This is a genomic window from Pseudomonas helvetica, assembly GCF_039908645.1.
GTDB classification, from domain to species: domain Bacteria; phylum Pseudomonadota; class Gammaproteobacteria; order Pseudomonadales; family Pseudomonadaceae; genus Aquipseudomonas; species Aquipseudomonas helvetica.
Genome location: NZ_CP150917.1, coordinates 5715001 through 6176373 on the forward strand (window position 1 = coordinate 5715001; position 461373 = coordinate 6176373).

Genomic DNA, 461373 nt, shown 5'->3' on the forward strand with positions numbered 1-461373 from the left:
CAACCGACTTCATAACAGACCCGCAAGGCTCAGATTCAAAGGGAACCAACCATACAAGATCGCGCACCAAATACAAGTTTTGCCCGGCGCACGGACGCCAATCCGCGAACAGAGCATTCGCGACTTGCTTAAGAGATGATTTGGTTATATTTTATACAGTTATTTCATCTTCATCATGTCATTCATCTTTTCCAATTCATCTTTTCCAAAGTCAAATTACCTATGATCACAGAACCGTCTAAAGCGCCGCCGCTTTATCCGAAGACCCACCTGCTCGCGGCAAGTGGCATTGCTGCCCTCCTCAGCCTGGCGCTCCTGGTATTCCCTTCCAGTGACGTTGAAGCCAAAAAGACAACCCTGAGTCTTGAACTGGAACGTCCCGCAGAACAACTGACACAAGATCAAGACGCTGCTGACGCCGTCCAAGCCACAAACGAGCCGGTCGAATCTCCATTCGCCCAGATCGAAGACAGTACCGACGATAGCAAGGAAACGGCTAAAGCAGCCCCGGCACCAGCCGTTGAAGAGAAGAAAGCGCCAGGCCACCGGGAAGTGATCGTTGCCAAAGGCGACACGCTCTCCACATTGTTCGAGAAAGTCGGGCTTCCAGCGGCTTCGGTGCACGACGTATTGGCCAGCGACAAGCAAGCCAAGCAGTTCACCCAGCTCAAACACGGCCAGAAACTCGAATTCGAACTCGGCCGCGACGGCCAGTTGACCAATCTGCACAGCAAGATCAATGACGCTGAAAGCATCAGCCTGAGCAAAAACGCCAAGGGCTATACCTTTAACCGCATTACAGCCAAGCCAACCGTGCGCTCCGCCTATGTTCACGGCGTGATCAACAGCTCGCTTTCGCAATCCGCGGCGCGTGCCGGGCTGTCCCACAGCCTCACCATGGACATGGCCAGCGTGTTTGGCTACGACGTCGACTTCGCCCAGGATATTCGCCAGGGTGACGAGTTCGACGTGATCTACGAACAGAAAGTCGTCAACGGCAAAGCTGTCGGCAATGGCCCTATTCTTTCCGCCCGTTTCACCAACCGTGGCAAGACGTACACCGCCGTGCGTTACACCAACAAGCAAGGCAACAGCAGCTACTACACGGCCGAAGGCAATAGCATGCGCAAGGCGTTCATTCGTACGCCGGTGGACTTCGCCCGTATTAGCTCGCGTTTCTCCATGGGTCGCAAGCATCCAATTCTGAACAAAATTCGCGCGCACAAAGGCGTCGACTACGCAGCGCCTCGTGGCACGCCGATCAAGGCTGCCGGTGACGGCAAAGTGCTGCTGGCCGGTCGCCGCGGTGGTTACGGCAACACCGTTATCATTCAGCACGGCAACACCTACCGCACGCTGTACGGACACATGCAAGGCTTCGCCAAAGGCGTCAAGACTGGCGGCAACGTCAAGCAAGGCCAAGTGATTGGCTATATCGGCACTACCGGACTCTCGACCGGCCCGCACTTGCACTACGAGTTCCAGGTCAACGGCGTTCACGTCGACCCGCTGGGTCAGAAACTGCCAATGGCCGATCCGATCGCCAAGTCCGAGCGCGCACGCTTCCTGCAACAAAGCCAGCCGCTGATGGCGCGCATGGAGCAAGAAAAAGCCACCCTGCTAGCCTCGAGCAAACGCTAAGCCATGGCGCTCTATATAGGTGTGATGTCCGGTACCAGCCTTGATGGCCTGGACATTGCGCTGATCGAGCAAGCACCGGCGATCAAACTGATCGCCACGCACTACATTCCCATGCCCGAATCCCTGCGCACCGAGCTGCTTGGCTTGTGCGCCAGCGGACCTGACGAGATAGCCCGCAGCGCCATTGCCCAGCAAAACTGGGTAAAACTGGCCGCTCAGGGCATCAATACCCTGCTTGCAGATCAACACCTGAAACCTGATGACATCCGAGCGATTGGCAGCCACGGCCAGACTATTCGCCACGAGCCCGCACGCGGCTTCACCGTGCAGATCGGCAACCCTGCCCTGTTGACTGAACTGACCGGAATCACTGTCGTCAGCGACTTTCGTAGCCGCGACGTGGCTGCAGGCGGGCAAGGCGCGCCGCTGGTTCCAGCCTTCCATGAAGCCTTGTTTGAACAGCGCAGCGGCAACCGTGCAGTCTTGAATGTTGGCGGTTTCAGCAATCTCAGCCTGATCGAGACCGGCAAACCCGTCTCGGGCTTTGACTGCGGCCCAGGCAATGTCCTGCTGGACGCCTGGATTCACCAACAACGCGGCGAGACCTTCGACCGTGACGGCCAGTGGGCTGCAAGCGGCAGCGTAGAGCCCGTGCTGCTGAAGGCCCTGCTCGGTGATCCGTTCTTCCTGACCAAGGGCCCCAAAAGCACCGGCCGCGAAGTATTCAACCTGCAATGGCTGACACAACACCTTGCGCGCCTGCCCGCATTTGCTGCACAAGACGTGCAAGCCACGCTGCTTGAGCTGACGGCGCTGACCATCGTCGAATCGCTACAAGCCGCACAAGCCGATACGCAAGAGCTGCTGGTCTGTGGTGGCGGCGCCCATAACGCAACATTGATGGCACGGCTCGCCAGCCTGCTGCCAGGCGCCAAGGTCAGCAGCACTGCAAACTACGGCGTAGACCCGGACTGGGTCGAAGCCATGGCCTTTGCCTGGTTGGCCCATTGCTGCCTCGAAAGTATCCCGGCCAATCGTCCAAGCGTCACCGGCGCTCGCGGATTACGCGTCCTCGGCGCCATCTACCCCGTCTGAGCACCAGACAGCAAAACGCCGCAAAGCCGTGAGGCCATGCGGCGTTTGGTGATGCGCTGAGGTGCGATCAGATCGAAAACGAAGAGCCGCAACCACAGGTCGTGGTGGCATTCGGGTTCTTGATCACGAAACGCGAACCTTCCAGACCTTCCTGATAATCCACCTCGGCACCTGCCAGGTATTGGAAGCTCATCGGATCGACGACCAGGCTAACGCCTTCGCGCTCGACGATGGTGTCGTCATCGGCCACTTCTTCATCGAATGTGAAGCCGTACTGAAACCCTGAACAACCGCCGCCCGTAACGAATACGCGCAGCTTCAAGCGATCATTACCCTCTTCATCGACCAGGCTCTTCACCTTGTGCGCGGCACCGTGGGTGAATTGCAAAGCCGTGGGGGTGAAGGATTCGACGCTCATGCTGACTATCTCCCGGTGTTACACCGCCATAATGCGTGATGACGCGCATTATCCGCTTCTCCCAGAAAATCGGTCAACTATTGTTACGGTATATCAATCAACACAATGGTCAGCCCGGAATACAAAAAGGCCCGTTAAACGGGCCTTTCTGCTGAGCGGGGGAAAGCTTAGGGCAGCATGCCTGCATGGGACAGACCCAAGCGCTCATCCAGACCAAACAGGATGTTCAGGTTCTGCACCGCCTGACCCGACGCGCCCTTGACCAAATTGTCGATCACCGACAGCACCACCACCAGATCGCCATCCTGCGGACGATGAACCGCAATACGGCAAACGTTGGCACCCCGCACACTACGGGTTTCCGGATGGCTGCCAGCCGGCATGACATCGACGAACGGTTCGTTCGCATAGCGTTTTTCAAACAACGCCTGCAAGTCTATGGAGCGGTCGACCACGGTTGCATAGAGCGTGGAGTGAATACCGCGAATCATCGGCGTCAGGTGCGGCACGAAAGTCAGGCCGACGTCCTTGCCTGCTGCGCGACGCAGCCCCTGGCGAATCTCAGGCAGGTGACGATGCCCTTTAACGGCATAGGCTTTCATGCTCTCGGAGGTTTCGGAATACAGCGAACCGACGCTTGCACCACGACCAGCACCGCTGACACCCGACTTGCAGTCAGCAATTAGGCGCGAAGTATCGGCAAGACCTGCTTCGAGCAACGGCAGGAAGCCCAGTTGCGTGGCGGTTGGATAGCAACCCGGCACCGCGATCAGGCGTGCTTGCCTGATCTGCTCGCGATTGACTTCTGGCAAGCCATAGACCGCTTCTTCCAGCAACTCTGGCGCACCGTGCGGCTGGCCATACCACTTGGCCCATTCGTCCGCGTCCTGCAGACGGAAGTCTGCCGACAGGTCGATGACCTTGGTCCCGGCCGCCAGTAATTCACCGGCCAGCGCATGCGCTACACCGTGTGGAGTGGCGAAGAACACCACATCGCAGGCACCAAGGGTTTTGATGTCCGGAACGCTGAACGCCAGGCCGTCGTAGTGGCCTCGCAGGTTCGGGTACATGTCGGCAACGGCCAGGCCTGCCTCGGATCGGGAAGTGATCACTACCACTTCAGCTTGCGGATGTTGCGCCAACAGACGCAGCAATTCGACACCGGTGTAACCCGTGCCGCCGACGATACCGACCTTGACCATAAACCTGCCCTCAACGAACCCACTGGAAAGCCGTCGATAATAGGGCGCGCACCGCCCTGCGACAACCGTCAAGGTGACGTACGGAGGCCCAAGCCTCTACTATTCGGGCTACCGTGAACCTGGGAATAACTAAAAATGCTTTATCTGTGGCTCAAAGCGCTTCATATCGTCAGCATGGTCTGCTGGTTTGCCGGCCTGTTTTACCTGCCACGCCTGTTTGTCTACCACGCTCAAAGTGAAGACAGCATCAGCAAGGAGCGCTTCAGCATCATGGAGCGCAAACTGTACCGCGGGATCATGGGCCCGGCGATGATCGCCACACTGGCTTTCGGGATCTGGCTGATCAGTCTCAACCCCAGCGCCTACTTCGGACAAGGTGCCTGGATGCATGCCAAATTGACCCTGGTAGTGATCCTGATCGGCTATCACCACATGTGCGGTGCACAGGTAAAACGTTTTGCCCGTGGCGAAAACACCCGCAGCCATGTCTTTTATCGCTGGTTCAATGAAGTGCCAGTTCTGATATTGCTGGCTATTGTAATTCTGGTCGTCGTACGGCCGTTCTAATCATAATTAGCCGCAACTTATCGGGGTACTTCCAATGTCGCTGCCCGCTTTGCTCGAACAACGTTTGCGTCTGCCTGTCGTGGCAGCACCGATGTTCCTGATTTCCAATCCACAGCTGGTACTCGCCTGCTGCCGCAATGGTGTGGTCGGCAGCTTTCCAGCGCTGAACCAGCGTGAAAGCAGCGGCTTCAAAGCCTGGCTGGAGGAAATTGAAGCGGGTCTGGCGCTATTGGAAAATCCTGCGCCGTATGCGGTGAATCTGATCGTTCACAACAGCAATCCGCGCCTGCAAGCGGACCTGGCAATCTGCATCGAACACAAGGTTCCGATCGTGATCACCAGCCTTGGCGCAGTGAAAGAGCTGGTCGATGCGGTGCACGGCTATGGTGGCCTGGTTTTCCACGACGTGACGACTCGACGCCATGCGGAAAAAGCTGCCGAGGCCGGCGTCGATGGCTTGATCGCCGTAGCGGCAGGCGCCGGTGGCCATGCCGGGACCTGGAGCCCGTTTTCGCTGATTGCCGAGATTCGCCAGTTCTTCGACAAAACCCTGCTGCTGGCCGGTTGCCTGAACCATGGCCACGAGATTCTCGCCGCGCAACTGCTCGGTGCGGATCTGGCGTACTTCGGTACGCGCTTTATCGGCACCACCGAAAGCCATGCCCCGGAAGCCTATAAAGAGATGCTGCTGACTTCCAGGGCCGCCGACATTGTCCATACGCCAGCGGTGTCCGGGGTGCCGGCAAGCTTCATGCGCCAAAGCCTGATAAACGCCGGTTTTGACATAGATGCACTGCAAGGCAAGGGTGAAGTCAACTTCGGCGCCAAACTCAAACCCTTGAGCGATGAAGCCAAAGCCTGGAAAACCGTCTGGTCAGCTGGCCAGGGCGTGGGTGAAATCGACGACCTGCCAAGCGTCGATCAACTGGTCGCAAGGCTGGACGCCGAGTACCGAAAGGCGCAGGAATTCGCAGCTCAACTACCCAAACGCTGGCCGCGCTAACGCACAAGGTTTGGCCAGCCGATTCTGGCTGGCTTAAACTGCCGAGCACAGCCCCCTGACTCGCGACAAGGATGCCCCGACATGAGCGAACACCGTTTCAAGATCGTCTTTGACGGAGCCCTGCTTCCGGGCGTCGACATCACCACCGCGAAACTCAATCTCGCCCAACTGTTCAAAAGCGACGTCGCGGCCATCGAACGCCTGTTCAGCGGAAAGCCTGTCGCGCTCAAGCACGACCTGTCCCACGCAGACGCACAAACCTATCTGAATGCCCTGTCGAAAACCGGCATCGATGCACGCATTGAAGCCGAGCCGTCGATCAAGCTCAATCTGACCGACATTCACGATTCGTCGTCCGCCGCTTACACGGCGCCCACACTCGGTAACAACGAATCGCCCTATAGCCCTCCTCGCGCGCCCGTTGGTGAAGCGTTGCCAGCGTTTTCGGAACTCAAGGTGTTTAGCGTGCAGGGTCGAATCGGGCGCCTGCGTTATCTCGCGTGGTCATTGGTGGCGCTACTGATCATGGGCGCTATCGCTGGCGTTTTTGGACTCAGCCTGCTGAGCGGCAATCAAATAGTGCTGAGCACAATTGTTTGTGTCGTTGCGTTCGTGGCGTACCTCTACATAAACATCACCATCAGCGTGCAACGCCTGCACGATCTTGGTTGGTCCGGCTGGCTGTGGTTTCTGAATCTGGTGCCCTTTATCGGCAGCCTGTTTCCATTTGCACTCGCGGCGCTACCAGGAAACGTCGGGGCGAATCGCTATGGCGCGCCGCAGCCCCCCAACAGCACGGCTGTCAAAGTGCTGTGCGGGCTGTGGCTGGTGGTGATCGCAGTGTTTTTTGTCGGCGCGCTTGCCGGTGGCCTCAGCACCCTGACCGAAGAGTACGAAAGCACCTCGACCAGCAGTTATGGAAGCAGTGAGCCGGCCGATGCGGTTGAGGCAGACGATGCGGCGAAAGCAGCTCAGCCCCCTGTAGACTATGAGAAAGAATAAACGCGCTCGGTTCCTGTGACATCTCTGTCCACAGGCCGCGAGCCGTTGCGATGGAGAATTGCATGACCCGTTACGCTCTGATCACTGGCGCCTCCAGCGGCATCGGCCTGGCCATGGCCGAAGCGTTGGCGCGACGCGGCCGCAGCCTGATTCTGGTGGCCCGTCAACGTGATCAGCTGGAAAGTATTGCCATCGAACTGACCCAGCGCTTTGGCGTCGAGGTGCTGTTCCGCGCCTGTGACCTGGGTGAACCGCTGCGCTTGTCCGGTTTTCTGCTGGAACTCGAAGAGGGTGACCGACAGATCGACCTGCTGGTCAATTGCGCCGGCATCGGTACCTGCGGCCCGTTTCTCGCTCAGGACTGGATGACCGAACAAGACTTGATCGAAGTGAATATCCTCGCCCTGACCCGCCTGTGCCACGCCATTGGTAACAGCATGGCCTTGCAGGGCGGCGGGCAGATTCTGAACGTCGCCTCGATGGCCGCCTTCTACCCCGGCCCATGGATGAGCACCTATTACGCCAGCAAGGCGTATGTACTGCACTTCTCCGAAGGCTTGCGGGTCGAGCTGAAGAAGTGCGCGGTCAAGGTCTCGGTCCTCTGCCCCGGCCCGACGCGCACGGCGTTTTTCCGCACCGCGCAACTGGACACCGACAAACTGGCCAACAGCAAAATGCTGATGAGCCCCGAGGAAGTGGCCCTCTACACAGTGCGTGCGCTGGAGAAGAACCGCGCAATCATCATTCCCGGACGCCTCAATCGCTGGTTCGCGCTGTTGCCGCGCTTCGGCTCGCGCTGGCTGACCCGAACCATCGTAGGCATGGTCAACAAGACGCACTGTCCGCGCTGAGCATCACTAAAAGTAAAGCTAACAGGCTGGGCTCGGGCATCTCCCGTGAGTACACTCAGCCCGGACCAACACAATGGAGAAACAGCTGTGGATACTCTGTTCACCAAAATCATCAACAGAGAAATACCCGCCAAGATCATTTACGAGGATGACCAGGTCCTGGCCTTCCACGACATCGCCCCGCAGGCACCCGTGCATTTCCTGGTAGTCCCGAAAAAGCCGGTGCGCACGCTCAACGACCTCACCGAGGACGATAAAGCGCTGGCCGGGCACATTCTGTTCACCGCCCAGCGCCTGGCACTGGAGCTGGGCTGCGAAGAAGGCTTTCGCGTGGTCATGAACTGCAATGAACTGGGCGGCCAGACCGTTTATCACATTCATATGCACGTGCTGGGTCAGCGCCAGATGCACTGGCCACCGGGCTGATCCGTCTCCCGAGCTTGTTGTGGCGAGGGAGCTTGCTCCCGCTGGGCTGCACAGCAGCCCCCATCTTTCTTCTGCTCCCCAATGAAACTCGCGGACTGACTTAACGACCGCTTCGCGGCCGAGCGGGAGCAAGCTCCCTCGCCACAAAGCCAGTATCTGCAAATGCCAGGCGGTCTTCTGCAATGACCCAGCGCAAACCTAACCCGGCCGATTGCGGTAAACTGGCCGCCGAGATTCTTCCCGGAGGTCAGCATGACTACCCAACGTCACTACTCGCCGATTGACCGTCTTCTGTTGCAAGCCGACACCGCCATGCGCACGTTGCTGCCCTTCAGTGGCCAGCCTTGCCGCCCGTCGCCGGCCATCGTGCAGCCAGAGGCGAAAATGAGCGACGAAGACACCCGGCACGTCGCCGGCCTGATGCGCATCAACCATACCGGTGAAGTCTGTGCCCAGGCGCTGTATCAGGGCCAGGCCCTGACTGCCAAGCTGCCGCAAGTGCGTGAGGCGATGGAACACGCAGCCGAAGAAGAAATCGATCATCTGGTCTGGTGCGAACAGCGCATCCGCCAACTGGGCAGCCACACCAGCATCCTCAATCCGCTGTTCTACGGTATGTCGTTCGGTATCGGCGCCGTCGCCGGACTGATCAGCGACAAAGTCAGCCTGGGGTTCGTCGCAGCGACTGAAGATCAGGTGTGCAAACACTTGAACAAGCACCTTGAGCAACTGCCAGTCGAGGACGAGAAGTCCCGGGCCATTCTTGAGCAGATGCGCATCGATGAAGAGCAGCACGCCGAAAGCGCGCTCGACGCTGGAGGCTTCCGCTTCCCGGCACCGATAAAATTCGGCATGAGCCTGATGGCCAAGGTCATGACCAAAAGTACCTACCGGATCTGACCCGTAAAACCTTCGTGTCTAGTCCTGAAATAGGTTTACACCTGTTTCACTTCAACGCCCGATGCACCGCATCGGGCGTTTTGTATTTCAAAGACAGGTGCGGTCGCTCGCCGTTATAGATCGATACCGACTCACTCACCATCTTCTTCGCCTGCGTCAAATCCTGCGGTCGCTGGAGCATAAGCTCTGTCTTTAATATCCCGTTGACCCGCTCTGCCAGGGCATTCTGGTAGCAGTCATAGCCATCCGTCATTGAGCACCTGATGCCGTGTCTCGCGTGCAGTTCCTGGTACATTCCCGAGCAATACTGGCTGCCTCTGTCCGAGTGATGCACCAGCGACTGCTCCGTTCGGCGGTATTTCACCGCCCGGCGCAACGCATGCGCTACCGACTCGGCGTGCAGGCTTTCATGGACGTGATAGCCCACGATCTTTCGCGAAAAAGCATCCGTCACAAGGCTCAGATAGGCCACACCTTCCTGGGTTGGCAAATAGGTGATGTCCGCCACCCAGACTTGTTCCGGGCCGCTTGCAACAACCTGATCAGGACCGGGCTTGAGCAGGTTCGGATGGCGTCGAAAGCGATGATGGCTGTCGGTCGTCTTGTGGTAAGCCCGCTTGCGGGCCACCAATAAACGCCTTTCGCGCAGAATCGAAAACAGCCGATCTCGACCCACTTGCAGCTCAAGTTGAGGCTGGCAATGCAGCAAGTAATGCAGCTTTCGGGTGCCCAAGCGCGGCTGTCGCTGACGCTTTTGCTGAACGAAGTCGGCAACTTTCTGGTCCAGAACGAGACGAGCAGCATCGGCGCGATTGCGTTTGTAGTAAGCCTGTCGGCTTATCCCCATGAACTGGCAAGCCCTGCTGATACTCAGGTTTTGGACTCGCTTTTGCGCGAGGACTTGCCGGGACGCTTTTTTATGACAGAAAGGCCGTAGTCATTCTTCAAGACATCCACGACAGCTTCGAAAAACTGCGCTTTCTGATTGGACAGAGCTAGCTGCTCTTCAAGCTCTTTGATGCGTTGCTCTGGCGTTAATGGTCGGTTTTTGTCGGGCATAGACCCCATCCTCGGCGAGCCAATGTATGTGCCTGGGCTCCAATCTTGCCGACCGTGCTTGCGTAACCACGTCAGAACGGTCGTTTTGCCTTGAATCCCGTAGCGCTCCTGAGCCTCTTTATAACTCAGCTCGCCTTTTTCGACCTGGTCGACGACCGACAATTTAAAAGTCAGCGTGTAGTCTCGCTGACTACGCCTTTTTGCTGATTCCATTACTCCCTCCTGAAAATAGATCAGAAGGTGTAAACCTTATTCAGGACGGGACATCGAGCACAAAAAAGGGCGCTATCTCAGCGCCCTTTCTTTTGCCGATCTTTATTTCAAAGATCAGCTCGACATGTTGCGTGCGTAGAAAATCTCGAGCATTTCGTGTTTCACCCGCTCAGTCACCTGAGCACGTTGCTCAGAGGACAGGTTGCTGGTGGCGTCGCCGAACAGGTAGTTATCCAGTTCGAAGTTCTTCAGCAGCATTTTGGTGTGGAACAGGTTTTCCTGGTACACGTTCACGTCGGTCATCTGATAAGCGTCGCGAGTGTCTTCGGAGAGGTAGTTCTGAATCGAGTTGATCTCGTGATCGATGAAGTGCTTCTTGCCTTCGATGTCACGGGTGAAACCGCGCACGCGGTAATCCACGGTCACGATATCCGAATCGAACTGGTGAATCAGGAAGTTGAGCGCCTTAAGCGGTGAAATGACGCCACAAGTCGACACATCAATATCCACACGGAACGTTGCGATACCGTCCACCGGATGGATTTCCGGGTAGGTGTGCACCGTGATGTGGCTCTTGTCGAGGTGGGCCAGGATGATTTCGGGCAACGGGCCCGGCGACTCTTCAATCTGACTGTCGGTCGGGGTCACCGGCTCTTCAGAGATCAGAATCGTGACGCTGGCGCCCTGGGGTTCATAGTCCTGACTGGCGATGTTCAGGATATTGGCACCAATGATATCGACAACTTCTGTGAGGATCTGCGTCAGGCGCTTGGCGTTGTACTCTTTATTGATGTACTCAACGTAAGCCTGCTGGTCTTGCGGAGTTTCCGCATAGCAGATGTCATAGATGTTGAAGCTCAAGGTCTTTGTCAGGTTATTGAACCCATGGAGCTTGAGTTTGCTTTTCACCGTTTAAAAACTCTCTATGTATGCGGCCCGGCCGCGTGATCAAGCATGCCCGTCAGATGCGAACGACGCACCAGCGTAGGACGGTTAACACCTCTTCGCGATGGCGATTTTGGTTGTCTGTTCGGGTGTGTGATCTGTCGGTTGACCGATCACGGCCCTGAAAAAAGTGGCGCATTATGCAGACCTGGGCCAATGATCGCCAGAGTCTGCACTGCATTTATGATAGTTGAATGTCGAATCAACCTAGTTCGATGATTTCGTAGTCGTGGGTGATGGCGACACCGGCCGCACCGAGCATGATCGACGCCGAGCAATACTTCTCCGCCGACAGCTCGATGGCGCGTTTGACCTGGGCTTCTTTCAGTGCCCGGCCCTTGACCACGAAGTGCATGTGAATTTTGGTGAAGACCTTGGGATCTTCAGTCGCACGCTCGGCTTCGAGGAAGGCTTCGCAGCTCTCCACGGCCTGGCGGGACTTCTTCAGGATGCTGACCACGTCGAAATTGCTGCAACCGCCCACACCGAGCAGGAGCATTTCCATCGGACGGACACCCAGGTTCCGACCGCCAGCATCAGGCGGACCGTCCATGACCACCACGTGACCGCTACCGGACTCACCGAGGAACATGGCTTCGCCAGCCCATTGGATGCGTGCCTTCATCGCCAAGACTCCACTGTTAAAAAAGGGTCGCCAGCTTAGCACAGGGCCTTCGGTTGACAGCGACTGGCATCAGCGCAGGCAACACACTTACAGTATTGATAAATTATCGAATAACGACGGAATGTGTCTGTTAAGCTGGCGCCAATTTCATGGCACTTAGCCTGCTGTTTTTCGGCCGTCATCAGCAATTCATAAAAAACCACAACACACCGTGCAGTCTTTTCGGGATACAACCATGGTTGCTATTACCCCAACACCCAAAATCAAGAACCTCGACAAGTTATTGATGCATTGCCAGCGCCGTCGCTATCAGGCCAAGAGCAATATCATTTGCGCGGGCGATCGTTCGGATACGCTGTTTTTCATCATCAAGGGCTCGGTCACCATTCTCATCGAGGACGACGATGGTCGGGAAATGATCATCGCCTACCTCAATGCCGGGGACTTCTTCGGCGAGCTGGGTCTGTTCGAACAAGCCGGGCAGGAACAGGAGCGCAGCGCCTGGGTTCGCGCCAAGGTCGAATGCGAAGTGGCCGAGATCAGCTACTGCAAGTTCCGCGAGCTGTCCCAGCAAGACCCGGACATTCTCTATGTGCTCAGTGGCCAGATTGCCCAGCGCCTGCGCAATACCACACGCAAGGTCGGCGACCTGGCGTTCTTCGACGTCACCGGGCGGGTTGCGCGCTGCTTGCTGGAGCTGTGCAAACAGCCTGACGCCATGACGCACCCGGACGGCATGCAGATCAAGGTTACCCGTCAGGAAATCGGCCGGATCGTCGGTTGCTCGCGGGAAATGGTCGGGCGCGTGCTCAAGGACCTGGAAGAACGCAACCTGGTCAACGTCAAAGGCAAGACCATGGTGGTCTTCGGTACCCGCTAAGCCGACATCACCTCGGCGAGCATTTGCCGATACAAGGTGTCCAGCCGCGCGATGGCATCCGGGGCGGCGAATTGTTCATGCAGGGCGATATGGCTCTGCGCGCGAACCCGCTGCTCCAGACTGCACGCCTCGTTAAAACGGTTCACCGCCTCAACCATCGACTCCCGCTCGTCGTCCAGCAACAGCGCACCATGCACCAAACCCACCGGACGCTGACCACCCTTGCTCTGGCGCCAGCGCTGAGCGGTGCCGACCATTTTGCGGCCATCGAGATTGACGTTGAAACGCCCATCACAGAAAGCGCCCTCGACTTCACCCAATGAAGGCTTGCCACCGAGTTCCGTCAGCAGCGCACAAATCGGATCACACAGACGCCGATAAGCGGTTTCGATCCTACCGTGGTCACCTTCGCTGCGCGGCGGTGCATACACCAGCGCGATATTGACCGTCGCAGCCGACTGTGGCACCGGTTCACCGCCGGTTTCACGCAACAAAACCGGCCAACCGTGTGCCGCCGACGCTTGGCAAGCGGCCTCAAACCCCGGCAGACGGCTCAAGCGCCGGGGCATGACCAGCGCTCGATCGCTCGGCTGCCAGAACAGCAATCCAAACTCCTGGTCGCCGGCACAGACCGTCGCCAACAAATCCTGCTCGGCACGCAGACCGGCTTCGACAGTCAAGGCAATAGGGTGAGTCATGGCAGTGCGAATCCTTTGCGGTGGATACAAAAAAGCCGGCAACGCCGGCTTCTTCATTGAATCAGGTTCAGTCGAGTGTAGAACCGCTGACCGCCACGCCACGCTCTGGAAAGAACAAGCGTTGCAGTTCAGTGCCCGGGTTCTCGGCGCGCATGAATGCTTCACCGACCAGGAACGAATACACCTCGCTGATTTCCATCAGCTCGACATCGGCGCGATTGAGGATGCCACTTTCAGTAATGACCAGGCGATCGCGCGGGATGCGCGGCAGCAGATCGAGCGTGGTTTCCAGGCTGACATCAAAGGTGTGCAGATTGCGATTGTTCACGCCGACCAGCGGAGTATCGAGAACCTTCAAGGCCCGCTCCAGCTCATCACCGTCATGGACTTCGACCAGCACGTCGAGGCCAACACCTTTAGCGACGGCTGCCAGTTCGGCCATTTTCACGTCATCCAGCGCGGAAACGATCAACAGCACGCAATCAGCGCCCAGCGCACGGGCTTCGACGATCTGATAAGGATCGATCATGAAGTCCTTGCGGATCACCGGCAGCTTGCACGCCGCACGCGCCTGCTGCAGATAAATGTCGGCGCCCTGGAAGAAATCGACATCGGTCAGCACCGAGAGGCAGGTTGCCCCGCCCTTCTCGTAGTCCCTGGCGATTTCGGCCGGCACGAAGTTCTCGCGAATCACGCCCTTGCTCGGCGAAGCCTTCTTGATTTCAGCAATCACCGCCGGTTGTTTGAGCTTGGCCTGGGCAATCAGCGCCTTGGCAAAACCACGCGGAGCATCGGCCACCCTGGCCAGTGCTTCCAGCTCGGCAAGCGTTACGCGAGCGCTGCGCTCAGCCACTTCCTCGACTTTGCGGGCGAGAATTTTCTCTAGAACCGTCGGTACACTCATGCCTCATTCTCCACTCTGAATACCGCGGTAAACGCACCCAATTCTTCAAGCTTTTCACGCGCAAGGCCGGTATGCAGCGCGTCATGAGCCAGGGCAACGCCCTCTTTCAGGCTGACCGCATGATCAGCGGCGTACAACGCAGCACCGGCATTGAGCACAATCATTTCTGCAGCTTTCTGACCGTTCTCGGTTTTGCGCCGTCCCAAGGCATCGCGAATCAGTTCGAGCGAAGCCGCCGGGCTTTCCACCGCCAGGCCGTGCAGGCTCTGGCTCTTCATGCCCAAGTCTTCAGGCTCGACCCAATACTCGCTGATCTGGTCATTCTTCAATTCAGCAACAAAGGTTGGCGCCGCCAGACTGAACTCGTCCAGACCATCCTTCGAATGCACCACCAGCACATGTTTGCTGCCCATGCGCTGCAAGACTTCGGCTAACGGTCGGCACAACGCCTGACTGAACACGCCCACCACCTGATGTTTCACGCCGGCCGGATTCGTAAGCGGGCCGAGCATGTTGAACAGTGTACGCAGGCCGAGATCGCGGCGCGGGCCGGCAGCGTGTTTCATCGCACCATGGTGCGATTGGGCGAACATGAAGCCGATGCCGACATTGTCAATGCAACGCGCCACTTGAACCGGCGTCAGGTTCAGGTAGATCCCGGCCGCCTCCAGCAAGTCGGCGCTGCCGCTTTTGCCCGATACCGCACGGTTACCGTGCTTGGCCACGGTGCAACCCGCCGCCGCCACCACAAACGAGGAAGCCGTCGAAACGTTGAAGATGTTCGCACCATCACCGCCAGTGCCGACTACATCGACAACACCGTCGAGGGTTTTCAGCTCGACCTTGTCCGCCAGTTCACGCATGACCGAAACGGCGCCGACGATCTCGTCGATGCTCTCGCTTTTCATGCGCATGGCCATCATGAACGCGCCAATCTGCGCATCTGTGCATTGCCCGGTCATGATTTCGCGCATCACATCGCGCATTTCATCAGTGCTCAGGTCCAGATGGCCGACGATACGGCTCAGGGCAGTCTTGATATCCATGGAAAGTCCTTAGCGCGTGCCGCCGGTTTGTTTGAGGAAGTTGGCGAACAGCTCGTGGCCCTGCTCGGTCAGGATCGACTCAGGATGAAACTGCACCCCTTCGATGTTCAGTGTCTTGTGGCGCAGGCCCATGATTTCATCGACCGAGCCGTCTTCGAGCTGAGTCCAGGCGGTCAGTTCCAGGCAATCGGGCAAGGTTTCACGCTTCACAATCAGCGAGTGATAGCGGGTGACCGTCAGCGGACGGTTCAGACCTTCGAACACGCCCTTGTCCTCGTGGAATACCGGGCTAGTCTTACCATGCATAACCTGGCGGGCGCGCACTACATCGCCACCGAACGCCTGGCCGATGGATTGATGACCCAGGCAAACGCCGAGAATCGGCAGCTTGCCGGCGAAATACTTGATGGCTTCGATGGACACGCCGGCTTCGGTCGGGGTGCATGGACCGGGAGAGACGACGATGCGCTCGGGCTTGAGCGCTTCGATTTCGGCGATGGTCAGCTCATCGTTGCGCACAACCTTGACCTCGGAGCCTAGCTCACCAAGGTACTGCACAACGTTGTAGGTAAAAGAGTCATAGTTATCGATCATCAGCAACATGGTTTGAAACCTCTTGAATTCACTGACTTTTGAGACGGCCTTCGAATGATTTACCCGCAGTCTTGCAACGCTCGGTCAGTTGCTGGAATGGAACCGGCAAAAGCGGCATTTCATACGGGTAAAGAAGGCAAACAGGCACAGGTCCGGCCGGGCCGGCAGAGAAAGTTCAGGCGCGCCAACGCCAACGGGCGTGGGCCTTGATGACTTGATCCAAGAGTTTGCTGACGATCAACACGGGGAAGGTCTCATTCATACGTTCCCGCACAGTAACTTAGCTGAGCAGAGGGTGCAATATGGCGCAGAGCAAGCAATCGATGCAGCCTTTAGCCATAGCTAAAACGCGAAAGTTTTTGGTACTGTCGTTCCGTTCACTACAACAATAAAATAAATGGACTTGCTCATGATCAAACAGACGATGTTTGTACCGCTCGCCAGTTGTGTTCTTGCAATGGCCTGCGCCCAGGCGATTGCGGCCCCCGCTCCCTATACGAAATTCATTGTCTTTGGCGACAGCCTGAACGACGCCGGGCAATTTACCGATACAGGCGGCCCCGCAGGCGCAACCGAGCGGTTCACCAACCGCGTCGGACCGACCTACAAGGATGGCAACGGCGAGGTTCGCGCCGCCAACTCGACGCAGTTACTGGGGGGGAAACTGGGGTTTTCACCCGATCAAACGGCCGCTTCGACCTCGGCGGTCCGCGCCAGTGAAGGCCTGCCAGACGGTAACAACTGGGCGGTAGGTGGATACCGTACCGATCAGATCCTCGACTCGATCACCACCACCTCGGACACCGGTGAGCGCAGTCGGCCCGGTTACCTGCCGAGCAACAACTTTCGCGCTGACCCGAACGCGCTCTATTTCCTCTCCGGTGGCGGTAATGACTTCCTCCAGGGCCGGGTAACGAGTCTTGATCAGGCCAATGCCGCAGCCGATCGACTGGTCAGCAGCGTGCAAACGCTGCAACAGGCCGGCGCCAAATACATCATGGTCTGGCTACTGCCTGATATCGGGCTGACCCCGGCGATCAATGGCAGCCCGTTGCAGGCCTTTACCTCCCAACTCAGCGCCCAGTTCAACACCGAACTGGTCAGCCAGTTGCAGCACGTCAATGCCGAAGTCATCCCGCTCAACATTCCGGCGCTGCTCAAAGAGACCTTCGCCAACCCGGCGCAATTTGGCCTGGCCACCGACCAGAATCTCACCGCGACCTGCTTCAGCGGTGACAGCTGTACGGAAAACGCCCGGTACGGGATCAACAGCGCCACGCCGGACCCGACCAAGCTGATCTACAACGACTCGGTGCACCCGACCGAAACCGGGCAACGCCTGATCGCCGATTACGCGTATTCCATACTGGCAGCCCCCTGGGAACTGACGCTGTTACCGGAAATGGCCCACGCCACCCTGCGCGCGCATCAGGATGAACTGCGCAACCAATGGCAATCCGACTGGGAAAACTGGCAAAACGTCGGTCAGTGGCGTGCGATTGTCGCCGGTGGCGGTCAGCACCTGAATTTTGATGATCAACGCAGTGCAGCCAGTGCCGATGGCAACGGCTACAACCTGAACATTGGCGGCAGCTATCGTCTCGACGAGGCCTGGCGTGTTGGCGTGGCTGCCGGTTTCTATCGTCAGAAGCTGGAAGCGGGCAACGACAACTCGCAGTACAAACTCAACACGTACATGGGTACGGCGTTCGCTCAATATCAGCAAAATCGCTGGTGGGCTGACGCGGCAATGACGGCTGGGCATCTGGACTACGACAGTCTCAAACGCAAGTTCGACCTGGGCGTCAACGAACGCGGGGAGAAAGGCAGTACCAATGGCACGGTGCTGGCGGTCACCGGTCGCCTGGGTTACGACATCGCGCAGCAGGCAAGCAGCCCGTGGCACTTGTCGCCATTTATCAGCGCCGACTACGCCAAGGTGCAAGTCGACGGTTACTCGGAGAACGGCAACGACTCCACGGCACTGACCTTCGGTGACCAGAAGCGCACCTCGAAGCGCCTCGGCGTCGGTTTGCAGGGCAAGTACCAAATCACCCCGCAGACTCAGGTGTTCGGCGAGTTCGCCCACGAACGCGAATATAAGGACGACACCCAGGACCTGACCATGAACCTCAACAGCCTGCCCGACAACCATTTCACCCTGCAAGGCTACACCCCGCAAACCAACCTGAACCGCCTGAACCTGGGCGTCAGCCAGAAGTTGACTCCAGACCTGGCGCTACGGGCCAGCTACAACATTCGCAAGGATGACGACTTCACCCAACAAGGCATCAACGTGGGTGTCAGCCTGGACTTCTAAACCGCAGGCCATAAAAAACGCTGCCTCCTCACGGGGGCAGCGTTATTTTGGGCGCTCTCTGATGTGACGAGCAAGCTTGCTTCGCGCTCTGCTGCGAAGCAGTCGCCATGAAGGGGCCTGCCACGCAGGCCAGCGGGAGCAAGCTCCCTCGCCACAACAAGCTCCTTCGTTACAGCTCAGTCTTGTGGGGTTTGCTCGGCCAGGGCCACAGCGCGGAACATCGCGCGGCGCTTGTTCAGGGTTTCTTCCCATTCGAGCGCAGGCACCGAATCAGCCACGATGCCACCACCGGCCTGCACATGCAGTTCGCCGTTCTTGATCACCGCAGTGCGGATTGCAATCGCGGTGTCCATGTTGCCGTTCCAGGCGAAGTAACCGACCGCACCTCCGTAGACGCCACGCTTGACCGGTTCCAGTTCGTCGATGATTTCCATTGCGCGAATCTTCGGCGCACCCGACAACGTACCTGCCGGCAGAATCGCCCGCAGTGCGTCCATCGCTGTCAGGCCGGCTTTCAACTGGCCAGTGACGTTGGAGACGATGTGCATCACGTTGGAATAACGCTCGATGACCATTTTCTCAGTGAGTTTCACCGAACCAATTTCCGACACGCGACCGGTGTCGTTGCGGCCGAGGTCGATCAGCATCAGGTGCTCGGCGATTTCCTTGTCGTCCGACAGCAGGTCTTCTTCAAGCGCCCGGTCGGCTTCCTCGTTGGCACCGCGTGGACGGGTGCCGGCGATCGGGCGCACGGTGATCAGGTTGTCTTCGACCCGCACCAGCACTTCCGGCGAACTGCCAACGACATGGAAGTCGCCAAAGTTGAAGAAGTACATATACGGCGTCGGGTTGAAGCAGCGCAGCGCCCGGTACAGATCTATCGGCGCGGCCTTGAAGTCGATGGACATCCGTTGCGATGGCACCACCTGCATGCAGTCACCGGCGAGGATGTACTCCTTGATGGTGTCCACCGCCCGCTCGTAATCGTCTTGGGTGAAACTGGAACGGAACACCGGATCAGCCGCTTGTTGCTTGCTGAAGTCCAGGCCGCGACGCGGAGTGATTGGCTGACGGAGCTTTTCCAGCAGCTCTTCCAGACGCGCCTGACCTTGCTCGAAGGCGTTGTCCTGCGACGGGTCGGCCAGCACGATGGCGTGCATCTTGCCGGCCAGGTTATCGAACACCACCACCGCATCGGAGACCATCAGCAAAATGTCCGGCACGCCCAGCGGATCCGGGTTCGGGCACTTGCCCAGACGCTTCTCCACGTAACGCACGCAGTCATAACCGAAGTAGCCCACCAGCCCGCCGTTGAAGCGTGGCAGACCGGCGATGGTCGGCACGTTGTAGCGCGCCTTGAAGGTTTCGACGAAGGCCAGCGGGTCTTCAACCTCGTGGCTTTCTACCTCGGCGCCATCGACCGTCACACTGACGTGGTGATCATGCACCCGCAGCACCGTACGGCACGGCAGCCCGATGATCGAGTAACGGCCCCATTTCTCACCGCCCTGCACCGACTCCAGCAGATAGGAATTGGGCTCGTCGGCCAGTTTCAGGTAGATCGACAACGGCGTGTCGAAGTCGGCAAGGGTTTCGCAGGCAAGCGGGATGCGGTTGTAGCCGGCAGCGGCCAAACGCAGGAATTCTTCGCGGATCATGAGGTGCCTCGTGGCGTGAGGGTCTAACAGTCAAGTGTGCAAACGCGCCGGATAGCCGGCCAGGATCGAGTCAGGCGCGCCAACGCCAGCGGGCCAGGGCCTTGATGACTTTCATCCAGAGTTTGCGAGTGACCACCACGATGGAGTTTCCAGGAGGGGATTGAACAGCGTCGGCCAACGTTATCTCAGCGGCTGGATCCAGGCAACCGGGAATTAGCTTGCGTAGATCGTCAATCACCAGCGCCGGGGACTCTTCGGCAATCGGCCGGCCATGGTTATAGCCATAGCTCAGGGCTACGCACTTCACGCCGGCCGCCTTGGCCGCCAGCACGTCGCTGCGCGAGTCACCGACAAACAACGATTGCGAGGCCGGTATGTTGGCCATTTTCATCACGAAAAACAGCGCCGCCGGGTCAGGCTTTTTCTGCGGCAGGGTGTCGCCGCCGATGATCCAGCGGAAGTAGCGGCCGATTTTCAGCTGATCCAGCAACGGCGCGACGAAGCGCTCCGGCTTGTTGGTGATCAGCGCCATTTCGACGCCCTGCTTGTGCAACCACTTCAGGGTGTCGCGTACACCTGGGTAAACCACCGTCAGTTCATGGCCGTCCGCGTAGGCTTCCATGAAGATCTCCAGCGCGTGCTCGGCCTCGACATCATCGACACTCGCGTGTTCGATACTGCCTGCCAGTGCACGACGGACCAGCACCGGCGCACCGTTGCCCACCCATTCGCGCACCGCGTCGAGACCTGCCGGGGCACGCCCGAGTTTGAGCAGCATGTTATCCACAGCCACTGCGAGGTCCGGCACCGAATCGATCAACGTGCCATCCAGATCGAACATCACCAGCCGCGGCAGACGCCCCGGGAACAACTGCTCAAAACCACTCATGGGCGAGCCAGCGCCAGTTCGGAGCGCATCTTTTCAATCACTTCCTGGTAGTTCGGCGCATTGAAGATGGCCGAACCGGCGACGAAGGTGTCAGCGCCAGCGGCGGCGATTTCACGGATGTTGTTCACATTCACGCCACCGTCGATTTCCAGACGAATGTCACGGCCCGAGGCATCGATCAGCGCGCGCGCTTCACGCAACTTGTCGAGAGTGCCGGGAATGAACTTCTGCCCGCCGAAGCCCGGGTTGACGCTCATCAGCAGGATCATGTCGACCTTATCCATCACGTACTTGAGCACGTCCAGCGGGGTCGCCGGGTTGAACACCAGGCCCGCCTTGCAACCGCCTTCGCGGATCATTTGCAGGGAACGGTCGACATGCAGCGTGGCTTCCGGGTGGAAGGTGATGTAGGTCGCGCCGGCGTCGATGAAGTCGCCAATGATGCGGTCTACCGGGCTGACCATCAGGTGCGCGTCGATGGGCGCGGTGATGCCGTATTTGCGCAACGCCGAGCAAACCATCGGCCCGATGGTCAGGTTTGGCACGTAGTGGTTGTCCATGACATCAAAGTGAACGATGTCGGCGCCAGCGGCCAGAACGTTGTCTACTTCCTCGCCCAGACGGGCGAAATCAGCGGAGAGAATCGACGGAGCAATAGCGAAGGGCTGCATGACGCACCTTTTTTGAGCAGAATCACGATGGCGCGCATTGTATACCTCATGCTTTGACGCGCGCACCGTGACCGCGATGATTGGGTCTGGTCCTAGTAGGCCGCTCGATAGATCTTCTCGATATCGGCGGTGCTCAATTTACGCGGGTTGTTGCGCATCAATCGCTCTATTCCTGCGGCCTCCACAGCCATCGCCGGGATTGCATCTTCTGGTATACCGAGGCTGTGCAGGCCTTGGGGGATTTCCACTGCGGCACAGAGTCGCGCCATGGCCTCGACCGCTTTATCTGCCGCCTCTTCAGCGCTCAACTGCGCCGTTTTCACCCCAAGCGCCTCGGCGATATCCTGCATACGCTCGATGCACGCCATTTTGTTCCAGGCCATGACATACGGAAGCAGCAAGGCGTTGCTGACACCGTGCGTCACGTTGAAACGTCCGCCCAGCGGATACGCCAAGGCATGCACCGCGCCGACCCCGGCGTTGCCGAACGCCATGCCGGCCATCAGGCTGGCGGTGGCCATGTCTTCACGGGCCTGCAGGTTCGAAGGATTGGTGTAGGCCTTGGGCAATGCCTTGATGATCAGCTTGATAGCGCCGATGGCCAGTGCGTCGGTGATCAGCGAGGCGTTGAGCGACAGGTAGGACTCGACAGCGTGCACCAGCGCATCGACGCCACTGGCGGCCGTCACGCTGCGCGGGCACGTCAGGGTCATTTGCGGGCTGACCAGCGCCACGTCCGGCAACAGATAATCGCTGATGATGCCTTTCTTCAGCTGCGCGACCCTGTCGGACAGTATCGCCACGTTGGTGACTTCCGAACCGGTGCCGGCGGTGGTCGGAATCGCAATCAGCGGTGGGCCTTTGCGCGGCACCTGATCGATACCAAACAAGTCTTCGAGCGCGCCGTGGTAACCGGCATAGGCTGCAACACTTTTGGCGATGTCGATGGCGCTGCCGCCGCCGAGTCCGATCAGGCCGTCATGCCCGCCTTCGCGGTAGACGCGCATGCAGTCTTCAACGATGGCGATTTCCGGGTCGGGCAACACCCGATCGAAAATCTCGTAAGTACGTCCATCCAATTGCGCCAGCGCCAGCTCCACCGTGCCGGACTTGACCAGCGCGGCATCGGTGACAATCAGTGGGTTGTCGACATCCAGACGGGTCAGCTCGGCGGCCAACTGCTCAATGGCGCCAGCACCGGTGAGCAGTTTGTGAGCAATTTTGAAAGAGGAAATACTCATGTGCGCAGCCTCTTATGAATAGGGGAGCTGGGCACAATAGTAGCTGGGGATTGGGGTTTGTCTGTTATTGCGCGAATGAAAGAGCCGGTTACTCCTAAAACCTGTGGCGAGGGAGCTTGCTCCCGCTCGGCCGCGAAGCGGTCGTAATCCGGTAATCGCGTTCCATCTGAATACTCTCGGTGGCTGATATTAGGGTCGCTTCGCGACCCAGCGGGAGCAAGCTCCCTCGCCACAAAAACAGATCCTTACACCTGTGCGGTACGCAGTTTCTCGCTGCGGCCACGTAGCCATTCCAGGGTCAGCAGCAGGAACACCGAGAAGGCGATCAGCAGCGTTGCCGCGGCGGCGATGGTCGGGCTGAGGTTTTCGCGGATGCCGCTGAACATCTGCCGTGGCAATGTCGCCTGTTGAGGGCCGGCAAGGAACAACGTGACGACCACCTCATCGAACGATGTCGCGAAGGCAAACAGCGCCCCGGAAATCACCCCCGGTGCAATCAACGGCAAGGTCACGCGGCGGAACGCCGTGAGTGGCGAAGCCCCCAGGCTGGCGGCAGCACGCACCAGGTTCTGGTTAAAGCCTTGCAACGTCGCCGATACGGTAATGATCACGAACGGCACACCCAGCACCGCATGCACGACGATCAGCGAGACAAAGCTGTTGCCGAATCCCAGCGGCGCGAAGGCCAGGTAGCTGGCCACACCGATGATCACCACCGGCACGACCATCGGCGAGATCACCAGCGCCATCACCAGCGCCTTGCCGGGGAAATCACCACGGGTCAGGCCAATCGCCGCCAGCGTGCCGAAGACCATCGCCAACACCGTCGCCGCCGGGGCGACGATCATGCTGTTCTTCAGCGAACGCATCCATTCGGCCGAGGCGAAAAAGTCCTGGTACCAGTGCAGCGAGAAACCTTGCAACGGGTAGACCAGAAAACTCCCCGAGTTGAACGACAGCGGGATGATCACCAGCACCGGCAGGATAAGGAACAACAGGATCAGCCCGCAGAGAATGCGCAAGCTGTAGAACCATACCCGTTCGATGGGCGACACATAAGGACTCAGCATTTCGATTCTCCCCTTAGCTCAAGCGCAGGCGGCTTGCGCCTACCAGCCAGCTGTAAATCAGATAGAGCACGACAGTCGCCAACAGCAGCAGCCCTCCGAGTGCGGTCGCCATGCCCCAGTTGATGCTGGTGTTGGTGTAGAAGGCGACGAAGTAACTGACCATCTGATCGTTCGGGCTGCCGAGCAGCGCCGGGGTGATGTAGTAACCAATCGCCAGGATGAACACCAACAGGCAACCCGCGCCGACACCGGCATAAGTCTGCGGGAAATACACCCGCCAGAAGCTGGCGAACGGATGGCAACCCAGGGAAATCGCCGCACGCATGTAGGTCGGCGAAATACCTTTCATCACGCTGTAGATCGGCAGAATCATGAACGGCAGCAGGATGTGCACCATCGAGATGTAAACCCCGGTGCGGTTGAACACCAGTGCCAGCGGCTTATCGATGATGCCCATCGCCATCAACGCGCTGTTGATCAGCCCGCCCGATTGCAACAAGACAATCCACGCCGCCACCCGTACCAGAATCGAGGTCCAGAACGGCAACAACACCAGAATCATCAGCAGGTTGCTTTGACGTGACGGCAGGTTGGCCAGCAGATATGCCAACGGATAGGCCAGCACCAGGCAGATCGCGGTAATGACCAGGCCCATCCAGAAGGTCCGGGCAAAGATCTCGAGGTAGATCGCCTGATCAGGGGTCGCCGGGGCAATTTCGCCGAGGTCGTCGATCCGGTGGTCGACCGCTGCCAGCAAGTAATACGGCGTGATGCTGCTGGTGTTACGGCGTACCGCTTGCCAGTAGGCCGGGTCGCCCCAACGTTCATCCAGCGCTTCGAGTGCATCTTTATAGGAGGCCGGCTCGGTTTTGAACGGCAGCGCTCGCGCGGTTTTGGTCAGCAGGCTGCGATAGCCGGCCAACTCCATATTCAGTCGCTTGGACAGATCGCCCAGGCTTTGATTTTTGCGGGCCTCAAGAAGGTCTTCGCTGGCAGCCTTGAAGACCGGATCCGCCGGCAAGCCTCGGCCATCCCAGGTCGCAATGGCAGCCACGGTGCGCGGCATCCCGCCGACCACTTCCGGGTTACTGACACTTTTGTAGAGCAGCGCCACGATCGGCACCAGAAACACCAACAACAGAAACAGCACCAACGGCGCGATCAGGGCCTGGGCCTTCCAGCGGTTGACCCGTTCGGCATGCGCAAGGCGCTGCTTCAAGGTGCGATTGGTGCCCTCGTTCAGGGGAACGGCGATGGCCATGGCGAACTCCGAAATTCTTCGATCAATCGTTAATGTGGGAGCGAGCTTTTGTGGCGAGCGAGCTTGCTCGCGCCGGGCTGCGAAGCGGCCCCAAAATTCTGTTAACAACTACCAATTTTGTGAGTGCTGCGCACTCAAGCGGGAGCAAGCTCCCTCGCCACAAAGCCCGCCCTCACAGGAGGGCGAGCCCTCTGCTTACTTCGCAGCCCACGAGTTGAAGCGCTGTTCCAGTTGCTCACCGTTGTCAGCCCAGAAGCTGACGTCGATCTGCACCTGGTTGGCGATGTTTTCCGGGGTGGTCGGCATGTCTTTCAGAATCTCTTTGGACAACAGCGGTACGGCTTGGGTATTGGCCGGGCCGTAGGCGATGTTTTCCGAGTAGGTTTTCTGCTGTTGCGGCATGACCGAGTACGCGATGAATTTCTTCGCGGCGGCGGCACGGGTTTTATCCAGGCCTTTTGGAATCGCCCAGGCATCGAAGTCGTAGATGCCGCCGTTCCATACCACTTTCAGGTTGCTTTCTTTCTGCACGGCAGCGATCCGGCCGTTATAGGCCGAGCTCATGACCACGTCGCCGGAAGCCAGGTACTGCGGCGGCTGAGCGCCGGCTTCCCACCATTGGATGCTTGGCTTGAGCTCATCGAGTTTCTTGAAGGCGCGGTCCTGACCGTCCTTGCTGGCCAGCACTTTGTAGACGTCTTTCGGCGCAACGCCGTCGGCCATCAAGGCGAATTCCAGGGTGTACTTGGCGCCTTTACGCAGGCCACGTTTGCCCGGGAATTTCTTGGTATCCCAGAAATCCACCCAACTGGTCGGAGCGCTTGCCAGTTTGTCGGCGTTGTAGGCCAACACGGTCGACCACACGAAGAAGCCCACGCCGCATGGCTGGATGGCACCCTTCACGTAGTCTTCGGACTTGCCGAACAGTGCCGGGTCAAGCGGCTCGAACATGTCTTCGTCACAACCACGGGACAGTTCTGGCGATTCAACCTCTACCAGATCCCAGGACACGCTCTTGGTGTCGACCATGGCTTTGACCTTGGCCATCTCACCGTTGTATTCACCGGCGACAATCTTGCCGTTGCCCGCGGCTTCCCACGGTGCGTAGAAGGCCTTGACCTGCGCCGCCTTGTTCGCGCCGCCAAACGACACCACGGTCAGGTCGGGGCCGGCCATTGCATGGGCCGCGCCCATCATGCCAAGTGCCAGTGCTGTGAGTTTCAGGGATCTCAACATTTATTGTTCTCTCCACGTGCGGGTTGGTGTTGGTGAAGCGGGGGCGATCAGTTCGCCTCTAGAAGTGGGTCGAGCGCGCGAACGTGTTCGACCTGCCAGCCAAGCGGTACCACGTCTCCGACCGCCAGCGCCGGATCGAGCTCGGCGATCGGCTGTTTCACGAAGAAGTCGGTCTTGCCGCAGACTTCCAGGCGAACACGGACGTGGTCGCCCAGATAGATGAATTCCGCCACCCTTCCCGAGAAGCGGTTGACGCACGATTCGCTGGAACCGTTAAGGCTCACGCGCTCCGGACGAATGGACAGCGTCACTGGCTCGCCGGTCTTGCCGACATTCACCGCCAGCGCCTCGACCTTTTCACCACGCCCCAGCTCAACCACGCAGCGGTCGCCGGTGTGGCTGTGCAAACGGCCGTTGAGACGGTTGTTTTCGCCGATAAAGTTGGCGACGAAGGTATTTTTCGGCTTTTCATAGAGTTCGCGCGGTGGCGCGATCTGCTGGATTTCGCCTTGATGGAAGACCGCCACGCGATCGGACATGGTCAGAGCTTCACCCTGGTCGTGGGTCACGTAGACCACGGTCACGCCGAGGCGCTGGTGCAGGTGCTTGATCTCCATCTGCATGTGTTCACGCAGCTGTTTATCCAGTGCACCCAGCGGTTCGTCCATCAGCACCAGTTGCGGCTCGAACACCAGCGCCCGGGCCAAGGCCACACGCTGTTGCTGACCACCGGAAAGTTGCGCCGGATAACGCTGGGCGAACGCATCGAGCTGAACCATGCTCAGCACGCGCTTGACCCGGTCACTGACGTCGCTTTTGTTCAGGCCACGAACGGTCAGCGGGAACGCGAGATTCTCGGCCACGGTCATGTGCGGGAACAATGCATAGTTCTGGAACACCATGCCGATGTCGCGCTTGTGCGGCGGCACGTTGTTGATCGCACGTCCGGCCAGCAGGATTTCGCCGGCAGTCGGCGTTTCGAAACCGGCGAGCATCATCAGACTGGTGGTCTTGCCGGAGCCGGACGGCCCGAGCAAGGTGAGGAATTCGCCTTTGCGAATCTCCAGGTTGAGGTCTTTGACGATCAGGTTCTCGCCGTCGTAGCTCTTTTGCACTCCACGAAAGCTGACCAGAACATCATTCGCTCCAGCGCTTGAATCGACCTCGCTCATACCTGCACCTTTGTATTCTTTATATGTAGGACTGCTGAGGACTAAGCCTAGTGGAGCCTGCAGACCGCGCAAATCGGGGTGCAGGAGAGAATCGCCTCAGCCGGATGGAAGGTTGGGTGTAGGGATTGCCCTACAAGGATGGCGGGATTGGGTATGTCGATAAACGATAGTGGCCAGCACCAGGCTGCAAGCCACAAAAGCCGCTGGGGTCGGGCTTTTCATCATGTCGCAAATGGACATGCCAACACGTTCCTGTAGCAGCTGGCGAAGCCTGCGTTCGGCTGTGCAGCAGTCGTAATCCGGTTAACGCGATCTGCCTGAAAGAAAGCGGTTGCAGGATTTGCGACGGCTTCGCCGCCGAACGCAGGCTTCGCCAGCTGCTACGAGTGTGTGGTGGACGCAGATCAGGGGTGGTGTCAGAGGAGCTTGTGCTCCATCGCGTACTTCACCAGTTCGGCGAGGGAGGTGATGTTGAGTTTCTGCATCAGCCGCGCCTTGTGGGTGCTGATGGTTTTGCTGCTCAACGCCAGTTGCTGGGCGATCTCATTGACGTTGGCACCCTGGGCCAAGCGCTCGAACACCGAAAACTCGCGCTCCGAGAGCAATGAATGCAGCGGCCGCGAATCCGTCAGGCCGACCTCGAAAACCATTCGGTCCGCCAGTTCCGGATCGATGTAACGCCCGCCTGCCGCGACCTTGCGAATCGCCGTCAGCAGCAACGCCGGATCGCTGTCCTTGGTGGCATAACCGGCAGCGCCGACCTTCAGTGCACGAGCCGCCATTTGCGCCTCGTCGTGCATCGACAGCACCAGGATCGCTGGCGGATTGTTCAGTGCGCGAATCCGCGGAATCGCCTCCAGCCCGTTAACCCCGGGCATGGAGATATCCAGCAACACCACCTCGCAGGGAATGTGGCGCAAGGTCTCGAGCAGTTGCTCGCCATTGCTCGCCTCCCCCACCACCAGCAAATCCTTGGCGAGGCCGATCAACTGTTTGATGCCTTCACGGACGATGGTGTGGTCTTCGGCTACCAGTACACGGATCACGCTTTTCTCCTCATTGATGGGTTGAGCGCCGTTAAAGATCGCAGCCTGCGGCAACTCCTACAGAGGGACGCCCCGATCTTTCATCAATCCAGCGGCACACATACGCACAGGGTCGTGCCCTCGCCCGGCTCACTCTCCAGCGACAACTGGCCGCCCATGATCAGCACCCGCTCACGCATGCCGACCACCCCGAAGGAAGTCGGCCTGCCTTCGGGGGCGACAAAGCCTACGCCATCATCGCTGACCGTCAGGCACAACTCGTCGCCTTCCTGCACCAGTGTCAGTTCAACAGTATGCGCCTGCGCATGGCGCATGACATTGGTCAGCGCCTCCTGAAGAATCCGGAACAGACCGATAGCCTTGGCGTCGCTGAGGGTCGGCAGGTTATCCGGCACTTGCACCAGACACGGGATCTGCGTGCGCGCTTCGAAACGTCGGGCCTGCCACTCGATGGCAGACGCGATCCCGGCATCGAGAATCGGCGGGCGCAAGGCCGTGGCCACGTCCCGTACCAGCTGGAACAGTTGAGCGATCAGGCGTTTCATGCTGTTGAGACGCTCACTCAAGCCCGGGTCGAGATCGGCGTAGGCCAGTTCGCACATCGAGGTTTCCAGCTTCAGCACCGTCAGCATCTGACCCAACTCATCGTGGACTTCCCGGGCAATCCGGGCCTTTTCCTCTTCCCGCACGCTTTCCAGGTGCGCAGACAGTTCACGCAATTGCTCGCGGGAGCTGGCCAGCTCCAGCTCGATGCGTTTGCTCTCGCTGATGTCCCAGACAATCCCGTCCCAGACGAATGCGCCATCGTCGAGCCGACGCGTGATGGCCTTGATCTCGGCCCAGCGCTCCTCGCCCTGGCGAGTGAGAATCCGGCCTTGCCACGACCAGTCACTGTCGGTGTCCAATGCGTGATCCTGGGTCTGGTGATAACTCGCCTTGTCATCCGGATGCACCAGACTGCGCAGGCCCATGTCGCGACGGCTCAAGGTTGCCGGTGAATAGCCCACCAGGCTCTCGCTGCCCTCGCTGATGTAGGCAAAGTCGATTTGCCCGGTCACCGGTGCCCGTTCCAGGCGAAAGACCAGGCCCGGCACGTTGGCGGCAATCCCCTGCAACCGGGCTTCGCTTTCCTGCAGGGCGGCCAGAGCCCGACGGCGCTCGGTAACGTCGTTGAGGTAAACGACCAGATACTCGCTGTCGCGAAACCGCAGAAAACTCAACGACACGTCGGCCGGCAAAATGCTGCCATCGGCGCGCACGCAGTTGGTTTCGAAACTTTGTGGCGCGTCTTCGCTGGCCCGGGCACTCTTCCACAGGCTCAACCAACGGTCCATGTGCAACCCGGGCTCGAAGTCGATCAGTGGCCGATCAATGACGCCACCCGGTGCATAACCGAGCATCGCCTCCGCCGCACGGTTGGCGTAACGCACATGACTGTCCCAATTGACCCAGAGGATCCCGACCGTGCTTTGATCAATCGAAAACTGCGTCAGGCGCAACGCTTCTTCGCTGGCCTCGCGCAGGGCAATGTCTTCGCGGGCTGCCAGTAAACGCTGCTCAAGGGTATGTTGCTGACGGCGCTGCCACAGCACGATGGCCATGCTGCTGAGGAACAACACAGCCAACAACAGGCAAAGGTTTTGCCAGAACCCCGGCGACTCGGTCAGGCGCGGGTATTTGGGTTGCAGCCAGCTCGCGTGCAACTGCTCAAGATCCTTGGCGGGAATCGCATGCAAGGCGCTTTCGACGATGCCGGCCAACTCCGGCCAGTCGCGGCGGGTCGCCACCCGTAGCAATTGCGGCAGGCCAATATCGCCGACCACCACCAACCCGGAGAATTCGGGTTCGATCGACAAACGGCTGAGTTGGGCTTCATCAACAACAGCGTAGCGGGCCTGTTGAGCCAGCAGCAGTTGCAGCGCCTCACGCTCCGTCGGCACGCCTTGCAAGTTGAGATTGCCGTAAGTGTTGCGTAGATAGTCGGCAATCGCACCCGGCATGCGTACAGCGACCCGCGAGAGGCTGTCGAGTTTCTCCAGTTCGATGGCACCGGCGCCCTTCTGTTCGCCAACCACCAGTTGCGGCACACGCATGTACGGGTCGCTGAATTGCCATAGACGCAAGCCGGCGGGGGTTTGGGTCATACCCGGCGCGAGGTCGACTTCACCTTCGCGCACGGCTTCTTCCAGTTGCGCGACATCAGGAAAGTGGCGCCACGAGAACTCGATATTCAGCGAGCGGGCCAGCCACTGCATCAATTCGATATTGGCTCCGGACAACCGCTGCAAGCGCCGGTCGTACTGTGCAAAAGGTGCTTGCAGTACCACACCCACGCGCAGTTCGCTGTGCTCAGCGAGCCACTGGCGCTGCTCGACGCTCAACGGCGCACCATGCGCAGGCAACGCCGGTGCCGCCCATGCCATCAAGGGAAGCCAGCAACAGCCGATAACCAACAGGCAGCGAAAACGCATCATCCGAAGTCTCACACACTGACAAATACTGACCAACCCATTAGGCTGCCGGGATTACTTCTGGCCTGGAATATCCGATGCCCCCTGTCTACCGCTTGGCACTGCCAGCATTGTGCCTGTCGCTGATCCTGCCTTGTGCCTTTTCAGCTCAGGCTGCCGCCCCGGCATCCGCTACCGCGGAAAAACCCGCCGAAGCAAAACCGGCCGAACGCCAGCCTCTGCCAGAGCGTAGCCAGGAAGAAGCCGTCGCTCTCGAACGAACGGTCCCCGCGCAAGAGCAACAGTCGTTGCAGGCCGGCAGTGACAGCTTTCTCGCGCTGTGGAAACCGGCCAATACCAGCACCCCAAAAGGTGCGGTGATTATCATCCCCGGCGCTGGAGAAACCGCTGATTGGCCTCAAGCGATCAGTCCCTTGCGGCAAAAACTACCGGATGCTGACTGGGGCAGCCTGAGTCTTACTCTGCCAGACCTGCAAAGCAATGCCCCGCAAGCGCGCGTCGTCAATGTCGCACCCGCGCCTGCCAAACCCGAGACCGGCAGCAAAGACGCCAGCACTGCGGCCCCCATCGAGCAAGTGGCCGGCGGTGAAGGAGATATCGCCGATCGCGCGGTTGCCGAGACCGGCGAAGAGCAAGCCAAGGCTGACGCCGAGCGGATCTACGCACGGATCGACGCAGCCATTGCGTTCGCCGAACAACAAAATGCTCGCAGCATCGTCTTGCTCGGTCACGGTACAGGGGCTTATTGGGCCGCGCGCTACCTGAGCGAAAAACAACCGTCGCAAGTCGCGAAATTCGTGATGGTCGCCGCGCAGACACCCGTGACAGTGAAACCCGGACTGGCGGAGTTGACCACCACCTTGAAGCTGGCGACCTTTGACATCTACTACAAGGACAAGGCGCTGGTGCAGAGCGCTGCCCTGGAGCGTTTGCAGGCCAGCAAACGCCTGAAGGCCTCGACGTTCAATCAGCTGGCGCTCAAGACTTTGCCAGGTAACAGCGCTGCCGAGCAGGAACAATTGTTCCGCCGTGTGCGCGGCTGGTTGAATCCGCAGAACACCGGGAGTTGATCGGCGGATACAGATTTATCGTCTGACCTATAACTGTGGCGAGGGAGCTTGCTCCCGCTCGACTGCGCAGCCGTCGCAAACTCTGCGCATTGGGTATCCCTGACGGAATGCGGTGGTCGTTTTGGGGCCGCTTCGCGCCCCAGCGGGAGCAAGCTCCCTCGCCACAGGGTTTTCCCTCCATTAGCCGTTAACGAAAATCCCGCCGCTCGCGTATCAACTTATAGGCGTTGTGCAACTCTCGGGTTTTGTCAGTCGCTTCGCGCACCTGGGAAGGAGTCGCCCCTGTGCCGGCAATCTTGTCCGGGTGATGGCGACTGAGCAAACGTCGATACGCACGCTTGATTTGCGACGGCTCACTGGTGGCTGACACCCCGAGCACCCGCAGCGCCTCCTGATAAGCCGCGGCACTGTTTACCAGTGTTTTTTTGTGCGGCTCGTAATCACTGGCCAGGGCATGCACCTGCTCCGGCGTCCACCCCAGCCACTTGCCCCACTGCAAAACCAGCTCAAACTCCGCGCTTCCGGCACGCCCGTCGGCCCAGACCATCCGCCAACAGGCGCGCAACACACCTTCGGCGGCATGCGGCTGCGCGCTTAAACGGCGCAGGTAGCTGCGCAAGTGATCATGCCCCGACTTGCCACGATTGAACGCCGCGATTGCACGTTTCTGCGCCGATTCGCTCATGTCCAGCGAACGCATTTCCTGACGCGCCTGGTGGATATGACCATCCACCACCCGGCCATCGCTCTTGGCCAGGCGTCCCAGCAATACAAACAGTAATTCATCGTTACGCAACATCGGCCGACCGCCGAGTCGCTCACGCAACTGCCCGAGGCTTTGCACCTGCAAGCGCCGATCCAGCGCCTGCCCCAACAATGCACCGAGTATGGCCCCCGGAATGCTGGCTATCGCAAAGCCCGCTCCGGCTCCGATCAGAGTCCCTGGCCACAACATATCAGTAGCTCGCTTCTATCAAGTGTTCGACCTGCGCCAGACGCTCATGCGTGCCGACATCGATCCAGTGCCCACGCAGTTGCTCGCCACTCACCTGCCCTTGCGCCATGGCGTCGCGCAACAACGGAGCCAGTTTGAAGGCGCCGTCCACGCACGCCGCGAAGAGCTTCGGATGCAGCACCGCGATGCCACTGTAGGTGAGCGTTTGCGTACCTGGCTGACCGTCCCGCACTTGACCATCGACCAGACTGAAATCGCCGCTCGGGTGATGGTCCGGGTTGTCGACCAGTACCAGATGGGCCAGGCCCGCCATCGGCTGACGCAATGCCGTGAAGTCGTAATCGGTCCAGATATCACCGTTGACCACCACAAAGGCCTCATCACCGAGGAGCGGCAAGGCACGGAAGATCCCGCCGCCCGTCTCCAGCGGTTCACCTTCCGACGAGTACTGGATGCTCAGGCCATAGCGCGATCCATCGCCCAGGTAATCTTCGATCTGCTGTCCCAGCCAGGCGTGATTGATCACCACCTCGCTGAAACCTGCCGCCGCCAGCGCTCGCAGGTGGTACTCGATCAGCGGCACCCCGCCAACGCGCACCAGCGGCTTGGGTGTGGTCAGGGTCAGTGGGCGCATGCGTTCGCCTTTACCGGCCGCCAGAATCATTGCCTTCATGCAGTCACTCCGACCGACTGGCGCAGACTGGCCAGCAACACATCCAGTTCCACCAGCTCAGGACGACGAGCAATCACTGCTTCTATATAAGCAAAGAAGCGCGGCACATCGCCGAGGTAACGCGGCTTGCCGTCGCGGTGGCAGATGCGGGCAAAAATGCCGATCACTTTCAGGTGACGCTGCACACCCATCAGGTCGCTGGCGCGCAGGAAGTCTTCGAAATCAGGCTGAACCGGAATACCGAGAGCCCCCGCTTGCTGCCAGTAGTTCGCCAGCCAAGCACGCACACGCTCCTCGGGCCAGCTGAGGAAGGCGTCCTTGAACAGGCACGTCACGTCATAAGTCACCGGCCCGTACACCGCGTCCTGGAAATCCAGCACGCCGGGGTTAGGCTCGCTGAGCATCAGATTGCGTGGCATGTAGTCGCGATGCACCAGCACTTTCGGTTGGGCCAGGGCACTGTCGATCAGCTTGTCGCTGACTTGTTGCCAGAGCATTTGCTGCGCCGAATCGAACTCGATGCCCAGCTCGCGCTTCACATACCACTCGGGGAACAGTTCCAGTTCGCGGCGCAACAGTGCCACGTCATAGCTGGGCAGTGGCGCATCCATCGGCAACTGCTGAAAAGCCAGCAACGCTTGCAAGGCATCCTTGAACAAATCGTCGGCATTTTCGTTGTCGATCACGTCCAGATAGGTCTTATTGCCCAAGTCATTGAGCAAAAGAAAACCGCGTTCAAGATCTTGTGCGTAGATTTTTGGCACGTTAATTCCGGATTTCGCCAGTAAAAAGGCGATATCCACGAACGGTTTGCAGTTTTCCTGGGGCGGTGGAGCATCCATCACGACGAAGCTTCTACCATCACCTTCCCAACGGAAGTAACGGCGGAAACTCGCGTCGCTGCTGGCCGCGGTCAATGTGGCCGGGGGGACGGCGCCCCATCCTTGCTCGGCAAACAGCGTTGCCAATTGCTCATCGAGCCAAACTTTCAGGTGTTGCAAGCGTACATCTTGGTCAGGCATTACAAGGGTCTCCGACGGCGCTAGCCGTCAAGCGGGTCATGCTTTATTATCCAGCATCTTTTTCAGACCATCGAGAGGCGTGCGGCCCACACCGCGGGCAGATGGCACGCAGGAAGCCCGGACTAATAAGATGGCATTGAAATCCCCCGCGTTTCGTAAAAAATTTCCGTTGTTGGTCACCGGCAGTTTGCTGGCCCTGCAACCTCTAGCCACTTCGTTCGTGGTCGCCGCGGAACAGTATGACTGCTCAGTCTCTGCTTCGGGTGCCTGGGACTGCGCGCCAAAAGCCAACGCAGCCCAATTGCCACCGCGCCCTGTACATGAAGGCAGCGCAGTCAGTTCGGGCAACGAGTCAACGGCCGAGAGCAGCACTGCAGGTGGCGAAACCGCCAACAAGCCTGTGCTGGTCACCGAAGCCAAGGGCCGCGCCCTGAAGTCGCGTAGCGCCGACTACAGCCACCTCGACTGGGTCCCGCGTGAGAAGCTCACCGCTGCCCAATTGGCTGAAACAGGTCCTTATTGCTCTGGTTCCTATATCGAACCAATTCGTCCTGGCATGAATGACACGACGAATAAAAGTGACGCCCCGACCTTTATCGGCGCCAAAGCCTCCCGCTATCAGCAGGAAGAACAGGTGGCGACCCTCGCCGGTGACGTGGTCATGCGCCAGGGCAGCATGCAGGTCGAGGCCGATGAGGCCAGCCTCCATCAAGCCGAAAACCGTGGCGAGCTGAGCGGTAACGTTCGCCTGCGCGATAACGGAGCCCTGATCGTCGGCGACCACGCTGACGTACAGCTCGATACCGGTGAAGCCCAAGTCGACAACGCCGAATACGTGATGCACAAATCCCGTGTTCGCGGCAGCGCGCTGTATGCGAAACGCGCCGAGAACGCGATCATCCGCCTCAAGGATGGTACGTACACCACGTGCGAACCGAACAGCAACGCCTGGCAGCTCAAGGGCAACAACATCACCTTGAACCCGGCGACCGGTTTCGGTACCGGGACCAACGTGACACTGCGGGTCAAGGACATTCCGGTGTTCTACACCCCGTATATCTATTTCCCGATAGATAACCGTCGCCAGTCCGGCTTCCTGCCGCCAAGCTTCAGCACCAGCACCAAAACCGGCTTCATGCTGGTCACACCGTACTACTTCAACCTGGCACCGAACTACGATGCCACGGTGTACCCGCGCTATATGAGCAAGCGCGGCCTGTTGATGGAAGGCGAGTTCCGCTACCTGACCAAGTCCAGCGAAGGTCAGTTCGGCGCCGCGTACCTCAACGATGATGACACTGAACGCAAGTTGCAGTCCGACTACGAAAAAACCCGCTACATGCTCAACTGGCAGCACAAAGGCGGGCTGGATTCGCGGATAATGACCGAGGTCGACTACACCAAAATCAGTGACCCGTATTACTTCCAGGATCTGCAATCCGATCAGATAGGCGTTCAAAGCCGCGACTTCGTGAATCAGCAAGGTGCGGTCACCTACCGTGGCGATACCTATACCGCCCGTGTGAATGCTCAGGCATATCAGCTGGCAACGATCGCCAACATTACGCCGTACAACCGCCTGCCGCAGATCACCTTCAATGGTTACCTGCCGCAACATCCTGGCGGCCTGGACATGACCTACAACACCGAGTTGGTGCGGTTTGACCGGAACCTGAGAACCGGCAACTTCTCTGACGAAAATGGTCTCCAGTCACCTTTCCTGGATACCAAAGTCTTCGGCTTGGCACGCGCCAACGGCAATCGCCTGAATGCGGCACCAAGTATCAGTCTTCCGCTCAACACGACCTATGGATTCCTGAAACCAACGCTCAAGTATCAGTACACTCAGTACGACCTTGATCTGGATAGCCAAGGTAAAAACGATATAGCCCTCCAAGGCACGGAAGGAGATCGCCTGAACGGCACCTTCAGCCGCAATCAGAGCCGCGGCGTGCCTATCGCGAGCATCGACAGCGGCCTGTACTTCGACCGTAACACCCAATGGTTCGGCAAGAACTATCGCCAGACCCTGGAACCTCGCCTGTACTATCTTTATGTACCCGAGAAAGACCAGTCTGACATCCCGATTTTCGACACCAGCGAAAGCACGTTCAACTACGCGTCGCTGTTCCGCGATAACCGCTTCACCGGCTCCGACCGTGTCGGTGACGAAAACAAACTGTCGCTGGGCGTGACCAACCGCTGGATCGAAGACAACGGTTTCGAACGTCAACGCATCAGCGTTGGCCAGGCCATGTACTTCAAGGACCGCGAAGTCCAGTTGCCAGGCATCGATGCAAGAACCCGTGCCGATGCGCACTCCAACGTCTCGCCGTATGCCCTGGAATACGAATATCGCTGGAACCGCGATTGGCGGACCACGGCTGATTACAACTGGGACCCGGACAGCCGCAAACCTCGCTCGGGTAGCGCGATGTTCCACTACCAGCCGGAAGACAATCCGAACAAAGTCATCAACGCAGGTTATCGCTATCGCAATGATCAGGTCCGTTATGACCAGACCACTGGTAAGTGGACTGTGGGTGGCGGTGACTATGGCACCCCTGGCACGCCTGGTTTCGTGAAGGATTACTACAAGATCAAACAGCACGACTTCTCGGTTATCTGGCCAGTCGTGCCGCAATGGAATGCCATCAGCCGCTGGCAGTACGACTACAACCGTAATCGCACCCTGGAAGCCTTCGGTGGTTTCGAGTACGACAACTGCTGCTGGAAACTGCGCCTGATCAACCGTTACTGGGTGTCATATGACGAGTTCAGTCAAGAAGCCCCGCAAAACGAAAAAGGCGACCATGGCGTCTTCCTCCAAATTGTCCTGAAAGGTCTCGGTGGCGTTACTGGCACCAAGGTAGAGAGCTTCCTCGACAAAGGCATTCAAGGTTATCGTGAACGTGAAGACCAAGCTTTCTGATTGTCTGCGCCCGCTGCTGCTGGGCGCGCTGTTCCTGGGTACCGCGGCTAACGCCGCGGTACAGTCCATCGACAAAGTGGTGGCTATCGTCGACAACGACGTGGTCATGCAGAGCCAGCTGGACCAGCGGGTTCATGAAGTTCAGCAAACCATTGCCAAGCGCGGTGGCGGCACACCACCAACCAGCGTGCTGGAACAGCAGGTGCTCGAACGCCTGATCGTCGAAAACCTGCAACTGCAGATTGGCGAACGCTCCGGCATCCGCATTAGCGATGAAGAACTGAACCAGGCTGTCGGCACCATTGCCCAGCGCAACAACATGACTGTGGATCAGTTCCGTGCGGCACTGACTCACGACGGCCTGTCTTACGACGACGCTCGTGACCAGATCCGTCGCGAGATGATCATCAGCCGTGTTCGTCAGCGTCGTGTGGCCGAACGGATTCAGGTGTCCGAACAGGAAGTGAAAAACTTCCTCGCCTCCGACCTGGGCAAAGTGCAACTCTCTGAAGAACTGCACCTGGCCAACATCCTGATCCCGACACCGGAAAGCGCCAATTCGGAAGCGATTCAGAACGCTGCGCGCCAGGCTATGGAGATCTATCAGCAACTCAAGCAGGGTGCTGACTTCTCTCAACTGGCCATCGCCAAATCCGCGAGCGACAACGCACTGGAAGGTGGCGACATGGGCTGGCGTAAAGCCGCTCAACTGCCACCTCCGTTCGACCGCGAGCTGAGCGCCATGTCAGTGGGCGATGTCACCCAACCGGCACGTACACCGGGCGGTTTCATCATCCTCAAAGTGTTGGAAAAACGCGGCGGCGGCAATCAGGTGCGTGACGAAGTACACGTTCGCCATATTCTGGTCAAACCGAGCCCGATCCGCGACGAAGAAAAAACCAAGGCTCTGGCTCAATCGCTCTACACCCGTATTTCTGCGGGTGAAGACTTCGCTGAACTGGCGAAAAGCTATTCGGAAGACCCGGGTTCTGCCCTTAACGGCGGCGACCTCAACTGGATCGACCCGAACGCGCTGGTGCCGGAATTCCGCGAAGTCATGGCCAAGACCCAACAAGGTCAGCTGTCCAAGCCGTTCAAGACTCAATATGGCTGGCACGTTCTGGAAGTCCTTGGCCGCCGCGCCACCGACAGCACCAGCCAGGCCCGTGAACAGCAGGCCATGACCGTACTGCGTAACCGCAAATACGACGAAGAGCTGCAAACCTGGTTGCGTCAGATCCGTGACGAAGCCTACGTTGAAATCAAGCTCCCTGGCGTCGACCAGGCGGCGAAGTGAACCCCAAGCGTTTTGCGCTGACACCCGGCGAGCCGGCCGGCATAGGTCCTGACCTGTGCCTGCTACTCGCCTCGCAAGCCCAGCCACATCCCCTGATTGCCATTACCAGCCGCGACCTGCTCCTTGAGCGGGCCGCGCAGCTGGGCGTGGTTGTCGATTTGCTGCCGGTAACACCGGCCAGCTGGCCGGACGTTCCGGCGCCGGCCAACAGCCTGTATGTCTGGGATACTCCGCTCAGCGCACCGGTTACCGCCGGACAACTGGACAAGGCCAATGCCGCCTTTGTCCTGGAAACCCTGACTCGCGCAGGCCAAGGCTGCCTGGACGGGCACTTCGCCGGGATGATCACCGCCCCTGTGCACAAAGGCGTGATCAATGAGTCGGGCATCGCCTTCTCCGGCCACACCGAGTTCCTCGCAGACCTGACTCACACCCCCCAAGTGGTGATGATGCTTGCCACTCGCGGCTTACGGGTCGCGCTGGTTACCACGCACCTGCCGTTGCGGGAGATTGCCGATGCAATCACCCCAGAGCGCCTGGAGCGGGTCACACGGATTCTGCACACCGACCTGCAACAAAAGTTCGGCATCGCCCGGCCACGCATCCTCGTTTGCGGACTCAACCCGCATGCCGGCGAAGGCGGACACCTGGGCCACGAAGAAATCGACATCATTGAACCAACCCTGGAGCGTCTGCGCGCTGAAGGCATGGACCTGCGTGGCCCCCTGCCCGCCGACACTCTGTTTACCCCCAAATATCTGGAGCACTGCGACGCGGTGCTGGCGATGTACCACGACCAGGGCCTGCCTGTGCTGAAATACAAAGGCTTCGGCGCGGCAGTCAACGTGACCCTCGGCTTGCCGATCATCCGCACTTCAGTCGACCACGGCACCGCCCTGGACCTGGCTGGCAGCGGAAAAATCGACACCGGCAGCCTGCAAGTCGCCCTGGAAACCGCCTACCAGATGGCCGAGACCCGTTTATGACCGAGCATTACCAACACCGGGCGCGCAAGCGTTTCGGCCAGAACTTCCTGCACGATGCTGGCGTTATCGACCGCATCCTGCGCTCCATTCATGCCAAGCCCGATGACCGTCTGCTGGAAATCGGCCCGGGCCAGGGCGCGCTCACCGAAGGCCTGCTCAATAGCGGCGCCCAACTGGACGTGGTTGAACTGGACAAGGACCTGATCCCGATCCTCAACCAGCAATTCGCCGGCAAGAGTAATTTCAACCTGCACCAGGGCGATGCACTGAAGTTCGACTTCAACAGCTTGAATGCCGCACCCAACAGCCTGCGCGTCGTCGGTAACCTGCCATACAACATCTCCACGCCGCTGATTTTCCACCTGCTGAACAACGCAGGCATCATCCGCGACATGCACTTCATGCTGCAAAAGGAAGTGGTCGAGCGTCTGGCGGCAGGTCCTGGCGGTGGCGATTGGGGTCGCCTGTCGATCATGGTTCAGTACCACTGCCGAGTCGAACACTTGTTCAACGTCGGCCCTGGCGCCTTCAACCCGCCACCAAAAGTCGACTCGGCGATCGTCCGCCTGGTACCGCACGCCGTGCTGCCGCACCCGGCCAAAGACCATCGCTTGCTGGAGCGCGTCGTTCGCGAAGCCTTCAACCAGCGCCGCAAGACCCTGCGCAACACCCTCAAGGCCCTGCTGAGCAATGCTGAAATCGAAGCCGCCGGCGTCGATGGCAGCCTGCGTCCCGAGCAGCTCGATCTGGCGGCCTTCGTCCGTCTGGCTGACAAGCTCAGCGAGCAAGTCGCCGAGCAGCCTGCCGACATCTGACAGGTCAGAAGCGTTATCGGGTAGGACACCAGCCTTCCAGTCTGGTTTACTACCCGGTACCTGGCCTAGACTGACCTCAATCAGTTACGCGCCCCGCTTAGCTTTTAAGGCCTCTTGCATGTCCGATCCTCGCTATCAGGTCGACGTCAGCGTCGTCACCCGCTATCTGGCAGAACAATCGCAACCCGAGCAGAACCGCTTTGCCTTTGCGTACACCATTACCGTACATAACAACGGCCTGCTACCGGCCAGGTTGCTCTCGCGGCACTGGGTAATTACCGATGGCGACGGCCATGTCGAAGAGGTTCGCGGCGCAGGCGTGGTGGGTCAGCAACCGCTGATCGATGTCGGCCAGAGCCACACCTACAGCAGCGGCACCGTGATGACTACCCGCGTTGGCAACATGCAGGGGACTTATCAAATGCTCGCTGAAGACGGTAAACACTTCGACGCTATCATCGCGCCATTCCGCCTGGCGGTGCCCGGAGCCCTGCACTGATGGCGACGTACGCCGTCGGCGACCTGCAAGGCTGCCTTGAGCCCCTGCAATGCCTGCTCAAGCGGGTTGCCTTCGACCCTGCAACGGATCATCTGTGGCTGGTCGGCGACCTGGTCAACCGCGGCCCGCAATCGCTGGAAACCCTGCGCTTTCTCTATGGCATCCGCGAATCGCTGGTGTGCGTACTGGGCAACCATGACCTGCACTTGCTGGCTGCCGGCTACAACATCGAACGCTTGCGCAAAGCCGACACCCTGCGTGAAATCCTCGAAGCCCCGGATCGCGAGGACCTGCTTGAGTGGCTGCGCCAGCAAAAGCTCATGCACTACGACGAACAACGCGATATTGCCTTGGTCCATGCCGGTATACCGCCGCAGTGGTCCCTGCGCAAAGCCTTGAAGTGCGCCGCCGAAGTCGAAGAAGCATTACGTGACGACAACCGCATCGCGCCCTACCTCGATGGCATGTATGGCAACGAACCGCTTAAGTGGGACGGCGACCTTAAAGGTGCTGCCCGCCTGCGGGTGATCACCAACTACTTCACTCGCATGCGTTTTTGCACCAGCGACGGCAAGCTAGATCTCAAGAGCAAGGAAGGCCTCGATAGCGCGCTACCCGGTTACGCCCCCTGGTTCTCACACCAGCAACGCAAGACCCGCGGAAAGAAGATCATTTTCGGCCACTGGGCCGCGCTCGAAGGTAAATGTAATGAACCGGGCATCTTCGCCCTGGACAGTGGTTGTGTCTGGGGTGGCTCGATGACCTTGATGAACGTTGATACCGGCGAGCGCCTGCATTGCAAATGCGATGCCCAGGGCCACACCTTGCCGTATGTCCCCCCAACGACCCCCGAACTATTGTCGGCCAGCGCCAAGCGCTAGGCTGCGCTTTCAGTCAGGCCACAGGAGCCCGCCATGAGCGAATTCAAACGCATCCCCCCAGAACAAGCCCAGGCATTGCGCGAACAAGGCGCGGTGGTAGTCGATGTCCGCGATCCGGCAACTTTCGCCGCACTGCACATCAGCGGATCGAAGCATCTGGATAATCATTCCCTGCACGCATTCATCACCGCCGCCGACCTCGACGCACCGACCGTAGTGGTTTGCTATCACGGTAATTCCAGCCAGGGCGCTGCGGCATATCTGGTCAGCCAGGGCTTTTCCGACGTCTACAGCATGGACGGTGGATTCGAGCTTTGGCGTACGATTTATCCCTCGGAAACAGCGCAAGGCACTGCCGAATAATTTTTTTCACACGCTCCAGCCCACGCCCGCCGTGGGCTGACGAACGGTAGTCATAACAAAACTACGCATTGCCCCCCTTACCTTGCAGATTCCGAACTATCCTTAGCCTCAGGCCATCCAAAACAGGGGAGAGCCGGTACACCGGCGCACGGATCATCGGGAGTAGCTTTCAGGGTTGATAGCTTTGAAGGTGTTCAGGGGGGTAAAAGGCAACTGCACTTTCAGTTGCTTGCCAGCATCCACTGATTGATCCGACGTCGGCTCCACGTATCGAGCGAGGTGACGTCATGAGTATCTTTAGCCACTTCCAACAACGCTTCGAGTCCACACGGCAGGAAGAGCTCACTCTGCAGGAGTATCTCGAACTGTGCAAAAAGGACCGTAGCGCCTACGCGTCCGCCGCCGAGCGACTACTGCTGGCCATCGGCGAACCGGAGTTGCTCGACACCTCGACCAATTCGAGACTGTCGCGCATCTTTTCCAACAAGGTGATCCGTCGGTATCCGGCCTTTGAAGACTTCCACGGGATGGAAGAATGCATCGACCAGATCGTCTCCTACTTCCGCCACGCAGCTCAGGGCCTGGAAGAGAAGAAACAGATCCTCTACCTGCTCGGCCCCGTCGGTGGCGGTAAGTCATCCCTGGCCGAGAAGCTGAAACAGCTGATCGAAAAAGTGCCCTTCTATGCCATCAAGGGCTCTCCGGTGTTCGAGTCTCCGCTGGGGCTGTTCAACGCCACCGAAGACGGCGCAATCCTCGAAGAGGATTTCGGCATTCCGCGGCGCTACCTGAACACCATCATGTCGCCTTGGGCGACCAAACGCCTGGCCGAATTCGGAGGCGATATCAGCCAGTTCCGGGTGGTCAAACTCTACCCGTCGATCCTCAATCAGATCGCCGTGGCCAAGACCGAACCAGGTGACGAAAACAACCAGGACATCTCGGCGCTGGTGGGCAAGGTCGATATTCGCAAACTGGAAGAGTTCCCGCAGAACGACGCCGACGCCTATAGCTACTCGGGCGCACTTTGCCGCTCCAACCAGGGCCTGATGGAATTCGTCGAAATGTTCAAGGCACCAATCAAGGTGCTGCACCCATTGCTGACCGCCACCCAGGAAGGCAACTACAACAGTACCGAAGGCCTGGGCGCGATTCCGTTCACCGGGATCCTGCTCGCGCACTCCAACGAATCGGAGTGGCACACCTTCCGCAACAACAAGAACAACGAAGCCTTCATCGACCGGATCTACATCGTCAAAGTACCGTATTGCCTGCGGGTCAGTGACGAAGTGAAGATCTACGACAAGCTGCTGTTCAACAGCTCCCTGGCCAAGGCCCACTGCGCACCCGACACCCTGAAGATGCTCGCTCAGTTCACGGTGCTCTCGCGCCTCAAAGAGCCGGAAAACTCGAACATCTACTCAAAAATGCGCGTGTATGACGGTGAAAACCTCAAGGACACCGATCCGAAGGCCAAGTCGATCCAGGAATACCGCGACACCGCGGGCGTTGACGAAGGCATGAACGGTCTTTCGACCCGGTTTGCCTTCAAGATCCTGTCGAAAGTCTTCAACTTCGACCCGCATGAAATCGCCGCCAACCCGGTGCATCTGCTCTATGTGCTGGAACAACAGATCGAACAGGAACAGTTCCAGGCGGAAACCCGCGAGCGCTATCTGCGCTTCCTGAAAGAGTACCTGGCGCCGCGTTATATCGAGTTCATCGGCAAGGAAATCCAGACCGCCTACCTGGAGTCCTACAGCGAATACGGGCAAAACATCTTCGACCGCTATGTGCTCTACGCGGACTTCTGGATTCAGGATCAGGAATACCGCGATCCGGAAACCGGCGAGATCCTCAACCGCGTAGCCCTCAACGAAGAGCTGGAGAAAATCGAGAAACCGGCGGGTATCAGCAATCCGAAGGATTTCCGCAACGAAATCGTCAACTTCGTCCTGCGTGCCCGGGCCAACAACAACGGCAAGAATCCGACCTGGCTCAGCTACGAGAAGCTGCGGGTGGTCATCGAGAAAAAAATGTTCTCGAACACCGAGGATCTGCTGCCGGTCATCAGTTTCAACGCCAAGGCCAGCAAAGAGGACCAGCAGAAACACAACGACTTCGTTACACGGATGGTCGAGCGCGGCTACACCGACAAACAGGTACGACTGCTTTCCGAGTGGTACCTGCGGGTCAGGAAATCGCAGTAATACGCTGCCGGTCAGACCGGTTGTCGTTAGCCCGAAGCCTGCATGACAAATTTCTGTTACACAGGTTTCAGGAAGGTGTTTGGAAATCGGCAGCGAAGTCCAGGCAACGCGCAGGTGGTACGGGAGGCGCAAGATCGCGCCTCCTGCCCCGCGCCCATTACCGCCAGACTTGCTCGCGATTTCTCAAGACAGCTTCTAAGGAGCAGTCATGAGCTATGTGATCGACCGACGTCTCAATGGCAAGAACAAGAGCACGGTAAACCGTCAGCGGTTTCTGCGGCGCTACCGTGATCACATCAAGAAGGCCGTCGAAGAGGCCGTCAGCCGGCGTTCCATTACCGATATGGAGCACGGTGAGCAAATCAGCATTCCTGGCCGCGATATCGACGAGCCAGTGCTTCACCATGGTCGCGGCGGCAAGCAGACCATCGTGCATCCCGGCAACAAGGAGTTCACCAGCGGCGAGCATATTGCTCGTCCGCCGGGAGGTGGCGGCGGCAGAGGCCCCGGCAAGGCCGGCAACTCCGGCGAGGGCATGGACGAGTTTGTGTTCCAGATCACCCAGGAAGAATTTCTCGAGTTCATGTTCGAGGACCTGGAGCTGCCGAACCTGGTCAAGCGCAACCTGAGCGGCACTGATACTTTCAAGACCGTGCGCGCCGGCATCAGCAACGAAGGCAATCCTTCACGGATCAACATCATCCGCACCCTGCGCTCGGCCCATGCTCGGCGTATCGCACTGTCAGGCAGCAGCCGGGAGAAACTGCGGGTAGCAAAAGAGGAACTGGCACGACTTAAACAGGAAGAACCAGACAATTTCGGCGATATTCAGGAAATCGAGGCAGAAATCGAACGCTTGAGCGCGCGCATCAACCGTGTGCCGTTTCTCGACACCTTCGACCTCAAGTACAACCTGCTGATCAAGCAGCCCAACCCCAGCTCCAAGGCGGTAATGTTCTGCCTGATGGACGTTTCCGGCTCCATGACCCAAGCCACCAAGGACATCGCCAAACGGTTCTTCATCCTGCTGTACCTGTTCCTCAAGCGTAACTACGAGAAAATCGATGTGGTGTTCATCCGCCACCACACCAGCGCCCGGGAAGTCGATGAGGAAGAGTTCTTCTACTCTCGCGAAACCGGCGGCACCATCGTTTCCAGCGCCCTGAAACTGATGCAGGAGATCATGGCCGAACGGTATCCGAGCAACGACTGGAACATTTACGCCGCGCAAGCTTCCGACGGTGACAACTGGAACGATGACTCGCCGATCTGCCGAGACATCCTGATCAACCAGATCATGCCATTCGTGCAGTACTACACTTATGTGGAGATTACCCCCCGCGAACACCAGGCCCTGTGGTACGAATACGAGCGTATCAGCGAAGCCTTTTCCGACACGTTTGCCCAGCAACAACTGGTCTCGGCCGGGGATATCTATCCGGTTTTCCGTGAACTCTTCCAGCGCAGGTTAGTGACATGACCGCCAAAGAGCAGAAGCGCCAACCCATATCTACAGGCTCCGAATGGACGTTCGAGCTGATCCAGGCCTACGACCGGGAAATCAGTCGTCTTGCGGCCCGCTACGCGCTCGATACCTACCCCAACCAGATCGAGGTGATTACCGCCGAGCAGATGATGGATGCCTACGCCTCCGTCGGCATGCCGCTGGGCTATCACCACTGGTCCTATGGCAAACACTTCCTCAGCACCGAGAAGTCCTACAGTCGCGGCCAGATGGGACTGGCCTACGAGATCGTGATCAACTCGGACCCGTGCATCGCCTACCTGATGGAAGAAAACACCATCTGCATGCAGGCACTGGTAGTGGCCCACGCCTGCTACGGCCACAACAGCTTTTTCAAGGGTAATTACCTGTTCCGCACCTGGACCGATGCCAGCTCGATCATCGACTACCTGGTGTTTGCCAAGCAGTACATCATGCAATGCGAAGAACGCCATGGCATCGATGCCGTGGAAGACCTGCTCGACTCCTGTCATGCCCTGATGAACTACGGTGTCGACCGCTACAAACGTCCTTATCCGATTTCCGCGGAAGAAGAGCGACGCCGGCAAAAGGATCGTGAAGAACACCTGCAAAAGCAGATCAACGACCTGTGGCGCACCATTCCAAAAGGCGCAGACAAGTTCAACGAGAAAGACAACGCACGCTTTCCGGCAGAACCGCAGGAGAACATCCTCTACTTCATCGAAAAGCACGCCCCGCTGCTGGAGCCATGGCAACGGGAAATCGTACGGATCGTGCGCAAGATCGCGCAGTACTTTTATCCACAGCGTCAGACTCAGGTCATGAACGAGGGCTGGGCGACGTTCTGGCACTACACCCTGATGAACGACCTGTACGATGAGGGCCTGGTGACCGACGGCTTCATGATGGAGTTCCTGGCCTCTCACACCAGCGTAGTCTTCCAGCCCGGGTTCGACAGCCCTTACTACAACGGCATCAACCCCTACACCCTGGGTTTTTCCATGTACCGCGACATTCGGCGCATGTGCGAAGCCCCTACTGAAGAGGATTACCGCTGGTTCCCCGAAATCGCCGGGACCGACTGGCTGTCGAGCATCAAGTTCGCCATGAGCAGCTTCAAGGACGAAAGCTTCATCCTGCAGTACCTGTCACCCAAAGTGATTCGTGACCTGAAACTGTTCAGCATTCTCGATGACGACCAGAAAGACGACCTGCTGGTGCCAGCCATTCATGACGAAGAAGGCTATCGGACCATTCGTGAAACCCTGGCAGCACAGTACAACCTGGGTAACCGCGAACCGAACATACAGATCTACAGTATCGACCGGCGCGGCGACCGCTCGCTGACACTGCGCCATCAGCAACATGATCGCAAACCACTCGGAGACTCCACCGAGGAAGTGCTCAAGCACCTGCACCGCCTCTGGGGCTTCGATATTCACCTGGAAACCCTGCAAGGTGACCAGGTAATGAAAACCCATCATGTCCCGCCAAAAGGCGAGCATAGCGAGGGCGAATACGGTCGGATGGACCTCGCCGTCATTCATCTTTGATGTCAGCCGGACCTCCGAAAGTTCGACGCAAGGGTTATCCTGTCGGGCTAACGGAGGTTTTTTATGCAGATTTATAAAGTCGGCGGCGCGGTCCGTGATCGCCTGCTCGGCAAGCCTGTTACCGACATCGACTGGGTGGTGGTGGGCGCCAGCACCGAAGAAATGCTCGCCAAGGGCTATCGCCCGGTGGGTGCCGATTTTCCGGTATTCCTTCACCCCAAAAGCGGCGAGGAATATGCGCTTGCCCGCACCGAACGCAAAAGCGGACGCGGCTACGGCGGCTTCACCTTCCATGCCAGCCCGGAAGTCACCCTGGAAGAAGACCTGATTCGTCGCGACCTGACGATCAATGCCATGGCCGAAGACGATCACGGTCGATTGACCGATCCGTATCACGGCCAGCGTGACCTTGAAGCGCGCCTGCTTCGCCACGTTTCCCCCGCGTTCGCCGAAGATCCTCTCCGTGTACTGCGTGTTGCCCGTTTCGCCGCACGTTATGCCGGGCTCGGCTTCACGGTAGCCCCCGAGACTCTGGACCTGATGCGTCAGCTCAGCGAATCAGGTGAGCTTGAGGCGCTGACCGCAGAGCGCAGCTGGAAAGAAATTTCCCGCGCCCTGATGGAAGACCAGCCGCACGTATTCATCCAGGTTCTGCGCGACTGTGGCGCCCTGAACGTCTTGATCCCCGAGGTTGAAGCGCTGTTCGGCGTGCCACAACCCGAAGCCCACCACCCGGAAATCGACAGCGGCGTGCACACTTTGAGCGTTCTCGAGCAGGCCGCCCTGCACAAGCAGCCGCTGACCGTGCGCTGGGCCTGCCTGCTGCATGATCTGGGCAAAGGCCTGACACCCGAGAGCCAGTGGCCCAGACACATCGCTCACGAGCACAAGGGCCTGAGGCTGATCAAAGCGGTCAACGAGCGCTTCAAGGCCCCGCGCGACTGCCAGGAACTGGCGTTGCTGGTTGGCGAGTACCACACCCATGGTCACCGCGCACTGGAACTGAAGCCGTCGACATTGCTGGAATTACTGCAGAGCTTCGACGTTTACCGACGGCCGCAGCGCTTTGAAGAATTCATCAACGCCTGCGAAATGGATGCCCGCGGCCGCAAAGGCCTTGAGCAGAGAAGTTATCCACAAGCGGATTATTTGCGAGGGGCGGCGACCGCCGCACGCACCGTGGCGGTTCAGCCATTGCTGGAGCTGGGATTCAAAGGCCCGGAGCTGGGCGAGGCGCTCAAGCGCGAACGGCTCAAGGCTCTGAAGGCCTACAAAGAAGCGGCGTCTGCTTGAAAAGCATCGCGGGCAAGCCTTGCTCCTACGAGACCTATGCCGAGCGTGTAAATGGCGTACGACACAATATTGTAGGAGCCAGGCTTGCCCGCGATGGCGTCATCAAGGTCACAGCAGATTCGAAGGGGTCAACTGCTCACCGCGCCACTCAAACGCAACCGGCGCCAATACCTGATCAATCTTCGCCTCACTCCACAGAGAGGCAAAACTTTTACCTACACCCGGATGCACCCTGTCCGGCGCTATCAGCGACAACGGCCACAGCACAAAGGCATTTTTCAGGATTTCCGCTCGAGGCAGGATCAATCCGTCGAAATTACCCACCAGATCGCCATACAACAGCACGTCGATATCCAACGGCAAGCCCTTGCGATCGGGGGCATAACGACCGTTGTCGGCCTCGATAAACTTCAACCGACGGTCCAGCTCCGTCAACGGAAGATCGGTAAACGCCGACACTACGAAATTGAAAAACGGACCGCTCTTGATCCCCACCGGCTGACTTTCGAACACCGCCGAACAGCGTATATCCACCAGAAAACCGGCAAGCGCTTCCAGCCCCGCCTGCAAATGAGCTTCGCGCTCGACATTGCTGCCGAGCCCGAGAAATACCTGAGTTAGCGACATCCGCGCTCGATCTCCACGCCCACGCCCGTTGCAGCCGGGATAGCCCCCGGCTTGGTCAGCTTGAGGCGCAGCCAGGTAATCTTGAATTCGCTCATCAAGACTTCGGCCAGACGCTCGGCAAAGGTTTCAACCAGTTGGTACTGCGCCTGCTCGGAAAACGCCTGAATACGTGCTGTCACGCTGGCGTAGTCGAGCGCCAGGGCCAGGTCATCACCCGCCGCTGCCGGGCGATTGTCCCAGGCGAAATTCAGATCAAGACGCAGGCACTGACGGATGCCGCGCTCCCAGTCGTAGGCACCGATCACCGTGTCGACTTCCAGGCCCTCGATAAACACTCTGTCCAAGCACTCTTCTCCGCAGCACGACAAGGGCGCAATGCGCCGTTAGAATCAGGGCGTCCTCGCCCGGAATAGTTAGCATGTTTTGGTTACTGGCGATCCTCGCCTACCTGCTTGGCTCTCTGTCCTTTGCCATTTTGCTCAGCCGCCTGACCGGTAATCCCGATCCGCGAATGAGTGGCTCGGGTAATGCCGGCGCCACCAACATGTTACGCCTGGCCGGCAAAAAACTCGCCGTCCTGACCTTGCTCGGCGACCTCTGCAAAGGCCTGCTACCCGTGTTGATTGCAGGACTTGCGGGCCTCTCGGTACAGCAACAGGCCTGGGTCGGCGTCTATGCCGTGATCGGCCATCTGTATCCGTTGTACTTCCGCTTTCGCGGCGGCAAAGGTGTTGCAACGGCTGCCGGCATGCTGCTGGGGCTTTACCCTCCGGCAGCGCTCCTCGCTATCGGCGCGTGGCTATTGACCTTCTACCTCACACGCACCAGCTCGCTGGCCGCCCTGATCGCCACGCCCCTGACCCTGCCACTGCTGGCCTGGCAGGAGCCGGGAGCATTGCTGCCCATGAGCGCACTGACAGCACTGATCGTTTGGCGCCATCGCGGCAATCTACGCGACCTGTTTGCCGGGCGCGAACGGCATTTTTAAATACTCTTGCCGAGTACGACCCTGACTCACCCGTCTTTACACAGGTGACAACTGCTCCATCGGCCAACGCGCCTGCACGCTGATCGCCAGACTTTCCTGCTGACCGGCCTGTAACCGCTGACACCCGGCAAAAGCGATCATTGCGCCGTTATCGGTGCAGAACTCCGGACGTGCGTAGTAAACGTCGCCCTTCATGTCGCCAAGCATTTTCTCCAGGGACACACGCAAAGCCTTGTTTGCACTGACGCCGCCCGCGATCACCAGACGCTTGAGGCCCGCCTGCTTCAGGGCACGCTTGCACTTGATGGTCAGAGTCTCCACCACTGCCTGCTGGAAGGCCAGCGAGATGTCGCTGCGTGTTTGCTCGCCGTCGTCCCCAGCGCTGACGCACTGCTGCCACGTGTTCAAGGCAAAGGTTTTCAAGCCGCTGAAACTGAAGTCCAGACCCGGCCGATCACACATCGGACGCGGGAACACGAAACGTCCGGCGACGCCTTGCGCGGCCAATCGTGCGATTTCCGGACCACCAGGGTAATTGAGGCCCATCATCTTCGCCGTCTTGTCGAACGCCTCACCGGCAGCATCATCCAGCGTCTCGCCCAACAACTCGTATTGACCGATGCCATCGACTCGAACCAGCTGGGTATGACCACCGGACACCAACAAAGCGACGAACGGAAATTCGGGCGGTTGCGGCTCCAGCATCGGCGCCAGCAAGTGACCTTCCATGTGGTGCACACCCAAGGCTGGAATACCCCAGGCAAACGCCAGTGCCTGAGCGCAGGACGCCCCCACCAGCAAGGCCCCGACCAGGCCAGGACCCGCGGTGTAGGCGATGGCATCGATCTCGGTCGGCACGCAGTCGGCTTCAGCCAACACCTGACGAATCAAGGGCAGCATACGTTTGACGTGGTCACGCGAAGCCAGCTCCGGCACCACGCCACCATAGGCGCGATGCAGGTCGATCTGGCTGAACAGTGCATCGGCCAACAGGCCTTTTTCACTGTCGTAAAGTGCGACGCCGGTTTCGTCGCAGGAGGTTTCTAATCCCAGTACTAGCATGGGTTTGCGCCTTGTTTAGGCTAAATTCGAAGGCGCGCATAATAGTCGCCACGTGATGCCCCGACCAGCGGTTTTCGATCAGAGGCTTTGCATTCCGAGCGATGAGGGGTTAACATCCGCAACCCTTAAAAACCGACGTCTTCAAGTGCACTTTTGCCGCGAGGATGTTGACCCCGGTAATGAATGAAGGTAGCTCTGGATGCCAGCCGTCAAAGTTAAAGAGAACGAACCCTTCGACGTAGCTCTGCGTCGTTTCAAGCGCTCCTGCGAAAAAGCCGGTGTTCTGGCTGAAGTTCGTAGCCGCGAATTTTACGAGAAGCCGACTTCTGAGCGTAAACGTAAAGCAGCAGCCGCTGTTAAGCGTCACGCCAAGAAAGTTCAGCGCGAACAGCGCCGCGCCGTTCGTCTGTACTAATACGCAGACGTTCGTAGCAAGCTTCTGCCAAGCCCGGCCCTCAGCCGGGCTTATGGCATTTGCGGATATCGCTTGATGCTTCACTGTCAAAGCCGCAGACGCGACCGAGACAAACCTGCTTCACACGTCAGACCTGGCTCTTTTGCCAGCGGTGCACGTCTCTTCTGACGAGCCTTCCAAGGCTACTGACGAGCACAACCTTTTACTGATTCCTCTCACGACGATCAGCCCAAGGCACGATTTTGCGTGCCCGCTTATGAGCTATCCGAGGCCTCCCTTTGGCCAATGCGGACTCAGCGCAACACTTTCAAACAGTCGAATACCGATGAGCACTAACGCCAGCGGATTTTCGGCAGATACACTTCCCGACAGCGAATACGCAGACGATACCGGGTCGAGCCGCACATCCTCCGCGCCTCAACATAATGACCAGCATCAGGCCGCCTTTCGCGCGGGTTAGATTTTCAGCGCAGTGATGACGAGAACGCCATGGCCGGGCTAATTCCCCAGAGCTTTATTGACGACCTTCTGAACCGCACCGACATCGTCGATGTGGTCAGCTCGCGCCTGCAAATGAAAAAAGCCGGCAAGAACTACACCGCCTGCTGCCCATTTCACAAAGAAAAAACCCCCTCCTTCAGCGTCAGCCCGGACAAACAGTTCTATTACTGCTTTGGCTGCGGCGCTGGTGGCAACGCCCTCGGCTTCATCATGGACCACGACAACCTGGATTTTCCCCAGGCTGTCGAAGAACTGGCCAAAGCCGCCGGCATGGAAATCCCCCGCGAGGAAAGCGGTCGCCCGCATAAACCGCGGCAACCGACCGACTCGCCGCTCTACCCACTGCTGACCGCCGCTGCTGATTTCTACCGCCAGGCACTGAAAAGCCATCCGGCGCGAAAAGCAGCTGTCGACTACTTGAAGGGTCGCGGCCTGACCGGCGAGATCGCCCGCGATTTCGGCCTCGGCTTCGCACCTCCGGGCTGGGACAATCTGTTCAAGCATCTGAGCAGCGACACCCTGCAACAAAAAGCCATGATCGACGCCGGCCTGCTGATCGAGAACGCCGAAACCGGCAAACGCTATGATCGCTTTCGCGATCGCGTAATGTTCCCGATTCGCGACAGCCGCGGGCGCATCATCGCGTTTGGCGGCCGAGTACTGGGCGACGACAAACCGAAATACCTGAACTCACCGGAAACCCCGGTATTTCATAAAGGCCAGGAACTCTACGGCCTGTATGAAGCACGCAAGAATAACCGCAATCTCGATGAGATCATCGTCGTCGAAGGCTACATGGACGTCATCGCCCTGGCCCAGCAAGGCCTGCGCAATGCCGTCGCCACACTCGGCACCGCCACCAGCGAAGAACACTTGAAGCGGCTGTTTCGCGTGGTGCCCAACGTGCTGTTCTGCTTCGACGGTGACCAGGCTGGCCGCAATGCCGCGTGGCGCGCCCTGGAGTCAACGCTTACGAGCCTGCAAGACGGACGGCGTGCGCGCTTCCTGTTCCTTCCCGAAGGCGAAGACCCGGACACGCTGATCCGCTCCGAAGGCACCGACGCCTTTCGCGCGCGGATCAATCAACACGCCCAGCCATTGGCAGACTATTTTTTTCAGCAGTTGATCGAGGAGTCCGATCCGCGCTCGCTCGAAGGCAAGGCCCACATGGCCACCCTCGCCGCGCCGCTGATCGACAAAGTCCCGGGAGCCAACCTGCGCACTCTGATGCGCCAGCGCCTGACCGAAATTACCGGTCTGAACAGCGAGGCAGTCAGTCAGCTGGTGCACAGCGCGCCACAGGATGCACCTCCCGCCTACGACCCCGGCATCGATTACGACGCCATGCCGGACTATTCCGACTACCACCAACCGCAAGAGGCCTATGTACCTCAACAGGAGTGGACGCCGAAAAAACCGGGCAGCGGCGGCAAGAAATGGGACAACAAACCCTGGGACAAGAAAGGCAAACGCGACGAGCGGAGCCCACCCCGCACCCCGATTGCTGTCGAGGCCCCCACCTTGATTGCGCTGCGCACACTAATTCATCATCCGCAACTGGCCGGCAAAGTTGAGACCGCCGACCACTTCGCAAATGAAAGCAACACTTATGCGCAACTGCTAATAGCCCTGATCGAGGCCGTGCAAAAAAATCCTAAGCTAAACTCTATCCAGCTAATGGCCCGCTGGCATGGAACCGAGCAAGGACGCCTGCTTAAAGCACTCGCGGAAAAGGAGTGGTTAATTGAAGGTGACAACCTTGAACAACAGTTTTTAGACACCATTACTAGGTTATCAGCGGGTCAGCACACGCAGACCCTCGACGACCTCATCAAGAAAGCACGGCAGCCAGGATTGACTGCCGAGGAAGCGAATCAAATAGCAAATCAGATGCGCGACCTACTAAAACGGAATGTTTCCGCATCAAACCCGACCTCAAGTGGCGCGTGAGGTCATAGCTAAGGTATAATCCTCGGCTTGTTTTTTGCCCGCCAAGACCTTCAGTGGATAGGGTGTTATGTCCGGAAAAGCGCAACAGCAGTCTCGTATCAAAGAGTTGATCACCCTTGGTCGTGAGCAGGGTTACCTGACTTACGCGGAGGTCAACGACCACCTGCCGGAGGATATTTCAGATCCGGAACAGGTGGAAGACATCATCCGCATGATCAATGACATGGGGATCAACGTATTCGAGGTTGCGCCAGATAAGGATTCCCTTATGCTGGCCGACGCCGATACCGACGAAGCAGCCGCAGAAGAAGCGGCGGCAGCGTTGGCAGCGGTTGAGACCGACATTGGTCGCACTACCGACCCAGTGCGCATGTACATGCGCGAAATGGGTACCGTAGAGCTCCTCACACGTGAAGGCGAAATCGAAATCGCCAAACGTATTGAAGAGGGCATCCGTGAAGTGATGGGCGCAATTGCGCACTTCCCTGGCACGGTTGACCACATTCTCTCCGAATACACTCGCGTCACCACCGAAGGTGGCCGCCTGTCCGACGTCCTGAGCGGTTATATCGACCCGGACGACGGTATTGCGCCGCCTGCTGCAGAAGTGCCGCCGCCTGTCGACCCGAAAGCCGTGAAAGCGGATGACGACACCGATGACGACGACGCTGAAGCCAGTGACGACGAAGAAGAAGCCGAAAGCGGTCCGGATCCGGTCATCGCAGCACAGCGTTTTGGCGCTGTGGCCGATCAGATGGAAATCACCCGCAAGGCGCTGAAAAAGCACGGTCGTGAAAACAAGCAGGCCATTGCCGAGATGTTGGCGCTGGCTGAGCTGTTCATGCCGATCAAACTGGTTCCGAAGCAATTCGAAGGCCTGGTTGAGCGTGTACGTAGCGCCCTGGATCGTCTGCGTCAGCAAGAGCGCGCGATCATGCAACTTTGCGTTCGTGATGCACGCATGCCGCGTGCCGACTTCCTGCGCCAGTTCCCGGGCAACGAAGTTGACGAAAGCTGGACCGAAGCACTGGCCAAAGGCAAAAGCAAATACGCTGAAGCCATTGGTCGCCTGCAGGCCGACATCGTTCGCTGCCAGCAGAAGCTGACCGCACTTGAAGCCGAAACCGGCTTGAAGATTGCCGAGATCAAGGACATCAACCGTCGTATGTCGATCGGTGAGGCCAAAGCCCGCCGCGCGAAGAAAGAGATGGTCGAAGCCAACTTGCGTCTGGTGATCTCCATCGCCAAGAAGTACACCAACCGTGGCCTGCAATTCCTCGATCTGATCCAGGAAGGCAACATCGGTTTGATGAAAGCGGTAGACAAGTTCGAATACCGCCGCGGCTACAAATTCTCGACTTATGCCACCTGGTGGATCCGTCAGGCGATCACTCGCTCGATCGCCGACCAGGCCCGCACCATCCGTATTCCGGTGCACATGATCGAGACGATCAACAAGCTCAACCGTATTTCCCGTCAGATGCTGCAGGAAATGGGTCGCGAACCGACTCCGGAAGAGCTGGGCGAACGCATGGAAATGCCTGAGGACAAGATCCGCAAGGTATTGAAGATCGCTAAAGAGCCGATCTCCATGGAAACCCCGATCGGTGATGACGAAGACTCCCATCTGGGTGACTTCATCGAAGACTCGACCATGCAGTCGCCAATCGATGTTGCTACCGTTGAGAGCCTTAAAGAAGCGACTCGCGAAGTTCTCTCCGGCCTCACTGCCCGTGAAGCCAAGGTTCTGCGCATGCGCTTCGGTATCGACATGAATACCGACCACACCCTCGAGGAGGTTGGTAAACAGTTCGACGTTACCCGTGAGCGGATTCGTCAGATCGAAGCCAAGGCGCTGCGCAAGCTGCGCCACCCGACGAGAAGCGAGCATTTGCGCTCCTTCCTCGACGAGTGATCACAAAACCCCCGGCCCTGCCGGGGGTTTTGCTTTCTGTAGATTAAATCCCCTTCGCTTCGCTCCCACCGCCTAGCCCGTCTACACTCGAAACATTCCCCCCCAAGCCATAACGAGACCGTTATGCCCAGACTGCCGGCCGTGCTTTTGCTATTGCTGATGACCTGGACCACAACGGCTGGCGCGCTGACTCTGAGCGACGAAGAACGTGTCTGGCTTGCGGCTCACCCGGAACTTCGCCTAGGTGTCGACGCTTCCTGGCCACCGTTTGAATTTCGCGACGAGCAAGGCCGATACCAAGGCCTTGCCGCTGACTACATCAACATCGTGCGTGATCGCCTGGCAATCAAGGTCACGCCCATTGAGCCTGTAAGCTGGACCGAAGTCCTGAAACAGGCCAAACAGGGCAAGCTGGACCTCTTGCCCGGCGTCATGTCGACGCCCGAACGGCAGAGTTACCTCGCGTTCACGCGGCCCTATCTGGACTTTCCGATCGTCATCCTGGCCCATGTGAAAGGTGCACAGCCGCACAAGCTGGAAGACCTTTACGGACTGAAAGTTGCCGTCGTGGAAAACTACGCCCCCCATGAACTGCTGCGCACCCACCATCCTGACCTCAATCTGGTCCCCATGCCCAATGTCAGCTCGACCTTGCAGGCGCTGGCCACCGACGAGGTCGACGCGGTAGTCGGCGATCTGGCCTCAAGCGTCTGGAGCCTTCGCCAACTCAAACTCGACGGGCTCTACGTCAGCGGCGAAACGCCGTATCGCTACCAATTGGCGATGGGCGTACCGCGAGACGACAAAATGCTGGTCGGCATTCTGGATAAAGTACTGGCGGACATGAGCCCGGGTGAAATCAGCGCCATCCAGGAGCATTGGGTCGGGAATGTCCTCGACCACCGCACTTTCTGGTCCGACCTGCTGATGTACGGCTTGCCCGGCGTACTGCTGCTGGTCACCGTTCTGGCCGTGGTGATCCGCATCAATCGCCGCTTGAGCTCGGAAATTTCCCGCCGGGTAGCCCTGGAACAGGAGCTGCGCACCAGCGAATACCATTACCGCGGCCTGGTGGAGAGCCTTTCGGCGATAGCCTGGGAAGCGCGAATCAGCGATTTTACGTACAGCTACGTATCTCCCCATGCCGAAGGCCTGCTCGGTTACCCCCTGTCCCATTGGCTGATTCCAGGTTTCTGGCGCAACATCATCCACCCCGCCGACCTCACGCGCTCCCAGGCATTTTGTGATCACGAAGTACTTGCCGGACGCGATTACAGCCTCGATTACCGGGTGATCACTGCCGATGGACGCTGCCTCTGGGTACGCGACATCGTCAGCCTGATAGAGCACGGCCACGAGCCAATACTGCGCGGGCTGATGATCGACATCAGCGAAGCCAAAAGAACCGAAGAAGCCTTGCGCCTCTCCGAGCAGAAGTTTGCCTCGGTGTTCCAGCAATGCCCGGACATTCTGGTCATTGCACGCCTGTCCGACGGTTGCCTGCTGGAGGTCAACGAGGCGTTCGAAGAGCAAATCGGCCTCACTGCCGGAGAAGTGATCGGACGGACCGCCACCGAGCTGAACATCTGGGGCATCGCCGGTGTCGGCCCCGGGCTCTTGCAGCGCTTGCAAGCCGGCAGTATCCGCAATCTGGAGATGCCCTTTCGTCGCAGTAATGGCCAGGTGTTCACCGGCCTGATCTCCGCCGAACCCTTCCAGCTCGACACCACCCCCGCACTGGTCGTGGTAGTGCGTGACATCAGCCAGCTCAAGGAAACCCAACAACAACTGCAAACCTCTGAAGAGAAATTTGCCAAAGCCTTTCATGCCTCGCCTGACGGCTTGTTGCTGTCACGCGTGAGCGACGGCCTGCTGATCGAGGTCAATGAAGGCTTCAGCCGCATCACCGGCTTCAACAGCGCAATGTCGCTGGACCGCTCGACCTTCGACCTCGGCATCTGGGTCAACCTGAATGAACGCAGGCAGATGCTCGACCTGTTGAAACGCGACGGCTTCGTGCGTGACTTCAGTTGCCATATACGCCGCAACGATGGGCAGATCCGTCTCTGCGAGATGTCCAGCCGGCCGCTGCCGATTGGCGATGACGATTGCATGCTGACCATCGCCCGGGATATCACCGAGCGGCATCTGATGCAGGAAAAACTACAACAGGCCGCCACGGTATTCGAGAGCACCGCAGAAGGCGTATTGATCACCGACACCCAACAGCACATCAGTGCCGTCAACCGCGCGTTTACCGAGATCACCGGCTACAGCGAAACCGAAGCCCTGGGCCATACGCCAAGGTTGCTCGCCTCAGGCCTGCATGACAGCGCCTTTTACGCGGCGATGTGGCATCAACTGACCGCCGAAGGGCATTGGCAGGGCGAAATTTCCAACCGGCGCAAGAATGGCGAGCTGTACCCCAGCTGGCTGACCATCAGCGCGGTGCGCAATAAAGACCGGTTCATCACCCACTTCGTTGCGGTATTTGCCGACATCTCCAGCCTCAAGCACGCTCAGGCCAAACTCGACTATCAGGCCCACCACGATCCATTGACAGGGCTGCCAAACCGGACGCTGTTTGAAAGCCGCCTGCTGACCGCACTCAACAACCAGCAAGAAAACGGTGGCCAGGGCGCAGTGCTGTTCCTTGACCTCGATCGCTTCAAACACATCAACGACAGCCTGGGTCATCCGGTTGGCGACCTGCTGCTCAAAGGCATCGCGGTGCGGCTCAAAGAGCAACTTCGGGACATCGATACCGTGGCGCGGTTGGGCGGTGACGAGTTCATCATCCTGCTGCCGGGCCTGCAGCAAGCCAGCGACGCCGACCATATTGCCAACAAGCTGCTGAACTGCTTCACCGCGCCCTTCCAGGCTGGCGAGCATGAGTTCTTCATCAGCGCCAGCATTGGCACAAGCCTCTACCCCAATGACGGCATCGACGTCGCCACGCTGGTCAAAAACGCCGATGCCGCGATGTACCGCTCCAAAGCCAAAGGTCGCAACAGGGTTGAAAGCTATACCCGCGACCTGACCGCACAAGCCAGCGAACGCGTGGCACTGGAGCATGAACTGCGCCGCGCAATCGAGCGCAATGAGCTGACGCTGTTCTATCAACCCAAAGTGAGTCTCAACCATCCGCGCCTGGTAGGCGCCGAAGCCCTGATCCGCTGGCGGCATCCAGCTTTCGGCGATGTTCCGCCCGAGCACTTCATCCCGCTGGCCGAAGAAAACGGCATGATCCTGCAAATCGGTGACTGGGTACTGGAACAGGCCTGCCTGCAGATGCACGAGTGGAACCAGCGCTATGAAAGTTTCGGCCCGCTATCAGTCAACCTGGCCGGAGCACAACTACGCCAGCCGAACCTGCTGGTCCGCATCGAACAACTGCTCAAGGACAACCGCCTCAAACCGGGCTTCCTGCAACTGGAAATCACCGAAAACTTCATCATGAGCCAGGCCGAAGAGGCACTTGAAGTCCTGCATCAGCTCAAACGTCTGGGCGTGCAGTTGGCCATCGACGACTTCGGCACCGGTTATTCCTCGTTGAGCTACCTCAAACGCTTGCCGCTGGATTTCCTGAAAATTGACCAGTCCTTTGTCCGCGGACTGCCGGACGACCCGCATGATGCCGCCATTGTCCGCGCAATTATTGCCCTGGGTCGCAGCATGCAATTCACGATCATAGCCGAAGGCGTTGAAACCCACGCGCAGCAGCAATTCCTGACTTCCGAGGGTTGCGAACAGATCCAGGGCTACATCGTCAGTCTGCCTCTACCCGCCGACGAATTCGCCGCAAGCTTTCTTCGTATCGCAGTTTCAGACTTTTCGGATAGCACAGCCGGGAAACCATCGCTATAATCCGCGGCCTACTGAGGGCCTATAGCTCAGTTGGTTAGAGCAGAGGACTCATAATCCTTTGGTCCACGGTTCAAGTCCGTGTGGGCCCACCAAACTCGAAAGCCGCGCACTGCGCGGCTTTTGTGCATCTGAGACATTCACTCTCGATGGATCATTTCCTTTCAATTCACTATCAGTGTCCACAAAACGTCCACAGAAACCGCTGACCCTATCAGATACCGAGCGTGAATGGACGGTATACCCACCCCTCAACATCCTCACCATCGATCTCCACAGATACATGACACCCGTTTGAGGTGCTATCTGCCGGGGAGTTGGCTTGCTGGCGATGAGACCCGTGCAGACGTCAAATTCCCCGGGGCCTCACATCAAAGGCCGTTTGCATCTTAGTCACCGCTTGTAGAAAATCATCGTCTTTTTGCACGAATGGATACGCGCATGAAGTTCGAGAAGACCACGCAGTACAGGTCCGAGGAAGGGATCGTCTTCAATCTGTCTCAAATCACCCTCATGGAAAGCGACCGAGGTCGCCTGCGCGAGCTGCACTTTGGCGAAGCGAAACGCGCCCATTACCAAGTCAACAGCATGGTCGTCGATATGTACGACCGAATGCAGGTGACGCGCTGGTCAGCATCGAGGGAGAGGTCCATGGCGGGATTGGCCCACAGCGCTCTGTCGTGACGCTGGTCATCAAGGTCTGAGGAACTGCACATGCCCTACATCATGCAAACTGTCGTCCTTCTGGTACTGGGCGCGATCCTCGTTCAGTTTCTGAAACCATACCCGTTGCGCAAGTGGCTGGGTTTGGCGCTGCTGGCAACGGGCTTGGTCAGCATCTTCAAGGTTGGTGAGCAGCAGGTGCTGGGCTTTGACCTGGAGCTGCTAGCACTGCTGGCCGTGCCGCTGGGCGTGGTGCTTTTCCTGACGCGGCGGCGGTTCACGGAGGGGGACTGAAGCCCTGGCACGATTTCTCGGTGCCGTCTCTGACCCAAAATCATATGGGACAACAGTCGATCAACAGCGCGTTGATCGATGATCTTAGCGTTGGACCTTGCCGGCGGATTGGGGGTTACTTTGAACATACTGGTAACTCCTAACGTAGGTTAGATGCCGCCAAAATCACTGCTAAATGATGGGTGGCGGCTGTAACGCAGGCCAGGTGCAGTCGGAAATGTGTAATGCTACATTGACCAGCCTCGCCAACTCTGCGGGCGCGGCCCAATTCTGATCCTAGACAGCACGGATCTAGCGCACATGAAAGGTCACCGCAATCGCCAACCTTTAAAGTCAGACTATACGCATGCCTTAGGCCAAGCCGCGTTTTGCTTCTCGATCTGTGAATGGAACGTGGTTTGGAGCTGCGAGAGAATTAGCCCGGGGGCACTACAGAAGATCGTGGGCGAAGAATTCACTGCGGGGCGAATTGCGAAACTCAAAGACTGCAAAATCAGTACAACCACGGTACAGTACTCAGCTTGAGCAACCTTCTCAAAATTACGCTTAACACCACGTATTACAGGGCCTCCAGCTATGCCAACCTACGTTCGCCTACGAACGCTTTCTCTAGGCATATCAGCTCGCCCAGCAACTCATAATCCTTTGGTCCACGGTTCAAGTCCGTGTGGGCCCACCAAACTCAAAGCCGCGCATTGCGCGGCTTTTCTGTAACCATGAGAAGTCCGGGACACCAAGCCCATGGCATTTACGCCATGCATTTGGCGAAAAAAACGTCTACAGTTCACGATTGCATGACGCCATACATACCCAGCGCAATGTCTTGTGCATTTTTGAGTTCGCGCGCCTTGGCGCAAGTAGCAGGTCATCGGTCGGCTCGATAGAAAACCCACGTCGCACGAGCGTGTCGGGCTTGGTATTCGAGACCCTTTCCTGACCCACATTCGATATCAAGCGCTCATCAGGCTACATCGAAGCCCCATGACGAATGACGCGCTATCAGATATCTTGAAATTCGGTATCGATGCCAACCACCGACAAGAATAAACAATCGATGCCATTGGCATGACCAACGGACACCTGATGAACGCAAGCGAAAAATATTTCATGATCGATAACAAACTTAGTTATGTGAACGGGTTCAATGAGTGTCACAACATAGAAACAGGAACTGTTTTCATCATTGCCTCCGGCAGTTCCGCCAAAGACTTTCCCATTGAAGAATTCGCTCATGTTCCGATGATCACAATGAACGGCGCGGTCGCACTTTTCGAGGGCACCGCGATCCAGCCGTTTTTCTACGCTTGTACGGACATGAGCTTCCCGACTCAGCAGCCCGAACTATTTTCGCACGCGATGCAGATTAGCCAGCGAGTCGCCTTGTGGGAGGAGTTCATCCGGCGAAACAGCATTCGACCTCACGGCAAGCTATACGCGCTAAAGTCGGCAGCTAAACAATCCTGGGTCGATTCGATCTTCAAAAAGAACAACGATCTCGTACGCAGTCGTTCTATTTTTGGCCACCGAAGAAAGAGCATCGGGTTTAGCAAAAATCTCAGCGATGGCTTTTTCGACTCCCGCACCGTGGCTTATCTTGCTCTACAACTTGCCTACCATGCCGGTTTCACCAAGGTGATCCTGGTCGGGGTTGACTTGCAACAATCCAGTGGTCGGTTCTATGAAACGGCTGATAGCCGCATATCCCCGTGTGAACTCGATCAACATTTCCACACCCGAATTCTTCCGTCATTGAAGTTGATGTCGAAAAAAGTCATGAACAAGAACTTCTCTGTCTACAACCTCTCTGGCAACTCTAGAATCCCCGACAGCGTGATACCCAATATAAAAATTCAAGAAGTCAGGGCCTTGGTCAAATGACCTGCATCATGCAGGCGTTCCGCGTGTAAACCGATCCATCGCACAGCCCTTTACGGCTCACCAGTCGGTAACATGCTCGCCACTGAAATGTGCCGCCGGAGATGACCTTGCCTGATACCCGCCCTCCCGTCCTCGACGAAATCGACCGCCAACTGATCGCGGCCTTGCAAATCAATGCTCGTGAAAGCGTGGCCATGCTCGCCCGGCAATTGGGTATTGCACGCACGACAGTGACGTCACGCCTGGCGCGGCTGGAAAAGGCCCGGGTCATTACCGGCTACGGCGTGCGACTCGGGCAGCGAGTGGTCGATGGCGGTTTGCAGGCTTATGTCGGGATCACCGTGCAACCGCGCTCCGGCAAGGAAGTACTGCGTCGGCTCAGCGCCATGGCGCAGGTTCAGCAGTTGTGTGCGGTCAGCGGCGAATTCGATTACGTGGCCTGGCTGCGTACCGATTCACCGGAACAGCTCGACCAGTTGCTCGACCAGATCGGTAGTGTCGACGGTGTAGAAAAAACCACCACGTCGATCATCCTCAGCAGCAAAATTGACCGTGGCCAGCCAGTTTGATCGATCATCTCGTCATATTGCACAAACAATATGCAGAACGACGACACATTGCGTCTTATTAACGTGCTCTACGCTCCCTAGAATGGCGACAGTCTTTTCCTATACTCAGCACCGAGTGCGAGTCGCCAGCAAGGTCAGCCATGAACAAGAACAATCGCCATCCTGCAGACGGTAAAAAACCAGTCACCATTTTCGGCCCGGACTTTCCATTCGCCTTTGACGACTGGATCGAGCACCCGGCTGGCTTAGGCAGTATTCCTGCGCACAACCACGGCGCGGAAGTGGCGATTGTCGGCGCAGGTATCGCGGGGCTGGTGGCCGCATACGAGCTGATGAAACTGGGCCTCAAGCCGGTCGTCTATGAAGCTTCGAAAATGGGTGGCCGCTTGCGCTCCCAGGCCTTCGAAGGCGCTGAAGGGATCATCGCCGAGTTGGGTGGCATGCGCTTCCCGGTGTCGTCCACTGCGTTCTATCACTACGTCGACAAGCTCGGTCTTGAGACCAAGCCTTTCCCTAACCCGCTGACCCCAGCTTCCGGCAGCACCGTCATCGACCTGGAAGGCCAAACCCATTACGCACAGAAACTCGCCGACCTTCCTGCACTGTTCCAGGAGGTGGCCGACGCCTGGGCCGATGCACTGGAGGACGGCTCACGCTTTGGCGAGATTCAGCAAGCGATCCGCGATCGCGATGTACCGCGCCTCAAAGAGCTGTGGAACACCCTCGTTCCGCTGTGGGATGACCGGACCTTCTACGACTTCGTCGCCACCTCCAAAGCCTTCGCCAAGCTGTCGTTCCACCACCGCGAAGTGTTTGGCCAGGTCGGTTTCGGCACCGGTGGCTGGGACTCGGACTTCCCGAACTCGATGCTGGAAATCTTCCGCGTAGTCATGACCAACTGCGACGATCACCAACACCTGGTGGTCGGCGGTGTAGAGCAGGTGCCGTTGGGCATCTGGCGCCATGTGCCGGAGCGCTGCGCTCACTGGCCGGCAGGCACCAGCCTGAGTTCACTGCACAACGGTGCACCGCGCACCGGGGTCAAACGCATCGCACGCGCCGCCGATGGCCGTTTCAGCGTGACCGACAACTGGGGTGACACCCGCGAATACGCCGCTGTGCTGACCACTTGCCAGAGCTGGCTGCTGACCACTCAGATCGAGTGCGAAGAGTCGCTGTTCTCGCAAAAAATGTGGATGGCCCTGGACCGCACCCGCTACATGCAATCGTCGAAAACCTTCGTGATGGTCGACCGGCCATTCTGGAAAGACAAAGACCCGGAAACCGGTCGCGACCTGATGAGCATGACCCTCACCGATCGCCTGACCCGTGGCACTTACCTCTTCGATAACGGCGACGATAAGCCGGGCGTGATTTGCCTGTCGTATTCGTGGATGAGCGACGCGTTGAAAATGCTTCCGCAACCGATCGAAAAACGCGTGAAGCTGGCGTTGGATGCACTGAAGAAGATCTATCCAAAAGTCGACATCGCTGCGCGCATCATCGGCGACCCGATTACTGTGTCCTGGGAAGCCGACCCGCATTTCCTCGGTGCATTCAAAGGCGCCCTGCCCGGTCACTATCGCTACAACCAGCGGATGTATGCACACTTCATGCAACAGGACATGCCCGCCGAACAGCGTGGGATCTTTATCGCTGGCGACGATGTTTCGTGGACACCGGCCTGGGTCGAAGGCGCGGTACAGACCTCGCTCAACGCGGTATGGGGCATCATGAATCACTTCGGTGGTAAAACCCACGTCGAAAACCCAGGCCCGGGCGATGTGTTCCATGAAATCGGCCCGATTGCCCTGCCCGAGTAAGAGGACTCCGAAATGCGCGTAGCGCTCTACCAATGCCCGCCGCTGCCGCTCGACGTTGCCGGCAATCTGCAGCGCCTGCAAAAGCTTGCGACAGAGGCCAAAGGCGCCGATCTGCTGGTGTTCCCGGAGATGTTCCTGACCGGCTACAACATCGGCGCCGAAGCGGTTGGCGCGTTGGCCGAGGCGCAAGACGGCACTTGCGCGCAGTACATCGCGAGCATCGCCAAGGCCTCCGGTATCGCCATTGTGTATGGCTATCCGGAACGCGCCGAGGACGGGCAGATCTATAACGCCGTGCAGTTGATCGATAGCCGGGGCCAGCGTCTGGCCAACTACCGCAAGACTCATCTGTTCGGCGAGCTCGATCATTCGATGTTCAGCGTTGGGCCGGATGAGTTTCCATTGGTGGAACTCAACGGCTGGAAGCTGGGCTTTTTGATCTGCTACGACCTGGAGTTTCCGGAAAACGCCCGGCGCCTGGCGCTGGCCGGCGCCGAGCTGATTCTGGTGCCGACGGCGAACATGATTCCCTACGACTTCATCGCCGATGTCACCGTGCGCTCACGGGCCTTCGAGAACCAATGTTACGTGGCGTACGCCAATTACTGTGGTCACGAAGGCGAGATCCACTACTGCGGTCAAAGCAGCATCGCCGCACCGGATGGCAGTCGCATCGCCCAGGCCGGCCTGGATGAAGCGCTGATCGTTGGTACGCTGGATCGCCAACTGATGGTCGATTCTCGTGCCGCCAATCGCTACTTTCTCGATCGTCGACCAGAACTCTACGGCGAGCTGAACAAGCGCTGATCCCATGTTTTCGCTAGCATGAGCACTTCTTAAGTAGCGGAAGTGCTCATGCCTGCGCCGACCCACCTTCTCCCTCACGTCGAAACCCTGGCCAACGGCCTGCGGGTTTCGCTTCGTCATGCGCCCGGTTTGAAACGCTGCGCCGCGGCTTTACGGGTTGCTGCTGGCAGTCACGATGCGCCGCTGGCCTGGCCTGGGCTGGCGCACTTTCTTGAACACCTGTTCTTTCTCGGCACCGAACGCTTTCCTGCTGACGATGGGTTGATGGCCTACGTGCAACGTCACGGCGGGCAACTGAACGCCAGCACCCGCGAGCGCACCACCGACTTCTTCTTCGAACTGCCGCCTCAGGACTTCGCCGGAGGGCTTGAGCGTTTGTGCGACATGCTCGCCCACCCGCGCCTGAATCCGGATGATCAGTTGCGTGAACGGGAAGTACTGGAAGCTGAATTCATTGCCTGGTCTCAAGATGCTGAAGCGCAACGACAGGTCGCATTGTTCAGCGGGCTTTCGCCAGATCATCCATTGCGCGGTTTCCATGCCGGCAATCGCGACAGCCTGGCGGTACAGCAGCCTGAGTTTCAACAGGCCTTAAGCGCGTTCTATCAGCGTTTCTACCAAACCGGTCAAATAACGCTGAGCCTTGCCGGTCCGCAGTCTGTGGATGAGTTGCATAGCCTGGCCGAGCGTTTGAGCGGCGACTTCGCCGTCGGTAAACAGCAACCGCAAAGCGCCCCGCCCACGTTGATGGCAACCGCAAACAACAATTATCAACAGGCTGACGAACGCCGACTCAACCTGCTGTTTGCATTCGAAGCCTTGCCGAACGCATCCCGTGAAGCGCTGGATTTTCTCTGCACCTGGCTGAACACGTCGAAACCGGGAGGCGTCTTCGCCGAGTTACGCCATCGCCAATTGATCGACAACCTGAAGGCGGCGCCGCTGTACCAATTCGCCGGACAAGCACTGCTGCAGGTTGAGTTCAACCTGACGGCCAGTGCCGCAACGCAGGCCGGGATAATCCGTGAGCTGCTGGGTGATTGGCTGAGCTTCTTCGCCGACGCTGCCGACTGGTCGAAGTTGCGCGAAGAATATGCCCTGCTGCAACAGCAAAAGCGTCAAACCAGCAACGCCTTGGCACTTGCCCGACTGGACAGTGAGAAGCTTGAACCAGAACTGTCGGATTCGGGTGCCATTGCGCTTAAAGCCATAGTTCAGCAGATGAGCCCGACACCTGTGGATAACCTGGATGTCGTCTGGCAACTGCCACCCGCCAATCCGTTCCTGCGTTCGGCCGAAGTGCCAGCACCAGCCGGTTTGATCCGTGGACAAACCAGCGCCCATCGCGGCTTGCGCACGTTTGCCCAGGATCGCACGCGCGGTCGCCGTGAGCGCTCGCCGATGCAGTTCAACCAAGGTCTCGCAGACGATAATGGCGAAGCGGCGATTTGCCTGCGTTGGCGCCTCGACTCCGCACCGCCAGCCAATCTTCAACCGACACTGGCCCGCAGCCTGCAAGGCCTGCGCGATGACGCCAGTCAGGCGGGCGTCGAGCTGTCCTTCAGCGAAACGGGCAATCAATGGTTGCTGAAAATCAGCGGACGACATGAGCCGATGCCGGCGATTCTCGAACAGGCGCTGCTGTGTCTGATGAATCCCGCCGCCGATGCCTGGCTCAGTACCGAGTCGTCAGCACCGCTGATCGCGATCCGGCAATTGCTTAAGGTGTTGCCAGCACATTGCCTGGGACAGGATTCGCAGTCGACATCGCAGCCTGCCGGCGCTGATGTCCTACAGCAGATCTGGGCCACTGCACGCTGGGATGGATTGGCCGCAGGTCTGCCGGCGACTGTTCAAACAGCGATCACCCGCGCCTTGAGCCGCGTACCTGGCATTCCTGACAGTGAGATGACCGCGCCCGCCTCCATTGCCGGCCAACACCTCTGGAGCGAAGTGCCCAGTGACGCCAACGAAAATGCGCTATTGCTGTTTTGCCCGACGCCCACTCAGGATCTGGCCGACGAAGCCGCGTGGCGCCTGCTCGCGCAACTCTGCCAAACGCCGTTCTATCAGCGCCTGCGGGTCGAACTGCAATTGGGTTACGCAGTGTTCAGTGGTGTCCGTCAGATCAATGGACAGACCGGGCTGCTGTTTGGCGTGCAATCGCCTAACGCATCGGCGAAAGAGATCCTCGAACACATCGAAGCCTTCCTGAAGCAACTGCCTGAACTCATCTCGACGCTCGATGATGCGTCCTTGATCAATCAGCGCCAGACCTTGGCCGAGCAGCTCGACGGCAATCTCATCCCGTTTGCCCAAGCCTTTGAACTACTGTGGCAGGGCAAACTGGGCGGCCATTCATCGGATTACCTGTCTGAGCTGCAACAGGCCGTGTTGCTACTGAATCGCACAGCTTTGCTCGATGCAGCAAAGCGCCTGATTCACGCAGCAGGTGGCCGCAGATGCCTGGCCACCAATGCCTGCCCGGACGGCACCTGGCAACCGACAGCCCGATCATTACCGGGGCTGTAATGGGCTTTCTTCGAGAGATGTCTCCAATTTGCAGAAACGTTTCAGTAACATAGCCCGGCAAACCTCTGAACATCTCCTGCGGGAGGTGGGCTATAGGTATAGAGTGAATTTTTCTCACGAGCCTGAAGGAACGTTTTTATGACTTGGTCCAAACCTGCTTACACCGACCTGCGTATCGGCTTTGAAGTCACCATGTACTTCGCCAGCCGTTGATACTGCCCTTGGGTAGAACATGCGGTACAACGCCTCGGCCCGTCCGGGGCGTTTTTATTTTCAGCGTTGAAGTGATGGAGCAACCATGTTTGTCCAGATTCTAGGTTCCGCCGCCGGCGGTGGTTTTCCGCAGTGGAACTGCAACTGCGTTAACTGCGCAGGTTTTCGCGACGGTAGCCTGCGGGCCGAAGCGCGTACCCAGTCGTCTATCGCGATTTCCGATGACGGCGTGAACTGGGTCCTGTGCAACGCCTCGCCGGACATTCGCGCGCAGCTCCAGAACTTCGCCCCGATGCAACCCGGCCGCGCCCTGCGTGACACGGGCATCAGCGCAATCATCCTGATGGACAGCCAGATCGACCACACCACCGGCCTGCTGAGCCTGCGCGAAGGCTGCCCGCATCAGGTCTGGTGCACTGACATGGTCCATGAAGACCTCAGCACCGGCTTCCCACTGTTCACCATGCTTACCCACTGGAACGGCGGGTTGAACTGGAACCGCATCGAGCTCGACCAGAGCTTCATTGTCCCGGCCTGCCCGAACCTGCGTTTTACTCCATTGCCACTGCGTAGCGCCGCACCGCCCTACTCGCCACATCGCTTCGACCCACACCCGGGCGACAACATCGGGTTGATCGTCGAAGACCTGCGTACCGGCGGCAAGTTGTTCTATGCGCCAGGGCTGGGCAAGGTCGATGCGCCGTTGCTGGAGATCATGGCGGGCAGCGATTGCCTGCTGGTGGACGGCACGCTGTGGGACGACGATGAAATGCAGCGACGCGGCGTCGGCACCCGCACCGGCCGGGAGATGGGGCATCTGGCACAGAACGGCCCCGGCGGTATGCTCGAAGTGCTGGAACAACTGCCACAGCAGCGCAAAGTGCTTATCCACATCAACAACACCAACCCGATCCTCGATGAGGACTCGGTCGAGCGCGCCGAACTGGTTCGACGCAATGTTGAAGTGGCCTACGATGGCATGAGTATCGAGTTGTAAGAACGGAGACCGCTACGCGGTCTATCGCAGGCAAGCCTTGCTCCTACGAGACCTTTGGCGAGCGCGCAAATGGCGTGCGACGCAATACTGTAGGAGCAAGGCTTGCCCGCGATGAGGCCAGAGCAGACACCACAGAATCCAACGGTTATTCCCCGGAGAACCGAAATGACTGACACACCACTCTCCCCCGCCGAGTTCGAACAGGCGCTTCGGGCGAAGGGCGCCTACTACCACATCCATCACCCGTATCACGTGGCGATGTACGAAGGCCGGGCGACCCGCGAGCAGATCCAGGGCTGGGTCGCCAACCGTTTCTACTATCAGGTGAATATCCCGCTCAAGGACGCTGCGATTCTGGCCAACTGCCCGGACCGTGAAGTCCGTCGCGAGTGGATTCAACGCCTGCTCGACCACGACGGCGCGCCCGGTGAGGACGGTGGTATCGAAGCCTGGTTGCGCCTCGGCCAAGCCGTTGGCCTGGACCCGGACCAACTGCGTTCCCAGGAACTGGTGTTGCCCGGCGTGCGTTTCGCGGTGGATGCCTACGTCAACTTCGCCCGCCGGGCCAATTGGCAGGAAGCCGCCAGCAGCTCGCTGACCGAACTGTTTGCGCCGCAAATCCACCAGTCACGCCTGGACAGCTGGCCGCAGCATTACCCGTGGATCGATCCGGCCGGTTATGAGTATTTCCGCACCCGGCTGGGTCAGGCGCGGCGCGATGTCGAGCACGGTCTGGCAATCACCCTGCAGCACTACACCACCTATAAAGGCCAGCAGCGCATGCTGGAAATTCTCCAGTTCAAACTGGACATCCTTTGGAGCATGCTCGATGCCATGAGCATGGCCTATGAACTGAACCGCCCGCCTTATCACAGCGTGACTGAGCAACGGGTCTGGCATAAAGGGATCGCCTTATGAGTTTCGACCGCAGCAAGACCCCGCGCTGGCGTCCCGGCTACCGCTTCCAGTACGAACCGGCGCAAAAAGGCCACGTGCTGCTGTACCCGGAAGGCATGATCAAACTCAACGAAAGCGCCGCGCTGATTGGTGGCCTGATCGACGGTAAACGTGACGTCGCGGCGATCATTGCCGAACTGGACGCCCAGTTCCCCGGCGTCCCCGAACTCGGTGACGACATCGAGCAATTCATGGAGGTCGCCCGTGCAGAGCACTGGATCGAGCTTGCCTGAATCAGCGGCGCTGCCATTGCCGCCCAAACCCGAGATCGGCCTGCCGCTATGGCTGCTCGCCGAGCTGACCTACCGCTGCCCGCTGCAATGCCCCTACTGCTCGAACCCGCTGGACTTCGCCGAGCAAGGCAAAGAGCTCAGCACCGAGCAGTGGCTCAAGGTGTTTCGCGAGGCACGGGAAATGGGCGCGGCGCAGTTGGGCTTCTCTGGCGGCGAACCCTTGGTGCGTCAGGACCTCGCCGAGCTGATCGCCGAGGCTCGAAAACTGGGCTTCTACACCAACCTGATCACCTCGGGGATTGGCCTCACCGAGCAGAAAATCAGCGACTTCAAGAAGGCCGGTCTCGATCACATCCAGATCAGTTTCCAGGCCAGCGATGAACAGGTGAATAACTTGTTGGCCGGTTCAAAAAAAGCTTTCGCGCAGAAACTCGAAATGGCCCGCGCAGTAAAAGCCCACGGCTATCCGATGGTGCTGAACTTCGTCACCCATCGGCACAACATCGACAAGATCGACCGCATCATCGAGCTGTGCATCGCCCTGGAAGCCGATTTCGTCGAGCTCGCCACCTGCCAGTTCTACGGCTGGGCCCAGCTCAACCGCGTCGGTTTGCTGCCGACCAGGGAACAGCTGGTGCGCGCCGAGCGCATCACCAATGAATACCGGGCCAAACTCGAAGCCGAAGGTCACCCGTGCAAGCTGATCTTTGTCACCCCGGACTACTACGAGGAACGCCCCAAGGCCTGCATGAATGGCTGGGGCAGCATTTTCCTGACCGTGACCCCAGACGGCACCGCCCTGCCGTGCCACGGCGCACGGCAGATGCCGGTGCAATTCCCGAACGTGCGCGATCACAGCATGCAGCACATCTGGTACGACTCGTTCGGCTTCAACCGCTTTCGCGGTTACGACTGGATGCCCGAGCCGTGCCGCTCCTGCGACGAGAAAGAAAAGGACTTCGGCGGCTGCCGTTGCCAGGCCTTCATGCTCACGGGTGACGCGAGCAACGCCGACCCGGTGTGCAGCAAGTCAGAACATCACGGCGTGATCCTCAAGGCCCGCGAAGAAGCCGAGCACGCCACCCAGACCATCGAGCAACTGGAATTTCGCAATGAACGGAACTCACGCCTCATCGTTAAAAGCTGAACCCTTGAGCGCCCTCAAAGCCGTAGCGGCCGGCGTCGATTTCACTGACTTGTGTGTCGGCGCTCAGGGTTTGTTCTGGAATGAGTACCGCCCCGAAGATGGTGCCTGCCGAATCTGGCATTGGCGCGACAACACCGCCCATTGCCTGACCCCGCCGGGGTTCAGCGCGCGCAGTCGAGTCTATGAATACGGTGGCGGGTCGTTTTGCTTGAGCGATGATGGCGTGGTCTTCGTCAACGAGACGGATCAGCAGTTGTATCGGCAATCGTTGGCCGGTGAAATACCACAGGCGTTGACCGTGGGTGAATACCGTTACGGCGATCTGCAATTTGCCGGCGGGCAGGTACTCGCCGTCGAAGAGCAAGGCAATCAGCATCGCCTGGTGGCCATAGATCCGGCAGACGGCAAACGTCAGCTGTTGGCCGAAGGCTCAGACTTCTACTCGGCTCCAACCTTGAGTCCGGATGCCGGGCGGTTGGCCTGGATCGAATGGAGCCGGCCGCATCAACCCTGGACCGCGACCCGCTTGATGGTCGCCGAGCGCGATGCCAACGGCGCTTTCGGCCGGCCGCGCTGCGTAGCGGGTGACGCGTCTGAAGAGTCCTTGCAACAGCCTCGCTTCGATGATGCCGGCCGCCTGTATTGCCTGACCGATCGCGCCGGATTCTGGCAGCCGTGGGGCGAAACCGGATCAGGCTTGCAGCCGCTGCCCAGCAGCGACGCGGATCATGCTCCGGCGCCGTGGCAGCTTGGCGGTTGCACTTGGTTGCCGCTTGACGAAAAGAACTACCTGGCGAACTGGACCGTGGAGGGTTTCGGACGCCTTGGGCTGCGCTCTGGTGATTCCGTTGAGGATTTCACTGGCGATTACAGTCGCTTCCGAAATCTGGCGCTGGACCAGGAATCTGTCTACTGCATCGCGGCTTCGCCGGTCAGCCCTTCCGCGGTGATTGCCATCAACCGTAAAAGCCATCAAGTCCGGGTGTTGGCGGGCGGAGTGGCACCGCTGCCCGCCAAGCACATCAGCCAGCCGCAAACACTGCGCTACCCCAGCGGTGCCGGCGAGGCCCATGGTTTCTTTTATCCGGCCATGACCGATGTCGCCAAACCTCCGTTGCTGGTGTTTATTCATGGCGGGCCGACATCGGCGTGCTACCCGATGCTCGATCCGCGAATCCAGTACTGGACACAACGCGGCTTCGCGGTCGCCGACCTTAACTATCGCGGCAGTAGCGGTTACGGTCGCGCCTATCGGCAGGCGCTGCACCTGAGCTGGGGCGACGTGGATGTCGAAGACGCCTGCGCCGTGGTCGCCTACCTCGCCGGGCAAGGTTTGATCGACGACAATTACGCGTTCATTCGTGGTGGCAGTGCCGGCGGTTACACCACGCTCTGCGCGCTGGCATTTCGGGACGTCTTCAGCGCGGGCGCCAGTTTGTACGGCGTCAGCGACCCGGCGGCCCTGAGCCGCACCACCCATAAATTCGAAGGTGATTATCTGGACTGGCTGATCGGCGATCCGCAGCAGGATGCCGAGCGCTACGCCACCCGCACACCGCTGCTGCACGCGAGTGAAATCCGCGTGCCAGTGATCTTCTTCCAAGGCGAACTCGACGCTGTGGTGGTACCGCAACAGACCCGCGATATGGTCACGGCCCTGCAGGCCAAGGGCATTCCCGCCCAGGCCCATTACTACCCGGACGAACGCCACGGCTTTCGCAAGGCCAGCAATCAGGCCCATGTGCTGGAGCAGGAATGGCTGTTTTATCGCGAGGTGATGGAGCAGAAGAACGCCTGACCGCTGGCGGGGGACAGAGTGTCTTGAAAAGATCGCAGCCACCGGGCTGCGATCCGGGCTTGCAGCACTTGCCGTTCAACTCAGGCCAGTATTTCCAGCCCATGCTTCTGCACGATGCTCAGCAGCTTCAATGCCATCCCGCTGGGGTGCTTGTCACCCGCTTCCCACTGTTTGACCGTAGAAGCACTGGTATTCAAATAGCGGGCGAACACCGGTTGGCTGACATTGTTACGCTCGCGCAGTTGCTTGATCTGTTCGGCGGGAATCGCCTCTGGCACCTGTGCCAGGCATGTCTCATCGAACTGGCGCATGGTGGTCTTGCTGATAGCGCCGATCGACAATAATGCAGTGGCCGAGTCGTGAACCGACTCAAGGGCTTCACTCTTGAACTTCTTACTCATGATGTACCTCCACAAACTCCCTCATATCCAGCAGTTGCTGGACCTGTGTGTCACTCAACCTCTCGTAGGCTTTGGCCAACTCTCGAAAGGCAGCCAACTCCGTTTGGCTGATGTTGCTCTGGTCTTTCTTGGCAAACAGAAACTGGTAAACCCAGTACCGTCCCCCCTTGGCCAGAACAATCGAACGGTGACGGTTTTCGCTCAAGCGCTTTTTCCAGACGCCACCTCCCAAACTGTCTGCCTGCCCTTTAAGCAACTCGCGGAACGCTGACCTGAGCTCGTCATCGCCGATCCAGGCTTTGCCTGCCTGGACGGTAAAACGCCTTGTTTTGAACAGCCTGATCGTCATGGACATCCCTTCCCATTACCATACCACTCAGTGGTATACACTTACAAACCAAGCCATCCGCAGAATCAATGCGTGATGGCATCGGCAGTCCTCGCCGACTCCGCCAAAAAGCCATTGTTCTGGCAATCACTCAAGCACTGAGTAGGGTTTGGAAAATCGCTGAGACAAAAAAACGCCCCATGCCAAAAAAATCAGACATGGGGCGACGCGTTATACCGCAAGACGGTTAGGGAATTAGAGAAGGGCCGGTCTGTTCAGACCGCGATGCCTTTGCGACATTGAAGTTGGGCCGTGCGCACCCGGGAAAAGGCTCGGGCCAGGCGCAGGAGCATTTCGTCGATATTGGTCTTGCTGACTGTCAGCGCCGGCGTAAACCGCAGGCAATCGGGTTTCGGGGCGCTCAACAGCAAACCTTCGTACAACGCCGCGCTCACCACGGCGTCAGCCGAATCGTCACTCAGTGTCAGCCCCCAGAGCAGCCCCTGGCCACGCAGTTCACCGTGCCCGTAACGGTTGGCCAATCGGCTCAAGCCTTCGCGCAAGTGTTGAGCGCTATCGCGAACCTGTTCGAGGAAGCCGTGATCCAGCACGCTGTCCAGAACTGCCTGCGCCGCCGAGGCCATCAACGCGTTGCCGTGATGGGTGCCATCCAGCTCGCCCGACTCGAGGCAGCAGGCTTTGCCGCGCGCCAGAAGCGCCGCCACTGGCACCCCGCCGCCCAGCCCTTTGCCCAGCACAACAATGTCGGCGCGCACGCCATAAAACTGTTCGGCGAGCAGACTGCCGCAACGGCCAATCCCGGTTTGCACTTCGTCGAGAATCAGCAAAATCCCCAACTCACGGCATAGGCGCTCGACACCTTTGAGGTAATGCCCGGTCGCCGGAACCACCCCGGCGGCGCTTTGGATCGGCTCAAGCAGGATAGCTACGGTTTGCGCATCTACCGCCGCATGTAACGCAGGCAAATCATTGAACGGAACGTGGCTGAAACCCGGAAGTTGTGGCTCAAAGCGATTGTTCTGACAATCCGACGCGGACATCGCCGCAAAGCCGTGGCCATGGCAGCTACCGCTGGCGGTGATGATTCGCGATGCACCGCCACGATGCAGTTGCCCCCATTTGCGCGCCAGCTTGATCGCCGCCTCGCAAGCTTCACTGCCACTGTTGAGCAGATAAACCTTGTCGCTGCCGGTACTGGCGCACAACCGTTCGGCCAGATTGAGTTGGCCACGGTTAAGCAGACCCGAACCCGGATTGATCAGCGTTTGCGCTTGAGCGGAGATGGCTTTGATCAGCACCGATGGGCTATGGCCGAGGCTGTTGGCCGCGCCACCTTGGGTGAAATCCAGATACGCGCGGTCGTCACTGTCCCAAAGCCAGGAACCCTGACCGCGAACGAAAACTTGCTGGGGTCGCTTGACACTGGGCATCAGGCACTCGCTGGAAAGGTTGTCGTGCCTGGAAGGCCGAAAATGCTCCACCACCAGATCATCCAGGCTCGGCTGTTGGCGACGCAGGCTGAACAGGTTCATGCGCGCATTCCCTCAAGCGGCGAACCCAGCAGACGCGAAGACCAATCCTCGACGCGCCCGGTGCGTAAACGTTTGAGTGCAATATCACGCCAGCGCGAAGACAGCGCCGGGCAGTCGACGAGCTTTTTCAAACCGGCATGCTCAAGCGGCTCTCGATAAAAACAGCGCAACGCCCAGGCCACAGTCAGGCCGGGGTAACTGCGCTGGATCAGCTCGAACGGCTGATCGGCGCTGACAAAACCAGGCTTGAGAACGCGGTAGAACCAGCCGCAGCGCCCTGTATCCTGCGCCAGTTGCGGCAAGATCGGCACACCCAAGCGGTGGCTCAACCGATAACACGGTGAGCGCGGTTGGCTGACCTGTAACAACGCACCGCCCCAGCGAAACATATCGCCCAGGCACACCTGCTCTTCGGTCAGGCCGCGGGTTGAAAGGTTTTCACCGAAGGCCGGAGCGTTCCAGTCGATCTGTGGATAACGTTTGCGCCAGTAAGCGTAGTGTTCGGACGGGTAATGATGCAGGGCGCGTTCGGGGCCAGTATGAAAACGCGGATCGCCGTGTTCATCGCTGCCCAGGCCTTGCGGCCATAACCAGAGTCGATTGGCAATCCGCTGTTTGTCGGTATCGCAGATCAAACCCTGTCCGAGATTTTTTGCCTTGCCTATGTAAACACCATCAACGTAAACGGTATTCATCGCGCTTTCTGGCCCTGTAAGCCTTGTGAATGCGGTTAGACTAGGCTTCTGTCAGGCGCTGAGCCATTTCGATTTTCCAGCTTTTTTGATAAGAATTACTTATGGATTTTAAGCAACTGCGTTATTTCGTCGCGGTGTATGAAGAAGGCCATGTCGGACGGGCTGCCGAACGCCTGTCGATCTCCCAGCCGGCGCTGTCGCAGCAGATCCGCCAACTGGAGCAAAACCTCGACGTGGGCCTGTTCGAACGCAGCAGTAAACGCCTGCTGCCCACCCTGGCCGCGCATACCTTGTACAACCACGCCCTGCCCTTGCTCGACGGTCTGCAGCGTGCGCGCGAGGCCTTGGGCAACTTCAAGGGCCAGGCGTTGCGCACCTTGGCTATCGGTGTGCTGCAAACCGTTCACACCAGCCTGGTACCCAAAATGCTGGAGCGTGTGCGCAAGGCGCAACCACACCTGGTGGTACAGATCTATGAACTCACGGGGCTGGAAATCGAACGTCGATTGCTCAATGGCTCACTCGATATCGGTATCAGCTATCTGCCGCCGCGCCAACCCGGGCTGCATGGCGTTTTGCTGTATGAAGATGAACTGACCCTGGTCATCCCTGCCGATCATCCGTTGCGTGAATTCAAGAAAGTCTCCATGAGTCAGGCCGCGGAGTTGCCGATGCTGTTGCTGGGGGAAGAGTTTCAGGTTCGGCAGATCTGGCAGGGACAACTGGCCAATCTCGGACGCCGCCCGCAAGTACAGGCGGAACTGAACAACATGGCGGGGATCCTCGACAGTTTGCCCCACACCAGACTGGCCACTGTCCTACCTGGACGCTCGCAGCAGGAACACGGAAACAAGGCGCTCTTGTGGAAACCCTTGAGTGAGCCGCGGGTTCCCCTGAAAGTAGGATTGGTCTGTCGCGACGTTCAACGTCAGCAAGCGACGCTGGAGTTGCTGCGCAACCTGTTGGAAGACGTGATAAACAGCCCGGCCGGGCGGATGACGAGCCCGACGGTACTGGATGTTCAGGGCTGAACGGCAAAAACATAAATCGCAGGCAAAAGAAAACCCCGCCGAAGCGGGGCTTTGCAGACTGTTTCCCTGACATCCATTTCACTCCGCCGTCCTGGCAGAATCCTACGTGTCCGTGTTATTGCTTTGCGCTTCCTGCGCTACGTCCATGTGAAGTAGATTAGCTCTGGATCCAATCCTGGAACAGGGGAAAACAGCAGCACGTCACGTAAGCAAATGCTTACATGACGTTACACTTCTCAGAATTGCGCCGCATCCAACAGAAACAGCGACTCACTACCGGCCTTGACCGAAGCGCTCAGCGAATGAATCCGTGGCAGCAGGCGAGCGAAGTAAAAGCGTGCGGTGCCCAGTTTGCTGGCGTAGAAGTCGTCCTGCGCCTCTTTACCAAAAGCTGCCTTGGCCATCAGTGCCCACATGTAGGCGTAGGACACATAGCCAAACACTTGCAGATACTCGACCGAGGCCGCACCGATTTCGTTCGGGTTATTTTTCACACGGTCCAACAGCCAGGCGGTCAGTTCGTCCAGCGTGTCGACAGCGTCGTTCAACGGCTTGGTGAACTCAGCCAGATCGGCGCTCGCGGTAGCGGTGAAGTGACGGATCTCATCAGCAAACAACTTGTAGTACGCCCCGCCGCTACCGACGATCTTGCGCCCAACCAGGTCAAGCGCCTGAATGCCGTTGGTGCCTTCGTAGATCTGGGTGATCCGCACGTCACGCACCAGTTGTTCCTGGCCCCACTCGCGGATGTAGCCGTGGCCACCAAAGACTTGCTGGCCGTGGATGGTGGTTTCCAGGCCCAGATCCGTGAGAAATGCTTTGGCGACCGGCGTCAGCAAGGCCACCAGGTCTTCGGCGCGTTTGCGGGTGGTCAGGTCTTCGCTGAACTTGGCGGTATCCAGTTGCATGGCCACGTAGGTTGAAAATGCACGACCGCCTTCGTTCGAGGCTTTCATGGTCAGCAGCATACGACGTACGTCCGGGTGAACGATGATCGGGTCGGCGACCTTGTCTTTGTTCTGCGCCCCTGTCGGCGAACGGCTTTGCAGGCGATCGCGAGCGTATTCAACCGCGTTCTGGTAAGAGCGCTCGCCGCTGGCCAGGCCCTGGATACCGACACCCAGACGCTCGTAGTTCATCATGGTGAACATGGCCGCCAGGCCTTTGTTCGGCTCACCCACGAGGTAACCCACGGCTTCGTCGAAGTTCATCACGCAGGTAGCGGATGCCTGGATACCCATTTTGTGTTCGATCGAACCGCAGTTAGCCGGGTTACGCGCGCCGAGACTGCCGTCGGCGTTGACCATGAACTTCGGAACCAGGAACAGCGAAATACCCTTCGGACCCGCAGGGGCATCCGGCAGTTTGGCCAGCACCAGGTGAATGATGTTTTCGGTCAGGTCATGTTCACCGCCGGTGATGAAGATCTTGGTTCCGCTGACCTTGTAGGAACCGTCTGCTTGCGGTTCAGCCTTGGTACGGATAATCCCCAAGTCAGTCCCCGCGTGCGGCTCGGTCAGGCACATGGAGCCTGCCCAGACACCGGCGTACATGTTTGGCAGGTAAGCGGCTTTCAGTTCTTCGCTGGCGTGAGCGTTGATCGACAGGCAAGCCCCGGCAGTCAGCATCGGATACAGACCGAACGACAGGCTGGCGGAGTTGACCATTTCTTCGACCTGAGCCGAAACCGCTTTCGGCATGCCCATGCCACCGTAGGACGGATCACCACCGACGCCGACCCAACCGCCTTCAGCATAAGTCTGATATGCCTGTGGGAAACCTGCTGGCGTGGTGACGGCGCCGTCGCTCCAATGGCAGCCTTCTTCGTCGGCAGCACGGCTCAGCGGTGCGATGCTTTTGCTGGTGACTTTACCGGCTTCCTCAAGGATTGCCTCGACGGTCTCGGCATCGACGGTATCGGCCAGGGCGGGCAGTTCAGCCCACAGTTTGGCAACCTCGAAAACTTCATTGAGGACGAAGCGCATATCGCGCAAGGGCGCTTTGTAGTCAGCCATGGCAAACCTCGTGAGAACTTGAAAAGTGATTCGTAGGATCGGATTTCAGCAAGGTCTTGAGTGTACCCGAACAACTTTTACGATACATAGGGTCAGCTAGTGACCTATTTGTAATTTTTGGTCACTGAAAAAAAGATCGCAGCCTGCGGCAACTCCTACAGGCCCATCTGTAGTGTAGGAGTTGCCGCAAGCTGCGATCTTTCAGAGGCAGCGCTATCGCGCAGGGAGAGGCTTGTACTCGGGCTGGTCGTTTATCCGTCTGCAGATCATTCAAACCTGCTGCTGTGAATCGCTTCGGACAATCACAGCCCATACGCCGAATGCACGTTCACCACTAACCCGCAGCGCCTTCCATACGCACCGCACCACGGCGGCTTTTCCCGAATGCCATCACGCAGTTTCGCCCCGCGCCCTTGGCGCTGTAGAGCGCCTGGTCTGCGGATTTCAGGACTTCTTCCGGGGTCCGCTGCTCCAGTCGCTCGGCGACACCGATGCTAACCGTGACCGAAACGCTTGAGGCGCCAGAGCCCGCACGGCGTTGCCGACCTTGCTGATCGTCTTGCGGACGGCTGTCCTGATTGCGCAGCTGAATGTTGTAGGTGGCAATCGACTCACGGATGACTTCCAGGTGCGGCATGCACTCTTCGAGCGTTTTGGCGGCGAACACCAAGGCAAACTCCTCGCCCCCGTAACGATACGCCCGGCCACCGCCGCCGATCTTCGACAACTTGCTGGCCACCAGCCGCAACACCTGGTCACCGACATCGTGCCCGTGGGTGTCGTTGAATTTCTTGAAGTGGTCGACGTCGCTCATCGCCAACACATAGTTGCGGCCCAGACGCTGCATGCGCTCGTTCAAGGCGCGACGCCCCGGCAGGCCCGTCAGTTCATCACGAAAAGCCATTTGATAGGCTTCGTGGGCGACCGCCGCGGCAATCATCAACATCACCTGGCTGCACATGATGTTCAGGGTGAACGGCAGGATGAAGGTCTTGGGCAACATCCAGAACAGTCCGAGCAAGCCCACCAATTGCGCCGCATGCAGCGGCCGTGGGTTGCGCCAGTATTGATACGCCAACAACACAAAGGACGCGAGGAACACCGGATAGGACAACTGGATCAAACTCATCCAGGCACCATGCAATGCCGGCCAGCGTATTTCCGACAGCCACATCAGCAACGCTTGTGGGTAACTCTGCTCAAGCCCCAATGCAACACTACCGAATGCCAGCAGTACGGCGAAGCGGGCAACCATGTCCTGAAACAGGTGGGTACGTTCCTGCCAGGCAGCAAACAGCCCGTACAGCAAAGGCAGCAGCAAACAGCAGAGATGGAAAACCACCGCCGCGTCGTCACGCACCTTGCCGTAATCACGGTAGTAATCGGTTTGGGTGTCGAGCAGGTAGTAGGCGATGTACACCGTGACCATCAGAAACAGTTCACGTTGACGTCGGTAAACCGCGCAGTACGAACCGCCGAGCAACAGCACCAGGGTTGGCAGCACGTTGAACAGTGAGGTGAAAAAGACGTTGAGATCCTTGACGTAGGCAGCCGCGAGCCCCGCGAGCAACAACAGTAGTGAGGGTAAAAAGTGACTGAGACGTACAGCGGAAGAACGCGGCAAGGGTAGAGCTCCGGCCCGGCAAATCAATGGATGGCATTGTGCCTGCATTCCTGACAATTAAGCACATGCAATGTGACGCCCATCACACCGCACACTCTTTAACGGCAGCAAAAGCGTTCTACTTAGCGTTTTAGTCGGGAATATTTGCAGCCATTTTCAGCGGGCAGAAAAAAGCCGCTGCTCCCGAAGAAGCAGCGGCTGTTTGAAGCGCTCCGCAGGACTTAGTAGCCCAGTGCGAAGTCTTCTTCTTTCATGTCCATCAGGTTGTTAGCGCCCGACAGCATGGTTGCAACGTGAGTGCGGGTACGTGGCAGGATGCGCTGGAAGTAGAAGCGCGCGGTCTGCAGCTTGGCGGTGTAGAACGCCTCTTCGGTGGTGCCGGCAGCCAGTTTCTCGGCAGCCAGGCGCGCCATGTCAGCCCAGAAGTAGGCCAGGCAGGCGTAACCGGAGTACATCAGGTAGTCCACCGACGCAGCGCCGACTTCCTCGCGATCTTTCATCGCGGCCATACCGACCTTCATGGTCAGCTCGCCCCATTCCTTGTTCAGTGCAGCCAACGGCTCGACGAACTCTTTGACCGCTTCGTTGCCTTCGTTGGTCTGGCAGAACTTGTGGACGATCTTGGTGAAGCCTTTCAGAGCCTCGCCTTGAGTCATCAGCACTTTACGGCCCAGCAGGTCGAGCGCCTGGATACCGGTGGTGCCTTCGTACAGCATCGAAATACGGCTGTCGCGAACGTTCTGCTCCATGCCCCACTCGGCGATGAAGCCGTGGCCGCCGTAGATCTGCACACCGTGGTTAGCCGATTCGAAGCCGACTTCAGTCATGAAGGCTTTGGCGATCGGAGTCATGAAGGCCAGCAGTGCGTCGGCTTTCTTCTTCGCCTCGAAATCCACGCCGTACTTGACGATGTCGACCTGCTTGGCCGTGAAGTAAACCATCGCACGGTTGCCTTCGGCGAATGCCTTCATGGTCAACAGCATACGACGTACATCAGGGTGAACGATGATTGGGTCAGCGGCTTTGTCCGGCGCTTTCGGGCCAGTCAGGGAGCGCATTTGCAGACGATCGCGAGCGTATTTCAGACCGCCCTGGAAGCCGATCTCGGCGTGCGCCAGACCTTGCAGAGCCGTACCCAGACGCGCGGTATTCATAAAGGTGAACATGCAGTTCAGGCCTTTGTTCGCCGGGCCGATCAGGAAACCGGTGGCCGCGTCGAAGTTCATCACGCAGGTGGCGTTACCGTGGATGCCCATTTTGTGTTCCAGGGAACCACAGGTCACGGCGTTGCGTGCACCGATGGTGCCGTCTGCGTTCGGCAGGAACTTTGGAACGATGAACAGCGAAATACCTTTGGTACCAGCAGGCGCATCCGGCAGACGAGCCAGAACGATGTGGACAATGTTGTCGGCCATGTCGTGTTCACCGGCCGAGATGAAGATCTTGGTGCCGGAAACTTTGTAGGAACCATCAGCCTGAGGCTCGGCCTTGGTGCGCAGCATGCCGAGGTCAGTGCCGCAGTGCGGTTCGGTCAGGCACATGGTGCCGGTCCATTCGCCGGACACCAGTTTGGTCAGGTAAGCCTCTTGCTGCTCAGGCGTACCGTGCTCGGAAATGGTGTTCATCGCGCCATGAGACAGGCCTGGGTACATGCCCCACGACCAGTTGGCTTCACCGACCATTTCACTCACAGCCAGACCCAGAGACTCCGGCAGGCCTTGGCCACCGTGCTCTACGTCGTGGGCCAGGCTTGGCCAGCCGCCTTCGACGAATTGTTTGTAGGCTTCTTTGAAACCGGTCGGGGTCTTAACGCCGGACTCGCTCCAGGTGCAGCCTTCGGTGTCACCCACGCGGTTCAGCGGAGCCAGCACCTGCTCACAAAACTTGGCGCCTTCCTCGAGAATGGCGTCAACCATGTCCGGGGTAGCGTCCTGGCAAGCCGGAAGGCTCTGATAGTGCGCTTCGTAGCCAAGCAGTTCGTCACGAACGAAGCGAATATCACGCAAGGGGGCCTTGTAGTCAGGCATAGCGATAAACCTCTGCTGATGTAACCGGGAATGAACGACCGCAATGAATTGTTGTGGCGGTCAAACAGTTGTTTGAAACATACGTTTACGCCGAAATCTTGTCAAGCGTCGATCTTTTGCCGTTCGTCATGCCCCAAGTGAATAGCGCGCACGCAAAGGCCCGCAGCTGGTGCGCAAGGCAACAAACCGTGTAGGAAAGATTAGTTGAACGAGAAGGACGTGCCTGACAGAACACCGCGCCAAGGGCGGTGTTCAGGTAAACAGGTTCAGCGAGGGATCAAGCGAAAGTATCGATCAATGTACCGAGCATTTCGTCAGAAGCCTTGGCGACTTTGACGCCCAGCTCTGCCTGGATTTTGCCTTGGGACATATCAACCATATTACTGGCCAGATTCGATTGCTGGCTGCGATCGACCGAGCGCAAGCGGTCGATCTGAGCGTCGGAGGACTGGCTGGAGGCCGAACGATCGACTGTGGTGCCGGCGATCTGGCTGGCCGCCTGATCGACACGGTTCTGCCCAGCCTGAATAGAACTCAGGCCTGCATAAAACGCGGTGCTTCCCGAAATGTCCATGGCACAACTCCATCCTGCAAAGGATAAACAGCGCCCATTGAACCAGAGACACCGACAAAAGGCTCGATAAAAACACTAATGGCACAGTGCCTTGTCATAGGTAAAACCTAGTCCAGCAAATCCAGCTGAAGATGCTCCGCCACCGCTTCTGCCGTGACCAGTTTGAGTTTCGGCACCCGCCCCAGACACGGAGCCGGCAGCCGTTCTGCCAACGTGGCGAGATTCTCTTCCAGCCGCGACGTCTTGGGGTCAATGATATTGGCCACCCAACCCGCCAGTTGCAAACCGTCCTGGGCAATCGCCTCGGCTGTCAGCAACGCGTGATTGATGCAGCCCAGACGCACACCCACCACCAGAATCACCGGCAACCCCAGCGCCATTGCCAGATCCGAGAGATTGTCCTGATCAGCCAACGGCACTCGCCAGCCACCCGCACCTTCGATCAAGGTGAAATCGGCCTGCTTGTCCACTATGTGCCGCATCGGCACCAGCAACGACTGGACCGTCAGTGCGAAACCCGCCTCACGTGCCGCCAGATGCGGTGCAATGGCCGGCTCGAAGGCCACCGGATTGACCTCGGCATAGGTCAGCGGCAACGAACATTGCGCCAACAGCGCCAACGCGTCGGCATTACGCAATCCTTTGGGTGTCACCTCGCAGCCAGAGGCCACGGGTTTCCCGGCCGCCGTACTCAACCCCGCCAACCGCGCGGCGTGTAACAAGCCGGCGGCGATGGTGGTCTTGCCGACGTCGGTATCGGTACCAGTGATGAAATAGGCTGCGCTCATAGTGGCTTCTCCAACACGGCGTAAACCACCTGATAAGTCGCGGGCAGCCCTTGCGCCTGACGAAATTGCTCATAGGCGTCGATCAACCCCATGATCCGCGCCCGCCCTGTCAGCCCGCCCGGCCGACCAGGATTGAGATTATGCGCACCCAAGGCCTTGAGTTCGTGAGTCAGGCTACGCACATCCGGGTAATGCAGTACGTGCGGGCAACTTTGCAGACTGATCACGTTCATGCCGCTGGCCGCACACAGTTGTTGATACGTGCTGAACTCACGGAAGCGATTGACGTGCACCAGGCCATCGACCTGACGCCAACTGTCGCGCAACTCATACAGCGTACCCACGCAAAGACTGGCAAACGCCAACACACCGCCAGGTTTCAGAACCCGATTGGCCTCGCTCAGCACCGCCCTGAAATCGGCGCACCACTGTACCGCCAGGCTGGAAAACACCAGGTCGCAGCTTGCGTCCTGCAACGGCAAGCGCTCGGCATCGCCGGCAATGAAATGTGTCGCACCGCCCAAGGGCCGCGCGTGCTTGAGCATGCCTTGCGCGATATCCAGCGCCAGCCCTTCGCTGGCGTTGAAGCGCTCACCCAGCACACGACTGAAATACCCAGTGCCACAACCCAGATCCAGCCAGCGAGCGGGTGATCGATCTGCCGGCAAACGCCCCAGCAATTCACTGCCGACAGCCCGCTGTAATTCGGCAACACTGTCATAGCTGGCCGCTGCACGGGAAAAGGATGCCGCGACCTGACGCTTGTCAGGCAAGCCTCCGGGCAGGTTGGGAAGGGCTAAATCAGTCATCACCGGACTCATGCAAAAAGGCCTGGATAGCCCCCGCCACACCGTGGGGATCTTCCAGAAGAAACGCGTGACTGGCCTGTTCAATCAGACCAATTTCGACATCGGGGAGTAACACCAGTAGCTCACTGGCGGCTTCGGCAGGAACCAACCCGTCGAGCCCGGCGAACAGATGCAATTGCGGACCTCGAAAAGCCTGCAAGGCTTGCCGATTGTCCAGTTGTGCGAGCACTTCCAACCCGCTCATCAACTGCGCCTGCGGGGTATTCGGCGCACCCGCCAGCAACAGACGCGACAACCCGCGTGGGTCTTCGGCACCTTGGGCGCAGAGCAGGCTGAAGCGCTTGAGGGTCATGCGCGGGTCCGCGCTGCACCCGGCCAGAAACGCATCGAAGGTCTCGCCCGGCATGGCGCTCGACCACTCGGCATGCGCCACAAAAGAGGGGTTACTCGCCAGCGTCAACAAACCGCAGCAACGTTCGCCACGTCTAGCCGCGAGCTCTGAGGCGAGCATCCCGCCGAGCGACCAGCCGCCGAGCCAGGCATCTTTGGGCAAGGTCGAATCCAGTTCGTCTAGCCATTCTTCGAGGTCGCTCGACTCCAGTTCCGGCAGCGGTTCGATCTCGACGCGCAGGTGTTCGTCCAACCCTTGCAAGGCTGCAGCCAAAGGCTCCAGCGGCGAAATGCCGAGTCCCCAACCGGGCAACAGAATCAGACGATCACGCATGGTTCGGCTCCGCTCCCAGTTGCTGAAGACAATCGGCCAGACCTTCTAACAATAGCTGCACCTGCGCTTCGCTGTGCGCCGCTGTCAGGGTCACGCGCAAACGTGCACTGCCGGCTGGCACGGTGGGCGGGCGGATCGCGGTCACCATCAGCCCGCGCTGACGCAGCATCTGCGAAAAAAGCATCGCGCGCCCGGCGTCGCCGATCATGATCGGCTGGATCGGCGTAGCGCTGTCCATCAACTCCAGACCCATCTGCTCGGCGCCTTTTCGGAATTGGCGGATCAGCACGTTCAAGTGCTCGCGTCGCCAATGTTCGCTGCGCAGCAACTCAAGACTTTTCAGGGTCGCGCACGCCAGCGCCGGTGGCTGGCTGGTGGTGTAAATGTACGGTCGGGCGAACTGGATCAGGCTTTCGATCAGGTCATCGCTGCCCGCGACAAACGCGCCTGCGGTGCCGAACGCTTTGCCCAAGGTGCCGACCAAGACCGGCACATCCTCCAGACTCAAACCGAAGTGCTCGACGACTCCACCGCCATTGGCGCCCAAGGGACCAAAGCCGTGGGCATCATCGACCATCAGCCACGCGCCTTTGGCCTTGGTCTCGCGAGCCAGCGCCGGTAGATCGGCGATGTCGCCGTCCATGCTGAACACCCCGTCGGTCACCACCAGCGTATTGCCGGTAGCCTTCTCCAGACGTTTGGCGAGACTGACGTCATCGTTATGTAAATAGCGATTGAAACGTGCGCCCGACAACAACCCGGCATCCAGTAGCGATGCATGATTGAGCCGGTCTTCGAGCACCGTGTCGCCCTGCCCGACCAGCGCCGTGACCGCACCCAGGTTAGCCATGTAGCCGGTGGTAAACAGCAGAGCACGCGGGCGCCCTGTCAGGTCGGCCAAGGCTTCTTCGAGCGCGTGATGCGGGCTGCTATGGCCGATCACCAAGTGCGAAGCACCGCCACCGACACCCCAGCGGGCGGCACCGGCACGCAAGGCTTCAATCACTTGGGGATGATTGGCCAGGCCCAGGTAGTCGTTATTACAGAACGCCAGCAATGGCTGGCCATCGACCACCACTTGCGGACCTTGTGGGGTTTCCAGCAAGGGACGCTGGCGATAGAGATTTTCGGCACGACGGGCAGCGAGACGTGCGGCGAGATCGAAAGACATGCAGGCCTCGCGAGTGGAAATGGGGCATCCCCCGTAGGAGCTAAGCTTGCTCGCGATTCATACGCCTCGGTCTGTCCGAATGACCCGGCGATTCGATCGCGAGCAAGCGTTGCTCCTACAAGAATGGCATAGGGTCAAACAGCAGCGTTGTAGAACTGCTCGCTGCTTTTCTGCTCGACCAGCGCTTGCTCAATGGCCGCCTGATGCACTTCGTCGGCGTGCTCTTCGCGCGCTTCCGGGAGGATGCCGAGGCGCGAGAACAGTTGCATGTCCTTGTCAGCCTGCGGGTTGGCGGTAGTCAGCAGTTTCTCACCGTAGAAAATCGAGTTGGCACCGGCGAAGAACGCCAGGGCCTGCATCTGCTCGTTCATCGCTTCGCGGCCGGCGGATAGGCGCACGTGGGATTTCGGCATCAGGATACGGGCGACGGCGAGCATGCGGATGAAGTCGAACGGGTCGATATCGTCGGCATTTTCCAGCGGCGTACCGGCGACTTTCACCAGCATGTTGATCGGCACCGACTCCGGATGCTCCGGCAGGTTGGCCAGCTGGATCAGCAGGTTGGCGCGGTCGTCGAGGGACTCGCCCATGCCGAGAATACCGCCCGAGCAGATCTTCATCCCCGAATCACGAACATACGCCAGGGTTTGCAGGCGCTCGCTGTAGGTGCGGGTGGTGATGATGCTGCCGTAGAACTCCGGCGAGGTATCAAGGTTGTGGTTGTAGTAATCGAGGCCGGCTTCGGCCAGGGCTACGGTCTGGTCCTGATCGAGACGGCCGAGAGTCATGCAGGTTTCCAGGCCCATGGCCTTCACGCCCTTGACCATTTCCAGCACGTACGGCATGTCTTTGGCCGACGGATGCTTCCAGGCGGCGCCCATGCAGAAACGGGTCGAACCGATGGCCTTGGCGCGAGCAGCCTCTTCGAGGACCTTCTGCACTTCCATCAGCTTTTCTTTTTCCAGACCGGTGTTGTAGTGACCGGACTGCGGACAATATTTGCAATCTTCAGGGCACGCGCCGGTTTTGATCGACAGCAGGGTCGACACCTGGACGCGATTGGCGTCGAAGTGCGCGCGGTGCACCGTCTGCGCCTGGAACAACAGGTCGTTGAATGGCTGAACGAAGAGTGCTTTGACTTCGGCCAAAGACCAGTCATGACGCAGGTTTGCAGTGGTGCTGGCGCTCATGGGCGTTTCCTTGTTTATGCTTGGCAAGCGACTGTGGAACGGAATATCCACAGACGCGACACGGATGTTCGGCATATTTAAGGAAGAGCCATGCGCTGTCAACCACGATACAAAGGGTCGGTTTACATCTGGTCAAAAATTGAACAGATCTGTTTGCTTTGCGATGAACTGTCTGACACGCCTCAACCGATTTGTACTTCCTGTGAAACCGAGTTGCCCTGGCTCGGCGATCATTGCCAGACCTGCGCCCTGCCGTTGCCCGTGGCCGGCCTCACCTGCGGCCAGTGCTTGAAGGACCCGCCGGCCTTTGAGCAGGTGATCGCCCCCTGGACCTACAGCTTCCCGCTCGACAGTTTGATCACCCGTTTCAAGCACGCGGCAAAGTGGCCGTATGGTCGCCTGCTTGCCGAACTTCTTGCTCAATTCCTGCAACATCGCTTCGATGAAGGCCTCAAACGCCCCGACTCATTGGTAGCGGTGCCCTTGGCCCGCAAACGGCTGCGTGAGCGGGGTTATAACCAGGCAGCGATGCTCGCCGGCTGGCTCAGCGACAGCCTGAAGATCGACTGCGACGCAAACCTGCTGCTACGCATCCAGGACACCACTGCGCAACAGGATCTGGACGCCAAGGCGCGCAAACAGAACCTGCTCAGCGCTTTCGCACTGATGCCGGGTGCGCACATCAAGGGCCGCCACCTGGCGCTGGTCGACGACGTGCTGACCACCGGCGCCACCGCGCAAAGCCTGGCACGCTTGCTGATCGGGGCGGGCGCGGCGCGGGTCGACGTTTATTGCCTGGCGCGCACGCCAAAACCCGGGGAGCTGACTTGACTCTCACGCGCCAAGCCGCCAACGTCCCAATCCATCACTACCCTCTCGCAGCCCCTTGCCATGTCCTTGCCTACTTTGTTGTCCCAACACATCGTCCGTCGTCCGCAGCGCATTGCCTTGCTGCAACACATCGCCGAACAAGGCTCGATCACCCGCGCCGCGAAAAGTGCCGGGCTGAGCTACAAAGCCGCGTGGGATGCGATCGATGAGTTGAACAATCTGGCGCAGAAACCGCTGGTGGAACGCAGCGTCGGCGGCAAGGGCGGTGGTGGCGCAAAACTGTCCAGTGAAGGTGAACGGGTGCTGCGACTTTATCAGCGCCTGCAAGCCTTACAGGCACAGGTGCTGGAAGCTGCCGAAGACGCCAGTGACCTCGACTTGCTCGGGCGCCTGATGCTCAGGACCAGCGCGCGCAATCAGCTGCATGGCACCGTTGCAGCCATCGACACTCACGGTCGTAACGATCTGATCAGCCTGGAACTGGCTGAGGGGCTGATCATTCAGGCGCAAATAACCCACGACAGCACCCTGCGCCTGGAACTGGAAACGGGCACTGAGGTGGTGGCGCTGATCAAGGCTGGCTGGCTCGATTTGCTCAGCACAGGACAACTTGCAACACCCGGACACAATTGTCTGAAGGGCACTGTCGAGGAGATTCTCGACGCCGAAGATGGCCCCAGCGAAGTCCGAATCGCCCTGCCCAATGGTCAGACGCTATGCGCGCTGGCCGAGCCGCAGCACCTCAAAACCCTGGGTTTGAGCGCCGAAAAAGCCGTTCAGGTGCAGTTCTCGCCCTCCAACGTTTTGCTCGGAACACCGCTCTAAATCAGGCCTGCCGCGCTTTCTGTAGCAGCTGCCGAAGGCTGCGTTCGGCTGCGAAGCAGTCGCAATACTCTCGACTCAAATAAAGACTCAGAATCGCGGTGTCAGTTTTTTGCGGCGGCTTCGCCACCGAACGCAGCCTTCGGCAGCTGCTACAGGTCTGTGCTCTTCCCGATCAAAACTGCAACATTTGTGTCATAGACGCTCCTTAAGGTGGCTGCAAAAACCAGCAGGGAGCCTGATATGAGCCTATTAGAAGAAAACCAAGCCACCGACCTCGAAAAAATCGTCGGCCTCAGTCGTCGTGGTTTTATCAGCGCCGGCGCCCTTTGCGGTGCGGCGATGTTCCTCGGTGGCAACCTGCTGAGCCGTAGCGTTCTGGCCGCCAGTGTCAGCGCAGCTTCGAGCAAATTGCTGGGTTTCGACAGCATTGCAGCCGCCACCAGCGACACCATCACCCTGCCGCCGGGTTACAAGTCCTCGGTGCTGATCAGTTGGGGCCAGCCGCTGCACAAGGACGGCCCGGCCTTTGACCCGAGTGGCAATGGCAGCGCCCTGGCCCAGGAAGTCCAGTTCGGCGACAACAACGATGGCATGAGCCTGTTCGCTTTCCCCGGCGACGACAATCGCGCGCTGATGGCGATCAACAACGAATACACCAACTATCGCTACCTCTACGCCCATGGCGGCATGCCGCAGTCGGCCGAAGAAGTGCGCAAAGCGCTGGCCTGCGAAGGCGTATCGGTAATCGAAGTCCAGCGTAAAAATGGCCACTGGCAATTCGTTCAGGGCTCGCGCTACAACCGCCGAATCCACGGCAACGCGCCGCTGCAGTTGAGCGGTCCGGCCGCTGGCCATGAGCTGATGAAAACCGCCGCTGACAAGACCGGCAAAAAAGTGTTCGGAACCTTCCAGAACTGCGCCAATGGCAAGACGCCTTGGGGTACTTATCTGACCTGTGAAGAGAACTTCACCGACTGCTTTGGCAGCAGCAATCCCGAGCACAAGTTCGACGCCGCACAAAAGCGCTATGGCGCATCGGTCGCCAGCAAAGAGATTAATTGGCACCAACACGACCCACGTTTTGACCTGGCGAAAAACCCCAACGAACTCAACCGTCACGGTTGGGTGGTGGAAATCGACCCATTCGACCCGCAATCGACCCCGGTCAAGCGCACGGCCCTGGGCCGTTTCAAACACGAAAACGCGGCCCTGGCCGAGACCCACGACGGTCGCGCGGTGGTCTACATGGGCGACGATGAGCGCGGCGAGTTCATCTACAAATTCGTCAGCCGCGACAAGATCAATCACGCAACACCCAAAGCCAACCATGACCTGCTGGATCACGGCACGTTGTACGTCGCACGTTTCGATGCCGGCGACAGCAACCCCGACCATCCAAAAGGTCAGGGCCAGTGGATCGAGCTGACTCATGGCAAGAACGGTATCGACGCCGGCAGCGGTTTTGCCGATCAGGCCGAGGTGCTGATTCACGCGCGCCTGGCCGCCAGCGTCGTCGGCGCCACGCGCATGGACCGTCCAGAGTGGATCGTGGTCAGCCCGCAAGACGGCCAGGTCTATTGCACCCTGACCAACAACGCCAAGCGCGGCGAAGACGGGCAACCGGTGGGCGGGCCGAACCCACGGGAGAAAAACGTCTATGGGCAAATCCTGCGCTGGCGCACTGATCGCGACGACCACGCATCGCTGACGTTCGGCTGGGATCTGTTCGTGGTGGCGGGCAACCCGAGCGTGCACGCTGGAACAGCCAAAGCCGGCTCGTCGAACATCACAGCAGACAACATGTTCAACAGCCCGGATGGCTTGGGATTCGACAAGGCCGGTCGCCTGTGGATTCTCAGCGACGGGGACTACAGCAACGCCGGCGATTTCGCCGGCATGGGCAACAACCAGATGCTCTGTGCCGATCCTGCGACGGGTGAAATCCGCCGATTCATGGTCGGCCCGGTGGGCTGCGAAGTGACCGGCATCAGCTTTTCGCCGGACCAGAAGACCTTGTTTGTCGGCATTCAGCATCCGGGGGAAAACGGTGGGTCAACCTTCCCCGAGCATTTGCCGAACGGCAAGCCGCGCTCCTCGGTGATGGCGATTACCCGAGTAGACGGCGGGATCGTCGGCGCCTGACAGGCCCTCATCGCGGGCAAGCCTTGCTCCTACAGGTCATGCGCCATTTTTAAAATTGCGCCGATCCTGTAGGAGCAAGGCTTGCCCGCGATGGCGTCAGTAAAACAACACTCATCTCAAGCCCAACCACTAAAGTCGCCCCTTCTGCGCTACCATGTTTGGCCGGACGCGGCAGCCTGCTGCGCGCAGGAGTCAGCATGTCTCACCCGTTTGAAACACTTACCCCCGATCTGGTGCTCGACGCCGTAGAAAGCATCGGCTTTCTCAGCGACGCCCGTGTCCTTGCGCTCAACAGCTATGAAAACCGTGTCTATCAGGTTGGCATCGAAGATGGCGAACCGCTGATTGCCAAGTTCTACCGTCCGCAACGCTGGACCAACGCTGCCATTCTCGAAGAGCACCGCTTCACCTTCGAACTCGCCGAGTGCGAGGTGCCTGTCGTTGCGCCGTTGATTCACAACGGTGAAAGTCTGCACGAACACGCCGGTTTCCGCTTCACCCTGTTCCCGCGCCGGGGCGGTCGTGCGCCGGAGCCGGGCAATCTCGATCAGCTCTACCGTTTGGGGCAATTGCTTGGCCGCTTGCACGCAGTGGGCGCTACCCGCCCCTTCGAACACCGCGAAGCGTTGGGCGTCAAAAACTTCGGCCATGATTCGCTGACCACCTTGCTCGAAGGCAACTTCATACCGCGCAGCTTGCTGCCCGCTTACGAGTCAGTCGCCCGCGACCTGCTCAAGCGTGTGGAAGAGGTCTACAAAGACACGCCGCACCAGAACATCCGCATGCACGGCGATTGCCACCCCGGCAACATGATGTGCCGTGACGAGATGTTCCACATCGTCGACCTCGACGACTGTCGCATGGGGCCGGCGGTACAGGACCTGTGGATGATGCTCGCCGGCGATCGTCAGGAATGTCTCGGTCAGTTGTCGGAACTGATGGACGGCTACAGCGAGTTCCACGACTTCAACCCCCGTGAACTGGCGCTGATCGAACCACTGCGTGCCCTGCGCCTGATGCATTACAGCGCGTGGCTGGCCCGTCGTTGGGATGACCCGGCGTTCCCCCACAGCTTTCCGTGGTTTGGCACCGAACGTTATTGGGGCGACCAGGTGCTCGCATTGCGTGAGCAACTGGCGGCCCTCAACGAAGAACCGTTGAAGTTGTTCTGATCCACCACGGTCCCTGTAGGAGCGGGGGGGCGCCTACACCAAAGCGAACGGGACACAGCTGGACAAATCTCCTTACAATCCCCCCCTTTGTTAGCTGCCTAAGCAAGGATTCTGCATGCAAGCCGCCAACCTGCGTCGCGGGTACATATTGGGCCTGAGTGCCTACATCATCTGGGGATTATTCCCGCTCTACTTCAAAGCCATCGCTGACGTACCTGCCGTAGAAATCATAATCCACCGGGTACTTTGGTCAGCGCTGTTCGGCGCCTTGCTGCTGATGGTCTGGAAGCATCCGGGCTGGTGGCGTGAACTGCGCGAGAACCCACGGCGGCTGGCAGTCCTTGCGCTGAGCGGCACATTGATTGCCGCCAACTGGCTGACCTACGTCTGGGCGGTGAATAACGGACGCATGCTTGAGGCCAGCCTCGGTTACTACATCAACCCGCTGGTGAACGTGCTGCTGGGCATGCTGATCCTTGGCGAACGCTTGAGACGCCTGCAGTGGGTCGCCGTCGGGCTGGCCGCCGTTGGCGTCGCGCAGCAAGTCTGGCAAGTCGGCAGCCTGCCTTGGGTGTCGCTGGTGTTGGCGCTGACCTTCGGCTTCTACGGGTTGATCCGCAAGCAGGCTCCGGTCAAAGCATTGCCCGGGCTGGTGGTGGAAACCTGGATGCTGGTACCGATTGCCCTTGCCTGGCTGCTCTTCAATCCAACCGCTACCAGCGCGCAAGCAGCGTTCTGGACTACGTCCGAAGCGTGGTGGCTGGTCGCTGCCGGCCCGGTAACGCTGGTGCCGCTGGTCTGTTTCAACGCAGCTGCTCGGCACCTGCCGTACACCACCCTCGGCTTCCTGCAATACCTGGCACCGACGCTGGTGCTGCTGCAAGCCGTACTGCTGTTTGGCGAACACCTGTCGTCCACCACGCTGGTGGCCTTCATGTTTATCTGGGCAGGCCTGGCGGTTTACAGCGTCGACGCCTGGATGAGTTTACGTCGCCGCCGCTGATCAAAAAACGTACAAACCGTTGCAGGCCACGACCGACGTGGCCTGCAAGCATCCTTCCCAAGGTTATCCACAGCGTGATCCCCGCCGTTTGTGCACAAGCCCTTGAAACTGCTGGTTTTTTGATCAATCACTGATGAGCCCCGGCCGGCGTGGGCTGGCGACGTATCTCTACAGGTTATCCACAGGCGGGTGCACGTTTTACTTGGATAACCCGTTCATGGCTCGCTGCGCAGCACCAACTCCACCATCAAATCATCGGCCAGGGTCTCCAGCCGCGACTGCAGCACGTCCAGGGAAAGGGTCAGCGGTACCGCAAGAATCGCTTCGGCGTGGAACAGCGGCTCACTGCTCATCGGCGCCGGACGCACGTCAGTTACCAAGCGCTCAAGGTTGACCCCCTGCTCACTCAACAAACGTGTGATGTCACGGACTATTCCTGGTCGGTCGTTACCGACCAGCTCCATGGCAATCGGCTTCCAGGTGCAGGATTGCTCGATACTGCTTTCGGCGATCAGCACCCGAATCCCTTGGGCGGACAACGCCTGAAGTGCATCGACCAGTTCGTCGTAGCCCTCGGCTGGCACGCCAACCCGAAGGATCCCGGCAAACTGCCCGGCCATCCGTGACATGCGACTCTCCAGCCAGTTACCACCATGCTCGGCAATGCATTGGGCGATGCGTTCCACCTGGCCGGGCTTGTCCGGGGCGAATACGGTGAGTACGAGGTGGTCCATGGCGCAGCCCTCTTGTCATGACTTTTGTTATAGAAAGGCAAGTATAGGCAAGGGACCCAATTCAGCGCGGCAGCAAAAAAATCAAAGCTCCATAGCAGTGAATTCAATATTATGTGTACAAGTTTTTAGATTTATCTGGAACAATCCAATAGTTTTTTGAGAACATCCCGTCCCCCGGCGTGACCGGATAGCCTGACCGGGTCGCCAAACGACGTAATTAGTCTAATTTTCACAACCGCAATTCATCATGTAGTATGCCGCAGCGCGCACTACATAACGTTGGATCGATGTCTGCCCAGGCGCCATCGCAACCCTCAAAGCCCCGTCAGCAAGGCTTTACGCCGTTGATTGGAACCACCCAGCCGCCAGCAATGGCATGTACTGGTAGAGGGGTTTGTGGTTTAAATGGCCAGAGGCTTCATTGTCAAATTGAAGAGCTGAAAAGCGAAATAGCTGAGCAGAGTGAGGCAAGCAATGACTGAACACGTTCAAGTCGGTGGCCTGCAGGTCGCCAAAGTCCTGTTCGACTTCGTGAACAACGAAGCCATTCCCGGTTCCGGCCTCACCGCCGACAAGTTCTGGGCCGGTGCCGACAAGGTCATTCACGACCTGGCGCCGAAGAACAAAGCCCTACTCGCCAAACGCGACGACCTCCAGGCGAAAATCGATGCCTGGCACCAGTCCCGTGCAGGTCAAGCGCATGACGCTGTGGCCTACAAAGCCTTCCTGCAAGACATCGGTTATCTGCTGCCAGAAGCGGCCGATTTCCAGGCAACGACGCAAAACGTCGACGACGAAATCGCCCGTATGGCCGGTCCACAACTGGTGGTTCCGGTGATGAATGCCCGCTTCGCCCTCAACGCTTCGAACGCCCGCTGGGGTTCGTTATACGACGCCCTGTATGGCACTGATGCCATCAGTGAGGCCGACGGTGCGGAAAAAGGCAAAGGCTACAACAAGGTCCGCGGCGACAAGGTCATCGCCTTCGCCCGCGCCTTCCTCGACGAAGCCGCGCCATTGGCTGCCGGCTCTCACGTCGATTCCACCGGCTATAAAATCGTTGACCGTAAATTGGTGGTCGCACTTAAAGGCGGCAGCAACACTGGCTTGCGCAACGACGCACAGCTGATCGGCTTCCACGGCGATGCTGCGGCGCCGACCGCGATCCTGCTGAAAAACAACGGTCTGCATTTCGAAATCCAGATCGACGCCAGCACACCGGTCGGCCAGACCGACGCCGCCGGCGTCAAAGACGTCCTGATGGAAGCCGCGCTGACCACCATCATGGACTGCGAAGACTCCGTGGCCGCTGTCGATGCCGATGACAAAGTGGTGATCTACCGCAACTGGCTCGGCCTGATGAAAGGCGATCTGTCGGAAGAAGTCGCCAAGGGTGGCAAGACCTTTACCCGCACCATGAACGCCGACCGCACCTACACCGCGCCCGACGGTAGCGAACTGAGCCTGCACGGCCGCTCGCTGTTGTTCGTGCGTAATGTCGGCCACTTGATGACCATCGACGCGATCCTCGACAAGAACGGCAACGAAGTACCGGAAGGTATCCTCGACGGCCTGGTCACCAACCTCGCGGCGCTGCACAGCCTTAACGGCAACACCACCCGCAAGAACAGCCGTACCGGTTCGGTCTACATCGTTAAACCGAAAATGCACGGTCCGGAAGAAGCGGCGTTCACCAACGAACTGTTCGGGCGCATCGAAGACGTGCTCGAGCTGCCGCGCAATACCCTCAAAGTCGGCATCATGGACGAAGAGCGGCGTACCACGGTCAACCTCAAGGCCTGTATCAAGGCTGCCAGCGAGCGCGTGGTCTTCATCAACACCGGCTTCCTCGACCGTACCGGTGATGAAATCCACACGTCCATGGAGGCCGGCGCGATGGTGCGCAAGGCCGACATGAAGGCTGAAAAGTGGATCAGCGCCTACGAAAACTGGAACGTCGACATCGGTTTGAGCACTGGCCTGCAAGGTCGCGCGCAAATCGGTAAAGGCATGTGGGCCATGCCCGACCTCATGGCCGCCATGCTCGAGCAGAAAATCGCTCACCCGCTGGCCGGTGCCAACACCGCCTGGGTCCCTTCGCCGACCGCCGCTGCGCTGCACGCGCTGCATTACCACAAGGTTGACGTGTTCGCCCGTCAGGCCGAACTGGCCAAGCGCGCTCGCGCATCGCTGGACGACATCCTGACCATCCCGCTGGCAAGCGATCCCAACTGGACAGCGGAACAGATCCAGAATGAACTGGACAACAACGCCCAGGGCATCCTCGGTTATGTGGTGCGCTGGATCGACCAGGGCGTGGGCTGTTCAAAAGTGCCGGACATCAACGACGTCGGCCTGATGGAAGACCGTGCAACGCTGCGTATCTCCAGCCAGCACATCGCCAACTGGCTGCGTCATGGCATCGTCAGCGAAGCCCAGGTGCTGGAAACCCTCAAGCGCATGGCGCCGGTGGTTGACCGCCAGAACGCCAACGACCCGCTGTACCGTCCGCTGGCACCGAACTTCGACAGCAACATCGCCTTCCAGGCAGCGGTCGAACTGGTGATCGAAGGCACCAAGCAGCCGAACGGCTACACCGAGCCGGTCCTGCACCGTCGTCGCCGCGAGTTCAAGGCTGCCAATGGCCTGTGAATAAGCGTTAGCGACATGAAAAAGCCCTGATCGAGAGATCAGGGCTTTTTTGTTTGAAGCAGGCTGCGATCTTTTCAGTGACTCATATGTCCATCCCCAGCTGATGCTTGACCAATGCCAACAGCTCTTTGCTATCGATGGGCTTGAGCAGAAAATCCACCACGCTCAAGTGCATGGCATCAATGACATCCCGGGCTTTGGCGTCACCGGAAACGATGATGATCGGCAATGCCGCCCGTTCCGACTCACGCACTTCACGGACCAGCTCCAGACCATCGATGTGACGCATTCGCAGATCGGTGATGAGCAACCCGATCGACTTGTTCGAGTCCAACAGTTTGAGTGCGCTTTCGCCACTGGCTGCCGTCATGCTGCGGATGCCATCAAGCGCAAGAATTTCCGAAAGCAGCTCACGCGTGTCCTTATCGTCGTCGACAATCAGCACACGTTGTGCTGGCAAGTCCGGTTCGTGCATGACTGCACTCAACGCTTCACGTTCGGCATCGCTCAAAATATCGTGGTCGGACATAAATCTCTCTACATATTCAGATTAATCCCCTAGCACCATGGTCGGACATCGCTAAGCAGAACTTAAATGTGCGCTTCGCCGAATAGTTTTCCAAGTGGGCTAACCAGCGGTTTTGCGCATTATTAGCGTAGGGTATTTCCGAAATTTCGCTTCCTGCACCACGACCTAGACTTACGTCCAATGGGCACTCTTCACGCAGGGGCCGACCATGGCAGTGACTCCGACAACAACAAATCGAAAAAGACTGCGGTAATGGTTATGAGTAAAGCGGATGCCTTCACCCAGGCAGGGAAAACAGCGGTGCTGCAGAATATCCAGGGCACCTTGCAGTTCCTTCAGCGTTTCCCGCCGTTCAACCAGATGGAACACGCGCACCTGGCCTACCTGGTCGAACAATGCCAACTGCGCTTCTACGGCCCGGGCGAGAGCATCATCAAGCCTGCGGACGGACCGGTTGAGCATTTTTACATCGTCAAACAGGGCCGGGTAGTCGGCGAACGTCCGCACACGGCCAAGGGTGGCACCGAAACTACCTTCGAGATCACCACCGGCGAGTGTTTCCCCCTCGCCGCACTGCTGGGCGAGCGTGCAACCCGCACCGAGCACCTGGCCGCCGAAGACACCTTTTGCCTACAGCTGAACAAGCAGGCCTTCATCAAGCTGTTCGCCCTTTCCAGCACGTTTCGCGACTTTGCCCTACGCGGCGTCAGCAGCCTGCTGGATCAGGTCAATCAGCAGGTCCAGCAAAAAGCCGTGGAAACCCTCGGCACCCAATACTCGCTCAATACCCGCCTCGGCGAATTGGCCATGCGCCATCCCGTGACTTGTAGCCCTGCGACCCCACTGCGTGAAGCCGTGACCCTGATGCACGAGCAGCAGGTCGGCAGCATTGTGGTGGTCGATGAGCAGAAAGCCCCGCTGGGAATTTTCACCCTGCGCGACTTGCGTCAGGTAGTCGCCGATGGCACCAGTGACTTCAATCAGCCCATCGACCGGCACATGATCCACGCGCCATTCTTCCTGACGCCGGACCACAGCGCGTTCGATGCGGCCATTGCCATGACCGAGCGGCACATCGCTCACGTCTGCCTGGTCAAGGACCAACGGTTGTGCGGTGTAGTCTCGGAACGCGACCTGTTTTCCCTGCAACGCGTCGATCTGGTGCATTTGGCACGCACCATTCGCAGCGCGCCACGGGTGGAAAACCTGGTGGCGATGCGCGGCGAAATCGGCCAACTGGTCGAGCGCATGCTCGCCCACGGCGCGTCCTCGACCCAAATCACCCACATCATCACCTTGCTCAACGATCACACCGTGTGCCGGGTCATCGAGCTCACGCTGGCCGATAAAGGCGACCCCGGCATACCGTTCAGCTGGCTGTGCTTCGGCAGCGAAGGTCGCCGCGAGCAGACACTGCACACCGATCAGGACAACGGCATTCTCTTCGAAGCGCGCGATGCGGTGCAGGCGGCCGAGATTCGCAGCAAGCTGTTGCCGATCGCCCAGCAGATCAATCAGAGCCTGGCGCTCTGCGGCTTTACGCTGTGCAAGGGCAATATCATGGCTGGCAACCCGCAGCTGTGTTTGTCCCGTGCCGAATGGGCGCGGCGTTTCGCGGCGTTTATCCGCGAAGCAACGCCCGAGAATTTGCTCGGGTCGAGCATTTACTTCGACCTGCGGGTGGTCTGGGGCGATGAGCAAGGCTGCGAGCAATTGCGCCGCGCGATTCTCGATCAGGTGGCAGACAATCGGCTGTTCCAGCGCATGCTGGCCATGAACGCCCTGCGCCAACGGCCGCCTGTCGGGCGTTTCCGCGAGTTTGTGCTAGAGAAAAAGAACGGTGAAAAAGCCACTCTCGACCTGAAAGTCCAAGGGCTGACTCCGTTTGTCGACGGTGCTCGGCTATTGGCGCTGGCCCATGGCATCGGGGCCAACAATACCCTCGAGCGCTTTCGTCAACTGGTGGCCAAAGAAGTCATCGACCCGCTGGACGGTGCGGCCTATGAAGAGGCCTATCACTTCATCCAGCAAACCCGCATGCAGCAGCATCAGCGACAGACCCGTGAGAACCTGCCCTATTCCAATCGGGTCGATCCCGACAGCTTGAATCATCTGGACCGGCGAATCCTGCGTGAGTCCCTGCGCCAGGCCCAACGCCTGCAAAGCAGCCTGGCCCTGCGGTATCAGCTATGAAGCTGTTTTCCTGGCTACGCCCCGCCGGGCCGACATTGACCGCTGCGCAGCAACAGCGCCTGGACCAACTGCCAAACGCTCCGACGCTGGGCGAATGCAGCCTGCGCGAGCAACGCTGGGTGGTGGTCGATCTGGAGACCACCGGGCTGAACCTGAACAAAGACGTGGTGCTGTCGATCGGTGCCATGGTGATCGAAGACGGCGCGATCGATTTCAGTCAGCAGTTCGAGCGAACCTTGCAGCGCAACGGCCACAAACTCGGGCCTAGCGTGTTACTTCATGGCCTGGGCCCAAGCGCGATTGCCGCTGGCAGCGATCCGCGGGACGCGTTGCTGGATTTCTTGGAGTTTGTCGGTGACAGTCCGTTGCTGGCGTTTCATGCACCGTTCGACCAGCACATGCTCGGTCGCGCCTTGAAGGACAGCCTGGGTTATCGCTTGCAGCATCCTTTCCTTGATGTGGCCGACATGGCGCCACTGCTGTGTCCACAGGCAAACATCCGCGAAGCCGGGCTGGACGACTGGATCAAGTGGTTCAAGCTGCAAGTCTTCGAGCGCCATAACGCCAGCGCCGACGCCATGGCCACGGCTGAGTTAGTGTTGATCCTGTTCAACCGCGCGCGAATGCAGCAGATTCACAGCCCACTGAATCTGCAACAGCGGTTAAGCCAGTGGAAACGCCGGCAGCAAAGCCATTCCTTCTAGGTGTTCAGCGCCTGTTCTGACGTCATCGCGGGCAAGCCTTGCTCCTACAGACAACACGCGAATCTGTAGGAGCAAGGCTTGCTCGCGATAGCGATCTTGTCAGCACCACTAAACCCTCGCCAGCCGCGCCGGAACTTACTAGGCTAGATCTCTGCCACATGCTCCCTGAATACAGCCGAGGAATGTCCATGTCCGCCCCCAGCATGACCTTGTTCCACAACCCTGCTTCGCCTTACGTGCGCAAAGTGATGGTGCTGCTGCATGAAACCGGTCAACTGGACCGCGTGGCGCTGCAGCACAGCCAACTGACCCCGGTCAGCCCCGACGCGGCGTTGAACCAGGACAACCCGCTGGGCAAGATCCCGGCGCTGCGCCTGGACGACGGTAACGTGTTATACGACAGCCGGGTGATCCTCGAATACCTCGATCAGCAACATGTCGGTAATCCGCTGATCCCTCGTGAAGGCACGGCGCGCTGGCGGCGCCTGACCCTGGCCGCGCTGGCCGACGGGATCATGGACGCCGCGGTGCTGATCCGTTATGAACTCGCCCTGCGCGCCCCGGAGAAACACTGGGACCAGTGGCTCGACGCCCAGCGCGACAAGATCCGCCGGGCCTTGGCGGTGCTGGAAGCCGACGCCATCGCCGAGCTGACCAGCCATTTCGACGTCGCGGCCATCAGCGTTGCCTGCGCCCTTGGATATCTGGATTTGCGTCATCCGGACCTGGAGTGGCGCAAGAGCAATCCACAACTCAGCGCCTGGTATGCCGAAGTAAGTCAGCGGCCGTCGATGCTGGCAACCGTGCCGAAGGTTTAGCAGCACCGGCTGATCTGAGGGAGCAGGGCTTGCCGATGAGGACATCACCCTGCTCCAGCGTAAACAACCCGGCAATCTGCATCGCCAACCATTCACCCTGCAACTGATCCTCGCGCAACCCCAGCGACCTACTCATACACCACCTCTGGCTTGGCAATCCTGCCCTGGCCAATCCCGTACCAGTCGAGTTTACGGGTCAGCACCATAAACACGCCCAGCAAGCCGAACAACAGCAGCGAGCCCATCAACAGCGCGTAATCCTCGGCACTCAACAAGCCGTAAAGCAAACCGTAGAGCGCCGCCAATCCCGCCGAAAAACTCAACCCGTGGCGCGCACTGCGCAGTACATGGCAAACATAAAAACCGATCAACAACACGCAGGCAGCGGCCGACAGCAGATACGCCAGGGCAAAGCCGATGTGCTCGGAGAGTGACAACAACAGCAGGTAGAAGAACGCCAGCGCCACGCCCACCAAGGCGTATTGAACCGGGTGCACCGCGAGGCTTTTCAGCACTTCGAAGAGAAAGAACCCGGCAAAGGTCAGCACGATAAACAGCAGCGCGTATTTGATCGCCCGATCGCTTTTGAGGTACTGATCCACCGGGTCGATGAAGCTGACGCCGAAACTGCGGCTTTTGAACTCTTCACAGCTGGAATGGGACAAGCAGCTATTGAGTGCCTCTTCCAGATTGGTGGAAAAGAACGAGGCCTGCCAATTGGCGCTGAAACCTTCAGCACTTATCTCACGCTGGGCCGGCAGGTAGTTGCCGATAAAGCTTGGATGCGGCCAGTTGGCTTTCAAACTGACTTTGCTGGTTTTACCTACCGGGGTGATCTGCAACTGACCAGTGCCTTGCAGACGCAGGTCAAAACCGAAGGCCAGTTCTGTGGCTTTGTTCGCATCCAGCACCGGCAGACTGGCGTGCACGCCCTCGCCCAGCCAGTCCACTTGCGTACCCGGAACAAAGTCCAGGCGTTGGTCATCGAGTTCAAGCTTCAAGGCGTTTTCGATACCACGAATATCGCTGATGCCCACGGCCAGGAACGGCTGGTCAAACTGGTAGTCGGAAAAGTCCTCCTTGATGCCCAAGTGCTCCGGGATAGAAAAGTGCCCGCTGATCCGGTTATCCGCGTGAAACAGCCGCGCCTCGTAAATGCCACGGGCGCGCAGTTCGGTTTGAACCAGACCATCGAGTTCGAAACGTTCAGGAAGGAAATACAGTCGCCCCCGTTCCTGAGTCGTTTCCTGATAACGCTCGCTGGTTTTTTCGTTGGTTTTCCAGGTCCTGACCACCTTGCGATACGGCACCACCATCAGCGGCCCGCTCAATTGCTGGCTGTAGCTGGAACTACGGGCGATGTCCTCAAGGACACCGTTGCGCAGTTGCTGGCGGTCAAAAATCACCCCGCCGATCATCAGCAACGGGATCATCAACAGCACAATCAGAAGGGCAATTGCCCCAAGTTTTATGGCCAAGCTGCGGTTCATGGGTCTCTCCCTGTTCGAATGAGGGAGAGTCTGGAAGATGGCTGTGAGGGTTTTATGGGGGAAATGTGGAGAGTGTGTGGAGAAGCAAAAGATCGCAGCCTGCGATCTTTTAGCTTATGAAGGCAATCGCAGCGTCACCTCGACGCCGCCCGGCACATTGCAGACATGCAACTCACCCCCATGCAACTTGACTACTTCTTCAACGAAGTTAAGCCCAAGGCCGGTACTTTTACGTCCACTGTCCGGGCGTGGCAGTGAATAGAAGCGTTCGCTCAAACGCCCCAGGGCGTAATCCGGAATCGGTTCGGCCTGATTGAACAGTTTGAATTCGACCTGCTCGGCATGCCGTTCGGCGGTGAAGCGCAAGACGCCGTGGGACGGGGAGAAATCCAGAGCGTTCTCCAACAGATTGCCCAGTGCCTGACGCAGCAAGAACGGCTCGCCCAGCACATCCAGATCGGTTGAAATCTGCTTTTCGATCTTCAACTGCTTGCGCTCGATACGCGCATGCTGACCGCTGAGCAACTCATCGACCAATGCCGCCACCGGCACCGGCACACGCTCTTCCAGCCCTTGGCGCTGTTCGACCTGCGCCAGGTTCAGCAAGCGCTCGATCAACTGCTGCATCCGCGCACTTTCGCTGTCGATATTGCGGACAAAGCGCTGTTGTTGTGTCACCGGCATCTCGCCTTGCAGCAACTCGGCGGCACCGCGAATCGCCGCCAACGGACTCTTCAACTCATGGGTCAGGGTGTGCACATAACGTTCGACGTAAGCCTTGCCTTCCAGTTGCGTGCGCATGCGCTCCACCGCCGTGGCCAGTTGCTCCAGCTCTGCGCCGCGATAGTGCGGCAGCTCGGCCCGTCGACCTTCGCTGACCGCCTGGGCGTAAGCGGTCAACTGCCGTAATGCGACACTCAGCCACCAGGACAACGCCGCACCGAACAACAAGCCGAGGCCGATCAACCCGGCGCCGTACCAAAGCAATCGACGTTCGGTGCGGTCGACGTAAGGCTGCAATGAGCTGTTGGGCTTGGCCACGGTGACCACGCCGATAATCTGCCCGTTATCGCGGATCGGCGCGCCAACGTGCATCACCGAAGAAGTGGCATCGTCAGCGATGCTGCGGGTCGAACGTGCGCCGTATTCGCCGCGCAAGGTCAGGTACACATCGTTCCAGCGCGAATAGTCCTGGCCCACTGCTACGCCGCTGGAGTCCAGCACCACGATGCCCTTGGCATCCGTGACGTAGATACGGTGGTTGACCGAATTTTTTGGCAAACCCCAGATTGTCGCCGCCGGCTGCCGCTCGCCGTAAGCCTTGAGCAACTCGGGCCAGCGATTCTGGTTGAGGGTGCCAGCCTTGAAGTCATCGCGCAGGATTTCGGCCATCAGATTGGCGGTGTCCACCAGCGTTTCTTCGGTGGACTGTCGAACGCCTGGGCGGATTTCCTCCATCACCGTGTTGAGCACGAAGTAACCGGTCAGGCCGATGAACAGTACATAGACCAGGAAGATCCGGATTCCCAACGGCATCAGCTATTCCCCGGGCTGTAGCTGTAACCGAGGCCACGGTGAGTCTGGATCGGCTCCGCACTGGCAGCCACCAGACGCAACTTGGCGCGCAGGCTTTTGATGTGGCTGTCGATGCTGCGCTCGTAACCCGCATCGGCGGCGACTCCCAGCGCATCGAGCAATTGCTCGCGACTGAAGACCCGCTCGGGTTGCTCCAGCAAACACTGCAACAGACGAAACTCGTGGCGAGTCAGGCCCAGGGGTTGACCGCGATAGCTGATCTGCACGCGATCAATATCGACCTGGAACACGGCGCTGGACGACTCATTCAACGCGCGCGGCGCCATGCGTTTGAGAATCGCCCGGACTCGCGCCGCGACTTCCCGAGGGCTGAATGGCTTGACGACGTAATCGTCGGCGCCGATCTCCAGCCCCACGACCCGATCGATCTCGCCGTCGCGGGCACTGAGGAACATCACCGGCACTTCGCTGAAGCGCCGCAACTGTTTACAGGTCTCGAAGCCGCTGATATCCGGCAGTCCGATATCCAGAATGATCAAGTCTGCAGGTGTCATGCGCTGATGCTCGAGCGCCGCCGCGCCGAGGCTCAACCACGTGGTGGTGAAGCCTTCGCCTTGCAAGGCAAAAATCAGCGTATCGGCAATTGCCGCTTCGTCTTCGACAATCAGGATATGAGGCATGGCATCCAAGCCCGGCAATTAAGTGGGCGAACGGTGCCCCAAGGCTGATTCGGCGTCAATCAGCAGTCAGGCTTATCCGCGACAAAGCGTCTGGCCGGGTTCACCGCAGCGCCAAACTCACGTAATGCCTTGGCACCGATCAGCAGCGGGTAATTGAAACTGCTGCGGTCGGTCAGGTTGACCTCGACCGTGCGCTTGATGCTGCCCAGGCACAGTTCCAGTTCGACGACCGGACGCTTGGCGACGTCCGCCGTGTCTTTTTCATCTTCCTCGTCGGCGCGGCTTTTGATTTTGCTGATGCGCAAGACTTTGTGTTCGAAGACCTTGTTGCTCGCATCCTTGGTACCCAGACGGAAGCGCACCCAATCTTCGCCATCGCGGGTGAAGGTTTCGATGTCCTTGGCCGACAGGGATGCCGTCAGCGCGCCGGTATCCATTTTGGCCTTGAGGACCTGGCCACCGATTTCCGGCAGCTTGATGTATTCATAACGACCATAAAGGGTCGGCTCGGCGGCCATGACCGGCAGGGCCACAAGGGCTAACAATGCGAGGATGGATTTCACGTAATGGATTCCCTGGGAGTAGGACGACGGGATTTTAGACCGCAGTTGTAATGATCGTTCGAGCATACCCAGACAAAAGTGAAACATTCGTCGCCACCCGCATTTGGCCTCTGGGCCGAAGCTGCTTATCATTGCGCGCCCAAACGCTTACAAGAGTTATTTATGCGCCGCCTGCTCACCGGCTGTTTAGTCACCTTGCTGCTGTTACTCAACACCCTGGTCCTGTTCGGTCCGTTGATGGTGTTTGCCCTGCTGAAACTGCTCTTACCGGGGCGCTTTCGTGATGACGCCAGCGCGGCGGTGATGTGGATCGCCGAGACCTGGGCCGAAATCGACAAGCTGATTTTCGCGCTGTGCATCCCCACACAATGGGACATTCGCGGCGGCGAAGGCCTGCGGGCCGACACCTCTTACCTGGTGATCAGCAACCACCAGTCCTGGGTCGACATCCCGGCGCTGATCCAGACGCTCAACCGGCGCACGCCGTTCTTCAAGTTCTTCCTGAAGAAAGAGCTGATCTGGGTACCGTTTCTGGGCTTGGCCTGGTGGGCACTGGATTACCCATTCATGAAGCGCTACAGCAAAGCTTTCCTGGCCCGGCACCCGGAACTGCACGGCAAGGACCTGGAGATCACCAAAGCCGCCTGCGAGTTGTTCAAACGCCAACCGGTGAGCGTGGTCAATTACCTGGAAGGCACTCGCTTCACGCCTGCCAAACGCACCGAACAACAATCGCCGTTCAAGCACTTACTCAAACCCAAGGCGGGCGGCGTGGCGTTTGTATTGGCGGCGCTGGGTGAACAGCTGGATGCGGTGCTCGATGTGACTGTGGTGTATCCACAGGCGAAGATTCCGGGTTTCTGGGATTTGATCAGCGGTGCGGTGCCAAGAGTGATCATCGACATCAAGACCCGCGAGCTGGATCCGGCGTTGTGCCAGGGCGATTACGAAAACGATCCGGCGTTTCGCCAGAGCGTCCAGAACTGGGTCAACCAGCTCTGGACCGAGAAGGACTTACGCATCGACGCCTTGCGCGCCGAGCGGACTGAATCAGCCGTCGGCGCCCCAGATCCCGCCAAGGCTATTGAGTAACGAACCACCGACACCCTGCTGACCGAGGAATTGCAGCAGGATCGGGGTGAACTGGCCGATCATGCCGCCGTCCATGCCCAGCGCGCTGAAGGCGCTGCTCAGGTCATTGGTGTTCTTCACGTTATCCAGGTTGCCCAGGACGCTGTCCAGAGGCGACGACTTGCCGGACGAGCCACCGAGCAGTCCGCCAAGCATACCCAGACCACCGCCAGCCGACAGCATGCCCAACCCCGGCGCGTCTTTAGTCAACTGTGAATAGTCGGTCGAGCTCAGCTGGTTCTTCGCCAGACCCAGCATCGCGCTCGTGCCACCGATGGCCTGTTCCGGGGTCACGTTCAGCACACTCAGCGCGCTCAACAGGCCTGTTGCCTGCGGGGTCGATGCAGAGGCCGCCGTCTCGTCGCCGTCCTGCATGCCGGACATAACACCCGCCACATCGTTCAGGCTGAAGCCGGCAGCGAAGACCGGGCTGGTCGCCAGGGTCATGAGCGAAACCAAAGCAAAACCGCGTAAAATCTTCATCGAAACCAACTCCTGAACCCTGAAAGCCACCCGAATGCGGGCGGAAAACTGCTGGTTTGACCGGAACGGGTCAGGCATTGTTCCGTGGCGACGCCAGCCTTTTTCAGCACTGCAACGATCCGGTGTTTCGCCAGAGCGTCCAGAACCGGGTCAACCAGCTCTGGACCGAGAAGGGCTCATGCATCGACGCCTTGCGCGCCGAGCAGGTTGAATCAGCCGCCGGCGCCCCAGATCCCGCCGAGGCTGTTGAGTAGCGAACCGCCAACGCCCTGCTGACCGAGGTATTGCAGCAGGATCGGGGCAAACTGGCCGATCATGCCGCTGTCCATGCCCAACGCGGTGAAGGCATTGTTCAGGTCATTGGTGTTCTTGACGTTGTCCAAGGCGCTGTCCAGGCCTGTCGACTTACCCGGCGAACCACTGAGCAAACCGCTCAAGCCCCCCAGGCTGCCCAATGCATTGCTGCCCGACAGCTGATCAAGACCCGGCACTTTATTGGTCAACTGGGAGTAATCGGCCGCGCCCAGCTGATTCTTCGCCAGCCCCAACATGGCTCCCGTGCCACCAATCGCCTGCTCCGGGGTGACGTTCAGCGAACTCAGCGCGCTCAACAGACCTGCTGCCTGCGGGGTCGGTGCAGCGGCAGCCGTCTTGTCGCTGCCCTGCATACCGGACACGGCACCGGCCACATCGTTCAGGCTGAAGCCTGCGGCGAAGACCGGGCTGGTCGCCAGGGTCATGAGCGAAGCCAAAGCAAAACCGCGTGAAATCTTCATCAAAACCAACTCCTGAACCCTGAAAGCCACCTGCAATCAGGTGACGGAAACCAGACGTTTAACTGGTCGCGATATTAATTGTTCCCGGCCATTGTGCGCCGCACCGGCGTGCGTGAAATCTAGCCGAAAAATATTTTTCCTGCGCTGCATCCGATCTCTGACCCTCTGCGTATATCAAGCACGGACAGACATTCCTGGCCGATTCCTCACCTAGGACAATCACCATGAAGCGCACTACGATTAAAACCCCGTTGATCGCCAGCCTGCTGAGCCTGGCCGTGACCTGCGGTTTGACCCTCAACAGCGTGCACGCGGCAGACATGAGCCACGACTCTGTAATGGTCGGCGGACAAGCCATGATGCCGAGCAAGGACATCATCGACAACGCCGTAAACTCGGCGGATCACACCACTCTGGTCGCCGCGGTAAAAGCCGCCGGTCTGGTCGATACTCTCAAGGGTAAAGGTCCATTCACCGTGTTCGCGCCGGTCAACTCGGCGTTCGCCGCCCTGCCCGCCGGCACCGTCGATACCCTGCTCAAACCCGCGAACAAAGCCACGCTGAGCCACATCCTCACCTACCACGTGGTCGCCGGCAAACTCGACATGGCGACGCTGGCCCAGCAGATCAAGGCCGGCGGCGGTAAAGCCGAACTCACCACCGTCAGCGGCGGCAAGCTGTGGGTGACGATGAACGGCCCGCACAACATCACCCTCAAGGACGAAAAAGGCGTGACCGCCGACATCACTACCTATGACGTGTACCAATCCAACGGCGTAATTCAAGTCATCGACAAAGTGCTGATGCCGAAAAGCTAAGCGCTGACGCCGGCCCTGTGGATCAGGGCCGGCGTTGCCTTGAGGGCAGTCGCCGTGAATGGAACAACAACGCGCCGTGAACTAACCTCAGCCTGCAACCGACAGCGCATACCCACCGGGATTGTTTGGAGAACGGTCATTTCCAGCGCCGACGCCGAACCGCTCAGACAGCTGCTCGCCCAGTGTTCACTGGGTGACCGCCGTGCGTTCGAAACGCTCTACCGCAGCGTTGCACCGCGCCTGCATGGTGTAGCGCTGCGCTTCATGGGGCGCAGCGACCTGGCCGAAGAAGTGCTGCAGGAAAGCTTCGTGCGCATCTGGAACAACGCCCCGCGCTACCAGGCGCATTTGTCGGCGCCAATGACCTGGATGATCAACATCACCCGCAACCAGGCCATCGACCAGTTACGCAAACACCGCGACCGCCGCCTCAGCGAACTGGAAGAACAGGCGCTGGTCGACGAAGCGCCCTCGGCCCAGGAATTGCTCAGCAGCGACCGTGAAGCCAGTGCGCTGAAGCGCTGCCTCGAGACCCTTGAAGGCATGCAACGTCAATCGATCACTGTGGCCTACTTTCAGGGCTTGTCCTGCGCTGAACTGGCCGATCATCTGGCGGCGCCTCTGGGCTCGGTCAAGTCCTGGATTCGCCGTGGCATGGAGCGCCTGCGCAGGTGCCTTGAATCATGAACTATCAAAACCAGCACTTGCGCCGCGCCCTCGCCGCCGATTACGCCATTGGCCTGATGCCCGCCGCCGCGCGCCGCCGCTTCGAACAGCTGCTGCTGGACGACGCCGAACTGCGCGTCGAACTGGCCAAGTGGCAAGAAAGCCTGACCAGCCTCAACGAACCCTTGGTGGAAGTGCCCGTGCCCGATCGGGTGTGGACAGCCATCAATGCGCGAATCGAACCGCAAGAACTGCACGTGCCGGCCAAGCGTCCGTTCTGGAACTGGTTGCGTGTGACGGTGGCCGTCTGCTCGCTGCTGGTGGCCATGACGCTGGGCATTCTCTACAACCGCGACAGCAGCCAGTACAGCGCCACCTTGCTCAGCGCCAGCGCACAGCCTGCCCTGCGAATCAAGGCTCACGACGATTATCTGCAAGTCGAACCGCTGGCCCTGGCCACCGTCGCCCCCGGACACAGCCTCGAATTGTGGGCAGTTCCAGCGGATGGCAAACCGATCTCCCTGGGCGTGATCCCGGCCGGCGGCAAAGGCCAGGTCGCGTTGAGCGAGAAACAGCACGCGCTGTTGGGTAAACCGATAGCGCTGGCGGTCAGCCTGGAGCCTGAAGGCGGTTCGCCGACCGGACAACCGACCGGGCCGGTGTTGTATCAGGGGGCATTGGCCGGGTTGTAGCCATCCACTGTGGCGAGGGAGCTTGCTCCCGCTCGGCTACGAAGCAGTCGTAAACCGACTGACATGTTTTGACTGACACACCAAGGTGAATGGTTTTGGAGCTGCTTCGCAGCTCAGCGGGAGCAAGCTCCCTCGCCACAGGGTTGGGCCATAGGGTTGGTATTCCGAGCATAAAAAACGGCGAACCGAAGGTCGCCGTTTTTGTTTGCGTGAAGCCTTACGCCGCGCTAAACAACTTGTGCGGATCAATCACAAACTTCTTCGGTACGCCGGCATCGAATTCGCCGTAACCACGTGGTGCGTCGTCGAGGCTGATGACCTCGACACCCACGATGTCGGCAATCTTGATGCGGTCCCACATGATCGCCTGCATCAGTTGGCGGTTGTACTTCATCACCGGGGTCTGGCCGGTGTGGAAGCTGTGGGATTTAGCCCAGCCCAGACCGAAGCGGATGCTCAGGCTGCCCATTTTCGCGGCGGCGTCGACTGCGCCCGGATCTTCTGTCACGTACAGGCCAGGGATACCGATTTTGCCGGCAACCCGAACCACGCCCATCAGCGAGTTGAGTACGGTGGCCGGTGCTTCGTGTTTCACCCCGGCATGGCCGTGACCGCGAGCTTCGAAGCCTACGGCATCGACGGCGCAGTCCACTTCCGGTTCGCCCAACAGTGCAGCGATTTGTTCGTGCAGTGGGGTGTCTGTCGACAGGTCGGCGATTTCGAAACCCTGAGCCTTGGCATGGGCCAGGCGGATCGGGTTGACGTCACCGATGATCACCACCGCAGCACCCAGCAGGCGAGCGGAAGCGGCAGCTGCCAGGCCAACCGGGCCGGCGCCGGCGACGTACACGGTGCTGCCAGGACCAACGCCGGCAGTCACTGCGCCGTGGTAACCGGTGGGCAGGATGTCGGAGAGACAGGTCAGGTCACGGATTTTTTCCATGGCCCGGTCGCGATCTGGAAGTTTCAGCAGGTTGAAGTCGGCATACGGCACAAACGCGTATTCGGCTTGGCCACCGGTCCAGTCACCCATGTCGACATAACCATAGGCACCGCCCGGACGCGCCGGGTTAACGCTCAGGCAGACGCCAGTATGTTGCTCTTTGCACGAACGGCAACGGCCACAGGCAACGTTGAAAGGTACCGACACCAAGTCGCCGATCTGCAGGTTCTCGACACCGCTGCCCTTCTCGATCACTTCACCCGTGATCTCGTGGCCCAGCACCAGACCGGTTTGAGCCGTGGTGCGACCACGTACCATGTGCTGGTCGGAACCACAGATATTGGTGGATACCACGCGCAGGATGACGCCGTGCTCGATCTTCCTGCCGCGCGGGTCCTGCATTTTGGGATAGTCGATTTTCTGTACTTCGACCTTGCCTGCGCCGAGATACACCACACCACGATTACCAGACATGCTTTCACCTCGCTGTTGTTTTTATGAAACCGCGTTGCCAACTGAGGGCAACGCGTAGATTGCTTGGGTTAGTGCTTGTGTCTTGTGTTGTCTGTAAGGGCCTCATCGCGAGCAAGCTTTGCTCCTACGCGGTGATGTCGGCCGTTAGATAACGGGACGACGCGATCACTGCAGGAGCAAGGCTCGCCCGCGATGGGTCGCGAAGCGGCCCCAAAAATCTAAAGAACTACTGTTCTGTTGGCGTTGAGAAACACCCGCCGTTCAATGTGATAACCCACTGCCCGGGCCAACGTCAGCCCCTCGATATCCCGGCCTTTGGCAATCAGGTCTTCGGGGTAATGGCTGTGATCCACCGCTTCCACGCCCTGGGCGATGATCGGGCCTTCGTCGAGGTCGTTGTTGATGTAGTGCGCCGTGGCGCCCACCAGTTTCACGCCCTTGTTGTAGGCCTGGTGATACGGCTTGGCGCCTTTGAAACCAGGCAGCAACGAGTGGTGAATGTTGATCGCTTTACCATCGAGCTTGCGGCACAGCTCCGGCGACAGCACTTGCATGTAGCGCGCAAGCACCACCAGCTCTGCACCGGACTCTTCGATCACCTGCCAGACCTGCCGCTCTTGTGCTGGCTTGTCGTTCGGGTCGAGCGGGAAGTGGTAATAGGGAATCCCGTGCCAGTCGGCCAGCGGCTTGAGGTCCGGGTGGTTGGACACCACCGCGACTACATCCATCGCCAGTTGGCCAATGCGCTGGCGATAGAGCAAATCGTTGAGGCAGTGATCAGCCTTGGAGACCATGATCACCACTTTTGGCCGGTGGTGCGGCGGGGTCAGTTCGAACACCATGCCGAACGCGTCGGTCCGTTCGGCCAGGCCTGTGCGGAATGCCTGTTCGTCGAAACTCGACGGCTGACGGAACTCCACGCGAATGAAGAAACGTGCAGACAGCCGATCATCGAAGGAGTGGTGCTCGGTGACGTAGCAACCCTGTTCGAACAAAAAGCGGGTCACCGCATCCACCGTGCCCAGGACGCTTGGGCAATGGGCAGTCAAAATCCATGTGTCTGGTGCGCGGCTCATAATGCGGTGACTCCTTTGTGGCGAGGGAGCTTGCTCCCGTCGGCTGCGTAGCAGTCGTAAATCTACGGATTCGGTCTCACTGGCGGAATGCTATAGATGGCATTGGGGCTGCTGCGCAGCCCGGCGGGAGCAAGCTCCCTCGCCACAGATCAGGCCTGGACGCTAAGGCCATACTCAGCCGCTGCATCCTGCAACCACAGCCACCAGTAATCCGAGAAGCTGCGACGGATCAGCAGTTCCCAGGTGTCTTCAGCGGTGTGGCGGATCACCAGTTGCGATTTGGCGAACACCGTGCCCACCGCCTTGCCCACCGGGAAGTTGTTGGGGTGCACGTCGTAGCTGGTGGACTTCATCAGCACTTCACGGACTTTCGGGCCGCTCAGTTCAAGAATCTGTTGGCCACCGCTAACGTTGACGATAGCGATATGCAAATCGCCCAGGGCTTCACGCAGTTTTTTCTCGGCGGCGAACTCTTCGCCGCTAGGCACGATCAGCAGCCACTCATCCGGGCCCATCCATTGCAGGCTGGTTTCGCCTTTGGCGACCACGGTCAGCGCGACCGGCAGTTCAAGGCCCAAGGCCTTGTGCACGCCAGCGGCGAATGCCGGGTTGTGGGCATCACCACGAATGGTCAGGTGACCCAGGAGTTTTTTCTCACGCACGGTGACACCGGCGTTTTTACGGCCCTTGCCCACCAGGCTTTGCAGGCCCGCGTGGTGCAGCGACGACTCGGCCTTTGCCCCAGTGGTTGGGCGCTGTTGGTAAACGTTGGCTGTGGTCATAAAGCACCTGTCTTGAATTCGTACGTCGCCCCCGGAGGGGCGAGCGTTGGTATCACACGTTCTGGCGATCGCCTTTCGGATCGAAGAACACCGAAGAAACGATTTCCGCTTCGATCACGCTGCCGTCGGCCAACGGCGCGAACACGCGCTCGCCGAGGCGCTTCAAGCCACCTTTGACCACACCCATGGCAAACGAATAGCCAAGGGAGTTGTGGGCGTAGCTGGAGGTCACGTGACCGACCATGCTCATCGGGATCGTTTGCTTGGTGTTGAACACCAGTTGCGCACCTTCCGGCAGCCATTTGGTCGGGTCGATCGGCTTGAGGCCGACCAACTGTTTGCGCTGATCACGCACACAGTCTTCACGGTTCATGCCACGCCAGCCGATCCACGAGAACGGTTTGGTGCGACCGACGCACCAGCCCATGTTCAGGTCGTCCGGGGTCATCGAGCTGTCAGTGTCCTGGCCGACGATGATGAACCCCTTCTCGGCCCGCAGGACGTGCATGGTTTCAGTGCCGTACGGCGTCAGGTTGTACTTCTTGCCAGCCTCGACGATTTTTTCCAGGACGCCCATGGCGTAGTCGGCCTGTACGTTGACTTCGTACGACAGCTCACCGGTAAACGAAATCCGGAACACCCGCGCCGGCACACCACCGACCAAACCTTCTTTCCAGGTCATGAACGGGAAACCGTCCCGGTCCAGATCGATGTCGGTGACTTCGCTGAGCAGCTTGCGGCTGTTCGGCCCCGACAGGGTCATGGTCGCCCAGTGGTCGGTAACCGAGGTGAAGTACACCTTCAGGTCTGGCCATTCGGTCTGGTGGTAGATTTCCAGCCATTGCAGCACGCGCGCAGCGCCGCCGGTGGTGGTGGTCATCACGAAGTGGTTGTCGGCGAGGCAAGCAGTAACGCCGTCGTCGAAGACCATCCCGTCTTCTTTACACATCAGGCCATAACGAGCCTTGCCCACGTCGAGCTTGGTCCAGGCGTTGGTATAGACGCGGTTGAGGAACTCACGCGCATCCGGGCCTTGAATGTCGATCTTGCCGAGTGTCGAGGCATCCAGCAGGCCAACGCTTTCACGCACGGCCAGGCATTCGCGTTTGACCGCGGCATGCAGGTCTTCACCGTTTTTCGGGAAGTACCAAGGACGCTTCCACTGACCGACGTCTTCAAACTCGGCGCCGTTCTTCACGTGCCAGGCGTGCAGTGCGGTGTAACGCACTGGCTCGAAGATGTGCCCACAGTGACGACCGGCTACCGCACCGAATGTCACCGGCGTGTAGTTCGGGCGGAACATGGTGGTGCCCATCTGCGGGATGGTCACGTTCAGCGAACGGGCGGCGATGGCCAGACCGTTGACGTTGCCGAGCTTGCCCTGGTCAGTACCGAAGCCCAGTGCGGTGTAACGCTTGACGTGCTCGACCGACTCGAAGCCCTCGCGGGTCGCCAGTTCGATCGCAGCCGCGGTGACGTCGTTCTGCAGGTCGACGAACTGCTTCGGCGCACGTGCGGTAGCCTTTTCATGCGGCACCTGGAACAGCGCCAGAGTCGGTTCTTCGACACGACTCAAGGCTTTAGGCAAGACACCTTCGACCGCTTTGAAGCCGGCTTCGCTGGCCGCGCGCACACCGCCTTCAAAACCGTCGGCCAAGGAATCGCCGAGGCTGTAGACGCCATTGATGCCGCCCACGCAAACGCGTTTTTGCGGTGCTTCGCCCGGGATGAAACCGAGGATGTCTTCACGCCAGATCGGTTTGCCACCCAAGTGCGACGCCAGGTGAACCACCGGGCTGTAGCCGCCGGAGCTGGCAACCAGATCGCATTCAAGCCATTCGCCAGGGCTGGTGACGGTGTGCGCCTTGACGTCGATCGCGGCAACACGAGCAGCGGTGACGCGCTTGCTGCCGCGTGCTTCGATGACGGCGCTGCCGGTCAGAATACGGATGCCTTTGGCGCGTGCTTCTTCTACCAGCGCACCGCGAGGATTGCTCCGCGCATCGGCGATGGCCACCACTTGCAGGCTGGCGTCGAGCCAGTCCAGCGCCACGCGGTAGGCGTGATCGTTGTTGGTCGACAGCACCAGTTTCTTGCCCGGTGCTACGCCGTAACGGCGCACGTAAGTCGAGACGGCGCCGGCGAGCATGTTGCCCGGCACGTCGTTGTTGCCGTAGACCAGTGGACGCTCGTGAGCCCCCGTTGCCAGCACTACGCGCTTGGCGCGAACCCGGTGGATACGCTGACGAACCTGGCCGATCGGTGCGCGGTCGCCGAGGTGATCGGTGAGGCGTTCGTGAATGGTCAGGAAGTTGTGGTCGTGGTAACCGTTGACGGTCGCACGAGGCAACAGCAACACGTCAGGGGTGTTTTTGAGCTCGGCAATGACGCTGGCGACCCACTCGGTGGCTGGTTTGCCGTCGAGGTTTTCACGGGAATCGAGCAGGCTGCCGCCAAACTCTTCCTGTTCATCGGCCAGAATCACTCGGGCGCCGCTGCGCGCAGCCGCCAGGGCAGCCGCCAGGCCGGCCGGGCCACCGCCAACGATCAGCACGTCGCAGTGCTGGTTCATGTAGTCATAAGTGTCCGGATCGTTTTCGGTCGGCGAACGACCGAGACCTGCAGCCTTACGAATGTACTTCTCGTAGGTCATCCAGAACGATTGCGGGTACATGAAGGTTTTGTAGTAGAAACCCGGTGGCATCAGCTTGCCGCCGACCTTGCCGAGAATCCCCATCATGTCGTTGTTTACGCTCGGCCAGCCGTTGGTGCTGGTGGCGACGAGGCCCTGGTACAGCGCCTGTTGAGTGGCGCGCACGTTAGGAATTTGCGTGGCTTCGGTGGCACCGATCTGCAGCACCGCGTTCGGCTCTTCAGCGCCTGCGGCGAAAATCCCGCGAGGACGCGAATACTTGAAGCTGCGACCGATGATGTCGACGCCGTTGGCCAGCAATGCAGCGGCCAGGGAGTCGCCCTCAAAGCCCTTGTAGACCTGGCCGTTGAAGGTGAAACTCAGGACTTTGTTGCGGTCGATCCGTCCACCGTTGGACAGGCGATTGATCTGGCTCATACCTTCGCTCCCAGAGCCTGCGCGGCCGCTTTCGGACTTTCAGTCTTGTCGGTGAACTGCGGCTTGGTGCCGATCTTGTAGGTTTCGAGAATCTCGTAGGTCACGGTGTCACGGGTGACGTTGAAATACTGACGGCAACCGGCGACGTGATCCCACAGCTCGTGGTGCAACCCGCGAGGGTTATCACGGAAGAACATGTAGTCACCCCACTGCTCGTCGGTGCAAGCGCTCGGGTCCAGTGGGCGCGGGATGTGCGCCTGGCCGGATGCATGGAATTCCTCTTCGGAGCGCAGTTCGCCGCAGTGAGGACAGAAGATGTGCAACATAGGGATTTCTCCTGTTAGTGGGCGACCGCAGCAGCGCCGTGTTCATCGATCAATGCACCGCTGTGGAAGCGGTCGATGGAGAAAGGTGCAGCCAATGGGTGCATTTCACCCTTGGCAAGGCTGGCGGCAAACACGTTGCCCGAGCCCGGAGTTGCTTTGAAACCACCGGTGCCCCAACCGCAGTTGAAGAACATATTTGGCACGGGTGTTTTCGAGATGATCGGGCAGGCGTCCGGCGTGGTGTCGACGATGCCGCCCCACTGGCGGTTCATACGTACGCGGGACAAGACCGGGAACATCTCGACGATGGCCTGGATGGTGTGCTCGATCACCGGGTACGAACCGCGCTGGCCGTAGCCGTTGTAGCCGTCGATACCGGCACCGATTACCAAGTCGCCCTTGTCGGACTGGCTGATGTAACCGTGTACGGCGTTGGACATGATCACGCTGTCGATAATCGGCTTGATCGGCTCGGACACCAGCGCTTGCAGCGGGTGGGATTCGATCGGCAGACGGAAACCGGCGAGTTTGGCCATGTGCCCGGAGTTACCCGCGGTGACTACACCGACGCGCTTGGCGCCGATGAAGCCCTTGTTGGTTTCAACACCGATGCACACACCGTTTTCCTTGCGGAAACCGATCACTTCGGTCTGCTGGATCAGGTCCACGCCCAAGGCGTCGGCCGCACGGGCAAAGCCCCAGGCCACGGCATCGTGACGGGCCACGCCGCCGCGACGCTGGACGGTAGCGCCCATCACCGGGTAGCGAGTGTTTTTCGAGCAGTCGAGGTACGGAATCTCGTCAGCCACTTGCTGAGCGGTGAGCAGTTCGCCATCGACGCCGTTGAGGCGGTTGGCGCTGACCCGACGCTCGGAATCACGAATGTCCTGCAGGGTGTGGCACAGGTTGTAGACGCCACGCTGGGAGAACATCACGTTGTAGTTCAGGTCCTGGGACAGACCTTCCCAGAGCTTCATCGCGTGTTCGTACAGGTGGGCCGACTCGTCCCACAGGTAGTTGGAACGCACGATGGTGGTGTTGCGCGCGGTGTTACCGCCGCCCAGCCAGCCCTTCTCGACCACGGCCACGTTAGTGATGCCGTGTTCCTTGGCCAGGTAGTAGGCGGTCGCCAGACCATGCCCGCCGCCGCCGACGATGACCACGTCGTAGACTTTTTTCGGAGTCGGCGTGCGCCACATCCGCTGCCAGTTTTCGTGGTGGCTGAGGGAGTGTTTGAAGAGGCCGAAGCCTGAGTAGCGTTGCATAGTCATTTACTCCAAAACCGCGCTCAGCGATAAACCGGGAAGTCCGCGCACACAGCTGCCACATGCTTGGCAACATTGGCCTCGACATCGGCGTCGCCGAGGTTGTCGAGGATGTCGCAGATCCAGCCGGCCAGTTCAACGCACTGGGTAACTTTAAAGCCGCGAGTGGTGACCGCCGGGGTGCCGATACGCAGGCCCGAGGTGACGAACGGCGATTGTGGATCGTTCGGTACGGCGTTCTTGTTCACGGTGATGTGGGCACGACCCAAGGCGGCGTCGGCTTCCTTACCGGTCAGGCCCTGACGGATCAGGCTCACCAGGAACAGGTGGTTATCCGTACCGCCGGACACTACATCGTAGCCACGTTTGATGAAAACGCTGGCCATTGCCTGTGCGTTGTCGATCACTTGTTGCTGGTAAGCCTTGAAACCAGGCTCCAACGCTTCCTTGAAGCACACCGCCTTACCGGCGATCACGTGCATCAGCGGGCCACCCTGGGCACCGGGGAAGACTGCCGCGTTGAGCTTTTTCTCGATTTCTTCGTTAGCCTTGGCCAGGATCAGGCCGCCACGCGGACCACGCAGGGTCTTGTGGGTGGTGGTGGTCACCACGTCGGCATACGGCAGCGGGTTCGGGTACAGGCCGGCAGCGACCAGACCGGCAACGTGCGCCATGTCGACGAACAGCAGCGCACCGACCTTGTCGGCGATCTGACGGAAACGTGGGAAGTCCAGAGTCTTGGAGTAAGCCGAGAAGCCGGCGACGATCATCTTCGGCTTGCATTCGACGGCCAGACGCTCGACTTCGTCGTAGTCGATCAGGCCGGTTTTGGTGTCGATGCCGTACTGCACGGCGTTGTACAGTTTGCCCGAGGACGACACCTTGGCGCCGTGGGTCAGGTGACCGCCATGGGCCAGGCTCATGCCGAGAATGGTGTCGCCGGGTTGCAGCAGGGCCAGGTAAACGGCGCTGTTGGCCGACGAGCCGGAGTGCGGCTGGACGTTGGCGTAATCGGCACCGAACAGCAGCTTGGCGCGTTCGATGGCCAGCGCTTCGACCTTGTCGACGTGCTCGCAGCCGCCGTAGTAGCGCTTGCCTGGATAACCTTCGGCGTATTTGTTGGTCAGGCCACTGCCTTGCGCTTCCATGACGCGTTTGCTGGTGTAGTTCTCTGACGCGATCAGCTCGATGTGATCTTCCTGGCGCAGCTCTTCGGCATTCATCGCCGCCAGCAGTGCATCGTCGTAACCCTTGATCTGGTCTTGCTTGCTGAACATCGCGTCTCTCCCAGCGGCGGCTTGTGCGCCTTTCGTCTCGGTGAGGCACGTACCTTACGGCAGTGCCCTTTGGATGCGATGGTATGGCCGGCGCAGACAGGTCAAATGCCTATGGACGCCACGCAAAGGTGCGTTTACGACATGGGTTGGCACGCCGGGATAAATGCCGCCGACTGGCGGGCTCTTGCGGCGAGGACGCTTGCTCCCGTTCGGCCGGTCCGCGATCGGACGCAGCAGTCGCAATACCGGTTAATGCGCTTTATCAGACAGCCCGCATTTATTGGCTTTAGGACCGCTACGCGATCCAGCGGGAGCAAGCTCCCTCGCCACAGGGTGTTTACAACACGACTTTTCCTACAGAATCAGCAGATGTGCGCTTCCTGCAAATCTGGGTACAGTGCGCACCATCATCGACCACGGAGCCGGCCATGACCGACAAGAGCCAACAATTCGCCAGCGACAACTATTCCGGTATCTGCCCGGAAGCCTGGGCCGCCATGGAACAGGCCAATCAAGGCCACCAACGCGCTTATGGCGACGATGAGTGGACGGCGCGCGCCTCGGACGATTTCCGCAAATTGTTCGAAACCGACTGCGAAGTGTTCTTCGCCTTCAACGGCACCGCCGCAAACTCCCTGGCGCTGTCGTCACTGTGCCAGAGCTACCACAGCGTGATCTGCTCGGAAACCGCCCACGTCGAAACCGACGAATGCGGCGCGCCGGAATTCTTCTCCAACGGCTCCAAGCTGCTCATCGCACGCACTGAAAACGGCAAGCTGACCCCGGAATCGATCCGCGAAATCGCCCTCAAGCGCCAGGACATTCACTACCCGAAACCGCGCGTCGTAACCCTGACCCAGGCGACCGAAGTCGGCAGCATCTACACCCCGGAAGAAATCCGCGCCATCAGCGCCACCTGCAAGGAACTGGGCCTGAACCTGCACATGGACGGCGCGCGGTTCTCCAACGCCTGCGCGTTCCTCAATTGCTCGCCCGCTGACCTGACCTGGAAGGCCGGCGTCGACGTGCTGTGCTTCGGCGGGACGAAAAACGGTATGGCGGTGGGTGAGGCGATACTGTTCTTCAACCAGAAACTCGCTGAAGACTTCGACTACCGCTGCAAACAGGCCGGGCAACTGGCGTCGAAAATGCGTTTCCTCTCGGCGCCGTGGGTCGGCCTGCTGGAAAACGACGCCTGGCTCAAACACGCTCGCCACGCCAACTACTGCGCGCAGCTGCTGGCCGAGCTGGTGAGCGACATTCCGGGCGTTGAACTGATGTTCCCGGTACAAGCCAACGGCGTGTTCCTGCAACTCTCGGAATCGGCCGTCGCGGCACTGACCGCCAAGAGCTGGCGTTTCTATACCTTCATCGGCAAAGGCGGCGCCCGCTTCATGTGCTCGTGGGATACCGAGGTAGAGCGCGTTCGGGAATTGGCGGCGGATATTCGGGAAGTGATGGCGGGGTAATACCCTCACCAGAATGAAATGAAACTTTGTGGCGAGGGAGCTTGCTCCCGCTCGGCGGCGAAGCCGTCGTAAATTCAGCAAACACGGTGCACCTGACAGACCGCATGCTCAGGATTTGGGGCTGCTCCGCAACCCAGCGGGAGCAAGCTCCCTCGCCACAGAAAGATGATCGTTCCCACGCAGAGCGACACTAGTGACGCTCTGCATCCCTTCCCCGGAGTAACGGCTTAGAACTCGATCCGTACATCCCCTTTCGGCACGCTGCAGCACGACAGGATGTAACCCTCGGCTTCGTCTTCTTCGGTGATCCCGCCGTTGTGCTCCATCTCGACTTCCCCGCCCAGCTTCATTACCTTGCACGTTCCGCAAATCCCCATCCCGCAGGCTTTCGGAATCAACAGGCCAAGCTTGGCGGCGGCGGCGTGGACGGTTTCACCCGGCGCCACGCGGATGCTTTTGCCGGACGCGGTGAATTCCACTTGATGCAGATCGGCTACATCGATTTCCGGGGCGTCGGCCGCTTGTTCGGCTTGCTCCACCGCATCGGCACGAGCCTCGGGCGGTGTAGCACCGAAAGATTCTTCGTGGTAACGCTTCATGTCGAAGCCAGCGGCTTCCAGCAGGCGTTTGACCGCGTGCATGTAAGGGGTCGGGCCGCAGCAGAAGACCTCGCGTTCAAGGAAGTCCGGCGCCATCAGCTCCAGCATTTTATGGTTCAGGTAGCCGCGATAACCGGCCCAAGGCTCGCCCAGTCCGTGCTTCTCACAGATCAGGTGCAGACTGAAGTTATCGATCCGCGACGCCATGTGCTCCAGCTCGCGGTGATAGATGATGTCTTTTGGCGAGCGGGCGCTGTGGATAAACACCATGTCGACATTGCCGTTGGTGTCGTAGAACCAGCGAGCCATGGACATTACCGGGGTGATCCCGACACCGCCGCTGAGATAGAGCACTTTCGGTGCGGTGAAATCCATTGCGTTAAACAGCCCGACCGGCCCGTGCACCGCCAACTCCTGGCCTTCGTGCAGGGTGTCATGCAGCCAGTTGGAAACCTTGCCGCCCGGTACGCGCTTGATGGTCACCGAAAAGCTGTAAGGCACCGACGGCGAACTGGAAATGGTGTACGAGCGCATGATCGGCACGCCCTCGATTTCCAGCTCCAGGGTGACGAACTGCCCCGGTTTGAAGAAGAACATGATCGGCTGGTCGGCCATGAAGCAGAAGGTCCGCACGTCCCAGGTTTCCTGGATGACTTTGACGCAACGGACAATGTGCCGGCCATTGGCCCAGGTCTGGGTGGTTACCGGGTTCAGGAAACTATTGGACATGCTGATCTCCACGGTCGACTGTCGACCTCATGTTGCCGATTCTGCTCAAGGTGTGCAGTGGCCACTTACCTATCTACGACATTCACGTACTTATCGCGACCAGCCCACAACCACCGGGGGTTGAGCGTCGGGAACAGATTGGGCCATGTCGCCCATGGATAAGGTTCCAGCCTGCGCCGGCCCCACACTCGCTTCAACAGATAAACGCTGTTTTCTGCCTTGCGTTGCACTAACCGTAGCCACTATTCGCCGGCCACACAGATGGCCATGAGGACTTAAACGATGGACGTCACCACTACCTTGAGCTTGGGCGATCCACTGGAACCCGCACGCAAGGCCACCGCGCAGATGCTGCATGAGCGCGAGCGTACATTTTCGCTGCCACAGCCGTTCTACTCTGATGAGCGGTTGTTCGATATCGACATGCAGGAGATCTTCCAGAAAGAGTGGTTGATCGCCGGCATGACCTGCGAAATCCCGACCAAGGGCAACTTCCTGACCCTGCAGATCGGCAAGAACCCGATCATTGTGATTCGCGGCGCAGAAGGCGTGGTCCATGCCTTCCATAACGTCTGCCGTCACCGTGGCTCGCGTCTGTGCACCAGCGAAAAAGGCAAAGTCGCCAAGCTGGTCTGCCATTACCACCAGTGGACCTACGAACTCGACGGGCGCCTGCTGTTCGCCGGCTCCGAGATGGGCGACGACTTCGACATGAAGCAGTACGGCCTGAAACCGGTCAACGTGAAGACCGCTGGCGGCTACATCTTCGTCAGCCTCGCGGAAAACCCGCCGGCCATCGATGACTTCCTGTCGACACTGAACCATTACATGGAACCGTACGACATGGAGAACACCAAGGTGGCGGTGCAAACCACCCTGGTGGAACAGGCGAACTGGAAACTGGTGCTGGAAAACAACCGCGAGTGCTACCACTGCAACGCGTCGCACCCGGCACTGCTGAAAACCCTGCTGGAATGGGACGACGTCACCGACCCGCGTGCCGACCAGGCGTTCAAGGACCACGTAGCCGCTTCTGCCGCTGCCTGGGAAGCCGAGAAGATTCCTTACGCACACGCCAGCTTCGGCCTGCGTAACCGCATCGTGCGTATGCCGCTGCTCAAGGGCACCGTGTCGATGACCCTCGACGGTAAGCAAGCCTGCAAGAAACTCATGGGCCGGATCCAGAACCCGGACCTGGGCTCGATGCGCATCCTGCACCTGCCGCACTCGTGGAACCACTGCATGGGCGATCACATCATTGTGTTCACCGTGTGGCCGATCAGCGCGCAGGAAACCATGGTCACCACCAAATGGCTGGTGCACAAGGACGCTGTCGAAGGTGTGGATTACGACGTCGAGCGCATGCGTGAAGTCTGGGATGCGACCAACAACGAAGACCGTCGCCTGGCCGAAGAGAACCAGCGCGGGATCAACTCCACGGCGTACCAGCCAGGCCCGTACTCCAAGACTTACGAGTTCGGTGTGGTGAACTTTGTCGATTGGTACAGCGAGCGCCTGTTGAACAACCTGGGTGCAGAACCTGCGCCTTACCTCAAGGGCGTGCCGGTTCACGGTTAAGATCCAAAAGCATCGCGAGCAGGCTCGCTCCCACAAGGGATTGGTGGTGTTCACAAATGCTGCGAACACCATCATTCAATGTGGGAACGAGCTTGCTCGCGATAGCGTCCTACCTGTCACTACATCCCTCCCCTGAATACACACCCCTGGTCTTTAGAACTGTACGAAATATGATCTATCGCGTTCCAGCCTATATGGAACGTGGCGTACAGCCTTCCGCGAACAAGTTATCCACACCTCCACCCACAGCTAATGGGGACAACTGTGGAAAGGCCGGAAGTTTTCTCCACAGAAACTGAAGAAAATCCGTGACTTATTCAATTGATCGGTTTTCGACAGCCATTGGCTGTTTTTTGATCAGAAGCCTGCAAGCCACGTTACTCATGGCTCACAGAGGATCGCAAACACCTTATCCACAGAAGCGCCAACAGACTTTGGGGGCAACTGTGCAAACTATTCAGTGCGCTGTGGAAAACCACGTCCAGGCTGCATATTTCGTGGGTTTGAACAGTCAGCGGAGGGCAGAACCCAGCATTTGGTCATTTATTAACCAGAAGCTTGAAAGCCACGACCTGTATGGCTTACAGCGGACAGCAAACATCTTATCCACAGAAGCGCCAACAGAGATTGGGGGCAAGTCGTGAGCTACACATGCCCTTATCCACTGAAAAAAGCTCGAAAAAACGAGGGGTTAGGCTGGTTGTTTTTCGTACAAGGGCTTGCAGGGCTTGAGATGCGTGGGGTGTAGCGAGGGGTGAACATGTTATCCACAGAAGCGCTAACAGGGATTGTGGGTAAATACATCAGCCCTGTGGGAGCAGGTTTGCTCCCACAGGAACTTGGTTGATGCCTTAAGGCCGATACATCAAATAGGCTTCACCCGTGACCCGAATCATCGGATGGGGTGTGATCTGGCAGCTATCGACGACACGGAAGCCATGTCGCTCGTAAAACCGACGGGCGCCGGTGTTCGCCGCGTAGTCGATCAGGCTCAAGCCATTGAGCCCCAACTGGTTGGCACGGTCGTAAGCGTAGGCGAGGAATTGTTGGCCCAGGCCCTGGTTGCGCCAGCCCTCATGCAGCGCCAGGCTCGATATGTAGAGGGTGTCGGGGATTTCCAGCTTGGCATACGGCGCCAGGACCGGATCGGTGACGGGAGCGGCCAGCGGATCGTGACGCATCACATAGCTGTGCAGCATGCCAATGACCTTGCCCTCTGCCTGCGCGATCAGGCAGTTTTGATAGGAGAAATCCACATCTTCACGGGCGTAGCGACTGGCACCGACATCCAGCAGGTCCTGGCCGGGCTCCGCCAGCTGGCTCCAGATGTAATCCGCGGCGCCTTCCGATGAAATCTGAAACAGGCGAGCAATCTCCCGCGCATCCGTGCGCAGGGCCGAACGAAATTCAACTGCCATTTACCGGGCTCCACAGGACCGTTAGCGAACCACGCCTTCTTCAATCAGCAACTTGAGAATCGCCTCAGCCCCAGCCTCGGCACTCAAGCCCTTGAGCACTTGCCCACCGCCGCCGCTGGCCTTGGCTGTTGCAGCTTTCATCCGGTCGGCGCCGCTCTTGGCCTTGATCACTTTCAGGCGTTTTGGCCGTGGCTTGGCCGGTTGCAACGTTGCAACCGCGAGCAATTCATCGTTGATAATCTCAACGTCTTCGGCGTGCAACACACCGCGCCGAGCCGGGCCGAAGGCACTTTGCCGAGGCTTGGGCGCGGCGTTATCCACCGTGGCGAGAAACGGCAGGCGCACTTTCAAACGTCGACGCTGGCCACGCGGCAAGGCTTGCAGCACTAAGGCCGAATTGCCGTCGATGGACTCGACCTGCGCCAGTCCGACCACCAGCGGCCAACCCAGGCTTTCCGCCAGCAGGAACGGCAACATGCCCGAGCCTTCACCGGTTTCCGCCTGACTGCCGGTCAGCACCACCTGCGCCCCGGCATCGCGCAGATAAGCGCTCAACGCTGGCAGCGCATCGGCGCCTTGGGGCTGTTCGAGCACAAGCAGCTGTTCCAGGCCCATGCCCAGGTAAGCCCGCAGCGCAGGTTCCTCGACATCACCGGCGTGCAGCACTTGCAGGTTATCCCCAGCCAGTTGCAGACCGAGTTCAACCGCCCGCGCATCCTGCTCGGCGCGGCGTGGCCGGCCCGAGGTCGGGTGGGCGCCGATCGACACCAGGCTGATTACATGAGTACTCATAACCCTTTCCTTCTCTTAAGCCGCATCGCGCTTGGCGTCGTTGCGGTAAGCCTCTACCGCCGCGATCAAGGCCTGAAGAATTTCTGCGCTTTCACCTATCACCGACAGGTCGGCGCGCTTGATCATGTCGCAGCCAGGATCGAGGTTGATCGCCACCACCTTGTCGCAGGCGCCGATGCCTTGCAGGTGCTGGATCGCCCCGGAAATCCCCACTGCCACGTAGACCCGCGCCGTGACCCAGGTGCCGCTGGCGCCGACCTGACGGTCGCGGGCCATGAAGCCATCGTCCACCGCCACCCGCGATGCGCCTTCGGTCGCGCCGAGGGCTGCTGCGGTCCTGTGGAAAAGGTTCCAGTCCTTGACCCCGTTGCCGCCCGAGAAGATGAACTCGGCTTCGGCCATGGGAATCGCTGCCGGGTCGACCGCTACCGCGCCCAGGTCCTCGATCCGCGACAGGCTGCGCGCAACCGTTGTGGATAACTCCACCGGCAACGCTTCGTGACGGGTTTCGCTGACCGGTTCGGCGCATTCCACCGCCGCCAGAATCAACCGTGCAACAGGGCGCGCCAAGTCTTGCAGACCGGCACCGGCGCGGCCGATGCACTCCTGATCCTTGACCTGCCAGACCCGCGTGGCCGGGCGTTCGCCGAGTGCCGCGGCAAAGCGCCGACCCAGCTCACCGCCACCGGTGCGGCTGTCCGGCAGCAGCCAGTGACGAGGGCTGAACTGGTTATCCACAGCCCGTAGACCCTGCACCCGCTGTTCCGGTGCATAACCTTCGAATTCTTCGCCATCCAGCACCAGAAGGCGGTCGACGCCTGCGGTGGCGAAGGCGTTTTCCTTGTGTTCGCCAAAGACCACCGCCAGCACTGCACCGTCCTTGCCGGCCAGTTGATGGGCCAGGCCCAGCAAGTCGCGGTCGTGGCTGCTCAAACGGCCGCCAACCATGTCCGGCACCACGCTGATGTAGAACGCAGGTGTCGCCACCTGATGCAGCGGCAATTGCACTTCAACGGCGGCCGTACGCTTGGTCGCCCCGCCCTGCTGTGCACCACTGCGGTCAATCCGCTTGATGCCATTGGGGCCGATGAAACCAATGCCGTGAGGATTCTTGCGAATGATCCCGTTGGGGCCCATCCAGCTGTGTTCCACCGGTTGCATGGCGGCATGCAGCGGATGCAGACGGTTGCGGGCGATCCATTCAGCGCGCGGATCGCGGCGGATAATGTCGCTCATCAGTGGGCCTCCGCGGGTTGACGTTTAATCGGTGCCGGTGACTTGCTGGGCGCCGCGTCTTCGAGCAGCGCGTCGGCCACCAGTTCGGCAATGTCCTTGATCAGCGGTCGTGGTTCGACCACGCCTTCGAGCATCGCGGTGCACTGTGGGCAACCCACGGCCACCAGCTCGGCACCGGTTTCACGAATGTCGTCCATGCGCATGTCGGGGATCCGTTGCTTGCCCGGGATGTCAGTGATCGGCGCACCGCCGCCACCGCCGCAGCAGCGCGAGCGGAAACCGGAACGTTGCATTTCCTTGACCTCGATCCCCAGCGCACGCAGTACCTGGCGCGGTGCCTCGTATTCGCCGTTGTAGCGGCCGAGGTAGCACGGATCGTGATAGGTCACGCTGTCGCCTTTGTGCTGACCCAGATTGAGTGCGCCAGCGTCGATGATTTCCGCCATGTAGGTGCTGTGGTGCTGCACCAGGTAGTTGCCATCGAAGGCACCGTATTCGTTCTTCAGCACGTGGAAGCTGTGCGGATCGCAGGTGACGATGCGGTTGAAGCTGTATTTGGCCAAAGTCTGGATGTTGCGTTTGGCCAACAGCTGGAAGGTCGCTTCGTCGCCCAGACGGCGAGCCACGTCACCGCTGTCACGCTCTTCAAGACCGAGCACGGCAAAGTCGACTTTCGCGGCTTTCAGCACTTTGACGAAGGCACGCAAGGTGCGCTGGTTGCGCATGTCGAACGCACCGTCGCCAACCCAGAACAGCACGTCGGTGGATTTCTTCTCGCTGAGCAGTGTCAGGTTCAGGTCCGCCGCCCAGTTCATCCGCCCGCCCGGAGCGAAACCGCCCGGGTTGTCGGTGGCAATCAGATTTTCCAGGACTTCGGCGCCCTTGTTCGGGGTCGCGCCTTTTTCCAGGGTCAGATGGCGGCGCATGTCGACGATGGCGTCAACGTGCTCGATCATCATCGGGCATTCTTCAACGCAGGCACGGCAAGTGGTGCAAGACCACAGGGTTTCAGCGTCCACCAGACCGTTGACGATCGGTTGATGCGGATTACCCGCGTGTTCACCGATAGCTTTACCTGGATAAGGACTGCCAGCGAACTTGGCATCGGTGCCGCCAGCCAGGCCGACGACCATGTCCTGAATCAGTTTTTTCGGGTTCAGCGGCTGGCCAGCGGCAAACGCCGGGCACGCGGCTTCGCATTTACCGCACTGCACGCAAGCGTCGAAGCCGAGCAGTTGGTTCCAGGTAAAATCCTTGGGCTTTTCCACGCCCAAGGGGGCTTGCGGATCGTTCAGGTCAAGCGGTTTAAGACCTGTAGAACGACCACCACCAAAACGTTCGGCGCGACGGTGCCAAGCCAGGTGCAAGGCACCGGCAAAGGCGTGCTTCATCGGCCCGCCCCAGGTCATGCCGAAGAACAACTCAGACACGCCCCACAGCACGCCGACACCGAGGATCGCCGCCAACAGCCAACCGCCGAAGTCTTCCGGAAGGATGCCCGCCACCGGCAGGGTCACCAGGAAGAACGACGCCGAGAAGGCCAGCAAACTTTTCGGCAGGCGCATCCACGGACCTTTGGATAAACGCGCCGGCGGGTTGCGCCGACGCAGGTAAACAAAGATCGCACCGACGAACATCACTGCCGTCATCAACAACAGTGCATAACCGAGGAAGCGGTTATGCAGGCCAAAACCGTGAACCAGGATCGCCAACACGATGGACGCCACCGCGCCACCCGCCGTGGCAACGTGGGTGTTGGCGATGTATTTGTCCCGCGCCACCACGTGGTGCAAGTCGACCATGTAGCGTTTGGGCATGGCCAGCAGGCCGCCGATCAGATCGACCTTGGACGCACGGCCCCGGCGCCACATGGCCACCCGCCGCAACGCGCCCAGGACAGCCAGGCCCAGGGCGGCAAACAGCAGGATGGGAAGAAGGGTGTTTAACATGGTGGAGCTCCCAAAGACCTCGGGGTCATGTGCGTGCCGATGAGAGCGACGCACCTACTTGTGGCGAGGGAGCTTGCTCCCGCTGGAGTGCGAAGCGCTCCCAAAACAGTCTCAGGTGTACACCTGATACACCTCGACTGCAGGTTTTGGGGCTGCTTCGCAGCCCAGCGGGAGCAAGCTCCCTCGCCACAGGTGATGGTGGTAAATCCGTTAGAAATCCTTGCACAACCGCAACGCGTCGTAGATCGCCGCGTGCGTGTTGCGCTGGGCCACGCAGTCACCGATGCGGAACAGCAAGTAGCCGTCACCCGCCTGGCTCAGCGAAGGCTGAGGCTTGATCGCGAACAGGGCTTCGATATCCATCTGGCCTTTGTTGCGCGAGCCTTCCTTCAGTGCGTAGTAGATTTCTTCGTCCGGCCGCACGCCGTTCTCGACCACGACCTGGTCAACCACCCGCTCCTCTTTGGCGCCGGTGTATTCGTTTTCCAGCACCGCCACCAGCTTGTCGCCTTCGCGGTAGACCTTATCGAGCATCATGTCGCCGGTCATGATCACTTCTTTCGGGTACATGCTGCGGTAGTACGTCGGGAACGACGTACCGCCGATGGCCACGCCCGGCTTGATGTCGTCGGTGACGATCTCGACCTGGCTGCCCTTGTCCGCGAGGTAGTCGGCAACCGACATCCCGGTGAACTCGCAAATGGTGTCGTAGACCAGCACGTTCTTGCCCGGTGCAACCTTGCCGTCGAGCACGTCCCAGCTGCTGACTACCAGGCCTTCAGCCGCACCCCAGTGTTCGTTCTGTTCCAGGAACGGGTGACCGCCAACGGCGAGCACCACGATGTCCGGACGCAGGTCGAGAATGGTCGCCGCGTCAGCGGCTACGCCCAGGCGCAGGTCGACTTTCAAACGCGCCAGTTCCAGCTGGAACCAACGGGTGATACCGGCGATCTGGTCCCGTTGCGGGGCTTTCGAGGCGGTAGTGATCTGTCCGCCGATGAACTCTTTCTTCTCGAACAGGGTCACGTCGTGGCCACGTTCGGCGGCTACACGCGCCGCTTCCATCCCGGCAGGGCCGGCACCGACCACCACGACTTTACGTTTCACACCGGTCGATTTCTCGATGATGTGCGGTACGCCCATGTATTCACGGGAGGTCGCGGCGTTCTGGATGCACAGCACGTCCAGACCCTGGTACTGACGGTCGATGCAGTAGTTGGCACCCACGCATTGTTTGATCTGGTCGATCTGACCCATCTTGATCTTGGCGATCAGGTGCGGGTCGGCGATGTGCGCACGGGTCATGCCGACCATGTCGACGTAACCGCCTTCCAGAATACGTGTTGCCTGGTTCGGGTCCTTGATGTTCTGCGCGTGCAGAACCGGGGCCTTGACCACTTCCTTGATACCGGCCGCCAAGTGCAGGAACGGCTCCGGTGGATAACTCATGTTGGGAATAACGTTAGCCAGGGTGTTGTGGGTATCGCACCCCGAGCCCACGACGCCGATGAAGTCGATCATGCCGGTGTCGTCGTAGTACTTGGCGATCTGCTTCATGTCCTCATGGCTCAGGCCATCAGGGTGGAATTCATCACCGCAGATACGGATGCCGACGCAGAAATCCGGACCGACTTCCTTGCGCACAGCCTTGATCACTTCCAGGCCGAAACGCATGCGGTTCTCGAAGCTGCCGCCCCATTCGTCGGTACGTTTGTTGACGCGCGGGCTCCAGAACTGGTCGATCATGTGCTGGTGCACTGCCGACAGTTCAACGCCGTCCAGGCCACCGGCCTTGGCACGCGCAGCAGCACTGGCGTAGTTGCCGATCACCCGCCAGATTTCTTCCGGCTCGATGGTTTTGCAGGTCGCGCGGTGCACCGGTTCACGGATGCCCGACGGCGACAGCAGGGTCGGCCAGTGCTCGCCATCCCAACGTGAGCGACGGCCCATGTGGGTAATCTGGATCATGATCTTGGCGCCATGCTTGTGCATGGCATCGGCCAGGTTCTGGAAGTGCGGAATAATCCGGTCGTCGGCCAGGTTGACCGATTTCCACCAGCCTTGCGGGCTGTCGATGGCCACGCTGGAAGAACCGCCGCAAATCGCCAGGCCGATCCCGCCCTTGGCTTTCTCTTCGTAGTACTTCACGTACCGATCGGTGGTCATGCCGCCGTCGGTGGCGTAAACCTCGGCGTGCGCGGTGCTGAGCACGCGGTTGCGGATGGTCAGTTTGCCGATTTGAATCGGCTGGAACATTGCTTCGAAAGCCATGGCAGGATCCTCGACTTACAACGGCTTGACGGTGAACAAGCCGTCGTCGTGGCCTTCTTCGGAGCCACCGTAAACCTGTTCGGCGACGGTGCGAATCTTGCTGCCGCGCGCTTGCAGGATCTGATCCATGGCACCGGCAAACCAGCCAGTGAACATGTAGTCGACCTTGCGTCCGACCTTGCCGTAGACGTAGACGAATGCCGAGTGCTCGAGCTTGACGCTGGCAGTGCCTTTGTCGAGGTCGATGTCCTGGATCTTGAACAGGCCCCAGCCACGTTGCGACAGGCGCTTCATGTAGTGCTCGAACACCGCAACGCCTTCCAGGCCGTGGCATTCAGCTTCCTTTTCACACCAGTGCCAGGCGGACTTGTAGCCAGCCTTGTAGAGGATCTCGGCATAGGCGTCAGCGCCCAGCACTTCCTCGATGCCCATGTGGTTGTTGACGAAGAAGTGACGCGGCACATACAGCATCGGCAGGGCGTCAGAGGTCCAGACACCGGTTTCGCTGTCGACTTCGATTGGCAGTTGCGGGGCGATCTTGGCCATGGAAACTTAAACTCCAGAAAATTTTTTGTGTTGCCCGCGGCTCGGGTGGCAGCGGGAAAGGATTCAGAGGTACGGCGGCTTATTCGCCCCAGACGTCCTTGAGGACGTTGACCCAGTTTTCGCCCATGATCTTGCGCACTACGCGCTCGGAATGGCCGCGCTTGAGCAGCGTCTCGGTCAGGTTCGGGAACTCGCCCACGGTGCGGATGCCCAGCGGGTTGATGATCTTGCCGAAGCTGGTCAGACGGCGGGCGTAGCCCTTGTCATGGGTCAGGTATTCGAAGAAATCCTGGCCATGGCCCTGGGTGAAGTCGGTGCCGATGCCGATGGCGTCTTCGCCGACGATGTTCATGGTGTATTCGATGGCTTCGGCGTAATCGTCGATGGTCGAATCGATACCCTTGGCCAGGAACGGCGCGAACATGGTCACGCCGACGAAACCGCCGTGATCGGCGATGAACTTCAGTTCTTCATCGGACTTGTTGCGCGGGTGCACTTTCAGACCCGACGGCAGGCAATGGGAGTAGCACACCGGCTTCTTGGATTCGAGGATGACTTCTTCGGAAGTCTTCGAGCCGACGTGGGACAGGTCGCACATGACGCCGACGCGGTTCATCTCGGCAACGATTTCACGACCGAAACCCGACAGGCCGCCATCGCGCTCGTAGCAACCGGTACCGACCAGGTTCTGGGTGTTGTAGCACATCTGCACAATACCGACGCCCAGCTGCTTGAAGACCTCGACATAGCCGATCTGGTCTTCGAAGGCGTGAGCATTCTGGAAGCCGAACAGGATGCCGGTCTTGCCCTGCTCCTTGGCTTTGCGGATGTCGGCGGTGGTGCGCACCGGAATCACCAGGTCGCTGTTCTCGCGAATCAGCTTCTGGCTGGCGGCGATGTTGTTGACGGTTGCCTGGAACCCCTCCCACACCGACACGGTGCAGTTGGCCGCGGTCAAGCCGCCTTTGCGCATATCTTCAAACAGCTCGCGGTTCCACTTGGCAATAATCAGCCCGTCGATAACGATGCTGTCGGCGTGCAATTCGGCTGGGCTCATCAGGCAGTCCCCTATTAGCGATTCATGCGCCGAATCGTCTGCCGGCGCTTTGGGTCAGCATATGCTTGAGGGACGGGGCAGCCGGGTGCAAAAACGACAGGGGAATTGCCGAAAGCGTCAATACGCGACAAAGGGTCTCACCGCAGGCCCTTTGCCCTCCTGTTCTTTCCCGAATAGTTGGGCCAGAATTCGCCGCATCACTGGAACAAGGGGCGGCTACGCAATGAAATCGATCTTCCTGGCTTTGGCACTGATAGCGACCGGCGTACAGGCGGCAGAAGAAGCCGACAAAAACCCGTGCGATGCGGTCGAAAACGACGTCCAGACCCTGGAATGCTCGACCTATAGCAAAAACACCGCCGAACAACTGCTCAAGGACAATTTCCAGGGCTTACTGGATCGGATGAAAACCCAATACGCGAACAACAAGGCGCAGTTGGCAGACATCACCAGCAAACTCCAGACCGCCGAGCAGCTCTGGATGAAATCGCGGGATGCCGATTGCGCGATTGCAGCGTTCCCTGCAGCGGTAGGCAGCAAGACCTACACCATGGACCTGAACGATTGCCTGGCGAGCAAGAGCGACGAACGGTCGGAGTTCCTGGAGTCGATCGGGCAGCAATGACACAAGGCTCGAAGCAGAGGCTTTAAGCCTGTCACTGCAACCGGGCGTTAACGTGCTCTCACAGCCACGCGAACACCTGCTGTCAGCTCAAGCCTCGAATGGTGATTTGAACGCGCGCTCAGGCATCACCAGTGCACTCGTAGACTGCTCATAGCGATAACCCAACACGGTAATGTCCATAACCTCGCTGATCTTGCGCTGCCAAGGCTTGAGCACGTCTTCGTAGTTGTGGCCCGGGGGACCGTTTTCCATCGGCGCGTAATGCGGCGCCCATTCACCGTTGTACTTTGCCATCTCGGCTTGCCAGTCAGCCCAGACTTTGTCGACAAAACAATGGTGCAGGAAGAACACCGGATCCTCTGGTGAAGTCATCGCCAACATGTTGCCGCCGATCCACAAATGGACACGATTATGCAGTTGTGAGCCCGGTGTCGTGACTTGTGGGTCGCCCCGCTGAGTCACCCAACCCTCCAGCCGATTCCTGAAACCACGCGTGTAAGGTCCGGAATTATAGGGCGGCGTGTCGTACAACCTTTCGCGCATCGCCACGCCTACATCGGCAGAAGTTGGCAGTGAGGCGACCAGGAGCCCGAACTGACGCTTGAGTCCGGGCTCTGGCAAATTATCCTCGGGGTATGCAGGCACCGGCCAGTTGCCGTATTGATGAGCAAAGGCTCCACGGGTCACCCTCCAGTGATCAGTGGAATCACCGTTGCCACCCATGAAGTCATCCGCCCAGATCGGCGAGTTTTCAGGGTCATTGGCGTCTTCAGTCCAATCCCAATAAGGCAATGCGACATTTGGATCGATGGCGTGCAGATCAGCTTCGAACTGCATCAGCATTTCCCGGTGCCAAGGCAGAAACGACGGGCCCAAATGAGCTCCGTTGCGATAGGTGGGGTCTCGGGGTTCATAGGAGTGAACCGTGGGGACCATGACAGCGTGGTGCCAATGGACGTACTTGTCGTAACCGCCCCTGCGCTTGAGCGTCAGCACGCTATTGATAAAACCGGCCCTTTCATTTGGTGACAGTGAACGGACGTTTTTTCTTACGATCATTGCTCAGTTCCCTCGGCAGATGTGCCATCCAATGGGTTCGAAACTGCTCGGTGCCTGCTGTCCAATGTAGGTACCAGGATGACACGGGGTCTACTGTCAGAAATAACAGGTGCGGGCACTTTATGACCAATGGCAGGACCGGTTCGAAAGGGGCTGCATCAGGGTGACTGCACCGCTCAAGTAGGTCACCATTCACGCATTCCTCTGACGCTCTCCTGACTCAAGGCTTCTCATGAAAATCTGTGGCATCGAAATCAAAGGTAGCGAGGCGATCTTCGCCGTTGCCTCCCTCGACAATCAGGTGCTGACTCATGTCACCCTGAACACCAAGAAAATCGCCCTCGACGACGATGACGAAGCCGCCAACGTCAAAGCCTTCGCCGCGCAGGTCGGCACCTTTGTTCGTGACAACGGCATCGAGCGCATCGCAATCAAGAAGCGCAGTAAAAAAGGCGAGTTCGCCGGCGGCCCGACCACCTTCAAGATCGAAGGGGTTTTCCAGTTGCTGGACAACTGCGAAGTGACACTGCTGTCACCGCAGACCATCAACGCGCAGAACAAGAAGTTCGACTTTGCACTGCCGGCGACGCTGAACAAGTATCAGCATGAGGCGTACAAGGCGGCATGCTCCGGGTTGATGAAGAAGTAGGCTTACTGAGCCTTCTGGGCGCGATAGTGCTTGAGCCAGTCGGCAAACGATTTGTCCTCAAGCGCGTAAGCGCCGCGATTCGATTTCCAGACCAGTTCCTTTTCACGCAAGGCATCGATGCACGCCTGGATGGTCTGTGTGCCCGGCACTACCTCACTGCCCATCGCTTCCAGTGCTTTTGTCACCGCAACCAACGTCGCATCGGTGAAGGGTGCAAAAGGTTCGTTGCTCTGCGAGCGCTCGACCATGACTTCCAGTACTGCACGCTGTGCAACGGTCAGGGCGTTCCAGGCGCTTTCAAACTCAGTCCACACGCCGGCACGCAACAATTCGGCGCTGCTTCGCAGCAATTGGCTCAGATTGCTTGCTTCGCCCAGTTCCAGGGCTACCTCACCAATAATGGTCCGGAGCATTTCAGGACGGCGTCCCACTAATTCGAAAGCCTCGTCGATGTCTTCAGCGACAAACTGGTTGGTCTGCGCCAAATGGGCATTCAAATGAACGGTGTAGGCTTGGGTGAACGCTTTGCTCAATAGTGGGAACGGAGTAATGCTGGAACCGTAGAAAGGCTGGTTTCGGCTCAGCACAAGGTGAGCCAGTTTGTCGCGATTGGAGCCGGTGAACACCAGGCGCAAACCACTGGAATCTCCTTCACGCCCTTGATTCAGCTGGTCCCGAGCGGCCTTGAGCCCGAACATGGCGTTGACCCCCGCATCAGTGCTCAACGCATGCTGTGCTTCGTCGATCACCAACACAACAGTCTTGCCAGCAGCGTTGTGCAGCAGTTCCAGGGCTTGAGTCAGCGTCGCGCCTTCAGGCAATTGTGGCTTGCTGAAATCCCAGGACAGCGTACGCAGAAAACTGAGTTTCTCGACGCCCATCGACTTGGCCAGTTTTCGAATGCCCTTCTCATACGGCACCAATGCCCCCGCAATTGCGGTGGCGATCAGGTCAGCAGGATCTTTGTCCCTGTTAGCCCAGAGATCAACGTAGACCGTCAACCAACCTCGGGATTCACATTCCGGTATCAGGTCTTCGCGCAGGAAGGTGCTTTTCCCTGTACGCCGTGGCGCGGCCAGGAACAGGCCAGAGGTGTAATCCTGGATTCCGGTCCCCATCAAACCATCGGCAATATTTTGAGCCAGGCTGGGGCGACGAAATACAAAACCGGTGTTTTTCGACATGGCTTTATACTCAATTATTGAAACTACTATAATTTATAGTTAAGAGTATAAATCACTGTAAATGCCTGTCAAACCACCTCCCGCCCATCCCCCAACCGCCGTCGATCCTCGCGCGGGCATCGGGCAAACCGCGTCCGATAACTGCGGGTGAAATATGACGGCGATTCAAACCCGCAGGCGATGCTCACTTCCAGCACGCTCATGTCGGTCTGGCGCAGCAACTGCCTCGCCTTTTCCAGTCTTAATCCCAGGTAGAAGTTGCTCGGCGTGTCGTTGAGGTGCAAGCGGAACAGCCGCTCAAGCTGACGTCGCGTCACCTTGATCGAGTCCGCCAGTTCCAGCGTGCTGAGCGGCGGTTCGCTGTGTTGTTCCATCTCGCCAATTACGTGCACCAGTTTCTTGTTGCTGATGCCGTAACGCGTGGCGATCTGCATGCGTTGGTGGTCTTTGCGCGGGCGGATGCGCCCGAGCACGAACTGCTCGCTGACCTGGATCGCCAACTCGGGGCCGTGAGCCTGGGCGATCAGGTCAAGCATCAGGTCGATAGAGGCTGTGCCACCCGCCGAGGTGATGCGGCGTCGGTCGATCTCGAACAGCTCCTGGGTCACGCTGAGCTGTGGATAAGACTCCTTGAACGCGTCGATGGCTTCCCAGTGCAGGGTCACGCGGTGGCCGTCGAGCAACCCCGCTTCGGCGAGGACAAAACTGCCGGTGTCGATGCCACCGAGGGTCACGCCGTCGTGATCGAGGCGACGCAACCAGTGCTCCAGTGTCGGGTTGACGAACTTCAACGGCTCGAACCCCGCGACCACCAGCAAGGTCGCGCCCTTTTTCAGTGGTTCCAGCGCCGCATCGGCGTTGAGCGACATGCCGTTGCTGGCCAATACCGGACCGCCGTCGGCGCTCAGCACATGCCAGCGGTACAACTCGCCACGAAAGCGGTTGGCCACCCGAAGCGGTTCGATCGCCGAGATGAAACCGATGGCCGAGAAACCCGGCATCAACAGAAAGTAGAAATCCTGGGACATGGAGCGCACTCGGATGGCGGGCAGCGTGGAACAGGTGATACGCCAATTACTACCCCGCCACAAGAGCACAGGTCGCTGCAGTGCAAGAGCTGGTCGCCGCTGTGCGTTTTCTGCCGGGTTCAGCTGCGTAACTTGACATCACCGGCACGACAGATGCCGGAACCCACAATAACGACCTGCCGAGGATCCCACCATGAAACGACTGATCAGCAGCTGCGTTCTCGCACTCAGTGGTACCGCTTTCTTGAGTTCCGGCGCGATGGCTGCCGACCCCGCCGCCTGCCAGAACGTGCGCATGGGTGTGGTGAACTGGACCGACGTGATCGCCACCAGCGCCATGACCCAGGTCCTGCTCGATGGCCTCGGCTACAAGACCAAACAAACCAGTGCTTCCCAGCAAATCATCTTCGCCGGCATCCGCGACCAGCGCCTGGACATGTTCCTCGGCTACTGGAATCCGCTGATGACCCAGACCATCACCCCGTTTGTCGCCGGCAAGCAGGTGACCGTCCTGAGTGAACCGAGCCTCAAGGATGCCCGTGCCACCCTGGCCGTGCCGACCTACCTCGCCGACAAGGGCCTGAAAACCTTCGCCGACATCGCCAAGTTCGAAAAAGAACTGGGCGGCAAGATCTACGGCATCGAGCCAGGTTCGGGCGCCAACACCCAGATCAAGGAAATGATCGCCAAGAACCAGTTCGGCCTGGGCAAATTCCAGCTGGTCGAATCCAGTGAGGCCGGCATGCTCGCGGCAGTCGATCGCGCCGTACGCCGCAACGAAGCCGTGGTGTTCTTCGGCTGGGCGCCGCACCCGATGAACGTCAACGTGAAAATGACCTACCTCACCGGTAGCCAGGACGCCCTGGGTCCGAACGAAGGCTCGGCCACCGTCTGGACCGTGACCGCCCCGAACTACGCCAGCCAGTGCCCGAACGTCAGCCGCTTGCTGAGCAACCTGACTTTCACCGCCGAAGACGAGAGCCGGATGATGCAACCGCTGCTCGATCACAAGGACGCTTTCGAATCGGCCAAGCAATGGCTCAAGGATCACCCACAAGACAAGCAACGCTGGCTTGAAGGTGTGACCACGTTCGACGGCAAACCGGCTGCCGAGAACCTGCAACTGAGCAGTCAATAAACCCGAATGAATCCCCTCTTCGCAGCCGGTTTCGGCTGCGAGCGGGCCCGCTACGCCCAAAAATCATGTCTGAAGGAAACCGCACCATGAACCACGACGTCATCATCACCTGCGCACTCACCGGTGCTGGCGACACGACCGCCAAGAGCCCACACGTGCCGGTCACCCCGAAACAGATCGCAGCCGCTGCCGTGGAAGCCGCCAAAGCCGGCGCCACCGTGGTCCACTGCCACGTGCGCAACCCTGAAACCGGCAAGTTCAGTCGCGATGTGGCGCTCTACCGTGAAGTGATGGAGCGTATTCGCGAAGCGGACGTCGACATCATCGTCAACCTGACGGCTGGCATGGGTGGCGACCTGGAAATCGGCGCTGGCGAGAACCCGATGGAGTTCGGCCCGAACACCGACCTGGTCGGTCCGCTGACCCGTCTGGCTCACGTTGAAGAACTGCTGCCGGAAATCTGCACACTCGACTGCGGCACCCTGAACTTCGGCGACGGCGACACCATTTACGTCTCCACCCCGGCCCAGCTGCGCGCTGGCGCCAAACGCATTCAAGAGCTGGGCGTGAAGGCCGAGCTGGAAATCTTCGACACCGGTCACCTGTGGTTCGCCAAACAGCTGATCAAGGAAGGCCTGCTCGACGACCCGCTGTTCCAGCTGTGCCTGGGCATCCCATGGGGCGCACCGGCTGACACCACCACCATGAAAGCCATGGTCGACAACCTGCCGGCCAATGCGGTCTGGGCCGGGTTCGGCATCGGTCGCATGCAAATGCCGATGGCCGCTCAAGCGGTGCTGCTGGGCGGCAACGTGCGGGTCGGGCTGGAAGACAACATCTGGCTGGATCGCGGCGTACTGGCGACCAACGGCCAACTGGTCGAGCGCGCCAGCGAAATCCTCAGCCGCCTCGGTGCCCGCGTCCTGACCCCAGCCGAAGGCCGGGCGAAGATGGGCCTGACCAAGCGCGGTTAAACCACACCACACCTATCACCTGTAGGTGCGAGCTTGTGTGGCGAGGGGGCTTGCCCCCGTTCGGCTGCGAAGCAGTCGTAAAACTTTGCATGCGGTGTGCCTGACACACCGCGGTTTCAGGTTTTGGGGCCGCTTCGCGACCCAACGGGGGCAAGCCCCCTCGCCACAAGAGCCCGCTCCCACATTGGATCACCGATTTTCTTTAGGACGTCACCATGAGCTTTATTACCGAAATCAAAACATTCGCCGCGCTGGGCAGTGGTGTCATCGGCAGCGGCTGGGTATCCCGTGCCCTCGCCCATGGCCTTGATGTGGTGGCCTGGGACCCGGCGCCCGGCGCCGAAGTCGCGCTGCGCAAACGTGTCGCCAATGCCTGGGGTGCGCTGGAGAAACAGGGCCTGGCACCCGGCGCATCACAGGATCGCCTGCGCTTTGTCGCCACTATCGAAGAGTGCGTGCGGGATGCCGACTTCATCCAGGAAAGCGCCCCGGAACGCCTTGAACTGAAACTCGAACTGCACAGCAAAATCAGCGCGGCGGCCAAGCCCAATGCACTGATCGGTTCCAGCACTTCAGGGCTGTTGCCGAGCGAGTTCTACGAGGGCTCGACCCACCCGGAACGCTGCGTAGTCGGCCATCCGTTCAACCCGGTTTACCTGCTGCCACTGGTGGAAGTGGTCGGTGGCAAGAACACTGCGCCAGAAGCGGTGCAGGCAGCGATGAAAGTCTACGAATCGCTGGGCATGCGCCCGCTGCATGTGCGCAAGGAAGTACCGGGTTTCATCGCTGACCGTCTGCTCGAAGCGCTGTGGCGCGAGGCACTGCACCTGGTCAATGACGGCGTGGCAACCACCGGTGAAATCGACGATGCGATTCGGTTTGGCGCCGGGCTGCGCTGGTCGTTCATGGGCACGTTCCTGACCTACACCCTGGCCGGTGGCGATGCCGGTATGCGGCACTTCATGGCGCAATTCGGTCCGGCGTTGCAACTGCCATGGACTTACCTGCCCGCACCGGAATTGACCGACAAGCTGATCGACGACGTGGTCGACGGCACCAGCGATCAACTGGGTAAACACAGCATTTCAGCGCTGGAACGCTATCGTGATGATTGCTTGCTGGCGGTGCTGGAGGCGGTGAAGACCACCAAGGCCAAACATGGCATGACCTTCAGCGAGTAAGCGCAAAACCCTGTGGCGAGGGAGCTTGCTCCCGCTCGGCCGCGAAGCGGTCGTAAAAACCGGTAAAGGCGTTTTATCTGATAGAACGCAACTGCAGGTTTTGAGACTGCTACACAGTCCAGCGGGAGCAAGCTCCCTCGCCACATGTGTTAACCCATGAACATTTGTGGAGCGGCACCATGCCAGCCCTAACTACCTATACCACCAAAATCATCCCCGACTGGGTCGACTACAACGGCCATCTGCGCGATGCGTTTTACCTGCTGATCTTCAGCTACGCCACCGATGCGCTGATGGATCAACTGGGCATGGACAGCAACAACCGCGAAGCCAGCGGCAACTCGCTGTTCACCCTCGAACTGCACCTCAATTACCTGCACGAAGTGAAGCTCGGTGCCGAGGTCGAGGTGCATACCCAAATAATTGGTCATGACCGTAAACGCCTGCACCTCTATCACAGCCTTCATCTGGTCGGCGAAGAGCAGGAACTGGCGGGCAACGAACAAATGCTGCTGCACGTCGACCTGGCGGGGCCGCGCTCGGCACCGTTCAGCGAGTCGGTACTGAACAAACTGCGGGCCATGACCGCATTGCAATCGGACCTGCCCACCCCTGCCTATATTGGCCGCGTGATCGCATTACCGCCGGAAAAATAACAATCAAAACAAGGAGCTCGCATGAACACCGCCGCCGCTGTTGCCGACTTCCGCAGTTACCCTTTGATCAGTGCATTGACCACCGTGCAAACCCTGGCGGATCACGTGCTGGTGAAGTGGGCCGATGGCCGGGTCAGTCCTTTTCATCATCAATGGTTGCGCGACAACTGTCCGTGCCCGGTTTGCGTGTATGCCGTGACCCGTGAACAGGTGCTGGAAATCGTCGATGTCGCTGAAGATCTGTACCCCGTCGTGGCCCAAGTGGATGCTCAGGGCTGTCTGTCTATCGACTGGCTGGACGGCCATACCAGCCGCTTCGATCCCGGCTGGTTACGTGCTCACGCCTATGACGACGAATCCCGCGCCGAGCGCAGCGCCGGCAAACCTAAAAGCCAGTTGTGGAACAACCAACTGAAGCTGCCGGTGTTCGACTATCAGGCGGTAATGGACGATCCCAAGGCGCTGCTGCAATGGCTTCTGGCACTGCGCGATATCGGCCTGACCCAAGTACGCGGCGTCCCCACCGAACCCGGCTCACTGACGCACATTGCCAAGCGGATTTCGTTTATCCGCGAGAGCAATTTCGGTGTGCTGTTCAACGTGCAATCCAAGGCCGACGCCGACAGCAACGCTTACACCGCATTCAACCTGCCGCTGCACAGCGACCTGCCGACGCGCGAGTTGCAACCGGGGCTGCAATTCCTGCATTGCCTGGTCAATGACGCGGACGGCGGCGAGAGCATTTTTGTCGACGGTTTTGCCATTGCCGACGCCTTGCGTCAGGAAGACCCCGAGGCCTTCCGTGCGCTGTGCGAGATCCCCGTGGAGTTTCGCAACAAGGACCGCCACAGCGACTACCGCTGCCTGGCGCCGATCATCGCCCTCGATACGCTGGGACAGGTGTCGGAAATCCGCATGGCGAATTTCCTGCGAGGGCCGTTCGATGCTTCGGTCGAGCAGATGCCCAAGCTGTATCGGGCCTATCGACGCTTTATCGCCATGACCCGCGAAGCGCGTTTCCGGCTCATCACCCGTCTCAACCCCGGTGAAATGTGGTGCTTCGACAACCGCCGAACCCTGCATGCCCGTAACGCTTTCGACCCCACCAGCGGTGCCCGGCATTTTCAGGGCTGCTACATCGATCGCGATGAATTGCTCTCGCGCATCTTGGTGTTGCAACGCTAGACCGTGTCATCGTTCATCGTCGGAACGCCGCCCGGAGCAAACCTTGCTCCTACGAGGGTATCTGATTACCCCGCCTGTAGGAGCAAGGCTTGCCCGCGATGGCGTCGCCACAGACAACACACCCACACTGATTCACAGACAAAAAAAACCCCGATCAAGCCGTGACAGGATCGAGGCAGAAGTTACTGTTGAGGAGCTGTTGCGCGAGGGTGACCAAACCTTCGTGAAGCCAGCTAAATCCAGTGTGCCTACTCCCCACTCACGCAAGTTAGTCGAAAACGACCTGTTCATAGGTATTGCGGCCATTGCGACAAATCGTCCTTGCCCCGCCCCATCACCGCTACCAGAATCGAACCACGACACCGTTCCCTGAAGAAGGATTGCGTCATGATGCACGCTGATTTGATTGACCAGGAAGACCTGTTGGGCCAGCTCAAGGCACGCGGATTTGAAGTCCCGATGGGAGCCACTGCAGAGCAGGCCTGTGAATGCGCGGTACGTGGCCTGGATGACACGCGAGCCTATGAGCTGCGCAAAATGGTCAAGGATATGTACACCAGCAGCGCGACTATTCTGCCCGCCGTGCGCCAGGCGATCGACAAGCAACTGCTGCCGGCATTGGCGCTGTACCAGCAGAGCCGTAGCGCCTGATCACTCTCTGTGGCGAGGGAGCTTGCTCCCGCTCGACCGCAAAGCGGTCGCAAATCCGGTAAACGCGTTTGACTGACATTGCGCGTTCTTCGATTTGGGGCTGCTACGCAGCCCAGCGGGAGCAAGCTCCCTCGCAACAAAAGCGCGCTCAGTTAGAGCCTTACGCTAGCGAAAGTCGACTCGTTGCGCGCCTGACTCAACGCCGACATCGGTCCGGACAACGGTGCCAATACCAGTGCCTGCGGGATCGGCATCATTGCCACCTGTTGGGTGGTGTTGGAACCGACGCGTTCGTCACGCGGTGGAATGCCGAAGTATTCGCGGTAGCACTTGGAGAAGTGCGGGGTCGACACGAAGCCGCAGACCGAGGCCACTTCGATGATCGACATCGGCGTTTGCTTGAGCAATTGCCGGGCGCGGATCAGCCGCAGCTTGAGGTAGTAGCGCGACGGCGAGCAGTGCAGGTATTTCTGGAACAGCCGCTCCAGCTGACGACGTGATACCGCGACGTACACCGCCAATTCATCGAGGTCGATCGGCTCTTCAAGGTTGGCTTCCATCAGCGCGACGATTTCCTGCAACTTCGGCTGATTGGTGCCCAGCATGTGCTTGAGCGGCACGCGCTGGTGATCCTGTTCGTTGCGAATGCGCTCGTAGACAAACATTTCCGAGATCGCCGCCGACAGTTCGCGGCCGTGGTCGCGGCTGATCAGGTGCAGCATCATGTCCAGTGGCGCGGTGCCGCCAGAGCTGGTGAACCGGTTACGGTCGAGGGTGAACAAGCGAGTGCTCATCGCCACCCGCGGGAAAGCTTCCTGCATCGACGCCAGACATTCCCAGTGCACGCTGCAATCGAAACCGTCCAGCAGACCGGCGCAGGCCAGGGCCCAACTACCGGTGCAGACCGCTCCGAGACGGCGCGACTGACGGGCCTGGCTTTGCAGCCACGACACGTGTTCACGGGTTACGGTGCGTTGAATGCCGATGCCGCCACAGACAATCACGGTGTCCAGGGGCGGGGCTTTGTGCATGGAGGCGTCAGGGGTGATTTGCAGGCCGTCACTGGCCCATACCTGGCCGCCGTCAACGGTGAGCGTGCTCCAGCGATACAACTCGCGACCGGACAATTGGTTGGCCATGCGCAGGGGTTCTACTGCAGAGGCCAGAGAAATCAGCGTGAAATTGTCCAGCAGCAAAAAGCCGATGGATTGAGGCGCACGGTTCTGGGGTTGGGCCCCGGAGTTGAACGACGTCATCGCGGTATCTCCTCACACAAAGCGGGTGATGGCCTCAGGCGGAGGCTCTTGTTATGGCCATCGTTCTCTTGCGTGAGACGGGGCTTTGTTATGACAGAGCAATTGCCATGCCTAAAATTGAATGCTCATTCAATAACTCCTGAAAACGACGTCGCGATGTGTCTATATGTGTCTATAGAGCTCAGTCGATGCGCAAGGGTTATCAGGCTGGCAGATGCCCTACCCCGCGGGGTGTGAGCAAATCGGTAGCACTTTTGGGAAGCGCATCAAAAGTGCCGGGAAAGAGTGTCACCCCAAGCACAGGTGACGAGCGGTCAGCGCCCGGAATGACGTCTGACCGCAGGAGATTTTTGTTGCCTATTTGCGACGCGCTAAAAGGTGGCGCTCAGTTGGATCAGTGTTCACTTAGCGCGCAGTTTTGACTGGTCCACTGTGGCGAGGGAGAGAGCTTGCTCCCGCTCGGGCGCTGCAGTCGTAAAGATTCAGGGCCACTTCGCGCCCCAGCGGGAGCAAGCTCCCTCGCCACAGGGCTCTGCGATCTCAGCACTCAACCGCGCTGACCGCCAACCCACCGCGTGATGTCTCTTTATATTTATCGTGCATGTCGGCGCCGGTATCGCGCATGGTGCGGATCACCCGGTCCAGCGAGATGAAGTGCTGACCGTCGCCGCGCAAGGCCATTTGTGCAGCATTGATCGCCTTCACCGCGGCAATCGCGTTGCGCTCGATGCACGGCACCTGCACCAGCCCGCCGACCGGATCGCACGTCAGGCCAAGGTTATGCTCCAGACCGATTTCCGCCGCGTTGCAGAGTTGCTCCGGCGTCGCCCCAAGAATCTCCGCCAACCCCGCCGCCGCCATCGCGCAAGCCGATCCGACTTCGCCCTGGCAGCCGACTTCAGCGCCGGAAATCGAGGCGTTCTTTTTACACAGAATCCCGACCGCTGCTGCACCAAGGAAATAGTCGACGACATTAGCGTCCGTCACCGCCTCGCTGAACTTCATGAAGTAGTGCAACACCGCCGGGATGATTCCCGCTGCGCCGTTAGTCGGTGCCGTGACCATCCGCCCGCCTGCCGCATTTTCTTCGTTAACCGCGAGGGCGAACAGGTTGACCCACTCCATGGCGCTCAAGGTCGAGCCGATCACGTTGGGCTTGTTCAGCTCTTGCAGGCTGCGGTGCAATTTAGCGGCGCGGCGGCGCACATTCAGGCCACCAGGCAGGATTCCTTCGTGCTTGAGGCCCTGCTCGACGCAGTCCTGCATGGCACGCCAGAGCTTCATCAGGCCGCTGCGGATTTCCTCTTCCGAACGCCAGACCTTTTCGTTCGCCATCATCAACTCGGCGACGCGCAAGTTGTGTTTCTTGCACAGGGCAAGCAGCTCCGCTGCGCTGGAAAAATCGTAAGGCAATACGGTGCTGTCCAGGTCGACCACGCCGCTTGAAGCCTGCGCCTCATCAACGACAAAGCCACCGCCGACTGAATAGTAGGTGTCGCGGTGCAACTCAGCGTTTTCGCCTTCAGCCACCAGGGTCATCGCATTGGGATGGAATGGCAGGTTCTCATCGATCAGGCGCATGTCCCGCGCCCAGATGAAGGGCACCGGCAAGCGACCATCGAGCAACAGGGTATGGGTTTCACGCAAGGTGTCGATGCGAATGCCGATTTGCGACGGGTCAATCGCGTCCGGCCATTCACCCATCAAACCCATGATCACCGCATTGTCGCTGCCGTGACCGATGCCGGTAGCCGACAACGAACCGAACAGCTGGACTTCGATCCGGTGCACCTGCTCCAGCAGCCCCTTCTCGCGCAACGATTCGACGAACAACGCCGCAGCGCGCATAGGCCCCACCGTGTGCGAACTAGAGGGGCCAATACCGATTTTGAACAGGTCGAAAACACTGATAGCCATGACTTGCGAGACTCCTCGATGAGCAGATTCCAGGTGTCAAAGCACCCGGTGACGGAGCTGCTACGCTCAAGCTGCGATCCGCCGAGATAACCGCATCATCGGGCTTTTGCGATGTCGTTCGACGTCTCACACCGACGTACCCATGCTCACCAACGCCGCTGGCCGCAGACGGCATGTTTTGGCCGTTTTTTTACAGTTCAGAGGACTAAAAAGCGCTGAATAAAGCTGTAAACGACCTCACCGACACTGGATGCGACCATCCCTGTACTGGATACGACGCACCCTGTAGGCGTCAGAATTTCACTGGTCCATGATCAGTCTCGACTCGATTGCACGGCGCTGTGGTAGAGCAGTCTCCATACGCCGACCAACCGCAACACTCATAAGTGCGGTCAGAACACCGCCCAAAAAAACACTCAGGAGTCCACCCATGAAAATAGGTTCCCCGTCGTTGTTGTTGGCCGCGATGCTGAGTCTGCCGCTTCTGGCTCATGCCGCAGAACCGGCGCAGTGCAGCACCGTAAACTTCTCCGATGTCGGCTGGACCGACATCACCGCCACAACGGCGACCACCAGCGTCGTGCTCGACGCGCTGGGCTACAAGACCAAGACCACCATGATTTCCGTGCCGGTGACCTACAAGTCCCTGGCCGACGGCAAGAACATGGATGTGTTCCTCGGCAACTGGATGCCGACCATGGAAAACGACATCAAGGCCTACCGTGATGCCGGCACCGTGGAAACCGTGCGCACTAACCTCAAGGGCGCCAAGTACACCCTGGCGGTACCGCAAGCGCTTTACGACAAAGGCCTGCATGACTTCGCCGATATAACCAAATTCAAGAAAGAACTCGACGGCAAAATCTATGGCATCGAGCCGGGTAACGATGGCAACCGCCTGATCCAGAGTATGATCGACAAGAACGCCTTCGGCCTCAAAGACGCTGGTTTCAAAGTGGTCGAGTCCAGCGAAGCCGGCATGCTCTCGCAAGTCGACCGCGCTCAGAAGCGCGATACCGCCGTGGTGTTCCTGGGCTGGGCACCGCACCCGATGAACAAGCGCTTCAAGATCCAGTACCTCACCGGCGGCGATGATTATTTCGGCCCGGATTTCGGTGCGGCGACAGTCCTGACCAACACCCGCAAGGGCTACACCCAGGAATGCAGCAACGTTGGCCAGTTGCTGAAGAATCTGGAGTTCACCGTAGACATGGAAAGCTCGCTGATGGGCAACATCCTGGACGACAAGATGAAACCTGAAGCAGCTGCCAAGGCCTGGCTGAAAAAGAACCCACAGGTACTCGATACCTGGCTCGCTGGCGTGACCACCATTGACGGTAAACCTGGCCTGGAAGCCGTGAAAGCCAAGCTTGCAAAGTAATCGTTGACGCCGGGCGAGTTCGCTCGCCCGGGCTGTTTTTTTCCTCGCATGCGGACGTTCACTACCATGCTGATTGATCAGAAAATCCCTTTAGGCCAGTACATCGCTGCCTTCGTTGAATGGTTGACGCAACACGGCGCCAGCACATTCGATGCGATCGCCACGACACTGGAAACGATGATCCACGGCGTGACGTTTGCGCTGACCTGGTTCAACCCGCTGGCACTGATCGGATTGATCGCACTGCTGGCTCACTTCATCCAACGCAAATGGGGCCTGACCGCTTTCGTGATCGCCTCCTTCCTGCTGATCCTCAATCTGGGTTACTGGCAGGAAACCATGGAAACCCTCGCCCAGGTGCTGTTCGCTACCTTTGTCTGCGTGATCATTGGCGTGCCGTTGGGCATCGTCGCCGCGCACAAACCGATGTTCTACACGATGATGCGTCCGGTGCTCGATCTGATGCAGACCGTACCGACGTTCGTGTACCTCATTCCTACCCTGACCCTGTTCGGTCTGGGTGTGGTCCCGGGTCTGATTTCAACGGTAGTGTTCGCGATTGCCGCGCCTATTCGTCTGACCTACCTGGGCATCCGCGATGTGCCGCAAGAACTGATGGACGCCGGCAAGGCCTTTGGCTGCTCGCGTCGTCAGCTGCTCTCGCGTATTGAACTGCCCCACGCGATGCCAAGCATCGCCGCCGGTATCACCCAGTGCATCATGCTGTCGTTGTCGATGGTGGTGATCGCGGCACTGGTGGGCGCCGATGGCCTGGGCAAACCCGTGGTCAACGCACTGAACACTGCCGATATCGCCCTGGGCTTCGAAGCCGGGTTGGCGATCGTACTGCTGGCGATCATGCTCGACCGTATCTGCAAACAACCCGACGCCAAAGTAGGGGGTGACGCATGAGCATAATTCGCTTCGATAACGTCGACGTTATCTTCTCCAAGGATCCACGCGAGGCCCTCAAGCTGCTGGATCAGGGCATGACCCGCGACCAGATCCTGAAGAAAACCGGGCAAATTGTTGGCGTTGAAAAAGCCAGCCTGGACATCGAGAAAGGCGAAATCTGCGTGCTGATGGGCCTCTCCGGCTCCGGCAAATCCAGCTTGCTGCGCTGCATCAACGGCTTGAACACGGTCAGCCGTGGCAAGCTGTTCGTCGAGCATGAAGGCCGCCAGATCGACATCGCCTCCTGCACCCCGGCCGAGCTGAAAATGATGCGCACCAAACGCATCGCCATGGTGTTCCAGAAGTTCGCCCTGATGCCTTGGCTGACGGTGCGCGAGAACATCAGCTTCGGTCTCGAAATGCAGGGTCGTCCCGAGAAGGAACGTCGCCAGTTGGTCGATGAAAAGCTCGAACTGGTGGGCCTGACCCAATGGCGTAACAAGAAGCCCGACGAACTTTCCGGCGGCATGCAGCAACGTGTGGGCCTGGCCCGCGCGCTGGCGATGGACGCCGACATCCTGCTGATGGACGAACCCTTCTCGGCACTCGACCCGCTGATTCGCCAGGGTCTGCAAGATGAACTGCTGGAACTGCAACGCAAGCTGCACAAGACCATCGTCTTTGTAAGTCACGATCTCGATGAAGCGCTGAAACTCGGCAGCCGCATCGCAATCATGAAAGACGGCCGGATCATCCAGTACAGCAAGCCGGAAGAAATCGTCCTCAACCCGGCCGATGACTACGTGCGGACCTTCGTCGCGCACACCAACCCGCTGAACGTACTGTGCGGTCGCAGCCTGATGCGCACGCTGGACAACTGCAAACGCATCAACGGCTCGGTATGCCTGGATCCGGGTGGCGATTCGTGGCTGGACCTGGCCGAAGGCAACACCATCAAAGGCGCACGCCAGAACGGTTCCAGCCTGGACCTGCAGAACTGGGTACCGGGGCAAGCGGTGGAAGGCCTGGGCCGTCGCCCAACGCTGGTGGACTCGAACATCGGCATGCGCGACGCGCTGCAGATTCGTTATCAGACCGGCAACAAGCTGGTACTGCACGACAACAATAAAGTGGTGGGGATTCTCGGCGACAGCGAGCTGTACCACGCGCTGCTCGGCAAGAACCTGGGGTAAGACAGCAGACACAAAAACGCCGCGAGAGGATCGCGGCGTTTTTGTTAGTGCAACAGTTGGACTGCAAACACAGACTACTGTGGCGAGGGGGCTTGCCCCCGTTGGGTCGCGCAGCGGCCCCAAAATCTGGCACCACGGTGCTTCTGAGAGATCGCGTTATCCGGATTTACGACTGCTGCGCAGTCGAGCGGGGCGTTGCGGCGTTCCGACAAGCCCCCTCACCACAACGGAGCCGCGGTGCAGTTGATGCACCGCGTCACTTAAGTCTTAGCTATAGACACGGCCCAGGAGCTGTCGATGGCTTTCAAACTGATCGAGCACATCACGGGTGATCTGATCCTGAGTGAAACCCATCAAGTCGTACTCCTGGCTGCCGTTGTGCAGGTACACCTCGGCGCGGTAGTAACGCGTGCGCGCTTCATCCGGGTTCGGCGACTCGCTCGGCGCAGCCAGATAGCCGTCCAGGCTCACTTCGTAGACAAACGGATTGCCCTCTTCCATCTCGATCCGCACGCCCATGCAACGCTTGGCTTTACCCAGCAACGTTTGCACGTCCAGCCCCTGAGTACGCAATTGCGCCGCCGCATCTTCCAGCGCCGGGCTGACGTGTTTGTCCATGAAGCGCTGAACGATCGACTGGCTCGGTTGCAGGTCCAGCTGGGTCAGACGCTCGCTGAAACCACGACGACCACGCGCCGCCAGTTCGGCTTGTTCCTGCTCGATCTGCACGTCCTGGCGCATGGCCTTGTGCAAGCCGAACATGAAGAACACCAGCACCACCGAGAACGGCAGACCGGCCAGCACCACCATGGTTTGCATGGCTTCGAAGTTACCGGCGAGCAGCAGGCCAATGGTCACCAGCGTGATCACCACCGACCAGAAGATCCGCAGCCAGTGCGGCGCGTCTTCGTCGACGTTGCCGCCCTTGCAGGACAGGTTCGCCATCATCACCGCGCCAGAGTCGGCCGGGGTCAGGAACAACACGAAGCCGACAAAAATCGACACGCCGATCACGATCTTCGACGCCGGGTAGTGCTCAAGCAGCTGATAGATCGCCATGGACGGCTGTTCCAGCGCCGTCTTCCCGAGCTCCACCGCCCCGTGATTCATCACCAGATCCAGTGCCGAGTTACCGAAGATCGACAACCAGGCCAAGGTGAAGCCCAGCGGAATCAGCAGCACACCGGCCACCAGTTCACGCACGGTACGACCGCGAGAAATACGCGCGATGAACATGCCTACGAATGGCGCCCAGGAAATCCACCAGGCCCAGTAGAACAGGGTCCACAGGCCCAACCAGCGCTCGGATTTGGCGTTGTCGGCTTCGTACACGTACAGGTCGAAAGTTTTCAGCACCACACCGTTCAGGTAGTCGCCGATGTTCTGCACGAAGCCGTTAAGCAGGTGCAAGGTCGGGCCGAACAGCAGGACGAAAATCAGCAGGCCGCTGAACAGCACGATGTTCAGGTTGGACAGACGGCGGATACCGTTTTCCACGCCCGACACGGCAGCGATGGTCGCCACAGTGCTCATCACGATGATCACGATCAGCAGGTTGGTGTCGCTGTGCGCCATGCCGAACAGGTTCTCAAGACCCGACGACACTTGCAGCGAGCCAATCCCCAGGTTGGTCACCAGACCCAGCAGGGTCACGAACATGCCGAAACCGTCCACCGCATGACCGGCCGCGCCTTTGACCCAACGCTCGCCCACCAGCGGATACAGCGCCGAACGCAACGCCAGCGGCTGGTTATGACGGTACGCAAAGTACGCCACGGCCAGACCGACCAAGGCGTAGATCGCCCAGCCATGCAGCCCCCAATGCAGGAACGTCAGCTGTACTGCCTGACGCGCTGCCAGGTTGCTGCCCGCCGCGCCTTCCGGCGGATTGAAGTAGTGATCCAGCGGTTCGGATGCACCGAAGTACAGCAGCGAGATACCGATACCGGACGAGAACAGCATCCCGGCCCAGGCGCCATAGCTGAAGTCCGGGGTATCGTCCTTGCTACCCAGCTTGAGCTTGCCGTAGGACGAGAACGCCAGGCCGACGACGAATACCAAATAGGCGGCGATCACCACCATGTAGTACCAGCCGAAGCTGCGCGACAACCACGCCTGAGCGATCCCCAGCATTCTCCCGGCTTCTTGCGGCGCGGCGATGAGGATGGCGGTCAGCAGCAGGATCAATGCGGTCGAGGTGTAGAACACCCAACCGTTGACCGTCACCTTCTCGGGTGGGGTCTTTATAAGAGAGGCAGAACTCATTGCACAGATGCTCCAGGCAGTGCGAGAGAAAGACACAAGGCAAAGCAGTACCCGACCAATCGGTTAGTTGGCAGCCGACCTGCGGGTGATATAAAGACACCCCGAAAAAAGCCCGAAACCGCGGCAGCCGTGTTGAAAACCGACCTCGAAGATCGCGCGCGCGTACATGACGCAGCGCATGACCCTGAGCGTCTTGCCCATACAACGCGTCCATTGAAATCGGTTCGCAGCATGCCCTGTGCGGGTTTCGAGCATTTTTCGGATGTCGTTTTTCCGCCAACCACATGTAGGAAAAACCTGTAGGCAGCGACGATTTGTCGCAGATCTTATTCTTTGTTGATTGAACGTTCAATCAAAACAAAATAGACTGGCCCTCAATCCGGTAGCCGTTTTTCGCCCACCGGGAGGCCTAAGGAGATGTGCAAGATGCCCAAGGTCGGTATGCAACCCATCCGCCGTCAGCAGTTGATCGAAGCCACATTGCAGGCCGTCGATCGAGTCGGGATGGGGGACGCCAGCATTGCGCTGATCGCCCGTTTGGCTGGTGTCTCGAATGGCATCATCAGTCACTATTTTCAGGACAAGAATGGCCTGATCGCCGCCACGATGCGGTATCTGATGAGCGTCCTCAGCGAGAACGTCACCGCGCGCCGCCTGGCGCTGGGAGATAACAGCCCGCGGGCTCATCTTCAGGTGATTATCGAAGGCAACTTCGACGCCAGCCAGGTCAATGGCCCGGCAATGAAAACCTGGTTGGCCTTCTGGGCAACCAGCATGCACCAACCGTCTTTACACAGGTTGCAGCGGATCAACGATCACCGCCTGTATTCCAACCTGTGCTGCGAGTTCCGCCGAGTGCTGCCGCTTGATCAGGCACGCAACGCAGCACGCGGGCTGGCGGCTCTGATTGACGGTTTGTGGTTGCGCGGCGCGCTGTCGGGAGACGCTTTCGACACCGAGCAGGCGCAACGAATCGCTTACGAATATATGGATATCCAACTGGCTAAACAGGAGCTGCTAGAGCACACATAACCGCTCGGCCCCTGAACGGCGACTGATCAACGTGCCCAGGTTTTACGGCACGTCCAGTGGCTGACGCCAATAACTAAATGCACTTGCGAGGACTCTATGGCCCGTTTCGAACTGCAAAAACTCTACATCGACGGCGGTTACTCCGACGCCAGCGGCGACGCCACCTTCGAAGCCATCAACCCGGCTAACGGTGAAGTTCTCGCCACAGTGCAACGTGCAACCTTCGCCGACGTTGAGCGCGCTGTCGTCAGCGCCGAAAAGGGCCAGAAAATCTGGGCCGCGATGACTGCCATGGAGCGTTCGCGCATCCTGCGTCGCGCCGTAGAAATCCTGCGCGAGCGCAACGATGAACTGGCCGCACTGGAAACCCTGGACACCGGCAAGGCGTACTCCGAAACCCGCTACGTCGACATCGTTACCGGCGCTGACGTACTGGAATACTACGCAGGCCTGGTGCCAGCCATCGAAGGCGAACAAATCCCGCTGCGCACCACCTCGTTCGTCTACACCCGTCGCGAGCCTCTGGGCATCGTGGCCGGTATCGGCGCGTGGAACTACCCGATCCAGATCGCCCTGTGGAAATCCGCTCCAGCCCTGGCGGCCGGTAACGCGATGATCTTCAAGCCAAGCGAAGTCACTTCCCTGACCACCTTGAAACTGGCTGAGATCTACACCGAAGCGGGCCTGCCAGCAGGCGTGTTCAACGTTCTGACCGGTAGCGGCCGTGAAGTCGGCACCTGGCTGACCGAGCACCCACGCATCGAAAAAATCTCCTTCACCGGCGGCACCGACACCGGCAAGAAGGTCATGGCCAGCGCTTCCGGCTCGTCCTTGAAAGACGTGACCATGGAACTGGGCGGCAAATCCCCGCTGATCATTTTCGACGACGCCGACCTCGATCGCGCCGCCGACACCGCGATGATGGCCAACTTCTACAGCTCCGGCCAGGTCTGCACCAACGGCACTCGCGTGTTCGTACCGAGCCACCTGAAAGCCGCTTTCGAAGCCAAGATCGTGGAACGCGTTGCGCGCATCCGCGTCGGCAACCCGGAAGACGAAAACACCAACTTCGGCCCGCTGGTCAGCTTCGCCCACATGGAAAGTGTGCTCGGCTACATCGCCAAAGGTAAGGAAGAAGGCGCGCGCCTGCTGTGCGGCGGCGAGCGTCTGACCGAAGGCGAATTCGCCAAAGGCGCCTTCGTGGCACCGACCGTGTTCACCGACTGCACCGACGAGATGACCATCGTTCGTGAAGAAATCTTTGGCCCGGTGATGAGCATCCTCACCTACGAAACTGAAGAAGAAGTGATCCGCCGCGCCAACGACACCGAGTTCGGTCTGGCCGCTGGCGTCGTCACCAAGGATCTGAACCGCGCTCACCGCGTGATTCATCAACTGGAAGCCGGTATCTGCTGGATCAACGCCTGGGGCGAGTCCGACGCCAAGATGCCGGTCGGCGGCTACAAGCAGTCGGGTGTGGGCCGTGAGAACGGCATCAGCTCGCTGAACAACTTCACCCGCATCAAATCGGTACAGGTCGAGCTGGGCGATTACGCCTCGGTGTTCTGATCTGACGCACAACCTGTGGCTGGGGCCTTTTGTGGCGAGGGAGCTTGCTCCCGCTGGGCCGCGAAGCGGCCCCAACCCAGGCGCTGTGTTTCTTCAGACAAATCACAGTCGCTGATTTTGCGACTGCTGCGCAGCCGAGCGGGAGCAAGCTCCCTCGCCACAATTGGGTGGCGCCAGGCTCGCGACCTGACCACAATTCAAGAGGGTGCATTCAATGTCCCACGAATACGACTACATCATCATCGGGGCCGGCTCTGCCGGTAACACCCTGGCGACCCGTCTGACTGAAGACGCAGGCGTCACCGTCCTGCTGCTCGAAGCCGGCGGCCCGGACTACCGTTTAGACTTCCGCACGCAAATGCCTGCGGCACTGGCGTTCCCGCTGCAAGGCCGTCGCTACAACTGGGCCTACGAGACCGATCCGGAGCCACACATGGACGGCCGCCGGATGGAATGCGGTCGCGGCAAGGGCCTGGGCGGTTCTTCGCTGATCAACGGCATGTGCTACATCCGCGGTAATGCCATGGACTACGATGGCTGGGCGAAAAACCCTGGCCTGGAAGACTGGACCTACCTGGACTGCCTGCCGTATTTCCGCAAAGCGGAAACCCGCGACATCGGCCCGAACGACTACCACGGTGGCGAAGGCCCGGTCAGCGTGACCACGCCTAAAGCCGGCAACAACCCGCTGTTCCACGCGATGGTTGAAGCAGGCGTACAAGCCGGTTACCCGCGTACCGAAGACCTGAACGGCTACCAGCAGGAAGGTTTCGGTCCGATGGACCGTACCGTAACGCCTAAAGGCCGTCGCTCCAGCACCGCGCGCGGCTACCTGGACATCGCCAAAAAGCGTTCGACGCTGAACATCGTCACCCACGCCCTGACCGACAAGATTCTGTTCGAAGGCAAGCGTGCGATCGGCGTACGTTACCTGGTGGGCAGCGCCGAAGAACCTGTTGAAGCCCGTGCACGCAAAGAAGTGTTGCTGTGCAGCGGCGCGATTGCTTCGCCGCAAATCCTCCAACGCTCCGGCGTCGGCCCGGCCAAGCTGCTCAAGAGCCTCGACATTCCGGTGGTTCACGATCTGCCAGGCGTCGGCGAGAACCTGCAGGACCACCTGGAGCTGTACCTGCAATACGCGTGCACCCAGCCGGTTTCGCTATACCCGTCGCTGCTCTGGTACAACCAGCCGGCCATTGGTGCCGAGTGGTTGTTCAATGGCACCGGTATCGGCGCCAGCAACCAGTTCGAGGCTGGCGGTTTTATCCGTACGCGTCCGGACTTCGAATGGCCGAACATTCAGTACCACTTCCTGCCGGTGGCGATTAACTACAACGGCAGCAACGGCGTGAAAGAGCACGGTTTCCAGGCGCACATGGGCTCCATGCGTTCGCCAAGCCGTGGCCGCATCCAGGTCAAATCCAAGGATCCGCGCCAGCACCCGAGCATCCTGTTCAACTACATGGCCACCGAGCAAGACTGGCAGGAATTCCGTGACGGCATCCGCCTGACCCGTGAAATCATGCAGCAGCCGGCACTCGACGCGTTCCGTGGTCGCGAGCTGAGCCCAGGCATCGAAGTGCAAACCGATGAGCAACTCGACAAGTTCATCCGTGAACACGCCGAAACCGCGTTCCACCCGTCCTGCTCGTGCAAAATGGGCACCGACGAAATGGCCGTGGTCGATGGCCAGGGTCGCGTCCACGGAATGCAGGGTCTGCGTGTGGTCGATGCTTCGATCATGCCGCTGATCACCACCGGTAACCTGAACGCGCCAACGATCATGATCGCCGAGAAAATCGCCGACAAGATCCGTGGTCGTCAGCCACTGCCACGCAGCAAGGCCAAATACTACGTCGCGGGCGACGCCCCGGTGCGTGGCAAGCCGTTGCGTGAAGTGGGCCCTACCGCGCAGTAACACCGCGCCTGCGGCGCATCGCGAGCAGGCTCGCTCCCACATTGGATTTGCATCGAATCGCTATTTAGCGTTCAACACAGATCAAGTGTGGGAGCTTGCTCGCGATGGCTTTCTAGCAAACAACACACCTCTCCCCGCCTTACATCCTTCCCACACCGCTTCACCCTTGATCCCACCCCCCGCGCAGGCCTACTCTAGTCACCGCGCAAACGTTTTACCCCCCCCCGCCCCCATCGACAAGCCGCCACCTGGCTGGCCACGAGGCTTACTCATGTTTGATGTCGTGTCTTCGAGCAAATGGCCCACCGGCTACCTGATCAACCCCAACGTAGAACCCCTCGATCCGAAATGGCTGAAGGAATTCAGCAAGATCCCCGCCGCCGCCGTCAGCGACTGCCTGGGTCGCAACGTCGGTGGCCTGGGCTTGAAAGCCTTCCACGGCAATGCGCCGATGCTCGGCAGTGCGCTGACGGTTCGCGTGCGCCCCGGCGACAACCTGATGATCCTCAAAGCCATGCAGATGGCCCGCCCGGGCGATGTGCTGGTGATCGACGGCAGTGCCGACCTGACCCGCGCGGTGTTCGGCGGCATCATGCGCGCCATGGCCCTCAAGGCCGGGATCGTCGGCGTGGTGATCAACGGCGCCCTGCGTGACCTCGACGAGTGGCAAACCGGTGAACTGCCGGCCTACGCCATCGGCGGCGTACACCGTGGCCCGAGCACCGACGGTGGCGGCGAAATCAACGTACCGATCTCCTGCGCCGGCATGCTGGTTGCCCCCGGTGACCTGATGATTGGCGACGGTGACGGCGTGGTAGCTGCCTCGCGCAGCGAACTGCCGGAACTGCTGGTGCGTTGCCACGACCTGCTGGCGCGGGAACAGGCTACGCTTGCGGCTATCGAAGCCGGAACGCTGGACCCGGATCGTTTCGACGCCATCCTGCGCGCCAAGGGTTGCCCGGTTTAACTGCCAAAGGCATCGCGGGCAAGCCTTGCTCCTACGGTTTTGTGGTTAATCTCACATCGATGATTCAACCCTGAACCTGTAGGAGCGAGGCTTGCCCGCGATGAGTCCCTCAAGGTTGCCGCTTCTCACAAGGAGGTTCCTCGCATGTTCGATTTCCACCCCCAGCTCAAGCAGCGCTTCGCTGCCTTGCGCACGGGCGCCGAGTTTTTTTCGCTGCGCTATGTGCGCGAGTCGGGTCAGTACCTGTCGGTACGCAAAAACGTTGCCGAGCCTCCAAGCCTGAGTCGCGATGAAGGGGCGATGCTGACTGCACGGGTCAATGGCGTCGAAGCCTATGCTGCGACCAACGACCTGTCGCCATCCGGCCTGCAAGCCGCCCTCGAGCGCGCCGAACGACAGGCCCGCTCGATTGCCGCCCACGCCCTGCTCGACCTGCGTCAGCAAACGGTTTCCAGCGAGCGCGCCGATTACCTGTCACCGAACCTTGAACAACCCTTCCCGTCCCTCAGCGATTGCTACCAACTGCTCGGCGCCGAATCCGCCGCCGTACCCAAGGACGAGCGACTGGTGAACTGGCAGGTCAGCATCGGCATCACCCATGTCGAGCAGATCTACCTCAACAGCGCCGGCGCCGAACTGCGTCAGGCACAACGCTTCGTCTACCCTGGGCTGGATGTCACCGCCTACGACGGTAACGACAGCCAGACCCGCAGCCTGGGCCGCGAAAACTTCGGCCAGCAAGGTGGCGCGGACGTGATCAGCCGCTGCGGCCTGATTGGCGCCGGCCCGCACGTCGCCGACCAGGCGCTGCAATTGCTGCTGGCACCCAACACTCCGCAAGGCAAACGCGACCTGCTGCTGATGCCGGACCAGATGATGCTGCAGATCCACGAGTCCATCGGCCACCCGCTGGAACTGGACCGCATCCTCGGCGACGAGCGCAATTACGCCGGCACCAGTTTCGTCAACACCAGCGATTTCGGCAGCCTGCAATACGGCTCCAAACTGCTCAATGTGACCTTCGACCCGGACATTCCCGAGCAGCTCGCCAGCTATGGTCATGACGACGATGGCACGGCGGCGAGCAAACAATTCCTGATCCACGAAGGCTTGTTGATTCGTCCGCTGGGTGGTGCGCTGTCGCAGTTCCGTGCCGGCCTCGACGGTGTCGCCAACAGCCGCGCCTGCGGCTGGAACCGCCCGCCCATCGACCGCATGGCCAACCTCAACATCGAGCCTGGCGACCAGTCGCTCGAACAGCTGATCAGCGGCATTGAACACGGCGTACTGATGTCGACTAACCGCTCATGGTCAATTGACGATGCGCGGAATAAATTCCAGTTCGGCTGCGAGTGGGGCCAGTTGATTGAAAACGGCGAACTCAAAGGCGTGGTGAAGAACCCGAACTACCGAGGCATTTCCGCGCAGTTCTGGCGCAACCTCAGCGCCGTTGGCGACACCAGCACCTTCAAGGTGCTGGGCACGCCGAATTGCGGCAAAGGCGAACCGAACCAGGTGATCCGCGTCGGCCATGCCTCACCGGCCTGCGTGTTCAGCAACATTGATGTGTTTGGAGGAGACGCCTGATGAGTACGACGTTGAGTCAGGTCGAACAATTCAAAGGACTGGTGGCCTGGTTGCGCAACGCGGTGCGCGAGCCTGAGCAATTCACCCTGAGCTACGCCGCCGAATCGTCGGCGTTTGTGCGCTTCAACCACGCCAAGGTGCGTCAGGCTGGCCAGGTCCAGCAAGCCAGCGTCGGTTTCAAATTGATCAATGACGGTCGGCATGCGGACCTGAGCATCACCCTCGCCGGTGATCCCGAGGTCGACCTTCAGCGCCTGGCCGAAGGTCTGCAACAGCTGCGCGAGACCCTGCCTCTGTTACCGCAGGATCCGTATCTGCTGCTCAACCACACCGGCTGGCAGAGCAAGAACATTCAGGATCACCCATTACCGGACACCGAGCAGGTGGTTGCCGAAATCGCCCGCGCTGCCGAAGGGCTCGATCTGGTCGGCTTCTACGCCGCCGGGCCGATCAGCCGGGGGTTCGCCAGTTCGTCCGGCGCCTTTGGCTGGCATCAGGCCAACAGCTTCAATTTCGACTTCAGCCTGTTCCACGCCAACGGCCAGGCGGTGAAAGCCAGCTACGCCGGGCACGACTGGAACAGCGAAGGTTTCGCCAAACGCTTCCAGCAGGCCCGCGAGCAACTGGAGTTCTTGGGGCGGCCACTGCGCACGTTGGCGCCGGGTCAATACCGCGCCTATCTGGCGCCAGCCGCTTTGGAGGAGATCGTCGGCATGCTCTGCTGGGGTGGTTTCTCCGCGCAGTCGATTGCCAGCAAAAGCAGCCCGCTGCAAAAACTCTACGCGGGTGATAGCGCGTTCAGCCCATTGCTCTCGCTGGATGAAAAAGTCAGCGGTTCCCTGAGCCCGGCGTTTTCCGGCGAAGGCTACCCGCGCAGTGATCTCGGGTTGATCGTTGCAGGCAAGGCGGGCGAGCGGCTGGTGGGTTCGCGCAGTGCCGCCGAATATGGCCTGACTGCCAACGGTGCCGGTGGCGGGGAGTCGCCAAGTGCCTTGAACATGGCCGCCGGTGTATTGCCGGAAGCCGAGATTCTCAAGCAGCTCGGCACTGGCCTGTACATCAGCAACCTGTGGTACCTGAATTACTCGGACCAACCGGCCGCACGCTTGACCGGCATGACCCGCTTCGCGACCTTCTGGGTCGAAAACGGCGAGATTCAGGCACCGGTCAGCACCATGCGCTTCGATGACAGCGCCTACAGCCTGCTCGGTTCGCAGCTGGAAGCACTGACGAGTGAGCGTGAGCTGATTCTGTCGCCCAGCACCTACAGCCAGCGGAACACGGCTTCGGCGGTGTTGCCGGGAGCGCTGGTCAGCCGCCTGACGTTGACCCTGTAAACACATAACACCTTGTGGCGAGGGAGCTTGCTCCCGCCGGCCGGTCCGCGTTCGGGTGCAGCAGTCGTAACCCAGCCAGTGCGGTCCGTCTGGTGAACCGCGTTTGCTGATTTCGGGGTCGCTGCGCGACCCAGCGGGAGCAAGCTCCCTCGCCACAAAGAGCAAGTATTACCTGCCCAACCCACACGAGGTCCCATGCCCAACCATCCGGCTCTTGATGCAATCACCGCCCGCTGGGTCCCCTGGGTGGTGGCGATTGCGTTTTTCATGCAGTCCCTCGACGGGACCATCCTCAACACCGCCCTGCCCGCCATGGCCCTCGATCTGGCAGAAGACCCACTGCGCATGCAGGGCGTGATCATCGCCTACATGCTCACGGTCGCCTTGCTGATTCCGGCGTCGGGCTGGGTCGCCGACCGCTTCGGCACCAAGAAAATCTTCTTCGGCGCCATCCTCTTGTTCAGCCTCGGCTCTCTGCTCTGTGCGCTCTCCAGCACCTTGACCATGCTGGTCGGCGCCCGGGTGATTCAGGGGCTGGGCGGCGCATTGATGCTGCCGGTCGGGCGACTGGTGGTGCTGCGTGCTTACCCGCGTTCGGAACTGGTGCGGATCATGGGCTTCATTACCATTCCCGGCCTGCTCGGGCCGTTGATCGGTCCGACCATGGGCGGCTGGATGGTGCAATACCTGACCTGGCACTGGATCTTTCTGATCAATCTGCCGGTCGGGCTGATCGGCTGCTACGCGGTCTGGAAGTTCATCCCGGATCTGCGCGGCTCTGAGCGCACGCGCTTCGATGGCTTGGGTTTCCTGCTGTTCGGCGCGGCGATGGTGCTGATCACCATTGCCATGGAAGGCCTGGGTGAGCTGCACCTGCCGCATTTGCGGGTGATGTTGCTGCTGTTCGGTGGCATGGCGTGCCTGGCGGCGTATTGGCTGCGGGCCGGGCATATCGACAATCCGTTGTTCGCACCGGCGCTGTTCAAGACCCGGACTTTTGCCGTGGGCATTCTCGGCAACCTGTTCGCCCGGCTGGGCAGCGGCGCCCTGCCGTTTCTGGTGCCATTGCTGCTACAGGTCGCCTTGGGCTACTCGCCGTCCCTGGCCGGGATGAGCATGTTGCCGCTGGCCGCCGCGGCAATGTTCGCCAAGTCGATCGCGCGACCGCTGATCGAGCGCCTGGGTTACCGCATCGTGCTGACCGGTAACACCCTGGCGCTGGGAATCATGCTGGCGAGCATGGGCCTGGTCAGTGAGCAGACGCCTTATTGGCTGCTGCTGGTGCAACTGGCGATACTCGGGGCGATCAACTCCTTCCAGTTCACAGCGATGAATACCGTGACCCTGATCGACCTCGACGACGCCAGCGCCAGCAGCGGCAACAGCCTGCTGTCAGTGGTCGCGCAGTTGTCGCTGAGTCTCGGCGTTGCCTGCGCCGGCGCCCTGCTGGGTGGTTTCACGGCGGAGGTCGGCAATGATGGCGTGAACACGGTGCTGGGCGCCTTCCAACTAACCTTCGTCACCATCGGCATCATGGCAATGCTGGCCGCAACGATCTTTTCCCAGCTGTCCCCAAAGGATGGCCGACGGATGGTCAGCCGCGAGCACGATGTCGAGCACTAACTCGTAGCAGCTGCCGAGGCACGAGGCTGCGTTGCGTGTCCGCAGGACCGCCCTCGGGGGCTACTTCGCAGCCCAACGCAGCCTCGTGCCTCGGCAGTTGCTACGACGATTTGCTACGGCTATTCGTCCAGAATTTGCAGGTGGAGCGCGCGGGACTGGTACACTGCGCGACATTTTGTTTTGCAGGCCAGTCCCGTGACCACCATCGCCACCGCTTTTAATACTTTGCCGCTGTCCGCCGCCATGCTGGCTAACCTCGACTCCCTCGGTTATGCCCAGATGACGCCGATCCAGGCGCAAAGCTTGCCGGTGATCCTCAAGGGGATGGACCTGATCGCCCAGGCCAAGACCGGCAGCGGCAAAACCGCCGCCTTCGGTATCGGCCTGCTGAACCCGATCAATCCGCGCTTCTTCGGCTGCCAGGCACTGGTGATCTGCCCGACTCGTGAGCTGGCTGACCAGGTTGCCAAGGAAATCCGTCGACTGGCCCGCGCCGAAGACAACATCAAGGTCCTGACCCTGTGTGGCGGCGTGTCGTTCGGTCCGCAGATCGGCTCGCTGGAGCACGGCGCGCACATCATCGTCGGCACTCCGGGGCGCATCCAGCAACACCTGCGCAAGGGTTCGCTGGTGCTTCATGGCCTGAACACGCTGATCCTCGACGAAGCCGACCGCATGCTCGACATGGGGTTCTACGATTCCATCGAAGAAATCATCGCCCAGTGCCCTGAGCGTCGCCAGACCCTGCTGTTCTCCGCCACGTATCCGGTAGGCATCAAGCAGCTGGCTTCGAAGTTCATGCGTAACCCGCAGCAAGTGAAGGCCGAGGCGTTCCACGACGACACCCAGATCGAACAGCGTTTCTTCGAGATTTCGCCGGAAGAGCGCATGGACGCAGTGGTCAAGGTCCTCGCCCATTACCGCCCGCAGTCCACCGTCGCTTTCTGCTTCACCAAGCAACAAGTGCAGGAAACCGTCGACCACCTGACGGCCAAAGGCATCTCGGCCGTTGGCCTGCACGGTGACCTGGAACAGCGTGATCGCGATCAGGTGCTGGCAATGTTCGCCAACCGCAGTACTTCGGTACTGGTCGCCACCGACGTCGCCGCCCGTGGTCTGGACATCGATGCGCTGGACATGGTGGTCAACGTCGAACTGGCCCGCGACTCGGAAATCCACATCCACCGCGTTGGCCGTACCGGTCGTGCCGGTGAGAAAGGCATCGCCATCAGCCTGGTCGCGCCGTCCGAAGCGCATCGCGCCCAAGCCATCGAGCAACTGCAAAAGTCGCCGCTGAGCTGGGATCAACTGGACAGCCTGACCTCCCAGGGCGGCGCCCCGCTGCTGCCGGCCATGAGCACCCTGTGCATCGGTGCCGGCCGTAAAGACAAGGTTCGCCCGGGCGACATCCTTGGCGCACTGACCGGCGATGCCGGTGTTCCAGGCGCCCAGGTCGGCAAAATCGCGATCTTCGACTACCAGGCCTATGTCGCCGTGGAGCGCAGCATTGCCAAGCAAGCCGTGCAGCGCTTGAGCGACGGCAAGATCAAAGGCCGCTCGCTGCGCGTACGGATTTTGTAACAAACGCTGCCCACCTCTGTGGCGAGGGAGCTTGCTCCCGCTGGGTCGCGCAGCGGCCCCGAAACCAGCAAACGCGATTCACCAGACGGACCGCACTTGCCGGATTACGACTGCTACGCACTCGAGCGGGAGCAAGCTCCCTCTCCACAAAAGCACTTGCCAGCCTTGCTAACAAAACTTGAGGACACCGTTTTGCGCTCTACCGAAGTCGTGATCATTGGCGCTGGCGCCGCTGGGTTGATGTGTGCACTGACCGCCGCCGGGCGCGGGCGCAAGGTGATGTTGCTCGACCACGCAAACAAGGCCGGCAAGAAAATCCTCATGTCCGGTGGTGGCCGCTGCAATTTCACCAACATGTACACCGAGCCGAGCAATTTCCTCTCGCAAAACGCTCACTTCTGTAAATCCGCACTGGCGCGCTATACCCAGTGGGATTTCATCGGGATGGTGGCCAAGCACGGCGTGCCGTACCACGAGAAAAAGCTCGGCCAGCTATTCTGCGATAACAAATCCAGCGACATCCTCGACATGCTCCTCGACGAGTGCGATCAGGTCGGCGTCAGCCTGCACCTCGACACCTCGATCCAGCAGATCGAAAAACTCGACAGCGGCTACCTGCTGGAAACCACGTTGGGCCAGTTGACCTGCGAATCGCTGGTGATCGCCACCGGCGGCCTGTCGATTCCAACCCTGGGCGCCACCGGCTTCGGTTATCAAGTAGCCAAGCAGTTCGGTCACCAGTTGCTGCCCACCCGCGCCGGCCTGGTGCCGTTCACCATCACCGACCAGCTCAAAGAACTGTGCACCGAGCTGTCCGGTACGTCGGTGGATTGCCTGGTGAGCTGCAACGATCAGAGCTTTCGCGAGAACATCCTGTTCACCCACCGCGGCCTCAGCGGTCCGGCGATTTTGCAGATTTCCTCGTTCTGGCAATCCGGTGACGCCGTCGAAATCAATCTGATGCCGGACCACGACGTACCGAGCTGGCTGCAACAACAGCAAGCCGAGCGCCCGAACAGCGAACTGAAAACCCTGCTCGGCGAAATCTTCACCAAGAAGATGGCCAACCTGCTGGCCGACAACTGGTTCGTCTCCAAGCCGATGAAGCAGTACACCCACGCCGAGCTGGCCGATATCGCCACCAAACTGGCGAGCTGGACGCTGGTCCCGGCCGGCACCGAAGGCTATCGCACGGCCGAAGTCACGCTCGGCGGTGTCGACACTCACGAAGTGTCATCCAAAACCATGGAATCGCTGAAAAGCCCCGGCCTGTACTTCATCGGTGAAGTGCTGGACGTCACCGGGCACCTGGGCGGTTTCAACTTCCAATGGGCCTGGGCCTCGGGTTACGCAGCGGCGCAGTACGTCTAACGCCATCGCATGCGGTGATCAGGCTTTTGTGGCGAGGGAGCTTGCTCCCGCTGGCCTGCGAAGCAGGCCCAAAACCTGTCACCACTGTCTGCCAGACACACCGCATGCATAGGGTTTACGACGGCTACGCCGCCGAGCGGGAGCAAGCTCCCTCGCCACAGGGTTCAATGCAGACCTGACAGTTTTACCCAGGAAGGAACAGTTTTTGCTGTCAGATGTGATCGGCGCCATTGCGTCGTCGTCATTACTGGCTCAATTTAGCTGCATTGCCCCGGAAGGCCTCCGCACTTCATGTCATCAACCTCGTTTCGTCAGACTCTGCGTCGCCTTTGGGCGCTGGATAAATTCAGCTACAGCGTGCGGGTGTTCATCGCCCTGACCGGCACCATGGCGCTGTGTTGGTATCAAAATGAAATGGGCCTGCTGATCCCGCTGTTCCTGGGGATTATCGCCAGCGCCCTGGCCGAAACCGACGACAGCTGGCAGGGCCGTCTGAATGCATTGGCGGTGACGCTGGTGTGCTTCAGCGTTGCCGCGTTCTCGGTCGAGTTGTTATTCCCCTATCCGTACATCTTCGTGGTTGCCCTGGCACTCGCCAGTTTCGGCCTGACCATGCTCGGCGCCTTGGGCGAACGCTATGGCGCGATTGCCTCGGCGACGTTGATTCTGTCGGTGTACACCATGATCGGCGTAGACCAGCGCGGTGGCGCGGTCACCGATTTCTGGCATGAACCGGTGTTGCTGGTGGCCGGTGCCGCCTGGTATGGCTTGCTCTCGGTGCTGTGGCAGGCGCTGTTTTCCAACCAGCCGGTGCAGCAGAGCCTGGCGCGGTTGTTTCGCGAGCTGGGGTTTTACCTGAAGCTCAAATCGTCACTGTTCGAGCCGATCCGCCAGATGGACGTCGAAGCCCGCAGGCTGGAACTGGCGCAGCAGAATGGCCGAGTGGTCGCGGCGCTCAACGCCGCCAAGGAAATCATCCTGCACCGGGTCGGCAACGGCCGGCCGGGGTCGAAAGTCAGTCGTTACCTGAAGCTGTATTTCCTCGCCCAGGACATCCACGAACGCGCCAGCTCTTCGCACTACCCATACAACGCCCTGGCCGAGGCCTTTTTCCACAGCGACGTGCTGTTCCGCTGCCAACGCCTGCTCCGCCAGCAAGGCAAAGCCTGCCGGGCATTGGCCGAGTCGATCCAGATGCGCCAGCCGTTCGTCTATGACGACAGTTTTGCCGAAGCCCTGAGCGACCTGCACGCCTCCCTCGAACACTTGCGCATCCAGAGCAACCCGGCCTGGCGCGGTTTGCTGCGCTCATTGCGTGCACTGGCAGCCAACCTCAGCACGCTTGACCGCTTGCTCAGCGACGCAAGCAATCCCGACAGCCTGGCCGACGCCACCGACAGCAGCCTGCTCGACCGTTCACCGCGCAACCTCAAGGACGTCTGGACGCGCCTGCGCACGCAGCTGACGCCGACTTCGTTGCTGTTTCGGCATGCCCTGCGTTTGCCTCTGGCCCTGACCGTCGGCTACGGCATGGTGCACTTGATCCACCCGTCGCAAGGCTACTGGATCATCCTCACCACACTGTTTGTCTGCCAACCGAACTACGGCGCCACCCGGCGCAAACTCGGTCAGCGGATCCTCGGCACCGCGATCGGCCTGACCCTGGCCTGGGCGTTGTTCGATCTGTTCCCCAATCCACTGGTGCAGTCGAGTTTCGCGATTGCCGCCGGCGTGGTGTTCTTTATCAACCGCACCACCCGCTACACGCTGGCGACTGCGGCAATCACCTTGATGGTGCTGTTTTGCTTCAATCAGGTCGGCGACGGCTACGGGCTGTTCCTGCCAAGGCTGCTCGACACCTTGCTCGGCGGCCTGATCGCAGGGCTCGCGGTGTTGCTGTTCCTGCCGGACTGGCAGGGCCGTCGGCTGAACAAAGTGCTGGCCAACACCCTGACCTGCAACAGCATTTACCTGCGCCAGATCATGCAGCAATACGCTGTCGGCAAACGTGATGACCTGGCCTATCGGCTGGCTCGACGCAATGCCCACAACGCCGATGCGGCGCTGTCGACCACCTTGGCCAACATGCTCATGGAGCCGGGGCATTTCCGTAAGGAAGCCGATGTCGGCTTCCGTTTCCTGGTGCTTTCACACACCTTGCTCAGCTACCTCTCGGGCCTCGGTGCGCACCGCGAAATCCAGCTACCCGCTGACATTCGGGAACAGTTGATCAACGGTGCCGGCGTCAGTCTGGCGACCAGCATCGACGAAATCGCCCAAGGGCTGGCGAGCAAATCGCCGATTGCGATTCAGAGCGACGAAGAAGAAGCCCTGGCCGCCGGGCTTGAACAAATGCCTGACGAGATCGACGAAGGTCAGCGTCTGGTGCAAACCCAACTGGGGTTGATCTGCCGGCAACTAGGACCGTTGCGCACGCTGGCGGCACATTTGATCAAGGATACGAGCGAGGAGTGAGCGCGCGCCTGTGGCGAGCGAGCTTGCTCACGCTCGGGTGCGCAGCAGCCGTAAAACCGGTAAATGGTTTTCTACCTGACACATCGAGCAGCTTGTCTTGGGTCGCTTCGCAACCCAGCGGGAGCAAGCTCCCTCGCCACAACAACAGACGTCACATTCCATGCTGCCTGAGCAATCGCTCATAGCTGCCATCCTCCTTCATCGCTGCAATCTCGCGGTCGAATCCGGCAACAATCTGTTCATGGTCGGGGTTCTTCAGGCTGACCAGAATATGCAGGCTGTTTTCACTCAGAGGATTGGGCAGGAACTCCACGGCATTGCGCACCTTGGAGGATTCGCGCGCCAGGTAATAGCGGGCAACGTATTCGTCTTCCAGGGTCAGCTTCACCCGGTCAGCGGCGAGCATGCGCACCGCCATGGGGAAGTTGTGCACCTGCACTTTCTGCAAGGCGGCGTCACCGTCAAACGCGGGTGAATAGGCGTAGCCACGCACCACGGCAACCGGATAGGTGTGCAGCTGCTGCAAGTTGTTGTATTCGATCGGCGTGTCTTTACGCTTGAGGAAACGTATCCGGTTGAGCAGGTACTCACTGGAAAACTGCCCGATGTGGGTGCGCTCCTCGTTGAACCAGGCATTGACCAGCACGTCGTAACGCCCTTCGCCCACACCCAGCAAAGCCCTGGCCCAAGGCACCTGCTCGAAATCACTGGCATAACCCGCCCGCGCCAGCGCAGTACTGACAATGTCGGTTGCCACCCCGCCATTGACCAGCGTGGCATCGGTAAAGGGGGGCCAGGCATCGGCCACCAGTCGCAGTTTTTCTGCTGTGGCGGCCTGGCTCAGCAACAGCAATCCAATCAAAGCAACAGCTCGATGCAATCGCGGCATGCTAAAAAATCCTTAGCGGGCGGGAAGCCCAGCGTGTTTTTAGCCAAAACTCGAAGGCCTGTGTGCCCAATAGCGGCCACAACCCAGGCCCTGACAGTAGTTCATTGAAGCCACAACAAACCGCTAAAAATCAGATTACACAAAGAAGACAACGTCGCGAGAAATGAATGATGGCATTTTGGCCTTTGTCACAGTTTTTTATGCCACAAGACATCCCGCTGCGGGACGCTTAGTATCGGAGCGACGTTGTTCAAGGAATGTGAAGATGACAATTGATTGGGTCTGCAAACACCACAGCGATCTGGGCAAAGAGCAGTTGTACGCCATTCTGCAGTTGCGCACGCAAGTGTTCGTCGTTGAGCAGAAATGCGCCTATCAGGAAGTCGATGGGCTGGACCTGGACGGTGACACCTGCCACTTGATGGCCTGGGACGGCGATCAGCTGGTGGCCTACCTGCGTTTGCTCGACCCGATCTCACAGGGCGGCGACGTGGTCATCGGCCGTGTGGTGATTGCCCCTCAGGCACGGGGCCAGGGCCTGGGTCATGAGTTGATGGCGCAGGGGCTCAAGCAGGCTGAGAAATACTGGCCTGAAGTGCCGATCTATCTGTCGGCCCAGGCACATTTGCAGGGGTATTACGGGAGGTACGGGTTTGTCGTGGTGGGCGAGGAATACCTGGAGGATGACATTCCGCATATCGGGATGCGCCGTCCCTAGTGATCGTTCCCATGCTCTGCGTGGGAACGATCAAGCACCTCCGTCAGGGATACTCCAGCACCGCTTTGATCTGCTGCACATGCTGTTCGATCCAGCGCGGATCAATCGCCCCCCAGCTCAGAATCCGATAACGCCCGGCATGATTGCGCGCGCCCTCTTCCTGCTCGAACTCGCACACGATATCCAGATCCGCCAAGGCGGCGATGGTGTCCTGGGCTGTACGCCGCGGCATGCCGGTGACCTCGGTGAGTGCCGGGACGTTGCTGGCCAGACCACTGTCGATCAGGTACGCCACGTACAAACGGCGGTAGAAGCTGCTTTTGGTCTTGCTGACGTCCATTCCCACACTCCCGATTCCAATGTTTACTGCATATCCCGCCACGTCAGGTACACCCGCAAGTCGAACTCCAACTGGTGATAGCCCGGCAGCATATGCTCGCACAGCTTGTAAAAAGCCTTGTTGTGATCGGACTCCTTGAAGTGCGCGAGTTCATGCACCACGATCATTTTCAGAAACTGCGGCGCGGCGTCCTTGAATAACGAGGCGATGCGAATTTCTTTCTTGGCCTTGAGCTTGCCGCCCTGCACGCGCGAGATCGCCGTGTGCAGGCCGAGGGCACGGTGGGTCAGGTCGAGACGGTTGTCGAACAGCACTTTGTCGATGGCCGGCGCATTGCGCAGGTATTCCTGTTTCAACTCCAGCGCGTAGCTGTACAGCGCCTTGTCACTCTGCACCGCGTGCTTGTCCGGGTAACGCTGGCTCAGGTAGTCGCCCAGTCGATCCTGATCGATCAACTGGCGCACTTGGTCTTGCAAGGCAGCGGGATAAGCCTGGAGGTACTTCAGCGCGGTCATGGGTCAACAACAGAGTGACGAAAGACCGCCAGTGTAGCGAATTCAGGCGGTCAGCGCGCTCCAGTCAAACGGCTGCGCAAAGCCACCGGCATCCTCGGCCATCAGCGGCCTGGCCACCAGGAACCCTTGCACATACTGGCAACCGTTGGCCTCAAGCCATCGATACTGTGCAACGGTCTCCACGCCTTCGGCGATCACCAACATACCGAATTCCCCGCACAACTCTATGACACTGCGCACCAGCGCTGCATCCCGAGGCGAATCGGGTATCCGGGCAATCAGGTGCCGGTCGAGCTTGAGCGTGTCCAACTGCAGATCGCGTAAATGCGCCAACGAGCACGGCCCCGAACCAAAGTCATCCAGTGCCACGCGCACCCCGAGGTGGCGCAACAGACGCAGCTGTTTACGTGACTCATCAACATTTTGTATCAACGCATCTTCGGTGATTTCAACTTCCAGCTGACACGGCTGCAGCTCATGACGCTCCAGCACCTGACGCAACTCGGTGACCAGGTTCGGCATGCCGAACTGGGTGCTGCTCAAACTCACAGCAAGTACCAGATCCTTGGCAAACAGGGTTTCCCAGGCTTTACGCTGCTTGGCGCCGCGATGGTAAATCCAGCTGCCGAGACGACTGATCAGCCGCGCCTCTTCCAGCAGTGGCAAAAACAACCCCGGCGGGACATCGCCGACACTCGGGTGCTGCCAGCGCAGCAACGCTTCAAACCCGCGTACACGACCGTCGGCAATCGCCACCTGGGGTTGATACACCAGGTTGAAATCCTGATTTTCGATGGCTGTGCGCACGCTTTCTTCGAGCATCAGCCGCGAGCGCGCGCGACCGTTCATTTCATGGTCGTAGAAGCGATATTGCTGGCGCCCGGCACGCTTGGCCTCGTACATCGCGATGTCTGAGGCGCGCAGCAAGCCGTCAAGGTTAGAACCGCAATCGGGATAGGTTGCAATGCCGATGCTCGCGCCGAGCACCACATCCAGTCCTTCAATTTGCTGACAGATCGAGATTCGCTCGATGAGCTTCTCGGCAATCTTCGCCGCTTGCTCGGGAAACTCCAGATCGAGCAACGCCGTGAACTCATCACCGCCCATGCGCGCCAGAATATCGAATGGCCGAAGACAGGCTTTCAACTGCTCGGACACCCAACGCAGCACCCGGTCACCGGCATCGTGGCCCAGGGAATCGTTGACCCGTTTGAAGCCATCCAGGTCCAGGTACAACAACACCCACGCGCTGTCGGAACGCTCACCGCGCAATAGCAGGTTTTCCGCAGTCTGGTAGAAGCCACGGCGATTGAGCAGCCCGGTCAGCGGGTCTGTGACGGCCTGGAACTCCAGCTGTTGATGCAGATGGCGCACCACCGACATGTCGAGCACGGTCACCACCATCGCCCGCTGTTCGGACGGCAATGGCGCGCAGGACAGCGCCACCGGCACTTGCTGACCCGGCGCGGTGCGCAGGATTGCATCGTGCACGCGCCAGGTCTCACCCCGTTGATAACCGGCATAAATGTCAGATTCAGCCCACACCGGCACGTGCGGTTTTTGCAGGAAGTCCACGAACTCCGCGCCTTGCAATTCGGTGACCGTCGCATTGAGCAGGCGGGACATGGCCGGGTTGGCGAAGCGGATCAGGCCGTCATCACCCACCACCAGAATCCCTTCGGCGGCGTTATCCAGCACCGAGGCATTGAAGGCGCGCGCGGCTTCCAGATCCTGGCTCAAGCGCTGCAAGGCGCGGCGATTGCGCTGGTGTTCAAGCAGGGCCTGGACTTTCGGTTTGAGGATTTGCGGGTCAAACGGTTTGAACAGGTAATCCACTGCGCCACTGGCATAACCCTTGATCACCGCATCCTGGGACTGTTCGTTGGCGGTCAGGAAAATGATCGGGGTCAAACGGGTCCGCTGGCTACCGCGCATCAAACGTGCCACTTCAAAACCGTCCATCTCTGGCATCTGCACATCGAGCAGCACCAGGTCGATTTCATGTTCGAGTAACAGGCTCAAGGCTTCAAAGCCGGAAGCCGCGGTCATCACCTGCCAGTCCTGGCGCTGTAACAACGCACGCATACTGATCAGGTTTTCAGGGTAATCATCCACGATTAGAAGAACTGAGCTGCCTTCAACTGGCTTGGGTTGCGCGCATTCCATGCTGCTTCTCTTTTGGTGACGTCAGGCCGGTACCGTCGAAAAAAACCGGACAACTCCACTCTAGACCGGGATCTGCCAAAGCAGTAGGCATCATCACGCCATCACCGATGGCAAAGCCTCAGACTCCGACTAACGGTCAGTTCCGAAGCCAGCAATACCGGGAAAAGCGCTAACTCGACAGAACATTGACGCCAGTTATCCGCCAGACGGGCATTAACAAGCACCCGTTCTACGCTTATAAAGACTGCCCTCTAATGCGCGGGCTAGAGCTTCTGGTACGCGCGTGCAGCTAGCATTCGCGGAAGCTTTGACCATGATCGATCTCGCAACCTGGAACCTCAGTGTTCCTGTCGGCAGCCCACCGTACACCGTTGATACCGCCAAACTGGTGGACGGTTTCAAGGATCAATACTTCCACTCCGACACCGGCACGTTGTTCTTCTGGGCACCGGTGACCGGCTCCCGCACGGAAAACGCGATTTACCCACGCACCGAGCTTCGCGAAACCTACAGCAACGGCACTTTGCGCAACTGGCTCTACCCCGACGCTGACAACTTGCTGCATGCGACCCTCGCGGTGAACCAGGTGCCGAGTTCGGGCAAGATCGTCATCGGCCAGATCCACGCCTACAACAGCCAAAAACCTTTGGTGAAAGTCGAGTACCAGTACAAAACCAGCACCTCGACCGGCAACATCGTCGCCAAGGTGCGCATGCACCCGGACGACGATGTTGGTCGGGTGATCACCATCGCCACGGGGGTGAAGCTGGACCAGAGCTTCTCCTACCTGATCCACCTCAGCCCCGGCGGGGCCCTGGGTATCAGTGCCGCGGGCTACTCTTGGGACACCCAGATCAGCGCCACTTGGCGCGACAAGCCGCTGTACTTCAAGGCCGGGGTGTATGTGCAGGACAACACCGGATACACCAGCGAGGGTGGGAAAGTGACGTTCAGCAAGCTGAATATTGATCACAACCCGAGCTGACAACTTGATCTCAACCCTTGAGTACGGCTCGACAGCTGCTACGGGCATGGGAACAATCTGAGCGTCCGTAAATCCCGTAGGATTGCTCCCACTGTGGCGAGGGAGCTTGCTCCCGCTGGGTTGCGAAGCAGCCCCAAACCCTGCCACCTCATTTCCTCAGACACACCACACCGCCCGGTTTACGACGGCTGCGCCGTCGAGCGGGAGCAAGCTCCCTCGCCACAATGGTCGCCGCACCGTCCTACACCCCGGTTGCTACCACCAAAATCGGCGCTTACAGTCAATCCCGTCAGCTGGCTTCGGTCAGCGGCAGGGTTTCGCAGCCCTTGCAAAAGAATTATCCAGCACCGTCAAAAGACAGCACAGGTAAACTCCCCTGCGTTTCGTTTCATGGCGGCTGTGCGTGGGAGGCTTTCGGGTCTGCCGGGGTTTTAATTCTTTTCCTGGTCTGCGAACCCGCGCACAGCTGCCACCCAATTTGTTTCGCAGCGAACGGTGGCCATTCTTTTTCTTGAAAGGATTCCGCTATGACTACTCAAACCCCGCCCCGCCGCTTCACCCCCTTCACCCAGATCGCTACCGACTACCCCGTCCTGCTCATCGACAGCCACGCCCCGCTCCGCGAACTCCACGCCTGCGTCAGCGAACGCCTGCACGCAGTCCTCAGCTACCTTACCCTCATGGCCTGCACCAACCTGCCCGACTACGCCGAGCGCGACATCAACACCGTCACCAACGTGGCGCGCTTGATGGTTCAGGACATTACCGATGTGTTCGGGGTGATTGAGCAGCGAGGGTTTGACGAGCCAGCGAATCGCTGAGACTTAGGCTTATACGAACAAAAAAGGGGGGCCGACTGAAAGAGTCGGCGCCCTTTCAACTCAAAAAAATCCGCCTCACTGTGCTTTTCTGACTGATGCCAAAAAAAACCGCCCCTTTACATCTGAGAAATCTTTACAAACAAGAAACATTTATTACAGAATGAACCCTTATGATGGCGAATATAATGTCTGTCCTATAGGTATTTTTCACATCCAAATACCCGCACCGCCTCAGGGGAACTGAGTTCCATGAACACTCGAGTCATCCGCAAGAAAGCAGTCTCGGCAGTCACCATTCTCGGTATTGCCGCCATTATTTATAGTTTCCCGGTGGCCACCCTTTGGTTTCTTGCTGTGCTTTGTATTTGCGGCATCTATGACTTCCTGCGCAATGGCATCTTCGACAAAGACATCATCAAAAAGTATTTTATAGGTGGCGGCCGCAATACGTGGTTGCTCGCACCCCTGAATACCTTTTTCGATCTACTGTCCAAGCCAAGCCGTTACGTTTACAAGCTGCGCGATCTTCCCGAAAGCCATCAGCAAGACATCAACTACGTGATTGAAACTGCGATGGCTCACAAGGAAGAGATCATTGCATTCCTCGATGCGCGCATGGCCCAGAAAAAGCGTGGCATGTTGTTCTTCCAATGGTATGGCCGCAAGATCGATACCGAACTCAACATTCCCGCACTTCAGAAGAAACTGCCTTATATAAAGACCATCGGCGTATCGGTTTTCAATGAAAATCAGTCGACGTCCTTTCACTTCGGGCCTTTGCGCATGATGTACCGCGTGCTCTACAACATCATGCCCGCCGCTCACCATGACGGCGTGTACATCCAAGTCAGGAAGAAAAAACACTACTGGCACGATGATCCGCTGTTCATCTTTGATGACACCCTGCTGCACGCCTCCTTCAACAAGAATGACGCCAAGCGCTACTGCCTGTTCCTCGACATACTGCGCCCGTCCTGGGCCTCTTTTATCCTGAACGGCATCGTCGCTTCGTTTGCGGGCGTAGCCTTCGCCTTGCGCCGGTTCTTTTACAAGAACTGGAAACTTATTCAGTAAGCGTGAACAACGGGAAACCTTAGTTACCCCGTCACCCTTACCCAAAAAACCCGCCTCTTGGCGGGTTTTTCGTTAGTGCTATTAAACGCTCAGATTTAGTTAACCTTGGCGCTCAATTCACCTATCAAGTACGCTGGACCATCGCCCAGCGATGAGGTTTCGCAGCCCCTCTGGATTGAGCCACCCAGGTTTGATACACCCGCGAATGGATGAGGATTCAGTTTATATAATCAAAGGCGGGGGCGGATTAATGAATCCACACCCTCACCTTAAATAAGCTGCCCTAGCGATTTCACGGCGTAAATTGTGCGCTCAATACTTCAAATTGATGCCGGTTGCTATTGGCACCTGAAACCACTTCAAATTCCAGAAAGGCTCGATGTTTCTCAGAGAAATAATAGCCCCCTTGGAAGAGGGTCCCCGCACCTCCAGACGGGATTGCCCCCAAACTTTTACTCTGCCCTGCGCCGGTCAGAAGAACTATTGCACCCACTGCCGCTGTCTTTAGCTTCACAGAATATGTCACGTTCAAAAGACCATTCCGCCCCCAATCTTTTGTATACGAAATTACAGTGCTCACCGAACCCGCGCTATTGCCGGAACTGGATGATGTTTCCTGTACCGAATCGTCGCCATCCCCATATGTATTATCTGCCATAGACATAGCCGCTATCCTTTCACTCAAAGATATAAGAGGGAGTAGATTCAAATATCTGGACACCCACACTTTTGCGTTACGATGCGAATGGTAGCCCTCTCCTGACACTGAACCAACTGTCAGAAATAACAGTCCTTAATACACATTCAGATTAACCAGACAATACATCTATCACAAAAAGTATAAGTCGTTCATCAATAACTCCGAGAGATAATCTCCACTTTTTAGCGCCAACAAAAAACCCGCCTCTCGGCGGGTTTTTTATTAGTGCTATCAAACGCTCAAACTTAGTTAACCTTGGCGTTCAACTCACCTTTCAAATAACGCTGGAACATCGCTTCCAACGAGATCGGTTTGATCTTCGAAGCATTACCGGCAGTCCCGAACGCTTCATAACGTGCGATGCACACGTCGCGCATGGCCGTTACAGTGGCGCCGAAGAATTTACGCGGATCGAATTCGCTCGGGTTGGTGGCCATCAGGCGACGCATCGCGCCAGTGGAGGCCAGACGCAGGTCGGTGTCGATGTTGACCTTGCGCACGCCGTACTTGATGCCTTCGACGATTTCTTCAACCGGTACGCCGTAGGTTTCTTTGATGTCGCCGCCGTACTGGTTGATGATCGCCAGCCACTCTTGCGGTACCGAAGAAGAACCGTGCATCACCAGGTGGGTGTTCGGGATGCGTTTGTGGATTTCCTTGATACGGTCGATAGCCAGCACGTCGCCGGTGGGTGGCTTGGTGAACTTGTAAGCGCCGTGGCTGGTGCCGATGGCGATGGCCAGGGCATCGACCTGGGTGCGTTTGACGAAGTCAGCGGCTTCTTCCGGGTCGGTGAGCATTTGGCTGTGATCGAGCACGCCTTCTGCACCGATACCGTCTTCTTCACCGGCCATGCCGGTTTCCAGCGAACCCAGGCAACCCAGCTCGCCTTCTACCGATACGCCACAGGCGTGAGCCATGGCTACGGTTTGTTGGGTGACACGGACGTTGTAGTCGTAGTCGGTCGGCGTCTTGCCGTCTTCGCCGAGGGAGCCGTCCATCATCACCGAGCTGAAGCCCAGCTGGATCGAGCGCTGGCAGACGTCAGGGCTGGTGCCGTGGTCCTGGTGCATACACACCGGGATGTGCGGGAATTCTTCGATCGCCGCCAGAATCAGGTGACGCAGGAATGGCGCGCCAGCGTATTTACGGGCGCCGGCCGAAGCCTGGACGATCACCGGGGAGTCAGTCTTGTCAGCGGCTTCCATGATGGCGCGCATCTGCTCAAGGTTGTTGACGTTGAAGGCTGGAACGCCGTAGCCGAACTCGGCTGCGTGGTCCAGCATCTGGCGCATGCTGATAAGTGCCATGGTGTGTGTCTCTCCCGGTTGAGGGTCGTTAATCGTGCAAGCCTGCCGTAGCGGCGGCTGCTATTCAAGTTAATGCAGATCGGGGGTAAGGCCGGCCTGCGAATCCGGTACAACATAAATCCTGTGTGTTACGAAGAACCCTGTGGCGAGCGAGCTTGCTCGCGCTCGGCTGCGAAGCAGTCGTAAACCAATTGACTCGGTCCTTCTGGATCGCTGAGTCGACTGGCTTTGTGACCGCTTCGCGCTCCAGCGGGAGCAAGCTCCCTCGCCACAAAAGCTCTGTGATCAGCGGTGTTACTTGGCTTTACAGCCGCGGCCGATCAAATCGTTGGTGGCGACCCAGTACACCAGGCCTTCGTCATCTTTTACGTGAAACGCCAACTGGTCGTCGCTGTACAGCGAACCAGAGCCTGCCGGATCAAGCTTCAAGCGATGAACCTGGTCGTCGCTGAGCCGCACATCCACGGTGTTGTGCGTGGCGTCGGTGTAGCGCCAGTGCACGGGGGCCTGGCTATCGCAAACCCAGTTCGTCCAATTATCGGACGCAACAGGCGACGACGCGAACGGGTTCATAGTGGCGCAACCGGCAAGTACTGCCAGCGACCCCACGGCTATCAAGCCTTTCATCCATTTTCCTCGGCAGTCGGCACACGCCAACTGCGCTGGGTATCAGTGAGTCAGACCGGTCAAGGGCAACCATGTTCCTTGGCCGGGGTCCGTGTCTCGTATTTATCCAGGCCATCCGGCCCGGAACGCTTGTTGAGCACCGGGTTGGTTTCGGCTTGCCAGTCGGCCTGGTAACAGCCTTTGTCCGGCGCGCCGGTATCCGATTCCTGCGCGGCTTTCGGGGTGCTCCCGCAGCCGGCCAGTACACCCGCTGCGATCAATGTCGCTAACGTCTTGACCATGTAAACACTCCTTTGCCTGGCCAATGGATGACCCTTAGGCCTTTGCGCGGCTTTCCAAGACTTCAACCGCTGGCAGCACTTTGCCTTCGACGAACTCGAGGAACGCGCCGCCGCCGGTAGAAATGTAGGAGATTTGATCCGCAACGCCATACTTATCGATGGCTGCCAGGGTGTCGCCGCCGCCCGCAATGGAGAACGCCGAGCTGTCTGCAATGGCCTGAGCCAGGACTTTGGTGCCGTTACCGAACTGGTCGAATTCGAATACGCCGACCGGGCCGTTCCACAGGATGGTTTTCGACGACTTCAGCAGTTCAGCGAAGTGCGCCGCAGTCTGTGGACCGATGTCCAGGATCATGTCGTCTGCCGCCACGTCGGCGATCAACTTGACGGTCGCGGTCGCGCTTTCGGCGAATTCCTTGGCAACCACCACATCGACTGGCAACGGCACGCTGACTTTGGCTGCGATGGCGCGGGCGGTGTCCAGCAGGTCTGGCTCGTACAGCGATTTGCCGACCGGGTGACCGGCAGCGGCCAGGAAGGTGTTGGCGATACCGCCACCGACGATCAGCTGGTCGCAGATCTGGCTCAGGCTGTTCAGCACGTCGAGTTTGGTCGAGACCTTGGAGCCGGCGACGATGGCTGCCATTGGCTGGGCCGGGGCGCCAAGGGCTTTGCCCAGTGCGTCCAGCTCGGCAGCCAGCAACGGGCCAGCTGCAGCGACTTTGGCGAACTTGGCCACGCCGTGGGTCGAACCCTCGGCACGGTGAGCGGTGCCGAAGGCGTCCATCACGAACACGTCGCACAGGGCGGCATATTGCTTCGCCAGTTCGTCAGTGTTCTTTTTCTCGCCTTTGTTGAAGCGCACGTTCTCGAACAGCACGATGTCGCCGGCCTTGACGTCAACGCCGTCCAGGTAGTCGGAGACCAGCGGCACTTCACGGCCCAGGGCCTTGCTCAGGTAGTCAGCGACTGGCTTGAGGCTGTTCTCGGTCGAGAACTCACCCTCGGTCGGACGGCCAAGATGCGAGCAAACCATCACCGCCGCGCCTTTTTCCAGGGCCAGCTTGATGGTCGGCAGCGAGGCCAGGATTCGCGCATCGCTGGTGACAACACCGTCCTTGACTGGGACGTTGAGGTCTTCGCGGATCAATACGCGCTTACCTTGCAGATCGAGGTCGGTCATCTTCAACACGGTCATGGGTCGCATTTCCTGGATAGCTGTTTTAGAGAGCAGGTTTTTTAGAAGCAGAGAGTTCAGAAACAGAGAGCTTGATAGCGGTTTGCAGATAGTGTCCTGCAACATCCAGCATTCGGTTGGCAAAACCCCATTCGTTGTCGAACCAGGCCAGTACGTTCACCAGCCTCGGGCCGGAAACACGGGTCTGACTGGCATCGACGATTGCCGAATGTGGGTCATGGTTGAAATCACAACTGGCATGAGGCAACTCGGTATAAGCCAAAAGCCCCTTGAGCGGGCCATAGGTGGCGGCCTCGCGCAGGATCCGGTTGACTTCACTCGCGTCAGTGTCGGTAACGGTTTGCATCGTGATGTCGAGGCAAGACACGTTGACCGTCGGCACGCGTACAGCTTTGGCCTGAATTCGCCCGGCAAGTTCCGGCAGCAGGCGTTCGATACCGCGCGCCAGGCCGGTGGACACCGGGATCACCGACTGAAACGCCGAACGGGTGCGGCGCAAGTCTTCGTGGTGGTAGGCGTCAATGACCGGCTGATCGTTCATCGCCGAGTGAATCGTGGTGATCGACACGTAGTCCAGGCCAAAGGCCTGATCCAGCAGGCGCAACAGCGGCACGCCGCAGTTGGTGGTGCAGGACGCGTTGGACACCAGCAGTTCATCGCCGGTCAGACACTCCTGATTGACGCCGTAGACGATGGTGGCGTCGACATCCGCTTCGCTGGCCATCGGCTGGGAAAACAGCACCCGCGGGGCGCCGGCGTCGAGGAAACGCTGGCCGTCTGCGCGCGTGTGGTAAGCACCGGAGCATTCAAGCACCAGATCGACGCCCAGCGACGCCCAATCGATGCCTTCGGGGGTGGCACTGCGCAGGACCTTCACGCAGTTGCCATTAATATGCAGACAATCGCCGTCAACCCTCACCTCACCGGGAAAACGCCCGTGGGTGGAGTCGAAGCGTGTCAGGTATTCGACGCTGGCCATGTCAGCCAGATCGTTGATTGCCACAATTTCAAACCCGGCAGCCGCCCCTCGCTCGAACAAAGCACGCAAGACGCAACGACCAATCCGGCCGTAGCCGTTGAGTGCAACTTTGTAAGGACGCGGTTGAGGCATGGGGTTCTCGATTACCGTGGTGAATCCGTCAGTTCAACGTTGAATGTTCCATTGTCATCGTCGGAACGCCGCCCGGGGCAAGCCTTGCTCCTACGGATAGATGATTGCCACGGGATTCGGGCACGACATCAATCTGTAGGAGCAAAGCTTGCCCGCGATGGCTTCAGAACAGGCAATACTTCACCTGGACTTAGTCTTCCAGCAGCTCTTCAGCCTGACCCAGGATGTTTTCCAGGGTGAAGCCGAACTCTTCGAACAAGGCAGGCGCAGGCGCCGACTCGCCGTAGGTGGTCATGCCGATGACGCGACCTTCCAGGCCCACGTATTTGTACCAGTAGTCCGCGTGTGCGGCCTCGATGGCGATACGGGCGCTGACCTGCAACGGCAGAACCGCTTGCTTGTAGCCGGCATCCTGAGCATCGAACACGCTGGTGCATGGCATGGAAACCACACGCACCTTGCGACCCTGCTCAGTCAGCTTGTCGTAGGCCTGAACGGCCAGGCCGACTTCCGAACCGGTGGAGATCAGGATCAGCTCAGGCTCGCCAGCGCAGTCCTTGAGCACATAACCACCACGGTTGATCAGTTCGATCTGCACCGCGTCACGGGTTTGGTGCTGCAGGTTCTGACGCGAGAAGATCAGTGCCGTAGGACCGTCTTTACGCTCCAGGGCGTTCTTCCAGGCCACTGCCGATTCAACGGCATCGGCTGGACGCCAGGTGTCGAGGTTCGGCGTGCAGCGCAGGCTGGCCAGTTGTTCGATTGGCTGGTGAGTCGGACCGTCTTCGCCCAGACCGATGGAGTCGTGGGTGTAGACGTGGATCACGCGCTGCTTCATCAGGGCGGACATACGCACGGCGTTGCGGGCGTATTCCATGAACATCAGGAAAGTTGCGCCGTAAGGCACCAGGCCGCCGTGCAGGGCAACGCCGTTCATGATGGCAGTCATGCCGAACTCGCGAACGCCGTAGTACATGTAGTTGCCGCTGGCGTCTTCAGCGCTGACACCTTTGCAACCTTTCCACAGGGTCAGGTTGGAACCGGCCAGGTCAGCCGAACCGCCAAGCATTTCCGGCAGCAGCGGGCCGAACGCGTTCAGGGCGTTCTGGCTGGCTTTACGGCTGGCGATGGTTTCGCCCTTGGCTGCGACTTCAGCGATGTAGGCCGAGGCTTTTTCAGCGAAGTCTTCTGGCAGCTCACCGCTCAGACGACGGACCAGCTCGTTGGCCAGCTCCGGGAATTCGGCGGAGTAGGCAGCGAAACGCTGATCCCACTCGGCTTCGACAGCGCGACCGGCTTCCTTGGCGTCCCACTCGGCATAGATGTCGGCCGGGATTTCGAACGGGCCGTAGTTCCACTTCAGCGCAGTGCGGGTCAAGGCGATTTCCGCGTCACCCAGTGGGGCACCGTGGCAATCTTCCTTGCCTTGCTTGTTCGGCGAACCGAAGCCGATGGTGGTTTTGCAGCAGATCAGCGTCGGTTGCGCGCTTTTGCGTGCCGTCTCGATCGCGATCTTGATCTCTTCCGGGTCGTGACCGTCAACGTTGCGGATCACTTGCCAGTTGTAGGCTTCGAAACGCTTCGGGGTGTCATCGGTGAACCAGCCTTCGACTTCGCCGTCGATGGAGATGCCGTTGTCATCGTAGAAAGCGATCAGTTTGCCCAGGCCCAGGGTACCGGCCAGGGAGCTGACTTCGTGGGAAATGCCTTCCATCATGCAGCCATCACCCAGGAACACATAGGTGTGGTGGTCGACAACGTTGTGACCTGGACGGTTGAACTGCGCCGCCAGGACTTTTTCTGCCAGGGCAAAGCCCACGGCGTTGGCCAGGCCCTGACCCAACGGGCCAGTGGTGGTTTCAACACCCGGGGTGTAACCGAGTTCCGGGTGGCCCGGTGTGCGGCTGTGCAGTTGGCGGAAGTTTTTCAGGTCATCGATCGACAGGTCGTAGCCGGTCAGGTGCAGCAACGAGTAAAGCAACATCGAGCCGTGACCGTTGGACAGGATGAACCGGTCGCGGTCGGCAAACGATGGATTGCTCGGGTTGTGCTTGAGGTAGTCACGCCAAAGCACTTCGGCGATATCCGCCATACCCATAGGGGCACCGGGATGGCCGCTGTTGGCTTTTTGCACGGCATCCATGCTGAGGGCACGAATGGCGTTGGCACGCTCACGACGGCTGGGCATCGCTGTTCTCCTGCTGATACTGAATCGAGAGTGAATAAAACGAAACGGAAAAAAGGCGAGCATTTTCCCTCAGCGGACAGCCTCGGGGCAATGACAGATAGTCATCTGGAGACGTTTTTCCCACGGATAACGACGGTTTCGGGTGATGAAACCTTTCCGCTGTACGTTTGTAGAGTTAATCATCCCGTGAGAAGTGCCATCCATCGAGCAATATCAAAACTTTTTGATATTGCCCTTGCGGGGATTTCTACGCATCACTAGACTGCTGGCCTTATGAACTTACGCGTGCCTTCCATTCGCCATGACGATTGCGATGAGCTGGCGGCCTTGTGCAAGGCCGGCGGCGATCCGTTGCGGCTGAACGTTTTGCGCGCACTGGCCAACGATTCGTTCGGCGTGCTGGAGCTGGCGCAAATTTTCGCCACCGGCCAATCGGGCATGAGCCACCACTTGAAGGTGCTGGCCCAGGCTGAGCTGGTAGCGACCCGCCGTGAAGGTAACGCGATTTTTTACCGTCGCGCCCTGCCCCACACCGAATTGTTGGGCGGCAAGCTGCATGCAGCACTGCTCGACGAAGTGGACAACCTGACCCTGCCCAGCGATGTGCAGGCGCGGATCAGCCAGGTCCACGGACAACGAGCCGCTGCCAGCCAGGACTTTTTCTCACGGGTTGCGGAAAAATTTCGCGCCCAGCAAGACTTGATCGCCGGCTTGGCGCAATACCGTGAAAGCGTGCTGACCCTGCTCGACAAGTTGAGCTTCAGCGAAGGTGCCACGGCGATTGAAGTCGGCCCCGGCGACGGCAGTTTTCTGCCGGAACTGGCGCGCCGCTTCAGCCAGGTCACAGCGCTCGACAACAGCCCGGCGATGCTCGAACTGGCGCGCCAGGTCTGCGAACGTGAAAAGCTGGCTAACGTCAGCCTGCAATTGGCCGATGCATTGGATGGCGTAAGCCTTGAGGCCAATTGCGTTGTACTGAACATGGTCTTGCACCATTTCGCCGCGCCAGCCGATGCGCTCAAGCACATGGCCGACTTGCTGCAACCAGGCGGTAGCCTGTTAGTGACAGAGTTATGTAGCCACAACCAAAGTTGGGCCAAGGAGGCCTGCGGTGATCTTTGGTTGGGGTTTGAACAGGACGATTTGGCCCGTTGGGCCACCGCTGCGGGACTCGTTCCCGGGGAAAGCCTCTATGTAGGCTTACGTAATGGTTTCCAGATCCAGGTCCGCCACTTTCAGCGACCGGCTGGCGACACTCACCATCGGTAAATTCAGGAAAACATCGAGATGAGCGAATACTCCCTTTTCACCTCCGAGTCCGTGTCTGAAGGGCATCCGGACAAAATCGCCGACCAGATTTCTGATGCGGTGCTGGACGCCATCATTGCTGAAGACAAGTTCGCCCGTGTGGCGTGCGAGACTCTGGTGAAAACGGGCGTGGCGATCATCGCCGGCGAAGTCACCACCTCGGCCTGGGTCGATCTGGAAGACATCGTCCGCAACGTGATCCTCGACATCGGCTACAACAGCTCGAACGTCGGCTTCGACGGCGCGACCTGCGGCGTGATGAACATCATCGGCAAGCAGTCCCCCGACATCAACCAGGGTGTTGATCGTGCCAAGCCTGAAGACCAGGGCGCCGGCGACCAGGGCCTGATGTTCGGCTACGCCAGCAACGAAACCGACGTGCTGATGCCAGCACCGATCACCTTCTCGCACCAACTGGTTCAGCGCCAGGCCGAAGCCCGCAAGTCCGGCCTGCTGCCTTGGCTGCGTCCAGACGCCAAGTCGCAAGTGACCTGCCGCTACGAAAACGGCAAGGTTGTCGGTATCGACGCCGTTGTACTGTCGACCCAGCACAACCCGGAAGTATCCTACAAAGACCTGCGCGAAGGCGTGATGGAACTGATCGTCAAGCACGTGCTGCCTGCCGAGCTGCTGTCCAAGGACACCCAGTTCCACATCAACCCGACTGGCCAGTTCATTATCGGTGGCCCGGTGGGCGACTGCGGCCTGACCGGTCGCAAGATCATCGTTGACAGCTACGGCGGCATGGCCCGTCACGGCGGCGGCGCGTTCTCCGGTAAAGATCCATCGAAGGTTGACCGTTCGGCTGCCTACGCCGGTCGTTATGTGGCCAAGAACATCGTGGCTGCCGGCCTGGCCGAGCGTTGCGAGATTCAGGTTTCCTACGCCATCGGCGTCGCTCAACCGACTTCGATTTCGTTGAACACCTTCGGCACCGGCAAGATCAGCGACGACAAGATCGTCAAACTGGTCCGCGAAGTGTTCGACCTGCGTCCATACGCAATCACCACCATGCTCGACCTGCTGCACCCGATGTACCAGGACACCGCTGCGTACGGCCACTTCGGTCGCACCCCGGAAATCAAAACCGTGGGCGACGATACGTTCACCACGTTCACCTGGGAAAAAACCGACCGCGCCGACGCCCTGCGCGCTGCTGCCGGCCTGTAAGACTTTCCTGGCTGCACAAAAAGCCCCGCACGGTTCGCCGTGCGGGGCTTTTTCATGGGCGCTGGTCCGGTCTGGACACACCCTGAAAACCACCAGCGCTCGCCAGCCTCCCTGCTGATCTAGCCTTCAGGCATCCCCCTCGAGCAAGGATGCTCATGATGCTGCCCACACTTCGTCTGTTGATCGGTTTCTGGTTGATCGTTGCCTGCCTGAACGCCAGCGCCAACACCAATAGCTGTCCCGACTGGCTCCCCACCCGAGCCCAGGCCGAAATCACCGCGCTGCAAGCGCAAATCGAGCGCTGGGACGACAGCTATCACCGGCAAGGACATTCACTGGTCGCCGACGAAATCTACGACCAATCCCGTGCCCACCTCAAAGCTTGGAGAGAATGCTTTGAGCGAAGTGCAACACCTGAGAATCCGCTACGTGCCGCCCGCGGCACGGTTACCCATCCGATTCCCCACACCGGCCTCGAAAAGCTCATCGACGGTCGTGCCGTCGAAGCCTGGCTCAAGACACGCGACGATATCTGGGCTCAGCCCAAAGTCGATGGCGTAGCGGTCACGTTGATTTACCGCGAGGGTCAGCTCCAGCAGGCGATCAGTCGCGGGGACGGTATCAACGGCCAGGACTGGACCGCCTCGGCGCGCAAGATCGCCGCGATCCCCCAGCAACTGCCGCAGCCACTGGACCTGCTGCTGCAAGGCGAACTCTATTGGCGCCTGACGGATCATGTACAAGCCAAGAGTGGCAGCCTGAACGCCCGCAGCACCGTGGCCGGGTTGATGGCCCGTAAAGAACTGAACCCTGTGGACGCCAACGGGGTCGGGCTATTTGTCTGGGATTGGCCGCAAGGTCCGGCCACCTTGCCGGAGCGCCTGCTCGCCCTGAAAGCATTGGGCTTCCCTGACAGTGAGTTCTACAGCCAGCCCGTCAGCGCATTGGCCGATGCCGAACGTTGGCGCGATCACTGGTATCGCACACCCCTGCCGTTTGCCAGCGACGGTATTGTCTTGCGTCAGAGCCAACGCTCGGCGGCAGAGCGCTGGGAGGCGAAAACTCCGTTCTGGAGCGTGGCCTGGAAGTACCCTTTCGCCCAGGCGTTGGCTGAAGTGCGCAAGGTCAACTTCAAGATCGGGCGCACCGGGCGCGTCACTCCGGTGCTGGAGCTTGCGCCGGTCATGCTCGATGACCGACAGATCAAACGTGTCAGCGTGAGTTCGTTGCAGCGCTGGCAGGCCATGGACATTCGCCCCGGCGATCAGGTCGCCATCAGCCTTGCCGGGCTGACCATCCCGCGACTCGACAGGGTCGTGTTGCGCAGCGCTGAACGACCCGAGGTGAACGCACCACGCGCAGAAGACTTTCATCACCTCAGCTGTTGGCAACCGACACCGGGCTGCGAAAGCCAGTTTCTCGCACGACTGACCTGGCTCAGTGGCAAGCAAGGCCTGGCGCTGCGCCATATCGGCCCCGGCACCTGGGAAAAACTGATCAGTGCCGGACGCCTCAAGGGTTTGCTCGATTGGTTGACCCTCGACGCCCAAGAGCTTGCTAACATTGACGGCTTCGGCGAGCGCAGCAGTGTCCGCTTGCTGAACAGTCTGCAAAGCGCCCGGCAACAGCCCTTTTCACGCTGGCTGAAAGCATTGGGTTTGCCGCCCACCGGTGAGGCCAGACTTGCAGACTCATGGCAATTACTGGCGCAACGAGACACTGAGCAATGGCAGACCGAAGCCGGAATCGGTCCGGGGCGCGCGGCGCAGTTGAGCGCATTTTTCCGCGACCCGCAGGTGCTGGCCTTGAGCGAACAATTACACGCTGCCGGAATAGACGGTTTCTAGCTATGCAGAGAGCCGGCAGTTTTGAACCCAATGAGTATCGATGCGCTCCAACAGCCCATCTGCTGCCGACCTGATGATTTTTTAAACGGAGCCTTTATGAAATTTCTTTCACCGCTCGCCATGCTGGTCCTTTGTGGCGTCATGGTGACACCGCTGATGGCTGCCGAAGAAACTCCGCAACTCACTGGTTGTGCCGCCAAGCGCCAGTCCATCAGCAACCAGATCGAACAGGCCAGGGCACACGGCAATGCCGGACAACAGTCTGGCCTGGAAAAAGCCCTGAGCGAAGCCACCGAGCACTGCAACGACGCCGCCTTGAAGAAAGAGCGCGAGAACAAGGTGCTCGACGCCAAGCACGAAGTCAGCCGCCGTCAGGCCGACCTCGACAAGGCGATGAAACAGGGCGACGCCGAGAAGATCAACAAACGCAAAGACAAACTCGCCGAGTCCCGTAAGGAATTGCAGCGAGCGCTGGATGAGCTGGATAAGTAAATTCGAGATCGATGAGTGCAGCAGCTTTTGTGGCGAGGGAGCTTGCTCCCGCTCGGACGCGTAGCGTTCGCAGTCCGGCTATCGCGATTTCCCGGGATAATCGCGATAGCCGATGTTGGGGCGGCTTCGCCACCCAGCGGGAGCAAGCTCCCTCGCCACAGAGTTATCAGTTGAACCTGAAATCAGTGATCACGAAACTGTTTATGGCACGCACTACAGGCGTCTTCGACTTTCTGCACGGCCGGGCCCAGGTTACTGGCCTTGTACGGCTGAACCTGGCTGGCGATCACCAATTCACCGGTGGCGGCCTCAAGCGTGCGGGCCATTTCCTGGAAACGTGCCTGCTGCTGCCAGACATCGTCTTTGGCGCTGGTTTTGCCGTCCTCACGAACCTGTGGGAAATGCTTCCACGGCTCATGGGACAAGGCGTCGAGCTTGACTGCGCCGGCGGTAAAACGCGGGCCATCGAACGGGATACGTCCCCGCAACATGCCGCCCAGGTCTTCGCCAGTCTTGAGCATTTGCTTGAAAATCGCCTTGCGCTGACCCAGCGGCGAGTTCGGATCGACACCGCCACAGGCGGACAGCGTCAGGCAGGCCAGCAATACAACAGAAAGTCTTTTAAGAGTCATGGTGGCTTCAGGTCACGGGAAACGGCGGCCAGTATCCTCGCGTCGTCGGCAAAGACCAATAGCCCTATTAACAATAAGGGTTGCCTGAACGCTGGAAGCGCTCGGGCAACCTGCACAGGAAATACCGCATGAACAGCCGTTTCAAGGCCTGGCGCAACACTCTGCTCTGGACCGTACCGATGGTCGCCCTGCTCGCCGGTTGCAACAGTGGCGACACCGCAAAACCACAAACCCACGCCATCGCCACCTATTCCAGCGCGACGTGGGAAGCTTTGCCGGCGGTATCTGATAATGACTTGCTGGCCGGCTTCGGTTCCTGGCGCAGCGCCTGTACCCGCCTGAAATCCGACCCGGTCTGGGGCGCGACCTGCGCAGCGGCAGCCAATGTGCCGCAAACCGCAGACGCCATCCGCGGCTTTCTCAAGGAACAGCTGGCGGTCTACGGCCTGCGCTCCTCCAGCGGCAATGCGAATGGCTTGATCACCGGCTATTACGAGCCGGTCTATCCGGGCAGCCTGACGCAGAACCCGGTGGCCAATGTGCCGGTTTACGGTGTACCGGACGACATGATCATCGTCTCGCTCGAGAGCATTTACCCCGAACTCAAAGGCAAGCGCCTGCGCGGTCGCCTTGAAGGCCGGGTGCTCAAGCCTTACGACGATGCCGCCGCCATTGAAACCAAAGGGGTCAAGGCGCCTGTGCTGGCGTGGCTGACCGATCCGATGGACCTGCAGTTTCTACAAATCCAGGGCTCGGGCCGCATTCAGCTGGAAGATGGCCGCCAACTGCGCATCGGTTATGCCGACCAGAACGGTCACCCGTACCGCCCAATTGGCCGCTGGCTGGTGGATCAGGGCGAACTGAAGAAGGAAGACGTGACCATGGGCGCCATCAGTGCCTGGGCCAAGGCCCACCCGACGCGCATTCCTGAACTGCTCGGCAGTAACCCGAGCTACGTGTTCTTCAGCCGCAATCCTGACAGCAACGAAGGCCCGCGCGGCTCGTTGAACGTGCCACTGACCTCGGGTTACAGCGTGGCGGTGGATCGCAAGGTGATTCCACTGGGCAGTCTGCTCTGGTTATCCACTACCCGCCCTGATGGCAGCGCACTGGTGCGCCCCGTCGCCGCACAGGACACCGGTGGCGCGATCACCGGCGAAGTTCGCGCCGACCTGTTCTGGGGCACCGGCGATGCCGCCGGGCAACTGGCCGGCGACATGAAACAGCAAGGGCAAATCTGGATGCTCTGGCCAAAAGGCGCGGCACTACCGCAACTGCCGCAGGTGACCGACACAAAGTAAGTCGCACCCAATACGCTGTTGACTCCTGTAGCAGCTGGCGAAGCCTGCTGCTACAAAAACGGTTCCGCATCGCGTCAGATCGACACAAAAAAGAAGGCGGCAATCAATCCCATGCCGACAAACCACACCAGCGAACGCAGGATCGCCCAGTCTGCCAGGTAGCAGATGATGTAAAGCAGGCGGCTGGTGATGAACAGCACCGACAGCACGTTGATCGTCACCAGTTCGGCATTGCCGACCAGGTGCGCGACGATGACCGCGGCGGCAAACGCCGGGGTGACTTCAAAGCTGTTCAACTGGGCCCAGTGGGCACGCTTGGCGAACCCTTCGAGGGACTCAAGAAAATCTCGCGGATCATGATTATCCCGAAGCCCGAACTTGCCGCCGATCTTGGCAATGGCGGTGCAAACGTACGGCAAGAAAATCGCGATCAATACACACCACAGGGCAACGTTCATTGCAGATTCCTTTTTAGAGTTTCGTAAACACTCGCTCAGAACTTCATCACGAGCATGCCGGCCAGTACCAGCCCACAAGCCAAGAGCCTGGGCCGGCCGAAAGGTTCCTTGAGGTAACGCATGCCGAACAGCACCACCAGAATCACACTGATCTCGCGCAGTGCCGCCGCTTCGGCGATCGACCCCAACTGCATGGCCCAGAGCACCAAAGCGTAGCTGAACAACACGCAGAACCCGACACCCAAGCCCAGTCGCCACTGCTCACGCCAGAACAGCATAAAAGCCGGACGCTTGCGCACCAGTGCCAACAGCGGAAACGGCCAGGCACTGAGCAGCGTCACCCAGACCAGGTAATCGAGCGGGTGCGACCAGCGCCGCAACGCCTGCCCATCGATAAAGGTGTAGCCGCCAATGCACAAGCCGATCAGCACCACTACCGGCAACATCGACCACGGCAAACGCTCCCCGCCACCGCCCTGCCAAAGCAGGCACAGCATGCCGAACGGGATCAGCAAAATGCCGAGGATCTGCTGGGTCGTCAGCACTTCGCCAGCAAAGATCAGTGTCAACGCCAAGACCACCAACGGCGACAAACCGCGCATCAGCGGATAGACCAGCCCAAGATCGCCGACCCGATAGGCCTGGATCAGCAGATACCGATAGAGCAACTCGAAGGCGGCCGAAGCGAGTATCCACGGCCAGATATCCATCGGTGGCAGCGCGACGAAACCCAGCATCAGCGCGACAAACAGCATCGCGACACTGTCCATGCAGGCCACGACCAATAACCGCTCAGCACTGAACTTGATCAGGGTATTCCAGGCTGCGTGCAACAACGCCGCCACCAACACCAGAATCGTCGCAAGCACCCTGCTCTCCTTGTCCGCATCAACCGAATTGATTCGCCATATGTCAGCAGCTGTTTATACTGCAACCGACCACGCCGCACTCAGTTGCGCACATACTTATTCCAATAAATTTCTGCTGCTACCCGATTCTCACGGAACCGGGGGCTCGCATGCGTATGCCTGATCAGAGCGTCAAGACTACCGACAGAGACCTTGCGCATGCCACTCGCCTTGCTTGCACTGGCTGTTGCCGCCTTCGGCATCGGCACCACTGAATTCGTCATCATGGGCTTGCTGCCCGATGTCGCCCGCGACCTTGCCGTAAGCATTCCCGAGGCCGGCCTGCTGATTACCGGCTACGCCCTGGGCGTGGTGTTCGGCGCGCCGATCCTCGCGGTCGGGACGGCCAACATGCCACGCAAAGCCACGCTGCTGGGCATGACGCTGATGTTCATCCTTGGCAACATGCTCTGCGCACTCGCCCCGAACTACGCCACATTGATGGCCGCACGGGTGATTACTGCGTTGTGCCACGGTGCATTCTTCGGCATCGGTTCAGTGGTCGCTGCAGGTTTAGTGGCACCGAACAAACGCGCCCAGGCAATTGCGATGATGTTCACCGGCCTGACCCTCGCCAACGTACTCGGCGTACCGCTGGGCACCGCGCTCGGGCAATACGCCGGCTGGCGCTCGACCTTCTGGGCGGTGTCGGTGATCGGCGTGATCGCGGCCATCGCCCAGTGGGTCTGGTTGCCGAAAGAGATCGCCATGGACAAAGCCAACCTGGCCAGCGAATTCAAGGTACTGGGCAAAACCAATGTGCTGCTGGCGTTGGGCATGAGCGTGCTGGCGTCGACCAGCCTGTTCAGTGTCTTCACCTACATCGCACCGATCCTGCAGGACATCACCGGCGTCAGCCCGCACGGCGTAACCATCATGCTGTTGTTGTTCGGTGTGGGCTTGACCGCTGGCAGCATGCTCGGCGGACGCTTGGCCGACAGCCGTTTGCTGCCGTCATTAGTCGGCATGGCCCTCGCGGTCGTGCTGGTGCTGGCCGCGTTCAGCCAGACCAGCCACTCGGTGATCCCGGCCGCCATCACCCTGGTACTGTGGGGTGTGTTCGCCTTCGCACTGTGCCCGATCCTGCAACTGCTGATCATCGACCAGGCTCATGAGGCGCCGAACCTGGGTTCGACGCTAAACCAGAGCGCCTTCAACCTGGGCAATGCCGCCGGAGCGTGGATCGGCGGACTGGTCGTCGCCAGCGGCGCCAACCTTGCAGACCTGCCATGGACCGGTGCACTGGTCAGCGGCTTGACCGTGCTGACGGCGCTGTTCTTTATCTACCTGCAACGCCGCGAAGCGGCAACGGCCAACGTCCCCGGCTGAGCTTTAGATAATCTGTGCAACGATACAAAACCCTTGTGGCGAGGGAGCTTGCTCCCGCTGGGGCGCGCAGCGGCCCTAAATCCTGCAATCGAGTTTTGTCAGACACAACGCATTAATCGATCTGCGACCGCTTCGCGGCCGAGCGGGAGCAAGCTCCCTCGCCACAGGGGCCGCGGTCATTCGACGGCGGGGTCATCCTGGAACTGGTCCTTGACGTACTTGATCTCGGTCCGGCCATGGGGCGTAGGCAAGCCGTCTTCGCCCAGGTTGACGAAGACCATCTTCTCGACCGTCAGGATGCTTTTGCGGGTGATCTTGTTGCGCACTTCGCACGTCAGGGTGATCGAGGTACGACCGAATTCGGTAGCGGTGATACCCAGTTCGATGATGTCGCCCTGGCGCGAGGCGCTGACGAAGTTGATTTCGGAAATGTACTTGGTGACCACGCGCTGATTGCCCAGCTGGACGATTGCGTAAATGGCGGCCTCTTCGTCGATCCAGCGCAGCAGGCTACCGCCGAACAGCGTGCCGTTGGGGTTAAGGTCTTCGGGTTTTACCCATTTGCGGGTGTGGAAATTCATGCTCGCTCCTGACCGTCTTGCCGATTGATGCCGGCATCATGGCAGACCATGCAGTCATGCTCCATGAGGCTTCGACTATGGTCGCCATTAACGATCTTCATCTGGCCGACAGAAACCCTTTGGAAGTCTGGCCCAGACGGCTATAATCGCCCCCGTTTCAAAACGGTCATCTTCGATTGATACCGTTTTCCCGCCACCTGTCCGAGGGGCGCTGCAGCAGGTTCGACCTGTCAGGCTCGGATGGGGCGTTGCCCGGCCATGATCGGCTGGACACTAAACGCACAACGGCGCCCATTCGCATACTTACGAATGGAGGCTCTTCATGAGCGCTGTAATCACGCCTGCAGATTTTAACGACTACAAAGTTGCCGACATGTCCCTGGCTGCCTGGGGCCGTCGTGAAACCATCATCGCCGAATCGGAAATGCCAGCCCTGATGGGTCTGCGCCGCAAGTACTCCGTCGAGCAACCGCTCAAGGGCGCGAAGATTCTCGGCTGCATCCACATGACCATTCAGACTGCCGTGCTGATCGAAACCCTGGTTGCCCTGGGTGCCGAAGTACGCTGGTCGTCCTGCAACATTTTCTCGACTCAGGATCAGGCCGCCGCTTCGATCGCCGCTGCCGGCATCCCGGTATTCGCCTGGAAGGGCGAGACTGAACAAGAGTACGAGTGGTGCCTGGAGCAAACCATCCTCAAGGATGGCCAGCCTTGGGATGCCAACATGATCCTCGACGATGGCGGCGACCTGACCGAGCTGCTGCACAAGAAGTACCCACAAGTACTGGACCGCGTTCACGGCGTCACCGAAGAAACCACCACCGGCGTTCACCGCCTGCTGGACATGCTGGCCAAGGGCGAGCTGAAAATCCCGGCCATCAACGTCAACGACTCGGTGACCAAGAGCAAGAACGACAACAAGTATGGCTGCCGTCACAGCCTGAACGACGCGATCAAGCGCGGTACCGACCACCTGTTGTCCGGCAAGCAAGCGCTGGTCATCGGTTACGGTGACGTGGGCAAGGGTTCGGCCCAGTCCCTGCGTCAGGAAGGCATGATCGTCAAAGTCTCCGAAGTTGACCCGATCTGCGCCATGCAAGCCTGCATGGACGGTTTCGAACTGGTTTCGCCGTTCATCGACGGTATCAACAACGGTACCGAAGCGAGCATCGACAAGGCCCTGCTGGGCAAGATTGACCTGATCGTGACCACCACCGGTAACGTCAATGTTTGCGATGCGAACATGCTCAAAGCCCTGAAGAAACGCGCCGTGGTCTGCAACATCGGTCACTTCGACAACGAAATCGACACGGCTTTCATGCGCAAGAACTGGGCATGGGAAGAAGTGAAGCCACAGGTTCACAAGGTTCACCGTACTGGCGCGGGCGATTTCGACCCACAGAACGACGACTACCTGATCCTGCTGGCCGAAGGCCGTCTGGTTAACCTGGGCAACGCCACTGGCCACCCAAGCCGCATCATGGACGGTTCGTTCGCCAACCAGGTCCTTGCGCAGATCTTCCTGTTCGGCCAGAAGTACGCCGACCTGTCGCCAGCCCAGAAAGCCGAGCGCCTGACCGTTGAAGTACTGCCGAAGAAACTCGACGAAGAAGTGGCCCTGGAAATGGTCCGCGGTTTCGGTGGCGTGGTCACTCAACTGACCAAGCAACAGGCTGAATACATCGGCGTGACCGTCGAAGGCCCGTTCAAGCCGCACGCTTACCGCTACTGATCGGTCCTGCTGCCTGCTCTCCCTGTGAGAGCGGGCTTGCTCGCGAAGGCGATTCATCATTCAACATTGATGTTGACTGACCCACCGCTTTCGCGAGCAAGCCCGCTCCCACACGGGATGTGCAAGCCCTACAGGCTTACGCGTTTGCAAGGGTATTCCTATGTCCCAAGACCGCCGCTACAGCTTCGAGTTCTTCCCGACCAAGACCGACGCTGGGCATGAAAAGCTCATCGCCACTGCCCGTCAGCTGGCCACGTACAACCCCGATTTCTTCTCCTGCACCTATGGCGCTGGTGGTTCGACTCGTGATCGCACCCTCAATACCGTGTTGCAGCTCGAAAGCGAAGTCAAAGTCCCTGCCGCACCGCATTTGTCTTGCGTTGGCGATAGCAAGGCTGACTTGCGCGGCCTGCTGGCTCAATACAAGGCGGCCGGTATCAAGCGGATCGTTGCCTTGCGCGGTGACCTGCCTTCAGGCATGGGCATGGCCAGCGGCGAATTGCGCCATGCCAATGACCTGGTGAGCTTCATTCGTGAAGAGACCGGCGATCACTTCCACATCGAAGTCGCCGCTTACCCGGAAATGCACCCGCAAGCACGCAACTTCGAAGACGATCTCACCAATTTCGTGCGCAAGGCCAACGCCGGCGCCAACAGTGCGATCACCCAGTACTTCTTCAACGCCGACAGCTACTTCTACTTCGTCGAGCGTGTACAGGCGATGGGCGTGAACATCCCGGTTGTTCCGGGCATCATGCCGATCACCAACTACAGCAAGCTGGCACGCTTCTCCGACGCCTGCGGTGCGGAAATCCCGCGCTGGATCCGCAAACAGCTGGAAGCCTACGGTGACGACACCCAAAGCATTCAGGGTTTCGGCGAGCAGGTGATCACCGAAATGTGTGAACGTTTGTTGCAAGGCGGCGCACCAGGGCTGCATTTCTATACCCTGAACCAGGCCGAACCTAGCCTGGCCGTCTGGAACAATCTGAAACTGCCACGCTGAAACAGGCGTAGCATTCAGAACGAGGCCCTGGCGAAACCCAGGGCCTTTTTTTTCATTCTCCCAATTCGCCAGGGATGATCGCAGTAGATGTCCACAATTACCCCAGCCACAAACCCTCAACTGATTTATCTGGTTTATGGTGCCAACACCTACCACCAGGAAGCAGTGTTCAGTATCGCCAGTGCCTTGGCAGGGTTGCGCGAAACACCGGGCGAAAGCTTGGACATCCAGGTTTTCACCGACAACCCGGCGCCTTACCGCGACTTGCCGGTTCGGGTTCGAGAGCTGGATGAAAGCACCCGTCAGGCGTGGATCGCCCCGCATGGTTATCACTTTCGCGCCAAGCACGTGGTGATGCAGCAGGTGTTGCGCGAGTCCGAGCGTGCGCTGCTGATCGACACGGATACATTCTTCCACTGCTCACCGCTGGAACTGTTCCGTCGCGTCAAGCCGGGCACCCTGCTGTGCAATGCCTTTGGATTGCAATACGGCAGCAACAAAGAGGCGGGGCTGTATCGGACACTGGCCGGCGTACTGCAGCAAAGACAGCTGGCAGATGACCAGATGCCGCTGCTGAACTCGGGAGTCATCGGCCTTGATCGCGTCGATGCCGGCGTTCTCGATCATTCGATCGCCTTGATGGATGAGCTGTACCCTCTGGCGCAAGGCGCCTATACCCTTGAAGAGTTCTGCCTGTCGGTAGCGGCCTACCGCACAACGCAGGTGCGCGAGTGTCCGGACCTGATCCATCATTACTGGAGCCGCAAGCAGCTGTTTCGCGCCAAGATCAATGCATGGCTGGACAAGCATGGTGCCGACCCGATCAGCACCTTCGCGCTGGATGAAACCCGCCTGGTGACCGCGACACTGCCGCGACCACCAACGCTCCAGCGTCTGGCCTATAAAATCGTGACCCTGGCGTTGCCCAGGCATCAGCGCCAGTTCATGCGTGAAATCCTCTACGGCTGCTACCAGCACACCAACCCGTTCGATCAGGCCTGCACGCCAGTCTGGTGGGAAAAGGCTCGTGACAACGTCGAGCGGCGCCTCGATAACCCCCTTGAAAACCATCAACTCGAACACTGGTTCAATCACCCGATGATTCGCCTGGTGCTGGGTGAACGCCGCAAGGCCATTTACTTGCACCTGGTTCAGACAAAGGGCGACTAGCCCTCGGGCTAGACCGCCTCTAGCTATTTCACCGGCTCTCGTCGTAATCTCCAGCGATGCCCGTCATTGCCCAATTGCTGACAGCCGTGCTTTTTGCTTGCCTGAGCTTTACCGCTCGGGGCGAGAAGCTGCGCATTGTCACCGAGCCCTGGGCGCCCTACGTCTACGAGGAAAACGGCCAGGCCCTCGGGCTGGACTACGAAACCACGGCGATCGTCTTCCAGCGCCTGGGGATTGAGGTGGAGTGGCAGTTCCTGCCATGGAAACGCTGCCTGGCCATGCTTGATCAAGGGTTGGCCGACGGCGCGCTGGATATCTTCCACAGCAGCGAACGCGACGCCACCTTGCTCTATCCCAGCGAACCACTCTCGGAAGTCGAGTTCGTGTTGTTCTATGCCAATGATCGTCCTCACCCCTTCCGCACCCTTGAAGACCTGCGAGGCCTGACCATCGGCACCTCGCCCGGCTACCTGTACAGCCAGGACTTCAGGGACTCGACCCTGTTCACCCGCGAGCCTGCGCCGACCCATGAAGCCAACTTTGGCAAGCTGCAGCGCGGTCGTATCGACCTGCTGATCACCGACCGTCGGGTTGGCCAAACCCTGCTCGACACCTTGAAACTGCGCGACCAGATCAGCGAAAGCCCCACGGTCATCAGTCACCAAAGCCAGTTCCTGGCCCTGCGCCGCAATGCCGGCATGGACCTGCTGGTGCAGCGTTTCGGCGCCGAGCTCAAGCGTTTCAAACGTGAACCGGCCTACGCTCAATTGAGTGCGCGTTATGGTGCCGGCCCGGTACCTGACGCCACACAGATCACGCCGCAAGCCAGCAACGGGAAAACCGTTGAGCAGCAGGAAAGCAGCGCTCCGTGATTGCTCTGTTATACTCCGGCCTTCCCGCCAGGCTTACGCCCGGACGCTCGGTCTTGTTTAAGGCATCCCGACACTGCTACAGCGCAGCTTTTCAGCCCGCGCGAGTACTCGAAGATGAGCCTTCAAGCCCCAGCAGGACCGGACGCGATTGCGCTTCTCCATAAACGCCATTCGCGCCAGGCAAGACTATCCCATTGGGCCAAGCCCTAACTAAAACAGGATTACTCATGTCCTTTGCTTCCCTCGGTCTCTCCGAGGCTTTAGTCCGCGCCATCGAGGCAGCGGGCTACACCCAGCCTACCCCGGTGCAACAGCGGGCCATTCCCGCCGTGTTGCAAGGTCGCGACTTGATGGTTGCGGCGCAGACAGGTACGGGTAAAACCGGCGGTTTCGCCTTGCCGATTCTGGAGCGCTTGTTCCCCAACGGTCACCCGGACAAATCCCAGCGTCACGGCCCGCGCCAACCACGCGTCCTGGTCCTGACCCCGACTCGCGAACTGGCCGCCCAGGTGCACGAGAGTTTCAAGGTCTACGCCCGTGACCTGAAATTCGTCAGTGCCTGCATTTTCGGCGGCGTTGGCATGAACCCACAGGTTCAGGCGATGTCCCGCGGTGTCGACGTGCTGGTGGCTTGCCCGGGCCGTTTGCTCGACCTGGCCGGCCAAGGCAGCGTCGATCTGTCCCACGTGGAAATCCTGGTACTGGACGAAGCGGACCGGATGCTCGACATGGGCTTCGTCCATGACGTGAAGAAAGTCCTCGCCCGCCTGCCGGCCAAACGTCAGAACCTGCTGTTCTCGGCAACCTTCTCCAAGGACATCACTGACCTTGCCGGCAAGTTGCTGCACAACCCGGAACGCATCGAAGTCACGCCACCGAACACCACGGTCGAGCGCATCGAGCAACGGGTGTTCCGTCTGGCCGCCAGCCACAAGCGCTCGCTGCTGGCGCACCTGATTACTGCCGGCGCCTGGGAACAGGTTCTGGTGTTCACCCGTACCAAGCACGGCGCCAACCGCCTGGCCGAGTACCTGGACAAACACGGTCTGAGCGCCGTCGCGATCCACGGCAACAAGAGCCAGAACGCCCGCACCAAAGCCCTGGCCGACTTCAAGGCCGGCGAAGTGCGTATCCTGGTGGCCACCGATATCGCTGCTCGCGGCCTGGATATCGACCAACTGCCACACGTGGTCAACTTCGAGCTGCCAAACGTCGACGAAGACTATGTGCACCGTATCGGCCGTACCGGCCGTGCCGGTCGTTCGGGCGAGGCGATCTCGCTGGTTGCCCCGGACGAAGAAAAACTGCTGAAAAGCATCGAGCGCATGACCAAGCAGAAAATCGCCGATGGCGACCTGATGGGCTTTGATTCCAGCGCTGTAGAAGCCGAGAAACCAGAAGTTCGCGAGCGTCCGGACGTGCGTAACCCGCGCAATCCACGCGGCCCACGCGGCGACGGTCCAAACGGCAGCGGCGGTGGCGGCGGTCGTAAAGACAAGGGCAAGGACAAGGGCGGCAAGGAAAAACCGGCTGCCGGCCGTGGCGAACGCCCGGCTCAAAAGCCGCGTGAAGGCACCCCGGCCCGCGAACAGCAGCGTCCGGCACCCCGCGCCGTTGCTGACCGCGCACCGGACGAGTTCCTCGACGACGATATCGATAACTTCGGTAACCGCGTCGACTACGTTCCGCAGCAGAAGGCCCCTCAAGGCCGTGGCCGCCGTCCGGGCGCTCCGGCACAAGGCGCTGCTGGTGCAGGTGCTCCACGCACCGGCCAGCCACAAGGTCGCCAGAACGGTCCGCGTAACAGCAGCGGCGCCAGCACTGGCACCCCGCCTGCCAAGCGCAGTGGTCCACGCAGCGGTGCTCCACGTGACGGCCAGGCCCGTCGCGAGGAGTCGCGCAACCGCCGCCCGGCCCGTGACGACCAGCCGCGTCAGGAACCCGCAGTGCAGAACCCGCGCGGTACCCAGCCGAAGATCATGCACAAGGAGTCCAAGGCTGATCGCTTCCCGACACCTGAGCAGCTCGATCAACTGCCAAGCCGCCCACGCGGCGAGAAACCGGCGTTGCTGACCCGCAACCGCTGATTTCTCCTGCTAACAAAAACGCCCCTGATCTCGCGATCAGGGGCGTTTTTGTGTCAGCAGCGAAAATTATTTCGCTTGAACACCTTCAAACGTGATGTCCAGGTCTAGGGTCTGGGAAGTAGGACCTGGGCCTTTGATGCCGAACTCGCTCAACTGCAGGGTAGTCGTGCCGTTGAAGCCGGCACGGTAGCCACCCCATGGGTCCTTGCCTTCGCCGTTGAAGGTTGCCTTGATCACAACTGGCTTGGTCACGCCGTGCAGGGTCAGGTCGCCGGTCACGTCAGCGGTTTTTTCGCCAGTGGATTTGACACTGGTGGAAACGAACTTGGCTTCAGGGTATTTCGCTGCGTCCAGGAAGTCCGGGGTACGGATGTGCTTGTCACGTTCAGCGTGATTGGTATCAACGCTGGCGGTTTTCAGCACAACGTCGATTTTACTGGCTTCTGGAGCCTTGGCGTCGAAGCTGAACTTACCGTCCCAGTCCTTGAAAGTACCGTGGATGAAGCTGTAGCCCAGGTGGCTGATCTTGAAGTCGACGAAAGCGTGATTGCCTTCCTTGTCGATCTTGTATTCCGCGGCCATCGCTTGCCCTGCCGACAACAGAGCAGTACCGATTGCCAGAGCGGCGAGAGTCTTTTTCAACATGCTTTCTATTCCTTGGAGTCGAGGTTGAACATCAGGCTTTGCGTCCCAGCATTCGCGTCAGGGTCGCATCACGGTCGATAAAGTGGTGCTTCAGTGCTGCCAACGCATGGAGACCGGAAAAAATCACCAGCGTCCACGCCAGATACAGATGAATCGCACCGGCGGTGTCTGCCTGGTCCGGTAGACCGGAAATCAGCGCAGGAATTTCAAACAGACCAAACACCGGAATCCCGACACCGTCTGCGGTGGAAATCAGGTAACCGGCAATCATCACCGCGAACAGGCTGAGATAGAGGAAGGAGTGACCGAGCTTGGCGCCGAGGCGCGTCATGCGGCTATAGCTTTGCAGCGTCGGCGGCGGTGGGCTGATAAAGCGCCACAACACCCGCAACGACAAGAACGCGAACAGCGTCAAGCCGATGCTTTTGTGCAAGTCCGGCGCTTCTTTGCGCCAGTTGCTGTAGTAGTCCAGACCGACCATCCACAAGCCCAGAGCAAACAGACCGAAGACCGCCAGCGCCACGCCCCAGTGCAGAAAGATGCTGACCCCGCCATAGCGGGAGGAAGAGTTACGTAGCTGCATTGCCCAAATCCTGTAAGAACTGCGACCAAGACTATCGAGTTATCTATCGATTTAAAGCCGAAAATTTCGCTTTGAAATATCGAGAAATACGATCAAGAGTCTGAAAGGGGTGGGTTAAGGAAAGATTAACCCCCAACGTGCGACCCAAACATCAGACGCTCTAGCGTGCCCTGTCAGCGTATGTGCACGTCAATACAACCACGTAACACACCTGCGTTTCCATGCGCAAACGCCACAATAGGTTGTCCGCTCGCCCGGCATTGCATAGGCTTGCGCGATTGTATGTCCGCGCATCTCACGGACCGCCTCGAGGAGAGTGAAAATGGGCTTGAATAATCAGTGGATGCAGCGCGATCTCGCGGTTCTGTGGCATCCCTGCACCCAGATGAAAGACCACGAACAGCTGCCGCTGATCCCGATCAAGCGCGGCGAAGGCGTATGGCTCGAAGACTTCGAAGGCAAACGCTACCTCGACGCGGTCAGTTCCTGGTGGGTCAACGTGTTTGGCCATGCCCACCCGCGGATCAACCAGCGGATCAAGGACCAGGTCGATCAACTGGAACACGTGATCCTCGCCGGCTTCAGCCATCAACCGGTGATCGAGTTGTCCGAACGCCTGGTGAAGATGACGCCGGAAGGCCTGACGCGGTGTTTCTACGCCGATAACGGGTCGTCCTGCATCGAAGTGGCGCTGAAAATGAGCTTTCACTACTGGCTCAACCGCGGTCAGTCGGACAAGAAACGCTTCGTCACGCTGACCAATAGCTACCACGGCGAAACCATGGCCGCGATGTCGGTCGGCGACGTGCCGCTGTTCACTGAAACCTATAAAGCGCTGCTGCTGGACACCATCAAGGTGCCAAGCCCGGACTGCTACCTGCGCCCCGAAGGCATGAGCTGGGAAGAACACTCGCGCAACATGTTCGCGGCGATGGAACAGACCCTCGCCGAAAACCACGAAACCGTTGCTGCAGTGATCGTCGAGCCGCTGATCCAGGGTGCTGGTGGGATGCGCATGTATCACCCGGTGTACCTGAAACTGCTGCGCGAAGCCTGTGACCGTTACGGCGTGCACCTGATCCACGATGAAATCGCCGTCGGCTTCGGCCGCACCGGAACGATGTTCGCCTGCGAACAGGCCGGCATCCGCCCGGACTTCCTGTGCCTGTCCAAAGCCCTGACCGGCGGTTACCTGCCACTGGCAGCGTGCGTCACCACGGATGAGGTCTACAGCGCTTTCTACGACGACTATCCGACCCTGCGCGCCTTCCTGCATTCCCACAGCTACACCGGCAATCCGCTGGCCTGTGCGGCGGCGTTGGCGACGCTGGATATCTTCGAAGAAGACAACGTCATCGAGAATAACAAGGCCCTCGCCCAACGCATGTCCAGCTCGACCGCACACCTGACTGACCACCCGCATGTTTCGGAAGTACGCCAGACCGGCATGGTGCTGGCCATCGAAATGGTTCAGGACAAGGCGAGCAAAACTGCTTATCCCTGGCAGGAACGCCGTGGGCTGAAGGTGTTCCAGCACGCACTGGAACGTGGCGCGCTGTTGCGGCCGTTGGGCAGCGTGGTGTATTTCCTGCCGCCCTACGTGATCACCCCCGAGCAGATCGACTTCCTTGCCACGGTTGCCAGTGAAGGAATCGATATCGCCACCAGCAACAAGGTCAGCGTGGCAGTGCCGAAGGACTTCCATCCGGGCTTCCGCGATCCGGGCTAGGGTTTACCGAAGATCGATTGTGGCGAGGGAGCTTGCTCCCGCTGGGACGCGAAGCGGCCCCAAAAACCTGCAACCGCGTTTTATCAGTTAATACGCATCTGCCGGGTTACGACTGCTTCGCCCGAACGCGGACCGGCCGGCGGGAGCAAGCTCCCTCGCCACAGATCATCACCAAGCCGCACATTCAAATTTTACAGAGACCCAGAATGAGACTGTCCCGCTTCTTCATCGACGCCCCCTTGAGCCTCGGCGAGCATGAATTGCCAGAGGCTCAGGCGCACTACATCAGTCGCGTACTGCGCATGGCCGAGGGCGATGCGTTGCAAGTGTTCGACGGTTCAGGCCAGGAATTTCGAGGCACGCTGGCGGAAGTCGGCAAAAAGCGCGTGCGCGTGGCGTTAACGGAAAGCTTCGCCGGGCAAATCGAGTCGCCGTTGCAGATTCATCTGGGCCAGGGTTTGTCCCGCGGCGAGCGGATGGACTGGGCGATTCAGAAAGCCACCGAACTGGGCGTGACTGAAATCACCCCGATTTTCAGTGACCGTTGCGAAGTCCGGCTCAAGGACGAACGCGCCGACAAACGCCTGCAACACTGGCGTCAGGTCGCTATCAGTGCGTGCGAACAATGCGGTCGTTCGCGAGTGCCGGTGATCCACCCGCCGCTGTTGCTGGCCGACTGGCTCAAACAATCCGAGGCCGAACTGAAGCTGGTGCTGCACCCGGTGGCCGAGCCGCTGGTCAGCCATGCAAAACCTTCGACACTGGCGTTCCTGATCGGCCCGGAAGGCGGGTTGTCGGACGTGGAAGTCGATCAGGCTCAAAGCGCCGGCTTCCATTCCGCCCGCCTCGGCCCACGAGTGCTGCGCACCGAAACCGCGCCGGTGGTGGCATTGGCCGTGGCCCAGCAGTTGTGGGGGGATTTCTAACCGCACTTTTTTTGATTTGCAGTGATTGGAAAAGATCGCAGCCTGCACCAGCTCCTACGGATGAACGCGATCCCCGCAGGAGCTGGCGCAGCCTGCGATCTTTTTGCCGTTTATTCCACCGGATCACTTACCGGTTTGGCGATGATGGCTTTCAGCTCGCTGGTCATCGGAAACTCCAGGTTCAGCCCTTTAGGCGGGATCGGCTGTTCGAACCAGCGTTGGTAGATGCCGTTGATTTCACCCGAGCTGTACAGGTCCGCCAGGGCTCCGTTGACCAGCGCGAGGAATTGCGGATCATCCTTGCGCACCATGCAGCTGTAGATTTCCCGCGACTGCTCTTCTCCAACTACCACCCACTTGTGCGGATCACGGGCCTTGGCGCGCTCGCCGTAAAGCAGTGCATCATCCATGTAAAACGCCGCTGCCCGGCCCGATTGCAACATCTGGAAGGCTTCGCCGTGATCCTTGGCACTGATCACGAACATGTCGATCTTGTGGTCGGCGTTGTAGCTTTTGAGAAAGCGCTCGTTAGTGGTGCCGGCGGTGGTCACCACACTCTTGCCGCGCAGGTCGGCGAAGCTCTTGATGCCGCTGTCGCTGGCCGTGAGTAACTGGCCTTTGACGTAAATAAACCCGTAGGAAAACGCCACCTGTTTTTGCCGCTCGGCGGTCACCCCGGTAGAACCGCATTCAAGGTCTACGGTGCCGTTCTGCACCAGCGGGATCCGCGTCTGCGAGGTCACGAGGTTGTACTTCACCTTGAGCTGCGGCAACGCGAGTTTCTGCTGGATACGCTCGACGATCTTGTTCGCCAGGTCCACCGAGTAACCCATGGGCTGGCCCGACTGATCCCCCACATAAGAGAACGGTACCGACGCATCGCGATAGCCCAGCGTGATGCTGTTGGCGCTGGCAATTTTGCTCAAGGTGCCGGTCAGTGGCGCCTCGGCCGCCTGGACTTGAGTCCCGAGCAGCAGGCCCAGGGTGCAGCCGATCAACGTGATTTTTTGCATTGTTATTCTCCGTTGTGGATGGTGTTTATTTAGCGGCGAGCAGCGATAACGGTGATTTCCACCAGCACCTGCGGGCGTGCGAGTTCAGCCTGCAAGGTGGTGCGACTCGGTGCGTGTCCCGGCGACAGCCAGGCCGACCAGACGTCATTCATCGCCGCAAAATCCTGGCCGATGTCCTTCAGGTAAATGGTCGCGCTCAGCAGATGGTCCTTGTCGCTGCCCGCCTCGGCCAGCAACGCGTCGATCTTCTCCAGCACCTCGCGGGTCTGCCCTGAGACATCGGTGCTGTCGCCCGGCACCTGACCGGAGAGAAACACCAACTCGCCAAAGGTCACGGCGCCGGATAAACGACTGTTGCTGTTGATACGAGTGATGGTCATGAGACGTTCCTTTGCATGGATGAGAGGTCAGGCAGCACGATGCGTAAAACCCTGCAGGTCGATGGAAGGGTTGCGTTGGCCGATCAGTTCGCTGAGCACCCGGGCACTGCCGCACGCCAGGGTGAAACCCAACGCGCCATGGCCGAGGTTGAGCCACAGGTTGCGGTAAGCCGTCGCCCCCAACAGCGGCACGCCGCTGGGAGTGGCCGGGCGCATACCAGCCCATTCGACAGCCGCGTCGTAGGTGCCGGCATTCGGAAACGTGTCGCAAGCCTGGCGCTTGATCAGTGCCAGGCGCTTGGGATCCGGCGCCGGATCGAAGCCAACGATGTCGACCATCGCCGCCACCCGCAATTGCTCGCCGATCCGCGCATAGACGATCTTGCGGTCGTAGTCGGTGATGCTCAGGTCCGGGGCACGATGCTCTGCACCAATCGGTACCGTCAGGCTATAACCTTTGAGCGGATACAGCGGCAGGTGCACACCGGGCAGTGCCAGCAACGGGCTACGGTGGCCGGCGGCGATGACCAGTTGTTCGACCGGCAACACCTCATCAGCCAATTCAATGGCGCTTACCGCACCGTCGACATGACGAATCCCGGTCACCGCCCGCCCCAGCCGAAACTCGCATCGACCCGAGGCTTTCAGCCGCTTCATCAGTTGCTGGCAGAAGGCGTGGCAGTCGCCCACCTCTTCGTCCGGGGTATAAATCGCCCCGACAAACGCAGCATCAGCCAGCGCTGGCTCAAGACGCGCGCTTTCAGCTGGCGACAACACTTGCTGTTGCTGTGGATCGACGAGGCTGTTGCGGGCATGCTCGAAGCTCGCAGCCTGGCGAAAGGTCACCAGTTTGCCGTTGCGCCGCCAATTGAAGCCGTCCAGCGAGTCCTCTTCGCGCCAGCCTTGCAGGGTGGTCTGGCTCAATAGCGCCAGACGTAGCAAATGGGCCGCATTCTGGCGATTCACCGAGGTCCGGCAAGCACCAAGGAAGGACGCCATCCAGCGCCACTGCGCCGGGTCGAAACGCATGCGCAGCTTCAGCGGCGAATCCCCTCGCAGCATCCAGCCGATGGCCTGTAACGGCACGCCGGCATCGGCCAGCGGCGCAACGTAGCGATAGGATAATTGGCCGCCGTTGGCAAAACTGGTTTCGCTGCCCAGCGAGTCACGGGCCTCGACCACCGTCACCTCAAAGCCATCGCGAACCAGCGCGTAAGCCGTTGTCAGGCCAATCACCCCACCGCCGATGATGCAAACTCGCTGAGCCATGTCAGTCCTTAGCCATTGTTGAGACGAGCCTGAGGTTAGAGCCAGGTGACAGGCGCCGAACAATGAATAAAGATGCCTGCCCCATAAGCAAAGGTTATGGAATCGCCATGCGCCTTCGACACATCGAGATTTTCCAGGCCATCCGCCAGACCGGTTCGGTCAGCGGCGCCGCGCAATTACTGCACGTCTCGCAGCCTGCGGTGACCAAGGTGTTGCAGCACGCCGAGCAACAACTGGGCTTCCCGCTGTTTTTGCGGGTGCGTGGTAAATTGCAGGCTACGCCTGAAGCACTGGAACTGGAGCGCGAGGTCGACAAGGTCACTGAAAGCCTGCAAGGAGTGCGACGCCTGGCCCAGAGCCTGCGCCGCGAGCCGGGCCACAGCCTGCGGATCGGCGCGACACCGGCGCTGGCCCTGTCGCTACTGCCGCCGGCGGTCAACGAGTGGACCCGGCGTTACCCGGACATCGTCTGCGAACTGTCCAGCGCCCACAGCCGCGAATTGATGCAGAACCTGCTGATGCGTGAAATCGATGTCGCGCTGACCCTGCAACAACCCGACCACCCAGGGCTCAAGGCCCAGGCGTTGGCCTGTGGGGTGCTGGTAGCGTTGGCGCCGAGCGGGTACTGGCCTGAGGCAGACCAAGGCAAGCCACTGCCATTGATGGCCTTGGCCGATGCGCCTTTGATTGGTCTGTCCAGCGCCGATCCGTTGTCCGCCAGGCTCGACAGTTACCTTAAAGCCGTCGAGCCACCGCCACGGGTCAGCATCTCCGTGCAGACCTATTCATTGGCGCGGGCCATGGTCGAATCCGGTGCCGGGCTGGCGGTCATCGACCCGTTCACAGCCCTCGGTGCCTCACCGAGGACTACGACCATCCGGCCATTGGCGCCGCCGTTGCCGATCACTTTGTACGCCGTGACCCGCGTTGACGAGCCACCGCCGCACACCCTGAGCGATTTGCTGACGATCTTCAGCACGCGCGCACAGGAGCAACTGGATCGGTTGGTGGATCGTTGATGAGCACCAGCTAAAAGATCGCAGCCTGCGACAGCTCCTACAGAGCAACGCGTTCGGCGTAGGAGCTGCCGAAGGCTGCGATCTTTTGCTTCACAAGACGTAAAACAGGATCGCCACGAAGTGCAGCAAACTGCCGGCGATGACGAACAGGTGCCAGATGCCGTGGGCGTGGCGCAGTCGGCTGTCGAGGGCGAAGAAGATGATGCCGACGGTATAGAACACCCCGCCCGCCGCCAGCCAGGCAAAACCGACAGTGCCCAACGCCGCCAGCAGCGGCTTGACCGCCACCAGCACGATCCAGCCCATCACCGCGTAGATCACAATCGACAGAATCCGCGCCTCGGAGCGCGGCTTGATCTCTTGCAGCATGCCGATCACCGCCAGCCCCCAGACAATCCCGAACAAGGTCCAGCCCCACGGCCCGCGCAGGGTGACCAGACAAAACGGCGTGTAACTGCCAGCGATCAGCAGGTAGATCGACAGGTGATCGACCTTCTGCATGATCACCTTCGCCCGCCCGCGCACGCTGTGATAAACCGTCGAAACGCTGTACAGCACCAGCAAGGTAAACCCGTAAATCGCCACGCTGACAATCTTCCAGGGGCTGCCGTCCAAACTGGCAATCACCAACAACCAGACCGCCCCGACACACGCCGCAACCGCCCCGAACAAATGGCTCCAGGCGTTGAATTTTTCTCCGTGATACATGCGTCTCCAACCTCAAAAAATCACTGCTACATCGCACAAGCCTCAGGCTTGTAGCCTGGGTGTGCAATGTTTCAAATCAAATGTCATGGACTAAAGCGGTCCCTTTATGGGACTTATCGTTCCCCAGAAGGGACCGATCAACTCACTGCGCAACCAACCCCGCCCCCACCAACAACTCTTCCAGCGCCAGCAGATCCGGGACTTTCGCCACGTGTTCGGCAACCTGGACCGCGGCGTGTTCCAGCGAGCACAGCGGCACGTCGACATAGCTCAACTGGCTGTCGAGCTTGTAGGAGCGTGGAATCCCTTGCACCAGCAAGGCGATGAATTTGAGGTGCGGGCGCCCGCCGAGAGCGTTGAGGACGACGATACGCGCACGGTCGCCGATCACGGTTTTGTTGCCGCAGGCCGATTCGAAACTCAACAGCGGGATTTGCCGCTCGCGCCAGGTCACCAGGCCCAGGTACCAGGGCGGTGAATCGAGGTCAAAGGCGCCGGGCTGATAGTCGATCAACTCGGCGACGGCGACATTGGGCAGGATCAGGTTGCGATCGGCCAAGGGCAGCAGCAGCCCGGTGAGGTTGCTGGTGCGGTGTTCAAGCATGGGTTTTGCTCCATAAAGCGATGCTTTCGAGCAATACCGATTCCTGGTACGGCTTGCCGAGGTAGTCGTTGACGCCGATAGCCATCGCCCGGTCGCGGTGTTTCTGGCCGGTGCGCGAGGTGATCATGATGATCGGCAGGTGCTGCAACCGTGGATCATTGCGTACCTGCATGGCCACTTCAAAACCATCCATGCGCGGCATTTCAATGTCCAGCAGCATCAGGTCGGGCATGTGCTCTTCGAGCAACAGCATGGCGTCGACGCCGTCCTTGGCGGTTAGCACGTTCATGCCGTGGCGTTCGAGCAGGCGGCTGGTGACCTTGCGCACGGTGACCGAGTCGTCGACCACCAGGACCAGCATCGAACGCTGCGGCTCGGCCTCCGTGGCCGTCTCCTGAATGACCCGCTGCGGTGACACCTGCGTCTGCATGGCGCGGATATGCGTCAGCAGGTCGAGAATCAGCACCACCCGGCCATCGCCAAGAATGGTCGCGCCAGACAACCCCTGCACCGCCGCGAACTGCGGGCCGAGACTTTTCACCACGATTTCCCGGGTACCGGTCGTCGCATCGACCTGCACCGCGATGCGCCGCTCGTTGCACTGCACCAGCAACACCGGCAACGGCAGGCTCTGGCCCAGCAGTTTCGGGCGGACGCTGGTCTTCAGCAGCTCGCCGAGGTAGCACAGTTCATAGCGTTGCCCGGCGTATTCATATAGCGGTGGATCGAGCTGGTAATAGCCCTCCAGCTCAAAGGGCAGCACGCACACGATGCCCTCGATGGTGTTCAGCGGGATCGCGTATTGATCCTCGGCACACTGCACCATCAGCGCACGGTTGACCGACACGGTGAACGGCAGACGAATGCGGAAGTGCACGCCGTGCCCAGGCACAGAGTCGATGACCATCGAGCCACCGAGTTGCCGCACTTCTTCGTGAACCACATCCATACCGACGCCACGCCCGGAGATCTGGGTGATTTTCTCGGCAGTGGAAAACCCTGGCTGCAGAATGAACTGCAACACGTCGCGATCGCTCATGTCACTACCGGGGTCGAGCAACCCGCGCTTGATCGCCTTGCGCCGCACGGCATCCAGCGGCACGCCGGCACCGTCGTCGCGGATGTCGAAAATGATGTCGCCGCCCTCACGAGACAAATCCAGGGTGATGCGGCCTTGCTCGGGTTTACCGGCCGCACGGCGGACTTCGGCGGACTCCAGACCGTGGTCGACAGCATTGCGCAGCATGTGCTCAAGCGGTGCCGCCATGCGTTCCAGCACATTGCGGTCCATCTCGCCTTCGGCGTTCCCGACAATGAACTCGACGTCTTTGCCCAACTCGCTGGAAACCTGACGAACGATGCGCTTCAAGCGCGGCAGCATCCGTTCGAACGGCACCATGCGCGTGCGCATCAAGCCTTCTTGCAGTTCGGTGTTGATCCGGCCTTGCTGTTGCAACAGGTTCTCTGCGTCGTGGTTGCAGCGCTCGAGGGTTTCCTTGAGGTCGAGCAAGTCGGACGCCGACTCGAACAATGCCCGCGACAACTGCTGCAACTGCGAGTGACGGTCCATTTCCAGCGGATCGAACTCTTCGTAGCCCAGACGCTCGGCCTCAACCTGCTGGCGGCTGAGAATCCGGCCCTGAGTTTCGGTGTCGAGCCGGCGCAACTGATCGCGCATGCGCTCGATGGTGGTTTCCATCTCGCTCAGGGCGACTTGCGCATCGTTGACTTGCTGCTCGATGCGACCGCGAAAGATCGAGGTTTCCCCGGCCAGGTTGACCAGATCGTCCAACAATTCGGCCGACACCTTGACCATATCGGCGCCAGCGTCCGGTTGCAGCGCCGCGGCCTCTGGCTTGGCCACCGGTGCCACTTCAACCACAGGAGCCGGTGTCGGGGCCTTGTCAGCTGTCGGGTGAGTGAAGGCCTTGATCGCGTCGATCAGGCTGTCCGCCGGCAGCACCGGCTGGCCGGCGCGGGTCGCATCGAGCATCTGCGCCAACCGGTCATGGCTGCGTTGCAACAGATCGAACAACGCCGGTATGGCGTGCAGCAAGCCGGTCGACAACCCTTCGTAAAGAAATTCCAGCTCATGGGCCAGGTCGCCAATCGGGGCGATTTCGACCATTCGCGCGCCGCCCTTGAGGGTGTGCAGGTCGCGCAGCAGGGTTTCCATTTCCTGACGATTTTGCGGGTCCGCCTGCCAGCGCGACAGCGCCGCACCCGAACTGTCGATGATGTCGAAACCTTCCTCGAGGAAGATCTCCAACAGTTCCGGATCGTGGCTCGCCGCATCATTCGCAGCCGCCGCCTCGACCACTTCAGCCGTACTGCCAGTGCTTTGCCGAAATTGCTGGATCGCCTCGATCAACGTACCCGGATCGCTCAGTGGCTGATGGTTTTGCAACTGTTCGAGCAACATCGCGAGGCGGTCGTGGCTCTGTTGCAATAACACCCCGAGCGCTGGTGAATGACTGAAGCGCCGGTCGACCAAGCCTTCATAAAGGCTTTCAAGCTCGTGGGCCAGATCGCCGACCGGCCCAACCTCGGCCATTCGTGCGCCGCCCTTGAGAGTGTGCAAGTCGCGCTGCAATGACGACAGCGGCGCAGCGCTCTCTGGATCATTGAGCCAACGCTGCAAGGCCTGTCCGGCGCTTTCGAGGATATCCACCGCTTCTTCGAGAAAGATCGAAACGATTTCATCGTCAATCGTCAACGCCTGCGCCTGTGCCAGCTCGCTGGTGGCGCTGCCCAGTTCGGTAACGCTCAGCGTGCGACTGCCATCGCTGCGAATCAGCCCCATGGCCGACGGATCAAGGCCCTCATTGAGCAAATCACGCAAGGCCCGCACCCGCGCCGGTTGCGAACCGACTTCCTGGCCGGCAGCCAGTTCGTCGAGCATGTTGATCAGCGCTTCGTGAGCGCTTTGTGCCTCGTGGAAGAACCGTTCGTTGACCGCCAGGCTGCTTTCCTCTACCGCGCCGTAGAGGTCGAGCAAGGCTTCGCACAGCTCGTCCACCGGATGCAGATCGGCCAAGTGCGCGTTCTCGCCCAGGGTCGTCAATTCATCCAGCAGAGCGCTGAGTTCCTGCCGCTCGCCGGGGTGTTGCTGCCAGCGCTGCAACAGGCTTTCGGCGTCCAGCAGGATATCCATGCCCTGGGCCAGGAATTTGTTGATCAGTTGCGGATCACGCTTGATCCGCAACCCCGTGTTCGGCGCATTGAGGATGGCGTCCAGGCGCTCGGCAAGCAGCGCCTGAGTGCGCCCGATCAAGTCTTCGGCACCCCTGATCGGCATCAGCGGATCACCGCTCAATTGCTTCAGCCCGCGCCGCAACAGTTCACCGGCTTCGAGCAGCAGTTCGACTTCATCCAGGTCCAGCGCAATCTGGTGCGCCTTGTACTCGCGGGCCAGATGATCGAACGGCGCCGCCAGTTCGGCAATCGGCAACACACCGGCCATCGAAGCGCTGCCCTTGAGGGTGTGCAAGGCGCGTTGCAACTCATCGCTGGCCTGCAACGGCACATGCTCAGCGGCCCGGTCGAGAAAACGGTCGAGGCTCTGGAGGTGGGTTTCAGCTTCGTTGCGGAAGATCTCCAGCAACTGCGGATCAAGCATCGCGTCATCCTGCGACGCAGTGTCCGGCAGGGTTTCATCCCCCTTCGCCAGGGCATGGGCGCGAGCGGCCAGGCGGTCGACATCGTCGCGCTGACGCTGGGTGTTGGCGGCGAACTCAGCGATCAGTTCAGGGAGCAGTTGCAGCACTTCATCCAGCAGCTGATAAACCGGCGGACCCGGTTCGACACTGCGTTCCAGTACCCGGTTGAGCAGATTCTCCAGCGCCCACGCCAACTCGCCCAACACCAGTGCGCGGACCATTCGCCCGCTGCCTTTCAACGTATGGAAAGCGCGACGCAACTCGCTCAGGACCGAGGCGCTGTCGGGGCTGGCCACCCAGCGCGGCAAGTATTCACGCAGGATATCGAGGACTTCATCAGTCTCCTCGAGAAAGACTTCGCGCAGCTCGGCATCCACCGGTTCTTCATCGGCCGGCGGCGGCAACAGACTGCCCGGCGTGATCAGCGCAGGCGGATTGACGGCACGGGCCGGGCTGGCCAACACCTCGGCCAGCGACTGGGCGATCTGCGGGTTATCCAGTGCCGGCAGATCCGGCAGATCCGGCATCACCAACGCCAAACCTGGGCTCAGCACGTCTTCGGATAGCGGCAGCACCTCGCCGGGGAAATACCCCAGAGCGGCCAGGCTTTGCTCGGCGACATCGAGGATCTTTTCGCCGGGCGCCTCGGGGTCTTCGCTCAAACGCTCCAGGTAATACTCGATGCTGGTAATGGCGTCGGCCAGGCTGTCGAGTTGTGGCCAATCGGGACGCGTCTGGTCTGCCAGCAGATGCTCGCGAATGAAACCGTTGCAGGCTTCCAGCAGGCTTGCCGCACGGCTCAACGGAATCATCGCCAACGCGCCACGCACCTGGGTCAGCACGGCCGGAAGCGGCTGCAGGACCTGACGATCCCAATCGCTGTCGATGTAGTCGACGATTATGTCCTTGGCCTGTTGCAGGCAGATTCGCGCTTCCTTGATGACGATCTGGTGGATCTGCGTCAGGTCGGTGGTCGGCAACCGGCTCTCTTCGCGGTTTTCCTCAACGGTGCCGACCATTCCGGCCAGGGTCGCCTCGACGTAAAGCAGGGCTCCGGCGACATCCATCAGGATCGCGTCGTTCGGCTCGCGTTGGCCTTGTGCAAGGCTCAGGACCACCGCCAGTTGATCGATGATCACCTTGCGCGGTTGACCGAAGCCGAGCACCGCCAGGGTGTCGGCGATTTGCCGCAGTGGCGCCAGCAGGCTGTCGAGGTCCGAGACATGTTGTCGGTCACTGCGCACGAACAGGTCGAGGCGCTCCTTGACCCGCACCAGTTCTTCGCAGAGCGCGGCCAGCACCGAGCGCATCGCGTCGCGGTCCGGGCCAGCCAGGCGAGCGCGTTCTTCATCGACCATTGCACTGTCGGGCAACGCGTCGTCCAGGGCATAACGCTCTTTCATGGCTTGCATCTGCGCAGTGGGATGTTGTGCCTTGGCAATGTAGAACAGCAGGCTCTTGAGCAATTCAGGCGGCGCTGGCTGATTGATTTCCGAGATGCCGTGTTCAAGCAGGCGCTTGAGTTCCTTGTCAGCGTCCTTGAACAGGCTGCGCAGCGCCGGACTGTTGGCGACACTGCCGCTGAGCATGCCTTCGACCAGCGCCGAAGCGATCTGCCACAACGGCCCCAATGGCGCCCCGTCGCAGAGCATTTCGAGGCGTGCAAAGACCTTGGCCAGATAGCCGAGATTGGTGGTGTCGTCCTGTTCGCGAAGCAACCCAACCAGTCCCATCTGCAACATTTGCCGCAATTTGCGCAGCACATTCGGCAACTCGGCCGGCTCAAGCATTGCCAGCGTGTCGTCATCCAATTCGGGAAGCGCTTGCCACTGCGGGCTGAACAGGCTGGTTTCCGACAACAGGCTTTCGCCACGGGCGCTGCGCAGGTCGTTGATCAACGGCAAGACCACCAACGGCAAGTCACGGCGGGCACTGTGCACACGGTCGAGGTAAATCGGCAGTTGGCCGAGGGCTTGTTGCAGCAGGCGAATGGCTTCATCGCGGTGGCTGACGCGGTTGTGCTGCAACGCTGCCGCGAGCTGCTCCATCTCTTCGGCGAGCAACGCGGCGCCGTAGAATTCAACCATCTGCAAACTGCCGTGAACCTGATGAATCCCCGCCAGGCACTCCGCGATCGCGTGCGCCGTCAGTGGTTCTTCGACCCGGTTGTCGAGGGCCATGCTTTCAAGGGCAATAAACGCCTGCTTCAACGTTTCGGCAATTTCGCCCTTGACCCACTCGAGGGCCACATAGTCGTGCCGATCACCCATAACCACTCCCATCAAAATGCTGTTCCAGCAGGCATCGTTCAAGCCTTGTCGGCGCTGCGCTCAGGCACCGCCGGCAAGGTGAAACCAGACACCGAACGCCGCAGCTGGCTGGCCATCTTCGCCAGGTTGCCGATGCTCTCGGCAGTGGCCGTGGAGCCCGACGAGGTCTGCGTGGTGATCTGCTGGATCACGTTCATCGTCAAGGATATCTGACCCGCCGAAGACGTCTGTTGCTGCGCCGCGTTGGAAATACTCTGGATCAACGCTGCGAGCGTTTTCGATACGCCTTCGATTTCTTCCAGGGCCACCCCCGCATCCTGCGCCAGTCGCGCGCCACGCACCACTTCGGTGGTGGTCTGCTCCATGGAAATCACCGCTTCATTGGTGTCAGTCTGGATCGCCCGCACCAGAGTTTCAATTTGTCGGGTGGCCGCCGACGAGCGCTCCGCCAGCCGCTGGACTTCATCGGCAACCACCGCAAAACCACGCCCGGCGTCACCGGCCATGGAGGCCTGGATGGCGGCGTTCAACGCGAGAATGTTGGTCTGGTCGGCAATGTCGTCGATCAGGCTGACGATGTCGCCGATTTCCTGGGACGACTCGCCCAGACGCTTGATCCGCTTGGCCGTGTCCTGAATCTGCTCACGGATATTGTCCATGCCGTGAATGGTGTTGTGCACCACCTCGTTGCCCTTGTTGGCGATCTCCACCGAGCGCTCGGCAACGGCGGACGACTCGGCGGCATTGGCCGAGACCTGATCGATGGACTGGGCCATTTCGTTGATCGCTGTCGAAGCTTCGGAAATCTGCTGGGCCTGATGCTCCGAGGCCTGGGCCAGGTGCATCGCGGTCGCCTGGGTTTCCTGCACTGCGGCAGCGACCTGACCGGCGGTCAGGTTGATGGTCGCGACCAGATCGCGCAGCTGATCGACCGAGTAATTGATCGAGTCGGCGATGGTCCCGGTGAAGTCTTCGGTGACCGATGCCGTGACCGTCAGGTCGCCATCGGCGAGGTCTTCGATCTCGTCGAGCAAGCGCATGATCGCGTTCTGGTTACGTTCGTTCTTCTCGGCGGTTTCGCGCAACTGGCGATTGGTTTCACGAACCATCACCAGGCCGATCAGGATGATTGACATCAGCGCCAGCAAGCCCAGCACGTAACCGCCGATGGTGTCGGTCGAACGCCCGCCCACCATGTTTTCGAAGCCGTTGGCCAGGTGCGAGGCTTCATCGAGCAAGGTCTGCGACAAGTTGAAGATGTTGCCCGCCGACTCGCGGACCTTGAACAGTTCAGGCGAGGTTTCGAGGATCTCGTCGACCGAGCCCGAAACGAATTCGAACAGCTCGGAAATCTCGGTCAGCCGGGCACGCGCGTCATGGTCTTCGACCTCGCTGATCTTCAGGGACGGATTGCCCTGGAGCATGCCGTTGAGCACCTGGCCGAAACGCGCCGCATCACGGCCAAAGGCGTCGGCCGCCTGTTGGGCATTTTCGTCGCCGACGAGCACCGTGTTGACCGCGCCCAGGATCCGTTCGGCCAGCAACGACTGGCGCTGAGCCATGGCGACCTGAGCAGCAGGTGCGCCGCGCTGGAGCAGGATTTCGACGACTTTTTCGTACTCGACCTGCAACTGCGGCACGGTCTCGGCCAGGGTCGCGGCGACCTGATGCAGCGACAGCACAGTCTGTTCGCTGGAAAGGATCGCGTCGGTATTTTTCAGCAGGCGCTCCCAGTCCAGCTGCACCGCGCGCATTTCGGCGTGCACCGCGTGGGGTGCTGGTGGCAGACCGGTGGTCGGGTCACCTTTTTTCAAGTAACCCCAGCGTTGGGCGAAGTCGTTACGCGAATCACTCAGCAGCTTGAACGCCGCCGCTTTGCCGGCTGCCGCTTCAGTGGCGTTTTTGGCAATGCGCTGGGACAGCACGCGCAGCTCTCCGGCGTGACCGATGTACTGCTTGTCGTAGGAGGCCTGGGTATTGAGGTAAGCGAAGTTGGCGAACAGCAACACGATGAACACGATCAGCGCCATGAACAGCACAATGATCTGTGCACGACTGCGCGACCCTTCCGTAGCCTTGCCTGTATTTGCTTTTATCATCGATCCTCGCCTAAAAGATCGCGATCCGTAGCAGCTGGCGAAGCCTGCGTCCGGCCGCGAAGCGGTCGTAAATCCTGCCAACCTTTTCAACCTGACACTCTGCGGTGCCTGGTTTTGCGAGTGCTCCGCACTCGAACGCAGCCTTCGGCAGCCGCTACAGGGATAGTGCCAACCCGTCCGTCGTGTTTACAGGGCTACATCCATGAACCGTGGGGACTGCACCAGGGCAAACGGGCTGAAGACCTGCCACCGTTGCTCGCGTTCGAACTGTCCCTTTATGAAAAGTCCCGCCGCACCACCCTGAGCGTCCAGTGATGCCGGCTCGAAACTGGCCTGATTGAAGTGCTGCATGCCGAGCACCTCATCGACCATCAACCCGACGAACAGCTCTTTATACTCAACGACCAGTACGCGCCGCTGTTTGCGCAGCGCAGACAACTCAATCCCGAGGAAACCGCACAGGTCCATGACCGGCAACAGTCGTCCGCGCAGGTTACCCACGCCCCTGACCCACGACTTGACCCCCGGCAACTGAGTCAGACGCGGCTCGTGCAACACCTCGCTGACCTCGCCCATCGGCGCCACGTACCAGCGCTCGCCTAGGCGAAAGCCGATCCCGCTCCAGCCGTGATTGCGGGTTTGCTGCGAAGGCAGGTCCGCCGCCAGCAGGCGGCAGCGCTGATCGATCTGCAGCAGCAGCTCGAAGGCGGTCAGCGACTCGGCCATGGGTCGGCCGTCAGCCTGCCAGCACGTTGTTCAGGGTCTTGATCAGGGTGTCTTCTTCCACCGGCTTGGTGAGGTAGTCCCTGGCGCCCTGGCGGGTGCCCCAGACCTTGTCGGTTTCCTGATCCTTGGTGGTGATGATGATCACCGGGATGTGCCCGGTTTCCGGGTCTTTGGTCAGCTGGCGGGTGGCCTGGAAACCGTTGAGGCCGGGCATGACGATGTCCATCAGCACCGCGTCGGGTTTTTCCTGGCGGGCCAGTGCCACACCGTCTGCGCCGTTTTCGGCTTTCAACACTTCGTGACCGTGCTTTTCCAGCATGCCGGTCAGTTTGTACATTTCGGTCGGCGAATCATCGACGATCAGAATACGTGCCATGGTCTTCCCCATTCTTGTAGACGCCGGGCCCGCTGGCCGAGCGTCACTGTGCGTGTCTTACTGCGGCGAAACAACGACAAAGCCCGGTACATGGGCCTGGATCGCACTCAGCAGTTCTTCCTTGCTGAAAGGCTTGGTCAAAAACTGGTCGGAGCCGACGATGCGCCCCTTGGCCTTGTCGAACAACCCGTCCTTGGACGACAGCATAATCACTGGCGTGGACTTGAACGCGCTGTTGTTCTTGATCAACGCGCAGGTCTGATAGCCATCCAGACGCGGCATCATGATGTCGACAAAGATGATGCCGGGATGATTGTCGGCAATCTTGGCCAGGGCATCGAAACCATCGATGGCCGTGATGACCTCACAGCCCACGTTTTTCAACAACGTTTCGGCGGTACGGCGAATCGTTTTCGAATCGTCGATCACCATGACCTTCAAGGCGCTGGAATGCTGTTCCATATCTGCTCTACCGTCGCCTTTGCGAATCAAATTGTCGTTTGCGGCTTACCGAGGGCCCGAAACCCTTGATGCTCAAGGGCCAGAACGATATGGCAGCCTTTTTAGCACAGTCTCCAAATCCAATCTATCGAGCAACCTTCGAGGTGGTTTTTCCTTGACCGGGAACACACTGGGCGCCACTCTGACGCCACTTTTTCATGTCGCTTCGACCACCCAAATTTCGAGGAAAAACCCATGAGCGTTCGCGTCGGGATTGTCATGGACCCTATCGCCAGCATTTCCTATAAAAAGGATAGCTCGCTGGCCATGCTGTTGGCCGCCCAGGCGCGCGGCTGGACGCTGTTCTATATGGAACAGCGCGATCTGTACCAGGCCGAAGGTGAAGCCCGGGCGCGGATGCGTCCTTTGAAAGTTTTCGCCAACCCGGAAAAATGGTTTGAGCTGGGAGCCGAAACCGACGCGCTGCTGAGCGATCTGGACGTGATCCTGATGCGCAAGGATCCGCCGTTCGACATGGAGTTCGTTTACTCCACCTACTTGCTGGAGCAAGCCGAACGCGCGGGCGTGCTAGTGGTCAACAAGCCGCAGAGCCTGCGCGACTGTAATGAAAAACTGTTCGCCACACTGTTCCCGCAGTGCACGCCGCCGACCGTGGTCAGCCGCCGTCCCGATGTACTGCGCGATTTCGCCGATCATCATGGTGATGTGATTCTCAAGCCGCTGGACGGCATGGGGGGTGCGTCGATCTTCCGTCACACCAAGGGCCATCCGAACCTGTCGGTGATCCTCGAAACCCTGACTCAGCACGGCAAACAGCAGATCATGGCGCAGGGTTACCTGCCGGCGATCAAGGACGGCGACAAGCGCATCCTGATGATCGATGGCGAACCGGTGGATTACTGCCTGGCGCGGATTCCCGCCGCTGGTGAAACCCGTGGCAACCTGGCTGCCGGTGGTCGTGGTGAGGCACGCCCGCTGACCGACAAGGACCGCTGGATCGCCGCACAGGTCGGCCCGACCCTGCGTGAAAAGGGCTTGCTGTTCGTCGGCCTCGACGTAATCGGCGAGCACCTGACCGAAATCAACGTCACCAGTCCGACCTGTATTCGCGAGATCGACAACGCTTTTGGCACGAACATCGGCGAAATGCTGATGGCTGCCATCGATCAGAAGCTTAAAGCGCGTTGATATAGAACACCCAAGTTACGACCAACATTGCGTTATCATGCCCGGCCTGTGAAAAACGCGATGTTGGTTTTCTTGTTATGACACTTCCGTCCGATCTGCCTCCCGAACTCGCCCACCGTGGCGTGCGCCCGGCCGATCGCCTCGGTTTTACCCTGTTTCTTGCAGCGCTGATTCACCTGGCCTTGCTGTTGGGCATCGGGTTCACCTTTGTCGAACCCAAGCAGATCAGCAGAACCCTGGAAATCACCCTCGCCACCTTCAAAAGCGAAAAGAAGCCTGCAAAAGCCGATTTCCTCGCCCAGGAAAACCAGCAAGGCAGCGGCACCCTGGATAAAAAAGCGATCCCCAAGACCACCGAGATCGCACCATTCCAGGACAACAAGGTACAAAAAGTCTCGCCCCCGCCATCGGTCAAACCCCAGGTAGAGGAAGCCGCGCCGAAAGCCGCCGTGACCACTATCGCACCCGCGCCAAAGAAAGCCGTGGCCAAGAAACAAGAGATCAAGGCCGAGCCGACGCCCAAGGCCGTGACACCGACATTCGACAGCTCGCAGCTGTCCAGCGACATCGCCAGTCTGGAAGCGGAGCTGGCCAACGAACAACAGTTGTATGCCAAGCGCCCGCGCATCCACCGTCTGAGCGCCGCTTCGACCATGCGCGACAAGGGCGCCTGGTATAAGGACGAATGGCGCAAGAAGGTCGAGCGTATCGGTAATTTGAACTACCCCGAAGAAGCCCGGCGCAAGCAGATCTACGGCAACTTGCGACTGATGGTCTCGATCAACCACGACGGCTCGCTGTATGAAGTGCTGGTGCTGGAATCCTCCGGCCAGCCGCTGCTGGATCAAGCCGCGCAGCGCATCGTCCGCCTGGCCGCACCGTTTGCGCCGTTTACCGGCGACCTGTCGGATATCGACCGGCTGGAAATCATTCGCACATGGAAATTTGCGCGCGGAGACAAGCTCTCCAGTAACTGACGCTGGCGCTCATCTGTGGCGAGGGAGCTTGCTCCCGCTGGGCTGCAAAGCGGCCCCAAAAGCGGCAACCCCATTCAATCGGGCACAACGCGCCAGCTGGATTGCGACTGCTACGCCCGAGCGCGGACCGGCCGAGCGGGAGCAAGCTCCCTCGCCACAGGGGCCTGCGGTGAATCCAATCAGCATTTCCTGCGCATCCCCAGCTTGTCAGTTTGCCCCTCCAACGCCACACTAGCGCCTATGAAGAACGTCAGCCCGAGCTACCTCAAGCATCACTTCCTGATCGCCATGCCTCACATGGCCGACCCGAACTTTGCGCACACCTTGACCTACATCGTCGAGCACACGGCCAATGGTGCCATGGGGTTGATCATCAACCGCCCACAAGACCTGAGCCTGGCGGACATTCTCGAGCAATTGCGCCCAGACATCGAACCCTCGCCACTGTGCCAGCACGTGCCGATTTTCACTGGCGGCCCGGTACAGACCGATCGCGGTTTTGTCCTGCACCCGATCGGCTCGACGTATCAGGCAACGGTCGAACTGGATGGCCTGGCGCTGTCCACCTCCCAGGACGTGCTGTTTGCCATCGCCGATGGCATTGGCCCGAGCAAAAGCCTGATCGCCCTCGGCTACGCCGGTTGGGAACCCGGACAACTGGAAACCGAGCTGGCCGACAATGCCTGGCTGACCTGCCCGTTCGATGCCGACATCCTGTTCAACACCAGCAGCGAATTGCGCCTGGAAGCAGCCGCCAAGCGCCTGGGCATCAACCTCAGCCTGCTGACCAGCCAGGCGGGACACGCCTGATGGCCCTGCGTCTGATTCTGGGTTTTGACTACGGCACCAAACAGATCGGCGTTGCGGTCGGCCAGGTGATTACCGGCCAGGCCCGCGAGCTCTGCACCTTGAAGGCGCAAAACGGCATTCCTGACTGGAATCAGGTCGAAGCCCTGATCAAGGAATGGAAACCCGACGCTGTGGTGGTCGGCCTCCCGCTGAACATGGACGGCACGCCCAGTGACATGTGCTTGCGCGCCGAGAAATTCGCCCGCCGCCTGAATGGCCGCTACAACCTGCCCTTCTATACCCACGATGAACGTCTGACCACCTTTGAGGCCAAAGGTGAACGGCGGGCACAGGGCGGGCAGAAAGGCAGTTACCGCGACAACCCGGTCGACGCCATCGCTGCCGCCCTGCTGCTGCAAGGCTGGCTCGACGAAAACACTGCACTGTTCGAATCCTGAAAGCCGAATCCTGAAGAGGCGCCACAGTGCCTCTCTTCGCTACAACCCGAGCCGCACTGTGCACGCAGCGTGCTCGGGCCCATGAAGGAGCAACCATGAGCCTGCCCAATCCCGCCGAACTGATCAGCCAAATGGCGGTCCGTCTCAAGGCCCACCTTGAACACCGTGGCATCAGCGAACCGCGCTACATCGGCATTCGCACCGGTGGCGTGTGGGTCGCCCAGGCCTTGCTCGAAGAGCTAGGCAGCGACGCGCCACTGGGCACCCTGGACGTTTCCTTCTACCGCGACGACTTCAGCCAGAGCGGCCTGCATCCGCAGGTTCGCCCTTCGGCACTGCCGTTCGAAATCGAAGGCCAGCACCTGGTGTTGATCGACGACGTGCTGATGAGCGGTCGGACGATCCGCGCCGCCATGAACGAACTCTTCGACTACGGCCGTCCGGCCAGCATCACCCTGGTGTGCTTGCTCGATCTGGATGCCGGCGAGCTGCCAATCCGCCCGGACGTGGTGGGCGCCACCCTGTCGCTGGCGGCCCACGAACGGGTCAAGCTGACCGGCCCTGACCCGCTGCAGCTCGAACTGCAAGACCTCGCCCTTTAATTCGCCCTTTTAAAGAGTCCATTGCGATGACGCCTTTAGACACCAAGCGCCCGCTGCAGCTCAATGATCAGGGCCAGCTGCGCCACTTCCTCTCGCTCGACGGTCTGCGCCGCGAGCTGCTGACGGAAATCCTCGACACCGCCGACTCGTTCCTTGAAGTCGGCGCCCGGGCGGTCAAGAAAGTCCCGCTGCTGCGCGGCAAGACCGTGTGCAACGTGTTCTTCGAAAACTCCACCCGCACCCGTACCACCTTCGAACTGGCAGCCCAGCGGCTGTCGGCAGACGTAATCACCCTGAACGTGTCGACGTCGTCGGCGAGCAAGGGCGAAACCCTGCTCGACACCCTGCGCAACCTTGAAGCCATGGCCGCCGACATGTTCGTGGTGCGCCACGGCGACTCTGGCGCCGCGCACTTCATCGCCGAACATGTTTGCCCACAGGTGGCGATCATCAACGGTGGCGACGGCCGTCACGCCCACCCGACCCAGGGCATGCTCGACATGCTGACCATCCGGCGGCACAAAGGCAGCTTTGAAAACCTGTCAGTGGCCATCGTCGGCGACATCCTGCACTCGCGGGTTGCACGCTCGAACATGCTCGCGCTGAAAACCCTCGGCTGCCCGGACATCCGCGTGATCGCGCCGAAAACCCTGCTGCCGATCGGTATCGAACAGTACGGCGTGAAGGTCTACACCGACATGACCGAAGGCCTGAAGGACGTCGACGTGGTAATCATGCTGCGCCTGCAGCGTGAACGCATGACCGGCGGCCTGCTGCCGAGCGAGGGCGAGTTCTATCGCCTGTTCGGCCTGACCACTGCGCGCCTGGCCGGCGCCAAACCGGATGCCATCGTCATGCACCCGGGCCCGATCAACCGGGGCGTGGAGATCGAATCGGCGGTGGCCGACGGTCCGCACTCGGTGATTCTCAATCAGGTGACCTACGGGATCGCCATTCGTATGGCCGTGTTGTCCATGGCCATGAGCGGGCAGACTGCCCAGCGCCAATTCGAGCAGGAGAAGGCCCAGTGAAGCTCAGCATTCTCGGCGCCCGCGTCATCGATCCAAGCAGCGGCCTGGATCAAGTCACCGATATTCACATTGAAGCCTGCAAGATAGTCGCCATTGGCGCCGCTCCAGCCGGTTTCGTCGCTGTCGAGACCATTGAGGCCAAAGGCCTGGTGGTCGCCCCCGGCCTCGTCGACCTGAACGTCGCCCTGCGCGAACCGGGTTACAGCCGCAAAGGCACGATTGCCAGTGAAACCCGCGCCGCTGCGGCCGGCGGCGTCACCAGCCTGTGCTGCCCGCCACGGACCAAACCGGTGCTGGACACCTCCGCCGTGGCTGAGCTGATCCTCGACCGCGCCCGCGAAGCCGGTAATGCCAAAGTGTTCCCGATTGGCGCCCTGAGCAAAGGGCTGGACGGCGAACAGCTGGCGGAACTGATTGCCCTGCGCGATGCTGGCTGCATTGCATTCGGCAATGGCCTCGAGAGTTTCCGCAACACCCGGACCCTGTGCCGGGCACTGGAATACGCGGCGACGTTCGACCTGACGGTGATCTTCCATTCGCAGGATCATGACCTCGCCGAAGGTGGCCTGGCTCACGAAGGCCCGACCGCGAGTTTCCTCGGCTTGCCGGGGATTCCCGAAACCGCTGAAACCGTGGCCCTGGCCCGCGATCTGCTGCTGGTCGAACAAACCGGCGTACGTGCGCACTTCAGCCAGCTCACCAGCGCCCGCGGCGTGGCATTGATTGCCCAGGCTCAGGCCCGTGGCATGAAAGTGACGGCCGATGTGGCGTTGTATCAGCTGATCCTCACTGACGAGGCGCTGATCGATTTCAACAGCCTGTACCACGTCCAGCCGCCGCTACGCACCCGCACTGACCGCGATGGCCTGCGCGCTGCCGTGAAGTCGGGGGTGGTTCAAGCCATCTCCAGCCATCACCAGCCGCACGAGCGCGACGCCAAGCTGGCACCGTTCGGCGCGACCGAGCCGGGCATCAGCAGCGTTGAACTGCTACTGCCGCTGGCCCTGACGCTGGTAGAAGACGGTTTGCTCGACCTGCCGACGCTGCTGGCACGCTTGAGTGCCGGTCCGGCCGATGCCCTGCGCCTGCCGGTAGGCAAGCTGGCGGTGGGCGCTCCGGCGGATCTGGTGGTGTTCGATCCAGCCGCCTCCACCGTAGCCGGTGAGCACTGGCTGTCGAAAGGCGAAAACTGCCCGTTCCTCGGCCATAGCCTGCCAGGCGTGGTGCGCTACACCCTGGTGGACGGACGGATCAGCCACCAGGCGTAAACGCGTCACCTGTGGCGAGGGGGCTTGCCCCCTCACCACATATTCAGCGGCTCTGCGCGTTACGCACCGAGATCTGGTCATTCAATGTCCAGAAGTCATACAACACCCCCAGAAAGAACAACCCGCCGGTCACCAGGTACAGCAGGCCCGTCAGCCACTTGCCTTGGTACATGCGGTGCAGACCGAACACGCCCAGGAAGGTCAGCAGGATCCAGGCAACGTTGTACTCGATAGGACCAGCGGTAAAACGCAGGTCCGCTTCACGGTCCATCGCCGGGATCAGGAACAGGTCGATCAGCCAGCCAATGCCCAGCAACCCGAAGGTGAAAAACCAGATCGTACCGGTCACCGGCTTGCCGTAATAGAAACGGTGAGAGCCGGTAAAACCGAAAATCCACAGCAGGTAACCGATCACCTTGCTGTGGGTGTCCTGGTGTGAAACATCCTGACGATAGGTGTTCATGGGTTCCCTCATTTGCCTCGATAGATAAATATTCTTGAATTCTTTGTGACTTTTTTACAGGCGACCGACGTGTGGCAAATGCTACCTTGTCTCCCGTCAAAGCCTTGTAACACCTGACTTCTGTCCGACAATTGAGTCCGTTTGCCGCTTCTTTGCTGCAGTTGACCCCCGGGTTGAATCGACCAACGGCCTCGGAAAGGACAAAAAAGCTGTTATAAAGTTGCGCGCTTACCTACATAGAGCCTTGCCTAATGCGTCCATTTTTCAAGACATGGCTAACCATTTGCCTATTAATGCCACTGGCCGCCCACGCCACCAATCGTGAGCAACGTCTTCCAAACGTTAATGGTTACACCCCAAAATCTCATGTTTCTGCCGTCACCAGCAAAAACAAACACGCTGTAAAAGGTCTGACTCACCTGAGCAAGGCCGACAGCAAACCGGTCCCGCCAATGGGAGCCAAACAAAGCAGCAATGTACTGAGCCGTGCAGTAAACGTGCTTGGCACTCCTTATCGTTGGGGCGGCAGTAGCCCAAGTAAAGGCTTCGATTGCAGCGGGCTGGTGAAATACGCCTTCAATGGCGTGGGTGCGGCTGATCTGCCACGCACTTCCAACGCCATGGCCGCCGGTCACGGACAGAAAGTCGATCGCAAGGACTTGAAGCCGGGCGACCTGATTTTCTTCAATATCAAGAGCCGAAAGGTCAACCACGTCGCCATTTACCTGGGCAACGACCGCTTCATCCACGCACCGCGTCGTGGCAAGTCGGTGACCATCGACACCCTGAAGAAACCGTACTGGGAAAGCCATTACGTGGTTGCCAAGCGGGTTGAAACGAAAGAATCGAAAGCCCTGCGCATCGCTCAGCGCTGATTCGAAGCAAGATCATTGTGGTGAGGGGGCAAGCCCCCTCACCACAGACCTGCACTCCCCCCTCAGAAATTATCCGGTGACCGCGCCCTCTCCCGCGCATGCTCGCGAGTGATCAGGCCTTTGTTCACCAGATCCTTCAAGCTCATATCCAGCGTCTGCATCCCCAACGAACCCCCGGTCTGAATCGACGAGTACATCTGCGCAATCTTGTCTTCGCGGATCAGGTTTCGAATCGCCGAGGTGCCAAGCATGATTTCGTGGGCCGCCACCCGGCCACCACCGATTTTCTTGATCAGCGCTTGGGAAATCACCGCCTGCAACGACTCCGAGAGCATCGAACGCACCATCGACTTCTCATCGCCTGGAAACACGTCCACCACCCGGTCAATGGTTTTCGCCGCCGAGTTGGTGTGCAAGGTGCCAAAGACCAGATGCCCGGTCTCGGCCGCCGTCAGCGCCAGGCGGATGGTTTCCAGATCGCGCATCTCCCCCACCAGAATCACGTCCGGGTCCTCGCGCAATGCCGAACGCAACGCCGTAGCGAAACTGCGCGTATCGCGGTGTACTTCACGCTGATTGATCAGGCATTTGCGTGATTCATGGAGGAATTCGATGGGGTCTTCGATGGTGAGGATATGGTGATGCCGGTGGTTGTTCAGGTAATCGATCATCGCCGCCTGGGTGGTCGACTTACCGGAACCTGTCGGCCCGGTGACCAGCACCAGCCCGCGCGAGACCTCGGCAATACGGCGAAACACATTCCCCATGCCCAGATCTTCCATGCTCTGGATTTTCGACGGGATGGTCCGGAACACCGCGCCCGGGCCGCGGTACTGATTGAACGCATTGACCCGAAAGCGCGCCACACCCGGCGCCTCGAAGGAAAAGTCGGTCTCCAGCGCCTGCTCGAACTCCACCCGCTGCTTGTCGTTCATGATCGCGTAGATCAGCTCGCGCACCTGCTTGTCATCCAGCGCCGGCAGGTTGATCCGCCGCACATCGCCATCGACCCGGATCATCGGCGGCAGCCCCGCCGACAGGTGCAAGTCGGAAGCCCCTTGTTTGGCGCTGAACGCCAGCAGTTCAGTGATATCCATAGCACTCCCCAATTCCAGTAGAATGCCGCGAACCTCAGACTGCCGGCGTCCCTTGAATGTCCACGATAGCAGACAACATAGCGCAGGTAGCTGCGCGTATCCGCGCAGCGGAGCAAGCCGCGCAACGTGCCGAGCACAGCGTCCGCCTGCTGGCCGTGAGCAAGACCAAGCCCAGCGATGCCGTGCGTGAAGCCTATGCCGCCGGCGTGCACGACTTTGGCGAGAACTATCTGCAGGAAGCCTTGGGCAAACAGCTCGAGTTGGCCGACCTGCCCTTGATCTGGCACTTCATCGGCCCCATTCAATCGAACAAGACGCGAGCTATCGCCGAGAGTTTCGCTTGGGTGCACTCCGTGGATCGTTTGAAAATCGCACAACGCCTGTCCGAACAACGTCCGGCCGAGTTGCCACCCTTGAATATCTGCATTCAGGTCAATGTCAGCGGTGAAGCCAGTAAATCCGGTTGCACCCCGGCCGATCTGCCGGCACTGGCCAGCGCTATCAGCGCGCTGCCGCGGTTGAAACTGCGCGGTTTGATGGCAATTCCCGAGCCGACTGAAGATCGCGCAGCTCAGGACGCAGCCTTTGCAGCCGTACGTGACTTGAACAAAAGCCTGCAAGCCAGCCTGAATCTGCCACTCGACACACTTTCCATGGGCATGAGCCACGACCTGGAGTCGGCCATTGCCATGGGCGCCACCTGGGTTCGTATCGGTACGGCCCTGTTTGGTGCCCGCGACTACGGTCAGCCGTAACGTGGCTGACTTACCTCTCTATAAGGACCTGACATGAGCAAGACACGAATTGCCTTTATCGGTGCCGGAAACATGGCCGCCAGCCTGATCGGCGGCCTGCGTGCCAAAGGCCTGGACGCTGCACAGATCCGCGCCAGCGACCCGGGCGCTGAAACTCGCGCACGGGTAACCGCCGAACACGGCATCGAAACGTTCGCCAACAACGCCGACGCCATTCAAGGCGCAGACGTGGTCGTGCTGGCGGTCAAACCCCAGGCCATGAAAGCCGTGTGTGAAGCACTGCGCCCAAGCCTGGCGTCGAATCAACTGGTGGTGTCGATTGCCGCCGGGATCACCTGCGCCAGCATGAACAACTGGCTTGGCGCTCAGCCGATCGTGCGTTGCATGCCCAACACCCCGGCGCTGCTGCGTCAGGGCGTGAGCGGTTTGTACGCCACGGCCCAAGTGACTGCCGAACAGCGTCAGCAGGCCCAGGAGCTGCTGTCTGCCGTTGGCATCGCCCTGTGGCTGAACGAAGAGCAGCAACTGGACGCGGTCACCGCCGTTTCCGGTTCGGGCCCTGCGTACTTCTTCCTGCTGATCGAAGCCATGACCGCTGCAGGCGAGAAGCTTGGCCTGCCACGGGACATCGCTGCCCAGCTGACCCTGCAAACCGCGCTGGGCGCCGCGCACATGGCCGTTGCCAGTGACGTCGACGCTGCGGAGCTACGCCGTCGCGTGACCTCGCCAGCAGGCACCACCGAAGCCGCGATCAAGACCTTCCAGGCCGGCGGCTTTGAAGCCCTGGTCGAAAAAGCACTCGGCGCCGCAGCCCACCGTTCAGCCGAGATGGCCGAGCAACTGGGTCGCTAATCAGCTCTTACAAAGGAATCAATAATGCTCGGACTCAATGACGCTGCCATTTTCATCATTAAAACCCTGGGCAGCCTGTACCTGCTGATCGTGCTGCTGCGTTTTATCCTGCAATTGGTTCGGGCGAACTTTTACAACCCGCTCTGCCAGTTCATCGTGAAAGCCACTCAGCCGCTGCTCAAGCCTCTGCGCCGGGTAATCCCAAGCATGTTCGGGCTGGACATGTCGTCTCTTGTACTGGCGCTGATCGTGCAGATGCTGCTGATAGCCGTCATCCTGGCGCTCAAAGGCTTCCTGGTCGACTCGCTGCTGTTGGTGCCTTGGGCACTGATCGCCATCTTCTCGCTGTTTTTGAATATTCTGTTCTACGCGATGATCATCAGCGTGATTCTGTCCTGGGTAGCCCCGGGGAGCCACAATCCGGGCGCAGAGCTGGTCGCTCAGATTACTGAACCGGTACTCGCCCCATTCCGCCGTATCGTGCCGAACCTGGGCGGCCTCGATATCTCGCCGATCTTCGCGTTTATCGTGATCCAGTTGCTGCAAGGCTGGCTGATCCCACACCTTGCGAACTATGCCTACATGCCGCAGGGGCTGCTCGGGCTCATCTGATGAGCTACTTTCGCTGGGACGGGGATGACCTGATCCTCGACTGTCACCTGCAACCGGCGGCCCGCAGCGATGATTTCTGCGGGCTGCATGGCGATCGGCTGAAGATCCGCCTGACCGCCCCGCCGGTCGAAGGCAAGGCCAATGCCTACCTGATGGCGTTTCTGGCCAAGGCGTTTGGCGTGTCCAAGAGCCAGGTGAGCCTGATAAGCGGCGAGCTGAACCGGCAGAAGCGGGTTCGGATCAGCTCGCCGAAGAAGCTGCCGGAATTGCCGGGGTTGCTGCGTCCAGCAGGCTGACCGCGTCATCGTTCATCGCGAGCAAGCTTTGCTCCTACGGGTCACGGGTTGTGCGCAAATCCGCGACCGACACAAACGCTGTAGGAGCAAGGCTTGCCCGCGATGGCAGCACCTCGGTAGAACTGAATGAAATCAGGCCCGGCCTTTGCTTGCCGCTGGGGGCCCTGCTCATTAGACTTACGCCTCATTTCAACGAGAGCAGGGTCGATGCCAACTGCCTTTCCCGCCGATTCTGTTGGTCTGGTGACGCCGCAAGTGGCGCACTTCAGCGAGCCCCTGGCCCTTGCCTGCGGCCGCTCCTTGCCAGCCTATGACCTGATTTATGAAACCTACGGCACGTTGAACGCCACGGCGAGCAACGCCGTGCTGATTTGCCATGCTTTGTCGGGTCACCATCACGCTGCCGGTTATCACAGTACCGAAGACCGTAAACCCGGTTGGTGGGACAGCTGTATCGGCCCGGGCAAACCGATCGACACCAACAAGTTCTTCGTGGTCAGCCTGAACAACCTCGGCGGCTGCAACGGCTCTACCGGCCCGAGCAGCACCAACCCGGACACCGGCAAACCGTTTGGTGCCGACTTCCCGGTGCTGACCGTGGAAGACTGGGTGCACAGCCAGGCGCGTCTGGCGGACCGGATCGGCATCAACCAGTGGGCCGCGGTGATCGGTGGCAGCCTGGGTGGCATGCAGGCGATACAGTGGAGCATTACCTACCCTGATCGTATCCGCCACTGCCTGGCCATTGCCTCGGCGCCGAAACTGTCGGCGCAGAACATCGCCTTCAACGAAGTGGCGCGTCAGGCGATCCTCACCGATCCGGATTTCCATGGTGGCTCGTTCCAGGAAGCGGGTGTGATCCCCAAGCGTGGGCTGATGCTCGCGCGGATGGTCGGGCACATCACCTACCTGTCGGACGATTCCATGGGCGAGAAATTCGGCCGTGGCCTGAAGAGTGAAAAGCTCAACTACGACTTCCACAGCGTCGAGTTCCAGGTCGAAAGCTACCTGCGTTATCAGGGCGAGGAGTTCTCCGGGCGTTTTGACGCCAACACCTACCTGCTGATGACCAAAGCGCTGGACTACTTCGATCCGGCAGCGAACTTCGACGATAACCTGGCGAAAACCTTCGCCGGTGCCAAGGCCAAGTTCTGCGTGATGTCCTTCACCACCGACTGGCGCTTCTCCCCGGCCCGCTCGCGGGAACTGGTTGATGCGTTGATGGCGGCCAAGAAAGACGTTTGCTACCTGGAGATCGATGCTCCGCAAGGCCACGACGCCTTCCTGATTCCGATCCCGCGCTACTTGCAGGCGTTTCGCAATTACATGAACCGAATTTCGCTTTGAGGAAGTCATGAGAGCTGATCTGGAAATCATCCAGGAATGGATCCCCGCCGGCAGCCGCGTGCTCGACCTCGGTTGCGGCGACGGCGAGCTGCTGACCTGGCTGCGCGATAACAAGCAAGTGACCGGCTATGGGCTGGAAAACGACGCGGACAACATCGCCGAATGCGTGGCCAAGGGCATCAACGTCATCGAGCAGGACCTGGACAAGGGCCTGGGCAACTTTGCCAGCAACAGTTTCGACATCGTGGTGATGACCCAGGCCCTGCAAGCCGTGCATTACCCCGACAAGATCCTCGACGAAATGCTGCGGGTCGGTCGCCAGTGCATCATCACCTTCCCCAACTTCGGTCACTGGCGCTGCCGCTGGTACTTGGCAAGCAAGGGCCGGATGCCGGTTTCGGAGTTTTTGCCGTACACCTGGTACAACACGCCGAACATCCACTTCTGCACCTTTGCAGACTTTGAGGCGCTGTGCCGCGAACGTGAAGCCAAGGTCATCGACCGACTTGCTGTCGATCAACAACACCGACACGGGTGGGCCAGTAAGCTATGGCCTAATCTATTAGGTGAGATTGGCATCTACCGCGTCAGCAGTCCTGGCCTGCAGGATCACCAGGTAGCGGTTTAACGAGGTTTTTCGAGGAGAGCGATCATGGGTCGTCTAGCCCTGTTTCTGTTAACAGCCTGCCTGAGCGCCAGCGCCATGGCCGCCGAACCGATCAAAGGCGAACGTCAGGAAACCTTTGGTGACGTGACGGTGCACTACAACACCTTCAATTCCACCTACCTGACGCCGGATATTGCCAAAAACGCCGAACTGGTCCGCAGCAAGAATCAGGGCGTGATCAATGTGTCGGTGATCAAGGCCAACAAACCGGTGATCGCCCAGGTCAGTGGCACGGTGAAAGACCTGACCAGTAAAAGCGTCCCGCTGAAGTTCAAACAGATCACCGAAACCGGGGCCGTCTACTACATCGCCCAGTTCCCGGTGGATCAGCAGGAAGTCCGCACCTTCGAAATCAACGTGCAAACCGGCGACAAAATCAACACCATCAATTTCAACCAAGAGCTCTTCCCCGGCGAATGATCAATTTCACGCAACTCGTGTTGGCCAGCCATAACGCCGGCAAACTCAAAGAACTCCAGGCCATGCTCGGCGCCTCGGTGCGCCTGCGCTCAATTGGCGAATTCAGCAGCGTCGAGCCTGAAGAAACCGGCCTGTCGTTCGTCGAAAACGCCATCCTCAAGGCCCGCAATGCCTCGCGCATTTCCGGTTTGCCGGCACTGGCCGATGATTCGGGGCTGGCGGTGGACTTCCTCGGCGGTGCGCCGGGTATCTACTCGGCGCGCTATGCCGACGGCCAGGGCGACGCGGCGAACAACGCCAAGCTGCTCGATGTGCTCAAAGACGTACCCGAAGCCGAACGCAGTGCGCAGTTTGTCTGCGTGCTGGCGCTGGTACGCCACGCCGATGATCCGCTGCCGATTCTCTGCGAAGGCCTGTGGCACGGGCGCATCCTGACCGAAGCCAGCGGTGAACACGGTTTTGGCTACGATCCGCTGTTCTGGGTGCCGGAGCGCGATTGCTCCAGTGCAAAATTGAGCCCGGCCGAGAAAAACCAGCTCAGCCACCGCGCCCGTGCAATGGATTTGCTGCGCCAACGCCTGAGCCTGAAATGACCCACGACTCGTCCGCGTCGCCGCTGATATACGGCGGCGCGCAATCGCCTCGGACGGCCCTGCCAGTGCTGCCGCCCCTGGCGCTGTACATCCACATTCCGTGGTGCGTCCGCAAATGCCCTTATTGCGACTTCAACTCCCACACCGCAAGCCCCGAGCTGCCGGAAGAAGAGTATGTCGATGCCCTGCTGGCTGACCTCGATCAAGACTTGCATGCGGTTTACGGCCGCGAGCTGAGCTCGATCTTCTTCGGCGGCGGCACACCGAGCCTGTTCAGCGCGCAAGCGTTGGGCCGTTTGCTCAAAGGTGTGGAACAGCGAATCCCGTTTGCCGGCGATATCGAAATCACCCTGGAAGCCAACCCCGGGACCTTCGAACAGGAAAAATTCGTCGCTTACCGTGCCTTGGGCATCAATCGCCTGTCGATCGGCATCCAGAGCTTCCAGCAAGAGAAACTCAAGGCCCTGGGCCGGATCCACAACGGCGATGAAGCGATTCGCGCGGCTGGCATGGCCCGACAGGCCGGGTTCGATAACTTCAACCTGGACCTGATGCACGGCTTGCCCGATCAGTCCCTGGAGGATGCGCTGGACGACCTGCGTCAGGCCATCGCGCTGAAACCGACTCATCTGTCCTGGTATCAGCTGACGCTGGAGCCGAACACGGTGTTCTGGAATCAGCCGCCAACCCTGCCGGAAGATGACACCTTGTGGGACATTCAGGAGGCTGGCCAGGCGCTGTTGGCCGAACACGGTTACGCCCAATACGAAGTGTCGGCGTATGCCCAACCCGGTCGCCCGGCGCGGCATAACCTCAATTACTGGAGTTTTGGCGACTTCATCGGCATCGGCGCCGGGGCTCACGGCAAGCTCAGCCATCCGGACGGACGCATTGTCCGCACCTGGAAGACTCGTCTGCCGAAGGACTACCTCAACCCGGCAAAAAGCTTTCAAGCGGGTGAGAAGGCCCTGACCAACGAAGAGCTGCCGTTCGAGTTCCTGATGAATGCCCTGCGTCTGACCGAAGGTGTCGAGGCGCGCCTGTATCCAGAGCGCACCGGCCTGAGCCTGGAAAGCCTTGCCGAAGGCCGCCGCGAGGCCGAACAAAGTGGCCTGTTGCAGGTCGAACCGTCACGTCTGGCGGCGACGATGCGCGGACAGCTGTTCCTCAATGACTTGCTGCAGAATTTTCTGACTTAAGGAAATCGAATGGATTTGGTACTCGATCTGCTTGCCACCGTGTCCCGCTGGAGCCGTAGCAACCTGTCGGAAATCGCCCTGGCGCTGGTGGGCTGCCTGCTGGTGCTGTTTGGCGCCGATATCAAAGGCTGGATCGATCAACGCCTGGGCAGCATCGCTGGCGCCTTGCGCGTCCCGCTGATGGCCCTGGTGTGCATGATCGGCAGCGGCGCCGCCCTGATCTACGCCACGCCATGGATTGTTCGCGGCCTGAGCCAGTTCAACAACTACAGCCTCGCGCCGGTGTTGTTGGTGGTGCTGGTGTTGATCGGCGTCGTCGCCGACCGCCGCTGACTTTCGGATACACCACATTGGATTGCGATCGATGCTTTTTTTGCCGGTCGTCAGGGAAGATCATGAGTAAGAAACTGCTGGACGATACAAGCAAATTTCTCAGCTACGTGTTGCGTCACGAGCCGCAGGCCATTGGTCTGGTACTGGATACCGACGGTTGGGCAGCCATCGACGCGCTGATAAGCGGCGCGGCACGCGACGGTAGAACCCTGGATCGGCAATTGATCCAGCAGGTTGTCGACAGCAGCGACAAGAAACGCTTTTCGATCTCCGCAGACGGCCAACGCATCCGCGCCGTACAGGGTCATTCGACAAAAACCGTCGACCTGCAATTCGAAGAAAAGCGCCCTCCCGCGACGCTGTACCACGGCACTGCGACCCGGTTCATGGCATCGATCAACGAGAAAGGCCTGATCCCGGGCTCACGTCATCACGTGCACCTTTCCCAGGAAATAGAAACGGCCAGCACCGTGGGACAACGCTATGGAACGGTAGTGATTCTGAAGGTCGCAGCCCTGGAGATGCTGGAGCAAGGCTTCAAGTTCTATCAGGCCGAGAACGGAGTCTGGCTGACGGAACAGGTGCCGGTGAAGTTCATCGCTCCCTTGTAGGACAAGCCTCTCCCTCTACAGAGCGCGGCTGGTCACTCCCACCGCTATTTGGACGCTTGAGCGCCAAACTCCTTTTCGTAATAGTCCTTGAGCTTCATGGAGTCTTTGCAACCCAACGCCAGAGCCTGATTCAGATAGGCCAGGTTCTGACTGTCCGGCTGACCTTTTTCATTCAGCCGCGTGGCCGCCAGTATGTAATAGGCCTCCGCCCGATATTGATCGTAGGTCAGCACCATGGCCTTGCTACGCGCCTGAATAGCGGCCAACGTTCTTTCAGCCGTCAACTCTGCCCGCAAATCCTGGAAACATGACGACCGCTTGGTTGGCAGTGGGTAGTAGTCACGATTGCCATCTACTCGCTGAAGCATCTGCTTCAAATCTTCCAGGTACTTCAAGTGACCTGGGCTTCTGAAGTCAAACCGCATGTACGCGATATCACACTGAAAGTGATAAGCCACGGCGGACGCCAGCAAGCCTTGACCCATTGCCTTCTGCAAAGGCTCACAGAACTGTTTGCGCTCCTCGTCGGTCGGGCCAAACTTGCTTTCGATATTGGCCAACAGATACGTCGCAACAACGTGACCACCCTCGGACGCCATCTTCAGATCATGTTTGAATGCCAAGAACGTCGCTTCAGCGTCCTTCATCGCCTCGGGTGCATTTTGGGGGTCAAACTTTCCGCTGGCTTCCAGCTTTACCAATTCATCGGAAATATGCCTGAATTGCTCCGACTTCTGCCGGGCTCGCTCAAAGTATTCGTCCGCCGATATCGAGGGCAAGCTGGCAGTAGTGGTTGCGAAGGCTGTCGAAGACAACAGGCTCAACAACAATGCAGTGGCGAGGATCAATTTCAAACCTTGTCTTCCTTTACAAGTGGGGACGTGGAGCTTTCGGCGGATAAACGCAGATCTTGAACACCACACAAAACAACTGTGGGAGCGAGCTTGCTCGCGATGACGGCCTGACAGTCAACTTGGATGTTGAATGTTATGGCCTCATCGCGAGCAAGCTCGCTTGTATGTTTAGACTTGAAGGGGTGGGTGGGACTAAAAGCCCGATTCTGACTCTAGCCAGTACAGACCGTGGGAGACTTCGTCCCACCCCTTCTACCCAAAAGCGCCAATAAGGAATTCATCGGCAAGGCCGACGATAGAGACAAGCCAGCGCAACGGTAGACCCCAACAAGCTCTTAAACCCTAGCTCCGAGGATTCGTCATGACAATCCTTACTTCGCAAACGGTCGTGGGTGTTGATGTGGCCAAGGCCGAGGTGCTCGTCTATCGCGCCGATCTGCAAACCACACAAGCCATCCCCAATAATCGGGCAGCACTCAAACGCTGGCTCAAGACGCTGCCCGCCAAAAGTGGCATTGCCGTCGAGGCCACCAACATTTACCACTTGGACACGGTTGAGTTGGCCCATGAGTTGGGTCATCAGGTCTACGTCGTGGACGGTTATCGCTTGAGTCATTACCGCCGCGGTGTCGGCCAACGAGCTAAAAATGATCCGTGCGATGCCCGTCTTCTGGCTCGGTATCTGGCGCATGAACAGGCTGGGTTACGCGCTTGGAGCCCGCCGCCCAAGGCTTACAAGGCCCTGCAAAGCCTGCTTCATCGACGGGCAGCACTGATCAAGGCGCGTGTCAGTCTGGCTCAGAGCTGGGCCAATGAGCCGCGCCTGGAAGAAGAGCTGAAATGTCTGATGGAGACGTTTAAGCACTCGGATTTGGCCATTCAAAAAAAGCTGCGTGACCTGAGCAAAGAGGCCGGAGCCGCCGAAAATATTGAGCGTTGCAAGGCCATTGAAGGCGTCGGTGTACTGACGGCAACCGGATTTGCGACGGCTTTTTTGCGTGGCGAGTTTAAGGACAGCAATGCCTTCATCGCTTTTTTGGGCATGGACTTGAGGGTTGATGACTCGGGAAAAAAGACGGGGAGTCGCAGTCTGACCAAGAAAGGGGATCCGGAAATACGGCGTTTGGCCCACAACTCGGCCATGGCCGCCTGTCGTTCAGCGACCTGGAAACCCTTTTATGAAGGGTACCTGGCCAGAGGTTTCAAGAAGACTCAGGCCCTGGTAATCCTTGCCCGAAAACTCGCCCGGGTGGCGTTCGCCCTGATGAAAAACCAGAGCGAATACCAACCGAATCGACCGTTGCAGGGTTGTCCTGCAACATAGAATCTCCCACATTGTGTATTGCGTAGGGCTTAGGATTGTTTCTCGAACTTCAAATCCCACACGCCGTGCCCAAGACGTTCGCCGCGGCGTTCGAACTTGGTGATCGGGCGCTCGGCCGGGCGTGGCACGCACTTGCCGTCTTCGGCGAGGTTGAGGTAGCCCGGCGCGACATTCATCACTTCCAGCATGTACTCGGCGTAAGGTTCCCAGTCGGTGGCCATGTGCAGCACACCGCCGACTTTCAACTTGCTGCGTACCAGCTCAGCGAACGACGCCTGAACGATACGACGCTTGTGGTGACGGCTCTTGTGCCATGGGTCCGGGAAAAACAGCATCAGGCGATCGAGGCTGTTATCGGCCACGCAACGGTTGAGCACTTCGATCGCATCGCAATCGTAGACCCGCAGGTTGGTCAGGCCTTGAGTCAGCACGCCATTGAGCAACGCGCCGACACCTGGGCGGTGTACTTCAACGCCAATGAAGTCCTGATCAGGCGAAGCCGCGGCCATTTCCAGCAGCGAATGGCCCATGCCGAAACCGATTTCCAGCGAGCGCGGTGCCGAGCGACCGAACACCTGGTCAAAATCCACCGGCGCGTCGGCCAACGGCAGGACGAACAGCGGCGTGCCTTGGTCCAGGCCGCGCTGCTGGCCTTCAGTCATGCGCCCGGCGCGCATCACGAAACTCTTGATGCGGCGGTGTTGGCGCTCTTCGCCTGCTTCCGTCTGGATAGGCGTGTCGTTCGATTCAGTCATCAATGGCTCTTACTTGATCAGACCATCCAGCGGCGAGGAAGCGCTGGCATAGAGTTTTTTCGGCATGCGCCCGGCGAGGTACGCCAGACGACCTGCAACAATGGCGTGTTTCATCGCTTCAGCCATCATGATCGGCTGTTGCGCGTGGGCGATGGCCGAGTTCATCAGCACCGCTTCGCAACCCAGTTCCATGGCAATGGTCGCGTCGGATGCCGTACCGACACCAGCATCCACCAACACCGGGATCTTGGCTTCTTCGAGGATGATCTGCAGGTTGTACGGGTTGCAGATCCCCAGGCCCGTGCCGATCAGACCGGCCAGTGGCATGACGGCGATGCAGCCGATTTCCGCCAGTTGACGGGCAATGATCGGGTCATCGCTGGTGTAGACCATCACGTCGAAACCTTCCTTGACCAGCACTTCGGCGGCCTTGAGGGTTTCGATCACGTTAGGGAACAGGGTTTTCTGGTCCGCCAGCACTTCCAGCTTCACCAGGTTGTGGCCGCCGAGCAGTTCACGGGCCAGGCGGCAGGTGCGCACAGCCTCGGTAGCGTCGAAGCACCCGGCAGTGTTCGGCAGGAAGGTGTAGCGATCCGGCGACAGGACTTCGAGCAGGTTCGGTTCGCCCGGGTTCTGGCCGAGGTTGGTGCGGCGCACGGCGAAAGTGACGATCTCGGCACCCGAGGCTTCGATGGCCAGGCGGGTTTCTTCCATGTCACGGTACTTGCCGGTACCTACCAGCAAACGCGACTGGTAAGTACGACCGGCCAGGACGAAAGGCTTGTCGCTGCGTACGTTGCTCATCGGAAATCCTCTGTTGGGGTGAGGTTCTTGCAGAATTCTATATTTGGCAAACGCTGTGAAAACGTAGCGAGCGAAGGGAAGACAAGGCAAAAACAGGCGAGGAAGCGGAGTCTACGGGTTGTAAATGAGCATTCCGAGCCTGTTTTTAACGCTGGATTACCGAGCGCAGTAGTTTTCACAGTGTTTGCGCTCTAGCCGCCGCCGATGGCGTGAACGACTTCGACCGAATCGCCGTCGTTCAGCGTGGTTTCAGCATGCTGGCTGCGCGGAACGATATCCAGGTTGAGTTCGACCGCCACTCGGCGTCCGGTCAGTTCCAGACGGGTCAGCAGGGCCGCAACGGTTTCGCCGTCGGGCAGTTCAAGGGATTCGCCGTTCAACTGAATGCGCATGCCGGATGCCGCCATCATTTTTAGGGGCCAGCATTCTAGCCCGATCAGTCAGGTCGACCCAAGCCATTCGTCTTGAAACGGACTCTTAAGTCAGCTAAGGCGCCAGGCGGCTATCCCAAGGCACAGCCAGCCCACGAGGAATGCCAATCCGCCGAACGGTGTCACGATGCCCAGCTTGCTGACGCCGGTCAGGGTCAGCAGGTACAGGCTGCCGGAAAACAACAGGATGCCGAGGGCAAATGATACACCGGCCCAGGTGATCAAACGCCCGGGAATCTGCACGGCCAGCAGTGCTACGCCCAACAGCGCCAGGGTGTGCACCAGTTGGTAGGTGACGCCGGTGTGGAAAATCGCCAGGTATTCGGCACTCAGGCGGTCTTTCAGGCCATGGGCGGCAAACGCGCCCAGGCCCACGCCGGTGAATCCGAAAAAAGCGGCCAGCATCAGAAAGCCACGCAGCATGAGGAACTCCAGTCAGAATCATCGGGCAGGGTCTGTATAATGGCCCGCTCGACGGGTTCGGCCAAGCCATCTCTATGCTGCGTTTATTGTTCCGCCGTTTCACAAAAGCCCTGCTCTGGTTCGCCGGTGGCAGCGTGTTGCTGGTGCTGTTGTTTCGCGTCGTTCCGCCTCCAGGGACGGCGCTGATGGTCGAGCGCAAGATCGAATCCTGGGTCGATGGCGAGCCTATCGACGTGCAGCGCAACTGGCAGCCGTGGGAAAACATTTCCGATGACCTGAAGGTCGCGGTGATGGCCGGCGAAGACCAGAAATTCCCCGAGCACTGGGGTTTTGACTTCGGTGCGATCCAGGCCGCGCTGGCCCACAACGAACTCGGCGGCTCGATCCGCGGCGCCAGCACCTTGAGCCAGCAAGTCTCGAAGAACCTGTTCCTCTGGTCCGGCCGCAGCTGGCTGCGCAAAGGACTGGAAGCCTGGTTTACCGGTCTGATCGAAGTGTTCTGGCCCAAGCAGCGGATTCTTGAGGTGTACCTCAACAGCGTGGAATGGGATGACGGCGTGTTTGGCGCCGAAGCGGCTGCAAGGCATCACTTTGGCGTGAGTGCCCGGTCGCTGAGCCGTCAGCAAGCCAGTTTGCTGGCCGCCGTACTGCCAAACCCGCGAGCCTGGAGCGCCGGCCATCCGAGCCCATACGTATTGCGCCGCGCGAGCTGGATTCGGCAGCAGATGAGCCAGTTGGGCGGCGATAGCTACCTGACCGGACTCAACGCTTCGCGCCGGGCACCGTGGGCCCAGTGATTCAACACCAAACCCTGTAGGAGCAAGGCTTGCCCGCGATGAACGATAACGCGGTCGGCCAGTGACTCCGCATCACACCTATCGCGGGCAAGCCTTGCTCCTACGAAAGCAGGCACAAACAAAAACGCCCCGATCATTGATCGGGGCGTTTTATATTGCGTTACCGCTTAAGCAGCAATCGACAGCTTGAGCTTGTTCATCGCGCTCTTCTCGAGCTGACGAATACGCTCGGCCGACACGTTGTACTTCTGCGCCAAGTCGTGCAGCGTGGCTTTTTCTTCTGCCAGCCAGCGCTGATAGAGGATGTCGCGGCTGCGATCGTCCAGCACTTCCAGCGCTTCGTGCAGGTTGTGGGTGGAGTTGTCGGTCCAGTCGGCATCTTCCAGTTGACGGGCCGGGTCGTACCGGTGGTCTTCCAGATAGTTGGCCGGCGACTGGAAAGCGCTGTCGTCGTCCGCTTCGGCGGCCGGGTCGAAGGCCATGTCATGGCCGGTCAGGCGGCTTTCCATCTCGCGAACTTCCCGCGGCTCTACGCCGAGGCTTTCAGCTACACGATGGACTTCCTCGTTGTTCAGCCATGCCAGACGCTTCTTCTGGCTGCGCAGGTTGAAGAACAGTTTGCGCTGGGCCTTGGTCGTGGCGACCTTGACGATGCGCCAGTTGCGCAGGATGAATTCGTGGATTTCAGCCTTGATCCAGTGCACCGCAAAGGACACCAGACGCACGCCCATTTCCGGGTTGAAACGCTTGACCGCTTTCATCAGGCCAACGTTGCCTTCCTGAATCAGGTCAGCCTGGGCCAGGCCGTAGCCGGAATAGCTACGGGCAATATGTACAACAAAACGCAGGTGGGCGAGCACCATCTGCCGAGCCGCCCCCAAATCCTGCTCATAGTAGAGACTCTCGGCCAGTTCACGCTCCTGCTCCGGTGTCAGCAATGGAATGCTGTTCACCGTGTGCACATAAGCCTCCAGGTTCGCGCCTGGGACCAGAGCATACGCAGGTTGCAAAGAAGTGGTCATACGAAAAAACCTCCGACTCACATAACTCGTGCAGTTCAGCACTGCGAAAAGTTGACCGGGAACCGAAGGACAAGTTCCCCTATACGCTGAAAGGTCATACAAGCAATAAGACTCTACTTCGGTGCGAGCTCTCTCAAATGGCGCGCTACCGCAATCCATGCACCGATATACCCCAACAGCACTGCGCCTAGCAAGAGTGACAGACCATCGGCAACCGGTACCCCGGACAACGCGAAATTACTGCCATACAAGCCGGCCAGCCCAACCACTGCGTCGTTCAGCCAATTCAGGCCAAACGCCAGAACACCCCAGGAAAGAATCCCTGCACCGAAGCCATAGAGCGCGCCCATATACAGAAAAGGCCTGCGCACATAGCTGTCAGTGCCGCCGACGAGTTTAATCACTTCTATCTCTGTGCGGCGGTTTTCAATATGAAGACGAATGGTATTGCCTATCACCAAAAGTAATGCAGAAACCAGCAACACGGTCAGGCCGAAGACAAACCGCTCGCCCAGCTTGAGGATGGCCGCCAAACGCTCGACCCAGACTAGATCAAGTTGCGCCTGTTGTACCTTCGGCAACTCGGAAAGTTTTTGTCTTAATGCTTCAAGGGTCGCCTTGTCGACTTCGTTCGGAGTGACCAGCACCACGCCAGGCAACGGGTTCTGCGGCAGCTCCTTGAGTGCCTCGCCCAGACCGGACTGCTGCTGGAACTCTTCCAGCGCCTGCTCGCGACTGATGTATTCGGCATCAGCTACACCCGGCATGCCCTTGATCTGCTCGCGCAGTTGCTCGCCTTCGTTGGCGCTGGCATCGATCTGCAAGTAAAGCGAGATCTGCGCCGCACGCTGCCAGGAACCACCCAGACGTTCGACGTTGTTCAGCAGCAACGACAAGCCCATCGGCAAACTCAGGGCAACCGCCATCACCAGACAGGTGAAGAAGCTGCCGATGGGCTGCTTGCCCAGACGCCGCAGGCTGTCCAGCAAACTGGCGCGGTGACTTTCGATCCAGGCGCGCAGCAAGGTGCTGAAGTCCGGACCCTCGTCTTCATCGCGCTTTTTCTTCTGTGGTTGCGGATCGGCAGCCTTCGGGGCCACGCGCTCGGAAACCTTCGGACTGCGTGTTGCACTCATACCCCGGCCTCCCCGTCGCCGATCAATCGGCCACGCTGCAAGGTCAGCATGCGATGACGCATGCGGGCGATCAGCGCCAGATCGTGACTGGCGATCAGCACGCTGGTACCCAGACGGTTGATGTCTTCGAAGACGCCCATGATTTCTGCCGCCAGACGCGGGTCGAGGTTACCGGTCGGTTCGTCCGCCAGCAGCAAGGCCGGGCGATGGACGATGGCGCGGGCAATGCCGACACGCTGCTGCTGACCGGTGGACAGATCACCCGGATAGAGGTCGGTCTTGTCCGAGAGTGCAACGCGCTCCAGGGCCGAATCCACGCGCTTGGCGATTTCAGCCTTGGACAAGCCGAGAATCTGCAACGGCAAGGCGACGTTGTTGAACACCGTACGGTCGAACAACAACTGGTGGTTCTGGAACACCACGCCGATCTGCCGGCGCAGGTACGGGATCTGCGCGTTGCTGATGGTCGCCAGGTCCTGCCCGGCCAGCAGCAGTTTGCCAGTGGTCGGACGCTCCATCGCGAGTAACAGCCGCAGCAGGGTACTTTTACCGGCGCCGGAGTGGCCGGTGACAAACAAGAACTCGCCCCGACGGACTCGAAAGCTCAGCTCATGCAAGCCGACGTGACCGTTCGGATAGCGCTTACCGACCTGTTCGAAACGAATCATGAACGCTCCCGCTCGGCAAATAGTGCCTGGACAAAGGGTTCTGCTTCAAAGGTACGCAAGTCATCGATGCCTTCGCCGACACCGATGTAGCGAATCGGCAGGCCAAACTGCTTGGCCAGGGCGAAAATCACCCCGCCCTTGGCCGTGCCATCGAGTTTGGTCAAGGCCAGGCCGGTCAGTTCGACTGTCTGGTTGAATTGTTTGGCCTGACTAATGGCGTTCTGGCCAGTACCAGCGTCGAGCACCAGCAGCACCTCATGCGGCGCATCGGCGTCGAGTTTACTGATCACCCGGCGAACCTTTTTCAGTTCTTCCATCAGGTTGTCTTTGGTGTGCAGGCGACCGGCGGTATCGGCGATCAGCACATCAATGCCACGGGCCTTGGCGGCCTGTACCGCATCGAAGATAACCGAAGCCGAGTCGGCGCCGGTGTGCTGGGCGATCACCGGGATCTTGTTGCGTTCGCCCCAAACCTGCAATTGCTCGACCGCCGCGGCACGGAAGGTATCACCGGCTGCGAGCATGACTTTCTTGCCTTCAAGCTGCAGCTTCTTCGCCAACTTACCGATGGTGGTGGTTTTGCCGGCGCCGTTGACGCCGACCACCAGAATCACGAACGGCTTGTTCTGCGAGGTAATTTTCAGCGGCTGCTCGACCGGCTTGAGCATGTTGGCAAGCTCGGCCTGCAAGGATTTGTACAGTGCATCGGCGTCGGCCAACTGCTTGCGCGCGACCTTCTGGGTCAGGCTCTGGATGATCACCGATGTCGCTTCGACACCCACGTCAGCGGTCAGCAGGCGGGTTTCGATATCTTCGAGCAGTTCGTCATCGATGATCTTCTTGCCGAGGAACAGGCTGGCCATGCCCTCGCCGATGCTCGCGCTGGTTTTCGACAGACCTTGCTTCAAGCGGGCAAAGAAGCCGGCTTTGGTTTCTTCGGTGCGAACCGGTTCGGCCGCGACCGGAGCCGGAGCCGCAACCGGTGCAACCGGCGCTGGCGCTGTTACCGGTGCCGCGACAACGGGTGCCGGCACTGGGGCGGGTACAGGTTCTGGAGCACGTTCTGGTGCCACGAATGCCGCAATCACCGGCTGAGGCAGATCAGGCTCATCAACTATCAGTTGTTCAGCCGTCGGATCGATGACCGGGACCGGTTCAACCACCAGCAGCTCTACCGCTTGCTGGACTACTGTCGGCGCAGGAATCGGTGGCGTGATATGCGGCGCCAGCTCGTTTTCGACCAGGGCCACCGGTTCTTCAGCCACCGGCAACGTCAACCACGGCTTGTGTACAACTTCCGGCGCGCGCGGTACTTCAGCCACTGGCGCAGGCGCTGGCTCGACAACCGGCTGCACTACCGGCTCGGCTATCGGCAATACGGCAGCAGCCGGTGCTTGCGCAACGGGCGCTGCTTCTATTACCGGCTCAGGCGCAACCTCTGGAAGTGGCTGTGGCTGTTCGACGGCGGGTGCCTGCGGCTTTTTGCGCAGCCATCCGAACAGGCTTTTCTTCTCGCCAGCCGCAGCTGGGGTCTTCTTGTCGTCGTTGGAACCAAACATGGAGGACGGCTATCTCACGGTAGCGACGCGCCAATGGCGCCTCGGCAAATAAATATTCGATGCAGAACAGACTGCGTTTCACCCAGCTTGTTCACGCGCAACATTTTGTCGAAGTGCTCAACAGCACCTCAAGGATCGATTTTACGAAGGACTGAACTGGCAAAATCGGCGAAAAAGCGGAGTTTAGCTGATAAACAGAGGCTTTCCGCCGTGAACCCATACAGCCTGATCAAGCACAAAAGCCTGATAGGCGTGGCCGCCAGTAAAACGGATCAGTATCCTAGCACCCTCTAGCCCGCTGACGCTAAGACCTAGCGGGCAGCCCAACAGGTTTAAAAACGAATGAATGCTCTAGCCCGCCGCGCTGCAGGCCTGCTGCTCAGCACAGTTTGTCTGCCCCTTTCAGCTTTGGCTGCCGCCCCCCAACCGACCCACGAATTCACCCTCGACAACGGCCTCAAGGTCGTCGTGCGCGAGGATCATCGTGCACCCGTCGTCGTTTCCCAGATCTGGTACAAGGTTGGCTCCAGCTACGAAACCCCGGGCCAGACCGGTTTGTCCCACGCCCTGGAACACATGATGTTCAAGGGCAGCGAGAAAGTCGGCCCCGGCGAAGCGTCGTTGATCCTGCGCGACCTCGGTGCCGAAGAGAACGCCTTCACCAGCGACGACTACACCGCGTATTACCAGGTGCTGGCGCGTGATCGCCTGGGCGTGGCCTTTGAACTGGAAGCCGACCGCATGGCCAACCTGCGCCTGCCGGCCGACGAGTTCAGCCGCGAGATCGAAGTGATCAAGGAAGAGCGCCGCATGCGCACCGACGACAAGCCGATGGCCAAGGCTTACGAGCGCTTCAAGGCCATGGCCTACCCGGCCAGCGGCTACCACACGCCGACCATCGGCTGGATGGCTGACCTGGATCGCATGAAGGTCGAAGAACTGCGCCACTGGTATAAATCCTGGTACGTGCCAAACAACGCCACGCTGGTGGTGGTCGGTGACGTAACCCCGGACGAAGTCAAAGCCCTGGCCCAGCGCTACTTCGGACCGATCCCGAAGCGCGACGTGCCGCCAGCGAAGATTCCGCTGGAACTGGCCGAGCCTGGCGAGCGCCAGATCACCCTGCATGTACAGACGCAATTGCCGAGCCTGATGCTGGCCTTCAACGTGCCAAGCATCGCCACCGCGCAAGACAAGCGCTCGGTCAATGCCCTGCGGTTGATCGCGGCATTGCTTGATGGCGGCTACAGCGCGCGCATCTCGGCGCAACTGGAGCGCGGCGAAGAACTGGTCTCCGGTGGTTCATCGAGCTACGACGCCTACACCCGCGGCGACAGCCTGTTTACCTTGTCGGCATCGCCGAACACCCAGAAACACAAAACCATGGCCCAGGTCGAAGCCGGCCTGTGGAAACTGCTCGAACAGCTGAAAACCACCGCGCCTTCGGTTGATGAAGTTGAACGTGTACGCGCACAAGTGATCGCCGGCCTGGTCTACGAGCGTGACTCGATCACCAGCCAGGCCACTGCCATTGGTCAGCTGGAAACCGTCGGTCTGTCGTGGAAGTTGATGGACACCGAACTCGCCGAGCTGCAAAGCGTGACACCGGAAGACATCCAGAAAGCCGCCCGCACCTATTTCACTCGCGAACGTCTCAGCGTTGCGCATGTACTGCCACTGCCCGAGGAAACCGCTCATGAGTGAGAGTAAAAAACCACGCCTGGCCCTGATCGGCCTGGTACTCGTCGCACTGGTCGCCGCGCTCAGTTTCTACCTCAGCCGTTCGGCCGAGACCAATGCCAGCGAAACCCTCGACCAGGCCAAGGCCAGCAAAAAGCTGCAATCACTGGCCGAACTCGACAGTAAAGCGCCGAGCCACCGCACGCTGGACGTGCAAACCTGGAAAACCGCTGAAGGCTCCAAGGTGCTGTTCGTTGCAGCCCCGGAACTGCCGATGTTCGACATGCGCCTGATCTTCGCTGCCGGCAGCAGTCAGGACGGTGATAAACCAGGTCTGGCGGTGCTGACCAATGCCATGCTCAACGAAGGTATCGCCGGTAAAGATGTCGGCAAGATCGCTGAAGGCTTCGAAGGCCTTGGCGCAAACTTTGGTAACGGCGCCTACAAAGACATGGCCGTCGCCACATTGCGCAGCCTGAGTGCTGTGGATAAACGCGAGCCGGCGCTGAAACTGTTCGCTGAAGTGGTCGGCAAACCGACGTTCCCGACCGACTCATTGGCACGCATCAAGAACCAGTTGCTCGCCGGCTTCGAATACCAGAAGCAGAACCCCGGCAAACTGGCGAGCCTTGAGCTGATGAAGCGCCTGTATGGCGACCACCCTTACGCACACTCAAGCGACGGCAATGCGCAAAGTGTGCCGCCGATTACCGTGGCGCAATTGCGGGCCTTCCACGAGAAAGCCTATGCCGCGGGCAACGTGGTGATTGCACTGGTGGGCGACTTGTCGCGTAGCGAAGCCGAAGCGATTGCCGAACAGATTTCCGTCGCACTGCCAAAAGGCCCGGCGCTGGCGAAAATCGAACAACCGGCCGAACCACAAGCCAGCATCGGGCACATCGAGTTTCCGTCCAAGCAAACCAACCTGATGCTCGCGCAACTGGGCATCGACCGTGACGATCCGGACTACGCGGCCGTCTCCTTGGGCAACCAGATTCTCGGTGGCGGCGGCTTTGGCACCCGGCTGATGAGCGAAGTACGTGAAAAACGCGGCCTGACCTACGGCGTTTATTCCGGTTTCACCCCGATGCAGGTCCGTGGCCCGTTCATGATCAACCTGCAAACCCGCGCCGAAATGAGCGAAGGCACGCTCAAACTGGTGCAGGACGTGCTCGCCGACTACTTGAAAACCGGCCCGACCCAGAAAGAACTCGACGACGCCAAACGTGAACTGGCCGGCAGCTTCCCGCTGTCCAACGCCAGCAACGCCGATATCGTCGGCCAACTGGGCGCCATGGGCTTTTATAACTTGCCGCTGAGTTACCTTGAAGACTTCATGCGGCAGTCGCAAAGCCTGACGGTCGAGCAGGTCACCGCGGCAATGAACAAACACCTGAGCACGGACAAAATGGTCATCGTTTCTGCTGGTCCGACCGTGCCGCAAAAGCCGTTACCGGCCCCAACTGACAAACCATCCGAGCAGCCGCTCGGGGTTCCGGAGCATTAATGGCCAGTCCATCGCGTCCTAAAAAACCTGTTCATAACGTGCATAACGGCGTGAACCAATTGCGCATCATCGGTGGCGAATGGCGCAGCCGTCGCCTGAGTTTCCCGGACGCGCCAGGCTTGCGCCCGACGCCCGACCGCGTGCGTGAAACCCTGTTCAACTGGCTCGCACCGTACGTTGCCGGGGCCAAGGTTCTCGATCCGTTTGCCGGCAGCGGCGCGCTGTTTCTCGAAGCGCTGTCCCGTGGCGCCGCCATGGGCCAGGCGCTGGACGCCAGCAGCCTGGCGGTTTCCAGCCTGAAAGAACATTTGGGAACGCTGCGTTGCACCGTCGGCCAGGTACAAACCGCCGATGCCTTGCGTTACCTGGAAACCCAGCCCGCGATCGCCTACGACCTGGTGTTCCTCGATCCACCGTTCAACCAGAACCTGTTGCCCGCCGTTTGCACATTACTTGAAGAACGCCAATGGCTCGCCGACGACGCGTGGATCTACACTGAAAGTGAGACCGCGCCATCGACCCTCGGTCTGCCAGGGGGCTGGCGCCTGCACCGGGAGCAAAAGTCCGGGCGGGTCTACTACGCGTTGTGGCACCGTCTGGCAGAGATCGCCGGTTAATCCACCGGCCTGAACAAGGCGCGTGCCTGGGGTTAACAATCTCTGGCACGCGCCGCTGCATCGAGAACAACCGTGCCTACACCGCCTGATCGTTTCATCCCGGCCTTCGGCCTCGGCAACCCGCATTTGCAAACCTTGTGGGGACCGTTGTGGCGCAAAACCACTCATCTGGATCGACAACGCGAACGTCTGTGGCTCGACGATGGCGACTTCCTCGATCTCGACTGGCACGGGCCGCACAGCGCCAATGCACCTCTGGTGCTGGTGTTGCATGGATTGACCGGTTCTTCGAACTCACCGTATGTCGCCGGCCTGCAAAAAGCCCTGTTCGCCCAAGGCTGGGCCAGCGTGGCGCTGAACTGGCGCGGCTGTTCGGGCGAACCGAATCTGTTGCCGCGCAGCTATCATTCCGGCGCCAGCGAAGACCTCGCGGCGGCGATCAACCACCTGCGCGCCACCCGCCCGTCGGCGCCGCTGTACGCGGTCGGCTATTCGCTGGGCGGCAATGTGCTGCTCAAGCACCTGGGTGAAACCGGCAGTGGCAGTCAGTTGCAGGGCGCGGTGGCGGTCTCGGTACCCTTTCGCCTGGACCAATGCGCCGACCGCATCGGTCAGGGATTTTCGCGGATCTATCAAGCGCACTTCATGCGCGAAATGCTCGCCTACATCAAGACCAAGCAACAGAAGTTCCTGCACGACGGCCACCACGAGGGCCTGGAGACCCTGGCCAGACTCGGCTCACTGGAGAACCTGCGCACGTTCTGGGATTTCGATGGCCGGGTGACTGCGCCACTGAACGGCTTCAAGGACGCGCATGACTATTATCGCCGCGCCTCCAGCCGTTATTTTCTCGGCGAGATCCGCACGCCGACCCTGATCATTCAAGCGGCCGACGATCCTTTCGTATTTCTCCACAGCTTGCCGCACGCCAGCGAGTTATCGGACTGCACGCAGTTCGAGTTGCAGGCCAAGGGCGGGCATGTCGGCTTTGTCGACGGCACATTCCGCAACCCCGGCTACTACCTGGAACGGCGTATCCCGCACTGGCTGACCAACACAGGTCGCGAGTAAGGTCATGGAGGCCAATCCGGGCGAGTCGATCCACTTCTGGCAAACGGCACCGTTGGCCGGCGTCGAGCTGTTGTCCGCGCGCTACATCGAACAGCGCTTCGTCCCTCACGTACACGACGGCTTCGTCATCGGCATCATCATGGCCGGCGCTCAACGCTACCGCTATCGCGGCGCCGAACATCTGGCTGGCAGCGGGACGTTGGTGGTGATCAATCCAGACGAATTGCACACTGGCCACAAAGGCACGGACAACGGTTGGTTGTACCGGGCGTTCTATCCCGACAATCAGCAAATCCTTTCGTTGCTGGGCGAACTTGAGCTGCCTGACCACGATTTGCCGGCCTTTGGTGCGACGCTGTATCGCGACCCGGATCTGGTGAGTGGCCTCTGCCAACTGCACCGTTTGCTGGAGAGCCCTGCCAGTGCGCTGCAACAGCAGACCGCATGGCGGGAAATGATGCTGTCGTTGCTGCAACGTCACGCCGCAGTAGCAACGCCCGGTCAACCTGGACAGGAACATCGGGCCATCGCCCGAGCCAAGGAACTGCTGCACGCGCAGCTCGCGGCACCACCCTCCCTGGAAGAACTGGCCGCTGCGGTGAACCTTTCACCCTTCCACTTCGCCCGAGTGTTTCGCTACGCCACCGGTATGCCGCCGCACGCCTGGCTGATGCAGCAGCGTATCGCCCAGGCTCGTGCGTTATTACAGGAAGGCTGCCTGCCACTGGAGGTTGCCACCCGGCTCGGCTTTGCCGACCAGAGTCATCTGAGCCGGCAGTTCAAGAAGGTTTATGGCGTGGGACCGGGGGCTTATCGCAGCGCCCGACTGCTTTGAGTCTCAAAGCCCCCCAATACCCACAGGGGATTGACGATTAGTCGCCGGTAGCGACGCCCCGCGCCGGATCGGTGATCCATTCGCTCCACGACCCGGCATACAGCGAGCCCAATGGATAACCGGCCAGGCACAACGCAAACAGGTTGTGGCACGCAGTCACGCCCGAGCCGCAATACGCCACCAGTTCGGTCGGCGAACGATCACCCAGTTTCGCGGCAAAGCGCTGCTTGAGCTGATCGGCAGGAAGAAAGCGCCCGTCGGCATCCAGGTTGTCGGTAAAGGCCGCGCATTGCGCGCCGGGAATGTGCCCGGCGACCGGGTCAATCGGCTCTACCTCGCCACGAAAACGCGGCAGGCCCCGGGCGTCGAGCAAGGTCAGGCTCGGTTGACCGAGGCGCTGTTGCAGTTTTTCGGCACTCACTAACAAGGTGTGGTCTGGCACGCCGGTAAAGGAGCCACGGCTGATTGCCGGAGGATCCAGGCTCAGCGGTAAACCCGCCGCGTGCCAGGCCTTGAGGCCACCGTCGAGAATGAACACGCCGTCGCGCTTGCCCAGCCACGCCAGCAACCACCAGGCCCGGGCGGCATACATGCCGGGGCCGTCGTCATACAAAACGATTTCGCTGTCGTTATTGATACCCCAATCCTGCAAACGCTGAATCAAGTGATGGGGCGTCGGCAATGGATGGCGACCGGTGACCCCCTTGACCACGGGTCCGCTGAGGTCACGTTCGAGGTCCGCAAACGAGGCCCCCTCGATATGCCCCAGAGCATAGCTGCGCTGGCCGTAATCCGGGTCTTCGAGGGCAAAACGACAATCCAGAATCACCAACCCGGCCTGAGCCTTTTTCTGGTCCAGGGCATTCGGGCTGATCAGTTGCGCAATGGGCATAGCGGGCTCCTGTGATTAAGTCTTTGATCGATCCTACTGCACTTCTTCCAGAGCCTGGGCCAACGGCACGTAAAACTCCTCGAACAAGGCATTGACCGCCTCGCGCGCTTGCTCCGTGACAAATCCTGCTTCCAGCACCAGTACCTGATACACGCCACGTTTAATGGCTTGCTCGCTGAGATGGTTGGAATTTTCCCGTGTGGTGCACAGAAAGCGCACCCAGGACGTGAGGATGATCCAGGCGTTGAGCGTCAGGGACTCGATCTGGACCTTGTCCATGCACAGGATGCCGGCCTCGACGAAACCTGCGTAAATCGCCGTGCCCTGGATCAGGCAACGTTGCGAAAAACGCCGATAGCGGGCTGCCAATTCCGCATCGTTGTCGAGCAAGTGCTCGAGATCACGGTGCAAAAACCGGTAGCGCCACATGGCAGACAGCAGTTCCTGCAAGTAGAAACGCTTGTCTTCAACGGTCGCGGCGCGGCCCTGGGGTGGGCGCAGGAAGCTCTCTACCAGGGCTTCGTACTCACTGAACAACACGGCGATGATCGCCTGCTTGTTGGGGAAGTGGTAGTACAGGTTGCCCGGAGAAATCTCCATATGCGCAGCGATATGGTTGGTACTGATGCTGCGTTCACCCTGTTGATTGAACAGCTCCAGGCTGTTCTGCACGATGCGCTCGCTGGTTTTTATTCGTGGGGCCATGGCTTGAGCTTTAATTCTTCTGTGCGTTGCCGGGCATCTTACGACCTATCCGCTGGCGGATAAATCATCGCTTCCCGAGGATGTCATTTGACTTTCTAGAGCATAGACTCTAAAAACTTCCTCATTCTAAAAAAAACCGGAGCTACGATGCCCGCCGACATTGCCTACCTGCAAAACTCTCAACAGCCATTGAGTGAGCTACACGCTCTGTTTGCCGCCCAGCGCCAGGCCTACGCGGCCCACCCGATGCCGCCGGCCGCGCAACGCCAGCAATGGCTCAAGGCATTGCGTGATCTGTTGAGTGACGAGCGTCAGGCCTTGATCGACGCGATCAGCCAGGATTTCAGCAACCGTAGCGCCGATGAAACCCTGCTCGCCGAGCTGATGCCGAGCCTGCACGGTATTCAATACGCCAGCAAACACCTCAAAGGCTGGATGAAAGCGTCCCCGCGCAAGGTCGGAATCGCCTTTCAGCCGGCGGCGGCCAAGGTGGTTTATCAGCCGCTGGGCGTAGTCGGAGTCATCGTGCCGTGGAACTACCCGCTGTACCTGGCCATCGGCCCATTGGTCGGCGCGTTGTCGGCGGGCAACCGAGTGATGCTCAAACTCAGCGAGTCCACCCCGGCCACGGGGCAACTGCTGAAAACGTTGCTGGCCAAAGTGTTCCCCGAAGACCTGGTGTGCGTGGTGTTGGGCGAAGCCGAGGTCGGCGTGGCCTTTTCCAGGCTGCCCTTCGATCATTTGTTGTTCACCGGTGCCACCAGTATCGGCAAACATGTGATGCGCGCGGCGGCGGAGAACCTGACACCGGTGACACTGGAATTAGGCGGCAAGTCTCCGGCGATCGTTTCCCACGATGTACCGCTCAAGGATGCCGCCGAACGCATTGCCTTCGGTAAAACCCTGAATGCCGGACAAACCTGTGTCGCGCCGGACTACGTGCTGGTCCCGGAAGAACGGGTCGGTTCCTTCGTCGAAGCCTATCGTCAGGCGGTTCGCGGGTTTTACCCGACACTCGCGGACAACCCGGACTACACCGCGATCATCAATGAGCGCCAATTGGCCCGGCTGCGCAGCTACCTCAGCGACGCCACCAGCAAGGGCGCGCTGCTGATTCCGATGTTCGAGCAGGATCAGGACCGACGCATGAGCCATAGCCTGCTGCTGAATGTCAGCGACGAGATGATCGTGATGCAGGACGAAATCTTCGGCCCGGTGCTGCCTATCGTGCCTTACAAGAATCTGGACCAGGCGTTTGCCTACATCAATCAGCGGCCACGTCCGCTGGCGCTGTATTTCTTCGGCTACAACAAGGCCGAACAAAATCGCGTCCTCAACGAAACCCATTCCGGCGGCGTGTGCCTGAACGACACCTTGCTGCACGTCGCGCAAGACGACATGCCGTTTGGCGGTATCGGCGCTTCAGGCATGGGCCATTACCACGGCCATGAAGGCTTCCTGACGTTCAGCAAAGCCAAAGGCGTGCTGATCAAGCAGCGCTTTAACGCGGCGAAGCTGATTTATCCACCTTACGGCAAGTCGATCCAGAAGCTGATCCAGAAGCTGTTCATCCGCTGACGCCTCATGACCGGGTAATAACAATAATGAACCCAAGCCTGACCGAATCCCCCGCGCTGACACGGCGCGGCCTGCTCAAATTCAGTCTCTGCGCCAGCGCCTTCCTGACCACCGCGGGCCTTGGCGCCAGTCTCAGTGGTTGCTCGGCCAGCAGCCCGGCCAGCGGTTTCGCCATGTTGCGCAGCAGTGATCTGCCGTTCTTGCGCGTGCTGATCCCGGTGATGCTCGACGGCGCCGTGGCCGTCGAAAAACTCCCGGGTGCCATCGAGGGCACCCTGAAATCACTGGACCATGACCTCAATCATCTGTCGCCGGAAATGCTCAAGCTGACCCAGCAACTGTTCGACGTGCTCGGCATGACTATCACTCGCGGGCCACTGACCGGCATCTGGGGCCACTGGGAGAACGCCAGCAGCGACGACATCCGCCAATTCCTGCAGCGCTGGCAAAACAGCTCGCTGAGCCTGTTGCGCATGGGCCACAGCTCGATCCTGCAACTGGTGATGATGGCCTGGTACAAGCGCGCCGAGTCCTGGGCACATTGCGGATATCCGGGGCCGCCCGTCGTTTGAGACCGAGGTGTCCCTATCGCGAGCCGCATCACCACCGAATCCAAAACAATAAGAGAGCCCAAAGATGCCCGTACCCGATCCGTTCCGCGAAGGCCTGGCCCGTGGCTGGAAAACCTACAACGGCTCGCAACTGGCCAATGATCTGACGCTGGAAGCCGACATTGCGATCATCGGCAGCGGCGCTGGCGGCGGCACCACCGCCGAAATCCTCAGCGCTGCCGGCTACAAAGTGCTGTTGATCGAAGAAGGCCCGCTCAAGACCAGCAGCGACTTCAAGATGCTCGAAGACCAGGCCTATTCCAGCCTTTATCAGGAAGGCATCGGCCGCATGAGCAAGGACGGCGCGATCACCATCCTGCAAGGCCGCGCAGTCGGTGGCACGACGCTGGTCAACTGGACCTCAAGTTTTCGCACCCCCGAGCCGACCCTCGAACACTGGGCCACAGAACACGACGTCAAGGGCCACAGCCCGGCCGAAATGGCGCCTTGGTTCGAAAAAATGGAGCAGCACCTTGGCGTCGCCCCGTGGATGATGCCGCCGAATGCCAACAACAACGTGATCAAAAAAGGTTGTGAACAGCTCGGCTACAGCTGGCACGTGATCCCGCGAAATGTGCGCGGTTGCTGGAACCTCGGCTATTGCGGCATGGGCTGCCCGACCAACGCCAAGCAATCGATGATGGTCACCACCATCCCCGCAACCCTGGAAAAAGGTGGCGAGCTGCTCTATCTCGCCCGCGCCGAACACCTGCTGATCAAGGATGACAAAGTCACCGGCCTGCACTGCGCGGCAATGGATGAACGTTGCGTGGCACCGACCGGGCGTAGCATCACCGTCAAGGCGCGGCACTACATACTGGCCGGTGGCGGCATCAACAGCCCGGCATTGTTGCTGCGCTCAAAAGCCCCGGATCCCCATGAGCGCCTTGGCAAGCGGACTTTTCTGCACCTGGTGAACATGTCCGCCGGGCTGTTCGACGAGGTGATCAACCCGTTTTACGGCGCGCCGCAGTCGATTTACTCCGACCACTTTCAATGGCAGGACGGCACCACCGGCAAAATGTCCTACAAGCTGGAGGTACCGCCGCTACACCCGGCGCTGGCGGCGACCTTGCTCGGTGGCTTTGGCGAAGAGAACGCTCGACACATGCAGCAATTGCCGCACACCCACGCGATGCTGGCCCTGCTGCGTGACGGTTTTCACCCGGACAGCCCGGGTGGCAGCGTCGAGTTACGCGGCGATGGCTCACCGGTGCTCGACTATCAGGTCTCAGCCTATGCCTGGGATGGCATACGTCGAGCGTTCCACAGCATGGCCGAGATCCAGTTTGCCGGCGGTGCCAACGCGGTCATGCCGATGCACGCCGATGCGCGCTACGTGAAAACCCTCGCCGAGGCACGTGCTCTGATCGACGGCCTGAGCCTTGAGCTGTACCGCACACGACTGGGCAGCGCTCATGTGATGGGCGGATGTGCCATGGGTGAAGACCCGAAAAATGCCGTCACCGACAGTCTCGGCCGCCATCATCAACTGAGTAATCTGTCGATCCATGATGGCTCGCTGTTCCCCACCAGCATTGGCGCCAACCCGCAATTGTCGGTCTATGGACTGACCGCGCAACTGGCGACAGCGCTGGCTGTGCGTTTAAAAAACCTATGAAAAAACCCATAATTCGCATCGTCTATAGTGCTTTCTTACCCCAAAGGCGACTTGGCCGACCGGGAAGGCTGCGATACCATCCGACTCCCCAACGGACTCCCGCCAGGACGACGCGATGAACCGAGTGTTGTACCCAGGTACCTTCGACCCTATTACCAAGGGCCATGGCGATCTGGTCGAACGCGCCTCGCGCCTGTTCGATCACGTGATCATCGCCGTCGCCGCCAGCCCGAAGAAAAACCCGCTATTTCCCCTGGAACAGCGTGTGGAGCTGGCCCGCGAGGTCACTAAACATCTGCCGAACGTCGAAGTCGTCGGCTTTTCGACGCTGCTGGCGCACTTTGCCAAAGAGCAGAACGCCAACGTGTTCCTGCGTGGCCTGCGCGCGGTATCGGACTTCGAATACGAATTCCAGCTGGCTAACATGAACCGCCAATTGGCCCCGGACGTGGAAAGCCTGTTTCTTACCCCGTCCGAGCGTTATTCGTTCATTTCTTCGACGCTGGTCCGTGAAATTGCTGCCTTGGGGGGCGATATCACCAAGTTCGTCCACCCTGTCGTGGCCGACGCGCTGACCCTGCGCTTCAAGAAGTAGGCGCTGCCACAGACTGCTATCTCTTGCAGTCCATCGCGCCTGCGTGCACTGCGGGCGCCGATGCGGCACAATTGTACGCATCAGTTTTCAGATGCCTGGGCAGAACACCCCGGCAGGAGTCCCAATGTCCCTGATCATCACCGACGATTGCATCAACTGCGACGTCTGCGAACCCGAGTGCCCGAACGCCGCCATCTCCCAGGGCGAAGAGATCTATGTGATCGACCCGAACCTCTGCACCCAGTGCGTCGGCCACTACGACGAACCACAGTGCCAGCAGGTTTGCCCGGTGGATTGCATTCCGCTGGACGAAGCGCATCCAGAAACTCAAGAGCAGTTGATGGAGAAGTACCGCAAGCTTACCGGCAAGGCTTGAGTATTTTGGTGTCAGTTCCGACGCCATCGCGGGCAAGCCTTGCTCCTACAGGTCGGTGAAATCCCGTAGGAGCAAGGCTTGCCCGCGATGCTTTTAAAGCTACTGCTGCTGCTCAAACCCCTCCCCGATACACCCCAGGCAACGGACGAACGCCGCTTTCGCCGGATCGACCACCAGCGCCTGCCCCGCATCGCCTACCCCGCCGCCCAGCGCGGTAAACGGCAAGGACACAATAAACACCCCGGCACCGATCACCGTCGCCGCGACCAGCAACGGGCGGGCGATCAGCAGATCGCCGATCATCGCGTAGGCCGGTGGGTTATGGATGCTGTAACTGGGGTCGCCGCTGCCGCCGTCGGACGCCTGGGCAGATAAGCCGATGCTCAACAGCAGCGCGGCAGCAAGGGTTCGAATCGATCTCATGGCACGGTCCTTCGGCTAGGCAGTCAGACCACTAACTATAGACCGTAGGAATTCTCAGCTCTGACAACGCGGGCAAAAGACGCTGGCGCGCTGCCCGAGGCGAACTTCCCGCAATTCGCTACCACAGACCTTGCACTGCTCACCGCCACGGCCGTACACGAACAACTCTTGCTGGAAATACCCCGGCTGGCCGTCACCGCCAATGAAGTCGCGCAGCGTGGTGCCGCCGCGTTCGATAGCGGCGGCCAGAATGCGTTTGATCTCGATCGCCAGCTTCAGATAGCGCGCCCGGGAAATCCCCTTGGCCTCGCGGCGCGGGTCGATCCCGGCAGCAAACAGTGCTTCGGTCGCATAAATGTTGCCAACCCCGACCACCACGGCGTTGTCCATGATGAACGGCTTGACCGCCATCGAACGCCCGCGTGACAGCTGGAATAGCCGCTCGCCATCGAACAGATCCGTCAGCGGCTCCGGCCCCAGACGAACCAGCAATTCGTGATTCAGCGGATCGAGGCTCCAGAGCATCGCGCCAAAACGTCGCGGGTCGGTGTAGCGCAGCGCCAGGCCGGATTCGAGTTCGATGTCCACATGCTCGTGCTTGAGCGCCGGCAAGCCGACTTCCACCAGACGCAAATTCCCCGACATGCCCAAATGGCTGATCAACGTGCCAACTTCGGCGTTGATCAGCAAATACTTGGCACGTCGCTCCACCAACACGATGCGCTGCCCGGACAGCCGCACATCGAGGTCCTCGGGGATCGGCCAGCGCAGACGCCGATCACGCACGATCACGCGACTGACGCGCTGCCCTTCAAGGAACGGGGCAATACCGCGACGGGTGGTTTCGACTTCTGGCAGTTCAGGCATGGTGTTCCCGGATCAGCTGAAAACCGACACTCAATGATGAGCGCCAAGCTCGCGAATCGTCTGTTTGAGGTTTTCGAAATCGTAGTCCGAGAGGCCAACATAATCGAGCACCAGGTGCCCGATGCTATCCCACTCGTGGTCTTCGGTCTGATTGCCCAACACCCGATACGACGCGCAAATGTGTTCCGCCATCTTCAGGATCGCCAGCAAGTTTTTCAACTGGCTGTTACGGGATGATTCGTCGCTGAAAATCGCCAGCGCATTGTGGTGATTGGCGATAGCGTCGGTCACATGCTCCGGCAGGCGCCAGGACTTCGCGGTGTAGTAACCGACCACGGCGTGGTTGGTGTTGAGTACGCGGTTCTCGGTATCAACCACGCGACACTCGGCGTTGGCACTGGCGTAGGCTTCTTCCAGCACCGACATATAGTTGGGGAAGCGCTTGAGCATCAACGGCACACCACAATCGTGGAACAGGCCTAACGCATAAGCCTCGTCCACAGCCTGCGAACCAATGCGCTTGGCCAGGCTCAGGCTGGTCATCGCCACGTCCTGGGCGGTGTCCCAGAACCGGTTCAAGGTGACGATGGTGTCGTCATTCATCTCGCCCTTGATCGACTGCGCATTGATCAGATTGATGACCGAGCGACTGCCCAGCAGGTTCACCGCGCGCTGGATCGAGGCGATCTTGTTGCTCAGCCCGTAATACGGCGAATTGACGATCTTCAACAAAGCGCCAGAGAGGCCCGGATCTTGGGAGATCAACTTCGCGATCACTTCCAGGTCCGGGTCCGGCATGTACTGCTCCATCTGCAAATCCACCATGATTTGCGGCTGAGGCGGCACGCTGATGCCTTGCAGGGCCTGTTGAATCTGTTCGGAAGATAGCTCTTGGGACATACGTACTCACTCTGGGCCAAGGGGCGATTCTAGCGGAAAAAATCCGCCACATGGGCGATCTGTCCGACGCAACGCCCAGAAACAACCGCGCTGCGCCTCCCATCTAGCGCTATAATCCCGCTCTTTTTTTTCACCTGGAGCGACGTCATGTCCCTGCCAAGCTTGCGCCTCAAAGCCAACGCCGACCGTCGCCTGCGCGCCGGCCACCTGTGGGTCTACAGTAACGAAATCGACGTAGCCGCCACCCCGCTGCACGGCTTCAAGGCTGGCGATCAAGCGATTCTCGAAGCTGCTGGCGGCAAGCCGCTGGGCATCGTCGCCATGAGCCCGAACAACCTGATCTGCGCTCGCCTGCTGTCGCGCGACATCAAGTTGCCGCTCGACAAGTCGCTGCTGGTGCACCGCCTCAACGTTGCGCTGTCCCTGCGCGAGCGCCTGTTCGACAAGCCGTTCTACCGCCTGGTCTACGGCGACTCCGACCTGCTGCCGGGCCTGGTAGTCGACCGTTTCGGCGACATCCTGGTGGTGCAGATCGCTTCGGCGACCATGGAAGCTCATAAAGAAGACGTGATCGCGGCACTGACCCAAGTGCTCAAGCCAAGCGGCATCCTGTTCAAGAATGACTCCGCGGCCCGTGACGCCGAAGGCCTCAACCGCTACGTCGAAACCGTGTTCGGCCTGGTGCCGGAGTGGGTTGCCCTGGAAGAGAACGGCGTGAAGTTCGAAGCACCGGTCATCCAGGGACAGAAAACCGGCTGGTTCTACGACCACCGCATGAACCGCGCGCGCCTGGCACCTTATGCCAAAGGTAAACGCGTGCTGGACCTGTACAGCTACATCGGCGGCTGGGGCGTGCAAGCTGCCGCTTTCGGTGCCAGTGAAGTGTTCTGCGTCGACGCTTCGGCCTTCGCCCTCGACGGTGTCGAGCGTAACGCCGCACTGAACGGTTTCGCCGACAAAATGACCTGCATCGAAGGCGACGTGTTCGAAGCCCTGAAAGAGCTGAAAGCCAGCGAAGAACGATTCGACGTCATCGTGGCCGACCCGCCAGCGTTCATCAAACGCAAGAAAGACATGAAGAACGGCGAAGGCGCCTACCGTCGCCTGAACGAGCAAGCCATGCGCCTGCTCAACAAGGACGGCATCCTGGTCAGCGCTTCATGCTCGATGCACCTGCCTGAAGACGATCTGCAGAACATCCTGCTGACCAGCGCCCGTCACCTGGACCGCAACATCCAGCTGCTGGAACGTGGCGGTCAGGGTCCTGATCACCCGGTGCACCCGGCGATTGCCGAGACGCGGTATATCAAGAGCATTACTTGCCGACTGCTGCCTAACAGCTGATGGCTGAACTCGCTGTAGGAACGGGTTTGCCCGTTCCACAGCGACGGCCCGCATTACTACGGGAAGCCTCCTACGTTACTTTTGATTGAATTCCATTTTTCGCAGACTAGTATCGGTTTCTGGATTTACTCCGGAAAACAAAAACAATGTCTGAGTCCACCTGTTCACCCTCAATCAGTGGCGACGTAAAGCGCCAACAACTCTCCCGTTTCATCCTCATCACCTGCATTTCCTTGATCAGCTTTTTCCCGATCAACATCCTGCTGCCTTCTTTTCCTGCCCTGGGTTCCAGGTTCGATACGCCAACGGCAGAAGTCGCACTCTCCATCAGCTTGTTCACGCTCGTCTTCTCGATCTCCCAACTGATCGCCGGTCCGCTATCGGATAAATGGGGCCGCAAGGAAGTCCTGATCGGCTGCATTACCCTGTCGATCCTCGGCGCTATTGGTTGTGCACTGGCCCCCAACTACCTGGCCTTCCTACTGTTTCGCGGTGTCCAAGCCATAGGCTGTGGTTTCTTCGTCCTGGGCCACGCGCTGGTGGAGGACCTGTTCGACGAACAAGACCGTGCCCGCGTGCGCCTCTATTACATGACCTTGAGCGGTTCGTTCGTCGCACTCTCGCCGCTGATCGGCTCATGGCTGCAAACCACATTCGACTGGCAAGGTAGCTTCTACGGGTTCGCCGCGATGGCGCTGGGTATGTTGATCCATGCGTTCTGCATCCTGCCCTCCAAGTCCGCCAGCCCGCACCGCGAGCCCTCATCGATCATCGGCACGCTGAAAGCCGTCATACGTAATGGAGACTTCCTGCGCTACTGGTGGATCGCCGCGCTGGTATTCGCCTGCTACTTCGCGCTGATCAGCGTGACGCCATTGATTTTCATGGATGCGCTGAAACTGTCCGAATACCAGTACGCACTGGTGCTGATGGTGTACGGCGTGGCTTATCTGCTTGGCGGTGTGGCGGCCTCGTATCTGCAAAAACGCATCGCGCTGTCCCGGCAAATCAATATCGGCCTCGGATTGCTTTGCGTCGCGGGTGTGCTGCTGACGCTGATCCTCAGCTTTGATGTCATCACCACCGTGACTCTGCTGATCCCGATGCTCATCAGCGCCCTCGCCGTCACCCTGGTTCGACCCGCCGCGATTTCTGCGGCGATGCTGCTGTTTTCCAGCAGCGCCGGCACGGCAGCCTCGGCGGGCAACAGCATTATGTTCCTCACGGCCGCCGTCAGCAGTGCGGCATTGGCCCAGGCTGGCGATCATCTACTCATGACCATCGCCTTCAGTTTCATTGGGCTCAGCCTATGGGGATTACTGACCAATCACCGAACAGGCCGCCGCTAAGGCTCTCGAATCACTGGCGTGAGCAGCATATCGCTGGACTGCAATTGTCTGTAACGCGGCTTGACCAACGAAATCCTGCCTTCGCGGATATCGTTAATCAGCGTCTCGGTGTCAACATTTCCGTCGGGGAGTTGCGTCCACACCAGAGGGCCGCGATCGTCCCACTCGCCTTTCCCGTCCAGGGCATAAATGCGCGGTGGTTTGAAATCGTGGCGGAAACTGGTGCGGGGCACCACCAACACCTCGTTCTGGCCGTCCTGGTCGAGGTCGACCGCCCATAGCACGCAGCCGGGCTCGCAAGGCGAATCGGTGTTCAGACTGATCTCGGCAAACTGCTCACTGCCTTTGGGCTTGGGGCCGATCCATTCCAGTTCGGGCTTGGGTCGTCGGGCCCGCTCCTTTGCATACTGCTCACTGAAACTCAGTGATGTGTCGTCCATCCTCTCGCGCAACGCGCGGCGTGCGTCCGGATCAAGAATGCGCTCCTGATCCAGATCAACTTGCAGCTTGGCATACGCCTCTTCACCGGCCTTCTCCAGGCCAAACCGCAGGTAGTGCGCATCAAACGCCTCAGCCTTGGTGCGCCCATCGAGCAAGCGCCGCACCTGATCGTCAACGCTGAGCTGTACAGGGTTGAGCAGCGGCGTATTGATCAACACCAACAGCACACAAAACAGCAACGCCAGTGCCGGGTTGGTCACGCGCAAGTTGCCCAGCCAGGCCGGCGAGCGCAAGGCCACCGCCCACACCGCCGCCAGGCCGTACAAGCCACACAGCAAGGCAAGCGCCAGCGCGACGAAACGTTGCGGCGACAAGGCATATTGCTCGACCCGCAGCCAGCTTGAGTAAAACGCCAAGGCGGCGAGAACCGGCAGGCACAAAAGGCTCAACTCGATAAAGTGCGTCAACCATTTGGGGTACGGCCGAGTTTGGACGCCCTGCTGGAAAACGCCATTGAGCAAGAACAGTTGAGCGCCGGCCAACACCAGCAAAATCGGGGTGGAGTAGCCCGTGGCCCAAATCCGATCAAGTCCGGTGAAAGGCAAGGTCAGGGTAAACAGCACACTGATCAGTGCAATCAACGGCAACAGCAATCCACAGGCACTGAACAACATGCCGCGCATCTGGCCGATGACTTTCTCGCTGCGCGCCGCCAAGTACATGCCTAGCGCAAACACCAGCGGCAGGCTGAAGCACAGGAACACCTGGCTCCAGAAGTGGCGCTCGAAAAATTCGATGCCCAACATCAGGAACAGTCGGCTCCAAAGCTTGAGCAACAACATGAACAATCCCACCAGAATCAGCGCGTACAGCACGATGAACACACTGTTCCAGGCTTGCTGAAACAAGTCTTCATAGCGCCAGCGCTGCCCTTTGACGGCGGGCCAGGCGAACAGGAAGCTGGCGCAGACATAGCTCAACAACACCAGGCTGATGAACCAGGAGTTGATCGCCCAGCGGCTGCTGACGACATGCTCGGGGCCGTAGCAGACCCACAGTGTCATACCGCCCATCAGCAGGGTGAACGCCAGCGTAGGCAGCAGAGAGCGCCACTGTCGGACTTTCTCCCCGAGCAACTGCAACGTTGTCCCGCCCACCAGGACCACGGTGCAGGTGACAAAAAACAGCGTTTCGCTCACGCGATAGAGCTGGTCGGAGTAGAAGAATACGATTCCCTGGATCAGGCCGATCAGCAGGTAAAACCCAAGAAAACGATTGAGACCGGGCATTCCAGTTCCTTTGGAGTGGGGGAAGGGCAAAAGGTCGCCAGTCTAAACAAAGCCGCCGGCCCTGAGTATTGCCCCGTTCCCTCCAGCCGCCAGCGGTGTAGAATCGAACGATTCATCGCCAGTCATCCCCCGGCGGGTTTATGAGCTCGAGGCCCAAGCAAGCGGCGATCCCGCGACGCGAGTGGCAACTTTCGGACACACGGCCATTTCTGAGTGTTCCCAAGGTCAATAGAAGCTCACTCCCCTTTTGATACCTGCTTAGCCGCCCGGAGTGCTCCATGCCTGATTACCGTTCGAAAACATCCACCCATGGCCGCAACATGGCCGGTGCCCGCGCATTGTGGCGCGCCACGGGGATGAAAGATGACGACTTCAAAAAGCCGATCATCGCCATTGCCAACTCGTTCACCCAATTCGTACCGGGCCACGTCCACCTCAAGGACCTCGGCCAACTGGTCGCCCGCGAGATCGAACGTGCTGGCGGCGTCGCCAAGGAATTCAATACCATCGCGGTCGATGACGGCATCGCCATGGGCCATGACGGCATGCTGTATTCGCTGCCGAGCCGCGAGATCATCGCCGACTCCGTCGAGTACATGGTCAACGCCCACTGCGCCGACGCCATCGTGTGCATCTCCAACTGCGACAAGATCACCCCTGGCATGCTGATGGCCGCCCTGCGCCTGAACATCCCGGTGATCTTCGTCTCCGGCGGCCCGATGGAAGCCGGCAAGACCAAACTCGCCAGCCACGGCCTCGACCTGGTCGACGCCATGGTTATCGCCGCCGACTCCAGCGCTTCTGACGAGAAAGTCGCCGAGTACGAGCGCAGCGCCTGCCCGACCTGCGGTTCGTGCTCCGGCATGTTCACCGCCAACTCGATGAACTGCCTGACCGAAGCCCTCGGCCTGGCACTGCCGGGTAACGGTTCGACACTGGCCACCCACAGCGACCGTGAACAACTGTTCCTGCAAGCCGGCCGCACCATCGTCGAACTGTGCAAACGCTACTACGGCGAGAACGATGAGTCGGTGTTGCCACGCAACATCGCCAACTTCAAGGCGTTCGAAAACGCCATGACGCTGGACATCGCCATGGGCGGCTCGACCAACACCATCCTGCACTTGCTGGCTGCCGCCCAGGAAGCCGAGATCGATTTCGACCTGCGCGACATCGACCGTCTTTCCCGCCACGTTCCGCAACTGTGCAAAGTCGCGCCAAACATCCAGAAGTACCACATGGAAGACGTGCACCGCGCCGGCGGGATCTTCAGCATCCTCGGTTCCCTTGCCCGTGGCGGCTTGCTGCACACCGACCTGCCGACCGTGCACAGCAAGACCATGCGCGACGCTATCGCCAAGTGGGACATCACCCAAACCACTGACGAAGCGGTGCACCACTTCTTCAAGGCCGGGCCTGCGGGTATCCCGACCCAGACCGCGTTCAGCCAGTCGACCCGTTGGGAAACCCTCGACGACGACCGTGAAAACGGCTGCATCCGCAGTGTCGAACACGCCTATTCGCAAGAAGGCGGCCTGGCCGTGCTTTACGGCAACATCGCCCTCGACGGTTGCGTGGTGAAAACCGCTGGCGTCGACGAGTCGATCCACGTCTTCGAAGGCAACGCGAAGATCTTCGAAAGCCAGGACAGCGCCGTGCGCGGCATCCTCGCCGATGAAGTGAAAGAAGGCGATATCGTCATCATTCGCTACGAAGGTCCGAAAGGCGGCCCGGGCATGCAGGAAATGCTCTACCCGACGTCCTACCTGAAATCCAAGGGCCTGGGCAAAGCCTGCGCCTTGCTCACCGACGGCCGCTTCTCCGGCGGCACCTCGGGCCTGTCCATCGGTCACGCTTCCCCAGAAGCCGCTGCCGGCGGTGCAATTGGCCTGGTACGGGACGGCGACAAGGTGCTGATCGACATTCCGAACCGCTCGATCAACCTGTTGGTCAGCGACGAAGAGTTGGCTGCGCGCCGCGTGGAGCAAGATAAGAAAGGCTGGAAACCGGTTGAAGTGCGTCCACGTAAGGTGACCACCGCACTGAAAGCCTACGCCTTGCTGGCGACCAGCGCCGACAAGGGCGCTGTACGTAACAAAGCGATGCTCGACGGGCTGTAAGGCTTAACCGTTGAACACAAAAATGCCCCGCCAAGTGCGGGGCATTTTTTTGCGTTTCAGAAGCCCCTGTGGGCGCCTAAAGCTGTGCAGCCGCAGCAAGGCTCACGGCATGCGCTCGCCCAACTGCTCCCGCAGGAAGCGATACAGTCCCTCGGCGCTCTTGCGATAACCATCCGCGGTCAGGTGCACCAGATCATTGCGGGCCAGCTCATTGGCCTGCCACCGGCTGATAGAGCAATCACCGCCCATGAAGGCCTGCCAGTCCCAGAACAGCACGCGATTGCGCTGCGCCACGGCTTTCTGGATCTGGATAAGCTGTCGCAAGGGCTGCGGCTGCGCGGAAGCGCAGGCACTCGCGCCACGGTGTTTGATGGAGTCCGGCGCACCGACCAGCAGAATCACGGCCTTGGGCAAGGTTTTACGCAACAGGGTGATTTTGTCCTGCAACTGGCTCCGGTATTTATCCAGATCCAGGTCGTCGTCAAAGGCCTCGTTGGTGCCGTAGGCCAGGATAACCATGTCCGGGCGCAACGCCTTGAGTGTGTCCGGCCAATCGGCCTGCCACTTGTCCAGCACGTCCAGCCGGGCACCGTTGATGCCCAGCGCCGAATAAATCACCCCGGAGCTCTTCTGCCCGAGGATATTCCAGCCACCCAGGGCCAGTCCCTCGGTATGGGTGACACTCATTTCCACTGGCAGCGTCACGTTGTTGAACGGCGGGCTGAAGCGCCACTGCCCGCCCGTGGCCGCAAGCATGCGAGTGGCCTGAGTGAGATTGGTCTGGGCCTTGAGGCTGCTGTTGGCAGACGCCTGATAGAGCGCTGAAATCCGGTACTGCTGGAGACTGCCTTCGCGCTCGGCGATCTGCACCTTGGCCCCCGGGGTCATCGGTAACGACAAGTAACCGCCCAGTGGGAACTGAGTACTTTGTTGATTACGCGCCGAGACCAGCGACCACTGACGATTGGCGGCGGTGAGGATGACGCGTTCATAGCGCGTGCCGGGCACAGGCGTTGCGGCGACAAACCCTATCCCGCCATCACCGTACTGGGCCTGCAACAATCGCCGCACTTCACCACTGAACAGATCGGCCGCTGTGTGGGAGTCGCCCAACTGCACAATGGTGATCGGCGTGCGATCCGCCGTATTGAACTTGCGCGCCAGTGCCGCCAGGTTCGGATCGCCGCCCCCCACCGGCACGACGTTCTTCGAGGTGTAGCCAGGTTTTTTCGGCGCAGACGCCGGTGTGGCCTGGACCTCGGTCGTGGGGCTGCAACTGCTCAGCAGAGTAATGCTCAACAACAGCGCAATGCCGTGCAGTCGCCGCATATCAGTGCTCCGTCAATTGTTGGCTGGGAAAGTTGATCAGCGACAACACGCGTTCGGCGATCAACCTTTGCCCGGTCGGTGTGAAATGGATACCGTCATCGACCCGGGTCTTGACCTTCCGACTACCGTCGACCGTCAGGTAATAGGAGAACTCATCGGTTTGATAGCCCAGAATCTCGTTGGCCGACACAAAGTGCTGATGGTAGGCCGCAAGCTGGCTTTTGTAGAGCCCGTTCAGGTAGGCCATGGCCGTCGACAGCTTGGCCTTCTCCATGTTTGGCGGGCCGACCCAGATCACCTGTACCTGGTGTGCGCGGGCAGAGTCGAGAATGGAGTCGATACGCTGACGATAGGCCACTTCCCATTCGGGGGTCTTGAAGCGCAAGAACGGTTTGTGCTTGCCGTCGGGCATGTCCCAGGGATCGTTGGGGCCGAGGAACATCACCATCAGGCGAATCTTCGGGTGGCCCTGCAAGGTGCTTTCGATGGTCTTCGGCCAGTTGAAAAAGCTCGGGTAGGCCAGCCCGGTACTCTGCCGGCTCAGGTTGATGCTCTTGACCTTGTAACGCTTGAGCAGGGTGTTCGCCATATGCGGGGCGACTCCTTGCATCAGCGAGTCACCGACAAAAAGCACCTCGTCACCGAGCGCCAGCGTCGCCATCAGCGGAGTGACCGGCGCGCCGTCAACGGGCGGCGCAGGCTTCACCGCAGGATCAGTCACGACCTGGGGCGGAACTTCTACCGATTTCGCTGCCTGTTCGAGTGTCGGCAATGGCGCGAGCGTCTCGCCAAGCGGTTCCTCTTCATTTACTGCTGCTTGAGCCTGATCGATCAGTTTGACGTCATCCAGGCCCTCAAGCCGGGCGATGAAACCTGACCGCACATCCGCCAGCGTCTGGTTCAACTGAGCTCCGAAACGCCACTGCGGATTCTGCGCCAGGCCGGGAATCTCGCAGCCATCGTGATACTTCTGCTGACAGTACAGACGAATCGAGTCCTGGTTGAACCAAAACAGCAGCGCGCTGATGACGAGGATCGCATACAGCACTTTGAGTGCGCCGCTCAGGTTCGTGGACAGTGGCGATGCGTTAGAAACTGGCATAGATAAACCCCGGTACGCCCGATGGAGAAGCAAAGATAACCACGCAAATGAACAGCCCCAACGGCACTGGATACAGCAGCCATGGCAATCGCACAGTGGCGTCGAACAACCGACGCGTCAGCGCCACAATCTGTGGATAGATCGCCACGAACAGCAGGCAGCCCAACAATGAAAGACCATTACTGAGCAGCCCCGCCCGCGACATCCCGCCCAGACCGCCGAGCATCTCGATGGCATCCCCAAGGGATGCACAACGGAAGAAGATCCAGGCAAAAGCCACATAGTGGAAGGTCAACAACCGCGCCAGCAGATCGGCCCCCAGCCAGGTCGGACGCTCCGGCAGCCAGTGACTGAAGAGTTTGTACAGCGCCAGTCCCACGCCATGCAGTGCACCCCAGATGATGAAATTCACACTTGCGCCGTGCCACAGCCCGGAAATCAGCATGGCCAGCAGCATGTTCAGATTGCCGCGCCAGACCCCACGGCGATTGCCACCGAGCGGGATGTACACGTAGTCACGGATAAACGTCGACAGACTGATGTGCCAGCGCCCCCAGAATTCCTTGAGGTTACGTGCGGTGTACGGGAAGTTGAAGTTCAGCGGCAAACGGAAACCCAGCAACAAGGCAATGCCCGTCACCAGATCGGTGTAGCCGCTGAAGTTGAAGTAAATCAGGAACGAATAACCGTAAACGCTGCGCAAGATCTGCTCGGCCGAAAAGCTGACGGACGACTCGAACACCGGGTCGACCCATTCGTTGGCCAGCCAGGAGCTGAGGAAGAACAGCTTGACCACCGCCAGCGCAATCAGCCCCAACGCCCGCTGCGGTTCCAGCACCTGCCGGGCTTGCGTTGGGCGAATCTGCGGCAGCATGTCGGTGGCCCGGTTCACGGGACCGGCGATCAGGCTCGGGAAAAACGCCAGGTACAACGCCAGGTCAAAAGGCGAACCTGGTTTTAGCTCGCCACGGTTGATCGACACCAGGTAGCTGACCGAGTGAAAGGTGTAAAACGACAGTCCGACCGGCAGCAACACTTCCAGCAGCGGCAGCGAGACTTCAAGCCCTAGCTGAGCGAAGGCGCTTTGCACCGTACTGGTAAAGAAGTCCTGGTACTTGAACAGGTAAAAGCAGCCGAGCACCAGTAACAACATCAACCCGTTGACGAATGAGCGCCCCGGAAAACGTTCACTCAGCAACCCGAGCAGGTACACCAGTGCGGTGTAGCCCAGCAGGATGTAGAGGAAGTCCAGACTGAAACTGGCGAGGATCGCGTAACTGGCGGCCAGCAACAGTACGTTCTGTAGACGCGTACTCCAGCACACAGACCAGTAGACGAGGAAAAAAAGGATGAAACACAAACCGAATTCAATCGAGAGATAGCTCACAACGTAGTCCATTACGTACAGCAGAAATCCAAGCCCGGTACTGAAAACAGGCCGGGGCGCAAACGGCCGCGAGTATGGCAGAACGCCTTTAGCCGTCACAAGTTGAAACACTATTACGAATGAACAAAACCCGGTTTTACTGAATATCCTCCGGTCAGCCTCGCCGGTTTCGCCACAGCGCCATCGGCTTATTCCAAAAACCACAGTAACCATGCGTTTTAGATATTAATTCATTAGATATCAAGCTGTTAGGCTTCCCGGTTCGCAATCGCCCCGGAACGCGATTGGCACAAGTCTTTTTGGAGCCTCAATGAATCTGCCGCTGATCCTCAATCTGCTGGTGTTCCTCGCCTTGCTGTTCGGCCTGGCACAAACCCGTCACACCACCTGGAGCCTGGCGAAAAAAGTCCTGGTCGCTCTGGTGTTGGGCGTGGTGTTCGGTGTTGCCCTGCATACGGTTTACGGCGCCGGCAACCCGGTGCTGAAGGCCTCGATCGGCTGGTTCGATCTGGTCGGTAACGGTTATGTGCAGTTGCTGCAAATGATCGTAATCCCGCTGGTATTCGCCTCGATCCTCAGCGCCGTCGCCCGTCTGCACAATGCGTCGTCGCTGGGCAAGATCAGCTTCCTGACCATCGGCACCCTGCTGTTCACCACCGCCATTGCGGCGCTGATCGGCATCGGCCTGACCAACCTGTTCGGCCTGACGGCTGAAGGCCTGGTCGCCGGCACCCAGGAAATGGCTCGCCTGCAAACCATCCAGACCGACTACGCGGGCAAGGTCGCCGACCTGAATGTCCCGCAGTTGCTGTTGTCGTTCATCCCGCAGAACCCGTTTGCCGATCTGGCCCGGGCCAAACCGACCTCGATCATCAGCGTGGTGATCTTCGCTGCATTCCTTGGGGTCGCGGCGCTGCAACTGCTCAAGGATGACGTCGAAAAAGGTCAGAAAGTGCTCAACGCCATCGACACCCTGCAAGCCTGGGTGATGCGTCTGGTGCGTCTGGTGATGAAACTGACCCCGTACGGCGTACTGGCGCTGATGACCAAAGTGGTCGCCGGTTCCAACCTGCAAGACATCATCAAGCTCGGCAGTTTCGTCGTGGTGTCGTACATCGGCCTAGGCCTGATGTTCGTGGTTCACGGTCTGCTGGTGTCGCTGGCCGGGATCAACCCGTTGCGCTTCTTCCGCAAAGTCTGGCCGGTGCTGACCTTCGCTTTCACCAGCCGCTCCAGCGCCGCGAGCATTCCGCTGAGCATCGAAGCGCAAACCCGCCGTCTGGGTATTCCACAATCGATCGCCAGCTTCGCCGCCTCGTTCGGCGCGACTATTGGTCAGAACGGTTGTGCCGGTCTTTACCCTGCGATGTTGGCGGTCATGGTGGCGCCGACGGTGGGCATCAACCCGCTGGACCCGTTGTGGATCGCGACACTGGTAGCGATTGTGACCTTGAGTTCGGCAGGGGTTGCCGGTGTCGGCGGCGGCGCAACCTTCGCTGCGCTGATCGTGCTGCCGGCCATGGGCTTGCCGGTGTCACTGGTGGCGCTGCTGATCTCGGTTGAACCGCTGATCGACATGGGCCGCACGGCATTGAACGTCAGTGGTTCGATGACTGCCGGTGCGATTACCAGCCAGATCATGCAGCAGACCGACAAAGAACTGCTGGATGCGGATGAGCATGAGGAACTGGCCCAGGCTTAAACCACCTACCGCCTGATAGATCGCTATCGCAGGCAAGCCTTGCTCCTACGGGACCGATGTCGATCACCTGATGTGATTCGCCACAACCCTGTAGGAGTAAGGCTTGCTCCGAGCGGCGTTCCGACGATGCTTTTAGGTTCGCTCCCAAACCTCGAAGCTGTACGCCGGCTTATCACCTTCCGCCGGATTCGGGACATTCGACACCAGTGTCCACTGTTCCAGATCAAACTCCGGAAACCATGCATCGCCCTCGGGGCTCAGCGCCACGCGAGTCAGGTATAGCCGATCGGCCTGTGCCAGGCCTTGCGCATACAACTGCGCGCCGCCAATCAGCATCAGCTCATCGACGCCCTGCTCCAGCGCCCATTCCTGCGCCCGAATCACCGCGGCCTCCAGCGATGGATAGACCTCCGCGCCTTCAAGTTGCAGGTCGGTCTGACGGCTGACCACGATGTTCAGCCGGCCCGGCAGCGGGCGACCGAGCGAATCCCAGGTCTTGCGCCCCATGATGATCGGCTTGCCCAGCGTAGTGGCCTTGAAGTATTTGAAATCCCCCGGCAAGTGCCAGGGCATGCTGTTGTCGACGCCGATCACACGGTTTTCACCGAGGGCTGCGATCAGGCTGAGAGGGAGAGTTTTTTTCATGTCGGCGAGGATACCAGAGCCTCGCTTACCCCGATAAGCGCCACAGCGGTTATGCTCAGCGTTCATTTGAGCGACGGGATGCCGCGTGACTGAACTGACCACACTGCAAACACTTTGGCTGACCGAAACCATCCGCCTGCGCGAGGAACATGCAGGCCCACTGGAAGATCAGGAAGCCAACCGTCTGGCCCGAAGCGCGGGCGGCGACCTGCCGACCCGCATCGAGGCCCGCGCCCTGTGGCTGGCCGAACGCGATGGCTTGACCGGCGCGCTGCGCCATTGGCTGCAAGGGGCGCGACTGGCGCTGATCATTCTGGCCGTATTGGCGATCGTCAGCGGTGCCGGGTTGGCATTTGCCGCGTTGAACGACGGCCAGACACCGGTCAACGTGTTCTGGGCCCTCGGCAGTCTGCTGGGGTTGAACCTGATTCTGCTGCTGAGCTGGGCTTGCGGCCTGATATTCGCTGGCGATTACAGCGCCACGCTCGGGCGCTTATGGTTGTGGCTCAGCGAAAAACTCGCCCGCGACGCCAAAGCCGCACAACTGGCGCCAGCCCTGCTGCTGTTGCTGCAACGGCAGAAGCTCAATCGCTGGGCGCTCGGCGTGCTGGTCAACGGTTTGTGGCTGCTGGCAATGCTCAGTGCTTTGGCGATCCTGCTGACGCTGATGGCCACCCGGCGCTACGGTTTCGTCTGGGAAACCACGATTCTCAGCGGCGACACGTTCGTGGTCATGACCCAGGCGCTTGGCACTCTTCCGGCACTGCTCGGCTTCAACGTGCCGACCGTGGAGATGATTCGCGCCAGCGGCGACACCGCATTGAACATCGAAAGCGCCCGGCAAGCCTGGGCCGCATGGCTGGTGGGCGTGTTGCTGGTGTACGGCGTATTGCCGCGCCTGCTGCTCGCGCTGTTCTGCCTGTGGCGCTGGACAACCGGGCGTGCAGCGTTGCATCTGGACCTGAACCTGCCCGGCTACGCGCCGTTGCGTGAACAACTGATGCCGAGCAGCGAACGCCTCGGCGTCAACGATCTCGCGCCTGAGCGCCTGCATCAGGTCGAAGGCGGCGCCAGCGCGCTGGACAGCGACGGTGCGTTGCTGGTGGCCATCGAACTCGACGACCAGCGCCCATGGCCGCCGCAACTGCCGAAGAACGTCAAGAACGCAGGCATCCTCGACAGCCGCGAGTCTCGACAAAAGTTGCTGGAACAGCTGACCCGTTTCCCGCCGGAACGCCTGGCCATTGCCTGCGACCCTCGGCGCTCGCCGGATCGCGGTAGCCTGGCGCTGATCGCCGAACTCGCCCGCAGCGCCAGCGCGACCCGGATCTGGCTGCTGCAAGCGCCGCCCGGTCAGGCACTCGACGCCGAGCGCCTCGGCGACTGGCACACCGCGCTGCAACAGTTGGCGTTGCCGTTCGCTGACTGCGCGCCGATGAACTGGCTGGAGTCGGGTCATGACTGAGTCAAAAAAGACGCCGCTGAAGCTCGCCGTGGTCGGCCACACCAACGTCGGTAAAACCTCATTGCTGCGCACCCTGACCCGCGACGTCGGTTTCGGCGAAGTCTCCCATCGTCCGAGCACTACCCGGCATGTCGAGGGCGCCCGGTTGTCGGTGGACGGCGAGGCCTTGCTTGAGCTTTACGACACGCCGGGACTGGAAGACGCCATCGCCCTGCTCGATTATCTGGAGCGGCTGGAACGCCCCGGTGAACGCCTCGACGGACCGGCGCGGCTGGCGCGTTTCCTCGACGGCAGCGAGGCGCGCCAGCGCTTCGAACAGGAAGCCAAAGTACTGCGGCAACTGCTGGCGTCCGACGCCGGCCTCTATGTGATCGACGCCCGCGAGCCGGTGTTGGCCAAGTATCGCGATGAACTGGAAGTGCTGGCCAGTTGCGGAAAACCGCTGCTGCCAGTGCTGAATTTCGTCAGCAGCGCCAACCACCGCGAGCCGGATTGGCGCGACGCCCTGGCCCGTTTGGGCCTGCATGCGCTGGTGCGTTTCGACAGCGTGGCGCCGCCCGAAGATGGCGAGCGCCGGCTCTATGAAAGCCTCGCGCTGCTGATGGAAAGCGCACGCGCTCAGCTTGAGCGATTGATCGTCGACCAACAGGCGCAACGCGCAGCGCGCCAGCAAAGCGCGGCACGCTTGATTGCCGAACTGCTGATCGATTGCGCCGCCTGTCGGCGCAGCGTGGTCAGCGATGCCGCACAGGAACAGCAGGCCATCGGCGAACTGCGCAAAGCCGTTCGCCAGCGCGAACAACGTTGCGTCGACGCGCTGCTCAAGCTGTACGCCTTCCGCCCACAAGACGCCGCCGCCAGCGACTTGCCGCTATTGGACGGCCGCTGGGGCGATGATTTGTTCAACCCCGAAACCCTCAAGCAACTGGGCGTACGCGTCGGCGGCGGGATCGCCGCTGGCGCGGCGGCCGGTGCCGGCGTGGATTTGCTGGTAGGCGGCCTGACCCTCGGCGCGGCGGCGCTGGCCGGAGCGATTGCCGGGGGCGCCCTGCAAACGGCGCGCGGTTACGGCAGCCGCTTGCTGGGCAAAATCAAAGGCCAGCGCGAGCTGACCGTTGACGACAGCGTGCTGCGTTTGTTGGCGTTGCGTCAGCGGCAACTGGTGCAGGCCATGAACCTGCGCGGACACGCGGCGATGGACAGCATCCAGGTCGCCACACCGCAGGACAAGAGCTGGCGCGAAGGCAAACTGCCGGAGGCACTGACCAAGGCGCGCGCGCATCCGCAATGGTCTTCGCTCAATCCTCATGCACGGTTGAGCCAGGCGGAACGCCAGGAGCAGGTAGAGGTGTTGGCGGGCAAAGTGCTGGAATGATCTATTTCCAGCCAAACTTCAAAAACTCCTTGGCCAATAACCTGACAAGCCCTCGATCCTTTCTGTCTGCCCGCCCGTCATTGTTCACGTCCGAACTCAAGATCAACTCCAGAATCCCGTCGTTATCAAGGTCACGCGCAACGGCTTTGTAGACTGTTATCGCCCCTTCGCGAAAGTACATCCACACCGACTCAGGCGTGCCGTCACCGATGAGGTTACTAGCGAGGATGTGCAGGTCGCGCTCTGCCGCATCCGTCTTGTGCCAGCCGAGCTTTAAAAAAGCCTGGGCGAACTTGCGAAGCGGTAGAAGATCAGTCCCAGCGTCACGGATTGTCTCTTCCCGATACAGCACCGCATCCGCATAAAACTGAAAATGAACGGTGTCCACCGCTCCCCTTTCGCTACTGTCCCAAGCAATCACGTTCACATAACGCATCCATGCGCTTCCTTCTCAAACGACCAACCTAAATCCTTGCATCAAGGCGGTCCATGCCTCGTTTCGCTATTGGTCGTGAGATAGCTCAGCACACGTCGAGCGCCACAACGCTGGTGCTGCGCAATAACCTGTAGGCTTTCGCCTTCAAGACCTCAAGATCAATCACCGGCACCCACAGCTCTTTCGCCTGCTCATCCCACTGGCGCATCCGCAGGCTGATCGCACACAACGGATCGCGCTCAAACGCCTGTGCCTCTTCAGCCGTCATTACCCCGCCCTGATAGTCCAGCGTGCGCCGACTGGCCTCGCTCAAGCATTTGTAGTACCCCGGCTCTTTGAATGTCAGATAACGCTTGGCCTGAACGTGGTATTCCACCAGCCGCGCCATCCGCTCGCCAAAACCCAACCGGCGCAAGTAATCGGCGCCGAGGCATTCATGGCTGACCACACCAAAGCCGCCCATGTTTTCGGCGTTCTCGGCGCACAGATGTCCGATGTCATGAAAGAACGCGGCCAGCACCACTTCATCGTCGAAGCCTTCGGCCATGGCCAGTTCGGCGGCCTGGGACATGTGCTCGATCTGCGACACCGGCTCACCGATGTAGTCGCTGTCGCCGAAGCGCTCGTACCAGCCGAATACTTCAGCGATCACCTGTTCGATGCGGCCCATCAGTGTTCTCCCAACAAGGTCCTGATATTGCGCTCAGCCATCGCCGGCCCGATGCTCATGCCGACGCCCGTGTGCATCAACGCGGCATGCACGCCCGGTGCGGCCTGCAGGAATGAAAATGGCTGCGCGCCACGAGCGCCATAGACACCCTGCCACCGCTCGACCACCTGCACCTTGCAGCCCAGTGTTTGCTCGGCCAGTTCGATCAGCCAGTTATCGACCTGTTCCGCGTTGAACGGTGAAGGGTCGCTGCCGTAGTCGTGGGAGTCGCCAATGATCAGCTCACCGTGCGACGTCGGGCTGATCAGCAAATGAATACCGTGTTCGTGCAAGTGCGGCACCTCACGCAGAATCTGCGCCTGCACTGCCGCAGCTTCCGGCAAATCGGCGAAGGCGCCGTAATGCACACAGCTCAAACCGGTAAGCAGCGCATGTTGCAGATTGAGGTTGATTTGCGGCCGCGCGCGGAGCATTTGCAGACGGCAGATCTGCGGCTTGAGCGCAGCGATCGGCTCGGCCAGCAGGGTCTGATAATCGTGGCCGGAGCAGACGATGATCTGCTCTCCCGTGAAGCTGCCGGCGGTGCTGTGCACCCAACCGGGTTCGATGTCGCGCACCAGGGTGGAAAAGTGAAACTCCACGCCGAGGTCGCGGCGCAGGTAGTCGATCAACGCTGGAATCGCTTCGCGCGAATACAGTTGCTGGTCATCCAGACCGTGCAATGCCGCACGGTGATGACGGAACTGGCCGTCGTACACATCGCCCAATGCGGCGCCGCGCAGCAGCTCGACGCGGTAACCGTGTTCGATGGCGCGGCCGGCACAGAAGGCTTCCAGCAATTGCTCTTCAGCTTCGCTGCGAGCAAACAGATACGAGCCGTTGCGCTTGAGCTGCAAGTCTGCCCGTTGCGCCCATTGGCCCCAGATTTCGCGGCTGGCCTTGGCCAGTTCGAGCATCTGCCCCGGCGGCTGGCCGGTGACCAGCGCCTGGCCAAAGTTGCGCACTGACGCCCCCAAAGGTGTGGCGCTGCGCTCGAAGACCTTGACCTTGAGCCCGCGCCTGGCCGCGGCATAGGCGTGGGAAAGGCCGAGAATCCCGGCGCCGATGATCAGCATGTCGCTGTGGTGAGTCATGTTTCATTTCCTGAACATTTCGTGCGAACGGAAGCGATCCCCTGTGGCGAGGGGGCTTGCCCCCGTCGACCGGTCCGCGCTCGGGCGCAGCAGTCGCAAACCCGGCTCACGCATTCCGTCTGAAAAAAACGCGTTGGGCGGGTTTGGGGCCGCTTCGCAGCCCAGCGCGGGCAAGCCCGCTCGCCACAGGGGGGGCGTCAGCTACTTGGCAACCACCTTCTCGGATTTGCCGTCATAGCGTTTTCGCCACTCGCTGAGGATCTCGTCACGGTTTTTCGAGGCCCAGGCGAAGTCGTTCTTGATCAGGCGTTGCTCGTAGTCGGCCGGCAGTTCGGTCTGCGGCTTGGCGATGCCAGGCTGGGCGAGGACTGCGAAGTTTTCTTTGTACAGCTCCATCGCCGCCGGGCTTGCGGAGAAGTCGGCGAGTTTCTTCGCCGCGTCTTCATGCGGTGTGCCTTTGATCACGGCGGTGGCTTCGATTTCCCAGCCCAGGCCTTCTTTCGGCAGGACGATATCCAGCGGTGCGCCCTGGCGCTTCAACTGCACGGCCGGGTATTCAAACGAGATACCAATCGGGAACTCGCCGGCAGCCGCCAGCTTGCACGGTTTGGAACCGGAGTGAACGTACTGGCCGATGTTCTGGTGCAGCGCGTCCATGTACTGCCAGCCCTGCTTCTCGCCAAAGGTTTGCAGCCAGGCGCTGACGTCGAGGAAACCGGTGCCGGACGAGGCCGGGTTCGGCATGACGATCTTGCCTTTGTATTCAGGCTTGGTCAGGTCCTGCCAGCTCAGCGGTTTGCTCAGGCCCTGTTTCTCGGCTTCGACAGTGTTGAAGCAAATGGTTGCTGCCCACACGTCCATGCCGACCCAGGCTGGCGGGCTGGCAGCGTCGCGGTAGTTACCGCCGATCTTGCCGAGGTCCTTCGGTGCGTAGCTTTGCAGCATGCCTTGCTGATCGAGAATCGCCAGGCTGGACGCCGCCAGGCCCCAGACGACGTCAGCCTGCGGGCGGGCTTTTTCGGCCAGCAGTTTGGCGGTGATGATCCCGGTGGAATCGCGCACCCACTTGATCTCGACGTCCGGGTTGGCCTTTTCAAATGCTTCTTTGTAGGTCTTCAGTTGTTCGGCTTCGAGGGCGGTGTAGACCGTCAACTCGGTTTTCGCCGCGAAGGCGTTCAGGCTGAAAGCGGTGAGGACAGCAGCGGCCAGGGCCATAGGCTTGAACATGTCTTTTTCCTTTTGTTTAGCGGCAGTTGAGTTCAGGTTTGCGGGATTGCAAATCAGCAACCGGGCGCGCTTTGCCGCCAGGCCTGGGAGCGGCGCAGCAAGCCGCGCGACGCCCAGGCCAGGAGCAGGGAAACGCCCGCCGAGGTGAACAGAATCAGGGTCGACATGGCCGCTGCGCCGCCGACGTTGCCGGCGTCGTCCATGTTCAGCACCGCCACCGCCGCGAGGATGGTGTCGGGGCTGTAGAGGAAAATCGCCGCCGACACCGTGGTCATCGCCGAGACGAACAGGTAGCGCACGATGTCCAGCAGCGCCGGCAGGCAGATCGGCACGGTGACGCGCAGGTAATGGCGGTACAGCGGCGCCTTGAGCGACAGCGCAGCGGCTTCGAACTCGGCGTCGAGCTGGCGCAATGCGGTGGTGGCGGTCATTTGTGCGGTGGTCAGATAGTGCGCAATGGTGCACACCACCAGCAGGGTCATGGTCCCGTAGAACACATGCAGCGGGTTGCCGGTGAGGTTGAAGAAGAACACGTAGCCCAGGCCCAGCACCAAACCCGGCACCGCCATCGGCACGAAACTGAGCATGCGCAGCATAAGGTTCAGGCCGCACTGGCCACGGGTTTTCTCCATCAGATAGGCACCGGTAAAAATCAACCCGCTGCCGATCAACGCCGTGCACAAGGCCATTTTCACGCTGTTGCCGTAAGCCAGCCAGCCGCCACCGGCAGTGTCGCCGAACTGATAGTGGTTGAGCGACAGCGACAGGTTGTACGGCCAGAACTTCACCAGCGACGAGTACACCGCCATGCCGAACACCAGCAGCAGCGCGGCGCAGATCAGCAACACGATGCTCAGGTAGCAACCATCACGCAGCCGCGACGGCGCCGGTTGAAAGACTTGCGCCCGCCCGCTCATGGCGTCGCCGTGACGACGGCGCAACCACGCGTCGACGCCGAAGCTGAACAGTGCCGGCAGCAGCAACACCATGCCGATCAACGCACCGCGACCGAATTGCTGCTGGCCGACCACGGCTTTGTAGGCTTCCAATGCCAGCACCTGATAATCGCCACCGACCACCACCGGCACACCGAAATCGGTGATGGTCAGGGTGAACACCAGGCAGAACGCGGCGAACACCGCTTGCCGGGTCGCCGGCCAGGTGATGCTGCGAAACGCCTTGGCCGGACTGGCGCCCATGCTCGACGCGGCGTCGAACAAGCGCGCATCGGCCAGCGACAACGCCGAGAGCAGAATCATCAAGGCGTGGGGAAAGGTGTAAATCACTTCGCCGAGGACAATGCCCCAGAAGCCGTAAATGTTGTCCGGCAGCAGCCCGCGCAACAGGCCCTGATTGCCGAACAGGTACACGAGCGCAATACCGGGCAGCATCGACGGTGCCATCAATGGCAACAGCGACATGCCGCGCCAGATCGCCTTGCCGGGAATCAGTGTGCGTTGCAGCGCGTAGGCAAACAGGTAGGCCAGCGGCACGACAATGGCCGCCACGCTGAGGGAGACTTTCAGGCTGTTGCCCAGCAACCAGTGGAAGTTGGCGCTGGTCAGCAGTTCGCGGGCAGCAACCAGACCACCGCCCTGCCCCGCGTCGTTGCTGAAGCCGCGCCAGAAGATCGCCAGCAGCGGCATCAACACCGCGATGCTGAGCAGGCACAGCAGCAAGACCTTGCCACCCACCACGAACAGCCGGTCACCGATTTCAGCCCGGGAAGCCTGTCGAACCGGCTTGTGCGGTATCGGCAGGGCGATCGGCGTGCTCATCAGGCAAATACCTGCAAGCTGCGCGGCGGCAAGGCGACCATGATGTCCTGCGCGCCGAGGCGTGGCATGGCTTCAGGCGCCAGTTCGGCGAGCAGCGCATGGCCCGGCAGTTGGTTCAACTCGAAACTCATCCGGCAGCGATTGCCGAGAAAGGTGATCTCGCGGACCTTGGCCGGGAACAGGTTTTCCTCGTGCACTGGCGGGTTGACGTTGATCGCTTCCGGGCGACAGAACAGCCGGCCCGACGCAGCTTTGCCGGAGTTGTCGGCCAGCCGCACATTCATCCCGCCGACTTGCGCGTGGCTGTCACTGCTGCGCTGGAACGGCAGCCAGTTGCCCTGCCCGACGAACTCGGCAACAAACGGCGTGGCCGGGCGGTTGTAGATTTCCTGCGGCGTGGCGTACTGCTCGACCTTGCCGTTGTTCATCACGGCGATGCGGTCGGCCATCAGCATGGCCTCGTCCTGGTTGTGGGTGACCATCAAGGTGGTGATGCCGAGGTTGCGCTGCAATTGGCGCAACTCGCTGCACAGGTGCTCGCGAACCCGGGCGTCGAGGGCCGACATCGGTTCGTCCAGCAGCAACAGCGACGGTGCCGGCGCCAGGGCCCGGGCCAGCGCCACGCGTTGTTGCTGACCGCCGGACAATTGGCCGGGGTACTTCTTTTCACTGCCGATCAGACCCACCAGTTCGAGCATTTGCGCGACACGCTTGCGCACTTCCTCGCGGCCGCTGCCGGCCAGGCCGTAGGCAATGTTGGCTTCGACGGTGAGGTTGGGGAACAGCGCGTAGGACTGAAACAGGATGCCGTAGTCCCGAGCCTGCGGTGCCAGTAGGGAAACGTTCCGATCACCCAGGTACAACTCGCCGCGATCCTGGCGTTCGAGGCCGGCGATGCAACGCAGCAAGGTGGTCTTACCGCAACCGGAAGGCCCGAGCAGGCACACCAGTTCACCCGCGGCGACATCCAGCGAAACGTTATCCAGCGCGGTGAACGCGCCGAAGCGTTTCTCGATACCGCGCACCTTCATCGGCGCGCCGGGGAAGACCTGGGCAGTTGCGTTCGGGTGGTTCATGGACGGACCTCATCAAGCAGATGAAGGCCATCCTAGGTGGGCAATGCGTCTGTCCTGTGGCAGCGAGGCAAAAACGGCCGATAGTGGTATTTGGGGATTTGGGTTGTTCGAGACTTCAGGATCTACTGACGGGAACATTGTGGCGAGGGAGCTTGCTCCCGCTGGACCGCGCAGCGGTCCCAAAATCAGAGCAGAGCTCTGTCAGGTAAAACGCATTCTCCGGGTTTACGACTGCTGCGCAGCCGAGCGGGAGCAAGCTCCCTCGCCACAGGGTGGGAACGATCATTACGCCGGGGCCATTTCCTGCGCCAGGCCGAGAAACGCCGCCGGCAGGCGTGCGCCTTTGCGTTCTTTGAGGCAGTACAAGTATTCGGGGATCTGCGGCGCGTTTTCGATCGTCAGCACCCGCAATTGCGGGTCATGGGGCACTTCCTGGCGGGCGATGATGCTGATGCCGATATTGCGCAGCACCGCTTCACGAATCGACTCACGGCTACCGATCTCCAGCAACGGACCGAAACTCACCCCAGCGGTTGCCAGCAAGGCTTCAGTCAGACGCCGGGTGGTCGAGCCGCTTTCACGCATCAACAGGGTGTGTCCGACCAAGGCGCTCAGCGGCACATGATCATGCACCGCCAGCGGATGGTTACGGTGCACCGCCAACACCAGCGGATCGCTGCCCAGCACGCGGCGGATCAATCGCGAGTCTTCGAGCAATTGCGATGATGCGGCGATGTCGACCCGGTATTCCTCAAGGGACTCGAGCACCTGTTGGGAGTTGCCGATTTCCACCGAGACTTCCACTTGCGGCAGGCGCTCGCGGAAGGTCTTCACCAGATCGAGAATGTAATACGGCGCAGTGGCGGCGATGCGCAGCACGCCTTGAACCTGGCCGCTGTTGCGCAGGAAAAACTCGATGTCGGCTTCCTGCTGCAACAGCGTTTTGACCATCGGCAGCAGCCGTGCGCCATCCTCGCTGACCGTCAGTCGACGACCACCGCGATAGAACAATTCAACCGAGTACTGACTTTCCAGATGACGAATCTGAGTGGTCACCGTAGGTTGGCTCAAGCCGAGCTTTTTCGCCGCGAGGGTAATGCTGCCCAATCGCGCGACCATGTAAAAAGCCTTCAGCTCGGCACTCAGCACTTAACCCTCGTCTTGATTATTTGCGCAACAGGCGCAGACCGTTGAACACCACCAGCAGGGCCACGCCCATGTCGGCGAACACCGCCATCCACATGGTGGCGAGACCCACGAAGGTTACCCCAAGAAAGATCGCCTTGATGATCAACGCCAGGGCGATATTTTGCGTGAGGATATTCGAAGTCTGCCGCGACAGCCGGATAAATGCCGGAATCTTGCGCAGATCATCGTCCATCAGGGCAACATCGGCGGTTTCAATCGCGGTATCGGTGCCGGCCGCGGCCATCGCAAAACCGATCTGCGCGCGAGCCAGTGCCGGTGCATCGTTGATGCCATCGCCGACCATCCCGACCCGATGCCCCTTAGCGTACAAGCCTTCGATAGCCTTGAGCTTGTCGGTCGGCAGCAGGTCACCTCGCGCCTCATCAATACCCACCTGGGCGGCAATTGCCCGAGCGGTGTGCGGGTTATCGCCGGTCAGCATCAAGGTCTTGATGCCCAGCTCATGTAACTGCCGGATCGCTTCGCGGCTGGAGGCCTTGACCGTATCGGCCACCGCGAACAGTGCCAACGGACCCGAGGTGTCGAGCAACAACACCACGGTCTTGCCCTGTTCTTCGAGGGCAAACAGTTTCTCTTCCAGCGCTGGCGAGCACAGGCCCAGCTCTTCCACCAGGCGGTGATTGCCCAAGTGGTAAACCTGACCATCAATCTCACCGCGCACGCCACGGCCGGTCAGCGCTTCAAAGTTATCCACAGCGAGCAACGTCAGCTGTTTATCCACAGCCGCGTTGGCGATGGCCAGCGATACCGGGTGATCGGAACGTCCGGCGAGGCTGGCGGCCAAAATCTGCGCGGTGTCTTCGACTGTCGGGTCCAGGGACAGATAATCGGTCTGCACCGGTTTGCCATGGGTGATCGTGCCGGTCTTGTCCAGCGCCAGGTAATCCAGTTCGTGACCACCCTCCAGGTACACGCCGCCCTTGATCAGGATGCCTTTGCGCGCCGCCGCCGCCAGACCGCTGACGATGGTCACCGGAGTGGAAATCACCAGCGCACAGGGGCACGCGACCACCAGCAGCACCAGCGCGCGGTAGACCCAGTCGAACCAGGCCGCGCCCATGAACAGCGGCGGGATGAGTGCCACGGCCAAGGCGAGGATGAACACCACCGGCGTGTAGATTTTCGAGAAACGATCAACGAACCGCTGGGTCGGCGCCCGTGCGCCCTGGGCGGCTTCGACGGCATGAATGATCCGCGCCAGGGTCGAGTTGTCGGCAGCGGCGGTCACTTTGAACTCCAGCGAACCGGACTGATTGATGGTCCCGGCAAACACTTTGTCGCCGACGGTTTTCTCGACAGGCAGGCTTTCACCAGTGATCGGCGCCTGATCGATGGTCGAGCTGCCAGACACTACTTCGCCATCCAGGCCAATCCGCTCGCCGGGGCGAACCCGCACCCGCGCACCGAGATCGATACTTTTAGCTTCACGCTCGACCCAGCTGCCATCTTCTTGCTGCACGGTGACCTTTTCCGGGGTCATCTGCATCAGCCCGCTGATTGCATTGCGCGCGCGGTCCAGGGATTTGGCTTCGATCAGCTCGGCCACGGTGAACAGGAACATCACCATCGCCGCTTCCGGCCACTGGCCGATCAACACTGCACCGGTCACCGCGATGCTCATCAGCGCGTTGATGTTCAGGTTGAGGTTCTTCAGGGCAATCCAGCCCTTCTTGTAGGTGCCCAAACCGCCGCTGAGGATCGAGATCAGCGCAACAATCGCTACCACCCAGGTCGGCGCGGCGCTGGTGAAGTGAATCACTTCGGCCGCCAAGGCACCGACACCTGATACTGCCAACAGCCACCAGGGCTTTTTCACTGGCGCCGGACTGGCTTGAGCATCCGCACCCTGCTCAATGGGTTCGGCCAACATGCCAATCGACTTGATGGCGTCGATGATCGGTGCAGTCGTCGGCAGGTCATGGGTGACGCCGAGTACGCGGTTGATCAGATTGAATTCCAGTTGCTGCACACCCGCAAGCTTGCCGAGCTTGTTCTGGATCAGCGTCTGTTCGGTCGGGCAGTCCATGGCGTCGATGCGAAAACGGCTCAGGCGCGCGCCGTCGGTCGGCGTTTCACTGAGCTTGATCAATGAAGGCGCTGCCGCACTGGAACAGCAAGAGCCGCCACCACTGGCGTGATCGTGTTTCTGAACTGGCTGAAGCTTTTGCCCGTGGCTGTGATCGTGATCGTGATCGTGATCGTGATCGTGATCGTGATCGTGATCGTGATCGTGATCAGCGTGGGGTTTGTGGGTGTGCTGGGAATCGCTCATAAGGTCGCGTCCGAAAAGGTGCCTGTTGCCAAGTGAACACCCTGTAGCCACTATAGGGTCAAGCAGCCAATCGGAGATGATTGAAATGAAGATCGGTGAACTGGCGAAACTGACCGACTGCCAAGTCGAAACCATCCGTTATTACGAGCGCGAAGGCCTGTTGCCGGAACCGGCCCGCAGTGAAGGCAATTACCGCGTGTACACCCAGGCCCACACCGAGCGCCTGACATTTATCCGTAACTGCCGCACCCTCGACATGACCCTCGAAGAAATCCGCAGCCTGCTCAGCCTGCGCGACAGCCCGCAGGATCAATGCGAAAGCGTCAATGCGCTGATCGACGAGCACATCCACCACGTCAAGGCGCGGATCGACGGCTTGCTGGCCTTGCAGACACAGCTGCTGGAACTGCGCCAAAGCTGCAGCGAACGGCCGGATATCGAGCAATGCGGGATTTTGCAGCAGCTGGAAGTCAGCGGTGGCGTGGCGGCGAGCGAAGCCGAGCATTCCCATGTCGGCCGAAGCCACGGGCATTAAGCCGCCCGGCGTAGCAGCAGCAAAAGCATGGCTAACGCGGCCAGCACCGCTCCGGTGATGAACGTGCTTTGTGCGCCAACGGTTTGCCACAGCCAGCCGGCGAGAACACTGGCAATCAACAGGCAAACGCCGCTGAGCAAATTGAAAATGCCGAAGGCCGTGCCCTTCAGTTCGTCGGGGGCCGTGTCAGCTACCAGTGTGGCGAGGATGCCTTGGCTGAATCCCATGTGCAGTCCCCACAGGGCTACGCCCAGCATCATTGTCAGGGGCGAATGGCTTTGTGCGAGCACCAGATCCGCCAGCACCAACAGCGCCATACCGAGGCAAAGCAGTTTAGTGCGACTGATGCGATCGGACAGCCAGCCGGCCGGGTACGCGGACAGCGCATAGAACACCGACATGACGACCATCACCAGCGGCACCCACGTTGCTGACAAACCGGCCTGCTGCGCCCGCAACACCAGAAACGCTTCGCTGAAACGCGCCAGTGTAAACACCCCGCCCACAATGACCACCCACCAGTACCCGGACGAAAAGTCGTGAAGGACTCGCCAATGAATGGGCGATCGAAAGGTGTGCTTGCCAACAGCGTGTTCAGGCTCTTTTACACCGGCGACAATCAGCGCCACTGCGATGACCGCCGGGATCACCGCGAACCAGAGCACCAGCTGGATATCGGCGAGCCAGAGCATCAGCGCAATGGCCAGCGCAGGGCCGACAAAGGCGCCGACAGTGTCCATCGACTGGCGCAAACCGAAACACGCACCGCGAATTTCCGGAGGCGCTACATCCGCCACCAAGGCATCGCGCGGCGAGCCGCGAATGCCTTTGCCGATACGATCGAGAAAGCGCGCGGTGAACACCACATCCACCGAGTGAGCCAGCGGGAACAGCGGTTTGGACAACGCGGCCATACCGTATCCCACTAACAGCAAGCCTTTGCGTCGACCGATAAAGTCGCTGATCGCACCCGAGAAGACTTTGACGACCATCGCCGTCGCCTCGGCAATGCCCTCGATCACCCCGACGGTCAGCGCGCTCGCGCCCAGGGTCGTGACCAGAAACACCGGCAACAGGCTGTGCACCAGTTCGGACGAAACATCCATGAACAGGCTGACAAAGCCCAAGGCCCAAATGGTTCGCGGGATACGCAGAGACTCCGATCTGACCTGATTCACGTGTTCATCCTGTCGTGCTCCAGGGCCTTATCGAAGGCGATGACCGAGCCCTATAAGTGAGTATTGCGCCGAGCGAGTGCCGGAAATATTCGCTGGTAAAGTCGCTCAACAACGTCGAGCAGAGGCTCACCCAGTTGTCTCCAGTCCAGCACCTGTTTCACCAGCCAGGCGCTGATCAGTGAAACCAGGAACGACCCGGCGATATCAAATGGAAAGTGCACGCCCAGGTAGACACGCGCCCAGCCAACCAACGCCCCCAGCAGCAAAACCAGCAGGCCCAGCTTGCGCAACGAGGCCAGTATCAACCCAAAGGCTAGCGCAAACATCACCGTGGCGTGGTCGCTGGGAAAAGATGATTCAGCGGCATGCGCCAGGAAATTTTGCCCCAACCCCAGCATAAAGGGACGTGGGTGGAACCAAAGGCTGCTGATCAGCAGATTGCAGCCCAGCGCGAAGACGATACTCAGCGTCGCAGTGAGCGCTACCGCCCGCTGCCGGCGTGCGCCTTGCAACCACAACCCGGCCAGCAAAAGCGGTACACAGAGGATCAGCCACTGTGCCAGAAACATCGCCAAAGACCGCATGGGCGCCGAGGCATCCGCGCTGGCGTTGATCGCCAGGAACAGGCTGCGATTGAGTTCTTCCACAAAGAGACGCCATTCAGTTCATCAGAAAACCCCGCACCGCGATCACACGCTGAGCGGTCCCCATCTTACTAATTGCAATCGCCCGGACAGTCGGAGTACCCCGCCATCCGGGCTTCAGGCGTTTGACACCTGTTTAGCCACAAGTTCTGCTGCCACACGGCATGTCAGCAACTGGGTAAAACCCACCGTCAATTCGAGCGTTCGACAGTGTCGGACTGGGCTTTCTGACTGCTCGCTACAGCCTGCGCATGTTCAGACTGCTGATAGTGAACCATCGCTACATCACGTGCGGCGTCCATTCGGGCCTGAACCTTGTCGCCGCCGCCTTCAGCCATCGCAGCCACAGAAGCGCACATCAGGGAAACGACCAAAAAAGCTTTCAGGGATTTCATCGGGAACTCTCCAGTAGTTGGGTTCTGCCAGACCGTGTATTGGCCTGACTGGAGCTCATCCTATAGGGCGCTGTTTATCGGCCCTTTCCCCGGGAGATGAATTTTCTGACATGTAGGTTTTTAGATTCGTGGCATTGACGCTTGATCGCTCCCACAGCGTGGGAACGATCAGGGCGGGAGGTCTTTAGACCGCCATTGGCGCGGTCATTGGCGCGTGGTGTTCGTAACCTTCCAGCGAGAAGTCGCTCGGCTCGATCTGTTCCAGCCACTCTGGCTGGTACACGCCGGTCTTGGCGAACTCCGGCACGCGGTCGGAAATCACCAGCTTGGGCATCGGGAACGGCTCGCGCTTGAGCTGTTCGTTGAGCATGTCCAGGTGGTTTTCGTAGACGTGGGCGTCACCAATGAAATAGGTGAACCAGCGCGGCGTGTAACCGGTCAGGCGACCAATCAGGCTCAGCAGCGCGGCACCTTCGGTGAGGTTGAACGGCGTGCCCAGGCCCAGGTCGTTGGAGCGGATGTAGAGCGTCAGGGAGATCTCTTTGGTCTCGACGTTCGGGTGGAACTGATACAGCAGATGGCACGGCGGCAGGGCCATTTCATCGAGCTGGGCGCAGTTCCAGCCGTGGAACAGGATACGCCGGCTGCCCGGGTCCTTGATGATGGTGTCGACGCACTGGCGAATCTGGTCGATCGCCTTGTACAGCACCACATAGGCCTGGCCGTCTTCTTCACCTTCAGCGATCTGCCGATAACCCTGGCTCAACGTCTGTTCGATAGCGGCCTGATTGCTGACCGGGATCTGCTTGTACGCCGGCCATTTGCGCCATTGCACGCCGTAGATCTCGCCCAGGTCGTCTTCGCCCTGACGGAACGGGTTGGCCAGCCACTGGGCGTTTTCATTGGCATTCTGGTCCCAGACCTTGCAGCCCAATGCCCGGAACTCAGCAGCGTTGTTCACGCCCCGCAGGAAACCGACCATCTCGCCGATGGCCGATTTGAACGCCATCTTGCGGGTAGTGATCGCCGGGAAACCTTCTTTCAGGTCATAACGCAGCATCGCGCCGGGAAAACTGATGGTGTTCACGCCGGTACGGTTGGCTTGCTTGGTGCCGTTCTTGATGACGTGGGCGACCAGATCGAGATATTGCTTCATGAGTTACCTGTGTCCTTGAACCCGGGACCAAAGCCCCGGGATTCGAATGTAGAGCGCGACAGCTTAAGCAGTCGGGGCAACCGGAGCCGCCGGAGCACGGTGATAAGCCAGCCAGATCAGGAACAGACCGGCAAGGATCATCGGTACGCACAGAACCTGGCCCATGGTCAGCCAGTTCCAGGCCAGATAGCCCAGTTGCGCGTCCGGCACGCGGACGAATTCGACGATGAAACGGAAAATACCGTAGAACAGCGTGAACATCCCGGACACGGCCATGGTCGGCCGCGGCTTGCGCGAGAACAACCAGAGGATCAGGAACAGCGCCACGCCTTCCAGCGCGAACTGATACAGCTGCGACGGATGACGCGGCAGCTGTGCCGGGTCGCTGAACGGCGGGAAGATCATGGCCCACGGCAGGTCGGTCGGCTTGCCCCACAACTCGGCGTTGATGAAGTTACCGATACGCCCGGCACCCAGGCCGATCGGCACCATCGGTGCGACGAAGTCCATCAGCTGGAAGAACGACTTGCCATTCTTCCTGCCGAACCACAGGGCCGCCAGCATCACGCCGATGAACCCGCCATGGAACGACATGCCGCCCTTCCACACCTCAAAAATCAGCGTTGGGTTAGCCAGGTAGGCATTCAGATCGTAAAACAGCACATAACCCAGCCGGCCGCCGACAATCACGCCCATCGACATCCAGAAGACCATGTCGGAGAGTTTCTCCTTGGTCCAGGTCGGGTCGAAACGGTTCAACCGTCGCGACGCCAGCAGCCAGGCGCCGCCGATGCCGACCAGGTACATCAGGCCGTACCAGTGGATTTTCAGCGGGCCGATGGCCAGGGCCACCGGGTCAATCTGCGGGTAAGGCAGCATTGCGACTCCTCGTTAGAGTTGAAACGTAAAATTCCTGGCGTGACCGTGCCACGCCTGGATTAAGCCAGGATTGCGTCGCTGTTCCCGGCAAAAGAGCTCAAAGCAAAAAGCTCAAACCCACGCAAAACAGCAACGCGGCAAACAGTCTTTTCAGCAACCGCGGTGACAGCTTGTGGGCCAGTCGCGCACCGATGCGGGCAAAGACCATGCTGGTCAGGGCAATGCCCAACAGCGCCGGTAAATAAATGAACCCGAGACTATGAGCCGGCAGGCGTGGATCGTGCCAGCCCAGAATCATGAAACTTAATGCACTGACGAGCGCAATCGGCAGACCGCAGGCCGAAGAGGTGGCCACGGCTTGCTGCATCGGCACGCTGCGCCAGGTCAGAAACGGCACTGTCAGTGAGCCTCCGCCGACCCCAAAAATCGCCGAAGCCCAGCCGATCACACTGCCGGCCAGGGTCAGGCCGAATTTGCCAGGCACCGTTCGGCTGGCCTTGGGCTTGACTTCCAGCGCCAGCTGCAAGGCAATGACCAACGCGAACACGCCGATGATCTTCTGCAAATGCGGTCCCGAGATGGCTTCGGCCGTCAGCGCGCCAAAACCCGCGCCGATCAGAATCCCGACGGTCATCCAGACAAAAATCGGCCAGCGCACTGCGCCTTTCAGATGATGTTCGCGCACTGCATTGACCGACGTGAAGATGATCGTCGCCAACGACGTGCCGACGGCCAGGTGAGTCAGCACCGACACATCAAAACCCTGCAAGGTGAAACTGAACACCAGTACCGGGACGATGATGATCCCGCCGCCCACCCCAAACAGCCCGGCCAGCACACCGGCACAGGCACCCAGCAGCAGATAGAGCGGAAATTCCATGACTGCCCCCCCAAATAAGTGCGGCATGGTAACGGATGCATGGCCTCAAGCTCCACTGGATGGCGATGGATACCCGCCAGTTCTATGCGTAAAGTGGGCAAAAAGCCAAGAGGGATAACCCCATGTGCTTGATCGTCTTCGCCTGGCGGCCGGGTCACGCAACGCCGCTAATCGTTGCGGCTAACCGCGACGAGTTTTATGCACGCCCCAGCCTGCCGCTGGCGCAATGGCCCGAAACGCCGCAGGTGTACGCCGGACGTGACCTGGAAGCGGGTGGCACCTGGCTGGGCATTGGCGCCGACGGGCGCTTTGCCGCACTGACCAACATCCGCGACCCGCACCAGCCGCCGGCGCGCAAATCACGAGGCGAGCTGGTGGCACGGTTTCTCACCGGCGACTTGCCGATTGATCAGTATTTGGCCGACGCTGTCGACAGATCACCGGAATATGCCGGGTTTAATCTGCTGATCGGCAATCGTCATGAGCTGTGGCATTACAACGCGCGCACCCCTGGGCCAGGCAAACTGCAATCAGGCATCTATGGATTGTCGAATGCCGGGCTTGATACGCCGTGGCCGAAAGTGCTCAAGGCCAAGGCGGCGTTGAGTGAAGTCCTGGCCGACCCGCAGCCGCAGGCTTTATTGGCGCTTTTAGGCGACCCGCAAACGGCGCCGTTCGCCGACTTGCCGGATACCGGGGTTGGTCTTGCGACCGAGAGTTTATTGTCGAGCGTGTTTATTGCCAGCCCCATGTATGGCACGCGAGCGAGTACCGCGTTGATAGTGCGGGCGGACGGGACGCGGCATATGGTTGAACGAAGTTTCGGTCCGTACGGCGGGCATCTTGGGGAAGTGGAGATCAGGATTTAGCCCTGGCGCGATACTCTGTGGCGAGGGAGCTTGCTCCCGCTCGGCTGCGAAGCAGCCGTTAAACAGTCATCGCGCACAGACTGATAGAACACGCTGGCCGATTCAGGAGCACTTCGCACTCCAGCGGGAGCAAGCTCCCTCGCCACAAAAGCCCACTGTCACAGAGTCAGAGAGGCTTGATCGCTGCCGGATTGATCATCCGCGCCAACCCGAGATTCTTCAGCGCCAGTTGCAGCGAGCTGTGGATCACCTGCGGGTTGTCGATGGTCATCAGCTCGGCGAGCAGATCCCTGGCCCAGCTCAGGTTGATCTGGCGCAGCATCCACTTCACTTTCGGCAAGTTGGTGGCGTTCATCGACAGGCTGTCGAAGCCCATCGCCATCAACAGCACCGCTGCAGCCGGATCACCGGCCATCTCACCGCAGATACTCACCGGCTTGCCTTCGGCATGTGCATCGCGCACCACGTTTTGCAGGGCTTGCAGCACCGCCGGGTGCAGGTAGTCGTAAAGATCGGCTACCCGCGGGTTGTTACGGTCCACGGCCAGCAGGTACTGGGTCAGGTCGTTGGAGCCGACCGACAGGAAGTCCACCTGCCGTGCCAGTTCCTTGGTCTGATACACCGCTGCCGGAATTTCGATCATCACGCCAACTGGCGGCATCGGCACGTCAGTGCCTTCGTCGCGCACTTCACCCCAGGCGCGGTGAATCAGGTGCAGGGCTTCTTCCAGTTCATGCGTGCCAGAGATCATCGGCAGCAAAATGCGCAGGTTGTTCAGGCCTTCGCTGGCCTTGAGCATGGCGCGGGTCTGTACCAGGAAGATTTCCGGGTGGTCGAGGGTCACGCGAATCCCACGCCAGCCGAGGAACGGGTTGTCTTCCTTGATCGGGAAGTACGACAGTGACTTGTCGCCGCCGATGTCCAGGCTGCGCATGGTCACCGGTTGCGGGTGGAAGGCCGCGAGTTGCTCGCGATAAATCGCCAGCTGCTCCTTTTCGCTCGGGAAGCGCTGATTGATCATGAACGGCACTTCGGTGCGGTACAGACCCACGCCTTCGGCACCGCGCTTCTGCGCTCGCGCCACATCCGCCAGCAGGCCGGTGTTGACCCACAGCGGCATGCGGTGGCCGTCGATCGTCACGCACGGCAAGTCGCGCAGTGCATCCAGCCCCAGGGCCAGTTGCTTCTCTTCCTCGACCACGTCGGCGAACTGCTTGCGCAGCACGTCGCTCGGGTTGGTGTAGACCTCGCCGTGGTAGCCGTCGACGATCATCTGGATGCCGTCGACCTTGGAATACGGCAGGTCGACCAGACCCATCACCGTCGGGATACCCATGGCTCGCGCCAGGATCGCCACGTGGGAGTTGCCGGAACCGAGTACCGACACCAAACCCACCAGCTTGCCTTCCGGCACCTCGCCGAGCATCGCCGGCGTCAGTTCTTCGCTGATCAGAATGGTGTTGTCGGGATAGACCAGCGTCTGCTGACGTTCTTCCTGCAGGTAAGCCAGCAGGCGTCGGCCAAGGTCTTTGACGTCCGAGGCACGCTCACGCAGGTAGGCGTCGTCCATCAATTCGAAACGGTTGACGTGATCGGTGACCACCTGGCGCAGTGCACCCTGGGCCCATTGGCCAGTCTTGATCACGGTGGTCACTTCGCTGCCCAGCGAAGCGTCGTCGAGCATCATCAGGTAGACGTCGAACAGCGCCCGCTCTTCCGGCCGCAACTGCGTGGCAAGCTTGGCGGACAGCGCGCGCATGTCGGCGCGCACGCCTTCGATGGCGGTCTTGAACAATCCCAGCTCAGCGTCGATGTCAGCGATGGACTTGTCAGGCACCACGTCCAGATCGGCCGGAGGCAGCATGACCACCGCGGTACCGACCGCCGCACCGGGCGAGCCGGGTACGCCGACAAACTTTGCTTCCTGAATGCCCTTGCCTTGACGCCCCAGGCCACGGATCGAACCGGTGGCCTCGGCGTGGGCGATAACGCCCGCAAGCTGGGCGCTCATGGTCACCAGGAAGGCTTCTTCACCTTCATCGAACTGGCGACGTTCTTTTTGCTGGATGACCAACACGCCGACAACGCGGCGGTGGTGAATGATCGGAGCTCCGAGGAACGAGGCATAACGCTCTTCACCGGTTTCGGCGAAGTAGCGATAGCGCGGGTGATCCGCGGCGTTTTCGAGGTTGAGGGGTTCTTCACGCGTGCCGACCAGGCCAACCAGACCTTCGTTGGGTGCCATGCTGACCTTGCCGATCGAGCGCTTGTTCAAGCCCTCGGTGGCCATCAGCACGAAGCGGTTGGTTTCGGGGTCGAGCAGGTAGACCGAGCAGACCTGGCTGCCCATGGCCTCTTTGACGCGCAACACAATAATCCCCAACGCCGCCTTGAGATCCTTGGCGGAGTTAACTTCCTGGACGATCTTGCGCAGCGTATTGAGCATGGCTCGGGGTCGAACTCCGTCGTCAGTCGCGCGCTAAAAGGCGCGGGGCAAGCTCTTTGAGAGCGCGGCGATAAACCTCGCGCTTGAATGTCACCACCTGGCCCAACGGATACCAATAACTGACCCAGCGCCAGCCATCGAACTCCGGTTTACCGGTCAAATCCATCCGCACCCGCTGCTCGTTAGAGATCAGGCGCAGGAGAAACCACTTCTGTTTCTGGCCGATGCACAGCGGTTGGCTGTGCGTTCTGACCAGGCGTTGCGGCAAACGATAGCGCAACCAGCCCCGGGTGCAGGCGAGAATTTCAACATCTTCGCGCTCCAGCCCCACTTCTTCGTTCAACTCGCGGTACAAGGCGTCTTCGGGCGTCTCCTGAGGGTTGATACCACCTTGAGGAAACTGCCAGGCATCTTGATTGATACGGCGAGCCCATAGCACCTGGCCGGCATCATTCGTGAGAATGATCCCGACATTGGGGCGGAAACCATCGGGGTCGATCACGGCAACAACCTCGCAAACGCATGTCGTCGCATTGTTCCACAAAGGTTGTGAAGGCGGCAACGAAGCTTCCTACGTTATGTGCACTCTTGTGAAAAGACCGTATTCTGGAGGCCTTTTTACAGACTTTTCAGCGAGTAACTGCAAATGCGTCTGGCTTTATTCGACTTGGACAACACACTTTTGGGCGGCGACAGCGATCACGCGTGGGGCGATTACCTGTGCGAACGCGGTTTGCTCGATGCCGTCGCCTACAAAACGCGCAACGATGAGTTCTACCAGGACTACCTGGCCGGCAAGCTGGACCAGGCCGAGTATCTGAACTTTTGTCTGGAAATCCTCGGCCGTACCGAGATGACCCTGCTGGACGAATGGCACCGCGACTACATGCGCGACTGCATCGAACCGCTCGTGTTGCCCAAGGGCCTTGAACTGCTGGACAAACACCGCAAGGCCGGCGACCAACTGGTCATCATCACCGCCACCAACCGCTTCGTCACAGGTCCCATTGCCCAGCGTCTGGGCGTCGAAACCCTGATTGCCACCGAATGCGAAATGATCGACGGCCGCTACACCGGACGCAGCACTGACGTACCGTGCTTCCGTGAAGGCAAGGTGACGCGTTTGAATCGCTGGCTGGAAGAGACCGGCATGTCGCTCGAAGACAGCTATTTCTATAGCGATTCGATGAATGACCTGGCGTTGCTGGAGGAAGTGGCAAACCCGGTGGCCGTGGACCCGGACCCGAACTTGCGCGCCGAGGCACAGAAACGCGGCTGGCCGATCATGTCGTTGCGTGACTGAAGTCAGCGACTTTACCTGTGGTGAGGGAGCTTGCTCCCGCTCGGTCGCGCAGCGGCCGCAAATCCGGCCGACGCGCTCCACCTGACAAAACGTCTTAGCCGAATTCAGGAGCGCTTCGCGCTCCAGCGGGAGCAAGCTCCCTCGCCACAGTTGATCGCATGAATCAGGTCAAACCGGCTTCGCGCCCATCAACCCGGCAATCGCGATAAAGCAGACAAAACTGAACAACGCCAAGGCAAACGTAAACTTGCCGTTTCCACCCGCTGCAGTGCGCAGCTTGTTAAGCCGCACCAGCAGCCAGAACATCGCCAGCGCACCGACGGTGTAGATCACACTGGAAGCCAGAATCCACATCTGCCCCAGCGGCCAGCCCACCAGGTGCACCATCCACCATCCGGTGAACGGCATGCTCAGCAACGCCAGGCCCATCACCAGCCAGACAAACACCCACGGCCGCTGCAACGTGCGCGCGTGCGCCGTCACATCGCCGTTACGCCGCGTGCGCCAGACCCAGATCGCCAGGCTCAGTGCACCGATCAGCAACAACACCGTTGCCAGGACGTGCGCAACTTTCAGGGCGGTTAACGTTTCCATTGTTCGATTTCCTTATGGACTGGCCATCAGCGTAGACGCTCAGCCGAGGAACAGCTGATACGCCGGGTTGTCGCTCTCATCCCAATACGGGTAACCGATTTCTGCCAGCGCCGCCGGCACCAGATGGCGCTCTTCGTGCGGTACTTGCAGACCGGCAACCACCCGACCATCGGCCGCGCCGTGGTTGCGGTAGTGGAACATCGAGATGTTCCAGCGCCCGCCGAGCTTGTTGAGGAAGTTGAACAACGCTCCCGGACGCTCCGGGAACTCGAAGCGCAACACCACTTCATCGACGACCTGCGCCGCGCGTCCACCGACCATGTGGCGAATGTGCAACTTGGCCAGTTCGTTGTCGGTCAGGTCGAGCACCGGGAAGCCCTGCTCGGTCAGACTGGCGAGCAGCGCACTGCGCGGATCGTTTTCCGGGTGCGTCTGCACACCAACAAAGATGTGCGCTTCGCTGCCGGTGTTGTAGCGGTAGTTGAATTCGGTGATCTGGCGTTTGCCGATGGCTTCGCAGAACGCCTTGAAGCTGCCCGGTTTCTCCGGGATCGTCACGGCGATGATCGCTTCGCGACCTTCACCCAGCTCGGCGCGTTCGGCGACGTGGCGCAGGCGGTCGAAGTTGACGTTGGCGCCGGAGTCGATGGCCACCAGGGTCTGCCCGGTCACGCCATACAGCTCGACATACTTCTTGATCCCCGCTACACCCAAGGCGCCGGCAGGCTCGGTGATCGAGCGGGTATCGTCGTAGATATCCTTGATTGCCGCACAGATCTCATCCGTGCTGACGGTGATCACTTCATCGACGTAGTCCTTGCAGATATCGAAGGTGTGCTGGCCGATCTGCGCCACTGCCACACCATCGGCAAAGAGCCCGACGGTCGGCAGAACCACGCGCTCACCGGCCGCCATGGCCGCTTGCAGGCAGTTGGAGTCGTCCGGCTCGACGCCGATGATCTTGATCTCGGGCCGCAGGTACTTCACGTACGCGGCGATCCCGGCGATCAGGCCGCCACCGCCCACCGGGACGAAAATCGCATCAATCGGGCCAGGGTGCTGGCGCAGAATCTCCATCGCCACGGTGCCCTGCCCGGCAATCGTGTGCGGATCATCGTAAGGGTGGATGTAGACGTAGCCCTTTTCGTCGACCAGTTTCAGCGAATAGGCCAGGGCTTCCGGGAAGGAATCCCCGTGCAGCACTACTTTGCCGCCGCGCGAACGCACGCCTTCGACCTTGATCTCGGGGGTGGTCTTGGGCATGACGATGGTCGCTTTCACGCCCAACACCTTGGCCGCGAGCGCCAGACCCTGCGCATGGTTACCTGCCGAGGCGGTGACCACGCCACGGGCGCGCTCTTCATCGCTCAATTGGGTCAGCTTGTTGTAAGCACCGCGAATCTTGAACGAGAACACCGGCTGCAAGTCTTCGCGCTTGAGCCAAATCTTGTTGCCCAGCCGCTCGGAGAGCTGGCGAGCAGTCTGCAATGGGGTTTCTACGGCAACGTCATAAACGCGCGAGGTGAGGATCTTTTTGACGTACTGTTCGAGCATCGGAAAGCATCACTGAGCGGGTTGGGCAGGACCGAGGAGTCTAACCCGGCTTTTGCTCGTGCGACCACACGAATCCAGAGGTATTACAGTGCTTTTGTGGCGAGGGAGCTTGCTCCCGCTCGAGCGCGAAGCGGTCGCAACAAGGTTGAGTAGTTGAACCTGAAAAAATCGGGACTCAGATTCTACGACTGCTACGCAGCCGAGCGGGAGCAAGCTCCCTCGCCACAGAAGCCTCCCCGGCATGCCATACATACTCATTGGTCAATCGGACAATGACCTTCCCTGCCCCGCAGCCTATAATGCCGGCCTTCAGTTCCCCTTGCCCGCTTTCGGAGCCCGCATGACCCAGGATCAACTCAAACAGGCAGTGGCCCAGGCCGCCGTCGACTTCATCCTTCCAAAACTCGACGACAAGAGCATCGTCGGGGTCGGCACCGGCTCCACCGCCAACTGCTTCATCGACGCACTGGCCCTGCACAAGGGCGCGTTCGACGGCGCAGTTGCCAGCTCCGAAGCCACCGCCGCGCGCCTCAAGGGTCACGGGATTCCGGTGTATGAGCTCAACACCGTCAGCGACCTGGAGTTCTACGTCGACGGCGCCGATGAAAGCGACGAGCACCTGAACCTGATCAAGGGCGGTGGCGCAGCCCTGACCCGCGAAAAGATCGTTGCAGCCGTAGCCAAGACGTTCATCTGCATCGCCGACGCCAGCAAACTGGTGCCGGTCCTGGGCACTTTCCCACTACCGGTCGAAGTGATCCCGATGGCCCGCAGCCACGTGGCCCGCGAGCTGGTGAAGCTGGGCGGTGATCCGGTTTACCGTGAAGGCGTGCTGACCGACAACGGCAACATCATCCTCGACGTCTACAACATGCAGATCACCAACCCGGTCGAACTCGAAACCCAAATCAATGCGATCGTTGGCGTGGTCACCAACGGCCTGTTCGCCGCCCGTCCGGCAGACGTGCTGCTGCTGGGCACGAGCGAAGGCGTGAAGACCCTGCGCGCCAAGTAAGGCGAACACAAAACCTGTGGGAGCAGGCTCTTGTGGCGAGGGGGCTTGCCCCCGCTGGGTCGCGAAGCGGCCCCAAAACCTGCAATCGCGTTGCATCATGCACACCGCGTTCGCAGGATTTACGACTGCTCCGCCCGAGCGCGGACCGGCCGACGGGGGCAAGCCCCCTCGCCACAATGAAAACGGCGCCTTCCAGAGTTATGGCAGCGTGGGCTTCTTGAAGACATAAAACAGGTTGGGCTCGCTGACCAGGTACATCGTGCCGCTGTCGTCCATGGCGATCCCTTCTGCTTGCGGCACTGTTTTTTGCAAACCCTGACGCCCTTTGTTCAGCGACATCGTGCTTAACGGCCGACCGTCGATATCCAGCTCCAGCACCAGATGCGACTCATCCGACAGCGCCAGTAAATGGCCGCTGCGCTTGTCATATTGCAGGCTCGACAGGTCGCGCACGAACAGTCCGGCATCGCGCTTGGGGTTGTTGACCACGTGCACCGCGTAGGATTTCTCCGGGTTGTAATGCGGGAAGCCCTGCACTTCGTAGATCAGCATCGGGTCGCGCTCCTTGGCGACGAACAGCCGCTTGCCCACCGAATCATAGGCCAGGCCTTCAAAGCCCTTATTGCTGTTCATGTGCACGCCAAGGGGCATCTGCTCGGAATCTGCAGCGTCGAGAAACTCCGTTTCATCCGTCAGGTGAATCTTGATCAGGCGCTGCTGATATTCATCGGCGATCACATAGGTATCAGCACTGATGAACTCCACCGCTTCCGGGTCGCCAAATCCGATCAGCGTCACGCGGCGCAGGATTCGCCCGTCGAGGGACAGCTCGAGCAGCTCGGAGTTTTTATTGGTCACGGTGAACAGGCTATGGCGCACCGGATCAAACGTCAGCGCCGAAACGTCCGCGCTCAGCCCGTCAATGACCTTCGCCTCGACAACCACCTGGTAATCGTTGAGTGCCATGGACTGGCCGTCGGCCGGGTGCAACCAGGCTTGCAGGTTGAACCAGCCGCGCTCGAACAAACGATAATGCTGCCCGACTGCGCCCAACGCCACGACTGCAGCGAAGAGCACGATCAGGACTCGGCTTTGCAGTTTAGCGAACACTGCTCTTGAAGCTGCCGGCGCCCGGCAATTCCAGCACCAGTTCATCGCCAACGTTCAACGGACCGACGCCAGCCGGAGTGCCGGTCATGATCACGTCACCGGCTTGCAGCGAGAAGCAGCCCGCCATGTACTGGATCATTGGCACGATCGGGTTGAGCATCAAGCTGCTGTTGCCGTCCTGGCGAACTTCACCATTGATGGTCAGACGGATACCGATGTCGGCCAGGTCCGGGAAGGTGCTGCTGACCACGAATGGCGCCAGCACGCAGGCGCCGTCGAACGACTTGGAGATTTCCCAGGGCAGGCCTTTGGATTTCAGCTCGGCCTGCTTGTCGCGCAAGGTCAGGTCCAGCCCCGGCGCAAACCCGGAGATCGCGTCCAGCACTTCTTCGCGGCTTGGCTTGGTCGACAACGGCTTGCCGATCAACACGGCGATTTCTGCCTCGTAGTGGACCGAGCCACGCTCGGTCGGAATCGCAAAACCACCTTCCAGCGGCACCACGCAACTGCCAGGCTTGATGAACAGCAGCGGCTCGGTTGGCACCGGGTTATCCAGTTCCTTGGCGTGTTCGGCGTAGTTACGCCCGATGCACACCACTTTCCCGACCGGGAAATGAATACGTGTACCGTCGACATACTGGTGCTGATAGCTCATTACCGACTCCTGCCTTATAGATTCATCAGGGACAGCGGCTTCAAACAGCGAAGATTTTGCCCGGATTCATGATGCCGTTCGGGTCGAACACCGCCTTGACCGCTTTCATGTACTCGATCTCAACCGGCGAACGGCTGTAGGTCAAGTAATCCCGCTTGGTCATGCCCACGCCGTGCTCGGCGGAGATCGAGCCGTTGTACTTCTCGACGGTTTCGAACACCCACTTGTTGACGGTCGCGCACTTGGCGAAGAACTCGTCCTTGCTGAGGTTCTCTGGCTTGAGGATGTTCAAGTGCAGGTTGCCGTCGCCGATGTGGCCGAACCAGACAATTTCGAAATCCGGGTAGTGTTCGCCGACGATCGCGTCGATTTCCTTCAGGAAGGCTGGGACTTTCGACACAGTGACCGAAATGTCGTTCTTGTACGGCGTCCAGTGGGAAATGGTCTCGGAGATGTATTCGCGCAGCTTCCAGAGGTTTTGCAGTTGCGATTCGCTCTGGCTCATCACGCCATCGAGCACCCAGCCCTCTTCAACACAGTGCTCGAAGGTTTCCAGCGCATGGTTGGCCACTTCTTCGGTGGTCGCTTCAAATTCCAGCAGCGCGTAGAACGGGCAATCGGATTCGAACGGCGCCGGCACGTCGCCGCGCGCGAGGACTTTGGCCAGGGCCTTGTCGGAGAAGAATTCAAACGCAGTCAGGTCGAGCTTGCTCTGGAACGCGTGCAGCACCGGCATGATCGAGTCGAAATCGGCGGTGCCGAGGACCATCGCGGTGAGGTTTTTCGGGGCGCGATCAAGGCGCATGGTCGCTTCGACCACAAAACCCAAGGTGCCTTCGGCGCCGATGAACAGCTGACGAAGATCGTAACCGGTGGCGTTCTTGATCAGGTCGCGGTTCAGTTCCAGCAGGTCGCCCTTACCGGTCACGACTTTCATGCCGGCAACCCAATTACGGGTCATGCCGTAGCGAATAACCTTGATCCCGCCGGCATTGGTGCCGATATTGCCGCCAATCTGGCTGGAACCGGCGGAAGCGAAGTCCACCGGATAATACAGGCCGTGCTCTTCGGCGCGGTTTTGCAGCTGTTCAGTGACGACACCCGGCTGGCAGACCGCAGTGCGGTCGGTCAGGTTCACGTCGAGGATCTGGTTCATATAGTCGAAGGAAACCACCACTTCGCCATTCGCCGCCACGGCAGCAGCGGACAGCCCGGTGCGTCCACCAGACGGTACCAACGCAATCTTGTGCTCATTCGCCCAACGGACGATGGCCTGGACCTGCTCGGTGGTCTTGGGGAACACGATGGCCGTCGGGGCCGGGGCGAAATGCTTGGTCCAATCCTTACCGTAAGCATTCAGGGAGTCGGCATCGGTCAGCACCTTGCCAGGCTCAACCAGGGTCTTCAGCTCTTCAATCAGGGCGGGATTGGTCATCGACAGAACTCTCGAACAATTCATGGTCATCCTGAGCACGCTTCACGTCGCAGGAATGAGTGTTTGCGGGGTGCATATGCTAGCATACCGCCCCCGCAGGATAGTGCCCAAAGGCTGTTCTGCGGCGACGGCGTTCCTGCCGCTCGGGTCAGCATCTGCTGGCCACTTCCCTGCCATTTTTCTCCGGGACACAGGTTTACGCAGATGAGCAAGACTTCTCTCGATAAGAGCAAGATCAAGTTCCTTCTTCTCGAAGGCGTCCACCAATCGGCTGTCGACGTCCTCAAGGCGGCGGGCTACACCAGCATCGAGTACCTGACAGGTTCTCTGCCGGAAGCCCAGCTGAAGGAAAAGATCGCTGATGCGCACTTCATCGGCATTCGCTCCCGCACTCAACTGACCGAAGAAATCTTCGATCACGCGAAGAAACTGGTAGCTGTTGGCTGTTTCTGCATCGGCACCAACCAGGTCGACCTCAACGCTGCTCGCGAACGCGGCATCGCTGTCTTCAACGCACCGTACTCCAACACCCGTTCGGTGGCCGAGCTGGTGCTGGCTGAAGCGATCCTGTTGCTGCGCGGCATCCCTGAGAAGAACGCGTCCTGCCACCGTGGCGGCTGGATCAAAAGCGCGGCCAACTCCTTCGAAATCCGCGGCAAGAAGCTGGGTATCGTCGGTTACGGCTCGATCGGTACTCAACTGTCGGTCCTGGCTGAAGGCCTGGGCATGCAGGTGTACTTCTACGACACCATCACCAAGCTGCCACTGGGTAACGCCACTCAGGTCGGCAACCTGCACGAGCTGCTGGCGATGTCCGACATCGTGACCCTGCACGTTCCGGAAACGGCTGCTACCCAGTGGATGATCGGCGAGAAGGAAATCCGCGCCATCAAGAAAGGCGGCATCCTGATCAACGCCGCTCGCGGCACCGTGGTCGAGCTGGACGCCCTGGCGGACGCGATCAAGGACAAGCACCTGATCGGCGCGGCCATCGACGTCTTCCCGGTGGAGCCACGCTCCAACGACGAAGAGTTCGAAAGCCCGCTGCGTGGCCTGGACAACGTGATCCTGACCCCGCACATCGGCGGCTCCACCGCTGAAGCGCAAGCCAACATCGGCCTGGAAGTCGCTGAAAAACTGGTCAAGTACAGCGACAACGGTACGTCGGTGTCCTCGGTCAACTTCCCGGAAGTGGCCCTGCCGGCTCACCCTGGCAAGCACCGTCTGCTGCACATTCACCAGAACATTCCGGGTGTACTCAGCGAGATCAACAAGGTCTTCGCCGAAAACGGTATCAACATTTCCGGTCAGTTCCTGCAGACCAACGAGAAAGTCGGCTACGTCGTGATCGACGTCGACGCCGAATACTCGGACCTGGCGCAAGAGAAGCTGCAACACATCAACGGCACCATCCGTTGCCGCGTGTTGTTCTAACGCTCAAGCGCCAATAAAAAGGGAGACCCTCGGGTCTCCCTTTTTCATGCCTGGAAAAACTTACTTTACCGTCACGGTGATTTTTTTCGAGAGAATCGGCGGATCGAACGGCACGTGGTTCTTGTCGCCCAGCTCCAGTTGCAAGGTGTGCTTGCCCGGCGTCAGGGTCACTTCGGTTTCGGTCTGTGCCTTGCCGAAATGCAGGTGGTTGGCGTCCGCCGGGATCGGCATGTTCTCGGCTGGCAACTGGTTGACGTCAATCAGCAGGTGGTGGTGCCCGGTGTGCGGGGTCTGATCGCCGGCCGGCGCCAGGGCAATTTTTTCAACAGCGAATCGGACCTTGAAGGTTTTATCTACAGTCGCACCGTCCGCCGGAGAGACGATATACACCTTCGCACCCGCAGGGGCCTTGGTGCGGGGGACGTCCGCGGCGCTCGCCAGCATCGAAGCGCTGAGCATCAGACCAGCGAGAACTGCACGTGACATAAAGGTTTTCATTCTTTTCTCCAGTTTTGAACTTAATCTTTACGATTGTGACAACTTCGTAGCGATTCGTTGTCGAAGCACCTCAACACCATAGCAAAGCGCACCGAAACAGCGCGTCGCACATAACGAATTCAAGGAGTGACCATGCGCTTTCTGCCTGGCCTGATACTGTTGCTGCCCCTTGTGAGCCCTTTTGCTCATGCCGAACTGATCGACGATGTAAACGACCGTGGCGAGTTGCGCATTGCGCTTGAAGCCAACACACCACCGTTCAACTTCAAGGAAGACGGCAAGCTCAGCGGCTTCGAAGTCGAACTGGGCCAACTGCTGGCCAACGAACTGGATGTGCGTGCCGACTTCGTGGTCACTGATTCGGCCGATCTGTTGCCGGGGGTCGAGAGCGGCAAGTACGACGTCGCCATCAACCACATAGCACTGACTCCAGAACTCAAGGATCGTTTCGACTTCAGCGAACCTTATAGTTATTCAAGCGCACAATTGATCGTGCGCCAGGAAGAACAACGCCCGCTCGGTACTTTGCTGGCACTCAAGGGCCAGTCCCTGGGTGTGGCGCAAGGCAGCCAGTTCGTCGAACAGGCGCGCGGTGTTGAAGGTATTGACCTGCGCAGCTATCCCGACGCGCAGCAGCCGCTAAAGGATGTGGCAGACAAACAGATCGACGCAGCCATCAGCGATCGCTTGCTGATCCCCTACGCCATCCGCGACAGTCGACTACCGGTAAAAGAAGGGGCCAAGGTCGGTCCGACCTTGAGCCTGGCGATACCGTTTCAAAAAGGTAACCCGGCATTCCAGGCCAGCCTCGACCGGGCCCTGCAACGGATCAAGGCGGACGGCCGATTGATGACGCTGTCGGAGAAATGGTTCGGCATGGACGCGAGCCAGCCGCCGAAACCTTGAGGCCTACACAGTTCATTGTGGCGAGGGGGCTTGCCCCCGCTGGGGTGCGAAGCGCCCCTAAAACCTGCAACTGAGTACTACCCGATAAACCGCACCGACTGATTTGCGACTGCTTCGCCCGAGCGCGGACCGGCCGACGGGAGCAAGCTCCCTCGCCACAGGTTTTGTGCCTGGCGTTAATCCAGTGCAGCCAACGCGAGCGCAGCCTCGGCCAACTCCAATTCGCTGAACACTTGCACCCCATTGCGGGTCAGCAAGGCTGCGGTGACGCCCTCGCCGCTGACTTTGACCCCGCTGAAGGTCCCGTCATAGGTCAGCAGGTTGCCGCAGGACGGGCTGTTGGCCTTGAGCACGGCGATGCGGATTGCGTGTTTGCGGACCAGTTCCAGAGCCTGATGGGCACCCGAGAGAAACTCGGCGCTGACATCCTTACCCTCGGTCGTCATCACCCGCGCAGTACCATCGAGCACCTGAACGCCTTGCCCACCCGGAATCTCGGCCGCAGCCCGTGGTGTTGGCAAACCGCCGGCGACTTCCGGGCACAAAGGGACCACCCGACCTTCGGCGATCCACTGTTCCAGCTGATTGAACGGCCCGCTGGCCCCGCCGTCGTAACGCACGCGGTGACCCAGCAAACAACGACTCACCAGAATTTTCTGCATGATCAGAATAGCTCGTTGCCGCGCCGGCGAAACCAGCCTGTCAACGACAGGCGCTCACGGGTCGCAGGCAGGACTTCATGGGGCACTTCGCCCGACAGGAACACCACCAGGCAACCGCCAGTGGGTACCACGTCGTGCTCTCTGCCCTCCTCCAGGTACATCCGCAATTGGCCGCCATGCTCCGGCAGCCAGGCTTCATTGAGGTAGATGACCGCCGACACCATGCGCCGGTCGTCGTCACGAAAGCGGTCGACGTGCTTGCGGTAGAACGCGCCCGGCGGGTACAGCGCGAAATGGCTTTCGAAATCCTCAAGACCGAGAAACAACCCACGGTTCATCGCCTCGCGCAGGCTGTCCATCAACCCCAGATAGCTGTCGCAGGCCTCGTCTTGCCCGGGCTCAAGCCACTGAATATGGTCGCCACGAATCCCTTCGCGAATCTCCGAGAAAGGCCCGCGCCCCACTGCCGCTGGCGCCAGCTCACCTTCGGCTGCACGTTTACGGCACTCAGCCGCCAGTTCCAGGGTCAGAGCCTGGGGCAGGAAAATATTCTGCTGCGACCAGCCATGTGTAGCCAGGTCGTCGACGATACGTAACAGCAGCGGGTGATCAGAGGGTATTTGCATGGCGCGCATAGTATTCCTGCGCCAGAAAATCCGACAGAGCCGTGTAGCGGAGGATCGTCGGATAAGCTGACGAACCTGATACGAATTCTCGACAACCCGTGCCCGGCCCCGGAGAATAGTCGCCTGCCGACAGGAGTTCTTATGCGCCGTTTGCTTTTTTCACTGTTGATGCTCTGCACTTTGCCCGCTTGGGCAGACGGCCACGACCAGTTGTACAAGGTCGCCGGTTGGCCAGACCAACGCGCGCATTTTAACGATGCCCTCACTGCCGCCCAACAACGCTACCAAAGCAGCCTGCCGCCCGCGGTGTTTCAGGCGCTGGTCAGTAACAGCAACCAGCGCTTTGCCCCGCAAGCCATGGACCATCGAGCCGAAGCGCAACTGCGCAAAAACCTCGCTGACCCTGCACCTGCACTGGCGTTTTTCCAGTCGCCACTGGGGCGCAAGATCATCGCCGCCGAACTGCTGGCGACCCGCCGCGACCAGTTGGCGAAGAACGCCAAAGGCCTGCCGAAAATCGAAGCCAGTGACACCCGTCAGTTGATCATTGGCCATTTGGCCCAGGCACTGCCAGCGCGCGAAGCCGGAGCCGAAGTCAGCCTGGCGATTGCCGGCGTAGCGGCCGACAGCCTGAGCCAGATGATCCCCGGCCTGCTCGGCGGCGGTCAGGCCCAAGGCATGCTGGACGGCCAGCGTCAGCGCTTGATGGATCAGATCGGCTCCGACCTGAACAACACGTTGCTGTATGTCTATCGCGGCTTATCGGATGACGAACTCGAGGAGTTCGCCACCTTTGCCGAGTCCTCTGAAGGCAAGGCCTATTACCGGGCGGCGCTGGCAGCGATTCGGGCGGGGTTGGCGGTGGGGCAAAGCACCTCGAGCCTTAACCAATAATTTTAGGCACCTTTGAAACCCAATCGCGGGCAAGCCTTGCTCCTACGGTTTCGTGCTGGATCACCATTTTCTGAACGACCCGATTTCGTAGGAGCAAGGCTTGCCAGCAATGGCGTCATAACAGTCGCTAGCGATTCCGCCCGTTGATCCGCTTGGTCAAAAACCCGAAATACTCCTCGCGCAACGCCGGGATTTCATTTGCCAGATGATGGCGGGCCTCGGGCAGTTTCAACACCTGCGGCCGGTCGAACTTGCCCTCCAGCACTTCAAGGTTGTGCTCCCAATCCACCGTCATGTCCGCTTGCCCCTGGACGATCAGTGGCCGACGACTGCTGCGCGGAGCCGCTTCAATGCGCTTGATCCACCGCGCCAGCGCCCCGACCCAGACGCTCGGCAAACGCAGCGGTTGCAGCGGATCGGCTTGCAGGAATGGCAAGAACGCCGGGTCGTTGGTGTTTTCGCTGAAACGCCGGGCGATGCCTTTGACGAAAGGCTTCATCAGGTAATAGCTGAAATGCGACCAGCCCCAGGAGCGCGGCCGAACCAGCGGCGCAAGCAGTATCACCTGCCCTTGTGCAGGACTGTCCGCGCCAGCGTTCAACACGTGATCGATGACAATCGCACCGCCCGTACTCTGTCCACAGAGGTGCCACGGTTGCGGCAGGTCCAGCGACCGCGCCTCAGCGAACAGCCCTTGCAGCGCCGCCTGATACTCGGCGAAATCCTCGATGCTCGCGCGCTCGCCGCTGGACAACCCATGCCCCGGCAAATCACAGGCGATCACCACGAACCCCTGATCCAGCGCCCATTCGATCACATGCAGGTAAAGGCCCATGTGATCGTAGAAGCCATGGAACAGGAACATCGTCGCCACCGTCCGCTGCGGCCACCAGACCTGGCTGACCAACTGATAGTCACCGACCTTGAAGCTGCCGAGCCCGCGTTTGACCGGGACGCTGCGCTGCGGGAAATCCAGCCCGTAAAAGTGCTGATAAGCCTGCGCTTCCTCCGACAACGGCTGCGCCTCGGCCAAAGGCCGCAGGCTGGCACGCAGATGATCGGGGTCGAAGGTGGCAGGCATCACGGGTTTCCAGGCAAAGCGCGGCGCGCAAAACAGACTTTATGGGCCTGCGATATTCATCTGTCGCGGCAAGCATGGCAAGCTACGCGACCTTCGAGGATGGTTCCGTATGCGCCCGCACTACCGCACGACACTGCTTGCCAGTCTGCTCGCCCTTGTGTGTGCCGGCGTGCTGTGGGCCGCCTATGACTGGTTTCAGGGACGCTACCTGCGGGCGTTCAGTTCGCACACCGCGCTGTTTTCCGGCGATCCGCTGAACCTTCCCGCCAACCTGGCAGGCCCCGGCGCGATTCGGGTCGTGCACTTCTGGGACCCGGCCTGCCCGTGCAACGTCGGCAATCAACAGCACCTGGCCGAACTGCTTGAGCACTTTGTGCCGCAAGGCGTTGAGTTTTACGCGGTACAGAAGCCCGGCAGCCAGGGTCAGTTACCCAGTACCTTGAGCCGTCTGAAAACCCTCGACACCTTGCCAGGCTCCGAGCAAATCCCCGCCAGCCCGGCGGTCGCGATCTGGGACCGCAGCGGCAAACTGGCGTATTTCGGGCCCTACAGCGAAGGCCTGACCTGCAACTCCAGCAACAGCTTTATCGAACCGATCCTGCAGGCACTGAGCGAAGATCGCCCGGTAAGCGCCACGCATACCCTCGCGGTGGGCTGCTACTGTCCATGGGCGAAGACAGATGAAACTCACTGAGGCATTCCGGACTTTTCGAGGAAGGTAATGCCCGACGCACGAGGTCTGTGCTAAATGTTGACGCCCCAGGCTGGCGACAACCCCGAAGAACAAGGAGTCACCATGAAACGCGTCCTGACCCTATTGGCCCTGCTACTTGTCGTCCTCGCGGCAGGCGGTGGCTGGTATGTGTACAGCAAGCAACCGACGCGTCAGGGACAGGTGGAATTGCAACGCCTGCAAGGCTCGGTGACGGTGCGCTACGACGAACGCGGCGTGCCGCATATTCGCGCCGAGAACGAAACCGACCTTTATCGCGCCCTCGGTTACGTACACGCCCAGGACCGGCTGTTCCAGATGGAAATGCTGCGACGCCTGTCTCGTGGCGAACTGGCCGAAGTCCTCGGACCGAAACTGATCGACACCGACAAACTGTTCCGCAGCCTGCGCATCCGCGAGCGCGCCGAAAGCTACGTGGCCGCACTCGACCGCCAGTCTGCGGCGTGGAAGGCCCTGCAAGCCTATCTGGACGGGATCAACCAGTATCAGGACACCCACGCTGCGCCCATGGAGTTTGACGTACTGGGCATCCGTAAACGCGCGTTCACCGCCGAGGACACCGTCAGTGTCGCCGGCTACATGGCCTACAGCTTTGCTGCGGCGTTTCGCACCGAACCGTTGCTGACCTACGTACGCGATCAGCTGGGCAGCGATTACCTGAATATCTTCGACCTCGATTGGCAGCCCAAAGGTGTGCTGGCCAAACGTCAGTCCAGCAAAGCCCCGGTGCTCTCTGCCGCTGACTGGAAAGACCTCAACGCCATTGCGCGCCTGAGCGAACAAGCGTTGGCCGACAACGGCCTGCCGCAGTTCGAGGGCAGTAACGCCTGGGTGATTTCCGGCACTCGCACCCAAAGCGGCAAACCGCTGCTGGCCGGTGATCCGCACATTCGTTTTTCGACGCCGTCGGTGTGGTACGAAGCGCAACTCTCGGCGCCGGGTTTCGAGCTCTACGGGCAGCATCAGGCCCTGGTGCCTTTTGCCTTCCTGGGCCACAACCTGGACTTCGGCTGGAGCCTGACCATGTTCCAGAACGACGACCTCGACCTGATCGCCGAGAAGGTCAACCCGGACAATGCCAACCAGGTCTGGTATCACGGCAAGTGGGTCGACATGGTCAACACCGAGCAGCAAATTGCCGTGAAGGGCCAGGCAGCGGTCACATTGATACTGCGTCAATCACCCCACGGCCCGATCATCAACGACGTGCTCGGTGCCAGCGCCGGCAAGACGCCGATCGCCATGTGGTGGGCGTTCCTCGAAACCCAGAACCCGATCCTCGAAGGCTTCTACCAGCTCAATCGTGCCGACACCCTGACCAAGGCTCGCGCCGCGGCGGCCAAGGTTCATGCGCCGGGGCTGAATATCGTCTGGGCCAATGCCAAGGGTGATATTGGCTGGTGGGCGGCAGCACAACTGCCCAAGCGTCTGGCCGGGGTCAAACCGTGGTTCATACTCGACGGCAGCACCAATCAGGCGGACAAGGAAGGTTTCTACCCGTTCAGCGCCAACCCGCAGGAAGAAAACCCGGTGCGTGGCTACATCGTCTCGGCCAACTTCCAGCCGGTTTCGCCGACAGGCATGGAGATCCCTGGCTACTACAACCTGCCGGATCGCGGTCAGCAGCTCAACCGCCAGCTCAGCGACAAGAGCGTGAAGTGGAACATCGACGCCAGCCAGAAACTGCAACTGGGCACCACCACCGACTACGGCCCTCGCCTGTTGGCCCCGCTGTTGCCGGTACTGCGTGAGGTGGTCAGCGACCCGCAGGAGCTGCAACTGGTGGAGCAACTGGCCAAATGGAAAGGTGATTACCCGGTGAACTCCACCAGCGCCACACTGTTCAACCAGTTCCTGTTCAACCTCGCCGATGGCGCACTCCACGACGAACTTGGCGACAGCTTTTTCGAGACCCTGCTCTCGACCCGCGTGATCGATGCCGCGTTGCCCCGGCTGGCCGCCTCCGCGGATTCGCCGTGGTGGGACAACCGCAACACGCTCGGCAAAGAAACCCGCGCCGACATCGTCAAAGCCGCGTGGCAGGCCAGTATCGCCCACCTGAAAACCACCCTCGGCCCTGACCCGGCGCAATGGTTATGGGGCGACGCCCACACCCTGACCCACGGCCATCCGCTGGGCATGCAAAAGCCGCTGGATCGAATATTCAACGTTGGCCCGTTCGAGGCCCCGGGCAGCCACGAAGTGCCGAACAACCTCTCGGCAAAAATCGGCCCGGCACCATGGCCTGTGACTTACGGCCCGTCGACCCGCCGGATCATCGACTTCGCCGACCCGGCGCACGGCCTGACCATCAACCCGGTCGGCCAAAGCGGTGTGCTGTTCGATTCACACTACGATGACCAGGCCGAAGCCTATATCGAAGGCGTCTACCAGGAGGCGCATTTCAACGAGGAAGAAGTCACGGCCAATACCCGCAGCACCTTGAAGCTGTTGCCAGCGCGGGTGGCGCAATAACAGTAAAAGATCGCAGGCTGCGATCTTTTAAGGCCCTGAATGAGCAAGCGCAAAGCGCCCGAGTGGTCAAAACTGTACGTGTCGCACACCGTACATCCCAACCTGCTCAGGAGTGAATGCAATGTTCAATAACTGGTCCGAACTGCTGCCCACCATCCAGAAAGCCTTCGGCGCACTGGGCAAGAGCAACCCGAAAATGGTCAAGGCCTTTGTGGCGCTGGATGAAGCTGCCGCTGAAAACGAGGTGCTCGACGCCAAGACCCGCGAGTTGATTTCCATCGCCGTCGCCATCACCACTCGTTGCGACGGCTGCATCGGCGTACACACCGACGCGGCGATCAAGGCCGGTGCCACCCGCGAAGAAATCGCCGCCACCCTGGCCACCGCAATCTCGTTGAACGCCGGCGCAGCGTACGTCTTCTCGCTGCGAGCACTTGAAGCACATGACATGCTGAAAGGCTGACATCAACCCCTGTGGCGAGGGAGCTTGCTCCCGCTGGAGTGCGCAGCACTCCCAAAACCGATGAGTGCGGTACACCTGATACAGCACGGTTGCAGGTTTTGGGGCCGCTCGCGGCCCAGCGGGAGCAAGCTCCCTCGCCACAAAAGCGTTCCCATTCGCCAACCCAGCACATAAAAAACCTCGCTCTCTTTGCAGGGAGCGAGGTTTTTTTGTGCTGCCGGGGTTAAACCGCTTCCGGCGCCTGCGCGCGGCGTACGTCCGGTTGTTTCCAGGAGTCCGCAGCGCCCTCTTCGATGGCTTGCTGGATCGCACGTTTGCGACTTTCTTCAGCACGGCGGCTGAAGAACCAGACCAGGAAGGTCACGATCGACACCGCCAACAAAATCAGGCTGGCCACGGCGTTGATCTCAGGCTTCACGCCCAGACGCACGGCCGAGAACACTTCCATCGGCAAGGTCGTGGAACCCGGCCCGGAGACGAAGCTCGCCAGTACCAGATCGTCCAGCGACAGGGCGAACGACATCATGCCGCCCGCTGCCAGCGATGGCGCGATCATCGGAATGGTGATCAGGAAGAACACCTTCCACGGCCGCGCACCGAGGTCCATGGCGGCCTCTTCGATGGACAGGTCCAGCTCACGCAAGCGCGCCGATACCACCACTGCTACATAAGCGGCGCAGAACGTGGTGTGGGCGATCCAGATGGTGACGATGCCGCGTTCCTGCGGCCAGCCGATCATCTGCGCCATGGCCACGAACAGCAGCAACAACGACAGGCCGGTGATCACTTCTGGCATCACCAATGGTGCAGTGACCAGGCCGCCGAACAGCGTGCGGCCCTTGAAGCGGGTGACGCGGGTCAGCACGAAAGCCGCCAGCGTCCCCAGCGCAACGGCGGCAACCGCGGTGTAGCAGGCGATTTCCAGCGAGCGCACCACCGAGCCCATCAGTTGGGTGTTGTCCAGCAGGCCGACGTACCACTTCACTGACCAGCCGCCCCAGACCGTCACCAGTTTCGAGGCGTTGAACGAGTAAATCACCAGGATCAGCATCGGCATGTAGATGAACAACAGGCCGAGCACCAGCATCAGGCTGGAGAAACGGAAGCGCTTCATTCTTTACCCTCCATTTCCTTCGCCTGACTGCGGTTGAACAGGATGATCGGCACAATCAGGATCGCCAGCATCACCACCGCCAGGGCAGACGCCACAGGCCAGTCACGGTTGTTGAAGAACTCTTGCCAGAGCACTTTACCGATCATCAGGGTTTCCGGACCGCCGAGCAGTTCCGGGATCACGAACTCACCGACCACCGGGATGAACACCAGCATACAGCCAGCGATGATGCCGTTTTTCGACAACGGAACAGTGATCTTCCAGAAGCTGTTGAAGGTACTCGAACCCAGGTCCGAAGCGGCTTCCAGCAAACTGTTGTCGTGCTTCACCAGGTTGGCGTACAGCGGCAGGATCATGAACGGCAGGTACGAATAGACCACGCCGATATAGACCGCCAGGTTGGTGTTGAGGATCTGCAGCGGCTCGTTGATCCAGCCCATCGACATCAGGAAGCCGTTGAGCAGGCCGTTGTTGCTGAGGATGCCCATCCACGCATACACGCGGATCAGGATGGCGGTCCAGGTCGGCATCATGATCAGCAACACCAGCACCGTCTGTATCTCTTTGCGCGCACTGGCAATGGCGTAGGCCATCGGGTAGCCGATCAGCAGGCAAAGAATGGTGCTGAATAACGCCATTTTCAACGAGCCGAGGTAAGCGGCGATGTACAACTCGTCGCCGCCCAGCATCGTGTAGTTGCCCAGGTTCAGCAGCAACTGGACCTTCTGATCGACGTAGCTGTAGATCTCGGTGTACGGCGGAATGGCCACGTCGGCTTCGGCGAAGCTGATCTTCAGGACGATGAAGAACGGCAGCATGAAGAACATGAACAGCCAGAGGAACGGAACCCCGATGACCAGATGACGACCCGCGGGAATTATTCGACTGAGTCGGCGCGTGAGTTTTTGCGTGTTCATGAGCGCAGTACCACGCCGCTGTCGTCTTCCCACCAGACGTAAACCTGATCGCCCCAGGTAGGGCGCTGGCCACGACGCTCGGCGTTGGCGACGAACGACTGCACGATCTTGCCGCTCGGCAGTTCGACGTAGAACACCGAGTGACCACCGAGGTAGGCAATGTCGTGGACCTTGCCGCTCGACCAGTTGTGCTCGCAGGTCGGCATTTCTGCCGTCACCAGCAGTTTTTCCGGACGAATCGCGTAGGTCACCGACTTGTCTTGCACCGAGGTGCTGATGCCGTGACCCACGTAGATGTTGCGGTCCAGGTCCTTGCAGGTAATCAGCGCATGGCCCTCGGCATCGTCCACCACTTCGCCTTCGAAGATGTTGACGTTGCCAATGAACTCACAGACCAGGCGGCTGGTCGGGGTTTCGTAGATGTCGATCGGGCTGCCGATCTGGGCGATCCAGCCCAGGTGCATGATCGCGATGCGCTCGGCCATGGTCATGGCCTCTTCCTGATCGTGGGTCACCATGACGCAGGTCACGCCGACGCGCTCGATGATTTCCACCAGTTCGAGCTGCATCTGTGAACGCAGTTTCTTGTCCAGCGCGCCCATCGGCTCGTCGAGCAACAGCAGCTTCGGCCGCTTGGCCAGGGAACGAGCCAGCGCAACACGCTGACGCTGACCACCGGAGAGCTGGTGCGGCTTGCGCTTGGCGTACTGGCTCATCTGCACCAGCTTGAGCATTTCGGTCACACGGGCGTCGACTTCAGCCGACGGGATCTTGTCCTGCTTCAGGCCGAAAGCGATGTTCTGCGCCACGGTCATATGCGGGAACAACGCGTAGGACTGGAACATCATGTTGATCGGCCGCTCGTACGGCGGCATCTCGGTGATGTCTACGCCGTCGAGGAAAATGCGCCCCTCCGTAGGCCGTTCGAAACCTGCAAGCATGCGCAGCAAGGTCGATTTGCCCGATCCCGAACCGCCGAGCAAAGCGAAGATCTCGCCTTTCCTGATTTCCAGGGACACATCGTCCACGGCAATCGTCTCGTCGAACTTCTTCGTGACCCGGTCGATTTTGACCAGCACCTGTTTCGGTGTCTGGTCGCCCTCGAGGGCTTTCTTATAGGCGCCGGAGGCAACTGCCATTTACGAAACTCCCAACAAAATTTGCAGTTCACCCAATACAGGCGAACCTTGGATAGTCTGAGCCTTTGTCACTATTTACCCGACTTGACCTTGGTCCAGCTGCGGGTCATCAACCGTTGAATCTTTGGCGGCAGCTCAACCTGCACGTAGGTCTTGTCGAGGACCGCTTGCGGTGGATACACCGATTGATTGCTACGAATCGATTGCTCCATCAGTTTGTCCGCCCCGGGATTGGGGTTGGCGTAGCCGACGGCATCACTCACCTGAGCGATCACTTCAGGCTTGAGTACATAGTTGATGAAGGCATGGGCCTGTTTGACGTTGGCGGAGTCCTTGGGAATCGCCAGCATGTCGAACCACAGCGCACCGCCTTCCTTTGGAATCGCGTAGGCAACGTTCACGCCTTTTCCGGCTTCGGCAGCACGGGCCTTGGCCTGGAAAATATCCCCGGAGAAACCGACCGCGACACAAATGTTGCCGTTGGCCAGGTCCGAGATGTATTTGGACGAGTGGAAGTAGGTCACATAAGGCCGCACTGCCAGTAACTTGGCTTCAGCCTTTTGGTAGTCGTCCGGGTTGGTGCTGTTGGCGTTCAGGCCCATGTAGTTCAGGACCGTCGGCAGCATTTCGTCAGCCGAGTCGAGGAAGGCCACGCCACAACTGTTGAGCTTCTTGATGTTCTCGGGTTCGAACAGCATGGCCCAGGAATCGATCTTGTCGACGCCGAGCACCGCCTTGACCTTGTCGACGTTGTAACCGATGCCGTTGGTGCCCCACAGGTACGGCACGGCGTACTGGTTGCCAGGGTCGTTCATTTCCAGGCGCTTGAGCAGCGCCGGATCGAGGTTGGAGTAGTTCGGCAACTGCGACTTGTCGAGCTTCTGGAACGCCCCGGCCTTGATCTGCTTGCCCAGGAAGTGGCTGGACGGCACGACCACGTCATACCCGGTGTGCCCGGCCAGCAACTTGCCTTCCAGGGTTTCGTTGGAGTCGAACACGTCGTACACCGGCTTGACGCCAGTGGCTTTTTCGAAATCGACGAGGGTGGTCTGCCCGATGTAATCCGACCAGTTATAAATATGCACGGTGGACGCAGCTTGAACGCTGACAGCGAGCGTCAGGCCGACGCCGACCAGCATGGCGTTGCGAAACAAAGAAACAGGCAAGTGAAGGTCCTCTAAAATAGTTGGGCCCAAGTTGCCCAGCGTTACGTGACAGCCATGGCTGCGTGGCAACAAAACCGGCGCGCAACTTACCCTCGATAAACCTTTCCAGCAAAACTTTCTGTCATTTAATTATTCCTGCTGCCGCCGCCAGAGCGACGACGGCAACAGGTGATTGCTTCAAACCGGCTTATTTACCGGATTTGATCTTGGTCCAGCTGCGGGTCAGCTCACGCTGGGTAGCGGCTGGCAAATCGGCGATTGCATACAGCTTCGACTGCACATCGGCAGTCGGGTAGATGCCCGGATCCGAGGTGATGTCCTTGTTCACGTACTGAGTGGCTTCGGCGTTGCCGTTAGGGAAACGCACGGCGTTGGTGATTTCAGCCATCACTTTCGGCTGCAACAGGTAGTTCATGAACTTGTAGGCACCCTCGACGTTTTCCGCATCTTTAGGGATAGCGACCATGTCGTAGAAGCTGCCGGCACCTTCTTTTGGAATGGCGTAGCTGACTTTCACCTTGTCACCGGCTTCGGCGGCACGGGTTTTGGCCTGCTGCACGTCACCCGAATAACCGACGGCTACGCAGATGTTGCCGTTGGCCAGGTCCGAGATGTACTTGGACGAGTGGAAGTAGGTGATCGAAGGACGAATCTTCAGGAACAGCTCTTCAGCCTTCTTCAGATCTTCCTTTTTCTGGCTGTCGGTTGGCAGGCCCAGGTAATGCAGGGCAACTGGCAGCATTTCGGTCGGCGAATCGAGGAAACTCACGCCGCAGCTCTTGAGCTTGGCAATGTTCTCCGGCTTGAGCACGACATCCCAGGAATCGATTTTGTCGATGCCCAGCGCCGCTTTGACCTTCTCGGCGTTGTAACCGATACCGATCGAGCCCCACATGTAAGGGAAAGCATGTTTGTTGTCCGGGTCGCTGACAGAAACCGCCTTGAGCAGCGACTTGTTCAGGTTGCCGTAGTTGGTCAGCTTGGACTTGTCCAGCTCCTGGTAAACGCCGGCCTTGATCTGCTTGGCCAGGAAGTTGTTGGACGGTACAACCACGTCATAACCGGACTTGCCGGCCAGCAACTTGGCCTCGAGGGTTTCGTTACTGTCGAACACATCGTAGACGACCTTGATCCCGGACTCTTTCTCAAAGTTCGCGATGGTGTCCGGTGCAATGTAGTCGGACCAGTTGTAAACGTGCAGGACTTTATCGTCGGCCTGGGCTGCCCCAGCCATCACGCCCATCAGGGACAAGGCGAGCAGTGTCTTGCCAGTTTTCTTCAAACCTAATGCCTTCATGCGTAATGCTCCAATTATTCTTTTTAACCACATTTTTTTGTGAACCAAGATCCAGCGGCCGATTCCTTGGCAACTCAAACAGCGGATAGTCTGGCAAGTTACAAGGCAGGCTTTCAAGGAAAGACCCGTCCTTTGTGCGCCCTGAGCGAAGTGCCAGCCACGGACCTCGCTCAGAGCCTAGCACTTAGCTTTGCAGCGCACTCAGGGTCAGGTCCAGGCACTTGCGCGCCTTGGTCACCAGTTCGTCGATCTCGGCCTTGGTGATGACCAGTGGCGGAGCGATGATCATGGTGTCGCCCACGGCGCGCATGATCAGCCCGTTGTCGAAGCAGAACTGCCGGCAGATCATGCCAACACCCTTGCCGACATACCGCGCACGGGTCGCCTTGTCCTGAACCAGTTCGATAGCCCCCAACAGACCTACCCCACGAACTTCACCCACCAGAGGGTGATCGTTCAGTTCCCGTAGACGCTTTTGCAAATAAGGTGCCGTTTCTGCACGAACGTGCTCGATAATTTTCTCTTCGCGCAGAATACGAATGTTTTCCAGTGCCACCGCAGCGGCGACCGGGTGCCCGGAATAGGTGAAACCGTGGTTGAAGTCGCCCCCTTCGTTCAGCACCTCGACCACTTCATCACGCACGATCAGGCCACCCATCGGGATGTAACCGGACGTCAGGCCTTTGGCGATGGTCATCATGTCAGGCTTGAGGCCGTAGAAATCGCTGCCGAACCACTCGCCGGTACGGCCGAAACCACAGATCACCTCATCCGCAACGAACAGGATGTCGTACTTGGCGAGGATTTCCTTGATGCGCGGCCAGTAGCTGTCTGGCGGAATGATCACGCCGCCCGCGCCCTGGATCGGCTCGGCAATGAACGCACCGACCGTGTCGACGCCGAGCTCGAGAATCTTTTCTTCCAACTGGTTGGCGGCCCAGATACCGAACTCTTCAGGGGTCATGTCGCCCCCTTCACCGAACCAGTACGGCTGCGGGATGTGAACGATGCCCGGGATCGGCAAGTCGCCTTGTTCGTGCATGTAAGTCATGCCGCCCAGGCTGGCGCCGGCCACGGTCGAGCCGTGGTAGCCGTTTACGCGGCTGATGATGACCTTCTTGTTCGGCTGGCCCTTGATCGCCCAGTAGTGGCGAACCATGCGCAGCATGGTGTCGTTGCCTTCGGAGCCGGAACCGGTGAAGAACACGTGGTTCATGCCTTCTGGCGCGATGTCCGAGATGGCCTTGGCCAACTCCAGCACCGGCGGGTGGGCGGTCTGGAAGAACAGGTTGTAATAAGGCAGCTCGCGCATCTGTTTGCTGGCGGCATCGGCCAGTTCATCGCGACCGTAACCGATGGCCACGCACCACAGGCCGGCCATGCCGTCGAGGATCTTGTTGCCTTCGCTGTCCCAGAGGTAAACGCCCTTGGCGTTGGTGATGATCCGCGGGCCTTTCTCTTTCAGCTGCTTGAAGTCGCTGAAAGGCGCCAAGTGGTGTTCGCTGCTCAGGGTTTGCCACTCACGGGTTTGCGGGTTCTTGCTGGTCATAAAGCTCTCCTTATAGGGTGAGAGTGCGGTTTTTCAGGGCCGCACCCGGCGCATCAGACGGCGAACAACAGGAACTCCCGCTCCCACGAACTGATCACGCGCTTGAAGTTTTCATGCTCGGCCCGCTTGACCGCGACGTAGCCAGTGATGAATTTTTTGCCCAGATATTTCTCGATGGTCGCGCTGTGTTCCATGCGTTCCAGTGCGTCTTCGATGGTCAGCGGCAGACGCAGATTGCGTCGCTCGTAACCCCGTCCAACCACGGGTGCGCTCGGGTTGATGCCTTCCACCATGCCGATGTAACCGCAGAGCAGGCTCGCGGCGATCGCCAGGTAAGGGTTGGCATCGGCGCCCGGCAGGCGGTTTTCCACCCGACGGTTTTGCGGGCCTGCGTCCGGGACTCGCAGGCCGACGGTGCGGTTCTCTTCGCCCCACTCCACGTTCACCGGCGCCGAGGTATCCGGCAGGAAGCGGCGGAACGAGTTGACGTTGGGCGCGAACAGCGGCAACAGCTCGGGGATGAACTTCTGCAAGCCACCGATGTGGTGCAGGAACAGCTCGCTCATCGTCCCGTCTTCATTCGAGAAGACGTTCTTGCCGGTTTCGATGTCGATGATGCTCTGGTGCAAGTGCATCGCACTGCCCGGCTCGCCGGTCATCGGCTTGGCCATGAAGGTCGCGGCCACGTCGTGCTTGAGCGCCGCTTCGCGCATGGTGCGCTTGAACACCAGGATCTGATCGGCCAGGGACAGCGCGTCGCCGTGACGGAAGTTGATCTCCATCTGCGCCGTGCCGTCCTCGTGGATCAGCGTGTCCAGGTCCAGCTCTTGCAGTTCGCACCAGTCGTAGACGTCTTCGAACAGCGGGTCGAATTCGTTGGCCGCCTCAATGGAGAAAGACTGACGACCGGTTTCCGGGCGACCGGAGCGGCCAATCGGCGGCTGCAACGGGAAGTCCGGGTCTTCGCAACGCTTGGTCAGGTAGAACTCCATCTCCGGCGCCACGATCGGCTGCCAGCCCTTGTCGGAATAGAGCTTCAGGACTTTCTTGAGCACGTTGCGCGGCGACAGCTCGATCGGGTTGCCCTGCTTGTCGTAGGTGTCGTGAATCACCTGCGCGGTCGGCTCGATGGCCCACGGCACGAGGAATACCGCGTTCGAGTCCGGGCGGCAGATCATGTCGATGTCGGCCGGGTCGAGCAGTTCGTAATAGATGTCATCTTCGACGTAGTCACCCGTCACTGTCTGTAACAGCACACTCTCGGGCAGGCGCATGCCTTTTTCGGCAATGAACTTGTTGGTCGGCGAAATCTTGCCACGGGTGATCCCGGTCAGATCGCCAATCATGCATTCGACTTCTGTGATCTTGTGGTCTTTCAACCAATCGGTGAGCTGGTCGAGGTTGTTACTCATAAATGCCTCTGGGCTGAGTGTCCTGACGTCTTTAAACGTCAGGCGTTGTTTGACGCATCCGCGTCGCGTTGTACTGCACGCTTGCCGGCGCGTATCAACGAAAGGGTGGTGGCGTCGCGTGCAGGATCATGAGCAGTTCCAGGCACACTCGCAGGACCGCTATAGTGAAAAGGTTCTACAGTAGAAGAAGAGCCGGTAAACAGGATGCCATCCAGACCGTCAATAATATCGGTCGGATCGAGCAGTTCCGCCAGTGACGCAAGTATCGACGGCAGGCCCTTGGCAACGGTGGCCGCTGCGCGGACGTACTTATCGCAGGTGATGTGATAAGCATGCAAACCGATCTGTCTTGAGCAGTCGGTGACGCCGATTAACGGCAGGCGAGACATGAAGCACCCCGGTATTATTGCTGTTATGGGTTTGATTTGAGCTTAGCGTTGTTCATTTTTTTACACAACACCCCCGTAAAAAATACAACACGCCCCGCTCAAGGCTGCGGCCGCCAAAGACCCCGAAGGCATAAAAGTGCCCCAAAGCGCCTCAAAAATGCCCTTCGAGCGCTTTTTTAGGGCAAAAAAGGCCTCGCTTGACTTCGGCATGCCGTTCGGGTTGACTGGAATCCGAAAAGATCAATGATTGATATTTTTAACAACAAAGGTGTTGCATCATGTCGGTACCCCCGCGTGCCGTTCAGCTCAACGAAGCGAACGCGTTCCTTAAGGAACATCCTGAGGTTCTGTACGTTGACCTTCTGATTGCGGATATGAATGGTGTGGTGCGCGGAAAGCGCATCGAACGCACCAGCCTCCACAAGGTTTACGAGAAAGGCATCAACCTGCCGGCCTCTCTATTTGCTCTGGATATCAATGGCTCGACGGTGGAAAGCACCGGCCTGGGCCTGGACATCGGTGATGCTGACCGAATTTGCTATCCAATCCCCAATACCCTGTGCAATGAACCCTGGCAGAAGCGCCCGACCGCGCAACTGTTGATGACCATGCACGAACTCGAAGGCGAGCCGTTCTTCGCCGACCCGCGTGAAGTGCTGGCCAATGTGGTGCGCAAGTTCGACGACATGGGCCTGACCATCTGCGCCGCGTTCGAGCTTGAGTTCTACCTGATCGACCAGGAGAACGTGAATGGCCGGCCGCAACCTCCACGCTCGCCGGTGTCTGGCAAACGTCCACACTCGACCCAGGTTTACCTGATCGACGACCTCGACGAATACGTCGACTGCCTCCAGGACATCCTGGAAGGTGCGAAAGAGCAAGGCATCCCTGCCGACGCGATCGTCAAGGAAAGTGCTCCGGCGCAGTTCGAAGTGAACCTGCACCACGTTGCCGACCCGATCAAGGCCTGCGACTACGCGGTACTGCTCAAGCGTCTGATCAAAAACATCGCCTACGACCATGAGATGGACACCACCTTCATGGCCAAGCCTTACCCAGGCCAGGCGGGTAACGGTCTGCACGTCCACATCTCGATCCTTGATAAAGACGGCAAGAATATTTTTGCCAGTGAGGATCCCGAGCAGAACGCCGCACTGCGTCACGCGATCGGCGGTGTGCTCGAGACCCTACCGGCGCAGATGGCTTTCCTCTGCCCGAACGTCAACTCGTACCGTCGTTTCGGCGCACAGTTCTACGTGCCGAACTCCCCGTGCTGGGGCCTGGACAACCGGACGGTGGCGATTCGCGTACCGACCGGCTCTGCCGATGCCGTACGTATCGAACACCGCGTTGCTGGCGCCGATGCCAACCCGTACTTGCTGATGGCTTCGGTCCTGGCAGGCGTGCATCACGGCCTGACCAACAAGATCGAGCCGGGCGCGCCCGTCGAAGGCAACAGCTACGAGCAGAACGAGCAAAGCCTGCCGAACAACCTGCGTGATGCACTGCGTGAGCTGGACGACAGCGAAGTCATGGCCAAGTACATCGATCCGAAATACATCGACATTTTTGTCGCCTGTAAAGAGAGCGAGCTGGAGGAGTTCGAACACTCCATCTCCGACCTCGAGTACAACTGGTACCTGCACACCGTGTAAGCGGCTGTAGCAAAAAAACAACGCCGTTGGCTTCATCGCCAACGGCGTTTTTTTATGGGTATCAACACCGAACCTTGTGGCGAGGGGGCTTGCCCCCGCTGGAGTGCGCAGCACTCCCAAACCCAGCGAACGCGGTGTGTCCGATGCCATGGGATCGCATGCTTTGGGGCTGCTTCGCAACCCAACGGGGGCAAGCCCCCTCGCCACAGGGTATGGATCATCTCTGCGCTCTGCGTACAATGCCCGCTGCCCTGCAGGAGACTTCAATGACCCGCCCCGCCCCCCTTCGCAAACCCCGCGCACGCAGCCAGGCCCGGATCGACTCGATACTCGACGCCGCCCGCACGCTGCTTGCCGCCGAGGGCGTGGCCAGCCTGTCGATCTACAGCGTGGCCGAGCGCGCCGAGATCCCGCCGTCATCGGTCTACCACTTCTTCGCCAGCGTCCCGGCCCTGCTCGAAGCCCTGACTGCCGACGTCCACAGCGCCTTTCGTGCGTGCCTGCAAGAACCGATCGACGTCGACTCGCTGAATGGCTGGCGTGATCTGTCACGACTGGTCGAGCAACGCATGCTCGCCATCTACGACGAAGACGCCGCCGCCCGGCAACTGATCCTCGCTCAACACGGCCTCACCGAAGTCACCCAGGCCGACCGCCAGCACGACATCGAACTCGGCGACCTGATGCACAAACTCTTCGATCAGCATTTCGAACTGCCGACGCTGCCCAAGGATGTCGATGTGTTTGCCCTGGCCATGGAACTGGGCGACCGAGTCTACGCGCGCTCAGTGCAACAACACGGGCAGATCACCCCACGCATGGCCGAGGAAGGCATGCGGGTATTTGATGCTTATCTGGGGCTGTATCTGCCGCCGTATTTGCCCAAGCGACCTGCCGCATTCTGATTTTTCAGAGATAAGCCTGACGAAATCGTTTCGAGCGCTGACAGTCGATTCAAATAGCCCGGAGCAGTAACCTATCGATGGAATGATCTGATGATTTATTGATGATCAGGCTCGCCCTGTCACGCGTTGGCAGGATGTTCTCGACGAGGTTCTTCAAGTTGACTCGATCCCACGTATCGGACGCCATTGAAAGGGCCTCATGGTCCGACAGATCTCTGAACTTGTTGAAGTAAGACTCAGCCGACTGAAAAGCTGTGTTTTTCAAATAAACAAAACGTTCGAGATACCACTTCTTAATGGACTCTGTCGAAGCATCAATATAGATAGGAAAATCTATAAAGTCCAAAACGTTCAGTCCAAGGCATTTATCCCCCTGCAACACATTCAATCCTTCCAAGACAATAATATCGGGCAACTGCACTCGCTGCATTTCGTTGGGAAGTATGTCATACCGAACATGCGAATATATTGGAATCTGGACCGCTTTTCCCTCATTGCACACTGAGTGCAGAAAATCCAGGAACAGTGATTTATCGTACGATTCCGGAAAACCTTTTCTGTGCAAAAGATTTTTCTCTTCGAGCATCGCCAAGGGAAAGAGAAATGAGTCAGTTGTCACCAATTGCACATTGGGTGAACCAGGCCAAGATGACAAAAGTGCCGACAGCACCCTGGCGAAGCTGCTCTTCCCTACCGCAACACTACCGGATATACCGATAACATAGGGCGGCTTGAACAGTGGTACCCCGAGAAAAGCGGCTTGTACCTGACTAAATGACTGCGTTGCCGAAGAGTGCAGATTCAGCAGGCGCGATAGAGGAAGCAATATATTCATTACCTCCTCCGGAGTTATGGGCTGGGTAGGGCTTACCAGTGCCTTCATCTCCGAAGACGAAAGACTCATCGCCACCTTGGCCCGAAAGGAAGACCACTGCTCGCGACTAAACTCCCAATACCCGCGATTGGCTTGCGAAAGCACTATTGCATCCTGCTCTGTAGTCATATCCGTCCTGTATATGCCTTACCAAAAGCAGGGAACATATCAGATTTGATCGTCATATCCAAATCGATACTTGGCAAAGTCCTCAGGAAATGCTCGATGCTTGTGAGGATTTATCCATACGCGATGCAATAATCTGTTCGTCGCTTCATGAGGATTACTCACAAAAGGCGTACGAGCGTGCAAAGCTGCGTTATTGTCGTAAAAAACAATATCGCCGGGAGCCATTTTAAAAGAAATATAATTTCTCGGATCTTCACATAACCGGGTAAATAGCGCGAGCGCGTCGAGTTCAGCTTTACTCGGCTTGAGGCTCATTTTTTCCAGACCCGGCAAAATATAATCAGTTAAGTAAAATCGACAACTTAGCTTTGTATCCTGGTAGTAAAATACCGAATTGCGATAGGCAGGAGGTAATCCAGGTGCTTCTTCACCACGGCTATCGTAGAGAAAGCCATGATAGAAAAGCGACAAGAACTCCTTATGCTCTGCCAGGATCAGATTATGGATATTACCAGCACTGACCACCAGCGAGTCACCACCCTCTTGTGAGTTATGAATGCACAGAAGACCCGTTATATCTGATGAATCACTATGAAAGTTTAGCCCTTGACTTGTGTTATACGCTCGCACATTCAAATCAGACAACGTGCCCGACATTTTATTAGAAACAGTAACGACTTTATCGCCATTGTGGTTTTGTGAAACAAGCAGCCCAATTTGACTGGATAACGAGAGGTAAAAGCGTAACAGCTGTGCTTCGGAATAGTCTTCAGGCGACAACCCCTTCAGCACGGCGAACCCCTGCCCACTCTCGCAAATATTGGTAATACGTGCTGCAAGGTGCCTCAGTGCGCCGTGGTTCTCGAGCAATGCATCCGAGGATCCCAGTAGCCCCTCCAACTCACCTTCAAAAAAGTCACTCAACTTAAGAAATGACTCTTTCGCTTCATAGGTTTTTGCTGTCCAGCAATGACGACCTTCAACTTTATCCAGCAGCATACACAAAGCTCCCTCAGCATCCATAACTCGGGGTGATCATTCTTATAAACAGTACATGAACGATGGCATTAACCTATCGAATCAACATTTAACCCAACCGAAGGTACCTGAATACGCATGGGTAAAACCTCATGTGAATCAAGCGAATCAAAAGGATTGGTGTTATGTAGCAGCGCTGTAGGGCGGCGGGTGAAAAAAATCAACATATCGCGAGTTGCCTCTTGACTTTCGTCCGTAGCATAGACCGGTGAAAGACTATGCTTTTTTTCGCTGTCGACGATTAATAAGGTATCAAGAAAGTGTCTATGTTGAACTTTACCCAATACATAGTGTTCGCGAGCATTGTCCCAACTCACACCATTTTTTTCCCTCGCATCATGAATGAAGGTAACGGCACTGTCCGACGACATATTCTTCGTCCCTAACAACGTGGTCATTGTATGTTCCACGCCATCACTATGAACGCCCTCCAGTGCCGGCTCACCCAATAGTTCCGGCGTAGTAAGTGTCCTGAGATTGAACACGGTACAGACATTGCGATGCCGATCAGGCAGCAAATTTTTTCTGGGATGGATATAAACCTTATTGATGATCATCGATTTGATACAGAGCAAGGCCTGAAACGCCGTATTCAATTGCAAATCGTCGTTGATCTCCTCGAAGGACCTTAGCTGATTGGAGTCGAAACGGACAAAATCCTCATCGTATGAAAGGACAAAGGGCTGGTACTCAAGTCTGGATATACTGGATTTTTTATAGTCGAACAAAAACCGACCATTTCGCGATTTTCTGAAGGGCAGCGTTGGATCGGACTGCAGACTCTCACTGACGCGCTGCAACGACGTTATGTCAGAGTCCGTCGCACCAAGACAACGAAGATAACCCAGTAACTTCTTACCCTCAATAAAAATGAATCGATGCTGTATATACCGAGCTCTCAATTCCGATAGTTCAGTACAGACCCAAGCCGGCAAATTATTCATCACTGTTCATCCTGAACGTAAGTTCCAATAATCGCCAAGCCGGGTACGGCCTTAGCGAAACATGACTAGCCAGATAGTAAGCATGACAAAAAGCATTAGTCACCTGTACCTTGAGACAGGTTGTCATTACCGGCATATGTGTGACATAAATTCGTCAATATCTCGATACAAGAAAGCGCTCTACTAAGGCTAGACCAAATGCGTCTGGGATGACGGTCTAACAACTCCACTTCCTTATAAATGTTTTCTGAAGAGATGGAACACGCCCACAAGGCCACGCGAACACCAACTGAATATATATTGGGGACCTGTACATGCGCACTGTTCTGCACGCCAAACTTCATAACGCCATTGTGACAGAGGCGAATCTTGCTTACGTCGGTTCCATTACCATTGATCAGGAACTTCTGGACAAAGTCGATATTTGGCCTGGTGAAAGGGTCATGGTCGTTTCAAACACTTCGGGGGCAAGACTGGAAACGTACGTAATTTCAGGGGAGCGAGGTAAAAAAGACATCTGCGTAAACGGCGCGGCAGCACACCTTATTGGTGCAGGCGAGCAAGTCATCATTATGGCTTTCCGAAATAGCAACAAACAACTTGAACCAAAAGTCGCGATTCTGGATAAAACGAACGTTATTATCCAGATGCTTCATGAAAAGCCCAACATGGTAGTTCCTTTGTAATAGCACATGGGCTTTACTAGTTTTTGGAGTTCATTCACACAATGAAACTATCTAATTATCGCGCTATCAGCTTTGACTGTTTCGGAACTTTGGTCGACTGGGAGTCGGGCATTATCAATGCTTTGCGAAATGCCTGTGACGACAAACTCCAGCAGGTTTCCGATGCGCAACTTATAGCGTATTTCCTGAGACAGGAATCGACTATTCTTGCCAACACACCGGACATACCTTATCCGTCCGCACTGAGCAAAACGTACGCGAGCATCCTGGCCAAACTCGACAGACCTTGCGACAAGAGCAAAGCTATACACTTTGGGAACTCCATCAGTGAATGGCCATTATTCAGCGACACGATCAAAGCGTTGACCCATCTACAGCGTCATCACAAATTGGTTATTTTATCCAATATCGATGAAGCTTCAATCGAAGTGACCAGAGCTCGACTGCTGTGCAACTTCTACCGTACCTATACGGCTCAGGCCATCGGCTCATTCAAACCCGCCCTGAACAACTTTAACTACCTAGTCCGCCACCTCGCAGACCTCGGCATTAAAAAACACGAACTGCTGCACGTGAGCGTCAGCAGATTTCACGATATTGAACCAGCAGCCGCGACAGGTATTGACACAGCATGGATCAACCGTGCCGACACCTTGAACGGGACACTTTCCATTCAACCCGAGTTCTCCCCCAGCATTGAACCACTCTATAAATTTGGTTCACTCGCAGAACTGGTCAGCGCACACAAAGCGGGACATTAACACTCGCCTTTCATATTTATAAGAGGAACGATAATGGACGTCATCCACACAATTAGCGAATTGAGAACCCACCTGAAGCGTGAGCGAGATAATGGCAAAAGCATCAGCTTCATTTCAACAATGGGGGCATTGCACGCAGGTCATATCAGCCTCGTGGAACATGGAAAAAGCATCAGTGATATCACTGTCGCCGGCATTTTTCTTAATCCATCTCACTTTGCAGAAGGTGAAGACTATGATAAATATCCACGCACTCTGGAGACCGACTGCTCTAAACTGGAAGCTGTAAGATGCGACATTGTATTCGCGCCTTCAGTCAAAGAGATATACCCACTCGGACTGGACTACCAGGCAACCGTCGATGTGCCATTCTTGAGTGAGCAATTTTGCGGTAAAACACGGCCACATTTTTTCAGTGCAATAGCGACTGTTGTCACAAAGCTGCTTAATATAGTGCAACCTGACTTCTCCTTGTTTGGTGAAAAAGACTTTCAGCAACTTGCTGTTTGCCGTCGACTGGTCGAGACATTAAACATTCCAACCCAAGTCATCGGGGTCCCAACCATCAGAGATGATAGCGGTTTAGCCCTGAGCTCACGAAATGGCTATTTGAATGATGCCGAACGGGAACAAGCTTCTCACCTATACCAGGTTTTGCTCAATGCCAAACGAAAAATCCTAGAACGCTCTTCAACATATTCCACAATCGAAAGTGAATCCATAGAGGCATTGACCCGGTTTGGCTTCAAACCGGACTATTTCAGTTTCGCCGATGCGCTCACACTTGAGCCGGCGTCTGACGCTACAACCGATATTGTAATCCTCTGCGCCGCTTATCTCGACTCCGTACGCTTGATAGACAATATCGTCGTCTCAAAAGAAAAGACCGGTGCATCTACCGCTATCTAACCTTCACTAAAATCAGGTTTCCTGGCCTGACTTTCTATTTCTGAAAACACAACAAGTCCAGTAAGGCTCACCTATGAATAGGCTCCCTCTAGAAGACGTTCTTGCAATGTGCAAACAGATCGGTATTTTCAGCTCTTCGTGTTCAATATACGGAGGAATGCCTGGCATTTTCGACTATGGGCCATTGGGTGCAGAAATAAAAATCCACCTAAGAAAGGCCTGGTGGCAAGCAATGGTCTATGACAGGGATGATGTCTACGGTATTGAAGCAGCACTTCTAACCTCGCCCTTATTGCATGAGCACTCCGGCTTTCTTGGCGCTAACTATGAAGAGTTCGGTGTATTCGAGACCCGCATCAAAGATGAAAACAATAACTTATCGCCCTGTCACCTGCGAGTGACGACTGCTCAACATAGCTTCGCCAATTTCGATAATGTAGTGGAGTGGACCCATCCATCCCTTCCTTTTGGTATTGCTCAGATAGGTAAAGCCTTTCGAAACGAACAGCAAGTCACTGACTTCCCCGTACGCATGAGGGAGTTCGAACAGATGGAACTGCAGTATTTTGTTCCCACCGAAAACACCCAAGAGTGGCACGAATTCTGGTTAAAACAACGACTGGACTGGTGGGAACAACAGGGGATCAACTTGCAGAACTTGATCGTGGATGACGTAGTGGCCGACGAACTGGCTCACTACTCTAGTAAAACCTATGATATTCATTATAAACAACCAAACGGGGACATCTTCGAAATTGAAGGTATCGCCGATCGTGGTGACTTTGATTGTGGTTCCCATAGCGGGTCTCAAGACAAACTACACCTCAGTTCTTCCGTCCTACCGAACAACATGTCCACCGCACTCATGGCAATAACACAACCAGGCACTGAGACCTTAATCGCACCGTGCGCCATTGAACCTGCAGCAGGCGTTGACCGGGGGTTGATGGCAGTACTCTTCGAGTCGTTTGTTCGTGTCGATTCATCCGATGGTACAAGCCGTGTTGTTTTGCGTATCAAACCCCATTTAGCGCCTGTCAAGGCATGCCTACACATTCCAAATTCAAATGCGATCTTATCAATAGAAAGCGCCTCTATCATAAAGCACAGGTTACAACGTCTCGCTGCCGGAAAAATCGTTATAGAGATTGGTGGCGACAAACAAAAAGTAACAAAATATCATGACGAAGTCGGCACTCCTTTTTTAATAACCTTGGAAGACAGCATGCTGAACGATAACATCGTTATCGTTCGAGAGAGAGATACCGGGGTAACCGAGCATATGCCCATCGAACAATTTTACATACGTTTTGAGTCGATCTATTCATAATGCACCGCACGCACGCTTTCAGTCCTAAAGCGCCCCACTCAAGTTAACGCCACACTTCACAGCGTTAACTTTCACCTTCCACTCAGGCGCACCTTACGACCATGAAGTCATTCCCAGAACTCAGTGCTGACCAGCACATTCAACATGACGAACTATTAATTCGCATAAGAAACCAACTGTACTTGAACAAAGTAAAAAACCATAAACTCGTACTCCTGTACTTCTCTATTCTCGCAGTGACTTTTTTCGGTAGCAACCTTTCACAGCCATCAACAAAAATATCCATCGCCTATCAAATATTCCTTTTCCTATCCGTCGTTTTTTTCTGCCTCTCGACCACTCTTTTCCTTCGAGAAAGTCGCTTAGAAGAAAAAGCATACCGCGACTTATCCCTTTATTTATCAACCTTACCCGGCCCGACAACCCTGCTATCCTATCAATACATTGACAATTTCAGGACTCATATACTTTACATTGAATACAATGATAAGAACCAATGCAATTGGTGTTACAGCATCAAATCATCTGCAGAGGCTGGCCTGGAGATTATCGATTCAAGAAAGCCGCGCCCTCATCAAAACTCAACAAAACCGGTGTCATGACTGCTCCTCCATGGCAACGCTCACCAAGCGTATTTTCCAACATACATCGCCCCTTCAAACAAGTTAATCCCCAGCCCTCATATAACAGCCGGGTTATCCACCTTGAATTAGTTACTCACCACAAGTTGCCTCTATATGGATATAGACAATAAGCCACACAATAACAACCTACCGAAGCTGATCGCGCGCCTCAAATTGAGTCTTGAGTTAGAGATCCGAAAAAAAGGCTTCAGACGATTCACTTATTTTATCGCAAGGAAAGCAAATCTTCGAAACCCATTCCTCATGAGCAATTACCCTGAACACTGGATAGAAGAATACATGCTCAGAAATCATCATCTCACTGATCCTGTCATCCAGTTCGGACTTCGCTCGATTGCACCATTTTCTTGGGCTGAATGCAGAATCAAAGCAGATAACTCCGGCTTCAACTTTTTCGAAAAGCCGAGGAGCTATCGTCTTACAGATGGATATTGCTTTACGCTTCATGATGCCAACGGCTGCTTTTCCCTACTTAGTGTCTGCGACAGGTTCGACCCTGCGCTATTTCATATTCTCGAGCAACAAAAATCCGAGCTCCAAATGCTGCTCATTCGAGCCCATCAACTTATGAACATTAGCCCACGAGTACTTGACTTCATATTTCCAGAGAGTTCAACCAAACCACTGACTCAACGAGAACACGAAATATTGAAATGGGCGTGCATCGGAAAGACATACTCCGAAATTTCACTAATAACCAGTATTAGCGTACGCACAGTAAAATTTCACATGAGCAATATTGTAGACAAGCTTGATGTTACCAATGCCAAGCATGCTATATCCAAAGCTCAGCAAGATGGTCTGTGCTTACAAATGCGTTAGCGCCCCCCTGGAAGCAGCACATAAAAAACCCCGAAGAGCTCAAGCCGTCCGGGGCTGTGTGTGACACATCGATCACAACTTGGCGATCGACACCTCGGTGGATTTCACGAAAGCGATCACTTCGCTGCCAATCGCCAGTTCCAGCTCTTTGACCGAGCGCGTGGTGATGACCGAGGTGACGATGCCAGACGCGGTCTGAACGTCGATCTCCGAGAGCACGTCGCCCTCGACGATTTCCTTGATAGTGCCTTTGAACTGGTTGCGAACGTTGATGGCTTTGATCGTCATGATGTTGATTCCTGTCGTTGGGAGAACATTGGGTCAGTGAGCCCAGCGCAACTGCGTGGGCAAGGGTGAAACAGGTTCCGGCGCCGGCGGTGAACCCGGCAGTGACAGCACGCGGTTGAGCACCTCGGTTTCCAGCGCTGCCAGCCGATGGGAACCACGGACTCGAGGGCGCGGCAGTTCGACCTGCAGGTCGAGGCCGATTTCGCCTTCTTCGATCAGCAACACCCGGTCGGCAATCGCCACCGCCTCGCTGACGTCGTGGGTCACCAGCAACACAGTAAAACCGTGCTGTTGCCAAAGGCGTTCGATCAGTTGCTGCATTTCAATCCGGGTCAGTGCATCCAGTGCGCCCAGCGGTTCATCGAGCAACAGCAAGCGCGGCTGATGGATCAGCGCCCGCGCCAAGGCCACCCGCTGCTTCTGCCCGCCGGACAATGCGGCCGGCCATTCATCGGCGCGATCTGCCAGGCCCACGGCATCCAGTGCGTCCAGCGCCTGCTGGCGCCAATCGCCCTTGAGCCCGAGGCCGACGTTGTCGATGACCTTTTTCCAAGGCAGCAAACGCGCCTCCTGAAACATCAACCGGGTGTCTTCGCGCGCCTCATCGAGTGACGCGGAACCGGCCAACAGCTCACCATCCGTGGGTTGATCAAGGCCCGCCAGTAAACGCAGCAAGGTACTTTTACCGCAGCCGCTGCGACCGACCACGGCCACGAACTGACCGGCCGGAATGTGCAGATCAATCTCGCGCAGCACCTGCCGTGCACCAAAGGTTTTTTGCAGCTTGCGCACCACCAGCGGAATTCCGCGCAGCAGGCGTGGAGGTTGTTGCGCCGTCATGCTGCACCGCCCTTAACCACTTGATAGGCCGGATGCCAGCGCAACCAGACCCGCTCCAGACCACGCGCCGCAAGGTCGGCCAATTTGCCGAGCACCGCGTACAAAACAATCGCCAGCACCACCACATCCGTCTGCAAGAACTCCCGGGCATTCATCGCCAGGTAGCCGATGCCGGAGCTGGCGGAGATGGTTTCAGCGACGATCAGGGTCAGCCACATGAAGCCCAGGGCAAAGCGCACGCCCACCAGAATCGACGGCAGCGCGCCCGGCAGAATCACCTGACGGAACAGGCTGAAACCGGACAGGCCATAACTACGCGCCATCTCCACCAGAGCCGGGTCAACATTGCGAATGCCGTGATAGGTGTTGAGGTAGATCGGGAACAAAGTCCCCAGCGCCACCAGGAAAATCTTCGCCGACTCATCAATCCCGAACCAGAGGATCACCAGCGGAATCAGCGCCAGATGCGGCACGTTGCGGATCATCTGCACCGAACTGTCGAGCAGGCGTTCGCCCCATTTCGACAAGCCAGTGATGAAACCCAATGCCAGACCGATACCGCCGCCAATCACAAAACCAATGCCGGCACGCCAGCCGCTGATCGCCAGGTGTTTCCAGATTTCGCCGCTGCGCACCAGGCTCACGCCCGCCTCGATCACCGCGCTGGGGGCCGGCAAAATCCGTGTCGACAACCAGCCCGCCGACACCGACAACTGCCACACCGCCAGTAGCAGCACCGGCAAGGCCCACGGCGCGAGGCTGTGGATAAGCTTTTCCCTTTTCATGGCGCGCCTCAGCTCTGGGACGCGGCTTTGGGAAGAATGTCGTTGGCGACCATCTCGCCGAACGGGCTGACGTAACCGGCGCTTTTCGGCAGCTCGGGACGCTCGATGTCGAGGTGCGGGAACAACAACTCCGCGACCCGATACGATTCCTCCAGATGTGGGTAGCCCGAGAAGATAAAGGTATCGATGCCCAGGTCTGCGTATTCCTTGACCCGCGCGGCCACGGTTGGGCCATCGCCGACCAATGCGGTGCCGGCACCGCCACGCACCAGACCGACGCCGGCCCAGAGGTTCGGGCTGACCTCAAGATTGTCGCGACTGCCGCCGTGCAGCGCGGCCATGCGCTGCTGGCCGACTGAGTCAAAACGCGCCAACGAGGCTTGAGCACGAGCAATGGTGTCGTCATCCAGATGGGAGATCAACCGATCCGCCGCCTGCCAGGCTTCAGCGTTGGTTTCGCGGACAATCACATGCAAACGAATGCCAAAACGCACGGTGCGCCCGAGCTTCGCGGCCTTGGCGCGTACCTGTTCGATTTTCTCGGCGACGGCGGCCGGTGGCTCACCCCAGGTCAGGACCATTTCGACCTGCTCGGCTGCCAGATCCTGAGCCGCTTCCGAGGAGCCACCGAAGTACAGCGGCGGACGCGGTTGCTGGATCGGCGGATAGAGCAATTTCGCGCCCTTCACGCTGATGTGCTGACCGTCGTAGTCGACCGTCTCGCCTTCCAGCACCCGACGCCAGATCCGGGTGAACTCCACCGAGGCCTGATAGCGTTCTTCGTGACTGAGGAACAATCCATCGCCGGCCAGTTCTTCTGGATCACCACCGGTCACCAGGTTGAACAGCGCACGCCCTCCGGACAAGCGATCCAGGGTCGCCGCCTGGCGCGCGGCCACCGTCGGGGAAATGATCCCGGGGCGCAACGCGACCAGAAACTTCAAGCGCTGGGTGACCGGAATCAGCGATGCAGCCACCAGCCACGAGTCTTCGCATGAACGTCCGGTGGGAATCAGCACCCCGCCAAAACCCAGGCGATCCGCCGCTTGGGCGACTTGCTGCAAATAACCGTGGTCGACGGCGCGAGCGCCTTCGGCGGTGCCAAGGTAATGGCCGTCGCCGTGGGTAGGCAGGAACCAGAAAATATTAAGGCTCATGGAGTGGTCTCCTAAGGAAATCGAATTACGGCGCAGTGGCAACGGCTGCCGGTGGCGTCCAGATCACGTCTTTGATGCTCAAGGGTTTCGGAATCAATTTGAGCTGGTAGAAGCTGTCGGCAATTTTCTGCTGGGCCGCGATCACTTGCGGTGTGAGGAGATGCGCGCCGAAGCCCTGGCGTTTCACTGCGGTCAGGGTGATGTCTGCCGGCAAGCCGAGCAGTGGCGAGACTTGTTGCGTGACTTCTTCAGGGTTGGCTTTGGACCATTCGCCGATGGTGCGGACTTCTTCCACCAGGGCCTTGATCACGGCCGGATGTTTTTCGGCGTAAGGCTTGGTCGCCAGGTAGAACTGATGGTTGTCGACGATGCCGATGCCGTCGCGCAGGGTGCGTGCATGCAGTTGTTGTTCGGCGGCAGCCTGGTACGGGTCCCAGATCACCCAGGCATCGACGCTGCCGCGTTCGAACGCCGCACGGGCATCGGCCGGTGGCAGGAATACGGTTTGAATGTCGGTGTACTTGAGGCCGGCATCTTCCAGTGCGCGTACCAGCAGGTAGTGCACGTTGGAGCCTTTGTTGAGGACGACTTTCTTGCCCTTGAGGTCCTGCACCGATTTGATCGCCGAGTCTTTCGGCACCAGGATCGCTTCGCTGGTTGGCGCGGGTGGCTCGTAAGCGACGTAGAGCAGGTCGGCACCGGCCGCCTGAGCGAACACCGGTGGAGTTTCGCCGGTCACGCCGAAATCGATCGAGCCGACGTTCAGCCCTTCGAGCAGTTGCGGGCCGCCGGGGAATTCCGTCCATTGCACGCTGATGCCTTGGGCGCCGAGGCGTTTTTCCAGCGAGCCGCGAGCTTTGAGCAGCACCAGGGTGCCGTACTTTTGATAGCCGATTCGCAAGGTCTCGGCCGCTTGAGCTTGAACAATGACGCCGAAGGACACAGCCGCAGCAAACAGAGCGACCAGACCACGACGCAAAATGACAGTGCGCATAGCGCTCTCCTTTTTGCAGTAGGGTTTTGGCTGCACCTGCTTGCCCGTTAGCGGGCGAGTAAGGCGAGTACATCAAATTCGGGTAAGGCTTAAATGCTCCAGCGAGCACTCAACAAACGTTCATTCAACAGGTTTGGGTCCAGTGGTTTTGGCCGACGGGCCATGGCACTGAAGAACTGCTCCAGCGCCTCAACCAAGCGCTGCTCCAGTGCCGGCGACAACTGCGCCTGCGCACTGCCTTCGCCGTAAGCGATCTGGCTGTCTTCGGCGAAAATCCCGTGGAGCATTTCCTGGGCTTTTAGCGCCGACAGCACCGGCTTGAGCGCGTAATCCACGGCCAGCATGTGGGCGATGCTGCCGCCAGTGGCCATGGGCAGTACAACCTTGTGGCTCAGGGCGCGCTCCGGCAGCAGATCCAGCACGGTTTTCAGTGCGCCGGAAAACGACGCCTTGTAGACCGGCGTGGCAATCAACAAGCCATCAGCGTTTTCAATCTGTTGCAGCAGGTCGACCACCTTCGGGCTGTCGAAGCGCGCGTGCAGCAAGTCTTCGGCCGGGAAGTCCCGTACCTGATAACTCACCACCTCTACGCCTTGTTGCTGCAACCAGCGTTGGGAGCGATCCAGCAGCACCCCGGAGCGGGAGCGTTGGCTGGGACTTCCTCCGAGTGAGACGACCAACATGCGGCTATTCCTTAAGCGTTTCCGGCGATTCGCAGTGTGCGATCTCGCGACAATGGGCAGACCTTACCAGTTGATTTATATATCCATAAATCATATTTATTTATGTATTTATTCTTTAAATGCATATGCAGAAAAACGTTTTCCTGGCGAAAAAAAAGGCCGTCGAAACGGCCTGAAATCCCCTGCTTTGTGGATACGGACAAACCCTTGCAGGAGCAAGGCCTGCCCGCGATGACGTCATCCCTGACGACAGAAACACCGAGTCGTTCTCATCGCGGGCAAGCCTTGCTCCTACAGGGGTGGTATTTCAAATTAGCGATTCGGCTGTGGCGTCAGGCGCAGGTATGGTTTCACTGCGCGGTAGCCTTTAGGGAAGCGTTTGCTGATTTCCTCTTCATCCTTCAACGACGGCACGATCACCACTTCATCTCCGTCCTGCCAATTAGCCGGGGTGGCCACTTTGTAGTTGTCGGTGAGTTGCAACGAGTCGATCACCCGCAGGATCTCGTGGAAGTTGCGTCCGGTACTGGCCGGATAGGTGATGGTCAGGCGAACCTTCTTGTTCGGATCGATGACGAACAGCGAACGCACGGTCAGGGTGTCGTTGGCATTCGGGTGGATCAGGTCATAGAGATCGGAGACCTTGCGGTCGGCGTCGGCGAGGATCGGGAAGTTGACAAGGGTGTTCTGGGTTTCGTTGATGTCTTCGATCCACTTGTGGTGCGAGTCCACCGGGTCGACCGAGAGTGCAATGGCCTTGACGCCGCGCTTGGCGAATTCATCCTTGAGCCTGGCGGTGAACCCCAGCTCCGTGGTGCACACCGGCGTGAAGTCCGCCGGATGGGAAAACAGCACGCCCCAGCTATCGCCCAGCCACTGGTGAAAACGGATGGTACCGGCGCTGGAATCCTGTTCGAAATCGGGGGCAATATCGCCCAGTCTGAGGCTCATGGTGCTGCTCCTGGTGAGTGCGTGATGAGCCTACTGTGCCTATTGTCGACAGCTATTAAAAAGAATAAATATCGATTTATTTAGATCCAAAGTGAATATTAAACATCTATTCACTGGACGCATACCCGAGTGAAGATCACTCTTGGAACCAGGGTTCGAGAAGGCCTTGAGTTGCTGCAAAGAGGGAAGTGAAGGCGGGCCTGCGGGGGTGGGCCCGACTTGAAACGCAAAAGCCCCGCCAGGCTTGCGCCGAGCGGGGCTTTTTATACAGGCTTACAAACGTCTGGGTATTACAACAGCGGGATCGAGTAGCTGACGATCAGGCGGTTTTCGTCCTGGTCGCGGGTGTTAGCAAGGTCGGTGCGCCACATGGCGTTTTTCCAGGTAAAGCCGAGGTTTTTCAGCGGACCTTCTGGAATCACGTAAGCCAGGCTCAGGTCACGTTCCCACTCGGTTTTGTCGCCAGTAGCGGTGTCGATGCCGTTGCCACGCAGGTAGATCACACCGGCGGTCAGGCCAGGTACGCCGACCTTGGCGAAGTCATAGGCGTAGCGAGCTTGCCAGGTACGTTCGCCAGCGCGGGAAAACTTCTGGATCTGCATGTCAGTGATGGTGCTGTTCGACGAGCCGTCACCCTGGTTCAGATAAGGGAAATCGCTGTCGCCGCTGCTGACCTGATAGCCGCCGCCGAAGGTATGACCTTCAACCGAGTACAAAGCCAGGTAGCTGTACAGGTCGTTGTCGACCTTGCCTTTGGTCAGCGATTTTGGGGTGTCTGGGTAGTAACCCGAGGTGAAGTAGTTTTTGTCGTTGCCGTTGGCACCGTTGTCGCGGCTACGGTAGTAGCGCAGGTCACTTTTCAGCACGCCAGGACCGATGGACCAGTTGTGCACCAGGCCCAGGAAGTTCTGCGAGTAGAAGTCCTTCAGCTCGCCGTAGTAGTACGAGGCGGTCAGGTCTTTGGTGAGCTTGTAGTCAGCACCACCGTAGTAGAACTTGTTGCTGAACTTGCCCGCGTCGTAGTTGGAGCTGCCGTTGGCACCGGCGATCGACAGACCTTCGTCGTTGCTGGAGTTGCGGCCTTTGGCCTCGTTGATCTCGCCTGCAGTCAGGGTCAGGTCCTTGATCTCGTTGGACTTGATCTCGCCACCGGTGAAGGTTTGTGGCAACAGACGACCATCGTTGTACTTAATGACCGGGTTGTTCGGTTGCAGGGTGCCGATTTTCAGCTCGGTCTGGGAGATTTTGACCTTACCGGTCAGACCCAGGCTGGCGAATTCGTTAACAGCCTCCTTGCCATCACTTGGGAATACAGTGCCACCGGAAGCAGTACCGTTGTAGTTACCGTGATTTTCACGGCTGGAGTCCAAACGCACGCCATACAGGCCAATGGCGTCAACACCGAACTGGACAGTACCTTGGGTGTAACCCGAGATAAAGCGCAGATCGAAGCCTTGACCCCATTCTGCGTTCTTGCTTCTGGTGTTAGACGAAGCCGATGGTTGGCCGTCACGGTTATCGGTGTTGATGTAGAAGTTACGCAGACCCAAGGTCGCCTTACTGTCTTCGATGAAACCGGCGGCGCTTGCCTGCTGCGCCAAAACCCCTACGGCCACAGCCAGGGCCAAGGTGGACTTATTCATGTTTCGCTCCTCTACGTTTCTAATTTTTGTGCACTTTGGTCCAGGATCTGACGCCCCGGTTCCCATCGATGCGCGATTAGCGCAAGACCGTGACCGATAAGTCAATCGTAAGCAGTCACGTCTACGACCTTGGTCTAATCGCCGTGTTTGATCCGTTCAGGTTAGTGAATTTCTCATAAACCCAAAAAGAATTATTTATTCATTTTTCATACGATTCGGGAATATAGATCAACACGCCTGAACCGAACCGGATGCTGAGGTATCGGCCCATGAGCTAATTCCTAAATGGTATTTACAAACGCTTCTTTAATTCCATTCGTGCTCACGTAATTCCTCTTACGTCAATCACGATCAAATAAGCGACGCCATCATGGCGAAACGTGCATCTTCCCGTCAAATTGTTACAGTTTGTATACCGTTGTAATTTTTTTTACCGCCCGTCCGGCAAGCACTGCAACGGGCGACAAAAAGGCAGAAACGATCGACTCATTACCCCGGTCGGTTAGTACCTGGGGCGAAGTCTAGGCGCCGCAGGTTACAGAGTCTTTTCGAAGATCTTCGAATTACGCTGATAGTTGTACAGCGAGGCCCGGGCCGACGGCAGGCGCTCGACGCTGCTAGGCACAAAGCCACGCTCGCGGAACCAGTGCGCAGTCCGGGTAGTGAGGACGAACAGGGTTTTGAGCCCCTGAGCACGAGCCCGGGTCTCGATCCGTTCCAGCAATTCATCACCACGGCCGCCATGGCGGTATTCCGGGTTTACCGCCAGACAGGCCAGTTCCCCGGCATCCGAGTCAGCGATCTGATACAACGCCGCACAGGCGATGATCATGCCTTCACGCTCAACCACGCTGAATTGCTCGATTTCGCGCTCCAGCACTTCGCGTGAGCGACGCACCAGAATCCCCTGCTCTTCCAGCGGACTGATCAGATCCAGCAAACCACCGACGTCTTCGATAGCCGCTTCGCGCACTACCTCGAACTGCTCCTGGGCCACCAGCGTCCCGCCACCGTCACGGGTGAAGAGTTCGGTCAGCAGCGCGCCGTCTTCGGCATAACTGACAATATGGCTACGGCCCACACCACCACGGCAAGCTTCGGCCGCCGCATCCAGCAACTCGGCCTGATAGTTCGAGCCCAGACGCTGCAAGTGCGCCGGCACCTGTTGTGGACGCAGCTCGCGGACCAGACGGCCGTTTTCATCGATCAGCCCCGGGTCCGCGCCGAACAGCAGCAGCTTGTCGGCGCCCAGATCGATGGCGGCGCGAGTGGCGACGTCTTCGCAGGCCAGGTTGAAGATTTCCCCGGTCGGCGAGTAGCCCAGCGGTGACAGCAATACGATAGAGCGCTCATCCAGCAAACGGTTGATGCCCTTGCGGTCGACCCGACGCACTTCGCCGGTGTGGTGATAGTCGATACCTTCGAGCACACCGATTGGCCGTGCGGTCACCAGATTGCCGCCAGCCACCCGCAGACGCGAGCCCTGCATCGGCGAAGACGCCATGTCCATCGACAAGCGTGCTTCGATGGCAATGCGCAGTTGCCCCACCGCATCGATCACGCACTCCAGGGTCGCCGCATCGGTGATGCGCATCCCGTGGTGGTAATGCGGAGTCAGGCCACGTGCGGCGAGACGGGTTTCAATTTGCGGACGCGAACCGTGAACCAATACCAGCCGCACACCCAGGCTGTGCAGCAGCACCAGGTCGTGGACGATATTGCCGAAGTTCGGATGCTCGACGCCGTCGCCGGGCAGCATGACGACGAAGGTGCAGTCGCGGTGAGCGTTGATGTAAGGGGAAGCGTGACGAAGCCAGTTAACGTATTCGGGCATAACACCTGCGCCTGTAACAAATAGCAGCCGATAAAAAGGACGAAGCAAAACGCACAGCGGGCTGGTGGTTATCGTCGGAACAGGCTTGGCGACACGCGCGTTCTCCTCATGAATACAGGTTGGGTGCCCCGGGATTTATCAAGCCGGGGTCAGGCAGTAGTGTTCGATCAGTTGACGTAATAGATGCACGGTAGGCTGCAAACGTGACATTTCAAGGTATTCCCCTGGTTGGTGGGCGCAGGCGATATCGCCTGGGCCAAGCACCAATGTCTCGCAGCCAAGACGCTGAAGATAAGGCGCTTCAGTGCCGAACGCTACTGCTTCGGCAAGGTGGCCGGTGAGTCTTTCGGCGACCTGCACCAGTTCCGAGTCGGCCGCCTGCTCGAACGGCGGCACTTCAGGGAACAGCGGAGCGTAATCGATCTTTACCTGATGGAGCTCGGCGACCGGTTCGAGTTTCTGCCGGATCGCCGCACGCAATGCGTTCGGGTCCATGCCCGGCAAGGGCCGCAGGTCAAATTCCAGCGAGCATTGACCGCAGATCCGGTTCGGGTTGTCGCCACCGTGGATGCAGCCGAAATTCAGTGTCGGTTGCGGCACGCTGAACTGCGGATTGTGAAACTCGCGCTGCCATTGCAGACGCAAGCCGCGTAACTCGCCCATCGCATCGTGCATGGCCTCCAGAGCACTATGGCCCAGGCGCGGGTCGGACGAATGGCCGCTCTGACCGAGAATGTCGATGCGTTCCATCATCACGCCTTTATGCATACGGATCGGTTTCAAGCCAGTTGGCTCACCGATCACCGCTACCCTGCCCAATGGACGGCCGGCAGCAGCCAAGGCCCGGGCACCCGCCATGGAGCTTTCTTCGTCACAGGTGGCGAGGATCATCAGCGGCTGCTTGAACGGTTTGTCCAGCAGCGGCAACACGGCTTCGATGGCCAGCGCGAAAAAGCCCTTCATGTCGCAACTGCCGAGGCCGACCCAGCGGCCGTCGACTTCGGTCAGTTTCAGCGGATCGGTCTGCCACAGCGCGCCGTCGAACGGCACCGTGTCGCTGTGTCCGGCCAGTACCAGCCCACCGGGACCGCTGCCAAAACTGGCGAGCAAGTTGAATTTGCCGGGGCTGACTTGCTGGATATCACACGAAAAGCCCAGGTCACCGAGCCAGGTCGCCAGCAAATCAATGACCGCGCGATTGGATTGATCGAGGCTGGGTTGGGTGCAACTGACGGACGGTGCGGCGATCAGTGCAGCGAACTGATCTTTCATGGACGGCAAAGGCATCGCTGACTCCCAACTCCCAAGATGAACCCTCATCATAGAGCCATCCTGCGGCAGGAATAAACCGTCGCGGCGCGTAGGTTTAATGAGTGCTGTACACTGCACGGCCTTGGCAGCCACACATTCCCCCGGCTGCGCTCCCGATCCTGGATTTTCCGGCCATGCAGAAAGAAACCGAAATCAAACTCCGCGTCAGCCGCGAAACCCTCGCCGCCCTGCGCGAGCACCCGCTACTGAAAAAACGCAACAAAAGTGGCTGGGAACGCCGTGAGTTGATGAACCAGTACTTCGACACGCCAGAACGTGACCTGGCCCGCGCCAAGGTCGCCCTGCGCCTGCGCCGCGATGGCGAAGAAGTCATTCAAACGCTCAAGACCCGTGGTCACAGTGTCGCCGGTCTGTCCGAGCGTAACGAATACGACTGGAATCTGCCCAAAGCCAAGCTCGATGTGAAAAAACTCGACGGCGAATGCTGGCCCGAAGAGCTGGCCGAACTGGACAAGAAAACCCTGAAGGCCATTTTCACCACTGATTTCGTGCGCGAACGCGCAGAAATCGCCTGGGGCCGTGGCAAGACCAAAGTGGTCATCGAAGCCGCGCTGGACCTGGGCCACGTGATTGCCGGCAAGCAGAAAGAAGAGATCTGCGAACTGGAGCTGGAGCTGCGCGAAGGCGAGCCCGCGGCATTGCTGGAACTGGCCGCCGAACTGGCCGCGACCCTGGCGCTGATGCCATGCGATATCAGCAAAGCCGAGCGCGGCTACCGCCTGTTCGACGCCAACAGTTATTCATTGAGCCTGCCGGCGCCGGAGTTGACCTTCGAACTGCCGCTGGACGACGCGTTCGCCGCATTGAGCTGGCACTTGCTGGGCAGCAGCCAGCGTCTGGCCGAGCAATATCGCTTCAACGGCCACTGGCGCCTGCTGCAGGACTGGGTCGAAAACCTGGCTGAATTGCGTGCGCTGCTCAGCAGCCTGGGTCAAGCCGCACCACGTCAGTCGACTCACGACTTGCGCGTGGCGCTGGATGCCTTGCTGGAAGACTGGCGTCCGTTGGTACAGGCTGGCCTGGACGACGAAGACGTGCGCAAAGCCGCGCCGGAGCAGTTCCTCGAAGAACTCGAAGACCCGCGCTGGGGCCAGTTCTCGCTGAACACCTCGCGCTGGTTGCTGGCCCGCACCTGGACTGCCGATCGCAACGTTCGCGGCAATCGCCAAGGTGCTGCACAACTGGGTAACTGGTTGCCGCGCCTGCTGGGCGAAGAAGCGACGTCCCTGCAATTGCAGCGCTATCAGCAACAACCGGAAGACCTGGCCGAGCAACTGCCGCGTATCGAACGCATCCAGGCCTGGCTGCACCATGCCCGCAACGTGCTGGACATCCCGGAAATGGATCGCCTGTACGGTGAACTGAACAAACTCGCGCAACTGGCCAATGAGCCGATCACCGACGAAGTGCTGGACGCACGCAAGCAGCAGGCAATTGCGGTGTATCAGAACCGCGCATGGAAGATGTTGTTACGTATGTAATCCCACCTGAGGCGAGTGAATACCTGTGGCGAGGGGGCTTGTCGGAACGCCGCACCGCCTCGTTCGGTTGCGCAGCGGCCGCAAACCCGGTGTCCGTGTAATGCCGAATTCACCGCGTTGGTCGGGTTTGGGAGTCCTGCGGCCTCCAACGGGGGCAAGCCCCCTCGCCACAAGCACCCTTTAGCCACACACTCACACCGCCTCAGCGCAACACCGGCAAACTCGTCGTGGACTTGATCTCCGACAAGGCCACGATCGAGTTGACCTCCTGAATCCCCGGCACCATCGACAGCTTCTCGAAGAAGAAGCGCTCATAGGCTTCGATGTCTGCCGTGACGATCCGCAACAGAAAATCCACCGCGCCCATCAGCACATAACACTCCAGCACCTCCGGAAAACCGCGAATCGCCTCGGTGAACTCCGTGAAGTTCGAACGCCCGTGGGCGTTGAGTTTGATTTCGGCGAAGATTTGCGTGTTGAGGCCGATTTTCTTGCGATCGAGCAAGGTCACCTGCCCGCGAATAACCCCCTCCTCCTTCATCCGCTGAATGCGCCGCCAGCACGGCGACTGCGATAACCCGACCTGCTCGGCAATCTGCGCACTGGAAAGCGAGGCATCCTCTTGCAGCAGTGCCAGAATCCGGCGGTCATACGCGTCAAGCTCGCTATGCATAGAAAAACCCGTAAAGACATTATTTGAGAATTGAACAAGTCGATTGAAAGCCAATTAACCCCATCATAGATAAGAAATACCCGGTACCAAATGTAAAAATTTCTCCAGTGTTTTGGAGACCGACCATGCCCCCGCTCGAAGCCGTCAGCAACACCCCTACCCGCGCCGATGTATGGAACGTCAGTAATGCGCATTGTCGCGTGCACTACCAACTGCTGGCCGAGGCCGAACCGGACGTGTTGTGTCGTGCGCTGAATCTGTTCGCGTTGCAGTTTCTGGTTCCGCAGCAGGTCAATGTGCTGCGCGACGACGACCTGCTGTCGATCGGTATCGTCATGGACGGCCTGAGCTGGCACCGCGCCCAGGTCATCGCGGAAAAATTACGTAACCTGATCAGTGTCTGCTCAGTGGAACTGCAAGCGGCTGATTCGCAATGGGTTCAGCCTGCACAGGCCGCCGGCTGAAGCGTTCCGGTAAAGACTCGCAACGATGAATCGGCCGACAACCGAACGGCCGGTCCTGCGGGGACTATTCTTGGCATCTGTGGTCAGAGACGCACCTGTCTACACCATACGTGCAGGATCGTTTCCATAAGGAGCCCGGATGCCCGTTCAACTCGCCACTCAGGATCGCTGGCTGGATCTCAATGACCTGCTGCGCGAACTGGTCGCCCAAGGCTTCATCAGCCAGGACTCGGCCGAACACGCGCTGACCACTCGCCGCAATGCCAGCAACAGCCAGTTGCACCCGCTGGAGTTCCTTGCCAGTCAACACCTCGACGACCTCAGCCGCCCCGGTAAACGCCTGGATCTGGAAAGCCTGACCCTGTGGCTCTCGCAGCAGGCCGGCCAGCCTTACTTGCGCATCGACCCGCTGAAAATAAACGTCGCGCAAATTACCTCGCTGATGTCTTACGCCTTTGCCCAGCGCCACAAGATCCTCGCGGTAGCGATCGACCGCGACGCCGTCACTGTCGCTAGCGCGCAGCCTTATGTGCGCAGCTGGGAAGCCGACCTGACCCACGTTCTACAGTTGCCGATCAAACGGGTAGTGGCCAACCCGGCGGATATCCAGCGCTTCAGCGTGGAATTCTTCCGCTTGGCCAAGTCGGTCAGCGGCGCGACCAATGCCGATCAGCAAATGAACACCCTGGGCAACTTCGAACAGTTGCTCAACCTCGGCGCCAGCGATCAGGAACCGGACGCCAACGACGCGCACATCGTCAACATCGTCGACTGGTTGTTCCAGTACGCTTTCCAGCAACGCGCCAGTGATATCCACATCGAACCACGGCGCGAGCAAGGCACCGTGCGCTTTCGCATCGACGGCGTATTGCACAACGTCTATCAATTTCCACCGCAGGTGACCATGGCGATCGTCAGTCGCCTGAAGAGCCTGGGGCGGATGAACGTCGCGGAAAAGCGCAAACCCCAGGATGGCCGGGTCAAGACCAAGACTCCGGACGGCGGCGAAGTAGAGTTGCGGCTGTCGACGCTACCCACGGCATTCGGGGAAAAAATGGTCATGCGGATCTTCGATCCGGAAGTGCTGCTCAAGGACTTCGACCAGCTCGGGTTTTCCGCCGATGATCTGCGCCGCTGGCAGGACATGACCCGCCAGCCCAACGGCATCATTCTGGTCACCGGGCCGACCGGTTCGGGCAAGACCAGCACGCTCTACACCACACTGAAAAAACTCGCGACGCCAGAGATCAACCTCTGCACCATCGAAGACCCGATCGAAATGGTCGAGCCGGCGTTCAATCAGATGCAGGTCCAGCACAACATCGACCTGACCTTTGCCAGCGGCGTGCGCGCGCTGATGCGACAAGATCCGGACATCATCATGATCGGCGAGATCCGCGACCTCGAAACCGCCGAAATGGCTATTCAAGCGGCACTCACCGGGCACCTGGTGTTGTCGACCCTGCACACCAACGACGCACCGAGCGCCATCAGCCGCTTACTGGAACTCGGCGTGCCGCATTACCTGATCAAAGCCACCCTGCTGGGAGTCATGGCGCAACGTCTGGTCCGTACGCTGTGCCCGCACTGCAAGGCACCGCTGACGCTGGGCGAAGACGATTGGCAAACCTTGACCCGTCCCTGGCAAGCACCGCTGCCAGGCAACGCCCAACGTGCGATTGGCTGCCTGGAGTGCCGCGACACCGGTTATCGCGGACGCGCCGGGGTCTACGAAATCATGCAAATGACCGACAGCGTCAAAGCCCTGATCAACCCCGACACCGACCTGCTCGCAGTCCGTCGCCAGGCGTTCAAGGAAGGCATGCGCAGCCTGCGGCTGTCGGGCGCACAAAAAGTCGCGGCGGGGCTGACGACAATTGAAGAGGTGCTGCGAGTGACGCCGCAGAGTGAGCAGAAATAGAGGGGTTATCCTGGTCGAACACGCCGATGAACGCTACGGAACTCGTTTGGGGTATTGGCAATCCAACCTGCCAGAAATCCCACTGGAGTCACCCATAATGCGTTTTAAACTTGCTGCCGCTACGTTTGCCTTGCTTTCCCTGTCTATCGGTTCAGCAATGGCCCATGACCGTGGCCGTGACCACGACCATGACGGCATCTTGCAAGAAGTTATTTCCTCAGGTGCGACCACCGCGTCCACCTACCTGACCTCCAGGGATCACAAGCTGGTCGTCGCCGCTCAGGACGACGCCAGCAGCTTCGTGGCCAGTGACGGCAATATCCGTGGTCCGTATCTGGAATCCGCCATGCAGAAAGTCCGTGCCGACAACCCGGGTTTGAAGGCTACCGACATGGAATTGGCCAACGCAATCCTGGCCAAGAACGCGGTCGCCCCGGAATAATTCTGTTGCTGTAAAAATGCCGCTCTCAAGAGCGGCATTTTTTTGCCTGTTCATTTGTGAAACCGGTGGGACGCAACACTCGTGGCGAGGGAGCTTGCTCCCGCTGGGGTGCGAAGCGGCCCCAAAACCTGACACCACATACCTTCAGGTAGAACGCGTGTACCAGCTTCACGACTGCTGCGCAGCCGAGCGGGAGCAAGCTCCCTCGCCACAACTATGTATCGCAGGTGGGCAATCACTGCGCTCACGCAAGTGGTATCTCTCAGCGGTATTCGTCCACCGGCACGCAGGCGCAAAACAGGTTGCGATCCCCGTAAACGTTGTCCACGCGGTTCACCGTCGGCCAGTACTTATGCAGCCTGGTGTGCGCGTCCGGGGTCACCGCTTGTTCGATGCTGTAGGGCCGATCCCAGACGCCGGTAATGTCCGCCAACGTATGCGGAGAGCGTTTCAGCGGATTGTCCTCGGCAGACCAATTGCCATTCTGCACCTCGGCAATTTCCGCGCGAATACTCAGCATCGCGCTGATAAAGCGATCCAGTTCCGCCTTGGATTCGCTTTCAGTAGGCTCGACCATCAACGTACCCGGCACCGGGAAAGACATGGTCGGTGCATGGAAACCGTAATCCATCAGTCGCTTGGCGACGTCTTCTTCACTGATACCGGTTTGCACCTTGAGCGGTCGCAAGTCGAGGATGCATTCGTGCGCCACCCGCTCGTTGCGCCCGGTGTAGAGCACCGGGAACGCACCGGACAAATGTTTTGCCAGGTAATTGGCCGAAAGAATCGCCACTTCACTGGCATCCGCCAACTGCGGCCCCATCATCGCGATGTACATCCAGCTGATCGGCAAAATGCTCGCACTGCCCCAAGGCGCCGCGCTGACTGCGCCATTCTGCGGATGGGGTCCCTCGATCGGCACCACCGGGTGATTGGCAACAAACGGCGCCAAATGTGCCCGCACCCCAATCGGCCCCATCCCCGGCCCGCCTCCGCCATGGGGAATGCAGAAAGTCTTGTGCAGGTTCATGTGTGAGACATCGGCGCCGATATCCGCCGGGCGAGCCAACCCGACCTGTGCATTGAGGTTGGCGCCGTCCATGTACACCTGACCGCCATGGCTGTGGATAACTTCACAGATTTCGCTGATGCCCTCTTCGTACACCCCATGGGTCGAAGGGTAAGTGGCCATCAGGCAGGAAAGCTTGTCGCCAGCAGCCGTCGCCTTGGCTTTCAGGTCATCGAGATCAACGTTACCGGCATCGTCGCAGTCGACGATCATCACCCGCATCCCGGCCATCTGCGCCGAGGCCGGGTTGGTGCCGTGGGCAGACGCGGGAATCAGGCAGATGTCACGTGCGCCTTGCTGACGGCTTTCATGGTATTTGCGGATCGCCAGCAACCCGGCGTATTCACCTTGGGCGCCGGAGTTGGGCTGCATGCAGATCGCATCAAAACCGGTAATCGCGCAGAGCCAGCTCTCCAGTTCGCTGATCATCAGCGAATAACCCACCGCCTGCTCTTTCGGCGCAAAGGGGTGCAGGTTGGCGAACGCTGGCCAGGTGATCGGGATCATTTCGCTGCTGGCATTGAGCTTCATGGTGCAGGAGCCCAGCGGAATCATCGACTGGTTGAGTGCCAGGTCCTTGTTTTCCAGCTGCTTGAGGTAACGCAACATTTCAGTTTCGCTGTGATGGGCGTTGAACACCGGATGCCGCAAATACGGCGTGGTCCGCAACAAGCCGTCGGGAACCCCGGAGATCAGCTGTTCGCCATCCAGTTCGGCGACATCAAGCCCGTGATCTGCGCCCAGGAACACATCAAACAGCTTCGCCACCGTGTGTTCATCGCAGCTCTCGTCGAGACTCAAGCCAACTTGCCCGCGCCCAAGAATCCGCAGATTGATCTGCGCCGCTTTGGCGCTGTCGATGATTGCGGTCTGGCTGCCGCCGACTTCCAGGGTCAAGGTGTCGAAGAAGTGCTGGTTGAGCCGGGTGATACCGTTGCGCTCAAGCCCGGCGGCGAGAATGCACGTTAGCCGGTGTACCCGTTGCGCAATCCGTTTAAGCCCCTGCGGGCCATGGTAGACCGCATAAAAACTGGCGATATTGGCCAGTAATACCTGGGCCGTGCAGATGTTCGAATTGGCCTTCTCGCGACGGATGTGTTGCTCGCGGGTTTGCAGGGCCATACGCAGCGCGACGTTGCCGCGAGCATCTTTCGAAACGCCAATGATCCGCCCGGGGATCGCTCGTTTGTATTCATCGCGGCTGGCGAAAAACGCTGCGTGAGGGCCGCCGTAGCCCATCGGCACACCAAAGCGCTGGGACGAGCCGAATACCACGTCAGCGCCCATTTCACCCGGCGGCGTCAGCAACAACAGGCTCAGCAGATCAGCTGCAACGCAGGCCAGCGCCTGCTGCGCATGCAAGTGATCGATCAGCGGGCGCAGGTCGCGGATTTCGCCATGGGTATCGGGGTACTGCAGCAGCGCGCCGAATACCTGATGCTGTTTCAGGTTATCCACAGCGTCGACGATCAGTTCGAAGCCAAAGCCTTCAGCGCGGGTCTTCACCACGGAAATGGTTTGTGGATGACAGTTCTCGTCGACGAAGAACAGATTGCTTTTCGACTTCGCGACACGCTTGGCCAGTGCCATGGCTTCGGCCGCCGCCGTGGCTTCGTCGAGCAGCGAGGCGTTGGCCAGCTCCAGGCCCGTCAGGTCGATGGTCAATTGCTGGAAATTGAGCAACGCTTCGAGTCGCCCCTGAGCAATTTCCGGCTGATAGGGGGTGTAGGCGGTGTACCAACCGGGATTTTCCAGCACGTTGCGCAAGATCACCGCAGGTGTCAGGGTGCCGTGGTAACCCATGCCGATCAGGCTGGTCCAGACCTGATTCTGTTCGGCATAGCCGCGCAGCTTTGCCAACGCGGCCTCTTCATCGAGCGCAGGCGGCAAGTCCAGTACGCGATTGAGGCGAATTCCCGGCGGCACCGTCTGCTCGATCAGCTCGACACGGCTACCAAGCCCGAGGCTGTCGAGCATCGCCTGCTGCTCGGCGGTGTCCGGCCCCAGGTGGCGCCGCAGAAAGGCATTCGGGTCTCGTAACTGGCTCAAGGATGGCAACTGGGACATGACGGGCTCTCTCTTGAATGGCGCTCAACGTCGATGCAACTCGATCAAAGCAGCATAGCTCCCCCTGTGCACTCGGCATGGCGTCTTTGCTCAATCAGGCTCATCATGTGCGGCGCATATATCTACCGTCAGCTAATCGGGTGCACTGATCGTCATGAGCCAACTGCCTTTTCTGCCGTTTTCCAAACCTACTATCGATGAAGCCACGATTGCCGCGGTCGGCGATGTCTTGCGCTCCGGCTGGATCACCAGCGGGCCCAAGGTTCAGGCGTTCGAAGCCCAGCTCTCGGAGTTTTTTGGCGGCCGTCCGGTGCGCACGTTCAACTCCGGGACCTGCACCATGGAGATCGCCCTGCGCATCGCCGGGATCGGTGCCGGTGACGAAGTCATCACCACGCCGATTTCCTGGGTCGCCACAGCCAACGTGATTCTCGAAGTCGGCGCCACCCCGGTGTTTGCCGACATCGACCCGATCACCCGCAACATCGACCTGGACCAGCTCGAAGCGGCCATTACCCCGCGTACCAAGGCCATTATCCCGGTGTTCCTCGCCGGTTTGCCGGTGGACATGAGCCGCCTGTACGCGATCGCCAAGAAACACGGCCTGCGCATTATCGAAGACGCCGCCCAGGCATTGGGTTCGAGCTGGAATGGGCAGCGCATCGGCGCCACCGGCGACTTCGTGTCGTTCAGCTTCCAGGCGAACAAGAACGTCACCTCCTCGGAAGGTGGCTGCCTGGTATTGAACAATGCTGAAGAAGTGCGCCTGGCCGAGAAATATCGCCTGCAAGGCGTGACCCGTACCGGCTTCGACGGCCTGGACGTCGACGTGCTGGGCGGCAAGTTCAACATGACCGACGTGGCAGCAGCCATTGGCCTGGGCCAATTCGCCCACATCGAAGCCATCACCGCTCACCGCCGCGAACTGGCCAAGCATTACTTCGCCTGCTTCGGCAGCGATTTCGAGGCCAAATACGGTGCGCAGCTGCCACCGGCAGACTTCACCAACAGCAACTGGCACTTGTTCCAGCTGGTACTGCCAGAGCGCAAGGACGGCAAACCGGCCCGTGCGACCTTCATGGAGCAAATGCAGGAACTGGGCGTCGGCATCGGCTACCACTACCCGCCGATCCACCTGCTGAGCCTTTACCGCGAACGCGGTTTCAAGGAAGGCATGTTCCCGGTGTCCGAGCGTGTCGGTCGCCTGATCGTCTCGCTGCCGATGTTCACGGCCATGAGCAAAAGCGATGTCGAGCGTTCAGTGGCGGCGGTGAAGGCTGTATTGCAGGCTTGAGAGCAACGCTTTTGTAGGAGCGGGGGGCGCCTAGCCCTTGCCGGCGATGGCGATCTTGAGAGCGCTATCGCCGGCAAGCCGTGCTCCTACGGGGCGAGCATTACTCGCCGATGGCGTGCTTGTAGCCAGTCGGGTCGAGCAACTTGTCCAGCTCGGAGGTATCCGTTGGCTCGAGTTTGAAGAACCAGCTGTCGTATGGCGCGCTGTTGACCAGCTCCGGGCTGTTGGCCAACTCTTCGTTAACGGCAATGACTGTACCGGAGACCGGCGAGTAGATGTCCGAAGCGGCCTTGACCGACTCGACTACGCCCGCCGCTTCACCGGCAGCGAAGACTTTGCCGATTTCCGGCAGCTCGACGAACACCACATCGCCCAAGGCTTCCTGAGCATGGTCTGAAATACCGACTTTTACGCCGCCATCTTCGTCCAGACGGGCCCATTCGTGACTTTCGGCAAAACGCAGGTCTACAGGAATTTCACTCATGTTCTGTGTCCTCAAGAAGAAATGTCAGCGGTGTTGGCCCGCCAGAAAAAGTTAGATCAGGGTTTTGCCATGACGCACGAAGGTCGGTTTGACTACCCGAACCGGGTACCACTTGCCACGAATTTCCACTTCTGCCCGGTCGGCCGTTGCCATCGGCACCCGCGCCAGGGCAATCGATTTGCTAAGCGTAGGAGAGAAACTACCACTGGTGATCTCTCCTTCGCCAACATCAGCGATGCGAACCACCTGATGGGCACGTAAAACCCCGCGCTCTTCGAGCACCAGACCAACCAGTTTTTGCTTCACCCCTGCTGCCCGTTCAGCCTCCAGCGCGGCCCGGCCAATGAACTGACGAGTGGCCGGTTCCCAGGCAATGCTCCAGGCCATATTGGACGCCAGCGGTGAGACAGCCTGATGAATGTCCTGGCCGTAGAGGTTCATCCCGGCCTCAAGACGCAGCGTGTCGCGGGCGCCGAGGCCTATCGGCGATATGCCTGCACCGACCAGATCGTTGAAGAATCCCGGCGCCTGCTCGGCCGGCAGGGCTATCTCCAGACCGTCTTCGCCGGTGTAACCGGTACGGGCGATGAACCAGTCGCCGTCACACTGACCTTCAAACGGTTTGAGCTGCTGGATCAGAGTGCCACGGGACTGGGTCACCAGTTCGGCGATCTTTTGCCGCGCCTGAGGACCTTGAATCGCCAGCATCGCCAACTCGCTGCGCTCGTGCAGTTGCACCTGATAATTGCCGAGCTGGGCCTGCATCCAGGCCATGTCCTGATCACGGGTGGCGGCGTTCACCACCAGGCGGTAAGCATCGTCCAGGCGATAAACGATCATGTCGTCGACCACCCCGCCCCGCTCATTGAGCATGGTGCTGTACAAGGCACGGCCGACGCTGTGCAGACGTTCGACATCATTGGCCAGCAAATGCTGGAGCCAGGCCTTGGCCTGAGGGCCGCTGACATCGATTACGGTCATATGGGAAACATCGAAAACCCCACAGTCGCGGCGCACCTGATGGTGTTCCTCGACCTGTGAGCCGTAATGCAATGGCATATCCCAACCGCCAAAATCGACCATCTTCGCGCCAAGTGCGAGATGAAGGTCATACAGAGGCGTACGCTGTCCCATGGGTTTCTCCTTCCGGGCGTGGCGAAGGTACGGACAGGCGCTGTATGGTTGAAAGCCTTGAAGTAGAAGGCTTTCAGCCTATTTCAGCGACCCGGTCTGAAGGACGATCCGCACCGAATGCCGCGCATTGTAGCCGCAAGGTGTAGGACTGGCACCTAGCCGTTTTGATGTGCCGAACGTCGAATCAAGCCGATGACCGGCAACAGGCCCACCAGAATCAGTGTCAACGCCGGCAACGACGCCCGCGCCCACTCGCCTTCGCTGGTCATTTCAAAGATCCGCACCGCCAGCGTGTCCCAGCCAAACGGGCGCATCAGCAAGGTTGCGGGCATTTCCTTGAGCACATCGACGAACACCAGCAGCGCCGCGCTCAACGTGCCGGGCAGCAGCAACGGCAGATACACTTTGAAAAACAGTCGTGGCCCACTGACACCCAAACAGCGTGCAGCTTCTGGCAACGACGGACGGATCCGCGCCAGACTATTTTCCAACGGCCCGTAGGCCACCGCGATAAAGCGCACCAGATACGCCAGCAACAGCGCCGACAGGCTGCCCAGCAGCAACGGTTTGCCCGCGCCGCCAAGCCAGTCCGATAGCGGCACCACCAGTTCACGGTCCAGGTAACTGAACGCCAGCATGATCGATACCGCCAGCACCGATCCGGGCAAGGCGTAGCCAATGTTGGCCAGGCTGACCCCGGAACGAATCGTCCGGGTCGGAGCCAGGCGCCGGGCAAACGCCAGCAGCAGCGCGACGCTGACGGTGATCAGCGCTGCCATGGCGCCCAGGTACAACGTATGGATGATCAGCCCGGTGTAACGCTCATCCAGGTCGAAGCGCCCGCGCTGCCAGAACCACGCCACCAGTTGCAGCAATGGAATGACAAAGGCGCAGGCAAATACCAGCCCGCACCAACTGCTGGCGGCCATAGCCTTGAGCCCGCGCAGGTGATAAAGCGCCTTGCCCCGTGGCCGCTCGTTGCTCGCCCGGCTGGCGCCACGCGCACGCCGCTCGCCATACAGCAGCAACATCACCACCAGCAGCAACAGGCTGGCCAGTTGTGCGGCGCTCGACAGGCTGAAAAAGCCGTACCAGGTTTTGTAGATCGCCGTAGTGAAGGTGTCGAAGTTGAACACCGACACTGCGCCGAAATCCGCCAGCGTCTCCATCAATGCCAAGGCCACACCGGCACCAATTGCCGGCCGGGCCATCGGCAAGGCCACGCGCCAGAATGCTTGCCACGGTGATTGGCCGAGCACGCGCGCTGCCTCCATCAGGCCTTTGCCCTGGGCCAGAAACGCCGTGCGCGCCAGTAAATAGACGTAGGGATAGAACACCAGCACCAATACCAGAATCACCCCACCGGTGGAGCGCACACGCGGCAATCGCAAGCCGCTGCCAAACCACTCGCGAAGCAGGGTTTGCACAGGACCGGCGAAATCCAGCAGCCCGACAAAAACGAACGCCAGCACATAGGCCGGGATCGCAAACGGCAACATCAGCGCCCAATCCAGCCAACGCCGCCCGGGGAACTCGCAGAGGCTAGTCAACCACGCCAGGCTCACGCCCAACAGCGTGACGCCAATCCCGACGCCGAGGATCAGCGTCAGGGTGTTGCCTAGCAGGCGTGGCATCTGGGTGTCCCACAGGTGCGACCAGATCTGCATATCGACGGTTTGCCACGACAGCAGCAACACACTCAGTGGCAGCAGCACCAGGGCGGCAACGACGAAAACCAGCGGATACCAACGGCGTTGGGCGGGATGGGCCAAGGAAAGTCTCTAAAAAGTGCGGAGCCGACGCAGTAATGCAGCCGGCCCCATTTTGTGGCGAGGGGGCTTGCCCCCGTTGGGTTGCGAAGCAGCCCTTGGTCAGCTACTTCATTTCTTCTGTCAAAGCGTGTCAGCCAATATTACGACCGCTTCGCGCTCGAGCGGGAGCAAGCTCCCTCGCCACAATTGCGATGAGTCAGTTCCAGCCGGCGCGGTCCATCAGGCGGATGGCTTCGGCCTGACGCAGGCCAGCCACTTCAACCGGCAGGGTGTCCGGTTTAAACGTGCCCCAGGCCTCGACTTCCGCGGACGGTTTCACCGCCGGGTTGGCCGGGAACTCCTGGTTAGCGTCGGCGAAGATCTTTTGCGCTTCAGGTGTGGTCATCCATTCCACCAGCGCCTTGGCGGCTTCCGGGTGCGGGGCGTGTTTGGTCAGGCCAATGCCCGACAGGTTCACGTGTACGCCACGGTCGGCCTGGTTCGGCCAGAACAGTTTGACCGGAAGATCCGGCTTCTGCTGGTGCAGACGGCCATAGTAGTAAGTGTTGACGATACCGACGTCGCATTGCCCGGCGCTGATCGCTTGCAGTACGGCGATGTCGTCAGAGAACACGTCTGTGGACAGGTTGCGCACCCAACCCTTGAGGATCTCTTCGGTGTTTTCCGCGCCGTGGGTTTCAATCAGGGTTGCAGTCAACGACTGGTTATAGACCTTCTTCGCAGTACGCAGGCACAGCCGGCCTTCCCACTGCTTGTCAGCCAGCGCTTCGTATGTGCTCAGGTCCGAAGGTTTTACCCGGTCAGTGGAATAGGCGATGGTCCGCGCCCGCAGGCTCAGGCCGGTCCAGGCGTGAGACGCAGCGCGGTATTGCAGCGGGATGTTGGTGTCGATCACCTTGGAGGTGAACGGCTGCAGGATGCCCATTTGCTCGGCCTGCCAAAGGTTGCCGGCATCGACGGTCAGCAGCAGGTCGGCGGTGGCATTCTCGCCTTCGGCCTTGATGCGCTGCATCAACGGCGCTTCCTTGTCGGTGATGAATTTCACCTTTACGCCGGTTTTTTGGGTGTAGGCATCGAAGACCGGTTTGATCAGCTCGTCGATACGCGAGGAGTAGACCACCACCTCGTCGGCGGCCTGGGCGGTGGTGCCGACCAGGGTCAGGGCGAGGGCTGTCAGTAGACGCTTCGGTGCCAACATGGGAGCGGTCTCTCGAAATCAAAAATGAGTCGAAATGATAAGGACTCACATTTAGCTTCTCAACCGATCCCGCCCTGGAGGAGTTACCAGATGTTGCACCGTCGGAGATTGTTGGTGAATGTGCTCGCGATGAGGGCATCAGCACTGATACAAAATGTCAGGCCTTGGCCAATGCCGGCAGATCCCCGATCAATCCAAGCGCTTCGCGCACAAACAACGCCTTGGCTTCGGGCATCTGGTCGACCATTTTCAACCCGGTATTACGCAACCAGCGCAGTGGCAACGGGTCGGCCTGGAACAAGCGCTCAAAGCCTTCCATCGCTGCCATCAACGCCAGGTTGTGCGGCATGCGCCGACGCTCGTAGCGGCTGAGGACCTTCACATCCGCCAGGCGCTCACCACGGCTGGCCGCCTGCAGCAGCACTTCAGCCAACACTGCGGCATCGAGGAAACCGAGGTTGACGCCCTGCCCGGCCAACGGGTGAATGGTGTGAGCGGCATCGCCGATCAGCGCCAGCCCCTCAGCCACATAACGCTTGGCGTGGCGCTGGCGCAACGGCACGCAAAGTCGCGGGTCGGCGCTCAGCACCGAGCCCAAACGCCCTTCGAAAGCGCGCTCCAGCTCTCGGCAGAAACCTTCGTCATCCAGCGCCATCAGGCGTTCGGCTTCGCTCGGGGTGGTCGACCAGACGATCGAGCACCAGTCCTGCTGGCCATCCCGCTCCAAGGGCAGGAATGCCAGCGGGCCGTAATCGGTAAAACGCTGCCATGCGGTCATCTGATGCGGCAGCGAGCTGCGAACACTGGTGACGATGGCGTGATGCAGATAATCCCACTCACGAGTCGCGACACCGGTGAGACGACGCACCGCCGAGTTGGCGCCGTCCGCCGCGATCACCAGCGGTGCGCGCAACGTGCGGCCATCGGCCAGCGTCAGTAGCCAGTCATCGCCGGAGCGGCGCATCTGCTCCAGACGCGCATTGGCCAGCAGGCCCAGGTCACAATCATGCAGGCGATCGAGCAGCGCATCCTGCACCACCCGGTTTTCGACGATATGCCCGAGTGCCTCGGCGTGGACGCTGGTGGCCGAGAAGTGAATCTGCCCGGTGCCGCTGCCATCCCAGACGTGCATGTCGGAATAAGGGCTGCTACGCCGGCTGACAACGCCGTCCCACACCCCCAGACGCTCCAGAATCCGCTGACTGGCGGCCGACAAGGCGCTCACTCGAGGCTCGAATGCCGACTGCGCATCGAAGGGTTTGACGCTCATGGGGCTGCCGTCGAGCAGCAGGACTTCCAGCCCGCTGTTCTGTAACGCCAGCGCCAACGCGCTCCCGACCATTCCGGCCCCGACAATCAGCAGATCTGCGCGCATTTCCATGCTTTAAGCCTGTCTCGCTTGCGGCGTGAGCCGCACGTAAAGGGGTTTATCGACCACGCTGCCAGCGCCGTCGTAAGTATCGAAACGCCGGGGTAAGCACTCAACCATCGGAGCGTGTTCCCAATCCCATGGCTTGCCGGGCGAACCAGCGTTTGGCCGGCGGCAACAGATCGAGGCCCAACAGGCCGATGTTGCGCCCCAGCGAAACCAGCGGCTGGGTGCTGCCGAACAACCGGGTGACTTGATCGGAGAAGCCCACGGTGAGGTTCTGGTCCAAACGCTGGCGTTCGCGATAAGCCTGCAAGGTGGCGAAGTCGCCCGGTGCACTCGGGCTGGCGAGCAGCGCTTCGGCCAGGGCCTGGGCGTCGCGCAACGACAGGTTAAAGCCCTGACCGGCAATTGGGTGCAGGCTGTGGGCAGCGTTGCCCAGCACGGCCAGATGCGGACGTACCTGCTCCTCGGCTTCGATCAACGACAACGGGTATAGATTCCGCGCACCGACCTGCTTGAGCGTGCCGAGGCGATAGCCGAACACCCCCTGCAACTCGCTGAGAAAGCTACGCTCATCGAGTGCCGCCAGACGCTGCGCGTCCATGCCCAAGCGAGTCCAGACCAGCGCGCAGCGGTTTTCCGGTAGCGGCAGCAAAGCCATCGGGCCGTCATCGGTGAAACGCTCGAACGCCATGCCGTTGTGGGCCTCGCTCGGGGTGATGTTGGCGATCAACGCACTTTGGTTGTATGGACGCTTTTTGACGCCGATCCCCAACTGCTCGCGCAAGCCCGAACGGCCGCCATCGGCCAGCACCGCGAGCTCGCACTCCAGTAGGGTTTCATCGTTGAGAGTCAGGCGGTAGCCGTCTTCCAGCGGTTCCATGCGCGTGACTTCGGCCGGGCAGCGCCAGCTGATCACGTCCTTGTCCAGACCCTGCCAGAGGCATTGGCCCAGCCAGGCGTTTTCCACCACGTAGCCCAAGGCCGGAACGCCCTCTTCCATGGCCGACAGTCGCGCGGTGGAGAAGCGCCCACGGTCGGAAACATGGATCTGTTTGATCGGCTCGGCGCGGCGGGAGATTTCCTGCCACAGGCCCAACCGCTGATAAATCTGCCGAGCGCCGAAAGACAGCGCCGAAGAGCGCGCGTCGTAGCTTGGCTGGTAGCCGTCGCCGGGGGCGAACGGTTCGATCAGCACGATCTTCCAGCCACGGGCGCGGGCGCCGGCCTGTAACGCCAACGCCAGACTGGCGCCCACCAGACCGCCACCGATGATTGCCAGATTGACTCGACTCATGCCGCCTGGGCTCGTGCAGCGGCCATCAAGGCCTCGATCTCGGCGACCGTTCTCGGCACACCGTTGGTCAGAATTTCACAGCCCTGCTTGGTTACCACCACGTCATCCTCGATGCGCACGCCAATGCCGCGCCATTTCTTCGCCACGTTCAGATTGCCCGGGGCAATGTAGATACCCGGCTCGACGGTCAGCGTCATGCCGACTTCCAGCACCCGCCATTCACCGCCGACCTTGTACTCGCCGACGTCATGCACATCCATGCCCAGCCAATGACCGGCACGGTGCATGTAAAACGCCTTGTAGGCTTCGCTGGCGATCAACTCATCGACATCGCCCTGCAACAAACCGAGCTTCACCAGGCCTGCGGTAATTACTTGAACCGTCGCCTCGTGCGCCTGGTTCCAGTGCTTGTTGGGGGCGATCTGGGCAAACGCGGCAGCTTGCGACTCCAGCACCAATTCGTAGATCGCCTTCTGTTCCGGCGAATACTTGCCGTTGACCGGCCAGGTGCGGGTGATGTCGCTGGCGTAGCAGTCGATTTCGCAACCGGCGTCGATCAGCACCAGATCGCCGTCCTTGAGCTGCGCGTCATTCTGCTGGTAATGCAGGATGCAGCTGTTGCGCCCGGCGGCGACGATCGAACCATAAGCCGGCATTTTCGCCCCACCTTTACGGAACTCGTAATCGAGCTCGGCTTCCAGGCTGAACTCATGCAAGCCGACACGGCAGGCCTGCATCGCGCGAATGTGAGCCTGCGCGGAGATCCGTGCGGCTTCGCGCATCACCTTCACTTCTGCCGCCGATTTATACAGGCGCATGTCGTGCAGCAAATGATCCAGCGCAACGAATTCGTTCGGCGGCTGGGCGCCCAGGTTCGCCTTGGAACGAATCACGTTGATCCAGTCCATCAGGTGGCGGTCGAATTCCGGGTTGCTGCCCATGGCCGAATACACCCGGTCCCGGCCTTCGATCAGGCCCGGCAGGATGTCGTCGATGTCGGTGATCGGAAAGGCGTCGTCGGCGCCGAAATCCCGGATCGCACCTTCCTGCCCGGCACGCAGGCCGTCCCACAGTTCGCGTTCGGCGTTGCGTTCACGGCAGAACAGGATGTATTCGCCATGCTCACGACCAGGTATCAGCACGATCACGGCCTGAGGCTCGGGAAAACCGCTGAGGTACTGGAAATTGCTCTCCTGTCGGTAAACGTGTTCGACGTCGCGATTGCGGATCGCCACGGCGGCGGCCGGCAGGATTGCGATGCTGTTGGGTTCCATCTGCGCCATCAACGCCTTGCGGCGGCGGGTGTATTCCGATTTAGGGATATGAATCATGGGCAGATGGAAGTCCCTAGCAAACGATCAGTGCAGAGAAGGTTTGGCGGCCGATGCGGCAGCTTTGTTGTTCTCGGTGAACAGCAGCAATGGCGCGACCCGCAGGTACTCCATGACTTCCATATAGTCGCTTTCGCCGTCGTCGGATTCTTCCAGCGCATCTTGCACCTGAGCGATAGCCGCGAGATCCTGCAGGACTTCGGTGGCTTCAGCGCTCAACATGCTGCTGTCACGGCAGTTCAGGCCGAAACCGCTGAGGAAGCCCTGACACCACTGGCCCAGTGCGACGGCACGTTCGGTCAGCGGCGCGTCATCGGTCGGCAACAGCAGAACGACGGTCATGTCGTCGCTGGTCAGCTCGCCCTTGACCATCTCTTGCAGGCCGATCAGGGCGTTGCGGACGTTGTCTTGTGGTTCGCCTTCGAGCAGCTCGGCGGCGTCGACCAGCCAGCCATCGGCTTCAAAGCCTGCACCAGCGCAGCTGCGTCCGAGCAGCAGGCCGTGCAGTTCGGCAGGCGATACAGGATGGCCGCTGGTGCTCAGCAGGGTGGCGAAGGCTTGATACGGAGAATTCTGAATGGGCATGGGCAGCTAGGCGCCAGACGGCGCTATGTCTAGAATGAAGGCCTTGTATCCTACATCGACAGACTCGCCAAGACTATTAAAGGCTGTCCGCCAGTTACCGCCCATCAGACAAATCCCGTGGAACACGTATGGAAGACACCGACTTGCAAGCGCTGATGGCCAGACTCGAGCTGCTAATTACCCGAGTCGAGCAACTTAAGAGCCAGAACGGACTCTTATTAGCTCAGGAAAAGACCTGGCGCGAGGAACGCGCGCACCTCATTGAAAAAAACGAAATCGCTCGGCGTAAGGTCGAATCGATGATTTCGCGCCTCAAGGCCCTGGAGCAAGACTCATGAGTTCAAGCAATAGCGTTACCGTGCAGATCCTCGATAAAGAGTACTCGATCATTTGCCCCCAGGAAGAGCGCAGCAATCTGGTGAGCGCCGCCCGTTATCTGGACGGAAAAATGCGCGAAATCCGCAGCAGCGGCAAAGTCATCGGCGCCGATCGCATCGCCGTGATGGCCGCGCTGAACATCACCCACGATCTGCTGCACACACGGGAACGTCCTGATGTGCAGGCCAGTGGCTCGACCCGCGAGCAGGTGCGTGACCTGCTCGATCGAGTGGATCTGGTGCTCGCCACCGATCCGGATGTCAGCAAGGGCTGATTCCCGAAGGTGGTTGCGGTATACTCGCGCCACTCCCTGGGGTGCTTGCCAGTTGACGATGTCCCTGAGCCGATTCGCACTACCCTGGAAGTTGCACGTTGGGCTGGTGTGCATGTCCGCTAGACGGAAAGCCTTAAAGCCTACTGCATCTTCCACCTTGAACTTTCGGGTTCAAGGGCTAAGTCGACAGCGGTTCATCCGGGGAGCCTATATTCAAGCCGATGCCGGTTTTTGCCGGCATCGGCTTTTTACGATGTCACCGCCCTGGTGCCCTCGACACTCGAACAGCCCATGACGATGACCGAACCTGCGCCGCTATCTCGCCCGCAACTTCGACGCATGCTGCGCCAGGCCCGTCGCGCACTGAGCAACAGTGAGCAGCGCCAGGCCGCTCGCGGGCTGTATCGGCAATTGGCGCAACATCCGTTGTTCCGCCGCGCAAAACACATCTCCCTGTACCTGCCTACCGACGGTGAAATCGATCCGCGCCTGTTGCTGCGCGCCGCTCAACGCCGGGGCAAGGCGACTTACCTGCCGGTACTCAGCGCCTGGCCGCGAACCAAGATGGTCTTTCAGCGCATTCACCCCGGTGAAAAGCTGCGGCCTAACCGCTTTCGCATTCTCGAACCACGGGTCAACCAGGCTAAGCAACGCAAGGTCTGGGCACTGGACCTGGTGTTGTTGCCGCTGGTCGGTTTTGACGAACACGGCGGACGCCTGGGGATGGGGGGCGGCTTCTATGATCGCAGCCTGGCCTATCTGGCGCGCCGCAAGACCTGGCGCAAGCCGACGCTGCTGGGGCTGGCCCATGAATGCCAGAAAGTCGAAAAACTGGATCAAGCGAGCTGGGATGTACCGATGCAGGGAACGGTGACTGACAGGAAGTGGTATTTCGCGGACTAGATCTGGACGCCACTGCCATCAGCAGCGTCGCTTGCAGCGGTTTTAGCGCTTGTGCGGCTTTAGAGGTTGTTGCTGTTGTTGCGCGACTTCGATCGGTGCATCAGTCTTGTTTGCCCAGAGGCTTTGCGCATACCCCGTGGTTACGACGCCCAGGCCGAACACAATCACTAAAATCCACAGTAAATCCGGTTTGCGTTTCATCGATTGCCCCCCTCAAGGCATGTCGCACACGATGACAGCAACGGTATCCGAAATAGGCCGTGCTTGCCGCGTCTCGCTTAAAAGTCCGGCATTTTGCGGTAACGTGAAGCGACACGCAAACGCTGGCGTCAACCGACCGTCGGTTTGTCATAAAATCGCCGGACAACGTTCCCGACCACCGCTTTCGGAGCAAAAAAAGATGGCCTACTGGCTTATGAAATCCGAGCCCGACGAGCTCTCGATCAAAGGCCTGGAGAAGCTCGGCGAAGCCCGCTGGGACGGCGTTCGCAACTATCAGGCACGCAACTTCCTGCGGGCCATGGCGGTTGGCGACGAGTTTTTCTTTTACCACTCCAGCTGCCCTGAACCGGGCATCGCCGGGATCGGTCGAATCATCGAAGCGGCATACCCGGACCCGACGGCGCTGGAACCCGAGAGTGTTTACTTCGACCCGAAGGCCACGCCCGAGAAAAATGCCTGGAGCGCGATCAACGTTGGTCACGTCGAGACATTTCCCAAAGTGCTGAAGCTCGACTATCTGAAACAGCAGACAGCACTGTCGGAGATGCCGCTGGTACAGAAAGGTTCGCGATTGTCGGTGATGCCGGTGACCGCCGAACAATGGGCGGCGGTGCTCGACCTGCGCTAAATAATGCAGAACCGGCCGGTCACCTGGTCAATCGGGTTAGGCTTGGCCTTCAGTTGACGGACATCAAGGCGCCTCGGCGCTCGCCCGTTCAAACTAGGACGTTACCGTCGCAGGATGCCCGAATGTCAACGCACAGCCGTTCTTCGATTTTTTTCGCCAGCTCTCTGATCATTCTGCTGCTGGCCGCCGGGGGCTTTGGTTACTGGAAATCGATGCATGACCGCCTGCCTGAAGGCCTGTATGTCGGCAACGGACGCCTCGAAGCCACCGAAGTGCAGATCGCCAGTAAAACGCCTGGGCGACTGGCCGAAGTGCGCGTCAATGAAGGCGACAAGGTGATCAAGGGGCAATTGCTGGCGCGCATGGACACCCGCACCCTCGAAGCCCAGCGCAACCAGGCCGAGGCCGAAGTACTGCGCGCCCGGGAGAACCTTTCTGCCGCCCAGGCCAATGTGCAACTGCGCCAGAGCGAACTATTGCTCGCCCAACAGGAACTCAAACGCTCCCAGGAACTGTTCAGGCGCGGTTACGCCAGCGGCCAGATCATCGATCAACAACAGGCGCGCTTCGACACCGCCAATGCCGCCGTCGCAGCGGCCCGCGCCCAGGTTTCGGCCGTCGGGGCCGCCATTGGCGCAGCTCAGGCACAGGTCGCCCAACTGACCAGCGAAATCGACGACAGCAGTTTGCGGGCACCGATCGACGGCGTCATCCAGCTGCGCATGGCCGAGCCCGGCGAAGTGCTCGGTGCGGGCGGACGCGTATTAATGCTGATCGATCCGAATGATCAGTACATGAATCTTTACCTCTCAGCGTCCGTGACCGGGCGCCTGACCGTCGGCGATGAAGCCCGGATCCTGCTCGACGCCCTGCCCGGCCATCCACTGCCGGCAAAAATCAGTTTCGTGGCGGCCAAATCGCAGTTCACACCCAAAGAGGTCGAAACGCGCGACGAGCGGCAAAAGCTGGTGTTCCGCGTCAAGCTGCGACTGACTGACCCGAGCGCCATGCCCCAGGCCAAACCGGGCATGCCCGGTGCCGGCTATGTGCGCACCGCCCCTGTTGACTGGCCGGCCAATCTGCAATGACCGCTCCGGCGCTGCACATCTCCGGCCTCCAGCACCGTTATGGCAAGCAACAGGCACTGGCCGACATCGCGTTCAGCCTGCCGGCCGGCACTCGCTGCGGGCTGATCGGCCCGGATGGCGCCGGCAAGTCGAGCCTGCTGGGGCTGATCGCCGGCGTGAAAACCCTGCAACAAGGCCAACTGGAGGTGCTCGGCGGCTCAATCCAGGATCGCCTTCATCGCAACAGCCTCTACGCTCGTATTGCGTTCATGCCCCAAGGCCTGGGCGGCAATCTGTACCCCGAACTGTCGATCCGCGAGAACATCCACTTTTTTGCCACCCTGTTCGGGCTCTCGAAAGCCGACTTCGAACAGCGCATGCGTAGTCTGTTGCTGGCCACTGATCTGCTGGGTTTTGCCGATCGTCCTGCAGGCAAGCTGTCGGGCGGCATGAAACAGAAGCTCGGACTCTGCTGTGCGCTGATTCACGAGCCGGATTTGCTGATCCTCGACGAACCCACCACCGGTGTCGATCCCTTGTCACGGCGGCGCTTCTGGGAGCTGATCGACGATGTACGTCGCCAACGCCCGCAGCTGACGTTGCTGGTCGCCACTGCCTACATGGAAGAAGCCGAGCAATTCGAACACTGCCTGATGCTCGACGGCGGCAAGCTGATCGCTACCGGCATGACGCACGAACTGGTCGCTGTCACCGCCAGCGGTAAACTCGATGAAGCGTTCACCCATTTTCAAGGCAGCCGCGACCACGACAAGCAACCGCTAGTCATTGCCCCCAGAACCCGCGCCAGCACCGACATTGCCATCGAAGCCCACGACCTGACCCTGCGTTTCGGTGATTTCACCGCGGTAGACAAGGTCAGCTTTGCCATCGGACGCGGGGAGATTTTCGGCTTCCTGGGCTCCAACGGCTGCGGCAAAACCACCACGATGAAAGTCCTCACCGGGCTGATTCCGGCCAGCGAAGGCCGCGCCTCGCTGCTGGGCAATCCGGTGGACGCCAAGGACCTGGCTACCCGCAAACGGGTCGGCTTCATGTCTCAAAGCTTCTCGCTGTATGGCGAACTCAGCGTGCGGCGGAACCTGGATTTGCATGCGCGACTGTTCGATTTGCCCAAAACCGACAGTGCCCGGCGCATCGACGAACTGATCCAGCGCTTCAAGCTGGGCAGCGTCGCCGAACAGCAGTCCGGCGCATTGCCGTTGGGCCTGCGCCAGCGTTTGTCGCTGGCGGTGGCGGTGCTGCATCGCCCGGAAGTGTTGATCCTCGACGAACCGACCTCCGGCGTGGACCCGGCAGCACGGGACGATTTCTGGCGGCTGTTGATCGAGTTGTCGCGTGAGCAAGGTGTAACGATCTTCCTCTCGACCCACTTCATGAACGAAGCCCAGCGCTGCGACCGCATTTCGCTGATGCACGCGGGCAAGGTACTGGCCTGCGATACCCCGGCGGCGCTGCAACAGCAGTTCGGGGGGCAGACCCTGGAAGCGGCATTTGTTACCTGCCTGGAACAAGCTCAAGGCCCGGCCGAGTCACCGACGCCTGCTGTCCCTGCCGACGCCACGATCAACCCGGTCATGCAGTTGAAGGATCGCGGCTTCAGCCTCGGACGCTTGCTGGCGGTCGCCAGTCGCGAAGGCAAGGAATTGCTGCGGGACAAAGTACGAATGGCCTTCGCCCTGCTGGGGGCGATTTTCATGATGGTGATCTTCGGCTACGGCATTTCCCTGGACGTGGAAAAACTCGCCTTCGCCGTCTACGACCAGGACCAGACGCCGCAAAGCCGCGCCTACCTGGAAGCTTTTCGCGGCTCTCGCTACTTCAGCGAGCAGCCGTCGATCCGTGATGCCGCAGAGCTGCATCGCCGTCTTCAGCGCTCGGAAATCAAATTGGCACTGGAGATCCCGCCAGGCTTTGGTCGCGACCTGTACGCCGGTCGCCAACCGACCGTGGCGGCCTGGCTCGATGGCGGCATGCCGTTTCGCGCCGAGACCAGTCGCAACTATGTAGAGGCCGTGCACCTGGCCAACATTGAACAACTGGCCGAGCAGAGCAGCCCTGCGCTGAATCGACAGTCAGCCGCCAAACTGGAAACCCGTTTCCGCTACAACCAGGATGTGGTCAGCGTCAACGCCATCGGGCCCGGGGTGATGGCGCTGATCCTCGCGTTCATTCCGGCCATGCTCACTGCGCTGGGGATCGTGCGGGAGAAAGAGCTCGGCTCGATCACCAACTTCTACGCCACGCCCCTGACCCGCCTGGAGTTTTTGCTGGGTAAACAGGCGCCATATCTGCTGGTGAGCCTGATCAACCTCGCGGTCCTGACGGCCATGAACCGCTGGCTCTTCGGCGTGCCATTCAAGGGCAGTGCGTTGACCCTGGCCTTCGGCGGGTTGCTGTATGTGCTGGCAACCACCAGCATGGGCCTGCTGATTTCGGCGTTCACCCGGACCCAGATCGCCGCCATCCTCGGCACCATGATCATCACCAGCCTGCCGACCATCCAGTTTTCCGGGCTGATCGTGCCGCGCTCATCTCTCGATGGCGCGGCGGCGGTCATGGGCATGCTGTTTCCGGCGGGCTACTTCCTCGACATTACCGTCGGCACCTTCACCAAGGCGCTGGATATACGGCAGTTATGGCCGCAGTGCCTGGCGCTGTTCGGATTCTTTATCGGGTTCACCGGGCTCAGCCTGGTCATGCTGAAAAAGCAGGAGGCCTGATGCACAAGCTTGCGCACATACTGCGCCTTGGCCTCAAGGAAATGAGCAGCCTGCAGCATGACAGCGTCTTGCTGCTGTTCCTGCTCTACGCCTTTACGGTGGCGATCTACATGCCGGCCGCAGGCTCGGTGATCGGCGTGCATAACGCCAGCGTGGCCATCGTCGACGAAGATCACAGCAACCTGTCGCGACAACTGGCCCAGAGCCTGCAACCCCCGGAATTCCAGCGTCCAGTGTTGTTACCCTATGGGCAACTGGATCAGGTGATGGACAGCGGCCAGTACACCTTTGTCATAAACGTGCCAGCCAGTTTCCAGGCGGATATGTTGGCCGGGCGCCAGCCTGCGGTGCAGGTCAATGTCGATGCCACGGCCATGAGCCAGGCGTTCATGGGCGCGGGTTACATCGCACGGATTTTCCAGCGCGAACTGTTGAGCTACAACGACCAAAGCGACCCGACCGGCAAAGCCCCCGCCCTGCTGACCACCCGTTCGCTGTTCAATACCAATCTGGAAGGCGGCTGGTTCCTGGCGGTGATTCAGATCGTCAACAACATCACCATCCTCGCCATCATCTTGACTGGCACGGCACTGCTGCGTGAGCGCGAACATGGCACGCTCGACCACTTGCTGGTGCTGCCGCTGACAGCACTGGAAATCATGCTGGCGAAAATCTGGAGCAACATGCTGGTGGTGGTGCTATGCACCTGGGCATCGCTGGAAATCATCGTCAAAGGCGCACTGGGCGTGCCGCTGGCGGGCTCCATGGCGCTGTTTTTGCTGGTGACCGCGGTTTACCTGTTCGCCAGCACGGCGCTGGGGATTTTCCTCGCGACCCTGGCCCGCTCGACACCCCAGTTCGGCCTGCTGGCCATTCCGGTGATTATTCCGATGTTGCTGCTGTCCGGCGGCAGTACACCGCTGGACAGCATGCCGCAATGGCTGCAATGGGTGATGCAGGGCTCGCCGTCGACGCACTTCGTCAGTCTCAGCGCCGCAATACTGTTTCGCGACGCCGGAGTCAGCGTGGTCTGGCCGGACTTACTGGCGCTGAGCGCCATTGGCTTGCTGTTCTTTGCGATTGCGCTGAAGCGGTTTCGCAAAAGCCTGGCGTCCTGAACACTTCATGCGGCGAGGGGCTTGCCCCTGCGCCACAGTCTGTTTACTGGATGATCAGGTTATTGAACAACAGATCGTCCACCATCGGCTTGCCGGTCTCGTCATTCATCACTTGCTGGGTCTGCTTCAAGGCTTCCTGACGCAGCTTCTCTTTCGCTTCGACGTTGTTCATGGCTTCAGTGGTCTGCTGAGAAAACAACGCCACCAACTGATTGCGAATCAACGGTTCGTTGGCCTTCACGGCCTTGACCGCGTCCTCGCCGGTTACCCGCAACGCCACATCAGCCTTGTAGACCTTGAGCTTCTGGGTGCCATCCAGCCCATAGTTACCCACGAACGGTGGGCTCAGGCTGATATAGCTGACTTTCGGCGCTTCGCCTTCTTTGGCTTCTTCGGCCATCGCTGCCACAGGCAGAGACAGGGCCAGCATCAACATGATCCACGCTTTCACAATTCGCTCCTCATCCGGTTTGCGGCCTAGCATAACCACCCGCAGCCCAAGCACAAAGCTTATGGCTGCCTATCAGGGCCGGGCATGCTCGTTGACCCGTTGACTCACACACCTACACTTATCGGCCATCACTCCCAAAGGAATAGCCCTGATGAAAGCCGTGCTGTGCAAAGCCTTCGGCCCTGCCGAATCGCTGGTGCTGGAAGAAGTCGCGAGTCCTGTCGCCAAGAAGAACGAAATCCTGCTGGACGTGCATGCGGCCGGGGTGAACTTCCCGGACACGCTGATCATCGAGGGCAAATACCAGTTCAAGCCACCCTTCCCGTTTTCGCCGGGCGGTGAAGCGGCTGGAGTGGTGAGCGCGGTGGGCGAAAAAGTCAGCCACCTCAAGGTCGGTGACCGGGTCATGGCACTGACCGGGTGGGGCAGTTTTGCCGAGCAAGTCGCGGTGCCGGGCTACAACGTGCTGCCTATCCCGCCGTCGATGGACTTCAACACTGCCGCAGCCTTCAGCATGACCTACGGCACCTCGATGCACGCGCTGAAACAGCGCGGCAACCTGCAACCGGGGGAAACCCTGCTGGTGCTCGGCGCTTCGGGTGGTGTCGGCCTGGCCGCCGTGGAAATCGGTAAAGCCATGGGTGCCCGGGTCATCGCTGCCGCCAGCAGCGCCGAGAAACTCGCCGTGGCCAAGGCTGCCGGCGCCGATGAGCTGATCAACTACAGCGAGGCCAACCTCAAGGACGAAATCAAGCGCCTGACCGACGGCAACGGTGCCGATGTGATCTACGATCCGGTGGGTGGCGACCTGTTCGATCAGGCAATCCGCGCCATTGCCTGGAACGGCCGCCTGCTGGTGGTCGGTTTCGCCAGCGGACGCATCCCGGAACTGCCGGTGAACCTCGCGCTGCTCAAGGGTGCAGCTGTACTCGGAGTGTTCTGGGGCGCCTTCGCCCAACGCCAGCCGCAAGACAACGCCGCCAACTTCCAACAACTGTTCGGCTGGTTCGCCGAAGGCAAGCTCAAGCCTCTGGTGTCGCAGGTTTACCCGCTGGCTCAGGCGGCCAATGCCATCAATGATCTGGGCCAGCGCAAGGCCGTTGGAAAGGTGGTGGTGCGGGTACGGTGAACACGACTCCCTGCTACGCTTCGAGTCTGTTTACCCATCACAGGACGGAGGATGAGCATGATGCTGCGCAAGCTGTTATTGAGTCTGGCGGTCTTGCCTGCACTGTTGATTTCAATGCAGACATTGGCAAATCAGAATAACAAGGAGGTTCCGGGCTTGAAAAATGTCACCGTACTGATCGTCCGACATGCGGAAAAACCCGATCAGGGCATGGGACTCAGCCCTCGTGGCGAGCAGCGCGCCGAAGCGTATGCGCACTATTTCGACCCGCTGCAGCTGGGCAGCAAGAACCTGGTACCGCAACGCCTGATCGCCACCAGCGACAGCAAGTCCAGCGCGCGACCACGGCTGACCCTGACACCGCTGTCGCAGCGTCTGCACCTTCCGATCGAGCAACCCTATGCCGATGAAGAAGTCGACAAACTGGTCAAATCGCTGGACAAGAACAACCAGGCCTCTGTCGTATTGATCGCCTGGCATCACGGGCATATCGACAATCTGATCGAAGCGTTCGGTGGTGATGGCCAAGCGTTGACCGGGCAGAAATCCTGGCCGGAAGACGTCTATGACTGGCTGATCGTATTGCGCTTCGACGACCAGGGGAGTTTGGTCGAATCCCACAGCAAGAAGATCCAGGAACATCTGTTGCCCGGAGATGGCAGCTGATTATCCGAATCCCCCCGCCCCTCCACCTGAAGAGCGCATGTTCATAAAAGAACATGCGTTCTCGTTCACTTCTCTGGATTTCCTTGGCTACAAGCGGTGCTTTTTTCGGTAACGAAACTGTAACATTCGCATCCGCAGTCAAAACAAGAAATCTGGAGCTCTTGAATGTTTGCTTTTTTTCGTCCTGCCGCCCATCAGGCTCCATTGCCTGAAGAACACGTAGACAGCACCTACCGGCGCCTGCGCTGGCAAATCTTCGCCGGGATTTTCTTCGGCTACGCCGGTTATTACCTGCTGCGCAAAAACTTCTCCCTGGCCATGCCGTACCTGATCGACGAAGGCTACACCCGTGGCCAGTTGGGCCTGGCGATGTCGGCGATCGCGATTGCCTACGGTTTGTCGAAGTTTTTGATGGGGCTGGTGTCCGACCGTTCCAACCCGCGTTACTTCCTGCCCTTCGGCTTGCTGGTATCGGCCGGGGTCATGTTCATTTTCGGTTTCGCACCGTGGGCAACGTCCAGCGTGACCATGATGTTCATCCTGCTGTTCATCAACGGCTGGGCCCAGGGCATGGGCTGGCCACCGAGTGGCCGGACCATGGTCCACTGGTGGTCGCAGAAGGAACGCGGTGGCGTGGTGTCGGTCTGGAACGTCGCGCATAACGTCGGCGGTGGCCTGATCGGCCCGTTGTTCCTGCTTGGCATGGGCCTGTTCAACGACTGGCACGCGGCGTTCTACGTCCCCGCCGCCGTTGCGTTGCTGGTGGCTGTGTTCGCCTTCATGGTGATGCGCGATACCCCGCAATCGGTAGGCCTGCCACCCATCGAGAAGTACAAGAACGATTACCCGGAAGGCTACGACGCCAGCCACGAAGACGAATTCAGTGCCAAGGAAATCTTCGTCAAGTACGTGCTGCGCAACAAAATGCTCTGGTACATCGCCATGGCCAACGTCTTCGTCTACCTGCTGCGCTACGGCGTGCTGGACTGGGCGCCGACCTACTTGAAGGAAGCCAAGCACTTCGACGTGGATAAAACCTCGTGGGCGTATTTCTTCTACGAGTGGGCCGGTATTCCGGGCACGCTGTTGTGCGGCTGGATGTCGGACAAGATCTTCCGCGGCAACCGTGGCCTGACCGGCATGGTGTTCATGGCACTAGTGACCGTAGCGACTCTGGTTTACTGGCTGAACCCGGCCGGCAATCCGACCATCGACATGATCGCGCTGTTCTCCATCGGCTTCCTGATCTACGGCCCGGTGATGCTGATCGGCCTGCAAGCGCTGGAGCTGGCGCCGAAGAAAGCCGCCGGCACGGCTGCGGGTTTCACCGGCCTGTTCGGCTATCTGGGCGGCTCGGTCGCGGCCAGTGCAGCGATGGGCTACACCGTGGACCATTTCGGCTGGGATGGCGGCTTCGTGTTGCTGGTTGGTGCGTGCCTGCTGGCGATGGCTTGCCTGGCACCGACCTTGTGGCACAAGCAAGTCGCCAGTCAGGGCCGTGAAGCGCTCGCTTAAGCCTTGCAGCGCTTGAGCCGCGCCTCCAGATTCCGGTCTGGCATGGCGTGGCTGCGCAGGGCATGTGCGGTTTGCTCGACATAATCGCGAGTAGTGCCGTAACGCCCGCAAGCGCTTTCGAACACCTGGCTCAGCACATGGTCCGGCAAGTTGCCGGCATAGCTGGGCAGGTGCCGCTCCAAAACAAACCCCAATGCCTGAACCTTGCTGCCGTCTTCCAGCCGGCAATTGAGCCAGTGCGGGCGATAAGACGGCACCGGCATTTCACGCTGCCAAAGCGCGTACAGCGAAGCTTCCAACTGCTCATCCGGCAGCCGATAGGCAAAACCGCTGCAAGAACCGCCACGATCCAGCCCAAACACCAGCCCCGGCATTTCCGGAGTACCGCGGTGTTCGTGGGACCATAGGTACAAGCCGCGATGGTAACCATGCACGCGTCCGCGCACCCGCTCGACGGCTGTGCATTCCGGGCGCCAGATCAATGAACCGTAAGCGAATAACCAGACCGGCCCGCCCTTGTGCCGGGCCATGGTGGCCTGCATCGAGCTGAGCAATTGTTCGTGAGTCAGCTGCGCGCCCAGATCGAGCCGCGGAGGGTAAGCCAGATTCAAACAAGCAGATTCAATGGCGGTCATGGCAAAGGGTGTTCAGTCCCACAAGTATTACAAGATGTAAGCAAGATTAACGTCATAGAACATATAGCAGTAAACGTAAAACGAAAAGTGCTAAAGGACGCATGCCCCTTCTATATCAAGGACTGCGCCAATTAAGGAGTCTGATATATAGCCTAATACTCTTTGGGAAATATCTTAAATACCCGAATGAAATATGCATAAGCCTTGCGGCCGTTCAGAATCAACCGTCATTTAACAGATCTTTCTGACGTATTCGTCTGATACCCTGCCGCCCCTTCTTTGAATGCAGGCGTATAGCAGCCTCCACAGGCGCAAGCCGAATTACCAATAGAGGTCGCAAGATGAAAAACCTGAAAATGTACGGTCTGCTGTTGCTGGCGCTGGCCACCCCGGCGCTGGCAGTCGAAAGCCCGACTCAAGCAGACAAGGGCTTCTGGTACCTGCAAGGTAGCCTCTATACCAAACACTATTCGCCAGACCCCGATCACAATAACAATCAGGACCTGATCGGCCTTGAACGCAATGAAGCATCCGGTTGGTTGTTTGGCGCAGTGACTTTTCGTAACTCGTTCAGTCAGCGCTCGTATTACGCCTATGCGGGGAAGCGTTACGAGAGCGCCGACTATCCGGTGTATATAAAACTGACCGGTGGATTACTCCAGGGCTACAGCGGCGAGTACAAGGACAAGATTCCGCTCAACCACTTCGGCGTAGCGCCCGTGATCATTCCATCACTGGGCGCGCATTACGGCCCGGTCGCTGCCGAGTTGGTTCTGCTCGGCTTTAACGCCGCGATGATCACCACCGGCGTGCGCTTTTAGGCAGGGTTGTTGGCTTGTGGACGAGGCGCGTAGGCGAAGACGTCAGCGCGCATCTGGTGCGCGTCCATCCCGGCGTTGACCAAGGCGTCCAGCGTGCCGTAAACCATCGCCGGCGAACCGCTGGCGTACACATGCAGGGACTTCAGGTCGGGGAAATCCTCGCAAACCGCCTCGTGCAGCATGCCGCAACGCCCTTCCCAACCGCACAGATCGCTGACGACCTTGTGCAGGAACAGGTTGGGCAGCTTCAGCCATTCATCCCAATGTTCGATCTGATAGAAGTCTTCCGGCCGCCGCACGCCCCAATACAGGTGTACCGGATGCTTGAAGCCCTTGGCCCGGCAATGCTCGATCAGGCTGTGGATCTGCCCCATGCCGGTACCCGCCGCCATCAACACCAGCGGACAGTCAGGCAACTCGGCCAGATGCGTATCGCCGAAGGGCATTTCAATGCGCACCATGCGATTGCGCTGCAACTGCTCGATCAGGCTGAGCGCACTGGCTTCGCGCGCCAGCACATGCAGTTCCAGATCTCGTCCTGAATGCGGCGCAGAGGCCAGCGAGAAGGCGGATTTCTCGCCATTCTCGCGCTCGATCAGCAGGTACTGCCCGGCGTGATAGCGCGGCGGCTTGCCGGCCGGTGCCCGCAGTCGAACCCGCCAGGTATCACCGCCGACGTCTACGCATTCAGTGACCTGACACGACAGGCTGCGCACCGGTAGTTCTCCCAGCGCAAGGACGCCATCCCACAATACGATGCAGTCTTCCAGCGGCTCTGCTATGCAAGTGTAGAACTCACCGTGATCGCGCACATCGCCGGTCTGCTTGACCCGACCTTCGACCAGCAACGCCGCGCAAACGTGGCAGTTGCCATTACGGCAGCTTTGCGGGCACTCATAGCCCAAACGCCGCGCCCCATCGAGAATCCGCTCGCCGGGCAGTATCTCAAGCACTGCTCCGGACGGCTGCAAGGTTACACGCATCAATCTATTCCTAATTGATTCCAGATGGCATCGATCCGGCGTGTTACCGCCTCATCCTTGACGATTACCCGGCCCCACTCGCGGGTGGTTTCGCCGGGCCATTTATGCGTGGCATCGAGCCCCATCTTCGACCCCAGGCCGGAAATCGGCGAGGCGAAGTCGAGGTAGTCGATCGGCGTGTTATCGATCATCACCGTATCGCGCTTGGGGTCCATGCGCGTGGTGATGGCCCAGATCACGTCGTTCCAGTCGCGGGCGTTGATATCGTCGTCAGTGACGATAACGAACTTGGTGTACATGAACTGTCGTAAAAACGACCAGACACCGAGCATTACCCGCTTGGCATGGCCGGGGTACTGCTTTTTCATGGTCACGATAGCCATGCGGTACGAGCAGCCTTCAGGCGGCAGGTAGAAGTCGGTGATCTCCGGAAACTGCTTTTGCAGGATCGGCACGAACACTTCATTCAGCGCCACACCGAGAATCGCCGGCTCATCCGGTGGACGGCCGGTGTAGGTGCTGTGGTAAATCGGCTTGATACGGTGCGTGATGCGCTCGACGGTGAACACCGGGAAGCTGTCGACTTCGTTGTAATAGCCGGTGTGGTCGCCGTACGGACCTTCATCGGCCATTTCGCCTGGATGAATCACACCTTCAAGGATGATCTCGGCGGTGGCCGGCACTTGCAGGTCGTTGCCACGGCACTTCACAAGCTCGGTACGGTTACCGCGCAAGAGGCCAGCGAAGGCGTACTCGGACAGGCTGTCCGGCACCGGCGTTACCGCGCCGAGAATGGTTGCAGGGTCGGCACCCAATGCCACGGACACCGGGAATGGCTGGCCCGGATGTTTTTCGCACCACTCGCGATAGTCCAGCGCGCCGCCACGGTGGCTCAACCAGCGCATGATGACTTTGTTGCGGCCAATCACTTGCTGGCGATAGATGCCGAGGTTCTGGCGGTCCTTGTTCGGGCCTTTGGTGACTGTCAGGCCCCAGGTGATCAGCGGGCCGACGTCGCCGGGCCAGCAGGTCTGCACCGGCAGCATTGCCAGGTCGACGTCATCGCCTTCGATGACCACTTCCTGACAGACCGCGTCCTTGACGACTTTCGGCGCCATGGCAATGATTTTGCGGAAGATCGGCAGCTTGGACCAGGCATCTTTCAGCCCCTTTGGCGGCTCGGGCTCTTTGAGGAAGGCCAGCAGTTTGCCAATCTCGCGTAGTTCGCTGACAGCTTCGGCGCCCATGCCCAAGGCCACGCGCTCAGGCGTACCGAACAGGTTGCCAAGCACGGGAATGTCATAACCGGTCGGGTTTTCGAACAGCAGCGCCGGGCCCTTGGCCCGCAAGGTGCGATCGCAAACCTCGGTCATTTCCAGCACTGGGGACACCGGAACCTGGATGCGCTTGAGCTCGCCGCGCTGTTCCAGGCCGCTGATAAAGTCGCGCAAGTCGCGATACTGCATGCGTTAGCCTCGTTTTGGCCATGGCGTTCGGGGGCATGAGTTTAGCCTCGAACCCACCCATTCAGAAGAGTGACCAGGCAAATCATCAACGGTCAGATAGCAAAAAGCCGGGTTTCCCCGGCTTTTGCTGGCCTGATCGACTTACTTGCGTTTCATCGACAGGAAGAACTCATCATTGGTCTTGGTCTGTTTCAGCTTGTCGACCAGGAACTCGATGGCAGACACTTCATCCATAGGATGCAGCAGCTTGCGCAGGATCCACATGCGCTGCAGCTCGTCGTCGGCAGTCAGCAACTCTTCGCGGCGGGTGCCGGAGCGGTTGATGTTGATCGCCGGGAAGACGCGCTTTTCAGCGATCTTGCGATCCAGAGGCAGTTCCATGTTGCCGGTGCCCTTGAATTCTTCGTAGATCACTTCGTCCATCTTCGAGCCGGTTTCAACCAGCGCGGTAGCGATGATGGTCAGCGAGCCGCCTTCTTCGATGTTCCGTGCGGCACCGAAGAAACGCTTTGGTTTCTCCAGGGCGTGGGCATCGACACCACCGGTGAGGACCTTGCCGGAGCTCGGGATCACAGTGTTGTAGGCACGTGCCAGACGGGTGATGGAGTCGAGCAGGATGACCACGTCTTTCTTGTGTTCAACCAGGCGCTTGGCCTTCTCGATCACCATTTCGGCAACCTGCACGTGGCGGGTTGGCGGCTCGTCGAACGTCGAGGCAACCACTTCGCCGCGCACGGTGCGCTGCATTTCGGTTACTTCTTCCGGACGTTCGTCGATCAGCAGCACGATCAGATGAACTTCAGGGTTGTTACGCGCGATGTTGGCAGCGATGTTCTGCAGCATGATCGTCTTGCCCGCTTTTGGCGGAGCAACGATCAGACCGCGCTGGCCTTTACCGATCGGGGCGCACAGGTCGATGACACGACCGGTGAGGTCTTCGGTGGAACCGTTACCGGCTTCCATCTTCATGCGCACGGTCGGGAACAGCGGGGTCAGGTTCTCGAAGAGAATCTTGTTTTTCGCGTTCTCGGGACGATCGTAATTGATCGTGTCGACCTTGAGCAGTGCGAAATAACGCTCGCCTTCCTTTGGAGGACGGATCTTGCCAACGATGGTGTCACCGGTGCGCAAGTTGAAGCGACGGATCTGGCTCGGCGAGACGTAGATATCGTCTGGGCCGGCAAGATAGGAGGCGTCTGCAGAGCGGAGAAAGCCGAAGCCGTCCTGGAGAATCTCCAGCACGCCATCACCGGAGATTTCCTCGCCGCTTTTCGCGTGCTTTTTCAGCAAGGAGAAAATCACATCCTGCTTGCGCGAACGGGCCATATTTTCTATGCCCATCTGTTCGGCCAATTCGAGCAGTTCGGTAATCGGCTTTTGCTTGAGTTCAGTCAGATTCATATAGGAATGACGTAATCATTTATGGAGGGGGGGAAATTAAGCTTTTGGCTTAATGAGGCCGCGCCGCAGAGAAGGCGACAGGATCGCGTACTTATTCGAAAAGGAGAGCGTCGGCGACGGCTTGCAGGGGGCGCTGGAGAAACCAGTGCGGGGCCGAATGTAACACCTGAGTTTCGGAGCGTCTAGCCCTGAATAACGAAAAAGCCCCGCTATTTGCGGGGCTTTTTGGATGACGCTTGCAACAACGCTTAAATGTTGGCGTCGAGGAAGGCAGCCAGTTGCGACTTCGACAGCGCGCCGACCTTGGTCGCTTCGACGTTGCCGTTCTTGAACAGCATCAGGGTCGGGATACCACGTACGCCGTGCTTGGCCGGGGTTTCCTGGTTTTCGTCGATGTTCAGCTTGGCAACGGTCAGCTTACCTTTGTAGGTTTCAGCGATTTCGTCCAGAACCGGAGCGATCATCTTGCATGGGCCACACCACTCAGCCCAGTAGTCGACCAGTACAGCACCTTCGGCCTTGAGTACGTCAGCTTCGAAGCTAGCGTCGCTAACGTGTTTGATAAGATCGCTGCTCATGGAAGTCTCCAGGTTGTAAGCAAAAAAACGTGGCCCATCATAGCCGCCCTTCCCTCGTTCAGGAAGCCGCAGATGATTGAGTCTCGCTATGGTGGTGCATGAGTTTGGGTATAGCTCAAGTCACGCCGTGGCGGGGGTCACGAAGGAGATTCCAGTGCGCAAGGCCGCGTTGCGCACGTGCTCCTGCATAGCCTTCTGCGCGCCCCCCGAAGCCCGGCGGGCCAGCGCCCGGAGGATCTTGCGGTGTTCCTGCCAGGTTTCCATGGCCCGTTCGGCCCGGATAAACGGTAGTTTCTGGCTCTCCAGAAAGAGCTCGGCACTCGCCGTCAGAATGCTCAACATCGCCTGATTGCCACTGGCCAGCAGGATTCGCCGATGAAATTCGAAGTCCAGCCGCGCCGCCGCGTCGAAGTCCCCGGCACGCAACTCGTCGCGCATCGCTGCAACGTTATCCTCAAGGGCATCGAGCTCATCGGCGCTCAATGTCACCGCCGCCAACCCCGCCGCAAAACCTTCCAGGGCATAGCGCAACTGAAAGATATCCACAGGCGATGCTTGAGCCGCGAACGGCCAACTGACTCCCGACACTGCCGGGGATTGCTCGACTGCCTGAACAAAAACCCCTTTGCCAGGCTGCACGCTGATCACCCCCAAGGCACTCAAGGATGACAACGCCTCACGCAGCGACGCCCGACTCACGCCCAGTTGCAGTGCCAGATCACGCTGCGAAGGCAGCACGTCCCCCGGCCCGAAACCCTGTTCGGCAATCAGTTTACGGATGGCGTGCAGCGCCACTTCGGGTACGGCGCGGGAGATCGAATTCATGGTTTTTCAGACGAGCCAGACCAGTGAGCGGCTAGTTGTAAAGCTAATCGCCGAGTCAGGCAAGTCGTGCCCCACGGGGGTTCGAGCGCTTTAGGCGATGCCCGATCAAGGTGCGAAAACATCAGCAACTGTTCAGACCAGTAAGACCGACAAACGCCAGTAAATCCGTGGCCTTACAGGCATTTCGCCGAGGGTTGGCATGGCCTGTGCTCTGTCGATTCGCAGAAATCACTTGCCGAATCCGGAGATTTGCCATGACCCAGCGTTGCAGCGCCCTGCTCACTGCCCTGTTCGCCAGCCTGATGCTCTGTCAGCTCCCCGCCCATGCCGACGGCCTGGAGGATGTGGTCAAACGCGGCACGCTCAAGGTCGCCGTGCCTCAGGACTTCCCGCCGTTTGGCTCGGTGGGCCCCGACATGAAACCCCGCGGCCTGGACATCGACACCGCCAAACTGCTGGCCGACCAGCTCAAGGTCAAACTCGAACTGACGCCGGTCAACAGCACCAACCGCATTCCGTTCCTGACCACCGGCAAGGTCGACCTGGTGATCTCCAGCCTCGGCAAAAATCCTGAGCGCGAGAAGGTCATCGACTTCTCCCGCGCCTACGCGCCCTTCTATCTCGCGGTGTTCGGCCCGCCAGACGTCGCCATCAACGACCTGGATGACCTCAAGGGTAAAACCGTCAGCGTCACCCGTGGCGCCATCGAAGACATCGAGTTGACTGCCGTGGCCCCGCAAGGCGTGACCATCAAGCGCTTCGAAGACAACAACTCGACCGTCGCCGCTTACCTCGCAGGGCAAGTCGACCTGATCGCCAGCGGCAACGTGGTGATGGCGACCATCAGCGAGCGCAACCCGAAACGCATTCCGGCGCTGAAACTGAAGCTCAAGGATTCGCCGGTCTACGTCGGTGTGAACAAGAACGAGCCGGCGCTGCTGGACAAGGTCAACCAGATCCTGACCACCGCCAGGACCGATGGCAGCCTCGAGAAAAACGCTCAAACCTGGCTCAAGCAGCCGCTGCCGGCCGATCTCTGATCGTCGCGACGGCGCTTAATCGAGGAAACTGTCCATGGCCTATCAGTTCGACTTTTTACCGGTGGTGCAGAACACCGACCTGCTGCTGCGCGGTGCGCTGTTCACCCTTGAGCTGACGGCCATCGGCGCACTGCTCGGGGTGAGCCTGGGGATTGTCGGCGCGGTGGTGCGGGCGTGGAACATCCGTCCGTTTGCCGGGATTTTCGGGGTTTACGTCGAGTTGATCCGCAACACACCGTTTCTGGTGCAACTGTTCTTCATCTTCTTCGGCTTGCCGTCGCTGGGCCTGCAAATTTCCGAATGGCAGGCGGCAGTGCTGGCGATGGTGATCAACCTCGGCGCCTATTCGACGGAAATCATTCGCGCGGGCATTCAAGCGATTCCGCGTGGCCAGCTGGAAGCTGCGGCGGCGTTGGCGATGAGCCGCTTCGAAGCGTTTCGCCATGTGGTGCTGCTGCCGGCGCTGGGCAAAGTCTGGCCGGCCCTGAGCAGCCAGATCATCATCGTCATGCTCGGTTCGGCAGTGTGCTCACAGATCGCCACGCAAGAGCTGAGTTTTGCCGCCAACTTCATTCAGTCGCGCAACTTCCGCGCCTTCGAAACCTACGCCCTGACCACGCTGGTCTACCTGTGCATGGCCTTGTTGATCCGCCAGCTACTGAACTGGATTGGGCGACGCTACATTGCGAGGAACGACCAATGAGCGATTTCACCTTCTGGGACATCGTCCGCAACCTGCTCACCGGCCTGCAATGGACCCTGGCGCTGTCGCTGGTAGCGTTTATCGGTGGCGGGCTGATCGGCTTGCTGATCATGACCCTGCGTATTTCGAAAAACGCCCTGCCACGAGGCTTCGCCCGTACCTACATTGAGCTGTTCCAGGGCACACCACTGCTGATGCAGCTGTTCCTGGTGTTTTTCGGCGTAGCGCTGCTGGGGATCGAGATTTCGCCGTGGCTGGCGGCGGCGATTGCCTTGACGCTGTTTACCAGCGCTTACCTGGCGGAGATCTGGCGCGGCTGCGTCGATTCGATCGCCAACGGTCAGTGGGAAGCGTCGGCAAGCCTGGCGCTCAATCCCTTTGAACAGCTGCGCCACGTGATCCTGCCGCAAGCCCTGCGCATTGCCGTGGCACCGACCGTGGGCTTCTCGGTGCAGGTGGTCAAGGGCACGGCGGTGACCTCGATCATCGGCTTCACCGAACTCACCAAAACCGGCGGCATGCTCGCCAATGCAACCTTCGAACCCTTCATGGTCTACGGCCTCGTGGCGCTCGGTTACTTCCTGCTCTGCTACCCGTTGTCCCTCAGTGCCCGCTACCTGGAAAGGAGACTGCATGCCTCTGCTTAGAATTTCCGCCCTGCATAAATATTACGGCGATCACCATGTGCTCAAAGGCATCGACCTGAGCGTCGATGAAGGCCAGGTGGTGGCAATCATCGGGCGTAGCGGCTCGGGGAAATCGACCCTGCTGCGCACCTTGAACGGCCTGGAGTCGATCAACGACGGGGTGATCGAAGTCGACGGCGAATACCTCGACGCCGCCCGCGCCGACCTGCGCAGCCTGCGCAGCCTGCGACAGAAGGTCGGCATGGTGTTTCAGCAATTCAACCTGTTCCCGCACCTGACGGTGGGCGAAAACGTCATGCTCGCGCCGCAAGTGGTGCAGAAAGTCTCCAAGACCAAAGCCGCCGGGCTGGCGCGACAGATGCTGGAGCGGGTCGGGCTCGCGGAGAAATTCGATGCGTTCCCGGATCGACTGTCCGGCGGCCAGCAACAGCGTGTTGCGATTGCCCGGGCCCTGGCAATGTCGCCGAAAGTGCTGCTGTGCGACGAAATCACCTCGGCACTTGATCCCGAGCTGGTCAACGAGGTGCTGAGCGTGGTCCGGCAACTGGCCAGGGACGGAATGACGCTGATCATGGTCACCCACGAAATGCGCTTCGCCCGCGAGGTCGGCGACAAACTGGTGTTCATGCACCAAGGCAAGGTGCACGAGGTGGGCGATCCGAAAGTGTTGTTTGCCAATCCGAAGACGGCAGAGCTGGCGAATTTCATTGGCACCGTTGAGACGACTGCCTGAAGCCTTGTGGCGAGGGAGCTTGCTCCCGCTCGACTGCGCAGCAGTCGTAAGGCCTGCAGATGCGGTCTGCCTGGTAGAAATCGGGCCCACCATTGAGGACCGCTTCGCGCTCCAGCGGGAGCAAGCTCCCTCGCCACAGAGGATAGACGCTCGAGCCACCGAGTTTCGTGCGTCATATCAATGCTTTAATTCGTGCGCGTTGGCGGCAGCGGTTGATCGTGGCAGGATGTCGAGGTTATCGACCGAGACCCCCTCACCATGCCTCAATCCCAAGCCAAGAATCTGTCCCTGATCGCCGCTATAGACCTGGGCTCGAACAGCTTTCATATGGTCGTGGCCAAGGCCCTGCACAATGAAATCCGTATTCTCGAGCGGCTTGGCGAGAAGGTTCAGTTGGCCGCGGGGATCGACGAAGAGCGCCAACTAACCGAAGAATCCATGCAGCGCGGGCTCGATTGCCTGAAGCGCTTTGCCCAACTGATCAACGGCATGCCACCGGGCGCCGTGCGGATCGTCGGCACCAACGCCCTGCGTGAGGCGCGCAACCGTGGCGAATTCATCCGCCGCGCCGAAGAAATCCTCGGTCACCCGGTAGAAGTCATCTCCGGTCGTGAAGAAGCCCGCCTGATCTACCTTGGCGTCTCCCACACCCTCGCCGACACACCGGGCAAGCGTCTGGTGGCCGACATCGGCGGTGGCAGTACCGAATTCATCATCGGCCAGCGCTTCGAGCCGCTGCTGCGCGAAAGCCTGCAAATGGGCTGCGTCAGCTACACCCAGCGCTATTTCCGCGACGGCAAGATCACCCCGGCCCGTTACGCCCAGGCCTACACGGCGGCGCGGCTGGAGATCATGAGCATCGAGCACGCCCTGCACCGCCTGACCTGGGATGAAGCGATCGGCTCCTCGGGCACCATCCGTGCCATTGGTCTGGCGCTGAAGGCGGGTGGCCACGGGACTGGCGAGGTCAATGCCGAAGGTCTGTCCTGGCTCAAGCGCAAGCTGATCAAACTCGGTGACGTTGAAAAAATCGATTTCGAAGGCATCAAACCGGATCGCCGGGCAATTTTCCCGGCTGGCCTGGCGATTCTCGAAGCGATCTTCGACGCCCTCGAACTGCAACGCATGGATCACTGTGAAGGCGCCCTGCGTGAAGGCGTGCTCTATGACCTGCTGGGCCGTCATCACCACGAAGACGTCCGCGAGCGCACCCTCAGCTCGCTCATGGAGCGTTACCACGTCGACGTGGGACAGGCCGACCGCGTCGAACGCAAAGCGCTTCACGCATTCGACCAGGTGGCCGATGACTGGGACCTGAATGACGGCGTCTGGCGCGACTTGCTGGGCTGGGCCGCCAAGGTCCACGAAGTCGGGCTGGATATCGCCCACTATCAATTCCACAAACACGGCGCCTACCTGATCGAACACTCCGATCTGGCCGGTTTTTCCCGTGAAGACCAGCTGATGCTGGCGCTGCTGGTACGCGGCCACCGCCGCAACATTCCCAAGGACAGGTTTGCCGAGTTCGGCGATGACGGCATCAAGCTGATTCGCCTCTGCGTGCTGCTGCGCTTCGCGATTCTGTTCCATCACATCCGCGGCACCCAAAAGATGCCGCAGGTCACCTTGCAGGCCAACGGCGACACCCTGGATGTGCTGTTCCCGGAGAACTGGCTGGACGAAAACCAGCTGACCCAGGCCGACTTCGCGCTGGAAGCGGAATGGCTGACCCGCGTTAACTTCGTGCTTAACGTTCGCTGAAAACAAAAGGGCGATCCTTACGGATCGCCCTTTTGCATCATGCTGCTCCCTCTCCTGCGTTAATTCACAGTCAGAATCGGGCTACCCAAACGCTCCAGCAAGGTTGCCTGGGCGCTGCGCGGGTTCTGGTTGCCGGTCGGTGTGTTGCGGATGTAACGGCCGTCCGGCTGCAGGCTCCAGCTGTGGGTGTTATCGGTGAGGTAAAGCTCCAGTTCTTTCTTGACCCGGGTAATCAGCTTCTTGCCTTCCACCGGGAAGCAGGTCTCGACGCGTTTATCGAGGTTGCGCTCCATCCAGTCGGCACTCGACAGGAACATCTGCTCTTCACCGCCGTTGAGGAAGTAGAAGACCCGCGTGTGTTCCAGGAAGCGACCGATGATCGAGCGCACGTGGATGTTGTGCGAAACCCCGGCGATACCCGGCCGCAGGCAGCACATGCCGCGTATCACCAGATCGATCCGCACCCCGGACTGACTGGCTTTGTACAACGCGCGGATGACCTTCGGATCGGTCAGCGAGTTGAACTTGGCGATGATGTGCGCTGGTTTGCCATCAAGCGCGAACTGGGTCTCCCGGGCAATCATGTCGAGCATGCCCTTCTTCAGCGTGAACGGCGCATGCAGCAGTTTTTTCATGCGCAGGGTTTTACCCATGCCGATCAACTGGCTGAACAGTTTGCCGACGTCTTCGCACAAGGCGTCGTCGGACGTCAGCAGGCTGTAGTCGGTGTACAGGCGGGCGTTGGCGGCGTGGTAGTTACCGGTACCCAAGTGGGCGTAGCGGACAATCTCGCCAGCCTCGCGGCGCAGGATCAGCATCATCTTGGCGTGGGTCTTGAAGCCCACCACGCCGTAGATCACCACCGCGCCGGCCGCTTGCAGGCGGCTGGCCAGTTGCAGGTTGGACTCTTCGTCGAACCGCGCACGCAATTCGATCACCGCGGTGACCTCCTTGCCGTTACGCGCTGCGTCAACCAGGGCGTCGACGATTTCCGAGTTGGCGCCGCTGCGGTAAAGGGTCTGACGGACCGCCAACACGTGCGGGTCCTTGGCCGCCTGGCGCAGCAAATCGACCACCGGAGTGAAGGACTCGAACGGGTGCAGCAGCAGAATGTCCTGCTTGCTGATCACGCTGAAAATGTTCTCGCTGTTCTGCAGCAGTTTCGGGATCTGTGGGGTGAACGGCGTGTATTGCAGCTCCGGGTGACTGTCCAGGCCGGTGATGCTGAACAGCCGCGTCAGGTTGACCGGACCGTTGACCTGATACAGCTCGGTCTCGCTCAGGTTGAACTGCTTGAGCAGGTAGTCGGACAGGTGTTTCGGGCAGGTGTCCGCGACTTCCAGACGCACCGCGTCACCGTAACGACGGGAGAACAGCTCACCGCGCAGCGCGCGGGCCAGGTCTTCGACGTCTTCGGTGTCGACCGCCAGGTCTGCGTTTCGGGTCAGGCGGAACTGGTAGCAGCCCTTGACCTTCATGCCCTGGAACAGGTCGTCGGCGTGAGCGTGGATCATCGACGACAGGAACACATAGTTGTCGCCGGTGCCACCGACTTCTTCCGGCACCTTGATCACACGCGGCAGCAAACGCGGGGCCGGGATGATCGCCAGACCGGAATCGCGACCGAACGCATCGATACCTTCGAGTTCGACGATGAAGTTCAGGCTCTTGTTCACCAGCAACGGGAACGGGTGCGTCGGGTCGAGACCGATCGGGGTGATGATCGGCGCGATCTCGTCGCGGAAATAGCGGCGCACCCAAGTCTTGAGTTTGGTGGTCCAGTAGCGGCGACGGATGAAGCGGACCTGATGTTTTTCCAGTTCCGGCAGCAGGATGTCGTTGAGGATCGCGTATTGGCGATCGACGTGGCCGTGCACCAGATCGCTGATGCGCGCCAGCGCCTGATGCGGTTGCAAGCCGTCGGCACCGGCTTGTTCACGGGCGAAAGTGATCTGTTTCTTGAGCCCGGCAACACGAATCTCGAAGAACTCGTCCAGGTTGCTGGAGAAGATCAGCAAAAACTTCAGCCGTTCCAGCAAGGGATAGGACTCATCCAGCGCCTGCTCCAGCACGCGGATGTTGAACTGCAGTTGCGACAGTTCGCGATGGATGTACAGGCTGCTGTCATCCAGCCCCGGAATCGCGACTGCCGGCGCCACCGGTGCCGCTTCGGCTACCACCACCGCGGGCGGGGCAGGCTCCAGCGCAGGCTCGATTTCGACGACAGGCTCAACCAGGGGTTGAGCTTCTTTTACGGCAACTTCAGTAAGTCCTTCGGTATTCATCGGATGTTCCTGGGAGGGCTATTGTTGCTCTCGTAACAATTGAGCGGCACGTACGGCAAAGTAAGTCAGGATGCCATCAGCTCCAGCGCGTTTAAAAGCGGTCAGGGACTCTAGAATAACCCCTTCGCTCAGCCAGCCATTCTGGATTGCTGCCATGTGCATCGCGTACTCACCGCTGACCTGATAGACAAAGGTCGGCACTTTAAATTCTTCTTTGACCCGGTAAAGGATGTCCAGGTACGGCATGCCTGGTTTGACCATGACCATATCCGCGCCTTCTGACAAGTCCGCCGCCACTTCGTGCAGGGCTTCGTTGCCGTTGGCCGGGTCCATTTGATAGGACGCCTTGTTGGCCTTGCCCAGGTTCAGCGCCGAACCCACCGCATCGCGGAACGGACCGTAATAGGCGCTGGCGTACTTGGCCGAGTAAGCCATGATCCGCACGTTGACGTGACCGGCCAGCTCCAGCGCTTCACGAATCGCCTGGATGCGGCCGTCCATCATGTCCGACGGAGCCACCACCTGCGCACCGGCAGCGGCGTGGGACAAGGCCTGTTTGACCAGCGCATCGACGGTGACGTCGTTCTGCACATACCCTTCTTCATCCAGAATACCGTCCTGACCGTGGGTGGTGAACGGGTCCAGCGCTACGTCGGTAATCACCCCCAGCTCCGGGAAGCGTGCACGCAGGGCACGGGTGGCACGCTGGGCGATACCCTCCGGGTTCCACGCCTCGGCAGCGTCGAGGGATTTGAGTTCGGCCGGGGTCACCGGGAACAGCGCCACGGCTGGAATGCCCAGCTCGACCCACCGGGCCGCTTCTTCAAGCAACAGGTCGATCGTCAGCCGTTCGACACCTGGCATCGAGGTAACCGCTTCGCGACGGTTTTCGCCGTCGAGCACGAAGACCGGAAGAATCAGGTCATTGGTGGTCAGAACGTTTTCACGGACCAGACGACGAGAAAATTCATCACGACGGTTGCGACGCAGGCGGGTTGCAGGAAACAAACGATTGGCGGGGGTAAAGCTCACGGCAGACTCCTGAGCCCGCGCTGACGGGCGAGCGTGACAGTTATAAGCGGTCATTATGACCAACACATTACAGTTATGTGCACCCCTGCGACCTGTAGTCGCAATCATTGTCCTTGTAGGAAATGTTCACGTCGAGACACATTTCGACACTTTCCTGAATGTGCCTGAAGGGTTAGGCTGCGCGTTCATTTCGCCAGCACCCAGACAATGCTCCAACAATTTCTGCATGACTTCGGCTACTTTGCCCTTTTCCTCGGGACGTTCTTCGAAGGCGAAACCATTCTGGTACTCGCAGGCTTCCTCGCGTTCCGCGGATACATGGACATCAACCTGGTGGTAATCGTGGCGTTCTTCGGCAGTTACGCCGGCGATCAGCTGTGGTACTTCCTGGGGCGCAAGCACGGCCGCAAACTGCTGGCGCGCAAACCACGCTGGCAACTGATGGGTGATCGGGCGCTGGAGCATATCCGCAAGCACCCGGACATCTGGGTGCTGAGCTTTCGCTTCGTCTACGGCCTGCGCACGGTAATGCCCGTGGCCATCGGCCTGTCGGGTTACCCGCCGGGACGCTACCTGATACTCAATGGTATTGGTGCAGCGATCTGGGCCAGCGCCCTGGCGGCTGCCGCTTACCACTTTGGCGCGGTGCTCGAAGGCATGCTCGGCAGCGTCAAGAAGTACGAACTGTGGGTACTCGGCGCCCTGCTGGTGCTGGGCTTCTGCCTCTGGCTGCGCCGGCGTTTCAAGAATGCTCGCCTCGCCAAGCAGATCTACGAAGACGATCAGCTCCTGCAAGCTGAAAAGGCCAAGAGCAGCGAACCTACGACGCCAGTCGAGTGATGCGGTTTTTGCAGCAGTAGAGACCGATGCCGCTGAGCAGGCTGTAACTGAGCAGGCCGATCCAGCCCACCGCGCTGGCCGGCCATAGCCCGACCAGCGGCGCCAGCCACACCAGCGGCAGATTCAGCGCCAGCCGCAGCAACTCCAGTTTCAACGCCTGCGGGCGATTCTCCAGGGCCACGCCCAGCACAAACAACCCCAGCGCCACCGCCCCCCAGCCCAACACCAGGGCCGCAGCTGGCAAGCTTCGCTGCAGATTCATCAGGTAGCTGCCCAGCGCGATGTACAAGCAAAACTGCAGCGCGATATACACCTGCTGTCGCCCGTCCAGCGGCACCTCGAATTTGCGGAACTGACTCAGGTCCGGCTTGTTCATCGGGTACTTCGCCGCCACGTCCGCCGGCCGCCAACCGGTGCGCATGAACCAGATTCGCAGCTTGTCCCACCAGCGTTCGGCGCGTCGTGCATCGGCCCATAACTGCGTATAGAACTGCACGTTCGCCCACAACGGGTTCCAGCTCGCCAACGGTGTGGTCACGCCAAAAATCACCGGTTCGTTGTCGTCCTCTTCCTGGAACGAGCCAAACAGCCGATCCCAGATAATGAACACCCCACCGTAGTTGCGATCCATGTAGAGCGCGTTCTGCGCATGGTGAGCCCGATGGTTGGAGGGCGTGACGAAGAACCATTCGAACCAGCCGAGCTTGGGGATGTGCTTGGTGTGAACCCAGAATTGGTACAGTAGATTCAGCGCCGCGACGCTGACGAACACCATTAGCGACACGCCGAGCACCGCCATCGGCAGGTAGAAAATCCAGCTCAGCAGGAACCCGGTGCTGGTCTGGCGCAACGCCGTGGAGAGGTTGTAGTCCTCGCTTTGGTGATGCACCGAATGCGCCGCCCAAAGGATGTTGCGCTCATGCCCCATGCGGTGCAGCCAGTAGTAGCAGAAGTCATAGAGGACAAAGGCGAACAACCAGACCCAAATGCTCTCGGCCGACAGCTCGAACAACGCCAGATGCTTCAGCGCAAACGAGTACGTCACCAGCCCCACACCTTTGGTCAGCAGGCCGGTGGTGGTCGACAACACGCCGGTGCTGAGGCTGTTGATCGCATCGGCCAGGCGATAATTACGCACCCCGCGCCAACGATCCGCCAGCAGCTCGACGGCAATCAACACGAAGAAAAACGGCACCGCATACAGAATGAAGTCCATGACGCGACCTGATCGCAATGGTGATGACTGATCCTAGGTGTAGCCGTGAAATAACCCTATGGCAACGAGTGACAAATTAGTGGACATTTAACGCCATGAAACTGGAGAAGAACCCATGAGCAAAAAAGTTGCAGTGATACTTTCCGGCTGTGGCGTGTATGACGGCGCCGAGATCCATGAAAGCGTGATGACCCTGCTGCGCCTCGACCAACGCGGCGCGCAGGTGCAGTGTTTCGCCCCTGATATCGCGCAATTGCATGTGATCAACCACCTGACGGGCAAAGAAATGCCCGAGTCGCGCAACGTGCTGGTGGAGTCGGCGCGCATCGCTCGCGGGCAAGTGAAAGACCTGCGCGAGGCCAACGCCGAAGACTTCGATGCGTTGATCGTGCCCGGTGGTTTTGGTGCGGCGAAGAACCTGTCCAACTTCGCCATCGAAGGCGCCGGTTGCAGCATTCAGCCCGATGTCCTGGCGCTGGCCGAAGCCTTTGCCGAAGCCGGCAAACCGGTTGGCCTGATCTGCATCTCGCCGGCGTTGGCGGCGAAAATCTACGGCCCGGGCGTGACCTGCACCATCGGCAACGACGCCGACACCGCTGCAGCCATGACCCGAATGGGCGCGACCCATGTCGATTGCGCCGTCGGCGAGATCATCGAAGACAAGGCACGCAAACTGGTCAGCACTCCGGCCTACATGCTGGCGCAATCAATCAGCGAAGCGGCTTCAGGGATCAACAAGCTGGTTGATCGGGTACTGGAACTGACTCACGAGAATGCGTAAACCTTCTCTGACAGTCGAGAGCTTTGTGGCGAGGGGCTTGTCAGGGTTTTCGGGATAGCCGGGTGATGATCCGGTCCAGCGCATTGGCGAACGCCTGCTTCTCCCGGTCGCCAAACGGCGCTGGCCCACCCCCCATTTGACCCTGCTCGCGCAGGTCGGTGAACAGATTACGCACCGCCAGCCGATCGCCCATGTTCTGCGCATCGAACTCCTTGCCCCGCGGATCCAGCGCGGCAACGCCTTTTTTCACCAAGCGGTCGGCCAGCGGCACATCGCTGCAAATCACCAACTCACCCGGGACTGCGTGCTCCACCAGGTAATCGTCGGCTGCATCCGGGCCGCTCGGCACCACGATCAACTTCACCAGGGCCAGGCCCGGCTTGATCTGCGGCTGCCCGGCCACCATCACCACCTCAAACTGGCGCTTGAGCGCGAACTTCACCACCAGGTCCTTGGCTGCCCGAGGGCAGGCGTCGGCATCGATCCAGACACGCATTGTGTTTACCTCTTTCAAAAGCATCGCGGGCAAGCCTTGCTCCTACAGGGTTTCCTGTCGTGCCACAAACACGTGAACGACACGAATCCGTAGGAGCAAGGCTTGCCCGCGATAATGAGCGCAGCGAATACGGTTAAGAGACTTGCACCCGCCGCTTCTCCGTCATGCGACTACGGCTATACAGCACGACAATCGCCAGAATCGCCACCGCCTGCGCACCCAGCGAATAGGCGTCAGCGTGAATCCCCAGCCAGTCGAAGTCAAAGAATGGCACCGGACGAGTGCCGAAGATCCCGGCCTCCTGCAAGGCCTTGACGCCATGCCCGGCGAACACCACCGACAACGCGCAGAGCAAACCGGCGTTGATCCCGAAGAACAGCGCCAGCGGCAGTTTCGCCGAACCGCGCAGGATCACCCAGGCCAGACCGATCAACAGCACCAGCGCCGTGGCGCCACCTGCCAATACCGCGTTATGCCCGGCCGGGCCGGCTTGCAGCCACAGGGTTTCGTAAAACAGCACCACTTCGAACAGCTCGCGGTAGACCGAGAAAAACGCCAGCGCGGCAAACCCGAAACGCCCACCGCCGCTGACCAGGCTGCTCTTGATGTAATCCTGCCAGGCCGCCGCGTGGCGACGGTCGTGCATCCACACCCCGAGCCAGAGCACCATGACACTGGCAAACAATGCGGTGCAGCCTTCCAGCAACTCGCGCTGGGCACCGCTGACATCGATCACGTACGCCGCCAGCGCCCAGGTCGCCAGACCGGCCACCAGTGCCAATCCCCAACCGATGTTGACGCTGCGAATCACCGACTGCTGACCGGTGTTGCGCAAGAACGCCAGCACCGCAGCCAGGACCAGAATCGCTTCCAGCCCTTCGCGCAACAGAATCAGCAAGCCGGAGACATAGCTCAGCGACCAGCTCAAACCATCGCTGCCCAGCAGGTCCGCGGACTCCTTCAGCTTGGTTTTGGCAAACGCCAGCCGTTGCTCGACTTGCTCGATCGGCAGCCCGTCCTGCAACGACTGACGGTAAGCCATCAGGGATTTTTCAGTGTCTTTGCGCACTACGGTGTTGACGTTGTCCAGCGAGCTTTCGACCAGTTCGAAGCCCTCCAGGTACGCCGCTACCGAGAGGTCATAAGCCTGCTCGCGCTCGCCGGCACGGTAAGCGGCCAGGCTCTTGTCGAGGGTCGCGGCGGTGTAATCGAGCAACTGCGCCGGGCCACGCTTGACCTGCGGCGGTTGGGCGCGCTGGGCGCGGAACGTGGCGGCTGCCTGAGGGCCTTCGACCGCCAGCACTTCCATCGGGGTCTGCCGGGCAAGGTCGGCAAGGTTGAAGTTCTTTTCACTTTTGGCCGCAGCCGGATCGGCGCTGAACGCGGCGATGTAGGTCGCCAGATCCCAGCGCTGACGCTCGTCGAGTTGATCGGCGAAGGCTGGCATGTCCGTGCCTTCGATGCCCTGCCCCAACGTGCTGTAGATCGCGTACAGGCTCAGGCGGTCGAGCCGCGTGGCATCACGCAGATTGGCCGGTGGCGGCGTCAGGCCAACACCTGCAGGACCATCACCGGCACCGGCGTCGCCATGGCACACCGAGCAGTGCTGCGCGTACAACGGCGCACCGCGCGTGGGATCCGGGGTAATGATCGGTGCCTGACTGACTTCATACGCCACCGCCAGTTTCGCGCCCAATTGCCGCGCTTGTCGGGCCACCTCCGCACCGTCCTGACGCTGGGTCACCGCGTTGCGCAGATTGCTCACGCCCTGCTCAATTTCCGCTCGCTCGGGTTTGGCCGGCAGCGCAACGATCAGCCCCTGCAAAACGCCAAGAAACTCCAGCTGTTCGCGGTACTCGCCGTCATCGATGACCTGGCCCGCCTCCACGGTCGCCGGATAATCGGCACCGATGTAATCGAGTAAATGCAGTGCCTGTGGCGCACCTTCCAGCGTGTCGGCCAGCAGGTTGAAACTGCACAGGGCAAACAAAGGGAACACCAGCCAGGCCAGGAAACGGGACGGGGCAGTCATGAATGAATCTCAATTGATAATACGAAGTAACACATTGTTCACTCTCAATGCTTTCCGCTCAAGCTTTGTCGTCCACAGTTTGAGGATTCGGACACCTCCCGGATGGTGGCACCAATAGAAAAAATGAAATTAAAAAGCCATCACATAGCCATTATCCGCGCTTATAATGCCGCGCCCTCGTTATTGCGATCGGGCATTTAAGCTCCTCTTTTTATGAGGATTTGGCATGGAAAGCCATTTTCCCTGTCGATTGGTTCACCCAGCCCGACCAGCACGCTCGGCTGTTTAAACTCAGGGAAGAAGTACTCATGGCATCCCGCGCCCTCACCTCGATCGCGCTCAGCGCAGTCACTTTGCTTGCCGGTTGTTCGGCCTTTCGCAGCTACGACACAGAACTGCAGCAAACCAACCAGCAGTTGGCCAGCGGTCACGTCGACGCCGCACTGACACTGCTGGAAAAGAACAACACAGGTGAAAACAAGGACCTGCTCTATTACTTCGAGAAAGGTGAACTGCTGCGCGCCAAGGGTGACCTGACCGGCAGCCAGACCGCCTGGAGAAGCGCGGACCAGGTCGTCGGTACCTGGGAAGAGTCGGTCAAGCTGGACACCGACAAATACCTGACCCAGTTCGGCAGCTTTCTGGTCAATGACAAGGTCCGCCGCTACGAAGGCTATGACTACGAAAAAGTCATGCTGACCACGCAAATGGCCTTGAACCTGCTGGCGGTGAACGATTTCGACGGCGCCCGTACCGAAATCAAGAAAACCCACGAACGTGAAGCGGTGATCGCCGAACTGCGCGACAAGGAATACCTCAAGCGCGAGGACGAGGCCGAGAAGCAAGGCGTCAAGACTCAGTACAAGGACCTGCAGGGTTACCCGGTGGCGAGTCTCGACGCGCCTGAAGTGGTCGGCCTGAAGAACAGCTATCAGAGTGCATTCAGTCATTACCTGGCCGGTTTCGTCTACGAAGCCCTGGGTGAAAAAGACCTGGCCGCGCCGGGCTATCGCAAAGCCGCCGAACTGCGCCCCAACACGCCGTTGCTCGAACAAGCGCTGCTGAACCTGGACAAGCCGGCTGGAAAAAGCGAAGAAAGCGACATCCTGATCGTCGTGCAAAGCGGCCTCGCGCCAGCCCGCGACTCGATTCGCATCCCGCTGCCACTGCCGATCAGCAACAACGTGGTGATCACGCCGTTGTCATTCCCGGTGATCAAGCCTGACACCTCGACCGTGACTTACGCGCAGATCGGCGTCGACGGCCAGCAACAGAACCTGACCCAGCTCAACAGCACTACGGCCATGTCCCGCCGCGCACTGCGTGACGATATGCCCGGGATCATCCTGCGCACCACCGTCCGCGCGATAACTCGCGCTGTGGCGCAAAAGAAGATCAACGAGACCAATCCACTGGCCGGTCTGGCCGTGGGTATTTCGTCGGCGGTGATGGAAGGCGCGGATACCCGCACCTGGCGCACCCTGCCCGACAACACCCAGGTGGTGCGCCTACGCCTGGCCAAAGGCGAGCATCAACTGAGCCTGCCAAACGCTCTGGGCGGTTCGCGAATCACGGTCAAGGTCGATCAGCGCTTCCAGGTGATCAGCCTGCGTACGGTGGGCAATCAGGTGTTCGCCAGTGGCGCCGCCGCCCACGTGATCCCTAGCGCCACCCCGCAAGTCGTGGCCAGCGTCAAACAACCTTAAGCGGAGCTTCTCCATGCGTTTCAAACTGATTACTGTCGCCACCCTGGCTCTGCTGGCCGGTTGCGCCACCCCGCCGCCACCTGCGCCCGGCAGTGCCGCGAGCACAGTCGTGGTGATGAACAAGTTCAACAACATCGCCATAGGCGCGATGCGGGTCGCCCGTGAAAACGGTTTCCTGACCGTCAAGGTCGCGCTGAACAACACCAGCCACACCAACATGACGATGTACTACCGCTTCGTCTGGCTGGGCGATGACGGCTTCCCGGTGGCCGATGAAGAAAGCTGGAAAACCCTGAACCTGTATGCCGCGCAGGCCACGTTCCTGCCAGCCATCGCGCCTGTGCCCAAGGCCACCGACTTCCGCCTTGAAGTCAAAACCCCTTAAGCCCCCCTATTTCGTGACAGAGAGACACTCCCATGTTTGCACGCTTTTCGTTCCTCGCCGTGGTCGCCCTTCTGGCCAGCGGCTGCGCCAACAACTCGCCGGTCCTGGGCGGGAAAAACATCGGTTACGGCGACAGCAAGGCTGTGGAGCTGGTGACCAACGAGTTCGGTTCCACTGACCTGCAGATGATCGCCGAGTCCATGACCCGTTCCCTGGCCCAGTCCGGCATCTTGCAGGGCCGCCCGGTCGTGCAGGTCTACGACGTGAAGAACAAGACCAGCGAATACATCGATACCCGCGAAATCACCACCAGCATCAAGACTCAACTGATGAAGTCCGGTACCGCCCGTTTTGCCAGCGACAACACCGCGATGCAGAGCCAGGTTGACCAGCTCAAGCTGCAAAACCAGAGCGGCCTGTACAAGAAAGGCACCGTGGCCAAGACCGGCAACATGATCGCCGCCAAATACCGTCTTGAAGGTTCGATCAGCTCGATCGTCAAGCGCAGCAGCGATTACAAGGACGTTTTCTACAAGTTCAGCCTGCAACTGATCGACGTTGAAAGCGGCCTGGCCGAGTGGATGGACGAGAAAGAGATCCGCAAAACCACGGAGCGTTAAGCAATGCGTGCATGGATTGGCATCATGGCCCTGGCCTGCGCGTTTGGCGCGCAGGCGGCCCCGAAAATCGCGGTCACCGACCTCGCCTACCAAGAGCGGGTGGAGCAGTACATCCACATCGTCTCCGCACAGAGCAACATGCAGGCGGGCATGTACCACGCCAGCGGCTCGTCGAGCTACAACGAGGTCGAGGCCAGCAGCAGCTATATCGAGCAAGGCGAGCTTCGCAAGTTCACCGGCGACATCAAGGGCGAGATTCTCAAGTCCGGGATGTTCCAGCTGGTGCAAGGCACGCCGTACACGGCCAAGTCCAAGGAAGACGTCTTTGATGTGATCAAGCGGATCAAGGCCGGTAACTACAAGGGCGCCGACTATGTGTTGTTCGGCACCCTGTCGGATATCGACTTCACCCGCGACATCACCTCGCTGGCCAACACCGACAGCTACTCGGCGATTCTCGGCCTGAACCTGGTGGCGGACTTCAGCCTGATCAATACCCGGACGTTTGAAATCACCTCGGCGTTCACCGCCATGGGTGAAGGCCAGGACACCAAGCTGGTCAACGGCAACGACGTCAAAGTGTCGCTGAATCGCCCACGGGTGGTACGTGATGTGTCCAAGTCGCTGGGTGAGGATGTGGCCCGTCAGTTGGCCGAGCAACTCGGTCGCGGCGTTCAGCAACAGCCGGGGCAAGCACCGCTGCGCAATAACCTGCCGCAGGATACGGCGCCGGTTATTCTGCGCTAAGTAACATTCGCGGGAACGAAAAAGGCGACCTCTTGAGGTCGCCTTTTTTGTGCGTTGCGGGAGTTATACCGCGGCTCTGCGAATGGTCGCCAGCAGCCCGGCCGCACCAATGAACAGGCCGGCAAACGTACGGTTCATCCGTCGTTGTTGCTTGGGTGTGCGCAGCAGTCGCAGTACCTTGGAAGCGAGGCCGGTATAGCCGGCCATCACGATCAGGTCCACGCAGATCATCGTTATGCCCAGGATCAGGTACTGCGCCACCAACGGCGCGTGCGGGTCGATGAACTGCGGCAGCACCGCCAGCATGAATACCAGCGCTTTAGGGTTGCTGACATTCACCAGGAACCCGCGAAACAACAGCGCCAGCGGTTTGCCGATCTGCCGAATGGCCGCGTCATCGCTCATGTTGCTGGGCAGTGCGCGCCATTGCTTGACCGCCAGATACACCAGGTACGCCACGCCAAACCATTTGATCGCGTAGAAGGCCGTGGCCGATGCGGCGAGGATCGCGCCCACACCGGCGGCGACAATCGCAATCTGCATCGCCAGCCCCAGTTGCAGGCCAAGGGCGTTCCAGTAGCCGCGCCAGAAACCGTACTGCAAACCACAGGACATCGACGCAATAGCACCGGCGCCCGGGGAAAGACTGATCACCCAACAGGCGGCAAAAAACGCCAGCCATGTCTCAAGCACCATCGCACACCTCGACTCAGACTCGTTATAGACGTCTAAGCTAATGCGCTGGCCTGCGAATGACTACCGATTTTTTGCAGAAAAATGGCCATGCCGACCAGCGTTAGCGGTAGCCTGGCCTATTTTCCGAAGCTGCTCGACAACGCTTCGCTGCCGCGCCAGCGTCATACCGAACGCTGGCAGGCCGCTATCAGGACAGCGCTTCCAGCTCTGCCTGCATGCTTTCGAGCAGTTCCAGGGCTTCCATCCAGGTTTCTTCAAGCTCGGCTTCGCGAACCTTCAGCTTGGCCTGTTCGGCCAGCAGATCACGCAACTCGTCCTTGCGGGCGGCTTCGTAGACGGCGCTGTCGCCGAGGCTGGTTTCAATCTTCGCCAGCTTCTCGTGCAACTTGCCCAACTCGGCTTCGAGTTTGTCGGCCTCGCGTTTGTGCGGTGCCAGTTGCTGACGCAACGCAGCAGCAGCCTGACGCTGGGCTTTCTTGTCGGTCTTGTCCGGATTGACCGGCGAGTTGTTCACCGGCGCATTGCGCTGGCGATAATCGACCAGCCAACGGGCGTAGTCTTCCAGATCGCCGTCGAACTCTTCGACCTTGCCGTCGGCCACCAGGAAGAAGTTATCCGTGGTGCTTTTGAGCAAATGACGATCGTGGGAGACCACCAGCACTGCGCCACTGAATTCCTGCAGGGCCATGGTCAGCGCCAGGCGCATTTCCAGGTCCAGGTGGTTGGTCGGTTCGTCGAGCAGCAACAGGTTTGGCCGGCCCCAGGCGATCAACGCCAGTGCCAGACGGGCCTTTTCACCACCGGAGAAATTCAGCACCGGCTCGTCGATCCGCGCACCGCGGAAGTCGAAACCGCCGAGGAAGTCGCGCAGGGTCTGCTCGCGTTCAGTCGGCGCCAGACGCTGCAAATGCAGCAACGGGCTGGCCTTGGAATCCAGCGAATCCAGCTGATGCTGGGCAAAGTAGCCGACCACAGTGTTTTCGCCACGGGTCAAGCGGCCGGACAACGGCTCGAGTTCACCGGCAAGGTTTTTGATCAGGGTCGATTTACCAGCACCGTTGGGGCCGAGCAAACCGATCCGTGCGCCAGGAATCAGTTGCAGCTTGACCTTCTCCAGCACGGCTCGCTCGCCATAACCCAGACGGGCGTCGGAGAGGTCGATCAATGGGCTGGAAATCTTCACCGACTCGCGAAAGACGAAGTCGAACGGCGAATCGACGTGGGCGGCGGACAGCTCCTCCATCCGCTCCAGCGCCTTGATCCGGCTCTGGGCCTGACGGGCCTTGGTGGCCTGGGCCTTGAAGCGGGCGATGTAGCTTTCCATGTGCGCACGTTGCGCCTGTTGCTTCTCGTAGGCCTGTTGTTGCTGGGCCAGACGTTCGGCACGGGCACGTTCGAACGCCGAGTAACCACCGCGATAGAGGGTAATCTTGCGCTGGTCGACGTGAGCCACGTGATCGACCACGGCGTCGAGGAAATCGCGGTCGTGGGAAATCAGCAGCAAGGTGCCAGGGTAGCTCTTGAGCCACTCTTCCAGCCAGATAATCGCGTCGAGGTCCAAGTGGTTGGTCGGTTCGTCGAGCAGCAACAGATCCGACGGGCACATCAGCGCCTGCGCCAGGTTCAGGCGCATCCGCCAGCCACCGGAGAAATCTCCGACCTGACGATCCATCTGTTCGTTGGTGAACCCCAGACCCGCAAGCAACTTGCGCGCCCGGGCATCGGCGGTGTACCCGTCGGCGCTGTCGAGTTCTGCGTGCAGACGCGCCTGTGCGGCGCCGTCATGGGCGGCTTCGGCGGCGGCAAGGTCGCGTTGCACCTCACGCAGGCGCAGGTCGCCATCGAGCACGTAGTCGACCGCCAGGCGTTCGAGCGTCTCGATCTCCTGGCGCATGTGGGCGATGCGCCAGTCGGCCGGCAGGAAGCAGTCACCCGAGTCCGGGTGCAGTTCGCCCCGGATCAAGGCGAACAGGCTGGATTTGCCGGCGCCGTTGGCACCGATCAGGCCGGCTTTGTGACCGGCGTGCAGGGTCAGCTCGGCGTCTTCTAGCAGACGTTGCGGGCCACGTTGTAAAGTCAGGTTCTGAAGTCGAATCATAATGGCGGCGGAGTCTACCAGCTTCGCTCGCAACTGGCGCGAGTAGCACTATGTCCTCTGACCTGTGGAGCTTTTCCCTGACCCTCTACACCCGACCGGGTGTTGAGGACGCCTGCCTGAAGCTGCAAGCAGCCGGCGCCGACGTTTGCCTGTTGTTGTGCGCCGCCTGGCTCGGACAGCGCGGCGTGAGATGCAATGCACAACGCCTGCAACACCTCCAGCACCTGGCCGGGCCATGGCATGCGGAAGTCGTGCAACCGCTTCGACAACTGCGCACGCAATGGAAAGCCGCTGCCCTCGACGACGAGGAACTGAATACGTTACGCACGCAAGTCAAAGCTCTGGAGCTGGAAGCGGAGCGGCAACTGTTGTTGCGTCTGGAAAATGCGGCGCAAGCATGGCCGCAGGGTCAAGCCAAAGACCTGGCCGTGTGGCTGGAAGGGTTGGCGGCGAGCGCCGCCAACCTGAACCGCGACGCGCTGAATCAGCTGCGCGTCGCAGTGACCGGCACTTAGGAAGCGCTGGTCGGGGTGCTGGCAGTGCTTGCAGCCGCTGCCGGTGCAGGCGAAGCGGCTGGCGTGCTCGCGGATGGAGCAGGTGAAGCCGCCGGTGCAGGCGTCGCAGGCTTGGCAGCCGCTGGAGCGGTTGCCGGTTTTGCAGCGACTGGTTTAGCGGCAGCAGGTTTGGCCACGACTGGCTTTTTCACCGTCGGCTTGGCTGCTGGTTTGGCAGCAGACGTTGCAGGTTTCGCAGCAGCCGGTTTGGTAGCGCTGGACGTTGCTGGCTTGGCAGCGACGGCGGGTTTAGCTGCGGGCTTGGCCGGCGCTTTGGCAGCTGCGGTTTTGGCCGCTGGCTTGGCGGCAGGTTTTGCAGCAACCGGTTTAGCAGCTGGCTTGGCAGCCGGTTTCACCGCAGCGGTTTTGGCTGCTGGTTTAGCAGCAGTTTTTGCAGCTGGTTTCGCTGCGGCAGTTTTCGCTACGGCAGGTTTGGCGGCGGCAGTTTTAGCAGCCGGTTTGGCTGCTGGTTTAGCGGCAGCTGGTTTGGCAGCGGTCGGTTTGGCAGCCGGTTTGGCAGCGCTGGCAGCGACTGGTTTTTTCGCTGCAGGTTTGGCGGCGGCTTTCGCTGGAGCCTTGGCCGGTGCCTTGGCAGCTACCGGTTTGGCAGCTGGCTTTTTCGTGGTGCCAGCAGCGGCGGCTGGCTTGGTCGAACGCAGGGTCAGCGTTTTGCCGACAGCCTCTTTCACGCGACCAATACCCTGGGCCAGTTTCAGGCTTTCCTGGGCATCACGCTTGAGTTGCAGAATGTAGCTGCGAGTCTCGGACTGACGCTCCTTGAGCGCGTCCAGCAGGTCTTCAAGTTCTTGAACCGCATCTTTGGCCTTGGCTTGTGCCTTGGCTTTGCCGGCCGCCGCAGCGTCCTGCAATTTGGTGCGAGATTTGTGCAGTTTTTCCTGTGCTTTTCCGCGCTGCTTTTCCAGTTTGGCGAGCAGTTTTTCAGCATCAGCCAAGGCTTGGGAGCAAGCGTTTTCCAAATGCTCGAGCAAGCTGCCCGAGAGCTGATGGAGTAAGTGCAACGGAGTATTTACAGGCTTCTTATTGGCCGACATGGTTTACCTCCTGGCTGACGTGAGTGCGGCTCATACTAGACCTCTGCTGCTACCGCCGCTAGGGCATGTTGACAGTATCGAGTGCCGGGCGTTGCAGCGATTTGAAAATGTTCTGCGCACACTTAAAAGCAGTTCACCGGTCACAGCATTCTCACTGGCATAATCCTCCCCATCTCAGGCTGGAGAGTGCCCATGTCGCGTTACCTTTTTTTACCCTTGTGCGTGTTTTTTTCAATGGCTCAAGCCGCAGAAAAAGCCACGGAAACCGACGCCCATGATCTCGCCTACAGCCTCGGTGCCAGTCTGGGTGAACGTCTGCGCCTGGAGGCTCCCGATCTGCAAATCCAGGCACTGGTGGAGGGATTGCAACAAGCCTATCAAGGCAAGCCACTGGCGCTGAAGGATCAGCAAATCGAGCAGATTCTCGCCGAGCACGAAGCACAAATGGCCGAGCAACCCGCCGTGCCGCAAAGCGAAGTTGCCTTGGACAAGGAGCAACGTTTCCTGACGGCCGAGAAGGCAAAACCCGGGGTTCGCGAACTGGCGGATGGCATCCTCCTGACCGAACTGGTCGCGGGCAGCGGCGCCAAGGCCGGACCCAATGGCAAGGTGCAGGTTCGCTACATTGGCAAGCTGCCCGATGGCACGGTGTTCGATCAGAACAACCAGGCGCAATGGTTCAGCCTCGACAGCGTGATCAGTGGTTGGCGCAGTGCGTTGCAACAGATGCCGGTGGGCGCGAAATGGCGCCTGGTGATTCCATCCGCGCAAGCCTACGGTGCCGATGGCGCGGGGGACCTGATTGCACCGTTCACGCCGCTGGTGTTTGAAATCGAACTGCTCGGCGCGACGGGCTGAGCAATCGCCCAAACGAAAAACGGTGCGCAATGCGCACCGTTTCAGGGATCGTTTGTATCGAGGAGAAACTCAGGCTTGCTCTGGAGTTTCTTCCTTGTGGGCCGTGTGCAGCACTTCGATCAGGCAATCTTCCAGTTCGAAGCGCTCGTGCAACAGACCGCCGAGCTCCTGGAATTTCTCGGCAACGCACTTGCCTGCATCGCAGAGATCGTTGAACGCCAGCAGCTTCTCGGTGATCACGTCGATGCGCGGGTAAATGGTTTCAGCCAATTCAAGCCCGCGTGTATCACCGAACGCCTTGGCTTCGCCCGTCAGTTGTTCGTAGATTTCGAAGTGGCCGGCAGAGACGTAATCGACCAGGACACCACAGAACTCCTGCAACGGCTTGCGGTTTTCGCCCAGAGTCTCAGGCTTGGCGCCGAGAGCATCATAGGCTCGAACCAGTTCGTGACGCTCCTGCAACCAACGATCGATCAGCAGATGCACTCCACCCCAGCGTTCCTGAGCATTCTGACAACTTTCGAGCATGGTGATCTCTCTTCCCTTATGGGTAATGCCGCCCGCACTCGCCGCAAAACTTGAAAATCAAGATTTGGCCAGGCTGAGCACCATCGAGCAACAATTCCAATGATACGTGCGGGCCAGATTATGCCCGCACGCCAACAGCTTCAAGGTACGCAGGAGATAAAGTTCATACAAGTGTTTAATCAGCCGCCCTGCCCCGGTGCGACGACTCGCCGCTGGGCGGTCGCTGATACGCATACCAGACCAGCCGCACGATCTGGTAAACCCCGAGAATCGTCACTCCGACAAAAAACAACAGACTCCATTCCGGAATACTCAGGTCGAACAGCGTCCAGGAAATTTCCACGCAGTCTGCCGTTCCGCTGAAAACCCTCTCCACAACACACAGCCAGGACATGTCGGTGAACAGGCCTTCCAGACCGGGAGAGCACCCCGACACGTGTTGAACCGAATCACTTTGCAATACCACCTGGCGCCACGCTGTCACCATTCCCGCCAGGCTGCAGAACAGACCGAGCAGCCAATAAAGTAAACAGCCCAGGCGCCTGGGCCCGTGCAGCGCGGCAATCAGGCAGACCATCGTGAACAGGACGAGAAAAAGCCGCTGCAACAGGCACAACCCGCACGGCTTGAGCCCGATAGAGAACTCCAGATAGTACGAAGCGCCCAAGGCCAGGGCGCCCGCTATGAAAGCCATGAAAAACAAGGAACGTGTGCAGGCCAAAGACATGGCTTATCCGTAACAGAAGAGACAGGCAGTTACGGTAGAGGAAAGCCCTCTGGCCTTTCAAGGCAAGGCAGTGCGGAGACTTCGCCAAAGATGTAGGGAAATCCCGACAGAAGAGACAGGATCAAATGTAGTCCCTTGTAAGACGCTGCCTATACCCGGCATGACAAGGAAGAATTTTACGGTATTCAAACGCCGGGGCGCCCGTTCGGGCGACCCGGTCGTCCAGCACCTTACACGCGGGCGGGCACCGGCAAAGGCGAAGCCAGCAGGCGCTTGTCCAGCAACCCCAGGCCTTCCTGGAAGAGCTGGTTGCTGCGCTCGGTGTCACCCAACTGAGCCAGCAGACGTGCGAGCTCGGCACAGGCCTCGGGGTTGCGCTGAACCCGCAAGCTGCTTTCCAGATAGTCCCGTGCCTTACCCCACAGGCTGCTTTGCAAACACAACCGCCCCAGGGTCAGCAGCAAGCTTGGGTCGCCAGGATGGTCCTTCAACCAACCCTCGGCCACGTGCAGTTGCCGCGCCGGATCGCTGCCACGCAGCAAGCCATACAGCCGCGCCAGATGGCTGTCATATTTACGTTTGAGCGCCCCGCGCAAAACCTCTTCTGCCTCGACCTCAGCCCCCAGTTGTCGCAACTGTTCGGCATAGGCCAGCACCAGTTGCGGTTCTTGGCGCTGAGCGGAAGTCAGCTGTTGCCAGGCGCGATTGAGTGCCTGTAATCCAACCGTACCGTCTTCCTCCCGGCGAGCTGCCAGGGTGAGGTTTTCACCCCAGGCACGACGCTCCAGCTCTGCCAGCTCGCTGGCCGGCAGAACCTTGTCCTTGCGCAATTCCGGTAGCAGGCGAATGACCGCCGACCAGTCGCCACGCTGTTGATGCAAACGTTGCAACTGACGCAAGACCTGAACGCTGTGAGGATGACGCTCGTGCATGGCCTGAAGAGTTGTCAGCGCACCGTCGGTATCGCCACGATCGGTCTGCAACTGCGCGTGACTCAAGGCAATCGCCAACTCGGCCTGAGGCTGACGCTCCAGCGCACGCTCCAGCAAGCTGTCGCTTTCGTCATAACGACCTTGCTCGTTCGCCGCTCGCGCAGCCCCCAGGTAGTAGAGCAGCGGCTGGCGTTCGGCTTCAGCAGCGCGAGACAAGTGACGCTGAGCGCTGGCCCAACGACCTTCAGCCAGGTCCAGCTGGCCATGCTCGATCGCCACTTGCACACGACGACTGCGGTTGCGGTTCGACCAGGGATTGACTACACCGCTGGAAGTGGCCACCAACTCGATCAGCATCTTGATGCCCCATAGCACCAGCCAGATCACCGCCACCAGCGCCAACGTCGCCCACAGGCTCGATTCGTAGCGGAAGGTCTTGTAGGCGATCAGCACGTAACCCGAGTGCTGGGCGATGGCCAGTCCCAACGCCCCGGCGGCGGCGATGAGCAAAAACACAATCACATAGAGTCGCTTCATGGGCTGGTCACCGGCGTAGTGCCCGCGGCAGGTTTCACCGAGTCCTCGGCACTGACGTTACGCCGCTCCAGATACGCCTGCACCGTGCTCAGGGTGGTTGCCAGGTCAGGCGTGATGACCGTTACCGGTTGTTTGCTCAACTCGGCAACCTGTTCGAGCATCACTTTGCTTTGCGGGTTGTCCTGATTGAAGCTGCCTTTGAGCACATCCCGCGCCTCGGTCAGCGCCTGGGTATACACCGGCGCCTGGCCGTTGAGCGCGGCCCATTGCGCTTGCTCAAGCGCCAGGCTCAGTGCCAGACGGACCTGAGTCAGGCTTTGCCCGGCGAGCAATGGACGAATGTTTTTATCGGCATTGAAATCGATGCGAATGTAGCGCGAAATCTGGTCCCACCATTGCGCCCAGCGACTGGCGCCATCGCCATCGGAGGTCAGGGCCGAGAGCGAATCGCGCTCATGAAACTCCGGGGCGAGTTCGCTGAGTTCAGCCACCTGATCACGCAAGGCACCCAGTTGCAGGAACAACCCGGTGCGATCCGGTTGCTCGGTACTGCGCAGCGCAGCAAGACTTTTCGCAATCTGCTCGCGGGCGGCGAAAGAGCCCGGATCATTCTGCTCTCGAAGGATTTCATCGGCACCTTGCACCAGTGCCTGAGCGCTGCTGATGTCCTGCAAGGCAGACAGACGCAAACTGGCCAGACGCAGCAGGTGCTCGGCCTCGGCCAAGCGCCAATCCTTGCGGCTGGCGCCCAGAACCGTTTCCAGACGCTGATTCAAGCGCTGCTGGTCGCCCTGCAACTGGATCACCAGGCGTCGTCGGTCTTCCAGTTCATTGGCTGGCGGTAATTGCTCAATCCGGGCTGACAGGCGCTGCTCATTGAGCTTGAGGCTTTGTGCTTGATCGTTCAGGGCCTGCAATTGCCCCAATTGTTGCTGGTTGTTGGCTTGCAGGCTACGTACCTGCCAGATCCCCCAACCGCCAGCGGCAACCCCCGCGGCACCCAGCAACATTGCCAGGATCACCAGCCCTGAGCCACGGCGCGGCTCAGGGCTCTTTACAGTTTCAACCGACGCATCGAGCGCTGGCTGGACGTTATCTTTTGGCAAGGCTGTTTCGCTCACGTATCCATCCTTTGCATTAGAGAACGGGCCGGGTTTCCCGCAACGCCGTTAGCAAAGCCGCGGCACTGGCGCCACGACAATCCACAACTGTTTGGGCGCCGGCGGCCAGCGCCATCTCGGCTACCCGAGGGCTTGGAACAAACAAAGGCAACCGCGCCAACTCAGGCCAGGCGCTGCCCGCCAATTGGCGCAGGTGCTCAAATCCCTGCCCACTGCTGACCACTACGCCGTTCAAGCGTTCCGCTCGAATCCGCTCAGGCAATGCCCCCTCGGCATAGCGCGGCAAGCCGCGACGGTACAGCTCCAGATAATCGACACTAGCACCTTGCTCACGCAAACGCTCTGCGAGCAGTTCACGTCCACCCTCGCCGCGCATGATCAACACACGGGCATCGGCCCGGGCGATAGCCTCGCGCAACGGAGTCAGTTCAAGCAATGCTTCGCTGTCATCGCCCTCCACCGGGAAGCTGACGTCCAACCCATGATCCTGGAGGATCTGCGCGGTCGCCGCGCCCACGCTGAACCATTTCAAGCGCAGTGATTGCGAGCAGTACCGATCAAGCAGATCCACACCGATTCGGGCGGCCGGCTTGCTGACCACAATGACCGCGCAATAGCGATCCATACCCTGAATCACCTCGCGCATTGTCTCAGAGACAGGAATCGGCTCTATCTCCAAAAGCGGCAAGCTGCTGCTGAAAATCCCCTTTTCGGCAAGAATATCGGTCAGCATCGCCGAATCATCCACGGGACGCGTCAACAGCAGGCGCCACCCCGTCACTCGTGACCTGCCTCGCCATAGACCGACGTCAGAATGTCGTTGGCGCCCTGGCCAAGAAGGTCTTCGGCAACTCGTACACCCAAGGCTTCGGCATCGCTGCGTGGCGCACGACCCTCGGCACGAAGCAGCAGCCCCCCCTTCGGATCACCCACCAGGCCGCGCAGCCAGATCTGCTCGCCTTCGAGCACTGCGTAGCACGCGATCGGCACCTGACAGCCGCCGTTCAAATGCTTGTTCAACGCACGTTCGGCAGTGACCCGCGTGGCGGTGTCCTGGTGATGCAGAGGGGCAAGCAGGGCATGAATGTCAGTGTCGGCGCTGCGGCATTCGATACCGACAGCACCCTGGCCACCTGCTGGAAGACTGTCATCGACACTGATCGAAGAGCTGATGCGATCTTCAAAGCCCAGCCGAATCAAACCGGCCGCCGCGAGGATGATCGCGTCGTACTCACCGGCGTCGAGCTTGGCCAGCCGAGTGTTGACGTTGCCCCGCAGAAAGCGGATTTGCAGGTCCGGCCGGCGGGTCAGCAGTTGTGCCTGGCGACGCAGGCTGGAGGTGCCGACCACGCTGCCCTGAGGCAACTCGTCGAGGCTTGCATAGGTGTTGGAAACAAAGGCGTCACGTGGATCTTCGCGTTCGCAGATGCAAAACAGGCCGAGGCCTTCGGGGAAGTCCATCGGCACGTCTTTCATCGAGTGCACGGCAATGTCGGCTTCGTTTTCGAGCAGCGCGGTTTCCAGTTCTTTAACGAACAGGCCCTTGCCGCCGATTTTCGACAGCGGCGAATCGAGCAGCTTGTCGCCGCGGCTGACCATAGGCACCAGCGTCACGACCAGACCCGGGTGGGCTTGTTCCAGACGAGCTTTGACGTATTCGGCCTGCCACAAGGCCAAGGCACTTTTGCGGGTAGCGATGCGGATTTCGCGAGGGGACATGGATCAATCCGTACTGAATAGATACAGCGGATAATAACAGCTCAGCCAAATCCGCTTTGACTTGTATCAGAAACAGCGCAGCCTCCCTGGCCTCACCTGTCCGGTAAAGGAGAGTGAAATCCGTGCGCGAACAGCGGACTAAAGCTGTTGCATCATCTTGCGCACACCCGCGACATGACGTCGGCTGACAATCAGCGCATCACCGTTGAGGCCTTTGAGGAACAGCTGGAAATGCCCGAGAGGCGTGCGCTGCAAGCGTTCGATACGTTCGCGGGCTACCAGTGCATTGCGGTGAATACGTACGAACCTGTCGCCAAATTCGTCTTCAAGGGCTTTCAATGGCTCGTCCAGCAGAACTTCGCCACTTTCGTGGCGCAAGGTCACGTATTTGTGGTCGGCAATGAAGTAGACCACTTGAGCCAACGGGATCAGCTCGATGCCTTTGCGGGTTCGCGCACTGATATGGCTGCGTGGGCCACTGCCGGTTTCTGCCGCCGGCCGAGTCAGCGCCGCGAGCTGGACGCGGTTGGGGCGCTCGGCTTTTTTCAAGGCGTCGAGCAGTTGCTCCGAACGCACCGGTTTTGCCAGGTAGCCCACCGCACTGGCTTGCAGGGCGTCCAGGGCAAATTCATCCTGGGCCGTACAAAACACCACCGCCGGTGGCGTCTCGCGTTCACACAACCTTGCGGCGACTTGTAAACCGTCGAGGCCAGGCATGCGGATGTCGAGCAGCACGATATCGGGCTTCAGGCTGTCGATCAGGGTCAATGCCTCATCGCCATTGGTGGCGCTGGGCTCCAGGACACTGTAACCCTCGAGTTCGCCGACCATACGGCTCAGGCGCTCACGGGCTTGGGGTTCGTCATCAACGATCAGGACATTCATATTGCGCTGGATTCCTGCGTGAGTCTCGCACAAGGATAGCGTAGACAGGTGAAGTGACATCCGTCACCGCGATCCACGCTAAGACTAGCGCGAGCGCCAAAAAGTGCCGTACGTCGGGTTGCAATATTTATCGGTGCCTGCGCAGTTCCATTCGAAGCCAGCCGCGACGTGGCGTCACCGTAGGGATTGCTGCTACACAATATGAACACCCCTCTTCTCTATATAGTCGGCTTCGACACTGACGTCGCACGCTTCGATGAGACTCAGCACATGATCGACAATTGCGCTGACCCTCACGTCCAACTGTAGACGCTTGCCGCGACGACAGTGCTCATTTGAAAAATATCGTTGCGTAAACGCGGCAGCGACTCAATTGAGTATGGTCGGTCAAATAAGAAAAAAACGTAGCGACCAGTGTCACCGACAGGATTGGCAACCCTGTTATTATCCACCGCAGGTTTTAACGCCATTTTCCTTCAGCCGATCACGAGCGAATTCATGAGCACTGACAAGACCAATCAGTCCTGGGGCGGCCGCTTCAGTGAACCCGTCGACGCCTTCGTCGCCCGCTTCACCGCCTCCGTCACTTTCGACCAGCGCCTCTATCGTCACGACATCATGGGCTCCGTAGCCCACGCCACCATGCTCGCCAAGGTCGGCGTGCTGACCGATGCCGAACGCGACAGCATCATCGACGGCCTGAAGACCATCCAGAGCGAAATCGAGGCCGGCACCTTCGACTGGCGCATCGACCTTGAAGACGTGCACATGAACATCGAGGCGCGCCTGACCGACCGCATCGGCGTTACCGGCAAGAAGCTGCACACCGGCCGCAGCCGCAACGACCAGGTAGCGACCGATATCCGCCTGTGGCTGCGTGACGAGATCGATCTGATCCTGGGCGAAATCACCCGCCTGCAAAAAGGCCTGCTGGAACAGGCAGAGCGCGAATCCGGCACCATCATGCCCGGCTTCACCCACCTGCAAACTGCACAGCCCGTGACCTTCGGTCATCACATGCTGGCCTGGTTCGAAATGCTCAGCCGCGACTACGAGCGCCTGGTCGATTGCCGCAAGCGCACCAACCGCATGCCGCTCGGCAGCGCCGCACTGGCCGGTACTACCTACCCGATCGACCGCGAGCTGACCGCCCAACTGCTGGGCTTCGACGCTGTTGGCGGCAACTCGCTGGACAACGTCTCGGATCGCGACTTCGCCATCGAGTTCTGCTCCGCTGCGAGCATCGCGATGATGCACCTGTCGCGCTTCTCCGAAGAGCTGGTGCTGTGGACCAGCGCGCAGTTCCAGTTCATCGATCTGCCCGATCGTTTCTGCACCGGCAGCTCGATCATGCCGCAAAAGAAAAACCCCGACGTCCCGGAACTGGTGCGCGGTAAAAGCGGCCGGGTGTTCGGCGCGCTGATGGGCCTGCTGACATTGATGAAGGGCCAGCCATTGGCCTACAACAAGGACAACCAGGAAGATAAAGAGCCGCTGTTCGACGCCGCCGACACCTTGCGCGACTCACTGCGGGCCTTTGCCGACATGATCCCGGCGATCAAGCCAAAGCACGCCATCATGCGTGAAGCCGCACTTCGCGGTTTCTCCACGGCTACCGACCTGGCGGATTATCTGGTGCGCCGCGGCCTGCCGTTCCGTGACTGTCACGAAATCGTCGGTCACGCGGTGAAGTACGGCGTGGAAACCGGCAAGGATCTGGCAGAGATGAGCCTGGAAGAACTGCGCAAGTTCAGCGACCAGATCGAACAGGACGTGTTTGCCGTCCTGACCCTGGAAGGCTCGGTGAATGCCCGTAACCACATCGGCGGCACCGCGCCGGCGCAGGTGAAGGCCGCTGTGGTTCGCGGTCAGGCGCTGTTGGCCAGCCGCTAAATCGCTAAAAGCATCGCGGGCAAGCCTTGCTCCTACAGGATTTATGTCGTATCGCAAACACGTGAACGACACGAATCCGTAGGAGCAAGGCTTGCCCGCGATTGCGTCCTGAAGAACGCTACAAACTTACTTCTTGGCGCTGATCATCGCCAAAAACCCTGGCATCGCCGCTTCCTTGTCTGCCGCAATGCGTTTGGCATGCGGTGTCTGCTCCAATTGCTCAAGCAACGTCTTGGCGCCTGGCAACTCGGCCAGCAAATCCAGATCGAAGAGCTTTTTACCAACCGCGCAGGCGATGCTGACGCCGTACAGGAAGTACAGGTCCGCCACGCTCAGGGTTGCGCCCGCGACGTACGGCGCGAACTTGCCGTGACGCCCCAGTGACGCAATCCCCAGCAGCAGCTCGGCCTTGGCTTTTTCCTTGATCGCTTCCGGCACCGTCATACCGAAAAAGGCCTCAGGGAAACAGGCGCGAGCCGGTAGTTCGATGTACAACTCGATTTCCTTGGCCAGCGCCAGAACCTGAGCCCGCTCGAACGGTGTTTTGGGCAGCAGCGCAGGACCCGATTGAGTGTCTTCGAGGTACTGAAGAATCACGCTGGTCTCGTTGATGAACCCTTGTTCGACACCCAACACCGGAACCTTGCCACGCGGGCTGATGGCCAGCGCCTCAGGGCTTTGACCGGCGTAAAACGCTACTTCCTCAAAGGGCAGGCCCTTCTCCAGCAACGCATGCTTGACCATGTTGTAGTAGTTGCTGACGGAAAATCCATAAAGCTTGAGCATCACATAGCCTCCAGGCCGTGCAGGGGGTTGGCAGCCACTGTTATAGAACGTCGGGAGCACTCTCGCCAGCAGCATCACACGGCTGAATGCAGGTAAACTGGCGACCTTTCCTTTTGGAGCCTGCCATGAGCGAGCCTAGCGATATCGACAACGACGAAGAAGAATTCGCCGAAACCACCCTGATCGAAGCCATCGAAAACCAGATCGAAAGCGACAACCCGCCAGCAGCCAAGGCGACGTTCAACAAACTGACCCTGGTCGGTTACGAGCGTGAAGAAATCCTGCAATTGATGGCTCACGTTCTGGCCATTGAAATTGACGCACTCCTCGAAGAAGACCGCGCGTTCAATACCGAGTGGTATGAAGCCGCGCTGCGCGCACTGCCAGAGTTGCCGCCAGAAAAGAACTAAAACCCCGCGTGTAGGTGCAAGCTTCTGTGGCGAGGGGGCTTGCCCCCGCTGGGTTGCGAAGCGGCCCCAAAAGCCGTAACCGCTTTTCGTCAGACACACACTGCTTGCTGGTTTTTACGACTGCTGCGCAGCCGAACGGGGGCAAGCCCCCTCGCCACATTAGTCATCGCAAGTTCGGAAAAGCTCTAAGGCAACACTGGACAGCTCGCCCGAGTGCGTTCACCTTAGGGGCGCTGTCGTCTATTCCTAGAAAGTCTGGAGTCCTTATGTCGCTTACCCCTGAGCTGGTTGCCGAACTGGAAATCCTTGCACTCTTCAACCTGGACAGTTCCCAGGAAGGTTTGAAAATTCATCAGACCGCTGCCCCGAAAGCCATTGCCGCCGCACAACGCCTGTTCGACAAAGAGTTGATCACCCAGCCCGATGGCGGTTATCTGACCAGCCTGGGCCGTGATGCCGCACAGAATATTCAGACCGTTCTGACCATTCTGTCTGTCCAAGAAACCGCATAACCGCTGCCGTATCGCCCACGGGAACCCCTGCTACGGGATTTCCGCGGGCAGACTGTCGCTCATCGATAGAAATTTGACGCCAGAAACCAAAATTCAGCTTAAAAGTCCTGAGCATCAGGCTGTAAACTGCCCATCGCCCTGAGACCTTCCCACGTTCGAGCACTGCGAGCCGGTTTGAGCTGACATGACCCGCACCCATGAAATCCGCCCTGATCTGGACGAAGGAATCGATCGCAAGGTTCTCAGCCAGCTGCGTGCGCGCTTTCTGAAGCTCAATGACGGCCGACTGGCCCGAGCCATGGAAGGGTTGTCACCCCGCCAGCAAGGGGTTTTGACCCTGCTGCCGCTGTTCTTCCATGTTAATCACCCGCTGTTGCCAGGTTACGTCTCGGGCAGCACGCCGGCCGGGCTGTCGAATTTCGAACCTGACGCTACGGCGCTCGCCGAAGCGCAACGCCTGACCCGCTCCTTCTCCTACAAGCCCCGCCACGGCAATCCGCCGCGGCCGATTCAGGGTCTGTTCCTGATGGGCAGCCTCGGCACCCTCGCCCAGGCCGATCAAAGTGACATGGACGTGTGGGTTTGCCACGCCCCGGACCTGAGCGAAAGCGAACTCGCCGAACTGCGTAAAAAATGCCAACTGCTCGAAATCTGGGCCGCCAGCCAGGGCGCCGAGGCGCATTTCTTTCTGATCGACCCGCAACGTTTCGTCCGCGGCGAACGCGACACCCAATTGAGCTCCGACGACTGCGGCACCACCCAGCATTACTTGCTGCTCGATGAGTTCTATCGCACCGCCATCTGGCTCGCGGGGCGCACGCCGATCTGGTGGCTGGTGCCGGTGTACGAAGAGACCGGCTACGACCAGTACACCCATACATTGCTGTCCAAACGCTTTATCCGCGCCGATGAAACCCTCGATCTCGGCCACTTGGCGCGGATTCCACCCGGCGAATTCATCGGCGCCGGGCTCTGGCAGTTGTTCAAAGGTATCGAGTCACCCTACAAATCGGTGCTCAAGCTGCTGCTGACCGAGGTCTACGCCAGCGAACACCCGAACGTCAAATGCCTGAGCCTGCGCTTCAAGCAAGCCGTGTTCGCCAACCGTCTCGATCTGGATGAGCTCGACCCGTACATCGTGGTCTACCGGCGCATTGAGGAATACCTCACGGCCCGAGGCGAGCCGGAACGGCTGGAGCTGGTTCGGCGCGCCTTGTACCTCAAGGTCAACCGCAAGCTGACCGGCAACAGCGGCCAGCGCAACAAAAGCTGGCAGCGCCTGCTGCTGGAGCGGCTGGCTGAGGAATGGGGCTGGGATCAGCGGCAGCTGGCAATGCTCGACAGCCGCAGCCAATGGAAGGTCCGTCAGGTCAGCGCCGAACGCCGGGCCCTGGTGAATGAACTCAACTACAGCTACCGCTTCCTGACCCAGTTCGCCCGTACCGAGCAGAGCGTCAGCCTGATCAACAAGCGCGACCTCAATGTACTGGGTCGCAGGTTGTATGCCGCCTTCGAACGCAAGGCCGACAAGATCGAGTTCATCAACCCCGGGATCGCACCGGATCTTGCCGAAGACACACTGACCCTCGTCCAGTCAGCAAACAAGAAAGAGCCTGGGCAGAGCCACTGGGGTTTGTACAACGGCAACCTGGGCAATCTGGAGTGGGAACATTTCGCGCCGATCAAGCGCTGTCGCGAACTGCTGGAACTCCTGACCTGGTGCCACCGTAACGGCGTGATCGACAGCAGCACGCGCCTGGCCTTGCACCCCGGCAGCAGCGACCTGAGCGAGTTCGAGCTGTTCAATCTGCTGGGCAGCCTGCAACAGACCATCGCGCTGCCCCTGACCAGCGTCAGCGAAGAACAACTGCTGCATGCCAGCGTGCCGAGCGAGGTGTTGATTCTGGTGAACGTGGGTGTCGACCCGCTCAAGCATCACCGCGACCTGAACATCCTGATGACCACCGAGCGCACAGACTCGCTGAGCTACGCCGGGGTGCGCGAAAATCTGGTGCTGACCCTTGATCAGGTCACGCTCAACAGCTGGAACGAAGTGCTGGTCAGCCGCTACGACGGCGCCCACGCCCTGCTCGATTGCCTGCGCGATTACCTCAACAATCTGCCAAGCGGCCCACAGCAACCTCGACTGCGAGTGCGCTGCTTCTGCCATAACCGTGCGCAGTTCATCGCCCAACGTGTCGAAGAAGTCCTCGATACCGCGCAGAACCTGCTGCTCAGCAAACTCAATCATCGCTACCTGATCCAGGTCCAGCAGCATTACCACGTGCTGGAACTGATACCCGGCCAGGTCAATCATGTCGCGCTGGCCAGCCTGCCGGCACTACTCGATTACCTGAACCAGGACCTGAACCGCTACAGCCCGCTGCAACTGGACCCGATGGCGCTGGAAGATCACGACCTGGCGCTGATCCTGCCGATGGGCCAGCCCGACTGCATTCAGGTGTTTTACCGCATCAACGATGCCCACGCCGAGTTGTACGTGCTGGATGAATTCAACGCCCTGTGGCAACAGCGCCAGCCGTATCACGACGAGCAAAGCCTGCTGGTGCCACTGCAACGTTTCCTGCAATCGATCCTGTTTCGCCGTGACGCACTGTTGCCGATGGACCCCGCCCAACCGGTGACGGTGCTGGAAACCCTGTACTACCAACTGCTGCCATCGGGCACTAATCGTGCACGCCGGGTCGAGCCACGCCCGGCGCCGCAGACACCGGTGAACAAGCCGTTCTACGACGTCCAGGCAATCGTCGGCAAAGCCGTACCGGGGCAAGGCCAAGTCACCTTGTATTGCAATCAGCGAGAGTTTTCCGAGCTGGAGCATGGCGACCAGCTATTTGCTGTGGTCGCGCAGGAGATCGTCGGGCAGCGTCGCGAGGCGCAACACTATCGCTGCTACATCACCGACCTGGACCTGTCCGGCCTGCTCGGTGATGGTCAGAGCTCCAGCAATCTTTACCTGCGCTACAAGGCAGACCTGGAGCGCGCATTGAACAAGGCGCTCGAACAGGCCTGAGACGTGTCAGAACGTGCAGTCGCCGCCATTCTTGGGTTGCGACTCAACCTCAAGCAGGGTCAGCTTCAAGGTCTTGCCACCCGGTGCCGGCCAGTCGATGTGCTGGCCAACCTTCAAACCGAGCAATGCGCTGCCTACCGGCGCCAGAATGGAAATCCGGCCTTCGTCGGCATTGGCGTCCTGTGGATAAACCAGGGTCAGGTGATAGTCCTTGCCACTGCTTTCTTCACGGCAATGCACACGCGAGTTCATGGTCACGACATCGGCAGGCACTTCATCGTGACCGACCAGCGTATCGGCGCGATCCAGTTCGGTTTGCAGCGCGATAACACCTGGCAGCGAGTCATCCAGGCTGTCGATCAAACGCTCCAGACGTTGCACGTCCAGGCGGGTAAGGATGATGGAAGGTGCGGTCATGATTAAGGCAGACTCCTTTTTTCTGCACGACAAAAGCAAAACCCCGCCAGAAATAGGCGGGGTTTTCACGGACCTCGATGAGTTGAGGCGTATCCGGACACTATCACAGCTCAAAAAATATACAAGCCGCCGCCCCCCAACCAACCAACCAACCAACCAACCAACCACTCAGCCCCCCCACTCAGGCCGGCCGGTAGGCCGCCGTGCTGTTGCTGTTGATCTTGATCCACCCGCCCCTATCGGGAGGCCGAGTGGAGGTGTTCATCAGGGGGTGGGCGCGCAGCGCCGTACGGCGCAGCCGGACACATCGAGAGGAGGTCGTCGCGAAGCAGACCGTAGGCGATGCCCCCTGATGAATGCCGGAATGAGGGAACGCCGAGCCTAGGCGAGGTGCCGTACGCTTGGGGCGAAGCCTTTTGGTTCCTTTTTGGCGTTTGAAAAAGGGACTCGCTGTAAGAGCGAAACCATAAGCGGCCGTTACCGCAGGAATGGATATGTACACCTGCGGGAGATGGGTCGGCTGTCAGGCCGCCATCGCGAGCAAGCTCAGCTCCTACGAGTACGAGGACTAGCGCGGGGATAAGTTCTTGCGCTGTTGGGCCTGGGCGCAAATCACCCGGCGGCGATCATCGTCCGCCGAGCGCCATTCGCGGATATCTTCGACGTGGCGGAAACAACCCAGGCAGACTTTCTGCTCGTCCAGCCGACAGACGCTGGTGCACGGCGACGGCACCGCCGCGCTGACGTTGCTGTACAGCGGCTTCGGCGGACGGACAGGCGCTGCCTCGGTCACCAGATCACAGCCCTTCGAAATCAAGCTTGGCGCCGGCTTGCTCGCCGACAATGCGCTCAAGCATCTCGCCGAGCTGCTCTTCGCTCTTGTCACACATCCAGCGTTCACTTTCTTCGTCATAGTCGAAGTGGAAGCCGCCGGACACGGCCGCCAGCCACAGCTGACGCAGCGGCTCCTGGCGACTGAAGATCAACTGGCTGCCGCTTTCGAACTTGACGGTGAGCACACCGGCCGAGCTTTCCAGATCAACATCCAGGCCACTGTCATCGAAAATATCCTCCAGCGTTTGCTGGGTGGCATCGACCAGATCGTGGAAACGGGCTTCAGTCAAACTCATTGCGGGAACCTCAGAAAATGTCTACTCACGCTCAAGCGCCGCAAGATACGGCCGAGCCCCAGCGATTGCAAAGGATACCGACCACGCACCAGACAAGAGTAGAAAATATCGACACACCTTGCGCCGCTTGATCGCCTGCCCAGGCAAAGGCCCGCCGGACGGGTGGTCCATCGCATAGGCAAGCTGCCGGGTGGCCGGTATACTCCGGCGCAATTAACGCATTTTCAAGGATTTCGCCATGAAGCGCCTGATCTCTTCCCTTGCTGCGCTCGTCGCGGTTGCCTGCCTTGTCACTGCCTGTGGTCAAAAAGGGCCGCTGTATCTGCCCGATGACAGCAAATCGCCTGAAGAACAGGCGAAGTCGTCGCAGTCCAAAGCGCACCAGCACAGCACCAGTACCAGCACCTACTAAGGGAACATCATGGACGCTTTTAACTACCGTGACGGTGAGCTGTTCGCGGAAGGTGTTGCCCTGTCCGCCATCGCCGAACGCTTTGGCACACCAACCTACGTCTACTCCCGCGCGCACATCGAAGCCCAGTATCTGGCGTACGCCGATGCCCTGGCCGGCACGCCGCACCTGGTCTGCTTTGCGGTCAAGGCCAACTCCAACCTGGGTGTACTGAATGTCCTGGCGCGTTTGGGCGCTGGTTTCGACATCGTCTCCGGTGGCGAGCTGGAACGTGTTCTGGCCGCCGGTGGCCAGGCCGACAAGATCGTTTTCTCGGGCGTCGGCAAGACCCGTGAAGACATGCGTCGCGCCCTGGAAGTCGGCGTGCACTGCTTCAACGTCGAATCCACCGACGAGCTCGAACGCCTGCAAGTCGTCGCGGCCGAGCTTGGCGTTCGCGCGCCGATCTCGCTGCGGGTCAACCCGGACGTCGATGCCGGCACCCATCCGTACATTTCTACCGGTCTCAAGGAAAACAAGTTCGGCATCGCGATTGCCGACGCCGAAGACGTGTACGTCCGCGCCGCCCAACTGCCTAACCTGGAAGTGGTCGGTGTCGATTGCCACATCGGCTCGCAACTGACCACCCTGCCGCCCTTCATCGATGCCCTCGACCGCCTGCTGGCGCTGATCGACCGCCTGGGCGATTGCGGAATCTACCTGCGCCACATCGACCTCGGCGGCGGTTTGGGCGTGCGTTATCGCGATGAAGAGCCGCCATTGGCTGCCGACTACATCAATGCCGTACGCGAACGCATCGACGGTCGCGACCTGACGCTGGTGTTCGAGCCGGGCCGTTTCATCGTCGCCAACGCCGGCGTGCTGCTGACCCAGGTCGAGTACCTCAAGCACACCGAGCACAAAGACTTCGCCATCGTCGACGCAGCCATGAACGACCTGATCCGCCCGGCGCTGTATCAGGCCTGGATGGACGTCACGGCCGTGCGCCCGCGTGCAACTCCGGCACGCGCCTACGACATCGTCGGGCCGATCTGCGAAACCGGCGACTTCCTCGCCAAGGATCGCCATCTGGCACTCGAAGAAGGCGACTTGCTGGCCGTGCATTCGGCCGGTGCGTACGGGTTCGTCATGAGCTCCAACTACAACACTCGCGGTCGCGCCGCTGAAGTGCTGGTGGACGGTGATCAGGCAATCGAAGTGCGTCGCCGCGAGACGGTAGCCGAGTTGTTTGCTGGCGAAAGCCTGCTGCCGGAGTAAACCCATGCTGCTGCGTTTTACCAAGATGCATGGCCTGGGCAACGACTTCATGGTCCTCGACCTGGTCAGCCAGCACGCGCACATTCTGCCCAAGCATGCCAAGCAATGGGGCGATCGGCACACCGGTGTCGGTTTCGACCAATTGCTGATCGTCGAAGCGCCGAGCAACCCGGACGTGGATTTCCGTTACCGGATCTTCAACGCCGACGGTTCCGAAGTCGAGCAATGCGGCAACGGTGCACGCTGCTTCGCACGCTTCGTTCTGGACAAGCGCCTGACCGCCAAGCGGCAGATTCGCGTCGAGACCAAAAGCGGCATTATCGAACTGGATATCCGCAACGACGGCCAGATCAGCGTCAACATGGGTGCACCGCGCCTGGTGCCGGCAGACATTCCGTTCCAGGCGCCCGCTCAGGCCTTGAGTTATCAGGTCGAGGTCGATGGCCAGACTATCGAACTGGCCGCGGTCTCCATGGGCAATCCCCACGCCGTCGTGCGGGTCAGCGACATCAACAACGCGCCGGTGCATGAGCTGGGACCGAAGATCGAAAACCATCCGCGCTTCCCGGCGCGGGTCAATGTCGGTTTTCTCCAGGTCATCGACCGGAGCCGAGCGCAGTTGCGCGTCTGGGAGCGCGGCACCGGGGAAACCCAGGCCTGCGGGACCGGGGCCTGCGCTGCTGCAGTGGCCGCGATCAGCCAGGGGTGGATGGATTCGCCGCTATTGATCGACCTGCCTGGCGGGCGTTTGTCCATTGAATGGGCAGGTCCTGGCCAACCGGTGATGATGACCGGCCCGGCAGTACGCGTATACGAAGGACAAGTGCGTCTTTGAGTGAGCGAAATACATGACTGATCAGCCTCAGGTTCCAGCCCCACAGCCCGACGAATCCCCTTCCGAAAGCCTGGAGGCGGCGGCGATTGCCGCGTACCTGGAGGCTCATCCGGATTTCTTCGTCGAGCACGAAGAACTGCTCCCGGCGCTGCGCATTCCGCACCAGCGCGGCGACACCATCTCGTTGGTCGAACGCCAGATGAAAATTCTGCGCGAACGCAACATCGAGATGCGCCATCGCCTCTCGCAACTGATGGACGTCGCCCGCGACAACGACCGGCTGTTCGACAAAACCCGCCGACTGACGCTCGCCTTGATGGACGCCAGCAGCCTGGACGACGTGGTCATCAGCGTCGAAGACAGCCTGCGCCAGGATTTCCAGGTGCCCTTTGTCAGCCTGATCCTGTTCAGCGACGAGCCCTTGCCGGTCGGGCGCTGGGTGACCAGTGCCGACGCGCAAAAGGCCATCGGCGGCTTGTTGTCCGAAGGCAAAACCGTCAGCGGCAGCCTGCGCGAACACGAGCTGGACTTCCTGTTTGGCGAAGAACAGCGCAAGCAGATCGGTTCGACGGCGGTAGTCACCATCAGCCATCAAGGCCTGCACGGTGTCCTGGCGATCGCCAGTCGCGATCCGCAGCACTACAAAAGCTCGGTGGGCACGTTGTTCTTAAGCTACATCGCTGAAGTCATGGGCCGCGTACTGCCTCGGGTCAACACTTCCCTACGCTCGGTACGCTGACCATGGAACGACAACTGGACGCCTACTGCGAGCACCTGCGCAGTGAGCGTCAGGTGTCGTCTCACACGCTGGAAGCCTATCGGCGCGACCTGAACAAGGTCCTGGCGCACTGCAAAAAACAGAACATCGGCAGCTGGACCGCGCTGGACATCCAGCGCCTGCGCAGCCTGATCGCTCGCCTGCACTCGCAAGGACAATCCTCGCGCAGCCTGGCGCGGCTGCTGTCGGCGGTACGCGGGCTCTATCACTACCTGAACCGCGAAGGCCTCTGCGACCACGACCCGGCCAACGGCCTGGCGCCCCCCAAGGGCGAGCGCCGCCTGCCGAAAACCCTCGACACCGACCGGGCGCTGCAACTGCTCGATGGCGCCGTGGAAGACGACTTCATGGCGCGCCGCGACCAGGCGATTCTCGAGCTGTTTTACTCGTCCGGTTTACGCCTGTCGGAGCTGACCGGGCTCAACCTTGAACAGCTCGACCTGGCGGACGGCCTGGTGCAAGTACTCGGCAAGGGCAGCAAGACCCGAGTGCTGCCCGTCGGCAAGAAGGCCCGCGAAGCCCTGGAACTGTGGTTGCCGCTGCGCGCCATGGCGAACCCGGTGGACGATGCGGTATTCGTCAGCCAGAAAGGCCGGCGCCTCGGCTCACGGGCGGTTCAGGCGCGGGTCAAAGCCGTCGGCGAGCGCGAACTGGGGCAAAACCTGCACCCGCACATGTTGCGACATTCCTTCGCCAGCCACTTGCTGGAGTCCTCGCAAGACTTGCGTGCGGTACAGGAATTACTCGGCCACGCGGACATCAAAACCACGCAGATCTACACCCACCTGGACTTCCAGCACCTGGCCTCGGTCTACGACAGCGCCCATCCACGGGCCAAACGCATCAAAGGCGATGAGCAATGACAATCCAACTGATCACCTTCGACCTCGACGACACCCTGTGGGACACCGCCCCGGTGATCGACAGCGCTGAAGCAGTGCTGCGCCAGTGGTTGGCCGAGCACACACCGAACCTCGGTGCCTTGCCGGTCGATCATTTGTGGGCGATTCGTGAGCGGGTATTGAGCCACGAACCAAGCCTCAAGCACCGCATCAGCGCCCTGCGCCGCCGGGTGCTGTTTCACGCACTGGAAGAAGCCGGTTACGCCCATGAACAAGCCTGCGAGCTGGCCGATCAGGGCTTTGAAGTGTTTTTGCACGCACGACATCAGCTGGAAATCTTCCCCGAGGTGCAACCGACACTGGAGATTCTGGCCAATCACTACGCCTTGGGCGTGGTCACCAACGGCAATGCGGATGTGCGCCGCCTAGGGCTGGCGGATTACTTCAAGTTCATCTTGTGCGCAGAGGATATCGGCATCGCCAAACCCGATGCCCGGCTGTTCCACGAAGCCTTGAAACGCGGCGATGTAACAGCTGAGGCCGCCGTGCATATCGGCGATCATCCCGGCGATGACATTGCCGGCGCTCAGCAGGCAGGGTTGCGGGCGATCTGGTTCAACCCGACCGGTAAAGCCTGGGAAGCCGACAAGGTGCCCGATGCCGAGATTCGCAGCTTGACCGAGTTGCCAGCGTTGTTGGCGCGGTGGAACTCGATTTCGTAGCGTCCTCAAGATAGTCATCGCGGGCAAGCCTTGCTCCTACGGGATTGTCGTCACCTGCTCGAACGACGCCAGTCTGTAGGAGCAAGGCTTGCCCGCGATGCTTTTCGGTCTCTATTGTTTCACCCATGAAAAAGCCCGCAGCGACGGCGGGCTTTTTCAGCAAGCACGTAGCAGGCGCTTAGATAGGCCGGCTGCCGTACTTGTTATCAGGCTTCTTTGGCGGGTCCGCCACCACGTTGGCCTCGACTTCCTGAACCTTGCCACCTTTGGCAAGGAACTCTTCCATCGCGCGCGCCAGAGCATCACGCTCTTTGTTCTTGGCCTCGACACTCGGCAGCTCGTCTACCGACACCGCAGCCTTGGCCTTGCCTTTGGCGGTCGGGACCGGCGTGTCATCACCGCCATCGTCGTCAGCAACGTCTTCCGCCGCTGCTTCCAGGCCTTCTTCGGTCTCGTCTTCGTCGCCTACTTCGAGGTCGTCGTTTTCCAGATCATCGTCGCTCATGTTCTACCTCATGACTTGCGAAAAGCAGATTAGTTATAGCCCAGCTTTGTCGTCTGTCGACGACCGCCGGAAAAAAATCAACATCCACTGGTAACCAGCGGTTTATGCCTCTTCACCGTGCACGGTGGCGAGGACTTTGCGAGCACCGCCATGATCGCGGTGCTCACCCAGATAAACACCTTGCCAGCTACCTAACGCCAATCGGCCCGCCCTTATCGGCAGACTCAACTGACAGCCTAGCAAACTGGCCTTGAAGTGCGCCGGGAGGTCGTCCAGGCCTTCGTCGTTATGCTCATAGCCAGCTGTTCCTTGTGGGACCAGCCGATTGAAAAACCGTTCGAAGTCGCGACGTACCGCCGGATCGGCGTTCTCGTTGATGGTCAACGACGCCGAGGTGTGCTGCAGCCACAAATGCAACAGACCGACCCGACATGCCTGGAGTTCAGGCAGGCCGGCGAGTAACTCGTCCGTTACCAGATGAAAGCCCCGGGGCCGTGCCCGCAGGGTTATCAGAGTCTGTTGCCACATACAGTTCTCCGCACGTTCGGGGCGCATTCTAGCGCGCTCTGGGAAAAAACAAAGGCCCTAATATTCCTTCAATCATGTAAGCCATTGGCCGCGGAAAAACACTCGTCACAAACACCACTAAACGTGTGCGAAAAAACCTTTCAGCCGTACTTTCAGAGAAAAAATCCAGACAAAAAAATGCCCGGCAAGCCGGGCAAATTTTTATGCGCTTGCTTACATGTTGTAGCCGCGCTCGTTGTGAAGCGCCAGATCGATACCCACCGACTCTTCTTCCTCGGTAACGCGCAGCCCCATGACGGCGTCGAGCACCTTGAGGATGATGAACGTGGCGATCGCGGTGTAGATCACCGTGAAACCCACGCCTTTGCACTGAATCCAGACTTGTGCCGCGATGTCGGTCACGGTGCCGAAGCCACCCAGTGACGGAGCTGCGAATACACCCGTGAGGATCGCGCCGAGGATACCGCCGATGCCGTGCACGCCGAAGGCGTCGAGGGAGTCGTCGTAACCCAGTTTGCGTTTCAGGGTCGTGGCGCAGAAGAAGCACACCACGCCCGCTGCCAGACCGATGATCATCGAGCCCATCGGGCCAACGGTACCCGCAGCCGGAGTGATCGCAACCAGACCGGCAACCACGCCCGAAGCGATACCCAGCGCGCTAGGTTTGCCGTGGGTCAGCCACTCGGCGAACATCCAGCCCAGGGCCGCTGCGGCGGTAGCAATCTGAGTTACCAGCATGGCCATACCGGCAGTGCCGTTGGCCGCTGCGGCGGAACCTGCGTTGAAACCGAACCAGCCCACCCACAACATCGCGGCGCCCATCAGGGTGTAACCGAGGTTGTGCGGAGCCATCGGCGTGGTCGGGAAGCCTTTGCGCTTGCCCAGTACCAGGCACGCCACCAGACCTGCGACACCGGCGTTGATGTGAACCACGGTGCCGCCCGCGAAGTCGAGCACGCCCCAGTCGCCCAACAGCGAACCCGGACCACTCCAGACCATGTGCGCAATCGGCGCGTAAACCACGGTGAACCAGATGCCCATGAACACCAGCATCGCGGAGAACTTCATCCGCTCGGCGAATGCACCGACGATCAGCGCCGGGGTGATGATGGCGAAGGTCATCTGATAGGTGACAAACACCGCCTCGGGGAACAGCGCTGTAGGACCAGTAATACTGGCGGGCGTGATGCCGGCAAGGAAAGCCTTGGCGAAGCTGCCGACAAAGGAATTGAGGTTGACGACGTTGGCTTCCATACCCGTGGTGTCAAACGCCATGCTGTAGCCATAGAGGAACCACAGGATGGTGACCAGGCCGGTAATGGCGAAGCACTGCATCATCAATGAGAGAACGTTTTTGGAACGAACCATGCCGCCGTAGAACAGCGCGAGGCCTGGAATGGTCATGAACAGCACGAGGGCAGTAGAGGTCAACATCCAGGCGGTATCGCCGGAATTGAGGACTGGAGGAGCCACCGGATCTGCCGCCATGGCCAGGCCGGGCATTACGATGGACAACAGGGCTCCTAGCCCTGCGAATTTACGCAGAGTCATTTTGTTTTCTCCTGGGGCGTTGGGTTTGGCGGCTTAGATTGCGTCGGTATCGGTTTCGCCGGTACGGATGCGAATAGCCTGTTCCAGATTGACCACGAAAATCTTGCCGTCACCAATCTTGCCGGTGTTGGCCGCCTTGGTTATCGCCTCGATAACCCGGTCCAGATCCTTGTCGTCAATGGCGACATCGATCTTCACCTTGGGCAGGAAATCGACCACGTATTCCGCCCCGCGATACAGCTCGGTATGCCCCTTCTGCCGACCGAAGCCTTTGACCTCAGTGACGGTAATGCCCTGCACGCCGATCTCGGACAACGACTCGCGTACATCGTCCAGTTTGAACGGCTTGATGATGGCAGTGACTAGCTTCATGAAAACTCTCTCCCGAATTGGTGGACTTGCCCCAGGAAAACAAACCCGACTCAAGTCTAAGCGCAGTGCCTGGCTTTGTAACGCATCGTCGGCCCTACTCGCCCGACCGACGCCAGTTAACCGTTCCTGACGAAACTCCCCGCTCCGCCTGTCGCACTGCATTCGTCACAGCGACTGCATCAGTGCATGGGTCACAAGGGACTAAGCAGAAAGCTTGCCATCTCGTGAAAACCTACTGATTTCAATCCCTTGGCCGCTGCCACAGGCACCAATGCCCCATCACCGCCGGCGATACGCACAACAACAGTGCGCGAACGCCCGGCAACATGCGCGAAAAGCGTGCATTCGTGCCCGCGCCAATGACTATAGACACTGCGTGATACACTGCCGGCCATTGTTTCCAGGACGTTTCTCATGCTCGCACCCAAAGACTTCCTCGATGCCCTGAGCGGCACCGCCTCCCGCCTGTTCAGCGGCGAAACCCCGCTGCCAAAAAGCGAAATCGAAAGCCAGTTCAAAGCCCTGCTGCAAAGCGGCTTCAGCAAGCTTGATCTAGTGAGCCGGGAAGAATTCGACAGTCAGATGGTCGTCCTGGCACGCACCCGGGCACGCCTTGAGAGCCTTGAGGCAAAAGTCGCCGAGCTGGAAGCCAAGCTGAATCCACCGACTGAATGACCCCACAAATCCCCTGTGGGAGCGTGGCTTGCCCGCGATAAGGTCGGAACGACCTTCCAGCAATCAGGATTCAGCTCTACTTCCAGGCTGAGTCCTACAAAAACACCACCGCTTTCCGATTGCGCCGCACAACCCCGGTTTCTAAGCTCACTTCAGCTGAATGTTCAGCACTGGGTTTGGCGACCCGGAAAGCTTGCGATGCACCGCGACCACATCTGATATCGGGCGCTTCTTTCCCGACTCAAATTATGGCGGCTGTGTGTGGGAGATCTTCGGGTCTGCCGGTATTCGCTTGCACCGGTTCGCCAACCCGCGCACAGCTGCCACCCTTATTGTTTGGCGACGATCAGTGGCAGTTTCCCTCAAGCGAACTTGGGTACTGCACCATGGATGAAAATTATCTGATCCCGCACGTCTTCACCCGCCACAAACTCCACCTCCACACCCTGCTGCTGGAAAACCAGCCTTGGTTCAGTGCCCGCGACCTCGGTCGATTGCTTCGGCTGTTCCTCGACGAACGCGCGCTACGCAAACTCGACCCTGATCAACACCAAACCGTGACAATGCATATTCACGGCTGCATAGAACATACGCTGCTGATCAGCGAATCAGGCGTTTACGCGCTGCTGGTTTATCACTACTGCCCCGAATACCGGGGCCTGCGCGAATGGCTGACCCACGACGTGGTCCCTGCCCTTAGAGACGCCCAGCAACCCACCACAGTCGAACGCCCGATACTGAGCCTGCTGAACTGGCCGGAAATGTCTTTGAGTCTGCTGCACTGGAACAACCAGCCGTGGATTCGGTTGCAGGATGTTCCACACCTGTTGCCGGAGGGGGAGCGACCACGAAGTATGGTCAATGCCCCGTGGTGGAAGCGGGCTTCACGGGTGCTTCAGTCGCTTTAATGAACATCTGGGTGGCTCGCCGCCTAAATGGCTAATGCCAGTCAGTTACGAGATTCAGGGCGCGGCGTAAGACCTGTAGCAGCTGCCGAAGGCTGCGTTCGAGTGTGCAGCACTCGTAGATCCTGCTTGCACGGTTAATCTGAAAGACCGCATAGCAGATTTTACGACTGCTTCGCAGCCGAACGCAGCCTTCGGCAGCTGCTACGGATCGCGTTACGGCTTAACTGACAGGCATCAGTCTAAATGGCGGTTTTTTTCGTTCTCGCACTCTATACATCGACACCCGCAACATCCTGCGAAGGTTTCGCTCCTCAGCCGCCGCGCTAAACCACTACGCCGCAACTACCCTTCAAAAAACCGCAGGAAGCGGTTCTCGCAAGCTCAAGGAATGATCATGTCTCTGGCCATTGTCCACAGCCGCGCCCAGATCGGTGTGGAAGCGCCCGCCGTTACCGTAGAAGTCCATTTGGCCAACGGCCTGCCATCGCTGACGATGGTGGGGTTGCCGGAAGCAGCGGTGAAGGAAAGCAAGGATCGGGTGCGCAGTGCGATCATCAATTCCGGGCTGCAATTTCCGGCGCGACGTATCACCTTGAATCTCGCCCCGGCCGATTTACCGAAGGACGGCGGGCGCTTCGATCTGGCGATCGCCTTGGGGATTCTGGCTGCCAGTGTGCAGGTGCCGACTTTGACGCTGGATGACGTCGAGTGTCTCGGTGAGTTGGCGCTGTCTGGCGAAGTACGGGCGGTTCGTGGTGTGTTGCCGGCGGCACTGGCGGCGCGCAAGGCTGGACGATCGCTGATGGTGCCGCGGGCAAATGCCGAGGAAGCGTGCCTGGCGTCAGGACTGAAGGTCATTGCGGTGGATCATCTGCTGGAGGCGGTCGCGCACTTCAATGGTCACACACCCGTAGAACCGTTTGTGTCCAATGGTTTGCTCTACGCCAGCAAACCGTATCCGGACTTGAATGAAGTGCAGGGCCAGATCGCGGCCAAACGTGCATTGCTGATTGCGGCTGCGGGGGCTCATAACCTGCTGTTCAGCGGGCCACCGGGGACGGGGAAAACCCTGCTGGCGAGTCGTTTGCCCGGGCTGCTGCCGCCACTGGCCGAGAGCGAAGCGCTGGAAGTCGCGGCGATTCAATCGGTCACCAGTTGTATGCCGTTGAGCCATTGGCCACAAAGACCGTTCCGCCAACCACACCATTCGGCGTCCGGCCCGGCGCTGGTGGGCGGTGGCTGTAGGCTTTCAAAATTATTGAGACGTTTTCGAAATTAATGAGACAAAAGCCCCTCTTTCACTCGCTGTTTTTTTTGGTTTAGCTCGTTGACGCTCGAATGCTTGCAAGATCTGATTAACCACTCTGGTGTGCTTCAGCTGTGTGACACTGGGCATGAGCAGCGTAGGCATTTTGGGAGCAGGTGAGCTTTCAGAAAAGGTCGTTCGAGGGCTTCGTTTTGGCAGTTAACGATTTGGTTCAGCAGCTCTTGAGCACGCTCGGAACGTCAGTATTACTGGATGATGAAAGCGCTTTCGATTTTGCTACTCGCTGCGTGCATGAATGGGTGGTTCTATTTCTGGCTTCAAGATCTGCAGAGTTGGTTCATCGACAAGCAGTGTCAAAGGAGCAGGCAAAACAGCTGGTGCAGAGTAATTTGCAAGATTATCTAGCCAGCGCAAATCACATTCCGAATATGAGCCTTGAAATGATAGGACTCTCGATTGCGACGCCCATTTACAAGTCAGTGGCTCAATGTTCTGCGCGATAAAAAGGTAGCTTCACCTTGGATCGCGGCCTGCGAGGCTGTTTTGGAGAACTGAAGCGCAAGCTCTATATTTTGTAGAACGCTCCGTTCCTCACCCTGAGCGGCGCATGATTTCTGTGGATTTTGGAAATTAATTGGGACATAAAACCACGCCTCAGGCGCTGCTATGCTAGGTATTTGCGGATGGAGTCGCGCCATGTCTCACGAATATTCAATATCCGACGTGTTGGAGAGAATGTACAAAAATCAGTTGGCGCTAGAAGCAGCAGTCATGGAACTGGCGCTTCAAGTTGAAAAGCAAGGTGCGACCGAGGTCGGCGAGAACATTCGCGGAGCCATGTGGACGGTTGGAGAAAATGCAGGCTTTATCAAGCAAGGCTTGGCGAAGCTGCGGAGCAAAAAGCTCTGAGCCTTCTATTGTCGCCTCAATTCATCTGCATGCAGGTGAGTGACGATGATGTCCCCGTGACCTGAGTAGCACTTCATATTCCAAGTAGATGATAAGAAAACGAGCACCTTATGAATTGGTAGGTCTACTAGAGCGTGCCTCATGCAGCTAAGCGAATTGCCCGGCTATGGAAAAGTAACGTTGGCTTTGTTCCCGTTCCGCTGGTACGAGACGGGACGGTGGCTAATCCGCGCGCTGAAGTACGTGTCACCTAGCGATGTCACTTGGATGCCTCACTACATCGAAGAAAATGGACATGCAAAAGGCCATGCGTTCGACACATATGAAGAAGCCCGAGCGTTTTCGAAGGAGTTCAATGCACAGATCGCAGATAGAGCAGCTTCCCTCGGCATTGATGAAGTTCTGCGCACGTCTCTGACGCTGAAGGCAGAAAAAGAAATCACCGTACAGGAACGTCTTGCTGACGAAGAATTCGTGATGCTTACGGAGGCGCTACGCCGAAACGCCTCTGCCGCACGCCCTCATCGATCCGAACTGATCCTGCCAACTGATCTTGAAATCTTACGTGACATGCTATTTGAGCAATTGCAGGAAGCACCCTATCTCCAGATCGTATTCTTCCACAGATACAGAGTGGCACTGGCCCGCAGTGGCGAATTTGACTGGTCACTTCGATTGAACCCGACTAAAAAGTGCGCGGTGCACTGTTCTCGCGAAAAGATCGCCCGTGGGTTTGGCCTCTCAGGTACGACGCACTGGGGGAAAACCAAAGTCCAGATCCGAGCCGAGCTGCTTCCCAGAGCCAATAAGCTCTTACAGCTCGCGAGCGTGCAGAAATTGCTGATCGAAGCCAAAGCCCGTGGCCAACGGGTGGTCGTCATTGCGGGCTTTGTTTTCTGGTATGAGGAAAGTGGCACACCTGGCTGGACTGTCAAAACGGTCAGTGGTGACTCGGAAAGTAAAAGCGGTGAAACGATTTGGCACGAAGGCACGATCATCTCCAAAAATCACGGTCGCATCGTGGTGCTGCCCTACATCAAGGAAAACGGGCAGAAAGTACAGGGTCACACGAAGAACTCAAGCCACGAGAGCAAAGCATTGCCCCGACATCCGGATGAGTATGTGGAAGTGCCATTCGAGGTGCTACAAGGTGATCTGATGATTGAGCTGTTCGGCGGGCTGCCCTACGAGTGAAACGTATCAGTCGTATATGGGGTCAGCCTTCTCCCTTCATATTCGACCTAAATTGACGTTTTCGATCCACCGTGGGAATTTCGGTGTTCAGCCATTATTGGCAGGTCGATCATGAAGGGGAGAATCAGTGGAAGACACGCGTGAAATACAGACTGAAGATACACGGCGTGCTTGGAGTTACAACGGTGCGTTGGACGAGGGTTTTGAACCTAAATCCTACTCTTGGGAAGATGTTCCTGCAGGCACCTGGTTGGCTCGTTTGGATTTTAAGGTCTGGTCAAATAAAACATCTGCTGGAAGCCTCGGATGCTATTTCACATCACTAGCCGATGGCCGAAAGTACCTGCTGTCCGCATTTCGTCCGTACCGGTCGACCTCAAGAGCCTACACGCCATCAGATGGCGCCATCGACTTCTCAGCGCGCGGACTCGATGGCCAGATCTTTTTGTTGGAGATAGGCAAAGGTGCAAAAGGGAAGACCAGTGGCTGTCGGCAAAGCTCAACAACTAATTGTAGCAATTCAAAGATGACGGCCGAGTGATACTGAAAGGTTAGGGCCGCACCTGATTCAGTGGAACCCATGTCTGCAAATTCTAGTGGCAAGATGGCACTGGGTAGGAAGTCACTGCATGCTGAGCGCCTGTCAGATACGAACATGACGATCATGCCCGTGACGCGAGCCATCCGGGTGGCTTTATGGACTGGCGCGATGCTGCACCAGTGTTTCAACTGCATTGTAATGGCAGGACGCACTTCTCATGCCTACGCTAGGTGAGCACGAGAAGAACACAAATGCACTGCGGCAAAGAGGAAGGGATCCTGTGCTTATAGAATCTGTCGTTGTATCTGGTTTTCGCTGTTTCGGTCCTGCCCCAATTAACGTTACGATCTCTCCAAAGATCACGACAATCGTCGGTCCTAATGCTGCCGGAAAAACTGCTCTTTTGCACGCTTTGGCAAAGCTGTTCGGTGTTACCCGGTCTCAGCGTACTGTCCGTCGTTCGGATTTCCACCTGGGGCCGGAGGATGACCCGAATGATCTCAAATCAAAACACCTCTACATCGAAGTGCTAATCGCCCTACCCGAACTGGTTAATGGGACGGCCACGCCAGAAACAATTGCACCTTCATTTCGTTACATGCTAATCGATCGTCCAAATAAAGCTCCTGTCTGCCGCCTTCGACTTGATGCGCAATGGGAAGACGATGGCACAATCGAGGGCGAGGTATCGCAGACATTGCAATGGGTCGAATCCCTTGACGAAGAACTCCAAGAAGACAAGTGCCACCCGGTGTCCGTGGCTGATAGGGGGTTGATCCATCTCTATTACACGCCAGCAAGCCGAGATGCTGCAGCCCAGACCAAGGCAACAGCTGGGGCATTGGCGGCTCGTTTGTTACGTGCAATAGAATGGTCGTCCGACACCGAAGAGGCAGTTGCGGAAGCAACAGACAATCTGGCCTCTGCCTTTGAGGGCGAATCGGCAATAACTGCAATCACAAATGCCCTGCAGACGCGATGGTCGGCACTCCATGATGAAGTTGTGGATACTAATCCGCGACTCAGCTTGGTTAGTCGCAGGTTTGAGGAGGTCGTCAACAAGATCGCGGTGATGTTCGAGCAGGGGCCTGACGGTCAGGAGCGTGGTATTGAGGCTCTCAGCGATGGTCAACAGTCCCTGTTTTACTTCGCTCTGGCTGCAGCAGTCTTCGATTTGGAACGTGAAGTTGTAACGGGGTCGATTGAGGGCTTTCGGAACGACGCGCTGCGCATACCGGCGCTCACGATTTTCGCTCTGGAGGAGCCAGAGAACCACCTTTCGCCCTACTTCCTCGCTCGCATCATCCGCCAGGTTCAGTCGCTCACTGCCGATGGCAGTGCTCAGGCGATTGTCACCAGTCACTCACCGGCCGTACTTAGTCGCGTCAATCCCAAGGAGGTTCGATACTGCAGATGCGACCATAGAACGCGTGTGTCTTCGATCAAGCGCATCAAGTTTCCGGTCAATGACGCAGAAGCAAGCAAGTTTGTGCGAGGGGCGATCTTGGCCTATCCAGAACTTTATTTTGCTCGGTTTGTTTTACTCGTCGAGGGCGATTCGGAAAGAGTTGTTTTACCGCAGCTTGCGGAGGCGATGGACTTGCTGATTGACCCAGCCTTCGTCGCTATTGTGCCCTTGGGTGGGCGCCATGTTCAGCATTTTTGGCGCCTGCTCAAACACCTAGGTATTCCTCACGCTACGCTGTTGGATCTTGATCTAGGCCGCGAAGGGGGTGGGTTTGGTAGAGTCAAAACGGCGCTAGAAAAGTTACTCGAGTTCGGCGCACCTAAGGCCGAACTGCTAAAAGTTTCAGACGGCGTTTTAAGCGATGCGCAGCTAGCAAAGATGCACACTTGGGCAGATTCGGCCGGTTACGACAATCTCTTATCATGGGTCAACTTTTTAAAAACTTATGGTGTGTATTTCTCGTCACCGCTAGATCTAGATTTGGCGATGCTAGAGGCATTTCCTGACGCCTACACTGCAATCACTCCCCAAGGTGGGGGCCCTCGCATGAGCGCTGACAAAGCCGCCGAAGTTGTATTGGGAAGCGCCGGCCCTGGAATAGATGCCTACACTGGGCCCTTTGAGAAATATCCTTCTCAATTCCCGAATTACCGGTACCACTTTCTCACTCACAGCAAGCCTGCAACCCATCTCGCAGCGCTGACCCAAATCAGTAAGCCGCAGCTGGTGAAGCAGATGCCGAAGGTGCTCTCTTCAGTACTCAAGCATATTTCGGCGTCTTTAAGGCGGGATTGAAATGACCCTATCGTCGCGCAGAATTCGCTCAGAAGATTGGAAGCCAGTCGGGGTAGAATCGCTCGAAACATATGCCTTAGAGGTGGTTCGTTCAGACGACAATCGATCAGTCATCGCAGGCCCCGGCGCAGGCAAGACGGAGTTGCTGGCGCAGCGTGCAGCTTACTTATTACAAACCGGTGCGGCGCCACCGCCTAGACGCATCCTCGCGATAAGCTTCAAACGCGACGCGGCTTCCAACCTTGCAGCACGCGTGCGAAAACGCTGTCACGCCGACCATGCAGGACGCCTGGACTCCATGACGTTTGACGCGTTTGCAAAAGGCTTGGTTGATCGTTTTGGCCAGTCACTGCCCGAACGTTGGCGTCCCAGACCCGATTACGAAATCCCTAGCTATAACGATCGTGACTACAAGGATTTCCTCTTTCAAGAGGTTGGCCTACCCCCGGCAACGATTGGTACAAGAGCCGACCTACGTGCAATTGGGCCAAAAAACTTCGAACGAAATTATCTTCTCGGTCAGCCCCTACCAGCTGAGGGATGGTTGCGACCGACTGTCGGTCAATGGGCTGCTGATTTGTTCTGGCAGGCATCCTTGCACGGCGGCCCGAAAAGCGCTTTATCCTTTCCCATGATAAGCAGACTCGCCGAACTCTTGTTACGAGTAAATCCTATGGCGCGGGACGCGCTTCGGCTGACTTATTCACACCTTTTCATGGACGAGTTCCAAGACACGACACAGGTTCAATACGATCTTGTGAATACTATTTTTCGAGGGACTGATACGGTGATAACTGCTGTCGGCGACAACAAACAGCAAATCATGCGCTGGGCTTTGGCCATGGACCACCCTTTCTCCGAGTTCGATGCCGACTTTGCAGCTACGCGAACATCTCTCTACAACAACTACCGCTCTTCACCCGACCTGGTGCGAATCCAACACGTTCTGGCCCAAGCCTTGGATGGCGGAGCAGTTGCACCTGTTTCCCAAACGATAGGTAAGATAAGCGGTGAATGTTGCTCCATTCTTGACTTCTCCAGCCCACACGCGGAGGCCCGCGATCTTGCTGTATCCGTGGCATCAGATATAGCAACGGGAAAACTCACACCGCGCGACTTCGTTCTTTTGGTTCGCCAGAAAGCGGGCGAATACGCCGAAGTGCTGGAGCCAGCTTTTGTTGCCCAAGGTTTGAGCTTGCGAAATGAAGCCGGATTTGTTGGGTCAATCACATTGCAGGATCTGGTTGCCGAAGATGTGTCGACGCTTCTTGTCTCGCTACTGCGGCTGGCTATGACGCCGCGAGCAGGACGCTACTGGTCTGAGTGCCAAAAATGGTTGGCGTCGCTGCGGGGCATCACGTTCGACGACCAAATCGGTCACTCCAAACTCACACGCGAGTTGGACGCCTACGCGATTTGGCTTGGTGCGAACCGCTCAAGTCCACCAACCACGTTACACGCTGCACGGTCACTTATTGTGGAGATACTGGATTTTGTCGGAATCGAGCGCCTGAAAAGCCAGAACTCCGCATACGGGCAAGGTGAATGGCTCGATACGGTGATCGAATCAGCGGCAACACACCTTTACACTTCGTCAAATCAGTGTGCAGATTGGGCATCGGCACTTGATACCTATGAAGGCGTCAACGCGATTCCATTGATGACCATTCACAAAAGCAAAGGTCTGGAGTATGACACTGTCATCTTTGTTGGCTTGGACGACGGGGCTTGGTGGAGTTTTTCCAACGATGAGATTGAAGCCACCGCCGGCTTCTTTGTAGCTTTTACCCGAGCCAAGCAGCGCGTGGTTTTCACATACTGTGCCATGCGTGGTGGTCGCACGAAGATTGCTACGCTGTACCACCTGCTCACAAATGCAGGCGTTCAAATTACGCAAGCATCCTAACTGCTCGCGGCGGAAACTCTGGCCTGCATCCAAGCGAAACGGCTGAGCATCAAACTGACTTTCAACAACAGTAGGTCGAGTCGACTACATGCGTCCTTCTGGATACTCGGGAACGTTATCGAGAACTCGGATGGACTCAAGTTGTTCATGGCGAAAAAGGTAGCGTCCTATCGCCTCCGGAAAGGAACGTAAGCGCAGAGTTTCGTAAATATCCAGCTTGATTGACGGATTCAGCGCGTACTTGGATTTGCCTTGGCTCGTCTTCTTTATCAACATTTCGTGCTGCAACAGAATGTTGATTACATGAGGCACACGATCCTTGTATTTTTCATCCACGCCACGTCCCTTGGGGATATCGGCAGCCCACATGTAGCCTTTGGCATTTCCACCCCACATGTGCCCTTCTTCAAGCTTGGCCAAGATGAGGATAGCGACAGCAATATCCAACGGTACCATCGGCTCGCCGTTTTCAAATTGTCGCAAAACCATGCTTATAGCAGCGCAGAGGCTTTCTTGGCAGGCGACCATTTCACATGCAACCGGCAGTTTCACTGCCAAACGCAGGCGCACACCCTCTAAAACCGAGGTCTTGATCGGTTTCAACAAAAGTACCGGCCCTGGTTTCTGTCCAACCATCGAGCAGAAATCGAGAATACTCAACGAGCAATTAGCGTCGTAAACGACGTACTTTATCGTTACAGCCGGAAACTGAGCTCTCAATCGCTCGACGGCCATCTCCGCCTTTTCATTTCCGATGAAGCAAGTGGCTGGAAATGCCAAATACAATGAAATCATCGTCCATCCTCCGGCTCAGCACCTCCGTTAACGTGCTTTAGTCGAAGAAAGAGCGGCGATGATGAAGCGCGAGGGAATCGGGATATCGAGCAATTGCTCAACAGGCATCAAACTCAACGCCGAAAGGATCAGCTTTTTGGTTTCCTCAGGCGAGTGCTGAATATCAGTACTTTCCATACTCAACTCGGGAGAGCCAACAACCAAGCCTGATTTTGTTTGGAACGCCCATTCAATAGGGAGATTTTGTTCCGACAACCACTGTTTGACAAAGCCGGAAACACGGGAGGTTCTGTAGCGGTTCCATTGGCGCATCAGACCGTCGCTGATGCGATTCATCTCATGGCCAAACTGATGAGGGTGCCAACTAGGCGAGGCAACCATGGCTTTAACGGCGTCTGTTACGGCAGGCTCACCTGTCCACTCATCGACGAAGGATTCAGCCCAACGTTTTTGTTCGTACAATCCGATTTTTTCGATTTCAACCCAGTCATCTGCAGGAGCCGGTGCGGTATCCAGTCCGATTCGAACCGATCCGTTCATGCGATTCATAAACCGGCGCCCAGGAGGGCTCGGGAGAGTAAAGGCTTCCCAGATAATTTTACGTAGCGGGTTATAGGTTTCGACGTGCTGAGTAACGCTCAGCGCCTGCACATCGGTCAGCGTGACGGCGAGTGCGCTTTTATCTGTCTTGATGATTTTTAACGACGTAGCGAGTAGAGGGTCATTCAAAAGCTCAAAGAGGCTTTTGTAGCCAAATTCTTTCCAGCTAACGTTTGGATAGGCCTTACGAAGGAGGGTACCAAGCGCAGCCGCTGTAACCCAACGACTTGTGGGCTGCAGATTGCTTCCGACAATGCGGACGACTTCATTGAGATATTCTGACAAGTCCATAGCTGATCCCCTTAGCAAAATAGCCCCTTAGGCAAAGGCCTAAGGGGTGATATCTTTAATTGCTTTGTGCAGGGGTTAGAGCTACTAGGGCAGTCTACGCAATCATCTGGACTGGGCGTGGTCAGTCGCCTGCAAGCGACTCGCTGTCTAGATCCTAGTAATCTTCAGCTATCAGGTCCCACTGCTCGGTCATATTAACCTTCTCCCCTCACGCAGGCGTGAGCAGTAGCTGCGGGTCATCAGCGGGTGGGAGTATTATCGGGAATTGCTGGATTGTCAATAAAGGCCTAAATCAAACCTGTCCATCCTGCCCATCCTGCCCATCCTACTGCCCCCCTTAGGCCCGCCTGTGGGCTACAGCGGGCTCATAGTCTCAATTTTTTGGAAGGCTCAGAAGCCAAAGCGAATTGCCGCTCCTCTTCAATCGGCGTTGCTATCACAAATTATAAGGCCCCAGCCTAGCTTGGCGCTCTGACTGAGACTGGGGACCTAGAGAAAACTACAGCGCGTCCAAGCGATAGCGGCTCTCAGACTCCTGAACTACCTTGAAAGCAGGCGGGTGAGGTGCATCTTTCGCTGGATCTACGTTGGTGACTTGAGCCACTGCGTCTCCGACTGCCCAATAATCGTTCTTGCGAGCGGCGGCCCATCGTCTGGAGCTTTCCTCGCGCCATTTCTTGACGTCGCCAATGTAACTTGCCTCGTCAGCCAGCTTGCCCAAGAACGCCATGAGATCTTGGCCTCGCGGGATCACGTCTTCTGGGCTCATCCCATCCAACAGGATTGCGCTGAGGAGTAGCGCACGTGCTTGCGAAGAGAAGCGCGCGGTCAGACGTGCGCCGTCATGGGTTTGCATGCTGAAAATGGCCAGCCAGGTGAGTAGATCCGCCTTTGCCCTGAAATCGCGAATAGCTGGTGCCATTAAAGGTTGCCCAGGGTTGGACATTGCGAGAGACACACCAACTACATAGTCGTCGTACTCGGCCAATTCTGGCATCGTAGCCTTGGTTAGCTCCCCGGCGCTTTGTACCTGTTCAACGCTGTTTCGCCGAATCATCACCGCACCGTAGGCTTGTACGATTCGGACGTGCAGTTGGTCGGGGGTCGCAAAACGTTTCACAAGGCCCAACACCTTTTCGATGCCGACAGTGGACGCGATGAAGCGCTGAGCTTGATGAGTCCCGCCCATAACTGACTCATCGATCTGGTAGTGTAAATCCAACCGATAGCGCGGAAGCGCCTCGGTCATCATGTGATCCCGCTCCACCTTAACGTTGGGCGTATCCATCGCCGCCAGCACCATTGGCGGGACGTCATCGACCGTCAACCACTCATGAAGACGGACGTAGGTGATTTGGCGCTCGTAGAAACTCGGCCCACTGAGGTTATCCGTCATTGCCGATCGGGGACGCAACTGGCCATCAACGATGATCGGGCCAGTTGGTACGTCCATGGCGTCAGCGGGGAAACGACCATCGTCGAGCACCAGGCCATTGATGGCTACGAGGTCATTCTGGGAAGCATTCACCAGCTCAGGTTGTCCGTTGGCGAGCAGGCGGTCGATCTCAACTTCCCGGTGTATCGCGCCTGGCGCGAGCGAGAACATTTGCTCGGCACCGGCATACTCGATGTAGGTACGGTCGGGATGTCGAGGTTGCTCGTTGTCGACGTAGTCGTACACGACCATGCCACCGTCCTTGGCGAAGTGGATCACCCGATCATTGCCATCGCCCGGTTTGATGTTGCGCACCATTCCGCTGTGCTGAGGTTGTCGACCACACAACACAGCCGCCATCGCTTCGTAGATCCCACCGTCGCGGCTGATGACTGGAACCATCCCGCGAAGTTGCCGGTTGATGATGCTGCGGCCGCGAAACACCCCGGCCTCGTTGAACAGCGAAATGATCTCGTAGCCTGGAGGCAACAGATCGTGTTGGCGCACTGCATCGAGCAGCGTTTTGTGTGATGCAGGAATGAGCACGTCCCTGACATAAGCATCGCGCAATGCGCTCATGTCGGCGATGGCCGAAAACTTCGCATCGGATTTCAGCGCTTCAAGCGTGGACGGTTGCAACTGACCGAGCGCGTCGACCAGGCCATCCCATACAAAGGTGTCGCCGGAATCTGCGATGGCGTAGCTAAAAGCCGGAGCGCCGAGACCTATCAGATCCGAAGCGGTTAGCTGCGCGAACCCAAGGTTGGCCACGTGCACGGCCGGGCGCAGACGATCATCGCGCAACGTCGACGGTGGGAGAGTACGGGCAGTAGCTCGGCAGGCATCCAGATGTTCAAGGTTGATCGCGGCCGCGATGGTCATCGCGTGTTCGAGTGGCAGATCGAGGTAATGCGCAATGCGCTGACCAACGAAGTCGATGACGTGATCCAACTGCAACGGTTGGCCGGTGAAGGCTGGCCCGTACTGCATGGCCGAGCTGCGAAGCTCGGCATACTTGCCGAAACCAACTACCTGGGCAAACGTCTCTTGCACGGAAGAAAGCGATGGTCGTGGATCTTGCGGAGCAAGTGGGTGCTTACGCAGCTTGGAAATGGACTGTTTGATGCGGCCGCTCTCGAAGTCAGCCGAAGTAATACGAAGCATGTGAACTCCTCAGGCAGGGGCACAGTGTTCGTGGTAGCTGGCGGGCCGGTGTGCACCTGACTATGAGTCAAGCTCGTATAAAAAGAATGGGGTTAGTACGTGGAGCGGGTGGTTTCGTTTCCTGAGAATTCGCGCGAGGCCAGCAGCACCGAACGAAACCAGTCCGGATTCCGCAAATGGTAGAGAGCAAAAAAGTAATGTCAAGCAAGATCAACCAAAGCCGCGCTCTGCGGGGCCTGGAGGAAGGCACGCGATAGGCGCATGTACAAGAAATATGTGAGGATCTGGTTATCCCTCACTAAGGTGTAAGGGAGCTTCGTATAGCAGAACTTTGCAAGCCATTGCCATCCGACGCCTCAATTGCAGCGGCGTTTCAGCGGAGCTTGATAGCAAATAGATATCACCCTGTGATATTGCTAGACCTTTCTCCAAGCAAAGGAAATGCTCATGTCTGGAACCGGAGGCCCTCAAGGCCCAACCATCGAAACGCCAGTGACCTGCGACCAACTGTCATTCAGTGCCCAACTGGCCTCGCCCAAAGAAGAAATCGTAGATCAACTGCAAGTCGACGACATTCTGGACATCGTATCTGGAGAGCAGAACGGACAGTCCGTTGTGCATGCACTGTGGCGCGGCCAAGTCGCCGGCGGGCTAGCCGACCCACGACTCCAGCGGCTCAGGATCTGCATGAGCGAAGGCTATATATATGCAGCCAGAGTCATTGCAATCAACAACGGGCAGGTGCGGGTCCTCATTTACCCCGTCAAATAAAGCAAGGAGCGCTTAATGATTGCTATCGCAGGAGGTGTGTACAGAGAGCGGTGCTTGCGACCAAGCTGGGAGGAGTCCTACGGATCCGCCGGCAGAGCCGCCACGGCGCTTTCACGATTTGGGGCCGAGGTCGAACTTCATAGCTTTCTCGACAGCGAATCGCTGTTCATCATGAACAATCGCGCCGCGTTGGAAGGCTTCAAGCTCGTTCCGACGCAAACGACCCAAAGCGTAGCGTTCGACTACATCCACGGCCTTTCCACGCCGCAGATCAGTTATCAATCGGCCGACTTCGGCACCGCCTTGCACATCCAGACCTCACGCGTTCTTCGATTCGGAATGATCGAAGGTACAGCGGTGATCGATGCCGAATACGCCGTCTACGATCCTCAGAGCGCTGAGAACCCCGAACTGTTCACAACCAACGGTTCCAAAGCAAAGCATTTGGCCCTTGTTTTAAACCGCAACGAAGCGCAACGGCTGTGCGGTTGTGAGCGGCCTCCAGCAGAGCTGGCTGAGCTACTGGCGCAAAAAGAGGGTGCCGAGGTAGTCATTATCAAGATGGGACCGCTAGGAGCACTGGTCTACGAGCGCGGAGAAATCACGTCGATTCCTGCCTATGGAACGAAACGAGTCTGGAAGATTGGCTCGGGTGACACCTTTGCGGCCCACTTTGCGTATGCGTGGCTGGAACAGGGCCAAAAAGCGCGTGAAGCAGCGGCTATCGCCTCCAGAGCGACTGCTTTCTACTGCGAAACCCAGGGATACCCCACGCCCAAGCTGCTCGCCAAGTACACACCCGAACCGCTGCAAGCCTCCGACCGCTACAGAAACGGGTACACGCCACAGGTATACTTGGCAGGCCCATTCTTCACACTGGCTCAGCTTTGGATCATTCGTGAAGCGCAGAACGACCTGCAAGCGATGGGCTTACGTGTGTTTTCCCCCTATCACGATGTAGGACTGGGATCGGCCGAAGATGTCGTCGAGCTGGATCTTAAGGCGATTCAAGACTGCGATCTGCTGTTCGCCATCGGCGATGGCTTGGACTCGGGAACTGTTTACGAGATCGGTTACGCCAGAGCCCTGTCCAAGCCGGTCGTGCTGTACTCGGAGAACGAATCGGCCCAGGACAAGAAGATGATGGAAGGCTCGGATTGCCGGATCTGCGATGACTACGTGACATCCATCTACCAGACAGTCTGGGAGGCAATCAAACTATGAAAATCGCACTCTTGCTGTCCGGTGGTATGGATTCACTGTCTCTGGCTTGGTGGAAGCGGCCGGATCTTGCGTTCACTCTCAACTACGGACAGCTCGCAGCTCGAGCTGAGATTGCTGCGTCCAAAGCCATTTGTGAGCGGTTGGAAATAGCGCATCACGTACTGGAAATCGATTGTCGTGGACTGGGCTCCGGCGACATGGCGGGAACGACTGCCGATGGCCTGGCACCGGCATCTGATTGGTGGCCTTATCGCAATCAGATGCTGATCACGCTGGCTGCAATGAAGGCGATCTCCTACGGCGTGACTCACCTGTGGCTGGGCACGGTAAAGTCCGATGGAGCCCACCGGGACGGGACCCCTGAGTTTGTGAGTGCCATCAGCGAGCTGATGTCACTTCAGGAAGGAGGAATGAAAGTTGAGGCTCCCGCGATTGCGCTCTCGACCCAAGAACTGGTCCGGGCCTCAGGTATTCCCTCGGGGTATCTAGCATGGGCGCACAGTTGCCATAAAGCAGATGTTCCCTGCGGAAACTGTCGTGGCTGCAACAAGTATTTCCAGGTATTTGAAGAGGTCGGCTATGACTTGGATCGACCTGGGTAACCCAACGCCAAAATGCTTGAGCACGCCATACCAGCCAGTGGACTGGGCAACGGGGGCTATTCAAAGACTGCCGGCGGGTTCTGCCATGTCGACGCCGCCGTTGCTGCAGGTGCTTGAGGAGCGCCGGTCCGTGCGTGATTTTGCGCCTCTGGAAGACATGGGGTTGGCCAACTTCCTTTGGTACGCCTGCCGCAGTCACGATACTTGGGCATCCGAACTGGGTTATGAGCTTGAGTATCGTGCCTCGCCATCAGCCGGGGCGATCCACCCCATTCACCTCATCATGAAGCGGCCAGAGGATCCTCGCTGGTGGCTTTATGAGCCCCGAGGGCACTTTCTCGCGGAGCTCACCGCAGCACCGCTGCGACTAAATGGACTGTGGGAGCAGAGCCAGCAGGTGGTCAGTGCCCCACAAGCCACTCTCATTCTGTTTTTGGCAGAACCCGGCAAGACTTTGGCCAAATACCAGAACGGATGCAGTTTGATATGGCGGGATGCAGGCGCGCAGTTGGCAACAATGGCGTTGGCTGCACGCGCCATGAAACTCAACTTCTGCCCGCTGGGCGTCACGGGCGAGCCTTGGGCGGGCTCCCTAGCCGAGCAGGGTCAACTGGTTGGTGTCGGTCTTGCTCTTCTTGGACGCGCTCCGTGAGCGTCGTTCAGGAGCAGCATGCCCCATACCCATGATGTTATGGACAGTGGCCGAAGAGGACATCATCTCCAGCCAGATCAACGCGTCCAGTTCAGAGGCTCGAACCCCCAGCCCTTTACTGAAGTGGATGAACTGCTCTTCCAGCTCGAGGTAGTGGCGCTCAACCGTCAGGCTCTGCTCAAAGAACTTGCCCAGCAAACCCGCACGCAGAATGTGAATATCAAGAATGGCAACGTCGTCCGCGTCTAGCCAGTTACGTGCCACCCATGAAGCGGTCTTGTAGCCGATGCCAGGAACATCCAGCAGCCAGTCTCGAAGGGCCCGCCCAGTACTCAAAGGGGCGCATTCAGTGGCTAGCTTCTGCAGAGCGGCAGCCAAGTATCGGGCTTTCTGCTTGGCGAAACGGTAGCGAACAGTACGTCCTTCCACCGCGATCGGCTCCTTGAGCCATTCCAGCAACATGTCCTCAGACGGTGGCTGATCACCAAACGCACCACGTGTTTTGACATGCTGGAAAGCCGCCAGTCCCACGCTGGCAGGAATGCCGTGACCGCCCAGCAGACAAGCTCCCACCTCTTCCTTCAAAGTCGCACCGAGCTTGTAGTTGATGCGCTCACCTTGAAGACGACGGGCATACACCTGGTAGGCCCAGTATGCCGGGGTCGGAAATGCTTCAATGGCACCCCACGGAACGCCAGGAATCACTTCCGTATCAGGGGTCGGCAACTCAACGTTGAAGACCACGTGATCCATGAATATCGCGCCCAGTTGCATCAGGCTGCCTCCTCGGCGTCACCGTATTGTTCCTGCATCCATTGCAGCAAATCATAGCGCTCTGCTGCGTCCATGCTTTCGATACGATCCCGCAACCGCGCCTGCCGGCGCTGAATGGTTTGGCGATCACGAAAGGTTGTACCCAAATATCTAGAGTCGTGAAGACGAGTAGGTGGTTCAAAATTCATCCACACGACTTCCTCGCGCACATCCACGTGAGTCTTGGCCTGGAAGGTCACTTTGCGCCACCCGGCCAACTCCACGTCGTATAGCTCGTTGTCATAGCCAGACAGCATCACCATGCACGGCAATGCTTTGAGCAACTGCAACAAGCGGACATGGTCGGCCTGCGTGTAATCACAGCGGTAAACCTTGGCTCTTCTACGTGTTTGCGGCACGTACGGTGGATCGACATACACCAGCTCATCACCGGTGAATTCATAGCTCTCTAAAAAGCCGATAGCATCAGTCTCTTCAAGCTCACAAATCCCTGGCAACTCTGTGCGCCAACGGTCAATGACCTTCGCATCCAGATCGAGCCCGATGCTGCGCTGCGCAGGTTTCTTGTTGCGCATGACAGCACCGCCGCCAAGGTGCGATTCGATGTAGGTCTGATGCGGTGGCATCAGGTTGATCAAGTGCTGGTAGCACTTTCCTTTTCCGCCTGGATATCTCATGCACTCAAGCATCGTCAGATCTGACGATGATGTCAATGCGTTCCAGCGCAGTGGCGACCGACGGTTATAAATAATAAAGAGAGGAGAATTAGCGGGCGCCAATAAAGGGTCGGCAGTTGAACCCTGAGCTAAATAAAGGCTCTATAACGGGGTTACTTCGTCAATCACGCAGTCAAAATGCCATTATCGAACCGCAATTCTGAAGTTGGCTCGTAACCCCGTGCAAAACCAGTAATGTTGACCTCTAGAGGTAAACATCCTATAGATAACCGAAAGGAGCCCAGAAACGTAAAGTGATAGCGTTTGGGCATGTTGTATGTATAATCGCCGCGCCTTCGATATCCAAATGATAGCAAAATGCCATTATTGGAATATTGATCCCCGCTGGTCATTTCCGAACCTACTGCGCCACTCTGACCAGGAGTAAATAGGCGAGTCGTCGATGAAGGATCATAAGATGTGGTTCAAAAGATTTCTTAAGGCCTTGATGCCTACATTTGTCACGATACCGGCCAAAGACTCGAAAGAGGCGGCCCTGGTAGTGACACGCAATGTCGTACGCTCATACGCACGCGGTAACGTGAATCTTCAATACGGTCGGTACGTGACCTCAGAGCAGCTCGAAGCTCGCAAACAAAAGCTTGCTCAACACTCGTTCTGAGAAAGACCTACTACGTGACCAATATTACCCCCCTCCCTGAACGCCCAGGGCTAGATCAGCACGCGCTCGCTTTGGAGCTCGTGCGTCTTTTCCAGCAGGCCGAAGAAAAAATCAAACTGGTTGAAAAGCTCAGCCAGGAGCTGTCGATCCCAGCAATCAACGAGCTGCGGTATGCGGGTTATCACATGACCCAATACCTCAGCGGCAATGCTGATGCAGAGACAGAGCTGACGAAGGCTCAAAACCATTGCAAGCGGGCAATCTATGACGCCGTAGAGGCTGGGGTCACCCGACAGCTGGAACTGATCAAACAGTTTCAGGATGACTTCAGACTCATCTCTCTCAGCGAAGCCATTCCTGGCTACAAAGACATCCAGAAGCAAATCAAAGGTGCTCGCGATCTGATTTTGACGCCGCGAGACAGCAAGCAAGATCGAGCCGAGTACTATGAACAGTGCTCGACCCATCTGGAAAACCTTCGAGTCGCCCATGATGACCTTGAGCTGTACCGCGAAGACCTGCTCAAGCGACTGAAACGCTCCAATCGTGATAACCGGCTCTTGCTGGCGACGCTGATCGCAACCGTGATCGGCGCAACTTTTACGGTTCTGAGCTTCTACAAACCTCAGTCCGACATACCTACAGCCCCACCTGTAGATATGGCCAGCGCTGCCGTGCCTACGCCGCAAGCAGCCAAGTAACTCTCGCAACGTTCGAGCATCAAGCAAAAGGGCTACCACCGTAGCCTTTTGACAACCCGGACCAACGCTCCCATCATCGACCTCGATAGAGACTGTTGTCTTCTTGCACGCCTGCTGGCAAATGCGAGAGCCGCTGCTCACCTCTTGAGAAAGCCCCCCCTCAGATGAATCTCGCGCGACTTGCACAACTGGTCGGCGGATAGTGTGCGACTGGACGATACTCGACCTGGAAACGACCAGTGACGAACTGGAGGCACTTCACGCCCGAGGCTTGGAACCAAAAGGGCGGCGACCGACGGTGGGAAATGAAACTAGGTTCAGGGCAAGCCCAGCCTGACCCGGTATTAATCTCGTTTCCAACCCGCTCGCCATCGTGCAGAGGGTGCCCGATCCGAACATAATCAATCCACTCAGGTTATGAGTCAGAGCTGCCAATCATGAACGAATGTGAGAAATTCGAGGTTCAGTTGCACGATGCCGGGGACGGTAGCGGCGACGTATTCATACCGCTCACGGCTGACATCCTCAATCGCACGGGTATGGCCATCGGCGACGTTTTGACCCTTGAAGTGGTCGATGGTGTAGCAGAGCTCCACGGTGCCATCGAGCAGCCTACTCGCGCCCACCTCACGAACAGGCTTCAACGTGAGGAGATTCAAGGCGACTACCGCAGACGCCTGACCGGCTATCTACAGGTACCCATTGATACATCCGATCAAGCGCTCCATGAGCTGATTGAAGCCGGCTTTACTGCGTCTCTCATGCAAAAGCTCTGCCTTCAAGACACGATTCAACCTCGGCAACGAGACGCCATCATCTCAGCGCGGGCACTTTCAATCCGACTGTCGAAGAATCAGCGATTGAGCTTGGATGAGAGCGATAGACTGTTCCGGATTACACATATCATCGCGATGGCAGAAGCAATCTTTGGCGATACCAGCAAGGCCAAGCAATGGCTATCCAAACCGAAGGCCCATCTTTCCGGCAAAAGCCCCAATGAACTCGTTTTGACCACACCCGGTACGCATCGGGTTGAGGAAATGCTCATTCAGGTGTCAGAGGGTTTTTACAGTTGAAAAGGTTTCTGAGTCAGCAGGCATGCGCGAGCGCCGCTATTCACTTCTTCAAAAAGGTCCCCTCAGATGAATCTTGCACGACTTGCACAACTGGTCGACGGACACGGTGAACCCGTGAACGGTTGTGATTTGCCACCCGATGATGCACAGGCGTTGGCGCACACCAGATTCCCAAATCTCTCGACTTGCCTTGTGCGCGACTGGACGATACTCGACCTGGAAACGACCAGTGACGAAATGGAGGCACTTCGCGACCGAGGCCTGGAGCCGGTGATGGTCTATGCGTTAAACGTTGTGTTCGATAGCCGGGGACGCTTCAACGCTGGCGACTGGGTCCGCAGCTCGTTCCAATTGAGCTTCGAGGACAATGGCTTCTTCCTCACTAAAAACACGCTGTACGTGCTGCTCGGGAAAGGTGCGAGACAGAGAATCACCGTCAGTGACCTGATCAGTCTTCAATAGCCGTGATCTGCCCGCCACATCGGTGGTACTCCCCTCAGGCAGCGCGCTCGACACCCATTTCATTCTGATCTGATAGCGGACTCCCAAGGCCCGCTTCGGTATGTCTTTCACGATCGTCGGGTCGCTGACAAGCAGCCGCAAATAACGCCTTGAACGAATGTCAGATATAGTATGCAATATCTGACATAGCTTTCAGTGAGTCTATCGATGCCTTCCCTACCTGTAGCGATTCTGGAAAAAAGTCTGGCTGTCCCTAAAGGCCACGTTCTAAGCCCCAAGGAGTTTTTGCACTTGGGTAGCCGGGCCGCAGTGGATCAGGCGTTTTCACGCCTGGCTAAAGCGGGAAGCCTGTTACGCGTCGCTCGGGGCATCTACGTTGCTTGCGCTCGGGGACAAGACGATACCCAAGCTCCGAAGGTAGAAGCTGTCGCACTGTCCATCGTTGCACAGGGGAAGGTCGTGATCACAGGCTGTGGTGCTGTTGCGGCCAAATCATTTGGGCTGATTTCGCAGGCCCCGGACGAAGTGACTTTTCTCACGACAGGCCGTAGCAAACAGCTGACCGTGGGCTCGACCAGGGCCTCACTGCAACATGTGCCTTACTGGATGCTGGCATTAGGAAGGTCCAGAGCCGGCGATGCCGTCAGGGCAATGGCGTGGATGGGCGCAGAGCGTGCTGAAAAGACTGCATCGCAGCTTCACAGCCAGCTTTCAGACGCCCAATGGGAGGCTCTTTCTGCTGTTCGGGCTAGTCTACCCACCTGGATGGCTATTGCAGTGAGCAAGGCTGGCATCTACGGTGAACCACGCAATGGAGGCTGCGCTACTGACCAACGGCCACGCATTTAACGGCGTACTTAAGGGTATCGACAGGTCATAGCGATTAAACTAACGGGATGAAAAAGGTAGAGAACCATGGCTAGCGGCGAGCATTTAAAGGCGCTTTTGCGCTCACACATCAAAGGAGATGACAGTCATTTCCTTGCCGTTGCTATGCAGATGGCCGCACACGAAGCCAAGCAAGGACACGGAAAGCTTGCTGAGGATCTACGAACCCTGATTGATTCTGCCCAGTCCAAGCGAAAGCCGCTGTCGTCTGGCCCGGTTCCCATTGGCCAGCCCCGAGGCGAATTGAGCAATCTGCTCTCCGTTGCGCTTCCTCAAACACGCTTCTCTGAAATGATCTTGGACGACGCCACCCACGGCCGGCTCGCCCGCATTATCAGCGAACAGCGCAATTTCGAAAAAATACGTGCACACGGTCTTTCGCCCCGCCGCAAGTTGCTTTTGGTCGGCCCACCCGGAACGGGCAAGACCATGACCGCTTCAGCTTTGGCCGGAGAGCTCGGTATCCCGCTGTACATCGTTCGCCTTGATAGCCTGATTACCAAGTTCATGGGTGAAACTGCGGCCAAGCTTCGGCAGGTGTTCGACGCCATTAGAGACACTCGGGGCATCTACTTCTTCGACGAATTCGACGCGATCGGATCTCAGCGTGGCCTGGCCAATGACGTCGGTGAGATTCGTCGTGTGCTCAACAGCTTTCTTCAGATGATTGAGCAGGATCAGTCCAACAGCTTGATCATTGCTGCCACGAACCATCCAGAAATTCTCGACTATGCCTTGTTCCGACGCTTTGATGATGTTATCGAATATGGGCTGCCCAACCCGGAACAGATTCGTGACGTGCTGAAAAACCGGCTCGTAAACTTTTCAAAATCGATTAAAAACTGGGAAGAGCTCACCACAGTAGCAAGTGGCCTGAGCTACGCAGAGCTGGTACGGGCAGCAGATGACGCGATTAAAGACGCGATCATTCATGATCGTGGTGCGGTAGACGCTAGGGACGTGGCAAAGCATCTTGAAGAGCGTAAAGCTTTCCACGGAAGACAACGATTATAAGCCGGTAGAGCTTTTCGATGACGGAACCAAACGCAGGGCAGCGACGACACTTTCATCTACAACGTACAGGGCGGCCGGAACGATACCAATCGACGGCATCTCCCACCCGAGATCCCGTTTTTCCGCCTCGCGACAAAACAAGGCATGGTGAGCGGCTGCTCGGACAACTGGAACACTTCAGAACACGAATGGCGCAAGCCGTTCAACTGCAACGCTCTCAAGGTCAGGACGGCGGCTTTGGCTTGCAGCTTGAGTTTGTAAGTGAGCCTGGCTTTGAACTGGCATTTGAAGGACTGGCCCGAGGTCAGCAACGAATTGAGTTGTTGAATGTGCGTTACGACGGGGCGACCCAAACTCACTTTGCGACGGTTTTCGTTCCCGACGGAAAACTAAGTGCGTTTGAAGGATTGGTCACGCAGTACATGCACGTAAACACCAGTAAAGGTGTTCCTCGAAATACCCCCCTTTTAAACCCCATCCTTGAAATTCGAACAGCGACTTTCAGTGCCCTATGGACTGATAGCCAAGACGCTCTGCCCAGCAATCCTGATCAGCCGATTTGGTGGGAATTCTGGTTGCCTGTCCGCGATAACCAAGCCGCTGTACTGCAGCGATTCCGAACGATCGCGGGAGTGCTTGAGTTCCAAGTATCGACAGATGCGTTGACCTTCCCAGAGCGAACAGTCGTCAACGTCTTCGGCACCCAAACAGCGATCACCGCGTCAATGGCACTGCTCAACGAGGTTGCAGAGATTCGCCGCGCCAAGGAAACAGCGGAATTCTTCGATGCGCTGACACCAACGGAGCAGCGCGAATGGGCAGATGATCTGCTCGGGCGTACTTCAGGCGGGGATGACAACAGCGTTCGTATTTGCCTGATCGATACCGGCGTGAACCACGGCCATCCCCTGCTGGCCAACCACATTGCAATGGCGGACTTGCATACCGTTGATGCCGAGTGGGGAGTTCAAGATGATGTAGGCCATGGCACCGGTCTGGCCGGGGTCGCCCTCTACGGCGATCTGGTTGATCCACTGTCAGCACCAGGCCCAGTGAGCATTTCCCACCGCATCGAGTCCGTGAAGCTGCTACCGAGCGCGAGAGGCTACCAGCGCGAGACATACGGTTCGTTGACGATGAATGCGGTAGCGCGGCCAGAAATTATTCAGCCCGACAAGCAACGCGTTTTCAGCATGGCGATTACAAGCCTCGATGACCGTGACAGAGGCCGGCCTTCGGCTTGGTCAGCAGCCGTGGATCTTCTGACCTCAGACGCTCTGGGCGGGCGGACACAGCCACGTCTGATGATCGTCTCTGCGGGAAATGCCGATACGGAGAAATACGCCAATTACCCCTTCAGCAATCAGACTGACGGTATTCATGATCCGGGCCAGTCATGGAACGCGATATGCGTGGGGGCGTATACCCAGAAAGTCACGCTGGATCCCGTCGTTGCTGGAGAGTCTGTTCTTGCCACCAATGGCAGTCTCAGCCCTTACAGCACGACATCTTGTACCTGGACGAGGACGCCGTGGCCGTTGAAACCAGATGTCGTCTTCGAGGGTGGCAACCTGGTTCAGGACGCCTACGGCATTTTCAGCCATACCTCGCTTTCACTACTGACTACGTCACACGAGCCGCAGCAGCGCCTGTTCACTACCACGTGGGCGACCAGCGCCGCCTCGGCACTCGCGTCTCGCATGGCCGCGCAAATTTCTTCGGCCTACCCCCAACTCTGGCCGGAAACGGTACGTGCGCTAGTGGTGCACTCCGCCGAGTGGACAGAGCGGATGAAGGCCGAGTTTCTGGCCGGCGACTCAAAGGCCGACTATGAAGCCCTGGTTCGCACCTGTGGTTTCGGTGTTCCCGATATTGGTCGGGCACTGTGGAGCGCATCCAACTCTTTGACCCTGGTAGTGGAGGATTCTCTTCGCCCGTTCACCCGACAGGGATCTAAACCGGCAACCGCCCGTGACATGCATCTTCACCTACTTCCCTGGCCTCAGCAGGAGTTGCTGAACCTCGGCAACGAGGACGTCGAGATGCGCGTCACCCTGTCTTATTTTGTTGAGCCGAATCCAGGTGTCGCAGAACGCGGGCTCAAAGGGCGCTATCGATATGAATCTCATGGGCTGCGCTTTGAGGTCAGCCGGTCTGGCGAGGATGCAACAGTGTTCCGTCAACGGATCAACAGACGTGCCCGAGAGGAAGATGACGATGACACCCCTTACCTCAGCAGCCCCTCGGACACACGCTGGCTGATAGGTACACGTGGTCGGCATAAAGGATCTCTGCACTCTGACATCTGGCGCGGACCGGCTTCCGATCTGGCGGGGTTGGGGATGATCGGGATTTACCCTGCGCCAGGGTGGTGGAAAACCTTGGTCAAACAGCAGCGCTTCAATGATGAAGTGAGGTACAGCCTGGTTGTGTCGATAAAGACACAGCAGACTGAAGTAGACCTCTACAACGCTGTCGATGTGGCAATCGCCAACGCTGCAGCAATCGTGACGTGAGCAAGGCGCCCTCGCCCTACGTGCGTAGTAGTGAGAGCTGAAGGGGCATCCAGGACCTTTCAGCTCAATCATGCAGAGAAAGCAGAAATGCTCGGCGACAACAGGCCGGCGATCACTGAGGATGATGAGATATGGAAGAAACGCTTGAGGCGCAGACCGACGATAAGCGGCGAGCGTGGAGTTACAACGGTGCAATAGAGGCAGGTTTCGATCCTAAATCCTATTCTTGGGCAGATGTCCCGACGGGAACGTGGCTTGCTCGCCTCGACTTCAAAATATGGTCAAACAAGACATCCGCCGGCTCTCTTGGCTGTTATTTCACATCACTTGCTGATGGCCGCCAGTATCAGCTCTCTGCCTTCCGTCCGTATCGGTCCACCTCACGATGCTACTCACCGACAGATGACGGCATCGACTTTTCGCGCCCAGGACTCGATGGGCAGATTTTTCAGCTAGAGGTCGGCAAGGCTGCAAACGGGAAAATCAAATGGCTTTCGGCGAAGTTCGAGAAAGACCTTTGACGCAGGCGGAATCGATAGCATTTCGACCGTAATGCAATGAAAGAGGCACCTTAACAGATGGCACAACGATATTGCCGTGTGCTATCTGTTAGCCCTTATCCCCAAAGCTGGTGTTCCGTTGTCCTTCATCGCCCGACGTTCATTCCGTTCAAATTTTAAGCCCCGGACAAGCTTTGGCGGCGCTCTTGAGAAGAAAGACTACGACCTCGTCATCTGGCTCTACGGTGGCGTCTGGAAAAGTCCTAATGCCTCACACGAACCCTTGGTCGACGTCGTATTTCGTCGGTTGGACCCAGACGGCACGCTGCATAGCACGGAGGTCATTCCAGTCGCGCTGTCGTTCCTCGGTCAATTAAGGATTGGAACCTGTTGGCGGGCAGGTCGGTGGGCGGGGGAGATTCAGTTGGAGGATCTAGGCGTGACCGCCGTGAACCTTCGCGAGAACGTGACCTGGCGGTTTGTCCAACTACGCGACACTCTTCTCGTGAACGACGAAGAATATGGGCTCAAGTCACGTGAGTGGCCCGTTTGGCTTGTGGAGGTTGATGGTTGGAATGAAGAAAAGATTCTCATACCCTGCGTCGAGTTTTTCATCCGCTGTTATGGCCGCAACTCCGAGTCAGCGCGGATTCTCGCCACCTACCCATGGGACATGGTCTTACAGCGGTTTTTCTACGATTTTCCTACCGAGCCAAGCGACCAACGAATCCAGTTGAAAAACTGGGTATCCAGCAGTGAAGGAGTGTTCTTGTGGCACCTGCTGCACGACCCAACTACGAGGGACGCGTGCAAAAGAATCTATGCAGAACTCGACGCACAGTTCGGCCCTGCCACCAAACACTCTACAAAAGCGTACCTCAAAGCAGGGCCATGGTTTGAGGGGACGGCGCTCCTTATGGGAAAGGGAAGATGGCTGGCCGATGGCAAGACCTTTCTCTGTTTGCAGTTAACGGGCTTCAGCGATCCGAAGGGCCCCGTCATCGATATCGAACGCTCCAGTTTTGTGACTGATGGCACTCACGACGGCGGCTGGCACAGGCAAAAACGAGTCAAGGAACTACCGGAAAACCAAAGGGTGTCATTGACTGACGCAGAGCCGCCCGACGTGGATTCCGAAACGCTACGGGTGCCCAACTATCCAATTCATCAACTGGGTGACAGACGGCGAATCAGAACTACACAAAGAACTCACAAAGGCTCTAATGGAAACGTCCTCGCGTCGTCCAATGGACACGCTCTACACGCACCCGGTGAGGGGCAAGGCTCGAGCAAAGGCGTGGGCTCGGTGGAGTTTCAGACTCAACTAAATTGGGAATCCCAAGGCGACCTGAAAGCCATGTGGGCGGCGTGCGGACTTCTCGCGGAAAAGTACACCGACATCATCAGCAGCGTTGAATGGTTCACCTTTGAGCGTGGCTACCAGACTATTGGCCCACCTGAACTGGAACTCTTGCGCCCACTTGAGAACGCGAGCTTGTCGCCGAAAGTCCGCAATTGGCCATACCTGGATGTTCGCGAGAGAGTCATGCGAGGCCTGTTGATCATCAGGATACGGGCCGGTCTGCACAGCTTCTACATCATCGAGTCTCAACGACGACCACGCTACGTCGCCCAAGCCCGAGACGCAGAAAATGCTTCGAACGCCGAGACGGAGGACGCTGCCGGCCATCAGTGCCTATTGCTTGAAATCAGTGCCGGCGAAAATGACACAAGGCATGCGCTCAAAGAGATTTGCTCGAACATTCGCTACGTCCAGGGCCAGGTGAGAAACATAAGGCTCGACGCCGGCTTTCCAAAGATCACCTTTAACCATTCAAAGCGAGCACCGGGCGAATTTCTGTTCGAGGGCGTTCTAGTCTCAAAGCTTGCTGAACTGAATCTCAAGCTGGAGACAAAAGTCGTCAATTGATCAGGGTGTCGCCATATACGGAGAAGGCAGCCAATAGTCTCGATATCCGATCGACACTCGTAAACCTTTTCCACTGGCATCAGGGGCAACGGTCAAATCGCGTGCACTGATTCGTGAAACACCGTGAAAATACTTGAGCCCGACGAGGAGCCACCGCGTTTCAACGTCCTCGCCCGCCCGCGACCGCCTGAGCAACGCGAAGAGCTCTTTCTCTAGCCTTCTTTTTTCAAGAATTTTCGATAGGCGCCTGACCTGTCCGAGATCGATCCCCGAGCCGAACTCGGCATTCAGGTAGTGGATAAACCCCGTTACCGATGCCATCCGCCCTGGTGCATCACTTAAGAAGCGGGAGACTTTGGCCGTGCTTGGTAGTTCGTTCGCTCCTCGGCACTTGTCAGTGAGCAGGCGCGCCGCTGTGCTGAGAGCCAATCGAGCTGAACGGATGGAGGTTCGCCCGATGCTCACGCGGCCCATCAACAACCGGAAGTAACCATTCAAAGCCTCGCTTTTTCGCCCGGGCTCCGTAGACGCCAAAATTGCTGAAATCCGACGGTGCTCGGAGTCCATCTCTCGCGCTTGAACATCCACTACAACCGCGTTGATTTCGGTGTACCAGACCATGGGCAATTGCATGCGCCGCAGAGCTTCGGCACCAAAGTACGCCAAGAGATCGGCATACGAAGGCCAACTCGGCCAGTGTTTCTCTATCTCTTGGAAGAACAGCAAAAACCGGTGAATCGAGCGCGCTGCTTTCTTGTAATGGGTACAGGACGGGAGCCACGCACCAAACCGCTCAAACTCGGCTCTCATCCAGCCGCTGCTGAACACCTCAATGTCCATGGCCAAGCGCTTGCGATAGGTCTGCTCCCAGTAGCATTCGGTGCATTTTGCGCCCATGCCGGCGGGTATATTTACGCCACAAAACGAGCAAGTGGTAATGCCCACCGTCGAGCACAACCTGCATAGCTTGCGTCCATCAGCCCCCAAGATCAGCCGACGATTGCGCCCGCACGCCGCACAGGTTTCAAAATCGCGATGCGCACACCTTGGGCAGCCTTTTACTATCTGCCCATCAGCAAGCATGTTCACCAGTCGAGTCGAGAGCACCTGGCAGATATCGCAAGGCTGCGGCGCGAGGAAGTAATGCGCGCATGAATTACACGCAGGCCCATAGACCGTCATTCGACCGACCGGGCGACCCACGCGATGGCAGCGCACGCAGGGCTGGCTGGATAAGCAGCGCTGACAGACTGCTTTCAAATCAAATATGGGCAGACGGGCGACTTCAGCGCACTGCGGACAAGGGCGGCGCTTAAACAGACGGGCGTAACAGGTCGAACAATACTTCAGCTGCTTGTGTATCTTTTTGGTTCTGAACAGCGACTTTCCACAGCCTTCGCACATGCTAGACCTTGGGCCATCGTCGTTAGCCATCTCGTGAAAACTTCCTTTGCAGCCGAGCCCAGGCTTTAGCTACGTTCGGCACCCCATGAAGCCCAGCACCGCTCTTGCGATGTCGTGATGCTCCACTTTGCAGGGCCTCCAAGATGCCTGAAATGCTGCTTGGCGCATGGCATCCTCGTGGCAGCGGCAGAGCAGATCGAGACAGTGCATGGGCCCTGAACACCTGCGCCAAGATCTCATGATCGAAAGACATGACCTTCCAAGTCTGCGCCAGAAGCTCTGCACGCTCTCTCACCGCAAGCGCTTCCAGGGCAAGCCCTGATGGACTTGTCGCGAGCATCTGCACACCCAAATCACGGAGGATGGCACTGATTGATTGAGTGGGGTGAAGCGAGGCGCAGCGAATGAATGACTGAACCATCCTGGCCCAAAGAAACCAGTCAGCTGTGGTCATCAATTGAGACCCAGCAACACAATGACCGCTAAGACACTCATCGGCAGCTTGCTGAAACAGCATGTCCGACTCACAGGTGCTTTCAACCGGGCTGAGTGCAAAGCGATACCCGCACAGATGGCAGGCCCCGCAATCTTGATCCGGTGGCAAGAGCCGTTGAGGTTGCAGCGAGGTCCAGCAGTTCGGACAGCGATCGATAAGCCATACCTGATGCCGAGGGCAACTGAAGTGCCAAGCTAACCGTCCACTGATCCGGTAATAAGGCGGGCCTTCAGCAAAACACAGTGGGCAAAGTTGAAGACCGGCCGCAGAGCGGAGATTTCTGTTTCCCCGTACAAGAATCCAAGGCCAAGTTGCTTTACCAATCGGCCTCTCGCTGATCGCTTCAGCAATAGAGTCGAGGCAGCAATTGGACACCTCAGAAACAGAGCAGCCCGCCAGACTGGCAAGACTGCTCGCTCGGTCACTGCTCAACCCCCGATCCAGATCACAACTCAAAGCGCGCCATTTCGGCCAAATGATGCTGGTCAACGCCAAGGGGGAACACCCATGGGCTAGAGCAGTGCGAACAAGCCAAGAGGTGAGCAACTCATCCTCCATGATGGGTTGCGTCCTGGGCCAAACCGAGTGATTCAGATCAACTCGCGGATGCCACGTGTAGGCCGTAGCCATGATTTGCTCTCGATTATCGACTGGTCGATATGCTCCTTGCCTGATTTGATGGCCTCGGTTGCGCACTCAAGTAACAGGCGCTGCAGGTCACCGGTGTTTCCCCCCGATATGGAGTAGAGCAATTGAGCCAGGTGAGGCCGAGATAGACCGGAGGCTTCACGAAGCGGAAGAACTGATTCGAAGTCTTTAACCAGCCGCTGGAAGTCAGCGTTGGGCTCCCACGTGCGCAGCGGCATCACGTCAAAGCGACTGGCATGCTGAGGATCGGTATGAAGCACACGAACAGCATCAGGTGTGCCCACCCCCACCACGGGAATAGCCAAGGTGTTACAGAGAAACTTGAGCGCATTCATCGTTTCCCGCTGCTTTATCGCGGAGCCCGTCAGCAGTGAATGGAACTCATCGATGATCAGCAGCTTTACGCTGCAAGTGCGGAACAAATGAATCACCTGATAGCGAAGCTTGGTGACGGAATCCGACTCGCGGTACGGAGCCCAGAACTGCTCCAAGATGGCGATGTACAACCCCTTTTCGCCTGAAGTGGGAGGAGCCTCAGTCAAGATGACCGGCTTAACAGACTCGACCTCTTCGTTGACGTAAGCCGCACCGTGCAGGGCAACGAACCGGCGGACGATTGTCGTCTTCCCGTTGTTGGAGTCGCCGACGATGAGCAGGTTACGCATCCGGGGCCGCGCAGGCATCTGCATCAGGTGCAGCAGCGTATCCAAGATTTTTTGAGCAGCGGGATAACCAATCCAACGAGGCTGATCAAGGAAATGCAGGCGTTCGTTATCGGAAAGCTGAACAACCGCCCTAAACTCAGGATGGACGTGCGCATATTGCGTCATGAGACGTCTCCAAAGCTATTCAGATCGAAATCAACCATACCGGTGGCGAAGGCTGGCTGCTCTTGCGGAGCCTGAACCGGTTGGGGCTGAGGCTGGGCCGGCGTCACGTTCTTCGAGTGACGACGATGCCGCTCGACCTGGCGCCTTGCTTGCTTGGTTCTTGCCTGGGCTGAAGCGACCAGTTCCCGGTTTTCAATGATATACCTCTTGATGAGCTCCTCGTTGATGTGAGCTCGCCCTTCGTCTACTGCTTTCTTCTTGGCCGCTCGATACTCCCACACACTGGCTGCCGGGAATGCCTGGTTCGCGACGGGGATTTTGAAGTATTGCTTGAGCACTGGGTCAAAAAACCAAATGACACTGATATCACGCGGATCGCGACGGAAGATGAATTTCCGAGTCTTGCCCGTTTCCTCATCTTTGGCGTTGATCCATGGCCGCAACGCCTCGGAGTAGTAACGCACATCAAACTCAACACCGTAGTGCTGGATTGTGCGCTCGAAGGACGGTAAAAAATCCCGCTGGATCGTGAACGGATCAGTCGGACGCATCGGCATCCCGACAAGAGGATCGACGCCAAGATTTCCAAAAATGCCCACATGCCACTTACGCGCCGGGCTCATAAAAATCTTTGAGTGGTATTCCTGATGGTATTTGAGAATCTCCCGAACCAGCCACACCTCAAACTCATCGACCGTCAGCGCCGCCTTACCTTCGGAATCATAGCCGTCTCGGTCGTCGACATTGCCGAACGTGGTGCCTGGTAGCGAATGCACCTTTTTCATGAAGGTACCCAACAGTCGCTCGATATGCCCACCGAATTTTGGGCGTTTGACAGGACGAAACCGGTTTTCGATTCCATATAGCAAGCAGGAGCGCTTCAACGTTTCCGCTTGGAAATCAGGGCCATTGTCAGAGTGCAGAACCACCGGAAATCCCCAAACCGGCCATTCACCTTCAACGCCATGAACGGTCAGCCAATCTTCTTTAGGAAGTGCCGAGTGGGCCACACACATAGCTACCGAAATACCAGAAGGCTCATCCAGCGCCAGGTAATACCCGGTGATCATTCGCGTATGAACGCAAATCGCCAATGTCAGCCACATTCGGCCTATGGACAGGCGATGAACGTTGTCCACAAGCATTACATCGATAGGCGTGTGGTCGATCTGGACGACGGACAAAGGGAAATCAGCGCCAGGAAAACTGCCTGGTGACGGGGTGTATTTGTTCCGCGCAATTTCAGCGAAACCTCGACCACGAAAGAATTCTTTTTCGGATACCTGATTGATGCGGGCCCGAATAGCGGAAGGGCTCGGGGACGCAATGTTCTTCGCTTCACACGCTTCCTTCACCCTCTCTACAGCTTCCTGCGCCGTCGGCCGCTGGTGGCTCAGGTAAAAACCTTTGATGACCGATCGAATAATCTCTTCCGCCTCGGCTGAGATACGAGAGTTACCTTGTTGCCAGCCACGCTTACGCGGGATCAGTGCGAGAAGCTCCCCCCAATCCCTGTATTTGCCAAGCCACCTGTAGAGCGTGGCCGCCCCAACGCCAACTTCTTCCGCTCGCTGCTCAACTTCTTTACGCCCGACCACAACATTGCCGATTAGCGGCTGGATAGCTGCATAGCGCTTCTGCGCTATAGCCCATTCTTCGGCCGCAACCGCCGCGATATCGTAGTAGGCGTACAGCCCTTCGACCTTTTCCTTGGCTACAGGCTTGAGGGCTGCGATGGGCAGTGCTGCAGCGCGCCCAGACTCAACATCGATCCCGATGACCGTCGTGAAATCTAAGACTTGCGAGACCCGGTACACGTGGTCTGCATAAGCCACCATCGAATCAATGTTGGCATCGACCCGAGCTCGATCAGGCTCGAACGGAACGAGCTCTTGGTTGCTATCGCCTTGATCAGTCATCACTCGGGTATCCAAAGTTCTAGAAAGCTATTGAGTGGAAGTCGGATGTCGCAATCCAGTTGCCTCGTTGCCACCAGGTGCCAGATGTGTCCGATACCTTCAGCCTTGTAGATGCCCCCAAAGTGTCGAGCCAACAGGTAGTGGAATGGCACCACATTCATCTGCCTGACCGTTTCCAGAATCCACGCGGAGTCTTCAGGCGGATAGTGATAACGCTTGTAGCGTTCCAGGAACTGAATGTTGGCAAAGGCAGTGTCGCGGATACGGCTCTCGTCATAGATGTGGAAATTCCACCCTTGGTCGTTCGCGTACCTCCAAGCAGCTTTCCATTTAGGCAGCCACTTCCTCCAGTTCGCTCTCCAGTCAGCCTCTGGCTTCACCTCGACCAAGGTTGGCTTCGGATATTGTTCATGATTACGACCACCCAACCGGTAGTAAACTAGGAAGTCTGGTGTGTACTGGAAGGTGCGGCCGTCTCTACCGGCGAAATCAATTTGGACCGGCTGCGGAACAATCGTCTCGACGTTGCAAGAGAACGCCGTACGCGCAAGAAAGTCGCGCTCCAGCATCGACTCATAGGGGATTCCTTCCTCTTTGCGGAAGGGAAAGACACCCGACATGCTTCGCTTGGTGGGCTTGATTGCTCGGGTTTGGCGCGGTCTAGTTTTATCGCAGCTATTTTTGTCCATATCGAGTTTAGTCGCACCTAATTCGAAATATTGGCTCAGCTATTTCCAACGAAAGCTGCCATTTTTCAAGGGTTCCAGAGCACCACTGTCTCATCTATTTCTAAATCCTACAGTGGCTCGAAACCGCAGCCCGGTGAAATCACCCTCGCCCACCACGGTGTCCTGTTCCTCGATGAGCTGCCGGAGTTTGATCGCAAGGTGCTGGAGGTGCTGAGAGAGCCACTGGAGTCGGGCTGCATCGTGATTTCCCGAGCCCGTGACCGCGTGCGTTTTCCCGCGCGCTTTCAACTGGTGGCCGCTATGAATCCGTGCCCCTGTGGATATCTTGGCGAGCCAAGCGGCCGCTGTTGCTGCTCACCGGACCAGATCCAGCGTTATCGCAACAAACTGTCGGGGCCGCTGTTGGACCGAATTGATCTGCATCTGACGGTTGCCCGCGAAGTCACGGCGTTGAATCCCGCGTTAAAACCTGGCGATGACACCGTAACCGCCGCCGCCCGGGTCGCGGACGCAAGGGAGCGGCAACACAAACGCCAGGGCTGCGCCAATGCCTTCCTCGATTTGCCGGGCCTGCGCCGACACTGCAAGTTATCCACAACCGATGAACACTGGCTGGAAACCGCGTGCGAACGGTTGACCTTGTCGCTACGAGCGGCCCACCGACTGCTCAAGGTGGCGCGCACCCTGGCGGACCTTGAGCAAGTCGACGACATCACCCGCGAGCATCTGGCCGAAGCGTTGCAGTATCGGCCGACCACGCACTAGTCGAAGTTATTCCTTGGTGAGATCCACCAACGGTGTTTGCCTTACCTCAGTCTCCCGTCCACCCTGAATCTCGCTCACCTGCGCCAACGCTTTATCCACAGCCGCTTTATCCGCCAGCAAGCTGTAACTGATCTGGAACTGCTTCTGCTCCTTGGCGGCAATCGTCGGCACCAGGTTCAGTGGCCGCTGATACCGGCGGTTGTAGGAAAAACTCGTCCCCGGCTCCAGCCCCGTGACATAGCCCTGGCCTTGGGTATCGGTGTTTTTCCACAGGGAGAACACCGGTAATTGCTTGGTATTGAAGCCAACCGACACCCCGAGACTGCCCGCCTTGTTATGCAGCACGGTCAGCGTGTCGCCCTTGGCATCGGCATACGGCACGACGTTGTAGACGGTTTCGTCGTAGTCTTTGGTCGGCGCGCGGTAAGTTTGCCAGTCGGGCAAGTCCCCCTTGGCCTTGTCGTTGAACGGCGACACCTGTTTCACCGGCGCAGCGAAACGGGCGCCCTGTTCCAGGAACGGGGTGCTGAAGTTGCTGTGGTAGAGCGCCTGGTATTCCTTCGGATAGTCGCCGTTGTTAGTCAGGGTGTCGTTGAGGGCGAAGCGCACGCTGCCGGGCTCGGTGACCAGTTCAGTCATTACCGAGAAGTCGACCTTCTTGAACGCCTGCTCTTTCAACTCACCGCGCAGGCTGATGGCGTAAGGCGGTTTTTCATCAATGTGCAGCGTGACCTTGCTGGCCGGAATGTTCGCGGCGCGGCCATGCAGGGTCAGCAGTTCGCCGTTGTCCATGCCGGGGTGACCGACCCATTCGTAGCCGCAGCGGGTGACCAGTTCATTGAAGCCTTCGAGCCAGCCCAGTCCGCCACGCCCGTTGAGTTCGATAAAGGACGGATTGACCACGTCCTTGACCGGCGAATCCCAACCCATACGCACATTACCCACCGACGCCTGCAGGACGTTCATCCCGCGGGTCGGCACCACCGAGAGTTTCATCGTGCCGTTATCAATGTCGACGATGCTCACGCCCTCCTGCCGACCGCCGTGCAGGGTGCGCAGGGTCACGGAGAACGGTTTGTCGGTTTTCACACCGAGCTGCTGGCTGGTGATTTGCTGGTTCTGGGCAGCCTTGTCGGTGTCGAGCAACACGTAATCCCAAGCCATAACGTGGGAGGCAGCGGTCATTGCGCCGAGAGTGACGAGAAGTTTGAGCGGGGTCATGGTGAAAGCCTTTCTTGGAGTTGTGCGATTTTTATAGCGCTGATGAAACGTTTCAGCAAGCTTAAAAACGGCATAACTCCAGCAAAACTCAGTCGACGGGTTCAATCGCCAACAACAGGCTTGCCAACGATGGCGATTCCAGAGGTGACCTCAGCGAAAACGATCAACCTCATGCCGCAACTCTGCCGCCAGGTTTTCCAGTTCCTTGGCAGTAATTGCCAGGTTCGACACCACTTCACGCTGCTCGCTGTTGGCCATGGCGATGCTTTGCAGGTTGCTGCTGAGCAAGGTCGCGGTGCTGCTCTGCTCTTGGGTGGCGGTGGTGATCGCAGCGAATTGCTGGCCGGCCGAGCGGCTTTGTTCATCGATCAGCGCCAGCGCCGACGCGACATTGGCATTGCGCGTCAGGCCTTCGTGCATCAGCAGCTTGCCTTGCTCCATGGTGCTGATGGCGTGACCGGTTTCCTGCTGGATGCTTTGGATCATCCCGGAAATCTCGTCAGTCGCTTCGCGAGTGCGCGAGGCCAGGTTGCGCACTTCGTCTGCCACCACTGCAAAACCACGGCCCTGTTCGCCGGCGCGCGCGGCCTCGATCGCGGCGTTGAGTGCCAGTAAATTGGTTTGATCGGCAATCGCGGTAATCACCCCGACAATGCCGCCGATTTCCTGGGAGCGCTGACCCAGGGTGTTGATCACCGTCGCCGTGCTGTTGAGAGCACTGGCAATCTGCTCAAGGGACGAAGAAGCTTCTTCCATCGAGGTACGACCGATCCGCGTCTGCTGGGCGTTTTCCTGGGCCAGACGCTCGGTGTTGCCCATGTTGTCAGCGATGTTCAGCGAGGTCGCACTGAATTCTTCCACGGCACCGGCCATGCTGGTGATTTCACCGGACTGCTGCTCCATCCCTTCATACGCACCGCCGGACAACCCGGATAATGCTTGCGCGCGACTGTTGACCTCTTCCGAGGCCTTGCGGATGTGCTCGACCATGGTCGATAGAGCCTGGCTCATCTGATTGAAGCTGCGCGCCAATTGACCGATTTCATCATGGCTCGACACGTTCAAACGCACGCTCAGATCACCCGCACCCAAGGCTTCAGCCTGCCGCACCAGATCACCCAACGGCGCCAGCTTGCTGCGCAACAGCCAGACTGCCGCGCCTACCGCCAGCAGCATCGCCAGCAGGCTGCCAATGGCCAGGCGGATACCGATGCTCCAGGTCACTGCGCGGATTTCGCTTTTCGGCATGCTCGCCACTACTGACCATGGCCCGCCCTCGAATGGCACGGCAACGCTGTAGAAGTCTTCGGACTTGTCGCTCCAGAAGGCGCCCCGCCCCGGTGTCCTGGCCAAACCGGCGATGGTCGAAGTCGCCTGATCCAGCGCCTGCACGCCGGCCGGCGGCACCAGCCATTTGTTTTGTTCATCGAGCAGTGCCAGTGAACCGCTCTGGCCGATGCGGAAGCGCTTGAGGTTGTCGAACTGCGCGCTCTGCGCATCGGTGTAATCGAAACCCACGAACAACACCGCGATCACCTTGCCGCTGCTGTCGCTCACGGGGGTGTACTGCGTCATGTAGGAACGATCGAACAGCAAGGCCCGGCCGACATAGCTCTGCCCCGCCATCAGCCGCTGATAGGCCGGGTGCGCATGGTCGAGCAGCGTGCCGATGGCGCGGGTGCCGTCCTGCTTGCTCAACGAGGTGCTGACCCGAATGAAGTCCTCGCCACTGCGCACGAACAACGTCGCCACGCCGGCAGTCATTTGCTTGAACTCATCGACCTTGTCGAAGTTGTTGTTCAACACTTCGTTGCCCAGATGCAGGCCCGGAGTCTGCACGCCCGCCACCGTCACCGGCTGCTCCGGGTGCACGCTCAAACCGCCACTG

422 protein-coding genes, 1 tRNA gene, 1 other RNA gene, 6 pseudogenes and 1 riboswitch (2 of these 431 cut by a window edge) are annotated in these 461373 nt (G+C 59.2%); of the genes and pseudogenes, 213 read left to right on the forward strand and 217 right to left on the reverse strand.

The window, feature by feature from the left end:
- Positions 1–13: the beginning of a tyrosine--tRNA ligase gene (tyrS, locus tag AABM55_RS26440; protein ID WP_054594284.1), read on the reverse strand. 1187 nt of this gene lie to the left of the window's left edge; 13 of the gene's 1200 nt are visible here — the first part of the coding sequence; its start codon is at positions 11–13; the stop codon falls past the left edge of the window.
- Positions 14–222: 209 nt separating this feature from the next.
- Here tyrS and AABM55_RS26445 point away from each other — a divergent pair, with 209 nt between their 5' ends.
- Positions 223–1641: a peptidoglycan DD-metalloendopeptidase family protein gene (locus tag AABM55_RS26445; protein ID WP_347928150.1), complete on the forward strand. Its 1419-nt coding sequence runs from the start codon at positions 223–225 to the stop codon at positions 1639–1641.
- Between the two features lie 3 nt (positions 1642–1644).
- The gene (locus AABM55_RS26450) at positions 1645–2736 is read left to right on the forward strand and encodes an anhydro-N-acetylmuramic acid kinase (RefSeq protein ID WP_054594286.1); all 1092 of its coding nucleotides are present in this window, start codon (positions 1645–1647) and stop codon (positions 2734–2736) included.
- A gap of 67 nt (positions 2737–2803) precedes the next feature.
- On the opposite strand, the gene erpA is transcribed toward AABM55_RS26450, so the two are convergent.
- Together erpA and argC are read right to left on the reverse strand one after the other, a co-directional pair.
- A complete protein-coding gene (erpA, locus tag AABM55_RS26455; protein ID WP_007906865.1) occupies positions 2804–3154 on the reverse strand; it encodes an iron-sulfur cluster insertion protein ErpA in 351 nt (116 codons plus the stop codon).
- Positions 3155–3321: 167 nt separating this feature from the next.
- Positions 3322–4356: an N-acetyl-gamma-glutamyl-phosphate reductase gene (gene argC / locus AABM55_RS26460; RefSeq protein WP_054594287.1), complete on the reverse strand. Its 1035-nt coding sequence runs from the start codon at positions 4354–4356 to the stop codon at positions 3322–3324.
- Between the two features lie 135 nt (positions 4357–4491).
- Between argC and hemJ the strand changes: the two genes are divergently transcribed.
- From hemJ to coq7, 6 genes are all read left to right on the forward strand, one after another.
- The gene (hemJ, locus tag AABM55_RS26465; RefSeq protein ID WP_019693893.1) at positions 4492–4923 is read left to right on the forward strand and encodes a protoporphyrinogen oxidase HemJ; all 432 of its coding nucleotides are present in this window, start codon (positions 4492–4494) and stop codon (positions 4921–4923) included.
- Between the two features lie 34 nt (positions 4924–4957).
- Positions 4958–5926 carry a nitronate monooxygenase family protein gene (locus AABM55_RS26470; RefSeq protein WP_054594288.1) on the forward strand — a complete coding sequence of 323 codons (969 nt, stop codon included), beginning with the start codon at positions 4958–4960 and terminating at the stop codon, positions 5924–5926.
- A gap of 81 nt (positions 5927–6007) precedes the next feature.
- Positions 6008–6928, forward strand: a complete 921-nt coding sequence (locus AABM55_RS26475) for a DUF805 domain-containing protein (protein ID WP_347928152.1) — start codon at positions 6008–6010, stop codon at positions 6926–6928.
- 62 nt (positions 6929–6990) lie between these two features.
- Positions 6991–7779 carry an SDR family oxidoreductase gene (locus AABM55_RS26480; protein WP_103320445.1) on the forward strand — a complete coding sequence of 263 codons (789 nt, stop codon included), beginning with the start codon at positions 6991–6993 and terminating at the stop codon, positions 7777–7779.
- A gap of 87 nt (positions 7780–7866) precedes the next feature.
- Entirely contained in the window at positions 7867–8205 is a 339-nt protein-coding gene (locus AABM55_RS26485) for a histidine triad nucleotide-binding protein (RefSeq protein ID WP_007906873.1), read from the forward strand.
- Between the two features lie 252 nt (positions 8206–8457).
- The gene (coq7, locus tag AABM55_RS26490) at positions 8458–9105 is read left to right on the forward strand and encodes a 2-polyprenyl-3-methyl-6-methoxy-1,4-benzoquinone monooxygenase (RefSeq protein WP_347928153.1); all 648 of its coding nucleotides are present in this window, start codon (positions 8458–8460) and stop codon (positions 9103–9105) included.
- An 18-nt stretch (positions 9106–9123) separates the two neighbouring features.
- Here coq7 and AABM55_RS26495 read toward each other — a convergent pair.
- The 3 genes and pseudogenes from AABM55_RS26495 to AABM55_RS26505 all read right to left on the reverse strand — a co-directional run bounded on the left by AABM55_RS26495 (position 9124) and on the right by AABM55_RS26505 (position 11947).
- Positions 9124–10377 (reverse strand): annotated as a pseudogene (locus tag AABM55_RS26495) (IS3 family transposase).
- Between the two features lie 114 nt (positions 10378–10491).
- Entirely contained in the window at positions 10492–11286 is a 795-nt protein-coding gene (speD, locus tag AABM55_RS26500; RefSeq protein WP_054594292.1) for an adenosylmethionine decarboxylase, read from the reverse strand.
- A gap of 238 nt (positions 11287–11524) precedes the next feature.
- The gene (locus AABM55_RS26505; protein ID WP_017138086.1) at positions 11525–11947 is read right to left on the reverse strand and encodes an OsmC family protein; all 423 of its coding nucleotides are present in this window, start codon (positions 11945–11947) and stop codon (positions 11525–11527) included.
- Between the two features lie 235 nt (positions 11948–12182).
- Between AABM55_RS26505 and crp the strand changes: the two genes are divergently transcribed.
- Positions 12183–12827: a cAMP-activated global transcriptional regulator CRP gene (gene crp, locus AABM55_RS26510; RefSeq protein ID WP_054594293.1), complete on the forward strand. Its 645-nt coding sequence runs from the start codon at positions 12183–12185 to the stop codon at positions 12825–12827.
- Here crp and AABM55_RS26515 read toward each other — a convergent pair.
- From AABM55_RS26515 to AABM55_RS26530, 4 genes are all read right to left on the reverse strand, one after another.
- On the reverse strand, positions 12824–13525 hold the full coding sequence (locus tag AABM55_RS26515) for a lipoate--protein ligase family protein (RefSeq protein ID WP_216743856.1): 702 nt from the start codon (positions 13523–13525) through the stop codon (positions 12824–12826). The two genes, crp and AABM55_RS26515, sit on opposite strands and share 4 nt — an antisense overlap.
- A gap of 67 nt (positions 13526–13592) precedes the next feature.
- Positions 13593–14429, reverse strand: coding sequence for an indole-3-glycerol phosphate synthase TrpC (trpC, locus tag AABM55_RS26520; RefSeq protein ID WP_347928154.1), 837 nt, complete (start codon positions 14427–14429; stop codon positions 13593–13595).
- Entirely contained in the window at positions 14426–15475 is a 1050-nt protein-coding gene (trpD, locus tag AABM55_RS26525; protein WP_054594295.1) for an anthranilate phosphoribosyltransferase, read from the reverse strand. Before trpD ends, trpC begins: the two co-directional genes overlap by 4 nt.
- Positions 15476–15484: 9 nt before the next feature.
- Positions 15485–16078, reverse strand: a complete 594-nt coding sequence (locus AABM55_RS26530) for an aminodeoxychorismate/anthranilate synthase component II (protein ID WP_019693903.1) — start codon at positions 16076–16078, stop codon at positions 15485–15487.
- A gap of 400 nt (positions 16079–16478) precedes the next feature.
- Here AABM55_RS26530 and estP point away from each other — a divergent pair, with 400 nt between their 5' ends.
- Positions 16479–18389 carry an esterase EstP gene (gene estP / locus AABM55_RS26535; RefSeq protein WP_347928155.1) on the forward strand — a complete coding sequence of 637 codons (1911 nt, stop codon included), beginning with the start codon at positions 16479–16481 and terminating at the stop codon, positions 18387–18389.
- Positions 18390–18565: 176 nt separating this feature from the next.
- Here estP and trpE read toward each other — a convergent pair whose 3' ends face one another.
- The 10 genes from trpE to AABM55_RS26585 form a co-directional block, all read right to left on the reverse strand.
- Positions 18566–20047, reverse strand: a complete 1482-nt coding sequence (gene trpE, locus AABM55_RS26540; RefSeq protein ID WP_145014458.1) for an anthranilate synthase component I — start codon at positions 20045–20047, stop codon at positions 18566–18568.
- A 70-nt stretch (positions 20048–20117) separates the two neighbouring features.
- A complete protein-coding gene (locus AABM55_RS26545) occupies positions 20118–20936 on the reverse strand; it encodes a phosphoglycolate phosphatase (protein ID WP_347928156.1) in 819 nt (272 codons plus the stop codon).
- A complete protein-coding gene (gene rpe / locus AABM55_RS26550) occupies positions 20933–21607 on the reverse strand; it encodes a ribulose-phosphate 3-epimerase (protein ID WP_019693907.1) in 675 nt (224 codons plus the stop codon). Before rpe ends, AABM55_RS26545 begins: the two co-directional genes overlap by 4 nt.
- A 92-nt stretch (positions 21608–21699) precedes the next feature.
- Positions 21700–22848 (reverse strand): iron-containing alcohol dehydrogenase, encoded by a 1149-nt coding sequence (locus AABM55_RS26555; protein ID WP_347928157.1) that lies wholly within the window; start codon positions 22846–22848, stop codon positions 21700–21702.
- A 245-nt stretch (positions 22849–23093) separates the two neighbouring features.
- Positions 23094–23918 (reverse strand): ABC transporter permease, encoded by an 825-nt coding sequence (locus AABM55_RS26560; protein WP_054594300.1) that lies wholly within the window; start codon positions 23916–23918, stop codon positions 23094–23096.
- Between the two features lie 13 nt (positions 23919–23931).
- Complete coding sequence (locus AABM55_RS26565) at positions 23932–25179, reverse strand: ABC transporter permease (protein WP_054594301.1); 1248 nt, start codon at positions 25177–25179, stop codon at positions 23932–23934.
- Positions 25180–25374: 195 nt separating this feature from the next.
- Entirely contained in the window at positions 25375–26415 is a 1041-nt protein-coding gene (locus AABM55_RS26570) for an ABC transporter substrate-binding protein (RefSeq protein ID WP_054594302.1), read from the reverse strand.
- 47 nt (positions 26416–26462) lie between these two features.
- Complete coding sequence (locus AABM55_RS26575; protein WP_054594303.1) at positions 26463–27587, reverse strand: ABC transporter ATP-binding protein; 1125 nt, start codon at positions 27585–27587, stop codon at positions 26463–26465.
- Between the two features lie 416 nt (positions 27588–28003).
- A complete protein-coding gene (locus AABM55_RS26580; RefSeq protein ID WP_054598191.1) occupies positions 28004–28633 on the reverse strand; it encodes a response regulator transcription factor in 630 nt (209 codons plus the stop codon).
- 83 nt (positions 28634–28716) lie between these two features.
- Entirely contained in the window at positions 28717–31107 is a 2391-nt protein-coding gene (locus AABM55_RS26585; RefSeq protein ID WP_347928158.1) for a transporter substrate-binding domain-containing protein, read from the reverse strand.
- A 74-nt stretch (positions 31108–31181) separates the two neighbouring features.
- Here AABM55_RS26585 and AABM55_RS26590 point away from each other — a divergent pair, with 74 nt between their 5' ends.
- Positions 31182–32174, forward strand: coding sequence for an alpha/beta hydrolase family protein (locus AABM55_RS26590; protein WP_347928159.1), 993 nt, complete (start codon positions 31182–31184; stop codon positions 32172–32174).
- A 187-nt stretch (positions 32175–32361) separates the two neighbouring features.
- Here AABM55_RS26590 and AABM55_RS26595 read toward each other — a convergent pair whose 3' ends face one another.
- From AABM55_RS26595 to AABM55_RS26605, 3 genes are read right to left on the reverse strand one after another with little or no spacing between them, the layout of a single operon-like run.
- The gene (locus tag AABM55_RS26595; RefSeq protein WP_347928160.1) at positions 32362–33129 is read right to left on the reverse strand and encodes a DnaJ domain-containing protein; all 768 of its coding nucleotides are present in this window, start codon (positions 33127–33129) and stop codon (positions 32362–32364) included.
- A gap of 1 nt (position 33130) precedes the next feature.
- Entirely contained in the window at positions 33131–33802 is a 672-nt protein-coding gene (murU, locus tag AABM55_RS26600) for an N-acetylmuramate alpha-1-phosphate uridylyltransferase MurU (RefSeq protein ID WP_347928161.1), read from the reverse strand.
- Positions 33799–34824 carry a phosphotransferase gene (locus AABM55_RS26605; protein ID WP_347928162.1) on the reverse strand — a complete coding sequence of 342 codons (1026 nt, stop codon included), beginning with the start codon at positions 34822–34824 and terminating at the stop codon, positions 33799–33801. The genes murU and AABM55_RS26605 overlap by 4 nt, the downstream gene beginning before the upstream one ends.
- A gap of 130 nt (positions 34825–34954) precedes the next feature.
- Between AABM55_RS26605 and AABM55_RS26610 the strand changes: the two genes are divergently transcribed.
- The 11 genes from AABM55_RS26610 (at position 34955) to AABM55_RS26660 (ending at position 49139) form a co-directional block, all read left to right on the forward strand.
- The gene (locus AABM55_RS26610; protein ID WP_347928163.1) at positions 34955–37756 is read left to right on the forward strand and encodes an LPS-assembly protein LptD; all 2802 of its coding nucleotides are present in this window, start codon (positions 34955–34957) and stop codon (positions 37754–37756) included.
- Complete coding sequence (gene surA, locus AABM55_RS26615; protein WP_173859940.1) at positions 37731–39053, forward strand: peptidylprolyl isomerase SurA; 1323 nt, start codon at positions 37731–37733, stop codon at positions 39051–39053. Before AABM55_RS26610 ends, surA begins: the two co-directional genes overlap by 26 nt.
- Complete coding sequence (gene pdxA, locus AABM55_RS26620; protein ID WP_347928164.1) at positions 39050–40039, forward strand: 4-hydroxythreonine-4-phosphate dehydrogenase PdxA; 990 nt, start codon at positions 39050–39052, stop codon at positions 40037–40039. The genes surA and pdxA overlap by 4 nt, the downstream gene beginning before the upstream one ends.
- The gene (gene rsmA / locus AABM55_RS26625; RefSeq protein WP_103319640.1) at positions 40036–40854 is read left to right on the forward strand and encodes a 16S rRNA (adenine(1518)-N(6)/adenine(1519)-N(6))-dimethyltransferase RsmA; all 819 of its coding nucleotides are present in this window, start codon (positions 40036–40038) and stop codon (positions 40852–40854) included. The genes pdxA and rsmA overlap by 4 nt, the downstream gene beginning before the upstream one ends.
- Positions 40855–40972: 118 nt before the next feature.
- The gene (gene apaG, locus AABM55_RS26630; protein WP_054594312.1) at positions 40973–41353 is read left to right on the forward strand and encodes a Co2+/Mg2+ efflux protein ApaG; all 381 of its coding nucleotides are present in this window, start codon (positions 40973–40975) and stop codon (positions 41351–41353) included.
- Complete coding sequence (locus AABM55_RS26635; RefSeq protein WP_054594313.1) at positions 41353–42234, forward strand: symmetrical bis(5'-nucleosyl)-tetraphosphatase; 882 nt, start codon at positions 41353–41355, stop codon at positions 42232–42234. Before apaG ends, AABM55_RS26635 begins: the two co-directional genes overlap by 1 nt.
- A gap of 33 nt (positions 42235–42267) precedes the next feature.
- Positions 42268–42597, forward strand: coding sequence for a thiosulfate sulfurtransferase GlpE (gene glpE / locus AABM55_RS26640; RefSeq protein WP_054594314.1), 330 nt, complete (start codon positions 42268–42270; stop codon positions 42595–42597).
- Positions 42598–42884: 287 nt separating this feature from the next.
- Complete coding sequence (locus tag AABM55_RS26645; protein WP_054594315.1) at positions 42885–44807, forward strand: PrkA family serine protein kinase; 1923 nt, start codon at positions 42885–42887, stop codon at positions 44805–44807.
- Between the two features lie 208 nt (positions 44808–45015).
- A complete protein-coding gene (locus tag AABM55_RS26650) occupies positions 45016–46287 on the forward strand; it encodes a YeaH/YhbH family protein (protein ID WP_054594316.1) in 1272 nt (423 codons plus the stop codon).
- Positions 46284–47846, forward strand: coding sequence for a SpoVR family protein (locus tag AABM55_RS26655; protein WP_103319633.1), 1563 nt, complete (start codon positions 46284–46286; stop codon positions 47844–47846). Before AABM55_RS26650 ends, AABM55_RS26655 begins: the two co-directional genes overlap by 4 nt.
- Before the next feature lie 63 nt (positions 47847–47909).
- A complete protein-coding gene (locus AABM55_RS26660) occupies positions 47910–49139 on the forward strand; it encodes a multifunctional CCA addition/repair protein (protein ID WP_347928165.1) in 1230 nt (409 codons plus the stop codon).
- Positions 49140–49247: 108 nt separating this feature from the next.
- Here the strand turns inward: AABM55_RS26660 and folK are convergent, their stop codons facing one another.
- Positions 49248–49766, reverse strand: a complete 519-nt coding sequence (gene folK / locus AABM55_RS26665) for a 2-amino-4-hydroxy-6-hydroxymethyldihydropteridine diphosphokinase (protein WP_347928166.1) — start codon at positions 49764–49766, stop codon at positions 49248–49250.
- Positions 49757–50110: a dihydroneopterin aldolase gene (folB, locus tag AABM55_RS26670; protein WP_347928167.1), complete on the reverse strand. Its 354-nt coding sequence runs from the start codon at positions 50108–50110 to the stop codon at positions 49757–49759. The genes folK and folB overlap by 10 nt, the downstream gene beginning before the upstream one ends.
- A gap of 74 nt (positions 50111–50184) precedes the next feature.
- Between folB and plsY the strand changes: the two genes are divergently transcribed.
- On the forward strand, positions 50185–50754 hold the full coding sequence (gene plsY, locus AABM55_RS26675) for a glycerol-3-phosphate 1-O-acyltransferase PlsY (RefSeq protein WP_054594321.1): 570 nt from the start codon (positions 50185–50187) through the stop codon (positions 50752–50754).
- Positions 50755–50790: 36 nt separating this feature from the next.
- On the opposite strand, the gene tsaD is transcribed toward plsY, so the two are convergent.
- Positions 50791–51816 (reverse strand): tRNA (adenosine(37)-N6)-threonylcarbamoyltransferase complex transferase subunit TsaD, encoded by a 1026-nt coding sequence (tsaD, locus tag AABM55_RS26680; RefSeq protein ID WP_054594322.1) that lies wholly within the window; start codon positions 51814–51816, stop codon positions 50791–50793.
- Positions 51817–52015: 199 nt separating this feature from the next.
- Here tsaD and rpsU point away from each other — a divergent pair, with 199 nt between their 5' ends.
- From rpsU to AABM55_RS26770, 18 genes are all read left to right on the forward strand, one after another.
- Positions 52016–52231 (forward strand): 30S ribosomal protein S21, encoded by a 216-nt coding sequence (gene rpsU / locus AABM55_RS26685; protein ID WP_002551877.1) that lies wholly within the window; start codon positions 52016–52018, stop codon positions 52229–52231.
- A 489-nt stretch (positions 52232–52720) separates the two neighbouring features.
- On the forward strand, positions 52721–54682 hold the full coding sequence (gene dnaG, locus AABM55_RS26690) for a DNA primase (RefSeq protein WP_054594323.1): 1962 nt from the start codon (positions 52721–52723) through the stop codon (positions 54680–54682).
- A 67-nt stretch (positions 54683–54749) separates the two neighbouring features.
- On the forward strand, positions 54750–56597 hold the full coding sequence (gene rpoD, locus AABM55_RS26695; RefSeq protein WP_019693936.1) for an RNA polymerase sigma factor RpoD: 1848 nt from the start codon (positions 54750–54752) through the stop codon (positions 56595–56597).
- Positions 56598–56720: 123 nt separating this feature from the next.
- Positions 56721–60464, forward strand: a complete 3744-nt coding sequence (locus AABM55_RS26700) for an EAL domain-containing protein (protein WP_347928168.1) — start codon at positions 56721–56723, stop codon at positions 60462–60464.
- Positions 60465–60479: 15 nt separating this feature from the next.
- Positions 60480–60556: transfer RNA gene (locus tag AABM55_RS26705), tRNA-Ile, on the forward strand.
- A gap of 346 nt (positions 60557–60902) precedes the next feature.
- On the forward strand, positions 60903–61145 hold the full coding sequence (locus AABM55_RS26710) for a hypothetical protein (RefSeq protein ID WP_347928169.1): 243 nt from the start codon (positions 60903–60905) through the stop codon (positions 61143–61145).
- A 30-nt stretch (positions 61146–61175) separates the two neighbouring features.
- A complete protein-coding gene (locus AABM55_RS26715) occupies positions 61176–61418 on the forward strand; it encodes a hypothetical protein (RefSeq protein WP_054594326.1) in 243 nt (80 codons plus the stop codon).
- A 1083-nt stretch (positions 61419–62501) separates the two neighbouring features.
- Positions 62502–63296, forward strand: coding sequence for a hypothetical protein (locus AABM55_RS26720; protein ID WP_054598193.1), 795 nt, complete (start codon positions 62502–62504; stop codon positions 63294–63296).
- Between the two features lie 107 nt (positions 63297–63403).
- Entirely contained in the window at positions 63404–63865 is a 462-nt protein-coding gene (locus tag AABM55_RS26725; RefSeq protein WP_008067391.1) for an Lrp/AsnC family transcriptional regulator, read from the forward strand.
- Between the two features lie 140 nt (positions 63866–64005).
- Complete coding sequence (locus AABM55_RS26730) at positions 64006–65688, forward strand: NAD(P)/FAD-dependent oxidoreductase (RefSeq protein ID WP_216743881.1); 1683 nt, start codon at positions 64006–64008, stop codon at positions 65686–65688.
- Between the two features lie 12 nt (positions 65689–65700).
- Positions 65701–66495: a carbon-nitrogen hydrolase family protein gene (locus tag AABM55_RS26735; protein WP_054594328.1), complete on the forward strand. Its 795-nt coding sequence runs from the start codon at positions 65701–65703 to the stop codon at positions 66493–66495.
- Positions 66496–66543: 48 nt separating this feature from the next.
- The gene (gene pqqF / locus AABM55_RS26740) at positions 66544–69027 is read left to right on the forward strand and encodes a pyrroloquinoline quinone biosynthesis protein PqqF (RefSeq protein WP_347928170.1); all 2484 of its coding nucleotides are present in this window, start codon (positions 66544–66546) and stop codon (positions 69025–69027) included.
- Between the two features lie 138 nt (positions 69028–69165).
- Entirely contained in the window at positions 69166–69240 is a 75-nt protein-coding gene (pqqA, locus tag AABM55_RS26745; RefSeq protein WP_003194766.1) for a pyrroloquinoline quinone precursor peptide PqqA, read from the forward strand.
- An 85-nt stretch (positions 69241–69325) separates the two neighbouring features.
- Entirely contained in the window at positions 69326–70237 is a 912-nt protein-coding gene (pqqB, locus tag AABM55_RS26750) for a pyrroloquinoline quinone biosynthesis protein PqqB (RefSeq protein ID WP_347928171.1), read from the forward strand.
- A 165-nt stretch (positions 70238–70402) separates the two neighbouring features.
- Positions 70403–71155 carry a pyrroloquinoline-quinone synthase PqqC gene (gene pqqC, locus AABM55_RS26755; protein ID WP_054594331.1) on the forward strand — a complete coding sequence of 251 codons (753 nt, stop codon included), beginning with the start codon at positions 70403–70405 and terminating at the stop codon, positions 71153–71155.
- A complete protein-coding gene (gene pqqD, locus AABM55_RS26760) occupies positions 71152–71427 on the forward strand; it encodes a pyrroloquinoline quinone biosynthesis peptide chaperone PqqD (protein ID WP_054594332.1) in 276 nt (91 codons plus the stop codon). Before pqqC ends, pqqD begins: the two co-directional genes overlap by 4 nt.
- A 10-nt stretch (positions 71428–71437) precedes the next feature.
- Positions 71438–72574 carry a pyrroloquinoline quinone biosynthesis protein PqqE gene (gene pqqE, locus AABM55_RS26765; RefSeq protein ID WP_347930087.1) on the forward strand — a complete coding sequence of 379 codons (1137 nt, stop codon included), beginning with the start codon at positions 71438–71440 and terminating at the stop codon, positions 72572–72574.
- Entirely contained in the window at positions 72540–74372 is a 1833-nt protein-coding gene (locus tag AABM55_RS26770; protein ID WP_347928172.1) for a S9 family peptidase, read from the forward strand. The genes pqqE and AABM55_RS26770 overlap by 35 nt, the downstream gene beginning before the upstream one ends.
- 80 nt (positions 74373–74452) lie before the next feature.
- On the opposite strand, the gene AABM55_RS26775 is transcribed toward AABM55_RS26770, so the two are convergent.
- From AABM55_RS26775 to AABM55_RS26790, 4 genes are all read right to left on the reverse strand, one after another.
- Entirely contained in the window at positions 74453–74773 is a 321-nt protein-coding gene (locus tag AABM55_RS26775) for a DNA-binding transcriptional regulator (protein WP_103315897.1), read from the reverse strand.
- Entirely contained in the window at positions 74766–75122 is a 357-nt protein-coding gene (locus AABM55_RS26780; RefSeq protein ID WP_054594336.1) for a type II toxin-antitoxin system RelE/ParE family toxin, read from the reverse strand. Before AABM55_RS26780 ends, AABM55_RS26775 begins: the two co-directional genes overlap by 8 nt.
- Positions 75123–75376: 254 nt before the next feature.
- Positions 75377–76654 carry an aminotransferase class III-fold pyridoxal phosphate-dependent enzyme gene (locus AABM55_RS26785; RefSeq protein WP_347928173.1) on the reverse strand — a complete coding sequence of 426 codons (1278 nt, stop codon included), beginning with the start codon at positions 76652–76654 and terminating at the stop codon, positions 75377–75379.
- Positions 76651–77349 carry an MOSC domain-containing protein gene (locus AABM55_RS26790; RefSeq protein WP_054594338.1) on the reverse strand — a complete coding sequence of 233 codons (699 nt, stop codon included), beginning with the start codon at positions 77347–77349 and terminating at the stop codon, positions 76651–76653. Before AABM55_RS26790 ends, AABM55_RS26785 begins: the two co-directional genes overlap by 4 nt.
- Positions 77350–77450: 101 nt before the next feature.
- On the opposite strand from AABM55_RS26790, the gene AABM55_RS26795 reads away from it, so the two are divergent.
- Positions 77451–78380, forward strand: coding sequence for a LysR family transcriptional regulator (locus AABM55_RS26795; RefSeq protein WP_103315894.1), 930 nt, complete (start codon positions 77451–77453; stop codon positions 78378–78380).
- A gap of 236 nt (positions 78381–78616) precedes the next feature.
- Here the strand turns inward: AABM55_RS26795 and AABM55_RS26800 are convergent, their stop codons facing one another.
- The 9 genes from AABM55_RS26800 to bioB all read right to left on the reverse strand — a co-directional run bounded on the left by AABM55_RS26800 (position 78617) and on the right by bioB (position 89302).
- Positions 78617–80395 (reverse strand): acyl-CoA dehydrogenase C-terminal domain-containing protein, encoded by a 1779-nt coding sequence (locus tag AABM55_RS26800; RefSeq protein ID WP_347928174.1) that lies wholly within the window; start codon positions 80393–80395, stop codon positions 78617–78619.
- A 334-nt stretch (positions 80396–80729) separates the two neighbouring features.
- Entirely contained in the window at positions 80730–82019 is a 1290-nt protein-coding gene (locus AABM55_RS26805) for a GGDEF domain-containing protein (protein ID WP_347928175.1), read from the reverse strand.
- A 221-nt stretch (positions 82020–82240) separates the two neighbouring features.
- Complete coding sequence (locus tag AABM55_RS26810) at positions 82241–84046, reverse strand: phenylacyl-CoA dehydrogenase (RefSeq protein WP_347928176.1); 1806 nt, start codon at positions 84044–84046, stop codon at positions 82241–82243.
- 277 nt (positions 84047–84323) lie between these two features.
- Positions 84324–84620 (reverse strand): hypothetical protein, encoded by a 297-nt coding sequence (locus tag AABM55_RS26815; RefSeq protein ID WP_054594343.1) that lies wholly within the window; start codon positions 84618–84620, stop codon positions 84324–84326.
- 107 nt (positions 84621–84727) lie between these two features.
- Positions 84728–85408, reverse strand: coding sequence for a dethiobiotin synthase (bioD, locus tag AABM55_RS26820; protein WP_103315890.1), 681 nt, complete (start codon positions 85406–85408; stop codon positions 84728–84730).
- Positions 85405–86217 (reverse strand): malonyl-ACP O-methyltransferase BioC, encoded by an 813-nt coding sequence (gene bioC, locus AABM55_RS26825; RefSeq protein WP_123581219.1) that lies wholly within the window; start codon positions 86215–86217, stop codon positions 85405–85407. Before bioC ends, bioD begins: the two co-directional genes overlap by 4 nt.
- On the reverse strand, positions 86210–86941 hold the full coding sequence (locus AABM55_RS26830) for an alpha/beta fold hydrolase (RefSeq protein ID WP_347928177.1): 732 nt from the start codon (positions 86939–86941) through the stop codon (positions 86210–86212). Before AABM55_RS26830 ends, bioC begins: the two co-directional genes overlap by 8 nt.
- Positions 86934–88112: an 8-amino-7-oxononanoate synthase gene (gene bioF, locus AABM55_RS26835; RefSeq protein WP_347928178.1), complete on the reverse strand. Its 1179-nt coding sequence runs from the start codon at positions 88110–88112 to the stop codon at positions 86934–86936. Before bioF ends, AABM55_RS26830 begins: the two co-directional genes overlap by 8 nt.
- A gap of 134 nt (positions 88113–88246) precedes the next feature.
- Entirely contained in the window at positions 88247–89302 is a 1056-nt protein-coding gene (gene bioB, locus AABM55_RS26840) for a biotin synthase BioB (RefSeq protein WP_054594348.1), read from the reverse strand.
- Positions 89303–89392: 90 nt separating this feature from the next.
- Between bioB and AABM55_RS26845 the strand changes: the two genes are divergently transcribed.
- From AABM55_RS26845 to rarD, 5 genes are all read left to right on the forward strand, one after another.
- Entirely contained in the window at positions 89393–90133 is a 741-nt protein-coding gene (locus AABM55_RS26845) for a ComF family protein (protein ID WP_054594349.1), read from the forward strand.
- Positions 90134–90193: 60 nt separating this feature from the next.
- On the forward strand, positions 90194–90958 hold the full coding sequence (locus tag AABM55_RS26850) for a TOBE domain-containing protein (RefSeq protein ID WP_054594350.1): 765 nt from the start codon (positions 90194–90196) through the stop codon (positions 90956–90958).
- Positions 90959–91198: 240 nt separating this feature from the next.
- Positions 91199–93100 carry a PhoX family phosphatase gene (locus AABM55_RS26855; RefSeq protein WP_347928179.1) on the forward strand — a complete coding sequence of 634 codons (1902 nt, stop codon included), beginning with the start codon at positions 91199–91201 and terminating at the stop codon, positions 93098–93100.
- A 197-nt stretch (positions 93101–93297) separates the two neighbouring features.
- Positions 93298–94272 carry a serine/threonine protein kinase gene (locus AABM55_RS26860; RefSeq protein ID WP_019693968.1) on the forward strand — a complete coding sequence of 325 codons (975 nt, stop codon included), beginning with the start codon at positions 93298–93300 and terminating at the stop codon, positions 94270–94272.
- A gap of 115 nt (positions 94273–94387) precedes the next feature.
- Entirely contained in the window at positions 94388–95275 is an 888-nt protein-coding gene (rarD, locus tag AABM55_RS26865; protein WP_054594352.1) for an EamA family transporter RarD, read from the forward strand.
- A 215-nt stretch (positions 95276–95490) separates the two neighbouring features.
- On the opposite strand, the gene AABM55_RS26870 is transcribed toward rarD, so the two are convergent.
- A complete protein-coding gene (locus tag AABM55_RS26870; protein WP_019693970.1) occupies positions 95491–96009 on the reverse strand; it encodes a glycine cleavage system protein R in 519 nt (172 codons plus the stop codon).
- Between the two features lie 474 nt (positions 96010–96483).
- Here AABM55_RS26870 and AABM55_RS26875 point away from each other — a divergent pair, with 474 nt between their 5' ends.
- A complete protein-coding gene (locus AABM55_RS26875) occupies positions 96484–98661 on the forward strand; it encodes a malate synthase G (protein ID WP_347928180.1) in 2178 nt (725 codons plus the stop codon).
- Positions 98662–98743: 82 nt separating this feature from the next.
- Here the strand turns inward: AABM55_RS26875 and AABM55_RS26880 are convergent, their stop codons facing one another.
- Complete coding sequence (locus AABM55_RS26880; protein WP_054594354.1) at positions 98744–99190, reverse strand: response regulator; 447 nt, start codon at positions 99188–99190, stop codon at positions 98744–98746.
- A 252-nt stretch (positions 99191–99442) separates the two neighbouring features.
- On the opposite strand from AABM55_RS26880, the gene AABM55_RS26885 reads away from it, so the two are divergent.
- The 3 genes from AABM55_RS26885 to AABM55_RS26895 all read left to right on the forward strand — a co-directional run bounded on the left by AABM55_RS26885 (position 99443) and on the right by AABM55_RS26895 (position 102905).
- Complete coding sequence (locus AABM55_RS26885; protein ID WP_054598194.1) at positions 99443–101383, forward strand: putative nucleotidyltransferase substrate binding domain-containing protein; 1941 nt, start codon at positions 99443–99445, stop codon at positions 101381–101383.
- Positions 101380–102087 carry a 3'-5' exonuclease gene (locus AABM55_RS26890; RefSeq protein WP_347928181.1) on the forward strand — a complete coding sequence of 236 codons (708 nt, stop codon included), beginning with the start codon at positions 101380–101382 and terminating at the stop codon, positions 102085–102087. Before AABM55_RS26885 ends, AABM55_RS26890 begins: the two co-directional genes overlap by 4 nt.
- A 188-nt stretch (positions 102088–102275) precedes the next feature.
- Positions 102276–102905, forward strand: coding sequence for a glutathione S-transferase (locus AABM55_RS26895; RefSeq protein WP_054594356.1), 630 nt, complete (start codon positions 102276–102278; stop codon positions 102903–102905).
- Between the two features lie 128 nt (positions 102906–103033).
- Here the strand turns inward: AABM55_RS26895 and creD are convergent, their stop codons facing one another.
- The 4 genes from creD to AABM55_RS26915 all read right to left on the reverse strand — a co-directional run bounded on the left by creD (position 103034) and on the right by AABM55_RS26915 (position 107174).
- Positions 103034–104395, reverse strand: coding sequence for a cell envelope integrity protein CreD (creD, locus tag AABM55_RS26900; RefSeq protein ID WP_103315879.1), 1362 nt, complete (start codon positions 104393–104395; stop codon positions 103034–103036).
- Positions 104396–104509: 114 nt separating this feature from the next.
- Positions 104510–105931 (reverse strand): two-component system sensor histidine kinase CreC, encoded by a 1422-nt coding sequence (gene creC, locus AABM55_RS26905; protein WP_054594358.1) that lies wholly within the window; start codon positions 105929–105931, stop codon positions 104510–104512.
- On the reverse strand, positions 105931–106611 hold the full coding sequence (gene creB, locus AABM55_RS26910) for a two-component system response regulator CreB (protein WP_347928182.1): 681 nt from the start codon (positions 106609–106611) through the stop codon (positions 105931–105933). Before creB ends, creC begins: the two co-directional genes overlap by 1 nt.
- Positions 106612–106670: 59 nt before the next feature.
- Positions 106671–107174 carry an ATP-dependent zinc protease gene (locus AABM55_RS26915; protein ID WP_054594360.1) on the reverse strand — a complete coding sequence of 168 codons (504 nt, stop codon included), beginning with the start codon at positions 107172–107174 and terminating at the stop codon, positions 106671–106673.
- A 162-nt stretch (positions 107175–107336) separates the two neighbouring features.
- On the opposite strand from AABM55_RS26915, the gene AABM55_RS26920 reads away from it, so the two are divergent.
- Entirely contained in the window at positions 107337–108266 is a 930-nt protein-coding gene (locus tag AABM55_RS26920) for an acyltransferase (protein ID WP_347928183.1), read from the forward strand.
- Here the strand turns inward: AABM55_RS26920 and AABM55_RS26925 are convergent.
- Positions 108225–108788, reverse strand: a complete 564-nt coding sequence (locus AABM55_RS26925) for a DUF2780 domain-containing protein (protein ID WP_347928184.1) — start codon at positions 108786–108788, stop codon at positions 108225–108227. The two genes, AABM55_RS26920 and AABM55_RS26925, sit on opposite strands and share 42 nt — an antisense overlap.
- 74 nt (positions 108789–108862) lie before the next feature.
- Between AABM55_RS26925 and AABM55_RS26930 the strand changes: the two are divergent.
- Positions 108863–109042: pseudogene (locus AABM55_RS26930) on the forward strand (acyltransferase); the annotation flags it as partial.
- On the opposite strand, the gene AABM55_RS26935 reads toward AABM55_RS26930, so the two are convergent.
- Positions 109001–109564, reverse strand: a complete 564-nt coding sequence (locus AABM55_RS26935; protein WP_347928185.1) for a DUF2780 domain-containing protein — start codon at positions 109562–109564, stop codon at positions 109001–109003. The pseudogene AABM55_RS26930 and the gene AABM55_RS26935 overlap by 42 nt on opposite strands.
- Before the next feature lie 224 nt (positions 109565–109788).
- On the opposite strand from AABM55_RS26935, the gene AABM55_RS26940 reads away from it, so the two are divergent.
- The 3 genes from AABM55_RS26940 to AABM55_RS26950 are packed head-to-tail and all read left to right on the forward strand — an operon-like array spanning position 109789 to position 111740.
- Positions 109789–110382: a fasciclin domain-containing protein gene (locus AABM55_RS26940; RefSeq protein WP_347928186.1), complete on the forward strand. Its 594-nt coding sequence runs from the start codon at positions 109789–109791 to the stop codon at positions 110380–110382.
- Between the two features lie 54 nt (positions 110383–110436).
- Positions 110437–111069: a sigma-70 family RNA polymerase sigma factor gene (locus AABM55_RS26945; protein WP_347928187.1), complete on the forward strand. Its 633-nt coding sequence runs from the start codon at positions 110437–110439 to the stop codon at positions 111067–111069.
- Positions 111066–111740, forward strand: a complete 675-nt coding sequence (locus tag AABM55_RS26950; RefSeq protein ID WP_347928188.1) for an anti-sigma factor — start codon at positions 111066–111068, stop codon at positions 111738–111740. Before AABM55_RS26945 ends, AABM55_RS26950 begins: the two co-directional genes overlap by 4 nt.
- Before the next feature lie 217 nt (positions 111741–111957).
- Here AABM55_RS26950 and fdhA read toward each other — a convergent pair whose 3' ends face one another.
- From fdhA to glyA, 7 genes are all read right to left on the reverse strand, one after another.
- On the reverse strand, positions 111958–113157 hold the full coding sequence (gene fdhA / locus AABM55_RS26955) for a formaldehyde dehydrogenase, glutathione-independent (protein ID WP_019580688.1): 1200 nt from the start codon (positions 113155–113157) through the stop codon (positions 111958–111960).
- A gap of 218 nt (positions 113158–113375) precedes the next feature.
- Positions 113376–114233, reverse strand: coding sequence for a formyltetrahydrofolate deformylase (gene purU / locus AABM55_RS26960; protein WP_054594367.1), 858 nt, complete (start codon positions 114231–114233; stop codon positions 113376–113378).
- 149 nt (positions 114234–114382) lie between these two features.
- Positions 114383–115015, reverse strand: coding sequence for a sarcosine oxidase subunit gamma (locus AABM55_RS26965; RefSeq protein WP_054594368.1), 633 nt, complete (start codon positions 115013–115015; stop codon positions 114383–114385).
- Positions 115016–115067: 52 nt separating this feature from the next.
- Positions 115068–118085, reverse strand: coding sequence for a sarcosine oxidase subunit alpha (locus tag AABM55_RS26970; protein ID WP_347928189.1), 3018 nt, complete (start codon positions 118083–118085; stop codon positions 115068–115070).
- The gene (locus tag AABM55_RS26975) at positions 118082–118411 is read right to left on the reverse strand and encodes a sarcosine oxidase subunit delta (RefSeq protein WP_054594370.1); all 330 of its coding nucleotides are present in this window, start codon (positions 118409–118411) and stop codon (positions 118082–118084) included. Before AABM55_RS26975 ends, AABM55_RS26970 begins: the two co-directional genes overlap by 4 nt.
- Before the next feature lie 14 nt (positions 118412–118425).
- Complete coding sequence (locus tag AABM55_RS26980) at positions 118426–119676, reverse strand: sarcosine oxidase subunit beta (protein ID WP_019693993.1); 1251 nt, start codon at positions 119674–119676, stop codon at positions 118426–118428.
- Positions 119677–119699: 23 nt separating this feature from the next.
- Positions 119700–120953 carry a serine hydroxymethyltransferase gene (glyA, locus tag AABM55_RS26985; protein WP_347928190.1) on the reverse strand — a complete coding sequence of 418 codons (1254 nt, stop codon included), beginning with the start codon at positions 120951–120953 and terminating at the stop codon, positions 119700–119702.
- Between the two features lie 428 nt (positions 120954–121381).
- Between glyA and AABM55_RS26990 the strand changes: the two genes are divergently transcribed.
- Positions 121382–122422: a low specificity L-threonine aldolase gene (locus tag AABM55_RS26990; RefSeq protein ID WP_347928191.1), complete on the forward strand. Its 1041-nt coding sequence runs from the start codon at positions 121382–121384 to the stop codon at positions 122420–122422.
- Between the two features lie 227 nt (positions 122423–122649).
- Here AABM55_RS26990 and gbcB read toward each other — a convergent pair whose 3' ends face one another.
- Positions 122650–123750, reverse strand: a complete 1101-nt coding sequence (gene gbcB, locus AABM55_RS26995; protein WP_054594373.1) for a glycine-betaine demethylase subunit GbcB — start codon at positions 123748–123750, stop codon at positions 122650–122652.
- 282 nt (positions 123751–124032) lie between these two features.
- On the opposite strand from gbcB, the gene gbcA reads away from it, so the two are divergent.
- The gene (gene gbcA / locus AABM55_RS27000) at positions 124033–125328 is read left to right on the forward strand and encodes a glycine-betaine demethylase subunit GbcA (RefSeq protein WP_347928192.1); all 1296 of its coding nucleotides are present in this window, start codon (positions 124033–124035) and stop codon (positions 125326–125328) included.
- Positions 125329–126179: 851 nt separating this feature from the next.
- On the opposite strand, the gene AABM55_RS27005 is transcribed toward gbcA, so the two are convergent.
- The 7 genes from AABM55_RS27005 to AABM55_RS27035 all read right to left on the reverse strand — a co-directional run bounded on the left by AABM55_RS27005 (position 126180) and on the right by AABM55_RS27035 (position 134597).
- Positions 126180–126746, reverse strand: coding sequence for a GNAT family N-acetyltransferase (locus AABM55_RS27005; protein ID WP_347928193.1), 567 nt, complete (start codon positions 126744–126746; stop codon positions 126180–126182).
- 21 nt (positions 126747–126767) lie between these two features.
- Positions 126768–127538, reverse strand: coding sequence for an electron transfer flavoprotein subunit beta (locus tag AABM55_RS27010; protein ID WP_054594377.1), 771 nt, complete (start codon positions 127536–127538; stop codon positions 126768–126770).
- A gap of 15 nt (positions 127539–127553) precedes the next feature.
- A complete protein-coding gene (locus AABM55_RS27015) occupies positions 127554–128774 on the reverse strand; it encodes an electron transfer flavoprotein subunit alpha/FixB family protein (RefSeq protein ID WP_347928194.1) in 1221 nt (406 codons plus the stop codon).
- Entirely contained in the window at positions 128774–130723 is a 1950-nt protein-coding gene (gene dgcB, locus AABM55_RS27020; RefSeq protein ID WP_347928195.1) for a dimethylglycine demethylation protein DgcB, read from the reverse strand. The genes AABM55_RS27015 and dgcB overlap by 1 nt, the downstream gene beginning before the upstream one ends.
- A 210-nt stretch (positions 130724–130933) precedes the next feature.
- On the reverse strand, positions 130934–132994 hold the full coding sequence (gene dgcA, locus AABM55_RS27025) for a dimethylglycine demethylation protein DgcA (RefSeq protein WP_347928196.1): 2061 nt from the start codon (positions 132992–132994) through the stop codon (positions 130934–130936).
- 15 nt (positions 132995–133009) lie between these two features.
- Entirely contained in the window at positions 133010–133540 is a 531-nt protein-coding gene (locus tag AABM55_RS27030; protein ID WP_008033249.1) for a DUF5943 domain-containing protein, read from the reverse strand.
- Between the two features lie 79 nt (positions 133541–133619).
- Positions 133620–134597, reverse strand: coding sequence for a dipeptidase (locus AABM55_RS27035; RefSeq protein ID WP_007907542.1), 978 nt, complete (start codon positions 134595–134597; stop codon positions 133620–133622).
- Between the two features lie 223 nt (positions 134598–134820).
- On the opposite strand from AABM55_RS27035, the gene AABM55_RS27040 reads away from it, so the two are divergent.
- Positions 134821–135222, forward strand: a complete 402-nt coding sequence (locus AABM55_RS27040) for a lysozyme inhibitor LprI family protein (RefSeq protein WP_347928197.1) — start codon at positions 134821–134823, stop codon at positions 135220–135222.
- A gap of 87 nt (positions 135223–135309) precedes the next feature.
- On the opposite strand, the gene AABM55_RS27045 is transcribed toward AABM55_RS27040, so the two are convergent.
- Positions 135310–136281: a tyrosinase family protein gene (locus tag AABM55_RS27045; RefSeq protein WP_347928198.1), complete on the reverse strand. Its 972-nt coding sequence runs from the start codon at positions 136279–136281 to the stop codon at positions 135310–135312.
- 232 nt (positions 136282–136513) lie between these two features.
- Between AABM55_RS27045 and AABM55_RS27050 the strand changes: the two genes are divergently transcribed.
- Positions 136514–136930, forward strand: a complete 417-nt coding sequence (locus AABM55_RS27050) for a DUF3010 family protein (RefSeq protein WP_347928199.1) — start codon at positions 136514–136516, stop codon at positions 136928–136930.
- A 2-nt stretch (positions 136931–136932) separates the two neighbouring features.
- Here AABM55_RS27050 and AABM55_RS27055 read toward each other — a convergent pair whose 3' ends face one another.
- Entirely contained in the window at positions 136933–138114 is a 1182-nt protein-coding gene (locus tag AABM55_RS27055) for an ATP-binding protein (RefSeq protein ID WP_347928200.1), read from the reverse strand.
- A gap of 68 nt (positions 138115–138182) precedes the next feature.
- Positions 138183–139142, reverse strand: coding sequence for a GlxA family transcriptional regulator (locus tag AABM55_RS27060; RefSeq protein WP_103322148.1), 960 nt, complete (start codon positions 139140–139142; stop codon positions 138183–138185).
- Positions 139143–139335: 193 nt separating this feature from the next.
- Between AABM55_RS27060 and choX the strand changes: the two genes are divergently transcribed.
- The 6 genes from choX (at position 139336) to AABM55_RS27090 (ending at position 144927) form a co-directional block, all read left to right on the forward strand.
- A complete protein-coding gene (gene choX, locus AABM55_RS27065; RefSeq protein ID WP_054594384.1) occupies positions 139336–140280 on the forward strand; it encodes a choline ABC transporter substrate-binding protein in 945 nt (314 codons plus the stop codon).
- 86 nt (positions 140281–140366) lie between these two features.
- Entirely contained in the window at positions 140367–141254 is an 888-nt protein-coding gene (locus tag AABM55_RS27070) for a 3-keto-5-aminohexanoate cleavage protein (RefSeq protein WP_019694008.1), read from the forward strand.
- A gap of 215 nt (positions 141255–141469) precedes the next feature.
- On the forward strand, positions 141470–142435 hold the full coding sequence (locus tag AABM55_RS27075) for an L-carnitine dehydrogenase (protein ID WP_054594385.1): 966 nt from the start codon (positions 141470–141472) through the stop codon (positions 142433–142435).
- 179 nt (positions 142436–142614) lie between these two features.
- Positions 142615–143091, forward strand: coding sequence for a thioesterase family protein (locus AABM55_RS27080; protein WP_347928201.1), 477 nt, complete (start codon positions 142615–142617; stop codon positions 143089–143091).
- A gap of 21 nt (positions 143092–143112) precedes the next feature.
- Complete coding sequence (locus AABM55_RS27085; RefSeq protein WP_347928202.1) at positions 143113–144276, forward strand: gamma-butyrobetaine dioxygenase; 1164 nt, start codon at positions 143113–143115, stop codon at positions 144274–144276.
- Between the two features lie 387 nt (positions 144277–144663).
- Positions 144664–144927, forward strand: coding sequence for a hypothetical protein (locus tag AABM55_RS27090; protein WP_019694012.1), 264 nt, complete (start codon positions 144664–144666; stop codon positions 144925–144927).
- A 152-nt stretch (positions 144928–145079) separates the two neighbouring features.
- On the opposite strand, the gene AABM55_RS27095 is transcribed toward AABM55_RS27090, so the two are convergent.
- Complete coding sequence (locus AABM55_RS27095) at positions 145080–146183, reverse strand: GlxA family transcriptional regulator (RefSeq protein WP_054594388.1); 1104 nt, start codon at positions 146181–146183, stop codon at positions 145080–145082.
- A 540-nt stretch (positions 146184–146723) separates the two neighbouring features.
- Positions 146724–148100, reverse strand: a complete 1377-nt coding sequence (locus tag AABM55_RS27100) for an L-serine ammonia-lyase (protein ID WP_054594389.1) — start codon at positions 148098–148100, stop codon at positions 146724–146726.
- 430 nt (positions 148101–148530) lie between these two features.
- On the opposite strand from AABM55_RS27100, the gene AABM55_RS27105 reads away from it, so the two are divergent.
- The 3 genes from AABM55_RS27105 to choV all read left to right on the forward strand — a co-directional run bounded on the left by AABM55_RS27105 (position 148531) and on the right by choV (position 151568).
- A complete protein-coding gene (locus AABM55_RS27105) occupies positions 148531–149481 on the forward strand; it encodes a choline ABC transporter substrate-binding protein (RefSeq protein ID WP_019694015.1) in 951 nt (316 codons plus the stop codon).
- Between the two features lie 66 nt (positions 149482–149547).
- Entirely contained in the window at positions 149548–150393 is an 846-nt protein-coding gene (choW, locus tag AABM55_RS27110; RefSeq protein ID WP_054594390.1) for a choline ABC transporter permease subunit, read from the forward strand.
- Positions 150390–151568, forward strand: coding sequence for a choline ABC transporter ATP-binding protein (gene choV, locus AABM55_RS27115; RefSeq protein WP_054594391.1), 1179 nt, complete (start codon positions 150390–150392; stop codon positions 151566–151568). Before choW ends, choV begins: the two co-directional genes overlap by 4 nt.
- 267 nt (positions 151569–151835) lie before the next feature.
- Here choV and AABM55_RS27120 read toward each other — a convergent pair whose 3' ends face one another.
- Together AABM55_RS27120 and AABM55_RS27125 are read right to left on the reverse strand one after the other, a co-directional pair.
- Complete coding sequence (locus AABM55_RS27120; protein ID WP_173859939.1) at positions 151836–152186, reverse strand: hypothetical protein; 351 nt, start codon at positions 152184–152186, stop codon at positions 151836–151838.
- 82 nt (positions 152187–152268) lie between these two features.
- A pseudogene (locus tag AABM55_RS27125) lies at positions 152269–153776 on the reverse strand (BCCT family transporter); the annotation flags it as partial.
- Between the two features lie 483 nt (positions 153777–154259).
- Here AABM55_RS27125 and betI point away from each other — a divergent pair.
- The 10 genes from betI (at position 154260) to yccS (ending at position 169293) form a co-directional block, all read left to right on the forward strand.
- A complete protein-coding gene (gene betI, locus AABM55_RS27130) occupies positions 154260–154865 on the forward strand; it encodes a transcriptional regulator BetI (RefSeq protein ID WP_054594393.1) in 606 nt (201 codons plus the stop codon).
- Between the two features lie 96 nt (positions 154866–154961).
- A complete protein-coding gene (betB, locus tag AABM55_RS27135; protein ID WP_347928203.1) occupies positions 154962–156434 on the forward strand; it encodes a betaine-aldehyde dehydrogenase in 1473 nt (490 codons plus the stop codon).
- Positions 156435–156648: 214 nt separating this feature from the next.
- The gene (betA, locus tag AABM55_RS27140; RefSeq protein WP_054594395.1) at positions 156649–158352 is read left to right on the forward strand and encodes a choline dehydrogenase; all 1704 of its coding nucleotides are present in this window, start codon (positions 156649–156651) and stop codon (positions 158350–158352) included.
- A 271-nt stretch (positions 158353–158623) separates the two neighbouring features.
- Complete coding sequence (locus AABM55_RS27145; protein WP_054594399.1) at positions 158624–159319, forward strand: RraA family protein; 696 nt, start codon at positions 158624–158626, stop codon at positions 159317–159319.
- A gap of 144 nt (positions 159320–159463) precedes the next feature.
- The gene (locus tag AABM55_RS27150) at positions 159464–160906 is read left to right on the forward strand and encodes a TldD/PmbA family protein (RefSeq protein ID WP_347928204.1); all 1443 of its coding nucleotides are present in this window, start codon (positions 159464–159466) and stop codon (positions 160904–160906) included.
- On the forward strand, positions 160906–162243 hold the full coding sequence (locus AABM55_RS27155; protein WP_347928205.1) for a TldD/PmbA family protein: 1338 nt from the start codon (positions 160906–160908) through the stop codon (positions 162241–162243). Before AABM55_RS27150 ends, AABM55_RS27155 begins: the two co-directional genes overlap by 1 nt.
- Positions 162244–162438: 195 nt before the next feature.
- The gene (mdtD, locus tag AABM55_RS27160; protein ID WP_054594402.1) at positions 162439–163866 is read left to right on the forward strand and encodes a multidrug transporter subunit MdtD; all 1428 of its coding nucleotides are present in this window, start codon (positions 162439–162441) and stop codon (positions 163864–163866) included.
- A gap of 243 nt (positions 163867–164109) precedes the next feature.
- Positions 164110–165447, forward strand: coding sequence for an ATP-dependent RNA helicase DbpA (gene dbpA, locus AABM55_RS27165; RefSeq protein ID WP_237142987.1), 1338 nt, complete (start codon positions 164110–164112; stop codon positions 165445–165447).
- A 192-nt stretch (positions 165448–165639) separates the two neighbouring features.
- Positions 165640–166818 carry an NAD(P)/FAD-dependent oxidoreductase gene (locus AABM55_RS27170; RefSeq protein ID WP_347928206.1) on the forward strand — a complete coding sequence of 393 codons (1179 nt, stop codon included), beginning with the start codon at positions 165640–165642 and terminating at the stop codon, positions 166816–166818.
- 291 nt (positions 166819–167109) lie between these two features.
- Positions 167110–169293, forward strand: a complete 2184-nt coding sequence (gene yccS / locus AABM55_RS27175) for a YccS family putative transporter (protein ID WP_347928207.1) — start codon at positions 167110–167112, stop codon at positions 169291–169293.
- A gap of 151 nt (positions 169294–169444) precedes the next feature.
- Here yccS and AABM55_RS27180 read toward each other — a convergent pair whose 3' ends face one another.
- Entirely contained in the window at positions 169445–170182 is a 738-nt protein-coding gene (locus tag AABM55_RS27180; protein WP_054594405.1) for an ABC transporter substrate-binding protein, read from the reverse strand.
- A gap of 265 nt (positions 170183–170447) precedes the next feature.
- Here AABM55_RS27180 and AABM55_RS27185 point away from each other — a divergent pair, with 265 nt between their 5' ends.
- Positions 170448–170900 carry a GNAT family N-acetyltransferase gene (locus AABM55_RS27185; RefSeq protein WP_054594406.1) on the forward strand — a complete coding sequence of 151 codons (453 nt, stop codon included), beginning with the start codon at positions 170448–170450 and terminating at the stop codon, positions 170898–170900.
- A 43-nt stretch (positions 170901–170943) separates the two neighbouring features.
- Here the strand turns inward: AABM55_RS27185 and AABM55_RS27190 are convergent, their stop codons facing one another.
- The 3 genes from AABM55_RS27190 to AABM55_RS27200 are packed head-to-tail and all read right to left on the reverse strand — an operon-like array spanning position 170944 to position 173921.
- Complete coding sequence (locus AABM55_RS27190) at positions 170944–171240, reverse strand: helix-turn-helix domain-containing protein (RefSeq protein ID WP_054594407.1); 297 nt, start codon at positions 171238–171240, stop codon at positions 170944–170946.
- Between the two features lie 23 nt (positions 171241–171263).
- Positions 171264–171755 carry a M48 family metallopeptidase gene (locus tag AABM55_RS27195; protein WP_019694032.1) on the reverse strand — a complete coding sequence of 164 codons (492 nt, stop codon included), beginning with the start codon at positions 171753–171755 and terminating at the stop codon, positions 171264–171266.
- Between the two features lie 42 nt (positions 171756–171797).
- Entirely contained in the window at positions 171798–173921 is a 2124-nt protein-coding gene (locus AABM55_RS27200) for a bifunctional diguanylate cyclase/phosphodiesterase (protein WP_103320361.1), read from the reverse strand.
- Between the two features lie 313 nt (positions 173922–174234).
- Here AABM55_RS27200 and AABM55_RS27205 point away from each other — a divergent pair, with 313 nt between their 5' ends.
- The 3 genes from AABM55_RS27205 (at position 174235) to AABM55_RS27215 (ending at position 176801) form a co-directional block, all read left to right on the forward strand.
- Positions 174235–174906: a polysaccharide lyase family 7 protein gene (locus tag AABM55_RS27205; protein ID WP_054594410.1), complete on the forward strand. Its 672-nt coding sequence runs from the start codon at positions 174235–174237 to the stop codon at positions 174904–174906.
- Positions 174907–175433: 527 nt separating this feature from the next.
- Positions 175434–175727 (forward strand): fructose-bisphosphate aldolase, encoded by a 294-nt coding sequence (locus AABM55_RS27210; RefSeq protein ID WP_347928208.1) that lies wholly within the window; start codon positions 175434–175436, stop codon positions 175725–175727.
- Between the two features lie 249 nt (positions 175728–175976).
- Entirely contained in the window at positions 175977–176801 is an 825-nt protein-coding gene (locus AABM55_RS27215) for an aspartyl/asparaginyl beta-hydroxylase domain-containing protein (RefSeq protein ID WP_347928209.1), read from the forward strand.
- Between the two features lie 292 nt (positions 176802–177093).
- On the opposite strand, the gene AABM55_RS27220 is transcribed toward AABM55_RS27215, so the two are convergent.
- The 7 genes from AABM55_RS27220 to tkt all read right to left on the reverse strand — a co-directional run bounded on the left by AABM55_RS27220 (position 177094) and on the right by tkt (position 184216).
- Positions 177094–177465 carry a hypothetical protein gene (locus AABM55_RS27220; protein ID WP_347928210.1) on the reverse strand — a complete coding sequence of 124 codons (372 nt, stop codon included), beginning with the start codon at positions 177463–177465 and terminating at the stop codon, positions 177094–177096.
- A gap of 281 nt (positions 177466–177746) precedes the next feature.
- On the reverse strand, positions 177747–178811 hold the full coding sequence (gene fba / locus AABM55_RS27225; protein WP_034153617.1) for a class II fructose-bisphosphate aldolase: 1065 nt from the start codon (positions 178809–178811) through the stop codon (positions 177747–177749).
- Positions 178812–179105: 294 nt separating this feature from the next.
- Entirely contained in the window at positions 179106–179438 is a 333-nt protein-coding gene (locus tag AABM55_RS27230) for an MliC family protein (RefSeq protein WP_054594418.1), read from the reverse strand.
- A 59-nt stretch (positions 179439–179497) separates the two neighbouring features.
- Positions 179498–179719, reverse strand: a complete 222-nt coding sequence (locus tag AABM55_RS27235; RefSeq protein ID WP_054594419.1) for a hypothetical protein — start codon at positions 179717–179719, stop codon at positions 179498–179500.
- Between the two features lie 34 nt (positions 179720–179753).
- The gene (locus AABM55_RS27240; protein ID WP_347928211.1) at positions 179754–180917 is read right to left on the reverse strand and encodes a phosphoglycerate kinase; all 1164 of its coding nucleotides are present in this window, start codon (positions 180915–180917) and stop codon (positions 179754–179756) included.
- 25 nt (positions 180918–180942) lie between these two features.
- The gene (epd, locus tag AABM55_RS27245) at positions 180943–182028 is read right to left on the reverse strand and encodes an erythrose-4-phosphate dehydrogenase (RefSeq protein ID WP_347928212.1); all 1086 of its coding nucleotides are present in this window, start codon (positions 182026–182028) and stop codon (positions 180943–180945) included.
- 190 nt (positions 182029–182218) lie between these two features.
- The gene (gene tkt / locus AABM55_RS27250) at positions 182219–184216 is read right to left on the reverse strand and encodes a transketolase (RefSeq protein WP_054594422.1); all 1998 of its coding nucleotides are present in this window, start codon (positions 184214–184216) and stop codon (positions 182219–182221) included.
- Positions 184217–184489: 273 nt separating this feature from the next.
- Here tkt and AABM55_RS27255 point away from each other — a divergent pair, with 273 nt between their 5' ends.
- From AABM55_RS27255 to AABM55_RS27270, 4 genes are all read left to right on the forward strand, one after another.
- Positions 184490–185485, forward strand: coding sequence for a metalloregulator ArsR/SmtB family transcription factor (locus AABM55_RS27255; protein WP_347928213.1), 996 nt, complete (start codon positions 184490–184492; stop codon positions 185483–185485).
- 18 nt (positions 185486–185503) lie between these two features.
- The gene (metK, locus tag AABM55_RS27260) at positions 185504–186694 is read left to right on the forward strand and encodes a methionine adenosyltransferase (RefSeq protein WP_054594424.1); all 1191 of its coding nucleotides are present in this window, start codon (positions 185504–185506) and stop codon (positions 186692–186694) included.
- Between the two features lie 158 nt (positions 186695–186852).
- A complete protein-coding gene (gene ligB, locus AABM55_RS27265) occupies positions 186853–188541 on the forward strand; it encodes an NAD-dependent DNA ligase LigB (RefSeq protein ID WP_347928214.1) in 1689 nt (562 codons plus the stop codon).
- A 96-nt stretch (positions 188542–188637) separates the two neighbouring features.
- Positions 188638–189033, forward strand: coding sequence for a DUF1090 domain-containing protein (locus AABM55_RS27270; protein ID WP_347928215.1), 396 nt, complete (start codon positions 188638–188640; stop codon positions 189031–189033).
- 182 nt (positions 189034–189215) lie between these two features.
- Here the strand turns inward: AABM55_RS27270 and AABM55_RS27275 are convergent, their stop codons facing one another.
- The gene (locus AABM55_RS27275) at positions 189216–189665 is read right to left on the reverse strand and encodes a cytochrome c (RefSeq protein ID WP_347928216.1); all 450 of its coding nucleotides are present in this window, start codon (positions 189663–189665) and stop codon (positions 189216–189218) included.
- A 128-nt stretch (positions 189666–189793) separates the two neighbouring features.
- Here AABM55_RS27275 and AABM55_RS27280 point away from each other — a divergent pair, with 128 nt between their 5' ends.
- Positions 189794–190966 (forward strand): murein transglycosylase A, encoded by a 1173-nt coding sequence (locus tag AABM55_RS27280; RefSeq protein ID WP_103316715.1) that lies wholly within the window; start codon positions 189794–189796, stop codon positions 190964–190966.
- 74 nt (positions 190967–191040) lie between these two features.
- Here the strand turns inward: AABM55_RS27280 and AABM55_RS27285 are convergent, their stop codons facing one another.
- Both AABM55_RS27285 and AABM55_RS27290 read right to left on the reverse strand, forming a co-directional pair.
- Positions 191041–191424, reverse strand: coding sequence for an MAPEG family protein (locus tag AABM55_RS27285; protein WP_103316718.1), 384 nt, complete (start codon positions 191422–191424; stop codon positions 191041–191043).
- Between the two features lie 35 nt (positions 191425–191459).
- Positions 191460–192293, reverse strand: coding sequence for an EamA family transporter (locus AABM55_RS27290; RefSeq protein ID WP_347928217.1), 834 nt, complete (start codon positions 192291–192293; stop codon positions 191460–191462).
- Positions 192294–192491: 198 nt separating this feature from the next.
- Between AABM55_RS27290 and AABM55_RS27295 the strand changes: the two genes are divergently transcribed.
- A complete protein-coding gene (locus tag AABM55_RS27295) occupies positions 192492–193661 on the forward strand; it encodes an MFS transporter (RefSeq protein ID WP_347928218.1) in 1170 nt (389 codons plus the stop codon).
- A gap of 176 nt (positions 193662–193837) precedes the next feature.
- On the opposite strand, the gene AABM55_RS27300 is transcribed toward AABM55_RS27295, so the two are convergent.
- The gene (locus AABM55_RS27300; RefSeq protein WP_103316724.1) at positions 193838–194242 is read right to left on the reverse strand and encodes an acyl-CoA thioesterase; all 405 of its coding nucleotides are present in this window, start codon (positions 194240–194242) and stop codon (positions 193838–193840) included.
- 197 nt (positions 194243–194439) lie between these two features.
- Positions 194440–194542, forward strand: a riboswitch (S-adenosyl-L-homocysteine riboswitch).
- 22 nt (positions 194543–194564) lie between these two features.
- Here AABM55_RS27300 and ahcY point away from each other — a divergent pair.
- From ahcY to AABM55_RS27325, 5 genes are all read left to right on the forward strand, one after another.
- Positions 194565–195974, forward strand: a complete 1410-nt coding sequence (ahcY, locus tag AABM55_RS27305; protein WP_054594433.1) for an adenosylhomocysteinase — start codon at positions 194565–194567, stop codon at positions 195972–195974.
- A gap of 160 nt (positions 195975–196134) precedes the next feature.
- Positions 196135–196980 (forward strand): methylenetetrahydrofolate reductase [NAD(P)H], encoded by an 846-nt coding sequence (gene metF / locus AABM55_RS27310; RefSeq protein ID WP_347928219.1) that lies wholly within the window; start codon positions 196135–196137, stop codon positions 196978–196980.
- An 87-nt stretch (positions 196981–197067) separates the two neighbouring features.
- The gene (locus AABM55_RS27315) at positions 197068–198150 is read left to right on the forward strand and encodes a hypothetical protein (protein WP_347928220.1); all 1083 of its coding nucleotides are present in this window, start codon (positions 197068–197070) and stop codon (positions 198148–198150) included.
- Between the two features lie 56 nt (positions 198151–198206).
- A complete protein-coding gene (locus AABM55_RS27320; RefSeq protein WP_347928221.1) occupies positions 198207–199022 on the forward strand; it encodes a transporter substrate-binding domain-containing protein in 816 nt (271 codons plus the stop codon).
- A 227-nt stretch (positions 199023–199249) separates the two neighbouring features.
- Positions 199250–201109, forward strand: a complete 1860-nt coding sequence (locus AABM55_RS27325; RefSeq protein ID WP_347928222.1) for a DEAD/DEAH box helicase — start codon at positions 199250–199252, stop codon at positions 201107–201109.
- Between the two features lie 66 nt (positions 201110–201175).
- Here the strand turns inward: AABM55_RS27325 and AABM55_RS27330 are convergent, their stop codons facing one another.
- Both AABM55_RS27330 and AABM55_RS27335 read right to left on the reverse strand, forming a co-directional pair.
- On the reverse strand, positions 201176–201754 hold the full coding sequence (locus tag AABM55_RS27330) for a YceI family protein (protein WP_054594438.1): 579 nt from the start codon (positions 201752–201754) through the stop codon (positions 201176–201178).
- 31 nt (positions 201755–201785) lie between these two features.
- Positions 201786–202337 (reverse strand): cytochrome b, encoded by a 552-nt coding sequence (locus tag AABM55_RS27335; RefSeq protein ID WP_054594439.1) that lies wholly within the window; start codon positions 202335–202337, stop codon positions 201786–201788.
- Positions 202338–202659: 322 nt separating this feature from the next.
- Between AABM55_RS27335 and AABM55_RS27340 the strand changes: the two genes are divergently transcribed.
- Both AABM55_RS27340 and AABM55_RS27345 read left to right on the forward strand, forming a co-directional pair.
- Positions 202660–204066 carry an adenosylmethionine--8-amino-7-oxononanoate transaminase gene (locus AABM55_RS27340; protein WP_347928223.1) on the forward strand — a complete coding sequence of 469 codons (1407 nt, stop codon included), beginning with the start codon at positions 202660–202662 and terminating at the stop codon, positions 204064–204066.
- Positions 204067–204272: 206 nt separating this feature from the next.
- Entirely contained in the window at positions 204273–204992 is a 720-nt protein-coding gene (locus AABM55_RS27345) for a 16S rRNA (uracil(1498)-N(3))-methyltransferase (RefSeq protein WP_054594441.1), read from the forward strand.
- Positions 204993–205102: 110 nt separating this feature from the next.
- Here AABM55_RS27345 and AABM55_RS27350 read toward each other — a convergent pair whose 3' ends face one another.
- Genes AABM55_RS27350 through AABM55_RS27360 form a run of 3 tightly spaced genes read right to left on the reverse strand, consistent with a single transcriptional unit; the run spans position 205103 to position 207699 of the window.
- Entirely contained in the window at positions 205103–206005 is a 903-nt protein-coding gene (locus tag AABM55_RS27350; RefSeq protein WP_103316743.1) for a transporter substrate-binding domain-containing protein, read from the reverse strand.
- 29 nt (positions 206006–206034) lie between these two features.
- Positions 206035–206385, reverse strand: a complete 351-nt coding sequence (locus AABM55_RS27355) for a RidA family protein (RefSeq protein WP_103316745.1) — start codon at positions 206383–206385, stop codon at positions 206035–206037.
- A 27-nt stretch (positions 206386–206412) separates the two neighbouring features.
- Positions 206413–207699 (reverse strand): D-amino acid dehydrogenase, encoded by a 1287-nt coding sequence (locus tag AABM55_RS27360; protein WP_347930088.1) that lies wholly within the window; start codon positions 207697–207699, stop codon positions 206413–206415.
- A 62-nt stretch (positions 207700–207761) separates the two neighbouring features.
- Here AABM55_RS27360 and AABM55_RS27365 point away from each other — a divergent pair, with 62 nt between their 5' ends.
- Entirely contained in the window at positions 207762–208673 is a 912-nt protein-coding gene (locus tag AABM55_RS27365) for a LysR family transcriptional regulator (protein WP_054594445.1), read from the forward strand.
- Between the two features lie 90 nt (positions 208674–208763).
- On the opposite strand, the gene AABM55_RS27370 is transcribed toward AABM55_RS27365, so the two are convergent.
- The 7 genes from AABM55_RS27370 to pilG form a co-directional block, all read right to left on the reverse strand.
- Positions 208764–209381, reverse strand: coding sequence for a hemolysin III family protein (locus tag AABM55_RS27370; RefSeq protein WP_054594446.1), 618 nt, complete (start codon positions 209379–209381; stop codon positions 208764–208766).
- A gap of 142 nt (positions 209382–209523) precedes the next feature.
- Positions 209524–209985, reverse strand: coding sequence for a chemotaxis protein CheW (locus AABM55_RS27375; protein WP_054594447.1), 462 nt, complete (start codon positions 209983–209985; stop codon positions 209524–209526).
- On the reverse strand, positions 209978–215914 hold the full coding sequence (locus AABM55_RS27380; protein ID WP_347928224.1) for an Hpt domain-containing protein: 5937 nt from the start codon (positions 215912–215914) through the stop codon (positions 209978–209980). Before AABM55_RS27380 ends, AABM55_RS27375 begins: the two co-directional genes overlap by 8 nt.
- A 38-nt stretch (positions 215915–215952) precedes the next feature.
- Positions 215953–218013 carry a methyl-accepting chemotaxis protein gene (locus AABM55_RS27385; RefSeq protein WP_054594449.1) on the reverse strand — a complete coding sequence of 687 codons (2061 nt, stop codon included), beginning with the start codon at positions 218011–218013 and terminating at the stop codon, positions 215953–215955.
- 186 nt (positions 218014–218199) lie between these two features.
- Complete coding sequence (locus AABM55_RS27390; RefSeq protein ID WP_054594450.1) at positions 218200–218739, reverse strand: chemotaxis protein CheW; 540 nt, start codon at positions 218737–218739, stop codon at positions 218200–218202.
- 10 nt (positions 218740–218749) lie between these two features.
- Positions 218750–219115 carry a twitching motility response regulator PilH gene (gene pilH / locus AABM55_RS27395; protein WP_019694067.1) on the reverse strand — a complete coding sequence of 122 codons (366 nt, stop codon included), beginning with the start codon at positions 219113–219115 and terminating at the stop codon, positions 218750–218752.
- 57 nt (positions 219116–219172) lie between these two features.
- A complete protein-coding gene (pilG, locus tag AABM55_RS27400; RefSeq protein ID WP_054594451.1) occupies positions 219173–219577 on the reverse strand; it encodes a twitching motility response regulator PilG in 405 nt (134 codons plus the stop codon).
- Between the two features lie 234 nt (positions 219578–219811).
- Between pilG and gshB the strand changes: the two genes are divergently transcribed.
- The 7 genes from gshB (at position 219812) to AABM55_RS27435 (ending at position 225890) form a co-directional block, all read left to right on the forward strand.
- On the forward strand, positions 219812–220765 hold the full coding sequence (gshB, locus tag AABM55_RS27405) for a glutathione synthase (protein WP_347928225.1): 954 nt from the start codon (positions 219812–219814) through the stop codon (positions 220763–220765).
- A gap of 77 nt (positions 220766–220842) precedes the next feature.
- Complete coding sequence (locus AABM55_RS27410) at positions 220843–221742, forward strand: energy transducer TonB (RefSeq protein ID WP_347928226.1); 900 nt, start codon at positions 220843–220845, stop codon at positions 221740–221742.
- A gap of 240 nt (positions 221743–221982) precedes the next feature.
- Positions 221983–222552, forward strand: a complete 570-nt coding sequence (locus AABM55_RS27415; protein WP_054594454.1) for a YqgE/AlgH family protein — start codon at positions 221983–221985, stop codon at positions 222550–222552.
- The gene (gene ruvX / locus AABM55_RS27420) at positions 222552–222989 is read left to right on the forward strand and encodes a Holliday junction resolvase RuvX (protein WP_054594455.1); all 438 of its coding nucleotides are present in this window, start codon (positions 222552–222554) and stop codon (positions 222987–222989) included. The genes AABM55_RS27415 and ruvX overlap by 1 nt, the downstream gene beginning before the upstream one ends.
- 95 nt (positions 222990–223084) lie before the next feature.
- On the forward strand, positions 223085–223591 hold the full coding sequence (gene pyrR / locus AABM55_RS27425; RefSeq protein ID WP_054594456.1) for a bifunctional pyr operon transcriptional regulator/uracil phosphoribosyltransferase PyrR: 507 nt from the start codon (positions 223085–223087) through the stop codon (positions 223589–223591).
- Between the two features lie 26 nt (positions 223592–223617).
- The gene (locus AABM55_RS27430; RefSeq protein ID WP_019694074.1) at positions 223618–224622 is read left to right on the forward strand and encodes an aspartate carbamoyltransferase catalytic subunit; all 1005 of its coding nucleotides are present in this window, start codon (positions 223618–223620) and stop codon (positions 224620–224622) included.
- Complete coding sequence (locus AABM55_RS27435; protein WP_347928227.1) at positions 224619–225890, forward strand: dihydroorotase; 1272 nt, start codon at positions 224619–224621, stop codon at positions 225888–225890. The genes AABM55_RS27430 and AABM55_RS27435 overlap by 4 nt, the downstream gene beginning before the upstream one ends.
- A gap of 43 nt (positions 225891–225933) precedes the next feature.
- On the opposite strand, the gene AABM55_RS27440 is transcribed toward AABM55_RS27435, so the two are convergent.
- The gene (locus AABM55_RS27440; protein WP_019694078.1) at positions 225934–226353 is read right to left on the reverse strand and encodes a TM2 domain-containing protein; all 420 of its coding nucleotides are present in this window, start codon (positions 226351–226353) and stop codon (positions 225934–225936) included.
- Between the two features lie 251 nt (positions 226354–226604).
- Between AABM55_RS27440 and AABM55_RS27445 the strand changes: the two genes are divergently transcribed.
- Positions 226605–227228: a C40 family peptidase gene (locus AABM55_RS27445; protein WP_216744029.1), complete on the forward strand. Its 624-nt coding sequence runs from the start codon at positions 226605–226607 to the stop codon at positions 227226–227228.
- 62 nt (positions 227229–227290) lie between these two features.
- Here the strand turns inward: AABM55_RS27445 and AABM55_RS27450 are convergent, their stop codons facing one another.
- A complete protein-coding gene (locus AABM55_RS27450; RefSeq protein WP_347928228.1) occupies positions 227291–228325 on the reverse strand; it encodes a type IV pilus twitching motility protein PilT in 1035 nt (344 codons plus the stop codon).
- Between the two features lie 56 nt (positions 228326–228381).
- On the opposite strand from AABM55_RS27450, the gene AABM55_RS27455 reads away from it, so the two are divergent.
- The 11 genes from AABM55_RS27455 to AABM55_RS27505 all read left to right on the forward strand — a co-directional run bounded on the left by AABM55_RS27455 (position 228382) and on the right by AABM55_RS27505 (position 236010).
- Positions 228382–229080 carry a YggS family pyridoxal phosphate-dependent enzyme gene (locus AABM55_RS27455; RefSeq protein ID WP_347928229.1) on the forward strand — a complete coding sequence of 233 codons (699 nt, stop codon included), beginning with the start codon at positions 228382–228384 and terminating at the stop codon, positions 229078–229080.
- A gap of 33 nt (positions 229081–229113) precedes the next feature.
- Positions 229114–229932 (forward strand): pyrroline-5-carboxylate reductase, encoded by an 819-nt coding sequence (gene proC, locus AABM55_RS27460; RefSeq protein ID WP_347928230.1) that lies wholly within the window; start codon positions 229114–229116, stop codon positions 229930–229932.
- Between the two features lie 24 nt (positions 229933–229956).
- The gene (locus tag AABM55_RS27465; protein WP_347928231.1) at positions 229957–230544 is read left to right on the forward strand and encodes a YggT family protein; all 588 of its coding nucleotides are present in this window, start codon (positions 229957–229959) and stop codon (positions 230542–230544) included.
- The gene (locus tag AABM55_RS27470) at positions 230544–230840 is read left to right on the forward strand and encodes a DUF167 domain-containing protein (protein WP_347928232.1); all 297 of its coding nucleotides are present in this window, start codon (positions 230544–230546) and stop codon (positions 230838–230840) included. Before AABM55_RS27465 ends, AABM55_RS27470 begins: the two co-directional genes overlap by 1 nt.
- Positions 230841–231047: 207 nt before the next feature.
- On the forward strand, positions 231048–232187 hold the full coding sequence (locus AABM55_RS27475) for a homoserine O-acetyltransferase (protein WP_054594464.1): 1140 nt from the start codon (positions 231048–231050) through the stop codon (positions 232185–232187).
- 7 nt (positions 232188–232194) lie between these two features.
- Positions 232195–232815 (forward strand): methionine biosynthesis protein MetW, encoded by a 621-nt coding sequence (gene metW / locus AABM55_RS27480; protein WP_054594465.1) that lies wholly within the window; start codon positions 232195–232197, stop codon positions 232813–232815.
- A 24-nt stretch (positions 232816–232839) separates the two neighbouring features.
- Positions 232840–233274 (forward strand): DUF4426 domain-containing protein, encoded by a 435-nt coding sequence (locus tag AABM55_RS27485; RefSeq protein WP_347928233.1) that lies wholly within the window; start codon positions 232840–232842, stop codon positions 233272–233274.
- Entirely contained in the window at positions 233271–233867 is a 597-nt protein-coding gene (gene rdgB / locus AABM55_RS27490; protein ID WP_347928234.1) for an RdgB/HAM1 family non-canonical purine NTP pyrophosphatase, read from the forward strand. Before AABM55_RS27485 ends, rdgB begins: the two co-directional genes overlap by 4 nt.
- Complete coding sequence (gene hemW, locus AABM55_RS27495) at positions 233864–235066, forward strand: radical SAM family heme chaperone HemW (RefSeq protein WP_347928235.1); 1203 nt, start codon at positions 233864–233866, stop codon at positions 235064–235066. Before rdgB ends, hemW begins: the two co-directional genes overlap by 4 nt.
- A gap of 9 nt (positions 235067–235075) precedes the next feature.
- Entirely contained in the window at positions 235076–235399 is a 324-nt protein-coding gene (locus tag AABM55_RS27500) for a DUF3392 domain-containing protein (protein WP_054594469.1), read from the forward strand.
- A 62-nt stretch (positions 235400–235461) separates the two neighbouring features.
- Positions 235462–236010, forward strand: a complete 549-nt coding sequence (locus AABM55_RS27505) for an RNA 2'-phosphotransferase (RefSeq protein ID WP_347928236.1) — start codon at positions 235462–235464, stop codon at positions 236008–236010.
- Positions 236011–236054: 44 nt separating this feature from the next.
- Here the strand turns inward: AABM55_RS27505 and AABM55_RS27510 are convergent, their stop codons facing one another.
- The gene (locus AABM55_RS27510; RefSeq protein WP_347928237.1) at positions 236055–236864 is read right to left on the reverse strand and encodes a hypothetical protein; all 810 of its coding nucleotides are present in this window, start codon (positions 236862–236864) and stop codon (positions 236055–236057) included.
- 361 nt (positions 236865–237225) lie between these two features.
- Here AABM55_RS27510 and AABM55_RS27515 point away from each other — a divergent pair, with 361 nt between their 5' ends.
- Entirely contained in the window at positions 237226–238188 is a 963-nt protein-coding gene (locus tag AABM55_RS27515; protein WP_103320529.1) for a transposase, read from the forward strand.
- Positions 238189–238217: 29 nt separating this feature from the next.
- Here AABM55_RS27515 and trmB read toward each other — a convergent pair whose 3' ends face one another.
- The 4 genes from trmB to AABM55_RS27535 all read right to left on the reverse strand — a co-directional run bounded on the left by trmB (position 238218) and on the right by AABM55_RS27535 (position 240601).
- Positions 238218–238943: a tRNA (guanosine(46)-N7)-methyltransferase TrmB gene (gene trmB / locus AABM55_RS27520; protein WP_347928238.1), complete on the reverse strand. Its 726-nt coding sequence runs from the start codon at positions 238941–238943 to the stop codon at positions 238218–238220.
- Between the two features lie 9 nt (positions 238944–238952).
- Positions 238953–239747, reverse strand: a complete 795-nt coding sequence (locus AABM55_RS27525; protein WP_019694092.1) for a thiazole synthase — start codon at positions 239745–239747, stop codon at positions 238953–238955.
- A 191-nt stretch (positions 239748–239938) separates the two neighbouring features.
- The gene (gene thiS, locus AABM55_RS27530; protein WP_007897898.1) at positions 239939–240139 is read right to left on the reverse strand and encodes a sulfur carrier protein ThiS; all 201 of its coding nucleotides are present in this window, start codon (positions 240137–240139) and stop codon (positions 239939–239941) included.
- 90 nt (positions 240140–240229) lie between these two features.
- Positions 240230–240601: a DUF423 domain-containing protein gene (locus AABM55_RS27535; protein ID WP_347928239.1), complete on the reverse strand. Its 372-nt coding sequence runs from the start codon at positions 240599–240601 to the stop codon at positions 240230–240232.
- A gap of 74 nt (positions 240602–240675) precedes the next feature.
- On the opposite strand from AABM55_RS27535, the gene mtgA reads away from it, so the two are divergent.
- Positions 240676–241398, forward strand: coding sequence for a monofunctional biosynthetic peptidoglycan transglycosylase (mtgA, locus tag AABM55_RS27540; protein ID WP_054594472.1), 723 nt, complete (start codon positions 240676–240678; stop codon positions 241396–241398).
- Positions 241399–241565: 167 nt separating this feature from the next.
- On the opposite strand, the gene rpoH is transcribed toward mtgA, so the two are convergent.
- The 4 genes from rpoH to ftsY all read right to left on the reverse strand — a co-directional run bounded on the left by rpoH (position 241566) and on the right by ftsY (position 245783).
- On the reverse strand, positions 241566–242420 hold the full coding sequence (gene rpoH / locus AABM55_RS27545) for an RNA polymerase sigma factor RpoH (protein ID WP_019694095.1): 855 nt from the start codon (positions 242418–242420) through the stop codon (positions 241566–241568).
- A gap of 113 nt (positions 242421–242533) precedes the next feature.
- Complete coding sequence (gene ftsX, locus AABM55_RS27550) at positions 242534–243556, reverse strand: permease-like cell division protein FtsX (protein ID WP_347928240.1); 1023 nt, start codon at positions 243554–243556, stop codon at positions 242534–242536.
- Complete coding sequence (gene ftsE, locus AABM55_RS27555; protein ID WP_019694097.1) at positions 243553–244224, reverse strand: cell division ATP-binding protein FtsE; 672 nt, start codon at positions 244222–244224, stop codon at positions 243553–243555. Before ftsE ends, ftsX begins: the two co-directional genes overlap by 4 nt.
- Positions 244221–245783: a signal recognition particle-docking protein FtsY gene (gene ftsY, locus AABM55_RS27560; RefSeq protein WP_347928241.1), complete on the reverse strand. Its 1563-nt coding sequence runs from the start codon at positions 245781–245783 to the stop codon at positions 244221–244223. The genes ftsE and ftsY overlap by 4 nt, the downstream gene beginning before the upstream one ends.
- Positions 245784–246125: 342 nt before the next feature.
- Between ftsY and AABM55_RS27565 the strand changes: the two genes are divergently transcribed.
- The 5 genes from AABM55_RS27565 (at position 246126) to AABM55_RS27585 (ending at position 251493) form a co-directional block, all read left to right on the forward strand.
- On the forward strand, positions 246126–247487 hold the full coding sequence (locus AABM55_RS27565) for a pitrilysin family protein (protein ID WP_347928242.1): 1362 nt from the start codon (positions 246126–246128) through the stop codon (positions 247485–247487).
- Positions 247480–248970 carry a pitrilysin family protein gene (locus AABM55_RS27570; RefSeq protein WP_347928243.1) on the forward strand — a complete coding sequence of 497 codons (1491 nt, stop codon included), beginning with the start codon at positions 247480–247482 and terminating at the stop codon, positions 248968–248970. Before AABM55_RS27565 ends, AABM55_RS27570 begins: the two co-directional genes overlap by 8 nt.
- A complete protein-coding gene (gene rsmD, locus AABM55_RS27575; protein WP_347928244.1) occupies positions 248970–249587 on the forward strand; it encodes a 16S rRNA (guanine(966)-N(2))-methyltransferase RsmD in 618 nt (205 codons plus the stop codon). Before AABM55_RS27570 ends, rsmD begins: the two co-directional genes overlap by 1 nt.
- A 72-nt stretch (positions 249588–249659) precedes the next feature.
- Entirely contained in the window at positions 249660–250658 is a 999-nt protein-coding gene (locus AABM55_RS27580; protein ID WP_347928245.1) for a hydrolase, read from the forward strand.
- 4 nt (positions 250659–250662) lie between these two features.
- Entirely contained in the window at positions 250663–251493 is an 831-nt protein-coding gene (locus tag AABM55_RS27585; protein WP_347928246.1) for an AraC family transcriptional regulator, read from the forward strand.
- Positions 251494–251530: 37 nt separating this feature from the next.
- On the opposite strand, the gene AABM55_RS27590 is transcribed toward AABM55_RS27585, so the two are convergent.
- Complete coding sequence (locus tag AABM55_RS27590) at positions 251531–252385, reverse strand: sulfurtransferase (protein WP_347928247.1); 855 nt, start codon at positions 252383–252385, stop codon at positions 251531–251533.
- A 33-nt stretch (positions 252386–252418) separates the two neighbouring features.
- Positions 252419–253090 carry a TetR/AcrR family transcriptional regulator gene (locus AABM55_RS27595; RefSeq protein ID WP_216744012.1) on the reverse strand — a complete coding sequence of 224 codons (672 nt, stop codon included), beginning with the start codon at positions 253088–253090 and terminating at the stop codon, positions 252419–252421.
- Between the two features lie 147 nt (positions 253091–253237).
- Here AABM55_RS27595 and AABM55_RS27600 point away from each other — a divergent pair, with 147 nt between their 5' ends.
- The 5 genes from AABM55_RS27600 to AABM55_RS27620 all read left to right on the forward strand — a co-directional run bounded on the left by AABM55_RS27600 (position 253238) and on the right by AABM55_RS27620 (position 257871).
- Positions 253238–254668: a coniferyl aldehyde dehydrogenase gene (locus AABM55_RS27600; protein ID WP_347928248.1), complete on the forward strand. Its 1431-nt coding sequence runs from the start codon at positions 253238–253240 to the stop codon at positions 254666–254668.
- Between the two features lie 26 nt (positions 254669–254694).
- Positions 254695–255240 (forward strand): twin-arginine translocation pathway signal protein, encoded by a 546-nt coding sequence (locus tag AABM55_RS27605; RefSeq protein WP_347928249.1) that lies wholly within the window; start codon positions 254695–254697, stop codon positions 255238–255240.
- 64 nt (positions 255241–255304) lie between these two features.
- Positions 255305–256900, forward strand: coding sequence for a GMC family oxidoreductase (locus AABM55_RS27610; protein ID WP_347928250.1), 1596 nt, complete (start codon positions 255305–255307; stop codon positions 256898–256900).
- Between the two features lie 115 nt (positions 256901–257015).
- Positions 257016–257495 (forward strand): pantetheine-phosphate adenylyltransferase, encoded by a 480-nt coding sequence (gene coaD / locus AABM55_RS27615; protein WP_008019993.1) that lies wholly within the window; start codon positions 257016–257018, stop codon positions 257493–257495.
- Positions 257496–257619: 124 nt separating this feature from the next.
- Positions 257620–257871, forward strand: a complete 252-nt coding sequence (locus tag AABM55_RS27620; RefSeq protein WP_019694109.1) for a YfhL family 4Fe-4S dicluster ferredoxin — start codon at positions 257620–257622, stop codon at positions 257869–257871.
- Positions 257872–257970: 99 nt separating this feature from the next.
- On the opposite strand, the gene AABM55_RS27625 is transcribed toward AABM55_RS27620, so the two are convergent.
- Genes AABM55_RS27625 through AABM55_RS27635 form a run of 3 tightly spaced genes read right to left on the reverse strand, consistent with a single transcriptional unit; the run spans position 257971 to position 260007 of the window.
- The gene (locus AABM55_RS27625) at positions 257971–258294 is read right to left on the reverse strand and encodes a multidrug transporter (protein WP_103316813.1); all 324 of its coding nucleotides are present in this window, start codon (positions 258292–258294) and stop codon (positions 257971–257973) included.
- Between the two features lie 54 nt (positions 258295–258348).
- Entirely contained in the window at positions 258349–259161 is an 813-nt protein-coding gene (mutM, locus tag AABM55_RS27630; protein WP_054594486.1) for a bifunctional DNA-formamidopyrimidine glycosylase/DNA-(apurinic or apyrimidinic site) lyase, read from the reverse strand.
- A 30-nt stretch (positions 259162–259191) separates the two neighbouring features.
- Positions 259192–260007 carry an HDOD domain-containing protein gene (locus AABM55_RS27635; protein ID WP_347930089.1) on the reverse strand — a complete coding sequence of 272 codons (816 nt, stop codon included), beginning with the start codon at positions 260005–260007 and terminating at the stop codon, positions 259192–259194.
- Positions 260008–260208: 201 nt separating this feature from the next.
- Here AABM55_RS27635 and AABM55_RS27640 point away from each other — a divergent pair, with 201 nt between their 5' ends.
- Both AABM55_RS27640 and AABM55_RS27645 read left to right on the forward strand, forming a co-directional pair.
- Positions 260209–261405, forward strand: a complete 1197-nt coding sequence (locus AABM55_RS27640; protein WP_054594488.1) for a class I SAM-dependent rRNA methyltransferase — start codon at positions 260209–260211, stop codon at positions 261403–261405.
- Between the two features lie 146 nt (positions 261406–261551).
- Complete coding sequence (locus tag AABM55_RS27645; protein ID WP_054594489.1) at positions 261552–262754, forward strand: MFS transporter; 1203 nt, start codon at positions 261552–261554, stop codon at positions 262752–262754.
- Here the strand turns inward: AABM55_RS27645 and AABM55_RS27650 are convergent.
- On the reverse strand, positions 262751–264484 hold the full coding sequence (locus AABM55_RS27650) for a DUF4153 domain-containing protein (protein ID WP_054594490.1): 1734 nt from the start codon (positions 264482–264484) through the stop codon (positions 262751–262753). The genes AABM55_RS27645 and AABM55_RS27650 overlap by 4 nt on opposite strands.
- Before the next feature lie 278 nt (positions 264485–264762).
- On the opposite strand from AABM55_RS27650, the gene ilvD reads away from it, so the two are divergent.
- The gene (gene ilvD / locus AABM55_RS27655) at positions 264763–266604 is read left to right on the forward strand and encodes a dihydroxy-acid dehydratase (protein ID WP_347928251.1); all 1842 of its coding nucleotides are present in this window, start codon (positions 264763–264765) and stop codon (positions 266602–266604) included.
- 102 nt (positions 266605–266706) lie between these two features.
- Here the strand turns inward: ilvD and AABM55_RS27660 are convergent, their stop codons facing one another.
- From AABM55_RS27660 to AABM55_RS27670, 3 genes are read right to left on the reverse strand one after another with little or no spacing between them, the layout of a single operon-like run.
- Positions 266707–267933: an SGNH/GDSL hydrolase family protein gene (locus AABM55_RS27660; protein ID WP_054594492.1), complete on the reverse strand. Its 1227-nt coding sequence runs from the start codon at positions 267931–267933 to the stop codon at positions 266707–266709.
- Between the two features lies 1 nt (position 267934).
- Positions 267935–269035, reverse strand: coding sequence for an SGNH family hydrolase (locus AABM55_RS27665; protein ID WP_347928252.1), 1101 nt, complete (start codon positions 269033–269035; stop codon positions 267935–267937).
- Positions 269022–270422 (reverse strand): MBOAT family O-acyltransferase, encoded by a 1401-nt coding sequence (locus AABM55_RS27670; protein ID WP_347928253.1) that lies wholly within the window; start codon positions 270420–270422, stop codon positions 269022–269024. The genes AABM55_RS27665 and AABM55_RS27670 overlap by 14 nt, the downstream gene beginning before the upstream one ends.
- A 310-nt stretch (positions 270423–270732) precedes the next feature.
- Here AABM55_RS27670 and AABM55_RS27675 point away from each other — a divergent pair, with 310 nt between their 5' ends.
- Positions 270733–272124: an L-cystine transporter gene (locus AABM55_RS27675; protein WP_054594495.1), complete on the forward strand. Its 1392-nt coding sequence runs from the start codon at positions 270733–270735 to the stop codon at positions 272122–272124.
- A gap of 132 nt (positions 272125–272256) precedes the next feature.
- On the opposite strand, the gene AABM55_RS27680 is transcribed toward AABM55_RS27675, so the two are convergent.
- Positions 272257–272769 (reverse strand): dihydrofolate reductase, encoded by a 513-nt coding sequence (locus AABM55_RS27680; RefSeq protein WP_347928254.1) that lies wholly within the window; start codon positions 272767–272769, stop codon positions 272257–272259.
- 85 nt (positions 272770–272854) lie between these two features.
- Here AABM55_RS27680 and AABM55_RS27685 point away from each other — a divergent pair, with 85 nt between their 5' ends.
- On the forward strand, positions 272855–274234 hold the full coding sequence (locus AABM55_RS27685; RefSeq protein WP_347928255.1) for a DUF2868 domain-containing protein: 1380 nt from the start codon (positions 272855–272857) through the stop codon (positions 274232–274234).
- Entirely contained in the window at positions 274227–275609 is a 1383-nt protein-coding gene (locus AABM55_RS27690; protein ID WP_347928256.1) for a GTPase/DUF3482 domain-containing protein, read from the forward strand. Before AABM55_RS27685 ends, AABM55_RS27690 begins: the two co-directional genes overlap by 8 nt.
- Before the next feature lies 1 nt (position 275610).
- Here AABM55_RS27690 and AABM55_RS27695 read toward each other — a convergent pair whose 3' ends face one another.
- The 8 genes from AABM55_RS27695 to AABM55_RS27730 form a co-directional block, all read right to left on the reverse strand.
- Positions 275611–276045 (reverse strand): hypothetical protein, encoded by a 435-nt coding sequence (locus AABM55_RS27695; protein ID WP_347928257.1) that lies wholly within the window; start codon positions 276043–276045, stop codon positions 275611–275613.
- Between the two features lie 85 nt (positions 276046–276130).
- Positions 276131–276715, reverse strand: coding sequence for a phosphonate degradation HD-domain oxygenase (locus AABM55_RS27700; protein ID WP_347928258.1), 585 nt, complete (start codon positions 276713–276715; stop codon positions 276131–276133).
- Positions 276715–277848, reverse strand: a complete 1134-nt coding sequence (locus tag AABM55_RS27705; RefSeq protein ID WP_347928259.1) for a TIGR03364 family FAD-dependent oxidoreductase — start codon at positions 277846–277848, stop codon at positions 276715–276717. Before AABM55_RS27705 ends, AABM55_RS27700 begins: the two co-directional genes overlap by 1 nt.
- A 201-nt stretch (positions 277849–278049) precedes the next feature.
- Positions 278050–279075: a putative 2-aminoethylphosphonate ABC transporter substrate-binding protein gene (locus AABM55_RS27710; RefSeq protein WP_347928260.1), complete on the reverse strand. Its 1026-nt coding sequence runs from the start codon at positions 279073–279075 to the stop codon at positions 278050–278052.
- 53 nt (positions 279076–279128) lie between these two features.
- A complete protein-coding gene (locus tag AABM55_RS27715; protein ID WP_347928261.1) occupies positions 279129–280853 on the reverse strand; it encodes a putative 2-aminoethylphosphonate ABC transporter permease subunit in 1725 nt (574 codons plus the stop codon).
- Positions 280853–281929: a putative 2-aminoethylphosphonate ABC transporter ATP-binding protein gene (locus AABM55_RS27720; RefSeq protein ID WP_347928262.1), complete on the reverse strand. Its 1077-nt coding sequence runs from the start codon at positions 281927–281929 to the stop codon at positions 280853–280855. The genes AABM55_RS27715 and AABM55_RS27720 overlap by 1 nt, the downstream gene beginning before the upstream one ends.
- 285 nt (positions 281930–282214) lie before the next feature.
- Positions 282215–283078 carry a LysR family transcriptional regulator gene (locus AABM55_RS27725; RefSeq protein ID WP_054594505.1) on the reverse strand — a complete coding sequence of 288 codons (864 nt, stop codon included), beginning with the start codon at positions 283076–283078 and terminating at the stop codon, positions 282215–282217.
- Positions 283079–283094: 16 nt separating this feature from the next.
- The gene (locus AABM55_RS27730) at positions 283095–285227 is read right to left on the reverse strand and encodes a heavy metal translocating P-type ATPase (RefSeq protein ID WP_347928263.1); all 2133 of its coding nucleotides are present in this window, start codon (positions 285225–285227) and stop codon (positions 283095–283097) included.
- A gap of 51 nt (positions 285228–285278) precedes the next feature.
- On the opposite strand from AABM55_RS27730, the gene AABM55_RS27735 reads away from it, so the two are divergent.
- A complete protein-coding gene (locus AABM55_RS27735; protein WP_347928264.1) occupies positions 285279–285446 on the forward strand; it encodes a hypothetical protein in 168 nt (55 codons plus the stop codon).
- A 49-nt stretch (positions 285447–285495) separates the two neighbouring features.
- On the forward strand, positions 285496–285945 hold the full coding sequence (gene cadR, locus AABM55_RS27740) for a Cd(II)/Pb(II)-responsive transcriptional regulator (RefSeq protein WP_054594507.1): 450 nt from the start codon (positions 285496–285498) through the stop codon (positions 285943–285945).
- Here the strand turns inward: cadR and AABM55_RS27745 are convergent.
- The 6 genes from AABM55_RS27745 to AABM55_RS27770 form a co-directional block, all read right to left on the reverse strand.
- Complete coding sequence (locus AABM55_RS27745) at positions 285942–287123, reverse strand: MFS transporter (protein ID WP_347928265.1); 1182 nt, start codon at positions 287121–287123, stop codon at positions 285942–285944. The two genes, cadR and AABM55_RS27745, sit on opposite strands and share 4 nt — an antisense overlap.
- 50 nt (positions 287124–287173) lie before the next feature.
- Positions 287174–287770: an undecaprenyl-diphosphatase gene (locus tag AABM55_RS27750; RefSeq protein ID WP_054594509.1), complete on the reverse strand. Its 597-nt coding sequence runs from the start codon at positions 287768–287770 to the stop codon at positions 287174–287176.
- Between the two features lie 188 nt (positions 287771–287958).
- The gene (locus tag AABM55_RS27755) at positions 287959–288162 is read right to left on the reverse strand and encodes a co-regulatory protein PtrA N-terminal domain-containing protein (RefSeq protein WP_019694124.1); all 204 of its coding nucleotides are present in this window, start codon (positions 288160–288162) and stop codon (positions 287959–287961) included.
- Positions 288163–288346: 184 nt separating this feature from the next.
- A complete protein-coding gene (locus AABM55_RS27760; RefSeq protein ID WP_054594510.1) occupies positions 288347–289318 on the reverse strand; it encodes a thymidylate synthase in 972 nt (323 codons plus the stop codon).
- Positions 289319–289381: 63 nt separating this feature from the next.
- The gene (gene lgt / locus AABM55_RS27765; protein ID WP_054594511.1) at positions 289382–290197 is read right to left on the reverse strand and encodes a prolipoprotein diacylglyceryl transferase; all 816 of its coding nucleotides are present in this window, start codon (positions 290195–290197) and stop codon (positions 289382–289384) included.
- Positions 290198–290294: 97 nt separating this feature from the next.
- Positions 290295–291077 (reverse strand): sulfite exporter TauE/SafE family protein, encoded by a 783-nt coding sequence (locus AABM55_RS27770; protein WP_054594512.1) that lies wholly within the window; start codon positions 291075–291077, stop codon positions 290295–290297.
- 122 nt (positions 291078–291199) lie between these two features.
- Here AABM55_RS27770 and AABM55_RS27775 point away from each other — a divergent pair, with 122 nt between their 5' ends.
- Complete coding sequence (locus AABM55_RS27775) at positions 291200–291946, forward strand: NRDE family protein (protein WP_347928266.1); 747 nt, start codon at positions 291200–291202, stop codon at positions 291944–291946.
- A 166-nt stretch (positions 291947–292112) separates the two neighbouring features.
- Here the strand turns inward: AABM55_RS27775 and ptsP are convergent, their stop codons facing one another.
- Together ptsP and AABM55_RS27785 are read right to left on the reverse strand one after the other, a co-directional pair.
- Positions 292113–294392, reverse strand: a complete 2280-nt coding sequence (ptsP, locus tag AABM55_RS27780) for a phosphoenolpyruvate--protein phosphotransferase (protein ID WP_347928267.1) — start codon at positions 294390–294392, stop codon at positions 292113–292115.
- Between the two features lie 22 nt (positions 294393–294414).
- The gene (locus AABM55_RS27785) at positions 294415–294894 is read right to left on the reverse strand and encodes an RNA pyrophosphohydrolase (protein ID WP_007897732.1); all 480 of its coding nucleotides are present in this window, start codon (positions 294892–294894) and stop codon (positions 294415–294417) included.
- A 144-nt stretch (positions 294895–295038) separates the two neighbouring features.
- On the opposite strand from AABM55_RS27785, the gene AABM55_RS27790 reads away from it, so the two are divergent.
- The gene (locus AABM55_RS27790) at positions 295039–295695 is read left to right on the forward strand and encodes an HAD family hydrolase (RefSeq protein ID WP_347928268.1); all 657 of its coding nucleotides are present in this window, start codon (positions 295039–295041) and stop codon (positions 295693–295695) included.
- A gap of 168 nt (positions 295696–295863) precedes the next feature.
- On the opposite strand, the gene AABM55_RS27795 is transcribed toward AABM55_RS27790, so the two are convergent.
- Together AABM55_RS27795 and ilvA are read right to left on the reverse strand one after the other, a co-directional pair.
- Complete coding sequence (locus tag AABM55_RS27795) at positions 295864–296289, reverse strand: DUF2269 domain-containing protein (RefSeq protein ID WP_347928269.1); 426 nt, start codon at positions 296287–296289, stop codon at positions 295864–295866.
- A gap of 39 nt (positions 296290–296328) precedes the next feature.
- Positions 296329–297843, reverse strand: a complete 1515-nt coding sequence (gene ilvA, locus AABM55_RS27800) for a threonine ammonia-lyase, biosynthetic (RefSeq protein ID WP_054594517.1) — start codon at positions 297841–297843, stop codon at positions 296329–296331.
- Between the two features lie 340 nt (positions 297844–298183).
- On the opposite strand from ilvA, the gene rpiA reads away from it, so the two are divergent.
- Positions 298184–298858 (forward strand): ribose-5-phosphate isomerase RpiA, encoded by a 675-nt coding sequence (rpiA, locus tag AABM55_RS27805; protein ID WP_054594518.1) that lies wholly within the window; start codon positions 298184–298186, stop codon positions 298856–298858.
- A 198-nt stretch (positions 298859–299056) separates the two neighbouring features.
- Here rpiA and AABM55_RS27810 read toward each other — a convergent pair whose 3' ends face one another.
- Genes AABM55_RS27810 through AABM55_RS27820 form a run of 3 tightly spaced genes read right to left on the reverse strand, consistent with a single transcriptional unit; the run spans position 299057 to position 302058 of the window.
- Positions 299057–300013 carry an SdiA-regulated domain-containing protein gene (locus AABM55_RS27810; RefSeq protein WP_347928270.1) on the reverse strand — a complete coding sequence of 319 codons (957 nt, stop codon included), beginning with the start codon at positions 300011–300013 and terminating at the stop codon, positions 299057–299059.
- Complete coding sequence (locus AABM55_RS27815) at positions 299958–300623, reverse strand: fumarylacetoacetate hydrolase family protein (RefSeq protein ID WP_347928271.1); 666 nt, start codon at positions 300621–300623, stop codon at positions 299958–299960. The genes AABM55_RS27810 and AABM55_RS27815 overlap by 56 nt, the downstream gene beginning before the upstream one ends.
- A 40-nt stretch (positions 300624–300663) precedes the next feature.
- A complete protein-coding gene (locus AABM55_RS27820) occupies positions 300664–302058 on the reverse strand; it encodes an FAD-binding oxidoreductase (RefSeq protein ID WP_123581388.1) in 1395 nt (464 codons plus the stop codon).
- A gap of 204 nt (positions 302059–302262) precedes the next feature.
- On the opposite strand from AABM55_RS27820, the gene serA reads away from it, so the two are divergent.
- Positions 302263–303492 (forward strand): phosphoglycerate dehydrogenase, encoded by a 1230-nt coding sequence (serA, locus tag AABM55_RS27825; protein ID WP_054594522.1) that lies wholly within the window; start codon positions 302263–302265, stop codon positions 303490–303492.
- 60 nt (positions 303493–303552) lie between these two features.
- Here the strand turns inward: serA and AABM55_RS27830 are convergent, their stop codons facing one another.
- A complete protein-coding gene (locus AABM55_RS27830; protein ID WP_054594523.1) occupies positions 303553–303990 on the reverse strand; it encodes a DUF4399 domain-containing protein in 438 nt (145 codons plus the stop codon).
- A 132-nt stretch (positions 303991–304122) separates the two neighbouring features.
- Here AABM55_RS27830 and AABM55_RS27835 point away from each other — a divergent pair, with 132 nt between their 5' ends.
- Positions 304123–304896: a transporter substrate-binding domain-containing protein gene (locus AABM55_RS27835; protein ID WP_054594524.1), complete on the forward strand. Its 774-nt coding sequence runs from the start codon at positions 304123–304125 to the stop codon at positions 304894–304896.
- Between the two features lie 176 nt (positions 304897–305072).
- Here the strand turns inward: AABM55_RS27835 and AABM55_RS27840 are convergent, their stop codons facing one another.
- Both AABM55_RS27840 and AABM55_RS27845 read right to left on the reverse strand, forming a co-directional pair.
- Positions 305073–305558 (reverse strand): DUF523 domain-containing protein, encoded by a 486-nt coding sequence (locus AABM55_RS27840; protein ID WP_347928272.1) that lies wholly within the window; start codon positions 305556–305558, stop codon positions 305073–305075.
- Positions 305559–305560: 2 nt separating this feature from the next.
- Positions 305561–306193: a 2OG-Fe(II) oxygenase gene (locus tag AABM55_RS27845; protein ID WP_347928273.1), complete on the reverse strand. Its 633-nt coding sequence runs from the start codon at positions 306191–306193 to the stop codon at positions 305561–305563.
- A gap of 132 nt (positions 306194–306325) precedes the next feature.
- Between AABM55_RS27845 and AABM55_RS27850 the strand changes: the two genes are divergently transcribed.
- Positions 306326–307078, forward strand: coding sequence for a DUF2059 domain-containing protein (locus tag AABM55_RS27850; protein ID WP_054594527.1), 753 nt, complete (start codon positions 306326–306328; stop codon positions 307076–307078).
- Between the two features lie 127 nt (positions 307079–307205).
- Here AABM55_RS27850 and AABM55_RS27855 read toward each other — a convergent pair whose 3' ends face one another.
- A complete protein-coding gene (locus AABM55_RS27855) occupies positions 307206–308159 on the reverse strand; it encodes an alpha/beta hydrolase (RefSeq protein WP_347928274.1) in 954 nt (317 codons plus the stop codon).
- Between the two features lie 109 nt (positions 308160–308268).
- Here AABM55_RS27855 and AABM55_RS27860 point away from each other — a divergent pair, with 109 nt between their 5' ends.
- From AABM55_RS27860 to AABM55_RS27870, 3 genes are all read left to right on the forward strand, one after another.
- Entirely contained in the window at positions 308269–308853 is a 585-nt protein-coding gene (locus AABM55_RS27860; protein WP_347928275.1) for a DUF6436 domain-containing protein, read from the forward strand.
- A gap of 102 nt (positions 308854–308955) precedes the next feature.
- Entirely contained in the window at positions 308956–311367 is a 2412-nt protein-coding gene (locus tag AABM55_RS27865; RefSeq protein WP_347928276.1) for a penicillin acylase family protein, read from the forward strand.
- A gap of 121 nt (positions 311368–311488) precedes the next feature.
- Positions 311489–311830 carry a carboxymuconolactone decarboxylase family protein gene (locus AABM55_RS27870; RefSeq protein WP_054594531.1) on the forward strand — a complete coding sequence of 114 codons (342 nt, stop codon included), beginning with the start codon at positions 311489–311491 and terminating at the stop codon, positions 311828–311830.
- A gap of 223 nt (positions 311831–312053) precedes the next feature.
- On the opposite strand, the gene AABM55_RS27875 is transcribed toward AABM55_RS27870, so the two are convergent.
- The 8 genes and pseudogenes from AABM55_RS27875 to AABM55_RS27910 all read right to left on the reverse strand — a co-directional run.
- Positions 312054–312944: an ABC transporter permease subunit gene (locus tag AABM55_RS27875; protein WP_347928277.1), complete on the reverse strand. Its 891-nt coding sequence runs from the start codon at positions 312942–312944 to the stop codon at positions 312054–312056.
- Positions 312941–313822: an ABC transporter permease subunit gene (locus AABM55_RS27880; protein ID WP_173859942.1), complete on the reverse strand. Its 882-nt coding sequence runs from the start codon at positions 313820–313822 to the stop codon at positions 312941–312943. The genes AABM55_RS27875 and AABM55_RS27880 overlap by 4 nt, the downstream gene beginning before the upstream one ends.
- 35 nt (positions 313823–313857) lie before the next feature.
- Positions 313858–315000, reverse strand: a complete 1143-nt coding sequence (locus AABM55_RS27885; protein WP_054594534.1) for an ABC transporter ATP-binding protein — start codon at positions 314998–315000, stop codon at positions 313858–313860.
- Positions 315001–315071: 71 nt separating this feature from the next.
- Complete coding sequence (locus AABM55_RS27890; RefSeq protein ID WP_054594535.1) at positions 315072–316166, reverse strand: polyamine ABC transporter substrate-binding protein; 1095 nt, start codon at positions 316164–316166, stop codon at positions 315072–315074.
- 187 nt (positions 316167–316353) lie between these two features.
- Positions 316354–317448 carry a polyamine ABC transporter substrate-binding protein gene (locus tag AABM55_RS27895; RefSeq protein ID WP_054598196.1) on the reverse strand — a complete coding sequence of 365 codons (1095 nt, stop codon included), beginning with the start codon at positions 317446–317448 and terminating at the stop codon, positions 316354–316356.
- Between the two features lie 199 nt (positions 317449–317647).
- Positions 317648–319012, reverse strand: coding sequence for an aspartate aminotransferase family protein (locus AABM55_RS27900; RefSeq protein WP_347928278.1), 1365 nt, complete (start codon positions 319010–319012; stop codon positions 317648–317650).
- A 53-nt stretch (positions 319013–319065) separates the two neighbouring features.
- Positions 319066–320424 (reverse strand): glutamine synthetase family protein, encoded by a 1359-nt coding sequence (locus AABM55_RS27905; protein WP_054594537.1) that lies wholly within the window; start codon positions 320422–320424, stop codon positions 319066–319068.
- Positions 320425–320510: 86 nt separating this feature from the next.
- Positions 320511–320813 (reverse strand): annotated as a pseudogene (locus tag AABM55_RS27910) (gamma-glutamyl-gamma-aminobutyrate hydrolase family protein); the annotation flags it as partial.
- A 278-nt stretch (positions 320814–321091) separates the two neighbouring features.
- Here AABM55_RS27910 and AABM55_RS27915 point away from each other — a divergent pair.
- Positions 321092–322468 carry a glutamine synthetase family protein gene (locus AABM55_RS27915; protein WP_054594538.1) on the forward strand — a complete coding sequence of 459 codons (1377 nt, stop codon included), beginning with the start codon at positions 321092–321094 and terminating at the stop codon, positions 322466–322468.
- A 266-nt stretch (positions 322469–322734) separates the two neighbouring features.
- Positions 322735–323373 (forward strand): TetR/AcrR family transcriptional regulator, encoded by a 639-nt coding sequence (locus tag AABM55_RS27920; RefSeq protein ID WP_054594539.1) that lies wholly within the window; start codon positions 322735–322737, stop codon positions 323371–323373.
- Between the two features lie 49 nt (positions 323374–323422).
- Here the strand turns inward: AABM55_RS27920 and coaA are convergent, their stop codons facing one another.
- From coaA to AABM55_RS27935, 3 genes are all read right to left on the reverse strand, one after another.
- Complete coding sequence (gene coaA, locus AABM55_RS27925; RefSeq protein ID WP_256585427.1) at positions 323423–324352, reverse strand: type I pantothenate kinase; 930 nt, start codon at positions 324350–324352, stop codon at positions 323423–323425.
- Between the two features lie 63 nt (positions 324353–324415).
- Complete coding sequence (locus AABM55_RS27930) at positions 324416–325375, reverse strand: TauD/TfdA family dioxygenase (RefSeq protein ID WP_054594541.1); 960 nt, start codon at positions 325373–325375, stop codon at positions 324416–324418.
- Positions 325376–325443: 68 nt separating this feature from the next.
- Positions 325444–326358 carry a 2OG-Fe dioxygenase family protein gene (locus AABM55_RS27935; RefSeq protein ID WP_054594542.1) on the reverse strand — a complete coding sequence of 305 codons (915 nt, stop codon included), beginning with the start codon at positions 326356–326358 and terminating at the stop codon, positions 325444–325446.
- Between the two features lie 314 nt (positions 326359–326672).
- Between AABM55_RS27935 and panD the strand changes: the two genes are divergently transcribed.
- From panD to AABM55_RS27960, 5 genes are all read left to right on the forward strand, one after another.
- Positions 326673–327044 (forward strand): aspartate 1-decarboxylase, encoded by a 372-nt coding sequence (panD, locus tag AABM55_RS27940; protein WP_347928279.1) that lies wholly within the window; start codon positions 326673–326675, stop codon positions 327042–327044.
- Between the two features lie 41 nt (positions 327045–327085).
- The gene (locus AABM55_RS27945) at positions 327086–327805 is read left to right on the forward strand and encodes an HAD family hydrolase (protein WP_347928280.1); all 720 of its coding nucleotides are present in this window, start codon (positions 327086–327088) and stop codon (positions 327803–327805) included.
- 33 nt (positions 327806–327838) lie between these two features.
- Positions 327839–328714, forward strand: a complete 876-nt coding sequence (gene panC, locus AABM55_RS27950) for a pantoate--beta-alanine ligase (RefSeq protein WP_054594545.1) — start codon at positions 327839–327841, stop codon at positions 328712–328714.
- 73 nt (positions 328715–328787) lie between these two features.
- Positions 328788–330044, forward strand: coding sequence for an aminoacyl--tRNA ligase-related protein (locus tag AABM55_RS27955; protein WP_347928281.1), 1257 nt, complete (start codon positions 328788–328790; stop codon positions 330042–330044).
- 737 nt (positions 330045–330781) lie between these two features.
- Entirely contained in the window at positions 330782–331510 is a 729-nt protein-coding gene (locus AABM55_RS27960) for a LuxR family transcriptional regulator (RefSeq protein ID WP_347928282.1), read from the forward strand.
- A gap of 72 nt (positions 331511–331582) precedes the next feature.
- Here AABM55_RS27960 and AABM55_RS27965 read toward each other — a convergent pair whose 3' ends face one another.
- The 10 genes from AABM55_RS27965 to argE form a co-directional block, all read right to left on the reverse strand.
- On the reverse strand, positions 331583–331798 hold the full coding sequence (locus AABM55_RS27965) for a molybdopterin-binding protein (protein WP_003177394.1): 216 nt from the start codon (positions 331796–331798) through the stop codon (positions 331583–331585).
- Between the two features lie 33 nt (positions 331799–331831).
- A complete protein-coding gene (gene ssuB / locus AABM55_RS27970) occupies positions 331832–332638 on the reverse strand; it encodes an aliphatic sulfonates ABC transporter ATP-binding protein (RefSeq protein ID WP_054594548.1) in 807 nt (268 codons plus the stop codon).
- Entirely contained in the window at positions 332635–333423 is a 789-nt protein-coding gene (ssuC, locus tag AABM55_RS27975; RefSeq protein WP_019694158.1) for an aliphatic sulfonate ABC transporter permease SsuC, read from the reverse strand. Before ssuC ends, ssuB begins: the two co-directional genes overlap by 4 nt.
- Before the next feature lie 8 nt (positions 333424–333431).
- Positions 333432–334580: an FMNH2-dependent alkanesulfonate monooxygenase gene (ssuD, locus tag AABM55_RS27980; RefSeq protein ID WP_007939251.1), complete on the reverse strand. Its 1149-nt coding sequence runs from the start codon at positions 334578–334580 to the stop codon at positions 333432–333434.
- A 25-nt stretch (positions 334581–334605) separates the two neighbouring features.
- On the reverse strand, positions 334606–335574 hold the full coding sequence (locus AABM55_RS27985) for a sulfonate ABC transporter substrate-binding protein (RefSeq protein WP_347928283.1): 969 nt from the start codon (positions 335572–335574) through the stop codon (positions 334606–334608).
- 89 nt (positions 335575–335663) lie between these two features.
- Positions 335664–336257, reverse strand: coding sequence for an NADPH-dependent FMN reductase (gene ssuE, locus AABM55_RS27990; protein ID WP_054594551.1), 594 nt, complete (start codon positions 336255–336257; stop codon positions 335664–335666).
- A gap of 312 nt (positions 336258–336569) precedes the next feature.
- The gene (locus AABM55_RS27995) at positions 336570–337208 is read right to left on the reverse strand and encodes a peroxiredoxin (protein WP_054594552.1); all 639 of its coding nucleotides are present in this window, start codon (positions 337206–337208) and stop codon (positions 336570–336572) included.
- A gap of 290 nt (positions 337209–337498) precedes the next feature.
- Positions 337499–338851, reverse strand: coding sequence for an OprD family porin (locus AABM55_RS28000; RefSeq protein WP_347928284.1), 1353 nt, complete (start codon positions 338849–338851; stop codon positions 337499–337501).
- A 535-nt stretch (positions 338852–339386) separates the two neighbouring features.
- Positions 339387–340685: an amino-acid N-acetyltransferase gene (gene argA, locus AABM55_RS28005; protein WP_054594554.1), complete on the reverse strand. Its 1299-nt coding sequence runs from the start codon at positions 340683–340685 to the stop codon at positions 339387–339389.
- 138 nt (positions 340686–340823) lie between these two features.
- Positions 340824–341972, reverse strand: coding sequence for an acetylornithine deacetylase (argE, locus tag AABM55_RS28010; RefSeq protein ID WP_054594555.1), 1149 nt, complete (start codon positions 341970–341972; stop codon positions 340824–340826).
- 158 nt (positions 341973–342130) lie between these two features.
- Here argE and AABM55_RS28015 point away from each other — a divergent pair, with 158 nt between their 5' ends.
- A complete protein-coding gene (locus AABM55_RS28015) occupies positions 342131–343498 on the forward strand; it encodes an inorganic triphosphatase (RefSeq protein WP_054594556.1) in 1368 nt (455 codons plus the stop codon).
- Positions 343499–343700: 202 nt separating this feature from the next.
- Here AABM55_RS28015 and AABM55_RS28020 read toward each other — a convergent pair whose 3' ends face one another.
- On the reverse strand, positions 343701–344171 hold the full coding sequence (locus tag AABM55_RS28020; RefSeq protein ID WP_054594557.1) for an Lrp/AsnC family transcriptional regulator: 471 nt from the start codon (positions 344169–344171) through the stop codon (positions 343701–343703).
- A gap of 125 nt (positions 344172–344296) precedes the next feature.
- Between AABM55_RS28020 and AABM55_RS28025 the strand changes: the two genes are divergently transcribed.
- The 3 genes from AABM55_RS28025 to AABM55_RS28035 all read left to right on the forward strand — a co-directional run bounded on the left by AABM55_RS28025 (position 344297) and on the right by AABM55_RS28035 (position 346998).
- A complete protein-coding gene (locus tag AABM55_RS28025; protein WP_347928285.1) occupies positions 344297–344635 on the forward strand; it encodes a hypothetical protein in 339 nt (112 codons plus the stop codon).
- 139 nt (positions 344636–344774) lie between these two features.
- Positions 344775–346556, forward strand: coding sequence for a GspE/PulE family protein (locus tag AABM55_RS28030; RefSeq protein WP_103317784.1), 1782 nt, complete (start codon positions 344775–344777; stop codon positions 346554–346556).
- A gap of 97 nt (positions 346557–346653) precedes the next feature.
- On the forward strand, positions 346654–346998 hold the full coding sequence (locus AABM55_RS28035) for a DUF2388 domain-containing protein (protein WP_054594560.1): 345 nt from the start codon (positions 346654–346656) through the stop codon (positions 346996–346998).
- 262 nt (positions 346999–347260) lie between these two features.
- Here the strand turns inward: AABM55_RS28035 and gcvP are convergent, their stop codons facing one another.
- Positions 347261–350134 carry an aminomethyl-transferring glycine dehydrogenase gene (gene gcvP / locus AABM55_RS28040; RefSeq protein ID WP_347928286.1) on the reverse strand — a complete coding sequence of 958 codons (2874 nt, stop codon included), beginning with the start codon at positions 350132–350134 and terminating at the stop codon, positions 347261–347263.
- A 154-nt stretch (positions 350135–350288) separates the two neighbouring features.
- On the opposite strand from gcvP, the gene AABM55_RS28045 reads away from it, so the two are divergent.
- Positions 350289–351428: a DegT/DnrJ/EryC1/StrS aminotransferase family protein gene (locus tag AABM55_RS28045; protein WP_103317799.1), complete on the forward strand. Its 1140-nt coding sequence runs from the start codon at positions 350289–350291 to the stop codon at positions 351426–351428.
- A 100-nt stretch (positions 351429–351528) separates the two neighbouring features.
- Here AABM55_RS28045 and gcvH read toward each other — a convergent pair whose 3' ends face one another.
- The 8 genes from gcvH to AABM55_RS28085 all read right to left on the reverse strand — a co-directional run bounded on the left by gcvH (position 351529) and on the right by AABM55_RS28085 (position 360601).
- Positions 351529–351912, reverse strand: a complete 384-nt coding sequence (gene gcvH, locus AABM55_RS28050; protein WP_054594563.1) for a glycine cleavage system protein GcvH — start codon at positions 351910–351912, stop codon at positions 351529–351531.
- Between the two features lie 51 nt (positions 351913–351963).
- Positions 351964–353046: a glycine cleavage system aminomethyltransferase GcvT gene (gcvT, locus tag AABM55_RS28055; RefSeq protein ID WP_347928287.1), complete on the reverse strand. Its 1083-nt coding sequence runs from the start codon at positions 353044–353046 to the stop codon at positions 351964–351966.
- A gap of 155 nt (positions 353047–353201) precedes the next feature.
- On the reverse strand, positions 353202–354818 hold the full coding sequence (locus AABM55_RS28060) for an iron ABC transporter permease (RefSeq protein ID WP_347928288.1): 1617 nt from the start codon (positions 354816–354818) through the stop codon (positions 353202–353204).
- A 196-nt stretch (positions 354819–355014) separates the two neighbouring features.
- The gene (locus AABM55_RS28065) at positions 355015–356016 is read right to left on the reverse strand and encodes an extracellular solute-binding protein (protein ID WP_347928289.1); all 1002 of its coding nucleotides are present in this window, start codon (positions 356014–356016) and stop codon (positions 355015–355017) included.
- A gap of 157 nt (positions 356017–356173) precedes the next feature.
- Positions 356174–357391, reverse strand: a complete 1218-nt coding sequence (locus AABM55_RS28070) for a 2-octaprenyl-3-methyl-6-methoxy-1,4-benzoquinol hydroxylase (RefSeq protein ID WP_347930090.1) — start codon at positions 357389–357391, stop codon at positions 356174–356176.
- A gap of 106 nt (positions 357392–357497) precedes the next feature.
- The gene (ubiH, locus tag AABM55_RS28075; RefSeq protein WP_347928290.1) at positions 357498–358685 is read right to left on the reverse strand and encodes a 2-octaprenyl-6-methoxyphenyl hydroxylase; all 1188 of its coding nucleotides are present in this window, start codon (positions 358683–358685) and stop codon (positions 357498–357500) included.
- Positions 358682–360016 carry a Xaa-Pro aminopeptidase gene (pepP, locus tag AABM55_RS28080; protein WP_347928291.1) on the reverse strand — a complete coding sequence of 445 codons (1335 nt, stop codon included), beginning with the start codon at positions 360014–360016 and terminating at the stop codon, positions 358682–358684. Before pepP ends, ubiH begins: the two co-directional genes overlap by 4 nt.
- A gap of 27 nt (positions 360017–360043) precedes the next feature.
- Positions 360044–360601, reverse strand: coding sequence for a YecA family protein (locus AABM55_RS28085; protein ID WP_347928292.1), 558 nt, complete (start codon positions 360599–360601; stop codon positions 360044–360046).
- A 128-nt stretch (positions 360602–360729) separates the two neighbouring features.
- Between AABM55_RS28085 and AABM55_RS28090 the strand changes: the two genes are divergently transcribed.
- The 4 genes from AABM55_RS28090 (at position 360730) to AABM55_RS28105 (ending at position 362156) form a co-directional block, all read left to right on the forward strand.
- Complete coding sequence (locus AABM55_RS28090; protein WP_007982902.1) at positions 360730–360939, forward strand: TIGR02449 family protein; 210 nt, start codon at positions 360730–360732, stop codon at positions 360937–360939.
- Positions 360936–361253 carry a cell division protein ZapA gene (locus tag AABM55_RS28095; protein ID WP_019694181.1) on the forward strand — a complete coding sequence of 106 codons (318 nt, stop codon included), beginning with the start codon at positions 360936–360938 and terminating at the stop codon, positions 361251–361253. The genes AABM55_RS28090 and AABM55_RS28095 overlap by 4 nt, the downstream gene beginning before the upstream one ends.
- 30 nt (positions 361254–361283) lie before the next feature.
- Positions 361284–361462, forward strand: a non-coding RNA gene (ssrS, locus tag AABM55_RS28100) — 6S RNA.
- Positions 361463–361550: 88 nt separating this feature from the next.
- On the forward strand, positions 361551–362156 hold the full coding sequence (locus AABM55_RS28105) for a 5-formyltetrahydrofolate cyclo-ligase (protein WP_054598197.1): 606 nt from the start codon (positions 361551–361553) through the stop codon (positions 362154–362156).
- Between the two features lie 42 nt (positions 362157–362198).
- On the opposite strand, the gene AABM55_RS28110 is transcribed toward AABM55_RS28105, so the two are convergent.
- A complete protein-coding gene (locus AABM55_RS28110; protein WP_019694183.1) occupies positions 362199–362357 on the reverse strand; it encodes a hypothetical protein in 159 nt (52 codons plus the stop codon).
- 199 nt (positions 362358–362556) lie between these two features.
- Here AABM55_RS28110 and AABM55_RS28115 point away from each other — a divergent pair, with 199 nt between their 5' ends.
- From AABM55_RS28115 to AABM55_RS28130, 4 genes are all read left to right on the forward strand, one after another.
- Positions 362557–363006, forward strand: coding sequence for an EVE domain-containing protein (locus AABM55_RS28115; protein WP_347928293.1), 450 nt, complete (start codon positions 362557–362559; stop codon positions 363004–363006).
- A 122-nt stretch (positions 363007–363128) separates the two neighbouring features.
- Positions 363129–364094, forward strand: coding sequence for an HlyD family efflux transporter periplasmic adaptor subunit (locus tag AABM55_RS28120; RefSeq protein WP_347928294.1), 966 nt, complete (start codon positions 363129–363131; stop codon positions 364092–364094).
- On the forward strand, positions 364091–366814 hold the full coding sequence (gene rbbA, locus AABM55_RS28125) for a ribosome-associated ATPase/putative transporter RbbA (protein WP_347928295.1): 2724 nt from the start codon (positions 364091–364093) through the stop codon (positions 366812–366814). Before AABM55_RS28120 ends, rbbA begins: the two co-directional genes overlap by 4 nt.
- Positions 366814–367932 carry an ABC transporter permease gene (locus AABM55_RS28130; protein WP_054594574.1) on the forward strand — a complete coding sequence of 373 codons (1119 nt, stop codon included), beginning with the start codon at positions 366814–366816 and terminating at the stop codon, positions 367930–367932. The genes rbbA and AABM55_RS28130 overlap by 1 nt, the downstream gene beginning before the upstream one ends.
- Before the next feature lie 43 nt (positions 367933–367975).
- Here the strand turns inward: AABM55_RS28130 and AABM55_RS28135 are convergent, their stop codons facing one another.
- Positions 367976–368383: a flagellar basal body-associated protein FliL gene (locus AABM55_RS28135; RefSeq protein WP_054594575.1), complete on the reverse strand. Its 408-nt coding sequence runs from the start codon at positions 368381–368383 to the stop codon at positions 367976–367978.
- Between the two features lie 151 nt (positions 368384–368534).
- On the opposite strand from AABM55_RS28135, the gene AABM55_RS28140 reads away from it, so the two are divergent.
- The 3 genes from AABM55_RS28140 to glpT all read left to right on the forward strand — a co-directional run bounded on the left by AABM55_RS28140 (position 368535) and on the right by glpT (position 371693).
- The gene (locus AABM55_RS28140; RefSeq protein WP_103317832.1) at positions 368535–369512 is read left to right on the forward strand and encodes an NADPH:quinone oxidoreductase family protein; all 978 of its coding nucleotides are present in this window, start codon (positions 368535–368537) and stop codon (positions 369510–369512) included.
- Between the two features lie 51 nt (positions 369513–369563).
- On the forward strand, positions 369564–370178 hold the full coding sequence (locus AABM55_RS28145) for a flagellar basal body-associated protein FliL (RefSeq protein WP_347928296.1): 615 nt from the start codon (positions 369564–369566) through the stop codon (positions 370176–370178).
- 165 nt (positions 370179–370343) lie between these two features.
- The gene (glpT, locus tag AABM55_RS28150) at positions 370344–371693 is read left to right on the forward strand and encodes a glycerol-3-phosphate transporter (protein WP_054594577.1); all 1350 of its coding nucleotides are present in this window, start codon (positions 370344–370346) and stop codon (positions 371691–371693) included.
- Here glpT and AABM55_RS28155 read toward each other — a convergent pair.
- Positions 371690–372328, reverse strand: a complete 639-nt coding sequence (locus AABM55_RS28155; protein WP_347928297.1) for a gamma-glutamylcyclotransferase — start codon at positions 372326–372328, stop codon at positions 371690–371692. The two genes, glpT and AABM55_RS28155, sit on opposite strands and share 4 nt — an antisense overlap.
- A 341-nt stretch (positions 372329–372669) precedes the next feature.
- Between AABM55_RS28155 and AABM55_RS28160 the strand changes: the two genes are divergently transcribed.
- Positions 372670–373149, forward strand: coding sequence for a sn-glycerol-3-phosphate transporter (locus AABM55_RS28160; RefSeq protein WP_103317836.1), 480 nt, complete (start codon positions 372670–372672; stop codon positions 373147–373149).
- Here the strand turns inward: AABM55_RS28160 and AABM55_RS28165 are convergent.
- The 5 genes from AABM55_RS28165 to AABM55_RS28185 all read right to left on the reverse strand — a co-directional run bounded on the left by AABM55_RS28165 (position 373146) and on the right by AABM55_RS28185 (position 378402).
- The gene (locus AABM55_RS28165) at positions 373146–374132 is read right to left on the reverse strand and encodes a CDP-6-deoxy-delta-3,4-glucoseen reductase (RefSeq protein ID WP_103317839.1); all 987 of its coding nucleotides are present in this window, start codon (positions 374130–374132) and stop codon (positions 373146–373148) included. The two genes, AABM55_RS28160 and AABM55_RS28165, sit on opposite strands and share 4 nt — an antisense overlap.
- Positions 374132–375598: a 4-hydroxy-3-polyprenylbenzoate decarboxylase gene (ubiD, locus tag AABM55_RS28170; protein WP_054594581.1), complete on the reverse strand. Its 1467-nt coding sequence runs from the start codon at positions 375596–375598 to the stop codon at positions 374132–374134. Before ubiD ends, AABM55_RS28165 begins: the two co-directional genes overlap by 1 nt.
- A gap of 141 nt (positions 375599–375739) precedes the next feature.
- Positions 375740–376999: a transcription termination factor Rho gene (gene rho / locus AABM55_RS28175; protein ID WP_007899384.1), complete on the reverse strand. Its 1260-nt coding sequence runs from the start codon at positions 376997–376999 to the stop codon at positions 375740–375742.
- Positions 377000–377247: 248 nt separating this feature from the next.
- Positions 377248–377577 carry a thioredoxin TrxA gene (gene trxA, locus AABM55_RS28180; protein WP_003206727.1) on the reverse strand — a complete coding sequence of 110 codons (330 nt, stop codon included), beginning with the start codon at positions 377575–377577 and terminating at the stop codon, positions 377248–377250.
- A gap of 120 nt (positions 377578–377697) precedes the next feature.
- Positions 377698–378402 carry a FadR/GntR family transcriptional regulator gene (locus AABM55_RS28185; protein WP_347928298.1) on the reverse strand — a complete coding sequence of 235 codons (705 nt, stop codon included), beginning with the start codon at positions 378400–378402 and terminating at the stop codon, positions 377698–377700.
- A 254-nt stretch (positions 378403–378656) separates the two neighbouring features.
- Here AABM55_RS28185 and AABM55_RS28190 point away from each other — a divergent pair, with 254 nt between their 5' ends.
- The 5 genes from AABM55_RS28190 (at position 378657) to ppx (ending at position 383286) form a co-directional block, all read left to right on the forward strand.
- A complete protein-coding gene (locus AABM55_RS28190; RefSeq protein WP_347928299.1) occupies positions 378657–379442 on the forward strand; it encodes a transporter substrate-binding domain-containing protein in 786 nt (261 codons plus the stop codon).
- Between the two features lie 34 nt (positions 379443–379476).
- Positions 379477–380145: an amino acid ABC transporter permease gene (locus AABM55_RS28195; protein ID WP_347928300.1), complete on the forward strand. Its 669-nt coding sequence runs from the start codon at positions 379477–379479 to the stop codon at positions 380143–380145.
- The gene (locus tag AABM55_RS28200) at positions 380142–380792 is read left to right on the forward strand and encodes an amino acid ABC transporter permease (protein WP_123581023.1); all 651 of its coding nucleotides are present in this window, start codon (positions 380142–380144) and stop codon (positions 380790–380792) included. The genes AABM55_RS28195 and AABM55_RS28200 overlap by 4 nt, the downstream gene beginning before the upstream one ends.
- The gene (locus tag AABM55_RS28205; RefSeq protein WP_347928301.1) at positions 380779–381525 is read left to right on the forward strand and encodes an amino acid ABC transporter ATP-binding protein; all 747 of its coding nucleotides are present in this window, start codon (positions 380779–380781) and stop codon (positions 381523–381525) included. The genes AABM55_RS28200 and AABM55_RS28205 overlap by 14 nt, the downstream gene beginning before the upstream one ends.
- A 258-nt stretch (positions 381526–381783) precedes the next feature.
- Positions 381784–383286, forward strand: coding sequence for an exopolyphosphatase (gene ppx, locus AABM55_RS28210; protein WP_054594587.1), 1503 nt, complete (start codon positions 381784–381786; stop codon positions 383284–383286).
- 59 nt (positions 383287–383345) lie between these two features.
- Here the strand turns inward: ppx and ppk1 are convergent, their stop codons facing one another.
- Both ppk1 and hemB read right to left on the reverse strand, forming a co-directional pair.
- Positions 383346–385571, reverse strand: a complete 2226-nt coding sequence (ppk1, locus tag AABM55_RS28215; RefSeq protein ID WP_347928302.1) for a polyphosphate kinase 1 — start codon at positions 385569–385571, stop codon at positions 383346–383348.
- Positions 385572–385589: 18 nt separating this feature from the next.
- Complete coding sequence (hemB, locus tag AABM55_RS28220; RefSeq protein WP_054594589.1) at positions 385590–386603, reverse strand: porphobilinogen synthase; 1014 nt, start codon at positions 386601–386603, stop codon at positions 385590–385592.
- A gap of 207 nt (positions 386604–386810) precedes the next feature.
- On the opposite strand from hemB, the gene AABM55_RS28225 reads away from it, so the two are divergent.
- Positions 386811–387443 carry a DedA family protein gene (locus AABM55_RS28225; protein WP_054594590.1) on the forward strand — a complete coding sequence of 211 codons (633 nt, stop codon included), beginning with the start codon at positions 386811–386813 and terminating at the stop codon, positions 387441–387443.
- Here the strand turns inward: AABM55_RS28225 and AABM55_RS28230 are convergent.
- The gene (locus AABM55_RS28230; protein ID WP_347928303.1) at positions 387424–388659 is read right to left on the reverse strand and encodes a sterol desaturase family protein; all 1236 of its coding nucleotides are present in this window, start codon (positions 388657–388659) and stop codon (positions 387424–387426) included. The two genes, AABM55_RS28225 and AABM55_RS28230, sit on opposite strands and share 20 nt — an antisense overlap.
- A 115-nt stretch (positions 388660–388774) precedes the next feature.
- Here AABM55_RS28230 and elbB point away from each other — a divergent pair, with 115 nt between their 5' ends.
- Positions 388775–389440: an isoprenoid biosynthesis glyoxalase ElbB gene (gene elbB / locus AABM55_RS28235; protein ID WP_347928304.1), complete on the forward strand. Its 666-nt coding sequence runs from the start codon at positions 388775–388777 to the stop codon at positions 389438–389440.
- Positions 389441–389480: 40 nt separating this feature from the next.
- Here elbB and AABM55_RS28240 read toward each other — a convergent pair whose 3' ends face one another.
- Together AABM55_RS28240 and AABM55_RS28245 are read right to left on the reverse strand one after the other, a co-directional pair.
- Entirely contained in the window at positions 389481–389936 is a 456-nt protein-coding gene (locus AABM55_RS28240) for a YaiI/YqxD family protein (RefSeq protein ID WP_019694208.1), read from the reverse strand.
- 133 nt (positions 389937–390069) lie between these two features.
- Positions 390070–391968 carry an FTR1 family protein gene (locus AABM55_RS28245; RefSeq protein ID WP_347928305.1) on the reverse strand — a complete coding sequence of 633 codons (1899 nt, stop codon included), beginning with the start codon at positions 391966–391968 and terminating at the stop codon, positions 390070–390072.
- Between the two features lie 308 nt (positions 391969–392276).
- Here AABM55_RS28245 and AABM55_RS28250 point away from each other — a divergent pair, with 308 nt between their 5' ends.
- Genes AABM55_RS28250 through AABM55_RS28265 form a run of 4 tightly spaced genes read left to right on the forward strand, consistent with a single transcriptional unit; the run spans position 392277 to position 395426 of the window.
- Positions 392277–393674, forward strand: coding sequence for a hypothetical protein (locus tag AABM55_RS28250; protein WP_347928306.1), 1398 nt, complete (start codon positions 392277–392279; stop codon positions 393672–393674).
- Between the two features lie 13 nt (positions 393675–393687).
- On the forward strand, positions 393688–394059 hold the full coding sequence (locus AABM55_RS28255) for a YcfL family protein (protein WP_347928307.1): 372 nt from the start codon (positions 393688–393690) through the stop codon (positions 394057–394059).
- Positions 394060–394091: 32 nt separating this feature from the next.
- Positions 394092–394679: a penicillin-binding protein activator LpoB gene (lpoB, locus tag AABM55_RS28260; RefSeq protein WP_054594596.1), complete on the forward strand. Its 588-nt coding sequence runs from the start codon at positions 394092–394094 to the stop codon at positions 394677–394679.
- Between the two features lie 3 nt (positions 394680–394682).
- Entirely contained in the window at positions 394683–395426 is a 744-nt protein-coding gene (locus AABM55_RS28265; RefSeq protein ID WP_347928308.1) for a penicillin-binding protein activator LpoB, read from the forward strand.
- Positions 395427–395489: 63 nt separating this feature from the next.
- On the opposite strand, the gene AABM55_RS28270 is transcribed toward AABM55_RS28265, so the two are convergent.
- Together AABM55_RS28270 and AABM55_RS28275 are read right to left on the reverse strand one after the other, a co-directional pair.
- Positions 395490–396122, reverse strand: a complete 633-nt coding sequence (locus AABM55_RS28270; protein ID WP_054594598.1) for a LysE family transporter — start codon at positions 396120–396122, stop codon at positions 395490–395492.
- Positions 396123–396309: 187 nt separating this feature from the next.
- On the reverse strand, positions 396310–398220 hold the full coding sequence (locus AABM55_RS28275) for an ATP-binding cassette domain-containing protein (protein WP_103317875.1): 1911 nt from the start codon (positions 398218–398220) through the stop codon (positions 396310–396312).
- Between the two features lie 50 nt (positions 398221–398270).
- Here AABM55_RS28275 and AABM55_RS28280 point away from each other — a divergent pair, with 50 nt between their 5' ends.
- On the forward strand, positions 398271–398735 hold the full coding sequence (locus tag AABM55_RS28280; RefSeq protein WP_347928309.1) for a TIGR02444 family protein: 465 nt from the start codon (positions 398271–398273) through the stop codon (positions 398733–398735).
- Here AABM55_RS28280 and AABM55_RS28285 read toward each other — a convergent pair.
- Positions 398732–399826 (reverse strand): AlgP family protein, encoded by a 1095-nt coding sequence (locus AABM55_RS28285; protein ID WP_347928310.1) that lies wholly within the window; start codon positions 399824–399826, stop codon positions 398732–398734. The genes AABM55_RS28280 and AABM55_RS28285 overlap by 4 nt on opposite strands.
- 192 nt (positions 399827–400018) lie before the next feature.
- Between AABM55_RS28285 and AABM55_RS28290 the strand changes: the two genes are divergently transcribed.
- Positions 400019–400684, forward strand: a complete 666-nt coding sequence (locus AABM55_RS28290; RefSeq protein ID WP_054594602.1) for an FKBP-type peptidyl-prolyl cis-trans isomerase — start codon at positions 400019–400021, stop codon at positions 400682–400684.
- 69 nt (positions 400685–400753) lie between these two features.
- Here AABM55_RS28290 and AABM55_RS28295 read toward each other — a convergent pair whose 3' ends face one another.
- The 8 genes and pseudogenes from AABM55_RS28295 to AABM55_RS28330 all read right to left on the reverse strand — a co-directional run.
- Positions 400754–401212, reverse strand: coding sequence for an Rsd/AlgQ family anti-sigma factor (locus tag AABM55_RS28295; protein ID WP_054594603.1), 459 nt, complete (start codon positions 401210–401212; stop codon positions 400754–400756).
- A gap of 175 nt (positions 401213–401387) precedes the next feature.
- On the reverse strand, positions 401388–401939 hold the full coding sequence (locus AABM55_RS28300; RefSeq protein WP_347928311.1) for a disulfide bond formation protein B: 552 nt from the start codon (positions 401937–401939) through the stop codon (positions 401388–401390).
- A gap of 230 nt (positions 401940–402169) precedes the next feature.
- Positions 402170–403408, reverse strand: coding sequence for a heme biosynthesis protein HemY (locus AABM55_RS28305; protein WP_347928312.1), 1239 nt, complete (start codon positions 403406–403408; stop codon positions 402170–402172).
- Positions 403405–404529, reverse strand: a complete 1125-nt coding sequence (locus tag AABM55_RS28310; RefSeq protein ID WP_347928313.1) for a uroporphyrinogen-III C-methyltransferase — start codon at positions 404527–404529, stop codon at positions 403405–403407. The genes AABM55_RS28305 and AABM55_RS28310 overlap by 4 nt, the downstream gene beginning before the upstream one ends.
- Before the next feature lie 16 nt (positions 404530–404545).
- Complete coding sequence (locus tag AABM55_RS28315) at positions 404546–405310, reverse strand: uroporphyrinogen-III synthase (RefSeq protein ID WP_347928314.1); 765 nt, start codon at positions 405308–405310, stop codon at positions 404546–404548.
- Positions 405307–406248 carry a hydroxymethylbilane synthase gene (gene hemC, locus AABM55_RS28320; RefSeq protein ID WP_347928315.1) on the reverse strand — a complete coding sequence of 314 codons (942 nt, stop codon included), beginning with the start codon at positions 406246–406248 and terminating at the stop codon, positions 405307–405309. The genes AABM55_RS28315 and hemC overlap by 4 nt, the downstream gene beginning before the upstream one ends.
- A 138-nt stretch (positions 406249–406386) precedes the next feature.
- The gene (locus AABM55_RS28325; protein WP_054594609.1) at positions 406387–407133 is read right to left on the reverse strand and encodes a LytTR family DNA-binding domain-containing protein; all 747 of its coding nucleotides are present in this window, start codon (positions 407131–407133) and stop codon (positions 406387–406389) included.
- Positions 407130–407376 (reverse strand): annotated as a pseudogene (locus AABM55_RS28330) (sensor histidine kinase); the annotation flags it as partial. The pseudogene AABM55_RS28330 and the gene AABM55_RS28325, both read right to left, overlap by 4 nt.
- Positions 407377–407631: 255 nt before the next feature.
- On the opposite strand from AABM55_RS28330, the gene argH reads away from it, so the two are divergent.
- Complete coding sequence (gene argH / locus AABM55_RS28335) at positions 407632–409026, forward strand: argininosuccinate lyase (protein ID WP_054594610.1); 1395 nt, start codon at positions 407632–407634, stop codon at positions 409024–409026.
- Positions 409027–409152: 126 nt separating this feature from the next.
- On the opposite strand, the gene AABM55_RS28340 is transcribed toward argH, so the two are convergent.
- Positions 409153–409812: a glutathione S-transferase gene (locus tag AABM55_RS28340; protein WP_347928316.1), complete on the reverse strand. Its 660-nt coding sequence runs from the start codon at positions 409810–409812 to the stop codon at positions 409153–409155.
- Between the two features lie 125 nt (positions 409813–409937).
- Between AABM55_RS28340 and AABM55_RS28345 the strand changes: the two genes are divergently transcribed.
- The 3 genes from AABM55_RS28345 (at position 409938) to AABM55_RS28355 (ending at position 413768) form a co-directional block, all read left to right on the forward strand.
- Positions 409938–410222 carry a hypothetical protein gene (locus tag AABM55_RS28345; RefSeq protein ID WP_054594612.1) on the forward strand — a complete coding sequence of 95 codons (285 nt, stop codon included), beginning with the start codon at positions 409938–409940 and terminating at the stop codon, positions 410220–410222.
- Positions 410223–410488: 266 nt separating this feature from the next.
- Positions 410489–410734, forward strand: coding sequence for a TIGR02647 family protein (locus AABM55_RS28350; protein WP_019694230.1), 246 nt, complete (start codon positions 410489–410491; stop codon positions 410732–410734).
- Between the two features lie 184 nt (positions 410735–410918).
- A complete protein-coding gene (locus tag AABM55_RS28355) occupies positions 410919–413768 on the forward strand; it encodes a class I adenylate cyclase (protein ID WP_347928317.1) in 2850 nt (949 codons plus the stop codon).
- Positions 413769–413774: 6 nt separating this feature from the next.
- Here AABM55_RS28355 and rnk read toward each other — a convergent pair whose 3' ends face one another.
- The 3 genes from rnk to cyaY form a co-directional block, all read right to left on the reverse strand.
- Entirely contained in the window at positions 413775–414185 is a 411-nt protein-coding gene (rnk, locus tag AABM55_RS28360; RefSeq protein WP_123581052.1) for a nucleoside diphosphate kinase regulator, read from the reverse strand.
- A gap of 568 nt (positions 414186–414753) precedes the next feature.
- On the reverse strand, positions 414754–414978 hold the full coding sequence (locus AABM55_RS28365) for a DUF1289 domain-containing protein (RefSeq protein ID WP_081013857.1): 225 nt from the start codon (positions 414976–414978) through the stop codon (positions 414754–414756).
- Between the two features lie 4 nt (positions 414979–414982).
- Positions 414983–415315: an iron donor protein CyaY gene (gene cyaY / locus AABM55_RS28370; protein WP_054594615.1), complete on the reverse strand. Its 333-nt coding sequence runs from the start codon at positions 415313–415315 to the stop codon at positions 414983–414985.
- Positions 415316–415553: 238 nt separating this feature from the next.
- On the opposite strand from cyaY, the gene AABM55_RS28375 reads away from it, so the two are divergent.
- The 6 genes from AABM55_RS28375 to AABM55_RS28400 are packed head-to-tail and all read left to right on the forward strand — an operon-like array spanning position 415554 to position 420161.
- The gene (locus AABM55_RS28375) at positions 415554–415727 is read left to right on the forward strand and encodes a lipoprotein (RefSeq protein ID WP_019694236.1); all 174 of its coding nucleotides are present in this window, start codon (positions 415554–415556) and stop codon (positions 415725–415727) included.
- A 9-nt stretch (positions 415728–415736) separates the two neighbouring features.
- Complete coding sequence (lysA, locus tag AABM55_RS28380; RefSeq protein WP_347928318.1) at positions 415737–416984, forward strand: diaminopimelate decarboxylase; 1248 nt, start codon at positions 415737–415739, stop codon at positions 416982–416984.
- Between the two features lie 4 nt (positions 416985–416988).
- On the forward strand, positions 416989–417819 hold the full coding sequence (gene dapF / locus AABM55_RS28385) for a diaminopimelate epimerase (protein WP_054594617.1): 831 nt from the start codon (positions 416989–416991) through the stop codon (positions 417817–417819).
- A gap of 13 nt (positions 417820–417832) precedes the next feature.
- Positions 417833–418558 (forward strand): DUF484 family protein, encoded by a 726-nt coding sequence (locus AABM55_RS28390; protein WP_216744335.1) that lies wholly within the window; start codon positions 417833–417835, stop codon positions 418556–418558.
- A gap of 2 nt (positions 418559–418560) precedes the next feature.
- Complete coding sequence (gene xerC / locus AABM55_RS28395; protein ID WP_054594619.1) at positions 418561–419460, forward strand: tyrosine recombinase XerC; 900 nt, start codon at positions 418561–418563, stop codon at positions 419458–419460.
- Positions 419457–420161, forward strand: coding sequence for an HAD family hydrolase (locus tag AABM55_RS28400; protein ID WP_054594620.1), 705 nt, complete (start codon positions 419457–419459; stop codon positions 420159–420161). Before xerC ends, AABM55_RS28400 begins: the two co-directional genes overlap by 4 nt.
- Positions 420162–420339: 178 nt before the next feature.
- Here AABM55_RS28400 and sutA read toward each other — a convergent pair whose 3' ends face one another.
- From sutA to glnK, 4 genes are all read right to left on the reverse strand, one after another.
- A complete protein-coding gene (gene sutA, locus AABM55_RS28405) occupies positions 420340–420666 on the reverse strand; it encodes a transcriptional regulator SutA (RefSeq protein WP_019694242.1) in 327 nt (108 codons plus the stop codon).
- A 102-nt stretch (positions 420667–420768) separates the two neighbouring features.
- A complete protein-coding gene (locus tag AABM55_RS28410) occupies positions 420769–421194 on the reverse strand; it encodes a secondary thiamine-phosphate synthase enzyme YjbQ (protein ID WP_054594621.1) in 426 nt (141 codons plus the stop codon).
- Positions 421195–421407: 213 nt separating this feature from the next.
- Positions 421408–422745, reverse strand: a complete 1338-nt coding sequence (locus AABM55_RS28415) for an ammonium transporter (RefSeq protein ID WP_347928319.1) — start codon at positions 422743–422745, stop codon at positions 421408–421410.
- 33 nt (positions 422746–422778) lie between these two features.
- Positions 422779–423117 carry a P-II family nitrogen regulator gene (gene glnK / locus AABM55_RS28420; RefSeq protein WP_002555808.1) on the reverse strand — a complete coding sequence of 113 codons (339 nt, stop codon included), beginning with the start codon at positions 423115–423117 and terminating at the stop codon, positions 422779–422781.
- A gap of 414 nt (positions 423118–423531) precedes the next feature.
- Between glnK and AABM55_RS28425 the strand changes: the two genes are divergently transcribed.
- From AABM55_RS28425 to AABM55_RS28460, 8 genes and pseudogenes are all read left to right on the forward strand, one after another.
- On the forward strand, positions 423532–423792 hold the full coding sequence (locus tag AABM55_RS28425; protein WP_054048512.1) for an accessory factor UbiK family protein: 261 nt from the start codon (positions 423532–423534) through the stop codon (positions 423790–423792).
- Positions 423793–424178: 386 nt separating this feature from the next.
- The gene (locus AABM55_RS28430) at positions 424179–424700 is read left to right on the forward strand and encodes a Bro-N domain-containing protein (RefSeq protein WP_347928320.1); all 522 of its coding nucleotides are present in this window, start codon (positions 424179–424181) and stop codon (positions 424698–424700) included.
- 394 nt (positions 424701–425094) lie between these two features.
- Positions 425095–425946 (forward strand): annotated as a pseudogene (locus AABM55_RS28435) (YifB family Mg chelatase-like AAA ATPase); the annotation flags it as partial.
- A 717-nt stretch (positions 425947–426663) separates the two neighbouring features.
- Positions 426664–426876, forward strand: a complete 213-nt coding sequence (locus AABM55_RS28440) for a hypothetical protein (protein WP_339495906.1) — start codon at positions 426664–426666, stop codon at positions 426874–426876.
- A gap of 141 nt (positions 426877–427017) precedes the next feature.
- A complete protein-coding gene (locus AABM55_RS28445) occupies positions 427018–428070 on the forward strand; it encodes a hypothetical protein (RefSeq protein ID WP_347928321.1) in 1053 nt (350 codons plus the stop codon).
- A 127-nt stretch (positions 428071–428197) separates the two neighbouring features.
- Complete coding sequence (locus AABM55_RS28450; RefSeq protein WP_339496097.1) at positions 428198–428611, forward strand: hypothetical protein; 414 nt, start codon at positions 428198–428200, stop codon at positions 428609–428611.
- 217 nt (positions 428612–428828) lie between these two features.
- On the forward strand, positions 428829–430874 hold the full coding sequence (locus AABM55_RS28455; RefSeq protein ID WP_347928322.1) for an AAA family ATPase: 2046 nt from the start codon (positions 428829–428831) through the stop codon (positions 430872–430874).
- A 1-nt stretch (position 430875) separates the two neighbouring features.
- The gene (locus AABM55_RS28460; protein WP_347928323.1) at positions 430876–432780 is read left to right on the forward strand and encodes an ATP-dependent helicase; all 1905 of its coding nucleotides are present in this window, start codon (positions 430876–430878) and stop codon (positions 432778–432780) included.
- An 84-nt stretch (positions 432781–432864) separates the two neighbouring features.
- Here the strand turns inward: AABM55_RS28460 and AABM55_RS28465 are convergent, their stop codons facing one another.
- From AABM55_RS28465 to AABM55_RS28475, 3 genes are all read right to left on the reverse strand, one after another.
- Complete coding sequence (locus AABM55_RS28465) at positions 432865–433575, reverse strand: hypothetical protein (protein WP_339496103.1); 711 nt, start codon at positions 433573–433575, stop codon at positions 432865–432867.
- Between the two features lie 27 nt (positions 433576–433602).
- Positions 433603–434466, reverse strand: coding sequence for an OST-HTH/LOTUS domain-containing protein (locus tag AABM55_RS28470; protein ID WP_339496104.1), 864 nt, complete (start codon positions 434464–434466; stop codon positions 433603–433605).
- A gap of 499 nt (positions 434467–434965) precedes the next feature.
- Positions 434966–437065 carry a hypothetical protein gene (locus AABM55_RS28475; protein ID WP_347928324.1) on the reverse strand — a complete coding sequence of 700 codons (2100 nt, stop codon included), beginning with the start codon at positions 437063–437065 and terminating at the stop codon, positions 434966–434968.
- Between the two features lie 447 nt (positions 437066–437512).
- Between AABM55_RS28475 and AABM55_RS28480 the strand changes: the two genes are divergently transcribed.
- From AABM55_RS28480 to AABM55_RS28495, 4 genes are read left to right on the forward strand one after another with little or no spacing between them, the layout of a single operon-like run.
- Positions 437513–437836 (forward strand): hypothetical protein, encoded by a 324-nt coding sequence (locus tag AABM55_RS28480; protein WP_339496107.1) that lies wholly within the window; start codon positions 437513–437515, stop codon positions 437834–437836.
- A gap of 15 nt (positions 437837–437851) precedes the next feature.
- The gene (locus tag AABM55_RS28485) at positions 437852–439060 is read left to right on the forward strand and encodes a PfkB family carbohydrate kinase (RefSeq protein WP_347928325.1); all 1209 of its coding nucleotides are present in this window, start codon (positions 437852–437854) and stop codon (positions 439058–439060) included.
- Positions 439057–439662: a 7-cyano-7-deazaguanine synthase gene (locus tag AABM55_RS28490; RefSeq protein ID WP_339496110.1), complete on the forward strand. Its 606-nt coding sequence runs from the start codon at positions 439057–439059 to the stop codon at positions 439660–439662. Before AABM55_RS28485 ends, AABM55_RS28490 begins: the two co-directional genes overlap by 4 nt.
- Positions 439640–440314 (forward strand): nitroreductase family protein, encoded by a 675-nt coding sequence (locus AABM55_RS28495; protein WP_347928326.1) that lies wholly within the window; start codon positions 439640–439642, stop codon positions 440312–440314. Before AABM55_RS28490 ends, AABM55_RS28495 begins: the two co-directional genes overlap by 23 nt.
- Here AABM55_RS28495 and AABM55_RS28500 read toward each other — a convergent pair.
- Both AABM55_RS28500 and AABM55_RS28505 read right to left on the reverse strand, forming a co-directional pair.
- Complete coding sequence (locus tag AABM55_RS28500) at positions 440255–441088, reverse strand: 8-oxoguanine DNA glycosylase (protein ID WP_339496113.1); 834 nt, start codon at positions 441086–441088, stop codon at positions 440255–440257. The two genes, AABM55_RS28495 and AABM55_RS28500, sit on opposite strands and share 60 nt — an antisense overlap.
- Entirely contained in the window at positions 441088–441726 is a 639-nt protein-coding gene (locus AABM55_RS28505; RefSeq protein WP_339496114.1) for a DNA adenine methylase, read from the reverse strand. The genes AABM55_RS28500 and AABM55_RS28505 overlap by 1 nt, the downstream gene beginning before the upstream one ends.
- A gap of 714 nt (positions 441727–442440) precedes the next feature.
- Between AABM55_RS28505 and AABM55_RS28510 the strand changes: the two genes are divergently transcribed.
- From AABM55_RS28510 to AABM55_RS28545, 8 genes are all read left to right on the forward strand, one after another.
- Entirely contained in the window at positions 442441–443127 is a 687-nt protein-coding gene (locus tag AABM55_RS28510) for a hypothetical protein (protein WP_347928327.1), read from the forward strand.
- A gap of 437 nt (positions 443128–443564) precedes the next feature.
- Positions 443565–444203 carry an antitoxin Xre/MbcA/ParS toxin-binding domain-containing protein gene (locus AABM55_RS28515; RefSeq protein ID WP_347928328.1) on the forward strand — a complete coding sequence of 213 codons (639 nt, stop codon included), beginning with the start codon at positions 443565–443567 and terminating at the stop codon, positions 444201–444203.
- 66 nt (positions 444204–444269) lie between these two features.
- Complete coding sequence (locus AABM55_RS28520; RefSeq protein WP_347928329.1) at positions 444270–444665, forward strand: hypothetical protein; 396 nt, start codon at positions 444270–444272, stop codon at positions 444663–444665.
- A gap of 207 nt (positions 444666–444872) precedes the next feature.
- Positions 444873–445514, forward strand: a complete 642-nt coding sequence (locus AABM55_RS28525; RefSeq protein ID WP_347928330.1) for a DUF6088 family protein — start codon at positions 444873–444875, stop codon at positions 445512–445514.
- Between the two features lie 66 nt (positions 445515–445580).
- Entirely contained in the window at positions 445581–446567 is a 987-nt protein-coding gene (locus AABM55_RS28530) for an ATP-binding protein (RefSeq protein WP_339496122.1), read from the forward strand.
- Between the two features lie 188 nt (positions 446568–446755).
- Entirely contained in the window at positions 446756–449083 is a 2328-nt protein-coding gene (locus tag AABM55_RS28535; protein WP_347928331.1) for a S8 family peptidase, read from the forward strand.
- 131 nt (positions 449084–449214) lie between these two features.
- Positions 449215–449604 carry a hypothetical protein gene (locus tag AABM55_RS28540; protein ID WP_347928332.1) on the forward strand — a complete coding sequence of 130 codons (390 nt, stop codon included), beginning with the start codon at positions 449215–449217 and terminating at the stop codon, positions 449602–449604.
- A gap of 118 nt (positions 449605–449722) precedes the next feature.
- Positions 449723–451513, forward strand: coding sequence for a hypothetical protein (locus AABM55_RS28545; RefSeq protein ID WP_347928333.1), 1791 nt, complete (start codon positions 449723–449725; stop codon positions 451511–451513).
- Here AABM55_RS28545 and AABM55_RS28550 read toward each other — a convergent pair whose 3' ends face one another.
- From AABM55_RS28550 to AABM55_RS28565, 5 genes are read right to left on the reverse strand one after another with little or no spacing between them, the layout of a single operon-like run.
- On the reverse strand, positions 451514–452947 hold the full coding sequence (locus tag AABM55_RS28550) for a hypothetical protein (RefSeq protein WP_347928334.1): 1434 nt from the start codon (positions 452945–452947) through the stop codon (positions 451514–451516). It abuts the gene before it with no gap.
- Positions 452940–454043, reverse strand: a complete 1104-nt coding sequence (locus tag AABM55_RS29870; protein WP_367576141.1) for a TniQ family protein — start codon at positions 454041–454043, stop codon at positions 452940–452942. The genes AABM55_RS28550 and AABM55_RS29870 overlap by 8 nt, the downstream gene beginning before the upstream one ends.
- Positions 454004–454891, reverse strand: a complete 888-nt coding sequence (locus AABM55_RS28555; RefSeq protein ID WP_347928335.1) for a TniB family NTP-binding protein — start codon at positions 454889–454891, stop codon at positions 454004–454006. Before AABM55_RS28555 ends, AABM55_RS29870 begins: the two co-directional genes overlap by 40 nt.
- Positions 454888–456810: a Mu transposase C-terminal domain-containing protein gene (locus AABM55_RS28560; RefSeq protein WP_347928336.1), complete on the reverse strand. Its 1923-nt coding sequence runs from the start codon at positions 456808–456810 to the stop codon at positions 454888–454890. Before AABM55_RS28560 ends, AABM55_RS28555 begins: the two co-directional genes overlap by 4 nt.
- Positions 456810–457430, reverse strand: coding sequence for a TnsA endonuclease N-terminal domain-containing protein (locus AABM55_RS28565; RefSeq protein ID WP_347928337.1), 621 nt, complete (start codon positions 457428–457430; stop codon positions 456810–456812). The genes AABM55_RS28560 and AABM55_RS28565 overlap by 1 nt, the downstream gene beginning before the upstream one ends.
- A 99-nt stretch (positions 457431–457529) precedes the next feature.
- On the opposite strand from AABM55_RS28565, the gene AABM55_RS28570 reads away from it, so the two are divergent.
- A complete protein-coding gene (locus tag AABM55_RS28570; RefSeq protein WP_347928338.1) occupies positions 457530–458264 on the forward strand; it encodes an ATP-binding protein in 735 nt (244 codons plus the stop codon).
- A 6-nt stretch (positions 458265–458270) separates the two neighbouring features.
- Here AABM55_RS28570 and AABM55_RS28575 read toward each other — a convergent pair whose 3' ends face one another.
- Positions 458271–459485 (reverse strand): aldose 1-epimerase family protein, encoded by a 1215-nt coding sequence (locus AABM55_RS28575; protein WP_347928339.1) that lies wholly within the window; start codon positions 459483–459485, stop codon positions 458271–458273.
- 150 nt (positions 459486–459635) lie between these two features.
- Positions 459636–461373, reverse strand: the 3' portion of a protein-coding gene (locus AABM55_RS28580) for a methyl-accepting chemotaxis protein (RefSeq protein ID WP_347928340.1). 239 nt of this gene lie beyond the right edge of the window; only the last 1738 of its 1977 coding nucleotides appear in the window; the start codon falls outside the window, past its right edge; it ends in the stop codon at positions 459636–459638.

Coding starts and splice junctions, on each gene's coding strand:
- AABM55_RS27595 (WP_216744012.1), bottom strand. CDS start 253,090: ATGGCCCCACGAATAAAAACCAGCGAGCGCATCGTGCAGAACAGCCTG.
- AABM55_RS27710 (WP_347928260.1), bottom strand. CDS start 279,075: ATGTTCAAGCCTATGGCCCTGGCCGCTGCTGTCCTCACCGCTTTCAGC.
- AABM55_RS27230 (WP_054594418.1), bottom strand. CDS start 179,438: ATGAAAGGCTTGATAGCCGTGGGGTCGCTGGCAGTACTTGCCGGTTGC.
- rdgB (WP_347928234.1), top strand. CDS start 233,271: ATGATCAATTTCACGCAACTCGTGTTGGCCAGCCATAACGCCGGCAAA.
- AABM55_RS27335 (WP_054594439.1), bottom strand. CDS start 202,337: ATGCAGCTACGTAACTCTTCCTCCCGCTATGGCGGGGTCAGCATCTTT.
- AABM55_RS27755 (WP_019694124.1), bottom strand. CDS start 288,162: ATGAAATCCCTGAAAGCTTTTTTGGTCGTTTCCCTGATGTGCGCTTCT.
- AABM55_RS28475 (WP_347928324.1), bottom strand. CDS start 437,065: ATGCTTCGTATTACTTCGGCTGACTTCGAGAGCGGCCGCATCAAACAG.
- choV (WP_054594391.1), top strand. CDS start 150,390: ATGAGCATAATTCGCTTCGATAACGTCGACGTTATCTTCTCCAAGGAT.
- bioC (WP_123581219.1), bottom strand. CDS start 86,217: ATGACTGATTTAGCCCTTCCCAACCTGCCCGGAGGCTTGCCTGACAAG.
- elbB (WP_347928304.1), top strand. CDS start 388,775: ATGAGCAAAAAAGTTGCAGTGATACTTTCCGGCTGTGGCGTGTATGAC.
- AABM55_RS27960 (WP_347928282.1), top strand. CDS start 330,782: ATGGATATAGACAATAAGCCACACAATAACAACCTACCGAAGCTGATC.
- AABM55_RS28520 (WP_347928329.1), top strand. CDS start 444,270: ATGAATCTTGCACGACTTGCACAACTGGTCGACGGACACGGTGAACCC.
- AABM55_RS27235 (WP_054594419.1), bottom strand. CDS start 179,719: ATGGTCAAGACGTTAGCGACATTGATCGCAGCGGGTGTACTGGCCGGC.
- AABM55_RS27255 (WP_347928213.1), top strand. CDS start 184,490: ATGAACTTACGCGTGCCTTCCATTCGCCATGACGATTGCGATGAGCTG.
- glpT (WP_054594577.1), top strand. CDS start 370,344: ATGTTTGCTTTTTTTCGTCCTGCCGCCCATCAGGCTCCATTGCCTGAA.
- AABM55_RS27590 (WP_347928247.1), bottom strand. CDS start 252,385: ATGCCCATTGCGCAACTGATCAGCCCGAATGCCCTGGACCAGAAAAAG.
- pilH (WP_019694067.1), bottom strand. CDS start 219,115: ATGGCACGTATTCTGATCGTCGATGATTCGCCGACCGAAATGTACAAA.
- rpoD (WP_019693936.1), top strand. CDS start 54,750: ATGTCCGGAAAAGCGCAACAGCAGTCTCGTATCAAAGAGTTGATCACC.
- AABM55_RS28445 (WP_347928321.1), top strand. CDS start 427,018: ATGCAGCTAAGCGAATTGCCCGGCTATGGAAAAGTAACGTTGGCTTTG.
- AABM55_RS27280 (WP_103316715.1), top strand. CDS start 189,794: ATGAACAGCCGTTTCAAGGCCTGGCGCAACACTCTGCTCTGGACCGTA.
- AABM55_RS27055 (WP_347928200.1), bottom strand. CDS start 138,114: ATGTCGAAAAACACCGGTTTTGTATTTCGTCGCCCCAGCCTGGCTCAA.
- cadR (WP_054594507.1), top strand. CDS start 285,496: ATGAAGATCGGTGAACTGGCGAAACTGACCGACTGCCAAGTCGAAACC.
- AABM55_RS27330 (WP_054594438.1), bottom strand. CDS start 201,754: ATGTTGAAAAAGACTCTCGCCGCTCTGGCAATCGGTACTGCTCTGTTG.
- AABM55_RS26545 (WP_347928156.1), bottom strand. CDS start 20,936: ATGAGTGGTTTTGAGCAGTTGTTCCCGGGGCGTCTGCCGCGGCTGGTG.
- trpD (WP_054594295.1), bottom strand. CDS start 15,475: ATGGATATCAAGACTGCCCTGAGCCGTATCGTCGGCCATCTGGACCTG.
- cyaY (WP_054594615.1), bottom strand. CDS start 415,315: ATGAGTTTGACTGAAGCCCGTTTCCACGATCTGGTCGATGCCACCCAG.
- rpiA (WP_054594518.1), top strand. CDS start 298,184: ATGACCCAGGATCAACTCAAACAGGCAGTGGCCCAGGCCGCCGTCGAC.
- AABM55_RS28190 (WP_347928299.1), top strand. CDS start 378,657: ATGACCCAGCGTTGCAGCGCCCTGCTCACTGCCCTGTTCGCCAGCCTG.
- AABM55_RS26935 (WP_347928185.1), bottom strand. CDS start 109,564: ATGAAGATTTCACGCGGTTTTGCTTTGGCTTCGCTCATGACCCTGGCG.
- AABM55_RS26505 (WP_017138086.1), bottom strand. CDS start 11,947: ATGAAGGCACGCATCCAATGGGCTGGCGAAGCCATGTTCCTCGGTGAG.
- AABM55_RS28525 (WP_347928330.1), top strand. CDS start 444,873: ATGCCTTCCCTACCTGTAGCGATTCTGGAAAAAAGTCTGGCTGTCCCT.
- ruvX (WP_054594455.1), top strand. CDS start 222,552: ATGGCCCTGCGTCTGATTCTGGGTTTTGACTACGGCACCAAACAGATC.
- AABM55_RS27965 (WP_003177394.1), bottom strand. CDS start 331,798: ATGACGATCAAAGCCATCAACGTTCGCAACCAGTTCAAAGGCACTATC.
- AABM55_RS28000 (WP_347928284.1), bottom strand. CDS start 338,851: ATGAATAAGTCCACCTTGGCCCTGGCTGTGGCCGTAGGGGTTTTGGCG.
- ftsE (WP_019694097.1), bottom strand. CDS start 244,224: ATGATTCGTTTCGAACAGGTCGGTAAGCGCTATCCGAACGGTCACGTC.
- panD (WP_347928279.1), top strand. CDS start 326,673: ATGCGCACTGTTCTGCACGCCAAACTTCATAACGCCATTGTGACAGAG.
- mdtD (WP_054594402.1), top strand. CDS start 162,439: ATGCCCAACCATCCGGCTCTTGATGCAATCACCGCCCGCTGGGTCCCC.
- AABM55_RS26980 (WP_019693993.1), bottom strand. CDS start 119,676: ATGCAACGCTACTCAGGCTTCGGCCTCTTCAAACACTCCCTCAGCCAC.
- AABM55_RS28090 (WP_007982902.1), top strand. CDS start 360,730: ATGGAAGACACCGACTTGCAAGCGCTGATGGCCAGACTCGAGCTGCTA.
- rpsU (WP_002551877.1), top strand. CDS start 52,016: ATGCCAGCCGTCAAAGTTAAAGAGAACGAACCCTTCGACGTAGCTCTG.
- AABM55_RS28025 (WP_347928285.1), top strand. CDS start 344,297: ATGCCCCCGCTCGAAGCCGTCAGCAACACCCCTACCCGCGCCGATGTA.
- AABM55_RS27720 (WP_347928262.1), bottom strand. CDS start 281,929: ATGAACCACCCGAACGCAACTGCCCAGGTCTTCCCCGGCGCGCCGATG.
- bioF (WP_347928178.1), bottom strand. CDS start 88,112: ATGTCTTTCGATCTCGCCGCACGTCTCGCTGCCCGTCGTGCCGAAAAT.
- betA (WP_054594395.1), top strand. CDS start 156,649: ATGTCCCACGAATACGACTACATCATCATCGGGGCCGGCTCTGCCGGT.
- trpC (WP_347928154.1), bottom strand. CDS start 14,429: ATGAGTGTACCGACGGTTCTAGAGAAAATTCTCGCCCGCAAAGTCGAG.
- dapF (WP_054594617.1), top strand. CDS start 416,989: ATGCTGCTGCGTTTTACCAAGATGCATGGCCTGGGCAACGACTTCATG.
- AABM55_RS27770 (WP_054594512.1), bottom strand. CDS start 291,077: ATGGAATTTCCGCTCTATCTGCTGCTGGGTGCCTGTGCCGGTGTGCTG.
- AABM55_RS27105 (WP_019694015.1), top strand. CDS start 148,531: ATGAAAATAGGTTCCCCGTCGTTGTTGTTGGCCGCGATGCTGAGTCTG.
- AABM55_RS27145 (WP_054594399.1), top strand. CDS start 158,624: ATGTTTGATGTCGTGTCTTCGAGCAAATGGCCCACCGGCTACCTGATC.
- rsmA (WP_103319640.1), top strand. CDS start 40,036: ATGACCGAGCATTACCAACACCGGGCGCGCAAGCGTTTCGGCCAGAAC.
- glnK (WP_002555808.1), bottom strand. CDS start 423,117: ATGAAGCTAGTCACTGCCATCATCAAGCCGTTCAAACTGGACGATGTA.
- AABM55_RS28425 (WP_054048512.1), top strand. CDS start 423,532: ATGCTCGCACCCAAAGACTTCCTCGATGCCCTGAGCGGCACCGCCTCC.
- gcvT (WP_347928287.1), bottom strand. CDS start 353,046: ATGGGACAGCGTACGCCTCTGTATGACCTTCATCTCGCACTTGGCGCG.
- AABM55_RS27810 (WP_347928270.1), bottom strand. CDS start 300,013: ATGAACTGGTGCTGGAATTGCCGGGCGCCGGCAGCTTCAAGAGCAGTG.
- ftsX (WP_347928240.1), bottom strand. CDS start 243,556: ATGAGTGCAACACGCAGTCCGAAGGTTTCCGAGCGCGTGGCCCCGAAG.
- AABM55_RS27345 (WP_054594441.1), top strand. CDS start 204,273: ATGAGACTGTCCCGCTTCTTCATCGACGCCCCCTTGAGCCTCGGCGAG.
- AABM55_RS27010 (WP_054594377.1), bottom strand. CDS start 127,538: ATGAGTACTCATGTAATCAGCCTGGTGTCGATCGGCGCCCACCCGACC.
- AABM55_RS27650 (WP_054594490.1), bottom strand. CDS start 264,484: ATGCCCGGTCTCAATCGTTTTCTTGGGTTTTACCTGCTGATCGGCCTG.
- AABM55_RS28195 (WP_347928300.1), top strand. CDS start 379,477: ATGGCCTATCAGTTCGACTTTTTACCGGTGGTGCAGAACACCGACCTG.
- AABM55_RS27920 (WP_054594539.1), top strand. CDS start 322,735: ATGACCCGCCCCGCCCCCCTTCGCAAACCCCGCGCACGCAGCCAGGCC.
- AABM55_RS27470 (WP_347928232.1), top strand. CDS start 230,544: ATGAGCTACTTTCGCTGGGACGGGGATGACCTGATCCTCGACTGTCAC.
- AABM55_RS27075 (WP_054594385.1), top strand. CDS start 141,470: ATGAGCTTTATTACCGAAATCAAAACATTCGCCGCGCTGGGCAGTGGT.
- dgcB (WP_347928195.1), bottom strand. CDS start 130,723: ATGTTAAACACCCTTCTTCCCATCCTGCTGTTTGCCGCCCTGGGCCTG.
- AABM55_RS27535 (WP_347928239.1), bottom strand. CDS start 240,601: ATGCTGCGTGGCTTTCTGATGCTGGCCGCTTTTTTCGGATTCACCGGC.
- AABM55_RS28290 (WP_054594602.1), top strand. CDS start 400,019: ATGTCGCGTTACCTTTTTTTACCCTTGTGCGTGTTTTTTTCAATGGCT.
- estP (WP_347928155.1), top strand. CDS start 16,479: ATGATCAAACAGACGATGTTTGTACCGCTCGCCAGTTGTGTTCTTGCA.
- AABM55_RS28160 (WP_103317836.1), top strand. CDS start 372,670: ATGAAAAACCTGAAAATGTACGGTCTGCTGTTGCTGGCGCTGGCCACC.
- AABM55_RS26940 (WP_347928186.1), top strand. CDS start 109,789: ATGAAGCGCACTACGATTAAAACCCCGTTGATCGCCAGCCTGCTGAGC.
- AABM55_RS27860 (WP_347928275.1), top strand. CDS start 308,269: ATGCGCCCGCACTACCGCACGACACTGCTTGCCAGTCTGCTCGCCCTT.
- AABM55_RS27915 (WP_054594538.1), top strand. CDS start 321,092: ATGTCGGTACCCCCGCGTGCCGTTCAGCTCAACGAAGCGAACGCGTTC.
- AABM55_RS27680 (WP_347928254.1), bottom strand. CDS start 272,769: ATGAAAAAAACTCTCCCTCTCAGCCTGATCGCAGCCCTCGGTGAAAAC.
- AABM55_RS27340 (WP_347928223.1), top strand. CDS start 202,660: ATGGGCTTGAATAATCAGTGGATGCAGCGCGATCTCGCGGTTCTGTGG.
- AABM55_RS28270 (WP_054594598.1), bottom strand. CDS start 396,122: ATGGTGCTTGAGACATGGCTGGCGTTTTTTGCCGCCTGTTGGGTGATC.
- AABM55_RS26645 (WP_054594315.1), top strand. CDS start 42,885: ATGAGTATCTTTAGCCACTTCCAACAACGCTTCGAGTCCACACGGCAG.
- AABM55_RS28030 (WP_103317784.1), top strand. CDS start 344,775: ATGCCCGTTCAACTCGCCACTCAGGATCGCTGGCTGGATCTCAATGAC.
- AABM55_RS26530 (WP_019693903.1), bottom strand. CDS start 16,078: ATGTTGCTGATGATCGATAACTATGACTCTTTTACCTACAACGTTGTG.
- dbpA (WP_237142987.1), top strand. CDS start 164,110: ATGCTGGCTAACCTCGACTCCCTCGGTTATGCCCAGATGACGCCGATC.
- lgt (WP_054594511.1), bottom strand. CDS start 290,197: ATGCTGCCTTACCCGCAGATTGACCCGGTGGCCCTGGCCATCGGCCCG.
- AABM55_RS26610 (WP_347928163.1), top strand. CDS start 34,955: ATGGCATTGAAATCCCCCGCGTTTCGTAAAAAATTTCCGTTGTTGGTC.
- AABM55_RS26515 (WP_216743856.1), bottom strand. CDS start 13,525: ATGACTCACCCTATTGCCTTGACTGTCGAAGCCGGTCTGCGTGCCGAG.
- AABM55_RS28225 (WP_054594590.1), top strand. CDS start 386,811: ATGCTCCAACAATTTCTGCATGACTTCGGCTACTTTGCCCTTTTCCTC.
- coaD (WP_008019993.1), top strand. CDS start 257,016: ATGAACCGAGTGTTGTACCCAGGTACCTTCGACCCTATTACCAAGGGC.
- AABM55_RS28350 (WP_019694230.1), top strand. CDS start 410,489: ATGTCGCTTACCCCTGAGCTGGTTGCCGAACTGGAAATCCTTGCACTC.
- rarD (WP_054594352.1), top strand. CDS start 94,388: ATGCAAGCCGCCAACCTGCGTCGCGGGTACATATTGGGCCTGAGTGCC.
- AABM55_RS29870 (WP_367576141.1), bottom strand. CDS start 454,043: ATGGCTACGGCCTACACGTGGCATCCGCGAGTTGATCTGAATCACTCG.
- rpoH (WP_019694095.1), bottom strand. CDS start 242,420: ATGACCACTTCTTTGCAACCTGCGTATGCTCTGGTCCCAGGCGCGAAC.
- AABM55_RS27760 (WP_054594510.1), bottom strand. CDS start 289,318: ATGAAGCAATATCTCGATCTGGTCGCCCACGTCATCAAGAACGGCACC.
- AABM55_RS27565 (WP_347928242.1), top strand. CDS start 246,126: ATGAATGCTCTAGCCCGCCGCGCTGCAGGCCTGCTGCTCAGCACAGTT.
- AABM55_RS28480 (WP_339496107.1), top strand. CDS start 437,513: ATGTCTGGAACCGGAGGCCCTCAAGGCCCAACCATCGAAACGCCAGTG.
- AABM55_RS27390 (WP_054594450.1), bottom strand. CDS start 218,739: ATGGCCGAGTCGCTGACCGCCTTCGAGCTGCTGCTGCAGATCGATCAG.
- AABM55_RS26715 (WP_054594326.1), top strand. CDS start 61,176: ATGCCCTACATCATGCAAACTGTCGTCCTTCTGGTACTGGGCGCGATC.
- AABM55_RS28105 (WP_054598197.1), top strand. CDS start 361,551: ATGACCGAACCTGCGCCGCTATCTCGCCCGCAACTTCGACGCATGCTG.
- ssuE (WP_054594551.1), bottom strand. CDS start 336,257: ATGTTGGTCGTCTCACTCGGAGGAAGTCCCAGCCAACGCTCCCGCTCC.
- AABM55_RS28455 (WP_347928322.1), top strand. CDS start 428,829: ATGCCTACGCTAGGTGAGCACGAGAAGAACACAAATGCACTGCGGCAA.
- rnk (WP_123581052.1), bottom strand. CDS start 414,185: ATGACCGCACCTTCCATCATCCTTACCCGCCTGGACGTGCAACGTCTG.
- AABM55_RS26975 (WP_054594370.1), bottom strand. CDS start 118,411: ATGTTGCACATCTTCTGTCCTCACTGCGGCGAACTGCGCTCCGAAGAG.
- AABM55_RS26590 (WP_347928159.1), top strand. CDS start 31,182: ATGCCCCCTGTCTACCGCTTGGCACTGCCAGCATTGTGCCTGTCGCTG.
- AABM55_RS27500 (WP_054594469.1), top strand. CDS start 235,076: ATGGATTTGGTACTCGATCTGCTTGCCACCGTGTCCCGCTGGAGCCGT.
- AABM55_RS28295 (WP_054594603.1), bottom strand. CDS start 401,212: ATGCTCGAAAGTTGTCAGAATGCTCAGGAACGCTGGGGTGGAGTGCAT.
- AABM55_RS28575 (WP_347928339.1), bottom strand. CDS start 459,485: ATGACCCCGCTCAAACTTCTCGTCACTCTCGGCGCAATGACCGCTGCC.
- ssuB (WP_054594548.1), bottom strand. CDS start 332,638: ATGACGGCGCAACAACCTCCACGCCTGCTGCGCGGAATTCCGCTGGTG.
- AABM55_RS26890 (WP_347928181.1), top strand. CDS start 101,380: ATGAAGCTGTTTTCCTGGCTACGCCCCGCCGGGCCGACATTGACCGCT.
- hemW (WP_347928235.1), top strand. CDS start 233,864: ATGACCCACGACTCGTCCGCGTCGCCGCTGATATACGGCGGCGCGCAA.
- AABM55_RS28465 (WP_339496103.1), bottom strand. CDS start 433,575: ATGATTTCATTGTATTTGGCATTTCCAGCCACTTGCTTCATCGGAAAT.
- metK (WP_054594424.1), top strand. CDS start 185,504: ATGAGCGAATACTCCCTTTTCACCTCCGAGTCCGTGTCTGAAGGGCAT.
- AABM55_RS26770 (WP_347928172.1), top strand. CDS start 72,540: ATGAACGGAACTCACGCCTCATCGTTAAAAGCTGAACCCTTGAGCGCC.
- AABM55_RS27955 (WP_347928281.1), top strand. CDS start 328,788: ATGAATAGGCTCCCTCTAGAAGACGTTCTTGCAATGTGCAAACAGATC.
- betI (WP_054594393.1), top strand. CDS start 154,260: ATGCCCAAGGTCGGTATGCAACCCATCCGCCGTCAGCAGTTGATCGAA.
- argH (WP_054594610.1), top strand. CDS start 407,632: ATGAGCACTGACAAGACCAATCAGTCCTGGGGCGGCCGCTTCAGTGAA.
- AABM55_RS27355 (WP_103316745.1), bottom strand. CDS start 206,385: ATGACCATCACTCGTATCAACAGCAACAGTCGTTTATCCGGCGCCGTG.
- tsaD (WP_054594322.1), bottom strand. CDS start 51,816: ATGCTAGTACTGGGATTAGAAACCTCCTGCGACGAAACCGGCGTCGCA.
- AABM55_RS27905 (WP_054594537.1), bottom strand. CDS start 320,424: ATGAGTAACAACCTCGACCAGCTCACCGATTGGTTGAAAGACCACAAG.
- trxA (WP_003206727.1), bottom strand. CDS start 377,577: ATGAGCAGCGATCTTATCAAACACGTTAGCGACGCTAGCTTCGAAGCT.
- AABM55_RS28230 (WP_347928303.1), bottom strand. CDS start 388,659: ATGGACTTCATTCTGTATGCGGTGCCGTTTTTCTTCGTGTTGATTGCC.
- AABM55_RS28110 (WP_019694183.1), bottom strand. CDS start 362,357: ATGAAACGCAAACCGGATTTACTGTGGATTTTAGTGATTGTGTTCGGC.
- pilG (WP_054594451.1), bottom strand. CDS start 219,577: ATGGAACAGCATTCCAGCGCCTTGAAGGTCATGGTGATCGACGATTCG.
- gcvH (WP_054594563.1), bottom strand. CDS start 351,912: ATGAGTGAAATTCCTGTAGACCTGCGTTTTGCCGAAAGTCACGAATGG.
- pqqC (WP_054594331.1), top strand. CDS start 70,403: ATGACTGACACACCACTCTCCCCCGCCGAGTTCGAACAGGCGCTTCGG.
- AABM55_RS27935 (WP_054594542.1), bottom strand. CDS start 326,358: ATGAATAATTTGCCGGCTTGGGTCTGTACTGAACTATCGGAATTGAGA.
- AABM55_RS27375 (WP_054594447.1), bottom strand. CDS start 209,985: ATGCTTGAACACCGCACCAGCAACCTCACCGGGCTGCTGCTGCCCTTG.
- AABM55_RS27900 (WP_347928278.1), bottom strand. CDS start 319,012: ATGACCAGCAAGAACCCGCAAACCCGTGAGTGGCAAACCCTGAGCAGC.
- AABM55_RS26885 (WP_054598194.1), top strand. CDS start 99,443: ATGGTTATGAGTAAAGCGGATGCCTTCACCCAGGCAGGGAAAACAGCG.
- AABM55_RS28485 (WP_347928325.1), top strand. CDS start 437,852: ATGATTGCTATCGCAGGAGGTGTGTACAGAGAGCGGTGCTTGCGACCA.
- AABM55_RS27005 (WP_347928193.1), bottom strand. CDS start 126,746: ATGGCAGTTGAATTTCGTTCGGCCCTGCGCACGGATGCGCGGGAGATT.
- AABM55_RS27430 (WP_019694074.1), top strand. CDS start 223,618: ATGACGCCTTTAGACACCAAGCGCCCGCTGCAGCTCAATGATCAGGGC.
- AABM55_RS26855 (WP_347928179.1), top strand. CDS start 91,199: ATGAGCCTATTAGAAGAAAACCAAGCCACCGACCTCGAAAAAATCGTC.
- AABM55_RS26445 (WP_347928150.1), top strand. CDS start 223: ATGATCACAGAACCGTCTAAAGCGCCGCCGCTTTATCCGAAGACCCAC.
- AABM55_RS28095 (WP_019694181.1), top strand. CDS start 360,936: ATGAGTTCAAGCAATAGCGTTACCGTGCAGATCCTCGATAAAGAGTAC.
- AABM55_RS27620 (WP_019694109.1), top strand. CDS start 257,620: ATGTCCCTGATCATCACCGACGATTGCATCAACTGCGACGTCTGCGAA.
- AABM55_RS26790 (WP_054594338.1), bottom strand. CDS start 77,349: ATGAATACCGTTTACGTTGATGGTGTTTACATAGGCAAGGCAAAAAAT.
- AABM55_RS26850 (WP_054594350.1), top strand. CDS start 90,194: ATGTCCTTGCCTACTTTGTTGTCCCAACACATCGTCCGTCGTCCGCAG.
- AABM55_RS27440 (WP_019694078.1), bottom strand. CDS start 226,353: ATGAACACCTATCGTCAGGATGTTTCACACCAGGACACCCACAGCAAG.
- AABM55_RS26970 (WP_347928189.1), bottom strand. CDS start 118,085: ATGAGCCAGATCAATCGCCTGTCCAACGGTGGACGGATCGACCGCAAC.
- ftsY (WP_347928241.1), bottom strand. CDS start 245,783: ATGTTTGGTTCCAACGACGACAAGAAGACCCCAGCTGCGGCTGGCGAG.
- AABM55_RS28185 (WP_347928298.1), bottom strand. CDS start 378,402: ATGAATTCGATCTCCCGCGCCGTACCCGAAGTGGCGCTGCACGCCATC.
- AABM55_RS27320 (WP_347928221.1), top strand. CDS start 198,207: ATGCCCGTCATTGCCCAATTGCTGACAGCCGTGCTTTTTGCTTGCCTG.
- AABM55_RS27070 (WP_019694008.1), top strand. CDS start 140,367: ATGAACCACGACGTCATCATCACCTGCGCACTCACCGGTGCTGGCGAC.
- AABM55_RS26730 (WP_216743881.1), top strand. CDS start 64,006: ATGAACAAGAACAATCGCCATCCTGCAGACGGTAAAAAACCAGTCACC.
- AABM55_RS26570 (WP_054594302.1), bottom strand. CDS start 26,415: ATGTTGAGATCCCTGAAACTCACAGCACTGGCACTTGGCATGATGGGC.
- AABM55_RS27080 (WP_347928201.1), top strand. CDS start 142,615: ATGCCAGCCCTAACTACCTATACCACCAAAATCATCCCCGACTGGGTC.
- AABM55_RS27570 (WP_347928243.1), top strand. CDS start 247,480: ATGAGTGAGAGTAAAAAACCACGCCTGGCCCTGATCGGCCTGGTACTC.
- AABM55_RS26990 (WP_347928191.1), top strand. CDS start 121,382: ATGACCGACAAGAGCCAACAATTCGCCAGCGACAACTATTCCGGTATC.
- AABM55_RS26795 (WP_103315894.1), top strand. CDS start 77,451: ATGGATTTTAAGCAACTGCGTTATTTCGTCGCGGTGTATGAAGAAGGC.
- AABM55_RS27665 (WP_347928252.1), bottom strand. CDS start 269,035: ATGCCAGTTTCTAACGCATCGCCACTGTCCACGAACCTGAGCGGCGCA.
- AABM55_RS28255 (WP_347928307.1), top strand. CDS start 393,688: ATGCGTTTCAAACTGATTACTGTCGCCACCCTGGCTCTGCTGGCCGGT.
- AABM55_RS26480 (WP_103320445.1), top strand. CDS start 6,991: ATGACCCGTTACGCTCTGATCACTGGCGCCTCCAGCGGCATCGGCCTG.
- AABM55_RS28345 (WP_054594612.1), top strand. CDS start 409,938: ATGAGCGAGCCTAGCGATATCGACAACGACGAAGAAGAATTCGCCGAA.
- AABM55_RS27610 (WP_347928250.1), top strand. CDS start 255,305: ATGCCCGTACCCGATCCGTTCCGCGAAGGCCTGGCCCGTGGCTGGAAA.
- AABM55_RS27600 (WP_347928248.1), top strand. CDS start 253,238: ATGCCCGCCGACATTGCCTACCTGCAAAACTCTCAACAGCCATTGAGT.
- dnaG (WP_054594323.1), top strand. CDS start 52,721: ATGGCCGGGCTAATTCCCCAGAGCTTTATTGACGACCTTCTGAACCGC.
- AABM55_RS27315 (WP_347928220.1), top strand. CDS start 197,068: ATGTCCACAATTACCCCAGCCACAAACCCTCAACTGATTTATCTGGTT.
- ligB (WP_347928214.1), top strand. CDS start 186,853: ATGCTGCCCACACTTCGTCTGTTGATCGGTTTCTGGTTGATCGTTGCC.
- epd (WP_347928212.1), bottom strand. CDS start 182,028: ATGCCTCAACCGCGTCCTTACAAAGTTGCACTCAACGGCTACGGCCGG.
- ssuC (WP_019694158.1), bottom strand. CDS start 333,423: ATGAAAAGGGAAAAGCTTATCCACAGCCTCGCGCCGTGGGCCTTGCCG.
- AABM55_RS27835 (WP_054594524.1), top strand. CDS start 304,123: ATGCGCTTTCTGCCTGGCCTGATACTGTTGCTGCCCCTTGTGAGCCCT.
- creD (WP_103315879.1), bottom strand. CDS start 104,395: ATGAACCGCAGCTTGGCCATAAAACTTGGGGCAATTGCCCTTCTGATT.
- AABM55_RS28285 (WP_347928310.1), bottom strand. CDS start 399,826: ATGTCGGCCAATAAGAAGCCTGTAAATACTCCGTTGCACTTACTCCAT.
- AABM55_RS26470 (WP_054594288.1), top strand. CDS start 4,958: ATGTCGCTGCCCGCTTTGCTCGAACAACGTTTGCGTCTGCCTGTCGTG.
- rpe (WP_019693907.1), bottom strand. CDS start 21,607: ATGCAGCCCTTCGCTATTGCTCCGTCGATTCTCTCCGCTGATTTCGCC.
- AABM55_RS27845 (WP_347928273.1), bottom strand. CDS start 306,193: ATGCGCGCCATGCAAATACCCTCTGATCACCCGCTGCTGTTACGTATC.
- AABM55_RS27515 (WP_103320529.1), top strand. CDS start 237,226: ATGACAATCCTTACTTCGCAAACGGTCGTGGGTGTTGATGTGGCCAAG.
- trmB (WP_347928238.1), bottom strand. CDS start 238,943: ATGACTGAATCGAACGACACGCCTATCCAGACGGAAGCAGGCGAAGAG.
- AABM55_RS27285 (WP_103316718.1), bottom strand. CDS start 191,424: ATGAACGTTGCCCTGTGGTGTGTATTGATCGCGATTTTCTTGCCGTAC.
- ppx (WP_054594587.1), top strand. CDS start 381,784: ATGCCTCAATCCCAAGCCAAGAATCTGTCCCTGATCGCCGCTATAGAC.
- AABM55_RS27690 (WP_347928256.1), top strand. CDS start 274,227: ATGACTGAGTCAAAAAAGACGCCGCTGAAGCTCGCCGTGGTCGGCCAC.
- AABM55_RS28415 (WP_347928319.1), bottom strand. CDS start 422,745: ATGACTCTGCGTAAATTCGCAGGGCTAGGAGCCCTGTTGTCCATCGTA.
- AABM55_RS27820 (WP_123581388.1), bottom strand. CDS start 302,058: ATGACCAATCCCGCCCTGATTGAAGAGCTGAAGACCCTGGTTGAGCCT.
- rho (WP_007899384.1), bottom strand. CDS start 376,999: ATGAATCTGACTGAACTCAAGCAAAAGCCGATTACCGAACTGCTCGAA.
- AABM55_RS27415 (WP_054594454.1), top strand. CDS start 221,983: ATGAAGAACGTCAGCCCGAGCTACCTCAAGCATCACTTCCTGATCGCC.
- choW (WP_054594390.1), top strand. CDS start 149,548: ATGCTGATTGATCAGAAAATCCCTTTAGGCCAGTACATCGCTGCCTTC.
- argC (WP_054594287.1), bottom strand. CDS start 4,356: ATGGTCAAGGTCGGTATCGTCGGCGGCACGGGTTACACCGGTGTCGAA.
- AABM55_RS27855 (WP_347928274.1), bottom strand. CDS start 308,159: ATGCCTGCCACCTTCGACCCCGATCATCTGCGTGCCAGCCTGCGGCCT.
- AABM55_RS26595 (WP_347928160.1), bottom strand. CDS start 33,129: ATGTTGTGGCCAGGGACTCTGATCGGAGCCGGAGCGGGCTTTGCGATA.
- rbbA (WP_347928295.1), top strand. CDS start 364,091: ATGACCGCTCCGGCGCTGCACATCTCCGGCCTCCAGCACCGTTATGGC.
- AABM55_RS28440 (WP_339495906.1), top strand. CDS start 426,664: ATGTCTCACGAATATTCAATATCCGACGTGTTGGAGAGAATGTACAAA.
- AABM55_RS27995 (WP_054594552.1), bottom strand. CDS start 337,208: ATGAGCCTCAGACTGGGCGATATTGCCCCCGATTTCGAACAGGATTCC.
- gcvP (WP_347928286.1), bottom strand. CDS start 350,134: ATGTCCCAGTTGCCATCCTTGAGCCAGTTACGAGACCCGAATGCCTTT.
- AABM55_RS28070 (WP_347930090.1), bottom strand. CDS start 357,391: ATGCGCGCAGATCTGCTGATTGTCGGGGCCGGAATGGTCGGGAGCGCG.
- AABM55_RS27195 (WP_019694032.1), bottom strand. CDS start 171,755: ATGACCGCGCTGAAGTACCTCCAGGCTTATCCCGCTGCCTTGCAAGAC.
- AABM55_RS28355 (WP_347928317.1), top strand. CDS start 410,919: ATGACCCGCACCCATGAAATCCGCCCTGATCTGGACGAAGGAATCGAT.
- hemJ (WP_019693893.1), top strand. CDS start 4,492: ATGCTTTATCTGTGGCTCAAAGCGCTTCATATCGTCAGCATGGTCTGC.
- AABM55_RS27625 (WP_103316813.1), bottom strand. CDS start 258,294: ATGAGATCGATTCGAACCCTTGCTGCCGCGCTGCTGTTGAGCATCGGC.
- AABM55_RS26560 (WP_054594300.1), bottom strand. CDS start 23,918: ATGCTGAGTCCTTATGTGTCGCCCATCGAACGGGTATGGTTCTACAGC.
- gbcA (WP_347928192.1), top strand. CDS start 124,033: ATGGACGTCACCACTACCTTGAGCTTGGGCGATCCACTGGAACCCGCA.
- metW (WP_054594465.1), top strand. CDS start 232,195: ATGAGAGCTGATCTGGAAATCATCCAGGAATGGATCCCCGCCGGCAGC.
- pyrR (WP_054594456.1), top strand. CDS start 223,085: ATGAGCCTGCCCAATCCCGCCGAACTGATCAGCCAAATGGCGGTCCGT.
- AABM55_RS28275 (WP_103317875.1), bottom strand. CDS start 398,220: ATGATTCGACTTCAGAACCTGACTTTACAACGTGGCCCGCAACGTCTG.
- argA (WP_054594554.1), bottom strand. CDS start 340,685: ATGCCCGAATACGTTAACTGGCTTCGTCACGCTTCCCCTTACATCAAC.
- AABM55_RS27675 (WP_054594495.1), top strand. CDS start 270,733: ATGAATCTGCCGCTGATCCTCAATCTGCTGGTGTTCCTCGCCTTGCTG.
- AABM55_RS28020 (WP_054594557.1), bottom strand. CDS start 344,171: ATGCATAGCGAGCTTGACGCGTATGACCGCCGGATTCTGGCACTGCTG.
- AABM55_RS28265 (WP_347928308.1), top strand. CDS start 394,683: ATGCGTGCATGGATTGGCATCATGGCCCTGGCCTGCGCGTTTGGCGCG.
- AABM55_RS28515 (WP_347928328.1), top strand. CDS start 443,565: ATGAACGAATGTGAGAAATTCGAGGTTCAGTTGCACGATGCCGGGGAC.
- AABM55_RS26965 (WP_054594368.1), bottom strand. CDS start 115,015: ATGACCACAGCCAACGTTTACCAACAGCGCCCAACCACTGGGGCAAAG.
- tkt (WP_054594422.1), bottom strand. CDS start 184,216: ATGCCCAGCCGTCGTGAGCGTGCCAACGCCATTCGTGCCCTCAGCATG.
- AABM55_RS27100 (WP_054594389.1), bottom strand. CDS start 148,100: ATGGCTATCAGTGTTTTCGACCTGTTCAAAATCGGTATTGGCCCCTCT.
- ahcY (WP_054594433.1), top strand. CDS start 194,565: ATGAGCGCTGTAATCACGCCTGCAGATTTTAACGACTACAAAGTTGCC.
- AABM55_RS28065 (WP_347928289.1), bottom strand. CDS start 356,016: ATGTTGGCACCGAAGCGTCTACTGACAGCCCTCGCCCTGACCCTGGTC.
- betB (WP_347928203.1), top strand. CDS start 154,962: ATGGCCCGTTTCGAACTGCAAAAACTCTACATCGACGGCGGTTACTCC.
- AABM55_RS27450 (WP_347928228.1), bottom strand. CDS start 228,325: ATGGATATCACTGAACTGCTGGCGTTCAGCGCCAAACAAGGGGCTTCC.
- AABM55_RS28245 (WP_347928305.1), bottom strand. CDS start 391,968: ATGACTGCCCCGTCCCGTTTCCTGGCCTGGCTGGTGTTCCCTTTGTTT.
- AABM55_RS27200 (WP_103320361.1), bottom strand. CDS start 173,921: ATGGAATGCGCGCAACCCAAGCCAGTTGAAGGCAGCTCAGTTCTTCTA.
- AABM55_RS27485 (WP_347928233.1), top strand. CDS start 232,840: ATGGGTCGTCTAGCCCTGTTTCTGTTAACAGCCTGCCTGAGCGCCAGC.
- gshB (WP_347928225.1), top strand. CDS start 219,812: ATGAGCGTTCGCGTCGGGATTGTCATGGACCCTATCGCCAGCATTTCC.
- AABM55_RS27645 (WP_054594489.1), top strand. CDS start 261,552: ATGTCTGAGTCCACCTGTTCACCCTCAATCAGTGGCGACGTAAAGCGC.
- AABM55_RS26720 (WP_054598193.1), top strand. CDS start 62,502: ATGAACGCAAGCGAAAAATATTTCATGATCGATAACAAACTTAGTTAT.
- AABM55_RS27090 (WP_019694012.1), top strand. CDS start 144,664: ATGATGCACGCTGATTTGATTGACCAGGAAGACCTGTTGGGCCAGCTC.
- purU (WP_054594367.1), bottom strand. CDS start 114,233: ATGAGCCGCGCACCAGACACATGGATTTTGACTGCCCATTGCCCAAGC.
- AABM55_RS27445 (WP_216744029.1), top strand. CDS start 226,605: ATGCGTCCATTTTTCAAGACATGGCTAACCATTTGCCTATTAATGCCA.
- murU (WP_347928161.1), bottom strand. CDS start 33,802: ATGAAGGCAATGATTCTGGCGGCCGGTAAAGGCGAACGCATGCGCCCA.
- AABM55_RS28035 (WP_054594560.1), top strand. CDS start 346,654: ATGCGTTTTAAACTTGCTGCCGCTACGTTTGCCTTGCTTTCCCTGTCT.
- AABM55_RS28120 (WP_347928294.1), top strand. CDS start 363,129: ATGTCAACGCACAGCCGTTCTTCGATTTTTTTCGCCAGCTCTCTGATC.
- AABM55_RS28430 (WP_347928320.1), top strand. CDS start 424,179: ATGGATGAAAATTATCTGATCCCGCACGTCTTCACCCGCCACAAACTC.
- AABM55_RS27190 (WP_054594407.1), bottom strand. CDS start 171,240: ATGGACGTCAGCAAGACCAAAAGCAGCTTCTACCGCCGTTTGTACGTG.
- AABM55_RS26950 (WP_347928188.1), top strand. CDS start 111,066: ATGAACTATCAAAACCAGCACTTGCGCCGCGCCCTCGCCGCCGATTAC.
- AABM55_RS26925 (WP_347928184.1), bottom strand. CDS start 108,788: ATGAAGATTTTACGCGGTTTTGCTTTGGTTTCGCTCATGACCCTGGCG.
- AABM55_RS26815 (WP_054594343.1), bottom strand. CDS start 84,620: ATGGACATTTCGGGAAGCACCGCGTTTTATGCAGGCCTGAGTTCTATT.
- AABM55_RS27605 (WP_347928249.1), top strand. CDS start 254,695: ATGAACCCAAGCCTGACCGAATCCCCCGCGCTGACACGGCGCGGCCTG.
- dgcA (WP_347928196.1), bottom strand. CDS start 132,994: ATGGCTTTCGAAGCAATGTTCCAGCCGATTCAAATCGGCAAACTGACC.
- ssuD (WP_007939251.1), bottom strand. CDS start 334,580: ATGAGCCTTAATATTTTCTGGTTCCTGCCTACCCACGGCGACGGCCAT.
- thiS (WP_007897898.1), bottom strand. CDS start 240,139: ATGCGCATTCAGTTGAACGGCGAATCCCTTGAACTGCCCGACGGCGAA.
- AABM55_RS26845 (WP_054594349.1), top strand. CDS start 89,393: ATGCGCTGTCAACCACGATACAAAGGGTCGGTTTACATCTGGTCAAAA.
- AABM55_RS27930 (WP_054594541.1), bottom strand. CDS start 325,375: ATGCTGCTGGATAAAGTTGAAGGTCGTCATTGCTGGACAGCAAAAACC.
- AABM55_RS27060 (WP_103322148.1), bottom strand. CDS start 139,142: ATGTCCCAGGATTTCTACTTTCTGTTGATGCCGGGTTTCTCGGCCATC.
- AABM55_RS27240 (WP_347928211.1), bottom strand. CDS start 180,917: ATGACCGTGTTGAAGATGACCGACCTCGATCTGCAAGGTAAGCGCGTA.
- AABM55_RS27475 (WP_054594464.1), top strand. CDS start 231,048: ATGCCAACTGCCTTTCCCGCCGATTCTGTTGGTCTGGTGACGCCGCAA.
- xerC (WP_054594619.1), top strand. CDS start 418,561: ATGGAACGACAACTGGACGCCTACTGCGAGCACCTGCGCAGTGAGCGT.
- AABM55_RS27525 (WP_019694092.1), bottom strand. CDS start 239,747: ATGAGCAACGTACGCAGCGACAAGCCTTTCGTCCTGGCCGGTCGTACT.
- ubiH (WP_347928290.1), bottom strand. CDS start 358,685: ATGAGTCGAGTCAATCTGGCAATCATCGGTGGCGGTCTGGTGGGCGCC.
- yccS (WP_347928207.1), top strand. CDS start 167,110: ATGTCATCAACCTCGTTTCGTCAGACTCTGCGTCGCCTTTGGGCGCTG.
- AABM55_RS27205 (WP_054594410.1), top strand. CDS start 174,235: ATGATCGATCTCGCAACCTGGAACCTCAGTGTTCCTGTCGGCAGCCCA.
- AABM55_RS27715 (WP_347928261.1), bottom strand. CDS start 280,853: ATGAGCACGCCGATCGCCCTGCCGATACCGCACAAGCCGGTTCGACAG.
- AABM55_RS27775 (WP_347928266.1), top strand. CDS start 291,200: ATGTGCTTGATCGTCTTCGCCTGGCGGCCGGGTCACGCAACGCCGCTA.
- AABM55_RS26735 (WP_054594328.1), top strand. CDS start 65,701: ATGCGCGTAGCGCTCTACCAATGCCCGCCGCTGCCGCTCGACGTTGCC.
- AABM55_RS27790 (WP_347928268.1), top strand. CDS start 295,039: ATGCGTCTGGCTTTATTCGACTTGGACAACACACTTTTGGGCGGCGAC.
- AABM55_RS27015 (WP_347928194.1), bottom strand. CDS start 128,774: ATGAGCGACATTATCCGCCGCGATCCGCGCGCTGAATGGATCGCCCGC.
- glpE (WP_054594314.1), top strand. CDS start 42,268: ATGAGCGAATTCAAACGCATCCCCCCAGAACAAGCCCAGGCATTGCGC.
- AABM55_RS28165 (WP_103317839.1), bottom strand. CDS start 374,132: ATGCGTGTAACCTTGCAGCCGTCCGGAGCAGTGCTTGAGATACTGCCC.
- pqqD (WP_054594332.1), top strand. CDS start 71,152: ATGAGTTTCGACCGCAGCAAGACCCCGCGCTGGCGTCCCGGCTACCGC.
- AABM55_RS28490 (WP_339496110.1), top strand. CDS start 439,057: ATGAAAATCGCACTCTTGCTGTCCGGTGGTATGGATTCACTGTCTCTG.
- AABM55_RS27795 (WP_347928269.1), bottom strand. CDS start 296,289: ATGGAAACGTTAACCGCCCTGAAAGTTGCGCACGTCCTGGCAACGGTG.
- AABM55_RS28045 (WP_103317799.1), top strand. CDS start 350,289: ATGAGCCAACTGCCTTTTCTGCCGTTTTCCAAACCTACTATCGATGAA.
- AABM55_RS27865 (WP_347928276.1), top strand. CDS start 308,956: ATGAAACGCGTCCTGACCCTATTGGCCCTGCTACTTGTCGTCCTCGCG.
- AABM55_RS28205 (WP_347928301.1), top strand. CDS start 380,779: ATGCCTCTGCTTAGAATTTCCGCCCTGCATAAATATTACGGCGATCAC.
- AABM55_RS28555 (WP_347928335.1), bottom strand. CDS start 454,891: ATGACGCAATATGCGCACGTCCATCCTGAGTTTAGGGCGGTTGTTCAG.
- AABM55_RS28240 (WP_019694208.1), bottom strand. CDS start 389,936: ATGCGTGTCTGGATCGATGCCGACGCCTGCCCTCGGGCAGCCAAGGAC.
- AABM55_RS27275 (WP_347928216.1), bottom strand. CDS start 189,665: ATGACTCTTAAAAGACTTTCTGTTGTATTGCTGGCCTGCCTGACGCTG.
- AABM55_RS26875 (WP_347928180.1), top strand. CDS start 96,484: ATGACTGAACACGTTCAAGTCGGTGGCCTGCAGGTCGCCAAAGTCCTG.
- choX (WP_054594384.1), top strand. CDS start 139,336: ATGAAACGACTGATCAGCAGCTGCGTTCTCGCACTCAGTGGTACCGCT.
- creC (WP_054594358.1), bottom strand. CDS start 105,931: ATGCCGTTGGGAATCCGGATCTTCCTGGTCTATGTACTGTTCATCGGC.
- creB (WP_347928182.1), bottom strand. CDS start 106,611: ATGCCTCATATCCTGATTGTCGAAGACGAAGCGGCAATTGCCGATACG.
- AABM55_RS27885 (WP_054594534.1), bottom strand. CDS start 315,000: ATGGCAGTTGCCTCCGGCGCCTATAAGAAAGCCCTCGAGGGCGACCAG.
- trpE (WP_145014458.1), bottom strand. CDS start 20,047: ATGATCCGCGAAGAATTCCTGCGTTTGGCCGCTGCCGGCTACAACCGC.
- AABM55_RS27585 (WP_347928246.1), top strand. CDS start 250,663: ATGGAGGCCAATCCGGGCGAGTCGATCCACTTCTGGCAAACGGCACCG.
- AABM55_RS27215 (WP_347928209.1), top strand. CDS start 175,977: ATGAACACTCGAGTCATCCGCAAGAAAGCAGTCTCGGCAGTCACCATT.
- AABM55_RS27180 (WP_054594405.1), bottom strand. CDS start 170,182: ATGCCGCGATTGCATCGAGCTGTTGCTTTGATTGGATTGCTGTTGCTG.
- AABM55_RS28550 (WP_347928334.1), bottom strand. CDS start 452,947: ATGGCTAACGACGATGGCCCAAGGTCTAGCATGTGCGAAGGCTGTGGA.
- serA (WP_054594522.1), top strand. CDS start 302,263: ATGAGCAAGACTTCTCTCGATAAGAGCAAGATCAAGTTCCTTCTTCTC.
- AABM55_RS27370 (WP_054594446.1), bottom strand. CDS start 209,381: ATGTATCACGGAGAAAAATTCAACGCCTGGAGCCATTTGTTCGGGGCG.
- AABM55_RS26655 (WP_103319633.1), top strand. CDS start 46,284: ATGACCGCCAAAGAGCAGAAGCGCCAACCCATATCTACAGGCTCCGAA.
- gbcB (WP_054594373.1), bottom strand. CDS start 123,750: ATGTCCAATAGTTTCCTGAACCCGGTAACCACCCAGACCTGGGCCAAT.
- ubiD (WP_054594581.1), bottom strand. CDS start 375,598: ATGCAGTATCGCGACTTGCGCGACTTTATCAGCGGCCTGGAACAGCGC.
- AABM55_RS28300 (WP_347928311.1), bottom strand. CDS start 401,939: ATGTCTTTGGCCTGCACACGTTCCTTGTTTTTCATGGCTTTCATAGCG.
- AABM55_RS26700 (WP_347928168.1), top strand. CDS start 56,721: ATGCCCAGACTGCCGGCCGTGCTTTTGCTATTGCTGATGACCTGGACC.
- AABM55_RS26780 (WP_054594336.1), bottom strand. CDS start 75,122: ATGACGATCAGGCTGTTCAAAACAAGGCGTTTTACCGTCCAGGCAGGC.
- AABM55_RS26710 (WP_347928169.1), top strand. CDS start 60,903: ATGAAGTTCGAGAAGACCACGCAGTACAGGTCCGAGGAAGGGATCGTC.
- AABM55_RS27300 (WP_103316724.1), bottom strand. CDS start 194,242: ATGAATTTCCACACCCGCAAATGGGTAAAACCCGAAGACCTTAACCCC.
- ilvA (WP_054594517.1), bottom strand. CDS start 297,843: ATGCTCGAACAGTACGTCAAAAAGATCCTCACCTCGCGCGTTTATGAC.
- AABM55_RS28200 (WP_123581023.1), top strand. CDS start 380,142: ATGAGCGATTTCACCTTCTGGGACATCGTCCGCAACCTGCTCACCGGC.
- AABM55_RS27155 (WP_347928205.1), top strand. CDS start 160,906: ATGAGTACGACGTTGAGTCAGGTCGAACAATTCAAAGGACTGGTGGCC.
- AABM55_RS28495 (WP_347928326.1), top strand. CDS start 439,640: ATGACTTGGATCGACCTGGGTAACCCAACGCCAAAATGCTTGAGCACG.
- AABM55_RS28140 (WP_103317832.1), top strand. CDS start 368,535: ATGAAAGCCGTGCTGTGCAAAGCCTTCGGCCCTGCCGAATCGCTGGTG.
- argE (WP_054594555.1), bottom strand. CDS start 341,972: ATGCCTTTGCCGTCCATGAAAGATCAGTTCGCTGCACTGATCGCCGCA.
- AABM55_RS26635 (WP_054594313.1), top strand. CDS start 41,353: ATGGCGACGTACGCCGTCGGCGACCTGCAAGGCTGCCTTGAGCCCCTG.
- glyA (WP_347928190.1), bottom strand. CDS start 120,953: ATGTTCAGCAAGCAAGACCAGATCAAGGGTTACGACGATGCACTGCTG.
- pqqB (WP_347928171.1), top strand. CDS start 69,326: ATGTTTGTCCAGATTCTAGGTTCCGCCGCCGGCGGTGGTTTTCCGCAG.
- AABM55_RS27700 (WP_347928258.1), bottom strand. CDS start 276,715: ATGGGCCGCATCGAACAGGTGATCGCTGAAGTATTCGGCTGGTACGAG.
- AABM55_RS27270 (WP_347928215.1), top strand. CDS start 188,638: ATGAAATTTCTTTCACCGCTCGCCATGCTGGTCCTTTGTGGCGTCATG.
- lpoB (WP_054594596.1), top strand. CDS start 394,092: ATGTTTGCACGCTTTTCGTTCCTCGCCGTGGTCGCCCTTCTGGCCAGC.
- erpA (WP_007906865.1), bottom strand. CDS start 3,154: ATGAGCGTCGAATCCTTCACCCCCACGGCTTTGCAATTCACCCACGGT.
- AABM55_RS26575 (WP_054594303.1), bottom strand. CDS start 27,587: ATGAGCGAGGTCGATTCAAGCGCTGGAGCGAATGATGTTCTGGTCAGC.
- AABM55_RS26565 (WP_054594301.1), bottom strand. CDS start 25,179: ATGGCCATCGCCGTTCCCCTGAACGAGGGCACCAATCGCACCTTGAAG.
- AABM55_RS28540 (WP_347928332.1), top strand. CDS start 449,215: ATGGAAGAAACGCTTGAGGCGCAGACCGACGATAAGCGGCGAGCGTGG.
- plsY (WP_054594321.1), top strand. CDS start 50,185: ATGTTTTGGTTACTGGCGATCCTCGCCTACCTGCTTGGCTCTCTGTCC.
- AABM55_RS27660 (WP_054594492.1), bottom strand. CDS start 267,933: ATGCGGCGACTGCACGGCATTGCGCTGTTGTTGAGCATTACTCTGCTG.
- ppk1 (WP_347928302.1), bottom strand. CDS start 385,571: ATGAATACCGAAGGACTTACTGAAGTTGCCGTAAAAGAAGCTCAACCC.
- folK (WP_347928166.1), bottom strand. CDS start 49,766: ATGTCGCTAACTCAGGTATTTCTCGGGCTCGGCAGCAATGTCGAGCGC.
- coq7 (WP_347928153.1), top strand. CDS start 8,458: ATGACTACCCAACGTCACTACTCGCCGATTGACCGTCTTCTGTTGCAA.
- mutM (WP_054594486.1), bottom strand. CDS start 259,161: ATGCCTGAACTGCCAGAAGTCGAAACCACCCGTCGCGGTATTGCCCCG.
- AABM55_RS27695 (WP_347928257.1), bottom strand. CDS start 276,045: ATGCGTTATGTGAACGTGATTGCTTGGGACAGTAGCGAAAGGGGAGCG.
- AABM55_RS28390 (WP_216744335.1), top strand. CDS start 417,833: ATGACTGATCAGCCTCAGGTTCCAGCCCCACAGCCCGACGAATCCCCT.
- AABM55_RS27455 (WP_347928229.1), top strand. CDS start 228,382: ATGTCCACGATAGCAGACAACATAGCGCAGGTAGCTGCGCGTATCCGC.
- AABM55_RS27040 (WP_347928197.1), top strand. CDS start 134,821: ATGAAATCGATCTTCCTGGCTTTGGCACTGATAGCGACCGGCGTACAG.
- AABM55_RS27045 (WP_347928198.1), bottom strand. CDS start 136,281: ATGATCGTAAGAAAAAACGTCCGTTCACTGTCACCAAATGAAAGGGCC.
- pepP (WP_347928291.1), bottom strand. CDS start 360,016: ATGATTCATATCCCTAAATCGGAATACACCCGCCGCCGCAAGGCGTTG.
- AABM55_RS28085 (WP_347928292.1), bottom strand. CDS start 360,601: ATGCCCATTCAGAATTCTCCGTATCAAGCCTTCGCCACCCTGCTGAGC.
- AABM55_RS28325 (WP_054594609.1), bottom strand. CDS start 407,133: ATGAATGTCCTGATCGTTGATGACGAACCCCAAGCCCGTGAGCGCCTG.
- AABM55_RS28340 (WP_347928316.1), bottom strand. CDS start 409,812: ATGCTCAAGCTTTATGGATTTTCCGTCAGCAACTACTACAACATGGTC.
- ilvD (WP_347928251.1), top strand. CDS start 264,763: ATGCCTGATTACCGTTCGAAAACATCCACCCATGGCCGCAACATGGCC.
- AABM55_RS28145 (WP_347928296.1), top strand. CDS start 369,564: ATGAGCATGATGCTGCGCAAGCTGTTATTGAGTCTGGCGGTCTTGCCT.
- AABM55_RS27350 (WP_103316743.1), bottom strand. CDS start 206,005: ATGCAAAAAATCACGTTGATCGGCTGCACCCTGGGCCTGCTGCTCGGG.
- rsmD (WP_347928244.1), top strand. CDS start 248,970: ATGGCCAGTCCATCGCGTCCTAAAAAACCTGTTCATAACGTGCATAAC.
- AABM55_RS27380 (WP_347928224.1), bottom strand. CDS start 215,914: ATGGGTGATCGGCACGACTATGTGGCCCTCGAGTGGGTCAAGGGCGAA.
- AABM55_RS28280 (WP_347928309.1), top strand. CDS start 398,271: ATGTCCTCTGACCTGTGGAGCTTTTCCCTGACCCTCTACACCCGACCG.
- hemC (WP_347928315.1), bottom strand. CDS start 406,248: ATGTCCCCTCGCGAAATCCGCATCGCTACCCGCAAAAGTGCCTTGGCC.
- apaG (WP_054594312.1), top strand. CDS start 40,973: ATGTCCGATCCTCGCTATCAGGTCGACGTCAGCGTCGTCACCCGCTAT.
- AABM55_RS28400 (WP_054594620.1), top strand. CDS start 419,457: ATGACAATCCAACTGATCACCTTCGACCTCGACGACACCCTGTGGGAC.
- AABM55_RS28130 (WP_054594574.1), top strand. CDS start 366,814: ATGCACAAGCTTGCGCACATACTGCGCCTTGGCCTCAAGGAAATGAGC.
- AABM55_RS27870 (WP_054594531.1), top strand. CDS start 311,489: ATGTTCAATAACTGGTCCGAACTGCTGCCCACCATCCAGAAAGCCTTC.
- AABM55_RS27815 (WP_347928271.1), bottom strand. CDS start 300,623: ATGAGCTATCAGCACCAGTATGTCGACGGTACACGTATTCATTTCCCG.
- AABM55_RS28530 (WP_339496122.1), top strand. CDS start 445,581: ATGGCTAGCGGCGAGCATTTAAAGGCGCTTTTGCGCTCACACATCAAA.
- AABM55_RS27095 (WP_054594388.1), bottom strand. CDS start 146,183: ATGACGTCGTTCAACTCCGGGGCCCAACCCCAGAACCGTGCGCCTCAA.
- AABM55_RS27945 (WP_347928280.1), top strand. CDS start 327,086: ATGAAACTATCTAATTATCGCGCTATCAGCTTTGACTGTTTCGGAACT.
- AABM55_RS28460 (WP_347928323.1), top strand. CDS start 430,876: ATGACCCTATCGTCGCGCAGAATTCGCTCAGAAGATTGGAAGCCAGTC.
- fba (WP_034153617.1), bottom strand. CDS start 178,811: ATGGCACTTATCAGCATGCGCCAGATGCTGGACCACGCAGCCGAGTTC.
- AABM55_RS28410 (WP_054594621.1), bottom strand. CDS start 421,194: ATGTGGCAACAGACTCTGATAACCCTGCGGGCACGGCCCCGGGGCTTT.
- sutA (WP_019694242.1), bottom strand. CDS start 420,666: ATGAGCGACGATGATCTGGAAAACGACGACCTCGAAGTAGGCGACGAA.
- AABM55_RS28250 (WP_347928306.1), top strand. CDS start 392,277: ATGGCATCCCGCGCCCTCACCTCGATCGCGCTCAGCGCAGTCACTTTG.
- AABM55_RS28155 (WP_347928297.1), bottom strand. CDS start 372,328: ATGACCGCCATTGAATCTGCTTGTTTGAATCTGGCTTACCCTCCGCGG.
- AABM55_RS27465 (WP_347928231.1), top strand. CDS start 229,957: ATGCTCGGACTCAATGACGCTGCCATTTTCATCATTAAAACCCTGGGC.
- AABM55_RS27830 (WP_054594523.1), bottom strand. CDS start 303,990: ATGAAAACCTTTATGTCACGTGCAGTTCTCGCTGGTCTGATGCTCAGC.
- AABM55_RS27220 (WP_347928210.1), bottom strand. CDS start 177,465: ATGTCTATGGCAGATAATACATATGGGGATGGCGACGATTCGGTACAG.
- AABM55_RS28015 (WP_054594556.1), top strand. CDS start 342,131: ATGCAGAAAGAAACCGAAATCAAACTCCGCGTCAGCCGCGAAACCCTC.
- ptsP (WP_347928267.1), bottom strand. CDS start 294,392: ATGCTCAATACGCTGCGCAAGATCGTCCAGGAAGTTAACTCCGCCAAG.
- AABM55_RS27985 (WP_347928283.1), bottom strand. CDS start 335,574: ATGCGCACTGTCATTTTGCGTCGTGGTCTGGTCGCTCTGTTTGCTGCG.
- AABM55_RS27840 (WP_347928272.1), bottom strand. CDS start 305,558: ATGCAGAAAATTCTGGTGAGTCGTTGTTTGCTGGGTCACCGCGTGCGT.
- proC (WP_347928230.1), top strand. CDS start 229,114: ATGAGCAAGACACGAATTGCCTTTATCGGTGCCGGAAACATGGCCGCC.
- bioB (WP_054594348.1), bottom strand. CDS start 89,302: ATGAGCGCCAGCACCACTGCAAACCTGCGTCATGACTGGTCTTTGGCC.
- AABM55_RS26605 (WP_347928162.1), bottom strand. CDS start 34,824: ATGCCTGACCAAGATGTACGCTTGCAACACCTGAAAGTTTGGCTCGAT.
- AABM55_RS26650 (WP_054594316.1), top strand. CDS start 45,016: ATGAGCTATGTGATCGACCGACGTCTCAATGGCAAGAACAAGAGCACG.
- AABM55_RS27295 (WP_347928218.1), top strand. CDS start 192,492: ATGCCACTCGCCTTGCTTGCACTGGCTGTTGCCGCCTTCGGCATCGGC.
- fdhA (WP_019580688.1), bottom strand. CDS start 113,157: ATGTCTGGTAATCGTGGTGTGGTGTATCTCGGCGCAGGCAAGGTCGAA.
- AABM55_RS28560 (WP_347928336.1), bottom strand. CDS start 456,810: ATGACTGATCAAGGCGATAGCAACCAAGAGCTCGTTCCGTTCGAGCCT.
- lysA (WP_347928318.1), top strand. CDS start 415,737: ATGGACGCTTTTAACTACCGTGACGGTGAGCTGTTCGCGGAAGGTGTT.
- AABM55_RS26880 (WP_054594354.1), bottom strand. CDS start 99,190: ATGTCCGACCACGATATTTTGAGCGATGCCGAACGTGAAGCGTTGAGT.
- AABM55_RS26860 (WP_019693968.1), top strand. CDS start 93,298: ATGTCTCACCCGTTTGAAACACTTACCCCCGATCTGGTGCTCGACGCC.
- AABM55_RS27505 (WP_347928236.1), top strand. CDS start 235,462: ATGAGTAAGAAACTGCTGGACGATACAAGCAAATTTCTCAGCTACGTG.
- bioD (WP_103315890.1), bottom strand. CDS start 85,408: ATGAGCGCAGCCTATTTCATCACTGGTACCGATACCGACGTCGGCAAG.
- AABM55_RS26555 (WP_347928157.1), bottom strand. CDS start 22,848: ATGAGTATTTCCTCTTTCAAAATTGCTCACAAACTGCTCACCGGTGCT.
- AABM55_RS26450 (WP_054594286.1), top strand. CDS start 1,645: ATGGCGCTCTATATAGGTGTGATGTCCGGTACCAGCCTTGATGGCCTG.
- AABM55_RS28500 (WP_339496113.1), bottom strand. CDS start 441,088: ATGCAACTGGGCGCGATATTCATGGATCACGTGGTCTTCAACGTTGAG.
- AABM55_RS27385 (WP_054594449.1), bottom strand. CDS start 218,013: ATGATAAAAGCAAATACAGGCAAGGCTACGGAAGGGTCGCGCAGTCGT.
- AABM55_RS27085 (WP_347928202.1), top strand. CDS start 143,113: ATGAACACCGCCGCCGCTGTTGCCGACTTCCGCAGTTACCCTTTGATC.
- AABM55_RS27030 (WP_008033249.1), bottom strand. CDS start 133,540: ATGGCCAAGATCGCCCCGCAACTGCCAATCGAAGTCGACAGCGAAACC.
- AABM55_RS26830 (WP_347928177.1), bottom strand. CDS start 86,941: ATGCGTGATCGTCTGATTCTGTTGCCCGGTTGGGGACTCGGCATTTCG.
- AABM55_RS27410 (WP_347928226.1), top strand. CDS start 220,843: ATGACACTTCCGTCCGATCTGCCTCCCGAACTCGCCCACCGTGGCGTG.
- AABM55_RS27365 (WP_054594445.1), top strand. CDS start 207,762: ATGCGCCTTCGACACATCGAGATTTTCCAGGCCATCCGCCAGACCGGT.
- AABM55_RS28305 (WP_347928312.1), bottom strand. CDS start 403,408: ATGAAGCGACTCTATGTGATTGTGTTTTTGCTCATCGCCGCCGCCGGG.
- AABM55_RS26775 (WP_103315897.1), bottom strand. CDS start 74,773: ATGAGTAAGAAGTTCAAGAGTGAAGCCCTTGAGTCGGTTCACGACTCG.
- AABM55_RS26475 (WP_347928152.1), top strand. CDS start 6,008: ATGAGCGAACACCGTTTCAAGATCGTCTTTGACGGAGCCCTGCTTCCG.
- crp (WP_054594293.1), top strand. CDS start 12,183: ATGGTTGCTATTACCCCAACACCCAAAATCAAGAACCTCGACAAGTTA.
- AABM55_RS26585 (WP_347928158.1), bottom strand. CDS start 31,107: ATGATGCGTTTTCGCTGCCTGTTGGTTATCGGCTGTTGCTGGCTTCCC.
- AABM55_RS28535 (WP_347928331.1), top strand. CDS start 446,756: ATGGCGCAAGCCGTTCAACTGCAACGCTCTCAAGGTCAGGACGGCGGC.
- AABM55_RS27325 (WP_347928222.1), top strand. CDS start 199,250: ATGTCCTTTGCTTCCCTCGGTCTCTCCGAGGCTTTAGTCCGCGCCATC.
- AABM55_RS28115 (WP_347928293.1), top strand. CDS start 362,557: ATGGCCTACTGGCTTATGAAATCCGAGCCCGACGAGCTCTCGATCAAA.
- AABM55_RS27050 (WP_347928199.1), top strand. CDS start 136,514: ATGAAAATCTGTGGCATCGAAATCAAAGGTAGCGAGGCGATCTTCGCC.
- AABM55_RS27705 (WP_347928259.1), bottom strand. CDS start 277,848: ATGACTCACCACAGCGACATGCTGATCATCGGCGCCGGGATTCTCGGC.
- metF (WP_347928219.1), top strand. CDS start 196,135: ATGTCCCAAGACCGCCGCTACAGCTTCGAGTTCTTCCCGACCAAGACC.
- AABM55_RS26660 (WP_347928165.1), top strand. CDS start 47,910: ATGCAGATTTATAAAGTCGGCGGCGCGGTCCGTGATCGCCTGCTCGGC.
- AABM55_RS26810 (WP_347928176.1), bottom strand. CDS start 84,046: ATGCCTGACTACAAGGCCCCCTTGCGTGATATTCGCTTCGTTCGTGAC.
- panC (WP_054594545.1), top strand. CDS start 327,839: ATGGACGTCATCCACACAATTAGCGAATTGAGAACCCACCTGAAGCGT.
- AABM55_RS27120 (WP_173859939.1), bottom strand. CDS start 152,186: ATGGACAAACACGTCAGCCCGGCGCTGGAAGATGCGGCGGCGCAATTG.
- AABM55_RS26870 (WP_019693970.1), bottom strand. CDS start 96,009: ATGGACCACCTCGTACTCACCGTATTCGCCCCGGACAAGCCCGGCCAG.
- AABM55_RS27210 (WP_347928208.1), top strand. CDS start 175,434: ATGACTACTCAAACCCCGCCCCGCCGCTTCACCCCCTTCACCCAGATC.
- AABM55_RS27150 (WP_347928204.1), top strand. CDS start 159,464: ATGTTCGATTTCCACCCCCAGCTCAAGCAGCGCTTCGCTGCCTTGCGC.
- AABM55_RS28470 (WP_339496104.1), bottom strand. CDS start 434,466: ATGGACTTGTCAGAATATCTCAATGAAGTCGTCCGCATTGTCGGAAGC.
- AABM55_RS28375 (WP_019694236.1), top strand. CDS start 415,554: ATGAAGCGCCTGATCTCTTCCCTTGCTGCGCTCGTCGCGGTTGCCTGC.
- AABM55_RS27185 (WP_054594406.1), top strand. CDS start 170,448: ATGACAATTGATTGGGTCTGCAAACACCACAGCGATCTGGGCAAAGAG.
- mtgA (WP_054594472.1), top strand. CDS start 240,676: ATGCTGCGTTTATTGTTCCGCCGTTTCACAAAAGCCCTGCTCTGGTTC.
- AABM55_RS27850 (WP_054594527.1), top strand. CDS start 306,326: ATGCGCCGTTTGCTTTTTTCACTGTTGATGCTCTGCACTTTGCCCGCT.
- AABM55_RS27640 (WP_054594488.1), top strand. CDS start 260,209: ATGTCCCTGCCAAGCTTGCGCCTCAAAGCCAACGCCGACCGTCGCCTG.
- AABM55_RS26800 (WP_347928174.1), bottom strand. CDS start 80,395: ATGGCTGACTACAAAGCGCCCTTGCGCGATATGCGCTTCGTCCTCAAT.
- AABM55_RS26785 (WP_347928173.1), bottom strand. CDS start 76,654: ATGAACCTGTTCAGCCTGCGTCGCCAACAGCCGAGCCTGGATGATCTG.
- AABM55_RS26895 (WP_054594356.1), top strand. CDS start 102,276: ATGTCCGCCCCCAGCATGACCTTGTTCCACAACCCTGCTTCGCCTTAC.
- pqqF (WP_347928170.1), top strand. CDS start 66,544: ATGCCTGCGCCGACCCACCTTCTCCCTCACGTCGAAACCCTGGCCAAC.
- AABM55_RS26920 (WP_347928183.1), top strand. CDS start 107,337: ATGCGCCGCCTGCTCACCGGCTGTTTAGTCACCTTGCTGCTGTTACTC.
- AABM55_RS27035 (WP_007907542.1), bottom strand. CDS start 134,597: ATGAGCCCAGCCGAATTGCACGCCGACAGCATCGTTATCGACGGGCTG.
- AABM55_RS27875 (WP_347928277.1), bottom strand. CDS start 312,944: ATGAAGCGCTTCCGTTTCTCCAGCCTGATGCTGGTGCTCGGCCTGTTG.
- AABM55_RS28565 (WP_347928337.1), bottom strand. CDS start 457,430: ATGTCGGGTGTCTTTCCCTTCCGCAAAGAGGAAGGAATCCCCTATGAG.